The sequence below is a fragment of the Vibrio kanaloae genome, assembly GCF_024347535.1.
Taxonomy (GTDB): domain Bacteria; phylum Pseudomonadota; class Gammaproteobacteria; order Enterobacterales; family Vibrionaceae; genus Vibrio; species Vibrio kanaloae.
Genome location: NZ_AP025498.1, coordinates 807400 through 1268772 on the forward strand (window position 1 = coordinate 807400; position 461373 = coordinate 1268772).

The 461373-nt window shown below is 43.2% G+C and carries 388 protein-coding genes, 11 tRNA genes, 8 pseudogenes and 1 riboswitch (1 of these 408 only partly in view); of the genes and pseudogenes, 236 read left to right on the forward strand and 171 right to left on the reverse strand.

The genetic code is table 11. The annotated features are described in order from the left end of the window. The first annotated feature begins 141 nt into the window (after window positions 1-141). The gene (locus OCV24_RS17785; RefSeq protein ID WP_137007919.1) at window positions 142-765 is read left to right on the forward strand and encodes a DJ-1/PfpI family protein; all 624 of its coding nucleotides are present in this window, start codon (window positions 142-144) and stop codon (window positions 763-765) included. Between the two features lie 495 nt (window positions 766-1260). Beyond that, window positions 1261-1512 (forward strand): hypothetical protein, encoded by a 252-nt coding sequence (locus tag OCV24_RS17790; RefSeq protein WP_017058059.1) that lies wholly within the window; start codon window positions 1261-1263, stop codon window positions 1510-1512. Window positions 1513-1855: 343 nt separating this feature from the next. Here the strand turns inward: OCV24_RS17790 and acnA are convergent, their stop codons facing one another. The 6 genes from acnA to OCV24_RS17820 form a co-directional block, all read right to left on the reverse strand. Next, a complete protein-coding gene (acnA, locus tag OCV24_RS17795; RefSeq protein WP_150877398.1) occupies window positions 1856-4612 on the reverse strand; it encodes an aconitate hydratase AcnA in 2757 nt (918 codons plus the stop codon). A 271-nt stretch (window positions 4613-4883) separates the two neighbouring features. Then, entirely contained in the window at window positions 4884-5282 is a 399-nt protein-coding gene (locus OCV24_RS17800) for a DUF2061 domain-containing protein (RefSeq protein ID WP_017058062.1), read from the reverse strand. 210 nt (window positions 5283-5492) lie between these two features. Next, a complete protein-coding gene (fhuB, locus tag OCV24_RS17805; protein WP_150877396.1) occupies window positions 5493-7460 on the reverse strand; it encodes a Fe(3+)-hydroxamate ABC transporter permease FhuB in 1968 nt (655 codons plus the stop codon). Next, on the reverse strand, window positions 7457-8380 hold the full coding sequence (locus tag OCV24_RS17810; RefSeq protein ID WP_150877395.1) for an iron-siderophore ABC transporter substrate-binding protein: 924 nt from the start codon (window positions 8378-8380) through the stop codon (window positions 7457-7459). Before OCV24_RS17810 ends, fhuB (OCV24_RS17805) begins: the two co-directional genes overlap by 4 nt. Further along, window positions 8371-9156: an ABC transporter ATP-binding protein gene (locus OCV24_RS17815; protein ID WP_046225152.1), complete on the reverse strand. Its 786-nt coding sequence runs from the start codon at window positions 9154-9156 to the stop codon at window positions 8371-8373. The genes OCV24_RS17810 and OCV24_RS17815 overlap by 10 nt, the downstream gene beginning before the upstream one ends. Before the next feature lie 75 nt (window positions 9157-9231). After that, the gene (locus OCV24_RS17820; protein ID WP_150877393.1) at window positions 9232-11325 is read right to left on the reverse strand and encodes a TonB-dependent siderophore receptor; all 2094 of its coding nucleotides are present in this window, start codon (window positions 11323-11325) and stop codon (window positions 9232-9234) included. A gap of 340 nt (window positions 11326-11665) precedes the next feature. On the opposite strand from OCV24_RS17820, the gene OCV24_RS17825 reads away from it, so the two are divergent. Both OCV24_RS17825 and OCV24_RS17830 read left to right on the forward strand, forming a co-directional pair. Further along, complete coding sequence (locus tag OCV24_RS17825) at window positions 11666-13489, forward strand: ABC transporter ATP-binding protein (protein ID WP_046225154.1); 1824 nt, start codon at window positions 11666-11668, stop codon at window positions 13487-13489. Between the two features lie 236 nt (window positions 13490-13725). Continuing rightward, window positions 13726-14142 carry a VOC family protein gene (locus tag OCV24_RS17830; RefSeq protein ID WP_017058068.1) on the forward strand — a complete coding sequence of 139 codons (417 nt, stop codon included), beginning with the start codon at window positions 13726-13728 and terminating at the stop codon, window positions 14140-14142. Window positions 14143-14286: 144 nt separating this feature from the next. On the opposite strand, the gene OCV24_RS17835 is transcribed toward OCV24_RS17830, so the two are convergent. After that, window positions 14287-15207 (reverse strand): DMT family transporter, encoded by a 921-nt coding sequence (locus OCV24_RS17835; RefSeq protein WP_150877391.1) that lies wholly within the window; start codon window positions 15205-15207, stop codon window positions 14287-14289. 268 nt (window positions 15208-15475) lie between these two features. Here OCV24_RS17835 and OCV24_RS17840 point away from each other — a divergent pair, with 268 nt between their 5' ends. Beyond that, window positions 15476-16876, forward strand: coding sequence for an alpha-amylase family protein (locus tag OCV24_RS17840; RefSeq protein ID WP_077681756.1), 1401 nt, complete (start codon window positions 15476-15478; stop codon window positions 16874-16876). A 90-nt stretch (window positions 16877-16966) separates the two neighbouring features. On the opposite strand, the gene OCV24_RS17845 is transcribed toward OCV24_RS17840, so the two are convergent. After that, complete coding sequence (locus OCV24_RS17845; protein ID WP_102508514.1) at window positions 16967-17941, reverse strand: LysR family transcriptional regulator; 975 nt, start codon at window positions 17939-17941, stop codon at window positions 16967-16969. Window positions 17942-18041: 100 nt separating this feature from the next. On the opposite strand from OCV24_RS17845, the gene OCV24_RS17850 reads away from it, so the two are divergent. From OCV24_RS17850 to OCV24_RS17895, 10 genes are all read left to right on the forward strand, one after another. Then, window positions 18042-19394, forward strand: a complete 1353-nt coding sequence (locus OCV24_RS17850; protein WP_150877389.1) for an MATE family efflux transporter — start codon at window positions 18042-18044, stop codon at window positions 19392-19394. A gap of 122 nt (window positions 19395-19516) precedes the next feature. Next, entirely contained in the window at window positions 19517-19762 is a 246-nt protein-coding gene (locus OCV24_RS17855) for a hypothetical protein (protein WP_137008923.1), read from the forward strand. A 368-nt stretch (window positions 19763-20130) separates the two neighbouring features. Then, a complete protein-coding gene (locus OCV24_RS17860; RefSeq protein ID WP_029627230.1) occupies window positions 20131-21135 on the forward strand; it encodes a response regulator in 1005 nt (334 codons plus the stop codon). Between the two features lies 1 nt (window position 21136). Further along, the gene (locus OCV24_RS17865; RefSeq protein ID WP_017058076.1) at window positions 21137-21574 is read left to right on the forward strand and encodes a PAS domain-containing protein; all 438 of its coding nucleotides are present in this window, start codon (window positions 21137-21139) and stop codon (window positions 21572-21574) included. Window positions 21575-22185: 611 nt separating this feature from the next. Then, complete coding sequence (locus OCV24_RS17870) at window positions 22186-23229, forward strand: GMP reductase (protein WP_017058077.1); 1044 nt, start codon at window positions 22186-22188, stop codon at window positions 23227-23229. Between the two features lie 530 nt (window positions 23230-23759). Next, on the forward strand, window positions 23760-24485 hold the full coding sequence (locus OCV24_RS17875; protein ID WP_150877387.1) for a hypothetical protein: 726 nt from the start codon (window positions 23760-23762) through the stop codon (window positions 24483-24485). Next, the gene (locus OCV24_RS17880) at window positions 24482-25798 is read left to right on the forward strand and encodes a radical SAM family protein (RefSeq protein ID WP_150877385.1); all 1317 of its coding nucleotides are present in this window, start codon (window positions 24482-24484) and stop codon (window positions 25796-25798) included. The genes OCV24_RS17875 and OCV24_RS17880 overlap by 4 nt, the downstream gene beginning before the upstream one ends. A 436-nt stretch (window positions 25799-26234) precedes the next feature. Continuing rightward, complete coding sequence (locus OCV24_RS17885) at window positions 26235-26648, forward strand: purine permease (RefSeq protein WP_150877383.1); 414 nt, start codon at window positions 26235-26237, stop codon at window positions 26646-26648. Beyond that, window positions 26645-27097, forward strand: a complete 453-nt coding sequence (locus tag OCV24_RS17890) for a hypothetical protein (RefSeq protein WP_150877381.1) — start codon at window positions 26645-26647, stop codon at window positions 27095-27097. Before OCV24_RS17885 ends, OCV24_RS17890 begins: the two co-directional genes overlap by 4 nt. 133 nt (window positions 27098-27230) lie before the next feature. Continuing rightward, the gene (locus OCV24_RS17895; protein ID WP_150877379.1) at window positions 27231-28040 is read left to right on the forward strand and encodes a DUF2971 domain-containing protein; all 810 of its coding nucleotides are present in this window, start codon (window positions 27231-27233) and stop codon (window positions 28038-28040) included. Between the two features lie 45 nt (window positions 28041-28085). Here OCV24_RS17895 and OCV24_RS20855 read toward each other — a convergent pair. After that, window positions 28086-28286: pseudogene (locus OCV24_RS20855) on the reverse strand (hypothetical protein); the annotation flags it as partial. Window positions 28287-28686: 400 nt separating this feature from the next. Here OCV24_RS20855 and OCV24_RS17900 point away from each other — a divergent pair. Next, window positions 28687-29337: a hypothetical protein gene (locus OCV24_RS17900; RefSeq protein WP_108175603.1), complete on the forward strand. Its 651-nt coding sequence runs from the start codon at window positions 28687-28689 to the stop codon at window positions 29335-29337. A gap of 127 nt (window positions 29338-29464) precedes the next feature. Here the strand turns inward: OCV24_RS17900 and OCV24_RS17905 are convergent, their stop codons facing one another. Continuing rightward, window positions 29465-30139, reverse strand: coding sequence for a glutathione S-transferase family protein (locus OCV24_RS17905; protein WP_150877377.1), 675 nt, complete (start codon window positions 30137-30139; stop codon window positions 29465-29467). Between the two features lie 484 nt (window positions 30140-30623). Here OCV24_RS17905 and OCV24_RS17910 point away from each other — a divergent pair, with 484 nt between their 5' ends. The 11 genes and pseudogenes from OCV24_RS17910 (at window position 30624) to thiM (ending at window position 40760) form a co-directional block, all read left to right on the forward strand. Continuing rightward, window positions 30624-31721 carry a YdcF family protein gene (locus tag OCV24_RS17910; protein WP_017058084.1) on the forward strand — a complete coding sequence of 366 codons (1098 nt, stop codon included), beginning with the start codon at window positions 30624-30626 and terminating at the stop codon, window positions 31719-31721. A 129-nt stretch (window positions 31722-31850) separates the two neighbouring features. Beyond that, a complete protein-coding gene (locus OCV24_RS17915; RefSeq protein WP_004731647.1) occupies window positions 31851-32102 on the forward strand; it encodes a DUF2999 family protein in 252 nt (83 codons plus the stop codon). 422 nt (window positions 32103-32524) lie between these two features. After that, window positions 32525-33550, forward strand: coding sequence for a DUF4382 domain-containing protein (locus tag OCV24_RS17920; protein ID WP_077681746.1), 1026 nt, complete (start codon window positions 32525-32527; stop codon window positions 33548-33550). A gap of 173 nt (window positions 33551-33723) precedes the next feature. Continuing rightward, on the forward strand, window positions 33724-34452 hold the full coding sequence (locus OCV24_RS17925; RefSeq protein ID WP_150877375.1) for a helix-turn-helix domain-containing protein: 729 nt from the start codon (window positions 33724-33726) through the stop codon (window positions 34450-34452). Window positions 34453-34537: 85 nt separating this feature from the next. Beyond that, entirely contained in the window at window positions 34538-35455 is a 918-nt protein-coding gene (locus OCV24_RS17930) for a DMT family transporter (RefSeq protein ID WP_102507432.1), read from the forward strand. 97 nt (window positions 35456-35552) lie between these two features. Further along, window positions 35553-35664, forward strand: a riboswitch (TPP riboswitch). Between the two features lie 96 nt (window positions 35665-35760). Further along, complete coding sequence (gene thiD / locus OCV24_RS17935; protein WP_017058088.1) at window positions 35761-36654, forward strand: bifunctional hydroxymethylpyrimidine kinase/phosphomethylpyrimidine kinase; 894 nt, start codon at window positions 35761-35763, stop codon at window positions 36652-36654. Beyond that, complete coding sequence (locus tag OCV24_RS17940; RefSeq protein ID WP_046225174.1) at window positions 36644-37402, forward strand: ABC transporter ATP-binding protein; 759 nt, start codon at window positions 36644-36646, stop codon at window positions 37400-37402. The genes thiD and OCV24_RS17940 overlap by 11 nt, the downstream gene beginning before the upstream one ends. 118 nt (window positions 37403-37520) lie before the next feature. Then, window positions 37521-38255: pseudogene (locus OCV24_RS17945) on the forward strand (ABC transporter permease); the annotation flags it as partial. Window positions 38256-38301: 46 nt separating this feature from the next. Then, complete coding sequence (locus OCV24_RS17950) at window positions 38302-39258, forward strand: ABC transporter substrate-binding protein (RefSeq protein WP_046225173.1); 957 nt, start codon at window positions 38302-38304, stop codon at window positions 39256-39258. A gap of 8 nt (window positions 39259-39266) precedes the next feature. After that, window positions 39267-39947, forward strand: a complete 681-nt coding sequence (gene tenA, locus OCV24_RS17955; protein ID WP_046225172.1) for a thiaminase II — start codon at window positions 39267-39269, stop codon at window positions 39945-39947. 27 nt (window positions 39948-39974) lie between these two features. Next, complete coding sequence (gene thiM / locus OCV24_RS17960) at window positions 39975-40760, forward strand: hydroxyethylthiazole kinase (protein ID WP_150877373.1); 786 nt, start codon at window positions 39975-39977, stop codon at window positions 40758-40760. 140 nt (window positions 40761-40900) lie between these two features. Here the strand turns inward: thiM and OCV24_RS17965 are convergent, their stop codons facing one another. Beyond that, a complete protein-coding gene (locus tag OCV24_RS17965) occupies window positions 40901-42844 on the reverse strand; it encodes a methyl-accepting chemotaxis protein (protein ID WP_150877371.1) in 1944 nt (647 codons plus the stop codon). A gap of 262 nt (window positions 42845-43106) precedes the next feature. Between OCV24_RS17965 and thiE the strand changes: the two genes are divergently transcribed. Further along, the gene (thiE, locus tag OCV24_RS17970; RefSeq protein ID WP_150877369.1) at window positions 43107-43721 is read left to right on the forward strand and encodes a thiamine phosphate synthase; all 615 of its coding nucleotides are present in this window, start codon (window positions 43107-43109) and stop codon (window positions 43719-43721) included. A gap of 46 nt (window positions 43722-43767) precedes the next feature. Here thiE and OCV24_RS17975 read toward each other — a convergent pair whose 3' ends face one another. Next, complete coding sequence (locus tag OCV24_RS17975) at window positions 43768-44670, reverse strand: LysR family transcriptional regulator (protein WP_150877367.1); 903 nt, start codon at window positions 44668-44670, stop codon at window positions 43768-43770. A gap of 134 nt (window positions 44671-44804) precedes the next feature. On the opposite strand from OCV24_RS17975, the gene OCV24_RS17980 reads away from it, so the two are divergent. Both OCV24_RS17980 and OCV24_RS17985 read left to right on the forward strand, forming a co-directional pair. Next, window positions 44805-45233, forward strand: coding sequence for a PACE efflux transporter (locus OCV24_RS17980; protein WP_017058097.1), 429 nt, complete (start codon window positions 44805-44807; stop codon window positions 45231-45233). A gap of 124 nt (window positions 45234-45357) precedes the next feature. Beyond that, window positions 45358-45951 (forward strand): hypothetical protein, encoded by a 594-nt coding sequence (locus tag OCV24_RS17985; protein WP_136980684.1) that lies wholly within the window; start codon window positions 45358-45360, stop codon window positions 45949-45951. 177 nt (window positions 45952-46128) lie between these two features. On the opposite strand, the gene OCV24_RS17990 is transcribed toward OCV24_RS17985, so the two are convergent. Further along, a complete protein-coding gene (locus OCV24_RS17990) occupies window positions 46129-46338 on the reverse strand; it encodes a hypothetical protein (RefSeq protein WP_017058099.1) in 210 nt (69 codons plus the stop codon). A 762-nt stretch (window positions 46339-47100) separates the two neighbouring features. Between OCV24_RS17990 and OCV24_RS17995 the strand changes: the two genes are divergently transcribed. From OCV24_RS17995 to OCV24_RS18010, 4 genes are all read left to right on the forward strand, one after another. Next, on the forward strand, window positions 47101-48027 hold the full coding sequence (locus tag OCV24_RS17995) for a siderophore ABC transporter substrate-binding protein (protein WP_137034198.1): 927 nt from the start codon (window positions 47101-47103) through the stop codon (window positions 48025-48027). Window positions 48028-48124: 97 nt separating this feature from the next. Beyond that, window positions 48125-49078 (forward strand): ABC transporter permease, encoded by a 954-nt coding sequence (locus OCV24_RS18000; RefSeq protein ID WP_150877365.1) that lies wholly within the window; start codon window positions 48125-48127, stop codon window positions 49076-49078. Further along, window positions 49071-50021: an iron chelate uptake ABC transporter family permease subunit gene (locus OCV24_RS18005; protein WP_150877363.1), complete on the forward strand. Its 951-nt coding sequence runs from the start codon at window positions 49071-49073 to the stop codon at window positions 50019-50021. Before OCV24_RS18000 ends, OCV24_RS18005 begins: the two co-directional genes overlap by 8 nt. Window positions 50022-50033: 12 nt before the next feature. Then, entirely contained in the window at window positions 50034-50798 is a 765-nt protein-coding gene (locus OCV24_RS18010; RefSeq protein WP_017058103.1) for an iron ABC transporter ATP-binding protein, read from the forward strand. Between the two features lie 103 nt (window positions 50799-50901). On the opposite strand, the gene OCV24_RS18015 is transcribed toward OCV24_RS18010, so the two are convergent. Further along, on the reverse strand, window positions 50902-51804 hold the full coding sequence (locus tag OCV24_RS18015) for a LysR family transcriptional regulator (protein ID WP_046225167.1): 903 nt from the start codon (window positions 51802-51804) through the stop codon (window positions 50902-50904). A gap of 222 nt (window positions 51805-52026) precedes the next feature. Between OCV24_RS18015 and OCV24_RS18020 the strand changes: the two genes are divergently transcribed. Beyond that, on the forward strand, window positions 52027-53202 hold the full coding sequence (locus OCV24_RS18020; RefSeq protein ID WP_046225166.1) for an MFS transporter: 1176 nt from the start codon (window positions 52027-52029) through the stop codon (window positions 53200-53202). 169 nt (window positions 53203-53371) lie between these two features. On the opposite strand, the gene OCV24_RS18025 is transcribed toward OCV24_RS18020, so the two are convergent. From OCV24_RS18025 to OCV24_RS18035, 3 genes are all read right to left on the reverse strand, one after another. Continuing rightward, complete coding sequence (locus OCV24_RS18025; RefSeq protein WP_150877361.1) at window positions 53372-56128, reverse strand: immune inhibitor A domain-containing protein; 2757 nt, start codon at window positions 56126-56128, stop codon at window positions 53372-53374. Window positions 56129-56176: 48 nt separating this feature from the next. Beyond that, the gene (locus OCV24_RS18030; RefSeq protein WP_150877359.1) at window positions 56177-56521 is read right to left on the reverse strand and encodes a hypothetical protein; all 345 of its coding nucleotides are present in this window, start codon (window positions 56519-56521) and stop codon (window positions 56177-56179) included. 501 nt (window positions 56522-57022) lie between these two features. Continuing rightward, window positions 57023-57988 (reverse strand): hypothetical protein, encoded by a 966-nt coding sequence (locus OCV24_RS18035; protein ID WP_150877357.1) that lies wholly within the window; start codon window positions 57986-57988, stop codon window positions 57023-57025. A gap of 153 nt (window positions 57989-58141) precedes the next feature. Here OCV24_RS18035 and OCV24_RS18040 point away from each other — a divergent pair, with 153 nt between their 5' ends. After that, window positions 58142-58609, forward strand: coding sequence for an Lrp/AsnC family transcriptional regulator (locus tag OCV24_RS18040; RefSeq protein ID WP_102508167.1), 468 nt, complete (start codon window positions 58142-58144; stop codon window positions 58607-58609). A gap of 166 nt (window positions 58610-58775) precedes the next feature. Then, the gene (locus OCV24_RS18045) at window positions 58776-60338 is read left to right on the forward strand and encodes a methyl-accepting chemotaxis protein (protein WP_150877355.1); all 1563 of its coding nucleotides are present in this window, start codon (window positions 58776-58778) and stop codon (window positions 60336-60338) included. Between the two features lie 110 nt (window positions 60339-60448). On the opposite strand, the gene tkt is transcribed toward OCV24_RS18045, so the two are convergent. Both tkt and tal read right to left on the reverse strand, forming a co-directional pair. Next, on the reverse strand, window positions 60449-62446 hold the full coding sequence (gene tkt / locus OCV24_RS18050) for a transketolase (protein WP_150877353.1): 1998 nt from the start codon (window positions 62444-62446) through the stop codon (window positions 60449-60451). 89 nt (window positions 62447-62535) lie between these two features. Beyond that, window positions 62536-63486 (reverse strand): transaldolase, encoded by a 951-nt coding sequence (gene tal, locus OCV24_RS18055; RefSeq protein ID WP_017058112.1) that lies wholly within the window; start codon window positions 63484-63486, stop codon window positions 62536-62538. A gap of 459 nt (window positions 63487-63945) precedes the next feature. Between tal and OCV24_RS18060 the strand changes: the two genes are divergently transcribed. The 3 genes from OCV24_RS18060 to OCV24_RS18070 all read left to right on the forward strand — a co-directional run bounded on the left by OCV24_RS18060 (window position 63946) and on the right by OCV24_RS18070 (window position 69656). After that, entirely contained in the window at window positions 63946-64926 is a 981-nt protein-coding gene (locus tag OCV24_RS18060; protein WP_150877351.1) for a sugar-binding transcriptional regulator, read from the forward strand. Between the two features lie 282 nt (window positions 64927-65208). Further along, on the forward strand, window positions 65209-68226 hold the full coding sequence (locus OCV24_RS18065; protein WP_150877349.1) for a M6 family metalloprotease domain-containing protein: 3018 nt from the start codon (window positions 65209-65211) through the stop codon (window positions 68224-68226). A 545-nt stretch (window positions 68227-68771) separates the two neighbouring features. Next, window positions 68772-69656, forward strand: a complete 885-nt coding sequence (locus tag OCV24_RS18070) for a LysR family transcriptional regulator (RefSeq protein WP_150877347.1) — start codon at window positions 68772-68774, stop codon at window positions 69654-69656. Here OCV24_RS18070 and OCV24_RS18075 read toward each other — a convergent pair whose 3' ends face one another. Then, window positions 69657-70115, reverse strand: coding sequence for an A24 family peptidase (locus OCV24_RS18075; protein WP_150877345.1), 459 nt, complete (start codon window positions 70113-70115; stop codon window positions 69657-69659). A gap of 208 nt (window positions 70116-70323) precedes the next feature. On the opposite strand from OCV24_RS18075, the gene OCV24_RS18080 reads away from it, so the two are divergent. Genes OCV24_RS18080 through OCV24_RS18140 form a run of 13 tightly spaced genes read left to right on the forward strand, consistent with a single transcriptional unit; the run spans window position 70324 to window position 81510 of the window. Then, on the forward strand, window positions 70324-70536 hold the full coding sequence (locus tag OCV24_RS18080) for a Flp family type IVb pilin (RefSeq protein ID WP_061032339.1): 213 nt from the start codon (window positions 70324-70326) through the stop codon (window positions 70534-70536). A 54-nt stretch (window positions 70537-70590) separates the two neighbouring features. Further along, a complete protein-coding gene (locus tag OCV24_RS18085) occupies window positions 70591-71367 on the forward strand; it encodes a CpaB family protein (protein ID WP_150877343.1) in 777 nt (258 codons plus the stop codon). A gap of 1 nt (window position 71368) precedes the next feature. Next, window positions 71369-72694 carry a type II and III secretion system protein family protein gene (locus OCV24_RS18090; protein WP_150877341.1) on the forward strand — a complete coding sequence of 442 codons (1326 nt, stop codon included), beginning with the start codon at window positions 71369-71371 and terminating at the stop codon, window positions 72692-72694. Continuing rightward, complete coding sequence (locus OCV24_RS18095) at window positions 72694-73155, forward strand: ATPase (RefSeq protein ID WP_150877339.1); 462 nt, start codon at window positions 72694-72696, stop codon at window positions 73153-73155. The genes OCV24_RS18090 and OCV24_RS18095 overlap by 1 nt, the downstream gene beginning before the upstream one ends. Window positions 73156-73157: 2 nt before the next feature. Then, window positions 73158-74351, forward strand: a complete 1194-nt coding sequence (locus OCV24_RS18100) for an AAA family ATPase (protein WP_150877337.1) — start codon at window positions 73158-73160, stop codon at window positions 74349-74351. After that, window positions 74348-75613: a CpaF family protein gene (locus tag OCV24_RS18105; protein WP_122081094.1), complete on the forward strand. Its 1266-nt coding sequence runs from the start codon at window positions 74348-74350 to the stop codon at window positions 75611-75613. Before OCV24_RS18100 ends, OCV24_RS18105 begins: the two co-directional genes overlap by 4 nt. Further along, a complete protein-coding gene (locus OCV24_RS18110; RefSeq protein WP_150877335.1) occupies window positions 75610-76524 on the forward strand; it encodes a type II secretion system F family protein in 915 nt (304 codons plus the stop codon). The genes OCV24_RS18105 and OCV24_RS18110 overlap by 4 nt, the downstream gene beginning before the upstream one ends. Further along, window positions 76524-77390: a type II secretion system F family protein gene (locus OCV24_RS18115; protein ID WP_150877333.1), complete on the forward strand. Its 867-nt coding sequence runs from the start codon at window positions 76524-76526 to the stop codon at window positions 77388-77390. Before OCV24_RS18110 ends, OCV24_RS18115 begins: the two co-directional genes overlap by 1 nt. Then, a complete protein-coding gene (locus OCV24_RS18120) occupies window positions 77387-78517 on the forward strand; it encodes a tetratricopeptide repeat protein (RefSeq protein WP_150877331.1) in 1131 nt (376 codons plus the stop codon). The genes OCV24_RS18115 and OCV24_RS18120 overlap by 4 nt, the downstream gene beginning before the upstream one ends. Further along, entirely contained in the window at window positions 78514-79050 is a 537-nt protein-coding gene (locus OCV24_RS18125; RefSeq protein WP_150877329.1) for a TadE/TadG family type IV pilus assembly protein, read from the forward strand. The genes OCV24_RS18120 and OCV24_RS18125 overlap by 4 nt, the downstream gene beginning before the upstream one ends. Then, the gene (gene tadF, locus OCV24_RS18130) at window positions 79040-79624 is read left to right on the forward strand and encodes a tight adherence pilus pseudopilin TadF (RefSeq protein WP_150877327.1); all 585 of its coding nucleotides are present in this window, start codon (window positions 79040-79042) and stop codon (window positions 79622-79624) included. The genes OCV24_RS18125 and tadF overlap by 11 nt, the downstream gene beginning before the upstream one ends. 1 nt (window position 79625) lies before the next feature. Beyond that, window positions 79626-80942 (forward strand): VWA domain-containing protein, encoded by a 1317-nt coding sequence (locus OCV24_RS18135; protein WP_150877325.1) that lies wholly within the window; start codon window positions 79626-79628, stop codon window positions 80940-80942. A 1-nt stretch (window position 80943) separates the two neighbouring features. Further along, entirely contained in the window at window positions 80944-81510 is a 567-nt protein-coding gene (locus OCV24_RS18140; RefSeq protein ID WP_150877323.1) for an OmpA family protein, read from the forward strand. Window positions 81511-81652: 142 nt separating this feature from the next. On the opposite strand, the gene OCV24_RS18145 is transcribed toward OCV24_RS18140, so the two are convergent. The 5 genes from OCV24_RS18145 to moeA all read right to left on the reverse strand — a co-directional run bounded on the left by OCV24_RS18145 (window position 81653) and on the right by moeA (window position 87890). After that, on the reverse strand, window positions 81653-83932 hold the full coding sequence (locus tag OCV24_RS18145; RefSeq protein WP_150877321.1) for a putative bifunctional diguanylate cyclase/phosphodiesterase: 2280 nt from the start codon (window positions 83930-83932) through the stop codon (window positions 81653-81655). A gap of 387 nt (window positions 83933-84319) precedes the next feature. Continuing rightward, window positions 84320-85168 carry a sulfurtransferase gene (locus OCV24_RS18150; RefSeq protein WP_017058115.1) on the reverse strand — a complete coding sequence of 283 codons (849 nt, stop codon included), beginning with the start codon at window positions 85166-85168 and terminating at the stop codon, window positions 84320-84322. An 86-nt stretch (window positions 85169-85254) separates the two neighbouring features. Beyond that, window positions 85255-85569, reverse strand: coding sequence for a hypothetical protein (locus OCV24_RS18155; protein ID WP_029627234.1), 315 nt, complete (start codon window positions 85567-85569; stop codon window positions 85255-85257). A gap of 296 nt (window positions 85570-85865) precedes the next feature. Further along, on the reverse strand, window positions 85866-86642 hold the full coding sequence (gene moeB / locus OCV24_RS18160; RefSeq protein ID WP_146442493.1) for a molybdopterin-synthase adenylyltransferase MoeB: 777 nt from the start codon (window positions 86640-86642) through the stop codon (window positions 85866-85868). A gap of 12 nt (window positions 86643-86654) precedes the next feature. Beyond that, window positions 86655-87890, reverse strand: coding sequence for a molybdopterin molybdotransferase MoeA (moeA, locus tag OCV24_RS18165; RefSeq protein WP_150877319.1), 1236 nt, complete (start codon window positions 87888-87890; stop codon window positions 86655-86657). Window positions 87891-88093: 203 nt separating this feature from the next. Here moeA and folE point away from each other — a divergent pair, with 203 nt between their 5' ends. Further along, window positions 88094-88747: a GTP cyclohydrolase I FolE gene (gene folE, locus OCV24_RS18170; protein ID WP_017058118.1), complete on the forward strand. Its 654-nt coding sequence runs from the start codon at window positions 88094-88096 to the stop codon at window positions 88745-88747. A gap of 168 nt (window positions 88748-88915) precedes the next feature. Here folE and OCV24_RS18175 read toward each other — a convergent pair whose 3' ends face one another. From OCV24_RS18175 to OCV24_RS18190, 4 genes are all read right to left on the reverse strand, one after another. After that, entirely contained in the window at window positions 88916-89491 is a 576-nt protein-coding gene (locus OCV24_RS18175) for a hypothetical protein (RefSeq protein ID WP_150877317.1), read from the reverse strand. Then, a complete protein-coding gene (locus tag OCV24_RS18180) occupies window positions 89484-90023 on the reverse strand; it encodes a YaeQ family protein (RefSeq protein WP_137007887.1) in 540 nt (179 codons plus the stop codon). Before OCV24_RS18180 ends, OCV24_RS18175 begins: the two co-directional genes overlap by 8 nt. A gap of 117 nt (window positions 90024-90140) precedes the next feature. After that, on the reverse strand, window positions 90141-90350 hold the full coding sequence (locus OCV24_RS18185; RefSeq protein ID WP_017058122.1) for a cold-shock protein: 210 nt from the start codon (window positions 90348-90350) through the stop codon (window positions 90141-90143). 448 nt (window positions 90351-90798) lie between these two features. Then, window positions 90799-91890 carry a PQQ-dependent sugar dehydrogenase gene (locus OCV24_RS18190; RefSeq protein ID WP_137007886.1) on the reverse strand — a complete coding sequence of 364 codons (1092 nt, stop codon included), beginning with the start codon at window positions 91888-91890 and terminating at the stop codon, window positions 90799-90801. A gap of 267 nt (window positions 91891-92157) precedes the next feature. Here OCV24_RS18190 and OCV24_RS18195 point away from each other — a divergent pair, with 267 nt between their 5' ends. From OCV24_RS18195 to OCV24_RS18255, 13 genes are all read left to right on the forward strand, one after another. Further along, window positions 92158-93351, forward strand: a complete 1194-nt coding sequence (locus OCV24_RS18195; protein ID WP_029627236.1) for a multidrug effflux MFS transporter — start codon at window positions 92158-92160, stop codon at window positions 93349-93351. A gap of 393 nt (window positions 93352-93744) precedes the next feature. After that, on the forward strand, window positions 93745-94653 hold the full coding sequence (locus tag OCV24_RS18200; protein ID WP_046224906.1) for an AraC family transcriptional regulator: 909 nt from the start codon (window positions 93745-93747) through the stop codon (window positions 94651-94653). 207 nt (window positions 94654-94860) lie between these two features. Continuing rightward, complete coding sequence (locus OCV24_RS18205; protein WP_150877315.1) at window positions 94861-96984, forward strand: TonB-dependent siderophore receptor; 2124 nt, start codon at window positions 94861-94863, stop codon at window positions 96982-96984. Between the two features lie 83 nt (window positions 96985-97067). Next, window positions 97068-98006: an iron-siderophore ABC transporter substrate-binding protein gene (locus OCV24_RS18210; RefSeq protein ID WP_150877313.1), complete on the forward strand. Its 939-nt coding sequence runs from the start codon at window positions 97068-97070 to the stop codon at window positions 98004-98006. After that, on the forward strand, window positions 98006-100000 hold the full coding sequence (gene fhuB / locus OCV24_RS18215; protein WP_150877311.1) for a Fe(3+)-hydroxamate ABC transporter permease FhuB: 1995 nt from the start codon (window positions 98006-98008) through the stop codon (window positions 99998-100000). Before OCV24_RS18210 ends, fhuB (OCV24_RS18215) begins: the two co-directional genes overlap by 1 nt. A gap of 223 nt (window positions 100001-100223) precedes the next feature. Then, entirely contained in the window at window positions 100224-101036 is an 813-nt protein-coding gene (locus OCV24_RS18220; RefSeq protein WP_150877309.1) for a crotonase/enoyl-CoA hydratase family protein, read from the forward strand. 315 nt (window positions 101037-101351) lie between these two features. Then, window positions 101352-102407 carry an NADH:flavin oxidoreductase gene (locus tag OCV24_RS18225; protein WP_233896478.1) on the forward strand — a complete coding sequence of 352 codons (1056 nt, stop codon included), beginning with the start codon at window positions 101352-101354 and terminating at the stop codon, window positions 102405-102407. 263 nt (window positions 102408-102670) lie between these two features. Continuing rightward, entirely contained in the window at window positions 102671-103135 is a 465-nt protein-coding gene (locus tag OCV24_RS18230) for a hypothetical protein (protein WP_102507917.1), read from the forward strand. Between the two features lie 99 nt (window positions 103136-103234). Further along, a complete protein-coding gene (locus OCV24_RS18235) occupies window positions 103235-104677 on the forward strand; it encodes a TolC family protein (protein ID WP_146449772.1) in 1443 nt (480 codons plus the stop codon). Window positions 104678-104688: 11 nt separating this feature from the next. Next, a complete protein-coding gene (locus tag OCV24_RS18240) occupies window positions 104689-106428 on the forward strand; it encodes an efflux RND transporter periplasmic adaptor subunit (protein WP_150877307.1) in 1740 nt (579 codons plus the stop codon). After that, window positions 106425-109568, forward strand: coding sequence for an efflux RND transporter permease subunit (locus OCV24_RS18245; RefSeq protein ID WP_150877305.1), 3144 nt, complete (start codon window positions 106425-106427; stop codon window positions 109566-109568). The genes OCV24_RS18240 and OCV24_RS18245 overlap by 4 nt, the downstream gene beginning before the upstream one ends. 106 nt (window positions 109569-109674) lie before the next feature. Beyond that, window positions 109675-110229 (forward strand): copper-resistant cuproprotein CopI, encoded by a 555-nt coding sequence (gene copI / locus OCV24_RS18250; protein WP_017085575.1) that lies wholly within the window; start codon window positions 109675-109677, stop codon window positions 110227-110229. A gap of 112 nt (window positions 110230-110341) precedes the next feature. Beyond that, complete coding sequence (locus OCV24_RS18255; protein WP_004731489.1) at window positions 110342-110827, forward strand: hypothetical protein; 486 nt, start codon at window positions 110342-110344, stop codon at window positions 110825-110827. Between the two features lie 161 nt (window positions 110828-110988). On the opposite strand, the gene OCV24_RS18260 is transcribed toward OCV24_RS18255, so the two are convergent. The 3 genes from OCV24_RS18260 to OCV24_RS18270 form a co-directional block, all read right to left on the reverse strand. Further along, the gene (locus OCV24_RS18260; RefSeq protein WP_150877303.1) at window positions 110989-111246 is read right to left on the reverse strand and encodes a hypothetical protein; all 258 of its coding nucleotides are present in this window, start codon (window positions 111244-111246) and stop codon (window positions 110989-110991) included. 324 nt (window positions 111247-111570) lie between these two features. Beyond that, a tRNA-Gly gene (locus OCV24_RS18265) sits at window positions 111571-111645 on the reverse strand. Window positions 111646-111683: 38 nt separating this feature from the next. Beyond that, a tRNA-Gly gene (locus OCV24_RS18270) sits at window positions 111684-111758 on the reverse strand. Window positions 111759-112277: 519 nt separating this feature from the next. On the opposite strand from OCV24_RS18270, the gene OCV24_RS18275 reads away from it, so the two are divergent. The 3 genes from OCV24_RS18275 (at window position 112278) to OCV24_RS18285 (ending at window position 114426) form a co-directional block, all read left to right on the forward strand. Continuing rightward, window positions 112278-113441: a threonine/serine exporter family protein gene (locus tag OCV24_RS18275; protein ID WP_150877301.1), complete on the forward strand. Its 1164-nt coding sequence runs from the start codon at window positions 112278-112280 to the stop codon at window positions 113439-113441. 188 nt (window positions 113442-113629) lie between these two features. Next, window positions 113630-113968 carry a zinc ribbon domain-containing protein YjdM gene (locus OCV24_RS18280; RefSeq protein WP_046224897.1) on the forward strand — a complete coding sequence of 113 codons (339 nt, stop codon included), beginning with the start codon at window positions 113630-113632 and terminating at the stop codon, window positions 113966-113968. Window positions 113969-113994: 26 nt separating this feature from the next. Then, complete coding sequence (locus OCV24_RS18285; RefSeq protein WP_017058140.1) at window positions 113995-114426, forward strand: GNAT family N-acetyltransferase; 432 nt, start codon at window positions 113995-113997, stop codon at window positions 114424-114426. Window positions 114427-114494: 68 nt separating this feature from the next. Here OCV24_RS18285 and OCV24_RS18290 read toward each other — a convergent pair whose 3' ends face one another. Beyond that, window positions 114495-115106, reverse strand: a complete 612-nt coding sequence (locus OCV24_RS18290) for a LysE family translocator (protein WP_150877299.1) — start codon at window positions 115104-115106, stop codon at window positions 114495-114497. Window positions 115107-115208: 102 nt separating this feature from the next. On the opposite strand from OCV24_RS18290, the gene OCV24_RS18295 reads away from it, so the two are divergent. Then, entirely contained in the window at window positions 115209-116093 is an 885-nt protein-coding gene (locus tag OCV24_RS18295; protein ID WP_102507928.1) for a LysR family transcriptional regulator, read from the forward strand. A 54-nt stretch (window positions 116094-116147) separates the two neighbouring features. Here the strand turns inward: OCV24_RS18295 and OCV24_RS18300 are convergent, their stop codons facing one another. From OCV24_RS18300 to OCV24_RS18325, 6 genes are all read right to left on the reverse strand, one after another. After that, window positions 116148-117104 carry an ADP-ribosylglycohydrolase family protein gene (locus OCV24_RS18300; protein ID WP_150877298.1) on the reverse strand — a complete coding sequence of 319 codons (957 nt, stop codon included), beginning with the start codon at window positions 117102-117104 and terminating at the stop codon, window positions 116148-116150. Between the two features lie 192 nt (window positions 117105-117296). Continuing rightward, complete coding sequence (locus tag OCV24_RS18305; RefSeq protein WP_137007874.1) at window positions 117297-118223, reverse strand: amino acid ABC transporter permease; 927 nt, start codon at window positions 118221-118223, stop codon at window positions 117297-117299. 176 nt (window positions 118224-118399) lie between these two features. Further along, window positions 118400-119209, reverse strand: coding sequence for a transporter substrate-binding domain-containing protein (locus OCV24_RS18310; RefSeq protein ID WP_060469605.1), 810 nt, complete (start codon window positions 119207-119209; stop codon window positions 118400-118402). Between the two features lie 12 nt (window positions 119210-119221). Further along, window positions 119222-120019 carry an amino acid ABC transporter permease gene (locus OCV24_RS18315; RefSeq protein WP_077681383.1) on the reverse strand — a complete coding sequence of 266 codons (798 nt, stop codon included), beginning with the start codon at window positions 120017-120019 and terminating at the stop codon, window positions 119222-119224. Then, window positions 120019-120735, reverse strand: a complete 717-nt coding sequence (locus tag OCV24_RS18320) for an amino acid ABC transporter ATP-binding protein (protein WP_150877740.1) — start codon at window positions 120733-120735, stop codon at window positions 120019-120021. The genes OCV24_RS18315 and OCV24_RS18320 overlap by 1 nt, the downstream gene beginning before the upstream one ends. A gap of 281 nt (window positions 120736-121016) precedes the next feature. Further along, complete coding sequence (locus OCV24_RS18325; RefSeq protein ID WP_150877296.1) at window positions 121017-122165, reverse strand: iron-containing alcohol dehydrogenase; 1149 nt, start codon at window positions 122163-122165, stop codon at window positions 121017-121019. A 193-nt stretch (window positions 122166-122358) separates the two neighbouring features. On the opposite strand from OCV24_RS18325, the gene OCV24_RS18330 reads away from it, so the two are divergent. The 7 genes from OCV24_RS18330 to OCV24_RS18360 all read left to right on the forward strand — a co-directional run bounded on the left by OCV24_RS18330 (window position 122359) and on the right by OCV24_RS18360 (window position 127888). Continuing rightward, the gene (locus tag OCV24_RS18330) at window positions 122359-123243 is read left to right on the forward strand and encodes an AraC family transcriptional regulator (RefSeq protein ID WP_137007871.1); all 885 of its coding nucleotides are present in this window, start codon (window positions 122359-122361) and stop codon (window positions 123241-123243) included. Between the two features lie 632 nt (window positions 123244-123875). Continuing rightward, the gene (locus OCV24_RS18335; RefSeq protein WP_137034270.1) at window positions 123876-125123 is read left to right on the forward strand and encodes a RidA family protein; all 1248 of its coding nucleotides are present in this window, start codon (window positions 123876-123878) and stop codon (window positions 125121-125123) included. A 213-nt stretch (window positions 125124-125336) separates the two neighbouring features. Further along, the gene (locus OCV24_RS18340) at window positions 125337-125693 is read left to right on the forward strand and encodes a hypothetical protein (protein ID WP_046224889.1); all 357 of its coding nucleotides are present in this window, start codon (window positions 125337-125339) and stop codon (window positions 125691-125693) included. A gap of 94 nt (window positions 125694-125787) precedes the next feature. Beyond that, window positions 125788-125937 (forward strand): hypothetical protein, encoded by a 150-nt coding sequence (locus OCV24_RS18345; RefSeq protein ID WP_017058152.1) that lies wholly within the window; start codon window positions 125788-125790, stop codon window positions 125935-125937. A 147-nt stretch (window positions 125938-126084) separates the two neighbouring features. Then, window positions 126085-126603, forward strand: a complete 519-nt coding sequence (locus OCV24_RS18350) for a GNAT family N-acetyltransferase (protein ID WP_150877294.1) — start codon at window positions 126085-126087, stop codon at window positions 126601-126603. Window positions 126604-126642: 39 nt separating this feature from the next. Further along, the gene (locus OCV24_RS18355) at window positions 126643-126927 is read left to right on the forward strand and encodes a YciI family protein (protein WP_077681388.1); all 285 of its coding nucleotides are present in this window, start codon (window positions 126643-126645) and stop codon (window positions 126925-126927) included. A gap of 208 nt (window positions 126928-127135) precedes the next feature. Beyond that, window positions 127136-127888: an alpha/beta hydrolase gene (locus OCV24_RS18360; RefSeq protein ID WP_150877292.1), complete on the forward strand. Its 753-nt coding sequence runs from the start codon at window positions 127136-127138 to the stop codon at window positions 127886-127888. Between the two features lie 171 nt (window positions 127889-128059). Here the strand turns inward: OCV24_RS18360 and OCV24_RS18365 are convergent, their stop codons facing one another. Continuing rightward, window positions 128060-128506, reverse strand: a complete 447-nt coding sequence (locus tag OCV24_RS18365) for a DUF417 family protein (RefSeq protein ID WP_077681390.1) — start codon at window positions 128504-128506, stop codon at window positions 128060-128062. Window positions 128507-128753: 247 nt separating this feature from the next. Here OCV24_RS18365 and OCV24_RS18370 point away from each other — a divergent pair. Then, window positions 128754-129113: pseudogene (locus tag OCV24_RS18370) on the forward strand (Rid family hydrolase). 144 nt (window positions 129114-129257) lie between these two features. Here OCV24_RS18370 and OCV24_RS18375 read toward each other — a convergent pair. Beyond that, complete coding sequence (locus tag OCV24_RS18375; RefSeq protein ID WP_137007868.1) at window positions 129258-130844, reverse strand: BCCT family transporter; 1587 nt, start codon at window positions 130842-130844, stop codon at window positions 129258-129260. Window positions 130845-131294: 450 nt separating this feature from the next. Here OCV24_RS18375 and OCV24_RS18380 point away from each other — a divergent pair, with 450 nt between their 5' ends. Further along, entirely contained in the window at window positions 131295-134462 is a 3168-nt protein-coding gene (locus tag OCV24_RS18380) for a chitinase C-terminal domain-containing protein (RefSeq protein WP_150877290.1), read from the forward strand. A 145-nt stretch (window positions 134463-134607) separates the two neighbouring features. On the opposite strand, the gene OCV24_RS18385 is transcribed toward OCV24_RS18380, so the two are convergent. Further along, complete coding sequence (locus OCV24_RS18385; protein ID WP_150877288.1) at window positions 134608-134862, reverse strand: YgjV family protein; 255 nt, start codon at window positions 134860-134862, stop codon at window positions 134608-134610. A 268-nt stretch (window positions 134863-135130) separates the two neighbouring features. Here OCV24_RS18385 and OCV24_RS18390 point away from each other — a divergent pair, with 268 nt between their 5' ends. From OCV24_RS18390 to OCV24_RS18400, 3 genes are all read left to right on the forward strand, one after another. Beyond that, complete coding sequence (locus tag OCV24_RS18390) at window positions 135131-135721, forward strand: DUF4136 domain-containing protein (protein ID WP_150877286.1); 591 nt, start codon at window positions 135131-135133, stop codon at window positions 135719-135721. 165 nt (window positions 135722-135886) lie between these two features. Then, window positions 135887-137074, forward strand: a complete 1188-nt coding sequence (locus OCV24_RS18395; RefSeq protein WP_150877284.1) for a D-alanyl-D-alanine carboxypeptidase family protein — start codon at window positions 135887-135889, stop codon at window positions 137072-137074. A 214-nt stretch (window positions 137075-137288) separates the two neighbouring features. Beyond that, window positions 137289-137585 carry a YkgJ family cysteine cluster protein gene (locus OCV24_RS18400; protein WP_077681393.1) on the forward strand — a complete coding sequence of 99 codons (297 nt, stop codon included), beginning with the start codon at window positions 137289-137291 and terminating at the stop codon, window positions 137583-137585. A gap of 272 nt (window positions 137586-137857) precedes the next feature. On the opposite strand, the gene OCV24_RS18405 is transcribed toward OCV24_RS18400, so the two are convergent. The 6 genes from OCV24_RS18405 to OCV24_RS18430 form a co-directional block, all read right to left on the reverse strand. Next, the gene (locus OCV24_RS18405; RefSeq protein ID WP_150877282.1) at window positions 137858-139528 is read right to left on the reverse strand and encodes an RluA family pseudouridine synthase; all 1671 of its coding nucleotides are present in this window, start codon (window positions 139526-139528) and stop codon (window positions 137858-137860) included. A gap of 150 nt (window positions 139529-139678) precedes the next feature. Then, a complete protein-coding gene (locus tag OCV24_RS18410; protein ID WP_150877280.1) occupies window positions 139679-140299 on the reverse strand; it encodes a glutathione S-transferase family protein in 621 nt (206 codons plus the stop codon). 35 nt (window positions 140300-140334) lie between these two features. Next, a complete protein-coding gene (locus tag OCV24_RS18415) occupies window positions 140335-141366 on the reverse strand; it encodes an NADP-dependent oxidoreductase (protein ID WP_017058168.1) in 1032 nt (343 codons plus the stop codon). A 143-nt stretch (window positions 141367-141509) separates the two neighbouring features. Beyond that, window positions 141510-142100 (reverse strand): TetR/AcrR family transcriptional regulator, encoded by a 591-nt coding sequence (locus OCV24_RS18420; protein WP_046224880.1) that lies wholly within the window; start codon window positions 142098-142100, stop codon window positions 141510-141512. A 173-nt stretch (window positions 142101-142273) separates the two neighbouring features. Then, window positions 142274-142747, reverse strand: a complete 474-nt coding sequence (locus OCV24_RS18425) for an FKBP-type peptidyl-prolyl cis-trans isomerase (protein ID WP_017058170.1) — start codon at window positions 142745-142747, stop codon at window positions 142274-142276. A gap of 76 nt (window positions 142748-142823) precedes the next feature. Next, a complete protein-coding gene (locus OCV24_RS18430) occupies window positions 142824-143450 on the reverse strand; it encodes a thioredoxin domain-containing protein (protein ID WP_046224878.1) in 627 nt (208 codons plus the stop codon). Window positions 143451-143704: 254 nt separating this feature from the next. Between OCV24_RS18430 and OCV24_RS18435 the strand changes: the two genes are divergently transcribed. Continuing rightward, window positions 143705-144340, forward strand: coding sequence for an OmpA family protein (locus tag OCV24_RS18435; RefSeq protein WP_017058172.1), 636 nt, complete (start codon window positions 143705-143707; stop codon window positions 144338-144340). Window positions 144341-144448: 108 nt separating this feature from the next. Here the strand turns inward: OCV24_RS18435 and OCV24_RS18440 are convergent, their stop codons facing one another. Together OCV24_RS18440 and norR are read right to left on the reverse strand one after the other, a co-directional pair. Then, on the reverse strand, window positions 144449-144808 hold the full coding sequence (locus tag OCV24_RS18440) for a glutaredoxin family protein (RefSeq protein WP_017058173.1): 360 nt from the start codon (window positions 144806-144808) through the stop codon (window positions 144449-144451). Between the two features lie 89 nt (window positions 144809-144897). Continuing rightward, window positions 144898-146490, reverse strand: coding sequence for a nitric oxide reductase transcriptional regulator NorR (gene norR / locus OCV24_RS18445; protein ID WP_017058174.1), 1593 nt, complete (start codon window positions 146488-146490; stop codon window positions 144898-144900). Between the two features lie 366 nt (window positions 146491-146856). Here norR and hmpA point away from each other — a divergent pair, with 366 nt between their 5' ends. Next, on the forward strand, window positions 146857-148053 hold the full coding sequence (gene hmpA / locus OCV24_RS18450; RefSeq protein ID WP_150877277.1) for an NO-inducible flavohemoprotein: 1197 nt from the start codon (window positions 146857-146859) through the stop codon (window positions 148051-148053). Between the two features lie 134 nt (window positions 148054-148187). Here the strand turns inward: hmpA and OCV24_RS18455 are convergent, their stop codons facing one another. Then, window positions 148188-149168, reverse strand: a complete 981-nt coding sequence (locus OCV24_RS18455; protein WP_017058176.1) for a TDT family transporter — start codon at window positions 149166-149168, stop codon at window positions 148188-148190. A 209-nt stretch (window positions 149169-149377) separates the two neighbouring features. Further along, the gene (clcA, locus tag OCV24_RS18460) at window positions 149378-150790 is read right to left on the reverse strand and encodes a H(+)/Cl(-) exchange transporter ClcA (protein ID WP_017058177.1); all 1413 of its coding nucleotides are present in this window, start codon (window positions 150788-150790) and stop codon (window positions 149378-149380) included. A 712-nt stretch (window positions 150791-151502) separates the two neighbouring features. Here clcA and OCV24_RS18465 point away from each other — a divergent pair. From OCV24_RS18465 to OCV24_RS18475, 3 genes are all read left to right on the forward strand, one after another. Further along, complete coding sequence (locus OCV24_RS18465) at window positions 151503-152486, forward strand: CobW family GTP-binding protein (protein WP_046224874.1); 984 nt, start codon at window positions 151503-151505, stop codon at window positions 152484-152486. 181 nt (window positions 152487-152667) lie between these two features. Beyond that, window positions 152668-153954, forward strand: a complete 1287-nt coding sequence (locus OCV24_RS18470; RefSeq protein ID WP_017058179.1) for a DEAD/DEAH box helicase — start codon at window positions 152668-152670, stop codon at window positions 153952-153954. 165 nt (window positions 153955-154119) lie between these two features. Next, the gene (locus OCV24_RS18475) at window positions 154120-154740 is read left to right on the forward strand and encodes a LysE family translocator (protein ID WP_136998179.1); all 621 of its coding nucleotides are present in this window, start codon (window positions 154120-154122) and stop codon (window positions 154738-154740) included. 194 nt (window positions 154741-154934) lie between these two features. Here the strand turns inward: OCV24_RS18475 and OCV24_RS18480 are convergent, their stop codons facing one another. Further along, entirely contained in the window at window positions 154935-156971 is a 2037-nt protein-coding gene (locus OCV24_RS18480; RefSeq protein WP_137034086.1) for a PhoX family protein, read from the reverse strand. Between the two features lie 251 nt (window positions 156972-157222). Here OCV24_RS18480 and OCV24_RS18485 point away from each other — a divergent pair, with 251 nt between their 5' ends. After that, window positions 157223-157564, forward strand: a complete 342-nt coding sequence (locus OCV24_RS18485) for a YggL 50S ribosome-binding family protein (protein WP_102507530.1) — start codon at window positions 157223-157225, stop codon at window positions 157562-157564. 257 nt (window positions 157565-157821) lie between these two features. Here the strand turns inward: OCV24_RS18485 and OCV24_RS18490 are convergent, their stop codons facing one another. Both OCV24_RS18490 and OCV24_RS18495 read right to left on the reverse strand, forming a co-directional pair. Beyond that, on the reverse strand, window positions 157822-158277 hold the full coding sequence (locus OCV24_RS18490) for an exoribonuclease R (RefSeq protein WP_077681403.1): 456 nt from the start codon (window positions 158275-158277) through the stop codon (window positions 157822-157824). A gap of 140 nt (window positions 158278-158417) precedes the next feature. Then, window positions 158418-159347, reverse strand: coding sequence for a DMT family transporter (locus OCV24_RS18495; protein WP_017058184.1), 930 nt, complete (start codon window positions 159345-159347; stop codon window positions 158418-158420). 149 nt (window positions 159348-159496) lie between these two features. Here OCV24_RS18495 and OCV24_RS18500 point away from each other — a divergent pair, with 149 nt between their 5' ends. Beyond that, complete coding sequence (locus tag OCV24_RS18500) at window positions 159497-159955, forward strand: Lrp/AsnC family transcriptional regulator (protein WP_017058185.1); 459 nt, start codon at window positions 159497-159499, stop codon at window positions 159953-159955. A gap of 164 nt (window positions 159956-160119) precedes the next feature. Here the strand turns inward: OCV24_RS18500 and OCV24_RS18505 are convergent, their stop codons facing one another. After that, entirely contained in the window at window positions 160120-160362 is a 243-nt protein-coding gene (locus tag OCV24_RS18505; RefSeq protein ID WP_017058186.1) for a hypothetical protein, read from the reverse strand. A gap of 269 nt (window positions 160363-160631) precedes the next feature. Continuing rightward, window positions 160632-161207: a hypothetical protein gene (locus OCV24_RS18510; protein ID WP_017058187.1), complete on the reverse strand. Its 576-nt coding sequence runs from the start codon at window positions 161205-161207 to the stop codon at window positions 160632-160634. A gap of 96 nt (window positions 161208-161303) precedes the next feature. Between OCV24_RS18510 and OCV24_RS18515 the strand changes: the two genes are divergently transcribed. The 5 genes from OCV24_RS18515 (at window position 161304) to phaC (ending at window position 166784) form a co-directional block, all read left to right on the forward strand. Continuing rightward, window positions 161304-161984 (forward strand): hypothetical protein, encoded by a 681-nt coding sequence (locus OCV24_RS18515; RefSeq protein ID WP_029627244.1) that lies wholly within the window; start codon window positions 161304-161306, stop codon window positions 161982-161984. A gap of 456 nt (window positions 161985-162440) precedes the next feature. After that, the gene (locus OCV24_RS18520) at window positions 162441-163181 is read left to right on the forward strand and encodes an SDR family oxidoreductase (RefSeq protein ID WP_017058189.1); all 741 of its coding nucleotides are present in this window, start codon (window positions 162441-162443) and stop codon (window positions 163179-163181) included. A 26-nt stretch (window positions 163182-163207) separates the two neighbouring features. After that, window positions 163208-164419, forward strand: coding sequence for an acetyl-CoA C-acetyltransferase (locus OCV24_RS18525; RefSeq protein ID WP_146442508.1), 1212 nt, complete (start codon window positions 163208-163210; stop codon window positions 164417-164419). A gap of 130 nt (window positions 164420-164549) precedes the next feature. Continuing rightward, window positions 164550-164897 carry a phasin family protein gene (locus OCV24_RS18530; RefSeq protein ID WP_017058191.1) on the forward strand — a complete coding sequence of 116 codons (348 nt, stop codon included), beginning with the start codon at window positions 164550-164552 and terminating at the stop codon, window positions 164895-164897. Window positions 164898-164972: 75 nt separating this feature from the next. After that, complete coding sequence (phaC, locus tag OCV24_RS18535; RefSeq protein WP_150877275.1) at window positions 164973-166784, forward strand: class I poly(R)-hydroxyalkanoic acid synthase; 1812 nt, start codon at window positions 164973-164975, stop codon at window positions 166782-166784. Window positions 166785-166908: 124 nt separating this feature from the next. On the opposite strand, the gene OCV24_RS18540 is transcribed toward phaC, so the two are convergent. The 6 genes from OCV24_RS18540 to napF form a co-directional block, all read right to left on the reverse strand. Next, complete coding sequence (locus tag OCV24_RS18540; protein WP_010430103.1) at window positions 166909-167046, reverse strand: TIGR02808 family protein; 138 nt, start codon at window positions 167044-167046, stop codon at window positions 166909-166911. An 11-nt stretch (window positions 167047-167057) separates the two neighbouring features. Next, on the reverse strand, window positions 167058-167639 hold the full coding sequence (locus OCV24_RS18545) for a NapC/NirT family cytochrome c (protein WP_009845456.1): 582 nt from the start codon (window positions 167637-167639) through the stop codon (window positions 167058-167060). Window positions 167640-167668: 29 nt separating this feature from the next. Next, window positions 167669-168124 (reverse strand): nitrate reductase cytochrome c-type subunit, encoded by a 456-nt coding sequence (locus OCV24_RS18550; RefSeq protein WP_010430099.1) that lies wholly within the window; start codon window positions 168122-168124, stop codon window positions 167669-167671. A 125-nt stretch (window positions 168125-168249) separates the two neighbouring features. Then, window positions 168250-170739 (reverse strand): periplasmic nitrate reductase subunit alpha, encoded by a 2490-nt coding sequence (napA, locus tag OCV24_RS18555; RefSeq protein WP_137026493.1) that lies wholly within the window; start codon window positions 170737-170739, stop codon window positions 168250-168252. Next, a complete protein-coding gene (locus OCV24_RS18560; protein WP_017058194.1) occupies window positions 170736-171041 on the reverse strand; it encodes a chaperone NapD in 306 nt (101 codons plus the stop codon). The genes napA and OCV24_RS18560 overlap by 4 nt, the downstream gene beginning before the upstream one ends. A 22-nt stretch (window positions 171042-171063) precedes the next feature. Further along, entirely contained in the window at window positions 171064-171543 is a 480-nt protein-coding gene (gene napF / locus OCV24_RS18565) for a ferredoxin-type protein NapF (protein ID WP_017058195.1), read from the reverse strand. Window positions 171544-171796: 253 nt separating this feature from the next. Here napF and narQ point away from each other — a divergent pair, with 253 nt between their 5' ends. Together narQ and OCV24_RS18575 are read left to right on the forward strand one after the other, a co-directional pair. After that, the gene (gene narQ / locus OCV24_RS18570) at window positions 171797-173527 is read left to right on the forward strand and encodes a nitrate/nitrite two-component system sensor histidine kinase NarQ (protein WP_146449769.1); all 1731 of its coding nucleotides are present in this window, start codon (window positions 171797-171799) and stop codon (window positions 173525-173527) included. Next, window positions 173514-174146: a response regulator gene (locus OCV24_RS18575; protein ID WP_046223521.1), complete on the forward strand. Its 633-nt coding sequence runs from the start codon at window positions 173514-173516 to the stop codon at window positions 174144-174146. The genes narQ and OCV24_RS18575 overlap by 14 nt, the downstream gene beginning before the upstream one ends. Before the next feature lie 222 nt (window positions 174147-174368). Here the strand turns inward: OCV24_RS18575 and dcuC are convergent, their stop codons facing one another. The 3 genes from dcuC to OCV24_RS18590 all read right to left on the reverse strand — a co-directional run bounded on the left by dcuC (window position 174369) and on the right by OCV24_RS18590 (window position 178736). Continuing rightward, a complete protein-coding gene (dcuC, locus tag OCV24_RS18580; protein WP_046223522.1) occupies window positions 174369-175736 on the reverse strand; it encodes an anaerobic C4-dicarboxylate transporter DcuC in 1368 nt (455 codons plus the stop codon). A 308-nt stretch (window positions 175737-176044) separates the two neighbouring features. After that, a complete protein-coding gene (locus OCV24_RS18585) occupies window positions 176045-177109 on the reverse strand; it encodes a GGDEF domain-containing protein (protein ID WP_137026491.1) in 1065 nt (354 codons plus the stop codon). Window positions 177110-177593: 484 nt separating this feature from the next. Next, window positions 177594-178736 (reverse strand): acyl-CoA desaturase, encoded by a 1143-nt coding sequence (locus tag OCV24_RS18590; protein ID WP_137008328.1) that lies wholly within the window; start codon window positions 178734-178736, stop codon window positions 177594-177596. A 166-nt stretch (window positions 178737-178902) separates the two neighbouring features. Here OCV24_RS18590 and OCV24_RS18595 point away from each other — a divergent pair, with 166 nt between their 5' ends. Next, window positions 178903-179448, forward strand: a complete 546-nt coding sequence (locus OCV24_RS18595) for a GNAT family N-acetyltransferase (RefSeq protein WP_102507307.1) — start codon at window positions 178903-178905, stop codon at window positions 179446-179448. 229 nt (window positions 179449-179677) lie between these two features. Here the strand turns inward: OCV24_RS18595 and ylqF are convergent, their stop codons facing one another. After that, complete coding sequence (gene ylqF, locus OCV24_RS18600; protein ID WP_150877273.1) at window positions 179678-180622, reverse strand: ribosome biogenesis GTPase YlqF; 945 nt, start codon at window positions 180620-180622, stop codon at window positions 179678-179680. Window positions 180623-181091: 469 nt separating this feature from the next. On the opposite strand from ylqF, the gene OCV24_RS18605 reads away from it, so the two are divergent. Beyond that, window positions 181092-182018 (forward strand): LysR substrate-binding domain-containing protein, encoded by a 927-nt coding sequence (locus OCV24_RS18605; RefSeq protein ID WP_150877271.1) that lies wholly within the window; start codon window positions 181092-181094, stop codon window positions 182016-182018. Window positions 182019-182120: 102 nt separating this feature from the next. Here the strand turns inward: OCV24_RS18605 and OCV24_RS18610 are convergent, their stop codons facing one another. Next, window positions 182121-183851: a BCCT family transporter gene (locus OCV24_RS18610; protein WP_150877269.1), complete on the reverse strand. Its 1731-nt coding sequence runs from the start codon at window positions 183849-183851 to the stop codon at window positions 182121-182123. Between the two features lie 320 nt (window positions 183852-184171). On the opposite strand from OCV24_RS18610, the gene OCV24_RS18615 reads away from it, so the two are divergent. From OCV24_RS18615 to OCV24_RS18640, 5 genes are all read left to right on the forward strand, one after another. Next, on the forward strand, window positions 184172-185359 hold the full coding sequence (locus OCV24_RS18615; RefSeq protein WP_150877267.1) for an aromatic ring-hydroxylating oxygenase subunit alpha: 1188 nt from the start codon (window positions 184172-184174) through the stop codon (window positions 185357-185359). A gap of 1 nt (window position 185360) precedes the next feature. Then, window positions 185361-186797: an aldehyde dehydrogenase family protein gene (locus OCV24_RS18620; protein ID WP_102506324.1), complete on the forward strand. Its 1437-nt coding sequence runs from the start codon at window positions 185361-185363 to the stop codon at window positions 186795-186797. 141 nt (window positions 186798-186938) lie between these two features. Then, window positions 186939-188372, forward strand: coding sequence for an FAD-dependent oxidoreductase (locus tag OCV24_RS18630; protein ID WP_102506325.1), 1434 nt, complete (start codon window positions 186939-186941; stop codon window positions 188370-188372). 12 nt (window positions 188373-188384) lie between these two features. Beyond that, a complete protein-coding gene (locus OCV24_RS18635; protein ID WP_150877265.1) occupies window positions 188385-189701 on the forward strand; it encodes an NAD(P)/FAD-dependent oxidoreductase in 1317 nt (438 codons plus the stop codon). After that, window positions 189698-190048, forward strand: coding sequence for an ethanolamine utilization protein EutQ (locus OCV24_RS18640; RefSeq protein ID WP_150877263.1), 351 nt, complete (start codon window positions 189698-189700; stop codon window positions 190046-190048). The genes OCV24_RS18635 and OCV24_RS18640 overlap by 4 nt, the downstream gene beginning before the upstream one ends. A gap of 203 nt (window positions 190049-190251) precedes the next feature. Here the strand turns inward: OCV24_RS18640 and ltaE are convergent, their stop codons facing one another. Together ltaE and OCV24_RS18650 are read right to left on the reverse strand one after the other, a co-directional pair. Next, the gene (gene ltaE / locus OCV24_RS18645; RefSeq protein ID WP_150877261.1) at window positions 190252-191256 is read right to left on the reverse strand and encodes a low-specificity L-threonine aldolase; all 1005 of its coding nucleotides are present in this window, start codon (window positions 191254-191256) and stop codon (window positions 190252-190254) included. Window positions 191257-191296: 40 nt separating this feature from the next. Continuing rightward, window positions 191297-191812 carry an NUDIX hydrolase gene (locus OCV24_RS18650; RefSeq protein ID WP_017058211.1) on the reverse strand — a complete coding sequence of 172 codons (516 nt, stop codon included), beginning with the start codon at window positions 191810-191812 and terminating at the stop codon, window positions 191297-191299. 287 nt (window positions 191813-192099) lie between these two features. Between OCV24_RS18650 and OCV24_RS18655 the strand changes: the two genes are divergently transcribed. The 7 genes from OCV24_RS18655 (at window position 192100) to OCV24_RS18685 (ending at window position 198114) form a co-directional block, all read left to right on the forward strand. Continuing rightward, a complete protein-coding gene (locus tag OCV24_RS18655; RefSeq protein WP_077681424.1) occupies window positions 192100-193755 on the forward strand; it encodes an ATPase RavA domain-containing protein in 1656 nt (551 codons plus the stop codon). A gap of 12 nt (window positions 193756-193767) precedes the next feature. Then, the gene (gene viaA / locus OCV24_RS18660) at window positions 193768-195213 is read left to right on the forward strand and encodes an ATPase RavA stimulator ViaA (protein WP_150877259.1); all 1446 of its coding nucleotides are present in this window, start codon (window positions 193768-193770) and stop codon (window positions 195211-195213) included. 197 nt (window positions 195214-195410) lie between these two features. Further along, a tRNA-Cys gene (locus OCV24_RS18665) sits at window positions 195411-195484 on the forward strand. A 57-nt stretch (window positions 195485-195541) separates the two neighbouring features. Next, window positions 195542-195617 (forward strand) — tRNA-Gly (locus OCV24_RS18670). Between the two features lie 80 nt (window positions 195618-195697). Next, window positions 195698-195784, forward strand: a tRNA-Leu gene (locus OCV24_RS18675). 64 nt (window positions 195785-195848) lie between these two features. Next, window positions 195849-195922 (forward strand) — tRNA-Cys (locus OCV24_RS18680). A gap of 302 nt (window positions 195923-196224) precedes the next feature. Continuing rightward, a complete protein-coding gene (locus tag OCV24_RS18685; RefSeq protein WP_449364141.1) occupies window positions 196225-198114 on the forward strand; it encodes a methyl-accepting chemotaxis protein in 1890 nt (629 codons plus the stop codon). Window positions 198115-198209: 95 nt separating this feature from the next. Here the strand turns inward: OCV24_RS18685 and OCV24_RS18690 are convergent, their stop codons facing one another. Beyond that, window positions 198210-198998: a lipase family protein gene (locus tag OCV24_RS18690; RefSeq protein ID WP_136981412.1), complete on the reverse strand. Its 789-nt coding sequence runs from the start codon at window positions 198996-198998 to the stop codon at window positions 198210-198212. A 348-nt stretch (window positions 198999-199346) separates the two neighbouring features. On the opposite strand from OCV24_RS18690, the gene OCV24_RS18695 reads away from it, so the two are divergent. The 3 genes from OCV24_RS18695 to OCV24_RS18705 all read left to right on the forward strand — a co-directional run bounded on the left by OCV24_RS18695 (window position 199347) and on the right by OCV24_RS18705 (window position 199717). Then, window positions 199347-199433, forward strand: a tRNA-Leu gene (locus tag OCV24_RS18695). A gap of 83 nt (window positions 199434-199516) precedes the next feature. Beyond that, window positions 199517-199590: transfer RNA gene (locus OCV24_RS18700), tRNA-Cys, on the forward strand. 51 nt (window positions 199591-199641) lie between these two features. Then, a tRNA-Gly gene (locus tag OCV24_RS18705) sits at window positions 199642-199717 on the forward strand. 245 nt (window positions 199718-199962) lie between these two features. Here the strand turns inward: OCV24_RS18705 and OCV24_RS18710 are convergent. From OCV24_RS18710 to OCV24_RS18725, 4 genes are all read right to left on the reverse strand, one after another. Then, window positions 199963-200271 (reverse strand): AzlD family protein, encoded by a 309-nt coding sequence (locus tag OCV24_RS18710; protein ID WP_017058216.1) that lies wholly within the window; start codon window positions 200269-200271, stop codon window positions 199963-199965. Next, the gene (locus OCV24_RS18715; RefSeq protein ID WP_017058217.1) at window positions 200268-200999 is read right to left on the reverse strand and encodes an AzlC family ABC transporter permease; all 732 of its coding nucleotides are present in this window, start codon (window positions 200997-200999) and stop codon (window positions 200268-200270) included. Before OCV24_RS18715 ends, OCV24_RS18710 begins: the two co-directional genes overlap by 4 nt. Before the next feature lie 243 nt (window positions 201000-201242). After that, a complete protein-coding gene (gene alr / locus OCV24_RS18720) occupies window positions 201243-202472 on the reverse strand; it encodes an alanine racemase (RefSeq protein WP_150877257.1) in 1230 nt (409 codons plus the stop codon). Window positions 202473-202615: 143 nt separating this feature from the next. Then, window positions 202616-204247 carry a methyl-accepting chemotaxis protein gene (locus tag OCV24_RS18725; RefSeq protein WP_017058219.1) on the reverse strand — a complete coding sequence of 544 codons (1632 nt, stop codon included), beginning with the start codon at window positions 204245-204247 and terminating at the stop codon, window positions 202616-202618. A gap of 573 nt (window positions 204248-204820) precedes the next feature. Between OCV24_RS18725 and OCV24_RS18730 the strand changes: the two genes are divergently transcribed. The 6 genes from OCV24_RS18730 to cobA all read left to right on the forward strand — a co-directional run bounded on the left by OCV24_RS18730 (window position 204821) and on the right by cobA (window position 210412). Next, window positions 204821-204907, forward strand: a tRNA-Leu gene (locus OCV24_RS18730). Window positions 204908-204972: 65 nt separating this feature from the next. Then, a tRNA-Cys gene (locus tag OCV24_RS18735) sits at window positions 204973-205046 on the forward strand. A gap of 455 nt (window positions 205047-205501) precedes the next feature. Continuing rightward, complete coding sequence (nirB, locus tag OCV24_RS18740) at window positions 205502-208075, forward strand: nitrite reductase large subunit NirB (protein WP_150877255.1); 2574 nt, start codon at window positions 205502-205504, stop codon at window positions 208073-208075. Window positions 208076-208089: 14 nt separating this feature from the next. Beyond that, window positions 208090-208413, forward strand: coding sequence for a nitrite reductase small subunit NirD (gene nirD / locus OCV24_RS18745; RefSeq protein WP_102506332.1), 324 nt, complete (start codon window positions 208090-208092; stop codon window positions 208411-208413). A 110-nt stretch (window positions 208414-208523) separates the two neighbouring features. After that, entirely contained in the window at window positions 208524-209339 is an 816-nt protein-coding gene (locus OCV24_RS18750) for a formate/nitrite transporter family protein (protein WP_150877253.1), read from the forward strand. Window positions 209340-209635: 296 nt separating this feature from the next. Further along, window positions 209636-210412, forward strand: a complete 777-nt coding sequence (cobA, locus tag OCV24_RS18755; protein ID WP_137008265.1) for a uroporphyrinogen-III C-methyltransferase — start codon at window positions 209636-209638, stop codon at window positions 210410-210412. A 50-nt stretch (window positions 210413-210462) separates the two neighbouring features. Here the strand turns inward: cobA and OCV24_RS18760 are convergent, their stop codons facing one another. Continuing rightward, window positions 210463-211005 carry a DUF4174 domain-containing protein gene (locus tag OCV24_RS18760; RefSeq protein WP_046223537.1) on the reverse strand — a complete coding sequence of 181 codons (543 nt, stop codon included), beginning with the start codon at window positions 211003-211005 and terminating at the stop codon, window positions 210463-210465. A gap of 246 nt (window positions 211006-211251) precedes the next feature. Here OCV24_RS18760 and OCV24_RS18765 point away from each other — a divergent pair, with 246 nt between their 5' ends. The 3 genes from OCV24_RS18765 to OCV24_RS18775 all read left to right on the forward strand — a co-directional run bounded on the left by OCV24_RS18765 (window position 211252) and on the right by OCV24_RS18775 (window position 213852). Beyond that, entirely contained in the window at window positions 211252-211725 is a 474-nt protein-coding gene (locus tag OCV24_RS18765; RefSeq protein ID WP_046223538.1) for a LabA-like NYN domain-containing protein, read from the forward strand. A gap of 79 nt (window positions 211726-211804) precedes the next feature. Then, window positions 211805-212470, forward strand: coding sequence for a response regulator transcription factor (locus OCV24_RS18770; RefSeq protein WP_150877251.1), 666 nt, complete (start codon window positions 211805-211807; stop codon window positions 212468-212470). After that, window positions 212467-213852 carry a sensor histidine kinase gene (locus OCV24_RS18775; RefSeq protein ID WP_150877249.1) on the forward strand — a complete coding sequence of 462 codons (1386 nt, stop codon included), beginning with the start codon at window positions 212467-212469 and terminating at the stop codon, window positions 213850-213852. Before OCV24_RS18770 ends, OCV24_RS18775 begins: the two co-directional genes overlap by 4 nt. Window positions 213853-213980: 128 nt before the next feature. On the opposite strand, the gene OCV24_RS18780 is transcribed toward OCV24_RS18775, so the two are convergent. Further along, complete coding sequence (locus OCV24_RS18780) at window positions 213981-215285, reverse strand: dicarboxylate/amino acid:cation symporter (RefSeq protein WP_017058228.1); 1305 nt, start codon at window positions 215283-215285, stop codon at window positions 213981-213983. A 558-nt stretch (window positions 215286-215843) separates the two neighbouring features. On the opposite strand from OCV24_RS18780, the gene OCV24_RS18785 reads away from it, so the two are divergent. The 7 genes from OCV24_RS18785 to OCV24_RS18815 all read left to right on the forward strand — a co-directional run bounded on the left by OCV24_RS18785 (window position 215844) and on the right by OCV24_RS18815 (window position 223037). Next, complete coding sequence (locus OCV24_RS18785; RefSeq protein ID WP_150877247.1) at window positions 215844-217940, forward strand: TonB-dependent siderophore receptor; 2097 nt, start codon at window positions 215844-215846, stop codon at window positions 217938-217940. Window positions 217941-218117: 177 nt separating this feature from the next. Next, on the forward strand, window positions 218118-218885 hold the full coding sequence (locus tag OCV24_RS18790; protein ID WP_017058230.1) for a DUF3450 domain-containing protein: 768 nt from the start codon (window positions 218118-218120) through the stop codon (window positions 218883-218885). Next, window positions 218885-220261 (forward strand): MotA/TolQ/ExbB proton channel family protein, encoded by a 1377-nt coding sequence (locus OCV24_RS18795; protein WP_017058231.1) that lies wholly within the window; start codon window positions 218885-218887, stop codon window positions 220259-220261. The genes OCV24_RS18790 and OCV24_RS18795 overlap by 1 nt, the downstream gene beginning before the upstream one ends. Further along, window positions 220261-220821 carry a MotA/TolQ/ExbB proton channel family protein gene (locus OCV24_RS18800; protein WP_017058232.1) on the forward strand — a complete coding sequence of 187 codons (561 nt, stop codon included), beginning with the start codon at window positions 220261-220263 and terminating at the stop codon, window positions 220819-220821. The genes OCV24_RS18795 and OCV24_RS18800 overlap by 1 nt, the downstream gene beginning before the upstream one ends. Further along, window positions 220818-221222 carry an ExbD/TolR family protein gene (locus tag OCV24_RS18805; RefSeq protein WP_004739212.1) on the forward strand — a complete coding sequence of 135 codons (405 nt, stop codon included), beginning with the start codon at window positions 220818-220820 and terminating at the stop codon, window positions 221220-221222. Before OCV24_RS18800 ends, OCV24_RS18805 begins: the two co-directional genes overlap by 4 nt. A gap of 19 nt (window positions 221223-221241) precedes the next feature. Then, a complete protein-coding gene (locus tag OCV24_RS18810; protein WP_046223542.1) occupies window positions 221242-221862 on the forward strand; it encodes an energy transducer TonB in 621 nt (206 codons plus the stop codon). Beyond that, complete coding sequence (locus tag OCV24_RS18815) at window positions 221859-223037, forward strand: tetratricopeptide repeat protein (RefSeq protein WP_137008777.1); 1179 nt, start codon at window positions 221859-221861, stop codon at window positions 223035-223037. The genes OCV24_RS18810 and OCV24_RS18815 overlap by 4 nt, the downstream gene beginning before the upstream one ends. A gap of 125 nt (window positions 223038-223162) precedes the next feature. Here the strand turns inward: OCV24_RS18815 and OCV24_RS18820 are convergent, their stop codons facing one another. Beyond that, window positions 223163-223483 (reverse strand): hypothetical protein, encoded by a 321-nt coding sequence (locus OCV24_RS18820; RefSeq protein WP_017058235.1) that lies wholly within the window; start codon window positions 223481-223483, stop codon window positions 223163-223165. A gap of 418 nt (window positions 223484-223901) precedes the next feature. Between OCV24_RS18820 and OCV24_RS18825 the strand changes: the two genes are divergently transcribed. The 9 genes from OCV24_RS18825 to OCV24_RS18865 all read left to right on the forward strand — a co-directional run bounded on the left by OCV24_RS18825 (window position 223902) and on the right by OCV24_RS18865 (window position 230571). Then, window positions 223902-224531, forward strand: a complete 630-nt coding sequence (locus tag OCV24_RS18825; protein ID WP_136980742.1) for a PepSY-associated TM helix domain-containing protein — start codon at window positions 223902-223904, stop codon at window positions 224529-224531. A gap of 70 nt (window positions 224532-224601) precedes the next feature. Continuing rightward, window positions 224602-225120, forward strand: coding sequence for a DUF2271 domain-containing protein (locus OCV24_RS18830; protein WP_046223545.1), 519 nt, complete (start codon window positions 224602-224604; stop codon window positions 225118-225120). A gap of 83 nt (window positions 225121-225203) precedes the next feature. Then, complete coding sequence (locus tag OCV24_RS18835) at window positions 225204-226040, forward strand: DUF4198 domain-containing protein (protein ID WP_082082752.1); 837 nt, start codon at window positions 225204-225206, stop codon at window positions 226038-226040. A 115-nt stretch (window positions 226041-226155) separates the two neighbouring features. Further along, on the forward strand, window positions 226156-226491 hold the full coding sequence (locus OCV24_RS18840; protein WP_017058239.1) for a hypothetical protein: 336 nt from the start codon (window positions 226156-226158) through the stop codon (window positions 226489-226491). Further along, window positions 226488-227084: a DUF6162 family protein gene (locus OCV24_RS18845; protein ID WP_150877245.1), complete on the forward strand. Its 597-nt coding sequence runs from the start codon at window positions 226488-226490 to the stop codon at window positions 227082-227084. Before OCV24_RS18840 ends, OCV24_RS18845 begins: the two co-directional genes overlap by 4 nt. A gap of 16 nt (window positions 227085-227100) precedes the next feature. Next, on the forward strand, window positions 227101-228036 hold the full coding sequence (locus tag OCV24_RS18850; protein WP_102506343.1) for a metal ABC transporter solute-binding protein, Zn/Mn family: 936 nt from the start codon (window positions 227101-227103) through the stop codon (window positions 228034-228036). After that, window positions 228036-228770, forward strand: a complete 735-nt coding sequence (locus OCV24_RS18855; RefSeq protein ID WP_102506344.1) for a metal ABC transporter ATP-binding protein — start codon at window positions 228036-228038, stop codon at window positions 228768-228770. The genes OCV24_RS18850 and OCV24_RS18855 overlap by 1 nt, the downstream gene beginning before the upstream one ends. Then, window positions 228770-229645, forward strand: a complete 876-nt coding sequence (locus tag OCV24_RS18860) for a metal ABC transporter permease (RefSeq protein WP_137008783.1) — start codon at window positions 228770-228772, stop codon at window positions 229643-229645. The genes OCV24_RS18855 and OCV24_RS18860 overlap by 1 nt, the downstream gene beginning before the upstream one ends. 2 nt (window positions 229646-229647) lie before the next feature. Continuing rightward, on the forward strand, window positions 229648-230571 hold the full coding sequence (locus tag OCV24_RS18865) for an ABC transporter substrate-binding protein (protein ID WP_150877243.1): 924 nt from the start codon (window positions 229648-229650) through the stop codon (window positions 230569-230571). Window positions 230572-230687: 116 nt separating this feature from the next. Here the strand turns inward: OCV24_RS18865 and OCV24_RS18870 are convergent, their stop codons facing one another. Next, window positions 230688-230897 (reverse strand): DUF2986 domain-containing protein, encoded by a 210-nt coding sequence (locus OCV24_RS18870; RefSeq protein WP_046223552.1) that lies wholly within the window; start codon window positions 230895-230897, stop codon window positions 230688-230690. Between the two features lie 97 nt (window positions 230898-230994). On the opposite strand from OCV24_RS18870, the gene OCV24_RS18875 reads away from it, so the two are divergent. Both OCV24_RS18875 and OCV24_RS18880 read left to right on the forward strand, forming a co-directional pair. Further along, window positions 230995-231510 carry a GNAT family N-acetyltransferase gene (locus OCV24_RS18875; RefSeq protein ID WP_046223553.1) on the forward strand — a complete coding sequence of 172 codons (516 nt, stop codon included), beginning with the start codon at window positions 230995-230997 and terminating at the stop codon, window positions 231508-231510. Between the two features lie 2 nt (window positions 231511-231512). Continuing rightward, complete coding sequence (locus tag OCV24_RS18880) at window positions 231513-231908, forward strand: nitrous oxide-stimulated promoter family protein (protein ID WP_150877241.1); 396 nt, start codon at window positions 231513-231515, stop codon at window positions 231906-231908. 105 nt (window positions 231909-232013) lie between these two features. Here the strand turns inward: OCV24_RS18880 and OCV24_RS18885 are convergent, their stop codons facing one another. Further along, on the reverse strand, window positions 232014-233411 hold the full coding sequence (locus OCV24_RS18885) for an MATE family efflux transporter (RefSeq protein WP_046223555.1): 1398 nt from the start codon (window positions 233409-233411) through the stop codon (window positions 232014-232016). Window positions 233412-233461: 50 nt separating this feature from the next. On the opposite strand from OCV24_RS18885, the gene OCV24_RS18890 reads away from it, so the two are divergent. Next, entirely contained in the window at window positions 233462-234355 is an 894-nt protein-coding gene (locus OCV24_RS18890; RefSeq protein ID WP_017058249.1) for a helix-turn-helix domain-containing protein, read from the forward strand. A gap of 236 nt (window positions 234356-234591) precedes the next feature. Here the strand turns inward: OCV24_RS18890 and OCV24_RS18895 are convergent, their stop codons facing one another. After that, on the reverse strand, window positions 234592-235743 hold the full coding sequence (locus tag OCV24_RS18895; protein ID WP_150877239.1) for an MFS transporter: 1152 nt from the start codon (window positions 235741-235743) through the stop codon (window positions 234592-234594). Window positions 235744-236035: 292 nt separating this feature from the next. On the opposite strand from OCV24_RS18895, the pseudogene OCV24_RS18900 reads away from it, so the two are divergent. Further along, window positions 236036-236328, forward strand: a pseudogene (locus OCV24_RS18900) (AMP-binding enzyme); the annotation flags it as partial. Next, the gene (locus OCV24_RS18905; RefSeq protein ID WP_150877237.1) at window positions 236321-237970 is read left to right on the forward strand and encodes a GMC family oxidoreductase; all 1650 of its coding nucleotides are present in this window, start codon (window positions 236321-236323) and stop codon (window positions 237968-237970) included. The pseudogene OCV24_RS18900 and the gene OCV24_RS18905, both read left to right, overlap by 8 nt. Window positions 237971-238056: 86 nt before the next feature. Here the strand turns inward: OCV24_RS18905 and trxC are convergent, their stop codons facing one another. After that, window positions 238057-238491: a thioredoxin TrxC gene (trxC, locus tag OCV24_RS18910; protein ID WP_016787647.1), complete on the reverse strand. Its 435-nt coding sequence runs from the start codon at window positions 238489-238491 to the stop codon at window positions 238057-238059. Window positions 238492-238613: 122 nt separating this feature from the next. Between trxC and OCV24_RS18915 the strand changes: the two genes are divergently transcribed. The 5 genes from OCV24_RS18915 (at window position 238614) to OCV24_RS18935 (ending at window position 242634) form a co-directional block, all read left to right on the forward strand. After that, window positions 238614-239711 carry a ketoacyl-ACP synthase III gene (locus OCV24_RS18915; RefSeq protein ID WP_017058253.1) on the forward strand — a complete coding sequence of 366 codons (1098 nt, stop codon included), beginning with the start codon at window positions 238614-238616 and terminating at the stop codon, window positions 239709-239711. Window positions 239712-239733: 22 nt separating this feature from the next. Then, entirely contained in the window at window positions 239734-240198 is a 465-nt protein-coding gene (locus OCV24_RS18920) for a GNAT family N-acetyltransferase (protein ID WP_136998504.1), read from the forward strand. Between the two features lie 109 nt (window positions 240199-240307). Next, window positions 240308-241540 (forward strand): glycosyltransferase family 4 protein, encoded by a 1233-nt coding sequence (locus tag OCV24_RS18925; protein WP_150877235.1) that lies wholly within the window; start codon window positions 240308-240310, stop codon window positions 241538-241540. Between the two features lie 201 nt (window positions 241541-241741). After that, a complete protein-coding gene (locus OCV24_RS18930) occupies window positions 241742-242203 on the forward strand; it encodes a YeeE/YedE family protein (RefSeq protein ID WP_146441364.1) in 462 nt (153 codons plus the stop codon). Next, complete coding sequence (locus OCV24_RS18935) at window positions 242203-242634, forward strand: YeeE/YedE family protein (protein ID WP_150877233.1); 432 nt, start codon at window positions 242203-242205, stop codon at window positions 242632-242634. The genes OCV24_RS18930 and OCV24_RS18935 overlap by 1 nt, the downstream gene beginning before the upstream one ends. A gap of 125 nt (window positions 242635-242759) precedes the next feature. Here OCV24_RS18935 and OCV24_RS18940 read toward each other — a convergent pair whose 3' ends face one another. Then, the gene (locus OCV24_RS18940) at window positions 242760-243638 is read right to left on the reverse strand and encodes an endonuclease/exonuclease/phosphatase family protein (protein WP_017058258.1); all 879 of its coding nucleotides are present in this window, start codon (window positions 243636-243638) and stop codon (window positions 242760-242762) included. A 303-nt stretch (window positions 243639-243941) separates the two neighbouring features. Between OCV24_RS18940 and nrdD the strand changes: the two genes are divergently transcribed. Both nrdD and nrdG read left to right on the forward strand, forming a co-directional pair. Further along, window positions 243942-246062 carry an anaerobic ribonucleoside-triphosphate reductase gene (gene nrdD / locus OCV24_RS18945; RefSeq protein ID WP_017058259.1) on the forward strand — a complete coding sequence of 707 codons (2121 nt, stop codon included), beginning with the start codon at window positions 243942-243944 and terminating at the stop codon, window positions 246060-246062. A 174-nt stretch (window positions 246063-246236) separates the two neighbouring features. Next, the gene (gene nrdG / locus OCV24_RS18950; RefSeq protein WP_146441362.1) at window positions 246237-246707 is read left to right on the forward strand and encodes an anaerobic ribonucleoside-triphosphate reductase-activating protein; all 471 of its coding nucleotides are present in this window, start codon (window positions 246237-246239) and stop codon (window positions 246705-246707) included. Window positions 246708-246842: 135 nt separating this feature from the next. On the opposite strand, the gene OCV24_RS18955 is transcribed toward nrdG, so the two are convergent. Next, window positions 246843-248270, reverse strand: a complete 1428-nt coding sequence (locus OCV24_RS18955; RefSeq protein ID WP_150877231.1) for an MATE family efflux transporter — start codon at window positions 248268-248270, stop codon at window positions 246843-246845. 135 nt (window positions 248271-248405) lie between these two features. Here OCV24_RS18955 and OCV24_RS18960 point away from each other — a divergent pair, with 135 nt between their 5' ends. From OCV24_RS18960 to OCV24_RS18975, 4 genes are all read left to right on the forward strand, one after another. Next, window positions 248406-249242, forward strand: a complete 837-nt coding sequence (locus tag OCV24_RS18960) for an AraC family transcriptional regulator (RefSeq protein ID WP_150877229.1) — start codon at window positions 248406-248408, stop codon at window positions 249240-249242. Window positions 249243-249453: 211 nt separating this feature from the next. Further along, complete coding sequence (locus tag OCV24_RS18965; RefSeq protein WP_150877227.1) at window positions 249454-250638, forward strand: amino acid aminotransferase; 1185 nt, start codon at window positions 249454-249456, stop codon at window positions 250636-250638. 11 nt (window positions 250639-250649) lie between these two features. Further along, the gene (locus OCV24_RS18970) at window positions 250650-251333 is read left to right on the forward strand and encodes a putative ATP-dependent zinc protease (RefSeq protein WP_017058264.1); all 684 of its coding nucleotides are present in this window, start codon (window positions 250650-250652) and stop codon (window positions 251331-251333) included. Window positions 251334-251622: 289 nt separating this feature from the next. Then, window positions 251623-253230, forward strand: coding sequence for an ABC-F family ATPase (locus OCV24_RS18975; RefSeq protein ID WP_136980724.1), 1608 nt, complete (start codon window positions 251623-251625; stop codon window positions 253228-253230). A gap of 215 nt (window positions 253231-253445) precedes the next feature. On the opposite strand, the gene OCV24_RS18980 is transcribed toward OCV24_RS18975, so the two are convergent. Continuing rightward, window positions 253446-253970 carry a hypothetical protein gene (locus OCV24_RS18980; RefSeq protein WP_046223567.1) on the reverse strand — a complete coding sequence of 175 codons (525 nt, stop codon included), beginning with the start codon at window positions 253968-253970 and terminating at the stop codon, window positions 253446-253448. Window positions 253971-254081: 111 nt separating this feature from the next. After that, window positions 254082-254459, reverse strand: coding sequence for a YgiW/YdeI family stress tolerance OB fold protein (locus tag OCV24_RS18985; protein ID WP_046223568.1), 378 nt, complete (start codon window positions 254457-254459; stop codon window positions 254082-254084). 231 nt (window positions 254460-254690) lie between these two features. Between OCV24_RS18985 and OCV24_RS18990 the strand changes: the two genes are divergently transcribed. From OCV24_RS18990 to modC, 4 genes are read left to right on the forward strand one after another with little or no spacing between them, the layout of a single operon-like run. Next, window positions 254691-256163 (forward strand): cobyric acid synthase, encoded by a 1473-nt coding sequence (locus tag OCV24_RS18990; RefSeq protein WP_150877225.1) that lies wholly within the window; start codon window positions 254691-254693, stop codon window positions 256161-256163. A gap of 49 nt (window positions 256164-256212) precedes the next feature. After that, window positions 256213-256971 carry a molybdate ABC transporter substrate-binding protein gene (gene modA / locus OCV24_RS18995; RefSeq protein ID WP_150877223.1) on the forward strand — a complete coding sequence of 253 codons (759 nt, stop codon included), beginning with the start codon at window positions 256213-256215 and terminating at the stop codon, window positions 256969-256971. Further along, window positions 256972-257670 (forward strand): molybdate ABC transporter permease subunit, encoded by a 699-nt coding sequence (gene modB, locus OCV24_RS19000; RefSeq protein ID WP_046223570.1) that lies wholly within the window; start codon window positions 256972-256974, stop codon window positions 257668-257670. Next, window positions 257667-258773 carry a molybdenum ABC transporter ATP-binding protein ModC gene (modC, locus tag OCV24_RS19005; RefSeq protein ID WP_017058271.1) on the forward strand — a complete coding sequence of 369 codons (1107 nt, stop codon included), beginning with the start codon at window positions 257667-257669 and terminating at the stop codon, window positions 258771-258773. Before modB ends, modC begins: the two co-directional genes overlap by 4 nt. 160 nt (window positions 258774-258933) lie before the next feature. Here modC and OCV24_RS19010 read toward each other — a convergent pair whose 3' ends face one another. Then, window positions 258934-259371, reverse strand: coding sequence for a DUF3069 domain-containing protein (locus tag OCV24_RS19010; protein WP_017058272.1), 438 nt, complete (start codon window positions 259369-259371; stop codon window positions 258934-258936). A 153-nt stretch (window positions 259372-259524) separates the two neighbouring features. On the opposite strand from OCV24_RS19010, the gene OCV24_RS19015 reads away from it, so the two are divergent. Next, window positions 259525-260475, forward strand: a complete 951-nt coding sequence (locus OCV24_RS19015) for a GGDEF domain-containing response regulator (protein ID WP_017058273.1) — start codon at window positions 259525-259527, stop codon at window positions 260473-260475. 73 nt (window positions 260476-260548) lie between these two features. After that, the gene (locus tag OCV24_RS19020; protein WP_150877220.1) at window positions 260549-261562 is read left to right on the forward strand and encodes a Solitary outer membrane autotransporter beta-barrel domain; all 1014 of its coding nucleotides are present in this window, start codon (window positions 260549-260551) and stop codon (window positions 261560-261562) included. A 97-nt stretch (window positions 261563-261659) separates the two neighbouring features. On the opposite strand, the gene OCV24_RS19025 is transcribed toward OCV24_RS19020, so the two are convergent. Beyond that, the gene (locus OCV24_RS19025; protein ID WP_146450196.1) at window positions 261660-262901 is read right to left on the reverse strand and encodes a GGDEF domain-containing protein; all 1242 of its coding nucleotides are present in this window, start codon (window positions 262899-262901) and stop codon (window positions 261660-261662) included. Window positions 262902-263296: 395 nt separating this feature from the next. Between OCV24_RS19025 and OCV24_RS19030 the strand changes: the two genes are divergently transcribed. The 9 genes from OCV24_RS19030 (at window position 263297) to OCV24_RS19070 (ending at window position 271927) form a co-directional block, all read left to right on the forward strand. Then, window positions 263297-263665 (forward strand): late competence development ComFB family protein, encoded by a 369-nt coding sequence (locus OCV24_RS19030; protein ID WP_060466744.1) that lies wholly within the window; start codon window positions 263297-263299, stop codon window positions 263663-263665. 40 nt (window positions 263666-263705) lie between these two features. Beyond that, window positions 263706-263987, forward strand: coding sequence for an HlyU family transcriptional regulator (locus tag OCV24_RS19035; protein WP_137008801.1), 282 nt, complete (start codon window positions 263706-263708; stop codon window positions 263985-263987). Between the two features lie 297 nt (window positions 263988-264284). Next, window positions 264285-265832, forward strand: a complete 1548-nt coding sequence (pntA, locus tag OCV24_RS19040; RefSeq protein WP_017058279.1) for a Re/Si-specific NAD(P)(+) transhydrogenase subunit alpha — start codon at window positions 264285-264287, stop codon at window positions 265830-265832. A 10-nt stretch (window positions 265833-265842) separates the two neighbouring features. Beyond that, window positions 265843-267222, forward strand: a complete 1380-nt coding sequence (gene pntB / locus OCV24_RS19045) for a Re/Si-specific NAD(P)(+) transhydrogenase subunit beta (protein WP_017058280.1) — start codon at window positions 265843-265845, stop codon at window positions 267220-267222. 318 nt (window positions 267223-267540) lie between these two features. Further along, window positions 267541-269013: a sensor histidine kinase VxrA gene (gene vxrA, locus OCV24_RS19050; protein WP_017058281.1), complete on the forward strand. Its 1473-nt coding sequence runs from the start codon at window positions 267541-267543 to the stop codon at window positions 269011-269013. Beyond that, entirely contained in the window at window positions 268988-269647 is a 660-nt protein-coding gene (gene vxrB / locus OCV24_RS19055) for a response regulator transcription factor VxrB (RefSeq protein WP_017058282.1), read from the forward strand. The genes vxrA and vxrB overlap by 26 nt, the downstream gene beginning before the upstream one ends. Further along, window positions 269647-270534: a DUF2861 family protein gene (locus OCV24_RS19060; RefSeq protein WP_017058283.1), complete on the forward strand. Its 888-nt coding sequence runs from the start codon at window positions 269647-269649 to the stop codon at window positions 270532-270534. Before vxrB ends, OCV24_RS19060 begins: the two co-directional genes overlap by 1 nt. 50 nt (window positions 270535-270584) lie before the next feature. Continuing rightward, entirely contained in the window at window positions 270585-271733 is a 1149-nt protein-coding gene (locus OCV24_RS19065; RefSeq protein WP_150877218.1) for a conjugal transfer protein TraF, read from the forward strand. A 41-nt stretch (window positions 271734-271774) separates the two neighbouring features. Beyond that, entirely contained in the window at window positions 271775-271927 is a 153-nt protein-coding gene (locus tag OCV24_RS19070) for a YoaH family protein (RefSeq protein ID WP_004731009.1), read from the forward strand. A 553-nt stretch (window positions 271928-272480) separates the two neighbouring features. On the opposite strand, the pseudogene OCV24_RS19075 reads toward OCV24_RS19070, so the two are convergent. Next, a pseudogene (locus OCV24_RS19075) lies at window positions 272481-272957 on the reverse strand (GGDEF domain-containing protein); the annotation flags it as partial. 747 nt (window positions 272958-273704) lie between these two features. On the opposite strand from OCV24_RS19075, the gene OCV24_RS19080 reads away from it, so the two are divergent. Then, window positions 273705-273881, forward strand: a complete 177-nt coding sequence (locus OCV24_RS19080) for a hypothetical protein (RefSeq protein ID WP_017058285.1) — start codon at window positions 273705-273707, stop codon at window positions 273879-273881. Window positions 273882-274138: 257 nt separating this feature from the next. Continuing rightward, entirely contained in the window at window positions 274139-274354 is a 216-nt protein-coding gene (locus OCV24_RS19085; RefSeq protein WP_150877216.1) for a hypothetical protein, read from the forward strand. Between the two features lie 320 nt (window positions 274355-274674). On the opposite strand, the gene OCV24_RS19090 is transcribed toward OCV24_RS19085, so the two are convergent. Further along, complete coding sequence (locus OCV24_RS19090; protein WP_390902105.1) at window positions 274675-274851, reverse strand: helix-turn-helix domain-containing protein; 177 nt, start codon at window positions 274849-274851, stop codon at window positions 274675-274677. A gap of 195 nt (window positions 274852-275046) precedes the next feature. Here OCV24_RS19090 and OCV24_RS19095 point away from each other — a divergent pair, with 195 nt between their 5' ends. Further along, window positions 275047-275415: a phage protein gene (locus tag OCV24_RS19095; RefSeq protein WP_150877214.1), complete on the forward strand. Its 369-nt coding sequence runs from the start codon at window positions 275047-275049 to the stop codon at window positions 275413-275415. A 277-nt stretch (window positions 275416-275692) separates the two neighbouring features. Here OCV24_RS19095 and OCV24_RS19100 read toward each other — a convergent pair whose 3' ends face one another. From OCV24_RS19100 to OCV24_RS19145, 10 genes are all read right to left on the reverse strand, one after another. Beyond that, window positions 275693-277417, reverse strand: coding sequence for an AIPR family protein (locus tag OCV24_RS19100; protein WP_150877212.1), 1725 nt, complete (start codon window positions 277415-277417; stop codon window positions 275693-275695). 518 nt (window positions 277418-277935) lie between these two features. Beyond that, window positions 277936-279360: a zonular occludens toxin domain-containing protein gene (locus tag OCV24_RS19105; protein ID WP_150877210.1), complete on the reverse strand. Its 1425-nt coding sequence runs from the start codon at window positions 279358-279360 to the stop codon at window positions 277936-277938. 1 nt (window position 279361) lies between these two features. After that, window positions 279362-279706, reverse strand: a complete 345-nt coding sequence (locus tag OCV24_RS19110; protein ID WP_150877208.1) for a hypothetical protein — start codon at window positions 279704-279706, stop codon at window positions 279362-279364. Window positions 279707-279709: 3 nt separating this feature from the next. After that, window positions 279710-280726 carry a hypothetical protein gene (locus tag OCV24_RS19115; RefSeq protein WP_261878790.1) on the reverse strand — a complete coding sequence of 339 codons (1017 nt, stop codon included), beginning with the start codon at window positions 280724-280726 and terminating at the stop codon, window positions 279710-279712. Between the two features lie 122 nt (window positions 280727-280848). Then, window positions 280849-281067: a hypothetical protein gene (locus OCV24_RS19120; protein ID WP_150877204.1), complete on the reverse strand. Its 219-nt coding sequence runs from the start codon at window positions 281065-281067 to the stop codon at window positions 280849-280851. Window positions 281068-281086: 19 nt separating this feature from the next. Then, entirely contained in the window at window positions 281087-281314 is a 228-nt protein-coding gene (locus tag OCV24_RS19125; protein WP_061033427.1) for a hypothetical protein, read from the reverse strand. A gap of 15 nt (window positions 281315-281329) precedes the next feature. Next, window positions 281330-281671 (reverse strand): DUF1293 family protein, encoded by a 342-nt coding sequence (locus tag OCV24_RS19130; protein ID WP_046209393.1) that lies wholly within the window; start codon window positions 281669-281671, stop codon window positions 281330-281332. Continuing rightward, window positions 281659-282771, reverse strand: a complete 1113-nt coding sequence (locus tag OCV24_RS19135; protein WP_150877202.1) for a replication initiation factor domain-containing protein — start codon at window positions 282769-282771, stop codon at window positions 281659-281661. The genes OCV24_RS19130 and OCV24_RS19135 overlap by 13 nt, the downstream gene beginning before the upstream one ends. Next, window positions 282761-282961, reverse strand: coding sequence for a hypothetical protein (locus OCV24_RS19140; protein WP_136980373.1), 201 nt, complete (start codon window positions 282959-282961; stop codon window positions 282761-282763). The genes OCV24_RS19135 and OCV24_RS19140 overlap by 11 nt, the downstream gene beginning before the upstream one ends. A 2-nt stretch (window positions 282962-282963) precedes the next feature. After that, window positions 282964-283167 carry a hypothetical protein gene (locus tag OCV24_RS19145; RefSeq protein WP_150877200.1) on the reverse strand — a complete coding sequence of 68 codons (204 nt, stop codon included), beginning with the start codon at window positions 283165-283167 and terminating at the stop codon, window positions 282964-282966. Between the two features lie 207 nt (window positions 283168-283374). Here OCV24_RS19145 and OCV24_RS19150 point away from each other — a divergent pair, with 207 nt between their 5' ends. Then, window positions 283375-283743 (forward strand): DUF3693 domain-containing protein, encoded by a 369-nt coding sequence (locus tag OCV24_RS19150; protein ID WP_150877198.1) that lies wholly within the window; start codon window positions 283375-283377, stop codon window positions 283741-283743. Between the two features lie 170 nt (window positions 283744-283913). On the opposite strand, the gene yciH is transcribed toward OCV24_RS19150, so the two are convergent. Both yciH and OCV24_RS19160 read right to left on the reverse strand, forming a co-directional pair. After that, window positions 283914-284225 (reverse strand): stress response translation initiation inhibitor YciH, encoded by a 312-nt coding sequence (gene yciH / locus OCV24_RS19155; RefSeq protein ID WP_150877196.1) that lies wholly within the window; start codon window positions 284223-284225, stop codon window positions 283914-283916. 3 nt (window positions 284226-284228) lie between these two features. After that, window positions 284229-284597: a DUF3319 domain-containing protein gene (locus OCV24_RS19160; RefSeq protein WP_017058288.1), complete on the reverse strand. Its 369-nt coding sequence runs from the start codon at window positions 284595-284597 to the stop codon at window positions 284229-284231. A 100-nt stretch (window positions 284598-284697) separates the two neighbouring features. On the opposite strand from OCV24_RS19160, the gene OCV24_RS19165 reads away from it, so the two are divergent. Continuing rightward, window positions 284698-285666 (forward strand): tyrosine-type recombinase/integrase, encoded by a 969-nt coding sequence (locus OCV24_RS19165; protein ID WP_146443570.1) that lies wholly within the window; start codon window positions 284698-284700, stop codon window positions 285664-285666. A gap of 138 nt (window positions 285667-285804) precedes the next feature. Here OCV24_RS19165 and OCV24_RS19170 read toward each other — a convergent pair whose 3' ends face one another. Together OCV24_RS19170 and OCV24_RS19175 are read right to left on the reverse strand one after the other, a co-directional pair. Further along, window positions 285805-286800: a D-alanine--D-alanine ligase gene (locus tag OCV24_RS19170; RefSeq protein ID WP_102506616.1), complete on the reverse strand. Its 996-nt coding sequence runs from the start codon at window positions 286798-286800 to the stop codon at window positions 285805-285807. A gap of 180 nt (window positions 286801-286980) precedes the next feature. Further along, on the reverse strand, window positions 286981-287532 hold the full coding sequence (locus OCV24_RS19175; RefSeq protein ID WP_017058291.1) for an SPOR domain-containing protein: 552 nt from the start codon (window positions 287530-287532) through the stop codon (window positions 286981-286983). A 216-nt stretch (window positions 287533-287748) separates the two neighbouring features. Between OCV24_RS19175 and OCV24_RS19180 the strand changes: the two genes are divergently transcribed. Further along, window positions 287749-290433 (forward strand): bifunctional acetate--CoA ligase family protein/GNAT family N-acetyltransferase, encoded by a 2685-nt coding sequence (locus OCV24_RS19180; RefSeq protein WP_150877194.1) that lies wholly within the window; start codon window positions 287749-287751, stop codon window positions 290431-290433. Here OCV24_RS19180 and OCV24_RS19185 read toward each other — a convergent pair. After that, complete coding sequence (locus tag OCV24_RS19185) at window positions 290422-291309, reverse strand: LysR family transcriptional regulator (protein ID WP_017058293.1); 888 nt, start codon at window positions 291307-291309, stop codon at window positions 290422-290424. The two genes, OCV24_RS19180 and OCV24_RS19185, sit on opposite strands and share 12 nt — an antisense overlap. A 224-nt stretch (window positions 291310-291533) precedes the next feature. On the opposite strand from OCV24_RS19185, the gene OCV24_RS19190 reads away from it, so the two are divergent. Further along, entirely contained in the window at window positions 291534-293681 is a 2148-nt protein-coding gene (locus tag OCV24_RS19190; protein WP_150877192.1) for a TonB-dependent hemoglobin/transferrin/lactoferrin family receptor, read from the forward strand. 347 nt (window positions 293682-294028) lie between these two features. On the opposite strand, the gene galE is transcribed toward OCV24_RS19190, so the two are convergent. Next, window positions 294029-295042, reverse strand: a complete 1014-nt coding sequence (gene galE, locus OCV24_RS19195; protein WP_136997799.1) for a UDP-glucose 4-epimerase GalE — start codon at window positions 295040-295042, stop codon at window positions 294029-294031. 429 nt (window positions 295043-295471) lie between these two features. Between galE and OCV24_RS19200 the strand changes: the two genes are divergently transcribed. From OCV24_RS19200 to OCV24_RS19210, 3 genes are all read left to right on the forward strand, one after another. Continuing rightward, on the forward strand, window positions 295472-296215 hold the full coding sequence (locus OCV24_RS19200; RefSeq protein ID WP_017058296.1) for a 5-oxoprolinase subunit PxpA: 744 nt from the start codon (window positions 295472-295474) through the stop codon (window positions 296213-296215). A gap of 120 nt (window positions 296216-296335) precedes the next feature. Then, window positions 296336-297097 (forward strand): 5-oxoprolinase subunit B family protein, encoded by a 762-nt coding sequence (locus OCV24_RS19205; protein WP_136980346.1) that lies wholly within the window; start codon window positions 296336-296338, stop codon window positions 297095-297097. Beyond that, window positions 297090-298040 carry a 5-oxoprolinase subunit C family protein gene (locus OCV24_RS19210; protein WP_102508654.1) on the forward strand — a complete coding sequence of 317 codons (951 nt, stop codon included), beginning with the start codon at window positions 297090-297092 and terminating at the stop codon, window positions 298038-298040. Before OCV24_RS19205 ends, OCV24_RS19210 begins: the two co-directional genes overlap by 8 nt. 141 nt (window positions 298041-298181) lie before the next feature. Here OCV24_RS19210 and OCV24_RS19215 read toward each other — a convergent pair whose 3' ends face one another. From OCV24_RS19215 to OCV24_RS19225, 3 genes are all read right to left on the reverse strand, one after another. Continuing rightward, window positions 298182-299636: an FAD-dependent oxidoreductase gene (locus OCV24_RS19215; RefSeq protein WP_017058299.1), complete on the reverse strand. Its 1455-nt coding sequence runs from the start codon at window positions 299634-299636 to the stop codon at window positions 298182-298184. Window positions 299637-300167: 531 nt separating this feature from the next. Further along, window positions 300168-302606 carry an ABC transporter permease gene (locus tag OCV24_RS19220; protein ID WP_150877190.1) on the reverse strand — a complete coding sequence of 813 codons (2439 nt, stop codon included), beginning with the start codon at window positions 302604-302606 and terminating at the stop codon, window positions 300168-300170. 1 nt (window position 302607) lies between these two features. Next, window positions 302608-303282: an ABC transporter ATP-binding protein gene (locus OCV24_RS19225; protein ID WP_017058301.1), complete on the reverse strand. Its 675-nt coding sequence runs from the start codon at window positions 303280-303282 to the stop codon at window positions 302608-302610. Here OCV24_RS19225 and OCV24_RS19230 point away from each other — a divergent pair. The 5 genes from OCV24_RS19230 (at window position 303281) to mrdA (ending at window position 311256) form a co-directional block, all read left to right on the forward strand. Next, entirely contained in the window at window positions 303281-303922 is a 642-nt protein-coding gene (locus OCV24_RS19230; protein WP_150877188.1) for an arylesterase, read from the forward strand. The two genes, OCV24_RS19225 and OCV24_RS19230, sit on opposite strands and share 2 nt — an antisense overlap. 81 nt (window positions 303923-304003) lie before the next feature. Beyond that, a complete protein-coding gene (gene fabV, locus OCV24_RS19235; protein ID WP_150877186.1) occupies window positions 304004-305203 on the forward strand; it encodes an enoyl-ACP reductase FabV in 1200 nt (399 codons plus the stop codon). A gap of 179 nt (window positions 305204-305382) precedes the next feature. Then, window positions 305383-307290, forward strand: a complete 1908-nt coding sequence (locus OCV24_RS19240; RefSeq protein WP_150877183.1) for a sensor domain-containing phosphodiesterase — start codon at window positions 305383-305385, stop codon at window positions 307288-307290. Between the two features lie 121 nt (window positions 307291-307411). Further along, entirely contained in the window at window positions 307412-309067 is a 1656-nt protein-coding gene (locus tag OCV24_RS19245) for an ABC-ATPase domain-containing protein (RefSeq protein ID WP_137007152.1), read from the forward strand. Window positions 309068-309357: 290 nt separating this feature from the next. After that, complete coding sequence (mrdA, locus tag OCV24_RS19250; RefSeq protein ID WP_150877181.1) at window positions 309358-311256, forward strand: penicillin-binding protein 2; 1899 nt, start codon at window positions 309358-309360, stop codon at window positions 311254-311256. Window positions 311257-311337: 81 nt separating this feature from the next. Here mrdA and OCV24_RS19255 read toward each other — a convergent pair whose 3' ends face one another. Both OCV24_RS19255 and OCV24_RS19260 read right to left on the reverse strand, forming a co-directional pair. Next, the gene (locus OCV24_RS19255; RefSeq protein WP_150877179.1) at window positions 311338-311976 is read right to left on the reverse strand and encodes a DNA-J related domain-containing protein; all 639 of its coding nucleotides are present in this window, start codon (window positions 311974-311976) and stop codon (window positions 311338-311340) included. 165 nt (window positions 311977-312141) lie between these two features. Next, window positions 312142-312981 (reverse strand): isopenicillin N synthase family dioxygenase, encoded by an 840-nt coding sequence (locus tag OCV24_RS19260; protein ID WP_017058308.1) that lies wholly within the window; start codon window positions 312979-312981, stop codon window positions 312142-312144. Window positions 312982-313180: 199 nt separating this feature from the next. Between OCV24_RS19260 and OCV24_RS19265 the strand changes: the two genes are divergently transcribed. Then, entirely contained in the window at window positions 313181-313786 is a 606-nt protein-coding gene (locus tag OCV24_RS19265) for a DUF2238 domain-containing protein (RefSeq protein ID WP_136980339.1), read from the forward strand. Window positions 313787-313870: 84 nt separating this feature from the next. On the opposite strand, the gene OCV24_RS19270 is transcribed toward OCV24_RS19265, so the two are convergent. From OCV24_RS19270 to OCV24_RS19290, 5 genes are all read right to left on the reverse strand, one after another. Continuing rightward, window positions 313871-314122: a hypothetical protein gene (locus tag OCV24_RS19270; protein ID WP_017082269.1), complete on the reverse strand. Its 252-nt coding sequence runs from the start codon at window positions 314120-314122 to the stop codon at window positions 313871-313873. Window positions 314123-314143: 21 nt separating this feature from the next. Beyond that, window positions 314144-315055, reverse strand: a complete 912-nt coding sequence (locus OCV24_RS19275; protein ID WP_150877177.1) for a DMT family transporter — start codon at window positions 315053-315055, stop codon at window positions 314144-314146. A 30-nt stretch (window positions 315056-315085) separates the two neighbouring features. Further along, the gene (locus OCV24_RS19280) at window positions 315086-316777 is read right to left on the reverse strand and encodes an SgrR family transcriptional regulator (protein ID WP_077681476.1); all 1692 of its coding nucleotides are present in this window, start codon (window positions 316775-316777) and stop codon (window positions 315086-315088) included. Window positions 316778-316940: 163 nt separating this feature from the next. Beyond that, window positions 316941-317174, reverse strand: a complete 234-nt coding sequence (locus OCV24_RS19285; protein WP_004730938.1) for a DUF3389 domain-containing protein — start codon at window positions 317172-317174, stop codon at window positions 316941-316943. A gap of 89 nt (window positions 317175-317263) precedes the next feature. Further along, window positions 317264-317689, reverse strand: a complete 426-nt coding sequence (locus OCV24_RS19290; RefSeq protein ID WP_017058313.1) for a hotdog fold thioesterase — start codon at window positions 317687-317689, stop codon at window positions 317264-317266. Between the two features lie 167 nt (window positions 317690-317856). On the opposite strand from OCV24_RS19290, the gene OCV24_RS19295 reads away from it, so the two are divergent. After that, on the forward strand, window positions 317857-318645 hold the full coding sequence (locus OCV24_RS19295) for a M48 family metallopeptidase (RefSeq protein ID WP_046223599.1): 789 nt from the start codon (window positions 317857-317859) through the stop codon (window positions 318643-318645). A gap of 84 nt (window positions 318646-318729) precedes the next feature. Here the strand turns inward: OCV24_RS19295 and OCV24_RS19300 are convergent, their stop codons facing one another. Further along, window positions 318730-319812, reverse strand: a complete 1083-nt coding sequence (locus OCV24_RS19300; protein WP_150877175.1) for a site-2 protease family protein — start codon at window positions 319810-319812, stop codon at window positions 318730-318732. A gap of 357 nt (window positions 319813-320169) precedes the next feature. On the opposite strand from OCV24_RS19300, the gene OCV24_RS19305 reads away from it, so the two are divergent. The 3 genes from OCV24_RS19305 (at window position 320170) to OCV24_RS19315 (ending at window position 324748) form a co-directional block, all read left to right on the forward strand. Then, on the forward strand, window positions 320170-321423 hold the full coding sequence (locus OCV24_RS19305; RefSeq protein ID WP_150877173.1) for an outer membrane protein transport protein: 1254 nt from the start codon (window positions 320170-320172) through the stop codon (window positions 321421-321423). An 18-nt stretch (window positions 321424-321441) separates the two neighbouring features. Beyond that, window positions 321442-323961 (forward strand): VolA/Pla-1 family phospholipase, encoded by a 2520-nt coding sequence (locus tag OCV24_RS19310; protein ID WP_150877171.1) that lies wholly within the window; start codon window positions 321442-321444, stop codon window positions 323959-323961. 229 nt (window positions 323962-324190) lie between these two features. Continuing rightward, the gene (locus OCV24_RS19315) at window positions 324191-324748 is read left to right on the forward strand and encodes a PhnA domain-containing protein (protein ID WP_017058318.1); all 558 of its coding nucleotides are present in this window, start codon (window positions 324191-324193) and stop codon (window positions 324746-324748) included. A 93-nt stretch (window positions 324749-324841) separates the two neighbouring features. Here the strand turns inward: OCV24_RS19315 and OCV24_RS19320 are convergent, their stop codons facing one another. Then, window positions 324842-325756 carry a LysR family transcriptional regulator gene (locus OCV24_RS19320; protein WP_150877169.1) on the reverse strand — a complete coding sequence of 305 codons (915 nt, stop codon included), beginning with the start codon at window positions 325754-325756 and terminating at the stop codon, window positions 324842-324844. Between the two features lie 249 nt (window positions 325757-326005). On the opposite strand from OCV24_RS19320, the gene OCV24_RS19325 reads away from it, so the two are divergent. Genes OCV24_RS19325 through OCV24_RS19335 form a run of 3 tightly spaced genes read left to right on the forward strand, consistent with a single transcriptional unit; the run spans window position 326006 to window position 328458 of the window. Then, window positions 326006-326218: a DUF1656 domain-containing protein gene (locus OCV24_RS19325; protein ID WP_150877167.1), complete on the forward strand. Its 213-nt coding sequence runs from the start codon at window positions 326006-326008 to the stop codon at window positions 326216-326218. A 10-nt stretch (window positions 326219-326228) separates the two neighbouring features. Beyond that, complete coding sequence (locus OCV24_RS19330; protein WP_150877165.1) at window positions 326229-327089, forward strand: HlyD family secretion protein; 861 nt, start codon at window positions 326229-326231, stop codon at window positions 327087-327089. Between the two features lie 13 nt (window positions 327090-327102). Beyond that, window positions 327103-328458 (forward strand): FUSC family protein, encoded by a 1356-nt coding sequence (locus OCV24_RS19335; protein ID WP_150877163.1) that lies wholly within the window; start codon window positions 327103-327105, stop codon window positions 328456-328458. Between the two features lie 122 nt (window positions 328459-328580). On the opposite strand, the gene OCV24_RS19340 is transcribed toward OCV24_RS19335, so the two are convergent. The 4 genes from OCV24_RS19340 to OCV24_RS19355 form a co-directional block, all read right to left on the reverse strand. Then, window positions 328581-329870, reverse strand: a complete 1290-nt coding sequence (locus tag OCV24_RS19340) for a DEAD/DEAH box helicase (protein ID WP_136997776.1) — start codon at window positions 329868-329870, stop codon at window positions 328581-328583. Window positions 329871-330191: 321 nt separating this feature from the next. Then, window positions 330192-330380 (reverse strand): hypothetical protein, encoded by a 189-nt coding sequence (locus OCV24_RS19345; protein ID WP_017059812.1) that lies wholly within the window; start codon window positions 330378-330380, stop codon window positions 330192-330194. Window positions 330381-330693: 313 nt separating this feature from the next. After that, entirely contained in the window at window positions 330694-331695 is a 1002-nt protein-coding gene (locus OCV24_RS19350; protein WP_150877161.1) for a TerC/Alx family metal homeostasis membrane protein, read from the reverse strand. A 549-nt stretch (window positions 331696-332244) separates the two neighbouring features. Next, window positions 332245-333984, reverse strand: a complete 1740-nt coding sequence (locus tag OCV24_RS19355; protein WP_137007162.1) for a bifunctional metallophosphatase/5'-nucleotidase — start codon at window positions 333982-333984, stop codon at window positions 332245-332247. Window positions 333985-334220: 236 nt separating this feature from the next. Here OCV24_RS19355 and OCV24_RS19360 point away from each other — a divergent pair, with 236 nt between their 5' ends. Continuing rightward, window positions 334221-335885 (forward strand): ATP-dependent endonuclease, encoded by a 1665-nt coding sequence (locus tag OCV24_RS19360; protein ID WP_077681485.1) that lies wholly within the window; start codon window positions 334221-334223, stop codon window positions 335883-335885. Window positions 335886-336016: 131 nt separating this feature from the next. Here OCV24_RS19360 and OCV24_RS19365 read toward each other — a convergent pair whose 3' ends face one another. Together OCV24_RS19365 and OCV24_RS19370 are read right to left on the reverse strand one after the other, a co-directional pair. Further along, the gene (locus OCV24_RS19365; protein WP_137025256.1) at window positions 336017-336511 is read right to left on the reverse strand and encodes a DUF1097 domain-containing protein; all 495 of its coding nucleotides are present in this window, start codon (window positions 336509-336511) and stop codon (window positions 336017-336019) included. 206 nt (window positions 336512-336717) lie between these two features. Further along, window positions 336718-337623, reverse strand: a complete 906-nt coding sequence (locus OCV24_RS19370) for a LysR substrate-binding domain-containing protein (protein WP_017058330.1) — start codon at window positions 337621-337623, stop codon at window positions 336718-336720. Between the two features lie 259 nt (window positions 337624-337882). Here OCV24_RS19370 and focA point away from each other — a divergent pair, with 259 nt between their 5' ends. Then, on the forward strand, window positions 337883-339334 hold the full coding sequence (gene focA, locus OCV24_RS19375) for a formate transporter FocA (protein WP_150877159.1): 1452 nt from the start codon (window positions 337883-337885) through the stop codon (window positions 339332-339334). Between the two features lie 365 nt (window positions 339335-339699). On the opposite strand, the gene OCV24_RS19380 is transcribed toward focA, so the two are convergent. The 3 genes from OCV24_RS19380 to OCV24_RS19390 form a co-directional block, all read right to left on the reverse strand. Continuing rightward, window positions 339700-340269: a YceI family protein gene (locus tag OCV24_RS19380; protein WP_017058332.1), complete on the reverse strand. Its 570-nt coding sequence runs from the start codon at window positions 340267-340269 to the stop codon at window positions 339700-339702. Then, window positions 340266-340805, reverse strand: a complete 540-nt coding sequence (locus OCV24_RS19385) for a cytochrome b (protein WP_017067366.1) — start codon at window positions 340803-340805, stop codon at window positions 340266-340268. The genes OCV24_RS19380 and OCV24_RS19385 overlap by 4 nt, the downstream gene beginning before the upstream one ends. Window positions 340806-340958: 153 nt before the next feature. Next, window positions 340959-341204, reverse strand: coding sequence for a DUF2164 domain-containing protein (locus OCV24_RS19390; protein WP_017058334.1), 246 nt, complete (start codon window positions 341202-341204; stop codon window positions 340959-340961). A 290-nt stretch (window positions 341205-341494) separates the two neighbouring features. On the opposite strand from OCV24_RS19390, the gene OCV24_RS19395 reads away from it, so the two are divergent. Beyond that, window positions 341495-342130, forward strand: a complete 636-nt coding sequence (locus tag OCV24_RS19395; protein ID WP_017058335.1) for a hypothetical protein — start codon at window positions 341495-341497, stop codon at window positions 342128-342130. Window positions 342131-342327: 197 nt separating this feature from the next. On the opposite strand, the gene OCV24_RS19400 is transcribed toward OCV24_RS19395, so the two are convergent. The 3 genes from OCV24_RS19400 to OCV24_RS19410 are packed head-to-tail and all read right to left on the reverse strand — an operon-like array spanning window position 342328 to window position 347527. Then, entirely contained in the window at window positions 342328-345387 is a 3060-nt protein-coding gene (locus tag OCV24_RS19400) for an efflux RND transporter permease subunit (protein WP_150877156.1), read from the reverse strand. After that, window positions 345384-346439, reverse strand: a complete 1056-nt coding sequence (locus tag OCV24_RS19405) for an efflux RND transporter periplasmic adaptor subunit (protein ID WP_102508609.1) — start codon at window positions 346437-346439, stop codon at window positions 345384-345386. Before OCV24_RS19405 ends, OCV24_RS19400 begins: the two co-directional genes overlap by 4 nt. Beyond that, window positions 346439-347527, reverse strand: a complete 1089-nt coding sequence (locus OCV24_RS19410) for an efflux RND transporter periplasmic adaptor subunit (RefSeq protein ID WP_150877154.1) — start codon at window positions 347525-347527, stop codon at window positions 346439-346441. The genes OCV24_RS19405 and OCV24_RS19410 overlap by 1 nt, the downstream gene beginning before the upstream one ends. 150 nt (window positions 347528-347677) lie before the next feature. Between OCV24_RS19410 and OCV24_RS19415 the strand changes: the two genes are divergently transcribed. The 6 genes from OCV24_RS19415 to OCV24_RS19440 all read left to right on the forward strand — a co-directional run bounded on the left by OCV24_RS19415 (window position 347678) and on the right by OCV24_RS19440 (window position 354875). Beyond that, a complete protein-coding gene (locus OCV24_RS19415; protein WP_150877152.1) occupies window positions 347678-348418 on the forward strand; it encodes a TetR/AcrR family transcriptional regulator in 741 nt (246 codons plus the stop codon). Window positions 348419-349004: 586 nt separating this feature from the next. Further along, a complete protein-coding gene (locus OCV24_RS19420) occupies window positions 349005-350192 on the forward strand; it encodes a M24 family metallopeptidase (protein ID WP_077681490.1) in 1188 nt (395 codons plus the stop codon). Window positions 350193-350245: 53 nt separating this feature from the next. After that, a complete protein-coding gene (gene doeB, locus OCV24_RS19425; protein WP_150877150.1) occupies window positions 350246-351253 on the forward strand; it encodes a N(2)-acetyl-L-2,4-diaminobutanoate deacetylase DoeB in 1008 nt (335 codons plus the stop codon). A gap of 25 nt (window positions 351254-351278) precedes the next feature. Beyond that, window positions 351279-351758 (forward strand): Lrp/AsnC family transcriptional regulator, encoded by a 480-nt coding sequence (locus OCV24_RS19430; protein ID WP_150877148.1) that lies wholly within the window; start codon window positions 351279-351281, stop codon window positions 351756-351758. A gap of 154 nt (window positions 351759-351912) precedes the next feature. Next, window positions 351913-353433, forward strand: a complete 1521-nt coding sequence (locus OCV24_RS19435; protein ID WP_150877146.1) for an NAD-dependent succinate-semialdehyde dehydrogenase — start codon at window positions 351913-351915, stop codon at window positions 353431-353433. Between the two features lie 35 nt (window positions 353434-353468). After that, on the forward strand, window positions 353469-354875 hold the full coding sequence (locus OCV24_RS19440) for an aspartate aminotransferase family protein (protein ID WP_150877144.1): 1407 nt from the start codon (window positions 353469-353471) through the stop codon (window positions 354873-354875). A 225-nt stretch (window positions 354876-355100) separates the two neighbouring features. Here OCV24_RS19440 and OCV24_RS19445 read toward each other — a convergent pair whose 3' ends face one another. From OCV24_RS19445 to OCV24_RS19455, 3 genes are all read right to left on the reverse strand, one after another. After that, complete coding sequence (locus tag OCV24_RS19445; protein ID WP_150877142.1) at window positions 355101-356372, reverse strand: DEAD/DEAH box helicase; 1272 nt, start codon at window positions 356370-356372, stop codon at window positions 355101-355103. Window positions 356373-356429: 57 nt separating this feature from the next. Beyond that, window positions 356430-357041: an acyl carrier protein phosphodiesterase gene (locus OCV24_RS19450; RefSeq protein ID WP_046223623.1), complete on the reverse strand. Its 612-nt coding sequence runs from the start codon at window positions 357039-357041 to the stop codon at window positions 356430-356432. Between the two features lie 171 nt (window positions 357042-357212). Then, window positions 357213-357341: a hypothetical protein gene (locus OCV24_RS19455; protein WP_017058346.1), complete on the reverse strand. Its 129-nt coding sequence runs from the start codon at window positions 357339-357341 to the stop codon at window positions 357213-357215. 445 nt (window positions 357342-357786) lie between these two features. Between OCV24_RS19455 and OCV24_RS19460 the strand changes: the two genes are divergently transcribed. The 3 genes from OCV24_RS19460 to OCV24_RS20830 all read left to right on the forward strand — a co-directional run bounded on the left by OCV24_RS19460 (window position 357787) and on the right by OCV24_RS20830 (window position 361201). After that, window positions 357787-359010, forward strand: coding sequence for an aromatic amino acid transport family protein (locus tag OCV24_RS19460; RefSeq protein WP_017058347.1), 1224 nt, complete (start codon window positions 357787-357789; stop codon window positions 359008-359010). A gap of 148 nt (window positions 359011-359158) precedes the next feature. Next, complete coding sequence (locus OCV24_RS19465; RefSeq protein WP_017058348.1) at window positions 359159-360583, forward strand: methyl-accepting chemotaxis protein; 1425 nt, start codon at window positions 359159-359161, stop codon at window positions 360581-360583. Window positions 360584-360985: 402 nt separating this feature from the next. Further along, window positions 360986-361201 (forward strand): hypothetical protein, encoded by a 216-nt coding sequence (locus OCV24_RS20830; protein ID WP_077681496.1) that lies wholly within the window; start codon window positions 360986-360988, stop codon window positions 361199-361201. Here the strand turns inward: OCV24_RS20830 and OCV24_RS19470 are convergent. Continuing rightward, a complete protein-coding gene (locus tag OCV24_RS19470) occupies window positions 361143-361868 on the reverse strand; it encodes an HAD-IA family hydrolase (protein ID WP_017058349.1) in 726 nt (241 codons plus the stop codon). The genes OCV24_RS20830 and OCV24_RS19470 overlap by 59 nt on opposite strands. Window positions 361869-362222: 354 nt before the next feature. Next, window positions 362223-362717: a hypothetical protein gene (locus tag OCV24_RS19475; protein ID WP_017058350.1), complete on the reverse strand. Its 495-nt coding sequence runs from the start codon at window positions 362715-362717 to the stop codon at window positions 362223-362225. A 248-nt stretch (window positions 362718-362965) separates the two neighbouring features. Here OCV24_RS19475 and OCV24_RS19480 point away from each other — a divergent pair, with 248 nt between their 5' ends. The 4 genes from OCV24_RS19480 to OCV24_RS19495 all read left to right on the forward strand — a co-directional run bounded on the left by OCV24_RS19480 (window position 362966) and on the right by OCV24_RS19495 (window position 369069). Next, complete coding sequence (locus OCV24_RS19480; RefSeq protein WP_046223625.1) at window positions 362966-363442, forward strand: CreA family protein; 477 nt, start codon at window positions 362966-362968, stop codon at window positions 363440-363442. Between the two features lie 116 nt (window positions 363443-363558). Continuing rightward, window positions 363559-364863, forward strand: coding sequence for an inosine/guanosine kinase (locus OCV24_RS19485; RefSeq protein WP_150877140.1), 1305 nt, complete (start codon window positions 363559-363561; stop codon window positions 364861-364863). 294 nt (window positions 364864-365157) lie between these two features. Then, window positions 365158-366906, forward strand: coding sequence for a formate--tetrahydrofolate ligase (locus tag OCV24_RS19490; RefSeq protein ID WP_150877138.1), 1749 nt, complete (start codon window positions 365158-365160; stop codon window positions 366904-366906). A 258-nt stretch (window positions 366907-367164) separates the two neighbouring features. Beyond that, window positions 367165-369069: a sensor domain-containing diguanylate cyclase gene (locus tag OCV24_RS19495; protein ID WP_046223627.1), complete on the forward strand. Its 1905-nt coding sequence runs from the start codon at window positions 367165-367167 to the stop codon at window positions 369067-369069. A 35-nt stretch (window positions 369070-369104) separates the two neighbouring features. On the opposite strand, the gene OCV24_RS19500 is transcribed toward OCV24_RS19495, so the two are convergent. Next, entirely contained in the window at window positions 369105-369710 is a 606-nt protein-coding gene (locus OCV24_RS19500) for a beta-phosphoglucomutase family hydrolase (RefSeq protein ID WP_017058367.1), read from the reverse strand. Window positions 369711-369797: 87 nt separating this feature from the next. Here OCV24_RS19500 and arfB point away from each other — a divergent pair, with 87 nt between their 5' ends. Next, a complete protein-coding gene (gene arfB, locus OCV24_RS19505; protein ID WP_017058368.1) occupies window positions 369798-370208 on the forward strand; it encodes an alternative ribosome rescue aminoacyl-tRNA hydrolase ArfB in 411 nt (136 codons plus the stop codon). Between the two features lie 105 nt (window positions 370209-370313). Here arfB and OCV24_RS19510 read toward each other — a convergent pair whose 3' ends face one another. The 3 genes from OCV24_RS19510 to OCV24_RS19520 all read right to left on the reverse strand — a co-directional run bounded on the left by OCV24_RS19510 (window position 370314) and on the right by OCV24_RS19520 (window position 373890). After that, complete coding sequence (locus tag OCV24_RS19510) at window positions 370314-371375, reverse strand: S1 family peptidase (protein WP_150877136.1); 1062 nt, start codon at window positions 371373-371375, stop codon at window positions 370314-370316. A gap of 263 nt (window positions 371376-371638) precedes the next feature. Further along, the gene (gcvT, locus tag OCV24_RS19515; protein ID WP_046223629.1) at window positions 371639-372772 is read right to left on the reverse strand and encodes a glycine cleavage system aminomethyltransferase GcvT; all 1134 of its coding nucleotides are present in this window, start codon (window positions 372770-372772) and stop codon (window positions 371639-371641) included. Between the two features lie 494 nt (window positions 372773-373266). Then, window positions 373267-373890 carry a helix-turn-helix domain-containing protein gene (locus tag OCV24_RS19520; RefSeq protein WP_017058371.1) on the reverse strand — a complete coding sequence of 208 codons (624 nt, stop codon included), beginning with the start codon at window positions 373888-373890 and terminating at the stop codon, window positions 373267-373269. Window positions 373891-374331: 441 nt separating this feature from the next. Here OCV24_RS19520 and OCV24_RS19525 point away from each other — a divergent pair, with 441 nt between their 5' ends. The 3 genes from OCV24_RS19525 (at window position 374332) to gcvP (ending at window position 379024) form a co-directional block, all read left to right on the forward strand. After that, window positions 374332-375624, forward strand: a complete 1293-nt coding sequence (locus OCV24_RS19525) for a serine hydroxymethyltransferase (protein WP_017058372.1) — start codon at window positions 374332-374334, stop codon at window positions 375622-375624. A 51-nt stretch (window positions 375625-375675) separates the two neighbouring features. Further along, a complete protein-coding gene (gene gcvH, locus OCV24_RS19530; protein WP_004730871.1) occupies window positions 375676-376056 on the forward strand; it encodes a glycine cleavage system protein GcvH in 381 nt (126 codons plus the stop codon). 88 nt (window positions 376057-376144) lie between these two features. Then, window positions 376145-379024, forward strand: coding sequence for an aminomethyl-transferring glycine dehydrogenase (gcvP, locus tag OCV24_RS19535; RefSeq protein ID WP_150877134.1), 2880 nt, complete (start codon window positions 376145-376147; stop codon window positions 379022-379024). 373 nt (window positions 379025-379397) lie between these two features. On the opposite strand, the gene OCV24_RS19540 is transcribed toward gcvP, so the two are convergent. Beyond that, entirely contained in the window at window positions 379398-379886 is a 489-nt protein-coding gene (locus OCV24_RS19540; RefSeq protein WP_146443635.1) for a GNAT family N-acetyltransferase, read from the reverse strand. Between the two features lie 104 nt (window positions 379887-379990). Beyond that, complete coding sequence (locus OCV24_RS19545) at window positions 379991-380644, reverse strand: class I SAM-dependent methyltransferase (RefSeq protein WP_150877132.1); 654 nt, start codon at window positions 380642-380644, stop codon at window positions 379991-379993. 164 nt (window positions 380645-380808) lie between these two features. Here OCV24_RS19545 and OCV24_RS19550 point away from each other — a divergent pair. Beyond that, window positions 380809-381771: pseudogene (locus tag OCV24_RS19550) on the forward strand (IS30 family transposase). Window positions 381772-381796: 25 nt separating this feature from the next. On the opposite strand, the gene OCV24_RS19555 reads toward OCV24_RS19550, so the two are convergent. The 4 genes from OCV24_RS19555 to OCV24_RS19575 all read right to left on the reverse strand — a co-directional run bounded on the left by OCV24_RS19555 (window position 381797) and on the right by OCV24_RS19575 (window position 386064). Then, on the reverse strand, window positions 381797-382252 hold the full coding sequence (locus OCV24_RS19555) for a GNAT family N-acetyltransferase (protein ID WP_029627300.1): 456 nt from the start codon (window positions 382250-382252) through the stop codon (window positions 381797-381799). A 616-nt stretch (window positions 382253-382868) separates the two neighbouring features. Next, a complete protein-coding gene (locus OCV24_RS19560) occupies window positions 382869-383324 on the reverse strand; it encodes a GNAT family N-acetyltransferase (RefSeq protein WP_126576033.1) in 456 nt (151 codons plus the stop codon). A gap of 146 nt (window positions 383325-383470) precedes the next feature. Then, a complete protein-coding gene (locus tag OCV24_RS19565) occupies window positions 383471-384331 on the reverse strand; it encodes a hypothetical protein (protein WP_150877128.1) in 861 nt (286 codons plus the stop codon). 1160 nt (window positions 384332-385491) lie between these two features. Then, complete coding sequence (locus tag OCV24_RS19575) at window positions 385492-386064, reverse strand: hypothetical protein (RefSeq protein WP_150877122.1); 573 nt, start codon at window positions 386062-386064, stop codon at window positions 385492-385494. 702 nt (window positions 386065-386766) lie between these two features. On the opposite strand from OCV24_RS19575, the gene OCV24_RS19580 reads away from it, so the two are divergent. Then, on the forward strand, window positions 386767-386946 hold the full coding sequence (locus OCV24_RS19580; RefSeq protein WP_150877120.1) for a hypothetical protein: 180 nt from the start codon (window positions 386767-386769) through the stop codon (window positions 386944-386946). 285 nt (window positions 386947-387231) lie between these two features. On the opposite strand, the gene OCV24_RS19585 is transcribed toward OCV24_RS19580, so the two are convergent. From OCV24_RS19585 to OCV24_RS19610, 5 genes are all read right to left on the reverse strand, one after another. Then, window positions 387232-388047 (reverse strand): restriction endonuclease, encoded by an 816-nt coding sequence (locus OCV24_RS19585; RefSeq protein ID WP_150877118.1) that lies wholly within the window; start codon window positions 388045-388047, stop codon window positions 387232-387234. A 141-nt stretch (window positions 388048-388188) separates the two neighbouring features. Next, entirely contained in the window at window positions 388189-389085 is an 897-nt protein-coding gene (locus OCV24_RS19590; protein ID WP_150877116.1) for a hypothetical protein, read from the reverse strand. Between the two features lie 650 nt (window positions 389086-389735). After that, window positions 389736-390059 (reverse strand): hypothetical protein, encoded by a 324-nt coding sequence (locus tag OCV24_RS19595; protein ID WP_038886909.1) that lies wholly within the window; start codon window positions 390057-390059, stop codon window positions 389736-389738. 133 nt (window positions 390060-390192) lie between these two features. Further along, window positions 390193-390876 (reverse strand): hypothetical protein, encoded by a 684-nt coding sequence (locus OCV24_RS19605; RefSeq protein ID WP_150877112.1) that lies wholly within the window; start codon window positions 390874-390876, stop codon window positions 390193-390195. A gap of 139 nt (window positions 390877-391015) precedes the next feature. Next, window positions 391016-391357 carry a hypothetical protein gene (locus OCV24_RS19610; protein ID WP_080532911.1) on the reverse strand — a complete coding sequence of 114 codons (342 nt, stop codon included), beginning with the start codon at window positions 391355-391357 and terminating at the stop codon, window positions 391016-391018. 245 nt (window positions 391358-391602) lie between these two features. On the opposite strand from OCV24_RS19610, the gene OCV24_RS19615 reads away from it, so the two are divergent. Next, window positions 391603-392571: an IS30-like element ISVa6 family transposase gene (locus OCV24_RS19615; protein ID WP_109376058.1), complete on the forward strand. Its 969-nt coding sequence runs from the start codon at window positions 391603-391605 to the stop codon at window positions 392569-392571. 563 nt (window positions 392572-393134) lie between these two features. Here the strand turns inward: OCV24_RS19615 and OCV24_RS19625 are convergent. From OCV24_RS19625 to OCV24_RS19685, 9 genes and pseudogenes are all read right to left on the reverse strand, one after another. Beyond that, entirely contained in the window at window positions 393135-393689 is a 555-nt protein-coding gene (locus OCV24_RS19625) for a hypothetical protein (RefSeq protein ID WP_150879357.1), read from the reverse strand. A gap of 135 nt (window positions 393690-393824) precedes the next feature. Beyond that, entirely contained in the window at window positions 393825-394439 is a 615-nt protein-coding gene (locus tag OCV24_RS19635) for a hypothetical protein (protein ID WP_150879356.1), read from the reverse strand. Between the two features lie 632 nt (window positions 394440-395071). Continuing rightward, window positions 395072-395824, reverse strand: coding sequence for a hypothetical protein (locus tag OCV24_RS19640; protein WP_150879354.1), 753 nt, complete (start codon window positions 395822-395824; stop codon window positions 395072-395074). A gap of 1680 nt (window positions 395825-397504) precedes the next feature. Further along, complete coding sequence (locus OCV24_RS19655) at window positions 397505-397918, reverse strand: VOC family protein (RefSeq protein ID WP_053809543.1); 414 nt, start codon at window positions 397916-397918, stop codon at window positions 397505-397507. Between the two features lie 157 nt (window positions 397919-398075). Then, a complete protein-coding gene (locus OCV24_RS19660; protein WP_150879350.1) occupies window positions 398076-398504 on the reverse strand; it encodes an RDD family protein in 429 nt (142 codons plus the stop codon). A 102-nt stretch (window positions 398505-398606) separates the two neighbouring features. Further along, window positions 398607-398963 (reverse strand): hypothetical protein, encoded by a 357-nt coding sequence (locus OCV24_RS19665; protein WP_150879349.1) that lies wholly within the window; start codon window positions 398961-398963, stop codon window positions 398607-398609. 167 nt (window positions 398964-399130) lie between these two features. Continuing rightward, complete coding sequence (locus tag OCV24_RS19670; RefSeq protein WP_150879348.1) at window positions 399131-399661, reverse strand: ArsR family transcriptional regulator; 531 nt, start codon at window positions 399659-399661, stop codon at window positions 399131-399133. 163 nt (window positions 399662-399824) lie between these two features. Beyond that, window positions 399825-400337, reverse strand: coding sequence for a GNAT family N-acetyltransferase (locus OCV24_RS19680; RefSeq protein WP_094124842.1), 513 nt, complete (start codon window positions 400335-400337; stop codon window positions 399825-399827). Window positions 400338-400796: 459 nt separating this feature from the next. Then, a pseudogene (locus OCV24_RS19685) lies at window positions 400797-400971 on the reverse strand (MSHA biogenesis protein MshA); the annotation flags it as partial. Between the two features lie 148 nt (window positions 400972-401119). Between OCV24_RS19685 and OCV24_RS19690 the strand changes: the two are divergent. Then, window positions 401120-401779, forward strand: coding sequence for a class I SAM-dependent methyltransferase (locus OCV24_RS19690; protein ID WP_017058397.1), 660 nt, complete (start codon window positions 401120-401122; stop codon window positions 401777-401779). A gap of 258 nt (window positions 401780-402037) precedes the next feature. Continuing rightward, window positions 402038-403429 carry an HD-GYP domain-containing protein gene (locus OCV24_RS19695; protein ID WP_150879347.1) on the forward strand — a complete coding sequence of 464 codons (1392 nt, stop codon included), beginning with the start codon at window positions 402038-402040 and terminating at the stop codon, window positions 403427-403429. 142 nt (window positions 403430-403571) lie between these two features. On the opposite strand, the gene OCV24_RS19700 is transcribed toward OCV24_RS19695, so the two are convergent. From OCV24_RS19700 to OCV24_RS19720, 5 genes are all read right to left on the reverse strand, one after another. Beyond that, window positions 403572-405098 carry a methyl-accepting chemotaxis protein gene (locus OCV24_RS19700; protein WP_136998736.1) on the reverse strand — a complete coding sequence of 509 codons (1527 nt, stop codon included), beginning with the start codon at window positions 405096-405098 and terminating at the stop codon, window positions 403572-403574. 441 nt (window positions 405099-405539) lie between these two features. Then, window positions 405540-406400 (reverse strand): delta-class carbonic anhydrase, encoded by an 861-nt coding sequence (locus OCV24_RS19705; protein WP_150879346.1) that lies wholly within the window; start codon window positions 406398-406400, stop codon window positions 405540-405542. Between the two features lie 292 nt (window positions 406401-406692). Then, the gene (gene trpS / locus OCV24_RS19710; protein WP_150879344.1) at window positions 406693-407739 is read right to left on the reverse strand and encodes a tryptophan--tRNA ligase; all 1047 of its coding nucleotides are present in this window, start codon (window positions 407737-407739) and stop codon (window positions 406693-406695) included. Window positions 407740-407989: 250 nt separating this feature from the next. Further along, entirely contained in the window at window positions 407990-408790 is an 801-nt protein-coding gene (locus OCV24_RS19715) for a hypothetical protein (protein ID WP_077681519.1), read from the reverse strand. Window positions 408791-409044: 254 nt separating this feature from the next. After that, window positions 409045-410376, reverse strand: coding sequence for a D-serine ammonia-lyase (locus OCV24_RS19720; RefSeq protein WP_150879343.1), 1332 nt, complete (start codon window positions 410374-410376; stop codon window positions 409045-409047). A 160-nt stretch (window positions 410377-410536) separates the two neighbouring features. On the opposite strand from OCV24_RS19720, the pseudogene OCV24_RS19725 reads away from it, so the two are divergent. After that, window positions 410537-410883 (forward strand): annotated as a pseudogene (locus OCV24_RS19725) (MFS transporter); the annotation flags it as partial. A gap of 14 nt (window positions 410884-410897) precedes the next feature. On the opposite strand, the gene OCV24_RS19730 reads toward OCV24_RS19725, so the two are convergent. Continuing rightward, window positions 410898-411695, reverse strand: coding sequence for a helix-turn-helix transcriptional regulator (locus tag OCV24_RS19730; RefSeq protein WP_136981024.1), 798 nt, complete (start codon window positions 411693-411695; stop codon window positions 410898-410900). Between the two features lie 23 nt (window positions 411696-411718). After that, window positions 411719-412252, reverse strand: coding sequence for a YbhB/YbcL family Raf kinase inhibitor-like protein (locus tag OCV24_RS19735; protein WP_150879342.1), 534 nt, complete (start codon window positions 412250-412252; stop codon window positions 411719-411721). Between the two features lie 272 nt (window positions 412253-412524). Here OCV24_RS19735 and OCV24_RS19740 point away from each other — a divergent pair, with 272 nt between their 5' ends. The 3 genes from OCV24_RS19740 to OCV24_RS19750 are packed head-to-tail and all read left to right on the forward strand — an operon-like array spanning window position 412525 to window position 415377. Then, window positions 412525-413934, forward strand: coding sequence for an ATP-binding protein (locus tag OCV24_RS19740; protein ID WP_077681521.1), 1410 nt, complete (start codon window positions 412525-412527; stop codon window positions 413932-413934). Next, window positions 413912-414559, forward strand: a complete 648-nt coding sequence (locus OCV24_RS19745) for a response regulator transcription factor (RefSeq protein WP_102507577.1) — start codon at window positions 413912-413914, stop codon at window positions 414557-414559. The genes OCV24_RS19740 and OCV24_RS19745 overlap by 23 nt, the downstream gene beginning before the upstream one ends. Next, entirely contained in the window at window positions 414559-415377 is an 819-nt protein-coding gene (locus OCV24_RS19750; RefSeq protein WP_136981022.1) for a DUF2861 family protein, read from the forward strand. Before OCV24_RS19745 ends, OCV24_RS19750 begins: the two co-directional genes overlap by 1 nt. 116 nt (window positions 415378-415493) lie before the next feature. On the opposite strand, the gene OCV24_RS19755 is transcribed toward OCV24_RS19750, so the two are convergent. Beyond that, window positions 415494-415697 carry a hypothetical protein gene (locus tag OCV24_RS19755; protein WP_233896208.1) on the reverse strand — a complete coding sequence of 68 codons (204 nt, stop codon included), beginning with the start codon at window positions 415695-415697 and terminating at the stop codon, window positions 415494-415496. On the opposite strand from OCV24_RS19755, the gene OCV24_RS19760 reads away from it, so the two are divergent. Next, the gene (locus OCV24_RS19760; protein ID WP_244291746.1) at window positions 415696-417864 is read left to right on the forward strand and encodes a glycoside hydrolase; all 2169 of its coding nucleotides are present in this window, start codon (window positions 415696-415698) and stop codon (window positions 417862-417864) included. The two genes, OCV24_RS19755 and OCV24_RS19760, sit on opposite strands and share 2 nt — an antisense overlap. Before the next feature lie 72 nt (window positions 417865-417936). Here OCV24_RS19760 and OCV24_RS19765 read toward each other — a convergent pair whose 3' ends face one another. Beyond that, a complete protein-coding gene (locus tag OCV24_RS19765) occupies window positions 417937-418839 on the reverse strand; it encodes a LysR family transcriptional regulator (protein ID WP_137008705.1) in 903 nt (300 codons plus the stop codon). Window positions 418840-418967: 128 nt separating this feature from the next. Between OCV24_RS19765 and OCV24_RS19770 the strand changes: the two genes are divergently transcribed. From OCV24_RS19770 to OCV24_RS19790, 5 genes are all read left to right on the forward strand, one after another. Next, entirely contained in the window at window positions 418968-420032 is a 1065-nt protein-coding gene (locus OCV24_RS19770; protein ID WP_046225101.1) for an HlyD family secretion protein, read from the forward strand. 3 nt (window positions 420033-420035) lie between these two features. After that, complete coding sequence (locus OCV24_RS19775) at window positions 420036-421586, forward strand: DHA2 family efflux MFS transporter permease subunit (RefSeq protein WP_150879340.1); 1551 nt, start codon at window positions 420036-420038, stop codon at window positions 421584-421586. Window positions 421587-421809: 223 nt separating this feature from the next. Further along, window positions 421810-423393 (forward strand): response regulator, encoded by a 1584-nt coding sequence (locus OCV24_RS19780; protein ID WP_077681525.1) that lies wholly within the window; start codon window positions 421810-421812, stop codon window positions 423391-423393. Then, window positions 423387-423719 carry an Hpt domain-containing protein gene (locus OCV24_RS19785; RefSeq protein ID WP_017058415.1) on the forward strand — a complete coding sequence of 111 codons (333 nt, stop codon included), beginning with the start codon at window positions 423387-423389 and terminating at the stop codon, window positions 423717-423719. The genes OCV24_RS19780 and OCV24_RS19785 overlap by 7 nt, the downstream gene beginning before the upstream one ends. A gap of 379 nt (window positions 423720-424098) precedes the next feature. Next, window positions 424099-424995 carry a sigma-70 family RNA polymerase sigma factor gene (locus OCV24_RS19790; protein ID WP_150879339.1) on the forward strand — a complete coding sequence of 299 codons (897 nt, stop codon included), beginning with the start codon at window positions 424099-424101 and terminating at the stop codon, window positions 424993-424995. A 113-nt stretch (window positions 424996-425108) separates the two neighbouring features. On the opposite strand, the gene OCV24_RS19795 is transcribed toward OCV24_RS19790, so the two are convergent. Together OCV24_RS19795 and OCV24_RS19800 are read right to left on the reverse strand one after the other, a co-directional pair. After that, window positions 425109-425471: a hypothetical protein gene (locus OCV24_RS19795; protein ID WP_077681527.1), complete on the reverse strand. Its 363-nt coding sequence runs from the start codon at window positions 425469-425471 to the stop codon at window positions 425109-425111. A 157-nt stretch (window positions 425472-425628) separates the two neighbouring features. Continuing rightward, a complete protein-coding gene (locus OCV24_RS19800) occupies window positions 425629-448011 on the reverse strand; it encodes a tandem-95 repeat protein (RefSeq protein WP_261878791.1) in 22383 nt (7460 codons plus the stop codon). 180 nt (window positions 448012-448191) lie between these two features. Between OCV24_RS19800 and OCV24_RS19805 the strand changes: the two genes are divergently transcribed. The 8 genes from OCV24_RS19805 to OCV24_RS19840 all read left to right on the forward strand — a co-directional run bounded on the left by OCV24_RS19805 (window position 448192) and on the right by OCV24_RS19840 (window position 461148). Continuing rightward, complete coding sequence (locus OCV24_RS19805) at window positions 448192-448545, forward strand: hypothetical protein (RefSeq protein ID WP_060469659.1); 354 nt, start codon at window positions 448192-448194, stop codon at window positions 448543-448545. An 11-nt stretch (window positions 448546-448556) separates the two neighbouring features. Continuing rightward, entirely contained in the window at window positions 448557-449906 is a 1350-nt protein-coding gene (locus tag OCV24_RS19810) for an HlyD family type I secretion periplasmic adaptor subunit (protein WP_017058421.1), read from the forward strand. Between the two features lie 3 nt (window positions 449907-449909). Next, window positions 449910-452138, forward strand: a complete 2229-nt coding sequence (locus OCV24_RS19815; RefSeq protein ID WP_150879228.1) for an ATP-binding response regulator — start codon at window positions 449910-449912, stop codon at window positions 452136-452138. Next, window positions 452113-453537, forward strand: coding sequence for a TolC family protein (locus OCV24_RS19820; RefSeq protein WP_150879227.1), 1425 nt, complete (start codon window positions 452113-452115; stop codon window positions 453535-453537). The genes OCV24_RS19815 and OCV24_RS19820 overlap by 26 nt, the downstream gene beginning before the upstream one ends. Beyond that, window positions 453527-455113 (forward strand): ATP-binding cassette domain-containing protein, encoded by a 1587-nt coding sequence (locus OCV24_RS19825; protein ID WP_137027241.1) that lies wholly within the window; start codon window positions 453527-453529, stop codon window positions 455111-455113. The genes OCV24_RS19820 and OCV24_RS19825 overlap by 11 nt, the downstream gene beginning before the upstream one ends. Beyond that, the gene (locus tag OCV24_RS19830; protein WP_150879226.1) at window positions 455110-457248 is read left to right on the forward strand and encodes an ATP-binding cassette domain-containing protein; all 2139 of its coding nucleotides are present in this window, start codon (window positions 455110-455112) and stop codon (window positions 457246-457248) included. Before OCV24_RS19825 ends, OCV24_RS19830 begins: the two co-directional genes overlap by 4 nt. 108 nt (window positions 457249-457356) lie before the next feature. Then, window positions 457357-457731 carry a hypothetical protein gene (locus OCV24_RS19835; RefSeq protein ID WP_137027239.1) on the forward strand — a complete coding sequence of 125 codons (375 nt, stop codon included), beginning with the start codon at window positions 457357-457359 and terminating at the stop codon, window positions 457729-457731. 213 nt (window positions 457732-457944) lie between these two features. Then, entirely contained in the window at window positions 457945-461148 is a 3204-nt protein-coding gene (locus OCV24_RS19840; protein WP_150879224.1) for a response regulator, read from the forward strand. A gap of 109 nt (window positions 461149-461257) precedes the next feature. On the opposite strand, the gene OCV24_RS19845 is transcribed toward OCV24_RS19840, so the two are convergent. Then, window positions 461258-461373: the final stretch of a tetratricopeptide repeat protein gene (locus tag OCV24_RS19845; RefSeq protein ID WP_150879223.1), read on the reverse strand. The gene runs 943 nt beyond the window's last position; only the last 116 of its 1059 coding nucleotides appear in the window; its start codon lies off the right edge, out of view — the gene reads right to left on this strand; the stop codon is at window positions 461258-461260.

A 461373-nucleotide genomic window follows, 5' to 3' on the forward strand; every position in this document is an offset into this window, starting at 1 on the left:
AAATGTAAAAATTAATTTTTATCAATAATTTAGATTGTATGACTTCTCTAGTTTAATGTTGAGATAATACACTATAAATACGTAAAAGCAGATTTGTATTATGTCGCTCATTGGTGGTGCGATGAAAAGGATAAAGGGATTATGTATAAAGTTGGTATTGTTTTATTTGATGATTTTACTGATGTAGATTTCTTTCTTATGTATGACTTGCTTGGTAGAACAACTGATAGCTGGGATGTGAGAATATTAGGCACTAAGGCTGAGCATAACTCGCAACTCGGAATTTCGGTAAAGACTGAAGGCCATATATCTGAGGTTAAAGAGCAAGATGTTGTTTTAATTACTAGTGGTTATCGCGGAATTCCAGCGGTACTGAAAGACGAAAACTTCATGTCAGCTTTAAAACTTAACCCTAAAAAACAATTGATTGGTTCTATATGTGCAGGGTCTTTTGTCTTACACGAGCTTGGGTTGCTGAAAGATAAAAAATTAACGACTAATCCTCATGCGAAAGCTGCGCTGGAGAACATGGGAGGAGATGTTCAAGATTTACCTCTCGTTATTGAAGGCAATATAGCTACAGCTGGAGGCTGTCTTTCAGTGATATACCTAGTTGGTTGGGTAGCAGAAAGGCTGTTTGATTCAAATAAACGTCAAAGCATACAAGATCAGTTAATGCCCGCAGGGCAATTAGACTTATTTGAAGAGCTAATTTCAACAACTATTCAATCTGCTGAGTTAGCAACTTCGAACACCAGCGCTTAAGGCAATCAATATATTTTTCTAACCAGCTATAAATAATTGAGGATAATCCCCCTAAGTTATTTATGTCCAAAATATTCATAGGCTGAATTTTTATGCGTGGCATTTTCGAGCTAGAAAATGCCCCTTTAACATTGTCCTCCATAAGTGCGTGTTCGCAGGATAGACGAATTCCCCCAAATACAGCTCATATGACACCAAAATTTCATTACACATGATAAATGGGTACCATCGTGAGATTCTTGCTTCAAATGAACATGCCGATTTTTATCCTGCAAATCGCTTTTAGAATATTACAAATCATGGTGATTAAGTGTCTGAAACCTTCACTAAGAGCGTTTGAGGGGGCGGTAGAGGCTGTTTTTGATAACTAAATCGCAGGTTTTACATAATAGAAATAGTGACACTGATTGTTGATGTGAAATTAAGATGCTTGGTCTTTTGGCGCTTTCTGGTACCTTAAGGTAGATAATTTACTAAGAAAAAAGGTTGAGACATATGATTGTTGTTGATGTTCCTACATTGAGTAAGCGTCTTGTTGAGTCTGGTGTTCCTGAGAAAAAAGCGTCAGCCATTGCCATGGGAATAAACCAAGCAATAAGTGACTGTAACGTCGTATCTAAGTCTTTCTTGGTGGCAAAGATAAAAAAAATTGAAAAGAAATGGTCTCAAAAACTTTTTGCAGTCATTTTTTTTAGTGTGCTACTTAATGCTTTGATGATGTATGTAGTTTTAAAAGGTGAATTTTGAACCATTTAACGTAACTGTACTCCATGAGCACCTAAATCAAGCGCTAGCTCGACGCAACTTCCTTTGCAATATATGTGGTTATCGATGATTTGCTAGATTAGTGAAAGACCTGAGAAACTTTGCCCAGAACCTTCATAGGAAGAATCTTTACCCGTTTGTGATCATCAGGCACTTCTAAAAATACCCTCAAGCAATTGGCTTGAGGGTATGCTCTAGGTTTCAATTTTGCGTCTTCTGGTTTAGTTGGTGGGCATATTGCACCAAGTTCTATTCCTCAAGCAAGGAAACGGCTCATCTTCAAGCCTCAGTAGGCACTGCATTCCAGATAAGCCGACTTAACTTGCTATGATTTTTCTTTTAGCATTTCCCGAACCACATAATGCAAAATACCACCATGTTTGAAGTAGGTAGCTTCAGTGCTCGTGTCGATACGCGATAACAGATTGCAGCGCTTATTCGTGCCATCGGGATAGTTTATAATCATGGTGTATGTCTGCCCGGGGTGAATTTCTCCTGATAGACCTTCTATGCTTATGGTTTCTTTGCCACAGAGCCCAAGGCTTAGCCTGTCGGTGCCTTGTGGGAACTGTAACGGTATAACGCCCATACCGATGAGATTGGAACGGTGAATTCGTTCATAAGACTCGGCCACTACTGCCTTCACACCTAACAAGCGGGTGCCTTTTGCTGCCCAATCTCGGCTCGATCCTGTTCCATACTCTTTCCCGGCTATCACAACCAAAGGGGTGTTATTTTCCTGATACTTCATGGCAGCATCGTAAATCGTCATTTGCTCACCGGTGGGTATATACGTGGTATAGCCGCCTTCTACATTCTGCAGCATTTCATTTCGGATCCGCACGTTGGCAAAGGTTCCTCTCATCATGACTTCATGGTTTCCTCGTCGTGAGCCATAAGAATTGAAATCTGCAGGCTCCACACCATGAGATTGCAAGTATATACCTGCTGGAGTGTCTGGTTTGAATGAACCTGCTGGAGAGATATGATCGGTCGTAACCGAGTCACCCAGTAGCGCTAATATGCTCGCATTTTTTATATTCTCAATCGCGTCGGGTTGTGTTTGCATGCCGACGAAAAATGGTGGCTGTTGAATATAGGTCGAGTTATCGGACCAAGTGTAGACTTTACTTTCCGACGCTTTAAGCGCTTTCCAGTTGTCATCACCTTCAAACACTTCGCCGTATTCCTTAAGAAACATCTCGGTTTTTACGCGCAGCATGGCTTCATCGATTTCTTGCTGAGTTGGCCAGAGATCCTTGAGATAGACGTTATCTCCATTAGCATCAATACATAAAGGGTCTTTAGTTAGGTCAAGCCGCACATTGCCTGCAAGTGCGTACGCGACCACCAATGGTGGCGAGGCCAGCCAGTTAGTTTTCACCAGAGGATGAACCCGGCCTTCAAAGTTACGATTCCCTGAAAGCATTGAAGCGACGGTAAGATCGTTATCTATAATGGCCTTTTCTACGACAGGCGGCAAAGGACCGGAGTTACCAATACAAGTGGTGCACCCATAACCCACCAAGTTAAACCCCAGTTGGTCTAAGCTTTCCTGAAGTCCTGTGACTTTTAAGTAATCGGTGACGACCTTGGATCCCGGAGCAAGAGATGTCTTAACCCAAGGCTTGGTTTGCAATCCTCTTTTTACTGCTTTTTGGGCTAGCAGCCCAGCGGCGATCATGACGCTCGGGTTCGATGTGTTAGTACAGGAGGTGATTGCTGCAATGACCACCGAACCGGGCATCAGATGCGTTTTCACGCTGTCGATATCTAAATTAGCGTTGGTTATCCGTTGAGCGTTATTGTCGGTACTGTTCTTATCTTTGTTTCGTTTAATTTTCTTATCTTTTTCCTGTGGTGTCACTTCAGTTGTTTTCATGAAAAGGTCGAATGCTGACTTAATATTTTTAAGAGTCACGCGATCCTGGGGTCGTTTAGGCCCGGCGACACTTGCTTCCACTTTATCCATATCAAGTTCTAGGTGGTCAGTGTAAATCGGTTCATGATTTGGCTCGCGCCACAACCCTTGAGCTTTGGAGTAAGCCTCGACTAAAGCTATCTGAGAGGCTTCTCGACCGGTAAGCTCTAGATATTTTAATGTTTGCTCATCGACCGGAAAGAAGCCACATGTTGCGCCATATTCAGGCGCCATATTGGCAATTGTTGCTCGGTCGGCTACGGGCATATCTTTCAACCCATCCCCATAGAACTCGACAAATTTACCAACGACCCCTTTTTTGCGTAACATCTCAGTCACGGTGAGTACAAGGTCGGTTGCATTTATGCCTTCACGCAATTTTCCGGTAATTTTGAAGCCGACCACCTCCGGGATAAGCATAGAAACTGGTTGGCCTAGCATGGCGGCCTCAGCTTCGATGCCGCCCACTCCCCAACCTAAAATGCCTAAGCCATTAATCATTGTTGTATGTGAATCGGTCCCTACAAGCGTATCAGGGTAGGCAATCGTTTTTCCGTCGAATTCTTTATACCAGATGGTCTTACCCAGATACTCTAGGTTCACTTGGTGGCAGATCCCCGTTCCTGGAGGAACCACGCGGAAGTTATCAAAAGCTTGTTGCCCCCATCTTAAAAATTCATAACGTTCTTGATTTCGTTGCATTTCAATACTGACGTTATCTTTGAAGGATGAAGTATCACCAAAATGATCAACCATTACCGAGTGGTCAATCACTAAGTCAACAGGGGTTAAAGGGTTAACTAATGCAGGATCTTTACCTGACAGCCGCACCGCTTCCCGCATCGCTGCCAGATCCACTACGCTTGGAACGCCAGTAAAATCTTGCATGAGAACTCGAGCTGGTCGAAATGGGATCTCGGTATCAGACCTGCGCGATTTGAGCCACTCAGCCATGGCATTTATATGCGTTTGAGTGACCGCAAAAGAGTCTTCATTACGCAAAAGGTTTTCCAGCAGGACTTTCAGACAAAAAGGTAACTGGCTTAGATCGCCCAATGTGCTTTCGGCTTTTATCAGGCTGTAATAGTGATAGTGCCGACCGCCCACAGTTATAACTGAAAGTGTATTCAAGCTGTCTTTACTCCATTGTTCGCTTGGCATGAAGTGCCTCCTATAATGCTGTGCGTGATACGACTCTTTGTGAGCATGCCAGCCTTGTTGATTGACCAACAGACGCGTTCATAATTTAGTATGACAAACTTTAGGAAAAATGTAGGTCGTTCTATTGAAGATCCGGAGCAACGTCGATGTTTCGCTGAAATCAAGTTGAGATGATTGACGAATGTCACGAGTAAGATTTTGTGCTAAATAGAGACAGTTGCAAAAAGCCATGAACCGTGGAGCATGCCTCTGGCGACATACCTCATACTTCCTATCCAGCGACAACATTTCTATTGATATAATCGGCATTCTGGCTTCTGCGTAACCATACTTTTTCATGGAAGAAGTAAGCCACAGAGTTTATTGCAGGTTCTATTGTTGCCATTAAACCACCGAGGAAAGCATCGCCTGTTAATGCATAAGTTACCGTAAACGCAACGCTAAAGTGAATGGTGGCAAAGCTGGCTGTTTTCACTTGAGTCATGGATTCTCGGCGCTTTAGAAAGGCGACTTTTTGCCAAATTTTTTCATGTAGATAGAAAGCACCCGTATTAACTGAAGGTTCGACCATGGCAATCAAACTACCGAGTAGGAAGTCGCCTGTTAAACTAAAAGCGACCAAGGTTGCAATGGTAAAGTGAATAGCTGCAAAAGTGATTGTCTTGATCATCGTATTATCCTAAAGCGATTCATCTGAGTTGATATAATTATTATCGATAATTATTCGCATTTAAGGAAGTGGATTGATTCTATGGTAGTGATAGGTTTTGACAATCAAGAGTTAGAAATAGATCAGTGAGTATTAAACAAGGTAAGGGCAAGTATTTTGCCCTTATTGGTTTACATGGAATCGTATAGCCAATGATTCACATACGGCTTGTTACCTAAAACGACTCTTCATCATTAGTAATAAGAAGTATCCACTTCCCATTATTGATACTAATGTGCCGGCAGCCATATTAAATGGGTATATCGCTACTTGCCCAAGCCAATCAGCCCAAATCATGAACGTAATTCCAATGATTCCTCCGGTGAGCAGTTGCGGAGTCGCTTTCTTTGCGCCGAGCATCATTGCCATATGAGGGGCAACAAGGCCGACAAACGCTACCGGTCCCATTGTTGCGGTCGAGAAAGCACACAGTAATGCTACCAAAGAGAGACCGACTACATTTACTAGGTTAGCATTCAAGCCGCGAGCGTTGGCAAACTGACGGCCAATAGCAATCACAGTTAACCAGCGTGATAACATCAGTACGATTAACACTAATGCCGCACTAGCGGTAAGTAACAGCATGGCTTGTTCTTGCGTTACGCGGTAACTAGATCCGGTTAGCCATAGTAGTGTTTTGTAACTATCGCCCGTTCCCTTAGCAAGTGAGAACTGGATGAAAGCTTCAAGCATTGCAGTAAGTGCAATACCAGACAAAATGAAGTTAGACGGATTAAAGTTGTGTTTTTTTCCTAGTAGAAGTAACGCAATAAGCACCGTTACACTGCCTAGGAATGCAACCATCCACTCAGAACCGGACCATGCACTTCCAACAAACAGAGTTGTGGTGACAATAGCAAAGGTAGCGCCAGAGGAGACCCCTAAAATATCAGGGCTTGCCAAAGGGTTATAGACTAAGCGCTGTAAGATCACACCAGAGACCGACAGCGCTAAACCTACTGATATTACGGTTATGAGTCGAGGCCAGCGAAGCTGCCATTGATATTCATTTGGAGAAGACAGCATCAACCCATTTGAAGTCGTAGTCGCGAAAATATAAAGCAAGCCGCCGATCAAACAAGCGGATAGGATAAGCCCAATCGTTGATCTTGAGATGCGATTTTTGCCTTCGCCCATCGAGAGATTGACTTGATCCTGTGCGTGCAAAGATTTACGGCTAAACCAAATGAGCGCCGGTGCACCAATCGCCGCTGCTGTCACTCCGCTAGGAATCGTTTCTTCAAACCAAAACGTCAGTAGCATGGCTAGCGTGTCGGTAAAGATAAGTAACCCAGCGCCAAGTACAGCACTTGATAGCAGTTGCTGTCGTGGTGTTCTCGCCCCTAACGCTCGGGCAATATTTGGTGTGAGTAAGCCAATAAAGCTAATGATACCAACGGCGGTAATTGAGGCTGAAACCAACCAAATACCCATTACCATTAGCAAGGTAAAAGCAGGAACTACGGGTAGCCCCCTTGCTGTTGCGCCTTCTTGGCCAAGGCGAAGTAATGTCAGAATTCTTGGGGCAATGAGGAATAAAACGAGCGCAATACCCGTCTTCGGCAGCAACCATTCGAACCAATCCCAACTGTATTGGGTAAGATCGCCTGCGCCCCACATGAATACGTTTTGGGCAAATTGAGCATTGAGTACCACAATTGCTGCAGCGACTGAACCGAGCAAAATATTAATGACCATTCCAGAAACCACCAAAGGAAGCCCCGTCATATTCTTGAGCCCGACAATTGTCACAATCAGCCCAAACGCCATTAATGCACCGATCATGGCAGCCAATGCTGAGTAATCTGCAACGTAATCGACAAACCAAACATTCATTACAACAAGCGCTAGCCATGCACCGGATGAACTGCCTAGGGTGAGCGGTGAGGTGAGGTTATTCTGTGTCAGTTGTTGCATTAAGCTTCCGACCAGCCCAAGCATCGAACCTACTAATATCGCCATGGCTAGACGTGGGAGTTGGGAGTCAATAAAGAAGATCTCATCAAAGCTGGTGGCAGAACTTGGTGTCATGATTAAGCTGAATTGCTGGCTAAATGCGAGTGATGTATCAATCTGTAGGCTGAAAATCGCGAAGCAAACAAGTGCCATTAAGGAAGAGGAGACTAATTTGATGTTCATTTGTCCTCCGCCAGCTCAATTAAGCTGTCTGTAATGGCTTCAGCTAAATAAAGCAATGACATTGCTCCGCCATAGTTCCACACAGATCGCACTGAATTGACTCTGCCTTGTTTCACGAAAGGTAGAGATTGCCATAGGCGGGCATTTTGCAATTTTTCTTCTTGAGGAAAGGGCTTCATATACAGAACATAACTCTCTCCTGCTTGTTGCAACGTGTTGATGCGAGTTTGTTGAATTCCCCAGGCTCTCGGCTCAACGGGAATTGGGTTATTAAAGCCAAGCTTTGACACCACGTACTGTGTCGATGAGTTATTTGAATACAAGAATACAGAATTCAATGTAGAGAACCGCATCACGACCAAGTTGGTGTTTGGTGCGTAGTAGGGGGCGAGCTTCTGCTTCAATTTAGAGAGTTCCACTTCCATCTCTGCTAGCTGTTGTTCTGCGATGTCCTTTTTGTCGAGTAGCTTACCAATGGTTGTAAAGTGCGCTATTGCAGTGTTGGCGGCATTTTCTTTTTCAGTGAAATTGGGCAGGTAAACCACTGGCGCAATTTGCTCCAAAATCGGCAAAATATCTTGTTGTGGTAACGCCGCGAAAATCACATCGGGTTTGAGATTAGCAATCAGCTCTAAGTTGGGCTCAGAGCGCGAACCAATATCGGTAATCTCTTTCGGTGCTTCAGGTTTTACCACCCAAAGTCGATAACTCGCAAGCTCCGGTGCGCCCACTGGCGTGACACCTAGTGCCAATACTTGCTCAAGGAGATCCCAATTGAGAACCACAACTCGCTTTGGCGTTTCGGCAAAAGGATGTGAACTGACTTGGTTTTCAATCATCTCAGCAGCATGGCTGAAAAATGAGAGCAACAACGAAACCACGATGATAACTAGACGAAGGTGAACATTAATCAGGCGCATACGACCGCAACCTTTTGACTCGCTACGCTATTGCCCGGCGCTGGGTGGTCAATCAACTGAATCGATGATTCGTATAAGTTGGAAAGACGTTGTTCATCCAGCAAGATATCAGCAGGCCCCTCAAACGCAATTTGGCCCTGTTTTAATGCAACAATATGAGTGGCATAGCGAAGCGCGAGGTTAAGATCGTGCAGGATCACAATGATACCGACATTTTCAGTTCTGTTGAGTTCCGACAATAATTGCATGAGTTGAAACTGGTGATGGACGTCTAAAGCCGATGTTGGCTCATCTAAGATAAGTATTGGCGATTGTTGTGCAAGAAGCATCGAGACCCAAGCGCGTTGGCGTTCACCACCCGATAATTGGTCAGCTAAGGTGTCGGCAAATTGTGTTATCCCCGTCCGTTCCATAGCTGATTCAATAATAGAGGTATCTTCGCTGTTCCAACGTCCCAAGGCACCACGCCAAGGAAAGCGGCCTAATTTGACTAACTCACGTACAGTTAGGCCTGCCGATGCAGGTAGTTTCTGTGGCAAATAAGCGATCTTCTTCGCTCGCTCTTTGGTTTTGTAATCGGTAAGAATGCTGCCGTCTACTGTCACTATCCCTTCGTCAGTGGCCATTTGGCCAGAAAGAAGGTTAACCAGTGTCGATTTACCCGAACCATTGTGGCCAAGCACGATGGTGAGTTTGTCAGTTGGAATTGATAAGTCATCGACCTGAAAAATGGTACGTCCACCGCGGCAAACTTTAATATCAGAGAGTTGGTACATAAATTTAGTTGTCTATAGATACGAAAAAGCCCCCTCATAGGAGGGGGGCGCTATATTTAGTGAACTATGAGCGGGTTACCACTTGTAGTTTGCATTTAGCATTACAGAGCGAGATTGACCGTAGTAACACCAGTAATCACAACCAGACACATACTCTTCGTTAAGAATATTGTTCACGTTTAGCTGTGCTTGCCATTGATAGGTGATGTCATAAGTTACCGATGCATCCCAAAGTGTCACAGATGGAACCGTTAGATCTGAGCTCTTAGGGTTGTCTTTTGATTCACCAACGTAGCGAACACCTGTACCAATATTGAGGTTTGGAATGAACGCTTGTGCACTGTAATCAATCCAAGCTGATGCTTGATGCTCTGGGATAAGTGCTGCTTGCTGCTTACCTTTACCAAATGTTTCATCAGTCTCTGCTTTCGTATAGGTGTAACTTGCTATTAGTTTTACAGAGTCTGTAAGCTGAGCTGCACCGTCGATTTCAACACCTGTCGATGTTACTTCACCTGTTTGCGTTGCTACCCAAGTAGAAGGGTCTGTAACGAGTGCATTCTTCTGAGCAATATCGAACCATGCAACATTAACAAATCCATCGATAAAGCTAGGTTCGTATTTAATACCTACCTCAACCTGTTCGCCTTCAAGTGGCTTGTATAGCTCGTTTGTTGAAGCATCGATAGTACTGATAACTTCAAACGATTGAGAGTAGCTTGCGTAAGGCGATAAGCCATTTTCGGCAAGGTACATTACGCCAGCACTTAACGATAATTCACCGTCATCGCGAGATTCGCTTTGAGCAACGTTTGTGCCTTTTCCTGTATTCTCGGTTTTAACCCAATCGTAGCGAGCGCCAACGTTACCAATCCACTGATCGTGCAATTTAAGTTGGTATTGTGAGTACATACTTGCCTGAGATTTCGAGATCTCACGCTTAATGTTGTTTGCAGAATCAAGCGGGGTGAAGTTGCCGTATTCTGGGTTTGACGGGTTGATCGTGCCAAACGCATAGTTGTCTTGCTCTAGGCCATCGGTTTTGTGGTATTGCAGATCCATACCAACTAACACCGTGTGTTCAGCGTTATTGGTGATCCAGTTACCTACTGCATTGTTATCAAAGGTAATACTCTCGTTTTTACCATCACGGAATACAATACCTTGCGCAAGTTCTTCAACAGATGGATCGTTGTTTGAGAAAGCGTAAGAGCTGCGAAGGTATAGCTCGTTAGCACCATAATTCAGGTTTTGAGAAAGCTTCCACGTGTCGTTAAGTTCGTGCTCTAGCAAGTAGCCTAAAGAGAATTGAGTTCGTTCATATTTGTCGTAGTCAGGTTGACCAAGGTTTGTTGACGGGTCAATGTTGCCAAAGTTCGAGCCGATTAATGTGCCTGCTGCTGGGAAGAAAGGGTTCGTTGGTACACCATCATCATGAAGGTAGCTTGCTAGAACGGTAAGCATTGTGCGATCAGAAATATCAATCTCAAAGCTTGGCGCAATGTAGAACCGTTCATTGCTTGTACCGTCTAGTTCGCCATCTTCACTTTTCATTAAACCGACTAAACGGTAACGTACACTGCCATCTTCGTTAGCATCATCAGCAACGTCGAATCCGACCGCTTGATGATTATTGTTGCCCACTTCGATCTTAACTTCGCCTTGAGGTGCGAAAGTTGGTTTCTTTTGAACAGCATTAACTAAGCCACCAGGTGCAGACTCACCATAAAGAACAGCAGAAGGACCTTTAATCACCTCAACGCTTTCTAGTCCGTATGGTTCGACTAACCATGTGTAATAACCATCTCGAAACAGACGATGACCATCTAGGTAAGTTGCAGCATCAAAACCACGAATTTTGAACCAATCAGTATCATTGTCAGCGCCGTATGGCTGGGCCGTTACACCTGATGTGTAGCGCAGTGCTTCATCCAGTTTTTGTGGTGCTCGAACACGCAATTCATCTTCAGATATGATTGAAATGGATTTAGGTGTTTCTTTTGCAGGGGTTTCTACTTTCAATGCCTGAGCTGTCACGGTGATTGTTTCGACTTCTTCAGTTGAAGTGTCTGTCGCAAAAGCAAATTGAGTCGGGAGTAAAAGAATTGAGCCCACAACGAGGCTTCGCTTAACAGCAAGGCTAAGCGTTTTTGGTTTTAGGATGGTCATTATTTTTCCACTGTACTGATTGGTTACTCGCTCTTTTAATGCAAAGAGTAGTGATAATGGTTCTCATTTTTGTTGCGAGTATACCTAGTTGATAATAATCATAGTTAGATCTAGATCACATAAAGGTGACAATTTGAAAAATTATTTCGTGATCAGTATTTGATAATTGTAGCTGTTTACATATTGGGTAAACGCTAATGACTGTTTTTTCGTCTTTTAATTACAAATTGATATGTTTACGTATCTATTGATAGATTCAAAAAAAAAGCTACACAAGTCTGAAGAAATCTTGATAATGGCGACCCCGTCCCCCGATAGCACAAGACAGGTATTACTACTTATGTTCAATTGGTTTGAAAACCTTACGAAGCCATTTCCATCACACGAAACCGAAAAACCGCCAAAAAATTTATTTGGTTTTTGTCGTTTTTATACCCGAGGTTTTGAAGTGCCTTTGGTACTAATGGCGATTCTAAGTGCATTGATCGCTATTTCAGAAGTGGCTTTATTGCGATACCTAGGGGAACTGGTTGATATATTAGCCAATCAAGACAGAGAAACATTTTGGCAAGATCAAGGAGGCAGCATCAAGAATATGCTGATTCTTGTAGTCGTTGTTATGCCAACGTTGGGCTTTTTCCATTCGATGATCATGCACCAGTCGCTGCTAGGTAACTATCCAATGTCAATCCGTTGGCTAATTCACCGTTATTTGTTGAAGCAAGCCGTTGGCTTTTTTCAACGAGATTTTGCTGGACGTGTCGCTACCAAGGTTATGCAAAGTGCATTAGCAGTACGCGAAACCGTGATGAAACTTCTTGATGTATTGGTGTATATTTCAGTTTATTTCATCTCAATGATTTGGATGATGGGTGAGTCTGACCTCATTTTAATGCTGCCAATTCTAATTTGGTTAGTACTGTATATTTTTATTCAACTCTACTTTATTCCGAAAATGAAACAAATAGCGACAGTGCAAGCGGATGCTCGCTCTATCATGACGGGCCGTATTGTTGATTCTTATACGAATATTTCGACAGTTAAGCTCTTTGCACATTCTCAACGTGAACTCGATTACGCTGAAAGCAGCATGAAAGGCTTTTTGAAAACCGTTTATCGCCAAATGCGAATGGTGACATGCTTATTATTGAGCGTGGACGCAATTAACTACCTATTACTTATTTCAATTGCCGCTACTTCTATCATGTTGTGGCTAGACGCCAGCGTAACGATAGGGGCGATAGCGGTTGGTATTAGTATAGCCCTTCGAGTTCAAGGCATGTCGAAATGGATCATGTGGGAAGTGAGCTCATTATTTGAAAATATCGGCACAGTTGTCGATGGTATGAATACCATTTCTAATGATGTTGAAATTAAAGATGTTAAAAATGCAAAATCGCTAGAAATTAAACAAGGTGCAATTGATTTTAATAAGGTTCACTTTAACTACAATGAAGAGAAGTCGGTATTTAACGATCTTGAACTGAATATCAAGCCAGGAGAGAAGGTTGGTATTGTTGGTCGTTCTGGCTCAGGTAAATCGACCTTGGTTAATTTATTATTGCGTTTCTATGATGTTAATAGTGGTCATATCCGTATTGACGGGCAAGACATTTCTCAAGTTGAACAAGAGTCGTTGCGTAAACATATTGGCATGATCACTCAAGACACTTCATTACTGCATCGCTCAATCAAAGAGAACATTCTTTATGGCGATCCTGAAGCTAGTATGGACGACGTGATTGCTGCAGCGACACAAGCGCATGCTCATGACTTTATCCAAGAGCTGAAAGATGAAAATGGCAATAAAGCGTATGACGTAGAAGTAGGTGAGCGTGGGGTTAAGCTTTCGGGTGGACAACGTCAACGTGTTGCCATTGCGCGAGTACTTCTTAAAAATGCGCCTATCCTGATTATGGACGAAGCAACGTCGGCATTGGACTCGGAAGTTGAATCAGCAATACAAGAAAACCTTGATGCGTTAATGGAAGGTAAAACGGTAATTGCGATTGCCCACCGACTATCAACCATTGCTGCTTTAGATCGTTTAATTGTTATGGACCAAGGACAAGTTATCGAACAAGGCTCACACCAAGAACTCCTAGAACTGAATGGTGTTTATGCCAAGTTATGGCAGCATCAGACAGGCGGTTTCTTAGGTTAGAGCCGAAATGTTATAGAAAGGAATGCAAAACGAGCCCAAGTGGCTCGTTTTTTTGGGGTGAGCATCAGAGTGATTACGGGTTTGGGCATCGTTACCTTATGGTTCGTTGAGCCTATTACATAATTTGTGAACTAAAAACGCTCTCAAAATAAATACAAATTAGGTCTTTACCTAAACTTAACTTTAGGTATTAGGATATACAACGTTGCTTACGAGAATACTTTAAGGAGAGAAGAATGATCCAACTTGAACATGTAAATTTAGTCGTTAAGGACATCCCTGAAATGCTGACATTCTATAAAGCGGCGTTCCCTCATTGGTATGTCCGTGATGAGGGAAAAGGGGAGTGGTCAGGTAAGCCACGCAATTGGCTGCATTTTGGTGACGAATATCAATATATTGCACTGAGTGATCACGGTGAAGGAGAAAACAGAGACTTGGCAGGGCATTCGGTTGGTCTCGCGCATTTTGCTTATGTGACTCATAACATCAATAGCGTGATTGAGCGCCTTATTGATGCGGGTTTCCCAATAGCCAAACCCGGCGCCGAAGAACCTTATCGTAAAAACGTCTATTTTGTAGACCCGGCTGGCTTTGAAATTGAATTCGTTGAATATCTGAGTGATGATCCCAAACTACGCAATGCCACGTAATAAAAATCGTTTATCGACTTGGTTTGCTAACGCTAGTTTGTTCGAAATAAACGACTAAGAAAGAGTGCTAGGAAAGACTTACAGAAAAGGGCAGTGTGGATTATTCCGCAATGCCCTTTTTAAACTTGGCTTAAAGGTAGGAAATTACTTCATGCCTAGCTTTTGGTCTTTCGCTTTAAGGGGCGTCAGCAACTGTTTGCCAAACACATTGATTAGCGCGCCTGTTACAATGAGGCCACCACCTAAGTACGTCCAAGCCGATGGGATTTCATTGAAGATCCAAACACCTAATAGTGCAGAGAATACGATCTGAATGTATGAGTAAGCCGACGCCTTACCCGCAGCTTGGGTTTGCATCGCCTTGGTTAAACCATATTGACCTATTTGTGTGAAAACCCCGACGAGAACCAGCATCATAGTCAAAAATAAGCTGGGCCATACAAAGTCGCTCCAAATTAAGGCTGTGGATATTGGCATGGCAACCAGTGGGAAGTAGAAGATGATCACTGAGCTGTCTTCCGTTTGGCTAAGCTTTCTCACAATCACATACGCAATCGAGCTACCAAACGCACCGCACAATGCCACCATAATGCTGAACAGGGGTAACTCACTGCTCGCGCCAGTGTTTATGCTTGGCTGAACCATCACCAGTAATCCTGCTAGACAGAATGCAATGCAGATCATCGTTGATTTCTGGACGCGTTCTTTCAGGAATAACACACCGAGCAACGCGGTAAATATTGGATGGACGTATTGCAAGATAGCGGCTTCTGCGAGCGGCAGCGTCGTCACCGCATAGTAAACGCACATCAACGCAGCTGTACCGACAACACCACGCAGGAAAAGAAGTGGTTTGTTGTGACCCCAAATCGAAATGCCCTTTCGTTTCACATCAATATAACTGATGAGCAAAGACACCAAAGCTCTAGCTGCGACAATTTCAAATACAGGTATGCCGTAGCTGCTAATGTACTTTACACAAGCCGACATTAGTGCGAATCCAAAAGCGGAGAGGAGCATGAACCTAACCCCGACAGGGATCAGTGAAAAAGAGAAAGAAGGCATAAAAATATCAATCAGTTGAGGGAAGTGGAATCATAACGTAGTTTTGGAGAGCCGACCAAAGGCTTTGTCTGGTTCCCGTCAACTTAATTCAATTAATTCTCATTTCAGCATGGTTTGCTTTTTATCCTACATAATATCGGTTACAGCTCAGTTTTATAAAATCCCCCTCAACAGAAGGTGACGCTAATTCAACTCTGATTTATCCGCCGTTTTCATTGTCTCTGCTATTCATATTATTTCTGTGAATCTATAATGAGAGATATGTTCTATGAAACCAATAAATACCCTACTCATATCCACGCTCGCGCTTTGCTCTTTTAGTTCTGCCACATATGCCGACACCATCCTTCATGCTTTCAACTGGAAGTACTCAGACGTAACAGCCAATGCCAATCAAATTGCCCAAGCTGGCTACAAGAAGGTGCTGGTTGCTCCGGCAATGAAATCCAGCGGTAGCCAATGGTGGGCGCGTTACCAACCACAAGATCTGCGTACTATTGACTCTCCTTTGGGGAACAAACAAGATTTAGCCGCAATGATCACCGCACTTAAAGGCGTAGGTGTTGATGTTTACGCTGATGTTGTACTCAACCACATGGCGAATGAAAGCTGGAAGCGAAGTGACTTGGATTACCCAGGCACAGAAGTGCTAAACGATTATGCCAGCCGTTCAAGTTACTATGCCGACCAGACTCTGTTTGGCAACTTAGGGCAAGGTTTTGTCTCGGCTAACGATTTCCATGCCGCAGGCTGTATTTCAGATTGGAACGATCCGGGCCATGTTCAATACTGGCGTTTGTGTGGTGCCGATGGTGATGTGGGTCTCCCAGATCTAGACCCAAACAACTGGGTAGTGTCACAACAGCGTTTATACCTGAAAGCGTTAAAGGACATGGGCATCAAAGGTTTCCGAATTGATGCAGTGAAACACATGAGTCAGTACCAAATCGATCAAGTGTTTACGTCTGAGATCACAGCGAACATGCACGTGTTTGGTGAGGTTATTACCAGTGGTGGAGCAGGGAATAGCGGCTATGAGTCATTCTTAGCGCCATACTTAAACAACACCAATCACTCTGCGTACGATTTCCCGTTGTTTGCATCGATTCGCTCGGCATTCTCAATGAGCGGCGGTATGAACCAGCTGCATGATCCAAAAGCGTACGGCCAAGCATTGGATGACAATCGCTCGATCACCTTCGCGATCACGCACGACATTCCAACCAATGACGGCTTCCGTTACCAAATCATGGATCCACAAGATGAACAGCTTGCTTACGCTTATATCCTTGGTAAAGACGGTGGCACACCTTTGATCTACAGTGATGATCTTCCTGATTCTGAAGACAAGGATAACGGTCGTTGGGGCAATGTTTGGAACAGTTCGACAATGAAAAACATGTTGAGCTTCCATAACGCAATGCAAGGCAAATCAATGACGATGATTTCGAGCGATCAGTGCACTTTGTTGTTCAAGCGTGGTAAAGAAGGCATAGTTGGTATTAATAAATGTGGTGAAACGCGTGGCGTGACCGTTGATACTTACCAACATGAGTTCAATTGGCATGTTCAATATAAAGACGTATTGAGCAGCGCCACAGAAACCATTTCTTCTCGCTACCATACGTTTAATCTACCACCACGCAGTGCACGTATGTTTAAGCTTTAATACTTGCGCAATAAAGTGAAATACGATTGTTAGATAACATAAGCCGCAGTAAGTTCTGCGGCTTATTTGTATCTGGGCTAAGGCTTACCGTTACTGTTGATCGCTGATAACACCAGACCAATGATTTTGATGGGATAGCGCTTTCAACAATTCGATCTCTTTCTCTGTCTCTATTTTAAGCCAATCAATGAGATCATTAATCACAGGCGAGTGAGTGCGTTGGTGGATGAAATAGGTCCATGCACTGTTTTGGATCTTGGCATTTTTTGGGCAGTATAAGAAGCCACGTTGTAGATCTTGTAAAACCAAAAGCAAATCCGTCACTGTGACACCTTCACCCGATAAGCAAGCGCTGAGTGCCATATCCAAGGACAAGAAGCTGGTATTTCTGACGGGCTTTTTCGGTGGGAATTCGACATCGGCCAACCATACTTTCCAATCATGGTGATCTAAGGTTGGATGCAGCCGTGGCATGGTTAAGATCGAATCGAGGTCGGTGTCTTTATTCGTTGAACTGGCGGAATGAGTTAAGCTCGTGGAGCAGACTGGCGCCATAAACTCTTCACGCAAGAAAGTGATGTCAGGAGCGTTGTTGTATCGTTTTTTGAATCGAGTGTGGAAGATTAACAGGTCGTATTCGCTGCTGTTGATCGCTTCATCCTCTTCAATCACAGGAACTATCACGATCTCGTAATCTAGGTAGCGTTCGTTTAATTCACGTACCTTAGAGATCAATACTCGCGTAGCGAAACTCAGAGTTGCTTTGATCACAATACGTTTTTGTTTCGGTTCACTCCAAGAGGCGATCACCGACTCGATATTGCCGTAACTTTCACGCAAAGCGACATACAAATCATGACCTTGTACCGTTAATTCAATCGCTCGATGTTTACGAATGATCAGCGATGCGTTCAGCTCATCTTCAAGCTGCTTGATCTGACGGCTGATTGCACTCTGTGTCACGTTAAGCTCATCGGCAGCCAACGTAAAGCTCATCAGCCTTGCAGCCGCTTCGAAGGCTTTTAAGCCATTATGGGAGGATGGTAAGCTAGGATATGGGGTCATAATTCGTTCGTATGAGTTTTTAGAATGTTAGAGTCGCAAATTTATCAATTGAACGCCAGCCCCATCGATCGTATTTTGGGCGAAATTAACTGAGGCGCTCATGAAAAAAATACTCACTCTCGCATTCCCTTTGATCATTTCACAGCTGATATCCATGGCTTTAGTCCTTACCGATGTTTGGATGATGTCGCGAATCAGCGTGTCAGCGCTTGCGGCTGGTGGCTTAGGTGCCTCTATCTACTTCTTTATCTTCATTATTGCGAGCAGCACTGTCGGTTGTGTCGCAAACCTAATTGCTATCGCGTATGGTCAGCGCGTGGCACGCCCTGAGTTTGGCAATACACAAATCAGACTAGCGGTGAAAGGCGCAACCATGTTGGCATTCGTGCTCAGCGTGACTTTAATGGCAAGTTTCTGGTTTGCTCCGTTGGTGTTGGAAGCGGCTAAACAACCTCAAGAAGTGATCACCTTAGCGATGGAATATGTGCACGCCCTAAAATGGGTGATGTTGCCTTCGCTTATCTTATTGGTGCTGCGTGGATTAACCAGCGCGTTTGGTAATGTGCGTTCTATTCTGGTGATGTCGGTTATCACAGTGATTTTGAATGTACCCGTCAGCTACCTCCTAACGTTCCAGCTTGATATGGGGTTAACAGGCTTAGGTTTAGGTACCGCTATCGCGGCAATTATCGTGATGGTTGGCTACACGGTTTGGGTATTCAAACGTGACGAATTCAAGCAGTTCGCCCCTTGGCTAAACACCGAAGAGTACTCCATTAAGCTGATGAGCCCACTTTTAATGATGGGTTTACCTATCGGCTTGGCGGCGTTACTTGAGCACGGTTTGATATACGGTGGCACTTTAATGGCGGGCACTATCAGTATTGCTTCGTTAGCTCTACACCAAATCTTACTGCAATGTTTAAGCTTTACTTGGAACTTCAACTTCGGCTTTTCACAAGCAGCCGCTATTTTGGTTGGCCGTGATTTTGGTGCGGGTAACTACGAAGGAATTAAAAGAACCTCGATTCAAAGCTTTATACTGGTGTCGGTATTGAGTGTGGTCTTGTCTGCTGTGTTCATCCTATGGCCGGAAATGATTGCTTCTATCTTTAAGCTAAATGATGGCACTGGCGCAATGACGTCGCTACTGGCTTCGGTTATCTGGGTCGTGGCGTTGTGTTTTATTGTTGATGCTTGGCAGTTGCTGGCAATTAACTTGCTAAGAGGGATGAAGATTGTCTCGATGCCAACGGTGATGACTGCCATTGGTTATTGGGTATTTGGCCTGCCTGCCGCTTGGTACTTGATGGCAAAATTTGAATTGGCAGGGATCTGGGGTGGAATCGGCGTTGGCTTGGGTGTGACTGGTATTCTGCTGCTTATCCAACTGATGTTTGTCATTCAAAAGAACAGCAAGTCTCCGGAGCTATCGAATCATGCTTATTCATGAGTGGCTTGTACTGCTAGCCTCGAGTTATAACCTTTTATTATAGACCTTGGTCTTACAGAAACCGAGCACAAAGGTGGCTAAAATGATTTGAGCTGCTCATCATTTTATCAAGGAATACACAAATGGAAGTTGGACTGTTCTGGGCTGAAAAAGGAATGTTAGTGCTTGGCGCACTGTTTGTTTTAACGAGCATAATGCAGTACGGAAGACGCAGTAATGATTGGAAAGGCGTGATTACGATGTTCTACAAGCGTATTCCAATGAATATTACGGAATACAAATGGTACCGACTCGGTATCGCGTTGTTGGTTTTTGCCGTGATTATACGTTTCGCATTGTTGATTCTATGGCCTACCTATCAGTTCTAGCTTTTTGTATTTGCTCTGATGTATAAGACATCTGTCATTAGCTCTCACGTGTTGGATATATCAAAGCGATAAATGCATGAGTAAACCGAGCCTTAATATACTCATTTATTCAAGTTATTATTAAAGGTATCATTTGATAGAATTAGTGCTATTACTCCATATAATAGTGCAGTTAGTTGATTAATAATAATTGTTATTATCTTTGTAGCATATTGATTTACATAAAGAATAATACAAGATGATAGCTCACCCGCCTGTTTTATCATTCTTACTAATAATCTACACATAAATCCATTCACCCCGTACCTGATACCATAATGATCTGTTACACTCGTCCGAATTAGCTTTAATTTGTCGGTGGTGCATTTATGTCGTTCCCAGTTCTTATATGTGATGATTCTGCGTTAGCAAGGAAGCAGATGGCTCGATCATTGCCTAGTTCTCTAAATGCAGATATAACTTTTGCTGTTCATGGGCTTAATGCACTTGAAGAGTTAGCTCAAAACCAGTTTAAACTGATGTTTCTTGATCTCACCATGCCGGAATTAGATGGCTATGGCACATTGGAAGAGATGCAACGTTTAGGTAATACCACGCCTGTTGTGGTTGTTTCTGGTGATATCCAACCAAAAGCGCAACAGAAGGTCATGGACCTTGGTGCCAAAGCGTTTTTACAAAAGCCGATCGATAAAGAAGCGTTAAAAGCCATTTTACGCGAGCATGTTGAGCCACCGAAACAGCCTCAACTCATTACGCCTTCGCCTCTAGAGCTGCCAATACTTCGCCGACGTGACATCTACATGGAAGTGGCTAACGTTGCGATAGGCCGTGCAGCCGATGCATTGGCGCGTCACTTTAATGTATTTGTGCACTTACCATTGCCGAACGTGAACATCTTCGAAGTGAGTGAATTGCATATGGCACTTCGTGACCTAGCAGACAACGACCAAGTATCGGGTGTTTGCCAAGGCTTCAGCGGAGAAGGCATTGCGGGTGAAGCGTTAGTCTTGCTGAGTGATTCCAGCGTGAGCGACCTTAAAAAGCTCATGAAGGTACCAACAGATAGCGAACAGCTTGAAGAGTTAGAACTGTTGATGGATGTGTCGAATATCCTTGTTGGCTCTTTCCTTAACGGGTTAGGGGAACAATCAGAAGTCCGTTTTTTCCAGAGCTCTCCTGTTTTACTCGGCCAACACATTTCAATTGATTCTGTCATCGAAAATACCAGTGGCTCGTTTAAGAAGACCATGACCTTTGAAGTCAGCTACAACATAGATGGCACTTCCATCCGTTGTGACCTTCTGTTTATGTTCGTGGACGAATCCCTGCCTCTTCTAGACAACAAATTGGCCTACTTAATGGAGGAGTTTTAATATGCTGAATCTTCCTGCTGAATTTGAACAGTTCCACTGGATGGTGGACATGGTTCAGAACGTCGATATGGGGCTGGTGGTCATTAACCGTGACTTTCAGGTACAAGTTTGGAATGGCTTCATGACTCACCATAGCGGTAAGCAATCGCATGACGCGATCGGTAAGTCTATCTTTGAACTGTTCCCTGAGATCCCTGAGGAGTGGTTTAGGCTCAAAACCAAGCCAGTCTACGATTTAGGCTGCCGTAGCTTCATTACATGGCAACAAAGGCCTTATCTGTTTAAGTGTCGTAATGTTAGGCCAGTAACCCAACAAGCTGATTTCATGTATCAGAACGTGACGCTTAACCCAATGCGTTCGCCAACAGGCCAAGTCACCTCATTGTTCTTGTCTATTCAGGATGCGACAGCAGAAGCGTTGATGTCTCAAAAGGGCTAACACATTTTCTAGCTCGGTTATTAAATAGCTTTAAAAAGCGCTCCGAACATCGAATAAAATGGTTAAGGTTCCCACCTTAGCCATTTTTTTTGATGTCTATGCTTCGGGTGTGTTTCCAAACTGGTGCTAAATGTAAGGTCATGAGATTGCCGAATTTGCTCGCAAACGAAGAAAACTTGGAAAAAAGTCGAATTTATTTAAGAAAAAAGACATTTTTTGTTGGAGAAAAGTATAAATTTTATGTGATTTAGAGGTATTTTCTTCACATATTTGCTTAGTGATAGAGGGATTGAGCGAAAAAGGGAGAAAACGATTGCGCAATAAACCGACAGCGTTTGCGTTAGAGGTTCGCTAAGTTATTAATTAGTAAGGATTTAGTAGCAAGGTGTAACTGAGGGTTTTTACCAGATATGGAATCTTTGAGAGGATAGCATAAAAAAAAGTGAAATATCAGACTTGCTGTTACTAAATCACGACCTATAATGCTGAAAACCGGAGCGTCTGCCAACGCTCCGGTTTTTTTGTGTCCGAAGAAAAGTAAACTCGTCTGCCAACGGTTTTACTACGCATTTCGCGAGAGACACATCATTATATGAATCAAGGAAAACACCATGCGTATCGAACAAGAACTTAAGTTAGGTTTCAAAGATGTACTCTTCCGTCCGAAGCGTTCTACCCTTAAAAGCCGTTCTCAAGTTGAATTAACCCGCGATTTTACATTCAAGCATAGCGGTCGTCAATGGTCTGGTACTCCAGTAATTGCTGCGAACATGGATTCGGTAGCAAGCTTTGAAATGGCAGCTGCTCTAGCAGAGCACGGTGTGATGACTGCGGTACACAAACACTACACAGTAGAGCAGTGGGCTGAGTTTGCTAAAACAGCAGACAAGAAAACACTGAACAATGTATTTGTTTCAACGGGTACATCTGAAGCTGAGTTTGAGAAAGTTAAGAAGATCATGGCGCTTAGCGAAGACTTCGTATTTATCTGTATTGATATCGCTAACGGCTACTCAGAGCATCTAGTTGATTACGTGCAAAAAGTACGTGCTGAATTCCCAAACAAAGTTATCTCTGCCGGTAACGTTGTAACCGGTGATATGGTTGAAGAGCTAATCCTAGCGGGCGCAGACATTGTTAAGGTTGGTATCGGCCCGGGTTCGGTTTGTACTACACGTGTTAAAACAGGCGTAGGTTACCCTCAACTTTCTGCAATCATCGAGTGTGGCGACGCGGCACACGGCCTTGGCGGCATGATCATCGGTGACGGTGGCTGTTCATGTGCGGGTGACGTATCTAAAGCGTTCGGCGGCGGTGCTGACTTCGTAATGCTAGGCGGCATGCTAGCAGGTCACTCTGAGTCAGGCGGTGAAGTTGTAGAGCAAGACGGCAAGCAATACATGAAGTTCTATGGAATGTCATCTCAGTCGGCTATGGACAAGCACTCAGGTGGTGTTGCTAAATACCGTGCTGCGGAAGGTAAAACTGTTTTACTTCCATACCGTGGTTCAGTTCACAACACAATTTCTGACATCCTTGGTGGTGTACGTTCAACTTGTACATACGTAGGCGCAGCAAAGCTTAAAGAGCTAACTAAGCGTACGACTTTCATCCGTGTACAAGAGCAAGAGAACAACGTGTTCGGTAAAGAGTAACCTGAACGAATTCGAATAGTTTGAAAATCAAGGGCCGCTTTTGCGGCTCTTTTTTTGTTTGGGACTTATAAAGAAATTTTTGATGGGCAACTACACCACCCGATCAAACCCCTTAATCAAGGTGGGTAAAATAAGGCGTATGAGTTGTTTCAATGTTAGACGTTCACCCAACACATTATTGTCCATAGGTGTGCTGACGGAGGCATGTAACACAGAAATGCCCCATTATGCGTTAGAGCTTTTACTCATTCACATCCTGTTAGTATATTCTCCACTACCCAATATAATCTGAACTGGTGATAAATCAGTTTTATAAACTTTGTCACACTTTGCTGATTAACCATTCCCCATCTTAAATTTTTGATTTGTAGTTAAATTAATATGACAATGACTTCGTTCAAAGGAAAGATGCCGTAACAGTTTGTCAGCATGCATTTTGTTTAGTGTTTAAGATATTGTTTAATATTAGTTTGCTGTAAAATCCTAGCATATGGTGTGATAAGCGGCCTTAAAAGATAAAGGAATTCTAAATGAAAGTAGATAGATGGGAAGAATACCAAACTTTCTTTCAACTAATCATACTTAGGTATCTTGTTGTGTGGTTCTCATTAGTCCCAGTAATTGCGGGGGTTATAAACCAACTCCCAACTCCTTTACCCATTACTCTAATGGGTGTTACGCATAATATTGAACTAACTCTTCCATTTCATTGGCAACTACTCTGGCTGTCTTCTCTATCTTTTGTGATAGCTTTGGGGTTGTTTAAGCTTTTTTGTCCCAAATTCGTCCAAAAATACAGTAGTTTTTCTGAGTACAGTTCATACAACAATCACCCAAGATGGCTAGCTTGGGAAGCTCATGGCTTATTAAAAAGCGCAAACATAAATCAAAAGAAAAAATTAGTTGAACGGCTAAGTAAAAAAAAGTACCTCACCAAGTTGGAAGTTAATTTGGATAAAAACTTGTGTGATGAGCCTAAAGTTAACGAGAAGCAGACCGTAATTAAATTTAGAGTAGACGGTCAGTCCTATGAATTTGGAATGCCAATAGTACAGACTACACATGATGAGAGTTCTGAAAAGGATGTGTTCTATGAGCTATTCGGCAGATATTCGGAAAGCTACTATCCAGCTAGGTTCATAATAAAGATACTATTGATAATTAGTTTAGTGCTCTTTTTGTGGGTCCTAGGCCAACACATATGTAATGGTGCTGGTTTCGTTTGGGACTGGATACTAGAAGTAAGGAACAAATGAAGTCATATAAATATTATGCAGGTCTAACTAGTCAAGTTGGATTCTGTGCTACTCCACTTCGATTAGACCCTTATAACCGATGTCAGTTTTCTTGTGAGTATTGTTTTGCATCAACAAGACAAGGCTTTGGCCGACGGGGAGAGTTGAAAATTGGTAACCCATCTTCTCTTCTAGATAGGCTAACTCGGGTATCTAACGGTAAAGTCAGTTCAGCTCTTGATGAACTAATAGAGCGTAGAGTTCCTTTCCAACTGGGTGGCATGTCTGATCCATTTACAAAGTTAGAATCTAGAGAAAAAGTCACATTAGAGTATTTAAAAATTCTAAAAGAGTTTAATTACCCAGTTATTGTAAGTACAAAAAGTGACGAAATAACCCGTGATGAATATTTAGAGGTAGTTTCTGGCTCAAACACTTATGTCAGATTTTCGACGACGATAGTCGATTTTGAACAAAGACATAGAATCGATAGAGGATGTGTAGCAATAGAGGACCTGGCAAAGTCCGCTAAGGTACTGGATAGTGAAGGTATTCCAGTTTGCTTTAGGTTTCAGCCAATAATTCCGGGACATGAGAAGTTCTTCAGTCACGTTCTAGATTTAGCCGCTTCGTCTAGTGTAAAACACATTTCTGCTGAGTATTTAAAGTGCCCTATAGATGCAAACAAAAAGTTTGGCAGTAAGTTAATCGACATATTGGAAGGGAACCCCATTGGTTATTATAAAAAACTTGGCGCATTAAAACAGGGGAGAGAGTACATACTTCCAGCTAGCTATAGAGTGCCTAACTTAACAGAAATAGCAGTTCAAACTAGGTCTAAAGGTATGAGTTTTGGTTTTGCGGATAATGACTTGCTTCTACACTCGGATGGCAATGCATGCTGTGCTGCTTCAAACTTGTATTTAGAAAATGCTAATTATTTCACGGCTAACATCGTCTCATTAGCAAAATCAAAGTCTATAGGCGAAAAGTTATATTTTAAAGATTACCTATCTGGATGGGTCCCCAATAGTGCGATATCTACCTATCTGAATTCAAAGGCTCGACTTTCCATTATAGACACAGCCCAACCCGAATGGTTGAGCTATCTCCGAGAGATGTGGGCTGGAAAGTTAGGTGTTTACAATCCCGAGTATTTCGATGGTATTGAAAAAACAAATGAAGTGGATAACTATGATTTACCTGTTTTTGTTAGAACGGTTTCAAAATACTCTGATATACGTGATCTGAATAGTCAATATATTCAGTCGACTTCGAAATCATACAATATCTTGAATAAAAGAAAGCAGTTAAGTGAAGTGTCATTTCTTTAGATCGTTATGTAATACATGGCTCTATCATCGGGCTTTTTTGTACCCTTGAAGAGTGAGTCTCATTATTTCTTATTATGCCAAAGACCTATATTTGTTTTTACTCTAACTTGTTTCTTCCCCTTGACGTGCTGGCGATTATAAGAGAACAACCCTCAGCAGACTTTTTACTATAGATAATCTAATGAATTGGATAAAAGCCAGACTCGACCCATTCACCATTAGAAAGAGCCAAAAGAGGGATAATTCCTTCTTTCCACAAGTTATTGCCTACATTGATGTCAGTATGTGCATTATCTGACTGATTGCATTGATAAAAGGTGCTAGTGTTATCTGCAACAAAAGCGTGATAAGAGGAAAAACTCCATTTTTAATCAAGGAAACTTCCTTCTTAATAAGCTGTTAGAGCTACATAAACTATATCGGCATGGAATTATGAATGAGTAGTCGAATCGAGAATCAACAAATAAGTGAAACGATACCAGTTCATGGATTGATATCTGGAGCTAGCATAGGAACTTGGCAGGCAGACTATCCATTGACAGCTTTAGATTTCGAGCATATCAAAAATGGTAAACCGGTAACATTTAATTGGGCTAATAGCATTTTGTTGGCTACTGTAGGTTTTGGTTTTAATATCTTGGGTAAAGGTGCAACAACTATAGCTGGAGTAGAACAACAGATTTACATTGGAGAATGGATTGCATTAGGTGCAGGTGTCGCTATTTCCATCGTTCTATATTTAGTAGGTTTAGCTCTGCCCAACGACAGAAAACGAGTAATGAAAGAGATCAAAGAGCACTTCAATACGGCTCCAAAACAAAGACAAGTTGTATCGGGAGAAAACGAATGACTTATACAAGAAATAATCTCCCATCTTCATATCAGCCATACGAAAAGCTAACTATCTGTAGTAATTCATTAATAGGTGGTGGGCATTTGGTTGAATTAGCAGGAGCATTACCTTTAATTATTGGTTACGGGGAAAAACCACAGGTTTGGCTTCAAGCGATCAGTAATCCTGAAAAAATGGAGTTTGTGTCAATCGTTGAGAATTCAGTTTCAAAGTTTCCTGCTGTTGAGGTTAAAGAAATTGATGGCTCAATAATTATCACTATTCAAGGTAAGCAAGTATTGAAAGTTCGGAATGTATCAAATAGTGAAGCTGTTGTGGAAAATATGGATCTTAGACCAATAGGTTTAAATCTCTATGGTGATGCTAAGAACATGAATATGCCAAACGGTTCCTTTTCAGGAAATTCTATGTCTGGTGGCGGTGTTTTATTAGGCTTAGGTGGCTAGTAGCTCTAACAAGTCACTAAAGCAGGACTCGTAACTGTTGGCTCGGTTCCGCTTCGCTTCACTTCACATTTTAGCCAACAATTACTCGCCTCTTAGTGAGGCGTTAGCCTTTTTCCTCACATGGATTTCATTTGTGACGTCAGTTTTCAAATACACACAATATAGACCTGATTTCTTTGATAATTTCTTTTTAAAATTATCTAGATTTGGTGAATTCAACGACCCATTTGAAATGGTTATGGGCAATTACCTAAGTTCTGTTGATAAAGAAGAACATGATTTAATAATGTCACTTTCTAGTACATTATCTGATGGGGCTGCGTATTACGATATGGCTTGGGACGCGCAAGCTGGTGTCAGGGCAAGCGTTGGAGTGTTATGTTTCGCTTCAGATGAAAGCAATCTTTTGATGTGGGCGCACTACGCTAACAATCATGAAGGTATATGTATAGAGCTTGATAAGACTGCTGAGTTTTTTACCGGAAAATATAAGAATGCCACCAATTTTTTTTGGGAAAAAATGGATGACCACTACCAAAATATAGGTGAATTACGAAAAGTTAAATATACACTTGAGCGTCCAACTTACATTGAGCCAAGCGAGCTTGAATACGATACCGAGTCATGGTTTGTTAAATCCCCAGAGTGGGAATACGAGCAAGAGCATCGCTTGTTATTGCCTATTGATTTAGCTACGGCTCCTCCGAAGTCAGATATGTATTTCTATGCTCTAGAGCCGCAAATGATAAAATCAATAGTATTAGGCTGCCAAATGCCTGTGGCTACAAAAAAAGAGGTTTATGAAAAGTGTAGAAACCTTGGCATAAAAGTTCGTGAAGCATATGTCCATTCTCATCAATTTAAACTTGATATTGTTGATTACGATGAAAAAAATCATAGTAAGTACATAAATATGTACAGCTTAAATAGAAAGACTCGCTAATACAGAAGGCTAACTAATAAGGGTTAAAGTGTTGCGCAGCTAACACTAAATCCCGAGTGTTGAACAAGCCCGAAGCCACCTTATTAAGTAAATTGTACGATTTAGTTTGAAGAGCACCACGCACGCCATCTGATGCTGACAGCAAGGGCAGACTCGTATTGCTTTGCTCCGTATCATCTTCATTAAAGGCGGCATGAGATAAAACAAGTTCAGCAACAGCAGTTGAATATGACTCCTTATGGCATGAGTGTAGTGGTATGGTGAAACTGGTCACAGCATTAGGTTCTGCTATACCCCAAGTAATCCGTTAAACGCTAATTTAGTAATCCATACAACTCATTTCTGTCCAGAAATGCGTTTGAGATAACTGATTAATTACGAAGAGCGAATCTTGGTTTCAATTCCAAAAAATATCAACTTGTCAATTTTCAACATAAAGAGCCGCTTTTTTGCAGCTCTTTATTTTCATAAGGTTTATTAAATGGCTACACAATGGCGGCAGGGATATTACAGAGTCTATTGTGGAAATATAGCTTCCCATAATTTGAGAAGTAACCCTAAATGACTTATATATTGACATAGCAGATGTACATGTAAGCTGAAATTCGCGGTATGATTGGATAAACAATTAGTTGCGTAGGTAGTTATGTTCTCAGATAGTTTAATCAACAGTATTGTAAATAATGACGTATCTCTTTGGGTATTGGTTACTATAGTTACCATCACAGTGATTAAAAGCCATAAAGAGATCCTCCAAACTTTTACTGACTTTAAAGCGAATAAGTTTAAAAAATTAGAAAATGCAATTGCATGTGAGTGGGTCAGTGAGGATAAGAAGGAAATTCTTAAAGCTGAATTAGAACAGTTGCATATAGCTGAAGCTAGTGGGATTAAATGTTCCGTAGAGTTACGAAACGAGCTTTTAGATGTTTATAGAAGAAGTATAAGAGGTATACGTTTAGCTCATTTTCAACGAGCGGCTGGACTAACTAAGATAGAAAACGGGAATCTGACTTCAGGAGTCAGTACCTTGGAAAAGTATTGGTACTATATAGAGCTAGTTACAGCTACTTGTTTATGGGTTCTAACTATTCCTGTCATTTGTTTTTCTATATATGCAACGTTGTATCATGGGGTGGAGTTTCCAGCCAGTATCTTCTTGTTTCTTCCTGTAGCCGGCATTCTAGCGTATGACGGTGCAAAAATTATATCTTTGAATCATGTGCTTACTGAATATCAAAGTCTTCAGAAACAAACCATGTCCAAGGATATGAAAACTGTCGATTTGGATTTTTGACACTTACCTTGCTAGAGCCACTTAAGTTGTACAAGTTAAACGCTTTAAGCAGAAAGAGCCGCTTTTTAGCGGCTCTTTATGTTTGATTTTTAGCTATCACTCAGCAGAACGTTAACTTTCAAATTTTTTACTGCGCATAATTCGAAGGAAACAGTGCTCGTTTCGCTTCTTCATCACGTTCGGTTTTAAACTCAACGTCTTTACCAGTTTCGCGGGCGCGCAGGGCGGCTGGGCGAGTGTTGATTGCGTTAAACCAGCGCTTCAAATTCGGGTAAGGTTCTAAGCCTTCTTCACCAAGCACGACAGGTGCTTTATCAATCCAACCCCATGCGGCGACATCGACAATGGTGTACTCATTTCCGACGATAAATTCACGACCTTCCATATGCTTTTCTAACACTTCGTAGTGACGTTGTGCTTCACGTAGATAACGGTTCACAGCGTAGTCTAGGCCTGCTGGCGCAGCATGGCGGAAGTGTACCGATTGGCCAGAGTATGGACCAAGACCGCTCGCGATGAACATCATCCAAGATAGAAGTTCTGCTCTGTCTTCTGGTTGTCCCGCTAGCTTGCCAGTTTTCTCTGATAGGTAAAGAAGGATAGCGTTCGAATCGAATACACGTTGCCCATCGTCTTCAATCGCTGGCGTTTTACCGTTCGGGTTAATCAAACGATATTCTGGCGTATGTTGCTCGCCCTTTAAGGTATCAACAGGAACCAGTTCAAAATCTAGGCCTGTCTCTTCTAGAAACAGAGCGATCTTCATTGGGTTGGGTGTTTGGTGAAAATAGAACTTAAGCATGGGGTAACTCCTTGTATTGGTCATTCATTAAAACATCACTTGAACGATCGTTCAATAATTGATTTTGAATTTTCTGTGAATTCATTGATTTGATACCAAGCTCTGTGCCTTTTGAACTTGGTTGAGCAAGCGTGAATGAGCGCCGACTTGTAGAGCGATAGCGTTTTAAGTCGCTGAAATAATAAACATAAAATTCATATTTAGATTCGGAGCTGAGCTTCTTAACTTACGGATTTAGATGGAATAGGCATGTGGGGATTTGAAGTTAGATATTCCAAAGTCATTAAGGGATCTACTCATAGCTCGAAGCTATCTGGATATTTGAGCTTACTCTGGCGCATAAAATCGTGATCTGCAGCCACATCCTATGCAACAAATGAATATTAACCTTGGAGAGTAAGGTTTGGTTCACGGTTTTTTAATCTTGGCGGCTTACATTGGTGAGCAAATCTGATGTGAACACTTAACGACACAGGATCTTTCCATGAAAAAGAACATTATCGCCCTCGCTCTTGGTGGCATGCTCGCTTTTGGCGCAACACCTTATTCTTTTGCTGCTAACGATGGCGCAGTACAGGCTTCAGCGGATTACGCGCAGTTGGTGACTAAGCGACAAGTTGTCGACCAATTACTTCTTGATGCGTTGCAGGCGTTTAAGTCTCCGGCAAGAATTTCTCACGCGGGCTTCACGGCTAAAATGCCAAGCAACATGGAAATTGTGACTAACCGATTGTTAGAAGCGTACCAGCTAGAACCTTACCGTACTGACTTGTTGATCTCGGCAGCGAACGCTCAGATCTACAACAAGAACGCAGAGCGCGCTATTGAGTTGTTTGAACAAGCACTGACGGTTGCGCCAGACGATGTCGACCTTCATGCGTATCTAGCGGTTTGGCAGCGATTTGATGGCAATGAAAGTGAATCGAATAAGCACATGCAGAAGTTGGAAAACCTGAACAAAGGTAAAGCAGAAGACATCAAACGTATTTTTGCAACGGTCGACCGCGTGTTAGAAACACCTCTTAAAGAGTCTGCGGATAAGGGACTGTTGAGCGACCACGGTGCCATCGTCACTTTGGGTTACGCGCTTAACCCTGATGGTTCTATGCATGAGATTTTGATTGAACGTCTTGAAACGACACTGGCAATGTCCAAAGCCAACCCGGATGCGATGATTGTATTAACGGGTGGCGTGCCTAAGAATCACAAGACAGAAGGCAAGTTGATGGCGAATTGGCTTATCTCGAAAGGGGTGAGTAAAGACCGCATCATTGAAGAGAACTACGCGACTAGCACGGTAGGTAATGCCTTGTTCAGTAGCTATGCGCTTGCTCGCCATAATATTAAACATGCGACCATTATTAGCTCGGCGAGCCATGTTCGCCGTGGTCAAACCTTGTTTGAAATTGCGAGTTGGCAAACTGGTCCTCAAGGCATTACCTTCGATACGGTTTCTTACCCAGACAAGCCGCTAGAAAGTCTTAAGAAAGCGAGCAGTGGTGAGCTATTAGGTATATACCGTGATGCTCTAAGAACTTATGGCATGTGGAGCTACCGTTCTTACCCACTGGAATCTCGTTAAGCCAAGCATTGTTTGCGTTTGGGAAAAGTGCGGTTCGCGTTAAACCAAAGCGTCACTTGTTAGTACAATCGAGCACAGCTAGATGATATGCTGTGCTCCTATTTAATTTAGTGTTTCAAAGGCAAAAAAATGAACCCGATTTTAGCAATGTTGAAAGAGAACAATATTAGCGACGAGCAGATCAGTGAGCTATTCAAAACGCTGACAGAGAACCCTCTTGCAGCAATGGCGACAATCAGCCAACTTGGTTTACCACAAGATAAGCTTCAAATGCTGATGGGTCAGGTAATGCAAAACCCTGCGCTAATCAAAGAAGCAGTTGAAGAGCTTGGCCTAGATTTTTCTAAGGTTGAAGCGGCTAAAGAGCAACTTCAAAAATAAGTGAGTTTGATTGAGCTGATATCGTCTTAGCTTAATCCACATTCAATAAAAAGGTCGTTTAAGTTCAGCAACAGGCTGTTTTAACGGCCTTTTTTGATCTTGGGGGCGATTATTAACTTCGATCAAGTTGCTTTCAATCCCAGCCTCCCATTTTCTACTCAACGACTATTTGAACATAATTGACAGTACTCTTGCCAAATATGCATTGCTACTGACAAATTGCTTACTAGACTTAATTAATCTGTGTGCGACCTGATATGTGCACCTTGATGAACAGAGTTTTTGGATGAAGAAAGCCCTCAATAATAGGGCTAACCGATTTTGGCCATAAGCGCGGTTTATCTATGAGTCACATTAAGGAAATGAATAAGAGGGCAACAAACTAAGCCCTTTATTGAGCAGTGATTTATAGGAAGCTAGTTATGAAGTATTTAAAAGAAACCGCTTTAGTGAGCCTTGTGTTGGCAGGGCTTGTTGGTTGTGGTGGTGATTCAGGTTCATCAAGCAGCACGACTCCCATTACCTTGAGCGTGAGTGATGCGCCCATTGATGATGTTAAAGACGTCACTGTGACATTCAGTAAGGTCGCTTTACTTCCTCAAGGGGGAGGTTCGCCTCTGATTTATGATGTGTATAAAATGGACGAAAACGGCGACTACGTTGATGAAAATGGCGATCCATTGCCAGATGGTGAGGACCCTATTCCTTTAAGTGTGAATTTGTTGGATTACCAAGGCAGCGATGCGCTTCCTTTGATTGAAAATGAGGTCATTCCGGTAGGCAGCTATAAGTTGTGTGTGTTTGCGAATGATGGCGATCATCCAACAGATCCATCTTACGTGGTAGAAAATGATGATACGAATCATGAGTTAACGGTGAAAGGTGAAGGTGCGTGTCCGCAAGGTGTGGGTAAAGAAGATAACGCTGGCGTACTTTACTTTAATAACTCATTTAATGTGAACCAACAAAGCAACGATTTTGTTGTCGAGTTCGACCTTCGACGTGGCCTAAAGAACAGTTCGACTTTCCCTGATTACACCATTCAAAGAACGTCTGTAAGCCTTATCAATACGGTTGAGACAGGAAACATTGAAGGCACTGTTGAACTTTCTACTTATGACACTTGTAACGGTGGTGATAATACCTTTGTTCAGGCAGTCTACTTGTATGAAGGTAATGTTGAACAAGCTGACATGGCTCCGATTGGCGGCAGTGATGAAGTGAAACCGATTACTTCAGCATCAGTGACAATCAATCAAGCACAGACCAACTATGAGTTTTCCCTTGGTTTCATCGACCCAGGTACTTACTCATTGGGTTATACCTGTACTGCGCAGTTCGACAGTGATGAAGACAATGCAGATCCGGTTGCTGATGGTTTTGAAATCTATGATGTTCAAAATAGTGTTCAGGTATTGGTTGGTCAAGACAGCCAAGTGTCATTCTAACCTATATGTGAATTATGCTTTTTAATCAAAACGGCCTCTCATTTGGAGGCCGTTTTTGATCATGTCACCTAGCTAGCATGAATTTGATGCGCATTGAGTGTGACTCTAGGGAAGTGATAATGTAACTTTGTATCTCTTACTATAACCTAGCGAAATGTACTCTGGCGTTGATTATGAAATCTAGCTTAAGCATTCGATCTTATACCAAGCAATTTAATACTCATGCTCATGATGACCATCACCAACTGGTATTGCCAATCCAAGGCAGTATCAATATCGAGATGGTGGGGTATATCGGCAAAGTGGCCGTGGGAGAATGTGTGGTGATTCCGGTAACCACAGCGCATGCGTTTAAGGCGGATGAAGCAGCGCGGTTTATTGTCGCGGATATGGCGGAGTTGCCGCAGCACTTGTTGGAGCATGAGCTCTCGGTTTTCACGATAACACCACCTTTGATGAGCTTTCTGCTGTTTGTTGAGAAGCAGCTGGAGTATCAGGTCGATAGTGGTATTGAGTCATCAATCTTGGATGTGTTTTCACTGCTGTTAGAGCTACAACAAGTGAGCAAGAGCATTGACCCTCGAATCCGTGCGGTACAAAGGTTGATTGCGGATAACTACACGCAGCCGTTATCCATTTCACAACTTGCTGAAACGGCCTGTTTGAGCCCCACTCAGTTTAAGAAACGATTTAAAGAGTGCCTTGGTATCAGTGCGCTTAAATACATCACTCGATATCGCATGGAGAAAGCCCAAGCCTTGTTAACCCACACCGATTTACCGGTTCAATTGATCGCTGAAAATGTGGGGTATAGTGATGTTTCTGCTTTCAGTCGCCGTTTCTCTCAGCACTTTGGAATGTCCCCAAGGGCGTTTCTAGGCTCAATAAAAGAGAGTCTTTAGAAACAACAATAGCGTCCTTTCAGCAAATTAACTTTTATCAATCTTCACTATTATCTATTTCAGAAATGAAAATTGGGTAATAGAAATGAATCTTGCCATCAATCGCGTTAACGAATTCCAAACGGGCACTTTAGCCATCTTGTTTGCTTCTATTTTATGGGGCACGACAGGCACTGCCGCAAGTTTTGCACCTGATCTAAGCCCATTAGCGATTGGTGCTTTCTCTATGGGCGTCGGTGGTCTATTGCAAGCGGGTTTGGCGTATCGAAAAATCCTATTCGCTTTCGACAAACTTTTGCAGAACAAGAAGTTGTTGGCTGTGAGCGCTTTGGCTTTGGCGGTCTACCCTTTAGCTTTCTATTCTTCAATGAAATTATCAGGTGTAGCGATTGGTACAGTCGTTTCGATTGCGACCGCACCCTTCTTTTCTGCATTGTTAGAGTGTCTGATTAGCAAAAAAAATAACATCAACAAACGTTGGCTCACTAGCTTTGCGATTGGTGTGGTGGGTATTGGGCTGTTGGTGTTTTCAGAATCTTCATCGGCGAATGAATCCGGTGATGATCTCAAGCTGTTGGGTATTACTTTAGGTCTACTCGCAGGGTTGTGTTACGCCATTTATTCTTGGGCGACAAAAGCACTGATAGACAAGGACATTAAGTCTCAAGCGGCGATGGGCAGTATTTTTGGCCTTGGTGCGATGCTGTTGCTGCCAACGCTCTGGTTTACTGGTGAGAACCTGTTTTCCTCGCAGACTAACGTGTTAGTCATCAGTTATCTGACGTTAATCCCACAATGCTTGGGCTATGTAGCATTCAGTTTTGGTTTACGCCATGTGACCGCGAGCAGTGCCAACCTGCTGACTCTGTTTGAACCGGTGGTTGCAGCGGTGCTTGCCGTCTGCGTTGTCGGTGAGCTGATTCCCTTTACAGGCTGGCTAGGTATGTCTCTGATTGTGCTGTGCTTGTTTATGCAGTCGAAGCCATCTAAAGGAACGTTATAAGTATTTTTTTATTGAGCCTAATTGAAATTTATTTATGTGTAATTCTTATAATTGAATAAAAGGAGTATCTCAGTTGCAAGAGTGCTGTTACTATCGCTATCAATAGTCGGGGGGCATATACCTTAATTGGTGTTTGCTGAGATCGTTATTCGAGACCCGTTGAACCTGATTCAGTTAACACTGGCGTAGGGAACTATAAGCACTCGATCTACGTCTGCACCCATGAACGCTTTCATGAGTTTAATGCGGCATTTCCTACGGTTAGTGTTGGTTCTCCTACGTCTTGCAAGATAGTAGGAGCGACAATGACACACAGTTCTATTCCACCAACCTTAACTCCAAGACCCTCAACTTGTCAGATCTCTATTGACAGTTCGATTCGATCAAACACTCCAATTGTTTTAACCATCGCGGGCTCTGACAGTGGTGGCGGCGCAGGTATTCAGGCAGACATCAAAGCCATGTCTGCAACCGGTAGTTTTGCTTGTTCTGTGATTACCGCTATTACTTCCCAGAACACTCAAGGCGTTTCTGCCATTTTTCCTATCCCGCTCGACCACGTAACAAGCCAATTAGATGCGGTTTTCACTGATCTGAATATAGTGGCGGTAAAAGTTGGTATGTTGGCTGATTCGCAAATCATCAAAATTGTCGCGGATAAAATTAAACAGTACCAACCCAAGTACCTCGTCATTGACCCTGTAATGGTGGCAACCAGCGGTGACTTGCTGTTAGAAACCTCTGCCATTAGTACATTAAAGCAAGAGCTGATTCCGCTAGCAGACATCATTACGCCTAACTTGCCGGAAGGCGCGGCACTGACGGGGAAAGCTGTGCCTGAAAGCGAAGCGGAAATGAAGGGAATGATTGAAGACCTACGCACACTGGGTGCTAAAGCCGTTCTTCTCAAAGGCGGCCACTTAGAGAAAGATGAAAACAGTAACGATCTACTGATTCTGACGACGACGTCTGCCTTGATTAGCGCGAAGCGTTTCCCGACTAAAAATACCCACGGCACGGGCTGTACGCTTTCATCTGCTATTGCTTCTTTCTTGGCCCAAGGCAACACGCTGCCAGAGGCTGTCGACCTAGGTAAGCAATACATTTCTCGCGCGATTGCTCATGCTGATGAGTTGCAAGTCGGCCAAGGCCATGGCCCGGTAAACCACTTCTTCGCTGGACACGGCAATGTCCGTTAATACGGTTGGTGTTCAGCTCAGCAATGCCTCCTTACGTTATAACGACAGTGAACACGCGACCTTATCGGGAATGTCGCTTAGCTTAAACGCAGGTAAGTGGACGGTATTATTGGGTAGAAGTGGCTGCGGGAAAACCACGGTATTGCGTTATCTGGCAGGCTTGTTGGACGATAAGGTGGAGTGGCAGGGCACATTGGTAACCTCTGATGAACTGCCTTTAACGGATCGCATCGCTTACATGGCGCAGCAGGACTTGTTACTGCCGTGGTTGTCGGTTATCGACAATGTATGCCTGAGTCATCGCTTTCAAAATCAAGTTTCTGATAAAGCACAGCAAACCAATCAAGCACTAGAGTTGTTAGCTGCGGTTGGTTTGGCTGATCACGCGTCTACTATGCCGGATCAGTTGTCTGGTGGTATGCGCCAGCGTGTTGCCTTGGCTCGCACCTTAATGCAAGACAAACCTGTTGTGCTGATGGACGAACCTTTCTCTGCGCTGGATGCGGTAACAAGACACAAGTTACAGACCTTAGCGTGTGAACTGTTAAGAGATAAAACCGTTGTGTTGATCACCCATGATCCACAAGAGGCGGTGCGATTGGCGGATAACTTGTATGTGTTGCAAGGTACACCTGCGAGCGCCCAGTCATTATCTGTGCCTAATACAGCGACACCAAGGGTGTTAGACGGTAAATGTGCTGAGTTACAACAAGCGATCTTAGAGCAGTTGGAGCGTGACTATGAATGATCTAACGCGAAGTGAAGCTGTGGCTAGCTCAAAGATAGAGAACGTAGCAGTGCAAAGCTCAGGGGTAGAAAGTTCAACCGAGACACAAACCAAACTTGCTCGCCCTCGACAGATGAGTCCCGTTATGCGGTTACTTATCAGCAGTGCTGTGATTCTTGGTTTATGGCAAATGGTGGTGGTTATCTTCGAGATGCCGAGCTTTATTCTGCCAGCGCCCGCAGAAGTCTCTATTAAGCTAATCGAACGTTACGATGTGTTACTCAAGCACACTTGGGTGACAGCACAAGAGATTTTACTTGGGTTACTACTGGGTTTGTCGATGGGGTTATTCTTCGCTCTGCAGATGTTGATGTTTGATCCGTTGAAACGTTGGCTATTGCCTATCTTAATTGCTAGCCAGGCCATTCCTGTATTTGCTATCGCGCCAGTATTGATGCTGTGGCTGGGTTATGGCATCGCTTCAAAAGTAGTCATGGCGGCAATCATTATCTTCTTCCCCGTGACGACATGTTGCTATGACGGCCTGCGTAATACACCGACAGGCTATCTCGATCTTGCCAAGACGATGGGTGCATCGAAATGGCAACTGCTCCGCCATATCCAACTGCCTGCTGCATTGCCAACCTTAGCATCTGGCATTCGTGTGGCTGTGGTGATTGCGCCAATTGGTGCAGTCGTTGGGGAGTGGGTGGGTTCGAGTGAGGGGCTGGGTTACCTAATGCTACAGGCCAACGCACGCATGATCATAGATGAGATGTTTGCGGCCTTGTTCATCTTGGCGGTGCTGTCTATCTCGCTCTACTTCGTTACAGATAAATTACTCAAAAAAGCTATCCCTTGGGAAAACCAATGATGGCTTCGCTCAACATAAGAATAATATTCAAAAGGAAAGGTTAACCGTGAAAAATACAAAATTGATAGGTGCAGTGGCACTGCTTGCTTCGCTAGTTTCAGGTCATGCTTTAGCGGACTCTGAACAAAAGAAACTGACACTGATGTTGGATTGGTTTGTGAACCCGAACCACGGCCCAATTGTTATTGCCCAAGAGCGTGGTTACTTTGCTGACCAAGGTTTAGAGGTTGAAATCCAAGAGCCAGCCGACCCAAGCACACCAGCAAAACTGGTCGCGGCAGGTAAGGTCGATTTAGCCGTAACTTACCAACCAAGTTTAACCATGGATGTGGCAGCTGGCCTTCCTTTAGTTCGTGCATCAACCCTTATCGCGACGCCACTAAACACACTAATGGTGCTGGATAATGGCAAGAACGATTCATTAGCGGATCTGAAAGGCAAGAAGATCGGTATTGCGATTGCGGGTAACGAAGAAGCGACTATCGGCACCATGCTAGCTCAAGAAAATGTTGCGTTTACAGACGTGCAAACCATCAATGTTGGTTGGGCACTGTCATCTTCATTGGCATCGGGCAAGGTAGACGCAATCTGGGGGGGCCTACGTAATTTCGAAACCAACCAACTAGCCCTTGAAGGCTTTAAAGCCAAAGCGTTCTTCCCTGAAGAGCACGGTGTGCCAGCTTATGATGAGCTGATCTTTGTGGCTAACGCAAAGCAGCGCGATGATGAAGCGATCAAAGCGTTCAACAAAGCACTCGAACAGGCAACCACTTACATTGTGAACCATCCACAAGATTCATGGATCGAGTTTGTGGCGTATTCACCAGATACGTTGAATAACGAGCTTAACCAACGCGCATGGAACGACACGCTGACTCGCTTTGCACTTCGCCCTTCAGCAGTGGACATGAAGCGTTACGATGATTACGCGCAGTTCATGTTCGACAAAGGCATTATTAAATCACTACCAAAAACCGCTGATTACGTACCGACTTTTGACTAAGGAATCTCATGAAATACCAAGACTTAATCCAAGCCTGCCAGCAAGATTGGCAAGACTACACTGAGCATGATTTTGTTAAAACGCTGGCAAACGGCACGCTTGCTCAACCTTGTTTTCTGCATTATTTGAAGCAAGATTTTTTGTTCTTAAAACAGTATGCTCGCGCTTATGCATTGGCAATTTACAAGGCTAAAACACTGGCTGATATGCGTCGTGCACTGCCAAGTGTCCATGCTTTATTAGATTCTGAAATCTCTCACCACGTGACTTACTGTGGTCAGTGGGGTTTAACTGAATCTGACCTAGAAAACGAACCTGAAGACTTCGGTACAGTCGCTTACACGCGCTACGTTTTAGATGCGGGTATGACGGGTGATCTGGTCGATCTTTATGCGGCACTGGCTCCGTGTTCAATTGGTTATGCCGTGATTGGTAAAGCGCTATTAGAAAGTAGTGATACTGTTTTAGAAGGCAACCCATACGCGAGCTGGCTACAGCTGTATGGTGGAGAAGAGTTCCAGTCTGGCGTTGAAACGGGCGCGGAATATTTCAATCAGCTGCTTGCTGAAATTGATATCAACAGCGAACGCGGTCAGAACATCGTTCATATCTTTAAAACGGCAACGCGTATGGAGGTGGCTTTTTGGCAGCAAGGGCTGAATGCTCTTGATAGCTCACCAGCCGTTTAAAGCGCTTTAACGAATAAGGATTTCCCCATGCTAACTGAACAAATCATTCAATCGCTTCGCGCAGTACGAGAACAAAAGCCACTGGTGGTGAACATCACCAACTACGTCGTGATGAACAATACGGCGAATGCTTTGTTGGCGATTGGTGCTTCTCCTATCATGGCGCACTCGCAACAAGAACTGGCTGAGATGATGTCATTCTCTGGCGCTTTGGTGGTTAACATTGGCACGCTAGACAGTGTTTGGACGCCGCGAATGTGTTTCGCGGTTGAGCAAGCGAATGCCAACAACAAGGTGGTGGTTCTTGATCCTGTGGGTTGTGGCGCAAGTACGCTGCGTACTGAGACTTCTCGTGAAATTGCACGTTTAGCGGATAAGTTGATCATTCGTGGTAATGCCTCTGAGATCATTGCGTTAGCGGGGGAGCATGCCCAAAGCAAAGGTGTGGATGCGTTAGATAGCAGTGATGCCGCATTAGACGCCGCAAAATGCTTAGCAGCTGAATACGGTGCGAATGTGGTGATTTCCGGTGAGACAGATTACGTTGTCACTAAAGATAGCGTTGCGACGTTAAACAATGGACACCCAATGATGCCGTATGTGACAGGCATGGGTTGTACCTTAACGGCATTGACGGGCGCATTTGCTGCTGTTGGAGATGAAAGTGGTTTGGCGGCAGCGGCGGTATTAGGCGTGGTTGGTGAAATCGCAGCTGAAAACTCACGCGGTCCGGGTAGTTTACAAATGAACTTGCTCGATGAGTTGTATCAATTAGACGAAGAGACTCTGATTCAACGCTTGAAGATTCAGTAGGCTCAATCTAGTTCTAAGCTCAAAACTGATAGTTCTAAGTTAATAGCTCTTAACTTAAAGAAAAGCCCCCGACACTTTATGTGCTGGGGGCTTTTTATTATTGGTTCAGAACTAGGTCAGCTGTGTTAAAGCTAGTTTTGCTAGGTTCTAAATCGATTCACTTGGCTTTCTAAGTGGTGAGCAACGTCGGTTAAGTCGCTCGCGGCGCCAGAAATGCTGCTGACCGACTCTTGGTTGCTTTGTGCGATGGTGTTTGCACCTTGTGCATTCTCACCCAGCGACTTAGTCAAGCAATCCTGTTCATCAACCGATACTGCAATCTGGCTGTTGGCCTGATTCAAATCTTGGATGTGTTGGTTAATCACATGCAGGTTCTGAGAGGCTTGTTGTGCCTGAGTAGAAGCATCTGAAACCGTGCTGTGGCTCTCTTTGATCGACTCTAACGCGTCTTTAGCGCCACGTTGTAGCGAGGTGATGAGCTCATCAATCTGGCTTGCAGAGTCTTGAGTACGCTTAGCTAGCGTTCTCACTTCATCGGCTACTACTGCAAATCCACGACCTTGTTCACCCGCACGAGCAGCTTCAATAGCCGCATTCAATGCCAGTAGGTTGGTTTGCTCAGAAACGCCTTTAATTACTTCAAGAATGGCACCAATGTTCATCGACTCTTTGTGTAGGTCAGTCACTTTTTGGCTGCTGACCTGCATGCTTTCATCGGCGCTACCAATCTCATGCAGTGTTTTGTCGACCTCTTTGAGTCCCATTGCCACATTCTCGGTTGCTTGGTTTGCAACTTGAGACGCGTGGTTAGCACTTGCCGCAATTTCTGATGTGCTGGAAGCCAATTGATCAACGGCAGAAGAGATATTGATCATTTCATTGTTCAATTGTGTTGCATTGGTCGAGCTGTTGTTTGTCACCTGATTAAGTGACTCCGACATCTCACCAATACGCACGCTAGAGCGGTTCACTTGACCAACAATATCGCGCAGTGATTCAATGGTGATCTCCATATTGGTCAGCAGTTCGCCAATCTCGTCTTTGCTCTCTATGTTTACTTCAACATTCAGGTTACCTTGAGAAAGCTCGTTGGTGATCTGTTTAACCTGCGCGATGCCTTTGGTAATAGAGCGAGTCACCAGCACGGCGCTTGTCATACCAATGACCAGAGCAACCCCCGTAAGCAAGATGATGATTTGAATAGAGCGTTTTTCACTGGCTTGCAGTACTGGCGTGAGCGCTTGCTTTTGTTGCTCGAGAATACTTTGAGCATCCGCGACTGCAATCGCTAAGCTGTCACCAATAGAGGCGAGGGTAGCGGTTCTTTGCGTGTTCTCAATCATCTGTTGATGAACCTGTTCAAAGCCTTTTGCATACGCTTCGCGCTGGTTAGAGAAGTCTTCAATCAGCTCACTTTGATACGGCGATGATTTAAGAGATTCAATATCACCTTCGATTCCTGGAAGTGAGTATTCAAAGATATCTTTACCCGCTTCATAGGTTTTGAGGTCATTGTTGTTTGAGTAACTGAGTACGGTGATCTTGGCTGCGAGGAAGTTCTCCATCAACATGCCCGCGTATAAGCTCGCGTTTGGATCGTTGTTATTGTATGACTCATACAGCAAGCTCTGAGCCGCTTTCAGTGCGTTGGTTTCTCGTTTGACCATCTCCACATTTACCAATTGGTCAATGAGGAGCTGACTCTGTTTCATTGAGCCATAAGCCGAATCAAATGCCGCAACGTTGTCCTGCACTAATTGCAAGCTCGATAAGCTATCTGTATTGGTGGTTGTTTGGATTAAGTTGTTCAGCAGTTCATCAATCGCGAGTTTGCTTGATTGATAATTCGCCTCATATTGCTCATCCAATGACTCTAAGTAGCGTTCAGAGGCTAAACGCATCTCAAGAAAGTCTACTTGAATGTTACCTGACAATGTCGCCTTGTGGCTAAGATCACTGTATTGGCTAAAGCCATTCGACAAGGTTTGAATACCTTTGTAACTCACAAAGCCTGAAATGACGAAAAAGAGCAAGCAAATGGCATAACCCAGCTTGATCTTGAGCGCTATAGAAAGGTGGCGCATAACTATCCCTATATTTACCTGATTCCTTCATCGCTGAGTATTCCATAAAACAGCATTCTGGGCATGCTTGAAGTGAATATTTTGTGTAATAAGTAATGCTTTAGTTAAAAAGTTCAGGTTTTTCGGTATGCTCTCAACGAGTTGCGTATTTGATGGCGCGTGTGTAATTGAGTTTATTAAGTATCAACTAGCATGCACATTATGCGATTTGTCGGTAAAATAGTAGAAAATCAATTTTATAAATCAACGCCAAAGGCACGCTATGAATCCTTATAAACTCTACTTGGTAACAGACGACCAACAAGATTTAGCAACACTTAAGTTCGTGGTTGAACGAGCGGTCTCAGGTGGCGTCACTATGGTTCAAGTAAGAGAAAAGCATGGAGATGTAAGAGCTTTCATTGAGCGTGCAAAAGCCGTTAAGTCGGTTTTAGCCGGAACGGGTGTACCGCTGATTATTAATGACAGGGTGGACGTTGCATTGGCTGTGGATGCTGATGGTTTACATTTAGGGCAATCGGATATGCCTGCAGTGTTGGCTCGTCAGTTGATTGGCCCAAACAAGATTCTTGGGTTATCGATTGAGACCGATAAGCAGCTACAAGAAGCTGATAGCTTGCCGATTGATTATATTGGCCTCAGCGCGCTGTTTGCTACACCGACTAAGACAAACCTAAAGAAACACTGGGGTTACGAAGGCATTCAAATGGCGTTGGATAGCACTAAGTTACCAATCGTCGGCGTTGGCGGAATCAACGAATCGAACATCCCTCAGCTTACTGAAACGGGCATTCATGGGCTAGCATTGGTATCAGCGATATGTCACGCCGAAGATCCGAAAGCCGCGACAGAGTATCTGTTGTCTCTTATGAAGTGATGTGGTGAAACTAACGACAATATTAACGCGTCGAACAATCAAGGTTTTAGTTTGCTTGCCACTGGTTGTACTGCAGTGAATAGCCACCGAGTTTTTCAATTAAGTTAGTGAGCACGGGTCCATTGATGTGACTTCGTGAAACTAAACAACCCACTGGCGTGAGCCAGCCACCATGTTCATGCGCCACAGGTAGAGCCACTAGCTTTCCTTTCTTAATTCCTTCCATCACCATCATTTCAGGTACATTTGCCCAGCCAACATCCTGTTCAACGAGATCAATGATGGTTCTGTGGTTGTTGGCATACCAAAGCATCGAGCTAATGCCATAGGTGAACCACAGTTCTCGCTGCTTGGAACTGCGATGCACGCATTGGCGGTAACGTTTTAAGTCGGAATCTTGCACTACGGGCATTTGGCTGAGTTCGTGCGTGGCGGAGCTTACAGTCAAAAAGCGTGCTTGGCCAAGTAAGAAGAAGTCCATATCCACCTTAAGTTCACCATCTGCATAGATGATGCCTATCTGCGCTTTTCCGCGTCTCACTAGATCTTCTACATCGAAGGTTGAGGTCGTAATAATATCGAAGTGTGTAATTGGGAACTGATCGGCTAGTGAACTAATTATCTTGATGAAGTTTTTATCAATGATGCTCTCATCAACAGCAATGATCAGTTCGTGCTCGTCTTCCTGTGTCAGCGATTCTACTTTTTGATCGAAGTACTTTTGTTGGTCGAGAATAGACTTAGCGACAGGCAATAACGCTTTACCTGTGTTGGTCAAAACAGGGATGTTTTTCTCTCGGTTAAACAGCTCTTGGTCGATAGCGATCTCTAGGTTAGCGATTGATTGGCTAACGCCGGACTGAGCGCGTTTCAGCTTGCGTGCGGCCGCTGAGAAAGATCCACTTTCACACACAGTGACGAAGACTTTTAGTTGCTCAAAACTGTACATGGTGTCTCTCAATTCTAAATAGGGGGATAATATTCAGGCTATCACTATTCGTGATGGTTGTTAACTTTCTATTATTATTTACGATGACATAATCCTAGCCAATCCAACACATAGTAGATTATTTAGAGGAATGTATGAGTACGTTAGAAAGAGTGTTTCACTCAGTATTATTTGAAGTTTTGGCTGTAACGCTTTCAATTATAGGCTTAGCGATATTTACCGATCATGATGTGAATGCCTTATCAGGAACCATGATAGTTGTTGCCACCATCGCGATGATTTGGAACTACTGTTTTAACCGCATTTTTGATCGCTACTTTACGGGTGAAAAATCCAAGCGTTCGCTTAAATTACGTGTTTTTCATGTCATGTTGTTCGAAGCTGGTCTGCTGGTCGCGACTATTCCAGTGATGGCTTACTTGCTTAACGTGGGGATATGGCAGGCATTTTTGATGGACATCGGCGTTACTGTCTTTATTACCATTTATGCGTTTGTATTTAACCTGACTTATGACCATGTTCGAGCATTTTGGGTGCAACGAACTGAATTGGCCCTTCGGTGAAATCTAGGTGTGACGCCTAAGGGTATGTTTTCTATATGTAACTCATTAAGTTTCCGAAATACCATGGTTAATAATGGTATGATCGAAGGTCCAGCACCATGAGTTATAAAGAATAGGAAAGAGAATGACTAACCTTACACATCAGCAAGAAGATGCAATGGCTACGTTTAAGGAAAACCTACACCTTCCAAATGGTGGTTTTCATAAACTGATTATTGAGCTAAGTAAGGAATATCAGCTGCCTTTTCAAAAGGTGCGTGCCGTTTTAAAGAAGGCTCAAAAAGACGTTGAACGTCAAATCCGTGAAGATTTTTCGAGTATTGATGATACGGTACTTAGCCAAGCGAATTGGTTGAGCATCATTAAGTCAAAGCTTATCGAACTGGCGAAAGATAACCAAACGGTGATGGATAAGCTGCAACTCAATCTGAAATATCAAAAAGTGTTGTCGGCAACCAATGGTTCAATTGCAAGTGAAGACGAGCGTGATGAATTGATTGAAGAGTTGATTCAAGCTTATGAAAAAGAGGTATTCAAGCCTTTACTGGCGATGCTGCATACAACAAAACTGTATTGGAAACTGATGCTGGTGGATGAGACATGTAAGATGAATGAGGTGAATCGTGAGAAGTTCAGTGATTACCCTCAACACATGCAAGCTGCAGAACACTTATATAAACTTGATCAAAAGTTAAGGTCGATGCCGTTAACGCAATGATAATGACGCATTGATGATTCAAGGTTCAATATAAGCGACTTTCAATGAAAGCACGATAACCTAGCTAGCGTGAGCCGCGTGTGAAATGCAAAAGGGCTAGGTTTCTAATTTTCTTTGTTCTGCTGGAGCGAATTGAGGGTCACATTTTGAGACTAAATATGTAATCTTTGGGAAATGCTATAGGAGTGTGAAATGTCCTAGTGTGTTTCCGTTGCCCGAAACTATTGTTCCGACGCTGTCCTGTTCATTAAACTCAAAGTCTATGAGATAACTGTTGTGTTGTAGCTTTGGCAATATGTGGCGGTGGAGTATATCGCTATTAAGTTGTCGAATCTCTGTGATCCATGACAGTTCTTCTTTTAGTAAGTCTATTTTAATTGTGAGCATTTATTACCTTTTAGTTTATTGACTGTTTTATCGCGTGATAATTGATACCAATGTGTTTGTCGTGTTGTTCTGCGTGACATAATTGTGCCTTGTGTTTATTACATTTATATTTAAGTAGTTGAACTATTTTTAATTTGCTAGAAAAAAAGCAAATAACGAATAGAACGGTAGTGGGATCGAATTTGAAAGCTATTGAATGACTATCTAGGTGAAAGCTGACGCAGAGATGGTGTAACGAGGGAATCGAGAACTGTCTATGAGGAACTTGGACTGAATTTAGCATTAACAGCTCTTTAAATCAGAGCCAGAGGACGCACTATACGCCTAGTTTTTTTAATTACAACTTTATTTTCAATTAAACTTAAAATAATCAGCATACAGAATTCCATTTATAGGGAGATTGATGAACATAATGATGGCTGATGATTGGTTTCAAAATATGAAAGGTTTGATGCTTCACTGATTTATTTTTTTAATACGATATGGTTGTTTTTGCAACGAGAATGACTGTCGCTAATGGCTAATCGAGATAACCAGATATGAATATCCACTTTTACGCATTTGAATACAAAAGTTGTTGTGCTGCACACTTGATGCGAATATAATTGATAACTATTATCACTTGCGTTGCTGGTTTGTTACTCATTCAATAACAAACTTTACGTTATCGTTATTTAGCTGTTGTTTACGCATCAGATTACTTATGAATCATGTGACTTTCATAAGTGAGTCGCGGTTTGTATCAACAACACAGGAAGAGACATGAAAAAAATAATCAATTCAGTTCGCCAATTATTGAGCGGGCTTGCTGTTGCGTTATCATTCACGATGGTCGTTCAAGCGGAAACCGTCACCATTGAGCATGTAAAAGGTACAGCGCAGTTTACTGCAGTACCACAGCGAGTGGTGGTTCTAGGCCACGGTAGCTTAGATGTGCTTGATCAAATCGGTGTGCAGCCAGTTGGCGCGCCTCATAGCTTGCTGCCTGATTACCTAGCTTCGTACAAAGATACGACGGCAAATACAGGCTCATTAAGCGAACCTGATTTTGAAGCTATCTACATGTTGAAACCTGACATCATCATCGCGGAAAACCGCATGCTTAAGGTTTACGACAAACTGGCACAAATTGCTCCGACCATCATGTTCTCTATTGAAGGTGACAAGTACTGGGCTGATGCTCAGCAAAATTGGCGCGCACTAGGCGACATCTTTGGTAAGCAAGCTGAAGTCGAAGCGATCATTAAAGAGACTCAAGCTTCTATCACAGCAGTAAACGACAAAGTAGCGTCTGACGAAACTTCAGCAATGATGTTGATGAACAACGGTAATAATATTGCGATGTTCAACAAAGGCAGCCGATTCTCTATCATTTTTGATGACTTTGGTTTCGTTGAATCAAAGAGTGCGGTAGTGGCCCCAATTAAAGGGAGTCACGGTAACTTAATCTCATTCGAATACATTGCTGATGCAAAACCGGAAGTGCTTTACGTACTTGACCGCGAAAAAGCGATTGGTAAGTCAGAGGGGCGAGCACAACAACTATTCAATAATCCATTAGTAGCTGCAACACCAGCAGCGCAAAAGGGCAACATTGTTTACCTCGATTCAAGTGCTTGGTATCTGGCGGGTGGCGGTGTAACTGCGGTTCACAGAATGCTTGGTGACATTGAACGTACCATTCAATAGTAACCAATAGTTCGATTCTTGGGCTTATAAGAACGTTCTTATAAGCCCTTTTCACTTTCCATACGGGCTCCCCGAGACTACCTTTAGTGTTATTTCTATGTTGAAACCCATTGCAGCTGCTGTATTTCTTGTTGTGCTATGTGTGGTGTCATTGATGGTTGGGGTTGCTGAAATCAATTTTAGTGATTTCTTAAATGGCAACCAACACGCCAATTCTATTTATATTGTTAGCCGGATCCCTCGACTATTCGCGATTGTACTTGCCGGAGCTGGTTTGAGTGTCTCCGGTCTTATTATGCAGCAGATCGTGCAAAATAAGTTCGCCTCGCCGTCCACGATGGGTACGATTGACTGTGCCATGTTGGGGTATATCGTTGGTATACTGATGCTGGGTAACGCCGCGCAATGGAGCTACTTAGGCTTCACCTTCGCGTTTGCAGTTTTCGGTACCTTGTTATTAGTTCGTTTCTTACAACATCTTAAGTTTAAGAATGCGGTTTTGGTGCCATTAATTGGTATTATGTATGGTAACGTTGTCTCGTCTCTAACGACATTTATCGCCTACAAGTATGACTTGGTGCAAACCATGTCGGCATGGACAATGGCGAATTTTGCGAGTGTGTTACAAGGCAGCTATGAAATTCTGTACCTCGCGGTTCCTGCTTGTGTGTTGGCTTATTACTTCGCCAGCCAATTTAGTGCGGCGAGTATTGGCGAGAGCTTTGCAAAAAACATCGGCCTGAATTATCAGAAGATTGTTTTTATCGGTGTTTCTCTAGTCGCGATCTGTGCTTCTTCTGTGGTGATGATCGTCGGTGTTATTCCATTCCTTGGTCTAATCGTTCCTAACATTGTGTCTTTAATGATGGGCGATAACATGAAGAAAATTTTACCTTGGACGGCTTATTGGGGCGTGATCTTGGTGTTAGCTTGCGACTTGTTAGCTCGAGTCATCATCTTCCCTTATGAGATTCCAATCTCGATGGTAATCAGCATCTTTGGTGGCTTGATTTTTATCTACCTAATCATGAGAGACAAGACGAATGCGTGATTCAGTAAAAATTGCGATTCTGGCCATCGCGTCTTTGTGTATGGCGGCAGTCTTTGTGGGGCAGGGACTTACGTGGGATAACTATGAGTTCTTCTTGTCTCTGCGACTACCCAAAGTGCTGTCGATTGTGTTGGCGGCTGTGGCGATCTCGGCGTCGTCACTGGTTTTCCAAACCATCACTAATAATCGAATTTTAACACCTTCAATTTTGGGTTTTGACAGTTTATACATGCTGGTTCAAACGTCTCTTTTGTTTGTGTTCGGTGGTACCAGTTTTTGGGTAATTGACGTTATCGCTAACTTTTCACTGTCTGTGGCGGTGATGATCTTGTTCTCATTTGTGTTGTTTCATTTCTATTTCAAGAGTAAACGAAACAACGTATTTACACTGTTGCTGATTGGTATCGTGTGTGGCAGCGTATTCTCGAGCCTTTCCAATTTCTTAACTATGTTGATTGATCCAAACGAATTTGCAGTGCTGCAGAATGTGATGTTCGCAAGCTTCAACAACGTAAAAGGTGAGTTGGTTTACCTTAGTATTATTCCATTGGGGGTGAGCGTGTTTGGCCTGTGGCTTCTGGCTCCCAAGCTCGATGTGCTTTGGCTTGGGGTCGATAATGCGACAAGTTTAGGTGTGAACACTAAGCGACTTACCCAAATTACGTTAATCATTGTTTCCATTATGGTGGCGATATCCACTGCTTTAGTCGGGCCTGTGCTTTTCTTTGGCTTGATCACCGTGAGCTTGGCTCGTCAGATGTTCAGCTCTTATCAACACCGCGTGCTTATCATCGCCAGCAGTTTGTTAGCAGTGGTGCTGTTGTTGTCTGGGCAATGGTTTATTGAAAAAGTGATGGCGTTTGAAACCACGGTGAGTGTGATTATTAATTTGGTTGGCGGTTTATATTTTATGTTTTTGTTGTTACGCACCAGAATTCATTAAAGGTAGTAAGTAGTGATTAAATTAACAGGTTTGAGTAAGAAGTATGGCAAATCACTCGTGGTGGATGATGCCAGTGCTATGTTCCCAAAAGGCGAAGTGACTTCTATTATTGGCCCAAATGGTGCGGGGAAAAGTACATTGCTTTCAATGGCGAGTCGCTTAACTGAAAGTGACGCTGGTGAGGTGATTATTGGTGACAAGTTACTGGCTGAATGGGATACCAAAGAGCTGGCAAAGCACCTTGCTGTCCTAAGACAGTCAAACAACATCAACATGCGATTTACGATTCGTGAGTTGGTCTGTTTTGGTCGTTTCCCTCATTCCCAAGGTCGCTTAAAAGCAGAAGATAATAAAATTGTTGATACTGCTTTAGAGCACCTCGGTATTACTGATATTCAAAACAAATACCTAGATGAGTTGAGTGGCGGTCAGCGTCAAATGGCGTTTATTGCAATGGTTGTGGCGCAAGATACCGACTATGTGTTCTTGGATGAGCCACTCAACAATCTTGATATTAAGCACTCGGTAGAAATCATGCAGACGCTTCGTCGTTTAGCGCATGAGTTTAATAAAGCGGTAGTGATCGTGATTCACGATATCAACTTTGCTTCTTGTTACTCAGATAACATTGTTGCAATGAAAAAAGGCCAAGTGGTTAAGTCGGGTAAGGTCTCTGAAGTGGTTGAAAAGTCAGTAATGGAATCGATCTACGAGATACCGTTTGAGATTCGTGAGTTCGATGGCGTTCGCATCTGTATGTATTACTCAGGTCGATAACCTTGCTGTATCCAACCATGAAAATTGATATCACTTAAAGAACCTAGCCTTTACTTTTATGATTACCCCTCGTAACTCTTAGCATTAAAGGCTTTCGGTCAATCTACGAAACGAACGAATGACAGACACTGTGTTTGATCAACTCAATCACAGTGTTGTATCTGTGTGGTAGCTTTCTGTTTCGCTTCTGAATCAAATATAAGGTTTCTTCAACTTCTACTTTTGGAGGAACTACATACAACTTATCGCGTTCTGGAAAATGTTCCACAGCGCCCGCTGGTAAAACCGTAAACCCAAGCCCTTTTGATACAGGTAGCAAGATCTGGTGAAGCTGATTGATGTAGCCAGATCTTGGTATCTCATTAACGTTGATGTTCGCTAAGTCTTTATCTCCGCACAGGTCGAAATACAAAGACAAATAGTGTGCAGAATCTGGATGGGCAATCAGGCCTATGTCATGAAGTACTTGCGGCGTTATCTCTAAATCAGCAAGACTGTGATGGACGATAAGACACAAGGCTTCTTTGCCAATGACTTGGCTTTGGTAATAACTGTCGTTGGGCGAGTGTCTAACGATGCCGATGTCAGTCGTGCCTTGGAGCAAATCATTTAATATCTTTTGGTTTGGCGCAGCTTCTAGGTGAATGCTTAATTCTCGATGTTGTTGCTGCAATTCAAGAAGCTTTGGATAAAGGCGCAGAGATAAAGAGCCAGAGCACGAAAGGTTACATTGTCCTGAATACGGGTTGTCAAAACTCAGAGACTCAAAAAGGTCTTCTTGGTCTTTCTCTAGCTTAAGCGCATAACGATACATAATCCGGCCTTGTTCGGTCAGTTCGAAGCTCTTATTTTCTCTCGATAACAAGTCACAGTGACAAGCTTGCTCAAGCTTTTTGATGTGTTGGCTAACGCCAGGCTGCGTCATATACAGCTTTTCTGCGGTTTGGGTGAAATGACCAACTTCAACCAGAGTTTTAAATGTATTGAGCCAAAGTGGATTAATCATACTCACCTTTTATTCCATAATAACAAAAAATTATTATTATCTTTAATTATGATAATTTCAAATCTAGCGTCTAAACTAGCGTCAATCAAAACTAAAGTGATAGGGAATTTCTGAGAATCAGCGGTTAGGTGACTTCGTGGAGTATCTTATGAGTAACAAAGTGTTGCGACTTTGTTGGATTTTTGGTCTATTGATCAACTGTGCTCATATTTAGGAACGAAGATGAATAGAAATGTTTGGCTGCTCTCACTGTGTCAGGCCTTATTGATGACAGGTAACATATTACTGATTTCGGTGATTGGCTTGATAGGCAAACAGATTGCGCCTAGTGTCAGCATGATTACTTTGCCGGTTGCGCTGCAGTTTTTGGGTTTAATGGCTGCCACTATTCCAGCGTCTTTAATTTCAGGAAAGTTAGGACGAAAACGAGGCTTTAGTATTGGTAATGTAGTCGGTATTACCGGAGCAAGCCTCGCAACTTATGCGTTATCTCAGCAACATTTCTATTTGTTTTGCCTCGCCACATTTTTACTTGGAGTTGGGATCGGTTTTGGTACGCTTTATCGCTTCGCTGCAATTGAAGTGTGTGACGAAAATGCACGCCATCGTGCTATTTCAATATCAATGGCTGGTGGCGTTCTCGCCGCTGTATTGGGGCCTAACTTAGCGATCATGTCTCAGCAATGGTCAGCAGATGGTTTGTATATCGGTGCTTTTGCGTCGTTGATCGGCCTAAACATATTAGCTTTAGCGTTGTTACAAACAATTCAGTTTCCCAAAGTCTCTTTTAATAGCCAAGCACCAAAAGCCGATCCCCTCAGTGTGATCATTAAAGCGCCGAACTTTATTGGTGCCGTGTTTGCTGCGATGGTTGCTTATGCCGTAATGAATATTTTGATGACCGCAACACCATTGGCGATGATCGGCTGTGGCTTTGACTTTACTAAGGCCGCTGGCGTGATTGAGTGGCACGTGTTGGGTATGTTTGTGCCGGCATTCTTTACGGGTTCCCTTATCGAGAAGTTTGGATCACGAATGATGATCCTTGTTGGTGGTGTTCTATTTGTGGTGAGTATTGCCATCAATATCCATGGTGTATCGATTTGGCACTTTAGGGCGGCTTTGGTTGTGCTTGGCGTGGGTTGGAACTTTATGTTCATCGCCGCAACGGGTTTGTTTAGCCAATCTTATGAGTCGCAGAACAAAGCCAAGGCTCAAGCATTTAACGAGTTTGTTGTATTTGGTTGTGTCACTGTCACCGCGCTATTATCCGGCTGGTTAGAATCGACCGCGGGCTGGCAAAACCTAAATATTTACGTACTCCCGTTCGTGTTAGCGGTGATTATGATGTTTGCGTTTAGTGCTCGAAAATCTCACATTCATAAACAATCTGTGTAAGAGGGGGGGGGCGGGTTGTTGGCTAGAAAGTCTTTCACCTTGACGCCGCTTTTCTGCCTCGCATGTAAACAAAAGGTTCATCGCGGCTTTCTGCGGAAAGCCGTGATGAACCTTAAGTAATCATAAATAAACCTTAGATAATAATGGATAAGTCTTAGGTAATAACGATTTATAAATCGACTACGATTGTTTTTGTTACTGTGGCGCCTTGGTCATCGATTATCTTTAGCGTTACTTCATGCTTTCCGTATGAAGGGAAGATAGAAGTGAAGGTGCGACCTCGTTTTACTTTTCCATTTGGAAGCGTCCATTCGGTATCAACAATACGACCATCGCTGTCTGAACTTGTAGACCACATGGTTACCCAGCGTCCCAAGTGGATGTACTTCGCACTTGCTTCCGGTAGGGTGTTCGGAGATTCAACACTCACTACAGAACTGAACGAATCAGTGGCGCCTTTGTCGTCGACAACAGTCAAGCTCACCGTGTAATCACCGGCTTGCTCGTAAGACCAAGTTGGTGCCATTTCGTTGCTTGTTGCACCGTTACCAAAGTCCCATAGGTAACTGGAGATCTCACCGTCTTGATCAGAGCTGAAGTTATGTGTAGAAACGTTCAGGCCAGTAACATTGAGCTCGAAGCTCGCAGTAGGGGTGACGTTGTGTTGGCTTACTTTAGATAAGCGCACCACACCGTATTCGTTGTTGTCACTCTGATTCACAATATCAACGGCTAAGCCAAATTCAGTCAAGATACGTCCTGAATCAGGTGCTTGTGGAGACGAATAATCTTGGTCGTCAGAGAAGCTAGCATTGCCAAGCAAACTGGTATCTTCAAGTACATCATTGTCACTGTTCACAAGACGCATTGGAGTATGATCTTTGAGAGAAAACGCAGCATCACGAACTTGGTAACGAGTTTGAGCGACTTCACCGGACTTCTCCCAAGTCATGGCGTTCTGGTCTGCATCAACCACACCTAACCAACCTTCGCCTGGGTGCTTACCTACCCAGTTATCAGTTAGCGACTCGTCTACGTACCAAATGATCAAGCCCGGATCGAATGAGATCAGTTGACCCATACGTTTAATGTTGGCTAGACCTTCATCAACATCCATGTGGCTGCGCCATTGCAGCAGGTAGTAGTGTTGTGCTTGGAGGAATCCATTACTCAGCTTGTAGCCATTAAGAGCGAAGGTTGAGTTGCTTTCAGCATCGTCTATTGATGTCACTTCACCATCCACGACTACACTGAGGTTATCCAGATAGAAGCCTTCCATTGCCAAGCCACCATCGGTGATGTACTCAAACGAAAGCTCTACTTCTTGGCCTGCCCATTGTGAAACATCGAATTCAGCATCAATCCAACCGCCAGACTCGCCGCCAATAGCAGGTACGAGACCTGTATTGTATGGGTCGTCCATTGAGGTAATGTTACCTGCGATGGCTTGTCCATTAATGAGTACGCGCGCAAAGTCGTAATCTTTTTCAATCTCATACCAAGTTTTGAACGAAAGCAGAGCAGAATCACCAGCTGGAATCACCAACTTGCGAGTCATGCTGTTTTTCAGGTCATCACCTTTTTGAGAGTGGAACGAATACTCACCAGCAAACGGTTTTAAACCTTCGATCTGTTTTTCTGGAAGATCCACTTTAATCATGTTCGGACGGCTGTTATCCGTCGTTTGGAACAGCGTATAAACTTGCGGGTTGTCTTCAAGGTCATCAATCGAGATTTGATCATCGTTAATCCAACGACCGCCAATCGATTTTTGAAGGAAGTGCTTTGCCCAAGAGCTGAATGCCGTTGGTTGTGTGCCACCAATTTTGCCAGCCCAGCTACCCGAAGACATGATTGACCAATAAGATACAGGTTCACCCTTGCCTGTGTATTGAGTGTCGTATTCATCTGGTAGACCCAAATCGTGGCCATATTCATGAGCACAAACACCAGCTGCCGCATCAATCGGTTGAATAGTGTAATCAAATGCCGCGTATTGGCCACCAAAGCGGTCAGGAAGCGAGCTAGAGGTACCTTCAAGCACATGTGTACGACCAAGGTTGAATCGGTGAGACCAAATCGCATCAGGACCTAATACGCCACCACCGGCTTCTTCGCCAACAGATGCGTGGAACACCATCAGGTGATCAATCACGCCATCGGGTTCACGGAAGTTCCCGTCACCGTCGTAATCGTAACGATCTTCGATATCGTAATCGGCTAGGTTGATACTAGGATCCTGAGCCAGTTGATTCAGCGCTTCGCGAACCAATTCTTGTGCATTTAGATCGTTGTCGGTCGTCGGGGAGTTACCACCATAGAAAGATGAAGGTTTCGAGGCGCGATACCAACCCGCGGCTTGACCTGCAACGCTGTAACTATCACCTGATTCGCTTTGGTAATACTGACGCATAGAGATTAGGTTTTCGCCATTTGGCCCTGTGTAGCCAGAATTTGAAAACAGCAATTCTTGATAATGCTCAGGGTTGTAGCTCTCGTACAACATCTGAGTGTGTTCTTCGGTCAGCTTGTTGTCATCCCAGTTCAAATCAGGGAAGTCGACCAGTAGAGCGAGCACCTTGTCTGTACGCTTGGTGTCGACTTCTAAAGCAAAGACACTTGCTTTGTTAACGCCAGATCCTTTTTCTATGGCTTTGAGTATTTTTGCTCGTTGCTCAAGCGCTTTTTTTCCGAATTGTGCATCGCCCTTAAAACCGGAATTGATCTTCTTTTTCAAGTAACGGTCAAGCGCATCCTGCTTTGCCACATCGGTTGTATCTTGGTCGACTAAGCCTTGTCTAATTAGCATTTCAATGAGTTTGTCTTCATTAACAACACCTAAATCAATCGGTGTTTTAGCATAACTGCTGACGCTAAACAGAGTAAGCATTGCTGAGGCCAACAATGTTTTTCTCATTATCTTCATTACATTTCCTTTTTTGTATTTCCATGTCGATATCAGAATCAACTTGCCTTATTCGGAATGGTTGTCCGAGTTTGGCTTAATACACTCTTTTGGTGTTTTAGGTATCTGACGTTTATTAGTTGATTTGTTTTTATTAACCAACTTGTTGGTATCCGCTATCTCATTTGTATTGCCTGTTTCTTGTCTTTTTTTTGAATCAAACTGACGGCTTTTCATTTGCTTCGCGTTGAGATAGATACGTAAAGCTTCATGATTGTCCTCGTAGGTTAAGCCAGGACAAATAACACCTCGTTCAATCAATGACTTAAGCAAAAGTTCATCATTCTCAATGGTGGAAGCCTGTGACAGTGAGGAAAAAAGTAGAACGATTAAAGCCATTGTTTTGTGTGACATTTTATATCAAGCCATCAGTTTTGATTATGTAACAAAATATATTTATAAAATTAGCCGATCAAACAGATAATCATTACAAGTTATTATTCGTTCCGATTTCAACATTAATAGTTAATATCAAATAGTGACTGTTATTTATTTTATTGTCAGTTATTTAGTGGGGTTGGATGCATTAATAGTTGATAGTTTTAATTTTTAATAATGGTGCCGAAGAGATAACTATTATTCTGGAAAGCGCTTTGTGCAAGGTTTGGTATTATAATTGATCGATCAAATTTTTTATTGTCGATGTTTAAAAAATGCATGTAATAATTGAGTGTTTAATAAATATCTAGGTTGAAAATTATTTCTACTCAAATATCAATAATTAGGGTATTGAGAGTGATTTTTAGTGTTTCAATGACGTGAAATATTAACAATAGCGGAGGTGATAGGAGCCCCAATTCGTAAAAAAGAGCCCGTATTTGAGCTCTTTTTCTATTATTTTCGTTGGTGATTTACTTATGATTGAGAGACATCTCGATAAAAGTAACGTTCGCAAGTACTTGAATTTATACGCTTAATGATGTTGGATATTAAAGCGATAACCAGCACTGAGAATACTAACCTTCCCCAAAATATGGTGTAGAAGTCGGCTCCAATAAGCATGATCAACAACGTGTCTTCAATCAAACTGTGGAGCATGTTGAGCAGCATGATTGCGGTGAATACATCCCTCGCGGAGATATGTCCCTTTTTAGCTTCATTGATCAATAAGCCGCCGCCAAACGAAAGACCAAGCGTGATTCCGATGATCGTTAGGTTGGTTGCATCCTTGCTGATTCCTAGCAGCCTCAAGAATGGTCTTAACAATATTGCCATGAGCTTTTCAATGCCGAGAATCTTTAAAACCTTGAGTAGCAGTAATAGAGCTGAAATTACCATGAAGATAACGGCAAAGCTCTTGAGCTGTTCAATAGCCCAACCCAAATAGCTTGTGTCTCCTGATACTTCCGGCTGCCAAAGCACCGTTGCTGGGTAGTTGAGCAAATCTCCGTATTGATAGCTGAGGTTGAGTAGCCATGCCAACACTAAGCTACCACCGACTCGTACCGACAGCGTAGCCAGCCAGTTCACGCCTGCCTTTTTGGCTATTGCTCCCTCAATCGGCAGTGAGTGGGCGAGAAGCATCATGCTGCCTAAAACTGAGGCTTGAGCAACCGTTAATGGAGCATCGGAATTGATCAAAATAATCAGCCCCGCATAGATGTTAGTGAGTATGGTGGTTGCCCATACTAAGCCCATCTCTTTCGGTAAGCCGACGCTTTCCATCATTGGGCTCAGCCATTCGCTAAGAATCACGATGCCGCCGAGTTCTTCAACGACCTTTATCACGATGATAATTGGAATCATGATTCGGAAAAGAGTCGAGGTGACATCGAAAATCTCTCTAAGGAGTTCTTTAAAAAATTGATAGGTTGATTTCATAGTTACGACCATGGTTCGATTGTTTGGTATGAGAAGATCTTAACGTGATTGTTGTGATTAAAATTTCTAAATTGACCTTTAAAGTTTCGATAAATTTTTTAATTATCGTAGTATTAAAAATTACAAGTCAAAAATGTATTGGTTTAAGAAATTATGGTGATTGACCGTATAGATAGAAGCATTCTGGTTGAACTACAAAAAAACAACCGAATCCCTAATCAGACATTGGCTGAGCTGGTTGGGTTATCACCGCCTGCTTGCTTAAAGCGAGTGAAACGGCTGAGAGAAGAGGGCGTGATTGTCGGTGATGTGTCCATCATTAATCCAGAACTGACAGGCAGTAAGATGACTTTGGTCGTATCTGTGGAAATGGAGCGTGACCGAGGGGATATTTACCAAATCTTTCGCCACTCTATTTCAAAGGCAGAAGAGGTCACGCAGTGCTATCAGATATCAGGCAGCTTTGATTTCATGTTGATTGTGACGGTCAAAGACATTCAAGCCTACGAAGGCTTTGTGGAGCGAGTACTACGCAAAGATCTGAATATTCGTAAATTCCATACCTCTGTCTCAATGAGAACCGTGAAATTTACCACTGCAGTAAACTTAGATGAGTCATGACTGTTAGCTTGAGAAGATATGTGAAGTTATTAGCTTTGTGAGGTACTTAGCTAATATTTGTATAAATAGTAGGCATTTACACAAAATGTGACGTTCACATTTTGTCATAACTTTAATAATTGTATATATTCCTCGCCTAAAATAATAATTAACCTAAGTTAATATAATGACTGTCAGCTCATCTACTCAATCTCGTGAAACACTTCTCTGCGAAAACGAACAACTTGTCTCTACCACTAACTTAAAAGGCGTGATTACGTACAGTAATGATGCTTTTTGTCGCATCGCGGAATACAGCCAACAAGAATTGCTAGGGCAACACCACAATATCGTAAGGCATAACGATATGCCGAAAGCCGCCTTTGCTGATATGTGGGTTAACCTAAAGCAAGGTAAAGCTTGGCGTGGCATCGTAAAAAACAAAACTAAATCCGGTGGGTTTTATTGGGTCGATGCTTACGTAACTCCAATTTACGACAATGGTAAGGTGAGTGGCTACCAGTCTGTTCGTGTTAAGCCCAAGAATGAATGGATACAAGTTGCAGACAAGGCTTATCAAAGCCTGTTGAAGGCTGAAAAATCGGGTCGTCAATGGTCATTAAAGATCAGTGACAGTGTTCGTTACGCGGTTTTGTTAGGCTCTTTGACTGCGCCTCTGATTTCAAATCTCATTGAAGTAGGGCAAGTATCCCAATGGCTTCTTAGCTTGCTGCCTGTTTCAGCATTAGCGTTGCTTTTCCGACAAGAGCTGATAGATACTCCACTGCAGTTGAAAAAGCTGCAATCGAAATTCGATAGTGTCAGTCGCCTTGTCTATTCAGGTAATAGTCAGTTCTCCGTTGCCGATTTTCACTTGAAACTATTGTCTGCAAGAATTCGCACCGTATTAGGTCGTATGACAGACTCTGCCAAGCCGTTACAAGATTTGGCTGACAACTTGAATGCCACGTCATTTGAAGTATCAGAAGCTTTAGATCAACAAACAAAAGACATTCTTCAAGTACGAGAGGCGACAGAAGAGGTTGAAGTCACCGCCAATGAGGTCTCTTCTCGCACTGAAGAAGCGCATCAGATTGTTGATGTGACTTTGCAAACCTGTGCTGGTGCTAAAGAGAGTATTAATCAAACTCATCAAAACTTAGAGAGCCTAGCTTCTCAGGCTGAAAAGGCGACTCAAACGACTTACCAACTGAGCGATCAAGCGCAGAGCGTAAGCAAGATAATGGAAGAGATTGGTGGAATCGCCGAACAAACCAACTTGTTGGCCCTGAACGCTGCGATTGAAGCGGCTAGAGCGGGCGAGCAAGGACGAGGCTTTGCCGTTGTTGCCGACGAAGTACGTGCGCTATCGGGTCGTACGTCAAAGGCGACGGTTCAGATCAAAGAGAGTATCGACACCATGCTAGCGACGATTGAAGGCTGGCAAAAGGATATTCTGGCGAACCGAGAGCAAACGGACGCGTGTGGCGATGTTGCGAAGGTGAGTGCAGATCGCTTATCTGAAGTCGAAACTTTAATGCAATCGATGAACGATTTAATGCAGTCGGTTGAAAGTTCTGCTCATAAACAACGTGAGCTGTCGAGTGAAGTCAACCTGCATATGCAGTCTATCGCGTCTACGGCAGAACAAAATTTGGTTGCTACGCATTCAGTGAAAGACCACTCCACAGAGCTAAAAGAACAAGTCAATGAGTTCTACCAACTGGCAAAGCGTTTCGAAGAGAAATAGCCGTTAGATTTAATCCGAATGAGAAATCAGTGATAAAAAAAGCCCCGCATTTTCATGCGGGGCTTTCTGTATGTATCAACCCATTTAAGGGCGAGACAATATATTCAAGATCAAGCTAGAAGCTCTTTCGCTGTGTTTACTACGTTTTCAGTAGTGAAACCGAACATCTTGAATAGCTCACCTGCTGGTGCAGACTCGCCGAACGTTGTCATACCGATGATCTTGCCACCGAAACCAACGTACTTGTACCAGAAGTCAGCGATGCCAGCTTCTACAGCGATACGTGCAGTTACGTCAGATGGAAGTACAGACTCACGGTACTGCGCGTCTTGCTTGTCGAACGCGTCAGTAGCAGGCATAGAAACTACACGTACTTTCTTACCTTCAGCCGTTAGTTCAGCAGCAGCGTTAACCGCTAGTTCAACTTCAGAACCAGTAGCGATAAGGATAAGCTCTGGCTTGCCTTCACAATCTTTCAGGATGTAACCACCCTTAGCTATGTTTGCTACTTGCTCAGCGTCACGATCTTGTTGTGCAAGGTTTTGACGAGAGAAGATAAGTGCAGAAGGACCATCTTTACGCTCGATTGCCAGTTTCCAAGCCACAGCAGACTCAACTTGGTCACATGGACGCCATGTGCTCATGTTTGGCGTTAGACGTAGAGAAGCGATCTGCTCAACTGGTTGGTGGGTTGGACCATCTTCGCCAAGACCGATAGAGTCATGCGTGTAAACTTGGATGTTCTGAGTTTTCATCAGAGCTGCCATACGCATAGCGTTACGAGCGTATTCCATGAACATTAGGAACGTTGCGCCGTAGGGTACGAAACCACCGTGCAGAGCGATACCGTTCATGATAGCCGTCATACCGAATTCACGTACACCGTAGTGGATGTAGTTGCCAGAGAAGTCGTTCGCTTCAAGCGACTTAGAACCAGACCACATAGTCAGGTTAGAAGGTGCAAGGTCAGCAGAGCCGCCCATGAATTCAGGTAGCATAGCACCGAACGCTTCTAGAGCATTTTGAGATGCTTTACGTGATGCGATGTTTGCTGGGTTAGCTTGAAGATCAGCGATAATTGCTGATGCTTTCTCTTCCCACTGTGCAGGAAGATCACCGTTTACGCGGCGTTTGAATTCAGCTGCCAGCTCAGGGTATGCTGCTTTATAAGCTGCAAGTTTCTCGTTCCACGCTGCTTCCTTAGCTGCGCCTGCTTCTTTCGCATCCCACTCTGCGTAAACTTCCGACGGAATTTCAAAAGGACCGTGCTCCCAACCTAGTTGTTTACGAGTTGCTGCGATTTCGTCAGCGCCTAAAGGTGCACCGTGACAGTCGTGCGTACCTGCTTTGTTTGGAGAACCAAATCCGATTACTGTTTTAGTACAGATAAGAGTAGGACGAGGATCCGCTTTAGCCGCTTCAATCGCTGCGTTGATCGCGTCAGAGTCATGACCATCTACCGCTGGGATTACGTGCCAGCCGTATGCTTCAAAACGCTTAGGGGTATCGTCAGAGAACCAACCCTCAACTTCACCATCGATAGAGATGCCGTTGTCATCCCAGAAAGCAACCAGCTTACCAAGACCAAGCGTACCTGCTAGAGAACAGGCTTCGTGAGAAATGCCTTCCATCAGACAACCATCACCCATGAATGCATAAGTGTAGTGGTCTACGATATCGTGGCCTTCTTTGTTGAACTGAGCAGCAAGCGCTTTCTCAGCCATTGCCATACCAACAGCGTTAGTGATGCCTTGACCTAAAGGACCAGTAGTCGTTTCGATACCTGGTGCGTAACCGTACTCTGGGTGACCTGGCGTCTTAGAGTGCAGTTGACGGAAGTTCTTAAGGTCTTCAATTGAAAGCTCGTAACCTGCTAGGTGAAGCAGAGAGTAAATCAGCATTGAGCCGTGGCCGTTAGACAGGATAAAACGGTCGCGGTCAGCCCACTCAGGGTTTGCTGGGTTGTGGTTTAGGTGAGAGCGCCAAAGAACTTCAGCGATGTCAGCCATACCCATAGGTGCGCCTGGGTGACCAGAGTTTGCTTGTTGAACACCGTCCATGCTTAGAGCACGAATAGCGTTAGCAAGATGCTTTCTAGATTGAGTCATAATTGCTTCCAAATAGAGTTAAAGTTTGAAATAGTAAATTTGATATGAAGAGGGGAACGCAAACGTTCCCCTTTTTTAATTCTTAGTGATTACAGCTTAGCTGCGATCATGTCTTCTAGTTTGCCTTGGTCAACGGCGAAGTTGCGGATGCCTTCAGCTAGCTTCTCTACAGCCATTGGGTCTTGGTTGTGATCCCATAGGAACTCAGCGTGAGTCATTGCAGCAGGACGCTCTTTAGTACCGTTAGAGTCGATTAGCTTCTCTACTACTTCGCCTTCCGCTGCTTCTAGGTCTGCTAGAAGTTGAGGAGCGATAGTTAGACGGTCACAGCCAGCAAGTTCAAGGATCTCGCCGATGTTACGGAAGCTTGCGCCCATAACAACTGTCTTGTAACCGTGCTCTTTGTAGTAGTTGTAGATGTCTGAAACAGAGATTACGCCTGGATCTTCTGAAGCTTCGAAATCACGACCTTCTTTCGCTTTGTACCAGTCCATGATGCGACCAACGAAAGGAGAGATAAGGAATACGCCAGCTTCAGCACAAGCACGTGCTTGAGCGAAAGAGAATAGAAGCGTCAGGTTACAGTTGATGCCTTCTTTCTCTAGGATTTCAGCTGCACGGATGCCTTCCCAAGTAGAAGCCAGTTTGATAAGGATACGGTCGTTAGTGATGCCAGCGTCGTTGTACATTTTGATAAGCTGACGCGCTTTAGCAACGCTGCCTTCCATGTCGTAAGAAAGACGAGCATCTACTTCAGTAGAGATGCGACCAGGTACCACTTTCAGGATTTCTTTACCAATGTTCACGTTAAGCATGTCGCAAGTATCTTGAACTTGTTGTGCTTTGTCTTCGCTTTGAGCTTTAGCGTATTCGATAGAAGCATCGATTAGAGGTGCGTACTCAGCAATTTGAGCGGCTTTAAGAATTAGAGATGGATTAGTTGTTGCATCTTCAGGAGTGTACTTGCTGATAGCTTCAATATCGCCAGTGTCAGCTACAACAGTGGTTAGTTTACGAAGTTGCTCTAATTTATTGCTCATTTTGATCATCCTATGTATCGCAGAAGACCTCTTTAATGGGAGAGGTGCGGGCATTTGCAAGCTAACTAATGAAGTTTCTCAAGGTTGTACCAGTGAATTAAACTTACATTAATTTAAATTTTTCTCCGAACGAACATTTGCACGGAACATATGATCGCTCGATGAGTAAATGATGTAGCCATATTTATCTGATCCAGCGTCAAAGTCAACGGTAAATAGTGCTGTATGGTGACTTCAGTCAAATATATTTCGCTCTAGTAATTATGGGGTATGCAAGCAAACGTTTAACGGTCAAATTGAGCCTAACTAATCAATAGCCCAATCAAGGTTACCATGCTGATCAAATGTTCCTTGCTGTTACATATGTTCGGGGTGTAAGCTTGTTTATCGCTTACTGAACTCTCCTATATTAGGAAGTACAGCAGGTAAAATAATTGTTAAATATTGGTTGAGTGGTATATGAGTAACAATATCCAAGATGTTTCCGAAGAAAACACTGATCTCCTAACTGAAGTAGCGGTTGCCTATTACCAAGATGGGGCAACCCAAGAAGAGATATCTAAAAAATTTTCTATCTCTCGTGCAAAGGTTGGTCGAATGCTCAGACAAGCTCGAGATGAAGGTATTGTTGAAATCACCGTGAAATACCACCCCGTATTTAGCGCGAAAATCGAACAACGTTTGATAGAGCGTTTTGGTGTAAAGCGTGCGCTTGTAGCTTTAGATCAACCGAATGAAGATAAACAAAGACTGCAAGTAGCAGGCTTAGTATCCAACTATCTGACCAGTACCTTGAAAAACGGCATGGTGGTAACGGTTGGACAAGGTCGTAATGTGTCTTCAGTCGCTCACCATACTGGCGTAATCACGCCACGTGACTGTAAGTTTGTATGTGGTATCGGCGGTATTCACCCAAGAGGTGGTATGTTTAATGCCGACCATATATGTAGACAGTTAGCGAAAAAGTACGGCGGTTCATCAGAAACGCTATACGCGCCTGCTTATGCGGAGAATAAAGCGCAAAAAACAGCATTCATGGAAAACAGCACCGTTAAGCAAACACTCGATCTAGCCCGAAAGGCTGATGTTGCTTTAGTCGGTATCGGAGATATGAGCGAAAACAGCTACATGGTTGACTTAGGTTGGTTTACTGCGGGTGAGGTGGTTCAGTCGCGTTTACTACAGGGTGTGGTAGGGGACTTTGCTGGCTATGACTTTTTTGATGTATACGGTAAAGCGGCAAACACGGTAATGAGTGACCGAGTCATTGGCTTAGGCTTAGAAGAGTTTCGCCCAATAGCGGAAGTCATAGCCATCGCAGCCGAAAACAGTAAACCACTCGCTTTGTTAGGTGCACTAAGAACGGGCGTGGTAGACGTGATTGCGACCAGTGTAAGCAATGCTTTGACCGTACTTAACTTAGATGAACAGATGAAATAGGAGCAAATAACCTGTTTGTATTTTGTATTTATTTTCTGAAGTCATCAAAAAGTCTATTTAATTAATCTATGAGTAGAACGCTAATTTTTTAATGATGCTACTCATTTTTAATATAATTTATTTGGTCATAAAATATTTTTATAATCAAGTAAGGTATAACTAATATTTATAGGTTTAGTCAGAAATTTAATTGGTTAATATAATGGCCCATTGATAAAGTCACGTTTCATTTAATAACGAATCATCTATTTTAAAGATAATTCGACTAACGAGACTTTTATAATGAGGATTAAATTAATTTGTACACTTATTACGGTAGTCATTGCCGTTTGTTCTGTACAAGCGACTACTTTACCAGCGCCTACTTGGCATATGATGACCTTTATTGATGGCAGTACGAAAGAGCTGCGCTTGATGGGGTCACAACATATGTTTTGGTATCAAGACCATGATGGACACCTTTATGTTCAGGACCCAGATAATCAATGGTATTTTGCGAAATATGTAGTAAGTGATAATGGGGTAGGCAGGGTTATTTCAACGGGTGTACTGGCTTCGAGTGATGCTGAGATACCCATTGAATCAAACATCAAAAATTTGAAAATCGATCCAATACACATCAATGAATCTTTCGATTCGCCGGCTGCAAACCATAAAAGATTTACTCCAAGACAAAGTCAACGATCATCCATATACAGCACTTCAAATAAAAAGATCACCGAGCAGGCCTTATTGGTTGTACAAGTCAGTTTCTTAGACGAACAGATAGAAAATGATTTTCAGTCGACGATATTTGGTGAGAGCCAACAAAGTGTTCAAGATTACTTTCTTAAAAATAGTTATGGGAATTATAAAGTTGTTCCGGCCAAAGAAAACCAAGGAACAAAAAATGATGGTGTTATTGATGTCACTCTGGGTATAGATCATCCTAACTGTCATTCTAAGTCTGAAAGTAATTGCCAAAGTAAACTCAATAATGTGTTCACAAAGGCTTATGAAGCACTAGACGTTGACTTTAACCTTTCTCAATACGACTACAATAATGACGGTAGTATTGACCCGCAAGAACTGTCCGTCATGTTCGTCTTTGCGGGTAATGACAAATCAAGTGGTACACGCAAAACTCCTACGATTTGGCCGCATAAATTTGCCCACAGAACTGTCGAGATAGACGGGAAGCGCATTAGCGCGTACTGCCTCTTCGCAGATTATCAAGATGATCATCAGTCGACTATGGGGGTTATTGCACACGAGCTTGGACATCTGATGTTAGGCCTGCCAGATTTATATTCTTACAAGCATAATGGTTCAATTGGGCATTGGGGTCTAATGGGAGGTGGAAGTTGGGGGAGTAAACCGAGTGATCAGTATGCTGGAGAAACACCCGTTAATATGTTGGCGTGGAGTAAAGAGGCATCCGGATTTTTAAAGCCGAAAGTACTCTCCAATAACGGTAGTATCGAAATCGACACGATAAAGGGCGAAAGCGTTATTCACCTCGATCCTTACCTCAAGCAATTTGGGCCTCGTGCTTACATTGAAAATAGACGTAAAAATAACTACGACCAAGCGCTTCGTGGCGAAGGCTTGTTAATAACGGCAGTGAATATTGATAACCAATTCAACAGCTCCGGCCCAATGCAAGTGCAGGTATTCCAAGCTGATGGGCAGGGATCGCTTGAGAGTGGATTTTCGTCTGGGGATGATGGTGATGTCTTCCCGGGTAAAGAATCGGTCACCAATCTCTCAGATGACTCTGAACCTTCCTTAACGACGATTACTGCAGGAAGAAAGACGAATATATCGATAACCAATATTGTCAGCGATGCTACCAAAGCTAGTTTTTCTTTATTGGTACCTAATTCAAACAATAAATCGTCTTGGGTAACCTCATTCGGAAGAACTTACCCACGTTACAACGTGGATAGTAATGTTTTAGGTTTTTCTATTGATGTGGTTAACGGCCAACAAGACATAGCAGGGATTCATTTTTACGCGAAAGCAACTAGCATAGCGATGCCTATGTTTTATCGTTTGGTGGAATACCCATATCAGTCAAGATTCGGCAATGCAGTTATTGACGAGAACGCCGCTCGATTGTTACACCGAGGCGTTGCTCAGCAAGGTGGCGGACAAATCATTTTTGACGAGAAAATTAAGCTTGGTTTAGGCCCTAAGTTAATTGTCTTAGAGATTGAAAATGGTACTCCTGAATACTCAACACAGTTTTTAGATGCGTATTTAGGAGACGGACAAAGAAAAAGACAGTTTTCGGGGACCATGTCTGATTACAAAACTCGAGGTTTGAGCCGTGGGTTTGGTCAGAATTTCCCTTTTGCAGTACTTTTTGAACTGCCGACACAAGACAAACCTATTGTTGTTGACGATAAGATATCGACCGATGAAGACATCCCTTTTATGCTCAATCTGTTGGCGAATGATATCAATCTACCGAAGCCTAATAATTATGTTGTAGAACTAGGGAAGAAGCCGACTAAAGGGGTGATAAAAGATGGAACTTACTTTCCGCTGTCTGACCAGTTTGGTCCTGACAGTTTTACATACCGTTTGGTAGGTCGACTTGGGGACAAGACGGACTTTGCTCATGTCGAAGTTGATATTAATCCAGTGAATGATGCCCCGAAGTTTACTCTAGATCGGCTAGACGCAAAGTCTGAGTCTGGTGAAGCCGTAATATTCACAGTAACTAATATTATTGATGTCGATTCTTCGGAGCATCAAATCACTTGGTCTCAAGTTCAAGGTCCGAGGTTGCCGTTGAGTGATTCACAATCTAAATCCATCAAAGTCACAATCCCTAGTGATGCTGTAGAAGGAGAGCAATACAAGTTTGCTGTTCTAGTGCAAGATTCGTTAGGAGGTTACGCAAAGCAGTCTGTAGTGATAGATGTGCGAAAAAAGCAAGTATCATTATTGGGCACTAAATCGCTACAAGTACAATATGGCGATGAAATCGATCTGATTCCTAATATTAACGGAGAAGTCGACACATTAATTATTTTGGACTCTCCGCGTAACGGTATTGCAAGAATTGTCGATAATAAGGTTATTTATAATGCACCTTCTCCACGTAAGTTGGCCTTATATGACAGTATTAAATATAGGGTTTTATCTGCTGATGGCGGTGAGTGGATAGGCTCATTTGATATCGAAGTTTTACCGAATGTTTCGAATGAATCATCGGTACCATTAACTGAAAGTGGCTCGTCAGGAGGCAGTTCCTCACTACCTCTTATTTTTATATTGTTTTTGCTCCTTCGGTTACGCCAGAAACGATAGAATGAAGTGAAATGGAAGAGCTATATTTATAGCTCTTTTTTATTTGCCCACACATAAGCCAACTCAAAGATTGGAATGATCTGTCGCATTTCTGATTCTAGAGTTACATTAATAGGTGTTTAGTTTCATTTTAGTGCAACATTGATCACAAAAATGGACAGCCGTTCTGTTGAATGACTTTTGAGCTTTAGCCTTATAAATGATGAATATTTACATAAATTTCAACGATTTTCGGTAAACAAAAGGTGGTGAGTGCATAGGTTTTGGTTATAATTGTGTTGACTATCATTTATCCGGAGAAGGTGTTGTGTAAGGAACTTGGTACGTGAATGACACACGAAAGATGATGTTTGTAAACGCACATAAGGATTTGTGAATTAGTTGTGGTCGCGATAAATATATTTATTTGTATAGGTACATATAAACATTATTTATGGGTATATAAATAATGTTTTTTTGTATCTGTATGACACTATTGTTACTTTTACGCTGATTTTTAATAAGAACAATTAATAAAAGAACGCAACATCGGGGTAGTTTGCACCATGAAAAACGTCAACAGGTCTATCGACGTCAAATATTTAAGAACATTTTCACACGTTGCTAAGCACAAAAGTTTTACTGTGGCTGCTGAGTCTTTATTTATGACACAGCCTGCGGTATCTCAACATATTAAAAAGATCGAAAATACAATCGGGGCGAGTATTTTTGATAGAAAAAAAGGGTTTTTACTTACTAAGCACGGGAAAGTATTGCTCGATTACGCAGACCAAACAATGTCCATGTACGAAAGATTGTTTGAAGATTTGGAAAAGGTGGAGTTACGAGATCAATTCAATATAGCGATTTCCGAATCATTTTGCTTCGATATGGTTGAACGTGTGATTAATGAATTTAGAATGTTGAACAATATAGATTTATCCATAAACAGTTTTACTAAGTCTTCTTTATTGGACTCGTCTCGCTACGATTTAATATTCACGATGGGTAGAATTTCACAAGAGAATGGAAAATCCTATCAATTAAAGACCGTGAATTATGTTATCGCGCTTTCGAATACACTTGACCCACACGAGTGTTATCCACAAAGAGTCGTTTTCTGTAGTTCGCTTCCCAAGTCTTATGTACAAGAGATACTTAATGATTATAACATTGATTCAACTCATGTAGCGAGTTGGGTTAAAACGAGCTCGTGCCAGTTTCTAAAAAATGAACTGGAAACGAACGGAACTATTCTAATTTTCCCTGAGTGGTCAGTGTGCAATATTAATTGTAAGGTTATACCATTACGTCAAAAAGTGAATATGTATGTCTGGTGTAGTAATGAGGTTTCACAGGAGTTAGAGGAATTAGGAATGAAAGATAAAATTAAGCAGTTGTTTCAAATTAGTGATATCTCTACGCCTGTATTAGAGCATAATATTATGTGACTAGTTCGATAGTATGGATACTGTACTAAAAAAGAAACAGCTTAAAGCAATAGGTATTCCGTAAGGTATGCCTTTTGCAAAGATAGGTAACCCCCTTATCTTTCCAACTATGTACATCGTGAAAGCCAAAAATCCTCCAAGAAAACCAATAAGAATCAATGTTGCTGTAACTAATTCGGGTTGTATACCAATGATTAAGGAACAAAGTAACTTCACATCTCCTGCGCCTATCACTCTTAGATACCAAAGTATAAAAAATACCACGAAGCAGAGAACCGCTATGGGTAACGATGACATCAAGTAATCGTTATGTAACGCGACGAGCAAACTAAATGCTAAAGCTATTTTATTGAGGTTATTTGGTATTTTTCTATTTGTTCCATCAGAAAAACATACGTAAATTGCTATTAAAAAGTTTACAAAAATTAAGGTGGAGTAAGTTAATAAATCTATATTCATAAATATAGATTATAGGCAAACATTAGCAATATCAACATAATTTGGATTTATAATTATTATGTCGACATAAAAATATCTTATATTGTTGAGATAATTTTATGTTATGCGATCATAATAATTATTAATTGGATGTGTATTTTTTTATAGGGTAAATTTTACTCGCAATTTCAATTAGACCAATGGTCAATATACTTTTTATAGGATTATTATGTATTACAAAACTCTAGCAAAACTAGCTGAACTAAAAATGAAGTTCGAAGATGATATTCGCGGAGTTACTGCCGTGGAGTATGCAATTATTGCGGTTGTAATGTCAGCTCTAGTACTTGCCGCGTTTCAAACCGATGCACTTAAAAATGCTATCACTGGTGCGTTAACTAAGGTGACAACCAACTTGACCACTGCTACTACAGGCAAATAATTAGCCACTAAAAATCATATATTAAGGGGCTTAGGCCCCTATTTTAGGCTTAATATGAACAGAATTATCATTCTCCTTCTTATTGCTGTTTCTATTTTCTCTACATTGATTTATATCAATGTTAACTATATTTTAGTAGATGAAGAACCGCAGGAAGTACAGCAAAAAGAAGAACCTAAGGCCAGTGTTTTAGTCACTCAGAAAGCGATTAAACGTTCCCAACCGTTAACACCTAATTTCTATGACAAGAAATTTGTCCATATATCTGACTTAGATGGTTCCTACTATACGTTAGAAGACGATCTTATTGTTGAACCTGGCGCTCTATTTAAAGAAGACATCGCCGAAGGCACATACTTAACACAAGATATGATCTCCAACCCTGGAGACCGCGATTATATGTATTTGTCACTAAATGACGGTGAATTACCTTATTTTTATGAAGTAACCGGTATTGGAGTGGTACAAACCGCAACGCTTACCCCTGGTGACAAAGTGAGCTTCGTTTCCACAACTTCTTCAAAATCAAACCTCGTTGAGAATGGATATGGTGATATCGGTGATCTCGTTAGCCGAGTGATTATTAGTGGAGCTCGCGTGCTGCATGTAATAAAAGGCAGTGAAGAAACTGACTCTGAAGATGCCGAAGATAAAAAATACAGTTTAGTTATTGCATTAAATATGCGCAGTGTTTTGAAACTCGAAATGGCTCAAAAAATCGGTGATGTGAATATCATTCCATCAGAAATCGAGAATCGCTATTTATCTATTCGCAGCAGTGACCTTTTAGAAACTCAGTTCGGTGTTAGAGAATTACGTGGTAAGGAATAACATGACTTTAAAGAACAAAAATATAGCCTTGCTATTGTGCGGGATTCTTTCATGCCCATTACTCGCATCAGAATTAATGAACTTGGATCAAGGCGCTGCGAAAACGATTAATTTGAAGCGACAGATATCAACAGTATTTGTTGCGAATCAACAAATAGCTGATTACAAAATTATCGATGAAAATAAGGTTGTGGTTTACGGTGTTGGCCAGGGCACTACTTCAGTGATTGTTTATGATCGAGGTGGAAACGAAATTTACAATGCTGAATTGGTGGTTAACCAAAGTTTAAGGTTGCTGAAGCAAACGCTCATTGCTCGATTCCCTGATGAAAGCGTTGTGGTTTCCAATGTCGGTGATCAAGTGGTCTTAGACGGTATAGTTGGTAGCGAAGAGATCAAACAAAAGATTAATCGACTTGTCGGGGAAATGCTGAAGAAAGATCGTCGCCGTGCAGCTTATGAATTAAAGGATGCAGACGGTGAAGCTGTAGACGAGCTAGAGTACACGGCAAAGTACAATTACGACCAGGTAATTAATAACTTAAAAGTTCTCACCACTGAACAAATTAACGTTAAGCTGACGGTTGCTGAAGTCTCGAGTTCTTTTCTTACTGAGCTAGGTGTTACCTATAGTGATAGTGGTGAGCCGGGTACTTTTGTTAATAAGCTCCTTGATTTTACGGCTCAAGATATCGTTTCTGTTATCTCCGCAAGTGGTGATGACAAAATTGGTCGCGTATTGGCAGAACCAAACCTATCTGTTATTTCGGGCGAACAAGCCAGTTTTCTCGCGGGTGGTGAGATCCCAATTGCGGTGCGAGACGAAGACGGTATTACTATTTCTTATAAAGAGTACGGCGTCAAATTAGCTATGGTTGCTAAGGTTACTGACACGGAAAATATCCGCTTAACCTTGATCCCTGAAGTCAGTTCTATTGATGAATCGAACAAAACTACGACAGGTCTAATTTCTGTGCCTTCTTTGCGCACTCGACGAGCTCAAACGACGGTTCATTTAAAAGACGGTCAAAGCTTTGTCTTGGCAGGGCTATTGACGTCAGAAGAGCGAGAGTCGTTAACCAAGATACCAATTCTGGGGGATATCCCAATTCTTGGGGCTCTATTTAGCCACACTTCCACGAACCGCTCTAAAACAGAGCTGATCATTGTTGCGACTGTCAATCTCGTTGATCCTGTAGAGCAAGAACAAGTTAAGTTACCAAGCTTTAGACGTACCAGTGATCTCGAACGATTGCTAAGAATAGACCTCTCAGATCTCGATGAGCCTGAGTTGGAAGATACAATTAACCAAGGAGGGTTCAATTAATGAGATGGATCGTTATTACTTTAATAGCTTTATTCACTTCTGCGTGTACTCATCTGGATAGTACGAACTCTAGTGTTATTGAACAACTAGAGGAACGCTTTGAATTTGACATGACGACTGATGAAGATTCGATGCCTCGTTCTGTGGCTTTTATTCGAGATCTCAACGTAAGAGAGCCGAAGGCGACGTTTTTGGTTAGATATAAGCCTAATGCGAGTGAGTTTGTCGCGAAGTTAAGCGATCGATTTAAGTCAGAGTCCATCTCGAAAGACAGATATAAAGTCGAGCTTGCCGATCATGACCAAGAAAAAAACATCCTAATCATAGGTCGATATGTCCGAATTAAAAGCAGTGACTGTGGCGTGATGGTGTTCTCTAAAAGGGAGGATTATCAATTTGGCTGTAGTGTCGAACACAATCGTAATATTAGCTTGGTCAATCCAATTAAGAAGGCGAAATAGCAATGGACTTGGATATCTTGTTTCGTAATTCGTCTTCGAAAATGAAGTCGACAGTTGAGGCTACCGATCTCATTGTTTCAGACGATAGCGCCTTAACTGAATCGATTAATGATCTATACGCGATTGAAGGCTTTCCTAAACCACTTGAAGTGACTGATATTGATTTAGATGGTGTTTGGAATCAGTCAAACATTAAGCTCAATCATGTTGTACTTGATCTTCGCAGCGCATCCAACGTTATTGAGCAAGTGTCCGAGATTTCGATTCGCTTAGATGTGGACATATCTTTGCTTGTTCTCTGCGATGTCGACTCTATAAAACTGCGTAACCAAGTCCATTCTCTGGGTGCTACTTATGTCTTGTGGGACTCTGAACTTGATGCGTTACTCGCGGCATTAAAAGCGACACAAGAAGGTGAAAGCACCGTTAAAAAAACGCGAGTAGCTAAACGTATATTAGTGTTAGGAACCAAAGGCGGCATTGGAGTATCTTGCGTAAGTTCTGTTTTAGCACATTCTTTAGCAGAGCAAGCAAATCTAAAGACACTCTTGGTGGATCATGATTCAGGAGCGCTAAACAGCGACATATATATTGGTGTAAAAGGCTTGAAAGCTAAGCACAATAGTATTGATTTAAATCAGATCGATATCGACAGTGCGATAGCGAAAACCTATGTGCATGGCGTTAAAGAGAAACTTGATTATTTGGTTCTAGAGAAGAATGTTGCCTGTCTTTCTGATCACGCCTCTACGTTGTACAACCTTTCGAGTCAACTTATTGATCAGTATAACTTTATTATCGATTCAGCGCCGCTGTCTTGCTACGAGGAGATGCACGATCAGGAGTTATCTGATAAGTATCATCGCATCTTTATTGTTTGCGAACCTTCGGTCTCTTCCTTGCGTTCATACAACTCGTTGAAGAAGAAGATCGGTAAGTCGGAACACCAGGTTATTTTCAACCTGAATAGACCAGCGAAAGACTTCATGGTGACGCTCGCGAGTGCGAAAGAGAGGATTAAAGCTAAAGATAGCATTGATTTTATGTACGAACCGTCACTTGAAAAAATAGTGGTGCAGCAGGGTATCAATGAGCTGCTTAAATCTAAGTCCTCGACTGCCGTTCTGAGTATGGTTGCCACGTTAACAGGCAAGAAAATTAAAACCAAATCACGTTTCAGTTTGTTTAGAAAATGAATCAATTAAAAGAAATTTACATCCAGCTTCGAGATGAAATCTTCGATGCTTTGGACGCCGCGACGCTTGTTGAAATCAGTAATCAAGAGCTAGAAGAACAGCTTAAAGATTCAGTCAATATATTGATCGACAAAAAGCAATTGCAAGTCAGTTCTCTTAAGCGCGTTGACCTAGTTAAAGCATTACTCGATGAGTTGAAAGGTCTTGGTCCGCTGCAAGCTTTGGTCGATAACGATGACATATCGGACATCATGATCAACGGACCTTCTGATATCTTCATTGAAATCAATGGCAAAGTTGAACAGTCTCCGATTCAATTTGTTAACGAGAAACAGCTTAACACTATTGCTAAGCGAATCGCTTCAAATGTAGGTCGTCGTATCGATGAATCTAAGCCGCTTTGTGATGCTCGCTTGATGGACGGCAGTCGTGTCAACATCGTGATACCTCCACTTGCAATCGATGGTACTTCTATCTCTATTCGTAAGTTCAAAGAGCAGAAAATTAAGCTTGAGAACCTCGCAGAGTTTGGTGCTATGTCTGTTGAGATGGCTAAGCTTTTGTCCATTGCGAGCCACTGTAAATGCAACATATTGATCTCTGGTGGTACGGGTTCAGGCAAAACAACGCTACTCAATGCGCTGTCTGGGTTTATTGGTGAAACGGAACGTATTGTTACTATTGAGGATGCCGCTGAGCTACAGCTTCAAAAGCCTCACATCGTAAGGCTGGAAACGCGACAAGCAAGCGTAGAAGGGACAGGAGAAATCACCGCTCGAGATCTTGTGATTAACGCCCTTCGTATGCGTCCTGACAGAATCATTGTGGGTGAGTGTCGTGGTGGAGAAGCCTTTGAGATGCTTCAAGCAATGAACACTGGTCACGATGGCTCGATGTCAACATTACACGCCAATACACCGAGAGATGCTATTGCTCGTACAGAGAGTATGGTGATGATGGCTACCGCCAGCCTGCCAATATCTGCGATACGTAGAACTATCGTCAGCGCAGTCGACCTTATCGTTCAGGTAAAGCGTCTCCATGATGGCAGCCGTAAGGTGATGTATATCTCTGAAATTATTGGTATGGAAGGGGATAGCGTGGTGATGGAGGATATTTTTCGTTACGAAGCTACTTCAAATTTCAAAGATGGGAAAATGGAAGGCGAGTTCCGAACTCCGGGCTTATCCACTCGTTCTGTAATCTATGAACGCGCAAAGTTCTTTGGCTTAGAGCAAGCGGTAAGGGAGATATTTACATGATCTTAATACTGATTGCGTCATGGAGTGCTTTGTTACTCTACTTTCTTATCAATCGCTCTCGCCAAGACAAGAAATTGAGTAGTTTGATTGAAATGGAGGCTGAATTTGAAGGGGTAAAAGGGGTTCGGTCAGTTATCGACTCACAACAGTTTGAAGAAAGCTATAAGGCCAGGCTTAGGAAAAGTTACAAGAAGACAATCAAGGTCTTCCAGCCCAACATGTCTTTAAAACTGATTCTATTTGTTAGTGTATCTGCTTCAGCGGTTTATGCCATCAATGAGTTTTTCTTGCGTCAGGATTACCTAGTTTGCCTGATTATTGTTGAGCCTATTTTGTTCTTCGTTTTTTACAATAAGCTAAAGCAACGGCAGATGGACCGTTTTAAAACTAACTTTCCAGATGCGTTGAATATCTTGAGTGGAGCGATATCTTCAGGTCAAAGTATCATTCATGCGTTCGAGTATGTAGGTAAGCAACTTGATAATGAAGTGGGCGAGGAGTTTAAGTTCATGGCTGAGCGTTTGCTGATTGGCGAAGACCCTGATGATGTTCTTGAGCGTAGTAGCAATACATTCCCTTACTTAGAGTACTTTTTCTTTGCCTCCACGATAAGAATCAACTTAGCTCGAGGTGGTCAGCTCAAAGATGTGATCAACAAAATTAACCGCCTTATGTTCGATTCTAGGGCGGTTGAGAAAAAGAAAAATGCGCTGACCTCAGAAGCTCGTGCATCTGCCAAAATTATCGCTTGTTTACCCGTAATTTTTTTGATCATTTTGAAGTTTACAAGTCCTGAAAACTACAGCTTCGTGATGTTTGAAGAAGCGGGGCAACCCATTTTTTATTACGTTCTAGTAAGTGAGTTGTTAGGCTTCTTTTGCATTTGGCTGATTCTGCGAGGTGTAAATTAATGGGATTTGAAACGGTTTTAGTTTGGGGTGTGATATTTATTATATCGATGGTTCTAGCAACCTATTGCTTACGTATTTGGGATAATACGAGAGCAAATATAGAAACTCGTAAAATAATTGGTTCAACACGCGAAGAGAAAAAAAGAACGGATCTATTCAAGGTTGTTTTGTCTCGGATTAGTTTCAATAAATACGAAACAAAACGAAAGTTAGTCGCAGCAGGCTTTTACAGTGATTTCCTTGCAGATGCCTATTATCTATTAAAAATAATTCCTTTTGGTGTTTGCTTAGTATTAATCGGTTTTGACTTTTATAACGGAGAAACCGAGGTGATTTTCGCTCTGTTATATCTACTAGGGGCTTTATTGGCGTTTATCATTGCACCGGATTCCTATGTGTCAGCTCGCGGTAAAGCCAATATTAAGCACATCAGTTCAAGGTTGCCTTTTTTACTCGACCTTATGAATGTGTGTGTTCATACCGGTATGACAATCGAGTCTAGTTTGGAGTACCTGGCAAAGGAGCTCCACTCGGTAGACAGTAATCTTGCCCATGTTGTCAGAGTCACGGTTGAACGCTCTCGCTTGGTCGGATTGGAAAAGGCATTAGAAGAATTTTACGAGCTTGTACCAACTAGCGAATCTCAAAGTTTTGTCATGACTATGGTGCAGAGCTTACAGTTTGGCTCATCTGTTGGCCCTGTATTAGCAACGTTAGCGACCGATATTCGAGAGCTTAATATGATGGACCTAGAGGAACGGATTGGAAAGATGGGGGCAAAAATGTCTATTCCTTTGATCGCTTTTATCATGGTTCCGATTGTTGTTCTCATCGCAGCCCCAGGTATTTTAAGGATGTTGATGTGATAAGAAAATTTGTATTAGCCATTATTGTTTTGGTTTTACTTTCAGGTTGTACAACCGTTAACAGTCAGCTTGATACCAAAGAGCAATTGCTTATTGGATCGGGCGATTCACAAAAGCTCATTGAGTTTTATAAGTCAAATATACAATCTGACCCTGTATATAAAGTCAAACTTGTTAATTTGTATTTGGATCTTAAAGATATTAAATCGGCAGAGTTATATAGGAATACCTATAGCTCAAGCGATCTTGATGAACCGGATTATATTCTAACCAGTGCTCGAATTTACTATCAGAAAAAGAATTTCGAGCGCGCATTAGAAGAGTTAGACAAGTATAGAGATGAAGGTGGAGCAGAGTATGAGTACCAACTTCTAACAGGAAAAATACTGGCTCAGCAAAAACGATTTGCAGAAGCAATTGAGCATTTTGAGGAAAGCCGAAAACAAGGTGCTTCCGATAGAGAGGCTGGTAACAATATCGCTGTTGTCAAAATAATGCAGTCTGATTATTTAGGTGCGACGGACATTTTATATGATCTCTATCTTTCAAATCCTAATGACCAGAGAGTGAGTTCTAACTTAATCCTATCTTCGGTTAAATCTCAGCGACCGGATATAGCTCTGGAAGTTCTAAAACACTCGAATAGCGATGAGCAAGCTCATAAGCAGTTATCTGCATTAATGAGGTCAATATCTAAAAGCAAAGGGAAGAAGGCCATGACACAGTCAACGATAGAAATGGAACAACAGCTTGTTAGTGCTCAAGCTAATTCTGGGGGCTTTGTAGCACCGACATCGCGAGTCAGTAAGTTGGATACGGCCGCAGAGTTTCAAGCATCTAGACACAGTGTGGATGGTTCTGTTCTGGATCCAAGAAAGTTGAAACCCAATGCAAAACCTATTTATCGAGTGCAAGTCTTAGCGACGTATACGGCGATTCCTTCGGACTTTCTGAACTATCTAAAAACTAACTACGGCTCTGTCTATTCGTATACACATGGCTTGTGGAAGCGCTATTGCATCGGTGATTTCAATGACCTAGACGAAGCTAAGGCTTTCTTAGGTAGCATTGATATAAAAGGGGCATTTGTCGTTGATTACACCAAGAAAAGGTATGTCCGTCTATGAGGTCGTTTAAACGTAAGCAAAAGGGGTCATTAACGGTTGAAGTCGCGATGGGGATTCCGATCTTTCTGGCTATTGTCTTTGGATGGGTTGAGATCTGTATTCTGACTTTCTCCATGAGTATGACTGACCACGCACTAACGACAGCGGTGATGCGAACTAAAAAAGCGGGTGACTCGAGCAGTAATAACTCCATTAACTACGGCCAAATGATCAAAGACGAGTTGAACAAAGCGGGCGGCTCTTTGTGGAGCAACGTAGTCAAAGAGGGGAGTGTGATCGTCCATGTTAACTATTTTCGAGATTACGAAGGCTTTCTGAAATGCACGGATACTTATGCTTCTGCTGATAAGTGCCCAGATAAGAAAGATGAACCGGAAGACATGGCATTGGCTGTTTACGCTTTGGAATACACCTATGATCCGATTGTCTCCATATGGTTCCCAGACATGGCTATCAAGCGGGAAATTATCACTATTCAAGAATATGAAAGATGCTCTTTCAAAATTGGTCAGGGAGCGGGTTGTGCAAGCTAAACAAAAAGGTGCATTTGCAGTTGAATTGGCGATGGTATTGGTCTTTGCGTCAGGGATCTTTGTTGTCGTCGTGAACCATATGCTGGCCATCAATAAAAAAGGACAACTCGACAGAGCTTCTTATTCATTGACCACAATCTTTGCTGAACGAAAACAATTGTTTAATGCCAATTTGGATATTTGTGCGGGCGATTGTCGGAAAACAGAACACAACGCGTTTGTGATTGCTTCTGCTTCGATGAAACGAATGATTCCAAACTTTGATAAAACCAAATTTGGGATGCGTATCGACGAGATAAGGCTTGAGGAAACCGCTTTATCTGGAGGTAAAGTGAATTACCGAAGGGTTCAAAAGACTCTGACTAAAGGGAGCATACACGGATGTGATTTTCCAGACATGAGTGATGTAACCAAAGAAAAAGCGATAGAAATACTCCCTCTGACATCACGAGGCCGCAGGTTACCTATGTATCAGGTTTCTCTCTGTTATGAAATCCCAACTAATTTGATTGGTATCGCTAACGGAGAGGTTTTTCGCCTTGTGAGTACATCTTATTCATTTGCGAGGGTTTAAGGTGAAATCGATAAAGAAAAACCGAGGTGTCGCAGGTATTTTATTCGTTGGTCTTTTGCCTATGATGGTTATTTTCATGGCATTTTCGATGCAAATGTCTCAACAGATGCTGGCGCATACAAGATTATTGGAAGCCGCAGAGGTTGCCAGTTTAGCACTTATTGCGAGCCCTAAAGAGGACGAAGAAAAGAACGTAAAGTATGCACGCTATTTAGTTGATAGATACGTTGTTGATAATACGGACGATGTTGATGTCGCGGTGTTTACAAGCCGTTGTGAGTACAAAGATGGTTGTGTTCAAGCCAGTGGTGAACTTGCTCCGTTTAGTGACTTTGTGGTCAGTGCGACTGCCAAATATACGTCTTGGATCGCGTACGAAGAGATGAACTTAAAGCCAGAGTTTTCGGTGAGTGGGCGAGCAGTTACGCGAAAGTATCTTCCTCAGCCTGTTGATGTCTATTTTATTGGTGACTTTAGTGGTTCTATGGGTAACCCCTGGAAGAACGGAAAAATGAAGTTAGATGTCGTGAAAGAAACCATTAAACGAGTCGTCGATGACATAGAAAAATTCAACACGGAAGAAAAGAGCAGAGTTGCTTTGCTCGGGTACAACCCGCTTCATGTTAAACAATCTGATGAGATAGTGAGACTTAATGCTTATGGTTATCGTGCTTCATGGCGAAAGAAATATGCTTATGACTACGCTCGGAACTCTCCAGCGACAACGGTTAGACGAATGTTTGATAAACCAACCTTGTATAATGAGATCATCGAACCATCGTATGGAATGAGTCAATATGACGTAGAGAGACTTTATAAGCGAAACAATGATTTTGATGATTACTACAAGTTTTATGATATTCCACTGACTGAAGACTATGATAACTTCCGAGCTCAGTTGATGAGCGCACAGTTGAAAGCTGGTGGAGGCACCTCTTCTTGGAACGGGATCATTGCAGCAGCACAAGAGGCAAATAAAGCAACGAATCTAAACCCCGAGCAGGTGTTTATTGTGTTATCTGATGGACGTGATGGGGACAGTAGCTATTTGCAGAGGTTAGTGAATCAAGGGCTTTGTAAAAAACTGCGCTCAACCATATCGGCCAAACGAAATCGCTTCCAAAGTAATGCTCCGACTGAGGCCGAGAAAACGAAAGTTACAATGGGTGTTATTGGTATTAACTACCGTGTGCAAGCAAGTGATGGCTTTGGAGATTGCTTTGGCAAGAAGAACATCTATCACGCTAACGATGGCGAAGATGTATACAAGTATATTTTGAATTTGATTAATGAAGAAACCGGAAAACTAAAGGATTAACATGAGATACCTAGTGATTTTATCTACGATGCTAATGTCTCCATTGGGCTATGCAAACTGCTTGGGCAATGTCGGCGAATACGTCACTTCGAAAACGTTGGTGTCTTCTCATACTGTTACGACACAAGTGACTGGAAAGCTGATAGAGCTTGATGAGAAACCTCAAAATGAGGTTATAAATAGAGAAAGTGAAGTCATTCAAATCACAGTTCAAGATGATGTGTGTTTCTATGACAAAGCGACGCAATCTCTGGTGCTTAATTATCCAACCAATGTGTACCTATTGGATGAAAGCCATAAACAAGTACTAGGGCAGTACCTTAGCTTGGTGGGTGATAAGTCTAAGATTTATATAGAAGGTCACGCAGATAGCTTGGGCAGTAAAAGCTACAACAAAGCACTATCATCTCGCCGTGCAGGACAAGTGGCTAGTTACTTGAAGAAAGATCTTCATCAAGGAAGCCGTATCGTGGAGTATGCGTACGGAGAAAATGCCCCAATTTGTAAGGTCGCAGACAACAAGGCAACAGGTTGTAATCGACGAGTTGTAATTACAGTTAAGTCGTAATGGGCTTTGTTGTCGTTGTCTGTATTTTTATTTTTTGGACCGCGATGTTAAGTGGCGTATAAAGAAAAGGGAGCAAATTTAGGCTCCCCTTTTGTGCGGTTAGTTATGAGATTGATGTCTGACGTATTGATCTTATTGCTTTCTATTTCAATGGTTGAGTTGAAGATAGATAATTGCATAATTCATCATATGGAACAGGACGAGAGAAGTAATAACCCTGCATCAAGTCACAGCCACATGATTTGAGGATAGAGAAATGTTCATTCGTTTCTACGCCCTCCGCCAATACCACCATCCCAAAGTTCTTACCTATTGCAATGATGTTTTGTACCATTGTGAGCGACTGCAGGTCTACAGTAATGTTTTCAATGAAGCTCTTATCTATCTTTAGTTCATCGATAGGGAGTACCTTCAACATACTCAATGAAGAATAGCCAGTACCGAAGTCATCCAGAGAGATCTTAATATCATTTTCTTTGAGGGCCTCGAAAATTGGCTTCACCAAAGTTACATCTTCAATGAACAGGCTTTCGGTGATCTCTAGTGTTAGGCAGCTTGCTGGAAACTGATATTTTTTGAGTACGGTAAGCAAATGATTAGAGAAAGATTTATGTGAAAATTGACGGACAGATATGTTGATCGATAACCCTATTTTTTGCTCGGTTGTCTGACGTAAATGAGCGATTTGCATAACGCTAGACTCGATGATGAAAGTGCCTAGCTTTTGCATTAAACCAGTGCTTTCAGCTATCGGTATAAATACATCGGGTGGAATAAAACCTAGTTCGTCATCAATCCAGCGTACGAGTGCTTCTACACCATGAATGCTATCATCGGCACGGACCAGCGGTTGAAAAACCATGAATAGAGTTTGTTTCTCTATAGCAATGCGTAGCCTTTGTTCTACCTTCATTTTGTAAAGGTGGGCTTCTTGCATCTCCTCCGTGAAAAGACTGTACGAGTTTTGATGCTGTTTCGCCTTATACATTGAGATGTCAGCTGAGCGAAGCAAACTATCTAAGTCTTTTCCGTGTTCTGGGAATATCGCGATACCAATACTGCACCCCAATAAAAATTGAGAATCATCAACATCGTAAGGTTGGGACAGTACTTCTATGATGCGTTCTGCTAGTCGTTTAATTTCGGTATCATTTGTTAGTGGTGTTAGGAATAAAAATTCATCACTGGATTCCCGAACCAATAGACTTAGCCGAGAGCGGAACCTCATTAAACGCAAAGCGATCTGTTTGAGTACCTTATCGCCATAGTCATGGCCATGTGTATCATTGACACATTTAAAGTTATCTATATCGATAAACAATAGTGAGAATTGCTCTGACTCTTGTTCAAGCCATTTGCCAATATTTCTTCGCATGTATAAACGGTTGGGTAGGGAGGTCAATGGGTCGTGATTGGCTTGGTAAATCAGTTGACTCCGGGTACGTTGCTCGTTCTTTGCGATTGACTTAACTAGGACGTAGAAACCGATCTGAAGTAAAATAAAGGCACCGAAGATAATGCCAAACTCTTCTACAAAGATATTATTGATATGAGAAAGATCTGTGCGACCGATTACCCATAGTTTGTAATCTGGGATGTATTTAGCGCTGACTAGTGAGTGGTATGTGTCATCGTTTATGCTGAAAGAGTACGTCTTTTTGTTGGCTTTGGCTTCTTCGATACTGAAAGGAATTTGTTCTAAAAAGCTTTCAATGATTCGTTTCATAACATCATCATCAACGGGCTTCGAATAAGCGTCGAGAGATTCTATATCGCTAGAAAAAAACTGACGATAGTTGTCGGATCTCAGCAAAGTTAGCGTGTTGTAGCTGCCTGCGTGTGCATTGTTTTCGAACACAATCGTGCTGTCTAAGCGTAAACCAGCACTCATGACAGCATCAACATTCTTGCCATCGATTGAAATTGATTTTCTTAACGGGATAACTAGGCTGTTTAAAGACTCTTGAAAGTAAGTCCGTCCCAAAACCATCTTGTCACTCGCCATTGTCTCTAAAAATGAATGTCTCGTGTGCGGGTCTTGGAGTAGATTTTTTTGATCTGATAGCTGAAGGTTAGAGCTGATAGAAATATAGTCGCCCTGAGCGTTGAGCAGCCCAAATGCTGCGACAGCAGGGTGGGTATCAAGTAATTTGTCTAAAAGTGGACGGATTTGAATTGCAGCTGTTCGAGTAAAGTCTGACTGCTGGGCAAGCTGATGCCCAACGACTTCCAATAAAGCTTCTTGGCTTGTTAAGAGAGAGCTAACTGAGCCAGAAAAAAGTTCAACTTGAATATGTTGCTGCTCGATGAAATCATCTTTGTTTGATTGCCACTTAGTTACACCCAACCCAGTGAAAAGTATCAGAGTACACAATACGATCAGAGCGTACAGCGACCAGATATTTTTCTTAAATAGAGCCATGGCATGCCTTTTGTTTGTTACTGTTTTTAACAGGTGAAAGGGACAATATACTGGTTTTTTAGGGTGATGCATGTAATCAAGGATACAAACACCAACAATTAAAGTATCGATAACTGAATAGTATAACGACTACGAGCTGATATTCTTGAGAAAAATATTAGCGTTCAGAGTAGTGATCACTATTAACCTATGATCGATCACAGTTTATGTTAGTCAACAATGTCGCTTGTTATGCAATAGTGCTCATAATTTTTTGGTTTTACATTACGGTAAGCGCTAATCACGTCGCAAAGAATTTATTCCATGGGACTTCAAATCGCCATTTTGAGTAAACTCTTTGCAGTCGCGTACTGTATTCTAATGGTAGTAGCAATAAACGAAGTTGAATTACTGATTTGTAATCGCAATAGGGAGTTGTTCGTTGGCGCCCCATTCCGTCCACGACCCATCATAAACGCCCATTTCACCTGAATACCCAGCGAGTTTAGCGGCTAATAGAATGATACAAGCCGTTACACCCGACCCGCAGCTAAAGAACATAGGCTGAGAGGGCGTTAAATTTAACGCTGAAAAGACGTCAACTAGATCTTCTTGAGGTTTCAATTTACCTGCACTTAATACTTGTGCGAATGGCAGACAAATCGAGTTGGGAATATGGCCGCTGCGTAAGCCTTTACGTGGTTCCGGTACTTCTGAATCGAAACGAGCTTGTGAACGTGCATCGATAATGTTTGCGCTCTTGTTATCGGAAAAACGTTGGATTTGTTGAGCATTTACAAAGTAGTTGTCTTGAATGTTGCCTTCAAAGTTGCCCGGTTGTACCTCTGTTTTGTAGTCGGTGTCCGTTGGGTAGCCGGCTTCTATCCATGCAGGTAAACCACCATCTAAGATGTAAACGCTTTTGTGTCCCATTGCCATAAACATCCACCATGCGCGAGGGGAAGCAAAGGTTCCAGAGTTATCGTAAACCACAATCGTACTGTTTTGGTTGATACCAATTTCTTGTGCGCGTGCGTTGAAGTGTTTTTCGGACGGGAACATGTGAGGAAGTAGGGTGTGCTTATTACAAAAGTCTTTGTCGTAATCGAAACGAATCGCGCCAGGAATCATTTGTCCTTTAATCTTTTCCGACTCGCTTGGGATCTGAAATTCGATACTGGCATCTAGGGTGACGATGTTGTCTTCTGCTAGTAAACGTTGTTGCAGTTGTTCCGGTGAAATGAGTGGCTGATTCATTCTTCTTATGTCCATTTTTGTTGTTATAGCTATTTGTGAAGCTATATCGATTATTGTAGTGACATCGATGAGTGTCGTTATATCGATTAATGTGCAGTTCGACAGTGGATGAACTGATAACTGCTTTGTCCGGTTATTTGATTGTTTAATGTATCAAGTGCGACCACAGAATCAATAGGGCAGTCTGTAGTTGGTGCAATGGAAACGCGAAATACTTGATTATCTTCTGTCTGGACGGTGAGGTAACGTCTATGCCCATCTAGCGATTGAGTAAGGGTGTTCGAAATCACTTTTGCGTGAATGCGCTGTCCTGTCTCTGGGGTCAGAGGGAAATAGGCGAGAGTCAATAATAAGCCCACACCACACATTAAGATAAATATCCCTGTTTTTAACTGTTTCATGAGAGTAAGTCTTTGAAGGTTATCTGTAAAAGAGTAAGTGAGATTACTGGTAAAGTGAATGAAGCCAAGCAGAAAAAAACATTCGGCCTCTTATTTGAATAACACACAAAGTGAATATTTCGACTTACTTTAAATTTATACAGAACCCGTTATGAATTAGTAGCCTGGTTTTAGTGTCCCGTTGTCTCGTGCTGTATAGAAAGCTGCATTGGGCGTGTAAAAAAGCCCTGACTATGGGGTCAAGGCCTTGTGAGCAATACTTAGCAATGAAAACCTAGCAATTAAAACCTACGTATTTAGATGATGGATGAAGGTTTGTCGGCTTTTCCACAAACCGAGCAATTAGGCATCTTCATTAAATTCATTTCCCTCCAACTGTGTGACATAGCATCGAGAATCAATAGCTTGCCTTGTTTGGGTTGTCCAAATTGAGCAATAACTTTGATGGCTTCTAAAGCTTGTGCAGCACCAACCATTCCAAGGATAGGAGCCAATACTCCGGCTTCGACACAGCTTAGCGCTGCGTTGCCAAATAGGGCGCTTAAACATTGGTAGCACGGTGCGTTTTCATCTTGATAAGTGAACACGCTAATCTGACCTTCCATACGAATAGCAGCGCCAGATACTAATGGTGTTTTTGAGGCGTAGCATAAGCGGTTAAGTTGGTTGCGTGTTTCAACGTTGTCACAGGCATCAAGAACTAAGGAGTGCGCTTCAATTAACTTCGCAAGCGCTTCGTCATTCAGTCGATGATCAACGGTCTCAACCGTTAGGTGAGGGTTCAATACCTGCAGTGATTCTGCGGCTGAATCGACCTTTTTCCTGCCAATGTCGGCATCGGTATGAAGTACTTGTCGTTGTAAGTTAGAAAGTTCAACAACATCATCGTCGATAAGAGTTAGCTTACCAATGCCTGCAGTCGCAAGGTATTGAGAGGACGCACAACCTAAGCCTCCTGCGCCTAATACTAGGATTGAGCTCTGTTTCAGCGCTTCTTGGCCTTCAAAATCAAACTGTTTTAGAATGATTTGGCGGTTGTAGCGAAGCATCTCTGCATCAGACAGTATTTCCATCAATAAGCCTCGTTAGTAAAGCGTCGAGTTAAACAGTTGAATCTGAACCGTTTCGCCTACTTCTACACGGCCACGTTCTCGTTCAAGCACCACAAAGCAGTTTGCTAAGCTCATAGAGCGGAAAGCGCCAGAGCTTTGGTTGCCTGTTGTCTCTACCACAAATTGACCGTTTTCAATTGAGTAAATACCACGCTGGTAATCCGTGCGGCCAGGGCCTTTTTTGAATGCAGATTTCGTGATAGCAGGAATAGATTTCGGACCTGCCCACGCAGTATGACCTGCAAGTTTCGCGAGCATAGGTTGTACTAACACGTACATAGTCACCATTGCCGAGACAGGATTACCCGGTAGGCCGCAGAACCATGCGTTATCGAGTTCACCGAATGCGAATGGTTTCCCCGGCTTGATTGCCAATTTCCAAAAGCCGATTTGACCAAGCTCTTCTAGGATGTCTTTGGTGTAATCCGCTTCCCCCACACTTACGCCACCAGAAGTCACGACAACGTCTGCCAACTCTTGAGCTTTCTCAAATGTTTCTTTCAGTGTTTTAGGGCAATCAGGGATGACGCCGAGGTCGATGGCTTCACAACCAAACGCTTCGATGAGCGGTTTAATACCGTAGCGGTTGCTGTCGTAGATCTGACCATCTTCAAGCGGTTGCCCTAATGGCTTTAGCTCATCGCCAGTAGAGAAGAAAGCGACTTTAGGTTTATGTAACACTGTCACGTGGCTTACACCCAATGAAGCAATCATTGGAATGTCACGAGGCGTTAAGCGTTCACCGCGGCTAAGAACGATGTCGCCTCGTTTGATGTCGTCACCCGTCGGGCGAATATTGTTATTTAGTTTGATGTCGTCTTGACGGATCTCAACTCCAGCGTCTGTCTCGACCGTATTTTCTTGCATGATGACAGCATCACAACCTTCAGGGATTTTTGCGCCTGTCATAATGCGAATACAGGTGTTGCTTGGCCATTCGCCTTCAAACGGTTGGCCGGCAAACGATTTTCCCGTTAAAGGTAGAGTTTTGTTGTGTTCTAAATCGGCAATACGCAGCGCGTAACCATCCATTGCTGAATTATCAAAAGGAGGTACGAAAATAGGGGATAGTATATCTTCAGCAAGTACATAACCTAGTGCTTCAGCGAGAGGAAGAGACAGAGTCATTTGGATTGGTTTGATTGGTGACAGCAGCTTATCTAGTGCTTCTTCAATTGGCATTAAGCCCGGAGCGTCGCAACAGCCCATAATTGAAATCCTTTAATCGTTATTATTTTGACTTGGTGGTTGGGTCTATTGAGTTTATGAAAACTCGCCAACGAAATTGCAGCCACCTTAGCATAGTTTACGCCCCGTAAATAATGACCTCCCTTAAAATATGGGTGTATTTATTCAAAATTACGAGTATCCTTGTTTGCCATCCAGACGGGGTAATAGAAAGAGGAAGTTCAATGTCAGGTCTTAGCGAATCAGCGAAGTTAGTTAAAGATGCGCTAGCAAGCCGTGGGTTAGAGACACCAATGAGTCCTAACCAGATTAGCCGAGAAGAGAAAAAGGAACGAATCGAACACCATATGCGTGAGATTCTAACTCTCCTTGAACTTGATCTTACGGACGATAGCCTAGAAGAAACGCCACAGCGTATTGCTAAGATGTATGTGGATGAAATTTTCTCTGGTTTGGATTACGCCAACTTTCCTAAGATTACCGTCATTGAAAATAAGATGGGTGTTCGTGAAATGGTACGGGTGAAGGACATTACTGTGACCAGTACTTGTGAGCACCACTTGGTTACTATTGATGGTAAGACGGCGGTGGCGTACATTCCTCAAGGTAAAATCATTGGTCTTTCAAAAATCAATCGAATCGTCCGGTTTTTTGCACAACGCCCCCAAGTTCAAGAGCGCATGACGCAGCAGGTCCTTGTTGCACTGCAAACGCTATTAGAAACTGATGATGTTGCTGTCACTATGGATGCGGTTCACTACTGTGTGAAGTCTCGTGGTGTGATGGATGCAACCAGCGAAACGACAACAACTGCACTGGGTGGTATTTTTAGATCAAACCCAGCAACGCGCCACGAATTCTTACACGGCCTGCGTTAATACGTCGTTTAAAAAGATTTTAAGGCCTCACTTGTCGGTGGGGCTTTTTTGTATTTGTATAAAGGTGAATTGGGTAGTTTCTACTAAGGTAAATCTAATGAATGGTTATCTTTGGTGTAGATACGCTCTAAAGGAAATATAGAGCGTATAGAGAAAATAGGTAAGCGTTTAAGAGAGGTTAAACAAACGCTTTAAGCGATGAATAAAACCTAATGGTTTATTCTCGGTTTGGTAAATATTGAGGCCATCATAGAAACTACTCATAAACTCTACTCGAACCTCATCGTCCGTGTTTCTGGATACGCGAGATAGCAATGTTGACGTAGCCGCCGCATGATCATTGGCTAGGCTGTAGTCCATTCCTAGTCGTCCTTGAATGAACAACCACAAATGAGTAACTAATTTTAACTGTTGAGCGTTAGCGTTTTGAAATTTGCCGCTATGTTGATTACCTACAGTATTATCGAATACGTTTTGCATCGCTTCACTGGCTTCTTTATGACTCTCAAAGCGATAGCTTACATCGATATGTACTTTCGTTAGTAAGCCGAGCAAAGTCTGACGTGCAGAGTTATCGGACTTGTTCTTACATACGTGCTTGAAAAGAGAGTGGTTTTCTTCGATGAATGACTGCAGCTCTTTCTCATAGCCGGTCGTGACCGCTTTTATTGAGTCTAAACCTGCTTCTTTTAAACATAGGTGAAGTTTGGTTTGCGGCTCCGTAATAGTTGGAAGATCAGTCATGACTTTGTAGCTCTTCCCACGTCACTTCTGCAGATTGCGTGTCGCTATTTACGAACGCCGAATTACCCGACAGCATTACGGAAAGATCCATTGTACGCTTTGTCATCGCTGTTAATTGCTCTATACCATCGTTGTCTAGACGAACAATTTGAGCTTTCAGGTAACCGAATTTGCCTTTGTTCTGCTCCCACCAAACATTCGACTTAGTGTTGAAGCTAAATACACGTACTGACTTAGATAAGCGAGTCGCTTTCTTAACGCGTTCTGGGTCAGGTTCACCCACATCAATCCATTCTAGGATCTGGTCATCTAACGATTTCTGCCATAAATCCGGTTCTTCAATAGTCGACAAACCTTTGGTGAACTGAAGATCCGGTGAAGCATTGATACAGAAAGCGATGATACGAGCCATCATTCGCTGTTCTGTTTCTGAAGGGTGCTGTGCAATCGTTAAATTAAAAGAGTCATAATAGTCGCGATTCATATCAGTTAGAGAGAGTCGAAACTTATAGATTGTGGGTTTGAGAGCCATTGAGAAGGTGTCTTAGGTAGAAATAATGGAGGAGAATATTACCTTAAATCTCCGAATAGTGGGCAAAAAAATAGCCAGCAGAGGCTGGCTATTCTTAGAAAGCTTTAAAATACTAAATTAAAGTACTTTGATGCTGTCAGCTTGTGGGCCTTTTTGACCTTGAGATACTGTGAACTCAACTTTTTGGCCTTCAGCAAGAGTTTTGAAACCGTCGCCAGTAATTGCAGAAAAATGTGCGAATACGTCTGGACCGTTTTCTTGTTGAATGAAACCGAAGCCTTTAGTTTCGTTGAACCATTTTACTGTACCAGTAACTGTGTTAGACATGATGATATCCTAAAATTAAATTTTTATAGTGAGCCAATTGCGGCACTGATAGCATGGAAAAGTTTATTGCTATTGTGTACAACACAACGGGGTTACTAGTAATCCAACGAAATGTTTATATACAAAGAACTTTCTTTCTAGCTGAAGTGGAGTCTAAATCAAATCCGGGGATAGTCAATCGAATCCATAGTGAAAGGTTGCAGAAACTTGGAGGTAGTCAAACTTTGCATTCCTTGGATATCATAGAGTTACAGTTATATGGTGATTTGTTGTAGTTTTTGTGAAAAAGACGGCCGAAATTTATGACCAATTTGGAGTGATTGCACTGTTTTGACACATTTTATTTTGCAGTTAGTCAGCCGCTAATTGGACTTTGATCTCAGTTTTAACGGCTTTTATTTATAAATTTCGTTGTAAGTGTTGCATCTCAATTTTAAAGAGAATCAGGCTACTTTGTTAGGCGATAAAGGTTACCATTGTCAGTGCTGAAGAATATATCGCCGTTTGGTGAAGTCTCGATATCTCTTATCCTCTCACCTAAATCTTCTAGAATGCGTTGCTCTTTTATTGCTTCACCTTGTTCGTTAACCGTCACAATATTGATGTGGGTGAGTTTAAGCGCTCCCGCCAATAGTTTGTCTTTTAATTCAGGATACTTTGCACCTTGGTATACGATCAAACTACTTGGAGCTATTGAAGGAATGTAAACTTTTGCTGGAGACTCAATACCATCTTTGGTTTTTGAATCCCCGACACTGATAGGCCCCCAATATTCTTTGCCGTGTGATGTGACAGGCCACCCGTAATTAGCACCTGCTTTTATTAGGTTTATCTCATCACCACCGCGAGGGCCGTGTTCGATCGACCAGAGTCTTTGAGTCGGGAAGTCGTAAAACAGGCCTTGAGGGTTACGATGACCATAACTCCAAATCTCATTCAAAACCTTGTTGTTATCCTTGAAAGGGTTATCACTTGGCGTGCTTCCATCAGCATTCAACCGTAATATTGCTCCCGCATGAGTTAAGGTGTTTTGGCCGTTATCTCGGTCACCGCGATCGCCTATCGAAAAATACAGGTGGCTATCATCAAAGGTTAGGCGACTGCCAAAGTGGCGCCCTGTGTCGGTTCTGGATTTGGACACAAACACGTCGGTCCAATTGGAAATCTCGCCGTTTTTGTAATGAGCGGAGGCGAGCGTTGTCGTCCCTTGGCCCTCGATGTCTTTACTGTAAGTGACATAGATCTTATTTTTTTCAAAGGGGGAGAAAGCGATATCCAACGCGCCACCTTGGCCTTTGCTCCACACATTTGGCAGTCTGAAAAGTGTGTTTTGCTCGCCTGTTTTCAAATCAACGTGCTTAATGACACCTGTTTTTTCTGTGACCAGCATCGAGCCATCGTTCACATAAGTCAGACCCCATGGAATATCGAGCCCGTCTGTGATCTTCTCTGCCTGCCATGCAAACGCTGAAGTTGATGCCATTGGACCCGATATGATGAGTGCCAAAGCAAAAGAAAGGATACGGTGAGGATTATTCATGGGAGCCTCTTGATTGTTTAACATGATAATAGTTTAGCTTGTGGTTGACCGGAGGAAAGCCCGGATAAGTGAAAAGTGACTATTCAGGAATTTAATTCAACGAGTATTGTATGAGTTAACAAGCTGGCGTATGTTTATCCTGCCATTCTCTATTCGATCACCTCGGAGCACAATGAATACTACCCTCGCAACATCTTCGCTATTTTCTCGGGCTTTATGTTGTCAGGTCAATACCCAAGCAATCCCTTCGTTCAAGCTCTTTACATCATGAGTCGCCGATTCGATTTTAGATCTATCTTACTCGCGTGTTTGGTCATCAGTATCGGCCAACTTAGCATGGGTTTGGTTTTTCCTTCGTTACCTTGGATTGCCAAGGACTTCGATGTCTCTTTAGAACAAGCTCAGCTTCTGGTGAGTGTGTACTTGTTAGGCTTTGGCCCTTCTCAGTTTATTTATGGTCCTATTTCAGACGCTTTGGGACGTAAAAAAGTGCTGTTGAGCGGTTTGTTGATTGCCTTGCTTGGCTTACTGGTGATCATGTTCTTCAGTCATTCATTTTCCGGTATGGTGATGGGGCGCTTCCTACAAGGTCTAGGTACTGGCTGTTGTGCGGTACTTGCTCGGGCATCGACTCGAGACCGATTCAGCGGAGCTGATTTGCCATTGGCGATGTCTTATATCGCGATGGTAGCCTCCATTACACCTTTGATTGCCCCTGTTATCGGCGGATTTATTAACTTTCACTTCGGCTGGAGTATGGTGTTCATCTCGTTACTTGGTTATGTTTCATTGGCTTGGGTGGTATTGGCATTTAAGTTTAAGGAAACCATCACTCAGGTTTCGGTTATTCCTTCTCCAAAGAAAATGCTTTATCAATACAAGGCCTTATTAACTTCTCGTTATTTCATGAGTTTTGCGAGTATCGGTTGGCTTAACTTTAGTTTGATGATTACCACTGTGTCGGTGATGCCATTTATTATGCAAAACCAGATTGGTATGACGTCAGATCAATACGCCATGTGGGCGGTGATTCCTGCGTTGGGAATGCTCGGGGGAACGACCCTTTGTAATCGTATTCGTCCAATACTCGGCAATAAGAAAACGTTGCTTTGTACACCTGTGCTGCATGTTTGTGCTGCGTTGTGGCTATTCTTTTGCCCATTAGATCCTTTATATTTAATGCTAGGTCAGTTTCTGATGATCTTAGGTAATGGTATCGCGTTACCTTGTGCTCAGGCATTGGTGATGTCGCCATACCACAAGAATGCCGGCGCAGCGGCTGCGATGTCAGGTGGTGGGCAGATGGTGGTATCTTCAATGGTGAGTATGGGGTTGGTTCAGTTAGGGTTGGGTGAAGCGTGGCACCTATCGCTTGTGATCATAGTGTTCACACTGATTTCTCTGTTTAATATTTTGCGTGGTTTCAGTTGCCCAGAAGCAAAAGAGGCTCAACTAAGCTAGTGATTGAAGGCTCAAAAAAGCCATTTGATTATTACGATTCAATAGCATTTTGTATACCAAGTGTTTGGTGAAGCTAGAAGGTGAAGATCGTCAATTGAGAGTATGGTTCGCTCATCACGAATTATTTTGATGTTTGAAAGCTGAAACATGTCAGCCCTGTCTCTAGACCAATAAATCCGCTTAATGAAAGAAATGAGAATCAGTTGCGTTATCATAAGCAGCATAATTGAGGATAACTATACAAAATGGAGCATTTATAGCCGCTTCTGTTTTTGGGGGAATTTATAAGCGGTATAGAGGCTGTTCTTTTTGAGTGATAAAAGCCTCTTTAAATGATAAAAGTATTGGTGTAACTAGGGCGTTGCCAACTAAAGAGAATATGAAACCTTGAATATGAACACTCCAGCATTTGATCGTATTAGTCGCGTTTTGGCTTATATCCATTCAAACCTTAGCTCAGCGTTATCGCTAGAAGATATTGCGAAACAAAGCTGCTGGTCTCGCTGGCAACTGCAAAGAGTGTTTCAAGCTGAAACTGGGCTGACAGTGGCTAACTATGTGAGAGAGCTAAAGCTAAGCCAAGCTGCAGAACTTCTGCTTGATGGAAAAGAGCGTGTTATCGATATTGCACTGGGGCTCGGATTCAATTCAGAAATAAGCTTTAGCCGCTCGTTTAAGCAAATGTTTGGGTCTAGCCCAAGCCAGTATAGAAAAGCGGGCAAAAGAGTAGGACTAAGAAAACCGATACAAGTGTCTAAAATAGAAAGTACTTCTGAAAAAAGGGCGTTAAGCTTTGTAGAAGTGCGAATTGATGAAAGAGAGCCTTTCCTCGTTAAAGGGATAACCTCTGAAATCAGCGGTTTGTTTTCATTGACGCAAGATTTTGCCCAAAAAGTCCCTCGGCTTTGGTCGCGCTTGGAATATGAAGTTACCCTTCCTCATGATAGCGCACTTCAATTTGTTGGGGTCGTAGATCTTACTCAGTCTTGTTTTGATGGCACGAATATTCATTATTGGGCTGGGGTTGAGTTACTTGATGGAATTTCAATCCCTCAATTACCGAGTATTATCTCTGATAAATTAGAGGTATTGACTATCCCGAAGCAAACCTACGCAGTTGTTAAACATTGTGGGCCTATTGAGAATTTGCGGCATACTTTAAGCTGGCTTGTGCTGAATTGGCTTCCAAGTTCAGGATATCGTGGTGTGGACGGCTATGAACTCGAAGTGTACCCACTTGGCTACCAAGCAAATGCCGCTGATGCTGAAATGGAATACTGGGTTCCTATTATTAAACCATAATCATATATTTACTCATTATCTTTCTGTAAAACCTTCCTTTCAATGAGGCCAATTGTAGTTTTTGCTGCCAATTGGCTGATTTTCAATCAAATTGAATCAAGTTCTTTTTAAATTTGCACCAAATTGTTAATTATCCCATTCATAGATACATACAATGCAAATGAGATTTATTATTATTTGTGTTAAGTATTGGTATCCGAGGGAATTATGACCACTCACACCCGTTTTAAGTATTCATCACTTGCTGTTGCGTTGCTGACGGCGCTCTCTGCACAAGCGTTGGCGGAAGAAACCGTTACGACGGCAAAGTCTAATATAGAAACTGTCACTGTTCTCGGCAAAGCCTACCGAAATACAGCTACGAAATCGGCACTTGAGCCAGAAGAAACGCCGCAGGGCATTACGGTTATTGATGAGGAACAGTTAGAGCAACGAGGTGTTCAATCTTTGAACCAAGCCCTTCGTTATGCGCCTGGTGTTGTGACTGAAAGTCGTGGTGGTTCAGTCGCTATGTTTGACTCGTACTCAATCCGCGGTTTTAAGACTAATAATGTCAACTATTACGATGGCCTCTCACTTCAACATCTGAATGGTTGGAACTTACAACCGCAAATTGATCCGATTGCAATGCAACAAGTCGAAATATTCAAAGGGCCTACTTCTGTGCTTTATGGAGCGATGCCGCCGGGTGGGATGGTGAACATGATAGCCAAAGCGCCACAAACTGAACAATCAACCAAGGTTGGTGTTGCGACAGGCTCTCGACATCTGCAAGAAGCATCTATTGATACTACAGGTCAGTTTGGTGACAGTGATTTTTCATATCGTCTGATTGCTTTGGCTCGTAAGCAAGATAGCCAAGTCGATAACGCTGAAGAAGAGCGCTACTTAATTGCACCATCTGTTGATTGGCAAGTAAATGAAAAAACACTAATCAACTTTAATCTCTACTATCAAGACGATCCTTCAATGGGTATCAACTCTTCAATGCCTATAGAGGTACTTAAGGCGAGTGATCCATCAGTTTCTGTGGGGGATAAGAATTGGAGTACGTTTGAACGTGAAGTGTTGATGATTGGCTATAAAATTAACCATGACTTCAATAACAATTGGACATTCTTACAGAACGCTCGCTATACCGATGCATCTCTATATCAAGAGAACACATATCACCTTAGTTACGATCCAAGCACACCAAATCAATTAGCACGAGCTCTTTATTCAACAGATGAAAGCTTTAAAGGTTTTGTCATTGATAACCAGTTGAGCGGTATCGTTGATGTTGGTTCAGTAGAACACAACTTATTACTTGGTTTAGATTACCAAGATATGGATGGTAACGTTAACTACTCCTCTTACAGCGCTAGTGGAAGCGGTTTTAATAGTTTTGACCCATTGAATCCGAACAACGACCTACTAGATCGTAATGACGTTACTAAGGGTAACGAGTACCTAGATGACACAACGTCGAGCCAGCTTGGTTTCTACGTTCAAGATCAAGTTCGTTTAGACGCGTTAGTGCTTATTGCTGGCGCACGATTTGACCACTACAAATCGGAAAGTGACTACTACGCTCATGAGTCTGACCATAAACAGTTTACTTATCGTTTGGGTGGTTTGTATCAGTTTGATAATGGACTCGCGCCATTTGCAAGCTACGCGACTAGCTTTGAACCAGCTCCGGGCGTTGATAAGTCTGGTAATGAGTTTGACCCTGAAAATGCTCAGCAAGCTGAAATTGGCGTCAAATACCTGTCTGACGATATGTCGAAAGAAGCCACCGTTTCTTTATTCCATATTGTGAAGCAAGACATGTTGATGACAGATCCAACTAATGTTTATGGGCCAAAAATTCAAGTGGGTGAAGTTGTATCGCAAGGTGCTGAATTATCAGGACGTTGGTTCGCAACGGAAAATTTCGATATTGCGGCAGCTTATACCTACGCTGACATGGAAATCACAGAAGATTCTAGCAATGGTTTAGAAGGAACAACACCAATCTACGTACCTGAACATACTGCAAACGTGTGGGCTAACTACAACGTATTCAGTGGAGTATTAGCCGGTTCTCGGTTGAGTGCTGGTGTGCGCTACGTTGCGGAAATGCAAATGGATGCAACAAATACCCAAGGGAAAGTACCGTCGTATACTGTGGTTGACTTGTCTATTGGTTATGACTTGGGTGCAGCAAGTGAGACTTTATTGGGAGCGACTGCCAACCTAGCAGTGAACAATATTTTCAATGAAGAATATTATGCGTGTTACGACCAGTCCAATTGTTGGTTTGGTGCTGAGCAGTCTGTCGAGATCAGTGTGAACTACGAGTTTTAGTTAACTTGAATTAATAAACGTAAGCAGCCCGTGTGGGCTGCTTTGTCGTTATAGAGAAAATATTTCAAAGTTGTAGTGGTGATATGAAAATCAATTCTTTTACATCCCGTTTTTCTAAAATTAATATGATTGTTACTTCGCTGAGCTTGTTGTTGTCCGCTCAAGCCATCGCAGGCTTTCAAGTTCAGGATAGCGAGGGAAATAAAACATTACCTGCTCAACCTACAAGAGTTGTTGCACTGAACTGGGATATCGCAGAGCAAGTTATCGAGCTGGGAGTTACGCCAGTCGCGGTGCCTGATATTGCAGGCTACAGCGATTGGGTTGTTCAACCTGCGATTCCTGAAGGTGTGACCGATGTAGGGACTCGAACTGAACCAAACTTTTCTGCGCTTAAGAAGCTCAACCCAGATGTGATTCTTATCGCTTCACCTCAAAAAGATCTTCAGGCGCGTCTTTCTGAAATCGCGCCAGTACTTTATTACCAAACATACAGTGAACACCACAGCAATGCCGCGGCTGCCATTGAAAACTTCAAGAAGATTGGTCACTTGCTTGGCAAACAAGAACAAGCGAATAGTAAACTCGCTGCGATGGAAGAACGTATTGCTGTTCTGAAGGCTGAATTAGATAAAGCGTATCCGGGCGACAAACCTAAAGTCACTTCTTTCCGTTTTGCGAGCACCACTTCGGTGTTCATTTATGGCGACAACTCGATTCCACAATACGCATTAGAGAAGCTCGGTTTTGAAAACGCGATGGAGCTTCCTGCCAGTCAGTGGGGTATCAACCAAAAGCGGATGACCGATCTTAAGAACGTGAAAAGTGGTGTTGCACTTTACTTTGAACCCTTTCCATATCAAGACAAGTTAAACCGTTCGCCAATATGGAAGAGCATGCCTTTTGTGCGAAATCATCAAGTGAGCGCGGTAGAAGCAAGTTGGAGCTATGGTGGCGCGATGTCGATCCTATATAACGCAGAAGCCATGGCGAAATCGCTATTGAAGCTAGCGGAGCAGTAATGAAAACCAGTGGTTTAATGGTCGGGGCAGCTTTGTTTTTCGCTGCCCTTGCTCATTTATGGTTAGGACAGTCGGAATTTGGCCCGATTGGTGAGCTTATCTTGTTACTCTCACAGGTGAGTGATCGCGCTACGCTGAACGCAATGGTTGATGACTCATTTGAGCTGATGGCCTTGTTGTATGTCAACTTGCCTCGGTTAGTTATGACTATCTTGGTAGGCGGCACACTCGGCACAATAGGAAGCCTTTTCCAACAGTTGACTCAGAATCGCATGATGTCTCCGTTAACGTTAGGTACATCGTCAGGGGCCTGGCTTGGCCTGGTCATATTGAATGTAGTCGCTCCTATGCTGGTGGCGCAATACTCAGTCTGGTTTGCGTTGATTGGCGCACTGCTAGCAATGGGGCTTATTGTTTCCATTGTTGGTATCAAAAACATGAGCGGCTTGCCCATTGTCTTGGCGGGTATGGCGGTTAACTTGTTGCTAGGGGCATTTGCAACGGCGATTATTCTGCTTAACGACCAGTACGCACAGAACTTGTTTGTGTGGGGGGCGGGTGATTTAGGGCAAAATGGCTGGGAACAAGTGTTGTGGTTAATGCCTAAGTTAGTGCCGATTTTTGCCATATTTTTGTTGGCACCACGAGTTTTGACCCTGCTTTCAATCGGTACGGAAGGGGCTGCTGCGCGCGGCCTCAATATTGGTGCAACGTTTTTTGTATTAATGGCAGTCGGCGTTTGGTTGGTGTCGGTATCGATTACCTCGGTAGGCGTGATCAGTTTTATCGGTTTGATCGCCCCTAATATCGCGAGGCACTTTGGCTTCTTAAAAGCGAAATCCGAACTGATCGCAAGTTGTCTATTAGGTGCTTTACTACTTTGTACTACAGACAGTTTAGCTATCTTTTTGGCTCAATGGTCTGTGGATATGATTCCAACGGGTACCGCAACCGCGGTGATTGGCGCTCCAGCTTTGATCATTATTGCTCGCAAGCAGATGTCCGCTCAAGATCAGTTATTTTTCTCGATGCCTGAGGGGCCAAAGTCTATTTCACCGTTGGCTTACTCTCTATTGGGCACGATGATCTTTGGGTTACTGGCATTAAGCACGCTCTCACAGCCTTCTTCTGATATGGGCTACTTTGTTATTCCAGACGCGTTTGAGTGGTCTATTCGCTGGCCTAGAATGTTAACGGCGATATTCGCTGGCGGCGGTTTGGCTGTCGCAGGAGTGATCTTGCAAAGGTTAGTCTACAACCCACTAGCGAGCCCAGACATCCTTGGGGTATCCGCGGGCGCTGTTTTAGCTTTGATTTTCAGCAGTTTATTCATGGGCTATTCGATTCACTCGTTGAGCCCTTGGATTGCGTTTTTAGGCAGTGCAATGTCGCTGTGCCTATTACTATTTCTTGGTAAGAAACATCAGTTTGCGCCGTCTATCCTAATCCTGACGGGTATTTCGCTGACCGCAGTGTTAGAGGCTTTAGTACAATTCTCTTTAACGCGAGTGGGAGAAGGGAAATACACCTTATTGGCTTGGTTGGCAGGTTCTACCTATCGTGTTGAACCTGAGTCGGCAACGATCATGGCTATCGTGATCACTGTGTGTATTGGTGCCGCTGTACTGTTGAGTCGTTGGGTGACGTTAATAGCCACAGGCCGTCAGTTTGCGAGCGCGCGAGGCCTAAATATCTCAATAGCGTATGCTTCTTTATTGTGTATCGTCGCCATCTTATGTTCGGTAGTCACCACCACAATGGGGCCCGTTGCATTTGTCGGGTTACTGGCTCCGCATATCGCGGCCATGGTGGGGGCTCGTTTGGTTAGAAAACAGATTATCTTGTCGTTTTTAATTGGTGCTGCCTTAATGTTGTTTGCTGACTGGTTAGGGCAAGTAGTGGTATTCCCAGCTCAACTCGCTGCAGGGACGTTAGTTTCCATTATTGGTGGCAGTTATTTCATCTTCTTGTTATTGAAATCTCGAAGAACATAGCTTCTGATCAGGACCTAAAGCCATTGGTAATCAAGGCTATTGGCAATAAAGCTACGAGCGAAAAGCAGTGAATGGAGCGAGCCATCACTGCTTTTTTTTGTTGATGTCGTTTATGTAAGGGAGAGGCGTTAAGCAACGCAGGTCTCGCTTCTTAATGTGCAAGTTTGGCATATGTTAATAAAATGTATAACCTAAAGGTCTGACCACTCTGAAGGTAGCTATCATGCCAAACCTCGATCGTATTACTTGTTCCATTGATGAAAATAAAATTGCCACGGTTGTGCTGAATCGACCCGATAAGCTCAATGCTATTGACATGGCAATGTTCCAAGGTGTGAATAACATGGTGAATCAGCTGAAAAAGAACACCGAGATTCGCGCCGTGATAGTGAAAGGCAATGGGGCTGATTTTTGTTCAGGGCTTGATATTAAATCTCTGTTGACCAGTAAGTCTGGCGCAATGAAGCTTTTGTTCAAATGGTTTCCCACATTACCCAATGCAGCGCAGCGCTTTTCGCTGGGTTGGCGAGATATTCCGTGTCCTGTTATTTTTGCGATTCATGGTCGTTGCTGGGGAGGTGGACTTCAATTGGTCAGTGGTGGTGATTTTAGAATTGCTAGTCCTGATGCGAACTTCTCGATATTAGAAGCAAAGTGGGGTTTGATTCCAGACATGGGAGGCGCAATCGCCTTTAGAGAGCTGATGCGTAAAGATCACACCCTAGAGATGGCGATGACCGCCAAGGTGATCGACAGTAAAACCGCAAAGGAGTATGGGCTTGTCACAAAAATAGCCGAAGCTCCTTATGCTGAAGCTTATGCATTGGCACTGGAATGCGCGAACCGATCGCCAGATGTTGTCGCTGCTAACAAGAAACTCTACAACAAGACTTGGTGGTCAAGCCCTGGCATGGCTGTATTTTATGAGACTTGGTATCAGATAAAGGTAGGGCTAGGTAAGAACAGAGCGATTGCCGCTCAGCGTGAAATGAACCGTGACAAACCACGTTCTTATGTAGCGAGGAAATTTAAATAGTAATTACTGGTATAGGAGTGATCGTTGGTTGTGCTTTCAAGGTTGGTATCTACAAGGAAAAAAACTTTTCTGAACGATAGATAATGGACCCGATCAAACTGAATAAAGCTGTTTATGGAAATGAACGTTTTTTATACTAAAGCGCCGCTCTCTTAATCTAGATTAAGTTTTCCTCGTCTTATTCTCTGTAGTATCCGCCTGAATCAGTGCCCATGCTTAATGGGTAACTCGCGTAATACGATTTTGAGAGGAAGACACTTGAGCACTTTGTTTACAGAAACCCACATTGGCAAGATGACACTAAAGAACCGCTTCATGAGAAGTGCAACGTGGGAAAATATGGCCACCGAAGATGGCCATATGACAGATAAACTGTACGCTATCTATGAAGAGTTGGCTCAAGGTGAAGTCGGCATGATCGTGACGGGTTACGCGAACATCGTTGAAGAAGAAAAGCCAAATGCGGGCATGATGGGGATGTATAACGACTCATTCATTGCAGAGTATCAGAAGCTGACTCAACTGGTGCACGATAACGACTCTAAAATCGTGATGCAATTGGCTTATGGTGGCACCAAAACCACGCATGATCTTGACGAACGAGTGATCTACGCACCCAGTGAGGTTCCAGAAAAAGGAACTCAAACACTAGGCAAAGCGATGACCAAAGATGAGATCGACTACATTGTTGATGCCTTTGCTCAAGCGTCTTTGAGAGCACAGAAGTCAGGTTTTGATGGCGTTGAAATTCATGCTGCTCACACTTACCTGATTAATCAGTTCTTAAGCCCTTACTACAACCAACGTGAAGATGAGTACGGCGGTAGCTTAGAAAACCGCATGAGATTCTTGTTAGAGATCTATACCGCGACGCGCAAGCTGGTGGGTGATGATTTCCCTATCTTGGTTAAGCTTACAGCTTCGGAGTTTTTTGAAGGTGGCGTGACCTTCGAAGAAACACGTATTGTGTGTAAAAAGCTTGAACAAGTGGGCGTGGATGGCATTGTGGTGTCAGGTAATATTCATGGTAAAGCAGACACTATGATTGGCGAGTCGCACGATGGTTTTACCATTCAAGCTGAAGGCTACTTCCATGAGTATGGCCACGCGATCAGTCAAGACGTTAATATCCCAGTTATCACGGTTGGTGGCCTAACGGATTTTAATGCTATCGAAGCGATTGCAAACAACACAGGCATTGAATACTTCGCGCTTTCAAGGCCGCTGCTTTCTGAACCGCATTTAGTTAAGCGTTGGAAGGAAGGGGATAGAAGCCCTGTAGAATGTGAACGATGCTCTAAGTGTCGCACTAAGCGCGGCAACTTCTGCGTGGTGAATAAAGACAGAAAAGTACAGCTTGCTCGTATGTAACCTCTGGACTTAGATATAAGTGTGAGCCAAATCTATAACTGAGTCTAAAAGTTGGAGCCTGTGTAATACCTCAGGCTCATATTTGTATCAGCCTTCCGTAAACGATATTTTAAATCTTATTAGTCACACTTCTCGCTTGTTGAGTGTTCCTTTTGTTGATCTATTCAGCAGTTACTACCAGTTTAATCAAATATTTGTACTTCATCGTTGACCTTACCCTAAGGGTAACGTTTATAGTTGCTGTGTAAATTCAAAGGTAAGCTATGACAAACACATTCCGAAAAACTTGGATTATTGTTTTCAGCATCATTGCGATGTTGATGTCTAGTTATGCCTCAAGCTCTGCAGCCTTGATGACTGAAGTAATGATGATGGAAATGGGGTCGAGCAAGTCGGCTTGTTACCACAGCGATACTTCGGTTAATGATTCAATGGCAGGGTGTCATGTGATGAGTGAAGAAGTACGCGCTGAAGACTCTAACATGAGTGCCCATGCTTTGATGGCTCAATTCGATATGTCTTCAATGAGCGAAGACGGCAGTCCGATGATGGGTAACCATTGTTCGAGTGCCGATTGCTGTGCCTCAATGTGTTCTGCAAGTCCCTATCCAATCCAGGCTGTTCAAGCCGTTGATCAACTTTCCTTTTCATTAGCTCGTTTTCAATCGGTCACGATTGGCCAGAAAGTCGCACGCGCTCAATCTTTGCTACGCCCACCTTCCGCATAAATCTATATCTAAAAATACAGCTATATCAGTTAGATAAATCTGATAAGCCATTCTTTTTTATGCGCTAATTAGCGCTAGATATGGACATTCATTGTGAATATGAAACCAACAACCTCTGTGTTTGTCATGAACACGAGCTTAGTGGTTGCTGCTGCCTTGCCTATGGCCTTGTTTTCAAGTGCTACGCTCGCGGCTACCACGGCGTCAGCTTCAAATGCTCAACGCATTTCAGCACATGACCAAGCAAGCTCGACGCAGCAACTCAATACACTGATTGAGATTGCGTTAAGCGAAGATGGAAATCGCAAGCAGTACTTTGCTCAGTCTCAAGCGATGCGAGAAACGGGCATTGCCAGCTCGACCTTAATGGATCCTAAATTAAAAGTTGGATTTGGCGGTTTGCCTGTCGATAGCTTTCAATTCGACGAAGACCCGATGACCAATATATCGGTAGGGTTGATGCAGCAGTTTGAGCGTGGCGATACGCTTAACCTCCAACAGAAAAAGGCAGGCCAACAGGCAGATGCTTTAGCTTTGCAGGTGCAAGCAAGAGAATTGACGGTTGCGAATAGCATGACGCAGCTTTGGCTTGAGTTAGGTTATCAACAAAAAGCTGAGTCGGTGATTCGTCAAAATCGTCGCTTGTTGGTTGAGCTTGAAAACTATGTACAAACCAATTACTCAATTGGTAAAAGTGAAGCGCAAGATCTGCTTAATACTCAGCTTCAAGTGAGCAAGCTTGATGAGAAACTTCAGGCAAACCAGCAGGTTCAGCGCCGCTTAATCTCTCAGCTTTCTGAATGGTTGGGGTCTGATTGGTTAGGCTCTCAGGTTCTTGATTCTCAGGGCACACTGAATGCAACTAACCAAATCGATTGGCCGTTGTTGGAAAGCAAATTAGCGACCAATATCGATTCAACTACGCACTACCAGTTACTGAATGACCATCCTTTGGTTAAGATCTCCGATGTCAGTATTTCCTCCAATCAAACTCAGGTTGAGTTAGCTGAGCAAGCTTATACCCCGCAGTTTGGGGTGGAAGTTATGTATGCACACCGTCAAGCCAATAACATGGCGGGTGAACCAGCTTCTGATCTTGTGAGTGCTTATCTGACAGTCGACATCCCGCTGTTTACAGGGAACCGACAAGATAAAAACTTATCGGCTGCTCAGTATCAAGTTGGTGCGGCTAAATCTCAAAAAGACACCTTACTTTCCCAAATGAACGCGCAAGTGAACGCATTGCTGGTGGACAGAGCAAATCTGATCCAGCGATTAGATCGCTATCAAACGTCCTTGCTTCCTCAAACTGCAGCACGAATCAGCGCGGTTGAAAGGGGCTATCAAAACAATACCGCTCAGTTTAACGATGTCATTTTAGCAACGACCGATGAGCTGGCGCTTAAGTTAGAGCAACAACGTTTGATCACCGATCTCAACATCGTTAACAGCAAACTGGCGGCGTTAGTCAGTGGCTTTGAATACCAAGTAAACCAACCACAACTCAACTCAAGCGCAACTAAACACACAGCCAATCAATAAGGGAATAGACAATGAGTACAGTAAAAGTAGCAACAATCGCTTTATTGGTCGGTGGTGCATTGGGTTTTGGTGTGAACCATTTTCTAATTAATCCAGCACATGACATGTCAGCAATGGCAACGAGTACAGGCGCAGATGTCAGTAAACAGGCCAAGGATGAACCTCTGTATTGGGTGGCTCCGATGGACCCAAATTATCAGCGAGACAAGCCGGGTCAGTCACCTATGGGGATGGATTTAATCCCTGTTTACGCGGATGACTCAAGTGGTGTTAAAGATGAGCCCGGTACCGTGTTCATTGATTCGTCGGTAGAAAATAATCTGGGTGTCAAAACAGCGAAAGTTAAGTTCGAAGCGCTGTCTCCTCGGATTGAAACCGTGGGTTATGTGGCGTTCGATGAAAGTACATTGTGGCAAACCAACGTAAGAGCAGCTGGTTGGGTTGAGAAGCTCTACATCAACGCTGTGGGTGAGAAGGTAAACAAAGGTGATGTGCTTTTCACACTCTATTCTCCAGAGCTTGTTAAAGCACAAGAAGAGTTGATCAGTGCTTATAAAACGGGTCGTAAAGGTTTGATCAAAGGCTCGACTGAACGCTTAATTACCTTGGGTGTTGATAAGACGCAAATCCGCGCTATTACGCGCAAAGGCAAAGCCTCACAAACCATTGAAGTCAAAGCGCCAGCTGATGGTGTCATCGCAAGTTTGAATATCCGAGAAGGTGGTTACCTTGCACCTGCACAAGCGGTGATCAGTGCTGGCCCATTAGGCGAAGTATGGGTTGATGCTGAGGTGTTTGAGCGTCAAGCGCACTGGATCTTGTCAGGCAGCAATGCGGTGATGACGCTAGATGCCATTCCCGGCAAAGAGTGGTTGGGTAATGTCGATTACGTGTACCCAATCCTTGACCCAAAAACTCGAACCTTGCGCGTTCGTTTGAAGTTCTCCAATCCAAATGGCGAGCTTAAGCCAAATATGTTTGCCAATATTGCGCTGAAACCCATCAGTGATGAAGCTGTTCTTACTATCCCAAGATCTTCGGTGATTCACTCCGGTGGTATGACTCGAGTGGTGATGTCAGAAGGTTCTGGCAAGTATCGCTCTGCTCGTATTGAGGTTGGTCGTGAAGCTGGCGAAAAAATAGAGGTGCTTCAAGGGCTAGAGCAAGGTGAGAACATTGTCACTTCTGCGCACTTCATGTTGGATTCTGAATCGAGCCAATCCGCTGATCTGTCACGCATCAATGGTGTTGAAGAAGAAGCTGAAACCGTATGGGCGAACGGTGAAATTTCCGATGTTATGCAAGGTAGTCGCATGGTGACGATTAACCATCAGCCTGTTCCAGAATGGGATTGGCCGGGCATGGTGATGAATTTCACCTTTGCGGAAGGCTTGGACATGAGTGACGTCCAACGTGGTAAGGCGATTGATTTCGAGATGAGAAAGACAGAGTCAGGGCAGTACGAGGTTGTGGATTACAAGGTCAACAAACACAAGATGGCTGGCGAAGTTTGGGTGACGGGTGACATCACCATGTTGATGGCAGATTTTGGCATGATCACCGTAAAACATCAGCCTGTCCCTGAGTGGAATTGGAAAGCGGGTGAAATGAATTTCCAAGCCAGTGATGACCTTGATTTATCTGAGTTTGCCGAGGGTCAAACCATTCGGTTTCTAGTGGTGAAGCAGGGTTCTGATTATGTGCTCAAATCTCTCGAACCGACGAATAGCACGGGTGAGGGCGAACTATGATCAATGCAATCATTCGCTGGTCTATTAGTAACCGCTTCTTAGTGCTGGTTGCTACTGTAGCCATCGTATTTGGCGGCTTATACAGCGTTAAAAATACACCGGTCGATGCCATTCCTGATTTGTCAGATGTTCAGGTGATCATCAAAACCAGTTATCCGGGACAAGCGCCGCAAGTGGTCGAGGATCAGGTGACTTATCCATTAACCACCGCCATGTTAGCTGTACCGGGTGCTGAAACGGTTCGTGGTTACTCGTTCTTTGGTGATTCCTATGTCTATATCATCTTCAATGACGATACTGATATGTACTGGGCACGTTCACGAGTGCTGGAGTACTTAAGCCAAGTTGCACCTAACTTGCCATCGAGTGCCAAGCCAACACTAGGGCCAGATGCAACCGGTGTGGGCTGGGTTTACAGCTACGTGTTGCAAGATAAAACCGGTCAGCACGACTTAGCGGAACTTCGTAGTTTGCAAGATTGGTTCTTGAAGTATGAATTGCAAACTGTAGAAGGCGTGTCTGAAGTGGCGACCGTTGGCGGCATGGTGAAGCAGTATCAAGTACAGATTGATCCTGCCAAGTTACGTGCTTACGACCTAACGCTTCAGCAAGTCAATAAGGCAATCCAAGATGGTAATCAAGAAACAGGTGCGTCTGTTGTCGAGATTGCTGAAGCCGAGCACATGGTTCGTACAACCGGCTACCTGACAAGCATTGAAGACATTCAATCTTTGCCGCTAAAAGTGACTGACAAAGGGACTCCACTGCTGCTCGGCGACATTGCTGACATTAACCTTGGCCCGCAAATGCGTCGTGGTATCTCTGAACTTAATGGTGAAGGAGAAGCGGTTGGCGGCGTTATCGTGATGCGCTTTGGTGAAAATGCCAGCGAAGTGATCGACTCGGTGAAATCCAAACTCGCTGAGCTGCAAGCCGGTTTACCTGATGGTGTCGAGATTGTCGCGACTTATGATCGTTCGACTTTGATTGATTCAGCCGTTGAAAACCTTTGGAAGAAGCTGGCTGAAGAGTTCATCGTGGTCGCCGTGGTGTGTGCGCTGTTCTTATTCCACATCCGATCATCACTGGTTATCGCGCTAAGTCTGCCTGTCGGTATCTTAGGCGCATTCATCGTTATGCATTGGCAGGGTATTAACGCCAACATTATGTCTCTTGGCGGGATCGCGATTGCGATTGGCGCCATGGTGGATGGTGCCATAGTGATGATTGAGAACGTTCATAAACACATTGAACGGACTCCGCTCACTGACAAAAACCGTTGGCAAGTGATTGGTAAGGCGGCAGAAGAAGTCGGCGCACCGCTGTTCTTCTCTCTGATTATCATTACCTTGAGCTTTGTGCCTGTGTTCGCGCTAGAAGGGCAAGAGGGCAAGATGTTCTCGCCACTTGCGTTTACCAAGACGTATGCAATGGCCGCTGCAGCCGGTTTGGCTATCACGCTTGTGCCTGTGCTAATGGGTTACTTCATTCGCGGTAACGTGTTGCCTGAACACAAAAACCCAGTGAACCGAAGCCTAGTGGCGATGTACAAACCGCTTCTGAACCTCAGCCTAAAATATCCAAAGGTGATGATTGTTATCGCACTTGGCTTAATGGCGTCTGCTTATTACCCAACCAGTAAGCTTGGCAGCGAGTTCATCCCTCCTTTGGACGAAGGGGATTTGATGTACATGCCAACCACGTATCCGGGCATCTCAATAGGTAAGGCTCGTGAGTTGTTGCAACAGACCAACAAGCTCATCAAAACCATTCCAGAAGTCGAAACCACGTGGGGCAAAACTGGTCGAGCAGAGACAGCAACCGATCCTGCACCGTTAACCATGATTGAAACCGTGATTCAGCTTAAACCGCGAGATGAGTGGCGTGACGGTGTCACTACGGAGTCTCTGCGTAAAGAGTTTGATGATCTTATTCAGTTCCCAGGTTTAACCAATGCGTGGGTTATGCCAATCAAAACCCGTATCGACATGTTAGCGACCGGTATCAAAACCCCAATCGGCATCAAAATCGCTGGCCCAGAGCTTAGCGTGATTGAAGATATTGGTTCGCAACTTGAACCCATCCTCAACAGCGTGAGTGGTACGGCTTCTGTCTACGCCGAGCGTGTTGCGGGCGGTCGTTATGTGACGATAGACATTAAACGCCGCTCTGCTGCGCGATATGGCTTGAGCATTAAAGAAGTGCAACAGGTTATCTCGACTGCGGTTGGTGGCATGAACGTGGGTGAAACCGTTGAGGGGCTAGAGCGTTACCCAATCAATGTCCGTTATCCACAAAGTTATCGTGATTCTGTCGTCAAGCTGCAGAACTTACCGTTAGTAACACCAAATGGAGCTCGTATCGCTCTATCGGACGTAGCAGATATTCGTTACGAAGATGGCCCTCCGATGATTAAAACGGAGAATGCTCGTCCTAATGGCTGGGTGTTCGTTGACATCGAAGGTCGCGACCTTGGTTCTTATGTGGCAGAGGCGCAAAAAGTCGTTACCGATCAAATCGTCTTGCCTGCCGGATATTCACTGGCATGGTCTGGTCAATACGAATACATGGAGCGTGCGAAGGATCGTTTGAGTGTCGTTGTGCCAATCACCATCGCCATCATCATGTTGTTGCTCTACCTCAGCTTCCGCCGCGTCGGTGAGGTGATGATGATCATGCTGACATTGCCACTCGCAATGGTTGGTGGCCTATGGCTGATGCATGTCCTCAATTACAACTTCTCGATTGCGGTGGGTGTAGGCTTTATCGCCCTTGCCGGGGTAGCTGTTGAGATAGGCGTCATTATGTTGGTCTACCTAAACCAAGCATGGCACTACAAAAAATTGGATGCGGAGCAGAACCAGCAAGCACTTCAGAGTGAAGACTTAACGGATGCGATTCGTGAGGGTGCAGGACTGCGTGTTCGCCCAGTGATGATGACAGTACTTACGGTGATCATTGGCCTCATTCCAATTATGTATGGCGAGGGAACGGGCTCTGAAGTGATGCAGCGAATTGCCGCGCCGATGATAGGCGGAATGGCGTCGGCACTGTTGCTTACCCTACTGGTTTTGCCTGCAATCTTTAAGCTCTGGAAACAGCGTGAGATTACGCATAGCCAAAACGAGACAAACAAATAACGTATTGATTATTAGCCCTTACTTACCAATACAGAGTGGGTAAGGGCGTACCACATGAACATGTGAAACTAACAGATAAATAACTGAATTAATCTAAGGAACGATCATGAAAAAGACACTTATTGCGATTGCACTGACGTTAACTACTGCAACGGCTTTTGCCGAAATGGACCACTCAAATATGGATCACTCGATGATGAAGAGTGGAGAGATGGATCATTCAAAAATGGATCACAGCATGATGAAGGATGGAAAGATGGACCATTCGATGATGAATATGGAAGGCATGTCTGAAGTGGGTATGCCTGCGACAGGTGCAAAGCCGGATAAAGTGGTTCATGTTCTGCTAAGTGACGATATGAAAATTACATTTAAGAACAAGGTTGATATTGAGCCGAACGACGTGGTGCAGTTCGTTGTGATGAACACAGGCAAGATTGATCACGAATTCTCGATTGGGTCTGCTTCAGAGCAATTAGAGCACCGTGAAATGATGAAAAACATGGGCAATCACGCTCATGACTCGGGTAGCACAGTTACAGTTAAGCCGGGTAAAGCGAAGCAATTGCTGTGGCATTTCCATGGTGATAATAACGTAGAGTTCGCGTGCAATATTCCTGGTCACGCTGAAGCGGGTATGGTGAAGTCGTTAACGCTATAAGGTGATACACAAGCCATATCTAGTTCAAAGGGATGAGTGCTAGGTATGGCTACCTTGTTTTAGTGCTATTTAGGTATTAGCTTTAAAAGACTATAGGAATAGGAGTTTAAGGATGAATAAGACAGTTCTAGTACTTGCAGTAACGGGTGCTTTAATAACGTGGTCGACCCACAGCATTGCTGCTAAACCTGAGTGGGCTGGTAAAGGTAAGCCCGATTTAGAAGAAGTGAAAACGCTCGCTGAGGCTAAAAAAGTTGAAGGCGAAATTGATGATCGTGAGAAGCAGCTTGATTCAATGATCGAAGAGAAAAATAAGAAAGCGAAAAAAAGTAAGAACAAAAAAGATAAGCAGAAACTAGATAAAGAACTCGACGATTTGGAAGACGAGAAAGAAGCCCTCGAAGAGAGTAAAGAGAAGCTCAAAGATAAGAAAGAAAAGCTTGAAGATGATATGGATAATGACGAAGAAAAGTCGGGATTAGAAAAGCAGAAAGACAAGAAAGCGGAACAAGAGCGTAAAGAAGAAGGAAAAGGGTCAGAGAAAGGCCAACAGCAGCGTGAAGAAAACAGCAAAAAGTGGTGGAACTTCTGGGAGTAATTCGAGGGCGTTACATCACCAACTCATTTCAACCTATCAGCACAGCTTTGTGTGGCAGCTAAGTCATTGGTTAAACATTGTGACCAGTTAAAGATAAGTCTCAACCTGTTCAGGAATACATGAACTAACTTGTATTGGCTGAGGCTTATCTGTAGTTAGAATCACTGTAGCAAGATAGAAGTTTCAAGCAGGTGGTGTGCTTCGCCGCTCAGGTGCGGCAGCTCTGCCATGACCTTTTTAAACTTGTCATCGATTGACTCTACTTCATTCAGCGAACGAAAAGCCAGTACAGCCTGTTCCGGCTCGCTGTTCACATAACCTTTCAATGTATCTAGCTGAATTTTATTGGCATTTTCAACTTTTGCCAGCGCGACATTAATTGCTTCGATGTTAATTGTTAACTCATTGCTTTTAAACATTTTTATTATTTATGGGTTGTTGCTAATGCGCGCACATTAACACAACTGATTTTTCGGATATTGACCAAGATTATTAAATTGGAACAATTTTGAAAATCATTAAAAGTTGAGCTGCAATGTGTGATTTAGATAGCTGTCAGAAATACGAAGCGATTTAAGGAGTTAATAGCTTTGGTTGGTCTATTAACGTTGATTCGTTAATCTAAGCTTAAACAAAATAAGTTTAATCAATATAGATTTAATGACTATGGACCTAACGAATGGAGAAAGTTTTTGAATAGGGTATCGCTGGAAGAAAACACGTAATGAAGCTTAAGAAGAAGTTGGAGCGTGCAGCGGGAATCGAACCCGCATCATCAGCTTGGAAGGCTGAGGTAATAGCCATTATACGATGCACGCACACTGTCTTATGAGTAAGACTGAGGCATTAAGAGACTTGGAGCGTGCAGCGGGAATCGAACCCGCATCATCAGCTTGGAAGGCTGAGGTAATAGCCATTATACGATGCACGCACATCGTCTTAACGAGTTTGATAATGCCACATCTAACTGAAAACGAAACCTTTTTCTTTCATTTTTACTCTAAGTGCTCGCATAATCACCACTCCGATAGTTTTTTACTCGCCTTTTGTGCTTCTAGAAAGAGTAAAGTGTGATTAAACTCTTGTTCAGTCTAGGTCTAAAATAACAGATAACCTATACCTTTGGTAAAGGAGTCAGCCCATATTTATAAATTTAAATGGATACTCATTCCGTTCGAGACGTGAGCAAATCATGAAAAGTCGTAAGTTAAAATAAAGGGTTTTTCATCCAAATTGTCGAGTTTCTGATAACAATTTAGATGCATAAATACAACTTGAGCATAAATCATATCATTCACTAAACTAATCCCCAAATAGTGGCGTTATAAGTAATCATGAGCGTTTGGAGAAAAAAGTAACGAGTTTAGTTGAAAGTTTGCGCAAAATCCTCGTCATTCCGTCTGTCGTTTGTTACATTTGCCGCATATTTTGTCTCCCCCTTAATGCACCCATGCCTTCTCAGTACCGAATTAACAAAATTGTTGAAATTGGTGACACTCTTCACCGCAGTGGTTGTGCTCCTTATAAGCTTGAAAAGTACACACAATACTATGCAAGAAAGCATGGTGTTGATGTGATGATCCAAGCAACGCCAACCGCGATTAACTATCAGTTTCCAGATGATAACAACGCCGTTATTCTAAAACGCCAAAAATTGGCCTCAATTAATCTGAGTTTGTTGGCAAATACCATTATTCGTATTAATCAACCGAGTAGTGAACCGGTGCCAGAACCTGTAGGTTATTCTAAATGGGTGACAGCTCTTGCCAATATGGGCATTCCGCCCGCGTATTTGATGCTTGTGGGCAGCACGCTAGAAGCGGTTGCTTTCTCGGTGTTTTTGGGGTTGATGGTTTGGGTGTGTCAGCAAGTTCTACATTCACGTCGTGCCATCGCGGTTGAATTCATTTCGGCGTTATTGACCGGTATTTTCGTTGCTTTCTTGGCGAGTACAGGCCTGCCCATTCCTGTTTGGGCATTGTGTATTGCTTCAATAGTTTTGTTCGTACCCGGGTTATCAATAGCCAACGCATTAGAGTGTTTGGCGTTTAATGACTTGGTCTCCGGCACGAGCTTGCTCGGTCAAAGTGCGTTAACCCTCATTAAGCTGTTTGTTGGCATTGTTATGGGTCTCAATATTGGCGAAGCGATATGGGGGCAGGCCGTTTCTATTTCTTATATCAATGCAGTGCCGATATGGATGCACGTTTCTGGATTGGTGCTGATTTCTGTCTCTATCGGTGTGATGTTTAATGCGCGCCCAACGGATATTCTATTAGGTTTACCCGTCGCTGTTCTCGGTATGTGGGGCCCGTTTTATCTAGGTTTTGATAGTGGTTGGGTTGTGGGTACTTGGGTAACCACAGTGTTGATTACCCTTTATGGTACTTGGATTGCGAAGAAAATGGATCTCACTGGTTCGATCTATATCGTGCAAGGGATCATTATCTTGGTCCCGGGTAGTCGCGTGTTGGTGAGTGCTAGCCAATCGGTGTTTGAGCAGTCTATTTTGCCGATCCCAAGTATCGGTTTATCGGCGCTGTTTATGTTCTCCGCGATTGTGGCTGGGCAAATCACAGCGTATTCAATCTACTCGCCAAAAGTAGAACATTGACCTTTTTAGATTACGACTGCCTTTTAAACAAATTAGTTTCATCAACAAACACAGCTTCATGGCTGTGTTTGTTTGTTTTCGGCGCAGCTCTTTTCCTATTCTAGATTCATCGGTTAGATTTGTGCTCGCTAAGCCTAGCAAGAGCCATTAAAATGAGCACAAATTCCATTTAAATGAAGTATTAACGTATGTCTTTACCTCCTTGTCCGCAATGCCAATCTGAATACGTCTACCCAGATCAAAACAACCTAATCTGCCCTGAGTGCGCTTATGAGTGGAACCCAGAAGAAGAGCGCTTAGAAAGAGAAGCTGCGCGCGTTAAGGATGTTAACGGTGCCGTTTTAGAAACTGGTGATAAAGTAACTTTTATTAAAGATTTAAAAGTAAAAGGTAGCTCTAGCGTATTAAAAATTGGTACTAAAGCTGTGATTAGACGTATCAACGAAGGCAAAGATCATCAGCTAGATTGCAAACTTGATGGTGGCGGTGAGATGCTAGTGACAGCGAAATACGTGAAAAAGCAGTAACCATTCATTTTATTGTTGGAGATATTTTGAAGTATTCAACAAGACCTGCTCAGTCATCAGATTATGAATTTCTGTTCGAGCTTAAGAAAGCTGCTGAGTTTGAACCAATCAAAGCCGTATTTGGCTGGGATGAACAAATTCAACGAGATATACATGCTGAAGAGTGGGCAGAAGAACGGCCTGAAATTATTGAATATCAAAGCAAAGCGATTGGGAGTGTGTTGTTGCAAGACAAAGGCGAGCACTTTTATTTTTGCCGATTCTTCTTACTGCCGGAGTATCATGGAAAGGGCATTGGCAGCCAAGTATTGAAAGATTGCTTAACTAAGGCTGACAGCCTCAATAAACCCGTCGAACTTTGTTACCTGCAAGGTAATCGAGTTGGGGAGTTGTACTTGAGGTTTGGCTTTGAAATCACCTCGCAAAACGATCAGTTTGTCTATATGTGGCGCCAGTAATTCCAAGCATTAGTTATTAACTTCAACGGCACAGTTCGCCTTTGAGGTTTTTTGTTTTGGTTTTCAATTTAAGATTTAATCGCCAACAGTGCTCCGAAAGTCACTAAACCAAATCCACACGCTTGATTAAGCCTTTTCTTTGCTCTCAATAGATGCTTTTTCAATGTATTCGAAGTAAACAGCATAGCAACAACGCCAAACCATAAGCCGTGAAGAACGATCATGTAAAGCCCATAGCCAAGTGCGACATGTTGGTTCGCAGCATCGGGTGAGATGACTTGGCTGAAGATGCTCAGGAAGAACAGCATGGTTTTTGGGTTGAGCACGTTACATAAAAAGCCTTGTGCTAAATAGCGCCAAACACTGGTGCTTTGCTTTGCATCTTCCATAGGTGTAAGCTTGTTGTCCGCACTCAAGATACCTTTTAGCCCTAGATAAATAAGGTAGGCTGCGCCTGCGTATCTGATCATGTCAAACAGCTGCTCATTCTGTGATATTAAGTAACTGATCCCAAGCATTGAATAACTGATGTGAACACAAATCGCTAAACTCACACCTATTGCAGTCCAAATCCCTGCTTGTCTTCCTTGACTGACACTGTTTTTCAAAACTAAAACGAAATCAGCTCCTGGGCTTATAACAATCAATAGTCCCAATACTGCTAGGTTTAACCACTCCATAATGACTCCAACTCTTTATATTTGATGAGCCAGCATTGTATGGTTTTTTATTGCTGCCTATAATCGAAATGAATTCTACCTATCTGTGAGAAAAAATCACACATGAGACATTTGAAAGCATTTCATATTTTCCACGTAGCAGCGCATTCGAGCAGTTATAGTGATGCGGCGGATAAACTCAATATCACACATGGCGCAGTGAGTAAGCAGATCAAGGTATTGGAAAATCACTTATCCCAAGTTTTGTTCTACAAACAGGGCAGGAATGTGTGTCTCACTAAAGAAGGGGAATTACTCAAAGGTTACACAGAGCAAGCATTCCAAGCCTTGGAGACTGGAGTCCATAAGCTTAATCAGTTGAATCATCAAGCGTTGGAAGTTTCATGCGAACCCACATTGACCATGCGTTGGTTAATGCCTCGACTCGGTGATTTCTATAACGAATCCGGAATTGATGTTCGATTGTCTACCGCAGGTGGGCCTGTGACATTAGGCGCAACTGGTTTAGATATGGCCATTCGCCGAGACGACTTCAACGTAACCGAGCACTACAAGCAGATTCCGTTAGTCGAAGAATGGGTTGGCCCGGTGTTCTCGCCTGATTATTGGCAACAGGTCAAAGACAAGCTAGCCGATGTGAAATTATTGCACAGCAGCACGCGACTAAACGCTTGGAACCACTGGGCATCTATCACCAAAGATAGCCAATTTGATAGCCGATTGGTGTCAAAAACTATATCAAACCAGACCTTTGCACACTTCTATTTCTGCTTTCAAGCGGCCGTTGATGGGCTAGGAGCGGCTCTTGGTTCTTATCCATTGGTGGTTGATGATTTGAATAGAGGCAACTTAATCGCACCGTTCGGCTTTGTACCTTCCGGCCATCAGTACATATTGCTCACACAAGATAACAACCATGGTGAACCAGAAAGCCCGTTTGTGGTTTGGTTAAAGAATGAGTTATCGCAGTGTGTTCCATCCTTATAGGAACAACAACCTCTGAACTAGAAGTTTGCTTGTCTTATGTCAGACTCTAGTTCGTTATTGTGGAAATAACTCAATAGGCAAAGACAGCACGCCGCCATTGAGTTTGACTTGTTTTAGCCATTCGGTTGGAATTTCGTCATGTTCTTCGTAGAAACACGCCGCTAATACCGCACCAATTACAATCGCACGACCGCAGCTGTCACCACCACATAAGATGTTGTCGCGAATGCCTTGTTGATAACTCTGAGCACCCGCAATGATGCGAATCAGTAGTGGGAACGCAGCACTCAATTCGCAATGCAATCCGAACTTCTTCGCGGCATCTGTAATCGAAAGCTCAGGTTCAGCCAATGCTTCATCGATTTGATCGTGTATGAACTTGCTGCAAGTTTGTCGCACCATTTCTACCGACTGTAATGGTGAGTTGCCTTGAATTGCCGCTTGAATCAGTAGGGTGATGGCTTGCGCCCATTCCACGGCTTTGTCGTTGTTGTTGGTCACTCGTACCGCGCTCTCTACCATCGCTGGCAAAGTGTGAGAGGTGTAAGTACAGGCGACCAAAGGAATGATTTTTGAAACAGCTGGCAATTGAGTATCATCCGCGCCACACGCTGTAATCGGGGCGTTTGCCAATTCTAATTGATGGATGTTCAACAAGCTCATACGAGTCGCTTTATCAATATAGCCTCGCCAACTACCACCAAAATCAAACCAGAAGCGGAAGTGCTTGATGTAGCTCGCTTCATCGTATTGTTGGTTGTCGACTAAACTGTCGACCATCGCCAATAACTGAGCTCCGTATTGAGATTGTTCACCTGCGGTTTTACCTTGGTGCGCAAAGTAGCCCTTGTCTTGGTAATCGAACTGATTCGGAGAGCGAAATTCTGGCTCAAAACCCGCTACGTGTGAGATCCTCTCTTGGTCATACAGCCAGTGCAGCCCCATTGAAGCGGCGTCTCCAACCAATGCGCCGACAACGGCGTAAAAAGCTCTTTCTTTATGATTGTCCATGTTGAGCGATATCCTTGAGATGAATCAATGTAGTTCGATACGTTAAGTATAGTGATTAGCCGAGCATTTTGCTGTGTTTCTCGGAAGAAATATGAAGGAATAAATCCTTATTGGTCAATAACTTAAATCAATCAGGTGGGATGGATAAGGGTGATGAATAGTTGGGCGAGTCGATACTTTTGATTAATAACGTTACTGGTGGTTAAGGTAAGCACTAGAACGTTGCTCAATCACTTTGAACAGACGCGAAAGTGCAAAGCACAAAGTAAAATATACGAAGCCTACAATCAGCCAGATCTCGAAGATCAACCCCGATGAGTTCGCCATTTCAGTACCAACAAACGTCATCTCTTGGATCGAAATCAGTGAGACAATCGACGTGTCTTTAACCAAAGAGATTGCTTGGCCAGCCAAAGGTGGCGTAATCGCGGTTAATACCTGTGGGCCAACCACAAATCGATACTTAGACAGCGTAGATAAACCGAGAGAGTCAGCTGCTTCCCATTGCCCTTTAGGAATGCTTTCTAAACCAGACCGAATCACTTCAGCGATATAAGCCGAAGAAAGCAAGCCAATACAGATAACACCAGAGGCTAGGTTTTCCCAAAGGTTTGCGGGTCCGAACAGGAACGCTTGAACAGCATTAATTTCACCATTGTGTTCACGTAAAACGTTTTCTAAGCCAAGCAGAGGGATCAGCTGGTTGGAGACAAAGAAGTAAAAGATAAATACAAATACCAATGGCGGAATATTTCGAACCAACTGAATGAAAATCAGCGCCGGTGTTTTGAATAAAGCGATTTTAGAGTGTCTTGCCACCCCTAACAGTGTGCCGAAAGAGAGCGCTAACACCATGCTCCATAAACTTAAACGCAGTGTTGCGACCAAGCCTTGGAAGAAATAAGGGACACTGCCTTGAGAAGGTGGAATGAAGATCAGTGTAAACGCGTCTTCCCAGCGCCACTGGTAATTAATACCGACAGCTGAGCGATAATAAAGCCAACCTGCGAATGCACAAATGGTGGCAAACAACACCCCATCTAATAGGTTAAGGCGTTGATACCAAGGCTTTATGTGAAGGTTGGGCTTGGGCGTTGATAATGCGCTAGTACTACTCACGTCATTCCTGTTTAAACATTAATTATTATTGGTTTGTTGTTTGGATCTAAAGCGAATCAAATAAAGCTACTTAAAGGCGATTTAAGTTGTCGATGAGAAGGCAGTGCAAACAGCGCACTGCCTTGATTAATCAACCAATAGCGAGCCCATATTCAAAAAGTGCGCTCGGCTTCAGGTTACTGACCTTGAGCAATCTGGTCCTGCCAATCCAGCGTAGAGAACCAGTACTCGTAACGTTCTTTCAACCAACCGTCTTCAGTACGAGCTTTGATCCACGCGTTGAAAAACTCTGCTTTGTCTGTTTCGCCTAGGCGCACAGCAAACGCTTCGTTACCTTTTGATAGGCGCTCTTCAAATGGAATGAATAGCGTGTCTGCGTTTTTGATTGTTTCGTGTTCTGGTTTCGGGCTAGATGCGATAACCGCGTGTGCATTGCCGTTTAACACTTCTTGGAACGCTTGAGCGTCGTCATCAAACTGTAGAACCTTAGCTTTCGGGAAGGTTTCACGAGCGACTTGAACCGTGAAAGCACCACGACGAGCAGCTATCTTCACACGACGAGAATCGAAATCAGAGAGCTGAGTAAAGCCTTCAGCCAGATCTTTGTTTGCAGCTAGCTGAACGCCAGAGTGAGAGTAAGGTTCAGTGAACAGTACGCTTTTAGATCGCGCTTCAGTGATAGACATACCGCCGATGATCACATCAAATTTCTTCGATAATAGAGAAGGGATGATGCCGTCCCACGCCGTAGGAACAAATTCGACTTTCCAGCCTGAATCTTTGGCAAGACGTTTCGCCACGTCAATTTCAAAGCCAACAAGGTCGCCTTGTTTGTTACGCATTGCCCAAGGTACAAAAGTCGACATACCAACACGCAGAGAGCCACGATCGTTGATTTTATCTAGGTTAGGCGTTTCAGAAGCAAGTGCAGGCAAACTGACGGCAAGCGCAAGTAGAGCTGTAATTGCGGTTTTAAATAGCTTCATGCTGATAAATCCTTATTGTGTTCGCCAGTTAGCCCCGAGCTTATGCTCAAGCCAAGCAGCAACGGCAGAAAGTGAAAGTGTAAGTGCAAGATAAATGATCGCCACAGAGAACCAAATCTCAAATGGCATCGCGGTTTCAGAAACAATGTTCCTAGCTTCAGTTGTCAGGTCGAAAATCGCCATGACACTCACAATCGAAGAGTTTTTAATAAGAGAGATGACTTCATTTGTCAAAGGCGGTAACGTACGTTGAATCACCTGAGGAAGAATCACATCCCAATAAGTATAGGTCTTTGATAAGCCCAAAGATTGAGCCGCTTCAAATTGTCCTTTAGCAATGCCATTTAAACCGGCACGGAAGATTTCGGCAGTATAAGCACCTTGGAACAGTGCCAAGGCTAAAACAGCAGTACTAAATCGATCCAACCCTAGTACGGGGCCAAACACAAAATAGAGCAAATAGATTTGTACTAATAACGGCGTGTTACGAATCAACTCAACATAGCTGGCGGCTAAGGTACGACCAACCACGGAATTAGAGTTGCGTAATAGGGCTGTGGTTAAACCAATAATTAGTGTAGCGACTAAAGAGATCAAAGAGATATTGATAGTAACCAGTAACCCTTCCATCAGTTCTGCAGGCCACCATTCGCCATCTTCATAGAAAGCAATATAGTCCGGTACGCGCTCCCATTGCCAGCTATATCCCATGGTTTGTGCGCCAGAATCGAGAATCCAAACAACAGCAGCCACAAGTACAACAATTTGTACTAAAGCGGCTAGGGCGGGTTTCACTATTTTAAGTAGCATCAGTAAGTCAAAATCTGATTTAGGAACGCTTGAGTACGTTCATGTTGAGGTTTTTCAAAAAGCGCTTGAGGCGTATTGGATTCCACTATTTGCCCTTCATCCATAAAAATGACGCGGTCAGCAACTCGTTTCGCAAAGCCCATTTCGTGTGTCACGCACACCATGGTAATCCCCTCGCTTGCAAGTTCAACCATCACATCGAGCACCTCGTTGATCATTTCTGGGTCAAGGGCAGATGTTGGTTCATCAAACAACAATAATTCAGGTTTCATACAAAGAGAACGAGCAATCGCAACACGTTGTTGTTGGCCGCCAGAAAGCTGAGCTGGGTATTTATTGGCTTGCTCTGCAATGTGCACACATTCAAGATAATGCATCGCTATTTTCTCTGCATCTTGTTTGCTTTTTTTGAGCGTACGGGTCGGAGACAAAGTCAGGTTTTCAAGCACCGTAAGGTGGGGGAATAAGTGGAAGTGTTGAAATACCATACCGACTTGACCTGGAGTGCTGAATTTGCACGGAAGCGCTTGTTCTAGCACAGAAAGCTCGCCACTTTCGAAGGGCTCTAGCTGGTTGATACAGCGGATCAAGGTTGATTTGCCAGAACCAGACGGCCCGCAAATTACCACAATCTCTCCCTGTTCAATCTTTAAATCGATATCCTTTAGGGCATGGAAATCACCATACCACTTGTTAAGTGACTTAAACTTAACCATTTCCTTCAGAGACTTCAAATCGTCTTACATACCTTGTAATTGAGCAGTTTACCTTATCAATATAAAAATATGATTGCACATAAAAATAAGAGCTTATGAGAATTTAATAGCATCTTGTAGGGCAAATAAAAAGCAGCGCCAAAATGAACGCTGCTTTTGATATACGAAAGAACAAAGAATTAGGTTCAGTGTAACGCCATAAATATTGTTTAAGGCATCTCTCCCATTCAAATTACTTTTGTATTTCGATCTGTTTTGCTTTCTTTAAGTTCAAGCGACTCTTAGTGAATCGCAGACTCTAGGATTTCACGTGTTTTTGCTGGCGTGATGGCTTTGTTCTCGCCAAGCTCTAGGTAACCGTGTGATTCAAGCTGAGCAACAACATTGTCGATTGCTGTCTCTTTGTTTGTTTCGTAACCGTCGAACATCGTTGCCACATCTAGGCTGTGGTAAAACACTTCGATTGCATCGATAGTACGCTCTGCTAAGTCAGTACCTGCTTCTAGGTTAAATACGTTGCGACCCATTTGCTCTAGCTTGCCACGCTTCGTTTCGATTTGGTTACGAAGTAGTGAAGGTTGAACAATCGCAAGTGAACGTGCGTGGTCTACTTGCCACAGTGCTGTGAATTCGTGACCAATCATGTGTGTTGCCCAATCTTGAGGAACGCCAGTACCAATCAGGCCGTTAAGCGCTTGGTTTGCCGTCCACATTAGGTTTGCACGCCATGCGTCGTTGTCACGCTCGTCGTATTGCTTACCCAGTACAAGTAGGTTCTTCAGCAGTGTTTCAGCGTAACCGTCTTGAACCATCGCGTCTGTTGGCATCGTGATGTATTGCTCACACACGTGAACCCATGCGTCAACTAGACCGTTGATCAATTGACGCTCTGGAAGAGACTTCATTACGTCTGGATCCATAACCGCGAACTTAGGTTGTACTGCAGGGTTCATGAACGCCAGTTTCTCTTGAGTCTCTTTACGCGTGATTACAGCACCCATGTTAGATTCAGAACCTGTCGCAGGAAGTGTCAGTACTGCACCAATAGGAGTTGCTTCAGTTACTTGGTGTTTGCCCGCTAGGATATCCCAACCGTCGCCGTCGTATTTAGCCGCTGCAGCAACGTATTTAGAACCGTCGATTACCGAACCACCGCCAACAGCGATAATGAATTCTACGTTTTCTTCTTTAACAAGAGCGACTGCTTTATCTAGCGTCTCTTTCGTTGGGTTAGCTTCGACACCCGCGAACTCAATCCAAGCGTGATCCTTTAGAGATTCGACAACTTGGTCGTAAACACCGTTGCTTTTGATTGAACCGCCACCGTAGATGACTAGCACTTTCTTTGAAGTATCAACCGCTTGGCTGATAGCGTTGATTTGGCCTTGACCGAAGTGGATTACTGTAGGGTTAACATAAGTAAATTGCATTGTAGGTTCCTTGTGTAAAGCTAGATTTTTTATTCTGATGTATTGCTCAAATTCTATATTTGCATATTAGTACAGGAAACTAGGGTGGTGAAGACCAGTTTCTCCAAATTAATTGCCTATTTCTACAAAGTTGTTATTCTTTTTGGACTTTTGTGCAAATACACTCCGCACCTTGAATGGAATATCACCAGTTATGAATACACTCGCTCGGTTAATGCAGTCTTACGTTGAATACAAAGGTTGGGATGACCTCGAAGGGATCAGAGAAACTGAGATCGAGGGTGTCTGGTTTTACCGAAGCAGTGGCGGCAACCAACGCCAACCTTTTACCTATCAGTCTGGCATCATCATGCTTGGGCAGGGTAAAAAGAATATCTATATCGGCGAAAGGCCTGTTACTTACGCTGCGGGTGATTACCTAGTCGTCGGTGTGCCAATGCCACTAGAGTGTGAAGCCTTGCCTGTTGATGGTGAACCCTTGCTTGGTTTGTCGATCAACATTGATTCTCAGCGCTTACACAGTTTGGTGAAAAAGTTAGAAGACCAAGGCTTTCTTGAAAGCTACTGCAACAAACATAAGCAGAACTCGAGTGGTTTAGAGTCGACCCCCATGGAAGAACAGATGCTAGACAGTTTTACTCGACTGATCAAAACCCTGCACTGCGACATTGAAGCCAACATACTGGGTGATGCGCTCGTTAGCGAAATTGTTTATCGTGCATTAACAGGGTCTGAAGGGCGTGTGTTATTCGACCTTGCTCATCACGACGGCCACTATGCACGTGTTGCCAAAGCGCTGTCTAAAGTACATGAAGAGTATGATCAAACCATTACCGTTCAATCGCTCGCTGATGAAGCGAACATGAGCGTGTCTGCTTTCCATAATGCTTTTCGAAACGTCACCTTTGAATCACCACTTCAATACCTGAAGAAGGTAAGGCTTAACAAAGCTAAAGAACTGATTCAGTCAGAAGGCCTGCGAATTAACGACGCTGCACGCCGAGTCGGCTACTCCAGCCCATCCCAATTTAGCCGTGAATTTAAACGCCATTTCAATACCACTCCAAGAGCGGTGTAGCTCTTCTTTCAAGCAAATCCATGTTCCAAAAACTATTGCGTCGATAGTTCTTCTGACGCCATATCTATTTCAGATATCACCACTTCTTAGTACGACAACGACCTTTCTCTCGCAGTTACCCTAAACCTCTTATTTGTTAAATTATATGAGGAGGTGTATCTAATAATGGGCGTTGTTAGTATGTTGGTATTTTAGTATGAACATATTATTAACGTACTTGTATAAAATAGGCTCTTTAAAATAATTAGTTAAATAGATTAAAAGTTTATTCAGGATATATTAGGGTGATTTAAATAGTTCTGATAATAAGGCTTTTTAGTGTGAACAACCTATCAAATATAATCTAAATTTTGGAAATCACTCATCGAATTATCTGAGATAGTATTCAGAATTATTGAATAGACTAAAAAATAAAGATAATTTGGCACTCGATAAATCCTTTTTTTACGGATAATTAGTCGCTCGATGACTAATTATTCTGTAATTAATTGGTTTATAGTAAAGTGATAGTCTGATGAATATCACGTTTAACTAAAACTAATTCGCTTAACATGCCGCTACTTTAATCATTATTTCCAATACGATTGTTAAATATAAATACGTATACCTATTTTATTAAAAGGATAATACCAATGAGTAGCGATATCATTAAAATATCAAGAAACACTGAAAATTCGCCAATTAATTCTGTATCTACACAAACGGTCGCTTTTTCTCATTATAATAACTTTTCTGCTCAACTTCCGGTTGATCCTAAAACAGGTGAAATAGTCATCGGTGACATTACAGATCAAGCTGCACAATGTTTAAATAATATTAAATCGATTGTTGAAAGCATCGATCATGTTATGGATGATGTCGTGAAAATTAATGTTTTCGTTAAGAATATATCTGATATCGATGCTATTGATGAAGTTTACAAAAGCTTCTTTAACAACAGCCTACCTACACGTACCGTAGTGGGTGTAGCTGCACTGCCAAACAGTGATGCGTTAGTTCAAATGGATGCGCTTATTTCAAACAGCGAAGGCACTAAACCACAAAAACCTTGCGCGCTAGTAAAGGTATCAAGAAACACGGGTAACGCGCCTCAAAGTTCTGTATCGACGCAGACCGCGGCATTTTCTCACTACAACAACCTTTCAGCTCAATTGCCTATCGATGTAAATACAGGAGAGTTGGTTTCCGGTGGTATCACAGAACAAACGACACAATGTTTAGCAAACATTAAAACGATTTTAGAGAGTATCGGTCATGTCATGAATGATGTGGTTAAAACCACTATCTACCTTAAAAGTGTTGAAGATGCAGAAAAGGTAAATGAAGTTTGCGCTAAGTTCTTCCCAAGTTATGTGCCAGCGCGAACAGTTGTTCATGCCGCTGAACTACCAATGGGCGCTTTAATTCAAATTGATACATCCGTTTCACATGGCGACGGTACACCTCCGCAATTACCAGAAGACACTCGCTTGTTGGTTATTGAAGCTAATAATACTGTTGCTGCACCATTCATGCCTTATTCGCACACCGTTGCTTTCTCTCACTACAATCATATTTCAGGACAATTACCTTTAGACCCGAAAACAAATGAAATTGTTGCTGGTGGTGTAAAAGAGCAAACAGATCAATGTTTACAAAATATTAAGGCGATAATTGAAAGTGTTGACCATAGCATGGACGATACGGTGAAAATTAATATTCAACTTAAGGATATTTCAGATATTGATGCGGTGAACGAGATCTACACAACGTTCTTTAATGCTGATTTACCGGCAAGAACGGTAGTAGGAGTTTCAGAAATACCAATGAATGCTTTAGTACAAATTGATGCTGTCGTTTCTAACTGTGAAGGGACGCCTCCACAAGACGTTGTTGCATAAATCAATTAAACCCTTCTCGATAATATCGATCAGATCTCGGTTTAGCTTCCAAATAGGGAGCAAACTCAACAGGCCGAGATCTGATCCGTTCACCTCATTACTCAAGTCCATCGAAGCGACACACCTAAGCTTACCCCGTAAACATGGTATTTATAAGGTTGAAGTGTTTTAATATGAAAAACAGACGCTTAACGTAAGAAAGAAAACCAGTTTATGCAATTTCGAGTTATTTTACTGCTGTGCCTTACCCTAATAGGCTGTTCGTCCAATCAAGAGTTGGTATCCGACCCAACAACCATCACGCTATTTTATGGCGATACATCCATATCCGCAGGTGTGTTAGAAGACAAAACATTCAATTCAGTGCTCGCCGATAGGGTTGAAAGCGTTACGTTTTCGGGCTCAATATCAAAGCAAGACTCAAGCTATTTTGTCGATATGTTAGTGATTCGAGAAACAAAAGAGCCACGTTCAACAAGGCAACTGAACACCTCGCTTCTAATGAAACTGGGAGAGTTAGTGGATGTTGGCGGTGTAAATAACGATGTATTCAGGGTCATCCTCGAGTAACAAAAATAAAGTGTTCAATTAATCTGAATTTTTGCTTTACCTCAACTTAGCTTCAAATCTTAAGCTTCTCTTACTGATTAAGAAGGAGCTTATTATGCAAAATAATTACGTAAAAGAACTCGCTGTTAAAACTTACCAAGAAGACCTTGAAAAAGAGTACGTTAAATCGCGATCTATGCCATTCCACGCCCCCAGTTTTATCAGTGGGGTACTGTTGTCAGTTGTGCTGGTTGGACTGTTTTAAATCTTTGATCCATTACCAATTCTCAATATCTCTATTTGATGCACTTTAATGCATACGGCACAATTGCTTAGGTTGAGTTGTGACGCCAATGTCGAGAGGAAGTATGGCAAGCCTTGGTGTTTTAGAACGGTGTTATGGGGATTAATCATGGATATATTTTTACACTTACTTCACCCAGATGATGTCAGTGCTTTATTGGAGTTCGAAGTCGAAAATAGAGAGTGGTTTGAGCAATTTGTTCCAGCTCGGGAGGACCGTTTCTATTCTAACGCGGGCGTTGCTGAGCAAGTCATGAGCTTTCTAACAGAGTATGACAATGGCGAGATGATTCCTATGTTGATCAAAGACGCCAATGGCACTGTCTGTGGAAGAATCAACATCCGCGATATCGACCAAAGCACTCAAAGTGGAGAGCTAGGCTATCGAGTTGGTCATTCCTTTGCTTCAAAAGGCGTTGCGTCTAACGCAGTAAAGCAGCTTCTAGACTATTTGGCGGAACAGACCAACCTTAAATATGTTGATGCCTATGCGTTAGTGGGTAATGTCGGCTCAAATAAAATCTTGTCCAAGGCCGGTTTTGACTTAGTTGAACGCGTTGAAAGTTACGCCGTGTTCAAAGGGAAGGATCAAGATGCTCATTATTATCGTAGGGCGTTATCTATGTAACTGAACACTCTTAATATTAACCTACAGTAAGGAAATATTATGTTTATTGTTTCTCTCGAATACCAAGTGTCTTTGGAGGAAGTAGATCTCTTCATTCCAGAACATGTTGAGTTTTTAAACAAGCAGTATGAACTCGGGCACTTTCAGCTGTCGGGCCGTAAGAACCCTAGAACGGGTGGTGTTATTTTGTCCACACTTAGCAACAGGGAGAAGTTAGACATGCTTTTGACCGAGGATCCTTTTTATCGAGAGAATATCGCTAAGTATGAAGTCATCGAGATGTTGCCGGCGAAGGCGTCTAAAGAGTTCGAGTTTTTGTTATAGGGTACATTTATTCTACGAAGTTGACTGGTATCTTAACTTATTGTCTTAATTGGACTTTAATCATATAAACCCCCGCCAGTGGTCGCTTGAGATGTAAACTTGCATGAGTAATATTACCCGCAAATTTGACAGGGCAGTTTTTAAGGTTCGGGCATAGTTTCTCTTGTCTTTATGGCTCCATTACTTATGTGTACGAGTTCGAGGTGATATGAAATATTTAATAGGCGCTTTCTTAGGTGTTCTGTCTTTGCCTACGTCGGCGGAGTCGATGGTTATTGTTGACTCGGAAAGAGATCGTTCTATACCTATAGAGGTTGTTTTGCCGCAGGATTCTGACAGTTGTACAACAACAGAACAGTGTGACGTGGCTTTTATGAGTGCTGGTAATCGAGTTCCATTCACCAAATATAGTTTTGTTGGAGAAATGCTGAACGATAGGGATTACATGACCATTTATGTCGATCATGAACTACCAAGTGATCCTCCTTTATCGAAGACTGGTGACTTGTATAAGACAAGAATTGAGAATTGGAGGCGAGGGGCACAGACTCTCAACATACTTCAACATGAGCTAGCGAGTCGTTTCCCTACTTATGATTTTGACAAGTTAACCTTGGTGGGGCATTCCAACGGCGGAGATATCTCCACATGGTTGAGTAACGAAAATAAAGGTTATATTTCTCAGTTAATTACGCTCGACCATAAACGAGTCACTCTGCCTAAAAATGAAAAGGTTCGAGTGCTTTCCATTCGAGCAACTGAATACCCTACCAAAGAGGGTGTACTACCGACTGAATTAGAGCAGAAGCAATATGGTAGTTGTGTTGTTGAGCTTCCAGACTCTAAACATATGGATTTAAGTGATTATGGCTCTAATCTCGCGAAGCAAAGTATGAATGACATTATTGTTGGCTTTTTGGATGGCTTAGCGTGCGAGGAGTTGAGAGTAAAAGTTGAGTAGAAACATCTAATTCATTAGGGCGTGATATCTGCATTCGGAATAGACGACCGACTTAATCGATTATCGCCTTATACATTAGAAGCTGGCAGCGTCCTTCTAGCCAGCTTCGAGCCTTTTTATTTCAAGGTTTAAGGTTACTTCTTAGGTTTATGACCACTTATAAATTTACGGTTACTTCTGAGGTTTGTTACGTTCGATTACGCTAATCGCGATCGCCAAGAATAGGATGTCTTTCACTAGGAAGAAGTTAGTGACTAAGATGCCATCCGATACTTTCCAAGCATTTGGCGTTGTAATCAGGAAGCTGAGTGTCACAACAAAGATAGCCGCTGCCGCAATGCCTGAATAGAAGGCAACTGTCGGTTTCTTAAATCCAACGATCAGTCCAATTGCGACAATGATCTCCGCACCACCCACCATGTTAGACACAGCTTGTACTGAGAACAGACTGTAAAGCCAGTTCATTGCGGGATGATTTGCGATTAGAGGTTCAATGAGCATCGCTTCGGTTGGCGTAAATTTGTAGATACCAATCCAAGCTAGCACTAATGCTACGCCAACCACTCCAAGGTTATATCCCACATTAGTCTGTTTTAAATCATAGGTTTGAACATGCATAAAAGTACTCCATTTAATAAAATCCCTGAATATGACCGCACGAGTACACATTTAATTTCGTTGTGAGAATTATACTTAATTTTTTTTAGCGAGCGTAGGTTCGAGAATTCATGAATCGGGTCGAAAAGTGGTTAGTTGCAAAGGCGAGGTGTAAGGCGGGAAGAGGTACGCTCTAATTTTTTTCAATATTAGAAGTTTGAATTAGATTACGCTGACGTAAATACTAATTATAAGAAGAGAATCACCTGTGAAAATCCATAGAATTAACCCGACCAAACGTTGGAATGATGTAGCTGTCCTTAATGGCATTGCAAGTTTTGCTGAAGTTCCAGAGACGGATGCATCTGAAGGAATTAGAGTCAGGTTCAGAAAATTTTTGATCAGGCTGAAGAAATGATGAGTTTGGTCGATATCGATAAATCTCGCGTATTGTCGGTTGCTATTTACCTGACAGATTTCGCTAACTTCGATGCACTGAACGAAGTGTGGGACTCATGGTTCCCTGAAAGTAGCGCACAAGTCGTGAATGTGTAAAAGCTGAACTGGTAAACCCGAATTAATGGTTGAGATGTCGTTTATGGTAGTTGTGGGTGAGAAATTTCAATAAGCCGAAACATTGGTAGAAATAAGCATTAATCGATATAAGCGCTAATTAACTTAAACAGCGACCAGATAAAACAAAGCCACTCAGTGAATCACTTGAGTGGCTTTTTCGTTCTACACGCTACCCGAAACTAAATCGGGCTAGGTATTAAGCGATGCCTTGATCTCTTGCCATCTGTTTAGCGATCTTCGGTGCGTGCCATAAGCACGGCAACAAGATGAATGAAACAGGAACGGCCGTGATCACAATGAATGACTGTAGAGCCGAGATGCCACCTGCACCCATTGAGATAAGCGCAATAGCTACAGCACCCATGATGATACCCCAGAAGGTACGTACCGCTGCGTTCGGTTCCGTTGTGCCTGTCATTACCACACTGATGGTGTAAGTCATTGAGTCACCTGTTGTTACGATAAACGTGGTCGTCAGGACCAAAAACAGAATCGAAATCAAAGTAGGGAACGGCAGTTGTCCTGTGATTGCGAGTAGAACCGCAGGAAGGTTGAAGCCTTCGAACGCGCTAGAAATTACACCTGGATTCTCTAGTTCAAAAGCTAAACCACTACCACCAACGATGCTGAACCAGAAACACGTAACAAGCGGTGCAACGATGCTTATAGAAACGATCATTTGGCGGATAGTACGGCCACGTGAAATACGAGCGATGAAGATCGCCATCATAGGGCCATAACCCAAGAACCAACCCCAGAAGAAAACTGTCCAGCCACCGAGCCAAGCAGTATCTTGACGGTAAAGTGCCATTGGGATGAAGTTATCAACCGTCGCACCAAGGCCCTGAAGGTAGCCATCAATGATGAAGCTAGTAGGGCCAACCACAAGAATGTAGCCGATCAGGCAAACCGATAGAATGATGTTGTAACGGCTAACCAGTTGGATGCCTTTGTTCACGCCGCTTAATGCAGAAAGCGTGTACATTGAGATTGCGAACAGGACAACCACGCTTTGAGTGGCAAAGCTGTCTGAAATACCAAACAGTTCGCTCAGTGCGTAGCTGATCTGTAGGCCAAGGAAGCCGATTGGACCGATAGTACCGGCAGCGACTGCCACGATGCTACATGCATCCACAACATTGCCAACCCAGCTGTTGATAGCTTTGTCGCCAAGTACAGGGTACAGAAGAGTACGAGGTTTTAGCGGCAAGCCTTTTTCGTAGTGTAGGTACATAAGTACAATAGAAGACAGGCCACCTAATATAGCCCATGCAAGAAAACCCCAGTGCATAAACGATTGCGATAACGCGTTTAATGCCATCGCTTGAGGATCAGTGTTGCCATATAGTGGTGGGGCGGATACGAAGTGCGCAATAGGTTCTGCAGCGGCCCAGAATACGCCACCGCCAGCGAGCAGCGTACATAGGACGATAGACATCCATTTGAAGGTTGTCATTTCAGGTAGGGCAAGCGTTCCTAAACGAACATGACCTGTACGCCCTAGTGCAAGCACTAAGCCGATAATGAAATTGAGAAGTAGAAGGACTTGCCAGAAAGCACCGAACCACTCTGTAGAGTAGCTAAAGCCGGTGTTAACAAGTTCGGACAACACGGAGGTGTTGGTAAAGGCGAGGATGACAAAGAGGGTTAAAAAACTGCCACTAAGCCAAAAGACTGGGTTTCCGAGTTCCAGTTTCTCACCCAAAGATTGAGCTTTATTGAAATCGATAGAAGTAGATTCTGCGTTGATGTTTTCGTTGGCGACTTGCGTCAAGTTGGACATTATTTCTTCGCTATATTTGGCTATTTAAAGCCTATGTATTTCTCCCACACTTACATAATAAATGTGAGGCTCGTCAAAAAAGCCGCCGATAATAACATATGTGTTATCAAAAAGTGGGCGAATTTTAAAAAGAACACAAAATCGTGTGCAAACTTCTACTTTTTGGTTAGTTTTGATGCGGTTTTTTCCTCGAGTTTGAATCACACTTCTGATTTTTGAGGCATGATTTTTTAGCTTTCCGAAATAAATTAATATTAGTTATTGGTGCAAAATAAGTGTCGACTCATTGCATGCTTGTAGCAAATTAATGCGAGTCATTTTATAAATTGAGAATGTTTTAGGTGTTTAATTGTACGTTTTACCTACAGTTGTTTTTTGAAGAGATTTAAGTGATTGAGAAGTATCACTTGGATTAAACATTTTGAAACAAAGACTTAAGGGATAGCTCACATGCACCTAAACCAAGGAAGAGTGGCCAAGAAGGTTTTTACACTCAGTACTCTCACCGCGTCATGCTTAATGGCATTCAACAGCTATGCGGCTGTTGATTGTTCAACCTTAGACACGTGGAACTCTGCCACCGTATATACCGGTGGTGATCAGGTTTCACATGACGGCAGCGCTTATACAGCAAATTACTGGAATCAGAATAACAACCCAAGCCAGTTTGAAGGCGACTATGCACAATGGAAGAAAGTCGATGTGTGTAGCGGCGACGGAGGTGGCGGTACGCCAAATGAAGTGCCGACGGCTTCGTTAACATCGCCAACGGCATCAGATGTGATTGTTGAAGGCGATAGCGTGGTATTGAGTGCAACAGCATTAGACGCTGACGGCAGTGTTGCTTCAGTAGAATTCTTTGTTGATGGTTCTTCGGTCGCAGTGGTGACTGCGGCACCGTTTGAAGTAACGTGGGCTGCAACGTCTGGTAACCACCAGGTTTCAGTTGTCGCAATGGACAATGAAGGTGCAACAAGTGTTGCAAGCGCGGTTTCAGTTTCTGTTGATTCAGCGCAACCGGGTAACGAAGCACCGACAGTTTCGGTTGCGCTTTCAGCAGCTTCGGTCGATGTTGGTGGTGTGGTAACACTTACCGCAACAGCCGCAGACAGTGATGGCACGGTTGATAAGGTTGATTTCTACGTAGCAGGTGCCCTTGTGGGTACAGCAGCAACAAGTCCATACACGCTAGATTACACAACAACTCAAGCTGGCTCTTTAGCGGTTTACGCGAAAGCAACAGACAACCAAGGCGCGACTGCAGATTCTGCGTTGGCTTCTTTGACTGTGAATGGTGCTCCAACAGTGAGCACATGTCGCCCTGATGGCTTATATCAAACTCAAGGTGTCGATGTTCCTTACTGTACAATTTACGATGAAGATGGCCGTGAGAAAATGGGCGCGGATCACCCACGCCGTGTGATTGGTTACTTCACAAGTTGGCGTGCAGGGGATGACCCACAAGCCGCTTACTTAGTAAATGACATCCCTTGGGAACAGCTCACACACATTAACTACGCTTTTGTGAGCATCGGCTCAGATGGCAAAGTAAACGTCGGTGATGTGAATGATCCTGAAAACGCTGCGGTTGGCAAAGAGTGGCCGGGTGTGGAAGTTGATCCTGCATTAGGCTTCAAAGGTCACTTTGGTGCATTAGCGACAGCGAAGAAAAAACACGGCGTGAAAACGCTAATTTCAATCGGTGGTTGGGCAGAAACCGGTGGTCACTTCGCGACTGACGGAAGCCGAGTGGCTGATGGTGGTTTCTATACCATGACCACCAATGCCGATGGTTCAATTAACCATCAAGGCATCGAAACATTCGCAACTTCAGCGGTTGAAATGCTTCGTAAATACCAGTTCGATGGTCTAGATATCGATTACGAATACCCAACCTCAATGGCGGGCGCAGGTAATCCATACGATAAAGACTTTATGGAACCACGTCGTCAATACCTATGGGCTTCGTACCAAGTGTTGATGAAAGTGTTGCGTGAGAAGCTTGATGCGGCGTCTGCGCAAGATGGCAATCACTACATGTTAACTATCGCGGCTCCTTCTTCTGGTTACCTGCTGCGCGGTATGGAAACATTCGACGTAACCAAATATCTCGATTACGTAAACATCATGTCTTATGACCTTCACGGTGCGTGGAACGATCACGTAGGTCATAACGCTGCATTGTTTGATACAGGTAAAGACTCAGAGTTAGCACAGTGGAACGTTTACGACACTGCGGCTTATGGCGGTATCGGTTATCTGAACACGGATTGGGCTTACCATTACTTCCGCGGTTCAATGCCAGCCGGTCGTATTAATATTGGTGTACCGTATTACACTCGTGGTTGGCAAGGTGTAACAGGTGGTGAGAATGGTCTTTGGGGCCGAGCTGCACTGCCAAACCAATCTGAATGTTCAGCGGGTACGGGGGAAGGCGAGAAAAACAACTGTGGTCATGGTGCAATTGGTATCGACAACATGTGGCATGATACCGACCCGAAAGGCAACGAAATGGGCGCGGGTTCAAACCCAATGTGGCACGCTAAGAACCTAGAGAAAGGTATTTGGGGTTCTTATGCTGACGCCTACAAGCTTGATCCTGTCAACGATCCAACGGATATGCTTACAGGCACGTACACACGTAACTACGACAGCGTGGCGGTTGCTCCTTGGTTGTGGAATGCAGAGAAGGGCGTATTCCTTTCTACGGAAGATAAACAGTCTATCGATGTGAAAGCGGACTACGTTATTGATAAAGAAATCGGCGGCATCATGTTCTGGGAACTCGCAGGGGATTATAACTGTTATGTACTCGATGCGAGCGGCAACCGAACTTCAATTGATACAACTGAGCAAGCGTGTAACAGTGGTAACGGTGAGTTCCACATGGGGAACACCATGACTAAAGCTATCTACGATAAGTTTAAGTCTGCGACGCCATACGGAAACAAGGTGGCGACGGGTGCTATTCCAACGGAAGCGTTAGATATCGCGGTATCGGTTGGTGGTTTCAAAGTTGGTGACCAAAACTACCCAATTAACCCTAAAATCACCTTCACAAACAACACAGGTCAATCACTTCCGGGTGGTACCGAGTTCCAATTTGATATCCCAGTGTCAGCGCCTGATAACGCGAAAGACCAATCGGGCGGTGGTTTAACGGTGATTGCTTCAGGTCATACTCGTGCGGATAACATCGGTGGACTAGACGGACCCATGCACCGCGTAGCGTTTACGCTACCCGCGTGGAAAGATCTTCCTGCTGGTGGTGTGTATGAGCTAGATATGGTGTATTACTTGCCAATTTCAGGTCCTGCGAACTATGCAGTGAGTGTGAATGGTGTCGACTATGCCTTTAGCTTTGAGCAACCAGATTTACCACTAGGTGATATCAGTTCTGGTGGTGGTAACCCTGGCGATGGTGGTACAAACCCTGGTACGTGTGATACTGCAGGTTTAGCGGTTTACCCAGACTTACCTCAGAAAGATTGGGCGGGTAACCCAAGCCATGCAAACACGGGTGACCAAGTCGTTTATAACAACGTAGTATACCAAGCGAACTGGTGGACAAGTGCCGAACCGGGTAGTGATGGTAGTTGGACGAAAGTATGTTCTTAACCATGCCTAATACGTCAACAATGTAGTGCGCGAATATTCGAGTGGAATAGTAATTAGGTAAATTCACAACGATGCGTACTAAAAAGCCCAAATAGTTTGCTCTATTTGGGCTTTTTCAGAATTATTTGAAGTGCTAGTCGCTAATTTAAGCTTTTGCTTCTTTCATCGCTTCCGTTTTTTTTTCCTTTTGCATTTTTGCAAGGAAGTAGATATTTACGCAAGCGATAAAGCCATTAGTTGCAACAACCGGCCATGCGTCAATCATAACACCGTATGTTGTGAAGAGAGCACAGCCAATAAAGTTAAGAACACGCAGACGAACGATATCTTTCATTGTTAATGAAATTGCGACCATGATAGACGCCGCGTAACCTAAAATCTCAACCATATTGAATTCCATTGTTTGACCCTCTTAAATTTGCCGATACTTTGTCGGTACCAATTCTTCTCTTCATGAGATGATTGAGGAAGCTCCGTGCCTCGAATGGTCTGGTTATGTTTAACTGGATAAACTATACCAAGTCTATTTTTGTGATAAAACCCCCAAAACAAGCAGAAGTGAAGGTTAGCGATTACGCAAACGTTTAATGACTCTTTTGTTAATATAATTACTGTTTATGTTGGAGGTTAAGTTAATAATTATTCTTATATAGATCAGGAAACCACTAATGAATAAACAATCCATATATACAATAGAAGACATAAAGAAAGCTGCACTAGTGGTTTTGATAGCGGCTGGACTGGCAGCTTGTACAACACAAGAGATACCAACAACCCACAACTATGGTGTGGTGACCAGCGGTGACTTTGATTTTATGAAACATGATGTCGTCACATACTCATGGCATCCTGAATCAGAGCAGATGTATCTTTCTCAAAAGTACGATAAGACAGTAGTCACTGACTTGGTGCGTGACGCAATTAAAGATCAACTCTCTATGAAAGGTTATCAGCTTAGGCAAAATGGTGCCGTTAGTGATGTCGTCGTCGGTTTTGGGTTGGCCGAAGAATCAGAGCTAAAGGATGAATCGATCTTTGATGCGATTAAGTTATCTACAGGCGTTCCATTTTATAATGATGAAGGAAAGTTAGCCGAGAAAGGGTCGTTGTATATTGCTTTTTTCGTACCTAACTCTGAAATCGTGCAATGGCAAGCATTAGCTCAGTCTGGCATCCAGAATGATGTTGAGCCCAGCGAAAGTAAACAGCGCATAACGGGCTTTATAGAGATGCTATTTAGACGCATGCCTACGCGCTAGATGGATTCATTGGGTCAATATTACTTGTTGAATAAATGGACAGATCGCAGATTATGCTTTTTTATTTGTAACTAAAGGTACATTTGCGTAAAGCAACGTAAAGTTCGCGCTTCTTTTACTAGCATTTGTCTATACTGGACAAAACGTTAACTTAGGTTTGATCCAATGAAACTGTTCTCCAAATACTCTCTCTCTCTATTAAGTATATTCATTGTAAGTAACGCAGCAGTGGTAAGTAATGAAGCTGTAGCAGCACCTTCTATAGTACCAAGCCCACCTAGTCTAGGATCCAAAGGGTATGTACTAATCGATTTTAATTCTGGTGATGTGCTAGTAGAAAAAAACGCACACACTAAATTAAACCCAGCAAGTTTGACTAAGCTGATGACCAGTTATGTGGCTGGGCAAGAAATGAAACGAGGTAACATTTCTGCTGACGACCAGGTGCGAATCAGCGAAAACGCGTGGGCAAAGAACTTTCCTGACTCGTCAAAAATGTTCATCGAAGTAAACACAGACGTAGCAATGATGGATCTCTACCGTGGATTGATTGTGCAATCAGGCAACGATGCGAGTGTTGCGATTGCAGAGCACGTGGCGGGATCACAAGGTGCTTTTGTGGACCTTATGAACTCTTGGGCAGCGTCTCTAAAATTAGAAAATACACATTTTTCGAACGCACATGGCTTAGACGCTGACGATCTATATTCAACCCCTTATGATATTGCGTTATTAGGCCGTGCAATTATTCGTGATTTACCGGATGTGTATGACTTATACAGTGAGCGTTCGTTCAGTTACAACGGTATTACACAACATAACCGAAATGGTTTACTTCGCGATAGAAGTTTGACAGTTGATGGTATGAAAACAGGCTATACATCTGGCGCGGGTTACAGCTTAGCCAGTTCTGCAACACAAGGTGAGATGAGACTGATCGCGGTTGTCATGGGGGCGTCTAGCGTTAAGAGCCGTGAGTCAGATAATAAGCAACTGTTGAGCTATGGTTTCCGATTCTTCGATACACTCCACCCTCACCAAAGTGGTGAACAAGTTGCTGAAGAAAAGGTGTGGTTTGGAGCCCAAGACAAATTGAAGCTCGGTGTTGCAAAAGATACCTTTATCACGCTTTCGAAGTCTGACAGTAAAAAACTGACTGCGTCTATCGAACTTGATTCTGAGATAAAGGCACCGATTGCGGAAGGTCAAACCTTAGGTGTGGTTCATTACATGGTAGATGGTGAAGATGTTCAAACTCAGCCATTGATCGCGCTTGAAGCCGTTGAGCAGGGCAGCTTTTTAAAACGTTTGATGGACTATGTTAAATTGTTCTTCGCGAGCTTGTTTAAATAGTATACGCAGGTGGAATGCCGTAAGCCTTGGTACGTGAGTTGTTACGTTTGTAATGGTAATCAGTGGCGATAAAAACAGCAATACAATAGGCGTTGTGATTCATCACAACGCCTATTGTTATTTTTACACACCTAAAATATGTCGTCTGCTTTCTTTATTAGCCGTAGCGGACGGTTTCTATTACTATACGAAAAATTTAGCAGTGTAGTCACTTATGACCATAGAGATAAAGAACGTAACCGAACCTGAAGTAACTTGTGCCAATTGTCAGGCATGCTGTTGTCGGTTAGAAGTTATGATCATCACAGATACCGGCGTTCCTGAAGAGCATATTGCTTATGACGAATGGGGCGGCGAAACCATGCTGAGATTAGACGACGGCTGGTGTTCGGCTGTTGATAGAGAAACGCTAATGTGTACTATCTACGAAAACCGACCTTGGATCTGTCGTGAGTTTGAAATGGGCTCTTTTGAGTGTGTCGAGCAGCGAATTGATGTGATGGGTGAATAGTGTTAGTTGGCCTTAAAAGCGAGCTCTCAATCGCTTAATATGAATGGCCTGCTCATTGAGATCAATGTATGAATGCAGTGGGTTTAGTTTATTCACTATCGATAGATAGTGCCTCGAAATAGCCATAGGCTTTATTAAACCACACAAAGCGTTGAAACAAGATGATACTCTGAGACAACAGAGTACCTTGGAACATTAATTAGGTATTCGGTTTGATGAATACCTAGCCATTCTCTCTTTCAGGCTTTCGCACTCCTCACAGTACATTTTGTTTAGAACTCTGAAGGCACCTCAAACTCGATCCACTCTCCCGTTACTGGGTGAATTAATTTGAGGTACCCAGCATGTAGATGTAGGCGATCGCGTTTGTAACCATAAAGATCATCACCGCGGATTGGAACACCAAGACCGAATGGATGAGCACAGTGCACACGTAACTGATGTGTGCGGCCCGTCTTAGGGTATAAGTTAACCTTGGTTTTGCCATTTTTCGTGCTGACAACTTCCCAATGGGTTTCTGCATTTCGTCCATGTTCATGGCAAACCAGCTGTCTTGGTCTGTCCGTGATGTCGCCGCGCAAGGGTAGGCTGATATCACCAGATCTACCCTCTATTTCATCATCTAGCAGAGCGGTGTAACGCTTCTCAACCGTTCTATCGATAAATTGTTTTTGGATGTGTTTGTTTGACGCTGCTGTAAGCGCTAAGATCAATAGCCCTGAAGTCGACATGTCCAGTCTATGGATGATCAAAGGGCCTGTCGCATTTGGGTAACGCGCCTTAATGCGTGTATAAACCGAGTCTTCGATAAACTTGCCGGGAACCGAGAGAAACTCTTCTGGTTTGTTAACCACCACGATCTCGTTGTCTTCATAAACAATATCGAAAGACTTACTCGACGCAGGGTTCACGATAAGTGGGTTATCTTCTAACTCAATGCCGTTTAGCTGGTGGTCGAGAATCTCGAAGCTTTTGCTTTGGCAAACAGGGTATAGGTTTCCGTGTTGTCGGATGACATCTGCTGGAGGCAATCCCCACCAAAATTCAGACAACGCTAATGGCTTAAAACCGTATTCAAAGGCAAAGTTAAGCAGCTTAGGTAGGCAGCAGTCACCAGAACCTTCAAGTGCATCTTTGCCTTCCAACAGATCAAGTAAGCTCTTAGATTCAGTTGCTTGGTTGATAAAGCGGTAGTGGTTCAAACGTTGAGCTTCTAATTCAGCAGAAATAGCTTGGTAATCTTGCTTATGATTTTTCAATTCACTCTCGATCGCATCTACCTGTAATTGGCGCTCTGTGATCTTTTGTTTCCACTCAATACGAAGGGCTTTAAGGTCGCGTTTCTCTTGGCTGCTTTGGTTACCTAATTTCTTGAGTAGGCTTGCTGCCGACTCTAGATTCCCGAATGTCTTTTCTTGATTGGCTTGCTCTCTTAGTACGGTGCGCTGCGCTTTGTTCTCGGCCATTGCTAACTGAAAGGCTCCAATAGCTTGAGTTGACTCTGCTTTCAGCGTTTCAAGGTCAGATTCTAATGCGTCTAGGTTGTGTGATTTTTGTAGCTTCTCAATGTCATCCGCTAGTCGTGATTGGCGAGCGAGGTTTACACTATTTTGAGATTGAAATTGTTCTGAGTCGAATGCTGGTGGAACGAAGTCGATACTTTTTAACTGAGAGGCCAGTATCGGATCTAGCTGTAAGCCTGAAAACGCAGAAAGATAGCCTATCTCTTGCGTTATTGGATTCTGAACAAGAAGAACGGCATAGAGTTTACCTTGCGAGGTTTCATTTACACCATTGTCAATGAGTGACTGCTGAAGCTGTTGCATGGCTAATTTACATGTAGGGTGCGGGGTATAGTAATACGGGAACGTAAAACGATTCGGCAGCGCTAAATCTACATTTGCTAGTTGCAGAGGTGTGTATTGAGCAAGGTTTGTTGGCATTAAGATCAAACTCTGTGGCTGTTCAGTTAGAGTTCGATATTGTTGTCGAAATGAAGACAAATGAGAAGCCAAAGCAGAAGATAAATCGGCTTTGGCATCAATTATTGTCTCGTGTTTACCCTAAGAAGCAAGCGTTTGAGTGAAACTCGATCAGTTCGAGTGCTCTAGCTCTATTTGCTCCGCTTTTTGGTAAGCAGGGTGGCTAGCTAACAGCTCGCTGTATTTAGCAATGTTAGGATAAAGCGCCGTTGCACCAAAGTTTCCTACGATTTCTACGATGAACGACATCATAAAATCAGCTCCCGTTAGTGTTTCCGCAACTAGGTAGGTTTTGCCTTCCAATGCATTATTCACATAGGTTAAGACTTTTTGGCTTTCATCATCTGCGTAACCGCTTAGGAAGTTGGTCTCAGTACCATCTCTCATGACAAAGATTTTAAGTAGCATCGGTAAAATACCAGAGCTTTCAGCGAAGTGTAGCCACTGTGAATATTCAACATACTCAGCTGTGCCACGTTCCGGTGCAAACTTACCTTGGCCAAACTTGTCGATGAGGTACTCGGTAATCGCGCCTGATTCGCTGATCACAACGCCATCGTCTTCAATAACCGGAGATTTACCCAATGGGTGAACCGACTTTAATTCTGGCGGCGCTAGAAACGTTACACTGTCTCTTTGGTATGGTTTAATTTGGTAGTCAACACCAAGCTCTTCCAATAGCCAGATGATACGTTTTGAGCGTGATTTATTTAAGTGATGTAGAGTAATCATGATTGTACCTATTTAACTTATTCCGTTTATTGAATTTACTTAGCGTCGTTAGTTTTAATAACAAGTTTACCGAAGTTTTGACCTTCTAATAGGCCAATAAATGCTTGCGGCGCTTCTTCTAGCCCTTCAATTAGATGCTCGCGGTAATGTATTTTTCCTTGAGACAACCATTCAGTCATTTGCACTGCGAACTCGTTGTAACGGTGCGCGTAGTCATCAAAGATTATGAAGCCTTGCATCTTAATACGCTTGACTAGCAAGGTACCAACAAGACTGGACATGCGATCTGGACCTTCAGGAAGCGATGTCGCGTTGTATTGAGACACTAGGCCACAAACAGGAATACGAGCACCGGTGTTAAGCAATGGCATTACTGCGTCGAAAACCTTGCCGCCAACGTTTTCAAAATAGACGTCGATGCCGTTGTCACATGCTTTAGCCAACTGCTCTGCGAAGTCGTCGGTTTTGTGATCGATACATTCATCAAAGCCAAGTACCTCTTTAGCGTACTGGCACTTCTCTTGACCGCCAGCAACACCGATAACACGACAGCCTTTTAGTTTACCGATTTGTCCAACGGTTGCACCTACTGGGCCTGTTGCTGCAGCTACGACCAGAGTATCGCCTTTTTTCGGTTGGCCAATATCTAATAAACCCATGTAAGCCGTAAAACCAGGCATGCCCATGATGCCAAGTGCGTAAGAAGGGTGCGTTGGTTCTTTACCTAGTTTGATTAGGCCTTCACCGTTAGAAACACCAAGATCTTGCCAACCTGTATAAGCCAATACCCATTCGCCGACTTCAAAATCGCTGTTGTTTGATTCTTCAACCTGACATACGGTTGCGCCGACCATCACTTCGTCAATTGCAACTGGGTCAGCGTACGATTTAGCGTCGCTCATTCGACCACGCATGTATGGGTCTAGAGAAAGGTACACTGAGCGAAGTAACATTTCGCCATCTTTAATTGTTGGTACGGCTACTGTTTCTAAACGGAAGTCGTTTTGAGTCGGTGCGCCAACTGGGCGAGAAGCCAATACGATGCGGCGATTGTCTTGTTGAGTCATTGGATGTCCTTAATTTATATTATGCTTATTTAGAATTAGACCAGTCGTCTATGGTTGTCATCTAAAAATCCCGCCATCATCAAATTGATAAGAGGGCGGGTGATTTCTTTTAAGTTAAAGCGAATAAAACGCGCTGCGCGTTACTAGCTTTCACCTTTTAAAATTCGTTCGGTAAGGCTCAAAGCTGACTGTAAGCTATGGGAGCTTTGGCTTAATTTACTTAACAAGCTAGCACCTAACCACATAGAATATAAGTTTTGAGCCGCTTCTTGGCTGTTTTCAAGCTTTATAGAGCCATCTGCAATACCACCAATAATGCATTGCTTGATTGTATTTGTTACTTTTTCAGCACCTTTTAGTAGCGCTTGGCGCATAGGATCAGAAAGATCAGAGACTTCTGCGCTTAGTTTAACCACTAAGCACTTGTGAGCATTACATGTACCGTTTTCGGTCTTAGTCCATAGTGAAAAGTAACTCATGATTCGCTGAAAATGACTATCTTCACTGTGTACTAAGATTGATTCAATCTTGGTGATGTAGTCTTCAAAATAGTGTTGAATTAACGCCTCACCAAATTGTTCTTTAGATTTAAAGTAGTGGTAAAACGAACCTTTAGGCACGTCCGCTTCTTTAAGCAATTGCGATAGGCCTACGTTATTAAAGCCGTTGTTTACCATTAGTTGATAACCAACATTCAAAATATGTAAGCGGGTGTCATTCGTTTTTTCTTTCATGAACAGTACTATAATTTAAATTAGACCAGTCGTCTAGTTTGTATGTCTAGATCATTTAATCCGTTATCCAACTAGAAGAGTTAGTCTTTGAATATCCTGAAGTTGTCGTGCTTTCTAGTAGATAAAAAGCCCCAACATGGTTTGTATATTGGGGCTTAAGTCAACGAATTCTGTTATTTGATGGAGATTAATTCAACATCAAAAATCAAAGTTGATGACGGTGGGATAGGGCCTGAACCGCCTTTACCGTAAGCTAATGGACTTGGGATAAATAGACGAACTTTTTGGCCTTCAACCATGTAAGTCAATCCTTCTTGCCAGCCTTTAATGACTTGCTTAAGAGCAAATGAAATCGGCTCGCCGCGCTCAACCGAGCTATCGAAAACAGTGCCGTCAATCAAAGTGCCGTGGTAGTGAACCGTTACTTTACTGTTCTTAGTTGGGTGTTCAGTCCCTGTACCTTCCTCAAGCACAAGGTATTGAAGGCCGCTTTCAGTCGTAATCACGTCTTCTTTAGTGCCGTTTTCCAGTAGGAATTGTTGGCCTTGTTCGAAGTTCTCCTCGCCAGATTTATGATTCATCCAGGTACGGTAAATCATGAAACCGGCCAAAACAAAGACGATGACCGGGATGATAAATTTAGACATAGTAAAACCTATTTATATTGAGTGCTGAATTTCGTAATTAATGCAGAATGTGTTAATCAGTTGGCTAAAGCCGTGATTATGGTTGAGTCAAAAGGTAGTTGATCGTTTTCGCGATGCTGGCAACGTCTTGGTGGCCGGCCGTGAGTACTTGGTATTTACCGTTGATGATAAATGTCGGTACTGAGTTGATCTGACCTTTTACAGAGATCTCTTCGGCTTTCTTAACGTAGTCAAAAAGCGCAACTTGCTGTTCTTTGTTTAACTGGTATGGGCTAACCAAACCGCGAGAAGTAAAAGCTGTTTCTAGAGCTTGTTGGCGCTGCTCCGGTGTTGCATCGGCACCCATTTGAACCGCACCGAATAGGTCGTCCATGAAGGAGTGATCAGGTGTCGCATCAAGCTGCATTACTGCGGTGTAAAAGATCATGGCGCTAATTTGAGCACTTTCATTAAATGTGACATGCACTTTTCCAATTTTTTGGTCTGTCAGGGACTCAATCTCAGGAATAGCACTTTCCATTTTACGACAATGACCACAGTTAAGAGAGAAAATCTCAGTGACCGGAGATAGGTTCAATTCTGTTAGAGCAGTAGGAAGCGCTTCGTATTGAACACCTTTCTGTGGCTCGTCTGTTTCACTACAACCCGCGATAATAAGTACGGCTGCGAGTGCTGTAATGAATTTAGCAAATGGTTTAAACATAATGTTTACTCTAGTGTTAAGAAGTCGTGAGATTCTAACTATTTAGTACGAATTGGAAAACAATTATAAGGTAAATAAATGCAAACAATTCAAACAAGCGAGTGATGGCAGGCCGGTTGATGGTTAACTGTGATTAAAAGCACTTTTTTGATGTGCGTTTTTTTGTCTAAAGTTTTTCCCTCGGTGCCGATATAGACATTAGTGAATGGTTATCTGCATAAGTGGTTGGTGAAGTAATGAGATATTTAGCGATAATGTTAAGCATAGCTTTGGCTGGTTGTGAAACGACGTTACCAACAAGTATGTTAGGTGGTGGAATGCTAGAGACTGCACCGCAAACGGATTACGATCTTATCCATCCTGAATGGGGTGAGGTTCAAGCGACTCATGTAGCAAGTAATCGTGGATACTCGATTCAGAGCAGCACTCATCAACAAAGAACCATCACTACCAACTACGGACGTGGCGTGTCGACCAATGATCCGTTGGAAGTCTTTTTAAGACAAAATCGAATCGATTTCGAAGTTTTACCTGGCAACCATGTGATGGTAAAGCTTGAACAACATGTGAACTTTAAAACAGGTTCTGCATACCCCGAACCTGCGTATAACCAATGGTTAGATACGTTGGGGAGTTACTTATCTCAACGCCAAGATATCGATGTTGTGATTGAAGGTCATACCGACAACACAGGTACTGATCAAATCAATGATCCTCTTTCAGAGAAGCGTGCAAAAGAAGTGAAAGCTCGATTAGAGAGTAACTACGTTTCTAGTCGTTCTATTTATACTCGTGGCTTTGGTGAGTATGTCCCGGCTTGTACCAACGCTTCATCACAAGGTAAGGCGTGTAACCGCCGTGTAGAGCTGATGCTGATTGTGGCGAAATAGTCATTTGAGCTTTTGCTCCTAATTTAAACGACTAGCACCAAATAATAGACATAAAAAATCCCTCACATTCGAGGGATTTTTTGTATCTGGCTTTTGTCGCTTAATTGCTTATGCAAACTGCTTTTCTAAGTAAGTCACGATATCTGAAGATTCGTACATCCACTCAGTTTTGCCATCTTTTTCGATACGTAGACAAGGCACTTTCACACGACCGCCACCAGCTTCAAGCTCTGCACGATGTTGTTCATTGTTTTTTGCATCACGAAGTTCGAATTGAACCGATTGACGTTTCATGGCACGGCGCACTTTTACACAAAACGGGCATGCTTCGAATTGGTATAACGTGTGCGTTTTTGCTTGTTCATTCACTTTGCTTTGCTCTTCCTGAGAACGTTTCACACCACGTGGGCTGAAGATAAAATTCAATAGCAAGATGACACGACCTAAAAACCAACGGATAAACTTCATAACTCTCTCTACATATTTAAAATTAGCGTTACAATTTGCAGCATTATATACACAAGTATTGCCAGATGCTCGCAACAAACCGCTAATATCTATTTTGTCCGTTCGATCGTGTGAGACTTAGCCACATTTAGCCCTAAACGTTTAGAGAGTCGAGTTAAGTTTGCTCGGTCTGTTTTCAGCACTCGCCCTGCCTGCGCCCAGTTAAAGTTGGCGTTTTCTAACACCTCAGTAATGATGCTGCGTTGAAAGTCATCTGTTGCTCCTCGCAACCCTTCCGAGAGATCGATCGTTGGTGTCGATAGCGGTGTCGTCTTCGCTTGTGTGGTTGCGATCGGTTGATCTTGGTCGAGTGGGCCACAATCTTCTTTGGTAATTGTCACCAGGTTTTTATTGGTGCTACGCGCTAACGCTTTCAATGCTGAGCGGCTGATCACGTGCTCAAGTTCACGCACGTTACCTGGCCAACCATAACGATTGAGAAATACTAGAACATCAGAGCGGAATTTCACTTGGTTGATGCCAAGTTTACGGCGTGCTTGTTCTAGGAAGAAACCCGCAAGCAAGCTGATATCGTCACCACGATCTTTTAGTGCGGGCACAGCAATAGGGTAAACACTCAACCGGTGATATAAATCGGCTCTAAATCGGCCATCTTCGACTTCTTGTTTTAAGTCTCGGTTGGTCGCGGCTAATACACGAACATCAATGGTTTGAATGTTATCTTGGCCAACAGGTTGAATTTCGTTATTTTGCAGCGCACGCAGTAGCTTACTTTGCGCAGCTAAAGGCAATTCACCAATCTCATCAAGGAACAGTGTGCCACCATCGGCCAAAGCAAACTTACCTAAGCGGTTTTTATCTGCGCCAGTGAACGCGCCACGAACGTGACCAAACAGTTCACTTTCTACTAAGTTTTCAGGAATAGCAGCACAGTTTACGTAGACGAGTGGGTTACGCTTACGTTGAGATTGATGGTGCAAAGTACGAGCCACGAGCTCTTTACCAACCCCCGTGTCACCGTGAATTAGGATATTGAACTCTGAAGGCGCAACAATCGCAATGTCATTCTTAAGCGCCATCATAGTATCGCTTTTACCGATCAGTTCTCCGCCATCTCGTTCCCACGCCTCTACATTTAACTCTTCTAATAACTGCTTTGACTGTTTTGCTTGATGTTCAAGTTGCGAGAAAGTCAGCGCCATCTGCATCGTTGAGGCTGCAATAGCTGCCAGCACCTCAAGGTTGCGCGCCGGAATATTCGCAAAGACATCAGGTTTCAAGCTATCTAGGGTCAAAATGCCCAATAGCTTGTCGCCAAATAGTAAAGGCAAGCCCATACAAGCATGCATTGGTAAATCGCCATCATGGTCAATAAGCAAACCATCGAAAGGATCGGGTAGGGAGCTGTCAGCATCGAAACGAACAGGAGAGCGAGACGCGCAGATCTCTTCAAACCGCGGGTGCTCTGAAATGATAAAGCGACGACCGAATGTATCTCGGCTGAGCCCTTGCATTGCGATGGGTACTAGCGTGTCGCCTTGAAGGCTTAAAAGCGCGACACAATCACACGTTATGGTTTTGCGAATGGCATCGATGAGGCGATTGAAACGATCTTGATCATTCACACCACTTGCGAGGCCAATGGTCATTTCCATAAGGGTAGATGCGGAGATATCTTGCATAAAAAACTCTAACTGTGTGTTTATCTACATAGTAGAGTCTTATTGACTTAAAAAAAAGGTCTTTTTGACGTTTTTATAAGATGGATTTTGAAAAGAAAACCAGTAATGACGGGGATTGATAAAATTGGCACTGATTGTGCAAAAGAGGCATCGAAGCCCAATTATAGCGCTGATTAAACAGACTATTATTGATCTCAATCAATCAGGTGGCATTAATCAGGTTTCGCGATTTTTTGAAATGAAAACGAGTCAAAATAACTCAGTTTCTAAAAATAACTAAGGTTTCAGAAAATCGATAAGTCATTCTTAATTTTTAGTAGTCAAAATGACATATAGGTCATAAGGCTCAGTGTTCGGAGTAAATTCATGCTTAACAATGCACATATCGAAATCATCAAATCTACGATTCCTCTACTTGAGAGCGCAGGCCCTGCTTTAACTCAACACTTCTATCAACGTATGTTCACGCATAACCCGGAATTGAAAGATATCTTCAATATGACTCATCAAAGAACAGGTCGCCAAGGTGTGGCACTGTTTGAAGCTATCGCGGCTTATGCAAAAAATATTGAAAACCTTGCAGCGTTAACCACAGCGGTTGAACGTATCGCACAAAAGCATACCAGTTTTAACATTCAACCAGAGCACTACCAAATTGTTGGTTTACACCTGATTGAAACACTACGTGAATTAGCTGCTGACGCGTTTACGCCAGAAGTGGAAGAAGCATGGACAGCCGCTTACCTATTCTTAGCGCAAGTATTCATCGATCGTGAAGCTGAACTTTACCTACAGCGTAAGCAAGCGGTAGGTGGTTGGGAAGCAGCACGTGCGTTTGTGATTGCAGACAAAATTGAAGAGTCAGCGCTAGTAACTAGCTTTATCCTTCAGCCAAAAGACGGCGGTGAAGTTCTGGATTACACACCAGGTCAATACATCGGTATCGAAGTGAAACCGGAAGGCTCTCAATACAGCGAGATTCGTCAATACTCACTCTCTGATAAGCCAAACGGCAAGCAATACCGTATTTCTGTTAAACGTGAAGGACAAGGTCAAGAGACACAGGGCGTTGTATCTAACCACCTACACGATACGGTTGCTGTTGGTGATGAGATTAGCCTATACGCACCAGCAGGTGACTTCATGTATCAAGAGCGCAGCAAGCCAGTAACGCTTATCTCTGCAGGTGTTGGTGTCACGCCGATGCAGTCTATGCTTGAGTTCCTAAACACGGAAGATAAAAACGAGCCAGTACTGTACCTTCACGCTTGTGAGAACGTAGGCCAACACTCTTTCACGACTCGTGTTAAAGATATTATTACCGACAAAGGTTGGGAAGCGAAAACGTGGTACATGAACAAAGATGAATCTGCATGTGACAACACACATCACGGTCAAATGGATCTAGCGTCTATCTCGGATACTAAAGGGTTTGATGAGAGTGATTTTTACATCTGTGGTCCGGTTGGCTTCATGAAGAACATTGTGGAACAACTAGACGCACTTAACGTTGACCGCTCACGCGTACACTACGAAGTATTTGGCCCTCACGCTAACTTCTAATCGTAAGGTCTGTTCTATTAAAAACTTTGCCCATTAAAAAGCCTCACAGTGTGAGGCTTTTTTTCGTTTGGTTCATTCTGCCTGAACCGGAAATTGGGGGACGTTTTATCAAATAGGCGCTTCTGGCGAACGATTTAAGAACGTTTGATCTTTTGAGACGTATAATCAGAATCAAAACACTCTGGCCAATACATTTTTATGTAACCGCCAGCCACCCAAATAACCAATATTGTAGCTATGGTAAGTTCAAAGAAGCCAAACTTGTGTAGCCAATACCATTGTGGATATTCAGTGCCGAAAAATGTGGTTAAGCGATGCATAGCAATAGCACTTATTACCGATGGAAAGGTCACCGCAGCAATTGAAGGTTGGAATTTCAAGCGCATTAAGCGAATGTAGCACAAGTAAATCAGCAGTGTCATGGTGATGGCGATACCAGCCAAAGCGCCTGTTAGTATCGGGTCTGGACTATCGAAATTGACTAAATAAGCGGCTAAAGATAAGTTCACAGGTGCTGCCATAATGGCGAGTGTTGGCCTTGCTCTGCGAGGAAGATTTCCTTCGAAAACCAAGCGATACAGTACTACGGGAAGCATGAAGAAATAGATAGTAATACATGTCGTTGCGAGTGTTTCAGAAAACACCGTATGGCCAAATTGTGTTCCCGCCAGTGAACTGCTAATTAAACCTACAGGATAAAGAAACCAACTCGGGACAATATTCGACATTTTGAAATTGATGATCTGAAAGCTAAAGAACAACACCATCATGGTAAAATGCAGTAATAGTGCACAGAACCAAATTGGATAGGCAATAACTGGCGATATTTCAGCTAAATAGTCACACAGAATTAGAAGCGCCATGCTCATCGGTGCCATTAAGCTTCCACTTAACGGGTGGCGGATATCATTTAAAAAGGTATTAAAGCTTGTTAGATAACGGAGTAGAACGGGCAGTAGTAACAAACCGCCAAATGAAGCAAGGTAGGGGCGAATGATTTCACCAATACCTGGAACATATAAAGCCCAAGCTTGTCCTAGTCCAATTATTCCAAGTGCTAAAGACGCCTGAGATGGCGGCACATTTTTTACTTGGGTTAACCTTTTCCAGTTCAACGATTTGCTCCAGCTCAATTGATTTTAGAACGTATAATCTAACGACAACATTCAATTGTGCCGTCACAGGATGTCATTGGGCACTCAGAGAAGTTTGAGAGGATAATAGCAAGTATAACGTTTGCTTTTTTTACTTTGATGCGAAATCGGGACATTAAGCACGACTAATCTGTGCTTTAGGATTGGTCGTCTCATTCGATTTGTCGTTCTTATCGCGATAGAGTTTCTTCTTGTGGAGGAAGGTCTTGTTGTCGTAGCTTTTCGTTTTTCAACGTGCGATTCAATAACTGAGTATAAATTGGCTGACCACCTAGCATCTGAGCAATGATAACCGCCCCTAAACAGGTGATGATCAGAGGGAGAATGAGGTAGTAGTTATTGGTCATTTCGATCACCAATAATATACCTGTAATTGGCGCACGCACGGTTGCCGCGAATAATGCGCCCATGCCGGCAATCGCAAACATACCTGGTTCAATATTCAACTCAGGAAAGAATGCCAAAGCGATAAGTCCAAACGCGTAACCAAAGAGAGTCCCTAGCGCTAGCATAGGTGCAAAAATACCACCTGGCGCACCAGATCCGAAACAAAGTAGTGTGGTGAGAACACGCCCTAAGAAAATGAGTAGTAGTACGTTGGTACTATAATTACCATTAGTAATGTTCGGAATGATGCCAATACCACCGCCAGTTAATTCAGGTATATATAGCAGTAATAAACCAAAGCAACCACCAAGCAGGGTCCCGGTGATTAGGTAGCGTTTACGGTCGTTCTTATGAATCTTTACAAACAGGTCTTGGGAAAGCGTAATCAGTCTATTGAAAGTGACACCAAACAAACCGAACAGTACCCCTAATAACAAGAATAACCAAAGCGCATCTAATTCTGGCGGTTGATACTGAGGCATTGTGATAACAGCGGACTGACCATTGATTGAACGAAAAACAATATTGGCAGAGATTGCAGAGATAATGACCGCTTTGATTGAAATGAGTGAATAGCGAAATTGTGGTCTCATTTCTTCGACGACAAACATAATTCCGGCCAATGGAGCATTGAATGCGGCGGCTAAACCGCCTGCGGCACCTGAAGCGAGCAATGAATGTCGAGTATCGTCATCTTTGACTCTAAAAATGTCTGTGATCATTCGACCGATGCTACCGCCCATTTGAACGGTAGGTCCTTCACGACCTAACACCATGCCTGAGCCTAATGCACCCATACCACCAAAGAATTTTACTGGCAGCACTCGCCACCAGCGAACAGGCCGCATGCCATCCATTGCGCCTTCGATCTCAGGGATACCTGAACCTGCAGCTTCGGGAGCAAAGCGGTGCACGAGGAAATAACCGATAAAGGCAAATGCAGCACTGATAAGGAATGCTGCAAGCCAAAGTGGTAAGTGATGAACAATTTCATCTTTCAGCCAATCAGTTCGAGTCTCTGATATGAAATGAACGGCAACTTCGAAGTAAGTACCAACAACGCCGGCAAGCACACCAACGATACAAGAAAGAAAGAGAACCGAAGCTGGTGTCTTATCCCTAGAGAGAAATTGGCTAATAGCATCCCTTGGCATTTTAGCTAATAAGGACTGCTTTATTTTCTCTCTTCTGGTCATAGAGGTAAGGTTCCTGAGTTGATAAGGTGAGTATGCACAAATTATACGCTTCCTCCGAATATCCTATAGCAACAAAGATGAAAAGTTGAATTTCATTTATGGTATACGTTCATTTCATAAATGAAACATATGAGCAATAGTGGAATCACCGTCACAATTTTGCGTAATTATCTGGTGGTAGCTTGAATCTCCTCAAAAATGAACCATAGTTAAATCGTAAAGCAACATAACGAACCGCAAGGAGAAATGAGGTTTTACACACAATTTGGACGGACTCAAAGACAATGTTTAGTTCCTCGTTAAATGTTCAGGTCGATGTTTAAGACTTCCTGATTCGCGAACTCACGATTGAGTAACGAGGGTGAGGCGTACTGATAAAGTACGCCTTTAGTTCGTTTGGTGCCTCAACTTTCCCGCTTTATATCCCTACAAATTATCTTTTTGATTATATTAAAGACACCTCCCCATTAACTATTCTCAGTGTAATACCAATCGTAGTAAATAATTGGTCATCCTAGCTTGTTAAAACGCTCGATAACTGCGTTATAATTTTTTATTGTAGAATAACTACTTATCAAAAAATTACGCCTTGTTCTCAAGCCTTTTTCCTGCGCTATTTCTGATCACTTACTTACTGTGATTGGTATAAACAATCGATTGGGGTCAACTTTTTAGTGATTGAGTATATACTCCCTTAAAAAGGAGAACTGATATGACCAAAAAAGTTCCTACAAACATCATTACGGGTTTCTTGGGTGTTGGTAAAACGACAGCCATCTTGAACCTGCTAAAAAATAAACCTGAGAATGAAAACTGGGCTGTTCTGGTTAATGAGTTCGGCGAAATCGGTATTGACGGCGCATTGATGACAGATCAAGGTGCTTTGATTAAAGAAGTGCCGGGTGGCTGCATGTGTTGTACTGCGGGCGTACCTATGTCGGTTGGCATTAATGCATTGTTACGTCAAAAACCAGACCGTTTGCTGATTGAACCAACTGGGCTTGGTCATCCAAAGCAAGTGATAGCGACGCTGACTTCAGAGCAGTACATGCCATACGTTGATCTTAAAGCTACGCTAGGTTTGGTTGATCCGCGTAACTTATCCAACGAAAAATACACCTCTAATCAGAACTTTAATGACCAGCTAGACAGTGCCGATGTAATTCTTGGTACTAAAGTCGATCTTGTTCATTCTGAAGACATCGATGTATTTAACGATTGGGTAACGGATCAAACGCCAGCCAAAGTATTTCATAAGCTGATTCACGATGGTGAAGTGCCATTGGAAGTGTTGGACATTGAAAGAGTGTATGGCAGTGCTTCATCCCATATTGAAGCGCATCATCACGATCACGCTGAACAAGAGCCTCAATTCCAACTTCCTCCCGGTGAAGCGTTCATCCGTAAAGAGAATAAAGGTCAAGGCTACTTTAGTTGCGGTTGGCTGTTTGGTGCCGAGTATAAGTTTGATTTCGATGCGCTCTTCTCAATGTTGTCGGATCTAACGGCTGAGCGTGTAAAAGCCGTGGTGAATACTGACCAAGGTTGCTACGCATTCAATGTGGCGAATCAAGTTGTGTCAGTCAATGAAATCACGCTCGATGGTTTTGAATCTCGACTGGAAGTGATTGACTCGCAGCTTATGCCTTGGGGCGATCTGGAACAGATTTTACTCAAGCTGTGTGGCATCAAATAGAACAATTATCCTGTTTGAAACGATGATTCTGGTGTTTGCTTCGCGGATGGTGAGGTGAACACCGGATTAAATGAGAAAGTTTGCGTTATGTCACGATAAATGTGAGATAAATCACTCTAATTACTTTATAGTGCTCGGCTGAAATAAGAATGTAGGCTGTCTGCTTAAGGAACCCGTAACAATGTCATTTTCTTCTCAAGGTTTTGCTCCTGAATTAGTCAAAGCGTTGACTGAGTGTGGTTATGAAAAACTCACTCCAATTCAACAAAAAGCAATTCCAATGGCTCGTAAAGGCCATGATATTTTTGCTACTGCTCAAACTGGTACGGGTAAAACAGCGGCATTCTCATTGCCTGTTATTCAGCACCTACTGAACAGCGGTAAAAAAGCATCTCGAGGAACGGCTCGCGGCCTTATTCTAGCTCCAACTCGTGAGCTTGCTGCGCAGATCGCTCAAAACATCAAAGACTACGTTAAATACACTGAACTAAGTGTTTCAGCGGTTTACGGTGGTAACAAGATGTCTTCACAAGTTCGCCAGCTAGAACTGGGTGTGGATATTTTGGTTGCAACACCTGGCCGTTTAGAAGAGCACTTAGAAGCGGGTAACGTGTCTATTGCTAACCTAGAATTCCTAGTATTTGATGAAGCTGACCGTATCCTTGATATGGGCTTCATCAATGCCGTTCGTAAAATTATGTTGGATGTAGAAACATCGCCGCAAATCATGATGTTCTCTGCAACGACTTCTACTCAGTTGAACCAACTGTCGGTTGATATTCTACGCAAACCTAAACGTATTAGTGTTGAGCGCGAAAACTCAACAGCTGCGACTGTCGGTCACGTAGTGTACCCAGTTGACCAAGAGCGTAAAACAGAGCTACTTTCTGAGCTGATTGGCCGCAAAAACTGGCGCCAAGTGCTTGTGTTCGTGAACTACAAAGAAACTGCGAACGATGTAGTTAAAGAGCTTAAGCTTGACGGTATTAAAGCGGTACTGTGTCACGGTGATAAAGCGCAAAGCGCTCGTCGTCGTGCGTTGGATGACTTTAAAGAAGGCAGAGCACGTGTGATGGTGGCAACTGACGTTGCGGCTCGTGGTCTGGATATTGAAGACTTACCACACGTGATTAACTACGACATGCCTTTTCTAGCGGAAGATTACGTTCACCGTATTGGCCGTACAGGTCGTGCTGGTAAGCAAGGTCACGCTGTGTCTTTCGTTAACCGCGAAGAAGAGCTGACGGTTGTTCAAGTTGAGACACTGATTCAACAGCGTATTCGCCGTGTTGAGCAGCCGGGTTACGAACCGAAGAAGCGTGATGCTTACATTGAAAAGCTGAACACTAAGTCGGCTTACAAAAACCGCCAAGGTCGTAAGAACAACGCGAACGAAGAACCGCAAGATCAAGCAAGCGCTGAACGTCGTTTGACTATGATGAAGCGAATTAAAAATCGTCGTAAGTAATTACGGTCGGTGAATTGAAAAGAGTCACTGTTATGTGGCTCTTTTTGTTTGTATTGTTCGCAATATTGTTTATTGTCATTACTGCTTCGTTTCAACATCGCTTCGCTTTAAGCCCGCTTAAGAAACAACAACCATAAAATAAAAATAAGTCGATAAGGTAATAATATGGATAGCGCACTACTTTGGGCTTTTATTCCCACGTTTTTCTTTGTGTCAATCACGCCCGGTATGTGTATGACTCTGGCGTTGACACTAGGAATGAGTGTTGGATACAAGCGCACATTATGGATGATGATCGGCGAACTGGCTGGTGTAGCTGTTGTGTCAGTTGCTGCTGTATTGGGCATTGCGTCAATCATGCTCAATTACCCGTGGCTGTTTACTGGGTTTAAATTTATCGGCGCAGGTTACTTGTTCTACTTGGGTGTACAAATGTGGCTTTCAAGAGGTAAGTTGGCGATCAGTACTGATAATCTAGAGACTCAAGTAAACAATGATTGGGACTTGGTAGTTCAAGGCTTTGTTACTGCGATTGCTAACCCGAAAGGTTGGGCGTTTATGATTTCGTTATTGCCTCCTTTCATTAACAGCAAAATCGATTTAGCGCCGCAGTTGTTCATTTTAGTTTCTATTATTCTGGTGTCTGAATTCGTTTGCATGACCTTGTACGCGACAGGCGGGAAGAGCCTTAAGCATATGCTAGGCAAGGCAGACAACGTAAAGTTGATGAACCGCATTGCTGGTACGCTGATGATGGGCGTTGGTGTGTGGTTGTTCGTTAGTTAGCTTTAGTTAGCGATAACGAACAAAGGCCATTCGCCATTCTTCCTTATGACGATAGCTTGTGAGTTAACAGAACAAGCTAATCAATAGAATATCAAAAGAGCGATAGGGCTTTGGCCTTATCGCTCTTTTTGTTATTACTTGCCTATAACTTGACTCTTTAGCTTATATTGTTAGACAAGAGTTTTTAACTGATCTTAAACCGCTATTTCACCGCCATCTTCACGACGAATCACAACCGTTGCTGCACGAGGACGCACCGACATACCTGACGGAGTCTCCTCTGCTGCATTATTGCTGTATGGCCAGTTTCCCGGATGCTGAATATTTACAAACAATGACTTATAGTCTGGACTGATGGTAAAACCTGTTACTTCACAACCGTTTGGACCAACAAAAAAGCGTTTTAACTCTGCTTGGTTGTCCTTTGTAATTACTGCTTGATTTCCATTTTCATCCGTCAATTTAGAGGGTACGACTGCCAGCATCTGATCATTGGTGTAGCCTGTCACTTCGTCAGCACCGTTATCGGTTTGAATCCACAAAATGCCACGAGCGTCAAACGCTAGGCCGTCTGGGCTAGCAAATTGGTTCAGGTCCGTTAATCCAGAACGGTTAATGTCTGTATCGCTATTGGCTGGTGAACCAAATAAGAAAATATCCCAAGTGAAGTCCGTTGCTGCTTCACCTTCATCCCAACGAATCACATGACCAAATTTGTTGTTTAAACGTGGGTTTGCTGCGTTCGTATCATTGGTGCGTTTGGTGTTGTTGGTTAGTGTTAGATATACAGAGCCTGTGTATGGATCGACGGTACACCACTCTGGGCGATCCATTGGTGTTGCACCAACGAGGTCCGCAGCACCCGCAGTGTTTATGATGATCTCAGCCAAAGAGTTGAAATGGTCTGCCAAAGTCCCGCCAGCTAACGTAATGCTATTTAGATTCAATGGTAACCAAGTACCTGAGCTGTCTTCATTGAAACGTGCCACATAAAGCGTGCCTTCATCCATGTATTTATCACCGGTTGCTAAACGGTTTGATGGATTCGCATCTGCTGGATCCCAGCCTGCTGCCGATTCAAATTTGTATAGGTACTCAAAACGAGAATCGTGTCCTGAGTAAAAGATAACGGGTTGACCTTTTTCTAGTTTACCAAAAGTGCAACCTTCGTGACGGAAACGACCTAGTGCAGTACGCTTCTTCGCTCGAGAGTTCTGTGTATATGGGTCGATTTCAACAATGTAACCGTGGCCGTTCGCTTCGTTACGGTAATCGTCCATTGCGCTTGCGCCTGTCGGCTCTACATTAAAGCGGGTAAATTCATCTAAACGTTCTTCTGTGTTACCAGCGAGTGTGTCCCACAAGTAACGTGTACTTTTGTCATCGACGCCAATACGATCTTGCTCTTCAGTACGAACACCTGCATTAACGAAGTAACCTGGCCAGTTTTCTTCACACGTTAAGTAAGTGCCCCATGGTGTGAAACCATTACCACAGTTGTTCAATGTACCGCGTGCTTGGCTGCCATCAGGGGAGAAGCGAGTCACGGTGTGAGCGGTATGTGCGACAGGGCCAGACAAGTCCATAGTCGTCGCACCTGTGTAGCGACGGTTGAGTGGATCAGTATCAACCAGTTTCCACATGTTGTCTTCGAGTTGAATTCGAACAACTGATACGCCATGTGCATTAATTTCTTTACGTACCTCATCTACAACAGTACGTACACCACTTTCTACGGTTGGGCCACTTGGGTGCAGCGCCATCGAGTCTATGTATTCATGGTTGATACACAATAAGCCGTCTGTAGTTCTGTCATTTAAAGGAAAGAAGTGCATACCATCGTGGTGCATACCTAGAGCATTTAACTGTTCTTCACTTGTGTTGCTGCCGTCATCTTTCCATGCACTACCTTGTGCATTTAGAGGTGTCCCCCATGGTACTAATACTTGCGCTATGTAACCTTGTGGAACCGAGACTGCATCGGTTAGTGATCCTGGAATGGAATCGAAGTTCAACATTGCACTTGATACACCTGAACCATTACCTGCTGGAATGCTTGAGCTAGAAGAGTTACACCCGGAAAGTCCAAACGCACCAAATGCGGTCATTGCACTGATACCTAAGCCGCCTTTCAATATGTTCCTTCTCGATAGATTGGCGTCTAAAACTTCTTCGAAAGGTTTATTTGTGCTCTTGTTGAAACGAGTGCTATCAAATGTTTCCTTGCTCATCTGTACTGATTCCTATTGATTGTATTTATTCGTTGTCCATGAATGATCTAGCTACTTACTAACGAGTAAATCGCTTTGATCAATGTGTGACTAATCGTGAAGCAGTTAGGTGACAGATTTTTATAGTTTTGATTAAGGTTTTGTTTATGTAGAACAATTTTTACTCGGAAGGCCTTCGTGTAATACAAAACTCTTGGGGATTGATTAGGAACTGTGTATAAGTGCCTTATTAAACGTAAAGAGAGACAGTTATGAAATTAGATAAAATCGAAAATAAAAATCGTCGCCTACGCAAAAAGCTATATTTGGGTGAATTCGCTATTCTAGGTTTTGAAGTAAGCTGCACTACATCGATGACTGATTTTGACCAATATGATGTGTTCATTGATGAGTTTGTCGACTTTATCGACAGCCTTAACCTGTGCTTTGGAGGCGGTGGTTTAGAGTTATTTGAAGGTTTCTTGTGTTCGGTTGAACGCTACCGTTCAGTAACAGAAGTAGAGCAGTTACAAGTTGCACAATGGCTTGAAGCACGTGCAGAGGTAAACAAAGTTGAAGTCAGTGAACTTGTTGACGCAAACTACGCGTTCTAAATTTAGGTTGTGCTGTTGGCTTACCTTGAAGGCTAATCAGGCTTTGCTGAGCGAACAACAACACACCCAATTAAAGGCCTAATCGTATACCGATTGGGCCTTTAATATTGTCAAAGTTTATAGTTTCAAAGTATGTCATATTAAGGTTTTTAATAAGCTTGGTTGGACAACGGCAGAGAACGTATTTTAACAAAGCTTCTACTTATATTAGGCTTCGTATCTATGTGAACTTATGCGCTTTCTTTCGTTTTGTTAGCTTATTTAGTTTCGTCGCCTTCATTCACTTTCGCGTAAAAGTGAAGTAGTTCAGTCAATTCTTTAACCCAACCAAATGCATCCTTCGGAGCATTAACTAAGATCTTCTCTACTTTCTCACAGTGCACTTCAATCGCAATTGCTTCTTCAAGATTGAACGAAATCGAATAGAAATGCCAAAGCAGCAAACGAGTCATACGCTCAATGTTTTGTTGCGAGTTGTCAGATTCAGAGAATGCTAGGTTCACTTCACCAAGGGCAATCGCGGTCATTCGTAGCATTGCGTCAAACTTCGCTGATTGCATACGTTCTTCGCTGGCCACTTCTTCTTGCTCAAAAGTGAACAATTCCGTCATTGCATCTTCAGGAACCAGGCGATGAATCATTCTTAAACTAAATTCTTCTAGTTCATGGCGAGGCATGGTGATTAAGCAATTTAAGGTGTAGTCGCGTTGCATGGTGTTCTCTTGGATGGGCAAAAAGGCCTGACAGTTTAATGGAGAAGCGAGTTCAGAAAAAGCAGATTTTAGATAAGCCTACGTTGGTAGGCTTATACGGGTCAAAACTTCAAATTAATCTATATAGATAATTAAACGAATCAAGTTTTGCTATGGCTTGGCGGTTGGTATTGCATCGATTGGTCGCTTCTCATGAAAATGTTGCTTGCTACTAAGCTGCCGATACAAATAGAACCTAGAGCGAACCAAGTCATAAGATCAGGGGTTTCGTTAAATAGAGGGATAGCTAATAACGTTGCAACGGCTGGTGTCGCGCTCCCGAACGCCGCAGAACGCTCTGCCCCGAGAGTGTTAACCGCATAAAGGTAAGTGAATGCGGCAATTAGGCCTGCTCCAACCCCTTGTACTGCGGAATGTACGGCAAGCTCTGAGAAAGGCCATTGAGTGATGGGTGCATCTACTAAATAGCTAGGGACAGTTCTTGTTAGGATCAAAAACAACAATAGCAAAGTTGAACTGATAGCGATTAACCCCGCGCTCACCAACGCATTAAGATTGGCGACACGCGCTGAGATGGTAAAGGTCGCCCACATTAAGCTTCCGCAGAGAAGTAACAAGTGGCCTTTTGTATATTCAAAGTTGAAGCTGCTTAAACTACTGCCTAAGAACAATATAATACCGAGTAACACCAAGGTTAAACCTGCACTGCGATGGCGGCTAAGTGGCTGTTTGAAAAAGAGTATTGCAATCCCGGTAACAAACAGAGGCAGTGTTCCGGGTATCAAAGCACTGCCGTGTGAAACAGGAACAAACTGCATTGCTGTACCTGCGACGAGCAGATAAGGCAGGCCACTGCCGACAAACATACCAACCAAGTAACGATTAGGCACTGCTGTTATGGCATTACGAGCTTTCCACACCAAGGGTAATAGTACCAAGGCGGGAATAAGGAAGCGTGTGAGTGCGATGTCTGCAGGCGTTAAATTTGAATTCGCGCCGCCTTTAAGAGAAAGAAAAAAGCTCGCCCAGATGAGCAAAGTGACAGTAATAGATAGATAGCCAAGCGTCATAATAAATAAGGAAATTGAATGATGACTAATTATGGGGGAGAGTACGTGCCATAAGTTGGCAAATTTAGTTCTAATTTTACTTATCATTAATTGTTTCTGCTAATATTCTTTAAATTATTAATGAATATAACTAATGGGCAGTATTCGCTATGGATAGAATTGATAGACATCTTCTTGAGTTGTTACAAATAGATGGCAGGTTAACCACGGCGGAGCTCGCTGATGAAGTGGGTTTATCACCTTCACCGTGTGCAAGGCGTATCAAAAGGCTCGAAGAAAAAGGGATTATTGACGGTTATCGTGTGAGTTTGTCTCGAGAGCAAGTTGGTATAGCAATGAGTGTGTTTGTTGAAGTGAGCTTAAACAACCACCAAGAAGTGTCTATCGATAAGTTTGAAAGTGCAATTGTCGAGATGGAAGAGGTCATCAGTTGCCACGTTGTATCTGGGGCTTATGATTATCTGTTAGAAGTGGTTAACCCAAACTTGATGGCCTACGAGGCATTTACAAGAAAGCTCCAAAGGCTCTCTAACGTCAAAGACATCCACACTCACCTTGCGATAAGACAAGTGAAAGGTAACGCGCCGCTACCGGTTTATACCGACTAAGCTGTAGGTAAAGGGATACGTTATGTGATGAAATGAGCAGAAAAGGTAATTATTCCTGATAGGAATCGCGGGAGCAATTAATGATTGTCTATTAAATTGCAGATACGCAACAATAAAAACGGAGCAACTCGTGAAAGGTACTCCGTACATGATAGGTGCAAAACTTAGTGATACTTAAAGTGAGAGATTGAACAATCCCCAGTTTGTGCATTAATTCTGAATGAAAAAGCATGTGAATGATAATCCACACCATCATTCCAAATTGTTTCTCCAAATATCTTACATAGCTCTAGCTCACTGACTGAACCGAACTCTTCCATGTGTTTAGCTACAGATAAAAGTTTACCTCTTACCTCTGCAGTCCATTCCGTGTTACTCAAGCAGTTGAAAGCCATAGTCTTTTGCATATTACCTAGCCAAAATGTGTCTTGTTATTAAGCTATATGAATATTCATGATAACAATTTTCTGGCATTTGTAAATCTATTTTGTGATGAATATCTCATATAGCCACCTGAATTGGTTGGAAATTAAGCTTTCTTGTTGGTATTTGACACATTAACTTTACAAGTTATTGATAAAGCTTTGATTAGCGAACTATTTGATTATTCTTAATGGAACGTAGCTATCTATTCAAGTTAATTCCGTCAAAGAGCAGAGAAAGTCGAGTGTGGGTTTTAGTTTTGGACGTCTTTTATAGGCGCTGTTGTACGGCGTGCTTTATCTATTATGGCGGCTTCTTGACGATACTTTGATGACAGCTGACGAAACTTTTCGCTGAGTGTATGGAGATCTTGGGAAAGCGATTGCGAACTTACCACGTGCACCTGCGCGCTTTCTGATTGGCTTGGTAGCTTTGCCGTTGCACAGTGTTTAGCGACAGCTTGCCATGAATCGCTGAGAAACTGAGCCCCTTCGAGTTCTGTAGACACCACGTATGCCTGCTTTAACAAAACCTCAGAGATATCATAAGCGGTATTCATATGATTCTTGAGCTGTACATTAAATCTTGGTTCATACTTTACCCAAAGTTCAATGATCTGTGTTTCAGTGAAATGTTTAGAGAGAAGGGTTTGGGATTCATAAGTTGAAAGAACTCGGTTGAATTCTTTGGTGTATTGGTTATAGCGACTTTCGAATGCGAGCTGGCGATCCAACAGTGTTTGCCAGTTTTCACGATTACAATGGTTTGCGAACGAGACATTCGCACTCCAAGCTACACTCATAATCATAACCTTCACATAAAAACGCATGACTTTCCTCTACTTACCGTACTCTCTTTAGAGAGTATAGATGAGTGACAACATGAGTTGATGTACACTTAAAGCATACCTAAAACGGAAGAGTTGGTGGATTTGATGAAAAAAGCGCTGATCGCTTTACTTGTATTGTTAGTATTGGGCGGAGGAGGAGCGGCGTACTACTTCTTTGTTATGAAAAAAGACTCAACACCAACAGAGAAAAACGAAGAATCAATTGAAGAAGTTGCTCAGCAATCTGAATCTGACTTAGAACCGCTCATGGAGCTTAAACCTGAGCCAGAACAGACAGAGTTCTATGTTTTGGACAGAAAGCTTGAAGTGGTGGAACAGCCGGAAGTTGATGGTTTGATAACGGATTACCTCTATAAGAGCGAAAAAGTCGAAGTATTAGAGAAGCAGGGTAAATGGGCTCGTATCTCAGATTACATCGTCCTAAAAGAAGGTGGCCCTCAGACGGCAGAATGGGTCGCAATGTCTGGTTTATCTAACGATGAAGTGATTATCTCGGAAAAAGAAAACAAAGAGATATTGGACTCATACTTGGTTAAATCCGACGATCTTAAGATCCATCAAGAGAAGTTTCGTAACACAATTGCTAAGCTGCTCTCTGAAGGTGAATGTACCCCAAGTGATTTCGAAGAATTAGGCGGCTGGGTGAAGTCGGTGAAGTACAGTGGTCGAGATGTCTATTTTATCTATTGTGGCGGACTATCTCTTGAAAATAAAATTTATTTAGATGTAAATACAAATGAAATATTTACTAAGTAGGATCCACGCCACTATTAATGTCGGATGTATTAATAGAAATTAACCTTTCTATTTAAAAGTTTAAAGCCCACTCATTAATTGAGTGGGCTTTTTATTTTATATCCGTTATTGATTATTTTTACTTTCTATATTGCATTCTGGTTGAAACAAGCTTTGAGCTGTCAGTTTATCTTGGATTAACAAAGGTTTACTATCTTGATGATATAATTAAAATTAATTAAATAACTTTAAAATCATAGAATTACCTATATTTACATATGTGTAACATTTCATATTTTTTGAGAGGTAAGTCAGATTTTTAGCTATAATATGAAAATATTTTATATTTGTAATAATACTTTTTGATTTTGAGATGTAGGGTTTAATTAAAGCAAAACGTAAACTTTAATTATCAACTAAGACATTATTTTATTAACATCATTGTTATTTAATTGCTTTTAAGGGATGGAACCATTAATGAAAAAGCTTGCTTTAATTACAGGATCAAAAGGCGGTATCGGGTCGGCAATATCTTCGAAACTAGTCGCAGATGGATATCGTGTGATCGCGACCTATTTTACAGGGAATTATCAATGTGCAGTAGATTGGTTTAAGGAAAAACAATTTACTGAAGATCAAGTCAGATTGTTTGAATTAGATGTTACTAACACTGCTGAATGTGCATTGAGCTTAAGCAAGTTGTTGGAAGAAGAAGGCACGGTTGATGTGTTGGTAAACAATGCTGGTATTACGCGTGACAGTGTCTTTAAAAAGATGGATGCGGAAGCTTGGAAAGATGTGATTGAGACAAACCTCAACAGCCTTTTCAATGTGACACAGCCTTTGTTTGCACCGATGTGCGAAAAGGGTAACTGCCGAGTCATCAACATTTCTTCAGTCAATGGTCTTAAAGGTCAGTTTGGACAAACCAACTACTCGGCTGCTAAAGCCGGAATGATTGGTTTTTCGAAGGCCTTGGCTGCAGAAGGCGCTCGCAGTGGCGTAACAGTGAACGTGATTGCCCCTGGTTACACAGCAACACCTATGGTTGAGCAAATGAAGCCTGAAATTCTTGATTCAATAAAGAAACAAATCCCAATGAAACGTTTGGCTACACCTGTTGAAATTGCGGACGCAGTGGGCTTTTTAGCGAGTGAATCTGGCGCGTACATTACAGGCGAAACATTGTCTGTGAATGGCGGCTTGTACATGCACTAATTGGCAAAACTGAAGGGATTGGAATGATGGAAAAAGTATTTATTGTTGCGGCAAAACGTACCCCAATTGGTGCATTTACCGGGTCTTTAAACAACGTATCCGCGGGTGAACTAGCTGGTGTGGCGATTAAAGGTGCGTTGGACGCAGTTGACCTACCGTTAGATGCGATTGACGAAGTGATAGTCGGCAACGTGATTTCAGCAGGGCAAGGCATGGGCGTAGCGCGCCAAGCTTCAATCTACGCAGGGCTTGCAGAGGAAATACCTGCGTATGGCGTCAACATGATCTGTGGCAGTGGCATGAAGTCAGTGATGGACGCTGCTGCACACATTAAGGCGCAAGACGCTGAAGTGGTGGTTGCGGCTGGTGTTGAAGTGATGTCCCAAATCCCTTTTGTGGTTCCGCCGAACATTCGTAACGGGCACAAAATGGGTGATATATCGATGAAAGACTTGTTGGTGGGCGATGGCTTAACGGATGCGTTTAATCATTACCATATGGGCATGACGGCTGAAAACATTGCGAATACGTTGAACATTTCACGCCTAGCTCAAGATAACTATGCCTTAGAAAGCCAACAGAAAGCCATTGCTGCAATTGAAGCGGGTAAGTTTAACGAGCAAATCGTGCCTGTAGAAGTTAAGCAGCGCAGACAAACCGTGACTTTTGATACCGATGAGTATCCGAAGTCAGACGCGACATTCGAAGGTCTGCAAAAGCTTCGCCCAGCCTTTGACCGTGAAGGGTCTGTCACGGCGGGTAACGCTTCGGGTATCAATGATGGTGCGAGTGCAATTATCTTGGCCTCAGAGAGTGCAGTAGCAAAATACGGACTGACACCATTGGTAGAGCTAACGAGCTACGCACAGTCAGGTTTGGACCCAAAGATTATGGGTTTAGGGCCAGTAGAAGCGGTTTCTAAAGCGCTTGATAAAGCGAACCTCACTCTCGAAGAAATAGATTTGTTTGAATTGAATGAAGCGTTTGCAGCACAAGCTCTTGGCGTAATGTACCAATTGTCAGAGCAGCATGACTTACCGCTTGATGAGTTCAAGCCAAAGGTGAATGTGAATGGTGGTGCAATCGCGCTTGGCCATCCTTTAGGTGCGTCAGGCAATCGAATTATTGTTTCACTCATCCATGAAATGCTTGAACAGAAAACGACTTATGGCGTTGCTTCACTTTGTGTGGGTGGAGGAATGGGAACCGCTGTTTTGCTAAAAGGTATTGAAGGTTAGAGCCTGATATATCGGTAGCAAGCTTAAATATCGGATCAGCTTTTCAAAGCATCGTGAGTTAATCGATGAGCGTTGGCTGAAACGATAGTGACACAAATTTATTAAACTATGTATTCATCAGGAGTTACTTATGTACACGGATATTTTCAAAACAATGACTGACCAAACTGAAAAGCAATTTGAACCGTACTTAAAGTTCAACAAGTTGGTTGCAAAGAACGTCCAAACAATGACAGAGCTGCAAATGAATGCAATGCAGACTTACACGAACATGGGTCTTGCGCAAATGAAAGCAGTGACTGAAATCAAAGACGTGGCTAGCCTAACGGCTTTCAACAGCCAGCAACTAGCAGCGCTAACTCAATTGTCTCAACAGATGATGAGTGATAGCTCAAAAATGCAAGCTGCTGCAAAAGAGTTCAAAGAAGATGTTGAAACACTAACAACTGAAAACTTGAAAACAGTTACACCTGCATAAATTTAATCGCCATCGAGTTAGCGCAGTGTTTACTGTGAGGTTCGGTGGCGATTTTCCGATTATTGGAGCCATGTTATGTTTCAACACTTCTTTTCGGACTACCTTGTTAAACTTCAACAAACGAACCAGCAATGGTGGGAAAGCTTTGAACAAAACAAGGAAGCCGCGCAATCTCCCCTAAACCAAGCGATGCAAGAATTGAACTTTGATGATGCATCAAAAATCTTCGAGCAAGCCGCCAACCAACCTGCCGTTCTACTTCAGTTACAATCTCAATGGTGGGAACAGCAACTTAAGATCTGGCAGAATGCCGCGCTGATGGGCAACACCGAGAGTGTGATAGCCGAAGATCGTAGCGACAAGCGCTTTATTGACGAGGCGTGGAAAAACGACCCGTTCTACAGCTTTATTAAGCAATCCTATTTGTTATTCAGCAAAAGCTACATCGATACCATCAACTCGATCGAAGGTATTGACGAAAAAACCAAAGAACGAGTGGCGTTCTTTTCTCGTCAGGCAATCAATGCACTTTCTCCAAGCAACTTTATTGCAACGAATCCAGAGTTGATGAAACTGACACTTGAGCGAAATGGTGAAAACCTTCTCGATGGATTAGAGCAGTTACAAGCAGACGTTGAAGCAAGCGCTGATATACTCAAGATCCGCATGACCAACAACAACGCTTTCCGATTGGGTGTAGATGTTGCGAACACCGAAGGTGATGTTGTCTTTCAAAACGAGCTGTTTGAGCTGATTCAGTACCATCCAAAGACACCGCAGGTTAACGCGACACCTTTGTTGATCGTTCCGCCGTTCATCAATAAGTACTACATTCTAGACCTTCGTGAGAAGAACTCATTGGTGCGCTGGTTACTTGAGCAAGGGCATAGCGTATTCATGATGTCTTGGCGTAACCCAGGTGAAGCGCAGAAAGACACTGAGTTTGGTGACTATGTCACGGAAGGCGTGGTTAAAGCCGTTGCTGCAATTGAAGACATCACGGGTAAAGAGCAAATCAACGCGGCAGGTTACTGTATTGGCGGCACGGTGTTGGCTTCGACGGTGGCTTACTACGCTGCGAAGCGCATGAAAAAGCGCATTAAAACCGCGACTTTCTTTACCACCTTGTTGGATTTCTCTCAGCCGGGAGAGGTGGGCGCGTACATCAACGAAACGATCATTAACGCGATCGAGAAACAGAACGACGCGAAAGGCTATATGGATGGTCGTTCACTGAGCGTGACGTTCAGTTTGCTTCGTGAAAACAGTCTGTACTGGAACTACTACATTGATAACTACCTCAAAGGCAGCAGCCCGATGGAGTTTGATCTTCTGTACTGGAACAGTGATAGCACTAACGTAGCCGCTAAATGTCATAACTTCTTGCTACGTGAGCTCTACCTTGAAAACAAACTGATTCAAGACAAAGGTGTGAAAGTGGGCGGTGTTTGGATTGATTTGAATAAGATCAAAATACCAAGCTACTTTATTTCAGCCAAAGAAGACCATATTGCTTTGTGGCAGGGGACTTATCGCGGCGCATTGAATACTGGTGGCAACAAAACCTTTGTGTTGGGTGAGTCTGGGCATATTGCTGGTATTGTTAACCATCCAGACAAGAAGAAATATGGCTACTGGGTGAATGACAGCCTAGACGACTCTGCTGACGAGTGGCTAGCGAATGCAAGCTATAGTGAAGGCTCATGGTGGACACATTGGGATCAGTGGTTACAAGGTTTTGAAACTGACGATAAAATCGAACCTTTCAATCAAGGCTCAGAGCTAAACCCTGTGATTGGCAAAGCGCCAGGCAACTATGTAAAACAGGTGCTGCCGATCGTCGATAAAGAACCTGCTGAGACAGAAGCTCCGGAAAGCAAAGCTTAGGCATCGTCTTTGAATTAACAGTAAAACAAAACACCAGGTAATAAAAAAGCCACTGATTTCAGTGGCTTTTTAGTGTCAACTAATCTCAAAAAACAATTGTCATAAGTTGATGTAATCTCGATTGTTAATCGATTTCTTTGTCTTTACCCATAGATAAAATCCAAAGAGATACGGCTGCTACACCTGCGAAGCCGCCAAGAATGATAACTGGCATAGCGCTGTAACCTAGGATATGCCAAATTACGCTTTCTAAAGTACTCATTCAATCGCTCCTTATTGCCAGCCTTCAACGCCGTGCATGTCTGGTAGTTTGTGTGCAATACCTTTGTGACAGTCTACACACGTTTTTTCACCAGAAGCTAACGCAGTCGAGTGTTGTTTCGCACTACGAGGGCTCTGCTCTGAGAAGTCCATGTAATCGAACTGGTGACAGTTACGACATTCAAGTGAATCGTTCTTCTTCAATCGAGCCCATTCGCGTTCTGCTAGGTGAGCACGACGTGCTTTGAACTTTTCTTCAGTATTGATGGTTTTCGCAATAAAGTGTGCATATAGCTCTTTAGATGCTTGAACCTTACGAACAATTTTATCTGTCCATTCATGAGGTACGTGACAGTCTGAACAGATAGCACGAACACCAGAACGGTTAGAGTAGTGAATTGTCTCTTGGATTTCAGCAACGATAGGTGCGTGACAGCCAGAACAGAACTCTTCCGTGTTGGTTGCCTCCATACCCGTGTTGAATGCACCCCAGAACAAAAGACCACCCGAGAAACCCAAGAACAAAACAACGCCAACGGCTGCTTTACTTGGTGTCGCGAGTCTTTTCCAAAACGCTTTAAGTAATTTTATCATATATAGCCTCTCTTACAGTCCGGCTACGATTAACGCAGTGAATCTACAGGTTTGAACTCGTTCTCAACTAGTGGCTTAGCATTAGCTTGAGGTACGTGACACTGTAGACAGAAGTAACGACGAGGTGATACGTCTGCAAGTACCGCATCTTCACGGTTCATGTAGTGAGTTACGCTCACTTTAGTCGCACCCATTTCTTTTGCGTTTTTCCAGCTGTGGCAAGAAAGACACTTGTTAGCGTTAAGAGAAACTTCATAGCTACGAATAGTATGAGGCACTAGAGGTGGTTGGTATACGTAGTCACTCTCAAGTACTTGGTCACGAGGGAACTTTTTGAAATCATCTGCTGCGCGAGTTGCTTCAAGTTCACTTGCACCACGTAGAGACTCTACGCCACCAATGCCACCTGGGTTATCTAGCTCAGCTTGCGCTGCACCAGCTAGCAAAAGACCAGCTGATAGTAGGGCAGTAATCAGTTTTTTCATGGTTAATTTCTCCGCCTAAAGGCTAATTCTTTGAGTGGACTACTTCTTTCAAAAAGTAACGAAAAAAGCAGTCGCAATATTAAATACGTCAGATCTACGAGCTAAGTGGTAAGAACATATTGTCCTTAAGCGACCTTAGTGATCTTAACTGGACACTTCTTGTAATCTGTCTGTTTAGACAGAGGATCCGTTGCATCCAAGATCAACTTGTTGATCAGAATTCTTGCATCAAAGAATGGTACGAATACCAAGCCTTGTGGTGGACGGTTACGACCACGAGTTTCAACACGAACGCGTACTTCGCCACGTTTGTTTTCGATAAGAACTTCATCACCACGGCGAAGGCCACGAGCTTTAGCATCAGCAGGGTGGATGTAACAAAGTGCATCCGGTACTGCTTTGTAAAGTTCTGGTACACGACGAGTCATAGTACCTGTGTGCCAGTGCTCAAGAACACGGCCTGTACATAGCCACATATCGTATTCATCGTTTGGTACTTCAGGTGGCGCTTCGTATGGCGCATTGATGATCAGTGCTTTACCATCTGGCTTGCCGTAGAAGTCCCAATCAGAGCCTTTCTTAGCGTATGGATCTGAACCTTCTTTAAAGCGCCAGAGTGTCTCTTTACCGTCAACAACAGGCCAACGTAGACCACGAACTTGGTGGTAGCGATCGTATGGTGCTAAATCGTGACCGTGGCCGCGACCAAAGGCTGCGTATTCTTCGAATAGACCTTTTTGAACGTAGAAACCTTGAGCTTGTGCATCGTCGTTAAGCTCTTGAGCTTCAGACAGTGGGAATGCATCAACGTTGCCGTTTTTGTAAAGCACGTCGTACATCGTTTTACCGCGATGCTCTGGTGCTTTAGCAAGAAGTTCTTCGCCCCAAACTTCTTCAACAGTGAAGCGTTTAGAGAATTCCATGATTTGCCATAGGTCAGACTTAGCTTCACCTACGGTTTTCACTTGTTGGTACCACGCTTGTGTACGACGTTCTGCGTTACCGTAAGCACCTTCTTTCTCAATCCACATTGCGGTAGGAAGAATAAGGTCAGCCGCTTGAGCCGTTGCTGTCGGGTACGGGTCAGAACATACAATGAAGTTGTCTGGGTTACGGTAACCTGGTAGACGTTCTGTGTTGATGTTTGGACCCGCTTGCATGTTGTTGTTACACATTACCCAGTACGCGTTGATCTTACCGTCTTTAAGCATACGGTCTTGAACAACAGCGTGAGCACCTGGTTTAGGTGGGATAGTACCTTCTGGAAGTTTCCAGATGTCTTCTGCAATCTTACGGTGTTTCGGGTTAGCAACCACCATATCTGCTGGTAGACGGTGAGAGAACGTACCAACTTCACGAGCAGTACCACACGCAGATGGTTGGCCTGTTAGTGAGAACGGACTGTTGCCTGGAGTAGAAATCTTACCGGTTAAAAGGTGGATGTTGTACACAAGGCTGTTCATCCACACACCACGAGTATGTTGGTTCATGCCCATTGTCCATAGAGACATCACTTTGATATTTGGATCCGCGTATTGCTTAGCCAGCTTGATAAGGTCATCTTGAGAGACACCTGACATTTCAGAGGCTTTTTCAACTGTGTATTCAGCAACAGAAGCTTTGTACTCTTCGAACGTAATTGCCGTCATTTTGCCCGAGTTAGGGTTCGCAGCGGCTTTCTGTAGTGGATCATCGTCACGCAGACCGTAACCGATGTCTGTCGTTGCTTGCTTGAAGTTCGTGTGCTTGTTCACGAAGTCCCAGTTCACCGCATCGTTTTGAATGATGTAGTTAGCAATGAAGTTAGCAATTGCTAGATCCGATTGAGGTTCGAAGATGTAACCCGTGTCTGCAAGCTCGAAAGAACGGTGGTAGTAAGTAGACAGTACGTTTACTTTAACGTGTGGGTGGCTCAGACGACGGTCGGTAATACGAGTCCATAGTACTGGGTGCATTTCTGCCATGTTTGAACCCCACAGAACGAATGCGTCTGCGTGTTCAAAGTCATCGTAACAACCCATTGGCTCATCGATACCGAAAGTACGCATGAATGCGCCTACCGCTGAAGCCATACAGTGACGAGCGTTTGGATCGATGTTGTTTGAACGGAAACCCGCTTTCATCATCTTAACGGCTGCGTAGCCTTCCATCACGGTCCATTGGCCTGAACCGAACATACCAACACCTGTTGGACCGTTCTTCTTCAGTGAAGCTTTCCATTTCTCAGCCATTACGTCGAACGCTTTATCCCAAGATACTGGTGTGAAATCACCGTCTTTATGGAACTCACCATCTTTCATACGAAGAAGAGGTTGTTCTAGACGGTCTTTGCCGTACATGATTTTTGAAAGGAAGTAGCCTTTGATACAGTTAAGGCCTTTGTTTACTGGTGCTTCTGGGTCGCCTTGAGTCGCAACCACTTTGCCGTTTTGAGTACCCACTAGTACTGAACAGCCCGTACCACAAAAACGACAAGGCGCTTTATCCCACGTGATTTTTGTTTGATCAGAGCTAGCAATCAGGTTGGTTGCGGTTGCTGGTAGTGTTACACCTGCAACGGCTGCCGCTGATGCAGCTGCGTTTGCTTTCACAAACGCACGTCTTGTCATTTTCATACTTCACCCTCAAGTTGAGAATTGTTGCTTCCAGTTTCTAAATCCGTTTCTTCTAGTCCAGTTTCGATTTGGTGATAAACCAAAGCTGTCCCTAAAACGTTCTTAATGTTGTTTATTGCTTCGATGGTGTCCGTTACAAAACCTTGGTTTTCGGTTTCTAGGACCACGATGATTTTGCCTTCAGGGCTATCTCCGTAGATTTCAGCGTTATCGAATTGCTCGATCTCTGCTTTAATCTCATTTAGATGCTCTGGGCTCACATGCACGACTAAACTTGATATATGCACTTCATTTAGTGCCATAAATTGCTCTCGTTATTTTTATTTATGCATTACTCACAAGAATAGCTGAGGTTGGGCAAACTGCTACGCAGGCCCCACAACCGCTACACTCATCTAACTTGATCTTTGGTAGAGCAACACTGCCTGCTCTAAGTTGAAATTGAATGGCCATGGGTTCACACATGTCACCACAGCTTCGACATTCAACATTTTGTTGGGCTAAGCATTTATCAGAGATACTTGCTTTTGCTTGCCAAGGTGTTTCTTCCTTGGGTTTAAAAATTGGTTCAGGACAAACGTCTGCACACTGATAACAGAAGGTGCATTCATCGATAGAAAAGTTGACAGTAGGAAAACCACCATCGCCCACAATGATTATCTTAGTTTCACAGCTCTCGATACATTTACCACAGCGAGTGCAGTCATCTGCAAAGCTTTCTAGGTTATTAATCCAAGGCAAACGAATCTGACTTGAGTCAACCTTTCGTCTAGAGAATAGACGTCGTTTTGATAGATCTACCACTAAATACCTATAGATGTTGCTAATATGTTGTAACTGTAGGTCATTGTTTCATTAATATCTTGTCATTAATCCTCACAAGTAGTGTAGTTTTAGAAACAATTGTATAAATACCCCCTAAGGGCTAATTGGGGGGATATATTGTCTTAGATCAATAAATTACGAAGCGAGTGATCACATATTGAATGGAGCTATGATATTTGATGTGTGACAATACCATTTCGCTAGCTAGTTATTTATAAATAGGAAGGCTCTTTTGCTTATAAAACCGGTTTCATCTGTCACTAGTACAATAGCGAAATCATTGCTATTTATACTGCTGTTGTCGGTTGCGACTACTGGCTTTGCCATCTTTACTTTGGCTTCAAGTTTGAATGATGCGGAGGCGGTCAACGTCGCTGGTTCAATGCGTATGCAGAGCTACCGCTTAGCCCATGATATTCAAATAGAATCAGTTGATTATGATTCTCATATTCACGAGTTTGAGCGCTCGCTTTACTCTCCATCCATGACCAAGTTGGTCAGTTGGAATGTTCCTACGGACATCACAGAAGATTATTACTTGATCATTGGTCGTTGGCATGAATTGAAGCGTGTTTTGAATAGCGAAGATCGTAAGCACTATTTAGTGTTAGTCGAAAACTTCGTGAATGAGATAGACCATTTTGTTTTCAAGCTTCAACAGTTCTCAGAGAATAAGCTGATAAAATTAGCGTGGGCTGGTGGCGTAGGGCTAGGTGGTATTCTCGTCATATCTCTTTTTGTTGTTCACTTCGTACGTAAACAGGTTGTTAAACCTCTCCATGCGTTGGTTGGAGCAAGTCAGCGAATAAAGAACAGTGACTTTGAGGTTCAGTTGGAAGTAACGAACAGCAATGAACTCGGTATTTTGACCAAAACGTTCAACTCAATGGCCAAAGATTTGGGTGTGCTATACCGAAATCTTGAAGATGTCGTTGATGCCAAAACAGTTGAACTGCAAAATGCCAATCAATCATTGCAGGCGCTCTATTATTCCTCACAAGAACTCACAGTGACGCGTATTGCCCCAGAAAACTTTAGAGCGATCTTACAACACTTAGCTAGCCTTGAAGGAATCGAATCATTAAGGTTAGAGATTGTTGATAATTCAGGTCGGTCACTTATTCTGGATGAAGGTTACGACTCAAATTGTAACTATGAAAAATTTGAGATGAAGTTGGATGATAACGAACTGATTTTGGGTTATTTGTATTGCGCATATCATCATGGGCACTCAACAAAAACTTTGATTGAAAGCTTTATTCAATTGCTATCGCGAGCGATCTATTATAATCGTGCTCAAAAGAAAGCTGAGCAGCTTATCATTATGGAAGAGCGTGCGACGATAGCGCGTGAACTGCACGATTCATTGGCCCAATCTCTTTCATATTTGAAGATTCAAGTCACTTTGTTAAAGCGTGTTGTTAGCAAACTACCTGAACATAAACACAGAGAGCAGTCAGAACAGATAGCCTCTGAGATAGGGGTTGGTTTAGCTAATGCCTATACTCAACTTCGGGAGCTGCTCACTACATTTAGGTTATCTATCAAAGAAGGTAGCTTTGGAGATGCTTTGGGTACGATGCTCGAACAACTCAATGAGCGTACCGATGCGAAGATTAGTTTAACCAATAATCTTTCATCTATTGAACTTGATGCTCATAGTCAAGTTCACCTGCTTCAATTGATTCGTGAGGCAACAATAAACGCCATAAAACACGCTAATGCAGACTTGATAGATGTATGCTGCATAAATGAAAATGGTGAAGTATTAGTTGTGATTAAGGATAATGGAGATGGCTTTGATCCCAGTAGTTCTAAAATGAACCACTATGGAATGAGCATCATGCAGGAGCGAGCGGCAAGACTGAATGGCGACTTAACGGTTGAAGCAGCAAAAGGTGAAGGCTGTACAGTCATATTAAAATATAAAATTTTGAAGGAAGTTCAAGTTGACGATTTGTAAAGTAATACTGGTTGATGATCATCCATTGATGCGCAGAGGTATAAGCCAATTACTGAGCTTTGAAGATGAATTCGAAGTGATTGCGGAAGCAAGCAATGGCACTGAAGCGATCGCTCTTGCTCATGAAGAAGAACCTGATTTGATCCTGTTGGATCTTAATATGAAGGGGATGTCAGGGCTCGATACTTTAAAAGCGCTTCGTACTGATGGGTCGAGCGCTAACATTGTTATTTTAACTGTCTCGGATAGTCCTGCAGATATTGAAGCTATAGTAAAAGCAGGTGCTGACGGTTACTTGTTGAAAGACACTGAACCTGATGAATTGATTGAGTTACTTAAGCAAGCGCATAGTGGCGACAAGGCCTACAGCGATGTTGTTGCTCGCTATTTGAGTGATACCGTCAGTCGTAAAGATATCTTCGATCAGCTGACTGAACGTGAAATGCAGATCCTTCAAGAAGTCGCAAAAGGTTATCGTAATAAGCAGATCGCTGATCACTTGTTCATTTCTGAATCGACGGTTAAGGTACATATGAAGAGCCTACTGAAAAAGCTACAGGTGCCTTCACGTACCGCCGCAACCGTTCTTTACCTAGAACGTTACGGAGAAATGAAGTAGGGCTTATTCCTTTGCAATTAAACTATTTTAAGCTGTACTGCTTAGTTTCGATGCCTAATTTACATGTGATCGCTTTTGTTGAAATCAGAACGCGAAGCTAAATAGATAAAAAGAGACACAAAAAAGCACTGACCTTATTAAGTTCAGTGCCTTTTTATTTAAGCATTTTATATCGGTACTGTGGTTCGTATTACTAAGCTGTTGCTCTTACGAACGTTAGGCTTACGCCGTCATTGGAACCAATACCAGCGTACCGAAGATAACCGTAATAAGACCACAAATTACGGGTACAGAAGTACGTTTAACGACTTCGAATGGACTAATTTTACCCATACCAGATGTAGCAACAACCACACCAGATACTGGAGAGATGGTACGGCCTAAGTTAGATGCTTGGAGCATTGGGATAATGAGGAATGCTGGGTTCAAGCCCATCTTAGCTGCCAGTGATGGAGCCAGTTCTACGAAAGCATAGAAAGGTGCGTTACCAGAGCCGGTCGCGATAGCCGCAGCAACCGTTAGGCCCGTTAGGATAAGCATTAAGGCAATACCACCAGCACCTGCCGATTCAGCAAGGCCGATTAGGTTATCAATCGCACCTATAGACATTAAGCCTTGAGCAAACACACCTGCCGCAACCAAAAGCATTACCACGCCTTTAAATGCTTCTGCCATACCTTGATAGCAAGAATCTAGGTCTTCCAGTGTTTTTTCTCCGTCGAATTTCTTAACAACGTAATCGATGAGCGCACCTACGAAGATAGAGCCAACTACGATGGTGTAGATATCAAGTGAAAGCCCCGGAATAGTGCGGCCGTTGAATAGGAAAACACCGATGATAGGTAGAAATGGTAATGCAGCGTAGAAAGCGGGTGCTGTTGTTTCAATTTCAGAAACGTCTACTTTTTCCATGGGGGTATTTTCTTTCTTATCTAGGTACTTGTTCCAGAAGAAAGCTGCAGCAGCCATCACGATGATTGCACAGATGGACACTGGTAGTACCGTTTGAACGGCAAACACATCTAAAGACATTCCGGATTTTTCAGCGGCAATAACAACATCACCAGATGTTGGTGAAAGGATGATTGCCGCAGGTGACGCACAAACCGCGACAGCTGCTGGGCGAGAAATACCCATTGCTGTCATCATTGGGAATAAGGTCGCCATCAACAACACCCCCAGACCAGTTGCCGAACTGACTGCAAGTGACATCAAACAAGCCACAATGTAAGCCGCTACTAGCAACACATAAGGAGATTTGATCACAGCAAGCGGTTTAGAGAACTGTTTCACTACCACGTTGTTCGCACCGATGTGTGTCATGTAAGAAGCAAAACCACACAAAAGCATGATCTGCATGCCTAGGCCGCCACCTCGATATTGGAGCATGTACTTAACGAATTCTAGTGAGTCGGTAACCACATTACCTGTTGAAGCGACTTTAGCTGGTAAAACGGTATGGCCAATAAGGCCAGTAATAAGAAGTAGGGCAAGGCCAGCAGTCAGTAATACACCTGCTGCCTTGTAGCCTTTGACAATAAAGTAACCAACAGCGATGGTAATCACTAATCCGATCAAGAGCTCTAACATAGAAATCTCCGCAAAGTTTAAAAAATATAAGAAAGTGTTTCAGAATATGATCATGAATGTACAGAAAACTGCGCTGTGGCACGAGGTATAGTTGAGGTTGGTATGATCTAAAACAAACATTTTTTTTGATGTTAATTCTGGTTATAAATCATGAATAACTAGTGTTGTTTAGATGTTAATTGGTGTTTCTCTTTAGTTTAAAGAATATAGAACGGATCACTTTAAAGCACTTTGTAGGTGTGATAGACGAAGTTGATAGAACTTGAGAAGCTTTGAGGCAAAAGCATAAAACATTGCGATAAATACATTTAATTAATTTTAGTCCCTAGTGAGTTAGCCTGTGTTGATGAACAAGCCGTATCGTATATGTGTACTTGGTTACGACCATTATGTTTTGCAGCATACAGAGCCTCGTCAGCCCGCTTCATCCAAGTATCAATTTCTTCATTAGAAATAAGTTCAGCAATACCAATACTCAAGTTAATTTGACAAGGTGCTGAATTTCGCCCTGCCGAAACTAGGTTAGAGAAATGCTTCACGATATCATTTGCCTCTTTTTTTGAAGTATCAATCAGCAAGAGTAAAAATTCATCCCCACCAAGCCTAAATAAAATATCACTTTTTCGTGTGTTGGCCTTAACTGTATCCACTACTTCTTTAATGATTTGATCCCCTACATCATGACCGTACAAATCATTGACTTGCTTAAAATAATCAATATCAATGATTGCTATAGAAGATTTACTTGGCGACTGTTGATTTGGCATATTCTTATCGGCTGCGTTTTGTAAAAATGTCTCCAGTTGATAGCGGTTAAATGCGCCAGTTAAAGAGTCTTTGGTAGACAGGTTACGAAGTTCATGTTGTAACTTACGAATGGCCTCAATGGCAAAGTGAGAGATGAAAGAGCAACAAAGCAGCGCTAAAAAAAAGCGAAGGGTAATCGAGAGGGGTTGATGCTGTAAAGCCACCATGCTTGTCCCTAGGATAATAATACCATTGGTGGCAATAGCTAAGCGTTGAGGGATAACAAATACAATGGCTGTGATGATTGGAAATACCCAGTACGTTACAAGAGTTCCAAATATATCCACACTTAAAATAATCGAAAATGTAATAAGAGTTAGTGGGATCAAATGACCAATTATTTTTTTATGAAAGTATAAGGCGACATAAACTTCAATCAGCAAGGTAGCTAAAAAAGAGAGTAAAATTAAAGCGAGAAAAGCTTCACCAATAACAAAATTCTTGATGATCAATGGTAAGAAAGTGAGCATTGCAACTAACACGATAAACTTCAATACTCTTCTTTTATTATGCAAATCGAATAGAGCATCGGTGTCGCTGTCGAACATGAACTTACGTCTATTCATACTAAAATACCTTGTTATATTGTTCGCTGGTAAAGCAGTAGTATGTATTAATGCAAACGTGCACATGGACAAAACAATCGCTCTTGAAGCTTTGCTCGAACCCAGTTGAATATCGTGTCAGCATCTACTTTTAGTTAAGCGTATTACGAGTCATATCACAATCATTATGTTATCTATACTCTGAAGTTGAGAAGTAACAGGGATCATTAATAGATGACTTAAGGCCATTCTGGCGTCTTAAAGCCTAAATATAAAGATGGTAGAGGCGAAGATGAATACAGATTCAGTGAACATTGAGATATCTGTATTCATGTAGAGTGCGATTCTACAAATACTAGCATTTATAGAATCGTCATTGACGGGCTTAAGGCTGATAGCATTCGGTAATGCTCACAAAAAAGTCCTCATAGTAATATGAGGACTTTAAATAGGGGTTAAACAGCGTTGTTACTGGCGCATTAAGCGGATTGCCCTACTTTAAAAATTAAGCATACTGCTCTACCGTCATCGCCCAGTTTTTCTTCTGTTGCTCAAAATTCATTTTGATTTGCTGATAACGAACTTTAAGTACAGAGTGTTCATATTTTTTCACCACGTCTTCTCGTTTGCTTTCAAGTAATTGTTTTTTGACTGCGTAGTATTCGTTCATGTTTGATACCAGTGCGTCGAACTCTTTTTGAAGCTTGTCTGCGATCTGCTGTTTGTCAGCGCGGTGCATGATTTTTTGTTGCGTCCGCTTCAGTAACATTGATGCTTCAGCTTTCTCAATACGTGCTTGAGGCGTTTTCTTAAGCTTGCTTGCTAAGCCCATCAATGAAGCACTCTTAATTAACCACTTTGTTGGATCGTATTGCCACCAATAAATACCATTACGATAGTCATTCTCAAAGATATGGTGGAAGTTATGATAGCCCTCGCCAAAAGTAAGGACAGCAAGTACACCGTTGTCACGCGCTGTGTTTTTATCAGTAAAGGGTTGGCTACCCCAAATATGAGCGAGAGAGTTAATAAAAAATGTGGTGTGGTGGTTTAGTACCAAACGAACCGCACCCACAATCAATAACATGCCAATTACATCACCGTAAACAACGCCAAGAGCGATAGGTACGCCGAAGTTCATTAATAGTGCCAGCAAAATATAATTTTTGTGTTGCCACATTACGATCTTGTCTTTCTTTAGGTCACGACAGTTTTCGTAATCTTCATACATTGAGGTGTTGTAGTTACGAATCATCCAGCCGATGTGTGAATACCAAAAGCCACGTTTTGCTGAATATGGGTCTTTGTCGTTGTTGTCAACATGCTTGTGGTGAACACGGTGGTCAGAAGACCAGTGTAGAGCGCTGTTCTGTAATGCAAATGCGCCACCCAACGCAAACAGAAATCTTAGGCTTGAATGTGCTTCAAAGGCTTTATGTGACCATAAGCGGTGGTAACCCGTCGTAATTGAAAGATTACAGAACGTAAAACAGATCGCCAGCCATATCCAGTGCTCCATACCATAGCCAAAAAAGTAGCCATAAACGGGAGCCGCGACAACAGCAAGCAGCATACTAAAAGAGAATACAAAAATATTAAGCCAGATTAATGGTGGCTTTTTTGTTGATGGTGTGTCGGCACTATTCATTAGTAAATTTCCATTGGGCTTACATCTGTGCGCTAGAATATCAGCGTACACGTGTAAGTCAAGATTGAAAGTGTAAACGTGTATTAGTATGTTTTGCTTAAATATTGTATAAAGGTAGTGTGAAATGTAGTAGCAAGTCATAAATGGAAGTACTAAGGGCTAATAAATGGAAATTAAGGTAGCTGAATATAAAGATTATGAACGAATCGCCCAATTACATGCGGATAGCTGGAAGCTATATTACCGTGGCATTCTCGCTGACGATTACTTAGAAAGTGATGTTTTAGAGGACAGATCTGTTATTTGGCAGACTCGTTTGATCAACCCTCCTTTTAACCAACATGTTTTATTGCTTGAAGAGGGCGGTTTACTGGTTGGTTTTGTCTGCGCGTTTGGTAATCATAACTTTGAACGTGGCACGTTCATTGATGCGTTACACGTAGACAATAATTATCGTGGCCGAGGTGTAGGCAAGCGTTTACTGTCTGAACTATCTAAGTGGTTGAAGCAATATTACTCGGATTCAGGACTTTACCTAGAAGTGATGTCTGAAAATCACCAAGCCATTGCATTCTATGAAGCGATTGGTGGTAAAGAAGAGCTGGAACAAGTTTGGAATGCACCCTGTGGTAGTCAAGTGAATGAAAAAGTGATTTCTTGGGAGTCGCCACAAGATCTTGAACAGAAAACTGCTAGTGTCGTTTATTCTTAAGCGACTTTTGCGTAGGTAACTCTTATCTTAAAATGAAGCGTGACTGGATTAGACAAAGCCCCAAATCTGCTAGGTTTGGGGCTTTCTCGTTTAGTGATTATCTTGCGTTTTTTTGATTGAAAACGGCAAGTTTTATAGACTTTTCAGTATCTAATTGAGATTGATGACCTGAGAGACGACATTTACGCTCTATCGAATATAGAGCGTGAATACGTTAGAGGCAGATTGATTAACGTTTGTTCTTCAAGTAACGCTTACGACGCTCTTCTTTCTTCTTAATTTGTTGTTCGGCTTTTAGAGCAGCAGCTTCTTCAACTTCGACCAGCTCTTTGGTGATCATCTCCGGTAACTCTAGAGTGACTTTACCTAAAGTACCGTTGCGCAGTTCGTGAAGTAGAATTTCAGAACATTTGTGAAGGTCGATATGACCACCTGCACGAAGTGCACCACGCTTACGACCAATCGCTTCCATCAACTCGATGTCAGACTCTGGCAATTCTTCGATTTGGTAGCGTTCTTTAAGTAGATTCGGGTACTGTTTCGCTAAGTATTCAACCGTATAAAAAGCAACTTCATCGTATTCCATTGCTGTATCTTTAACAGCCCCCGTTGCTGCCAAGCGGAAACCACTGTGTGGGTTTTCTACTTTAGGCCAAAGGATTCCAGGAGTATCTGAAAGGATCACTCCGTTTTGCAAGTTAATGCGTTGTTGGCGACGAGTCACTGCCGGTTGGTTACCCGTTACCGCGATTGTACGTCCAACTAAACAGTTGATAATGGTTGATTTACCTACGTTAGGGATACCCATGATCATCGTGCGAATGTTTTTACCCATCTGTTCACGGTGCGGTGCTAGCTTACGGACTAACTCCATAACATGGTTAACTTCTTCTTTAACGCTGGTGGTAATTGCAATCGCTTTAACACCTTGCTCTTTCTCGAAGTGCTCAATCCAACGCTGAGTCAGTTCAGGATCCGCAAGGTCACGTTTGTTCAACACTTTTACACAAGGCTTATCGCCGCGCAGTGAAGAGATCATTGGGTTTTCACTACTGAACGGAATACGAGCGTCCAGTACTTCGATAATCACATCAACCTGTGGGATAACTTCTTCGATTTCTTTGCGGGCTTTATGCATGTGTCCCGGAAACCATTGAATTGTGTTGTTAACCATTTGAAAATATTGCCTTTTTATTGAGTATCTTTGCTAGGGAAATAGTAAAAACTAAGCGAGGATGATATAAGAATCTATCTATGTCTGACTTTTCCAGCGTTTATAGTGAGATTTTACCACCATAAGTGTGTTGTCGTCGTAAAAATTTAGTTGGATTCACATTTTGGTGGTAGTTGTACGTATAGGTATTGCCATTGGTAAGCGTCTAAACTGTAAACCAAGTCATATTTTGGAATACTCCCCCAGTAATGAGAGTAGGTCGATGTAAAGAGGGATAATACGCGATATTGAATAGTGAAGTGAGCAAACCCAGAGCAAAAGTGATCTGGCTTTGTTATGACTAATCTCTCTTTTCTTAACATTATTAATTGTTGTTTTTTACAATTAACTCAGAATGACGCAATTCCACGCGCAACGCTAGATTGCCGGGAACTAAAATAATTACAAAAATTGCCTTACTGGAAGAAACATGAAAATCAAACCACTCCCGCCTTTAAATAGCTTGGTGGCATTTGAAGCATCTGCTCGGCAACTAAGCTTTACCCTTGCGGCAGAAGAGCTCAACGTGACACAGGGCGCAATAAGCCGCCAAATTCGTCAACTAGAAGAGTACCTTGGCAAAGCCATGTTCACGCGGGCAAACCGCAGTATCAATTTAACGCCAACTGGTCTGCAATATTACCAATCGATCAGTCATTCTTTACTTGATATTGCGCAGGTCACCGGAGAAGTTAAAAAATGGCAAGGAGAGCAAAAAATCACGGTCGCGACGACTAATGCCATGGCGGCCTTATGGCTGCTACCGAAAGTGGCAGAATTTCAAAATGAGCATGACGATATCGATATCCGTATATTGGCCTCAGACAATATCCTCGATTTACGACGCTTAGATTGCGATATCGCACTGTTTTATTGCCGTACGCCTCCGGCTGAGATGGAAGTTACTACGCTCTTTTCTGAAGAAGTTTTTCCTGTGTGTAGTCCTCTTTATATGGAAAAGATCGGTAACCCGACCGAAGCCGAAGAGATCTTCAGTAAAACCTTACTTTATTTGGAAGAGTCCCAGCGAGATTGGGTGAACTGGGAGCAGTGGTTCAGCGGCGTTGATTTACCTAACATGACGCCAAGAAATCGTATGAATATCAATAATTACCCGATGTTGTTACAAGCAGCGATCAACGGACAAGGTATTGCTTTGGCTTGGGGATCGTTGGTAGATGACTATCTGCAAAGCGGCGCGTTAGTTAGACCGGTCGAACACTTACTTTCAACGCCTTCAAAATTTTCTATGCTAGAGCCCAAAGGAAGAGGGTTAGTGCCCGCCAGTGTTAAACGTTTTCGTGAATGGTTGCTTCACCAATTGCCGGACGAAGTGGGTGATAAGGGGTTAGTGTAGTTAATGTGTTTACATGACTGTTTAATGGGAAGCAAAAAATGAAAAGCGGGAAGAGATCTTCCCGCTTTGTTGTTGAATGATGTGGTTTCAGTCGGCGTTGCTCTAAGTCAGAGCCGGTTTTTGTTCTAAGGCACTGTCTTGTTCTGATTTAACTTTAGATTGTGGCATCGCGCCAACCTTCGTTTCAACCATTGGTTCTACAGGGCCATCCAACTTATCTTTCTCTGGGTGAACGTGCTCAGGAAGCATCGCCCAAGGCTTAGGCTCGCGTCGAATGCTATGGAACAGAGTTAAGCTCATTACCGAGATAAAGATCGCGATAGGGAAGCCCGCAATAATAGAGGCAGTCTGCATTGCTTTTAAGCCTCCCGCATACAGCAGTACGCCAGAAATTGCCGCAATCATAACGCCCCATAGTACACGAATGGATTTGGGTGGCTCGCTATCCCCCGCGGCGTCTAACGTACACAGGACCAATGTTCCAGAGTCAGCAGAGGTAATGAAATAGGTCCCAAGAAGCATACAAGCCAGCACACTTAGCAGTTTACCGAACATACCTGTGTCTAGATTATCGAACATGGTAAACAGTGCTCGCGTTGTATCGGCTTTGGTTGCCTCTAGAATCGGACCTCCAGTGAATGGCGCAGGTGCGGCTTGACCGGCTTCTTGTGCGGCAACCACTTGTGCTTCGTGCGCCACACGTGCATCTTGTTCCACTTTCAGTGCTGCGCCGCCAAAGACAGAAATCCATAAGAAAGTGATTAGCGTTGGAACAATTAAAGCACCGCCAATAAGTTCACGAATAGTACGTCCTTTCGAAATCCGCGCGATAAACATACCCACGAACGGTGCCCACGTCATCCACCACGGCCAGTAGTATGCAGTCCACCAGTTTTGCCACCCTGAGTCATTCTGTGTGTCGCTCCATAGGCTCATACCGACAATATTCTGCGCATACAAGCCGGTACTTTCTAGTAGAGTATTGAGAATGTAGCGCGTTGGTCCGATGTAAAGCACAACCAGAACTAGCATAAGTGAGAGCAGCATATTCCATTCTGATAGACGGCGAATTCCTTTACCCACGCCAGACAAAACGGACGCTACCGCACAAGTACATAAAGCCACAATAATGAATAGTTGTGTACCTAAACTGATACCTAAGCCGAAGGCTTGATTCAGGCCTGAGTTAATTTGAATAACCCCCATCCCCAAGGTTTGTGAAATACCGAATGCGGTCACCGCAACTGTCAGGATATCTACGGTATGACCGATTGGGCCGTAAATTCGGTCACCGATCAAAGGGTGCAGAATAGAGCGGAGTGTAAACGGCAAATCTTTACGGTAAGAAAAGTAAGACAACGCGAGCGCAACAATAATAAAGACAGACCACGGGTGTAGGCCCCAGTGGAAAAAAGTCAGTTTCATTGATGTTGTGGCAGCTTCATTCGTTAACCCTTGTGAAAATGGGTTATCGGCGTAATGCCACATCGGTTCAGCGACAGACCAGAAAATCAGGCCTATCCCCATACCGCCAGAAAACAACATGGAAATCCAAGATAAGTAGCTAAACTCTGGCTTTTCATCGTCTTTACTCAAACGAATATGACCGTAACGGCTGACCATTAGGTAGATAAGAAACCCGACAACTAAAGAGACGAGTCCGATATAAAACCACTTCATATTCTGCAAAAGAATACCGGAAATAGTTTCAAAGTACTGACCCGCTTGGTTGGCGAGAATGGCACAGAAAAGTACAAAACCGATGACAACGATCTTAGATGCGATCGTCACAGTTGGGTTGAGTCCTTTCAATATCCCTGATGTTGCTCTCATAGGCGTCCCTCACATTACTTTTGTTAGTTGTGTTATTGTTTGTTGCTTTATTGTTAAATTTTGAAAGAGAGTAGAGAGTGCTTAGCGCCGTTTCAACTGATTAATACTCATCGGTTGATGAGTATTAATCATGCAAACAATAACCTTGTTTAATTACGTAGTTTTTTGTTGTCTAGGAATAATACATGGATGACAAAAACTCATCCAAGCCCTCCGAAAAAGTCGTTTGTTTGTTGCGGTTTTGTTAATCAATATTGGCATCACTAACACAACACGATGTTGTACGCACTGGATGCAACTCGACTTTCGGAGATAAGAATATGAGCAATGTCAACCAAACCATTATTCCTGTTGAACTTGTTGATAAAGTACTAAACCCAATCAGCGAAGCGACAGGGATGCCAAACGAAGCCTACACAAATGCTGAGTACTTTACGTTTGAGCGTGATCAGGTGTTTGGTAACACATGGGTATGTATTGGTTTTGCCTCGGACCTTCTTAAAGATGGCTACGTGATGCCAATAGACTTCATGAACTTACCACTATTAATGATGAGAAACCGTCAAGGTGAAGTTCAAGTATTCCACAACGTGTGTAGTCATCGTGGTATGAAGCTTGTTCATGAAGCGGGTGAGGTGCAAGGCATGATTCGCTGTCCTTACCATTCATGGACTTATGATCTTGACGGCAACCTAAAAGGCACGCCACATATCGGCGGTATAGCGAAGCATAAAGATGACCGCTTTAAATGTGAAAAGCACGGTCTGAAACCATTGCGTTCAGCGGTATGGATGGACATGGTTTTTGTCAACCTGTCGGGTGATGCTGCAAGCTTTGAAGAACATATTGCACCGTTAGAACAACGTTGGCAGACATTCTTGGGTAAAGACGGTTTGAGCCTTCTGCGTCGTGTCAACATGGGTGGTAACTTAGAAATCGAAGTGAACAGCAACTGGAAGCTAACAGTGGAAAATTACTGTGAAGCGTACCATCTGCCATGGGTACACCCAAGTTTGAATAGCTACTCGCGTTTGGAAGATCACTATAACATCATGTTTGACGAACGTTTTGCAGGCCAGGGCAGCCTTGCATACAACCTGTCTGACACGGCGGGTACGCATCTTCCAAAATTTCCTAGTTGGCCAGAAGACAAACTACGCCATGCAGAATACGTAGCGTTATTCCCGAATGTGTTACTTGGCATTCAGGCCGACCACGCCTTTGCGATGATGATCGAACCAATTAATGCCGACAAGAGCATTGAGCACCTTCGCGTCCTTTATGTCGGTGACGAAGCAACCAAAGATGAATTTGCCGCTTGTCGCACTGCCACCGTTGAATCTTGGCGTGTGGTATTTGGTGAAGATATAGGTGCGGTAGAGGGCATGCAGCAAGGTCGCTATTCACCAGGCTTCGGTGGTGGCGTGTTCTCACCTGAAATGGATGTCCCAACTCACTTTTTCCAAACATGGTTAGCGAAACAAGTCAAAACGGCAATGGAGCAGTAATATGATGCATTACCTCAATTATATTGACGGTGAATGGTGCAATTCCGAGCATTCACTTATGGTCATGAATCCAGGTACCGCAGAAGCTTACGCGACAATTGCAGAAGCGACTATTGCCGATGCAGATCGAGCAATGGCAGCTGCTCGCCGAGTGGTTAATCAAGGTATTCTGTCGGACATTCGTCCTGCGGTAAGAACAGAATGGATGCTAAAAGCGGCCGTGGCGATTCGTGAAATGGTTGATGAAGGTGGGCTCGTTGCCTGTCGTGAAAATGGTAAATCTTTGCAAGATGCCAAAGATGAGTTTTTAGAATCGGCACGCTACTTCGAATACTACGCGGGTATGGCAGACAAGCTGGAAGGAACGTCGATACCACTGGGTAAAGACTATGTCGATTTCACTCAGTACGCTCCGTTTGGCGTTTCTGTGCAGATCGTACCGTGGAACTTTCCGGTATCGATTTGCGCTCGTTCCTTAGCACCAGCATTAGCCGCGGGTAATGCTGTGGTTATTAAGTCGCCTGAGATCTCACCACTGGCCATGACGTTACTGATTAAAGCGATTGAAAAAGCGGGCTTCCCGAAAGGCACGATTAACCTACTGTGTGGTAAAGGCTCTGTAGTTGGTAGTCATTTAGTGCAGCACCAAGAGGTCGATCAAATCGTATTCACAGGATCGGTACCGACAGGCCAACGCATATTGAAAGATTCAGCGCAAAGAGCAACACCATCAGTGATGGAGCTAGGTGGTAAGTCTGCCGCTATCGCACTGAAGGATGTAAACCTTGAAACACTGCTGAAAAGCGTTCAGGTCGGTATTTTCTTCAATGCGGGCCAAGTGTGTTCAGCGATGTCTCGTTTATTGATCCAAAAAGAACGTTATGAAGAAGTGAAAGCGGCTGTAGTCGAAATGGCCCAAGGCCTGACCATTGGTCAAGGTGAAAGCCAGCCAGATCTCACACCGCTTGTCTCTGCTGATCAACAAGCGCGTGTGCTTGAAATGATAGCGCAAGCGAAAGCTGACGGCGCGAAGATTCTTACTGGTGGCTACGCACCTGATCTATCGGGCTACTTTATCGCTCCGACGGTGATTGAAGCCACGCCGGATATGCGTATAGCGCAAGAAGAAGTGTTTGGCCCTGTGTTAGTGGTTACATCGTTTGAAACCGAACAAAAAGCCATCGAGATCGCGAATGGCACTGATTTTGGTTTAGTGGCTGGTGTATTTGGTGAAAAGCTAAACCAAACATTACGTGTGGCGCAGCAACTTCGTGGTGGGCAAGTGTTCATCAATGAATGGTTTGCTGGTGGTATTGAAACACCATTTGGTGGCGTGGGTTTGTCCGGCTTTGGACGAGAAAAAGGACAAGAAGCGATTTATAGCTATGTCCAGACGCGCAATATTGCCATTCGTTTACAGCAAGACGGCGACGTATAACTACTGTGTCATTTGATTTCATTACCTCGTACCGGCTTGGATTTCAGACCACAAGATCGGACGAGGTTGATGAAATAAATATAAATCTGACAGAGGTTTGTAGACACGGGAATTTAGAACAAGGTAGTTGGAGTAAAGTTGATGAAAAAGTGGCTCTGTATTATTTGCGGCTTAATCTATGATGAAGCACAAGGCTGGCCATCCGATGGCATTGCACCGGGAACAGCATGGGAAGACGTACCAGACGATTGGTTATGCCCAGATTGTTTAGTGGGTAAGGCCGATTTTGAAATGATCGATATCACCGATGATGCGCCGATTGAAGAGGTTGCTGCGGTGTCTTCGGTATCAGTAGGCTCGGCTGTTCAGCTAAATACGGCTCAGCCACTGCCATCTGAAGTTACTCAGCCAGCATTCTCAAATGATCCTATCGTTATTATCGGAAGCGGTCACAGTGGTTATCAGCTAGCGGTCGCACTTAGATCGCAATCTGCGACAGTTCCGATCACTGTCTTTACCGCTGACGATGGCGCACTGTACAGCAAACCTGCGTTGTCTAATGCATTGGCCATGAATAAAGGCGGCGATGCATTACAAAGTGAAAGCGCATTGGAATGGGAAAGCCGCTTGAACATCCGTGTTTACCCGCATACCCGTGTAGAACAAATCGATCGTGCCAACTTAACGTTGCACACCTCCATCGGCAAATACGCATACAGCCGCTTGGTGTTGGCAACAGGTGCGTCACCGATTGAAATCCCAATTGAAGGTGATCGCTCTTATGTTATGAGCGTGAACGATTTGGTTGACTACCGCCGTTTCAGAACTCAGCTACAAGATAAAAAGCGTATCGCGATTCTTGGCGATGGCTTAATTGGTTGCGAATTTGCGAATGACCTGATCGAAAGCGGCTATGAAGTCACGGTGATTGGTTTGGGGAAATGGCCAATGGAGCGTTTGATTCCACACCAACTCGGTGAGTCACTGCAAAGCGCACTCACAGATCGCGGCGTGGAGTGGGCATTGCAAGACAGCATCGCCAGAATCGATGCTATGTCCAAATCAAGCGCGGTTTTACATCTTAATAGTGGAAAACAGATTGAAGCTGACTTAGTGCTAAGTGCGGTTGGTCTTAAGCCAAATGTTTCTCTGGCTGAGCTAGCGGGGCTCGAAGTAGGCCGAGGTATTAAAGTGAATCAATTCGGTCAGACGAGTGATGAGAACATTTACTCACTCGGTGATTGTGTTGAAACAGATCAAGGTTGGCAACCGTATATTGCACCAATTAATCAAATGATTCCTTCCGTGGCGAAAAGCTTGTTAGGTGATATTACGCTTATCTCTTTGACGCCAACACCAGTGATTGTGAAAACGCCGCTCCTTCCTTTGACTATTTTCCCTGTTGCGCCAAATGCACAAGGGCAGTGGTACATCGAACACCAAGGCGATGATCTCACGGCGGGATTTTATTCGCCAGAAGGAGTGATGCTGGGATTTGCATTGCTTGGGCGACAAGTACAGTCATTGCGCGCGCCTTGGTTAGAGCAATTGTCATTTAAGCAAACTGCAGCGTAACGGAGAAAGAAGATGATTCATTTACCCAACGATGATGTGACATGTGGTTGGTACCACGCGCTATCCAGTATCCCAGAAAAACCGACATTAAAAGGCAAACAAACGGCGGATTACGTTGTGCTTGGTGCGGGGTTTGCTGGCCTAGCGATGGCAAGACGCCTAGCGGAACACGCGCCGAATGCCCGTATTATACTGATTGATGCACAGAAAATCGGTCAAGGCGCATCGGGGAGAAACTCAGGCTTTGTGATCGACCTGCCGCATAAGTTTTCATTAGAGCACCCGGATCCTGCGCATAAACAAAAACTCTTAGCGTTAAACCGATCGGCGATTGCTCAATTAGATTGTTTGATCAGCCAATACAGTATTGATTGCCAGTGGTCAGCGAAAGGAAAATATCAAGGTGCGGTGGGTGAGCGTGGTGAAGCGTACCTCGATCACTTTGAACATCTGATGCAAGACCTTGGCGAACCATACTCTCACGTTGATGGTAGCGAGTTAGCAAAAGTGCTGGGGACGAACTATTACAGCCGCGCTATCTATACGCCAGGCGGCTATTTAATGCAGCCTGCTGCGTTGGTGCGAGGTTTGGGGGAAAGCTTGCCTGATAACGTAGAAGTGTTAGAAAACTCACCAATCCGCAAACTGAGCAAAGAGAACGGGCATTGGGTTCTGCATGGTGACGAAGGCTTAGTTGAGACCACCGAATTGTTACTCGGCACCAGTATTTTTACCCACGAGTTTGGTTACCTGAAACACAGATTGCTACCTGTGATGACATTTGCGAGTTGGACTCGTCCACTAACTGATGCTGAAATGCAGCGTTATGGTGGCCAATTGAACTGGGGGCTAACCCCAGCAGACCACGCGGGAACCACATTACGTATGACAGCCGATCGCCGAATTTTGATCCGCAATACTTACAAACATGTGCCGAAGTACGGCTCAAGCATGAGTGATAAAGTCAGAGAGCAAATTCGCGACGATCATCGTCAAGTCTTTCTGGCTCGTTACCCCGAGCTGGCCGACGTACCATTCACCCACACATGGGGTGGGGTATATGCCATCTCACGCAACTTTACGAACTTCTTTGGACAATTAGATCAAGGTGTGTACGCCAGTGCATGTGATAACGGTGTTGGAGCCGCTTGGGGAACGATTTCGGGCACACTGTTGGCTGACTACGTGATGGGCGCGACCTCCAACTCGTTAGGCGATATTCAAAGTGTAACAGGCATGCCGAGTTTGAATCCGCCAGAGCCTTTCTTAGGTATGGGCGTGAAAAGCCGCATTCAATTGGCAAAATGGCAGAGCCGGAGCGAACTATGAAACAAGTAAAACGAGTAGACAGTAAAGCGTTAGATTTCAATGTACGTGGTGACACGCCAGGAATGGCCTACGTTGCACGTGCACTTAGCTCCGAAATTTCGCCAAATATCGGGGTGGGCTTTGCTAAGTGGGAAGGCGCGAAAGTCGCGTGGACCGTATTGTACGATGAAGTGATTTTTGTGATTGAAGGCTGTTTTGAGCTCACTGCAAATGGCGAAACACATTTTGTTCACCCAGGACAAATGCTCTGGATTCCAGAAGGAACCGAGCTGGTTTATGGTGGCCATGCGTTATTTGGTTACGTGGTTCACCCTGGTAACTGGAAAGAAATTCATAGTATCGAGTAACTATCTATCGTTCTCTTTAATTTTCAAAGAGTCTGCGGTGCTATGACAAAAAACGTAGTTAGGAGGCTCCACTTTAGCCAAAAGAGAGTAATGTTAGAGCGAAAAATTGGAAAGTTATGTATTACACCAGAAAAACATAACAATAAAGCTTCCCATAGGGGAAGCTCAAGTCTCAATTGCTATAGAGGTTAGTCTCGTAAGAGCTAAAGCGCGCTTTCTAATGTTGTTAGGAAAGTAGCAATATCTTCTGCGCTAATGTCACGGTGAGTAACAAAGCGCACTGGGTTCCCTGGTGACATCGTAATGCCTTGTTCGCCCAGTTCGCGAGCGATGCGGTTGATATCTACTGACTCATCCAATTTAGCAAACACAATGTTAGTTTGGATGAAATCAGGGTTAACCGAGAAGCCCTCCAGCTCGTTTAAACCAATCGCTAGATTTTTCGCATTGTCGTGGTCAGCTTTAAGTTGAGCAACGTTCTCAGTCAGCGCCATTTTACCTGCAGCGGCAAGAATACCTGCTTGGCGCATACCACCGCCGACCATTTTGCGCAGTCGACGTGCTTTGGCGATGTATTCTTTGCTGCCAAGAAGTAGTGAACCGATTGGAGCGCCTAAACCTTTCGATAAGCAAATCGTCATAGAATCGAAGTGTTGTGCGATCTCTTTAATGTGCACGTCTAATGCCACGGCTGCGTTATAGACGCGCGCGCCATCTAGGTGCATTTGAAGTCCGTGTTGGTTTACGAACTCACGTGCTTCCGCTAGATAAGACATTGGCAGGGCTTTACCATTGATAGTGTTTTCTAAACTAAGAAGCTTGGTACGAGCAAAGTGGCTGTCGTCGGGCTTAATCGCAGCAGCAAGCTTTTTAAAGTCTAAAGTCCCGTCTGGGTTGTTCTCGATTGGTTGAGGTTGAATAGAACCAAGTACCGCAGCGCCGCCAGCTTCGTATTTATAATTGTGCGCTTGTTGGCCACAAAGGTATTCGTCACCACGTTCACAATGTGCCATTAATCCGAGTAGGTTGGCTTGTGTACCTGAAGAGGTGAACATGGCCGCTTCAAAGCCGGTTTCATTCGCAGCCCACAGTTCTAATTCGTTTACGGTTGGGTCATCGCCATAAACATCATCACCCACTTCTGCGTTTGCCATTGCATCACGCATAGCTTGTGAAGGTTTAGTTACGGTATCAGAACGAAAGTCCATGTTTTCTCTCCTAGAGTACTTTAGGTAGTCATATAATTGGCTATAGATAACCACATAGTTGGGCTTTACTTAAACAAGCGATAGTTTTGGCATCAGTGATTTGATCGTGTCGTATTTTGTCGTGCAGTTCTTGTAAGCTTAGCTCGATTACTTCTATGACTTCATCTTCGTCACATTCAAAGCGGGTAGTGAGGCTAAGGTCTTTCGCGACGAATAGATGTTGTATCTCATCACAGAAGCCAGCCAAAGGCGTAACTTGCCCCAAGCCTTGAAAGGAAGTTGCACTGTAACCGGTTTCTTCTTCCAGTTCGCGTTGAGCACATTGAAGAGGTGTCTCATCATTTTCCATGGTGCCCGCAGGTAACTCTAGAAGCCATTTTTTAAGGGAAGGGCGAAACTGATTAATGAGGATAATCTTTCCAGACGAAGTGATAGGAAGAATAACGGCCGCGCCAGGGTGGCTGATTGTGGTGTGTTTTACCACGACGTTCGTAGGGAGCGTCACGTTCTCTTCGATAAGAGAAATACTTTTCCATTGATGGATAACTTTACTCATGCAGTCTGGCCACATTCCTTGCCAATTTTTCGATAACTGAAGACGTGCACTACCATAACGTCTATGGTGTCGAAAATAAAAGAAAAATTGAGTTTAGTACTAGGTTTCGTTTTACGCCGTTCGTGATGTTACTCTCATATTTGGAATCTATGATTACATCAAAATTACGACCCTAACCATCTGATATAAATGCAACTCAATAATAAAATGCACTTGTAACAAAGTGCTAACAAATGTATAAAAACATATCTACACTCTCAACAGTTCAAAGATTTTCGGAGTAACGCATGAACCCTTCTATTTCCTCACATGCTGACAAGGCGCTACTCTCTGAAAGAATCAATAAATTAGCGCATGCTCTCTCAGATGGTGTCTATGAAAGAGAAGACACGATTAAGCTCTGTTTACTCGCGGCTCTCGCCGGCGAAAGTGTATTCCTATTAGGTCCTCCGGGCATCGCAAAAAGCCTTATCGCTAAACGTCTCATCCAAGCTTTTGACAACAGTAGCTATTTCGAATACTTGATGACACGTTTCTCTACGCCCGAAGAAGTGTTCGGCCCGTTAAGTATCCAAGAACTAAAAGACAATGGTCGTTATGTACGACTGACTGAAGGCTATCTACCAACCGCACAAGTAGTGTTCCTTGATGAGATCTGGAAAGCAGGCCCTGCGATCCTAAATACACTTCTTACTGTAGTTAACGAAAAAACCTTCAAGAACGGCAGCGACATTGAACGTGTACCGATGCGCTTATTGGTTTCTGCATCAAATGAACTACCAGATGAAGACAGCGGTTTAGAAGCCCTTTATGACCGTATGTTGGTTCGCGTATTTGTTAACCGTATTCAAAACAAGCAAAACTTCAAATCGATGTTGACGACTGGTACATCTCAAGAAGCTGTGATTCCAAAAGGTTTGGCGATTACTGACATTGAATACCACCAGTGGCAGAAAGAGCTCGACAAGCTAGAGCTGACCGATAACTCGTTTAACAAGCTGTATGAACTGAAAACCATGCTTGAGGAAACAGTTAAGAAGCAAGGCTCAGCATCAGAGTCTGATTTGTATGTATCAGACAGACGTTGGAAGAAAGCCGTTAAACTATTGAAAGCGAGCGCCTTCTTTAGTGGTCGAGACAGCGTAAACCCTCTGGATATTATGCTTCTGCAAGATTGTTTATGGCACAGCCCAGAATCACGCGATGTGGTTCGTAGCGTGGTAAAAGACTTTGCATTGAACCGTGCGTTCGATCAGCAAGAGTCAAAAGCACAAATCGAAATGTCTCGTGAAGAGCTAGAAGAGATTCAAGATGACGTTGAATCGACATTGTCAGTATCGCTGTCAATGGAGTCTACCAGTGGCTTGCTGCGTAAAGACGTTTACCAAAACGATATCAAGAACGCGAAGATGTACAGTGTTGGTAATGCGTACAACTTAGTTAAGTTGGTTCTGCTACAAAGCAACATGTCAGTTTCTGAATCTGAGAAAGGCGATAGCCGCTGGGTATACGTAGCCAAAGACGACTTTGACCGTGTGCTAAAAGAAGGCCACGGCGACATTTACGGTTACGTAAACGAAAACAAGAATCTGTGTCGCTTGAAGCTGGATCTTGATGCATCGAATCAATTAGTCATAAAAGATATCGCGAATCGTTCAGTATTGGTGAGTGTGGTTACCTCTGATGGTTTAAACCAAGAGCTTTACAACAAGTGGCTGACTGGCGCAGAGAGAGCGTTAGAGCAGTTAACCGAAGCTGAGTTTAAGTTGAAAAGAGTCCGCACTGAATTCCATGATGCACTGCCTCATAACTACATTGACCCAGAGCTCCCTAAAGCGATGGAATCAAGCTTACAAGCGGTCACACAAGATTTGGAAACCACTAAGGTGAAAAGCAGCAAGATCGCTCAACGCATCAAGTTCATGAGTCAGTACTTCGAGTAAGGGGAGACAAGTATGTTAGGAGCAGACGGCTTAAACCTCGCTTTGATGGTAGCTGACTCAGGAATCATTGATACCGCGATGAATGATCTCATCGCTCGTTCTCAGGTCATGATGGCGGCTGAGAACAAAGGCGTGAAAACGTCGGTAAAAAACCACTTGGTTAAATGGCGCGGTAAAGTGAAAAAGCGCGTCACTAAAGTATGTGAGACCGACCGATTCCAAGAAGAAATCGCACTTTACCAAGAAGTGATCCACTGGGATGAGTCCCAGTTTTTTGATGAAATTGACAGTGTCATCAAAAAATTGGAGTGGCACTCAGCGTTTTATCTTCAAGCTAGACGCCTAATGCAACACAATAAGGGCGTTTACAATGCGATGTTCCCTCACTATTTCTGCGACCAGTGGTATCAATCACTGTCCGACGCGATCAAGCAAGCGCAAGTTACCGAACTTGAAACCAGCAAAGAAAAAGTCTTAGCCGATCTATACCAGCGCATGGAAACCATGAAAAACATGGATAAAGTGACGGAGTCTGGTGATGAAGGCAGCGTGGGGCGCTTGTGGGATATGGCATCGGCTAAGTTGAGTAAAACTGACTTAACCGTAATGAAGCGCCATGCCGAGTTTTTAAATAAGCATAAAGGTCTTCAAGAGATCGCTGAAAAGCTTGGCCGTATGGCTGGTGAGGAAGATGACCCTTCGTTGCACAAAGCCCCTGTAGAAGAACTGCAAATGGTGGAAGAGAAAAGCGATGAAGCGGTGAATGACATTGTAGGGATTCACGAGAGTGATGACCTCAATAAGATGCTGCCAAACGAAACCATGTTTTTAGCTTACCCTGAGCTGGAAGTTATCTTCTATAAGCACTTGGCTGACAAGCGTTTATTAAGCTACCGTTCGCAAGGGAAATCTCGTACGTTACGCAAAGTGAAGGCGCAAAAGCCAGATAGCAAGAACGTCGAGATTGAAAAAGGCCCATTCATCGTTTGTGTGGACGCGTCTGGCTCAATGAGTGGCTTCCCTGAGCAATCTGCCAAAGCAATGGCGTATGCCTTGATGCAAATCGCGCTCGCGGAAGAGAGAGACTGTTACGTGATTTTGTTCTCTTCAGAACACATTACGTATGAATTGACTCGACAAGATGGCTTACGCGAAGCGAGTGACTTTTTAAGTTACTCATTCCACGGTGGTACGGATCTAGAGCCTGTTCTGATGAAGTCGATTGATTTGATGATGGGCGATAAATATAAGAATGCTGATTTGATTGTACTTTCTGACTTTATCGCGCCTAAGCAGTCTGATGAGATGATTGCTCAAGTCGAGAAACTTAAAACGCACAAAAACCGTTTCCATGCGGTGAGTCTTTCTAAATACGGCAACCCTCAACTTATGACGATGTTTGATCATTGTTGGGCGTATCACCCGAGCTTGGTTGGTCGTTTTATGAAGAAGTGGTAGTGCCAAGACACTTTAATTTGGCCCATTTTGCTGTGTGTTTTTTGATTAAAGAGATCGAACATGCAGCAATTTGATTTAAATGTCAGCAAGCGAAGTTTAAATTCACTTTTTTGTTTGACTATCGCCCTTCAATCCGTAAAGTAAGCACCCGAACGCAGCGGTGTAGCTAATCTAAACCTTGAAAGCGTTGAATTAAAGGCGCCTTGGCAGAGTGGCTATGCAGCGGATTGCAAATCCGTGGACCTCGGTTCGATTCCGGGAGGCGCCTCCATTCTCTCCTACTTATTCTTGTTGTTTACAAGAAGGGATAAGCAAGAAGAATGACATTGCGATACTAGCCCAGTTGGTAGAGCGCAACCTTGCCAAGGTTGAGGTCATCGGTTCGAACCCGATGTATTGCTCCAAATTTTATAATGTCGATTCATTTTGACATTAAGATGGTGTTTTACTTTTCAGTAATTGGCATCGCAATAAAGAATTGCGTGCCCTGGTGGTGGAATTGGTAGACACAAGGGATTTAAAATCCCTCGGCGTTCGCGCTGTGCCGGTTCAAGTCCGGCCCGGGGCACCATCTATTTGTTTGTTACCTCTCTAGGTAGTATTCAAAAGAGTTGTTCTCTTAAAACACTATTGAAGGCGCCTTGGCAGAGTGGCTATGCAGCGGATTGCAAATCCGTGGACCTCGGTTCGACTCCGGGAGGCGCCTCCATCATTTAGAAGAAACCAGCCCTTGTGGCTGGTTTTTTCGTTTCTGGCTTCCCCCCGTCTTTGAGTCACTATTTTTTCTTAAACAATTTGCTTTGCATCACGTCACACCTTCTACCCTAAGTTATCTTCGACTAACCTACAATTCACCTGTCGTTGATAAACCGGTAAATAAATCGAAGTCACAATTAAACATAATGCTCAATTTGTTTCATTTTTTTATGGGATAACCCTGATTAAAACATGCGTATGAGTGATAGTGTTCTTCTCTATATTTCTTTAATTGCTCTATAAGAGGTTCTTAATATGCAATTTAGTCTAAAGAGGAAAATGGTTTTCTCTGTCGTTTTGGCGATTGCAGTGACATCTGCCATTCTTCTTTTTATGGGTTATAAAACCTTTCAAAACAACAGCTGGCAAGCGATAGAAAGCGAGAGTCGCAACACACTGCAAGCACACGCGAAAGGGATCAGTGATTGGTTCCATGATAAGAAACAAGCAGTGCATGGCTTAAAACAGCAAGTGCAGCTTAATCCATCATTAGATATTGTCCCTCATTTGCGTCAAACCCTTATATCTGGTGGCTTTGGATTGAGTTATTACGGTAATAAAGAGGGGGAGATGTTCCGTCATGATCCTTCGCTTAATAAAGCGGGTTATGACCCAAGAGTCCGAGGTTGGTATAAAGAAACTTTGGCTCAGAATAAAGCCGTCACAACAAAGCCGTATGTTAGCGTCACAATGCAAGCGCTAGTCGTAACACTTACTGACCCTGTCACCAAAAACGGCTCCATTATTGGTGTTGCTGCTTCAAACCTTGCGTTAGATAAGCTGATTAAAGACGTATTGGCGATTCAGGTTCCTGGAAATGGACGTGCGATTCTCATTGATAAAGAAGGTACGGTCGTTGCTCATCAAAACAAAGAGTTCATTCTTAAACAAGTTAACGAGATCGCACCTGAACTCAGTGTTTCTGGTTTAAACAGCGCTGCGCAGAATCTAACGACGATCTTTACTCAAGTTGATGGTAACGAACGAGTGATCATGGCGGAGCCAATCAATGGCACCGACTGGCTGCTTGTGATTGAAATGGATAAAGATGTATTAGAACAACCTCTGTTCGATATGTTGGTTAGCCAAGTCACAATAGGTTTGATTGTATTGATCGTGATGGCGGCAGCAACGTCTTGGTTTGTTGCTCGACAGCTGGTGGAGTTAGGGCGAGTAAGTGAAGCTCTCGCAGATATCGCTGAAGGGGAAGGTGACTTAACGCAGCGCCTTCAAGTATCAAGCAAAGACGAAGTAGGGCAACTCGCCGATAAGTTCAATGTGTTTGTAGACCGACTTCATGGAATGATGACAAATGTCACTCAAGTTTCAAGCGCAATGAACAATGGTGCAGAGCACGCCAATAGCAGCGCATTGAAGCGTAGTGATAGCGTAAGCAGGCAGCAAGACGAAATCACCATGGTAGCAACCGCAGTGACTGAGATGGCGACGGCGACCTCTGAAATTGCCGCTAATGCTGACAACACAGCCAAAAGTGCGACTCACTCTGTTGAATTGAGCGAGCAAGGCTTTCAACAGATGGCCAAGAGTCAATCATCGATCAACGAGCTAGCAACCGAGCTAACCAGTGCTGTATCTATCATTAGTGAGTTGGAAGAACACGGTCAGCAAATTGCGTCTATTTTGGCGACAATACGTGAAATCGCTGAGCAAACTAATTTACTAGCGCTCAATGCAGCGATTGAAGCCGCTAGAGCTGGCGAACAAGGTCGTGGTTTTGCTGTGGTTGCGGATGAGGTTCGAGTGCTTTCTCAACGCACTCATGCTTCAACAGAAGAAATCGAAGACAAGATCAAGCGTTTGCAGCAAGCGACTAATGGTGCGGTGAAAGTGATGACACAAAGTCATGATATGGCGAAGACAAGCGTGCACGATGTAGACATGGCGGGAGAGAGCTTGGCTCAAATCCGTGAAGCGATTCAGATGATCAGCGACATGGCGACTCAGATCGCTTCTGCTGCTGAAGAGCAATCACTGGTTACTGCGGAAATTAATACCAATACTGAGTCTGTGCGTGAAGTAAGTGATGTTATGGCGTTGGACGCAACTGATGCTGTTTCACAAGCGGATCAGCTCAGCCACTTAGCTAGCGATTTGAAGCAAGAGTTGTCACGATTCAAGCTTTAATAGATAGATAAATAAGCATCAACATAAGTTCGATACTAAAAAGAGCACAGGCTGTAATAAGCCTGTGCTCTTTCTTTATTCGATTTAAGAGATGCTCAGTGTTGGTCAAAGAAATCCTTATTGCGGATATATTTGCTCATCAAGTGATAAGAGAAAGGTCGTATCAACCAGCTAAAAATAGATCGTCCAAGACGAATAAAGGTTGGCGTATTCTCATAGATTCTGCCGTTGTAGAGCCAAAGTACCTTTCCTACATGCCAATACAGTAAAGGTACGGGCGGCATGAAGGTCACGATGTCGATATCACAACAGATGCGGTAGGTTTTCTTACGCAAACGATAGTGCTTTCGAAAACTCCAGTCACCAATCGCAGGTTGTCCAAAGGTCACGATTCGTTTGATGCAACCTGGGTATTTGTGGTCAAAGTAGTCGGCAAACACGCAGCCAATCGCGCCACCGGAAGAGTGACCCGTAATTGAGATTCTTTTGCCTTGTTCTAAAAGAGGGACGAGCGTCGTTTCCAATCGTTCGATTACCGTCAAGCCGAGCTTATCTTCATTCCTGTTTGGTTGGCTTTCTTGAAACATTAGATGATAGAAACCCGCATGAACACGATAATTGAGCCCAATTCTTTTGCAGCTTCTTGTCCATAGAGCAAAAGTCAGTAACCAATCTGAGATGCTGTGCGATCCTTTGATAACAACAACCACTTCATCTTTGTCGCTGCTCCATAACACGCGAATCATAGTTTTACCAAACTGGTTCTTTATGATGCGTTGTCCATTAGGGTCGAAACCATAACGAGTTTGCTTGAAAACTCGGGGGTAGGCGAGGTTACAGAGAACGGCGTAGCGCTCATATTGGTATCGTTTTAATGGTTTCACATTTTTACTTCTTAATAAGAGTTACTTAAAACTCTAGTTGTTGAATGTGAAAAGCACATGAAAACACCATTTGTTTGATTCATTACAGAAAAACCGAAATAGGCTGCAGTCGCTAAAGCTAATAATGGTTAGTAAGTTACACTGTTAGAATAGAGAGTGGCGTATAAAAACCGTACAATCCGAATCAAATTTATTCTTTGGAGAGTGATAATTAATCATTTGAATTAAAAGATAAAATTTATTGTTGACGAATTTTTTTCATCCGTTAAAGTACATCTCGTTCTCACGGCTCAGGTCGCAGAGAGATGGTGTTTTACTTTTCGGTAATCGGCATCGCAAGATTGCGTTGCCCTGGTGGTGGAATTGGTAGACACAAGGGATTTAAAATCCCTCGGCGTTCGCGCTGTGCCGGTTCAAGTCCGGCCCGGGGCACCATCTATTTTATTTCTACTTTAAGTAGAGTGACGAACGAAGAGTTGTTCTCTTTAAACACTTCAATATATTGTTATGTTGATAAAGGCGCCTTGGCAGAGTGGCTATGCAGCGGATTGCAAATCCGTGGACCTCGGTTCGACTCCGGGAGGCGCCTCCATTCTCTTTTACTCTTTGTTTACAAGAAGAGATAAGTAAGAAGAATAAAATTGCGATACTAGCTCAGTTGGTAGAGCGCAACCTTGCCAAGGTTGAGGTCATCGGTTCGAACCCGATGTATCGCTCCAAATTATTCAGATATGGTAATTACGATATCTTGATGCTAAAAGCATTAACTAAAAACCAGCGAAAGCTGGTTTTTTTGTATCTGAAAATTAATAAATTTACTTCTCTTCAATGGTTTATCACTTGATTTATACCAGTCACTTTCAGGTGTTTTAGGTATTGGGTCAGCCTTGATAGTATCGAAAGATGTTACCAAGGCTTAGCTGTGGCTTCGTTATTTGAGGGAGTTCCGTAGTAGTGACAACAGCTAAAAAGATCGCATTGCCGCCGCAGCAATGATGCCTGCTGCGATTGCTGGTAGAGGCTTTTTGACGATGAACATGACGACAGCTGTCGAAAAGAGTGCCGCTCTAGCGCCATTGTCACCTTCTACTGCAAGAGGTGCTAGAAGGGCAACTAATACAGAACCTGACATCGCACTAATGAACCGTTGAATACGTTCGCTAATTGGAACAAACGACATGACATACACACCGCCCCAGCGGGTGATAAGCGTGACTAATGCCATTGCGATGATTATCAGTAGTGTTCCACCTACGCTCGTCTCGATATTCATGCTTTTTTCTCCTTCCAACAAGCACCCAAAACTCCGCCAGAGATAGCACCAACTACAACATGGCTATTTTCTGGTAAATACCAATACGCCAGCATTGAAGACGCTGCTGCAGTCGTCCAAATAGCAAAAATTCTTAAGCTTTTAGGCCCGACAACCACCATGGAAAGTAAAAAACAGCCCATAACCATATCGAGCCCAAGACTCACAGGATCTTGGATTGCGCTACCAAAGTAAATTCCAACCCAAGTACCAATAATCCAAAATGACCAAAGTGCTAAACCACCACCAACGAGCAGACCAAACCCCGGCTCTTTCCTCCCAAATGCATTGAGTGCCATTGCCCAATTTGCGTCCGAAGCTACCAACATCACACCATATCGTTTTGCCGGTGGGAGTTGACGTAACCAAGGATATAGCGTGGCCCCCATCAAAAGGTGGCGAGCATTGATCGCAAACACGGTAATAAGAACTGGAATAAGGGGCACTTCTGCTCCCCACATATCCAACGTAGCAAACTGTGAAGCACCTGCAAAAACGAGAGTGCTCATTAACATAGTTGGAAACTCATCCAGCCCTGTTTGTGCTGCTGCAACACCGAATGCGAGGCCAAAAACGATCACAAACATAGAGAGAGGCAAAAGTTGGGTGAAGCCGTTCCAGACATCGATTCGTGTAAATTCGTGTAATTCAGTTGAGGAGCGTTGAAGGTGTTGAGTATTTTCTGTCATAGAGGTTCCTAGCCAGCAGGCAAAAGGGCAGAGCCATGGAAGGATCTTGTTGTTATTTTGTAAACTGCATGTTTAACATCAATTGGATAGGCTTTCAAACGTTATGTCGCAGATAAAAACACATAAGCGTTAGCGAAGATAGAATTTTGAAAGCCTAATTTAATCAATAACATGGGCAAACCATTAAATAATAAAGCGAGCACGAGGCTCGCTTTATAATTCTGTTAGGAAGATCGAATTAGTTTACTTTACATATACACGAGGGTTTGCAGTGCCCCAAATAGTGTATAGCTCAGGGAAGATCACTTGTGAGTTATTTTCAATTTCCGCAGCGGTAATGGTCTTGCCTTGCTGAGAACCGAATAGCACAACTTCGGAGCCCGGAGCGACATCTTTGATATCGGAGACATCAACCATGGTAGTGTTCATTGAAGCCACACCCGTAACCTTAGCGCGTTGGCCATTGATGAGTACTTCTGCTGTATTGCCCATTTTTCTCGGGTAACCGTCAGAGTAGCCAACAGGAATATTCGCCATTAAGCTCTCTTTACTTGTCTTGTAACTGCTGTCGTAGCCGACAGTACTATTCTTTGGTAGATGGTGAAGTGATGCGATGCGTGTTTTGAAAGACACGATTGAGGGGTATTCTGGGTTGGTTGGTAAATCACCATATAAAACGCCACCTGGACGAACCATATCAAGTTGTGCTTCTGGAACATTAAGCGCGGTATAAGAGTTTGCAACGTGCAATAAAATGTCTTCACGCTTTAGATCCGCTTCTTTAATAAGCCATGCTGAGCTGTTTTTAAATGAAGCTAACTTTTGACGAACATCGTCCGCATTGTAGTTTGGGAAGTGAGTCATAATACCGACAATGTTAACGCCATTTTGTTGAGCGATCTCTAGCGCTTCTTGTTGACCTTCTTCGGTTGTCATATCCACGCCATTTCGCCCCATACCACCGTCGTTTAGAGCAAGGTGAATCTTAACTTCTTTATCGGTTTTTTCTGCTAACTTAGACAATGCTTTCGCTTGCTCAGTACTGCCAATAAGCTCTTCGACATTGAGGTCGATTGCCGCTTCAATTTCACCAATGTCAGCAGAGCGTACACGCATAAGTTGACCTTTAAAGCCACTATCACGAACGGCTTTCGCTTCTGCATTACTTGCGACCGCAACACATGGGATGTTCTGTTCTATTATGGTAGGCATGAGACCGGCGATGCCATTGCCGTAGGCGTCGGCTTTCATCACTGCGCATATTTTTGTTTTGCCATCCATGTGTGATTTAAACTGTTCAATATTTTCTTGGAACTGACTCAAGTTTACTTCTAACCAAGCGTTAGCACCTTGAACTTGCTCTGCTTTTACTGCGGCATTGGTGATCTGAAGAGGGGCAGCTGTTGCTTGCATCGCTGGCGCAAAAGTTGCCGCGCCGATGGTAAGTGCTAGTAAGGTTTTATTTAAGTGCATAAAGTCTCCGTACGCATTTTTATTGGTTATGTTATTGATTCTTTAGGGAGAATACCTGACGAAGTGAAACGCTCCAAGTGGTTATTTGGAGCGTTTTTTGAGGAGCGTGATTTAACCTAGTGCTAGATTAACTTAGAGTCGGATTAACTTAGTTTGAAGCGACCCATCACATCTTTAAGAGAAATAGACAGCTGGCTCAGTTCGCGGCAAGCTTGAGCGGTTTGATCTGAACCTTGTGATACTTCTTGAGAAGCCAAATGTATATTTTCAATGCTTCGGTTAAGCTCTTCTGCAACCGAGTCCTGTTGGTTACAAGCGGTCGCGATTTGGCTACCCATGTCTGAGATATCAGAAATAGAGTGCTCAATGTCGCTCATCAGTTGTTTCGATTGGACTCCTTGTTCTGCACATTCTGAAATGCTGCTTCTAGAAAGTTCTGTGGCAGATTTTGCGTCTTTCGCAAGTGATTGGAGCTGTTCAATGATCGCAGTGATTTCACTGGTTGAATCTTGTGTACGACCAGCAAGTGTTCGAACCTCGTCTGCAACCACGGCAAAGCCACGACCAGATTCACCAGCGCGTGCAGCCTCAATTGCAGCGTTAAGCGCAAGTAGGTTAGTTTGATCGGCAATGTCGCGAATAACATCTACGATAACGTTAATTTTGTTCGATTGCTGTTCTAGTTCAGCCACAGTATCCCCAGCAGCACCAATAACGTTTGAAACTTCTTGAATCGAGTCAACCATGCTTTGAGTTTCACGAACGCCGTGCTGTGTACGACGGTTTGCTTCGTTAGCATGGTTCGCTGAATCTTCAGTGTTACGTGCTACGTCGGCTACCGCTGCTTTCATTTCTGTCATTGCGGTTGCAACGTGCGTGATTTGCATCTGTTGGTCTTTCATACCTGATGCCGAAATATCAGAGATTTGGTTCATCTCTTCTACTGCGCTGCTTAACTGAGTCACAGCTGAAATAACGTTGTCGATTACTTGGCGTAAATCGTCTTGCATCTTCGTGGTTGCATCAGCTAGCTCACCAAGTTCATCATTGCCTATCGCTTTACGGTCAATATCGCTTGATAAGTCACCGGTTGCGATCGCGTTTGCTTGCTCAACAACAAGTTTGAGTGGGCCGCAAATCAACAGTGTTAGCGCATACGTCATGCCAACCATAATCAATAGAATAATTATATTGCTCGCGATCGATGAATTGCTTAATCCGTTTACTGAAGAAAGGATACGAGTTTTATTGCTATCCATGGCATTTTTAAGCAGTCGAATCAGTTCGCCTAGCTCAGAGTCAACCGCTTGAAACGAAGACAATGAATTTGCCAAGATTGGCTGGGCCGTGCTTTTGTCGTTGGCCATCATCGCTTCGTTGTACTTGTCCATAGTGACTAAATACTGTTTCCACTGACGCATAAGACGCTGGTAAGTTTGTTGCTCTTCACCTGGCCAAATTGTCTCACCGTAAGCGTGTAGGTCTTGACTGATTTTCTCGCGTTCGCGAATGTTACTGGCGATTTTATTTCTGATTTTGTCAGCGTCTTCATAGGTATAAGTCGCAAATTGAGTACGGCGCCAGAGAGACATGTGATCTCGAATAGCGTCTACTCTTTCCATTGCAGGCAGAGTATCATCAGTATAATTTAATAGTTCAGTTTTAATACTTTTGAGCTCTGTAGATAAAAATACGCCAAACGCAATGTTGACAATGGCAATAAGTAAAAATGATAGCGATATCTTTTTCGCTATAGAAAGGTTCTTGATAGACATTGGTGATATACCTTGTTGGTCTTATGTTGTGTCGCCAAAGTAAACCACTTCCCTATATGTGATATTTGTCCATTAAATTACTGCAACGTATGTAACGTACCATTTATTACTGATATTTTCGATAATGAATTGAGCTTCGAATGAAAATAAAAAATGTCAATGATTTTGTAAGAGACTGACTATTCTAGTTATAAATTTATCAGTAATGGGTTCTGATGTTTGGTAATAATGAGTGTCAGGCTAAGGGCCTTAATTATTAAGGGGGGAGTTAAGGCAGTTAATGTTTTTCTTGAAAACCAATGCTAACTGGTTGCTTTATGAACAACGTTTGTAAGCCATATACGTATTGATGCCTTTTGCATTGTCCTTGCTCTATGTGAGGTTGAAAGAACGTTGGGTAGATTGTTTTATAACCGGTTGAATAAAATAAATAAATTTATTATTGACTCATTACTTTAATCAGTTAAAGTGCATCTCGTTCTCGGGAAATAACCCTAGAGAAAGTAATTTTACGAAAATTGGATGTAAGTCTGTTTAGACTATGGTGCCGATTATCGCAATAAAGAATTGCGTGCCCTGGTGGTGGAATTGGTAGACACAAGGGATTTAAAATCCCTCGACGTTCGCGTTGTGCCGGTTCAAGTCCGGCCCGGGGCACCATCTATTTGATTGTTACCTTGTTGGGTAGGAATCAACAGAGTCGTTCTCTTAAAACACGGCTTGAAGGCGCCTTGGCAGAGTGGCTATGCAGCGGATTGCAAATCCGTGGACCTCGGTTCGACTCCGGGAGGCGCCTCCATTATTCAAACTGAAAGGTCAGCTAAAATGCTGGCCTTTTTGCTATCTGCTATTTGATATATTTTCGTTTTCTACCATCGCCCTACGCTTGTCTACTAAGTCGATAAGTTCTTCACATTTATATACAGTTACTCATGATTCTGTGACGCTTTCATCCGCTATTACATATCTTATCGTTATAAATGAAAATGATTGTTATTTATTTTTGTTGTTACTAATCTATTATGAAATATTACAACGCACCTTGTCGTGCATCAAAGTGACGATATACCGCCCTTAAACCTTGTCATACTTATGGTTATTCGCTATGAATAATGCAAGATTAGGCTCTCCTACCTCTTTTGTTCTACCCCTTTTGGGTAGTTCGATTTCGTAATTGATTTACATCATATTTTCATTTTCTTTCATAATTCATTATTCGCTCAGTTAAGAAATATATAACCTTCAGGAATTCTTATGAGCAAGATGAAGCTAGTCGTAATCGGTAATGGGATGGTTGGTCATCGCTATATCGAAGATTTAGTCGAGAAGACAGATGTGACTAACATGGACATCACGGTGTTCTGTGAAGAGCCTCGTGTAGCCTATGATCGCGTACACCTTTCTTCTTATTTTTCACACCATACTGCAGATGAACTTTCTTTAGTTAAAGAAGGCTTTTACGAGAAACACGGCATCACTATGCTGATCGGCGAACGTGCTATCAACGTTAACCGTGAAAAGAAAACCGTTTACTCAAGCACTGGTCGTGAAATTCAATACGACAAACTCATCCTTGCTACCGGTTCATTCCCATTCGTTCCTCCGATCAAAGGTAACGAAGGCAAAGACTGTTTCGTATATCGCACTATTGAAGACTTGAAAGCGATTGAAGCAACGGCTAAGAACTCTAAGTCGGGTGTTGTTGTTGGTGGTGGTTTGCTTGGCCTTGAAGCGGCGGGCGCACTGAAAGCGCTTGGCGTGACAACACACGTTGTTGAGTTTGCTCCTAAGCTAATGGCTGAGCAACTTGACCAAGCGGGTGGTAACCAACTTCGTCAAAAAATCGAACGTATGGGCGTAAACGTACATACAAGTAAGAACACGCTTGAGATCGCTCCTGAAGGCATTGAAGCTCGTAACGTAATGCGTTTTGCAGACGGTACCGAGCTAGAAACTGATTTCATCGTATTCTCTGCTGGTATTCGCCCACAAGACAAACTTGCTCGTCAAATGGGTCTAGGTATTGCGCCTCGTGGCGGTATCGAGATTAACGATCACTGTCAAACGACTGATAAAGACATCTACGCTATCGGTGAGTGTGCATCTTGGAACCAAACGTTCTACGGCCTAGTCGCTCCTGGTTACAAAATGGCAACGGTAGCGGTTGACCACGTTGTTGGTAACGAAAGTACATTTGAAGGTGCTGACATGTCAGCGAAGCTGAAGCTTCTTGGCGTGAAAGTAGGTTCTATCGGTGACGCAAATGGCCGTACCCCTGGTTGTAAGAGCTACGTTTACCAAAATGAAGAATCAGAAGTTTACAAACGCCTAATTGTTTCTGAAGACAACAAGAAGCTTCTTGGTGCAGTAATGGTTGGTGATACGTCTGACTACGGCGATCTTCTACAGCTAATGCTGAACGAAATCGACCTACCAGAACACCCAGATGCATTGATTCTTCCTGCTCACGCGGGTGCTGAAAAACCAACACTTGGCGCGGATTCTTTACCAGAAACTGCCGTTATATGTTCTTGTTTCGATGTAACGAAAGGCAAGATCGCTCAAGCGGTTGCTGAAGGCCACCACACCATTGGTGATATCAAAGCAGTAACAGGCGCAGGTACGGGTTGTGGTGGTTGTATCCCACTGGTGACTTCAGTACTCAACGCTGAACTTGCTAAGGCTGGTGTAGAAGTAAAGAACGACGTGTGTGAGCACTTTGCTTACTCTCGCCAAGAGCTTTTCCACCTAATTCGTATCGAAGAAATCAAAACGTTTGATGAGCTTCTAGATAAGTACGGTAAAGGTTACGGTTGTGAAGTGTGTAAGCCTCTAGCGGGTTCTATTCTTGCTTCTTGCTGGGGTGAACACATCCTTAAGCCTGAGCTAGTGAAGCTGCACGATACTAACGATAACTTCCTAGGTAACATGCAAAAAGATGGTACTTACTCTGTTATCCCTCGTATGGCGGGTGGTGAAGTAACACCTCAAGCACTAAGTGTTCTTGCTGATGTTGCTGCTGAATACAACCTGTACACAAAGATCACGGGAGCACAACGTATCGGTCTATTCGGAGCTCAAAAAGATGACTTACCAGCAATCTGGAAGAAGTTAATCGCTGCGGGTTACGAAACTGGACAAGCTTACGCAAAAGCACTTCGTATGGCTAAAACATGTGTCGGTTCAACTTGGTGTCGTTACGGCGTTCAAGATTCTGTTGGCCTTGGTGTGATGATCGAGAACCGCTACAAAGGCATCCGTACTCCTCATAAGATGAAGTTTGGGGTATCTGGCTGTACTCGTGAGTGTGCTGAAGCTCAAGGTAAAGATTTAGGTATTATCGCGACTGACGCAGGTTGGAACATGTACGTATGTGGTAACGGTGGTATGAAACCTCGTCACGCAGACTTACTGGCAAGCGACCTAGACCAAGAAACGCTGATCAAGTACATCGACCGCTTCATGATGTTCTACATCCGTACGGCTGCGCCACTGCAACGTACTTCGGTATGGATGGACAACCTAGAAGGTGGTGTTGATTACCTACGTGAAGTGATTGTAGACAACAAGCTTGGTATTAACGACCAACTTGAAGCTGATATTGCTGGCTTAGTCGATAATTTTGCTTGTGAATGGACAGATACAATCAACGACGAAGCTCAACTTAAGCGCTTTGCACACTTCATCAATACTGATGACCGTGATGATAACGTTGTGTTTGTTGAAGATGGTCGTGAACAACACCGTCCAGCAACATTCACTGAGAAATATTCTGAAGCCATTACTTCAAGGCATCAGGGCGACATCATTCACGTAGAAACTGTGTAACGGGAGACGACATCATGGCATTTACCAAAGTTTGTAAGATCGAAGACATTATCCCAGGTACAGGTGTTTGTGCATTGGTTGGTGGTGAGCAAGTGGCTATCTTCCGCCCAACTAAGGCTGAAGAAGTATTCGCGATTAGCAACACAGACCCATACTTCCAATCTAACGTGTTATCACGTGGTTTGATTGTTGAGCACAAAGAAGAGCTTTGGGTGGCAAGCCCACTTAAGAAGCAACGCTTTAACCTAGCAACAGGTATGTGCATGGAAGACGAGAACTTCAATGTGAAAGCGTATAAAGCTCGTGTTGCCAAAGGCGCTGTAGAAATCTCTGCTTAATCTTCGGATGAGTAAGATTTGATAGTTCAAGGGTTCTAGTTCTCGATATTGCCTTAACTCGGCAACTAGAGCCTTTTCCTATCCAATTTTAACTTTTTAAGGACAACCTTATGTCTACTGATTTTAAACCAGCTGAATTCGTTCAAACGATGATCGATGTGGGTGAAGCAAAAACGAAAACAAGTACTCGTGATCTTCTGATTCGAAGCACTATGGCTGGTATCATTCTTTCGCTTGCTGTCGTTGTGGCAATCACGACTATTGTACAAACAGGTATCGGCATTGTGGGCGCATTAGTGTTCCCAGTTGGTTTCGTCATTCTAAGTGTGATGGGTTATGACCTAGTCACTGGCGTATTTGGCCTTGCTCCTTTAGCTAAGTTTGATAACCGCCCAGGCGTGACTTGGGGGCGTGTTTTACGTTGTTGGGGTATTGTTGGCCTTGGTAACCTTATCGGTTCTCTCATCGTAGCCGTACTGATTGCTATCTCATTGACTGGTAACTTCTCTTTAGATCCAAATGCAGTTGCACAAAAATTCATTGCGGTTTCTACAGCTCGTAGTTTAGGTTTTGAAAACATGGGTATGGACGGGTGGATCACGTGTTTCGTACGCGGTATCTTCTGTAACCTCATGGTATGTCTAGGTGTGATTGGTAACATGACAGCACGTACAGTGTCTGGCCGTGTAGCAATGATGTGGTTCCCAATCTTCATCTTCTTCGCACTCGTATTCGAGCACACAGTAGTAAATATGTTCCTATTCCCATTGGGTATGATTCTAGGCGCAGATTTTGGTATCGCGACATGGTTGAACTTCAACCTTATCCCTACAATTCTTGGTAACATCGTTGGTGGCTTACTGTTAACGTGTGTTTCTCTATACCTAACTCACGCTAAAACGGCTCCTTCTCTAGGTGCTAAGTAAATCTGAATACGGTGAAACGTAATTTAGTCTGAGGATTGAAAGCCCCAACAAATTGTTTGGGGCTTTTTTGTTCGAACGCCTTAAGCACCATTAATGTGTTGATTCTTATTGAGCAAAATACCTGCAATAGATTGTTTTGTTATAATTACTTCTATCTTCGTTAGTATTTAGACAGAATATTTAACTCAACACCTGATAGTCTAAGGGTTAAGGATTTGGATAAGTCATCACAAATACAGTGACTTACCACATAGATTGAAGCTTGAGAAAAAACAAGCAAACCTTCGGAGCACAGCATGTCAGAAGTATCGTCATCGAATGTTAAAGAAGTAACCAAAGGATTGGTTACATTAGTAGGTGCTGGCCCTGGTGACCCAGACTTACTTACCCTAAAAGCGGCTCGTGTTATTCAACAGGCTGACGTGGTCGTTTATGACCGCTTGGTATCTAAAGATATTTTGGCAATGGCTAACTCCGATGCAGAAATGCTGTATGTGGGAAAAAAGCTCGACCATCACTGTGTCCCACAAGATCAAATCAATCAATTATTGGTGACTAAAGCACAAGAAAATAAGCATGTGGTTCGCCTGAAAGGTGGTGACTCGTTTATCTTTGGTCGTGGTGGTGAAGAGTGTGAAACCCTAGCTGAGCATGGTGTGAGGTTTGAAGTGGTCCCCGGAATCACTGCAGCAGCAGGCGCGACGGCTTACGCGGGCATTCCACTAACACATCGAGATCACGCACAAAGCGTCCAATTCATTACTGGTCATCTAAAGAAAGATGGTGAAGATATTGATTGGCGCTCGCTTGCTCAGCACAATCACACGATCGTGTTCTATATGGGTTTAAAAGAGAGCCCGAACATCCAGAATAATTTACTTGATAACGGTATGCGATCGGACATGCCTGTTGCCATTATTGAGAACGGTACGCGCCAAGAACAAAAAGTATTCCGTGGTGGGTTGAGTGATTTAGCTAGCCTTGCTGGCGTTGCAAAAAGTCCTGCGCTGATTGTTGTCGGCAGTGTCGCTCAACTTCATGAAAAATTAGCTTGGTTTAACAAGCAAGTTTAACGGCGTAGCCTCAAAGCTAATAAACAATCAGCCAGTGAATAAATCAAGAATCAAATACTGCAGCGACTACTTTGTCGCTGCATTTCTCGTTGGCGCATTGGCATTTCGTCAATGATATTGGTGATTTTCTGCCAATCTGTTTTACCACTCCATCTGTATTTCTCTTTACCGTCTTTACCAATCAACACAGCGGTGTGTGAACCTTTAGGTATCTTATAAATACGGGTTACGGCATCTAAGTTAAACTCTTCTTCTAGCCAAGTAGGAACAGTGTAACCGCTCTCTGCTATCACCATGATGACGACATCTCGTTCGTCTAACTGACAGTTGTTGATCAACACTTCATTGAGAAACTCTTTAACCACTGAATCTTCTTTTGGTGCGAAATAAATCACACTGCGGTGTGGTAATGAATTGGTGTGAGAACTAGCTGGATAGGCGAGTGCTGAGCTGATGGCTAAGGTCATTATTAGTACTGTGCTGATGGTGAGAAACTTAAGTAAATTAGAGCAAACGTTTGAGTCATTGCTTGTTTGTGCCGATCTGGCTGTGTCGAGGCTTACACACGGTTTATGTGTTTGTAGGTGTAGCATGGCCAACCTCCCTTTAATAACACTGAGCCTGAGTACGATTTGATTGTCACGTGAATGCAGTGATGCGAAGAATAATTCCAGGTAACTGGGGAACAAATCGACCTACATTAAGCATAGTTAGGTTTATGTTGAAGATACTTAGATTTACGTTGACGACCGCTAAAGGGTTCATTTTTTTAAATAAAGCGACTCGCATTTCCTCATTGAATAGAATAGGGTATACGGAAAATCTAAAGGTATGAATTTATGGAAAACATAGCAATTCTGGTCGACGTTCAAAACGTTTACTACACCACTCGCGACAAATATCGTTCTAACTTCGACTATAACCAGTTTTGGTATGTTGCCACGGAAGGGCGTAACGTTGTTACAGCGAATGCCTACGCAATCTCTAGCCAAGATCCTAAACAGCGTCAATTTCACCATATTCTCCGTGGTGTTGGTTTTAATGTGAAGCTAAAACCATTTATTCAGCGCCGAGATGGCAGTGCAAAAGGAGATTGGGATGTTGGTATTGCGTTAGATGCTATAGAGCTAGCAGAAACGGTTGATACGATAGTTTTGGTCTCTGGCGACGGTGATTTCGAAATCCTTGTAGAGCGAATCAAAGAACGTTTTGGCAAACCGGTTGAAGTATATGGAGTTCCTGGGCTAACCGCGCAAAACCTTATTGATTCTGCGTCTAAATTTGTACCGATTGAAAAAGATTTCTTATTATAGAGTAAATCTCACATTTATAATTGAAATCAATAATAACGATAATTAGAATGCAAACTATTATTATTTATTGGTTTGTGTGATGTCGCGCGTTTTAGTTGTTGATGATGATATTCAGTTGTGTGAGCTATTGGTTGAAGTGTTAGAGAATGAGGGGTATCACGTTGATACTGTTCATTGCGGTGAGTCCGCGCTTGAGTTTATTCAATCGCGTCCTGTCGATTTGGTTTTACTCGATGTAATGCTTCCAAACCTCAGCGGTATTCAAGTGGCAAGACGCATTTGTCAGCGTTTTGCTACTCCCATTCTTATGTTAACTGCGCTTAATGATGACGCATCTATGCTTGATGGCTATCAAGCGGGTGCCGACCAGTACATCGCTAAACCTTTCAATGTTCCTGAACTCTTAACCCGTATTAAGGTGATCTTGCGCCGAGTTGGGTTTGAACGTCAGAGACAATCTTTGGCTTCGTCCGATCGTGGCTTGTGCGAACAGTTCTCTCGTTTGCCATTAACCGGCACAGAAAAAGACCTACTTGACTACCTCATTAAACACGACGGGATCGTCGTATCAAAATCAGATTTACAAATCCATGTGCTCAAGAAGGAGCTGTGTCCGTTCGATCGTAACTTAGATATGCACATCAGTAATATACGACGGAAATTGGTTCAGGCTGGCCTATCAAAACAACATATTAAAACGGTGCGTGGTAAAGGGTACAGTTATCTAGAGTCAGTTGGAGCATGATCGCTACGTTACTGCACTGCCCGGACTATATAGCTAAGCGTAAGGATGGATTAACGTTCCAACTGTTCAGTTACCTGACAGTTATTTTGGTGAGTATTTTGATTCTGCAAGGTGTGGCTGAAAGAGCGCTGATGAAAGCGCTCTTGAAAGTACCTGAATCCGTTAAAGCTGAAATGCTTGACCTTGCCTATCAAGCCAATGTGTTGATTGAAGAAGGTGACATGGATGAGTTAGCCGATTGGGGGAATGCTCAAGAGTATTACTTGTTTGTGATTGATAAAGATAACCAACCGATTACGCACCGACACATGCATCCACACTTTGAATTCAAGCTTCAATACCTACGAACTTTGGATCACCAACTGAGTGACCGTGTGAGCAAGCCTATATTCGGTCTACCGCTTAATAACGGAAATACCTTGGTTATCCAATTGCCGCACCAGTTCCACCCCGCCAAATCTTTTGCACCTTATTCTTATCTAATTAAAGCTTTGATTGCTTTGATCGTGTTGACACTGTTCTCGATTATTATGGCGAAGAGTCTACAGCAACCTCTCGATCGCCTAAGGGAAGCCAGTCGAAGGTTAGCGCAAGGGGACTTTTCGGTGAGTGTGGTGTCTGAGCTAGATTCAACCACGCGTGAATTTAATGAATTAGCCCATGATTTTGATCATATGACGTTCGAGATAAAGTCATTGGCTGAAAAGCAGCGTCGTTTGATCCGTGATGTGTCACATGAGCTTAGAACGCCATTGGCAAGGCAAAATCTCGCATTACATTTATTGCGAAGCAAGGTTGACGACAAGAGCGTCGGTTTACTTGATCGACTCGAAAGTGAAACGGAAGAGATGAACAAGCTAGTGGGGGAAATCCTTGAATTTAGCCGTTTAGAAACGTCTCGTTATGACCCTAAGTTAAGCTTGATGCATCTTGAGCATTACTGTTCGATGCTTATCGCGCAAATGCAAAACGACCTAAAGCCGAATCAAACCTTAGTCGGCGATTTAGAAACGCCGACATCAATGGTTAATGTTGACGAGAGACTTCTTCTTCGAGTCATTGGTAACTTGGTTGGTAACGCGATTAAATACGCAGGAGAGAATGCTCATATTGTCGTTACTACATATGAACTGTTAGCAGACAGACGTTACAGTGTGGTATCTGTAGAAGATGACGGTGATGGCATTCCTGATAACCAGATTTCAGGTATCTTCGACCCGTTTACGCGTATTGAATCAGCCCGAGATAAACAGTCTGGTGGTTATGGCCTAGGGCTTGCAATTGTTAAGGAGGCGGTGGGTGTGATGAATGGCTATGTTACTGCTGAGAATAGAGAAAGTGGGGGACTTCGAGTAAATCTGATGTTTCCCGCTATTAATTGAATCTGCCACTTAATAAAAACGCCACTGCATCTGCAGTGGCGTTTTAGTTTATACGCTTTTCATTATCAGCTAAGGTGCAGTCATTAATTACGCTTTAGCTTGAAGGTAAGAGCGACAGAGAAGCTAAATTATGCCTGTTGACGTGTTAGCTTAACTTCTTCTTCTTTCTCACCAGCAGCCGGGTCATTGAAGCGAGTTTCGTCAAAAGCACCCTCAGACTTAGCTACGATGATAGTTACGGCACTATCTCCAGTGATATTTACTGCGGTGCGAATCATATCAAGAAGACGGTCAACACCCATGATAAGCGCGATACCTTCCAGTGGTAGGCCTACTTGGTTCAATACCATCGCCAGCATAACAAGACCAACACCAGGAACACCCGCTGTACCAACAGACGCTAATGTCGCCGTTAGGATAACCATTAGGTAGTCACCCATCGTCAAGTCAATGTTGTATGCTTGCGCGATAAATGCAGTAGCCACACCCTGCATGATAGCTGTACCGTCCATGTTTACAGTCGCACCTAGTGGTACTGTGAACGAAGCCACTTTATTATCTACGCCCATGCGGTTCTTCGCTGTTTCCATTGTAACTGGAATCGTTGCGTTCGAAGAGGCCGTTGAAAACGCAAACATGATCGCATCTTCCATCTTACGTAAGAATGTGATTGGGCTTAAACCTGTGAATCCTTTAAGCATTGCACTGTAGGTAACCAAACCGTGCAGCAGTAGGGTACCAGCCAGAACTAGGAAGTATTCCGCTAGATTCCAAATTGCGCTTAAGCCAAGGCTAGAGAACAGTTTCGCCATTAAGAAGAAAACACCGTAAGGCGCTAGGTTCATGAGTAGTGCTACAAGCTTCATGATAACTTCGTTCAAGTCAGAAAAAACCGCAGCAATACGTTCACCAGGTTTACCCGCCGCACTGATAGCAATACCAAACAACACAGCAAATACGATAACTTGCAACGTTTTCCCTTCAGCCATTGCCTGGATAGGGTTGGTAGGGAACATGTCGATAATCACTTGGCCCAAAGAAGGGGCATCCGTTGATTTGAAAGAACTTGCTGCAGTAAGATCTGCACCAGCTCCAGGTTGGAACAGGTTACCGATAGTGAGTGCAAGGGTAATAGCAACGGCTGTTGTACCGATATAAAGTGCAAGTGTTTTACCGCCCATACGGCCAAGTGTGGATAGATCTTTAAGGGAACTCGTACCGCACACTAGTGAAACGAAGACTAGCGGCACAACAAGCATTTTTAAACTGGCGACGAATATCTGTCCGCCAACTTCAAAGAGTCCGTTAACGATGTAATTGTTGACAAATCCACTTTCTGCAAAAAGGGATTGAATGGCAAATCCCGTCAATATACCTGCGACCATACCGAGAATAACTCGTCCAGTCAGAGACATAGGTTTCTTGGTATTCATTTAGAACACTCCTTATTATTGATAACTTTGACACCTTTTCAAAGTGAGCAGGAGATTATCAGCCTGTTAAAGAAATCGAAAAACAAAAAATCGCCTTGGGATTCTAGATGTGATCAAAATCACTGATAAATCTATAATTTAAACAAATTAAATCAAAGTTATTCACTGTTTAATTACATTTATCGAGAGTTTTATACACAAATTAAGGTGCTTGAAAGGTAATAAATAAGACAACCGAATTATTGATTAAATAATGTTCGTTAAATCAACGTAATTAATAATGCGGATAGCGATAGCTTCTACCCATAAACCTATCTTCTAACGGTGGGCATGTAACCTGTTGTATCAAATGAACTTTGTTAATATGCAAGTAATCAATATACATCCGTTCCTTTACAAAACCTTACAAATGCAAAGAATGTAAATTTAATGCAAATAGTAATGATTATCACTTATATTCACTTGCGAAATAATTCAGTGGTGCCGGTAACGGCCTAGTGAGCACAGCGAATAAATAAAAAAGTGCTCGGACAAAAAGAATAAAGCGGAGTAAAGGACATGTTTTCAAAGAGCCCATTGGCTTTAGTGATCGGCGCGGTATTGGCTTCACCAGCAGTATTGGCAGAAACAGCACAAACAGACGAGCATATGGTCGTCGAAGGTCGTGATTATGGTTACAAGGCCGATACAAACACCACTGCAATGCGCATGGAAGCAACTCAGTTAGAGACTCCGGGACAAGTTTCAGTAATCGATGAGCAAATCATTGATGAACAGCGTGCAACAACGCTTGGTGATGTTCTGAAGAATGATGCGAGTGTAAGTGCGGGTGGCACAAGCCGTAACCGTGAGCGTTTTTCTCTACGTGGCTTCTCTGTAGGGAGCTCTTCAGGCTTCCTTAAGAATGGCCAACAACACTGGTCTCACTACCGCCAACCTATCGAATTGCTAGAGCGTGTTGAAGTATTGAAAGGCCCTTCAGGTCTTCTTTATGGTATTTCTGCGCCAGGTGGTCTGATCAATATGGTCAGCAAAAAGCCAACTTACGATACGCAAGTGAGTGTTAGTCAAGATATTGGTTCTAATGATCATTCTCGCACAACGGTCGATGTAAGCGGTGCGCTGAACGATGCTGAAACTCTACGTGGTCGTGCAATCTTATCTAAAGAAAGTTACAACTCTTGGAGAACGTACGGTGACGGCTCTGAACCTCAAACAGAACGTTTTGTTGGTGGGGTAGTTGTTGATTACGATGTAACTGAAGACGTAACGGTTTCTGTTCATTACGACAAAACTAACGACGATGGCAGTGTTGATTCGGGCTCTTTATACACCCTAGATGGCAATCGAGTTGGTAGCGACAAGCATATTTGGGATGCGCAGTGGTCACAGATTGAAAACGATGTTGAGAACGTTGGTTTTGATATTGCCGCTAACCTAACGGATACATGGTCAGTAAAAACAGGTTTTAACTACCAAGATTTCGAACGTATTGATATGGAAAGCTACCCAAGCTTTAAAAATATGAACTCTGATGGTACGGGTACCGTGACTCAAGGCGGTAACTATCGTCATGATAAGTGGCGTTTCAGAACGGCTTATGTGGATCTTACAACAACTGCTGAGCTCGCGGACACAGAGCACAAACTATTATTCGGTGCTAACTGGTTGGGCTACAGCTACTATCGCGGTATGGACCGTTTCAATAGTGGCGAATATGCACCAGATGCTACAGTACCAGCTCCGTCAGTGGGTCCAACATCGTTAGGCAAGATGAGTACTTACGATACTTGGGGTTTCTATATCCAAGATTTGATTACTATCAACGATGAATGGCAAGTTCTTGCGGGCGCTCGTTTCGACCGTAAAGTAAGTTCTGGTGTGGCAGAAGAGAACGTAGCACCTAAGCTAGGCGTGATTTACCATCCAGCTTCAAACGGTAGCATTTACGCTTCTTACTCTGAAAGCTTCGAACCTCAAGGTGTTGTTTCTAGTGGCAGACGCACGTACACCAATGATGGCCAACTTCTTGATGCCGCAACCGGTGTATCGTACGAAGTAGGTACTAAGTGGGAGTTGATGGACGAGCGCCTATTTGTATCGGGTGCAGTCTTTGACATTACTCAAGAAAATATCTCAATGGACGTAGAAGATACTGCGTCTGGTGATTGGACTAAGACACAAGGCGGCGAGCAAGTTCACCGTGGCGCTGAGTTAGGTGCGCAAGGTTTCATTTCGGAAAGATTCTCAATGTCTGGTTCTGCAATGTACTTAGACGCTGAAATTGCTAACCATGAAACATATGGAGGTAATCGCCCTGCAGATGTACCTGAGTTTGCAGCAAGTGTTTGGTCTACTTATGCTGCAACCAACGAAGTTGATGTGAATTTAGGCCTTATCTACGAAGGTTCACGCTACGGTGATAGTGCGAATACATTTAAGAAAGATGGCTATGCTCGTGTCGATATGGGAGCTGCATATACGATGAAATACGATGATTCTTTAGACTTTGTGGCTCGTCTAACGGTTGAAAACGTATTTGATAAAGAATACCTAGCAGGTGGTGGTTCTACTTCGTCAAGCCATCAATTTGCAGAAGACGTAGTAATCGGCGAAGGCCGTAACTACATGGCTACACTACAGATAAAATACTAATTTGTTGGTAGGGTGTCATTGGTAGTATAAATGTTTAGGGGGAAGTTTAGGCTTTCCCCTTTTGTTATTTTGCTACTTCATAAAATATACCTAGTAATGTGAGTGACTTTTAATGATAATGAGACTGCTTATCAATAAAACTCATTTGACCTTCTTCTATAGTAAATGACTACAATTATGAATCTTTTAAAAATTAGCCTAGCACTTACCATTAGTTTGGTTACTGTGCCTTCTATGGCAAACAGCTTGGATCAAGCTCAATCTATTCAAAACAAGACCAATAACGCGTCGGCATCGAGCCAGAAAGTTATTGATAAAAGCTCACAAGCCACTTTGATGCTTCAAGCTGAGATTGAACGTCTGCAAGAAGAAGTGAAAAATCTAGAAGTCTATCACGATCATCTTGCCGCATTGGTCGAGAGTCAAAACAACGAAGCTCAAAGTATTAAAGGGCAGATCGACGAAATCAAATATACACGCCAGGGTGTTGTACCTTTGATGTATCAAATGATTGATGGCCTTCAACAGTTAGTAGAGCAAGATGTGCCAATCAAGAAAGAGCAACGTCTAGAAAGAGTTGAAAAGCTACAAGCAATGATGACTCGTGCTGATGTCAGTGACGCAGAGAAATATCGCCGTATTTTAGAAGCGTATCAAATCGAGATGGACTACGGCATTAAGTTGGGGGTTTATCAAGGTCGAGTAGCATTAACTAGCGAGAAAACAATTGAGGCCGATGTTTTGTATCTGGGACGAATTTCTCTAGTGGCTCGTAACTTGAATGGCAGCCAGTATTGGTCTTGGAATCAGGTAAAAGATCAATGGCAAGAGCTTGATTCATCAATCAAACCTGAGCTAGATAAGGCTTATGATGTTGCTAGCCAGCAAGCGGCACCAAGCTTAATTACTTTACCTGTTTCTTTAACTGTTGCGGAGGTTAAGTAATGAACTTACAGCCATTAGCAGTATTACTTTGTATTACATCTATTTCATTTTCTGCTTTTTCTGCATCAGATACGACGGCTCAACTGGTTAATAAAGCTAAATCAGAGAGTCGTATTCAAGCATCTCATAACGTTGTTCGTGAATCTGAATTCAAAAGAACAGAGCAAGAGCTGAAAGCCATCAAAGCACAACTGGCAACGAAGCGAGCTTCAATCCAAGCCGCTACAGATGCGTTGACCAGAACCTTCAGTGAAAATGAAAACAAACTTGCGCGTTTAGAAGAGAAGCTTCGTTTAGAAACGGGCAGTTTAGGCGAGTTGTTTGGTGTTGTTCGTCAAAATGCAAAAGAGTTAGGTGCCGAATTAAATTCCACGATCAATAGCGTGGACCGAGGCGCACACACCGAGACTGTCAATCAGATCATTGACGCTAAATCACTGCCATCAATGCCACAACTATCGGGTCTTTGGGCGAGCATGAATGAGCAAATTCAAGCGAGCGCAGAGCTTAGCAAATCTCAAATTGCGTTCATCAATGGTGAAGGAAACACACAAACCGTTGATGCTTTCCGCCTAGGTTCAATTGGGCTAGTTACAGAGCAAGGCTACGTGAGCTGGAACACCCAACGTGAGGATGCGATTGCGTATCTAAAACAGCCATCGAATGGCCCGACTTTGGCGTCACTTTCTTCGTTAGCGAATGGTGAAGTATCTAACGTGGTTGTCGACCCTTCTCGCGGATTCATGTTAGAGCAATTAGCACTTACGCCAAGCCTAACCGATCGTCTACAAGCTGGTGGCGTAGTCGGTAAAGTGATTCTTGGTTTACTTGCAATTGGTTTGATTATCGCGCTTGTTCGTGGTGTTTCTTTGATGATTGCTCGTCAAAAAATTCGTTCTCAATTGAAAAATTCAGAGCAAGCGGGTGACAATCCACTTGGCCGTATCCTTGCCGTTTATGACAAAGAGCAAAACCAAACGGTTGAAGCCCTTGAGCTAAGACTGCTAGAAGCGGTGGTTGATGAGCAAACTCATTTAGAGAAAGGTTTATCAATGCTGAAACTGCTTGCTGCTCTTGCCCCTATGCTTGGCCTACTTGGTACGGTTACCGGCATGATCGAGACATTCCAAGTGATCACCCAGTTTGGTAATGGCGACCCTAAAGTGATGGCGGGTGGTATTTCTATGGCTCTAGTGACCACCGTGCTTGGCCTTGTTGCAGCCATGCCACTTCTTCTTGCACACAACATTCTTAGCACTCAGGCAGAAAATATTCGCAATATTCTAGAGAAACAAGGTATTGGCCTTGTGGCTGAGCAAGCAGAAAAGACGATTGATTCAAACGCTGTTGTTTCATCAGTTGGGACTGCTGCGTAATGGATATTTTGTCGGGTTCTCTATTACCAGCGAGTTGGTTAACGAGTGACTGGCTGCTGTCTTTATCAAGCTTTATGGAGCAGGGCGGTTTCGTTCTGTGGTGGCTAGCGGCTGTTGTCCTTGTTTATTGGGTGCTTGTGGTAGAACGCGTACTTTATCTTGCGTTCTACTTTCCAAAGCAACGTAAAGTGTGGGTTGAGAAGTGGCGTGAAAGAGAAGATCACTCTTCTTGGCATGCTAAAGCCATTCGTGAAGGCTGGTTGGGGCAGGCAAGTATCTTGCTACATCAAAACTTGAACTTTATTAAACTGTTAGTCGCTATTTGTCCGATGTTGGGTTTGCTAGGTACCGTAACCGGTATGATCTCTGTTTTTGATGTCATGGCGACTCAAGGCAGCAGTGACCCTAAATTAATGGCTTCAGGTATCTCGTTGGCGACGCTGCCGACCATGGCAGGTATGGTCGCGGCATTAGCGGGGATGTTTGTTCATGCTCGCCTAGCAAAAGTGTGTAGCCGCTTGGAATTAAAATTAGAAAAATCTTTAAGGAGTCAACGATGAGACTCGGTCGACGTCATTCTAAAAATGAAGAGGCTCAAATAGACCTAACTTCGATGCTTGATATTGTATTTATCATGCTCATTTTCTTTATTGTGACCAGTTCATTCGTGCGTGAATCCGGAGTCGAAGTCAATCGTCCGCAAGCTTCTAACGTGGTTAGCCAAAAAGATGCCGGTATCTTCGTTGCTATCACATCGGCTAACGATATCTTCATTGATAAACGTGTTGTGGATGTAGAGCGTGTTCAAGCAACACTAGAACACTTGTTGCTAGAACAACCTGATGCTTCTTTGGTTATTCAAGCGGATGAACACGCTTACAACGGTACGGTTGTTAAAGTAATGGATGCCGCTAAAGGTGCGGGTGTGAAAAACATAGCGCTTGCTGCTGATAAGCGATGATCTTGGAGGATCTTTATAAATGATTCGCCTATTTCTTGCTTTACCGCTAGCGGGTGCATTGGGCTTGGCTCTGTTTTCTTTTATGGCTTGGATGGTCGATAATGGCCATCAACGTTCACCAGACAACAGTGAGACGTTAAGTTTCAACATGGTAATGGTGGAACAAGAACAAGAAGTTCAAAGAAGACAGCGCGCAGTCCCTGAAAAACCTGAAATGCCTGAACCGCCACCGGAAGCGCAAACGTCTCAGTCACAAGCTGAAGTTACGCCTCTGAATTCGATGTCTTCTTTGCCTTCACTGGATTTGAATACATCCATTGACGGCCTAGCGATTAACGCACCGACATTTTCTGATTTTGGGTCAAACCAACAAGCAATGCCTCTGTATCGAGTAGAACCTCGTTACCCACCAAAAGCGCTGAAGCGTGGCGCTGAAGGCCATGTGATAATGTCTTTTACCATCGACGAAACGGGACGCCCAGTTGACATTGAAGTCACTGATGCAAACCCACGTCGTATGTTTGAACGTGAAGCGATGAGAGCACTTAAAAAATGGAAATATCAACCGAAAGTCGTCGATGGAAAAGCGATAGCTCAGGTTGGTCAAACCGTGAAACTAGAGTTTAAGTTGGCAAAATGATGAAACAGATATGGATATTAGTGGGCTTGTTGTTCATGCCCCTTACAACGCAAGCAAAAGACCTAACCCAATATACTGCAATTCGTGTTCAAAAGGCGCATAAGCTTGCTCAAGATGAACAGGTTAAACAGGCAATTGACGTACTTGCAGGCTTGGAGCTTTCTAAAGGCTACGATAAGGCGTACGTTGCTCGTATGTTAGGTGTGTTTTACTGGCAAGAGGGTAAAACGGATACGGCAATTAAGCAGCTTACTTATGCGGTCGATAGTAATTTACTGGTTGATGAACAAGCTTGGGTAACGAAGCGCATGCTTGCTGATTTGTTGTTAAATGATCAGCAATTCAAAAAAGCGCTTCCGCACTACTACCAGCTAGTAAAAACGGCCCCAGAAACGGAAAAGAAAGACACGCTTTGGATGCGAATTGCACAAGTGGAATACCAAATTGAAAACTGGTCGAAAGTCCTAGTTGCCATCGGTAACCACGACAAATTGAATTCGAAACCAGAGTTATCATCTCTATCGCTAAAACTCGGCGCACAGCTCCAGTTAAAGCAGTGGAAGCAGTCTATCCCTACACTGGAAAGCCTTATTGAACTCCAACCAGAGAAAGATAACTGGTGGCGTCAACTTGTGGGTATTCAGTTAAGACTAGAACGTAACCGTGATGCATTGAACACGTTAGCACTGGCTGATTTACAAGGCGTTGAGCTGAAAAACTCAGATCGCCGCTTGTTAGCACAGCTTTACGCGAAACGCGGCATTCCAGAGCGTGCTGCTCAAGAGATCGCTAAGTTAGATGATGCGAACAGTGATGTTCAGCTTCTGGCTGAGCAAGCAACCTACTGGCAGTTAGCTAAAGAGTGGGACAGTGCCATTGAAGTGTGGACGCTAGCGGCTAAAAAAGACATCCAATATCATTGGAATGTCGCTCAGCTGTTGGTTCAGCAAGGTTACTATGATCGAGCGCTGGTTGTTCTCGACAAAGTGAAAGACAAAAACAAACAGGCCGACGTTGCTTTAGCTAAAGTACGATCATGGTATAAGCTAAAGAACCTAGATAACGCTCTTGCTCAAGCGAAGCGTGCAAACAACATCGATCCCTCGTCTGAAGCAAAAGGTTGGATTAAATATCTTACTCAGCTTAGAACAGTCAGTGATAACGGAAATGTCTAACTGCTTATAGTGAAAAAAGAAGATAAAAACAAATAAGTAAAAGGGTGTCATCTGATGGTTCAAATGACACCCTTTTTAATTCTGGCGGCTGAAGTACATTCCGTTTTACTGTTTGGATAATTTGCTCAAGGGCTGCACATCGTGCCACTAAACGTTGCGCTTTGAATCACGCCTCCGGTGACAGCTATCCAGTTAATGGTACAGTCTCGATAAGGATTCTTAAATATATATAAAGTATAACCATTATCTAATGGCTTCTTCGTCTCAATCCAAGCATAGTTTCGAGATGCCCAAAAACTGATAGGGCGTGAGCGTTCAGTTAGATACTGTTCTTGTACATCAGTTATGTCTGAACCGATATATTCTTGGATGCGCTCTTCCGTGTTGGTTATTTGGCTAGTACACGCAGTTGCTAGCGTAGCAAAAGCCAAAACAATAATACGCATTTCAAAATCCCTTTCAGCTTAATTAGCTATCTTCAAATCGGTTATGGGTTCTATTTTTTAGTAAACCATATCAACCGATGAGTCCACATTTGTTCTTGATCGTCAAAGTGTTCCAACGATCAAATAGTCCTAACTTCGTTTCTTAACGCCACAGCGCTTATTTTAAACCCACCTCAATCGAGCATGTTGAGGCTAAGGTTTTTTGAGGTTTGACGTTGTTCTCAGTCACCTCCAATACAAGTTATCAATTACCTTCAGTACAAGCTAGCAAGAATATGCATACAGCTCGATGACTTCCGATGTAATGTTATGTAAATCTCCTTACATCGCTCGGCAAACGTAAACAATGTAAATTGAATGCCAATACGAATTATTATCAACTAAATTGACGCCATAAAAATTATAGGTATTGGTTCGTATGTCGCTAAAAAGTAGGGAAGTTCAATCATGGGCTCGTCGACTTCATGTTTATATTTCAATGGCGCTTCTGTTCATTGTTCTTTTCTTCTCAGTAACAGGTATAACCCTCAATCGACCTGAGTTATTTGAATTAACTCATCCCAATATCCAGCGCTCTACGTTAACGCTTCCTACGAGTTTGTTCACCATCCAAAACGGTCGATTAAAAGCTGATGAGCCTGCTTTCGAGATGTTTCTGTTTGAAGAAGCCAATCTGTCTGGTGTTCCTTCCGGCTTAGACATCTACGCGGAGATTGAAGACGGTGAGTTGCTGATCGGGGAAGTATCCATGGACTTCAAAGGGCCAGGTTACAACGCTTCTGTATTTGTCGACGTGACGTCTGAAATGGTCGAAGTCGAAACCACCAATTACGGCGTTATCGCGCTTTTGAATGATCTACATAAAGGGCGTAATAGCGGTGAAGTTTGGAAATGGTTTATCGATATCACAGCACTACTGATGATCTTCTTTGTGCTTACTGGCGTGTGTTTACTGTTACCTAAGAAAAAAACACTGAATACCTCTATAAAATGGACAGTGTTTGGGTCTGCAATCTCACTTGTTATCTATTTTGTCGCCGTGCCTTAACGCTTATTCGATTGATTAATCGAATTGAGTAATGAATAAAAGGTTAAACGGATTTAAAAGGTTGTTAAACATGAAAAAAATGAACTGGAGCAAGATACTTCTTGTTTTGTCTCTTTTGCCAAGCTTAGGTATGGCACAAACAATTCCTGACACGGCAAAACTGGATGTGAACTTCGAGCTACCGAAGATTGATACCTCAATGTACGCCCGTCCATACGTTGCGATCTGGGTTGAAAACAGTGAACGAAAGTCAGTGAAAACGATTGAACTTTGGGTCGGTAAAGACGAATGGCTTAAAGATTTGCGTAGCTGGTGGCGAAAGGTTGGACGTTACGATCGTGAATTGGTTGATGCTGTGACATCAGCTACGCGTCCTGCTGGGAACTATCGATTCGTTTGGGATGGTAAGAGCGACAACGGTGAAATCCTAGATCAAGGCGAGTACACGGTTCATATCGAAGTCGTTCGCGAACACGGTGGGCGTAACTATCTTCGTCAAAAAGTATCACTCACTGATACAAACGCGTCTTATGAATTAAAGGCAACGGAAGAGACGGGGAAAATCACTCTGAACTATATCGCTAAGTAAAAAAGCGTGAACAGAATAAACAGCATTCCTCGCAGGCTTAGGTTAAGCGACACAGCTAAAAATTATAAATAATGGAATTAAACATAATGAAACAGACAAAAATCAAAGCACTTGCACTAGCGGGTGTGATGGCATTCGGCCTAGCGGTAACGACAACAGCACAAGCTCACCCACGCTGGATTTTGCCATCACACTTTACCGTATCGAAAGAAGGCGGTGATTGGCTTACGTTCGATGTGACGGCGTCTCACGGTACGTTTGTTTTTGATAAGCCTGCTGGCAGCGAAAATGCTCATGTCATCATGCCTGATGGCCGCAGCGAGCGTCCTAACTTTGTGATTCGCGGCAAACGTCGTTCAATCTTCGACTTCTATTTTGAAGAAGAAGGCACACATAAAGTAGCGATTAACAACCAGCCGTCTTACTACACGCAATACAAAGCGGGCCGTCGTGACACGGTGAAATGGATCAAAGCAAACAAAGCGGAACGTGACTCTGTTCTTCCTGAAAAGTCGCGTGACGTTGTAACTCAAGTCGGTTTCACTCGTGCAGAAAGCTACATCACAGTAGGTAAGCCAACGGATTCAGTATTCAAAATCGAAGGGAAGCTTCTAGAAATGAAGCCTGTGACACACCCTTCAGACATCGTTGAAGGCGAACCAGTGACGTTCCAATTCTTCTACAACGGTGAAATTCAAAAAGACGTGAAAGCTGAGATCACTCGTGAAGGTACGCTTTATCGCAACCACCAAGAGCAGATTGATGTCGTCAGCGATGAGAACGGTGAAATCACGTTCACTCCAGATGTAGCGGGTCGTTACGTAATGAAAGCGAACTACAAAGGTGAGTTGATTGACAACCCACTCGCAGACAAAGCAAGCGCGAACGTTCACCTAACGTTCGAAGCACTGCTTCAATAACCTGTGATATCAGGGCTAGATCTCTGATTAAGCAACCAAAAACATAAGGGCTCATTTGAGCCCTTTATCGCTCAGTTTACTACTGAGAATTTGCACTGTGGCTAAGGTACGAACCATGACAATAAAAACAAAACTAAAATCTCTCATCACTCCATGCTTGGCTTTAGGACTTGGTTCCGCTGCATTACCTGCGCAAGCACATTTTCCATTGATGAGCTGCTGGTTTGAAGGCAAAACCGTGGCCTGTGAAGCTGGCTACTCAGACGGTAGTAAAGCGATTGATTATGCGGTTGAGATGTACGATTACGAAGACAACTTGATTGCAAAAGAGATGACGGATAAGCGCTCCATCGTTGAGTTTCCCAACCCTGACACTGAGTTCTACCTTGTGTTTGATTCAGGCCACGAGTTTCCTGTTGAAGTAGACGTTGTTGAGATCAGCGAGAAATGATCATCCAAGGTGTACGTGCTGACACGGGTGGCAGAGAAGGCAAATGGGTAGGGCTGATCATTGTGTTCATTCTGAGCTTTGCCACGGTTGCTATCCCATTTCATCAAGCAGAATCCCGCGTGAAAGCGATACTTGATCATCAAATTCTGGTGACCGATGTTGAACAAGAAAACTTGGCAATGTTGTCAGAACTGCGTTTAGCGCATGAAGAGATTCGTGATCTGCGTATGGACTCAGACGGCGAATGGCCAAGTGTTGCATCACTGAAAGATGAATGGGTCGCGCCATTTGTTGAAGATCAGAGTTGGAAGCGCAAAGGTTCTCATGCTTGGCTCTTGGATGAGCGTGGTTACTATTTTTCTAGACCAGATCAACATGCAACATCAAGCGATCATACTACACCAACCGATCATGGCTTTGCGAACTCCTTTATTTTGAACGCGAACAGCGTTTGTCCTGAAATCTGGATTTTCTTCGGTGGTGTAGCGAAACAGCCAGCTACTTTTGACCAACACACGCTTGAGTCTACGGGTTGGAAAATGGTCGTAAACGAATCAGAAATTGAACAGCATCATGAAAGAGATGCTCACTAATAATAAGAGAATTACTATGCGAATTATGACTCTATTGATGTCGTTATTGGCGGTGTTCATGACACCCAATGCATTGGCAAAAGAATACAAGATCGATAGCGATAAGCTAACGATTGGCATAACCCTCCAACCTTATTACAGCTATGTAAAAGCGGTGGTGGGTGACAAAGTGAACATTCTTCCTTTGGTTGACGCAGGTTTCAACCCACACAATTATTTACCACAACCCAATGATTTAAAGCGATTGAGCCAGATGGATGCAATCGTAGTAAACGGTATTGGTCATGACGACTTTGCGCTTAAAGTGATTTCAGCCGCGCAACGTGATGATTTAGTCGTGATTGAGGCAAACAAGGAAGTGCCTTTGCTTCCTGCTCTTGGCCAGTCTGTTGGTCAAGGTGCCGTTAACCCGCATACCTTTGTTGGGCTTTCGACAACGATTCAAAAGGTTTACACCATCGCCAGTGAAGTCTCTAAACTCGACCCAGACAACGCTACGTTTTATCGCAAGAACGCACGTAAGTACGCCAAGCAATTTCGCTTTATGAAGCGTGATGCGATGTTGTCATTAGGTGAGTTAGATACATCAGGTATGAAAGTAGCGACTACGCACAATGCTTATGGCTACATTCTTCAAGAATTTGGTGTTGATGTGGCGGCAGTGATAGAACCTGCACACGGTGTTGAACCAAGTGCGAGCCAGCTACAAGAAACGATCGAAAAGATCCGCGCATCGGGCATTGATGTTCTGTTCTACGAGCTCAACATGCCAAACCGTTTTGTTGACACCATTGAAGCGGAAACTGGCGTTCAGCTTTACCGTTTCTCTCACATGACGCACGGCGAATATGAAGACGATAAAGTCGAAGTTGAGATGAAGAAGAACCTAGAAACGTTAATCGAAGCAATGAAATTTGCGGCAGCGAACCAAGATAAAAGCGGGAACGCATAATGCTGGGTCCATCGATTTCAATTAATCAACTCGGTCTACAATACGACAACAATGTGATTCTTGATGATATCTCGCTCGAACTTAAAGCGGGTCAGTGTCACGTGATCATGGGGCCAAACGGCGGTGGCAAAACCTCTTTGCTGCGTTCTGTTCTTGGTATTACGCCTTTCTCTGGACAAATCAATATTCATTGGCCAGAAAAGCCAAGTATTGGTTATGTTCCTCAAAAGGCGACCTTCGAATCGAGCTTACCTCTGACGGTCATGGATTTTGTGTTACTCAATCAAACTCGAATCCCACTGTTTTGGCGTCGAAAATCCAAGCAATTGGATCTTGCATTAGCGCAGCTAGACCGTGTTGGTATGGCGACTCGTAGTGACCGTCGTATGGGGCAGTTATCGGGCGGTGAACAACAACGTGTGTTGTTTGCACAAGCCTTATTGGATAACCCAAGCTTACTGGTGTTGGACGAACCGACTACTGGTATGGACGAGCAGGGCGTTCGTTATCTTGAATCTCTCATTCGTGAATGCGTTGATGAAGGCCGCACGATTCTTGCGGTTCACCACGATGTCACCGCAGTGCGTCGCCTTGAAGCGAACGTACATGTTATTAATCGATTCTTGGTTGATAGCGGTCCACACGAACAAGTATTGCATCAAAGCAAAATTGAAAGCTTATTCCAGCATTACAGCAGTGGTACAGCCATCGTTAACTCGAAGGAGGTGGCGTAATGGATTGGTTACGACAACTTGCCGCAACTGGTGTTGAAGCGGGTTGGTTATCAGACAGCTTCATGTATGCGTTCATGGTGAATGCACTGGTTGCCGCGTTATTACTTGGCCCGTTACTAGGTGGCCTTGGTACTTTGGTGATCGCGAAGCGTCTGGCTTTCTTCTCTGAAGCCGTCGGTCACGCAGCGTTAACCGGTATCGCTATTGGTGTTTTGCTTGGCGAGCCACCAGAAAACCCAATCATTGGTTTGTTTAGCTTCTGTATGATCTTCGCTCTGCTTCTTCATTTTGTAAGAAACAGAACCAACGTGCCATACGATACCCTAGTCGGTGTTTTCCTTGCACTAGCGTTAGCGGTTGGTGCGGCATTGCTGATGTATGTGGCACGTAAGATCAATATTCACATGCTTGAGAATGTACTGTTTGGTTCAATTCTTACCGTAACGGACCAAGATTTGATGATTCTCGCAGGCAGTTGCGCACTCATCATTTTGCTCTTAATACCAACGTTCAACCGTATTCTGCTGACTTGTATCAGCCCTGATATTGCCAAGGTACGTGGTTACAACACCAGTTTCTACGACTACTTGTTTGTCATGATGATCACCTTAGTGACGATTGCAGCCGTGAAGATAGTGGGTGCGGTTCTGGTCGGCGCGTTATTGCTGATCCCAGGAGCAACAGCTCGACTGCTAACTAAACGCATGGGCAGCTTTGTTTTACTGTCTGCGTTGTTGGCAACTATCGCATGTTTGGTCGGAACAGTATTGCCGATGGAACTTAAACTGCCAGTGCCATCGGGTGCGTCAATCATCATCGTTTCCGCAACATTTTTCCTAGCGGCAACGCTATACCGAATTGTAAGAAAGGCATAATCATGACTTCTTTAATGAATCGTATTTCAAGTTCACTAAAAGCAACGGCTCAAGTGAGTGCAGTCAGCAGCATATTGTTAGGTACCCCAATCGTGTCTTTCAACGTAAATGCAGAGGATATCCTCACCAGTACGCCCGTGACCTACGCGTTAGCGACAGAGCTAACCAAAGGCACTGACATTACGACCGAGTACCTACCACCAAAACGCTACGGTATTGATCGTCTGCCGAATTGGTTTGGTACCAAGGGCGTAAGCAAAGTACTTAAATCAGGTGAAAAGGCGACCGTTGCGTTAACGTTGTCATCCATCTGGCAAGCTGATCCTACCTTTGTATACGCAAGACAAGGTAACATCCGTTTGGTTGAGGTGGATGCGGCTCAAGCGATTACACCGCGTGCACAAGGTGTTGCGGCGATTACATTGTCGAATGGTGATGTGTCTAAATACGCCTGGTTAAACCCAACTAACTTAACGCGTATGGCGGCAATTGTAGCTGACGACTTTAAGTTATTGTGGCCAGCACAATCTGAGACGATTGATAGCAACCTACAACGCGTGATGCTTGATGTTCGTGAACTGATTAACAAGCAACAGGCGGTGTTATTGGATAACGACGTAGATTCAGTGTTGTTGCTTTCAGAAAGCTTGGAAGATTTTGTTTCAGGTAGCCAACTGTTTGTTGAAGAACGTATGTTCAAAGCCGAACTGGAATGGACAAAACAAGACAAAGCCAAGCTCAAAGCGATGTTTTTTGAAGATGATACTCTATGGTTAGTCACAGCGAAAAAGCCAAGCAACTTAATTAAATCACTAGTTCCGAATGAGCGTATCTTAGTGGTTGATTCCGTTGATCGTTGGGGACGAGTGGGGATTGATGCAAAAGCGCCGTTTGCACGCTGGGAAGTACAGCCTTTCAAAAGTTAATCAGTGAAATTAAAAGCGGTAGGATCAAAAAAAGCAGCCTAAATAGAGGCTGCTTTTTTGTATTTGTCCATTGGCTCCGTTTAGAGTGTTAGACAAGAGAACTGCGAGTTTAAAACTTACTCTACAGCTTTTTCCTCTTCAGCTTCAACAGTTGCTTCGACTGCCCCCTCAACTTGTTCTTGAGCGGCTTTCTCTTGTTCTTCCGCTTCCATTTTTGCGCGGTCAGCTTTAGAAATGTAGCGAGGTTTGTTGCTACCATGCAGTTTTGAATTCGCCTGTTTCTGCTTCTTTTTTAGAATTTGATTAATTTTTTTCTTACGGTTCATTGCTGCATAGCCTTGTATTTAGTTTAGGCGGTGGAGGATAATCATTTTAGTTCTAGAACTCAATATTTACATGGTACTCAGCAAGGAAAATATCACTATGCAGGCAGTCGAGACCGAACGTTTACGATTAAGAATGATTACCTATCAAGATGCGGCGTTTATTCAACGATTATACAGCTCAGAAGATTTCCTGCGTTACATTGGTGATAAGGAAATCAGCGATACTGAAAAGGCTGTGGAGTACATCGAAAACAACATTCTTAAGATGCATGAAGAGAAAGGCGTCTGTTTGTTGATGGTTGAAATCAAGGATTCTTCAACACCAATTGGTATCTGCGGATTAATCAAAAGGGATACCTTAGAGTCGCATGATATTGGTTATGGTTTCGTTCCTGAAGTCTATGGTAAAGGTTTTGCCCAAGAAGCAGCGGAAGCGATAATTGAACAAGCTAAGCAGAATGCTGACATCGGTCATTTAGTTGCCATCACAACCTCTGATAACATTCGAAGTATCGCATTGCTGACTAAACTAGGTTTTGTGTTTGAGCGAGTCGAAGACGTATTAAGTGAAAGCGTCAATCTCAACCTGTACGGTTTATCTCTGGGCAATTAATCATGTTTCAACATAACAACATTCTTCAAGGTGAACTCGCAACGGAGTACAAAACCGTTATAGCGATGGTGCACATCTACTGTAAAGCTCACCACGGTGAAGATCGTCAGAATAACGCGTTATGTGAAGAGTGTGAGCAACTGTTGCGTTACGCCGAAACACGGCTCGATAGATGTCCTTATGGTGAAGCAAAACCGACCTGTAACAAGTGTCCAATTCATTGCTATAAACCTGATCCGAAAGAGCAAATGCGTTTAGTGATGCGTTATGCCGGGCCACGAATGCTACTTAAGCATCCTATCTTAGCGATTCGACATTTGATACATGAAAAACGAAAGGTGCCAGAGAAGCCACTGCTGAATGTGTCTAACCGCCATATGAGAATGAACAAGAAGTAAATTATGCTCTAAAAACGGTTATACCAAAAATGAAAAAGGTCTGATTTATCAGACCTTTTTGTGTTTATAGCCGATGCCTAAACCTAAAACCTTGAACGTAAGAGATTATGCCGCTTGTGGTTCTTCGTATGTCACCGTTAGGTTGTTGATCCAGCGTCGGCTTAGGTAACGATGAGAACAAATTACCAGTTTCACCACTTCTTCTACCAACATCAAACCATAGATGTATTTGAAATCCCATCCAGCGACAAACGCGCCGTAGACACATACTGGAATACCCACCATCCACATCGCAATGAAATCCATACGCAGGCAGAACGCATTATCGCCACCAGCGCGAATAATACCGTTGATGATCACCATGTTCAGCATGCGAATCACCACAGCAAAACACATAATGGCTATTGCAGGTGAAGCGAGTGGGTAGAGTGCACCTGTAGAAAGGTTCAGCCATGTTAGAACATGCTCTTTGCCCATAAACAGTAGCAATCCAACAACCGCGCCGAAGCCAACGACGGCTTTAATGAATGTCAACCCCATGCTCATTGCATCATCAAATTCATCACGACCCAGTGAGTGACCAAGTAGCACTGAACATGCCACCGAAATACCAAAGAAAATCGAGTAACACAACGACTCAAACGGCGCGAGCATAGAGAACACGGCAAGTTCCGTTGTGCCCATGTGACCGAAGATCATTTGGTACGCCATCGTTCCCATTGCCCATAACACGGCATTCATCGTGAGTGGCAAAGCAATACGACGGTAAGATAACCATAATGACGGACGATGTGGTGAGCTAGGCGTGGTTAACAACCAGTGTTTACGCATGCGCATGTAGCCGTACATTAAGCCAACTTGAATTGCGCGAGCGAGTGTCGTCGCCAGTGCTGCACCTGCTACGCCCATAGCGGGAATACCAAAAGCACCTTTGATTAGAACGAAGTTAAGCGCAATGTTGAGTGCAATGGTCACCGCGCCCAATAGTAGTGGAGTTACGGTGTCACCCGATGAGCGCATGCTTGCTTCTACTACGACGACAATGTGAGTCAGCAGTAGAACAGGGAAGCCATACCATAGGTAAGTCGCGCCAAGTTCAATTACGGTTTGATCGCTGGTTTGCAACATCATTAAAAACTGAGAACCAAGAGTGATGATTGCAGTAACAGGCAACAGAACTTTTAAGCCAAACACCATAGCGATAGATGATACTGTTCGCGCGCTTTTTCGGTCATTCCTTCCCCAGTATTGAGCAACTAATGTTCCGTTTGCTGAGGCCAACCCTGCCATAATCATAATCGCAACGAAGTGCCATTTTGATGCAATTCCCACAGCGGCAGCTGCTTCCATACCATAATCACTGACCATTAAGACGTCAGCAAGGGCAAGAATAGCCACCAGTGCACTTTGCAAAGCAACGGGCAAACCAAGTTTAACGATACGAGGTAAGATGCTTTCTGGCTTGTTATTCATAGATGAGTTAGGGTTGATGTTAGTTGTCATAAGCTCTCCGATTTATGGCAGAACTATAGTGACTTGAGTGAAGTAACAACATGTTTAAAAAACAACAAAACCTGTGCGAATCCGTCATTGATGTTATGAAGCCTAAAACAACGTGGCAAGATGAAGTTTTTCTCGCAGAGCATTGCAAAGAACGTTTTTTGACCGTTGAAGATATCCCAGAGATGAAAAGCTGCGGTGTCTATATGGGTGGCATGGCGAAGCTGTATGACGCGTATTGGGTTGAGCGTGAATCTGTGAATGTTCATACGTTGATTTTTACTCAAGAAGGAGGCGGAATACTCACCACCTCAACCTCGGTACAAGCCATCACGCCATACACGCTTGTGGTTCTGCCTGCGGGAACGTCATTTCGCTTCGAGCTTGATCCTCAATACAATTATTGGAAAATGGCGTGGATGCTGACGCCTGATACATTGCAATGGCAACATATTGCGGGCTTGGGTCAGAGTATTGTGCCTTTCGGAGAGTGCGAACAGGTTTGGTCGCTGATGAACTTGATTCACTTTGAAATTGGCGGCCGTGCAAGTTATAGAAAACTCCTCATGAGCGAGATCATTCGAACCCTAACGGGGTTTGAGCCTAAATCGACCAACACCACAGCGCGTGTTCAAGCGTTATACAACGAAATCGAAAGTAGTCTGCATTTAACGTGGACAGTGGCAGGTATGGCGGAGCGGGTGTTTATCAGTGAAGAACAGCTAAACCGAGTGACTAAATTACTGTTTAACGTTTCCCCTCGTAGCAAGTTGATCCAGCTTAGAATGGACAAAGCGACCAGTTTGTTGAAACATCAAGATTGGTCGGTGTCGATGATTGCCAATCGATTAGGCTACAAAGATCCTTATAATTTCTCACATCGTTTCAAAAAGCATTTTGGGCTGTCACCAAGTCAATACCGAAAGAGTCACCGAGTCACAAGTTAAGCGACTGCTCTTTTGTTTGAAGGGTTAGGAAGGTTGTGATGTTGATGTTTTTCAATTTTGGCGTCGAATTTTATGTGTTTATGGGTTTTCTTATCGAGGTTGACTTCCCAAAATTGAAAAGGGGGCTTCTCCTTGAAACTAAATAGTCTGAATGAGAGCCCCCCAAACATCATCAATTGTCACAATGCAGCGACTTGTGTGATTATAATTCAATGATACAGACGCGATTTAATTACTTACTCGCCTGCGATTTGAAGAGGAGAGCGTTTGAGGCTCGCCATAAGCATGTAAATAGTTGTCGCAAGCAGAGACGCAAATAGGTAAGTAAATAGACCTGCTTGTGAATCCATGAAGCTGTCTGCTACTAGTGGGCCTGCAACCGAACCAATGCTGTAACAAAGCAGCATGATTTGAGTCACTGAAACCAGATAGCTTGGGTTTAAGTTACGGCAACCTAAGTTAATTGCTATAGGGTAAAGGGCAAATGTCGCCATCCCCAACACAAACAAGCTCATGCCTAACATTTGAAGCTCGTGATTCATAGTCAATGCAGCAATGCTCGCGACACCGAGTAAGCTGAACAAAGCCATCAACAGAACTTGACCTACATAACGTGATAACCAAGTCACCATAGGCTGAACAGCCATACCCCCCATAATAACCAAAGCCATTAAGCTTCCAATGTCAGATTGAGAAATGTTGCGCTGAGCTAGCTCAACAGGCATCAAGCCATAAATCGCGCCTAGCGTTAGGCCCGATACGATACAACCAATTAGAGCGCTGTGGCTCAACTTGCTGACTTGCTTAAAAGACAAAGACTGCGCATCGTGGATCGGTGGTGGTGTCGCTTGTCCGTATATTAATACAATGATTGCCCCAAACAACAGGGTGAAAATTGCGATGAAAGGGACACCGCCTGTAATCCCTAGGTAACCAATGCCAAGCTGACCAATAGCCGAGCCACCATAGAGTGAACACATATAGATAGCTAAGCGTTTTGCTCGTTGTGACTCTTCACCGCTCATTAACCAAGATTCAACGATCACGAAAATGCCTGCCACAGAAACACCTGCGACAAAGCGAGCAAGTAACCATATTGTTTGGTGTGGAAGCATTGGTAACACAATGATTGTAGAGATGAAAATGCTCAGTGCCATCACAAATGCGTCTTTGTGACCAATACGAGCAATTGCACGTTCAATCAATAACGTACCAGCCAGTAGACCCGCATAGAATGCACTCGCCAGCCAACTCGATAAACTACTGTCTAGGCCATACTCAGAAAGCATTAATGGTAGTGAGCTCATTAAGTAGCCTGAAGCGATCGCGTAAAAAGACAGCGCAATAACCGGAACGGTGATGCGAGTTGGTGGTTGAACGTTTTCCAATGCAGGAGCCTCTATCTAAAGTGAAAGAAATTAAGAATTTTCCGCGACTATGTAGTAGAAAGTGAATTGGGTAAAACGAATAAAAATGGTCGTTAAGATAAAAGAGATCTATCGTCTATATACACCAAAATACAATGAAGATATTTTATGATCTGTTATCAATTTATAAGGTTAGAAAAGCCGTTAATCCTTTTATCATTGGCTTTTAATTTGGAAGAGAATAGACCGTTGACTTGAACTTAGTTACAAAACAAATTCAATGAACCGTATATAGACACGCGTGTATCCGTGAGAAATCGAAGAAGTGTTGATGTGCCACCCCGATGTGGAAATGGTCGCGGCGGTGGGTGAACGATCATGATCCTCTAGACGAAATCTAGTCGAAAAAATTCGCGCTCATGTGGTGCTTCACGAACATACACAATGTGATAGTGCTATGTTGATAGCATGGTGTAGTGAGCAACTCGCGACTACCAATACCCTTGCAAGGTGTTCATTCGTAAAGCGCTACCAATGACGGCGACAGGCAAAATTTTGAAACGAGAATTACACCCACTAGAAATAACGGAGATGACCAATGGATAGTTATGATTTTATTGTTGTTGGCGGAGGTTCGGCTGGGTGTGTGATGGCTTCTCGGTTGTCGGAAGATCCTAATGTGACGGTTTGCTTGTTAGAAGCGGGCGGTAAAGACACGAGCCCCTTTATTCACACACCCGTTGGCGTGGTCGCGATGATGCCAACCAAACTCAATAATTGGGCATTCGAAACGGTTGAACAGCCGGGTTTGAACGGTCGTAAAGGCTACCAACCAAGGGGAAAGACACTTGGCGGGTCTAGCTCTATCAATGCAATGATGTATGCCCGTGGGCACCGCTACGACTACGACACATGGGAAAGCTTAGGTAATGCTGGCTGGAACTATGAATCGTGTCTGCCTTACTTTAAAAAAGCAGAGAATAACGAAGTCCACCAAGATGAATATCACGGCCAAGGTGGTCCTCTTAATGTGGCTAACCTTCGATCTCCAAGCCCTATGTTGGAACGTTATTTAACGGCGTGTGAATCGATAGGTGTGCCTCGTAATGAGGATATTAACGGTGCTGCTCAGTTTGGGGCGATGCCGACGCAGGTAACACAGCTGAATGGCGAACGATGCAGTGCTGCCAAGGCTTACTTAACGCCAAACCTTTCACGAACGAATCTCACGGTCGTTACTAAAGCCACCACACATAAGGTCTTGTTTGAAGGCAAGAAGGCGGTCGGCGTTGAATATGGCTCTAACGGAAAGCGTTATCAAATACGTTCTAACAAAGAGGTGATTCTATCTGCTGGCGCGTTTGGTTCTCCGCAATTGCTGTTACTGTCGGGTGTCGGTGCTGAAGCTGAACTAGAGACGCATGGCATCGAACAAGTTCATGAATTACCTGGAGTGGGAAAGAACCTTCAAGACCATATCGACTTAGTGCACTCGTACAAATGCAGTGAAAAGCGTGAAACCTTCGGCATCTCGCTGCAAATGGCCTCTGAAATGACCAAAGCCTTACCGCTATGGCACAAAGAACGCCGCGGTAAGATGAGCAGCAATTTTGCAGAGGGGATAGGCTTTCTCTGTTCCGAAGAGCATATCGCTGTGCCGGATTTAGAGTTTGTATTTGTGGTCGCTGTTGTAGATGACCACGCCAGAAAAATACATACCAGTCATGGGTTTACCTCTCACGTCACCTTACTACGACCGAAAAGCATAGGAACCGTGATGCTCAATAGCAGTGATCCCTATGATCCGCCTAAGATCGATCCTGCGTTTTTCAGTCATCCTGAAGATATGGAGATCATGATTAAGGGTTGGAAGAAGCAGTATCAAATGTTAGAGAGTTCCGCGTTTGATGATATCCGTGGCAACGCTTTCTACCCCGTAGACGCCAGTGATGACAAGGCTATCGAGCAAGATATTCGCAACCGTGCAGACACACAATATCACCCGGTGGGTACCTGTAAAATGGGACCTAGTAGCGATTCATTAGCAGTGGTGGACAAAGATCTCAAAGTTTATGGATTGGATAATTTGAGAGTCATTGATGCTTCTGTGATGCCGACACTGATTGGGGCAAACACCAATGCACCAACCATTATGATTGCCGAGAAAGTCGCAGACCAGATCAAACAGCAATACGGATTAGGTAAGCAAGAATCTAGTATTCAAGAGAAAGGCGAAGCTGTGGTTTAATTCAAGAAGTTAAGTGATAACCATAAATAAAACAGTAGGTTAGAGAGTCTTGGTTTGATACGACTCTCTAACCTATTTTTGTGTGCTTACTTAGCTAGTGCTTGATTAAGCCACTGATCAAATTGACCTTTTGGCAGTGCACCGTTAATCGTATCGACACGTTTACCGTCTTTAAACACCATCACGGTCGGAATGCTTCTGATTTGATACATTGCTGCGAGCTGCTGCTGAGCTTCAGTATCAATCTTAACGAATCGAACATCTCCAGAGCGTTCTTTTGCAACGTCACTGAACACTGGCGCAAAGCCAACACATGGGTTGCACCATGTCGCCCAGAAATCGACAACCACAGGTTGTGAACTGTTCAAGATAGATTGAAAATTAAGTGACGTTCCCTCGATAGGAGCGCCATCGAGCAGTGCTGTTTTGCACTTACCACAAGTTGGGCTTTCTGAAATTCTTTCTGAAGGAACTCGGTTTACGCCATTACAAGAAGGGCAGCGTGTGTTGAATGTAGACATAACTTTCTCTTTTTATTGCAACTCCGTGGCTAACGCGATTTACGAATCACGCACAGAGCGCTTATACTGTTTAAAACTAGAATACGATACTTAAATAAAAACAAACAATAAATAGGTAAATGATGACAAAATTTTACGCCGAAATTACTGGCTGGGGAAAGTGTCTGCCACCAGCCGTGCTGTCCAATGATGATCTAAGCACTTTCATTGATACGTCTGACGAGTGGATTCGAACTCGAACTGGTATCGAAAACCGTCGTATCAGTCATGTAAATACCTCTGAGCTAGCGACTGTTGCTGCGAAACATGCCATGGCGTGTGCTGGTCTAGCGGCTGAAGACATCGACCTAGTTATCATCGCGACGTGCAGCCCAGACTCACTGATCCCAAACACTGCATCTAAGGTTCAACAGAACCTAGGCATTAAAAGCGCAGCGGCTTTCGACCTTAACGCTGCGTGTACTGGCTTCATTTACGGTGTTGAAACGGCGACTCGACTGATTCAAGCGGGTAACTACCGCAATGCGATCGTTGTAGGCGCAGAACGCCTGTCATTCTTCATTGATTGGACCAAGCGTGATACCGCGGTTCTTTTCGGTGATGGCGCTGGCGCTGTGGTTCTATCTCGCACCGAAGAACAAGTTGGCTTACAAGAAGCGCAAATCGGTTGTGACGCAGAGGGCCGTGACATTCTAGCAGTACCAAAATTCGGTACATCTATGGACCGCTTTGCTGCTGATAACGGTTACTGGGACTTTGATTTCGTTGGTAAAGAGATCTTCAAGCGTGCAGTGAAAGGCATGGGCGCAGCGGCACACACAGTGTTGAGCCGCACAGGTATCTCAACCGACAACATCGACGTTGTGATCCCGCACCAAGCGAACATCCGAATCATTCAAACTCTGTGTGATATGGCGGGTATCGATCGTGAGAAAGCGTTTGTTAACATCCAAAATTACGGCAACACATCCGCAGCGACTGTGCCAATCGCATTGTGTGAATCGCTAGAGCAAGGTTTCGTTAAGCCTAACGACAACATTCTTGTTGCAGCATTTGGTGCGGGTTTAACGTGGGGTGCTGGCCACATTAAGTGGGGCAGCCGCGTTGAACCGTTAGGTCAATCGGATGCTAAGCTTCCGGAAGCTGATAAATCTGCTTTAGAGCTTCTAGAAAGAGCCATTTTACACTGTAAAACGCGTCCTAATTCTGAGAACGAATAGTAGTATGGCCCAAGTTCGTTTTATGACAGAAGCCGATCTCGATGTGGCGGCTTTGGTTCATCAATCTGCCTTTGTTCGACAGAAAAACTCACGATATTGGTTACAATGTAACTTAAACGCTTCACCACGATTTCTTAACTTTGTTGTTGAAAGCGAAGGTGAAGTTGTTGGTTACATTATTTGGGTGCAGAAAAGCGGGTTTAGACCTGAAGCTGTTTTAGAACTAGAGCAACTTGCCGTGTTAACAACTGCGCAGGGGAAAGGATTGGGCAAAAAGCTGATTCTGGACTCCTTGCCGCAAGTGAAACAGAAGCTAGCAGAGCAAGGATCGATGCTAAAACATGTGCTAGTGACGACCAGAGCGGATAACTTTGCACAAAAGCTCTATCAGTCGACATTAGGCGCTGAAGTCGAAACTACGATTTCAAACCTGTACTCTGCTGATGAAGTGCTTATGATAGCTCGTAATGTAGGTGAGCGAATCTGATCGCAGAGTGATTAGAACTCATTATAATCAGCGATATAAGTCGACCACGATCGATAAACGTTTTATTAGGGGCTAAGTTAGTCCCTTTTGTTATTTCTTAGGAAGTGTTTTGAAGAAAGTTTTAGCAATTGGCTACGTTTGGCCAGAACCGAATTCATCGGCGGCTGGCAGCCACATGATGTCTCTTTTACGTCTATTTAAGAGACAAGGTTGGTCAGTTGAATTTGCAACGCCAGCTCAAGAAACCGAGCACATGATCGATCTCTCTGAAGAGGGCATCACGAGCCAATCTATTCAGCTAAATTGCGATAGCTTTGACCAGTACATCGAAGAGTTGCAGCCTGATGTTGTTATGTTTGACCGTTTCATGATGGAAGAACAATTTGGCTGGCGCGTTGAGAAGGTATGCCCGAATGCCTTTAAGCTACTGGATACTGAAGATTTACAGTTCCTACGCAATGCTCGTCATGAAGCTGTTAAGAAAGAAACGGAATTGACCAAAGCACATTTGTACAGCGATTTAGCTAAACGTGAAATTGCCGCTATTCTGCGCTGTGATCTTTCGTTGATCATTTCAAGTTACGAGATGGAACTGCTTCAATCCGAGTTCAATATCGACCCCAAACTGCTTCATCACTTGCCGTTCATGGTTGATCTTAATACGCTTCCGGTAAGCACGAAAAGCTTTGAAGAACGTAGGCATTTCATGACGATAGGTAACTTTAGACATGCGCCTAACTGGGATGCTGTACTTCAGTTACAAAAGATTTGGCTGAAGATTCGCAAACAGCTGCCTGACACTGAACTTCATATTTACGGATCTTACCCACCGCCGAAAGCCACGGCTTTGCACAACCCTAAAACTGGTTTCCATATCAAAGGTTGGGCGAAAGATGCTCAAGAAGTGATGGAGCAAGCTCGAGTGTGTGTCGCGCCACTGCGTTTTGGTGCGGGCATTAAAGGTAAGTTGCTTGATGCAATGAAGCTGCAAACTCCAAACGTGACCAGTGAAATTGGTAGTGAAGGCATGTTGCCGCAAGGTGAGTTGCAATGGCCGGGCGCGGTTGCAGACGATATCGACGAGTTTGTTGAACAAGCTGTTGCTCTTTATAACGATGAAGAGAAGTGGCTCAAGGCTCAAAGTCAGTGTCATTCAATTCTTGAAGCGCACTATGAACAGAATCAACTGGGCGATAAATTGATCGAGCGTTTGATTGCGTTAGACTCCGAGCTTGAGTCTCATCGGCTGGATAACTTCTTTGGTTCGATGCTTAAGCACCACAGCATGGCAAGTACTAAGTACATGTCGCAGTGGATTGCTGAGAAGAACAAGATTAAATAACTGTTCTTTTACCAGACAGAAGAAATCTTAAGCCCTTAGGTTAACGCCTAGGGGCTTTTTTCATGCAGGATGCTTGTAAATTCCAGACTTACAAACCGAAACATACTAGCTTTATATTAGCATTGACTAATTTATATTTATTAGTAAACTCTAATTTATAGGTTGTTATGAGTTTATGATGTATATGGATAGGAGAGGTCTGTGCTTAGTTTGATTCCTTGGGATGCTTTTTTCGGTGGCATTTTGTTAGGCGTGTCGGCCATTGTTTTAATGTTGGGGATTGGTCGAGTTGCTGGTATTAGTGGCATTGTCAGCCGACTATTGCCAATTGGCACCAGTAATAAAGAACGTAAAGACGCGGATACAGCAAACACCGAAAAACATTGGCGACTTGCTTTTGTTGTCGGAATGGTCGCGAGCGGTTGGTTATTGATTCCAACGGGCTACCAACTTCCTCAATTAAAAGAGATCAACGCCGCAGTGGTTATCATAGCCGGCCTTTTGGTGGGCTTCGGCACTAAGGTTGCAAATGGCTGTACGAGCGGCCATGGCATTGTGGGAATGGCACGTTTGTCTAAACGTTCAATTGTCGCGACTTGTGTGTTTATGGGTGTGGCAATGGCAACTGTGTTGGTTAAGAATCTGATTGGTTTGGGGGCGTAATGAAAAACTCTTCGTTTACTATCGTTATTGGCTTGCTCGCAGGTCTTCTTTTCGGCGCTGGCATGATCATTTCAGGCATGGTTGATCCAAACAAAGTACTTGGCTTTTTAGACATTACAGGCGACTGGGATATCAGCTTGGCATTCGTCATGGGTGGCGCGTTATTGGTGTTCGCTCCGTTTTATCATTTGGTCATTAAAAAGCGCTCTCAAGCGGTCAATGGCGAACCGTTAGATAGCCGTAACAACCCGCTAATCGACAGAAAGCTGATTCTAGGTTCAACTGCCTTTGGTTTAGGTTGGGGGATTGCAGGCTTTTGCCCGGGGCCTGCAGTAACCAGCCTTAGTGGCGGTAACCCAACGGTATGGCTGTTCGTCTTAAGCATGCTGGTGGGAATGTGGCTGGCGGGACGTACGAATAAAACCTTCTAGCAGTGCGGATATTGCTTATCCGATAGGCTGATATGACCATTTGAGAGGTTGACTCGCTTTAAGTAAAAAGCCAGTCAGCCTCTTTCCGTATCTACTATTTTCTATTATCTGAGGATATCTGAAACCTACTTGTTGATCGTTGTTGAAACTGGGCAATGGTCGCTAAGTTTGTAATCAAGCACATCCTGCGTTTCAAATACCTTCTGCTTTGCAGGAGAAGCATTTAGCGACTTACTCACTACAATATGATCAATCACAGAGCGGAACTGGTGCGTGCGATGGTTATTGCGGTTAGATCGTACCTTACAATCTGATCGAGTTTTTCTTGTTGCCAACTGAGCATCGGTATTTTGCGTCATATCTTTCCACATCCAATCTCTTGAGTAGGATAGGTTATGGTTGAAATCGCCTAGTATCGCGTAATCCTGACCGTTTCTTTCTCTTTGCTGAATCCACTTATTGAGTTGTTGTGCTTGGTCTTTGAGTCTTGAACAATCGCGGTTCGACTTGTAAGCGCCGCTGCAACCCGCCTTTAAATGCACAGACAACATGTAAATCGGCTTGCTTTCCGTTTCTACGACCATGTAACTGGCAAACCTAAGCTTGCTGTTAGCACTCGACTCCAGAAGAAAGTCAGCGTAGTCGGTGAGTGTGATTCCTCTACGAACCGCGAACCCTGTGTATTGGTTCACTTCTTTGAACTGATGGTTACTGTTTTCGGGTAATGCTCGGTCAGACATCAATATCTTGTATTGATCGCCGGCGATGCGCTGAATGGCATTTACGTCGTCGACTTCTTGAAAGGCGACCACATCCGCATCTAAGGATTGAAAGTATTCTTCAAGTTTGTCGAAATCAGCTTGATCACGTTGGGCAGAAAACTTATTCACAGCCTCGTTGGTTGATAACCATTCGATATTCCAACTGGATATGGTCAAAGGTTCAGCAAATGTCTGGCTACTGAGTAAGCAAGCTAACATTATCCACTTTTGAAGTCGTTTCATCCCAAATATCCCTAATTTTGGTGTCCAATATAGTTGAGCCGTTATCCTACAACACTTACCAAAAATTCAACTCTTTTTAGCAGTTTTTTTATTGTTACATTGTTTCTTTTCGACTTGAGAACTCACGTAATAATATTGGATTTATCTTGTTCAGCGTGCGCGTTTTATTGATCCAAATCAATACTCAAAGTTGGTGGTTCTCGTTAAATACGCCACAATATCTAGTGTTAGTTAAACGATAAATCGCTCTATATAGTGTGTTTGTGGATAAGTCTGTGAGTACCTCAAGAGTAAGGAGAAGTGGTGAAATCAATCGTAATCAAGCGTGATGGCTCAAGAGCTCCATTCAATAGAGATCGCATCCAAGCTGCAGTGGAAGCAGCGTCAGACAAAGCCGATAAGGAAATTGCTATTTATGCACTGAATGTGGCATTAGCAGTTGAGTTGAAGCTCGAAGACTACGATGAAGTTCATATCTCTGAAATTCAAACCATGGTCGAGAACGAGCTAATGCAGGGACCATACAAGTCTCTGGCTCGTGCCTACATTGAATATCGTCATGACCGCGACATCGCACGTGAGAAGCAAAGCGCTTTAACTCGCGAGATCGAAGGTTTGATCGAAGAAAGCAATGTTGATCTGATCAATGAGAATGCCAACAAAGACGGTAAAGTTATCCCAACTCAGCGTGACTTGCTGGCGGGTATCGTGGCTAAACACTATGCAAAAACTCACATTTTGCCGCGTGACATCGTACAAGCTCACGAGTGTGGTGACATTCACTACCACGATCTAGACTACGCACCGTTCTTCCCAATGTTTAACTGTATGCTTATCGACTTGAAAGGCATGTTAACGCATGGCTTCAAGATGGGTAACGCGGAAATCGACACACCTAAATCGATTTCTACAGCAACAGCGGTAACGGCACAGATCATCGCACAAGTGGCGAGCCACATTTACGGCGGTACTACGATTAACCGTATCGACGAGGTTCTAGAACCTTACGTGATGGCGAGTTACGAAAAGCACTTATCGCTAGCGAAAGAGTGGGACATTCATAGCCCAGAAGCTTTTGCTATCTCTCGTACCGAGAAAGAGTGTTACGACGCGTTCCAATCTTTGGAATACGAAGTAAACACGCTACACACGGCTAACGGTCAAACACCATTCGTTACGTTTGGTTTTGGTCTAGGCGAAAGCTGGGGTTCAAAACTGATTCAGCAATCTATCTTGAAAAACCGCATCGCAGGTTTGGGTAAGAACCGCAAAACAGCGGTATTCCCTAAACTGGTGTTTGCAATCAAAGATGGTTTGAACCACCAGAAGCAAGATCCAAACTACGACATCAAGCAATTAGCGCTTGAATGTGCGTCTAAGCGTATGTATCCAGACATCCTTAACTACGACAAAATAGTAGAAGTGACAGGGTCATTTAAAACCCCTATGGGTTGCCGTAGCTTCTTGAATACTTACGAAGAAAACGGTGAGTTAATTCATGAAGGCCGTAACAACTTAGGTGTTGTTAGCCTGAACTTGCCACGTATTGCGATTAACGCAAAACAAGATATGACTAAGTTCTACGAACTGCTTGATGAAAAACTGAAGCTAGCTCGTCGTGCGCTAGAAACTCGTATTTCTCGTCTAGAAAACGTGAAAGCACGTGTTGCTCCAATTCTATACATGGAAGGTGCATGTGGCGTTCGCTTGAAAGCAGATGACTCTATTGCAGATATCTTCAAGAATGGTCGTGCATCTGTTTCTCTTGGTTACATTGGTATCCACGAAGCAATGACTGCGCTTTACGGCACAGACGTTCACTTGTACGACGACGGCGAAATGCGTGCTAAAGCGCTTGAGCTGGTGGAGTACATGAAGCGTGAAGTGGAATCTTGGACGAAAGAGACAGGTTACGCATTCAGCCTATACGGCACACCAAGTGAAAACCTATGTAGCCGTTTCTGCAGCATCGACACTAAAGAGTTTGGTGTGATTGATGGCGTAACAGACCGTGGTTACTACACAAACAGCTTCCACTTAGATGTGCAGAAGAAAGTGAACCCATACGACAAGATCGATTTCGAGATGCCTTATCCTGAAATTTCTAGCGGCGGTTTTATCTGTTACGGCGAATTCCCGAACATGCAGAAGAACATCGAAGCACTAGAAAACGTATGGGATTACAGCTACACACGTGTTCCTTACTACGGCACCAACACGCCGATAGATGAGTGCTACGAATGTGGTTACAACGGTGAGTTCGACTGTACAAGTAAGGGCTTTACGTGTCCTAAGTGTGGCAACCATGACTCAACCAAAGTATCGGTAACACGCCGTGTTTGTGGTTACCTTGGTAGCCCAGATGCACGACCATTTAACTTTGGTAAGCAAGAAGAAGTTAAACGCCGCGTTAAGCACCTTTAATCTAACGAAGGATCTTGGTTAAGATCTGCGATCGTTAGCTAGTGAACTTAGAAGAGCTACGTTCCAAGAAATAAGATTGGTATCGACGCTATGTCGATACCAATTCTTTCGTTTCAGTTGTTACAACACATCTTCTCAAACTATTAAGTAATCACGAGTTTTCAATACTGCCTTATGAATTATCACCAATACCACCCAATCGACGTTGTAAATGGCCCAGGAACACGCTGCACTTTGTTTGTGTCGGGTTGTGTACACCAGTGTCGCGGGTGTTATAACCAATCGACGCAGAGGTTGGACTCTGGGCATTTGTTTACTCAAGAACTACAAGACCACATTATCGCTGATCTCAATGATCCACGAATCAAGCGTCGTGGCTTGTCGCTTTCTGGTGGTGATCCTTTGCATCCTGCAAACGTTTCTGAAGTGCTTAAGCTTGTTCAGCGTGTAAAAGCAGAATGTGAAGGCAAAGACATCTGGATGTGGACGGGTTACGAGCTCGACAAACTCGACGAAAAGCAGAAGCAAGTACTTGAATATGTTGATACTTTGATTGATGGCCGCTTTGAGCAAGATAAAGCAGATCCAATGTTGGATTGGCGTGGTAGTTCAAACCAAATGATTCATCGATTTACTGACTTATAAGCTTGTTCTGATTCAGGACTCTCGTATAAGAAACAGAAAAAAGGGCTTCATCGTTAGCGAAATGCTACAAATCAGCCCTTGGGTGTGAGTTCTTTGAATCTATCGCCCGCACGTTAGTGTCGGTTTGGCGCCTGCTTAAATAGGAATGTGCTCAGGCTCGTCGATTAAATTGTTTATCCATTTCTTAGATTGAATCCTCTGACTGGTCAGAGCTATTTTGGCTAGCTCTTCCTGCAGTACAATCATCAAAACCCATTCTAGCGGCCAACCCAACACCAGCGCAGTAAAGTAGGCAAGGGGGATACCAATCGCCCATTGGCCAAACAGATCGATGAAGATGCTGTAGTTGATGTCTCCACCGCTTTTGAGCACACCACCAATGCCAACCATATTGAAGACTCTTAGTATCATGCCTAGTGCCATGACTAAGGTGACGTTAACAGCCGTCCCTTTGAGCTCTAAGTGAGTAAGACCGATCATGTATACGATCGCGGGTTTAGCAAACCAGCATAACAAGGCTAATAGAGCGGCGAGCCCACAGCTGACCAATACATACCCCCAAGCAGTATTCTCAACACGTTGATAGTTCTTGGCGCCGATCTCGTTGCCTAAAATGATCGAAGCCGCGACTGCAAACCCCATGAACGCCGAGATCAAGATGCTTTCTACTGGCGATAGCAGTGAGATTATCGCAAGCTCGCCAACACCCATCTGACCAACAATAACGTTATAAATCAGTATTCCGCCCGCCCAAGCCGTATCATGAACCAACATCGGAATTGCTATCTTGAAATACTTCTTTCTATGCTTCGGCAATATCGTATCGCGCCAATTACTCAGTGTTGGGAACAAGTGAGCGTAGTGTCTCTTCGCCATCACAAGTAGGGCAATCGTTTGAAAGAATCGAGAGACAGCGGTGCCAATTGCAGCTCCTACAACACCTAGTTCAGGGAAGCCAAATAATCCGAATATCAGCAATGCATTGAGAATCGCGTTGACGATGATCGCCCAGATACTGATTTTGGTGGGTAGCTTTGCTTCGCCCACCGAGCGCAGCGCGCTTTCTAGCGGCACAACCACGGCGGTACCAATAAGGCTGGCTCCTGTCATCCAAAGGTAATCCGTTGCCAAGCGGACGTAATCAGGGTCTGAGGCCACCACAGACACGACTGATTCAGGAGCCAATGTATAAATGAACACAAAGGGGATGATGGCAAAGACAGACAATGCCCATGATTGCGCTAATGTGCGTCTAATTCCGTTGAAATCTCCCGCACCGAAATATTGCGAAGCTAGCACGCTGACAGCGCCGCTAATCCCAGATACCATGATTAAGTTGAAGAAAAATATACGGTTACCCACGCCAACCGCTGCGGTTGCAGAGTCACCCTGTTGGTTAACCATAAAAATATCGACTACGCCAAGTAATGAAAACAACATAGTTTGTAGCGATACAGGCAAACCGATGTGTAAAAGCTTTTGCCAAAAATCTTTGTCTAGATGACGATATGTCGAGCGCATCGCATTTCCCCTGTGGTTAATATGCGAGAAGTTTATCGGCATTTGTTTTGGCTGTATTGTTCAGGTTCATCACAAACTTTTGCCAAACTATCTATTTTCAAAAGCATCTATTTCAAAACTATCGAATGACTAATGTGGCGATTCAATTGCAGACAAACCTAATGAGCGACCAGTGAAATGAGTGAGAAACACGAACGCTACGAGATCTCTGATCAGACACACCAAGAGTTTGTCGATCAAAGCCATGTATTGGCATTCGAACAATTAGGTATCGTTCAGTGTGGGACGGCGTCGTGCCGAGATTTCTTTTCGGTCCATCGGAAGAATCCACAGAAACACATGCTGCTATACACGGTTAGGGGCAAAGGGTGGTTAGAAAGTAGCGCGTGTCGCTATATTCTAGAGCCAGGGTCATGCATTATAGTTCCTGCGGGCACAGAAAATGGCTTTGGGATTGAAGAAGAGACATGGCAAATCGCATGGATCTTTCTCTCGCCAGATAAGCAATGGGATAAAGTAGTGAGTGATGAAGTGAGTTACACGTTGTCTCCGGCCGCAGAAGTCGTCTCTTCGTGCATTCATACTCTATTGAGAAGTATTGCCTTACCCATCGATTTGGGGGGAGCGATCGCCAATCACAGCGTGGCTCAAATAGAGTTCATGATTAATGCGCCAGTCCCGCAGCAGCAATCACGTAATTTGATTCGTTTAAGGCGCGTGTTCGACAACGTACAAAAGCAGCTCCATAAAGAGTGGAACGTTCATGAGCTTGCGAACTTGTTCCCGTGCTCAGAGCCGCATTTCCATCGTTTGTGCCAGCGATATTATTCACACAGCCCAATGACTCATATCATGCGTATGAGAATGGAATACGCAGCTCGTTTGTTGAAATCGAGTGACTGGTCGATTCAGCATATTGGCGAGATCGTGGGTTACCCGAATGCGGCTAACTTTAGTACTCGATTTAAAGCTTGGTCGGGCATGACACCAAGGCAATTCAAACAAGGCAATTAGCCGAAAATCAACAAGGTGCTTCTTAGATAAGCTACTGCTCTATTGATAAAGCACTAAAAGTGTTCGATATTTGCGCTGTTTAGTGACGTAAAATGACCAATCTCTGATTACTTATTCTAACTAAGCGCTTCTATTAAAAAATGTTTCTGATTTGTCTACGATAATGTTAACGTGAAACTCATTACTTGAATTTCAAAGGGTTGTGACTTTCATGTTTTCACATCTACCAAAACCAACTTTAGATCCAATTCTATCTCTTTCTGTTGCTTACCGCGGCGATACTCGTACTGATAAAGTCGACTTAGGCATTGGCGTTTACAAAAACGACCAAGGCGAAACTCCGATCATGAAAGCCGTTTCTATGGCTCAAGATATCGTTGTTGAAACACAGAAAACCAAAGCTTACGTTGGCCTAGCAGGCTGTGAAGAGTTCAACCAGAGCATGGTTGATCTTCTGCTTAAAGGGACTTCTGCAATGGATCGCGTTGCTGCGATTCAAACACCGGGTGCAAGTGGTGCACTTCGCATGTTGGGTGACTTAATGAAAGTTTCTCAACCAGACACCACTGTTTGGATTTCAAACCCAAGCTATATTAACCACAAACCGGTGATGGAAGCGGCAGGCTTAAAAGTTCGATACTACAATTACTTCAGTCCTGAAACGAAGCAAGTTGATACTGCAAGGATGTTGGATGATCTTGCAAAAGCGGGTCCATCAGACGTGGTACTACTGCACGGTTGCTGTCATAACCCAACGGGTGCGGATATCAACTTTGAAGCATGGCAGGAAATCACCAAATTATCTCAGAAGAATGGTTTCTTACCGTTCGTTGATATTGCCTACCAAGGCTTTGGTGATGGCTTAGAAGAAGATGCGAAAGGTCTTCAACACATGGCTAACAACGTTGAAGAAATGCTGATAACAACATCTTGCTCGAAAAACTTCGGTTTATACCGTGAAAGAACGGGTGCGGCGATCGTTATCGGTAAGAACAACGAGCACGTTGGCAACGCAAGAGGTAAGCTTCTTACGCTGGCTCGCTCAACTTACACTATGCCACCCGATCACGGTGCGGCTCTGGTGAAAACAATTCTTCAGAATCAAGAGTTAACGAAGGTTTGGAAGCAAGAGTTGAGTGAAATGCAGCAGCGTTTGTTAAATTTGCGCCAAAGTTTATGTGATGAATTGCGAAATACTTATAACACGTCACAATTTGATTTCATTGAAAGCCATAAAGGTATGTTTACTGTACTAGGCTTTAAAGAAACTCAAATGAATCAGTTACGTGAAGAGTATGGCATCTATGGTGTTGGTGATGGACGCATCAATATTGCAGGTCTTTCTGAATCGCATATTCCTTACGTAGCAAAAGCGATAGCCAACGTATCAAAATAGAAGGTGACTGAATGTATAATTGGAAAGCGATTATAGTCCTAATGTTAAGTGGCGGTCTTTTTGCTTGCTCGACAACTCAAGTACCTGTCGAGCCAGAGCAAAAGCCTCAAGTCGAACAACCTATTGTGGATGATTCTTCAGAAGCTGACGCAGCAGAAGGCGAAAAAGTCACAGAACCTACAGAAAAGCCTGAAGAAGTTAAACCAACTGAACCTGAGGTAAAACCTGTGCCTGTTGAAAAGCCGGTAGAAAAGGTTAGAAAAACAAACGATGGCAAACTGATTCTTGGGGAAGAGGAGTGGGTGTTTGTTCCTGGTTTAAAAGAAGCGTTTAAAGCACGTGTCGATACAGGTGCCACAACATCATCAATCAGTGCGGTTGATATTGTCGATTTTGAACGTGACGGCAAAGACTGGGTTAAGTTCAAAATTGAACATGACAACATCACAACCGAAGAGATCAGCTTACCAGTAGAGCGTTGGGTTAAGATCAAGCAGTCAAGCGCTGAGGGTACACAACGACGTGCTGTTGTCGTTGCCGCGATTCAAATTGGTGATCTAAAAGATAAAACGGAATTTACGTTAGCAGACAGAACGCATCTTTCTTTCCCACTTCTGTTGGGTAGAAGTTTCTTTAGAGATGTTGCGGTTGTTGATGTAAGCCAAAAATACGTCCAGAAGAAAATAACTAAATAGAATTAAGAGCATGAGTTCGTCCTCAATAGGACGCTTCTGTTTTTGATTAATTGAATCCCCGTTAATCGAATTAATGGGGATTTTTTCTATTTATGGCCTAATCACAGAGGAATTGTATTTAATTTTGCACTGTTCGCCATCCTTTCACCGTTTAACCTCGACAATGTGATCCTGATCTCTATATAATCCGCGCTTCGTTTTATGTTTAACCCATACTTTCGTACTTCTTATATAGGCACGTCTTTCTGCTTAATAATTATGTGTCAGTACACGCTTAGGAATTAGTTCTTTGATATCTACCGCGAACATCACAATGCAATTTGGCGCAGAGCCGCTGTTTGAAAACATCTCTGCTAAATTTGGTAACGGCAACCGCTATGGTTTGATCGGCGCTAATGGCTGCGGCAAATCAACGTTCATGAAAATCCTAAGTGGTGCACTAACGCCAAGTTCTGGCAACGTTTCTATCACTCCAGGAGAAAAGCTGGGGGTTTTGAGCCAAGATCAGTTCGCATTCGAACAATACAGCGTTATCGACGTTGTAATAATGGGCGACAGAAAGCTGTGGGAAGTAAAACAAGAGCGTGATCGCATTTACTCTTTACCAGAAATGAGCGAAGACGACGGCATGAAAGTCGCGGAACTTGAAAGCGAATTCGCGGAAATGGATGGTTACACAGCAGAAAGCCGTGCTGGCGATATCCTAATCCAAGCGGGTATTGAAGAAGAGTTCCATTTCGGCTTGATGCAACAAGTTGCTCCAGGCTGGAAACTGCGTGTGCTATTGGCACAAGCGCTGTTTGCAAACCCAGATATCTTGCTTCTTGATGAACCAACCAACAACTTGGACATTCACACGATCAACTGGCTTGCTGAAGAGCTCAACCAGCGTAAATGTACAATGATCATCATTTCGCACGACAGACACTTCCTGAATTCTGTGTGTACGCACATGGCAGATATCGACTACGGTGAGCTACGTGTTTACCCTGGTAACTACGAGTACTTCCTAGAAGCATCTGGTTTGATTCGTGAGCAACTTCTAGCAAGCAATGCTAAGAAAGCGGCTGAAATCAGCGAACTTCAAGATTTCGTAAACCGTTTTGGTGCTAACGCATCTAAAGCAAAACAAGCAAGCTCTCGCGCTAAGAAAATGGACAAAATCACGCTTGATGAAGTGAAATCATCGAGCCGTATGAGCCCATCTATTGATTTTGGTGAAGGTAAGAAACTGCACCGTCAAGCGCTTGAACTTCAAGATCTTGGTCACGGCTTCGATGGCGAAACATTATTTGCTGGTGGTAACTTGCTGCTTGAAGCGGGTACTCGTCTTGCGGTTATCGGTGAGAACGGTGTGGGTAAAACCACGCTGCTACGTTGTCTAGTTCAAGAGCTAGCGCAAAACGAAGGTATCGTTAAATGGTCTGAAAACGCATCAGTAGGCTACTGCCCACAAGATAGCACGTCTGACTTTGATAACGACCTGAGCATCTTCGATTGGATCTCACAATGGCGCACAGTGAAGCACGATGACCTTATGGTACGTGGCATTCTAGGTCGTCTATTGTTTACTGCTGACGATGCGAACAAAAAAGCGCGTAACTGTTCTGGTGGTGAGAAGAACCGTCTGTTATTCGGCAAGCTAATGATGCAAGACATCAACGTTCTGGTAATGGACGAACCAACGAACCACATGGACATGGAAGCAATCCAAGCCCTGAACGACGCGTTGAAAGTTTACACTGGCACGCTTATCTTCGTAAGTCATGACCGTGAGTTCGTTTCTTCATTAGCAACACACATCATCGATGTAAAAGACCAACAGCTAGTGAGCTTCCAAGGTACTTATGAAGAGTACTTAGATCACCAGAAAAAGATGCTGATGGTTAATTTATAGAGTAAGTTGCTGGCCTAGGTTTTTCACAACTAAAAGCTAGCGAAACTAACAAACAAAAAGCCCCGAACATTAATTTGTTCGGGGCTTTTTCTATTTGATTTGTCCAGCTACTTATTATACCAATCGTAGTAAATAACTGATCATTACTTACTGTGATTGGTATTACTTAGTGACGAAACCTAGCTTATTCATAAAACCTAGATACGAAATCTAGCTTAGAAACCGAATCGAGCTGACATTAGGAGTTGGTGACCGTAAGTGCCGTTGTTTCGCATATCAAGACCAACAGAAAGTTGATCTGTCGAGTGAAAGCGAGCACCAACCCCTACAATTGAACGCGTATCGTCGTTGTCGATCAATTGGCCAAGACGTGCGTTAACCTCAACATTTGCCATTAACCATGCTTTTATGCCGATGTTTATTTCAGTTTTAATGTCATTGTTGTCATTACGTTCAATGTTGTGCAATAGCATTTGGCCTGTCACATCAGCAAATTGATTAATCGGACCGTTAAACCCCATACCTACAGCGGCATCCCAATCGCTCTCAAATTCAGAATCGATACGTGCAATGATGTGTGAGTTCTGAGTAAACATTGTTGTGACTTCACCACCGAAAGTACTCGGGCTTGTACCCATGCGCAGCTCGAATGTGTTGTAGTTAAAGTTGTTTGCAGACGCAGAGAATGAACACAGTGCAGCTAACCCCAGAAGGACAGTCTTGTTTGTGCGACCTAGCATGGTGACTCCATATAAATTGTATTTTTCGGCAGTATATACAAAAAAGCCTGCAACATGCAGGCCAATTTATTGAAGTGCGTAGTTTAAAGCTAAATAGTTGAGTTTTGAAGCTTACAAAACTTGAATATGATCAACTTCGATCTCTGGTGTTTTGCCACCTTCGTACTCACCAAAGATACGTACTTTGGTATCAGCAGCTAGAGGTTGTGATAGACGGATATCGTCATCCAGCTCTATTTGAATTTCACTCTGTCCGTCAGAGAAGATAAACGTGTCATTTTTTATCTGACGAACAATCCTGCCGTCTACGATCGCGTCCTGCTCTGTGAACATGCTTGTGTCTGCAAGCAGTGTAGCAACAGAAACGGTTTCGATTGGTCCTGTGTAAGCAATAGGGCCTTTGTGTTGATTATTACTGTGGTCACCAGCCATTGCGAAAGCAGGGGCTAAGGTGATGGTTGATACAATTGCTAGTACAGTTTTTTTCATGATGAATTCCTTAGTATTGTTTTTTAGTTGAAACGTCTTCTTTAGCTAAGACAATTTCTTTGGAAGAGGCGTTTAGCTTCGATAATGCTAGTAAACAACATTAAGTTTGAATCCAGAGTGAGTAAGGTATTCATTTTCCATTCATTTTGCTGGGCATCAACTCGACAATGACGCTAATATAGGGGCAGATAAATATTGCCAAACGGCAAGAAATTAAGGATTTAAGTACAAATGCGATCACCATTAAGCGTCCTAATGGTTCAAGGGACAACGTCAGATGCTGGGAAAAGTGTTTTGGTGGCAGGTTTATGCCGTGTATTGGCTAGGAAAGGCATTAAAGTGGCCCCTTTTAAGCCACAAAACATGGCGTTAAACAGTGCCGTGACAAAAGACGGTGGCGAAATTGGTCGCGCGCAAGCGGTTCAGGCACAAGCTTGTAATATTGAAGCGTCTGTTCACATGAATCCTGTATTGCTGAAACCGAACTCAGACACGGGTGCACAAGTGATTTTGCAAGGTCGTGCGTTAAGCAATATGGAAGCGACCGGTTATCACGATTATAAGAAGGTCGCGATGAATACGGTTATCGATTCATTCGACCGACTTTCTGCAGAATATGAAAGTGTCATGATCGAAGGTGCAGGTAGCCCAGCTGAAATCAATCTGCGTGAAAATGATATCGCCAACATGGGATTTGCTGAGAGAGCGGATATCCCAGTCATTATCGTAGCGGATATCGACCGTGGCGGCGTTTTCGCCCACCTTTACGGCACATTGGCTCTATTATCTGAATCTGAGCAGGCACGAGTGAAAGGTTTCGTGATTAACCGTTTTAGAGGCGACATTGCGCTGCTGCAATCTGGCCTAGATTGGTTAGAAGAGAAAACTGGCAAGCCTGTGATTGGTGTATTGCCGTACTTGCATGGTTTTAACCTTGAAGCAGAAGATGCCATTACCTCCGCTCAAGAGTCAGATGGAGAAGCTAAGCTCAAGGTCGTTGTGCCAGTACTAACTCGAATAAGTAACCATACAGACTTTGACGCGCTGCGACTTAACCCGTCGATTGATTTACGTTACGTAGGCAAAGGCGAACGTCTGAACAACGCGGATTTGATTATCTTACCGGGTACAAAGTCAGTCAGAGCAGATTTGGGCTACCTAAAAGAGCAGGGTTGGGATAGAGATATTCAGCGTCACCTCCGTTTAGGTGGCAAGGTTATGGGTATTTGTGGCGGTTACCAGATGCTAGGAAACATTATCCACGACCCAGATGGAGTTGAGGGCGAGCCAGGTAGCAGTGAAGGGCTAGGTTACCTTGATACGGACACTACCTTAACGCAGCAGAAAACCTTAACTAACGTGATCGGTACTATGACGCTGGATGGAAAATCAGCACAAGTAAAAGGTTACGAAATTCACGTAGGTAGCACTGATGTCAAAGAAACAGTATTACCGGTTCAGTTAGAATCAGGCAGCCTTGATGGTGCTATAAATCAAGACAACTCGATATTTGGTACTTATCTGCACGGCATATTCGATAACAGTGATGCGTTATCGCTTATCTGCGAATGGGCAGGAGCCAATGATGTAACAGCGATTGACCACGAACAGCTTAAAGAGTTGGGTATTAATCGAATCGCTGACGCCATCGAAGAGCACTTAAATCTTGAATTGCTTTGGCCTGAGTTTAAAGCTCGGGTTTGAATGGGAATATCGGTTAATAACTAAAACGAATAATAGATAAGTGAGAATAATGAAAAAGCTAGCTACCCTCGTCACCTTAGCGTTAACGACTTCGTTGAGTTCGACTCATCTTTTAGCGGCCGAAAAGCTAAGAGTTTATGCTGCATCGTCGATGACAAACGCGGTTAACCTATTGGTTGATGAGTTTGAGAAAGACCATTCTGTCGATGTTATTCCTGTGTACGCTAGTACTTCTTCATTGGTACGTCAGATTGAAAGAGGGGCGTCTGCAGACATTTTTATCTCGGCGAATGAAAAATGGATGACGTATTTAGTTGATCGAAAATACGCATCTAGTGACAACGTCACCAATATGTGTGAGAACGAACTTGTGCTAATTTCACCGAAAGGTACGCCGGTATCGTTGGATATCTCAAAGGGTGACCAATGGACTAAATTGCTTACTAATGAAAGACTTGCAGTTGGAAATACGATGTCGGTTCCTGCTGGTATCTATGCGAAGGAAGCATTAGAAGCTTTGGGTGTGTGGAATGACGTGAGTGATCGGTTAGCACCAAGCAACAATGTTCGTATGGCATTGGCTTTGGTAGAACGTAATGAAGCTAAACTTGGAATTGTCTATAAAACTGATGCTCTACTTTCTAAAGAAGTGAGTTTAGTCGAGACGTTCCCTGCAGATTTGCATACCCCAATACGTTACCCTGTAGCGAAGTTGAGCGATAAAGTCGTCGCAGAACAGTTCTATACTTTCTTAAAGAGCGAAAAAGCGAAAGACACCTTAAATAGTTTTGGGTTTGAAGTACGTTAAATGATGTATTTATCAGAATACGAATACCAAGCCTTAATGCTGAGCTTGAAAGTCGCTGGTTTTGCCATCTTATGGCTGATTCCTATCGGCATTGGTTTAGCGTGGCTGCTTGCTAAGAAACAATTTTTTGGTAAAAGCATTGTAGAGAGCTTTGTGCATCTGCCTTTAGTGTTACCTCCTGTGGTCATAGGCTATCTGTTGTTGGTGATGATGGGCAGGCAAGGCATTATTGGCTCATGGCTCAATGAGGTGTTTGGTATTGTATTCAGCTTTAGCTGGAAGGGGGCGGCATTGGCGTGCGTTGTTGTCGCGTTGCCATTAATGGTTCGCTCTATCCGACTTAGCCTAGAGACGGTCGATAGTAAACTTGAAGAAGCGGCAGCCACATTGGGCGCGTCGCCGATTCGTGTGTTTTTCACAATCACATTACCTCTGATGCTCCCTGGGATCATTACCGGTACCATGCTCTCTTTTGCGAGAAGCCTTGGTGAGTTTGGCGCGACGATTAGCTTCGTTTCAAATATTCCCGGTGAAACCCAAACTATCCCTTTGGCTATGTACACCTTTATCGAAACGCCTGGTGCGGAGATGGAAGCCGCACGTTTATGTGCCATTTCTATCGTGATAGCGCTTGGTTCATTGATGCTATCTGAGTGGCTAAATAAAAAGTCTGCACAACGACTAGGAGGCAATGCATGAGTGCCTTAATACTCCAATACCAACAACAGCTTGGTGAAACTTTTTTTGATATCGACTTAATGTTACCTAGCCACGGTATCACTGCGATTTTTGGCCGTTCAGGTGCGGGGAAAACCTCGTTAATTAATGCAATTAGTGGTCTTAAACAGCCAGATAAGGGCTTGATCAGCGTATCGGGAACCACCTTATTTGATAGTGACAAGGGCATTAACTTGCCGACACACAAACGCAACGTCGGTTATGTTTTCCAAGAGTCGAGATTGTTTCCACATCTAAAGGTGTCAGCGAACCTCAAATACGGAATGAAGGGCGTTGATAAAACGCATTTTGAGCAAATCGTTTCACTGTTGTCTTTGGGCTCATTGCTTGATCGCTATCCGGCACGTTTGTCTGGTGGTGAGAAGCAACGTGTGGCGATTGGCCGTGCTTTGTTGTCTAAGCCGAGCATTTTGTTGATGGATGAGCCTTTAGCCTCTCTCGACTTGCCTCGTAAGCGTGAAGTGATGCCGTTTTTGGAGAACTTATCCGAAACCGTTCAAATCCCGGTTATCTATGTCACACACAGTCTTAATGAAATATTACGCTTGGCGAACTACTTAGTGATTATCGATCAGGGTAAAGTCATTTCATCGGGCGTAACCGAAAAAGTATGGGCATCTAGAGCCATGCAGCCTTGGCAATCTTTCTCAGAGCAAAGCTCGCTATTTGAAGCAACATTAACGGAACACAATAACGATTATACTCTGTCTCGTCTGACGCTTGGTAAATCGACGTCGTTATGGGTTCAGAAGGTGTCGAGTGAGATTGGTGCCGCGGTGAGATTACAAGTTAGAGCAAATGATGTTTCTATCGCACTACATAAGCCGAAAGGTACTTCGATACGTAATATCCTCCCTGTAACCATTAAAAGCGTAGAGACGCAGCAACAGGGCAATAATAGGCAGAGTGTAGGGGTTAAGTTGGAGTTAGAGTTAGGGTGTTACCTTTGGGCAACAATCACGTTATGGGCTTTGGATGAACTCAATCTAGAAATTGGCCAGCGTGTTTATGCTCAGATCAAGGGGGTTAGTGTCACGCAGAGAGATATTGCTGTTACACACTAAATCGTTAATTGAAAGTTTAGATCGTGAACTAGACTTTAGGGGGCGTCAGTTAAGCACAGGTTGTTATAGAGTAACAACGACAAGAAAAAGTCGCGGGCACAAAGAAAGCCGCTACTTTTAAGTTGTAAGCGGCTTAATCATAAATAGTACTGTTAGCGATTTACTTAGTAAAAACTTCTTTAAAATCACGCTTCAAGATAGCATCACGACGCGCTTTCTTGATTTGCTTAACCATGTCTTTTACACAGTTGTGTAGGACTTGGTCTAGCAGTTGAGCTCGGTACTCTTCTTTTTCTTCGTCAGTCATGTCTTCTGGAAGTTTAAGAGTCGGGAACTCTTCCATCACGTTGACGCCAGCGAACGCTTGGCTCACAGAAATTAGAGCGTGAAACTGTTCAAAGTTGTCTAAAACATTTTGTGCGCTTGCTGGAAGGCTATCCCAAGCTTCACGTACCGCTTCTTCAGACACTTCGTGAATAGAAGTAACCATGAAGTGCATCTCTTTTGGCACTTCATCAAATTCGATAACTTGACGAAGCTCTGGTGAGATAGTGGTTAAATCGATTTCTGGTTGTTCGTTGCTTTTAGCGTCTGACATAATATTTCTCTTTAAAAAGAAAACAATGCTAAAAAGATCTGTAAAAAAGTCAATATAATATAGAGATTAGTGCATGATTTAAGCCCAAAATTGAGCTACTTTGAATATTCAGCACAATATAAAGGTGATGTGATGATAGAAAAGGGAGCTTCGATGCGCATATTACTGGTTGATGACGTTCAACTAGACAGAATGCAGCTTGCTATTCGACTCAAGCAACTGGGCCATATTGTTGAAGCTGTTGGAAGTGGTAAGGAAGCCCTAAATATTTACTCTAATTTTGATCCTGAACTCGTGTTGCTTGATATCACTATGCCTGATATGGACGGTTTTGAGGTTGCAAACGAGGTGCGTCATCAATTCCCCGAGTGGGTTCCCATCATCTTTTTGAGTGGTCACGAAGAGCCTGAAATGATTGCAAAAGCGATTGATGCTGGTGGCGATGATTATCTGATCAAGCCAGTGAACAAAGTTGTTTTGAATTCTAAGTTGATAGCGATGCAGCGTATTGCGCACATGAGGCGTGAGTTAAAGCAGAGCACAGCCAAACTAGAAGAATTGAACATCCTTCTTCAACAGCAAGCCAACGAAGACGGTTTAACCAAATTGTACAACCGTCGATATATGGATACTAAGCTTGAAGAGAGCATCGCATGGCACGGAAGGCGTAATATGCCCATGACCGTGATACTCCTAGATGTAGATTTCTTTAAGTCTTATAACGATAATTACGGCCATATTCAAGGAGATAAGTGTTTGCAAGAACTTGCTAGTACATTAAAGCGCCTCTTTGTTCGAGCTGGAGAGTTTGTAGGTCGTTATGGCGGTGAAGAGTTTGTGTTGATTTTGAGTGATACGGATATCAAAGCAGCTAAATTACATGCGGATCGGGTAGAAGAAGCACTTCATGAAATGAACTATACACACAATTACTCAACCGTTTCTGATAGAGTTACAGTGTCGCAAGGGGTGCTATCTTTCATTCCCTGTGGTAATGAATCTATTGACTTTGTTTACGAAAAAGTTGATCAAGTGCTTTATCAAGCCAAACAAAGTGGTAGAAATACTTACATACAAAGAAACATTTTGGATGTTGCAGTTTAGTTGATCTGCTCGTTAGATATTTGACATGACACTTCTATTAGTGTTGAAGATAGAAAAGGATTTAAGGGATAAAATGCCGCACTCAAAGCCATTTTTTATGGTTAATAGAGGTTGGACACAGGTCGTTTCTGTACTTTGTTTTGTTGTTCCTACCGTTGTTAATGCTGCCACGCCGCTATCTGACCTTTTTCGTAAAAATATCGAACAGAGTTTTGCGACGAGTGTACTGCTTAACGATACCGATGTTTTCACTTTTGGTATCAATAACTTTGATCCAAATAAAGTATTTAGTTTAGACAATGATGCGATTGGTTCGAACGATTCCGTAAGTCGCCGAAAAAGTATTACGTCCCTCAGCCTACCATACACATTTGAAATACCAGCTTACATCGAAGATAACCATCAAGAGGTGACTCTTAGTTTGTCTGCATTGCGTGTTGAAAGAGATGTTCAATATGACTCAACGACAGTAACTGATTTTCAAAAAGAGACCATAGTATCGGGATATGTTGAGTTCGCTAACGTTTCTCAATTGAATGAGTATTGGAGTTTCCATTCAGGGGTTGGTAATCATGTTTCTTACTATCGTAACGACTTCGATTATCGTGCTAATCTGCTTAAGCCGTTTGCTGGCCAACTTGACGGGACTTATCTCAATACTGATGCTTGGGCCTATATCATTGAGCCTAAAATCAAGTTGATCTTTGAAGACAAGAACGATTGGGGAAAATACAAACTCAGTACCAGTTGGCGTTATTTTAATGGTGTCGGTTGGGGCGAAGCTAATAACGGTAATATTGGCCATCCAGAAGGTTGGTATATAGCCAATGAAGCGAAGATTTTTTACGACCTAGTACGTTGGGATAAAAACATTACGTCTATGTACTCCAGTATCAGGAGAATTGATATTGGAGGTGATACAGTTGCTCCTATGGGAACGACGTCGTATTACGAAGGTAGTGTGGGCTGGTTGCTTAACCCCAACCTATTTAATGAATGGGTCGATAATGTAGGCATTGGCTTTACGATCAATTACGGAAGCAGTTTGAAAGGAGGGAGCTTGATCATCTTCTTCAACCAAGATTAGTCTTCAAACTTATCCTGTCCTATTCGGCTCTCAATTTATTGATGTTTATTGTTGAAGGCTCTAGCTAACTGTAGATGCGCTTAACTGCCACCTAGAACTAACTTTTAACACACAGTTTGTTTCGGCCGGTTTCTTTAGCTTTGTACAGTGCATTATCCGCTAGCTTCAAAACTTCTTCGGGCTGTCTTGTGGTCGTACTATCAGCCAACCCAATACTTACCGTAACATTCACAACATCTGCTGGTTTACTATTCTTGCCACGCTTTTTCATACCGACTTCATGGTCATCAGGACGCTCGTGAGTGTTACGAATGGTGATGTCGTAATTCTGGATCTCAGAAATCAGAGCCTGAAGGTGCTCTTTCACTTGTTCGGTGTACTTACCTTTAAAAATGATCGTGAACTCTTCACCACCATAGCGGTAGGCACGAGCTCCGCCTGTTGTTTCTTTCAATACTCGAGCCACTAGTTTCAGCACATCGTCGCCAATATCATGCCCGTAGGTATCATTAAATTTCTTGAAGTGATCGATATCAACCATCGCCATCGAGTATTTACGCCCTAAGTGCTTCATATCCACTTCTAAGGCGTGTCGACCAGGGATGTTAGTCAGTTGGTCATTAAAGGCCATATCGTGGCTTGCTGACATCACATAGATGATGATTAAGGTTCCCGATAGTGAAAACATAGTGCTTGAGATGTATTGAACGTCAAAAAAGATAAATGTACATGACGCGATCAAAATTGCACTGTAAACCACAACATCGATAGAGCGGTTATACACCAACACTAGAATGGCAGTAAGGCCAAGCAAACAAAGGCTATACAACACTAAAACTAAAGGCAGTTTGGAAAAATCCCTCACGACAAACAAAATGCCTTTGCTCCATGATTCAAAACCTCCGGCATGGAAGTGAGAAACAATCAATTGTGTCCACACCATAAACAACACGAGTACCAAGGCATATAACAGCATGGATTTTGAGTTAACGCCATTATCGGGGAAGGCATAAACGAGTAAGCAAGTCACAGGCAGTAGAGCGGCCAGCAGAGATAGCTCTAACAAAGTGGTTCCGGTATTGAGTGGCGATTGCAAGCGAACTTGGATGATTAGATAAGCGACAAGCATGGTTACAGAAACCATGGCCATTCGACCTTGCTTAAAGGTGTGGCACAGCATGACCGCAACACTCAATAAAATATATGGGAGGTTGCTAGCAAACCCTATGTTTGAACCCGTCACGAGAATGACGTTATTCATACCTGCAAGTAATATTGCTAAGAGAAGTAAGGGGAAGCAAAATCGAAACATGCTCGACGTTACGAAAGAAGATGTCATTTATGTGGTGAGCCTAACTATAATGATGATCTTATAATTTAATGTTATACGTAGGATACGGTTAAACAAGTTATTGCCAAGCTTTTTGCCTAAATTAGAGCAAAAACATTGCCATTGGTCGCTAATAGCGCAACTATTTTTATATGTATTTGAGTTGCTATTAACCATAGAACGAACTAAACAGTATATATGATAAATTAATTAGTCGTTATAAGTACTTAACAAAATTCAGGTGCTTTTGCCTCAATTGTCATATTAGCTCCGATAACTGATAGAAGCATAGACTGTAATCAAATTCGAGCAAGCTCTATAACAGAGTTAAAGTAAGTTTTGCGATTAGGTTGTTCACTATTTGAAACTAGGTCATAAACAACCGCTACAAATGGAGGGGTAGTATGCAAATTAGTGTTGATGTACATAACTATATGGAAACTTTGGTGGGACACGTTTTGTCTACCGAGGAATATGTGTCTAGCTATACTAACGAACAGTTGGCCGATCTTGCGTGTCTGGCTTTAGGGCAACTTAAGCCGATCTACATTCGCTTCGATATCGATTTTCTTTCAGCACTGCCAGAAGATAAATTGGTGCTCTATAAACGAAATAGTGAGGTCGCGGTAAAAAATGCAGAAAGTATGGTTATTGACGATAGAAGACGTGAGCGTAACGACAATGTGCCCGTTATATTTAGCCAACATAACTTTGATGATGACGTAGAGTTGCAATGGTATGAAAAGCCATTGTTGAATCGTAAACAGTCATGATAGTTTAGTGTGAGTGCGGTCATTTAAGGAGTAAAAATACATGGGTTTCTTTTCTAGATTATTTAGTGGCAAAGAAAAAACCGAACAAAAAGTAGAGATTGAGCCAGTCGAATATAAGGGTTTCAATATCTATCAAGATGCCATTGCTGAATCTGGTCAATACCGTGTTGCTGGGCGAATCGAGAAAGAGATCGACGGTGAAATTAAAACTCATCGGTTTATTCGCTCTGATGTTGTTTCAAACAAACAAGACGCCAACGAATTAATGCTCAAGAAATCACAGATGTTCATCGACCAAATGGGTAACAATATATTTAGCTAACCAATTAGGGTTAGAATTGATGTTAGTCATCATTTTGAGAGCTTTCAGTGTATATGCTGAAAGCTCTTTTTTGTTTTTGAGAATAAGATCTGCTAACAGGTAGTTGTCACACAGATTACTGATTGAGTGGTTGATCTACTTTGAGGAAGGGTTTCACTTCTTAAAATAAAGTGCTTAAAACTCCACCAAACTGTTATAAGTAATAACTTTTCTTATTCTTTGAATAAAACGCTTGAAGTATTAGTTGTCGTTAGATACAAACGAATAAGTCATTGTGCCAATAGTCAAGGAATAGCTATGCAAATTGGTGTACCAAGAGAAACACTCGCAGGTGAAACGCGAGTCGCTGCATCGCCGAAATCGGTAGAGCAGCTTCTAAAATTAGGGTTTGAAGTTTGTGTTGAATCACAAGCAGGTGCGTTAGCAAGTTTTGAAGATGCAGCTTATGAACAAGCTGGAGCAAAAGTTGTTACTGCAGATGAAGCTTGGAAATCCGATATTATCTTTAAAGTTAACGCTCCGATCGTTGACGAGTCTAAAAATGAAATCGATCTTCTTAAAGATGGCGCAACATTGGTCAGCTTTATTTGGCCAGCTCAAAATCCAGAGTTAATGGAACAATTGTCCAGTCGCAACATCAACGTGATGGCGATGGATTCTGTACCACGAATTTCAAGAGCTCAGGCGCTAGATGCGTTGAGTTCTATGGCAAACATCGCGGGTTATCGTGCTGTTGTTGAAGCTGCGCATGAATTTGGTCGATTCTTCACGGGTCAGATTACGGCTGCGGGTAAAGTTCCACCAGCAAAAGTACTGGTTGCAGGTGCAGGTGTTGCTGGCCTAGCTGCAATTGGCGCTGCGGGTAGCTTAGGTGCGATCGTTCGTTCATTCGATGTTCGTCCTGAAGTTAAAGAACAAGTTGAGTCGATGGGCGCTGAATTCTTGGAAGTGGATTTCAAGGAAGATACCAGTGCTGGTGACGGCTACGCAAAAGAGATGTCTGAAGCATTCAATAAGAAAGCTGAAGAGCTTTATGCAGCTCAAGCGAAAGACGTCGATATCATCATTACAACGGCGCTGATCCCAGGTCGCCCGGCTCCGAAGCTGATTACCAAAGAGATGGTAGACAGTATGAGTGCAGGTAGTGTGATTGTAGACCTTGCGGCAGCCAATGGCGGTAACTGTGAATACACGGTTGCGGATCAAGTCATTACAACAGCGAATGGCGTTAAGATTGTTGGTTACACAGACATGGTTGGTCGACTGCCGACTCAATCATCTCAGTTGTATGCAACGAACCTAGTTAACTTGCTGAAACTACTTTGCAAAGAGAAAGATGGCAACATCAATATCGACTTTGAAGATGTTGTTCTGCGTGGTGTTACTGTCGTTAAAGAAGGTGAGGTCACTTGGCCAGCTCCACCAATTCAAGTTTCAGCTCAACCACAACAAGCTAAGCCAAAAGCGGCCAAACCAGAGCCTAAAGTTGAAGAACCTGTTTCTCCAATTAAGAAAGTGGCGGGTATGGCGGTAGCTGTTGGTGCATTCGCTTGGGTAGCTTCGGTTGCTCCTGCTGCGTTCTTATCTCACTTTACTGTTTTTGTTCTCGCTTGCGTGGTGGGTTATTACGTAGTTTGGAATGTAAGCCATTCTCTGCACACACCGTTGATGTCCGTGACTAACGCGATTTCAGGGATCATTGTGGTAGGGGCACTGTTACAAATAGGACAAGGAAGTGGCGTCGTCACGTTCTTATCATTTATTGCCGTATTAATTGCAAGTATCAATATCTTTGGTGGCTTTACCGTGACCAAACGTATGCTTGAAATGTTCCGTAAAGACTAAGGAGTAACAGATGTCTGAAGGATTAGTACAAGCAGCTTATATTGTTGCTGCTGTATTCTTTATCATGAGCTTGGCTGGATTATCGAAACAGGAATCTGCACGTGCAGGTAACTATTACGGTATTACGGGTATGGCAATCGCATTGATCGCGACGATCTTTGGCCCTCACTCTACAGGTATTGTGTGGATAATCATCGCAATGGTGATCGGTGGTGGTATTGGTATCCACTACGCTAAGAAAGTTGAAATGACGGAAATGCCTGAACTAGTGGCTATTCTGCACAGCTTTGTGGGTATGGCAGCGGTACTTGTGGGTTACAACAGTTACATTGATGCTCCTGAAGCGGCAACACACGCAGAGCATGTGATTCACCTAGTGGAAGTGTTCCTTGGGGTGTTTATCGGTGCGGTTACGTTCACTGGTTCGATTGTTGCGTTTGGTAAGCTTCGTGGCGTTATCTCTTCGTCGGCACTGAATATCCCTCATAAGCATAAGTGGAACCTAGCGGCTATTGTTGTTTCTACATTGCTAATGATCATGTTCGTGAAAGCAGACGGCAGCATGTTTGCACTTATGATGATGACATTGATCGCGTTTGCATTCGGTTACCACCTAGTGGCATCGATTGGCGGTGCAGATATGCCTGTGGTGGTTTCTATGCTTAACTCGTACTCTGGTTGGGCAGCGGCGGCGGCGGGTTTCATGCTTGCGAACGACTTGCTTATCGTAACCGGTGCACTCGTTGGCTCGTCAGGTGCAATCCTGTCGTATATTATGTGTAAGGCGATGAACCGTTCGTTCATTAGTGTTATCGCTGGTGGCTTTGGCCAAGAAGTCACAGTATCTGATGGCGATGAAGAGCAGGGCGAACACCGTGAAACCTCAGCTGAAGATGTGGCTGATATGCTTAAGAACTCTAAGTCAGTAATCATCACTCCGGGATATGGCATGGCAGTAGCCCAAGCTCAATACCCAGTACATGAAATCACTGAGAAGCTGAGAGCACAAGGTATTAACGTTCGCTTTGGTATCCACCCTGTTGCTGGTAGGTTACCGGGTCACATGAACGTGCTGCTTGCTGAAGCAAAAGTACCTTACGATATCGTTCTTGAAATGGACGAAATCAATGACGACTTTGACGAGACAGATACGGTATTGGTTATTGGTGCGAATGACACTGTAAACCCAGCAGCGCTGGAAGATCCAAACAGCCCAATTGCTGGCATGCCAGTACTTGAAGTTTGGAACGCTCAAAACGTCATCGTGTTCAAGCGTTCTATGAACACTGGTTACGCAGGTGTGCAAAACCCACTGTTCTTTAAAGAGAATACACAGATGCTGTTTGGTGATGCGAAACAGAGCTGTCTAGGAATTCTAGAACACTTGTAAAGACCGGTCTGACAAACACCTTTAAAACAAAGGAGCTCATTTGAGCTCCTTTTTTTGATCGGTAAAAGTCATCGTTGACTATTATTCATAAACGATTGGAAAGAAATTACGTAATCGCACACTCGCTTGGATTGCTGGATTATTAAATCAACGCTCTGGTACACCCGTACAATGTATCCATATTATGATGGAATTAATCATTAATATTCGCTGCTTTCACTGCTTTCACTGCTTTCACTGCTTTCACTGCTTTTACTGCTTTTCATGCGCTTAAAAATTTATCTTTGATAGCGAATGGTATATATTTGTCTGATCTATATGAATTTGCGCTGGTTTGTGATCATCAAAAGAAAATTTACGCTTCTTATTGCTACGTTGTCAGTTTCAGTAAACGCATTTGCTGATTCTTTGCCTGAGCGTATCGATAACTTCACCAAACTTTTTGATCATGAAACGGCAGTTGAATCTTATGACATTCGACTGCTTCAGGCTGATTATCCAACTCGCTTGATCATGCCATCTTCAATGCTGCCGCAAACAGCAGAGTATCCATTAAAAGATATCCAACGCTTATATCAGTTATCAAAAACATGTAGCGGAAAGCTTCCGTTAAGCCCTTTGATCACAGAGCCGTTAGTTTTTACCCGTGCGATGTGTAAAGGCACCAAACTTTCAGACCGCTGGTTTAGCCGTAGTGGCTTGATTCACCCTGGTGGTGGCTCTTATGCGGCACGTTATGTTGAGAAGTACCCGGACAAGTTCAACTCTTTGAAGCGTTTTATGCATATTCAAGAGCGGCCAAATACTGAAGATGATGAACTGTTATCTCGTTTACAAAAAATGGACAATGAAGCCATAGCGGCGCTGTTAGCTGGGGCAAGCATGTTTGTTGAGCTTGATGAAATGTGGGTGAAGCGCGGCGACAGATATTATTTGTATGACGAATCTGTGTGGAACGAAAATGCAACGGCTGCTGGATTATCGTTCAGTTTATCTTCAGAAGACAATAGCTGTTTTGTCCAACGCGGTAACGTCTGTTGGGAAATAGAAGATCATTCAGAGCTGCTGCAAATCGCGATGTTTATCTTGGTGATCGCCAACATCATGCTTGTACTTGGTTGGGCCGTATATCGTTGGAATAGCAAGAAGCAAGAGATGAAGAGCCGCATGCTTGTTCTTCAAATTTTAACGCACGAATTAAGAACACCGATTGCGAGTTTATCATTGACAGTTGAAGGGTTCAGACGCGAGTTCGAACACTTACCAGAATCGGTTTATGATGAGTTTCGTAGGTTGTGTGAAGATACTCGTCGTTTAAGACAGTTAGCTGAAGCAAGTAAAGACTATTTGCAGTCAGATAATCAACCGCTCGCAACTGAATGGGTACCAAGCGTCGAAGAGTGGCTTCAATACAAAGTTGAAGAAGAGTTCGCACCGGGAATTGAACTCCGTGTGAATAAAGATATTGCCGCAAAAGTGAACGTATATTGGTTAGGGACGTGCATCGATAACCTGATCAGGAATGCTGTTAAATACGGTGTCGCACCAGTGATACTAGAACTGAATACTTCTGACAAGAAGCTGACATTCAAAGTTATAGATAATGGAGACTTGTCCCGCAAAGATTGGGGGCAACTAAGAAAGCCATTTGTTAGTAAGAGTGGACTCGGTTTAGGTCTGACGATAGTGGAATCTATGGTTGGAAAAATGGGCGGTCACATGACGCTTATCGGCCCCCCAACAACATTTATTTTGGAGATACCTTGTGAAACAGACATTGCTTCTCGTTGAAGATGATAAAAATTTAGCTGACGGTCTATTAGTTAGCCTTGAGCAAGCTGGGTATGAATGTTTGCATGCAGAACTAGTCTCTGAAGTTGATGCCTATTGGGAGCAAGCGGATCTAGTGATTCTAGATCGCCAGCTTCCTGATGGTGACTCAGTAGATGCTCTTCCCGGTTGGAAGAAAAAGAAAGATATCCCCGTAATTTTGCTGACAGCTCTCGTTACAGTAAAAGACAAAGTAGCGGGTCTAGATTCAGGTGCGAACGACTACTTAACAAAGCCATTTGCTGAGGCTGAGCTGTTTGCTCGTATTCGTGCTCAACTTCGCCTACCAGACGCTGAAGAGCAGGATGAATCAAAAGTAATAGCTCAAAACCTCGTTATCGATAAAGCGACTCGTGAAGTGTTTTTTAACGAGCAAGAAGTCACGTTAACGCGCACAGAGTTTGACCTGTTATTGTTCTTGGCAAGTAATCTTGGCCGCGTATTCACCCGTGACGAGTTGCTTGACCACGTTTGGGGTTACAACCACTTCCCAACAACACGTACAGTCGATACCCATGTTTTGCAACTTAGACAGAAACTGCCGGGTCTAGAAATCGAAACGCTACGTGGCGTTGGTTACAAGATGAAAGCGTAATGAAAAAAGCCTTACTTCCATTATTAATGTTGTCTTGCGTGGTGAATACCGCGCAAGCAACAGATTGGTTTAAAAATAGCGATGCTCTAACTCAAGTGCACAAACATCTATTGGATAATGACTTATCCCTTATGTTTGATTCATTAGTGGAAGTTTGGCAAATCAATGCTTCTCAGTCTCGAGAAGATCACCTAAATGAACTGTTCGACCAAGCGTTGAATAAAGATTGTGGTAAAACCCTCACAAAAAAAACACTACCTGATTGGATCAGTTCGGTGGTCGTAAAAAGACACATCATTCAAAGCCCGGGGCGAGATACATTTCGCGTTGCGATTGAGGTCGAATCTGATAACAACATTCAAGATATCACCTTCGAGAAGTGGGTCGATAAAGTTGTTTCGTCTGATAGCGAATTTACTAAGGAAAGCGAAGTCGTCAACAATGCCTCAGTCAATTTATATCTCAAGCGTTATAACTTAGCGTCTCAACTCGACTCTGGTTTATATCGTTTAAGCGTAAAAGGTGATGACGGCAATTCTTGGAGTACTTGGGTTATTCTTGGTGAGGTCGCCATGCGTCAGCAAGTTCGCTGGGCATCTAAAGACACTTGGCGAATCGATAAAAAAGAACTCCTTAACCCTTATTGCCCACTGCCTAAGCTTGAAGTCGGTTTGTACGATTATATCGACGAGCACTATGAGCAGGTGTGGGGTAAGAGCTATGAATCTGACTATCCGATGAACCTCACAGGTGAAGAGCTACCCAATGATCGCTATGTTTTGGCCATTTCAATGGTGCATTATCGCTGGCAGGGCGACATAGCGATAGAACAAGCACAAACTATCAGTAAAACTTATGATATTTCTAGCGAAGAAGAGTTAAAGTAATTTAAAATTGAGCCGTTAACTATGTAAGGGATCTAACAAAGATAAACGGCATGAAAAAAACTACTAAACTACTCGCAACGTCAATTGCATTCGCCAGTCTTCCTCTTTCAGCAGCCAACTACGCCATTGAAGCGCGTGGTGATGCTATGGGTGGTGTTGGTGTTGTTTCTGCAAACTTCCTAACCGCTCCATTTTATAATCCAGCACTGGTTGCAATATATCGTCGTAACGATGACATGGGCATGATCACGCCAAGCTTTGGCGGTAGCTATAACGATCCTAACGACATGAAATCGAACATCGATAGTGTCGTTGATGCGTCAAGTACCGCAGACTTGGATGCAGCGCTTAATAAACTTGATGGTAACCAAGCTAATGTAGAACTTGGTGGTGTTGTCGCATTTGCTCTTCCTAATCAGTTTGTAGCGGCAAACCTTTTCGCTAAAGCCTATACAGAATCATTTGCTACGCCTAACGTTTACACGATAGGTTCAGACGAAGATAAAGTAGAGTTGTCTACAGTTAAAGCGGTTTCAATCGGTGTCGCAGAAGTCGGCCTTTCTTTAGCAAAATACCAAACCTTTATGGGGCAACATATCTCATTTGGTATTACACCTAAGATCCAGCGTATTTACACGTATAACTATGTTGCATCGGTTAATGATTACGATTTATCTGACGTACGAGAAAACAGTGATGGTGAAAGCGCATTCAACATGGATGCAGGTGCACTTTGGTTTTTCGGCCCATTTCGTGTAGGTGTTGCAGCAACCAACTTGATCTCCAGAGACATCGAAACCAAAGATACAACGAGAACGCTAAACAGCAGTACAAGTAGTGCTACACACCAGGTTGGTGGTATATACACTTACCAACTAGAACCGGTTTACACGGTTGGTGCAGGAATCGTATCAGATTACTTTTCTTTTAGTGTGGATTATGACCTAAACGAGACTGAAAAGTTTACTTCGTTTGAAGACAATGAACAGATGATTCGTGTGGGTGCTGAAGTTGATCTGCTACGTCAGCTTAAGTTAAGGGGAGGGTACTACAAAAATCTGGCTTATTCAGATTCAGAAGGAACCGTGACAGCCGGTATTGGTCTTTCGCCACTCAATTTGTTTCAGTTAGATTTAAGTGCCAACTACACAAATGAAAATGCTATGGGTGCATCAATCAATTTCCTTGCTAGTTACTAGCACTCCTTATATAGTTCTGCTCCTAAACAAAGGAGCAGAGCATGTTAAACGATTTACCAACCCTTTCTCACGAAGAACAACAGAAAGCTGTTGAACGAATTCAAGAAATGATGACCCAAGGCATCAGCACAGCGCAAGCTATCAAAATCGTTGCTGAGCAAATTCGTGAAGAAATGAGTAATAAAGAAGAGTAGGGCATCAGCCCTTCTTTTTTACCCCTTACTGCACTATAACTAAAAACATTACCCTCTAGTATATTATCTCGTACATACCAACTTTTTATTCAACCTAAACCACGACCTTTCCAAAATCCTTAAATTCATTTTATTCAGTAAGTTATAGCAGAGTAATTCACTTTTAAGGCCTTGCTTGGCGTTTAATTGTAATTAAATTACAGCAAGATCTGAAAGTAAAACAATCGCCACTTTAGGTGTCAGCATTTGTGTCACCATGCCTAAGTTACTAAATATATGGCGTTTTTTAAGGCTAGTGACGTTGTGACTTGTATTTTGAACGGATGCGAGTGCATGAGTGTTCAATGTTCAGAAGCAGACAAATGAGGATTTCATCGAAGAACAGAGCGAGACAAGCCACAGCGGTAATGATAAAGACTCGCAGCGAGAGTGACTTACCACCGCTTAGAGTAAGCTTCGTTGCCACATGTGTGCTGTACAGAATAAGTATTTAAAAAGCTTACGAGGCGTAAGGAGTTGTGTAGAAGTCGATTAAGGATTGCGACGCGTATCAATTTGAGAATGCTAAATCGATGTGTTTTCTATCGGGGAATGATAAGTCTAAGCGATTGAACTTGTTAGAAATAGGGTCGCTTTGAGCGCTGTAGTTGTCGTCGTGGTTACGTATGTAGAATCGAAACCTTGGATCCTCTTGACCTTCATATTCCATATTGATGGTGACCGAATCGAACGTTGAGAGATCGAGCCCTTTATTTTGGGTCGATATAACGAACTCAATTTCACAGAAGGGTAAGCTATAGGTTCGTTCAAAGTCACACTGTAACTCAATTCCATCTTCTGACTTATGTAATGATCCTACGGTGCCACCATCGTGGTCTCTGTCTGTATTTACGCGCGTAGGCTATCTGTCTGGTGTGATGATGTAGTTCTTATCCATGAGCGTATTAAAAGAGATCAACGACACTAGCGTGATTGCTAGGCAAAAAATCGAAAGGAATATGTTGAGTTTTCGGAATGCTTTGTCGCTCATAATATATTTCGTACGTAAACCTGTAACATTATGCATAATGGAGTATCTAGGGATTCGATTTTGGCTAGTATCGTTTGGTCAACAAGCCAGATACAGTCGTTCTTCACCAAAAAATACGCGCCCAGCGATCGATATATGCCTAAAGAGCGTTGTTTTTGTTCGGTATTTATACGAAAGGTGACGTTTTTATGGGGTTAACAATTTAACTGTATAAATATACAGTTATTAGTTAAGGTCTTGATTTTGTGTTCCATACGATCAAGCTTTTACCTGTACAGATAGCTACAGTGTCACTTTTTTGTTGATTACATGTGTCGATAACCATTAAACGCTTTATAAGCTTTCTAATCTTAGGCGGTAACACCATTGCGACTTCAAAAGCGGGCATATCAGTTAGAGAAAACAAGTAAAGCAAAACTAAGTGCAATGAGTTTAAAGTAACTCTTACGTTTATTACCAAAGCTACCTAAATCCAATTGAACGTAATATCAGGGCAAACCGTGATTATGGATCTCCCAAGTATCGGTGTTGTGTACCAACGAATAAGTGTAATGAATCTATTCAAACATGTTTGCGCTTGTTTGGCATGTTGTTACAAACAACATAGGATATACATTGCCGTTTAATAATCTCACTAAACACAAAGTATAACGCTAGAGTGTCGTTAGACAGGTTTGAAAAATCTGTGTGCTAATCTACGTAAAAGACGAACTTTATTAGTTGATAGATTTAAACGAGAGCTAGCATGTGCAGTTGATAATAAACATTGGTCGCGTGTGTGAAATCTGGAAAATAAGCAACACCAATGCTCACAAGAATCACACACAGCGCGGCGGTTCGTTAGTGCAAACAGAGAAGTGGCAAGATAAGTTAAACCAGATGGACAAAGTTTCTCGTCAATTAGATTTGCTGAATGAAGATTGAATTGTGTAGACGCTGGCCGCACATATAATTATTAGATTTCAAGTGCCATAAGAAAACTCTGGTCGACGCAAGAAGCGTGAGAGTCAGTTGGAACAAGGGTTTTAAGGCGAAACGATGATAATACTATCTTTGAAATTAATCACACATTTGTCAATCCCATTTTAAAATGTCCTGTCCTTAGCAAAGTAGAAATGTCACCTAGTTGGAAAGTTGAACTATGCTTTAAATGAGTGTGCAACAAGGTTTCAGGATGTGCTATGAGTAAAGAAGTTTCTCGTCACGGTGATTGGGCTGTGACTGATGACGGTTTGCGGTACGTAGGTTCATACACGGACTATTTTATCTCCAAAGAGAGATTGTCTTCTACTGACTGGGTTGAACATGTTGGAAATAAAACTTTTGTGATAAAACAAGATTTTGTTGATGCTTATAATGAAGCGGTTACATATCACTCAGCGTTAGGCAAAAAATGATGATGTTTTATTTCTATCCTTCAGAGGAGCAAGCCTTTAAAAAAATGGCTCAGGGAAACTATGTTCGGACTATTGTTGTTGACTCCAATACAAATCAAGTGATGACAAGCTTTTGTCGTAGAGTTGAAAAGTACTGGAGTCAAACTTGTCGAAATAATATAGAAACTGACCATGAATTAAGGTGTTAGATGGTCAGAACTATCAAATTTATAGTTGGGTTTGCAGAGATAAAAATATCTTTAACCTCCCCAATTTCACCGCCTTCTAATCTTACTTGTTACTACTCGCTTGAAAGCTTTCCGGCTCTGCCAATACAGGGTTTAGTGCTCTGTTAAACTAGCCGCACCATGTTCACGTAACTTGTTCATTAACCTTTGAACTTGACGCTCGCTTAAGGAAAGTATCTCTGCTGCATCAGCACGACGCAAACGATGTTCACAGACGTCTTGAATAACTTTGAATCGACTAATTTCTTTTTCACTCATGGCAATCAACATCTCAGTAGTCCTTAGTAACTGAAGCTGGAATATCAAATGTAGTCAGCAACCGGTACTAAGGTGACATTTTAATCTAGCTCAAAAGTGACATTACTATCTGGGGCCTACAAGCTCAGTGCGTATTATGTCTGATTATGTTTAATGGTGCATATATTATAAATTCAATGCAACCTCTTGTATTTAGAGGTTTTATCATTGAAGTACCGCGAAATGAGTAAGAATTACATTTTTCGAGAGTTAGAGTGCCAAATGACAAAGGAAGAGGTGGCCGAACTGTGTTTTAAATCTGTGAGAACTGTCACAGGTTGGGATGACGGAAATCCTATTCCACCCGAGTGCAAAAGGCTTATGAGAATGGCAAAAGGTCGGGAACTAAGCATTAGCGAAGATTGGGTACAGTTCAAAATGTTATACGACAGGATGGAGCTGCCGACTGGCCAAGTGGTGAGGCCACAACAAATCTTAGCAGGGATTGCACTTTTGGGGATTCAGTCTGAACTAGAGATTAAGACTTCAACTCATTTGCTCGGACTAGCTAGAGCGATAGCCAATATAAAGAAATAGGTTTAGAAAAGTATGGTTCTTTCAGACTTACCACTAAGAGCTGTGGTTATCGTATTCTATGATGAGCTAATTACTTGTTAAAATTATTACGACTGGGCAGGAGACTACCTTTCTGGGATGAACCAGTCCTCCTTTTTGGTCATATCAAGGAGAAAGAAGCCGGACTCGTTGAGTTCGGCTTTTTTATTGGTTAATGGTTTGAGAATCTATGAGGTCAACAGGTACTAAAAAGGCACCATATGGAGCCTTCATAGTATTTAGAGAACAAGTTTGATACCTAAGGAGCTTTGATTGCAACCTTAAAGTCGTTGTATAGATCTGGTTGACTCATGCTGACGGCTGAAACTATAGCGCGGAAAGACGCAATAGCTTTCTCAATGTCGGTGGTGTTCTTTAGGCCCCCGACCAGTGCATCGTTTAGGTGTATACATAGTGGCAGGGTTGTTTCTACAACACTGCTCCAAGTTTGTTTTGCTTCAGACGGTGACAAGTTCCCAAATGCAATTCTAAATCTGTTTGGTACTTGTCTACCTAAAAACACTTCAGTACATGCAGCTATCGCAGATGTGTAAAGGTATATAGAACCGCGTTGTCGGAAAAATGCTAGGATATCCTCATCAACTTTGGTTAGAGAAGCTTTCATAGAGATTTGTTGCTTCTTCTCTGTAATGGCTTTTACAAGACTGTAGGCACAAACTACGTGTGTCGCTTTGGTATTTTCATTGAAATATCTAGAGTAATGCCTGTCGTTAACCCAAATCCCTGACTTCTGGTTGTAAGCTACAATTGGATCACCATGAAAAGCTGCCAATGCTTGGCCCACAGCGTATGACGCTAAAAGGTTAGGTCGTCTTTTAATAGCGTCACCAGCCCCTCCACGTCTTCCACCCTCGTATTCTGCTTCCGGGATAGAACTCATTTCTTCTTTGAGACGCTTCTGTATTTTGTCTGTACTTCTGAAGTCCGCAGCTTCAACTTTGTTTTGGCTATTGTTGAACTGAATTATGCGCTGTACAAGGTCTGCATCACCATTATCTATCGCGATAAAACGAGCTTGAACCATGGCATGCTTTGATGGCAACTTTCTCGCACTGCCAATTGCACCAGTAGTCTGAGCTCCATTCACAATGGATAAACCCTCTAACATTAATTGATCCTCGTTAAAGGAAAAGCCATGAGTCAAAATTGTTAGACCGTTGTTATAAGCCCAAAAGTTTTGTGGATCGTTATCCGCAGTGTTCTTTATTCCATTATTTATATTGGAATTGCTCGAACGTGAACCTAAGTAATCACGAATATTCGCGGAGAATACTTTCGTTTTATACTTTTTGTATAATCGATATAAATCTTGTAGAGAAATAGCAGCATTAAATGCTTCCCAGTGTGGGCCTTTAACCGTGTAGCCCTCGCTACACTTTATGCTGACAGTTTCGCTAACTAAGATTGGGGTCTGACATTCTTCGTACCAGTCAGACAACATTGTTTGACCAACCTCATAAGCATGGACTTCTACGTTCGTCGTTGGGAAAGTCGCATTGAGTGCTGTTAGTGCTGTCTGCTGTACAGACACAAGCTCATCGTGTACGTTCTGAGACTCTGGCAAGTTATGGACATACCAGATGTAAACCGTCTTTATTTGTTTTTCACTCAAAGCAGTTCGGAAGTTGATAGCTGCTGACTTGATTCTGTCCGGTACCTCAGAAATATCACGCTGAATAAGCCATGCAAGACCTGTGTTTAGATCAGATGCCTTATTGGCAGGTGCTGTGGGACGTTCTTTAGTCGAACAATAACACTGACAAATTACAGCGTATTCGTCTTCAGTATTGATATATACGAGATCTAGTTTTTTATCATCATACCCATCAGTAATTGCGTCAGCTGCGATACTTTGAAGATCGTCGACACCAAACTTTAAAGCAAGAGAAAACAGTGCTAGTCCGTTATCTCCATATTCAGTCAAATCTGAATTTGATTCATAAGCATTCTTCCAACTACTCATATATTCCCTTTTCATTTCACATTGGTTGCAGTGCAACTAATGTAATTTGCATCAATAGCATAAGCAACACCATAACCAAAACAAATACTTATGAGTGCATAGTTTTTCAACTTAGTATGATGACGGTCAACTAATTTGGTCTTCTAGGCGTTGATAGCCCGTCGAATTTACCCCCGTGATACAACACGGGGGTTGCTGCTCACAGCTTCGCGCTCGCTGTTCAGCTCTCACGACTCACGCGAAGCTGTGAGCAGAATAGAAAGAGTTGATAGTAAGGTGGGTTGCAGTAGCAAAAAGCCCCACTGATGTTGTGAGGCTCTGAAAGGGCGATTCTGGCAGGAGGAGGCTTGGCGCTACTTAGATTGAGCATGGTCAGTTAGAAACACTCGCCAGTTGACGTCAACGTACTAATAACCTCTACAGTGTGGCTCGGTGCCTCGTTCGCGCTCCGCACTCTCTTATCCCTGCGGGGCGAGTATGTCATTTTTTGACATACCACCGTTCAAGTATGTCATTCGTCACATGCTGAAGATATCAACAGACCTTTGAACGTCTTCAACTCTACCACCCATCAAGTCGTTACTTTCAGACGCGATAGCAACGCCACTGGATGTAGGTGGACACGTTAAGACCCTTGTTACTGATTTAGAGCGGACTTGAATCAAGCAATCATCAATCAATTCGAAGCGGTAGCCGTAGCGGTTCAATACAGCCGAGCGTATATAAAAGGTGTCTACACCTTTATCTATTCTAAATACAAAGTCTGAATACTCACCAAAGCCCTTTGGATAAACCGTTCTACTTACTGACGTAAGATAGACCGCTGTAGAGCCGTTGAATACGGGAAAAGCATCAAAGAAAGGATTCACAGCATCAGGAAGGTTTTCAAAAGAAGCTTGAGAAGTAGCATTGCTAGAACCCACCCGAACAGAACTTTCCCCATCTTCGATAGGAACATTTTTAGGTACTGGAACGTTAGTCGAATTGGATAGAGTAGCCGAGTCGGGAACGGCAGCTGGCGAATCAACCGTTTGAACTTCACCCACATCAGAATCAGATAGTACATAAGATAAATCCCATAGAAATTTGCCAATGGCCACGACACCGATAAGTATCGCAAGAATGAATTTTGGAGATTTCAAAATTGAAATATCAGACTTAGTAGCGTTAAAGCCTCCGGTTCCTGTCGACTGATAAAGCGCGAAGACATCGACAGGAATTTTCTTGGTTGTACTACTGGCCATGTCGGCCTTAGTAGAAGGAGCTGTCTTAGTGGATTTAGGCGGATGGTTAAAAATCCTAGGCTTACGACTTCGAAAGAACGTATCCGTTGAACGGTGAGAATAAGCTTCACCGGCACACCCTTTTAACCAAGTGGGGATTGCAGTGTAATCAGGTGTAAGCATGACAATATCCCATTGGTATTTTCTATGTCGCATGAAGGCACCATAGAAGTCGAACGGGTAGAGCAGTCTGTTATTTTCATCGAGTTGGGTTCGTTCACAATCATCAACGTCACCCACTTCAAACGAATCAGGGTCAACCGGAAGCCAACGAGAATAAAACAGTTCTGAAAAGTCTTTAGGTAAATAATCTACGAAATCTGAAAACGGTTTTTTTAGAAACTTCTCGCGTTTAAATCCGGCCTCAGAACAATACAAATCCTGACACTCATCAATAACAACAAATGCCCCAATAGGCATCCAGTTAAACCAATTTTGCCAAAGCATCACCCCCTCAGAAGATCGTGAAAAGATTCGAATCAACCGAGCAGAATCGGGAAATTTCTCACCTAACAATTCCTCGATAGATTCTTTAGGCTTCAAGCCCTCAACGTTCGTAACAACTATACGACCCTCACGCAAAGCAGGGAGGATTTCGAACCATGTAACATAAGCGGTTTTATAAGCCCCGTTAGAGCCATGACGAAAGGAAACAGCCATATCACCACCCCATAATTCTAAGCACAAATGCCGTAGCAAACGCATCAACAACAATTCGAACTGAATCAACAATACCGAATTGATAACAGGCATAACGCAAGTCTGAGGGAAGCTTGTTAAAGGCCATGTTCAACACCGTGTAGACCTCATATTCAGAAAGCAGCAAAGAGGCCACGTTATAGGCCATTTCTAGCATTTGGATTTTTATCGAAATATAGAGCTTAATGAACCAGAACCAAGCATAAGAGAATGCTTGAAGAATCAATTCAGGTATAGATGCAAAGAAATCGTAAATACTACCGAAGACACTAACAATGTAATCAAGCGCGCTGTAGAAATATTCCATAATTTAAACCTTAGAGCGACCAGAAGAAAGCAAGATAAAGCCAGCTAGTAGAGTGGCAAGAAATAAGATAACGGTGCGAATCATATTGGTATTGGAAGAGCCTAAAGAACTGAACAAATTAAACCCGACGTCAACATCCCATCGACTCAAAGAGAACGTTGTAGACTCGTATGAGCCGTCAGAGAATGACATTTGACCGAGTTTCAGAGGGGATTGTTTAAGCTTGCTTTCAAGTGTTTCTTCTAGTTCATCAATTTCAGTTTTCAGATCATCAAGTGACGTAGTGAGTACTGTGTCAGCAGCAAAACCATTACCTTGACCTGGAGCAGTGAACGACTCTGATTTTCCAAAGACATCTTGAAGTACATCTTTAATATCTCCTTTGGTAAGACCATCACGATTATTAGAATCTGTACCACCAGTATCACCACCACCAGTATCACCACCGCCAGTATCACCACCGCCAGTATCACCACCGTCAGTATCACCACCGCCAGTATCACCACCGCCAGTATCACCACCGCCAGTATCACCACCGTCAGTATCACCACCGCCAGTTTCCGAACCATCACATGATTCACCCGTATAGGTAAAGATGCCATATGGAGGAGTTGCAGCAGGGAAAAACATATCAGACTTAGCACGGCAAGAATTACGACAAATATTTACAACGTCACGCGTACCTTCAGGAAAAGAAACACTGCCAAGCTGATTACCTTCCATTTGTTTACAAGAGTCTTCACAAACACCAGTAGTAGGATTTATTATTTTATCAGAAGGACACGTTGCAAATTCACCACCAAAAGCAGGTTGTCTTTTATATACAAAATAACACGTACCATACTCAAGTTTGTAATAGGGTTCCCTAACCTTTCCAATATCAACAATTTGGCCGAACTCGTAACCTAAACTGCGATACTTTGCATCTATATATTTCAATTTACAAATAGGGGCTGCATAAGTACTAAAAGAAGAACCCATCAATAATAAAAACAAAACTATGTTCTTTTTAATAATCATAAATATCGCCTATAAAAAAAGGGAGCCGAAGCTCCCAATCAATCAACCTGCTATGACTCCGGTATAAACCCCATAAAGAAATGAGGCACACATTAGAGAGCCAAGAACAACGGAGGCAATCATTACTTACGGAGCCAAGCGACAACCATACCCAAACCAAAACCAAGAGCAGCAATACCAATTACACCGGAAGTGGTAAGGCTGACCATACCTTTACCTGCTTCGACTGCAGAAGTAATAGCGGCTTCATTTGCACTACCTTCAGCGAACGCAGAGCCAGAAGTAAGAGCGACAGAAGCAACAAGAATTTTATTGCTAACCAATTGACGTAATTTCAACATAATAATTTTCCTAAATGGATTAACGAAAGTGTTTTAATACTCGGCCTAACACATGTCCACCAATGAACGTGATTAAGCTTTGTTGTACGACGAACTCATAAAGAGATTTGTCGAATTCAAGTAATGACCAATCAAATTGACCATCAACCAAGTGCGTTAACTGCTCTTTAGAGACCAAGACATATTCACAAACATCACCAGACGATTGTTGCAAAATCCCATCAATAACAGTCACGCAAATAGACATAGCACCTAGACCTAATTACTTAGCTTTCATGAAGTTATCGAAGTGCTTTTTAATTTCTTCATCGACAGGAACAAGCTTGTTTACCAAGATATCAAGTGGATCATTTGGGTTAGCACCAAAGCTCAATTCATAGTCGCGATTAGCAACAAAAGCGCGTGATTGGATAAGTTGACGAGCGTAAGCCACATCAATTTTCAGAGCTTGCTTGTTGTAAGGGATATCCGTTGAGAAACCGATTCCGGTTTGCTGAAACTTCTCGTTGTCGACTTCTTCCACAGCACGTAGGACAGACAGCTCCGCGAACTCCATGTTTGATTTAGGGAAACGCTTGATAGCAATACCAGTTATTGTAGGCATATTCTTGACTCCAAAATTTCGATTTTCTGTTTAGTGTATTCGTCAGGAACACCCAACGAGGTTTCAAAGTTGGCGCGTCTATGATGAGTCGGAATGAGCATGCCAAAGGCTTCACCCAAATCACCCTCAGTCATAGCAACAACTTCAGATAGAGCTTTGCCACATTGGCGACGAACCCAAGCGATACGAGCGAAAAACTCTAGACCTGCTTTCTTTTTGTTAAGCTCAATCTTCATTGGTTCAGCAGGGTCGATACTGGCCGAGAAATCACACAGACCAGCAAAGGCCGAAGCAGGCGAGGCGAGTAGTGCCAAATCGCACTTCTTCAATTCCACTTCATTGCGGTACCAAATTACTTCAGGGTCAGCGATGTTTTGCTCGAACTTCTTGTTGTACACACGCCAGTAGATTGCAGAGGTACGAGAGCCAACAAGAACGGCTTCCTCTGATAATTCACCGGATTGTGAAACGCGCTTATGAGGAACCATTGTCGGACCACGACCACGAGAAGCAGTGCGAAATGCTCCTTCATAAAAACATTTCTCGGCATACTTACAGTCAAAAATTCCGGTGTAGTCATCCACACAAAGGTCTAAACGGGCGAGGCGAGTGATACCCAACAGTGACAACCACCAGTGCACTTTTTTGTGATTGGTGAACTCGAACAACTTAGCGCAACCTGTACCATTGATTTGCACGTAAACCGTATCGTTATTTCCGCCAACACCGACCAAGCCGCATTCAACCGTTCCCGTAGAATCGTAAATGACCATTGAATCTTCATAGCCATGTAAGCCACGGCCACGCATAGGCGATAGACGGAAGTTAAAGATCTTAGACATGAACTCATCAAACCTATCAGCCAAAACCTTGCGACATTTGTTACGGTGTGACTCAATTGATTTCTCTATCGCTTCTGGTGAGTTAAGGCGACCGTTGACGCTTTTCTTTTTAAACTCAGGAAACTGCATGTTGATAAAGTCTTGTTCGTTTGAGTTGTCCAAGTGTCTAAGCGAGCTATACGAAAACGAAAAGGCTAGGTGATCCACTTGAACCGGACGAATCTCATCATGAAACTTATGTGGTTTTTTAGATGGCATGGAAAACACCTTTGACCAAAAGCTCTTGGTAGTTCTCGTCAGTGATTTCAACAACCTCAAATGACACCATGCCGTAGTGAACCTCCATGAATTGGAAGAACTCACGCGGAGTTTTGAAAAAGTTATGACCCCAAGGGAAATAGGCGTTGATGCCGTGATTGGGTTCGTTGTCGAAGTAGATAGAATCCATGATTAATCGCTCACAACATAAGAGACTTGAGCTAAAGGCCAAGAGCTTTGTAAACGTTCAACAATGCTGTGAGCATCTGATTCAGAGAGGAATTTACTGTGAAAATGTTGAGCTGTAGTAATCACAAAGGGCTTACCATGAGCCGAGGTACCAAAACCTGCGAAGTAACGAGGAAAACACCCAGACACTAATAAAACATTAACCATAACAACCACCTTGACTGATTATTGAGAATTGGAGTGACCATCTAAGCCGAGCTATAAGCGTCAAGGGCAAACAGCCCAGACCTAGACAGTCAAATTTGATTAACCAAATTTGGTTATCGGAGAGAAGCATATACACCAGATTTGGTTACTGCAAGACACCAAAAATGGTTAGCAATAAGCTATGATTGAAGAAACGGAGGATTTGCCATGTACCAAAATAAACTGTTAGACGCCTATAAACAGGCTCAAAATTACGTACAAGACAAACAAATAGCGCACGATATGAATATACCTCAACAAAGAATCAGTGATTTCCGCAAAGGTCGTCGCTATCTTACTGATTCACAGGCGGTTTTTTTAGCGGAGAAAGCAAAGTTAGACCCACAGATCGCGTTGATAGGTTTGCACGCTGACCGCAACGAAAATCCAGAGATTAAGCAGCTATGGGAACACATGGCAAAAAAGTTTGACGGGCTAGGATTATCAGGAATTTCAATGGCTTGTGGTGGTTTGGCGTTATGGATGATGCCTACTCAAGAAGCACTAGCTCAGTGCGTATTATGTACGTTATGTTAAATTGGTTTTGGTGTTTATAAGGCAGGACTCTTTGTGTGATGCCCTGCCTTTGTATTGTGTCGATAGTCTCTAATTTATACTGTGTATTTAACCATATTGGCTATTTACCATAAAATATATAATAACCAGTGATAATAATCTTCGATTTTAACCCTGGTATTAGTTAGAGATTAGCCGCCAGCAAATTTAACTTTGTAGCCTTTCTTTTCAAGGTGCGCTTTGATCTTGTCGCGCGCGTCCCCTTGAATTTCTATGTTGTCATCTTTTACTGAGCCACCGCAGCCGCAAACTTTTTTGAGCTCTGCTGCCATTAGTTTTAATGGTGCGTCATCTAGGTCTAAGCCAGTTACGACAGAAACACCTTTGCCTTTACGGCCTTTAGTTTCTTTTTGGATTCGAACGATACCATCGCCTTTAGGACGTTGGACTTTCTCTTCTTCAGGCTCAATACGACCTGTTTCTGTTGAATATACTAGGCTCATAATTTACTTCTTTTGTTGCTCTGCTTTTTGTTTTGCGAGTAAGTAAGCTTCTATATGACGTTGAATTGCAATTTTTCCGCCCTTAATTAGGCGTCCGTTAAACATGCAATACCACGCATTAGGCTCACCGGTGTCATTCTTGATTTGGTAACCGTTGAAGTTTTCAGTTGAGCCACCAGTTCCTCTCGACTTATTTAATGCTGTGAATTCTTTTGGATCAATAATAGATGCGGTTTCAATCCACCAATCAATACTTTTCTTAACAGCAGCTAGGTTACCTTGAATAACATTGTTTTTTAACTTCGCACGCCAGACCGTGTGATTAGCATCTATCGATTGAAGATGGACGCTCCGGTAAATTGAATTAGCCATATCTATTGATCATCTTTTTGTTTTCACTATATTAATCATAAGTATACTTTTAATGATATCAAGCATAATATGGTAAAAACACCTGTTAAGGTACGGTAATTTGAGAAAAAAAGTCCCTATTTTATCTGATTCTGTGACAGTTAATTTGTTTGTTGAAAAGTTGAACAGTAATGTGTCAATTGAAATTATAGATGAATTAACAGGATACCAATACTCGCGTAATTCACTCTTAGGCATCTACAGTGACTGGAATCGCTACCACGCGTTTTGTACTAAAAACCGTATCAATACACTTCCAGCATCTGTTACGGCTATTCGTCGTTTTTTAGAGACTGAATCCAACGACAGAAAATATGCATCTCTAAAACGTTACACTGCAACGCTTAGTTTATTGCACATTGTGCTTGGTTTCGCCAACCCTATCAAGCACCGACAAGTTCGCTTTACTCTACTCCACTTGCAAGCCAGAATGGCCGGTGATGCTAAGCAAACCAACGCCATGACGTCCGCACACCTCACTGAATTGAACATATTGCTTTCGCATGACAAGGCCAACTTAAAAGAGATTCGTGACATTGCCATTTATAATGTGATGTTCGAGTGTGCTTTAAAGCGTTCAGAACTTAAGCTGTTATCAACCGCCGATGTTGAGAGCACCGATAGTGATTATCAGATCATTATTAAAAATTCTGTATACCAGCTTTCACAAGTCGCGAGTGTCGCACTTGAGCGTTGGCTTTCGTATGCTGGGGTACAAGAGGATTTACCTGTGTTCCGTGCAATAGACAAGCATGAAAACATTGGACGTCAACCTTTGGACGATTCGTCTATCTATCGAATCCTGCGCAGAGCAAGCGATTTACTACAACTGGCGGAAAACCACCATTTCTCAGGTAACTCGATTCGTGTTGGTGCTGCACAAGAGCTTTCTAAACAAGGTCTTAAGGTAAAAGAAATTCAGGATTTTGGTCGTTGGCTCAGCCCTGCCATGCCTGCGCAATATGTGGGGTATACGGGCACAGCGGAGAAGGAGAAAATGAAATTCAAAGCCTTAATACCGTGGCAATAAACTTTTGTCGTCAAGCCAGTAAACTAGTGGCATCGTCGGCGTTAAAAATATCGGCTTCTAAAAAACAATAATGCCTTGGCAGAAAAGCTCAAGGCATTATGTTGTCAGGGTCAAAAACAGAAATAACGATTCGATAAACTAAGCAAGGCTCGTTCTAACGCAGTTCTCCAAGAATTGACTAAACTTGTGTCCATTATGCTCCACCATTTTAGGGAACATGGAAATTGGAGTCATACCTGGAAAAGTATTTACTTCGTTCAGGTAGATTTCGTTGTCTTGGGTTAAGAAAAAATCAATTCGAGATAAGTGACGTAGCTTCATTTGAGTGAAAACTTTGCGTGCACTGTCTGCGATTAATTCACATTGTTCATCAGTCAGATTACTTGCTTCAACTTCAGTGACTGAGTGGCTGTCTGCACTGTACTTTTCTTCATAAGAGTAAAATGCGCCATTTGGTGCTATCACCTCGCCCGGCTTGCTAATGTGTAACTCACCGTCGATTTGATAGGCAGCGACTTCTAGTTCTCGTGGTACGACTGACTTCTCAACAAGTACTTGATCTGAGAACGTAAACGCTTTGTTGATGGCTTCGTTTAAGTCTTCTACTTGGTTCACTTGATAACAGCCAACGGAAGAGCCTTGACGTGCAGCCTTCACGAACACTTTCCCCCACTTTTCAAAAGCTTGAGTCGCTTGTGAGTGAGCTTGTTCCGTGTTGTCAGATAAGAATAAGTATGGTGTATTTGGAATACCAAGTGCGTCATACCAAAGTTTTGATGTGATTTTGTTGAAGCTGTTGTTGCTTGCTTCAGAGCCACAACCTAGGTATGGAAGTTTAGCCATTTCAAACAGTGACTGAATATCACCCGTTTCACCTGGGAAACCATGAATACACGGCACAATAAAGTCGACTTTTGATTCTATATTGTCGCCACGTAGAGTTTGCTCATTAATATCAAGGTAAACTAATTCACCGGAATCAATACACCAGCCTTCACTCTTAATCTCAACTCTTAAAACGTTAAAATCTGCAACGCTATTGAGTTGTTCAAAAAGGTAATTAGCTGAAACTAAAGACACTTCATGCTCTGAAGATCCACCGCCGCAAAGTAGAAGAATGTTTGTGGTGCTCATGGGTAAAATCGGTCCTTGAAACTAGGAGTACTGACTTCAATGATAAACAAAAGTCGAGATAGGTACAGTGTTTTGATTGTTAAAATTGCATCCGAAAGATCGAGCGATTAACTATTAAACAAAACCGATAGTCTTAAAACAAAAGAAGGAGCATTTGCTCCCTCTTTTATGAATCAAAACTTAGTTTAACTTGTTAAGCGTTGGGTATTCAGAATTCTTGATGTCATCAATGCTTTTAACGAACGGCTTTAAGTTTTGAAAAGTGGTTGGCAGTTTTGAAATCGCCTTTTTGGCTTCTAAGCGTGTTGCGTAGTCACCGTAAAGTACGGTGAACCACTTAGTACCGTTAACCATTTTGTAGTTTTCCCAAACTGGTTGAGAAGTCGGTGGTAGCATTTTCACGAAAGAGTCGACTTTACTTTGGCTGCCAACAGCAACAACTTGAACCGTATAGCCAAAGCGTTGATTCATGTCTTGTTGTTTTTTCGTTGGCCCCGTCACGCTTGTAACTGGCTTAACCTTAGTTGTTTGGGTGACAGGTTCTGTTCTGATAACGTTAACAACGTTCTCTTCTACAACGACTGCTTGCTCAGATTGAGATACAACTGGAGCTTCAACTTTGGCTGTTTTGTACTCTTCTTGATAGCTATCTGAAGTCACATCCGTAATGTAGTTTTCAGATACACATGCAGCCAAGAGCAGAGGCAAAGTCGCAATTGCAATTTTTTTCATGGAAAGCTCTATGTCCTTAATAATAATTACTATAAATCATGCCGATACGTCGGTTTAGAATCAAGTTAACTTTGAGATTATACACCATTAGTAGGTGACCTATTTCACAAACTTTATGCAGTGTCTGCTTATTCATCTGAATTCGGTGAATTTGCCATCAACCTATCAGTGAAAAGTAAGTTACGATGAACTTACGTGCATTGCTAGGATATGTCTATGAATCATCTTGATCCCCTACTTAAACCCCGCTCTATCGCTGTTGTTGGCGCTTCGCAACGAGAAACGCGTGCGGGCTATATTGTTATGAATAATTTGTTGCACGGGGATTTTAAAGGTGCGGTGATGCCAGTTACACCGAAATACGACTCAGTGGCTGGCGTACTCTCTTATAAGAAAATTCTATCCCTACCTATCGTTCCAGACCTTGCGATTTTGTGTACGAATGCGAAACGCAACGTCGCCATTTTTGAAGAATTGGCCGAGAAAGGCATCGCGTCAGTAATTGTACTTTCCTCCGACATGCAACAGCTAAGCGATAATGGTGAGACATTTGATGAAAGATGCCTAGCGATTGCCAAAAAACACAATATTCGCGTGCTCGGTTCAAACAGCTTAGGGATTATTGTTCCATGGCTAAACTTAAATGCCTCTTTCTCTCCCGTTACTGCGCTTCCCGGAAAAATTGCGTTTGTTTCCCAGTCTGCAGCAGTTTGTACCACTATTCTTGATTGGGCGAACGACAAGCAGATTGGTTTCTCTGCGTTTATCTCCATTGGTAATGGCAGTGATATTGAATTCTCAGAGCTTTTAGATTATCTGAGTACCGATTCTCACACCGAAGCGATCTTGCTTTACATTGACAGCATTACGGATGCAAGGCGCTTTATCTCTGCAGCACGTGCAGCGTCGCGTAACCGACGAATCCTAGTATTAAAAGGCGGTCGAACAGCGAAAGGAAGAGCGGCTGCTATGGCACACACAGGCGGTGCGGACACTCTAGACATTATTTACGATTCGGCAATCCGACGCAGTGGCATGCTGAGAGTTAAGAACTTACATGAGTTGTTTGCCGCGGTAGAGACACTGACTCACTCGGTGCCACTGCGTGGTGAGCGTCTCGCTATTGTCACTAATGGTGGAGGCCCTGCGATTATGGCTGTAGACACGCTTTTTGATCGTGGCGGTAAGTTAGCAGAATTATCCGATGAAACACTTGATAGATTAAGCAGAGTTTTGCCAGCGAGTTGGTCCCATAGCAATCCTATAGATATTGTTGGTGATGCCGGCGATCAGCGTTATATCGATACTATCAACATACTGCTTGATGGTGACGAAGCTGATGCCATTCTTATCATGCACAGCCCTTCTGCTGTCGCGCATTCCGCTCAAACAGCGGAACGAATTATTGAAGTGATCAAGAAGCACCCTCGCCACAAACGATTCAATATCTTAACTAATTGGTCTGGCGAATTAACAGCACGGCCCGCGAGAAAGCTGTTTACTGAAGCGGGAATTCCTACCTATCGAACGCCAGAAAGTTCTGTGGTTGCCTTCATGCACTTGGTCGAGTACCGACGCAACCAACGTCAGTTAATGGAAACCCCAACGACTGCAGAAAAAGTACACATTGAAGACTTGGCAGATGCGAAGAATTGGATTAAACGCCAACTACTGGATAAAGATACAGTTAGTCTTGATACCCATCAAAACAGCCAATTTTTTAGACACTTCAATTTGGATGTTCTTCCGACTTGGATCGCTTCGGACCCAAGCGAGGCGGTACATATTGCAGAAACGATTGGTTATCCCGTTGCAGTAAAACTCCGTTCACCAGACATCGCACATAAGTCAGATGTACAAGGTGTGATGCTCAATCTGCGAAACAGCAGTGAGGTAGCAAATGCAGCTCAAGCGATTCTCGATCGATCGCAATTGTCGTTCCCTACCGCTCATATTCATGGTTTGTTGATTCAAGGAATGGCCAAGCTCGCAGGTGGTCAAGAGCTACGCGTGAAAGTAACAACCGATGAAACCTTTGGACCAATTATTCTGCTTGGTCAAGGTGGATCTGAATGGGATGAATCCATTGATGCGGCAGCTGCATTCCCACCGCTTAACATGACACTGGCTCGATACTTGATTATTCGAGCGATAAAGAGTGGCAAGATTCGCCTGCAAAAGTTGCCTAACCCGATCGATATTGAGGGGCTTTCTGAACTATTAGTTCGTATATCTCAAATGGTGGTTAATTGTCCTGAGATACATGATTTGGATATTCATCCAGTGCTTGCCAATGGAGACAAGTTCACTATATTGGACGCCGATATTATTTTGAAAGCGTATGAGGGAGATCCGCAAGAAAGACTCGCGATTCGCCCATACCCAGTTGAACTTGAAGAGACAATACAGTTGAGAGACGGTACTGAGGTGCTGCTACGCCCTATCCTTCCGGAAGATGAGCCGCTTCACGCAGACTTTATTAACCGGGTCTCCAAAGAAGATCTTTATAAACGCTTCTTTAGTGATGTCGGTGAGTTCAATCACGAGGCATTGGCGAATTTTACTCAGATCGATTTTGATAGAGAAATTGCATTTGTTGTTGTGCGTAAAGAGCAAGGCCTTCCTGCGATCATCGGTGTTTCCAGAGCTTTGATTAACCCAGAGAACACAGACGCTGAGTTTGCAATACTGATACGCTCTGATCTGAAAGGCGCCGGCTTAGGTCGGATTTTGATGACTAAGGTAATCGATTACTGCCGAGCAAAACAGACTAAGCAAATGTCTGGGATGACGATGCCAACGAACAGAGGAATGTTGACACTAGCTCGAAAACTCGGTTTTAAGCTAGATATCAGTTTTGAAGATGGTACTGCAGATATGGTGTTGCCGCTATTTGAGTGACCATGTCTTTTTAAGGTGCTGAATACACCAAGATTTGGCGTCGCCCATTTTGTTGCGTCGCCAAGCCATCACGATATCGATAGGTTGTGGCTCAGTCCCTGAAATTTTCTGTAGAACGCCAGACTCGATCAAAGGTTCAGCAACACTACTTGGTAAAGTACCAATACCTAAACCAGTGGTTAACGCTTCTACTTTTGCAGAAAAGCTTGTCACGGTTAATCGCGGTTGTTTTTCTAAAATATTGATACTTAATGCTGGTTGATCACGGGCTGTATCCGCAATTGCAATTACCCTGTAACTTTCTCTTGCCTTCTGGTCAAATTCACCTGAACGTTTGTGAACGTAGTGTTTTGATGACGCTACCCAAACCATTTCCATTTTACCAATTACGTCACTTTTCATGTCATTTGGAATAGTGTCGACTTTTGGGCAAACCAGTAAATCTGCGCGGTCATCGGTCAGTGATTCCCAACAACCGGCAAGGATCTCTTCTTGTAATCGAACGCGTGTCTTACTGATTTTTCCTAGTTCATCCACGAGTGGGAAGAAATTAGCAACCGGAATAATACCATCAAAGGCTATTGTTAAGTCGAGCTCCCAACCATTTGCAAGAATACTGGCTTCGTTTACTAATTTTTCCGTCGCACCAAGAATCACTCTGCCTTGTTCTAATATCAATTGCCCCGCTTCTGTGAAGTTTGCACGGTGGCCGGATCGATCAAAAATCATGATGTCTAAGTCTTGCTCTAGCTTTTGAATTTGATAGCTGAGTGATGAAGGGGCTCTATCCATTTCATTTGCCGCAGCGGCGAAACTTCCACGTCGCTCTATGGCATCTAATATGTGTAATGCTTCAAGTGTTATTGGGCTATGCATAGCTTTCCTACTTTACAAATGAGACTTTAGTCACAAAAACAGAAGCATTCGCCACGTGAATGGAACTGTAAAAGTCTTTTTAATACAGATGTTTAAGAATGTTGATTATGAATCAGTTGATAAAAATAAAAATTAATTAAATGCAAATAATAGTAATTATCATTTAGATCCAATATTATCTTTCGCAAATCAAGATAATACTATGGAATTAAGGTAACTATCAGATGTATAAGCAATCCCTACTCTCTGCTTCAATCATTTTAGCGCTTTCATCAACCTCAGCCTTTGCTGAAGATTATGCCCTATTTGACGAGGTTGTTGTATCGGCAACTCGTACGAATCAAACACTTATCAATACAGCGGCTTCTGTTACTGTCATCTCTGATAAGCAAATTGAAGAGAACATGGCAAAAGATGTTAATGAAATCTTCGAATACACTCCAGGTGTGACGATGAACTCGAGCTCTCGCCAAGGCGCCCAGACTATTAATATTCGTGGCATGGAAGGCAAACGCGTTAAGATTTTGGTCGATGGTTCATCGCAACCAGGTTCATTTGATGGTGGCCCTTATGCATTTATTAACTCTAGTGGTATTTCAATCGATCCCGACATGTTAAAAAGCGTCGAAATCATCAAAGGCGCTGCTTCAAGTCTACACGGAAGTGACGCTATTGGCGGCGTTGTTGCTTTCGAAACTAAAGACCCTTCTGATTTCTTAAAAGATGGCGAAGATTTTGGTGGTCAAGCTAAACTATCTTACTCTTCGGAAGACAACTCTTTTAGCGAACATGTTGCGTTAGCGAATCGATTTGGCGACCTAGAAACATTGGTAGCTTACACGCGTCGAGATGGTGAAGAGTTGCAAAACTTCCGCAACCCTAACGACTTAGAAAACTACGCTGTTGAAGGTCAAGATACCTCAGCAAATAATCTTTTGGTTAAGTTACAATACCAGTTAAACGAAAGTCATCGTATCGAGTTTTTAGCTGAGCTAATCAAAGATACTTCAGACTCTGACATCTACCACTCAAGTTACGATAGCTATACAGGTGCTGATGACACAACGCAAAATCGATTCGCTATTAAACATATTTGGTTCGCTGATAGCGCAATTGCCGATACCGTGACGAGCAAAATATCGTACATTTCTAAAGAAGAGAATGGTGTAACGAAGCGCTTTAAACCAGCTGGTCCTGGATTTCCACCTTACGTACCTGCTAACAACGATAATCTTCAAACAAAAGATTATGAATACACAGAAGATAAACGTGAGATAGAAACGCAATTAGATAAAGAAATTGACAACCATTACCTAGTGTATGGTGCGACTTATACACATAGTGACATTAGTAACACCAATATGGAGTACAACTCTGATCCAGCGACTGATGATCAGCTTTATGTATACACTCCTGATGCTAAAGAGCAAAAATTCGGTTTGTTTGTTCAAGATGAAATTAGCTTAATGAATGACAGGCTGGTTGTTACTCCAGGTGTTCGTTTTGATTACTTCTCAACGGATCCAGGAACCATCACTACCGAATCGTTGGCAGATTTCTCTGATTCCGCAGTAACAGGTCGTTTAGGTTCAACATACAAACTGACAGATACAGGCACTATTTTCGGCCAAATCAGTCAAGGCTTTAGAGCTCCTTCTTTTGATGAGCTTTACTACACCTATGACAACCCTGGACACGGCTACGTAAATGATTCAAATCCAGATCTGAAGTCAGAAACCAGTATCTCTTACGAGTTAGGCTACCGTCATAATACTCAAGCTTCATCATCTGAAATTGCGGCTTACTACAGTGACTACGATGATTTTATCGAGACAGTGGTTACGAAAAAGGTTGGCGGAACAACGCACTATTCTAACGTTAACTTAGATTCGGCAACGATTAAGGGGATTGAGTTCTCGAACACGTTACTTTGGGATGTTTTGGTAGGCGCGCCTGAAGGTATTTCGACACACTTCGTTGCATCATACACAGAAGGTGAAGACGGAAACGGAAATGCGTTAAATAGTGTGAACCCTTGGAATGCTGTATTAGGTCTTAACTACGATGCGCCAACCCAAAATTGGGGTACTAGCCTTAAGTTAAACTACACGGCTGACAAGTCTGCTTCAGACATCAACTTCGATGACAAAAGTGGCGGTAACGCTGGTCAAGCTGAGCTTCCAAGTGCCACGGTTGTTGACTTAACAGCTTACTATAAGCCGATCAAAGATCTGACTATTCGTGGTGGCGTGTTTAACTTAACTAATGAAGAGTACTACCGTTGGAACGACATTCGCGGAGATGATGAGCTTTACAAAGAAAACTCGCAAGCGGAAAGAAACTACGGCATCTCAGCTAAATACGAATTTTAATTTGTTACAAACTCAAATTGCAGAAACTAAAAAGCCAGCTTAATGCTGGCTTTTATCTATTTCACTAAAAATTGTATCAAAAAGGAATAAGTGAAATTGTGTCTTACTTTTCTGCCATTTCTTTCTTAACCATTACTGTAGCAGCAATGATGAAAGTGATAATTAGGCCTAGTTCCATGATTAACTCCAAGGAAAATTAACATTAAACATATAATTCGCGCGTATAGTAACACAACAAATACAGAATGATACATTTTAACCGAAAAGTTCATTTTTTATTCTTGTTAGATCAAAAAAGATGCCCTAAAGCATCTTTTTGTATGTTAACTGACCATAAAACTACTCGTTTAGCCCGGGAAACCATCAGGGTTTGTTGACTGCCAGCGCCATGTATCTTCGGTCATTTCATTCAGTGTACGTGTCGCATTCCAACCTAGTTCTTTCTGCGCTTTAGCCGGATCTGCCCAGCATTCTGCGATATCGCCAGGGCGGCGCTCAACCAGTTTGTATGGGATTTCTTTACCGCTCGCTTTTTCAAATGCTTTAACCATATCTAGTACGCTTGAACCGTTGCCTGTACCAAGATTATAGATATGAAGACCAGCTTTGCGCCCTACTTTTTCAAGAGCTGCGATGTGTCCATCAGATAGATCCATAACGTGGATATAATCACGAACGCCAGTACCGTCTTTTGTTGGGTAATCGTTACCAAATACCGATAGGAACTCACGTCGGCCTACTGCAACTTGAGAGACAAATGGCATTAGGTTGTTTGGGGTACCTTGCGGGTCTTCGCCTAACTCGCCACTTGGATGTGAACCTACTGGGTTAAAGTAACGCAGCAATGTAATACTCCAATCTGGATTCGCTTGTTGGAAATCGGTTAAGCACTCTTCAACCATTAGCTTGCTACGGCCATAAGGGTTAGTCGCACTTGTTGGGAAGTCTTCTGTAATTGGCACACTAGCAGGATCGCCGTAGACCGTTGCTGATGAACTGAATACTAAGGTTTTTACATTAGCTTCGCGCATCGCATCAACAAGAACTAAAGTGCCGTTCACATTGTTGTCGTAGTATTCAAGAGGCTTAGCAACCGATTCGCCTACTGCTTTTAGTCCTGCAAAATGGATAACCGCTTCGATATTGTTCTGCTTCATCGCTTCAGTCAAAAGTGCTTTATCGCGAATATCACCTTCAATGAAATTAGGGCGAACGCCAGATACTTTCTCAATGCGATCAAGAACGCTTGGCTTGCTGTTGTACAAGTTATCGAAAAGTACAGGCGTCATTCCTGCGTTAATCATCTGGATACTTGTATGGCTGCCAATGTAGCCCATGCCACCTGTGACTAAAACATTCATGTTTAGTAGACCTTTTTATTAGAAATATTCAACTTATAGCCTATGATACCGCAATTTAGAGCGAAGCCACAAACCTCGATCTCTTTTGATGTTCATAAGAAAACACGAATTGACCGTTCTTATGTGTTTTGCTCGATAGCTTACTCCCCTTAGACCACGGTTACTTCCTCAATGAGATCGTGCCTCTTTGCCTTTCTTATGTAAGAGAATTATTTAATAGTTCAGAGTATTTACCTTCAAGCCGGATGCGCTACTTTATTATTAGTGTGACCTGACATTTTTTATTGAAGTTTTAATATTGTATTAATGAGGTGTTAATGGGTGGGAGTGCTAAAACTTTGAGTTAAATCACTGTTTAATTGTGCTAATTATACGAACGTCTTTAAGGTCGGCAGCTCCTAACTAACACAACTTAAAAGGACTACATAAGTGACAACGAAGATTTTGCTTAATTGTGACATGGGAGAAAGCTTCGGCAATTGGAAAATGGGTGATGATGAATCGGTCATGGAATGGGTCGATATGGCAAATATCGCTTGTGGCTTTCATGCGTCAGATCCACACGTAATGTCCAAAACCATCAAACTTGCTCAACACTACCATACTCAAATCGGTGCTCACCCAGGGTACCAAGATTTAGTTGGATTTGGACGTCGTTCCATTCCACATACTATGGATGAGATCAGTGAGTTAGTATGTTACCAAGTTGGGGCCTTACAAGCCCTTTGCCGCTATCATCATACCTCGGTTGGATATGTGAAACCTCATGGTGCCCTTTATAACGATATGATGGCGAACACTGATGTTTTTAATGCAGTCGCTCAAGCGGTGGCTGAATTTAATATCCCTCTCATGATTCTTTCTTCGTCTGACAATCAACAATATTTAGACATCGCTGATGATCATGACTTACCCCTTTTGTTTGAGGCATTTGCAGACCGAGCTTACTTGAACAACGGGCAGTTAGCACCTCGCACACAAAAAGGCTCGGTGTACGTGCATCAAGACGATATCTATAATCAAGTCATGCAAATCATTAACTATGGCTCCGTCACAACAATTGAGGGGGAACGACTGCCTATTGAAGCTGATACCATCTGTGTACACGGAGATAACCCTCAAGCCATCGCATTAATTAGAAAAATCCGACAAGACCTCAACGCTTTTAATTAATATCACTGCTTTCAATTTATACCAGTGTGACTTGAGCAAATTTCTACTCGTTGGCTAAGAACAACTTACAAGCTGATACTGCTCTAAACATGGAAGTTGGAATAAATGTATGGAAAGGAAATGACGAAAAATCAGATTGAATTCAATATAGAGCCCGTTGCTGAATGCAGTGTTCTCGTTACGCTAATACCTTTAAACCCTCACTCTAGTGCTATCGATGCTCAGTATATGGCGCACTTTTCTGATGTTATTCGCCAGAATCTAACGCCCGTGTTGATGAATGTGACACCGGCTTACCACACCATATTAGTTGATTATCTACCTTATCGAATTTCAGAACAGCAGCTGATAACCCAGCTAAGCTCACTGTTAACTCAGGCCTTACCCTTATTTTCAAACACCACCGACACGACGAATATTATTGAGCTCCCCGCTTACTATGCATCTGAAACAGCACTCGATTTAGGTAGATATCAAGAGAAAGGCTTATCTCTGGACGATATCATCCAATATCACACCTCAGAGACATACAGTGTCAGTGCGATAGGATTCATTCCCGGTTTTGCTTTTATGTCGGATGTGGTTAGTGAACTGGCTTTACCTCGTCACTCAACGCCACGTTTAAGCGTTCCTAAAGGCAGCATCGCGATTGCAGACTCCAAAACCGCGGTTTACCCATCTGATTCACCAGGTGGTTGGAACATTATTGGAAACTGTCCATTGTCGCTGTTTTCCCATAGCCAATTGAAGAAGGCAGATATCACACCAGGTCCATTATCCCTGCTTAATGTCGGAGACAGTGTGCGTTTCAAATCGATATCAAAACAGGAGTTTATGGAGCTTAGGTCTATGGAGATTAGTGGAGGTGGCGCTCATGAGTAAGTTAAAGGCTAATCCAACCCTCACCGTAATCAAACCCGGCCCATTGAGTCTGATCCAAGACTTTGGCCGTTTTGGCATTGCTCACCTCGGACTTACACAAGGTGGCCCTGTTGACGATTACTCTTATAGTTGGGCCAATTATCTGCTAGGAAATACCGTTAACCAAGCTGCGTTAGAAATAACCCTTGGGCAATGTGTTTTAAAAGTTGACTTCGATTGCGAGATGGCAATCTGTGGGGGGGATTTACAAGCAACACTTGACGGTAGCCCGCTGGATAATTGGAGCTCTTTCCAAGCTTTTAAAGGACAACTGCTATCATTCGGACTACCTAAGAACGGGCTACGCGCATATTTAGCGGTTAAGGGAGGCTTCGACGTTCCTCTTACGCTCAATAGCTGTTCTACCGTAACACGTGAAAAAATTGGAGGTCTCACGCAAGACGGGCAACCTTGCCAAAAAGGCCAAAAGATAAGTTTTACTCAACATGACCTCTCTACCCCTTTTAAGGCTCTGAGCGTCACCTTTCGTTACAAACCCGATTACAATTTGCCAGTCAATTTACGCGTGATTGAAGGCTATCAGAACGAGCTATTCACAGAGTCAGCAAAAGAGACTTTTTACAATGCCCAATATATCGTTGACCAAAACTCGAATCGAATGGGCTACAGACTCAATGGTAAACCTGTTACTTCTCCTGATAGCTCCTTACTGTCTGAAGGCATTGCACTTGGTGCTATTCAAATCCCACAAGATGGGCAGCCTATTGTGTTGCTCAATGACAGACAAACTATTGGTGGTTATCCGAAGGTTGGCTGCGTTGCAAGAATCGACTTACCGCGTTTAGCACAAGCTAAACCTGGCCATGAGATATCTTTTAGTAAAGGCGAGCGATTGGGATTACAAGATTTGTGGTGTCAGTGGGCGAAGTTTTTTGGTTATTGATACACATCTTTGGATGGATACTCCTCGATTAAGATAGCCAAATAAGACGTTAAATTGAAAAAATCCAGCTTACTGTAAATCGTAAGCTGGATTGTGTTTTTTTGAGATCTTGTATTAGGTATTAAGCGAATTAGAGCGTTTTTAACAGTGTTCTTGTCCTGAGACCTTAGCAAGCGCGTCTGGATAACCTCGCTCCTTGGTCAAGCTTATCGCCCTGTTTTCAATATCGTTCACATTGAGTGACATTGTCACGGAGTGGGCGTCTTCAATCGATACGGCTTCAGTCATATCAAACCATTGCTCAGCAACTTTTTGCGCGGCCTCTAATGTTGAAGACGCTTTAACCACTTCAAGTCGAGCATAACGCTCACCACAAAATGAAACATCTGACGCCCTAAGGCTAGGGTCGGTTCCTGGTATTTGTTGTGCACCGAACAAAGGTTTGCCGCCAACCTGTGCAGAGCTAAAACTTGGAATGAATTGAGACATATGGGTAATTGCCGCGCGAGTTCTCAATTCAAGCTGCTCTTCACTCCAACCTGATACGATTTTCTTTAACAGCTTAGACGGCAACAGCGGTTGTGATGAGTTTGTTGAAGAGGAAACCAACCCTCCCTCAAACAGAGTAATCCCTTCCGTCATACCGTGGAGTTGAAACACGCCGTCAGCATACGGCGTTAATTGAGCCATGCCTTGCGGTGTGCCTCTCGGCCCATGGAAGATAACCTCGGGCCACTCTTCTTTACATTCTTGTGAGTAAGGCCACTCTGTGACGTACGCAGCTTTAAATTCAACAAGCCTTTGCTGCTTGGAGCCGACAAAGTCATCAACAATACCGGTTTCGAAACCACTCGCATTAATCAAATAGTCGGTTGTTAAAATATGGCTTTGATTTTCATGGTCTGTATAAGTCAAAGACCAACCTTGCTCTATAGCTTCAACGGATTCTAAGCGACTGTTGGTTAATACCGTACAATTAGGTTGCTGGCCTAAAGATAGTTGAGCGGTCGCAGAGAGTCGAAACACACTCCATCCATACTCTTGAACCATGGCGACGGGATATTTGAGCGTGTCTAAATCAGTATGTTTAGCAAAAGGAATACACCAATCATCGAGTGACATTGGTTTTAGTGGTTGAGTTCTTTCAGCTATCTCTAACAGATCTTCTTTGCTGTAGAGCTTGTAGTACTCTTCAGGATCACCAAGTACTTGGTTGCTTTTATCTTGTTTAACAAGCTCAGCATAAGCATCCTTAATCACCTTAAGGCGAGGAAGAAGATCCATCGGTTCCCCTCCATCACTATGCGGAACCGCAATGACTGTCGGTCGAATATTGATCGTGTGAGGAAATAGGCGGACAGTATCAATTGACTGTATGAGCAATTGAAGACATTGCTCTACAGAAATATCTCGATACAAATTGCCACCAGCGTGTAAATGGCAAATTGGCGGGCCATTAACTAAACTCGGCCCTTTTTCCAAAATAGTGACATTAAAGCCCAACTCACTAAAGTGAATAGCGCTTGTTGTCCCCGCAATACCACCACCAACAATGGTAATAGAAGCTTGATTTTTATCCGTTTTGTTGTGGTTCATCGTGTTCTGTAGAATAAGATTAACTGACGCTATTCTACTTTTGTTCTGCGATGAATTAAAACACATTTTTATCAAGGTCTTAGCTTGGCGTTAATTAATATCTATGTAAAAAATATAAATAACCTCTTGACTCAATTACCCCAGATAGAGTTTTAAAGGTTATTCTAACAGTCATATTTGCCCTAAGTGACGCCACATAAAGGCTGTCTCAGTACTCTTAAAACACAGGTATTAACTTATCCCTAAAGTTATCCACCGTTTTTGTGGATAACTGTTGATAACGTTCTTGCTAAGTTGCGCAAACCCTTTGTTTACAGGGACTAACCGTTGTTCATTAAATCGGCATAATTGCACAATTAGTTTTAAAAAATGCTGAAAACCAATGATTTTAAAGTGTGAAATTTCCTTTTCACGGTACTCGCTGGTTAAATAAAAAAGACCAAATGATGGTTTCTATAACTCGTTTGTGACTAAGTATAAACATTCACAATTAGTCCATTTTACAAGTTGTGTCAGTGGTAAGCAGTATGTCTAGCTGAAGTCCTTACTTGCCGGGGCTAATAAACGTTTAATCAAGCTGTTAACTACGGCGGCTAGCATTATAAAAGTCAGCACAGGTAAAGCAGCCCACAACGTGGGGTGAAACGAAGGGGGCAGTTCGAAGCCAAAGCTCATCACTCCCGCTACGCTGAGCTCTGAACCGAACGCCGCGATAGAGCCCGCCACTAATGCCATTAACCCATACTCGCACCAAATCGTATTCAGAATCCGTTTCTTACTCGCGCCTAACGTGCGATACAAACGAATTTCTTGCTGCCTTTGAGATAAGCTCAATCGTAACAGTGTGAAGATGAGTAACAGTCCAGCAACCACACCAAGCGCTGCAAGTACAGTGATTGACCAAACAATCTGTTTAAGCAGTTCTTGGATTTTGCTGCCCATCTTACGAATATCCATCAAACTCACTGTTGGGTGATTTCGAGATAGTTCATTGAGCATCTGATTGTGTTTATCTTCGAGTCTGAAGCTCACTAACCAAGTTGACGGAATCGAGCTCAATACATCTGGAGTAAATATGAAGTAAAAGTTTGGCTTCATTTCACGCCACTCGACTTTTCGTATGCTATTAACCTTGGCTGCAACATTTTGGCTGTTTATCGTAAATGTAAGTTCATCACCAATTTGTAAGCCGAGCTCTTTTGCAACCTCAGACTCAACAGACACACCCTGCTCTTGTGTCCAGCTTCCTTCGAGTACCTCATTGTACTCAGGCAAGCTATCGCCCCAAGTGAAGTTGATTTCACGTCGAAGTGCATCGGTCTTGTCTGACGTATTACTGTATTTAGCCGCTTCTACCTTGTTGATCGTCGTGAGTCGACCTCGAATAATTGGAAACGCTTGGGTCCGTTCTACTTGATTCGAATCAATGGTCGCTAGATAGTTCTCTTTCTCATAATCAGCAATATTAAGCGCGAAAGCATTTGGTGCATTTTCTGGTAACGTTTGTTGCCAATCTGACAACAAATCACTTCTTACCAGCCAAATAATAGATAACAACATTAAAGAGAGTGCCAAAGAGCCAAACTGAATACCTGTCGCCAATGGTGTACGATTTATTCGGCTTAACGCTAAGCGCATTGATGTTGAAGTTGGTAACTTGCTAAACAGGCGCAGAACAACGGTACTTACAATAGCTAACACTAAGAACAGACACGCAATACCGGCTAAGACAATCCATACCAACAGATTGTCGCCATACATCAATATCATTGGAACGATAGGCACAAGCAACAATGCGAACTTTTTGTAGCTGTCGTGTGCCTTATGGCTTGATTGGATAACACTAATAGCCGATGTGTTGACCAAGCCGATTAATGGTATACCTAATGCAGGCACCCCTATTAAAATGCTTGATAGAATAGCTAACACAGCAGGCTCAATGCCATAGCTTGGAAGTGGCGATGGCAATAAGTCACCTAGTGGGATGCGAAGCAAAAATTCTAAACCTATGCCTATCGTAATACCTAATACGGCGCCAATCACGACTAATAGAGATACCTGAACCGAAAGCCATTTAATGATCCACGGCTTGCTCGCCCCCAAACTTTTTAGCATCGCGATGGTTTTACGACGACTCGCCACGTAGTGCTGGCAAGTGAGCACTAAAGTCGTTGCAGCCATGATCACGACGATGGCGACGGTGAGTGACAGGTATTGCGTTGTGTTTTCAAACATCTCGTTGGTGCGGCTTGCTGAATCTTGCGTGCGCCAGCGATCACTTGGTGTTAGCTCGATACTGTCTTGTGCAGCTTTTAGTTTGTCATCATCACCATTCAAAAATAGCCTGAAACTCACACGGCTTCCCGGTTGAATGGCACCAGTCGCATCGATATCACTTTTGTGTATCAATACCGCAGGCATTTGCTGAAATGGGTTAAAGCTCAACCCCGGCTCTTGAGTGATGCGCCCTGTTATTGTTAAATCCGCATCACCAATTGTGACATTGTCACCCATTTCAACTTCTAGCTGTGCAAATATACGTTCATCCAGCCAAAGCTCACCCGGTTCAACATGATTACGAGACGCATCATTAGCGCCCTCCAATATCATTTCACCGCGCAATGGATAGTTACTCTCAACCGCTTTCACCGTCACCAACTGCATTGAGTTATCACTGAATGCCATGGTGGAAAAACGGGTTAGTTCAGAGCTTTCCAACTGCTCAACCTGAGTGAGGTCGAGTAAAGGTTGTGGAATTGGATTTGCTGAGATAAACACACTGTCTGCTGTTAAAGCATCCTTACCCTGTTTAACAATGACTTGCTCCATACGCTCTGCCAACGCTGACAACGCGAATACACAGGCAATAATTAACGTCAAAGCGATGGACACTGGCCAAAGTTGACCATGTCGAATTTCTTCGATGCTCCATGAGAATAATCGCTTATTCAGTCCATTTGGTGAATTCAATTTAGACTTCCTCTATCTGACCGACATGCATTTTGAGAGTTCGCTGGCAACGTTGTGCAAGCTTAGGATCGTGCGTTACCAAGATCAGTGTTGTGCCGTGTGATGAGTTTAGTTCAAACAACAATTCAATAATTTTGGCTGCTGTTTGTTGGTCTAGGTTACCCGTTGGTTCATCTGCAAATAGGATCTTAGGCTTAATCATGAACGCGCGGGCCAAAGCGACCCTCTGTTGCTCACCACCAGATAGCTGAGACGGTAAATGATCAAGCCTGTCTTTCAAGCCTACTGATTCAAGCAGAGCAGTTGCACGTTCGGTGTCTTCGTCTTCTCCCTTCAACAAACAAGGCAGCGTGACATTTTGTAGCGCAGAAAGGCTTGGGATTAATAAGAAGCTTTGAAAGACAAACCCCACGGATTCACTGCGGATCTTAGCCCTTGCTTCATCATCAAGTCGCGAGAGTGGCTGCCCTAATAAACTAATCTCACCTTTCGTTGGTACATCAAGACCTGCGAGTAACGTCATTAAGGTCGATTTACCTGCACCAGACGTTCCAACAATAGCGATAGTTTCGCCTTCACGAATATCGATATCGACATGCTCTAAGATTGTTAAATGTTCTTGTTTAGTAGACACTGTCTTAGAAACAGCTTCTGCTTTTATTATGGATGTATGCATGACTCGACTAATTTCCTTTTTATTCTTTATTTTACTTTCAACCGCGTCTCTAGCCCAAAATAGTGAGCTAGTTAGAAATCCTACGTTAACTCCAAAAGCGACTCTGTTGATCCTTGGCGATAGCTTGAGTGCTGGTTACAACATGGATATCAAACAGAGTTGGCCAAGTTTGTTACCTGAGGCGCTATCGAAGCACAATAAAGAGGTTACCGTGGTTAACGGAAGTATTTCTGGTGACACAACGGGTAACGGCTTAGCTCGTCTACCACAACTTCTTGAAGAGCATGCTCCTGATAGTGTTCTCATTGAACTAGGGGCGAATGATGGGCTTCGCGGTTTTCCACCTAAGTTAATGTCTGCAAATTTAGACCAAATCATTGAACAAATAAAAGCCGCAGGTGCCAAACCTATTATTATGCAAATTAGAATCCCGCCTAATTACGGTAAGCGTTACAACAAGCAATTTGAATACGTGTTTGCGTCTATTGCCGATCAAAAAAAGGTACCACTTCTTCCGTTTTTTCTGGAACATATCATCCTTAAACCAGAGTGGATGATGAACGATGGACTCCATCCAAAACCAGAGGCTCAACCTTGGATTGCGGAATTCGTCGCCGGAGAATTATATCAGTATCTTTAGGTTTTAATGGTCTAGCTCAATAAATTTTACACAGTTTTACGTTAACCTGAGTGCATATCATTGTAAACTGCAAGGTTATTTATGCTGATCGAACCTATTATCAAAGGTGTGGTAGCCAAAAACGCACACCCATTAGGCTGCCAAGAAGCCGTAAAGCAACAAATCAAGTTTGTTAAGAGCGCACCTCAAATTAAAGACGGTCCTAAACGTGTACTGATCATCGGTGCTTCCTCTGGTTTCGGTCTTGCCGCTCGTATCGCCCTTACCTTTGGGGGGGCAAAAGCTGACACCATCGGCGTTTCATTCGAACGTGGTCCTAATGAAAAATCGCTAGGGACTGCCGGTTGGTACAATAACATCTACTTCAAGAAAGAAGCCGAACGAGAACAACGTATCGCTATCAACATCGTTGGCGACGCCTTCTCCCAAGAGACTCGATCTCAAGTTGTCGAAGCCATCGAAACCTACTTCGAAGGTGAAGTCGACCTGATTATCTACAGCTTAGCTACTGCCGTCAGACCTAAGCCGGGTTCCGAGGAGTTTTGGCGATCTGCTATTAAACCAATCGGAGAAAGTGTCACCGGAGCTACGATTTCACTTGAACACGATAGCTGGGTAACCAACACTCTCGAAGCGGCGACGGAAGAAGAAGCACAAAGTACACTCAAAGTCATGGGCGGAGAAGATTGGGAAAGCTGGATAGACGAGCTAATCAACGCGGAATCTATCGCTCCAGGATGCAAAACGATTGCATTTTCTTATGTTGGTCCAGAAGTAACTCACCCTATTTACTTAGATGGTACTTTAGGCCGCGCCAAGATAGACCTTCATCAAACAAGCCATGCGCTCAATCTTGAATTAGCGAACTTTGGTGGTAACGCTTATGCTACGGTCTGTAAAGCTCTGGTCACTAAGGCCAGCGTATTTATTCCGGGGTTAAGCCCTTACCTGCTCGCTTTGTATAAAGTAATGAAAGACAAAGGGACACATGAAGGGTGTATTCAACAAATGCAGCGCTTGTTTAGCTCTAAACTGTATGGCCAAGACAAGATACCGCTTGATGGTGAGCGCTTAATTCGAATGGATGACTTGGAACTTGATGAAGAGACTCAATCTCATGTTACAGAAATTCTTAAAAGCATGGATGAAAGCAACTTTCAAGCGTTGGGCGACTATCAAGGGTTCAAACAAGAGTTTTTGCAGTTAAATGGTTTTGCCCAACAATCGGTAGACTATAGTCAGCAACTTAACACCTCTGATTTCATAAAATTAGTGCCTTAAGATAAAATCATCTTAATACTGAGACACGTATTCACATTCGAGAACCTCTGCTTAATTGCAGAGGTTTTTTTCTATAACTTTTCTTATACTTATTAAATGATATATTTATAGGTTTTTTGGATTCATTGTGGTTAACACAGGATGTGTTGATGCATTTAGCATAATTGACTCGGAGTCATATGAAGAAAATACAAACTCTCGATCTAGATATTCCAGACGACATGAAGTCTGGCTGGCAGAACATCGTAGACCTTTTGGCAGAACTGACTCAAACGCCAGCAGCACTGATCATGCGCGTTCATGCCAATTCTATAGAAGTATTTTCAACCAGTAACAGTCAATACAATCCCTACACTAAAGGGGATTCAGAAACCTTAGGGAATGGGCTTTATTGCGAAAGCGTGATGCAGTCTCAGCAACAGTTGATTGTGCCCAATGCTTTAAGTGACCCTCAATGGAAAAATAACCCAGATATAGAGCTTGGTTTAGTCTCATACTGTGGTATCCCATTACTTTGGCCTAATGGTGAACTCTTTGGCACTATTTGTATTTTGGACTCTAAAGAGAACCACTATACTCCTACCTATATCAAGTTATTAGAAAGCTTCCGTACTTCGATAGAGTCTCAGCTCAAAACTTTATTTCAGCACGCTAAGCTTACTCAAGTGAACCGTGAGTTAAAAAACCGCGTCTATAGTAGAACTAAAGATCTCGCCAGTCTTAACTATTCATTAAACCTAGAAATTGATAAACGCAGAGCCGCCGAACAAAAAATAAACTTCCAAAAGAATCACGATCTCGGAACCGGTTTTTTGAACCGAAATGCATTTGAGTCTCGTTTAAATCAAAAGTTATTATCACAACGAAGGCTGACTGGTTGTTCGTTTGCTGTAATTCATATTGGATTTACTAATGGCAGACGTATACAAGCACGTTACGGCTATAATGCCTTAGATCAAGTTCTTGTCGAGTACCGAAAACGAATAAACAATATTGCCGATATTGAGGTATTAACTGCACGCCCTACTTCTGTCGATCTCGTTCTTGCATTTAGCGTTAAGGATGTACACCACCGACTTGAAGAACTCTGCCAAACTTTAGTTAAGGTTGGCCATTCTGAGTTTTTAATCGAAAATGACAAAGTTCATTTACATGCATTTATTGGGATTGCGATTACTGATAAGGAAGATCATGCAGAAAGCATTCTCCAAAAGTCCTCAGAAGCGATGCTTGCCTGTAAAGATTCCGGACAAAAGTTTGCTTACTACGCTCAGTCTCACACAGAAGAACAAAGCCACATAAATAAAATAGAAGGATATTTATTACAAGCCGTTCGTAACGATGACCTCATGCTCTATTTTCAACCTAAGGTCTGCCCTTTGACTCATCGTTGGCTAGGTGCTGAAGCCTTACTGCGTTGGCGTCACCCGGTTTTAGGAGACATCTCCAACGAAACCTTGATACACATGGCTGAACAAAATGGTTTGATTTTTGAAGTTGGTAGCTTTGTTCTACGTCATGCCATCGAAAAAGCCAAAGAGTGGTCTGAATACGTTGATGATTTCAAGATGGCCGTTAATGTATCAGCGGTACAACTTAAGAATGCGAACTTTGCGGAACAAGTTGTCCATTTATTAGAAACTTACCACCTTGAGCCTAGCTTCCTGGAACTCGAAGTTACCGAGAGTGGCCTTATCGCAGATGAAGTTGTAGCTAAAAACACTTTAGAACTATTACACGACATTGGTGTTACATTGTCACTAGATGATTTTGGTACAGGCTACGCCTCTTTCAGTTACCTTAAAAAGTTCCCATTTGACTCAATTAAAATCGATAAGAGCTTCATAGATCAGATGCTGAACTCAAATGAAGACTCTGAAATAGTTCGTTCGATTGTTCAAATCGCTAAGAAATTAGACTTAAAAGTGATTATTGAAGGCATAGAATCCGAAGTTCAGGAACAATTTATTATTGATGAAGGCTGTGATATAGGCCAAGGCTACCTCTATGGTAAACCGATGCCGAGTAAAGAATTCGAACACAGCTTAATCAATCAAAACTATTTAGGGACAACTCGATACGCTTAAAGCGCGAAAGAGTAGTTAGTTTTCGATTTAGGCCTACTTTCTCTTTACTCTATAGGTGGTGATTTTTATAATCGCCGCCTTTCTGTTTTTATCTTTCCCCCTTATATAGGCATTCCTCGTTATGGATCAGTTGACTGCAAAGCTTAAAAAGCTCGAAAAACAAAACTACCGTGCATATCAACAAATTAAAGGTCAATACGACTTTGCTGATTTTGAATTACACATCGACCACATTCAAGGTGACCCGTACGCGTCAGCTTCTCGTTTTCGCGCAACACGCGCGTGGTCGTTAACTGGGTTAGATTGGCTTAAAGAAAAGTCTTACGAATACCAAGTAGCGGCTCGTGATTTTATTGCACGTAGCTTCTCTGAATTCGCTAAACAAGAATCTTCCATCTCTATCGCTTTGACTGGCCAAACGGTTTTAGACAGTACATCGGTTGTCTTCACTGAGCACGGTATCGAACTTCGTTTCCGTATCAACCTACCTGCAGATGGGCGTAGCATTCTTGCTAAGAAAGCGCTCAACATAATCACTTTCTACTTACCAAAGTTTATTCGCCGTGCAACGCTTGAACGTGAACTGAACATCGATGCGATGATCGAACATTGTGAAACGATTGAAGACCAAGAAGCGCTACGTGCTCAATTAGACGAAAACAATCTAGCGTCATTCGTTGCTAATGGTAGTGTGCTGCCCCGTATCGCAGGTAACTGTGACCTTCCAATGAAAGATGCAGTTCCTTTTGCAGCGCCAGAATCATTGAGCGTAACATTAAACACACCAAACCAAGGTGATGTGACTGGCCTAGGTATTCCTAAAGGCATCACACTAATCGTTGGTGGTGGTTTCCATGGTAAATCGACACTGTTGAACGCCGTTGAACGCTCTATCTACAACCATATTCCTGGTGACGGTCGCGAAGGTATTGTGACTGCTATCGATACGATGAAGATTCGTGCAGAAGATGGCCGATGTGTGCACAGCTTGAATTTGTCAAACTACATCAACCATTTACCAATGAAGAAAGATACGTGTGATTTCAGTACTCAAGATGCCTCTGGTTCTACGTCTCAAGCGGCTTGGTTACAAGAGTCGATTGAAGCTGGTGTGCAAACTCTACTTATCGATGAAGATACGTCAGCGACTAACTTCATGATTCGTGATGAGCGTATGCAGGCTTTAGTCTCTAAAGGGGACGAGCCAATCACACCGCTTGTTGATCGTATCGGCCAACTACGTGAGGAGATGGATATCTCAACAATCGTGGTAATGGGGGGGTCTGGTGATTACCTAGACGTAGCAAACACTGTAATTCAAATGCACGACTACCAAGCGGTAGACGTGACTGAAAAAGCAAAAGATGTGATTGTTCAGCACCCTACTCAACGTACTAATGAATGTGAAACGGCTTTAGAGATGTTTGTACCGCGTTCATTGAACCGCGTATCACTGATGAACATTCTTATGGACGGCAAGTTCCGTGTTAGCGCGAAGGGCAAAGAATCACTGCGTTTTGGTAAAGAGTTCGCAGACCTTTCTGCATTAGAGCAACTTGAGTCAACATCAGAGGTCAATGCGATCGGTTGGGCTTGGTTTCAGTTTGCCCAAACGCCAGGTTGGTCAAATAATCCAGCGAAAGAGTTCAACACCATTTTAGAAAACGAATGGCACGCTAACATGCCAAAATACGGTGATTTAGCAAAACCAAGAACGTTGGACATAATGGCTGCTTTGAACCGTATGCGTAAGTCTCAGTTCAAATCTTCTGACTAGGTTGTCTACAAGGTAGCACTGTTTCAACTTGCGGCTCTCATTAATGAGGGCCGTTTTTATATGGTGTCCCTCCTTGCAATACAAACTCTATAACGATTAATACATCAATAACGCTATTTTTTACGTCGTTAACAGCTTACTTATTGGGTGTGACTTAAGCCGATATCTTTCAATTAACTAAGTTATCCCAGACAATCCAAATCATGACACAGCTTTTACAATGCCCTAGTGATATTCAGATAAAGTTCAGCCTTGGAAAGTGTAACTAAATGTAACAAGTCGAGATATTGATGAACCACAAAGGCGTAAGAATTCGTGACCATAAAAGCGAAATAAACTTGTTTCGAAACCGAGTTATCGTCGCATTTATTGGGATTTTTATTTTCACCTTCGTCTTAGTTGGAAACCTATATAGTCTCCAAGTAAAAAACTTCGAAAGCTACCAAACCCGAGCGGATGGTAACAGAATCAAAGTACTGCCTATCGCTCCTGCTCGTGGGCTGATATATGATCGCAATGGCGTGTTACTGGCGGAGAACCAACTCGTCTTTGATTTGACCATGATTCCAGAGCAAACTGATGACGTTGACTTAATGCTCGAAAAACTCCACAAATTCATCCCGCGTGACCCTGAACAGATTACTCGTTTCAAAAAACGTTATCACAACACACGTCGTTTTAAATCTGTGACTATATTGGAGAACCTAACTGAAAAAGAGATTGCAAAGTTCTCCGTTCATCAATATCAATTCCCCGGTCTATCTATCGATACCAGTTTGAAACGCTTTTATCCAAATGGTGAGGTTCTTACTCATATCTTAGGGTATGTGGCGCACATCAATGATAGCGATCTTAGAAAGTTGGGAGAACAAGGTATAGAAGCAAATTATCAAGCGACGACCGTCATCGGTAAGCTTGGCGTTGAGCGATATTACGAAGACATACTTCATGGCATCAAAGGTTATCAAGAGGTCGAAGTAAATAGCCGTGGGCGAATAGTCCGCACCATTGAGTACGTGCCGCCTGTTGCTGGCAAAGATATCGTGTTAAATATTGACCTTGAGCTGCAAAAATACGTCTTTGAACAACTTGATCACAGAACCGGAAGCGCGGTCATTCTCGACCCAAAAGACAACAGCGTATTGGCGATGGCATCTAGTCCTAGCTATGATCCTAATCTCTTTGTCGATGGTATTTCTAGTAAAGACTACCAAGCCTTATTAAACGATCCAGCCCGCCCACTGGTGAATAGAACAACCTTAGGCGTGTACCCGCCCGCTTCGACCGTCAAACCCTTTATGGCCGTTGCAGGCTTACAAGAACATGTCATTTCGGAAAACACAGTGCGTAACGACCATGGTATATGGCGAATTCCCGGTTCCAAAGCAAACTCGAAAGCTTGGCGAGACTGGAAACGTTGGGGACACGGGCCTGTTGATGTAACTCGAGCGATTGAAGAATCTGTAGATTCGTTCTTCTATCAAACGGCCTTTGATTTGGGCATCGACCGCATTTCTACTTGGATGAACCGTTTTGGTTTTGGTAAACCGACAGGCATCGATATCTATGAAGAAAGTAACGCCAATATGCCGACTCGTGATTGGAAGATGATGCGTTATCGCACGCCTTGGTACCAAGGTGATACTGTTCCTGTCGGTATTGGACAAGGTTATTGGACTTCTACTCCTCTGCAATTGGCTAAAGCGACCTCTGTTTTGGTTAATCATGGCAAGGTAATGCCTCCACATATTTTAAGAGCAACACTAGATCACGGTGAAGATTTTGATACGCAAACCCCCGTTGTGCCAAAACAGATGGAATCAATTGAAGAGGTACCCGATGAGATTTGGGACGTACCAATTAATGCAATGAGACTGGTAAACAATGGCAGTCGAGGCAGTGGTCGAAGAGCCTTCAAGGGCGCTGAGTATGTAAGCGGTGGTAAATCGGGTACGGCACAGGTTTTCGACTTGGCAAAGGATCAGGTCTATAACTCGAAGAAGCTAGCACGCCACCTACTCGACCACGCGCTTTATACCGCGTTTGCACCTTATGATAACCCTGAATATGTTGCGACAGTGGTTATCGAGCATGGTAACGGTGGCTCAAAAGTGGGTGCGCCATACATTCGTAAGGTACTCGATTACGCATTTGAGCATAAAAGTGGAGAAAGAAAAGATCACTCGTAGTGAAAACAAAGCCCCCATTGGTATCACTCACAATGGGGGGCTTTCTATTAGAGGTAACCCACGCAGGTAAGTGCTTTTCAATTATGAACTTCGTAGTACGTGCCATGCTTCACAGAGCGTCTGAAACTTGGAGGTATTGCCCTCATCTCTATCCGGATGCCAACGCAGTGCAAGGCGTCTCCATCGCTTTCGAATATCTTGTTGAGTCGCATCCAGTGGTAACTCGAATAAACTGAGCGCATTGCTTCTGTCCATATCCGTTTCGCTGCCACCGACAAACTTCTTGTAGCGCGTCCAAAACTCATTCAACAGTCGCTTTACTTCACCCTCATCAGCTTCATAGTTAAGCCAATTGACATAGTAATCACGCAGTGGGTCTTCAAGATCGATTGTATGAGTGCTGCCATGATAACGTCCGTTCATCAATTCAATGTCCATGGCTTGAACCTGAAGCCAGCTGTCAGGGTATAAGGTGTCTTGCAACTGATAGAGGGCATTCATGATTAAGAAGTTTTTTTTGAATAGATCTTTTTCAGGCACGGGATCTAAGACTGGCACCAAGCCGAGATCGTTGAGATGCGCCGCCAAGGTATGCACTTTCCATCCACTCGGTTGTTGCTTAAGCACCTCCAGAATAGGCCAAAGCAAAGGGTTCTCCATATGTGCCTGAAAAGTGGACCTAATACCTTGATGATTTGATGTAGCTGCTTTGTCAGACATAATTAAGTAAGCCTATTGACGTATATATTGAAGTAACTTGTTAATTGAAATCGATTCATGGTCACTTGTCGAGGTTCAAACAAATTAAATTCCACACAGTTAGACGTGTAAAAACCAAAAAAGCCAGCTTTACGCTGGCTCCTTACAATATACAATTAAGACGAATTAGATAACACCAAGTTCTCTTAATCGCTCCATTAGGTATTCGTTCGCCGTGTACTTTTCAGAGAGTACCACTTCTGGTTTCGGATGAAGGAAAAGTGGTAGAGAAATACGTGATTTCTCTTGACGCGCACCCGATGGGTTAATTACGCGATGAGTTGTCGATGGGAAGTAACCACCTGATGCTTCTTGAAGCATATCACCAATGTTGATGATCATGTTGCCGAAATCACATGGCACATCTAACCACTCATCATTCTGTGCTTTAACTTGTAGGCCAGGCTCGTTCGATGCAGGCAGGATAGTCAATAGGTTAATGTCTTCATGAGCAGCAGCACGGATTGCACCTGGTTCTTCATCACCTTGCATTGGTGGGTAGTGAAGTACGCGAAGCAAGGTCTGTTGACTACCATTGATCATTTCAGAAAGTGCGATTGAGAACTTCTCTTGTACTTCTTGTGGTGCGTGCGCTTCAACCCAGCCTAGAAGCTCTTGAGCAAATGCGTTTGCGCGTTGGTAGTAATCTAGAATCTGTTCTTTCAGCGGTTCAGGAACCTGACCCCACGGGTAGACATGAAAGTACTCTTTAATATCTTTTACAGTGTGTCCCTTTGCAACTTCCGACACTGAAGGGGGAAAATATCCATCTTGTGTTTCAACATTAAAGTGGAAGTTTTCTTTCTCTTCAGAAATGAAGAATTGGTACCAGTTTTCGTAAATTGACTCAACAAGCTCTTTTGGGATCGGGTGGTTTTTTAGTACGCCAAATCCAGTTTCACGTAGGGAGCGAACAAATTGTTCCGCTGCGTCGTCAGCAAGATAATCGACAGTTTCCAGTTTCATGGCTTTCTTTCTTGTTATGTAGTGATTCAGGGATTTTATGGTTCGCTTTGCTGTAAATCAAACTTTTGTGAAACTCTCGCAATCGTTTGTCTAGATACTGGGCTATAACGCTTATTTTCAACAGGTTTGGTAAATCAAACCCAATTGAACGGCGTTCATTATTATGTAACTATATCTAAAAATTCTACGAGAGATTGATATGACAACAACGCCTCTTGCTAAAAATATCCCCTTGCTGTCACTGACAGCTCTTTACCTTACTGTATTTCTATTCTCTGCTATTGAACCTTTTTCAAGAGCGGTATGGATTGCAGAAATCACCCCCGCCCTTGGTATTCTTGCCGGTATATGGTGGCTTTCTACCAAGCTCACCTTTTCAAAGACGGCTTACGTTCTAATGTTTATTTGGCTAGCTCTACACACAATTGGTGCCAAATACACCTTCGCAGAAGTGCCCTTTGATTGGTTTAACAACATGATAGGCTCTGATCGCAATAATTTTGATCGAGTCGCTCATTTTGCTATTGGTCTTTATGCTTACCCGCTCGCTGAATATTTGATTCGTAAGAAACTAGCTCAACCTGTGTTGGCGTGTTTCTTTGCTCTGTTTGCCATCATGAGTGTTGCAGCAGGTTATGAGATTATTGAGTGGTGGTACGCGGAAATTGCAGGTGGCGATGAAGGTATCGCATTCCTTGGGTCACAAGGTGATATTTGGGATGCTCAGAAAGACATGCTTTGCGATACAACTGGAGCAATAGTCTCGTTGGTACTTCTCAAGCTTCAAGAGCGAGTTAGAGCTTAGTAGTTCGTGGATAGCTCTCTCAACTTCTTGCTTATAAGTTATTTAAATGCCACACACAAACTGTGTCGTGGCATTTGTTCTTTTCTACTTCATAGTCACCTTGCCACCCACAAACTTGTAGGCTGGCGTACCTCGAACCAAGGTATCTCGCGCAAATTCAATCCCGCATTCAGGGCATACACATGGCTCTTTAGTGAAATCTTCAACAATACGTTCCTTAAAACACTTCACGAGTGCACCTTTGCCACCTTTCCGATACTTAAAAAGTTGCGTTTTGCATTTCGCACAGAAAATCTGAACCGTTTTGGTCGGTTGTTTCTTGTTTGGTTTAGCCATAGAAGTTAATGATTGAACTCTTTATTTCTTAAGTTTAGGTGCGACAAGTACCAAGCTTATCCCAAGTAGAATGACGGTCGAAGAGATAACAAATTGCATAGTGACCGGCTCGGACAAGAGTAAGACTCCACCAAGTGTTGCGATAACAGGAACAGAGAGTTGCGCGATGGATGCAACAACGGTGTTTAGTTTCTTCACAACGTAATACCACAAGCTATAACCCACGCCAGAGGCCACGGCTCCCGACAATACTGCGTAAATCAAACCTTGTTTGGTTATGGATATTTGTTCCGTGACGCTCGGAATGAAGGCTAGGAGACTTAACAATGCAAGAATGACTAATGAACCAAAACCAAAATTGGCCGTAGTCGATTGAAGTGCGTTTGTCGATTTCTTGCCTGCCAGTGTGTAAATGCCCCACCCAACCCCAGCTAAAGCCATTAATATTATGGAGATTAGATCCGATGAGCCTGTCGACTCTGTCGGCATTAATAAGTAAATGAGCCCCATAACAGACAATAAACACCCAACCCACTCAAGCGATGACATTCTGTTACCAGCTAACAGGTGTGCAGCAATCATTGTGAATTGCACCGCGACAAACAATACCAAAGCACCAAGCCCTGCTCCTAGCGTTAAGTAAGCAAACGAGAAGCCGAACATATAAACCAGTAGAGTCAATATCGCGGTTAGATCAAACTGAGTGCGAACCTTGGTATAGATCGATGTGTTACTGTCTGATGCTTTAATTTGTTTGCGCTTAGCGTTTGAAGATAAGGTTAATAAAATCAACAAAGTGAGTGCTCCCGATAACATACGCACGATCGAAAAACTCAAAGGATCAATCGTTTGATCCATTAAGGCCCAACGACACAATACTGAATTGGCCGCAAATGCCACCAGCGTAATGAATGTGATAATCACGGTTTGCATTGAGTTGTCCTAATCGAGTTATCTCGGGGCTCAGTCAACTTCAGGTTTTACCCAAACTTGGCTAAAGTCGAACCACCCTAATGCATTACACTTAGCGTTTTGCAGTGTACCACATTGGTCTTTGTTTACGCCTAACCAACAGTGGAACATCGGTATCAATTGATTACTTTGTACGAGTTGTTTACCAAGTTGTCTTGCTGGAAATTGTTCAAACTCACCGGATCGCCAACGATCAATCATATGGCACCACTGATCAAAGTCTTCCGCAGGGCTCGATTCATCCAGAAAGCTGTAGTCCATCAACCAGCAGGCCAACGCGTCATCTCGGTTGTTGGCAATACCCATTGGGTTAATCCAGATATCAACATTGTCGGCATGTGGAGGATCGGTTTCGTAACCGAAAAGTTCAACATCAACATTGTATTGCTTCAATACAGTGACAATGGCTCTAGCAAGTGTTGGGAACATTGGGTGTTGGCATTGATACGCCAATTTTATGCTTGGCTTAACACTTGCTGGTGGACAAACAGGTACCTTTAACTTGATGTCATACCAACCGGGTTTGATCCCGTAAGCATGTAACACACCCAAGTCTATAACTGTCTCTTTTGGAATATGGACAAACAAGTCAGAGGCATTCAACGCGTTCGACAGAAACTCTGCCCATGCTGGATCTTGTGCAATGCCCTTTTTTCTATTCAACAGCAAATACGTACAGCCCGGATCAAGTTCTACTTCATCGCTATCACCACGATCAGCCATTATTGGTTTAGAAAGGCTTGGGTAAACCATCGACGAATAGGCTTCATCAACAACCCAAACTTCCACCCGATCGATCAACGGCCTAAAACCAAAGTATCCATTGAAAGCCGTTAGAACGAGTTGTTTTTCGTCATTCTTTTCAATGCGATACGGGCCAGTACCAATTGGACGAATATCGTAATCTTCACCACGTAAAATCATCGGCAGAGTCACTTTTGCGACTGATTCGGTGAGCGCGAGGGGGAAATATTTATCTGGACGCGTTAGAAAGACATCAACCACACAATTTGCAGGTGATGAGACATCTTTAATATGAGAGAACATATTGAGCGGTTCGAGTAAAAGCAGCGTGTCCACGACGTGACTCGTCAATAGCGGTTCGCCATTATGAAAACGGACGCCCGGCCGCAAGAAGAATCGCCATTGATTGTCGTTAATCTTTTGCCATGAATGCGCGAGATCAGGCTGTAGCTGATCGTTCTCATCTAAGCGAGTTAACCCACTGAATACCTGACAAGCGATGTGTTGCTCAGAACGTCGCATCGATTTGGTTGGATTGAGCATGGAGAGCGGACGGTAGTAAGGTAAACGAATAACTTGTTCACCTTCTTGGTACTGAACGCCCAGGTAATTTTGAATAACTTGAGTAAGCTTTGCGGCATTGTGGTCAAGTACCGATAGCGCTTGCCCGATTTTACCTTCTTCTAAGTAGCGGCGTGCTAAGTTTTCACTAACATCGCACCGATTTTGCTTAAAGATAAGTTGAGACAATTTACCGCGACCCGCTGCAGGTAACCACTCTACCCAACCTTCTTCTTCAAGCTTGTTCAGTACCATTCTGGCATTACGACGCGTACAACAGAGCACATCTGTTATGTCGTCGAGCTGAACATCAGAATCTTTACCATCGAAGTATTCAAACAGAGTTTCAAATTGAACGCGAAGTCTTGGGCTGCTCATAAAGAGGAAAACTTATTCAAAGGATATTGAATTCAGTTTCCCTATTTTATGAGCCAAAATCAATCGGACTTATGCTATTTTACGGAGATATTGCGAATATGGTTTAGTTTAGTGGCCTTTATAGAGAGGAAAAAGCGGAAATAAACGCAGTTATAACCAGTAATTACATCACATCGCAGCCGATTTCATTGGCGATGTCACGAAGCTGTTGTTCGTTGTCTAATTTTATTGACCATTTGCACTCAGAGCCATTAGCCGAAATCACGTTTGCCCCTTTTCCGATCAGCTGAATTGCATCAACTTGAGCTTGCAATGTGACTCGATGCTCTCCATCCAAACGAACAACCAACTCATGCGCCGTTGCGATGACTTTTCCACTTTTAAACGTTATGACCATGGATTTCTCTAACTAAAATAAACAGTGTGTAAATGAGGTTTAATCAGGTGTGGTTAGGATGATTACTATGCCTCACCTTGCTCGCAGAACTAACGTTTATGCTTTTTCACTGCGATGGTCAAACGGCTTGTGCAAACCAAGCGTTGACGTTCATCAGTGATGTTTATCTGCCATACTTGAGTAGATACGCCCAAGTGAATAGGCTCGGCAGTGCCGATAACGTGCCCTTCGCGCATTGATCTTACATGGTTAGCGTTGATGTCTAGCCCTACGCAATAGTAACCATCGGGTACGCAGAAGTTTGCTGCTAGTGACCCCAGCGTTTCGGCTAAAACTACCGATGCGCCGCCATGAAGCATACCGAGTGGTTGGTGGGTGAAATGACAAACCGGCATGGTTGCCACCAAGGAGTTATCGTTAACCTCAGTGTAAACAATGTTGAGGTGCTCAATTAAGGTATTTTTTGAGGTCGCGTTGAAGATCTCTAGATCAACGGGCTTTTTCCAAATACTCATGTGGGTTCCTTAATTATTACTTTGTTAGTGCGTGAGCCTCTTTGATTAACACTAATGGTGTTCTAGCGATAATAATGGTCTTAAAGACAATAGTTATCTTACAGCTATTAGTTATTACGCAAGTTGATGTTAACATGCATAAAAACCGAATACACAGAGGATATTGTATGACGTCATGGACGAAGTTTGCCTCGCTTTTCACTCTTGCAGGCCTAACTGCGTGTAGCGCTTCCCCGACAGGAAGAAACCAACTACTTCTTTTTTCAGATAAAGATATGTCTCAGCTTGGAGCACAGTCTTTTGAACAAATGAAAAAAGAACAACCCATCAGCAAAGATGCCAAAACTAACGCTTATGTACAGTGCGTAGCGAACAGCATCACTCAATATATTCCTAAACAAGGTTTTAGTGAATGGGAAGTTGTTGTGTTTGATAGCGACCAAGTGAATGCCTTTGCCCTACCTGGCGGAAAAATTGGCGTATACACGGGTTTGCTTAATGTTGCGATAAACCAAGACCAACTGGCAACGGTTATCGGACACGAAGTTGCACACGTTTTGGCGGACCACAGTAATGAGCGTTTATCTCAGTCTCAAATCGCTAATACTGGTTTATCAATTACCAGTGTTGCGTTAGGAGCGTCAGAATACAAACAGTACCAAGGAATGACAATGGCAGCCCTTGGTTTAGGTGTTCAATACGGGGTTATTCTACCGTATGGCCGAACTCAGGAATCAGAAGCCGATGTTGTTGGTTTAGAATATATGGCTCAAGCAGGGTTCGATCCTAAACAGAGCGTCGACTTGTGGCAAAACATGGCGAAAGCATCAGGTGGTAGCCAACCGCCAGAATTGCTGTCTACGCACCCTTCCCACAGTACGCGCATCAAAGATCTACAAGCGACGATAAAAACGTTACCTCAATCGGGTTCACCAAGACCAAATTGCAAAGCGTAATCTAACATTTGTTTAGACGCTAAACTTCGAATACAAAAATGCCCTATCCATATTGGTTAGGGCATTTTTTGTTTTTGATTCTTGTTAAGTACCAAGAATTTGCAATGGTAGGCTTAATAGCTGATCACCTGTCGATGCAAAATACCAGATAACACCGATCAAACTGCTCACTAAACCCACATACCAAACGAACGACACGACTTGACCGTATTTGTCTAACGGCAACAAGTGACTGTGGTGACGCCCTTTCCATTCGAATAGTATTTCCACACTGCCCATAATCAATAAGAAGCCAAACAGGGTCAAATTCAACTTATAACTCAGTACCACGCCAGCAATAGCGGCTGCAACACACAGGACAATACCAAGCACACTGTTCATCGAAAAACTGATACTTTTTAGTACATGTCCGCCATCGAGAGGCAAAATAGGTAATAGATTAAACAAGTTTAATAAAGCGTTAAATACCGCAAGCCCAGCGAAGAACATTTCGCCAGTCGCCCAGTACAACACCATAAATATCAATGACAATATCAAGCCAAACAATGGTCCCATGATCGAGATAACCACATCTTGCCAGCGCGTATTGATCTTTTCGTCGGATAACGCCAAGCCACCAAGGAACGGTATCAAATAAATGCCCTTGGTCTTCATTCCAAAGTATTTCATTGCTCTGATGTGGCCATATTCATGGAACATTAAACAAGCAATCAAGGCTAAAGCGAACTGAATTGAAAATAGCCACGAATAAGCGGCTAAACTCGCAGAGGCAAGCACCACCTTGATTAACTTGGCACTCTTGAGGGCTTTCATTCCCAGCGACACCAACCCGATTAAGCTAAAACGCTTCTCTGGTTTTGGTGAGACAACCGGGGTTTGTTGCTCGATATCTTTGGTGTTTCTATTGCCTTCGGTAACGGTTTGGCCATTCACGGTCGCTTTATAGGTCATCTCAAACGGTTGCCACTGAACGGTCGCCTCAACGTGACACTGCAACGTTTCTTCACCTGCGCGCAGAGTAAATGCATGGGTTCGAGCATCATCTTGATCTGTGGTTGCGTCTAATTGGGACACCAAAGTGTTGTCCCAATACAACTGTTGCCACCCTGCCATTGACCCTTCTAAACGAAGTGGTTTACCAAGAAACTCTATCGCGAGTAATTCCAAACTAAAATTCCAATTTAATGACTTTCTAAATAAAAGAGCATTATGCCGATTTAGCGATTAGCGGTAAACACAAACAAAGTTGTTACATATTGAGCTATTGAGCACTATTCGTACCGCAACGATGTATAAATACTCTGGTCACACCTCCAACCATTAATAAACTATTGATTATATATATATTATCGATGTTAAAGTGCCGCCCCTTTAAAACATAACCTCACAAAATCACAACTATTTCTTTGACTTTATATTAAACATGATTTTAACATGCCATTTACATTAGAGCTTCAACACCAACAATGCTCAGTGTGTTTTCAAACCATAATAACGAAATTCGATGCCCTAGGAGGGTCAAGGATGAAAACAATACAACGCTCTCTCGTTTCGCTTTCTGTGCTATTTGCATGCAATTCACTTGCGGCTGGTTTCCAAGTTGCTGAGCATTCTGCATCTGGTCTTGGCCGTGCCTTTTCAGGTGAAGGTGCCGTAGCTGATAACGCGAGTGTACTAGCGAGAAACCCCGCCGCAATGACCCTATTTGATACAGCCCAATTTTCAGGCGCGGTTTCTATCGTTGATCCCGAGGTTAACGTCACTCAAACCAAAATTAATGATAGCGATTTCAATCAGAAGTCTTCTGACGTAGCCCCTTTGCAAATAGTCCCAGCCGCTTACTACATCAGTCCAATCAATGAAAAGTGGGCATGGGGGATTGGCATGTTCACTACATATGGCGTTGCTACTGATTATCCCGACGATATTTATGCAGGTGATTTAGCCGGTGACACATCTTTGGTGTCCGTAAACCTAAATCCAAACATTGCTTACAGAGTAAATGAAAGCTTAAGCCTCGGTGCTGGTATCAATCTGGTATATGCGGAAGCCGAATTAAATAGACACAAAGGCAGTCTGCCTGTTGGCGGAGCGCCAAGTGACAAACTGATATCAATGACTGGTGAAACGTTCGCTTTTGGCTGGAATGTCGGTGCGCTGTATGAACTGAATGAAAATAACCGTTTTGGTTTTGGCTATCGCTCATCTGTCGAACTTGATTTTGATGACGGAGAGTTCACTGACTACACAGGTTTAAAAATGGAAAACGGCGCTCCTGGTAAAACCACAGGCCGTCTTGAAATTGAACTACCCGATATCTTTGAACTATCGGCTTTTCATCAACTTAGCGATGCTTGGGCAATACACTATGGTTGGCAATTAACCAAATGGAGTAAGTTCAAAGAATTAAAAGCAACGAGTTCAGATTGTAAAAATAATGAGTGTTTCTTAAAAACCGAGCATTACGAAGACAACCAAAGATGGTCTGTAGGTGCTACTTACATGGTTAGCCAAAACTGGACTTTACGTGCAGGTTTGGCATATGACGAACAAGCTGGTGAAGCCACATTAAGTATCCCAGACAGCGATCGTATGTGGTACTCAGCAGGGCTCACCTACTCTGTTTCAGAGAATATGACTGTCGATGCAGCATTTGCGCTCGTACAAAGTGAAAGCGGTTCGTTTACCGAAACTGATGCGGCGGGACAAAAGCTTACATTTGATGCTGAAGGCGTTGCTTACCTTTCAGCGATACAACTTAACTACACCTTCAACTAACCGTACGGGAATAACTACATGAACAACAAATTTTCTTTATCTCTCGTATGCTCAGCATTACTACTTTCTGGCTGTGGGGACAATAGTGAAAGCTCTGGTGATTCAACAGCGGCACCTTATTCAGATGCAATCAACCAATCATTAGCTAGAAGTTCAAAAATTAGCTTCACTCTTCTAGGTAATGAAGCGGATGTACCTCTTCCTTCGTTTTTCTTGTTTGATACCAACGATCACACTTTAAATATCCCGTTAGATGCAAATTCAACGGGACTGTTGAATGACCCAAAAGTAGCCATGAGTGAAGCTGATGGTTGGAGTACTATCATGCCATTCACTATCAATGTGAATCTTCCAAGTGATAGGACGCTGAAGAATGATGTGGTGATGAACGGGACGACACCGTTTAGTGCGCACCTCAATGCCGGGGTAAAAGTTGCTAAGGTGGATGTTGACCTGAGTACTGGTGTCATGTCTAACTTTACTGCGCTAACTGCTGGCGTTGACTACTTAGTGGCATCTAGCGATTTTAAGACCATACAAGTTTTACCTCGTAAAGGTTTAGATCCTAGCTCTGACTACATCTACGCATTAACTGACTCAATTGTTGATAGTGCAGATGAGCCACTTGGAACATCAAGCTCTTACGCGTCTTTAAAAACGACAGATATAGACCAAGCAGGCTCGCTCGATTTACCACAAAAAATCATCCATCAAGTTGAAGCGTTGTTCGCTGGCTATGGTGAAGTGTCAAGTTCAGATGAGATCATCTACTCATCTTGGTTTACTACGGCATCGGCAGGTAACGTAATGAACGGTGCTAAAGCAGCGATTGCTCAAACAATCAGCCCAGCCGTTTCCCCCTCGGACATATGGAAGAACCTAGCGAATCCAAACAATATTTCGACGACTGATTTAGACAGCTTATATACATTTAATGTATCAAGCACGGTAGAAGATCTTGCTACAGCAGTTCAAAACGATGATGTTTTTAAATCAGCATTTGGACAGACAGCAGCAGACCAACTTACTGCGGCTTACAATACAAACTTTTCTAATGCTGCAATAGCTTCGATTCAGGTATATCGCGGGACGATTGAACTACCGTATTTTCTGTCCGATTCACTAACAGATGATGAATGGAAAACAATGCCTTGGCGCAGCGCAATGCCAAGTGTTCTAACGATACTAAACGTCCTAAGTTCAGGTAGTAACGAAGATAGAACAGCGATCGCGACACAACTTGCTAGCTTAGGTATCACAGAACCTGCGACACAACTTTACCTTGCAGAATATCAACAACTACTTATTGGCGAAAAGTTAACTCTCGCAGATGGAGAACAGTTAGACAGTGCGCGTATCATGACCAAATACAGTGCTGTACCTCAAATTCGCGCAGTGAAATCAGTGCCATTCGTAATGTTTGTACCAGAAGGTGGAGCAATTGGTAGTGACTTACCTATTCTTCAATACCAGCACGGAATTACAAGTGTAAAGGAAAGTGCTTTCGCATACGCTATGCAACACATTGGTGGCGCAATGAATGGTGCAGCTCCATTTAAGCCTTATGCTATCATCGCAATTGACCAACCACTTCACGGACAACGCGCACTAAGTGCGGATGTCGTGACGACACCAACGACACCTACTGTATACATGAATCTTGAATACTTGCCTGTAGCTCGAGACAATATTCGCCAAAGTGCAATTGATGGGCTTGGAGTTCGCTTTGCTTTAAATTCAGCTACAGATACTGCATTCAGTAACCTAGATAAAACCAATGTATCTCTATTTGGGCATTCTATTGGGGCTATTACAGGAATTAGCTCTTACACGGTTGGTAATACTGTGTTGAACCCTGCTATTGACTCTATGTTTAGTTATACAAGTGCAACCCTTGCTAACCCGGGTGGTGGCATTGCTCCTTTCTTGCTTAATTCAGGTTCTTTCTCTCCTGAGATCAAGCATACCGTTAGCCTATCTAGTGTAACCGAGTACCAAGCGCACTATTCAAGTAACTGTGCTCCAGTAAGTAAGTCAGGTGGCCTTTGCTTTACTGAGTATTACACGACCTTAAGTAGTGATAGTGCGTCTAGTTCAGATAAAGCAATTAAAGCGACAATTGATTCAACCCTTACTTCATTCATGTATGCTGCGCAAACAGTTCTAGATAACGTTGACCCATATAATATTGCATCTACAACTACCGGACCTGTACTTGGTATTCAAGCAGATGGTGATGGAACAATACCAAACTCTGTTGCTGAGATTCCAACCGCCGGAACTGAACCACTGTTTAAGAAATTATCCTTGGTTAATACTGCACTCGATGCTTCGGGGACGAGAGTTGCTTCTTACTTTGACGCAAACTCTTCAGCAGGGCATTCAACTGTAATTTCACCGAGCACTACTGGTGCAGATGTTGCTGCAAATACAGAAATGACCTCTCAAATCGTCCAGTTTACTCTTACTCAAGGTAACGCCACTGGAACGTTAGCGGTAGATAATACTCTACTTGACGCTTCTAAAAATGTTCAGTAGACGTTTCTAGAGATAAACTACCCTCTAAATGCCAGCCTAACCGCTGGCATTTTTGTATCTATCGACATCCCATCGCCCCTAGTTAACCGTTTGCATAGAACCTTAAAACACAAATGGTTGATCTCAGCTAAAATTAATCAAGACAGAATACCGTACGACCTCTTTCTTTATTGTGAATAAAGTGGATAATAGCCTCCGTAATTTAACACCTAATAAATGTGAGTCCATTATGTCTTCTGAAGCTACGATGCTAGAACGCTGCCAATCTAAATGTGAACTATGTGGTTCTGATTCTTCTCTTACTGCATACGCAGTACCGCCACACAGCCACGTAACAGTGGATCACGGCATCATGGTATGTGACAAATGTCTTGGTGAGATCGACGATCCTAAAGACATCAACCACTGGCGTTGCCTAAATGACAGCATGTGGAGCCAGGAAGCGCCAGTTCAAGTAATGGCGTGGCGTCAACTTACTCGTCTGAACTCTGAAAGCTGGGCTCAAGACGCGCTAGATATGATGTACCTTGAAGAAGAAACATCAGTTTGGGCACAAATCGGTATGTCTGCTGATGACAAGCCTCTTGACGTGAACGGCGTTGAACTTAAGAAAGGTGACGACGTAACAGTAATCAAAGACCTGCCAATCAAAGGTACTAACCAAGTTATTAAGCAAGGTACTGTTATCCGTGGTATCAGCGTTGGTGACGATCCTAAGCTTGTTTCTGGTAAAACAAACGGCGGTCAATCAATGTACGTAATCGCTGAGTTCTGCCGTAAGAAGTAATCTTACTACAAGAAAGTGATAGAAAACGAAAAGGCGCTAATGAGCGCCTTTTTTACATTCTAAATTGCTAACAAATTAAAGCAGTTAACATTCTTACCCATTAAAGCTATCAATAAGGTGCTCTCGATAGCGTTTGATAACTGACACCAAAGAGCCTTTTATGTCGCAGATCTGTTTTGAATGCGGACACCATAAGGCAAAACCAAACTTGAACCCTTCCACCATCTGCGCAGAATAAATCGGCTCGATTGAGTGTTTCGAAAATTCAGAATCAGTAAAAAATGCCTTAGGAAGTAGTGCCCATCCTAGACCCTCTTCAAGCATTTTAATAACTAACGCGAGCTGATCAATTTCTTCGTAGTCAGAGCTCACGATAACCTTTTCAGACAGCCCTTCATCAATTAGAGATTTTAATACGAACTGTTTAGAATTCCTGAGTGCCACTAAGACCTCATCTCTGTTTACATTAGAGAGCTCTCCGCCTCTTTGCCCGAATGGGTAAAACTCAAAGTGCCCTAGGAATGTAGAATCTAGACTATGCATTGCCCTACTATGGTGAACATTCACAAGTCCAAAGTGATATTCTCCACTTTGTATCCCTTCCTTAATTTCGTTCTTATTCTTAACCAAAAAATTTACTCGCATCATCGGAAAGTCGAGTTTTAACTGCTTACGAATATCAACGAGTATGCGTTGTGGAATGACACTCGAGTAAGCAATAGTAATGTTCTCCAATCCACCATAAGACAGGCTTAACGCAACCTTATCAAAAGTCCTCGCTTGCTCAATCGTCTGTTTTGCATAGTGGTAGAGCAGATGCCCATCGTCGGTTGGCTCAACAGAGCGACCCACTCTTTTAAAAAGAGTGACGGCGAGGTGATCTTCCAAGTTAGTAATAACTTGTCCAATCGTTGTTCGGTGCTTATTAAGCTTTACTGCTGCTTTACTAAATGACAATTGCTCATAAACGGTCACAAACGCGAGAAGTTGTTCAATACTAAAATTCATTCTATTGCACTGGCTTCCTTGATTATCAATTTCATCTATGACGAAAAGATCAGTTTACTACTTTTTGACAAGAATAAAGTCAAATTCGACAGGCTAAACGAGCTTAATTTGTATGATTTGCAACCGACCCTCATCTATAGCGACCATAATTCGGCGACTTTTGATGGACCCAACCCTCTATAAGCGATTATTGAAATTACACCAACTGCATTATCGTCATATCTATCGGAGCGAATAGAGAACAACACAATGAACACAATGCCACATGAACTCGCGTGGGGGGAAATCTACTTTCCACCGCTGTTACTGGTTATCGCACTCGCTTATATGTTGACGGTCTTAACAGGCTCAATCGCAGTTAGGCTCGGACTACATAAGTATGTCGCGTTTCCTGCATTAGCGGAATTGAGCTTAATCGTTATTTTTACTGGCGTTATTGGCCAATTCATTCCAATTTTATAAGGCCTTCTCCTTGATTAAACGTTATCTCATCACATTACTATTGTTCGTTGCTGCAGGCTTTGTGGTTTATAGCTATTACCAATCTTATACCAGTAACCCTTGGACAAGAGATGGACAAGTCAGTGCCTTCATCGTTTCTATTACTCCGCGAGTCACTGGGCAAGCTGTCAAAATCCACGTGGATGACAACTCTAAGGTGTCTAAAGGTGACCTTCTTTTTGAAATAGACCCTAGCATCTATAAAGCGGCTTATCGAAAAGCACTCGCAACACAAAAGCAGGCGTTTGCCTTGCTCGCCAAAGCAAAGAACGAAGAGCAACGAGCGTTGAACTTAGAGAAAAGAACACCAGGTGCAGTGTCCGTACTAACTCTCAACAACTTAAACAATGCCGTTCAAACAAGCAGTGCAAACGTCGAACTAGCAAAAGCCAACGTTGAAGAAGCGGGTTTGAACCTTGAATACACAAAAGTCTACGCGCCAACCAACGGTTACATTACTAACTTAAACTTACGTGAAGGCTCTCAAGTGGTTGCAAACTCGCCGGTTGTAGCATTAATCGATGAAGATAGTTTTTGGATTGAAGGTTATTTTAAAGAGACCGATCTCGTAGGGGTAAATCCGAAAGATAAAGCAATGGTCACACTCATGATGCACAAAAACGTTCAATTGAAGGGTCATATTAAAAGCATTGGATTTGGTATTGCTAAACAAGATGGCAGCACAGGCAATGATCTGTTGCCTAATGTTAACCCTAACTTCCAATGGATACGTCTTGCTCAACGCATTCCTATTAAAGTCGCGCTGGACAAGGTACCCAAAGACATACAACTGCGCGTTGGCATGACTGCCTCTATCAAAATTCTCAAGTAATTGGGTGATGCTTATGTTCAGTACGTCTACAAAAGAAGCAATTAAAGCCGCCCTTTCAATTGTTATCGCGATTTGTCTCGCCCTATGGTTCCAATGGGAGAAACCCTATTGGGCAGCGATTGCCGTTGCAGTAATGGCATTGAACGAAAGCTTTGCCCATTCAATTAACAAAGGTCATAACCGGTTAATGGGAACCCTGCTAGGGACGGGTTATGCCTTTTTCTTAATTGCGATGTTTTCACAAGCTCGCTTTCTATTCCTAACGTTTTTTACTTTGTTTCTAGGAGTATGTATTTTCATGTCGAGTGACGAAAAGTATGGATACATATTCTCGATAGGGTTCGCTGTATGTTCGATCATCTCTTGTATGGGAGGTTTCGATAGCCAAGTAACGTTCTACTTTGCGGTCTTACGTATACAAGAAACGCTGCTTGGCGTTATAACTTTCTCCATTATTTATCGCTTAGTGTGGCCTGTAAATACGGAGCAAAACTTTGTGCAGCGCTTTGAAGTGAGTAGAGAAACATTGATTACAGCAATGCGCAATACAGAAAGCTTAGATATAGAAGCCTTAGAATCCAATATCGCTAATATTGATAAACTTTATCAGCTTTTAGATTTACCATTAAATGGCAGTTATCATCTCAAAGAGAACATTAAAGACTGGCGTTTACGCATTAATGAAATGGCTCACATTCAGGCTCGACTACTTGAGCTTGCTTCTGATGAGCTCGAGCCCATGATTGACTGGTCAAGTCTGATTAAAAATATGGAGAGACTAGAGTTAATCGCACCGAAGTTGTCATTGATTGGTGATGTGCCGAATGTAGCCTGTAAGAGTCGAGACTTCACTTGGCATTACGAACATCGTACCTTTGTTCAGCATCTGAATGAGGATGGGAGAAAAGTATTACAAGGTGTATCAATGTTTGTAACGTCTCTATTGATTTGGATATATTTACCGGTACCGGGTGGTTTTATCTTCCCAATGATTGCAGGAGTGTTTTCTTCCGTGCTACCGACGATGCCACCCAGTGTTATCAAGGATGCTTTTTTCGGTGTGCTAGGTACTGGAACTATTATTTTGCTTCAATACATCTTTATTATGCCGATGATGAGTGAGCTATGGCAGTTAGCACTATTCTATTTCATTAATTGCGTGGTGATATGGAAGGTGTTCGCAACACCTAAGCTTATGATTCATAGAATACTTGGCATTAACTTGTTGGTTGTTCTGACATCTGGTGCTCTCAACCTCACGCCAATATACCAGATTGAAACACCATTGCTGATGTTAACCACTATCCTAATCTTATTGATGATCTCCAAGCTATTCACTGATCTATTTAGAGTAAAATACAATTGCTAATTGGAATTACTCACCAAGTCTAAGCTCTAAGCGTTTAGCAAAGCAGCGATGTATATCGGTACAATAAAAACACAAAAGGCGCAATTAAGCGCCTTTTGAATGTCTTGTTTACTGATTCTCGATCAGTTGTTGTTCAGCCACACATCTTGATTAGTTTGTGCTTTTTTCTTTTTCTTCTTTTTACCTGTGCCAGCCGGTGGTGCAACGGGTTTCAATGCTGCAACCAGTTCAGCGGTTGTTTCTTCATCCACTTCAAAGCCTTCGATTTGCTCACGCTCAAGTCGAATTTTGTTCTTCTTCTCGATGATGGTGAAGTGATGGTAGTCTTCGTGATCGATCAGCGATAACGCAAGGCCAACTTCACCTGCACGACCACTTCGGCCGATACGGTGCATGTAGTCTGATGGGCTACGCGGTAAGTCAAAGTTGATTACTACTGGAAGCTTTTCGATATCCAGACCACGTGCCGCGATGTCAGTTGCGATCAGAACGTCGATCTCGCCAGATTTAAAATCTTCAAGGATACGAGTACGTGAACCCTGTCCTTTATCGCCGTGGAAGACTTCTGCAATGATGCCGCGTTTGTATAGCTTATCTGCTAGGTGCTCACAGCTGTTTTTCGCATTGACGAAAATCAAAGCTTGGCGCCATTCGTGTTGCTGAATTAGGTGCGCTAGCAATGCTGTCTTACGGCCTTTTTCTACTTCAAATACACGCTGAACCAATGTGCTCGCGTTGGCACTTTGAAGTTGCACTTCAATCGGATCATTCAATAGTTCGTGAGTTAATGTTTTAACTTGCTCAGGGAACGTCGCAGAGAACAACAAGGTTTGCTTCTTGCTCGGCAATAGTTTCAAGATCGCGTCGAGTTCTTCTGTAAAACCAAGGCTTAGCATTCGGTCAGCTTCATCAAGCACTAACGTTTTTACTTTGTCTAGCTTGATTGCGTTGCTTGAAATGAGATCAAGTAGACGACCCGGTGTTGCCACCAAGATATCTGTGCCGCCACGTAGCGCCTGCATCTGAGTATTTACTGATACACCACCAAACACACAAACCGTTTTAATCGCGCCATTGAAATGCACAGCGTAAGATTTAACGCTGTCTGCTACTTGCTTAGCAAGTTCACGAGTAGGAACCAAGATAAGGCCAGAAACAAAGTTACCTTTACCTGAACGACGGTCCAGAGGTGCATCTTCATGAATCTTTTGTAACAGTGGAAGTGCAAATGCTGCGGTTTTACCTGAACCGGTATTTGCGCCTGCAATCAAATCGCGTCCTGCTAACACACTTGGAATAACTTGCGCTTGGATAGGCGTTGGCTGTTGGTATTCAAGCTCAGATAAACGAGCCATCAAAGGTGAGATTAAGCCAAGATCAGAGAAGTTGGTTGGTGTCGTGGTGTTAGTCATTAATTGCAGGAACTCAAAGCTAAAATAATAGCGCGCTATATTAACGTATTTCAGCAGTATTACGTAACTAATTTGCCCCCTTTCCCAAAGGTTTAAGCGATTAAGCCCCAACAAAGCAGTCCAAGATATGAAGTAATCGATTTCAAGTGAGTTGTGAACACGGCATCAGCTTCACGTTTATGTCGCTTGCCTCTTTTGAGAACCAATTTTGTAAACGTGCACTCAAATTTAGGTCCCCTTCTTTCAGATACAAAAACGCCAGCTTCTGAAGCTGGCGTTTTAAATTCTGTATTTCTTTAATTCTATGCGTTTACGCAAAAATTAACGGTTGATACCGATATCGCGTTGCATGTGACCAGATAGGTCGCTTGCGTAGTAACTACGTGGAGAGTTGTCTACGAAAAGAATATCGAAAATGTGTGCAATCAATCCTTTGAAGTTAACCGAGTAGGTCTTCTTATCCATAGAGTTAGGAACAGCGATAGTATTCATTTGTACTGCTTGAGCCATGATTGCCTCTCTATAAATTTATTAATGTGTTTCGTTCTGATGACAAGAATAATAGGTGATCTTTTGCAGGTTAAAAAATGACTAAAATTAGATTTTGGGATTAGTTTTTCTAATAAAACAAACCATTAACAATACCACAAAATAGATATGCACGCTATGTGAGTATCAATTCAATATAGTGTTTAAATCATGCATTTAGTACAAATACTCCGCAAACAACAGTGGCCAATGTCACAGAAAATTTACATAAATAAATTTTCCACTTCATCAGCCACGTGTTCATTATCGACTTTTCGATAAGTTATATTTGTTTTTAATTTACTTGTTCAATGCCTGGCTTCTTCGCATAAACCGACGCTATAACCGCAATCGTCATAGTCGAAATCAGCACAGCAAGCGACCAATAAGTTGGGATAGCCCACTCACTGTCAACCAATAGCATTTTCACACCGATGAACACCATGATGAATGCCAGTGCCGGTTTCAAGTAGATGAACTTGTCCATCATACCTTGCAGTACAAAATACAACGAACGAAGGCCAAGTAACGCAAATACGTTTGCCGCTAATACCAAGAACGGTTCTTGTGTTACCGCAAAGATTGCAGGGATAGAGTCCAATGCAAACATCACGTCCATGACTGCAATCGCACCAATCACCAACATCATTGGAGTGAATGCCCATTTAGCACCCTGTTTAACCATTAATGCAGGGCCATGGAAACTCTCGGTTACCGGCATCACTTTACGAAGTAGCTTTTCAGGTAGTGTATTCATACTCTCTTCTTCGCCCTTGTCTAATGCCAGTTTAATACCCGTACCAATCAAGAACGCAGCAAACACGTAAAGTACCCAGTGGTATTCCGCCAATAGCTGTGCGCCTAGTGCGATCATAATTGCACGAAGCATCAATGCACCAATCACGCCCCAAAGAAGCGCACGAGGTCGTAGATGCTCAGGAACTTGGTATTGAGCAAAGATCATCGCGAAGACAAACAAGTTATCTACGCTCAGTGATTTCTCTAATAAGTAACCCGTAATGAATGACACTGTTGCTTTTTGCGCTGTGTAGTCACTGTTCGGCGCATAAATGTCCCAAAATAGGTAAATAGAGCCAGCAAACAAAAACGCAAGTACAAACCAGAAAACACTCCAGATTGCCGCTTTCTTAATGGTGACGTTACCGCCACGAGTCTGATAGATATCAATAGAGATGAGAATAACCGTCAGCAGAAAAAAGCCCGCATAAGTCGTCATAATCGGCGATGAAAAAAAGGATTCACTGTTGGTAGATAATAGAGATTGAGTTGAGTTCATTATTCCTCCGGGCGGAAGAACTGTATAAAGACCTTCCGCAAACAAAGCATATCAGGTTCCATTACGGATCTTGACTGTGATTGCGTTGGTCTCGTTGAAGTGAAATATGGGATTTCACCTTTACATACCGGATAGACACTTGGCCTAACGAGATGACGATATGTAAACTTGCGCTAACTACTCCCCAAACGCGACGATCATAATCATCTCGTCGTATTTCGTCTATAGAAAATTGACATATAAAGCAAAAAAGGAGCTATCTGCTCCTTTTTATGTCTGTAATATGCTGATGATGTTGCACGCATTGCAAATGCTGACTCCACTGTTACTCAACAGCGAGCACTTATTAATCACCGACTACTTTTATAAACCGGCCATAGGTACTAAGTATACCAATGCAGACCAAACCGATACCCAACCAACAACCGCTGCCGCATCCAACCAATCTTGCTTATCCATTTTTATCCCCCACAGGAAACACACCTGCAGGAATAAAGCATAAATAGTGCCAATTTTATAAATCAATCAATAGTGACGTACTACTTTGCATTACTTAGAACATTCTAAGCAATTCATCGTTTCATGTTGTTGTAATGACTCAGGATGATCCTGAAGAAACTCGATGAAACAGTCTGCCATTGAATCTGTCGTGACAGTTCCGTTACCTAACATACCTAAAACGGCGTCATAGCCCTCCTTCCCTTTCATGGTATAGGCAGAAGAAGTACCTTTATACACTCGATCGCGGTTCACGGTTTGCCACCCGGAAGATTCTGAATAAATTTCCAAGTGGTGAATACGATGGCCTAGCGGTGCCTCTTTGTAATAACAAAACCTCAAGTTATGAGTATAAGGGAAACTACCCGACCCAGTACCAACCACTCCATTGTCCAAAGCATTGTTAATAGCCCCTTCAAGCATGTCGGCAATCGTTTTTCCTCTCACTTTGTACATACCAATAGGTACGGCAAACGGTAGTAATTTTCCGGCAATGTCGGCAACCGAGACATCACCACTATTTAGCGAGTTTCTGACTCCTCCAGAATTATGGATAGCAAATTCGACTTCATGCCCTTTTTTATTCATTAGGTAGTGAAATGATTGTGCGACTAACGGTGCTAGTTGACTTGGGCCTTGTTCATCGGGAATTCGTACATGGCGCAAGTTATTCTCGACGTAAGTGATAACTTGTTGCTGCAACTTTCTAACTTGAGGTTGGTACTTATCGATCAAGATACTTTGAAGTTCAGGATCTTTTTTGCACACCACGATATTAGTATGGTTGTTCAAGAACTCACATGCCATATCGTGGGCATCGTCTTGTCCAACTTCACTCAATTTTGCGTCGATAAATAGCCGACGTCCTAATAGCAGTTCGTTCTTACCATTAAAGTGAGTGACTTTACCTTCTGTATCGAACTCTATTTCACAGTGACCTATGCTCATTGCATGGAAACCCGCTTGTACAACATAGGTGTCGCCAATTTTTACGCCGTAATCATCGTCTTTCACTAAACCGATATCAGAGAAATCGCCTTGCAAACGGTGACTATGGCCACCCACGATCACGCCGATTCCTGTTACATTTGCTGCTAATTCCAAATCAGCTTCATAACCAAGGTGGCTCAGTAACACAATCTTGTTGATGCCTGCCTGATGAATCTGTTCTATCGTGGCTTTAGCGGTTTCTAATGCATTTTCAAATGGGGTATCAATATCTGGGTTAGCAATGCTCGCCATCTTATCGATGCTTAAGCCGAATATGGCGACTTTCTCGCCATCAAACTCTTTCGTTATAAAAGAAGCACTTCGAGTCTCAGTTAGGTAAGGCTTAACAATTGCGTTGTCCGCTAGGGTATGAGTTTTATTGATATCCTCATTCGATAAATTCCAGTTACCAGCCAAAAGTGGGAATTGAATTCTTTTCGCGAAAATCGCAACCGGTTCATTCCCCATGTCTAACTCATGATTACCAAGCGTCATTGCGTCTATATTCAACGCATTGAGCAAATCAGCATTAGCCTTTCCTTTAAACAATGAAAAGTACAAAGTGCCTTGAAAGCAGTCTCCAGCGTGTAAAAACAGAGTACCAAACTTCTGACGTTTAGCGTCTTGCTCAATTTGCTTAAATCGAGTTGAAATTCGCGCAAAACCACCAGTACTGACATAAGGTTCAATGATGTGGTTGTTCATTTTAAGTGATAGCTGTAATGAGGTTGGTTCAAAGTATGAATGGGTGTCATTGATGTGTGCCAACACTATTTTTATTGGCTTGTTCTTTTTAGTCATATTTTCTTCTCTCTTTGTCCCTTCATACTAGGTCGAGAATAATGACAGAATCGTGAATATTATGAAACTGAACGGAAAAAAATACTCAAGATAGCTATAAATCTCATTTTGAACCGTACAAACAAAGAATAGTTTTTGTGACCAGTGGGCATACCGGCCTAGTAATTTTAGATTATGATTAAAGATATTTGTTAGCTTTCAAACAATTAGCAGAGCATTCCGTTAGGAGTAAGTCTATGCAACTAGAAAGAATTGAGATTTCTGGCTTTCGGGGTGTCAAGCGTATGTCACTCGCGTTTGACGAACTAACCACGCTTATTGGTGAAAATACTTGGGGTAAGTCTTCATTATTAGATGCCCTTTCCGTTGTTCTCCCCTCTGACGGAGTACCATATCAATTCGAAATGACTGATTTTCATGTCGATTATTCGATTTCACACCCACAGTTTCAACACCTTCAAATTGTTCTCGCGTTAAAAGCCAACGACAAAAACGAGCTTAAAGCGGGTCGTTATCGCAAACTTAAACCGATTTGGGTTCAAGATGAATTTGGTGTCAATCGTATCTATTATCGAATCAGCGCAACATTAGAACAGTATGAAACGACAACACATTACGCATTTTTAGACTTAGATGGAAACCCGCTCAAGCTTCATCACTCAGAGAAGTTTGCCCAAGAGTTAATGACCTTGCACCCTGTAATTCGCTTACGAGATGCAAGACACTTTAATCGCCCTTTCCATCACAAAGCAATCAGCAACGTGGCTCATGGCAACAATGGCAATGGTCGCCAGGCGAGAATAGAGAAACGGATTGATAACACCTGCCGTCGACTTATGGCAATTCCTGGTCACGTCAATAAAGGCGAAATGCGCAGTAGCTTAGAGTCGATGCAAAACCTCATAGAGCATTATTTTTCATTTAAGAGCGTTTCTCGCAATAATCCAAGGAAGCCACGGGATGGTTTACGTTACTCTACAGGAGCAAATGAAAAGAGTATTCATCAGATTGTCGAAGAGACCAAAAGTAAGCAAACTCGCTTATTGTTTATGGGTTTACTTAATGCCTATCTACAAGCTAAGGGGCCGACTGACTTAAGACGGTGTGCCCGCCCTCTTTTGATCCTTGAAGATCCAGAAGGTCGTTTGCACCCAACGCATTTAGCTAGAGCTTGGAGTTTAATGCAAAAATTGCCCATGCAGAAAATGCTCACGACTAACAGTGGCGAATTACTATCTGCTGTACCACTTCAATCGATCCGCAGGTTGGTTCGTCAGTCTGACAAAACCATCGCGAACAAACTCAATATGAATCACTTCAGCAAAGATGAACTAAGACGAATTGGTTTCCATCTTCGCTTCCACCGCCCTGGTGCTTTATTTGCTCGATGCTGGTTGCTGGTAGAAGGTGAAACTGAAGTTTGGTTGTTTAATGAGTTAGCCAATCAATGTGGGTATAATCTTGCAGCAGAAGGTGTCCAGATAATCGAATTTGCTCAATCAGGGCTTAAAGCACTCATCAAAGTAGCACAAGAATTTGGCATAGACTGGCACGTAGTAACCGATGGTGATGCCGCAGGTAAAAAGTATGCGGCAACGGTCCTCTCAAAGCTTGGTAACGATCAAGCACGACACCGTCTAACTGAATTGCCAGATAAAGATATCGAACATTATTTGTATATGAATGGGTTTGAGAACTTTTTTCGTGACATGGTTAAGATACCTTACGATCACCCTATCCCACCGAAAAAAGTCGTCGCTAGAGTTCTCAAAAAACACGCGAAACCAGACCTTGCTCTTGCCATCGTTTCTAATTGTGAAAGCCGGGGACAAGAGTGTATTCCGATACTACTAAGGTGGACATTAAAACGTGTGATTACAATGGCTAATGGAAACACGTAATATCATTTTCCTACCCCAGGGAATAAAAAAGGCACACCAAAATAGGTGTGCCTGTATAAATAGTTATACAAATTAATTGGGGGTTATCTTGCAAGAGTTCACCGTCACTAGAGCAGCACCTACTTAACGAGTTAAGCCTTCGCTTGCTTAGCGTGTTGTTCAACAACTTCCGAAGATTTGCTTGATTTCTCGTGAAGCCATAGCCCCGTCGCTTTCATTAAGTATCCAAACACACCACCAAGCAGTAAAGATGGTACTACAAGTTGCCAATCGCCACCTGCGGCAAACGTTGCACAGCAACCAATGAAAGTTCCTGGGATATAACCGAGCCACGCTTGTTTTGCTTGAATACACATAAAGAAAGCGACAATAGCAGTAATCACATAGCCTAAAACCTCTACCCCTACGAAGGTCGAGCTTTCGATTATCACCATTGCCCAGAACACGCCTGTCATGTTGGTCAATAAGCTACCTGCTAATCCTTTAACGCCGCCTATTGGCGATGCAAAGTAACTGGTGCAACCTAAGAAGCCAGCCCATGACAATAATCCCAAAGAGACAGCAATCCATCCCCACAGACCTGACAAAATACCTGTTGTTAGTGAAATCGCGACTAATGTACTCATACTATTTCTAAAGCCTAATTACGCAATTGAACGCAACCGGATTTAGCCTCACTTAAAATCAAGTAAGCATATTATGGTAAGAACGCCTTCTTTTGGCTGATCGTGATCACATTAATAATGTACACGAATGTTCCCATATCACTATATAGAGACCGGAATCGTTTATTCAACATATTTAGTTATCAGTGATTATTATCAATTTATCGCTAGAGAACTGACGGTTTGCCTTTCATCATGCGCTTACCTTCGCGCTTAATACACTCGGCAAGTGGATTTTCTGCCATGTCAGCACGCCAAATAAATGAAAGCGTACGCTCCATTTCAAGCTCTGGGACATTCAAAGTAACAAGCTGACCTGATTCAACAAACTGCTCGACATCAAGATAAGGTAAACACGTTAAATATGGACCGTTTGCTACTAAGCTTCTTAAAACAGGAACGTGTTCATACTCTCGCCACACATCAAGATCACCAATTAAATGATGAATAGAACTATCAAAAACTTTGCGAGTACCCGAACCATGTTCGCGCAATACCCACTTCGCTTGCTCTAACTGCGCCAAACTCACACGTTCACGTTTCGCAAAAGGGTGATGAGCGGATGCAACGACCGTTAAATGGTCAGTACACCACACTTCTTGATGAACTCGGTTGTCATCACAACGACCTTCGATCACACCTAAGTCATATTGATAATCTAATACGCCATCGATAACGGCATCGGTACTTTGTACCCCAAGCGAGATTCGCATCTCTGGAAAATCGTTATCAATAATACTGATGAGGTCAGGAACGAGGTGTTCTGCCGGGGTTTGGCTCGCGCCTAATTTGAGCTCTCCACTCAATAAATGCTGCTCGTAGAACCCCATTTCGATTTGCTGCGCATCTTGCAGTAAACGCTTCGCTTTTGGCCTTAGCCACATACCCCAATGAGTAAGAGCCATTTGCTTACCCTGCCTTTCAAATAAAGGCCTGCCGAGCATTTTTTCCAACTGTGCAAGAGACATACTTGTCGCTGATTGAGTCAACGCCAACTTGTCTGCGGCATGACTAACACTCCCGGAATCTGCCACTGCATCAAATACCGCGAGTTGCTTTAATGAATAACGCAAAATTCATCCTTAATGCTTTTAATTATTTGTGTCCTGCTGCTCGTTTTTTTTTAAGCCGATGAGCAATCAATTTCATTCTACGCGTAACCAAATCTATATCAATAATTTTGATGTGGTTTCTAAAAATTATCAATTTTACCTCAACTCCTCAACTCCCTAATCTGGAATGGCAGGACACAACGAAGCCTGCAAAACATCACGGATTAACCGAGTCATTAACACTAGGAATTACACATGACGGATTGTTCAAGGGGGGAATATGGTAACCAGTACTTCTGAAAACTATCAACTGTTCTCACCAGCACAAATGATGGCGGAAGCAGAGAAGTTTTCCTTAAGCAAAGCAAATAAAACCAGCAGCATGACAGTGAGTTTGGCGATCATGGCTGGTGCATTTATAGGGCTGGCTTTCTTATTCTACATCACGGTCACCACGGGTAGCGCTAATGCTGGATGGGGGTTGAGTCGCTTAGCCGGCGGTCTTGCATTCAGTATGGGTTTAATCTTGATTGTGATTTGCGGTGGTGAGCTGTTTACCAGCTCAGTTTTATCAAGCATCTCATGGGCTAACAAACAGATTACTTTCACTAAGATGCTGTCTATTTGGGGCAAGGTTTATGTCGGCAATTTTATCGGTGCCATGTTCCTTTTGGCTCTAGTAAGTGCAGCAGGCTTGTATCAATTAGATGGCGGGCAATGGGGTTTAAACGCTCTAAATATTGCCCAACACAAGCTACACCACAGCCCTGTTCAAGCTTTTGCTTTGGGTGTGCTTTGTAACTTATTGGTGTGTTTAGCCATTTGGTTAACGTTCAGTTCTGCTAACGCCATGACCAAAGCGATGATGACCGTATTACCCGTAGCAATGTTCGTTAGTTCAGGCTTTGAACACTGTGTGGCGAATATGTTCATGGTTCCACTAGGCATCACGATTCAAACATTCGCACCAGAAAGTTTTTGGATGCAAATTGGCGCAACACCAATCCAGTACGCAGACCTAAACGTCATGAGATTTGTCACCGCAAACTTGGTGCCAGTAACAATCGGCAACATAGTCGGTGGTGCAGTATTGGTCGGCTTAGCCAATTGGAGCATTTATCGTCGCCCACAACTTACAGCAGCAAAAATTACAACAATTACACAAACAACAGAAATTACGTCAGTTAAGGAAATCACTATGAATACAGCAACGACTATCAAGCAAATCATGAACACTCAACCAATTACACTAAGCGTAGAAATGCCTACATCAGTGGCAATTGATTCACTTTTAGATGCTCAACTTGTTAGCGCTCCAGTTTGCGATGTTGAAGGTCGTCTAGTGGGTATCTTCTCTGTTCACGATGTAATGGTTGACCTTTGGTGCCAAGACTACATCCCAACTAAAGGCCAGAAAGTCGTAGACCTAATGAGCCGTGATGTTGTAGCTATCGACGCAAACGACAAGTTGGTTGATGTGGCTGAGTTCCTATGTATCGACAAAGAACAACTGTACCCGACGACAAGTATGGGCTTCGCAACTCGCTTGACTTCTCTTTCTCTAGAAGAGCGTGCAAAAGCGATGAAAGTGAGCCAACCACATATGCTGCCGGTATTGGAAAACGGTGTGATGGTCGGGGTTCTAACTCGCATTGAGGTGATGCAAGCACTTCGCCCAATCTACGGTGACCGCCTAAACGCAGTACCAAAAGCGGAACTAGAAACGGCTTAACTGGTTAATGGTTTAACTTACAGTGATTTAACTTGCAACCAACGGTTTAAATAGGAAGCGTGTAGCCAACGACTGTTTGACTAGGAAGTGGTTAGTTAACTAGGACAAGGTTGAACAATTAGGGATTAGTTGTTCGCCTAGACAAATAAGTCATGGCAACGTTGACTGGCTAAAAGTAAATGGTGGCTTAAAGCGCAACTAAAGATTTGACACAAAACAGATCTAAACGCGTGACCATTTACCATAATAAAAAGGCGCAAAGTGATAACTTTGCGCCTTTCTCTATTTCTAACTGCCGCTTTCTAAGTATCTACTCAACTTTAATACTACATAAAGGTTGATACCAGTCAGCATTTATAGCTAGATTATTTCTTTACACCTTCAACGTGTAATTCCATATCTACATAGCTTGAAGCGCCCATTACTGGAATGTTGAAGTCAGCAAGTTCTAGACGAGTTGTACCAACGAAGCCAGCACGCTCACCGCCCCACGGGTCTTGACCAGCACCGATGAATTCAGCTTCAATAACGATAGGCTTAGTTACGCCGTGAAGTTTAAGGTCGCCCATTACTTCTAGTTTACCGTCACCTTTATCAACCACTTTTGTGCTGTTGAATGTTGCGTCTGAGAATTTGCCTGCATCAATGAAGTCAGAGCTACGGATGTGCTTGTCACGTTCTGCGTGGTTTGAATCAAGGCTTGTTGTATCAATAATTACGTTTACTTTTGATGCTTCAACGTTGCTTTCATCAAATGAGAAATCACCTGAGAATGTGTTAAAACGACCTTGGATAAAACTGTAACCTAGGTGGCTAACTTTAAAGTTAACTGAAGCATGCGCACCTTTTGTATCAATCACGTAATCAGCGGCGTTAGCAGCGAAAGGCATTGCCATAGCAAATGCTAATCCTGTAGCGATAATTGACTTTTTCATTTTGAAGCTCCTATCATTTTTCGTAGCGTATCGTCTTTGTCGATAACGTGGTGTTTTATCGCCGCTAAGGCGTGCACTGATGCCATGATGATCAGTACCCATGCAGCATAGTAGTGTACCGTACCTGCGAGATCAGATTGGTTTGCAAACAGTTCACCCATACTTGGTACAGTGAACCAATTGAATACCTCTATCCCGCGGCCATCTGATGTCGAAATCAAATAACCTGAAATAAATAAAACCGCTAAGTTGATGTACATGAAGCCGTGAGCGATCTTAGCTGCTGCAACTTCATAGCTTTTACCTTCCACTTTAGGTGACGCGGTAACTAGTTTCCAAACCAAGCGGATAACGGTAACAGCAGCCAAAAGAATGCCTACCGAGCGGTGATAGTCTGGCGCTGTTTTATACCACTCGCTGTAATATGAAAGATCAACCATCCACAGGCCTACACCAAATAAGCCAAATACCGCGAGAGCTGAAATCCAATGCATCGCTCTTGCTAAAGGGTTGTAATTTCTAACGTTGTTGTCCATGCATCTCTTCCGAATGTTAACGAGTAGTGTAGTTTCGAAAAGCGTACCCTACACCAAGTTTGTGTAACATATTATTTACCAAGCTTTACATTAATTACATCGTTCCAAATTAAACGAGTTATTCAACTTTTTTGAACAAGTTGGCCATAGAGGTTAAATTTCAACGATTTGCTCAATTTCATAGAGCTCGTCTGATATGTCTAACATTTTACGTTCCATTACTTTCTGAGCGTCTTCTACCCCCTTGTTGTAGTAAATGGCCCCAAACTTTTTACTTATAAAATCAATCAAAAACTCAGTATCAAACTGACCAAGTTCTACATCAAGCTCATCTTGCAGGTACTTTTGAAGGGCATGGGTTAGCTCAGACTTTTGTTTCGAATCTAATTGAATGGTCATGAATACTTCCAAGTTAAGAGTAAATAAGTTAATCGAGATCAGCTGACTAAACTATAATTTCGCTAACCCAATGAACATTAGCTAACTCGCTATAGTCTTTCTAACTGATTAGAATTCCTCATAATTTAGAATACAGATCAGCTAAGTGCCAGCGCTATCCATAAAAACGGCTAGGAATAGCTAATTTTGATAGAGAGATCAAGAACTCACACTTTGCTAATAGGTAAAGACACAACAATTACCGTACTATTGCCCATCAATAAAATAGTAACTATGTATAAGGGACTTCATTGTTATTAGATCTCGTGATTAAGAGCGTCAATCAGTTTCAAGATGATTGCCTAAAACTCTGTGAACACCATTATCCTACCGTACATAATCAAGGGATCAGTGAGCATCACATAGGGAAAGCTTTTGCCAGACGAATGGATCACACCTTCGTTAGCTTTAATCATGCGAGTCATACAAGTCCACTCGAAATGTTTTCTTCCGGTGATGCCCCTCGACATTTCCGAATTTCTTCTGAGATAGGTACCGTATGGACGATCAGCCATCATATGGTGAGTGCAGGTAAAACCTGTCGTAGAAAGTTAATGTTAGACATTCATAATTGGCAATCAGAGTATGGGTTTGCTATCCAACCCAATGACCTTTTAATCATTGTCTCTGATCATTGGATAAGCCGAGGCAAGAGCAGTGGTGAGCTCTTACATTGGTGGATGGGCGCACTCCCAGACGAGATCACTGAATATAGCCAACAAGGCATCACACTAAGAGAGAGTGATTCTCAATTCGCTACTGATTTAAATAATAACTTTAGTATCAGCCCATGCTTTATTAAATTCGGTCACCCGTTAAAACGGTCAGGGAATCAACAGTTAGTCCGTAAATACTTGCAACTTTATGCTGTACTCCAATGGCAGTGAAAATACGGGTCAACATTTTGATTTAATAATGAGAGTCAGTCGTTGTACCTTTATCTCGAACAAAATTTAACCACGAAAGGTCAACACGCCCTAGTCACCGCTTGCCACTCTTACGTGTTAACAAATCACAGGTATAAAAAAAAAGCCCAGTCAAAACTGACTGGGCTGGCTTAAAAGAATCTGTTTTATATCATTCCCTAATAACCCGAAGTGGACGGTTTGATTCTATATAGAATAGCGAACATCACTGGTACTACTATTAGCGTTAGTACGGTAGCAAAGCCTAAGCCTGCCATGATGGTAATCGCCATCGAGCCGAAAAATGCATCGAATACCAAGGGAATCATGCCCAAGATAGTTGTTAGTGCTGCCATAGATACCGGTCGCACACGACTGATCGCGCTGTCGACAACCGCTAAATATGGGTCTTTACCTGTTTGTAGCTCACTGTTGATCTGGTCAAGCAGTACGATACCGTTCTTCAAAATCATGCCACTTAGACTCAATAGACCTAAGAATGCAGTGAAGCTGAATGGCATATTAGTACCTAACAGACCAATCGAAACACCAATGATAGAGAGTGGCACCGTAAACCAAATCACAAGCGGCTTACGAACCGAGTTAAACAGAAGCATGGTGATGATAAACATCAACAAATAACCCATTGGCAGTGAACCAAATAGAGATTCTTGAGCATCTTTAGAGGTCTCATATTCCCCTCCCCAACTAATGCTGTAGCCTTCTGGTAAATTTAATGCTTCTACCTTTGGTTTCACACGAGCAAACAAACTCGCTGGTGTTTCATCACCAAGCACGTCGTGGTCAGCTAGCACCGTTAGCGTACGTTTTCTATCACGACGCTGAATCAGTGGTTCAGACCATTGAAGCTCTACGCCATCGATCACTTGTTCAACTGGGATGTAAGTTTGTAGCGATGGGCTCCAAATCTTCACATTGTTTAGCGATTCAAAATCAAAACGCTCTTTTTCCGGTAAACGCGCCACAATAGGTAACATATGAGTACCATCACGCAATAACCCAATGTTTTGGCCACCAAACGCCATCTGCAGAGTCTCAGACAGATCCGTCTTTGAAATGCCAAGGCGACGTGCCTTTGATTCGTTAAACAGTGGCACGAGCTCTTTGGTGCGTTCACGCCAGTCGTGACGCACATTTCGAGAGCCAGGGTCCGCCAACAAGATATCTTCTACCTCAACCGCGATGCTGCGAAGGATCTGCGGGTCTGCACCGCTAATACGAGCTTCGATTTTTGAAGCTGGCGACGGGCCAAACTCAATCAGTTTAAATTGGAACGTCGGTTGTTCAAATTTATTGGCCAAGTCCTTGTCTAGCCCTTCTAGGACTTTAAACATGGTGTCTCGGTCAGTCGTTCGTACCTGCAGCTGACTGTACGCTTCGTAACTTTTCTCTGGTTGATATGTCAGCGCAAAACGTTGCATTCCCTGTCCAACCGTTGTTGTCACAAACTCAACGTCGTCTTGCTGGCGAATGTAGCTTTCCACTTTTTCTGTCTGTTTGATCGTTTCACGCACATCGGTGCCTTCCGGCATCCACATATCTACGTAAAACATTGGCGTATTTGATGGCGGAAAGAACTGCTGCTTCACCATACCAAAACCAACGACAGAAACTGCTAATAGCGCGACCATACTAACTACAGTAAGCCATCTAAATCGAAGTGCTACTTTCAGACACCCACCGAATACAACAAACAGAATGCCTTTGTATGGGTCTTCGTTCTCATCAACCTTGTCTTCTTCTTTAAGCAAGATCTCGGCAAGGAATGGCGTTAGTGTTAGTGCAGTTACCCAACTCAAAAACAATGAGAAGCACAGTACCCAAAACAGTGAACCCATGAACTCGCCTGTCGCATCTTTCGACAAACCAATCGGAGCAAACGCTGTGATAGCGATAATGGTCGCACCTAACAGTGGCCATTGTGTTTGCTTGACGATGTCTTTCGCTGCTTGAAGCTTGGTTTTGCCTTTCTTCAAGCCAACCAAAATACCTTCAACGACAACAATCGCGTTATCCACCAGCATACCCAGTGCGATGATCAAAGCACCTAGCGAGATACGGTGCAGTTCAACATCGTTGTAGTCCATCAATATGAACGTACCGAACACCGTCAGTAGCAGTACTAAACCGATGATCAAACCACTGCGTAAGCCCATCGCGAACAGAAGTACGATGATAACAATCGCCACCGCTTCAACGAGGCTGATCAAGAAATCAGCAACGGACTTGTCCACTTCTTGTGCTTGGTTGTAGAAGTAGTTCAGTTCTACACCCGCTGGTTTAATACTTTCTAGGCGATCAAGTTCTGCATCGAGTGCTTTACCAATCTCAACCACATTTACGCCTGAAGAGAATGCAATACCTAGGTTGATTGCGGGTTTACCGTTGTACGTTAATACATTGCCCGGCTTTTCTTGAATACCGCGAGTCACTTCAGCGACATCTTTTAAGCGAATTAGGTTACCCGTATCACGACCATGAATGATTAAGTTTTCTAACTCTTCAACCGTGCTCAATGTACCGTTAGGTTTGATCGTTAGGCTTTGACCATTGAGCATTACTTCGCCTGCCGACACCACACTGTTTTGTTGTGCTAACAGTGACGTAACCGTCGACATGTCTAGGTTCAATGCGGCTAAGCGTTCCAGAGACACCTCAACAAACAGTTGTTCTTGTTGGTCACCCGCAATACTGACTTTACCAACACCATCAACCAGTTCGACTTCACGCGTTAGGTAATCTGCGTACTGTTTTAGCTCAACGTAATCATAACCGTCCCCCGTCAGCATGATCATCACACCGAATACATCACCAAAATCATCAATGATCTGAACGGAATTCACACCACTTGGCAATGTTGGCTGTAGATCGTTGATCTTGCGGCGCATTTCATCCCAGATTTGTGGCAGCTCGTCGGGCCCGTAGTCCATCTTCATGCTAACTGTAATTTGAGACATACCGTTCGAAGAGGTCGATGTGATCTTATCGATGTAAGGCAGCTGTCGGATCTCTTTTTCAAGTGGATACGTCAACTCCTCTTCAACTTCCATTGACGTAGCGCCAGGGTAAGTTGAAATAATCATGGCATCTTTAATGGTAAAAGCTGGGTCTTCTAAACGGGATAGATTACCAAAAGACGACACGCCACCAATGGCCAATATGACGAGAAATAACCAGCTGATTACTTTGTTTTTTATTGAATATTCTGCGATGTTCATTCTGCTTTTCCTGACAATTTGATTCCGTCACGGAGTTTTCTTAGATTCGAGTTTACGAGTCGATCACCTTGCTCAACACCGTGAGCGATTAATGCACCTTGGCCACTGATCTTGTCGACTTCTACTTCGCTTTTGAATGCTTGTCCGTCTTCCATTTTCCACACATAAAACTGATTCGCTTCAGAACCCGCTTCTAAAGTTGTCATTGGTAATTGGTAGCCTTGAACATCGCTCAAGCCAGCTTTCGCCATATCCACGTTCACCGTAACGCTGGTGCCCGGCAGGATTTCGTTTTTAGGTTGTTGCATCTGCATCCAAAATTCGTAAGTACGCGATTGCGGGTGCAATTCACTGGTGTGCTCCAAATACGTCAGTGGATATTGGCCAGTGTGACCGCCAAAGGTCGCCTCTGGACGATAGCTATTTGAACGCATGTCTGGGCTAATTGACGCCAAGATCGAATCTGATACTTGAATTCGCACATACACCTTGTCGTTCTGGTACACACTCAGTAGTGTTTCTCCAGGCGTCGTATTTTCGAACCGTTGCTTATCGACAGTTGAAACTGTTCCTGAGAATGGCGCTAAAAGTTCTGTGTAACTTAGCTTACGTTTTTCCGCCGCCAAATTCGCCGATGCGAGCTTGTAGTTAGCCGTCAGTTGGTCGTGTTCTGATTGCGATAACATTTCGCTGCCAAACATCTCAGTACCACGGGCCAACTGTTTGCTCGCCAGTTGGAATTGAGATTGAGCGTCAGTCAGTTCTTGGACGTACGTTGCGTTATCTAAGGTGGCTAATAACTGCCCTTTTTCGACGTTATCGCCCGCTTCGACTAATACTTGTTGAATCTCGCCTGCGAGCTTAAATGCCAAGGGAGTCAATTCAGCTGGCATCACCTGTCCATTAAAACTTCGGAACTGATTAGTCAGCGGCGCGCCAACTTCAAAGGTTGAAACCAACAGAGGAGGTTGTTCACGATGTACAGCTTCATTGTTACAGGCTTGAAGTATTAAAGCCGACGCGACAACAACTGATAATTTTGAAAGGTTCATTAAATACCGCCCTCACGAAGCCAAGCTTTTACTTGTTGTCCGTCTGATAACACATCCACACCTGCTTCAACGATAAGGTCGCCAGACGACAATCCGTCGATAACCTTGCCTTGCTCATCAAGAAGGACTTGTACTTTAGAAATCAGTTGAGAGTCAGGGTTATAACGCCATAGTTCACCATGGCCTGCGTCTTTGTTTAACCAAGCTGAATCCACAATACCAATGCCGTAGTCAGGTTTACTTTTTTGAGCTTCAACTTGCGCTGTCATACCAGAAAGTAGATTGATGCCTTCTGGCTTTTCGATAGACACAACCGCTTGGTAGCTGTTGGTGTCTTCATCTGGTTGCGTTGAGATTTCTTTAAAGCGAGTCGGGATACGAATGCCGCGGTGACTGTCCATCACAACCCACATGTTTGAGCTCGTTAGATCTTGAATAGAACGGTCTTCAAGCTTTGATACTGGAATAGAAAACGTCACATCCATTTCACTGTGATTCAAAATATTCAGTACAGGCTGCTTTTCTGCGATCAATTGATATTGCTTTCCAAACACCATCGATACTACGCCATCGAATGGAGCAACTAAGGTAGTGTAGCCAAGGTTTGTTTTTGCTTGGTCCAACTCAACTTCAGCGGCAGTAAAGGTGTTCACGGCTTGGTCGTAGTAATCAGTACTGACCAGTTTTTTCGCATACAACTCAGAAGCTTGTTTGTATTGGCTGTTCGCCAGATCAAATTTAGCTTGAGCTGCATCAACGGCAATACGGTAATCCGTCGCGTCTAATACAGCTAACACCTGACCTTTCTTCACTTCTTGCCCCATACGAACATCGAAGGTTTCTATCTCGCCACCTACTTGGAAAGAAAGTGCCGCACGGTCAGTTGCATCGACCTTTGCAATGAAGCTATCAAGATCAATATCAGTCTGTTGTGGAATTTCAAACAGTTTGACTGGCTTGATTACCTGCTCATTTTCCTCTGACTGAACTTTGTTACATCCAGTTAGAGAGCCTGCGAGCAATAGTGCTGCAATAACAGCTCCCATGCGCTTGCTCGATATAGCATTGATAGACAAATTGGACTGCATGATGTCTCTCCATTTAATTATTATGATTTATTACACAGATGGGCAGTATATTTAATATTAAATAATTCTCAAGATTTACTTTCCAGTTGTGCAGTATTTTTTATTTCAGTAAAAACAGTGTAGAATGTGGTAATCAGGTAATTATGTGAAATGAAGATGACCGAAAAGAAGCAAGGTAGAAGAAGCGCAAAAGACGCCGAAGAGACGCGTTTTTTGATCATGAGCGTTGCCGCAGACATGTTCTGTGACTTTGGCTACGATCGTGTATCACTGCGAAACATCAGTGAAAAAGCAGGCGTATCACATAGCCTTATTCGCCATCATTTTGGTAGTAAAGAAAAAATTTGGCATGCGATAAGTGATTGTTTACACGTATATTTTCAGTCTTACATTAGTAGAATTATGGAAGAGCTTCCCAAAGACGTAGCACCAAACATTTCTATCTATTTGTTTAGCATGCGCCTTTTTAGCAACATGATTCACTCACGCAGACCAATGCAGCTCATTTCTGATTCAGTCCGCCAAGAAGATCACCTAGTTGATTACTTTATCGACAACGTTGGCGATGTTGAGAAAGAAATTAATGGACTGGCGGAACAATATAATGATGCTAATCCAGACAAAATGATCAATATTTATGAAGTTAAGTGGCAAATGATCATGTATGCACATGGTGCTGTGTGCCTAACACCATTTATGGAAAGTACGTGGAACGAAGGTGAAATGGAAGCAACTCCAGAAGAAGCCTTGCACATGCATTGGCAGTTGTTCAATACACAAATGGTCAGTAAGTTTAATGTCGACAGTGAATGGGTGTTGAATCCAAGATCTATTGGAGAGCTGATTTATGATGTGCCTTGCGTATGGAAGTGTAATCCAGAACACCAGTAAACCGATGTTTGAATATATCTTGGTTGTAAATTAGTTTACTCGATAAAAAATGCGCCGTTACAGATCCTACTGTAACGGCGCATTTTTATTTGTGTCGAACTTAACGTAGCAATACTCCAGTATTTTCCGGTCACATTATCGGTCCAACATAACCAATTATTGCTTACGTAGAGTACGTAAGCTGCACCAGACATCGCACATAAGGCATTGGTCGATTAAAAACCTGATCTTACAAACGCACCATTTCCCCCAAGCCTCGAGTACCCCTTTTTCTCCGCGTAACCATATGCATGACACAATATTTTAATAGATTAATTCTCGATGAGAACTGTAACTAAAAACTAACAATCGATGGAATTTCAATCATAAAAACGGTGTGAACCACAAAAATGAGCCACACTTGTAATGATTGACATGAGAGGTATAGATTCAACAAGCATGCTAAATGACATCGTTTAAATCAAACACAGCCGCAGTGGTGAGTTGCAACAGTTTTAAACGCAGGTCTATCGACCTAGTGGAAGGTAGAAATACCTCAACGTCTCCGAAGGCCCATAAGGCGTCGGACTTTTAACAAGGAGAGATTATGAGAGGCGTTGCTTTGCATTTTACACTGGATGAGTTCCAGGACCGATTAACAAAAGTTCGGCTGTCGATGGAAGAACAAGAATTGGATGTCCTTATCATTCACGATCCTTCTAACATGGCATGGCTGACAGGTTACGACGGTTGGTCTTTTTATGTACCACAATGTGTCGTTGTGGGCTCCGCTGGCGAACCTGTTTGGTTTGGGCGTTGCCAAGATGCAAATGGGGCGTACAGAACTGCGTATATGTCGGCAGAAAACATCACCTATTACCCTGACCATTATGTTATGAACCCACCATTACACCCGATGGATTTTCTGGTAGAAGCCGTACTGGTTCCGCATCTTTGGGATCGCGGTCGTATCGGTGTAGAAAAAGACAACTATTACTTTAGTGCCACCGCCTATGAATCACTCATCACTCACTTACCGAATGCTCAACTTCTCGATGCTACCGGGCTGGTGAACTGGTGTCGCGCTGTTAAATCCGATCAAGAACTCGCTTACATGTACCGTGCGGCTCGCATTGTTGAAAATATGCACCGTGTTGCATTCGATATGATCGAGCCAGGGTTGCCGAAACACCACCTTGTCGCTGAGATTAACCGCCAAGCGGTGCTCGGACATGAAGATCATTTTGGCGATTACACGGCGATAGTGCCCCTTTTGCCATCTGGTGCTGATGCTTCTGCACCTCACCTAACGTGGGACGATAAACCATTCAAAAAAGGCGAAGGTACTTTTTTCGAAATCGCTGGGGCGCACCGCCGTTACCATTGCCCACTCTCTCGCACCATTTTTCTTGGGGAACCAGACGACAAGTTTAAACGTGCCGATGAAGCATTAAATTTAGGTCTCGAAGCAGGCTTAGAAGTGGCAAAACCCGGTAACACCTGCGCCGAAATCGCCAATGCATTAAACCAAGTTCTCGATAAAGCAGGATTCTCACGAGAAGGCGCGCGTTGTGGTTATCCAATTGGTATGAGCTACCCACCAGATTGGGGGGAGCGGACCATGAGTTTACGAGACACCGATAAAACCGTATTGAAAGAAGGCATGGCATTTCACTTTATGCCGGGACTATGGTTTGAAGATTGGGGGTTAGAAACCACCGAAAGCATTGTGATCACTCGTGATGGTGCAAAAACCCTGTGTGATTTTCCACGACACCTATTTATTAAACACTAATTTTTCAAACCTTAAGTTCTGTGAACTAGGCTTAAGAACAAGAAGGAGTTGATATGCAAAAGACCTCGATCACAGCCACCGTAGACTTTGACCGAGAAGGCGTACAGCACGGTTTTTTAACGCTACCCTATTCCCACGATGACTCCGCTTGGGGAAACATCATGATACCTATAACCGTGATTAAGAATGGTCACGGTTCAACATCACTACTTACTGGCGGTAATCATGGTGATGAATACGAAGGTATCACCAGCCTACTTAAATTAGCAAACTCGCTTCAAGCTGAGCAAATCCAAGGCCGTGTTATTATTGTGCCTATGATGAACTTACCTGCGGTACAAAATGCTTCGCGTACGTCATCTATCGATAAAGGGAATTTAAATCGCAGCTTTCCCGGAAACCCTGTTGGCTCTGTGACCGAGAAGATCGCAGATTATTTTACTCGTTACTTGGTACCCATGTGCGAGTTTGCGTTAGACATTCACTCTGGTGGTAAAACGCTAGACATCGTACCTTTCGCCGCAGCCCACCGTCTCGACAACCTCGACCAAGAAGAAGCATGTATCTTAGGTGCAAAACTGTTTGGCGCGCCTTACACCATGATATTGCTCGAAATGGACACCACTAGCCTGTACGACACTACCGTCGAATCTCAAGGCAAAATATTTGTCACCACAGAACTCAGAGGCGGTGGAACCAGTACCCCAGTAACCATCGCTTATGCCGACCGTGGAATCCGCAATTTCTTACATTTTTCAGGCAACTTATCTGGTGATTACGAAAAAACAACCCAGCCAACCAAGTTACTTGATATGCCCGATGCAAGTTGCTACGTGCAAAGCCAGCACAATGGCATCGCCGAATACTTATTTGAGCTTGGCGACACCATCAAACAAGGCGATATTTTGATGAGGATCTATTCGACCGAGCGCACAGGGACCGCCCCTATCGAATACCAAGCTCAACGTAGTGGTATTTTTGCTGCACGTCGTTTCCCCTCCATGGTGAATACTGGTGACACTGTCGCCGTGATCGCTAAAGACTGTGGCGAATGGAACTGATTGGTATTTTACAGGGAGAACCATTATGCGCCTCGATCGCTACGACATAAAAATTCTACAAATACTCCATGACTACGGCCGTATCACCAAATCTCACCTTGCCGAGGCCATTAACCTATCCGTTAGCCCTTGCTGGGAGCGTGTTAAAAAACTGGAAGAAGCAGGCATTATTGAAGGTTACGGTGCAAAAATAAACACCGATGTTTTGTTCAAACGAACGTCGGTGATGGTTGAAGTAACGCTCAAAGAACACAGCGCCCAAGCATTCAAACGTTTTGAGAAACTGGTTCAACACTCACCAGAAGTCACGGATTGCTATGCCACAGGTGGCGGTGTCGATTACATCCTCAAAGTTCAGGCTGAAGATATCGATCAATATCAGCGACTTATCGACAACTGGTTGGAGTCGGAAGTGGGTATTGAGCGCTACTTTACTTACATCGTGACGAAAACAATCAAACGTGATGCAGACAAATTAGAAGTCAAACAAAACGTCTTGTTCTAAAAGAGAAAATACGCTTAAAACGCAACCAGAAAATTCGTCATATCTAACGATGCGGAAAAGAAAATTCTGATGGTTTAAACCTCGGTATCAGAAATTATTCCTTTCACTTCTCCACTACAGTTTAACGATGGACACGATGCTGGGAGAGGGACTCATGACAGCACTGCACAGCTTACATGCAGAGGAATTAAAAGCCTCGCACGACATGATGGCGATAATGAAAGATGTACGTTTGGTGAGAGGTTTAGCGTACGTAAATGGCAAATGGGTAAGTGGTGACCAATTTCACCCGGTGGTTAACCCAGCGGATGGTACGGTCATCGGCTACATCACTAAGCTATCTCAACAACAACTCTATCAAGCGATTGATGAAGCCGATCAAGCCTTTCGTCAATGGCGAAAAATGCAAGCAGAAGAACGCGCTGAAATTCTCATGTGTTGGCACGATCTGATTCTAGAATCAAAACAAGATCTCGCTCGTTTGATGGTCATGGAACAAGGCAAAACATTAGGTGATGCTTTAGGTGAGATTGACTACGGCGCCTCCTTTATTCGTTGGTTTGCAGAGGAAGCACGACGTAACTATGGCGAAACCATCCCAAGTCATATTCCGAATGCGCAACTGTCGACGATGCGCGAACCGATTGGTGTCGCTGCATTGATTACGCCATGGAACTTTCCTAATGCCATGATCACACGAAAAGCCGCCGCGGCATTAGCGATAGGCTGTCCGGTGCTTATCAAACCTGCTAGTGAAACACCTTTTTCCGCATTGGCCTTGGCTGAATTGGCGGACCGAGCTTGCTTTCCACCTGGTGTATTTAACGTAATTACTGGCGATGCGGTGATGGTGTCACAAACCTTTTGCCACTCCGATAAAGTCAAAGCTCTCTCATTCACAGGTTCAACTCGAGTGGGTAAGTTGTTGCTGCGCGACGCGGCACAGACCGTGAAGAAATGCAGTATGGAGCTTGGCGGTAATGCCCCTTTCATCGTGCTGCCAGATATGGATATAGAGCAAGCAGCCAAAGCCGCCGTGGATGCCAAGTTTCAAACCGCAGGACAAGACTGCTTGGCCGCGAACCGTATCTTCGTCCCTGACGATAAGTACGAAGCGTTTTTGGAAGCGTTTGCCAAAGAAATGAACCACATCGTTTTAGGCAGTGGTTTAGATGAAAAAACCACCATGGGGCCGCTGATCAATCGCGCTGCGGTGGATAAAGCGCATGATTTGGTGCGTGACGCACTCGACAAAGGCGCGCGATTGTTAGCGGGATACCATCAGCCCGTACTAGGCAAAAACTTCTTCGCGCCGACATTGCTAGCCGATGTCACCCCAGACATGGCGGTGTATCGCGAAGAGAATTTTTGTCCTGTGGCAGGCGTATTGCCCTACCAAGATTTAGATACCGTGATTGAAATGAGCAACGACACTGAGTACGGCTTAGCTGCCTATGTTTATGGTCACGATATTCACCAAATTTGGCGCTGCATGCGTGGTTTGGAGTTTGGCATGGTGAGCGTGAACTCCGTCAAGATGACTGGCCACCCTATCCCATTCGGCGGCGTGAAACAGTCAGGGCTTGGACGAGAAGGCAGTCGCCACGGCTTTGAAGAATACAGTGAAATCAAATACTGCTGCTTAGGCGCATTGCCTACCGTCAGTGGCAGTTAAGATACGAAAGATGGATATCCAAGAGGAGAAGGATCATGAGCAACAAAACCCAACAACTTTTAGAGATCGATCGTCAGAGGGTATTTCATGCCTCAACCCACCTTAAGCAGTATGCGGCTGGGGAGCTTTCGGGAAAAATTATCTCGAGCGGAAACGGAATACGCATTACCGATTCAGAAGGCATCGAGCTGATAGACGGCTTTGCCGGGTTGTATTGTGTGAACATTGGCTATGGCAGGACTGAAATGGCCGATGCTATTTATGAACAAGCCAAAGCGCTGGCGTACTACCATACTTACGTCGGCCATACGAACGAAGCGCTCGTGACACTGTCAGACCGCATTATCAAAATGGCGCCAGAAGGCATGAGCAAAGTCTACTACGGCATGTCAGGCAGTGACGCGAACGAGACTCAACTTAAGCTAGTGTGGTACTACAACAATGCTCGTGGTCTACCAGAGAAGAAAAAAATCATCTCCCGTGATCGTGGCTATCATGGTTCAAGTATCGCTTCAGGTTCAATGACAGGGCTGCCTCTGTTCCACGCACATTTTGATTTACCGCTTGAGCGCATCAAGCACACCATGGCGCCGTATTACTATCGCCGTGAAGACGAGAGTATGCCTGAGCTTGAATTCTCTCAATATTGTGCAGATCAACTCGAAGCAATGATCTTGGAAGAAGGCCCAGATACGGTAGCGGCGATGATTGCGGAACCCGTGCTCGGTACTGGCGGTATTGTGCCACCACCAGAAGGGTACTGGCAGGCGATTCGTAAAGTACTCGACAAATACGATGTACTCTTGATTGCGGATGAAGTGGTCTGTGGCTTTGGTCGCCTCGGCTCCGATTTTGGCTCACTGCACTACGACATGAAACCGGATCTCATCACGATAGCGAAAGGGTTAACCTCAGCGTATCAACCGCTGTCTGGCGTGATCGTCGGTGAACGAGTTTGGAGTGTGCTAGAAAACGGCACCGACCAGTGGGGTGCTATTGGACACGGCTACACCTACTCCGGTCACCCAATGGGAGCAGCGGCCGCAAACTGCAACCTTGATATCATTGAGCGTGAAGGGTTGGTGCAAAACGCAGCCGAAATCGGCGCTTACTTGCAGCAACGCATGGCGGAGACGTTTAACGATCATCCATTGGTCGGTGATACTCGTGGCGTTGGCTTGTTGCATGCGTTGGAGTTTTCTTCAGACAAACTCCGCCGAGCACACTTTGATCCAAACTTGAAAGTGGGTCCTCAAATTGCGGCGGCCTGTTTAGAGCAAGGCTTAATCGCTCGCGCCATGCCACATGGTGACATCCTCGGCTTTGCTCCACCGCTTATCGCGAATCGTAATGACATCGACACTATTGTCGATAAAGCGCATCAAGCGGTCAACAAAGTGATGGATAACCTCGTTACATCTAAACAGTGGCAGCCAAAATAGCCGCGCATGCTCCTACTCACAAACCTACCAACAATTACCGCTCCCTTTGAACAAATTCGAAGGGGCGGCCCTAAGAGATAGACGACATGGAAACACCAGCAATATTTTCCGATAAAAATCGATTGACCGATTAGACGAAAAGTTAAAATTGTTTTTCAAAATTAATAAGATGTGGAATGTAAGCATCGAGACTAATAGAAGAAGAGCCATGCACAACCCCCTTTCTTAACGACGCGCTTTACCACGATTTTGATGGATCTTAAGTTTCGCTTTCATCTTGCGCTTTTCTGATGAACGACTCTTACTACGACCACTGCGCTCGGGGGCAAGGTCTTTTTCAAGACTTGGTTCAAAGCCCTCTAGCCACTCTTGAGGCAAACGCGTATCCAGTAGTCGCTCGATATCACCCAATAGGTACGCTTCATCCTGACTCATCAAAGAGATTGCTAAGCCACTGTTACCTGCACGGCCAGTACGACCAATGCGATGAACGTAGTCTTCCGCTTTGAATGGCATATCGTAGTTCACAACTTGTTCTAGCTGCTGAATATCGATACCTCGTGCTGCAACATCAGTTGCAATCAACGCTCGCACCTTGCCTGATTTAAAATCATCCAGTGCCTTTTGGCGTGCACCTTGGCTCTTATCACCATTGATTGATGCCGCTTTTATGCCGTCTAGCTTAAGCTCTTTTACGAGCGCATCAGTTCCCTGCTTAGTTTTGGTGAATACCAACACTTGTTGCCAGTTCTTTGAACCGATCAAGTATGCCAATAGTTCACTTTTACGTGATTTATCAACCGGATAAACCATCTGAGTCACTGTGTCAGCTGTGCTGTTTTTAGGCGTCACTTGAATTTCACTTGGTGACTGCATCATGCGATACGCAATTGCTTTGATCTTGTTATCGAACGTAGCCGAGAAGAACAGGGTTTGGCGAACTTCATTCATACGCGAAAGAATGCGTTTAATATCTGGCATAAAACCCATATCAAGCATACGGTCAGCTTCGTCCAATACCAATACTTCTGTCTGGCTCAGCATAATGTTCTTAGTGAACATATGATCAATCAAACGGCCAGGTGTTGCTACCAAGATATCTGCGCCTGCGCGTAAGTTGTCAGTTTGAACCTTCATGCTTACACCGCCATAAGCCACAACCACTTTCAGGTCTGTGCCTTTCGCGTAGCTGGTTACATTATCAAACACCTGTTGTGCGAGTTCACGAGTTGGTACTAAAACCAATGCACGAACTAATTTAGGGTTGGGGATAACGTTGTCTTTAGTCTCGATTAATCTTTGAATAATCGGCAAACCAAATGCTGCCGTTTTACCGGTACCCGTTTGCGCACCTGCCAATACATCTTTACCTTCTAATACCAACGGAATCGCTTGCTCTTGAACACTGGTTGGAGCTGTAAAATTTAGCTCTGATAGCGTAGTAAGAAGGTGCTCAGACAATCCAAGTTGGTTAAAAGATTTAGTAGGTTCAGACATAGTATGATGCTCAAAGATTAAATAGGCGCGGATTGTAGCAAACCTGCATTACGCTGTTTACCTTTCCTTTTGATTTTTCATCAATTGAAGCGTACTAAACTGGTTTGCTTCCGCTAAAACGCTTGGATATAGCTCATTAAAGTGACACTGCAACTTATCATAGTGGCGTTCGAGGTCTTGGTAACAGTTTTTTAACATGCCTAGCTTAGGCCTTCTTAAAGCCATTCGCTGTAATACCAGCTCAATAGAAGACATGTCTTGATAGCTTTCCAACCATCGTTGTTCTGCCATCTTATGATGAATAGTAATGAAGCTTTCAGGCCAGTGTGACTCTTGATGCTCAAAAATCTGTTGATGACTGTCTAAACAAAAGTGCTCTAACGATTGTGTCGAGAACTTCTCCCAATGATTAACCAAACAATGATCCCAGAATACATCGAGCGCAATAGGCGCAAAGCGTCTTGTTTGGTCTGAAAAGAGAGATTTTGCAGAGCGTGAAACATCATGACGGTCAGTATAGCTATCAACGAACCGATGAAGTCTTATGCCGTTAGAAAGCGAATCTGAATAGTATTTATTGGGGTCACCCTTAACGAAGTCACCTAACAAATTACCGGCTAAGTTGCTGTGACAGTGTTGAGCGATGTGTAGGTGTGCGAGAAAGTTCATTGAACCTCATTAAAGTATCGAGAACTAAGTAACATGGTAAACGTACTCGTTTATCTTCGCGAACTTTAATGAGGATAGTTTTGCTATGAAGTGTGAGCGAATGAGATTTGCTCAGTTTAAGAATTGTTTAATTTGAGAATATTGAACTACAAAATCTTTAGCTAAGAAAGCTTAGTTTGAAGATTTAAAAAGTTCTTCTGCCAACTGTTGAACGGTCTGCTCATAGTCAGATAAATCAATGCCGATTTCCATAGCATCTAACAACTCAAGACTTTCGTCATTATAAGATTGGTCACTCATAGTGCCCCCTCTATTCCTTGGTGTGGACATAATGTCCTGTTAACTAGTGCACCATCTTGGACTTATATTATGTCACTTTGATGAACGCACTCTACTTTACCCATTCCATATTTATAGCTTGAAGCTACTCGCGATCATTAACGCTTGTTACGCTAAAGGGGTATGCGCGAACGACATATGTACTAACACCTTACACTAAGTACAACTAATTACTCTAAAAGTTTTGAAGCGGATCATAGTCAAACGTTTGCCCTTTTCATTCCACTCATCGAACTCAACCACATGTACAATAATATTTACAGTGGATATTTAAGATTACATTAAGCATTGCATTTGAAATTAAACTCAATCAGAATACTTAAAAATCGAGATATTCTTTGGGTTTATTCTCTTAAGCTAGAAGAATTACAACGTAAACACACCTTAACGTAAAGAATTATATACGATGAATAAATCAAAGGTTTTTGGTAGTACTTTGATCATTGCAGGCACTACAATTGGTGCTGGAATGCTCGCCCTTCCACTCGCTTCAGCTGGAATTGGTTTCTCAACTTCACTTTTTTTAATGCTGGGGTTATGGGCTCTAATGGCCTTCACTGCATTATTAATGGTGGAGCTTCACCAATTCGCAGAATCGGACGCCACCCTACATACTTTAGCTCACACAATTTTAGGGACCAAAGGAAAGTGGATAGCGAGCTTCGCCGTTATGTTTCTCTTCTACGCTTTATGTGCGGCATACATAGCCGGTGGTGGTGCACAATTTAATCAGCGCATCTCTGAAATCACTAACATTCAACTTAATAGCCAAATCACAACGCTTTTGTTCACACTGTTGGTTGCATGCGTTGTGACCATTGGTACACATAGTGTCGACAAAGTTAACCGAGTTTTATTTGGATTAAAGTTGATCGCAATGGTCATCGTACTCAGCTTCTTAGCTCCAAATATCACTTCGCAGTACCTAATGAGCATGCCTTTACAACAAGGCCTTGTTGTTGCCGCGATTCCGGTTGTATTTACCTCTTTTGGTTTTCACGGCAGTATTCCATCAATCGTCCGGTACTTAGATGGTGATGTTCGCTCTTTACGTAAGGTAATGATTATTGGTTCTGCACTGCCGTTGGTTATATACGTATTCTGGCAGAGCGTAACTTTAGGTGTAGTTAGCCAAGAACAGTTGCTATCAGACACAAGCTTAGGCGCACTTTTAGTCTCACTGTCACAAACCGTTCAACAATCAAACTTAAGCGTGATAGTTGGTGTATTTGCCGATCTTGCGCTTCTGACTTCTTTTATTGGCGTTAGTTTAGGTTTGTTTGAATTCATGGGCGATTCATTGAGCAAGAAACTAGGCAAGGCAAAACGCGTTAAAACAGCCGCTATCACCTTCTTGCCACCGCTGGGTTTTGCGTTATTTTATCCACAAGGTTTCATCATGGCCTTGGGTTATGCTGCAATTGCACTGTCAGTATTGGCAATTCTTTTACCAACCGTGATGGTATACAAAGTGCGCTACACGAATTTCTCAGCAAAGCCTCAAGGTACAGAAGCGACCTACCAAGTGTTAGGCGGAAGCAAAGCGTTATTTTTAGCCGGCAGCGTTGGTGTATTTATCATTGCCACTCAAATTCTTATTTCAGTGGGATTACTACCTTCATTAGGTTAATAAACCCATATCTAACAATTACACTTGATGGAGATCTCATAAATGGCATGTTGGTATCATTAATTTTCACAATTAGTTGATTGTTGTCACATTTTTATTGAGATCGGTTATTTAGAGTCCACGGTAAAGGATTTACCGTGGAGTTTTTATGAAAGAAGTACAATTTCGAACGATAGACAAATTGTTTATTAAAATGTCTATTAATGACAAGTTTTGGGTCATTTTCTTGATCTTTTTTGCCGCCCTGGCAAGCCTAGCCGGACTCAACTACGTCAACGAAATAGAGCAAATTGACGCTAGTAAAAAACAGCAAGTCGAGTATCAATTGAAAGGTATTTTAGCGGCTTCAGATTCACCGGCCTCTGTTCGCTCAGTGAGTCAGCAATCTAAGCTTCAAGAAACCACTATTCTTAAGAATGGTGCAGTTACGGCAACAGCGTTAGCACGAGACGGCAACTACTACTCTCTCACCAACTCAGATATCAATACACAAAATCAAAAGCAGCAGGCACTGTACTCTTTTTTACTCAGTTTTTTATGGTGTGTGCCCTTTGGACTCTTCTGTTATTGGGTAGCGACCTTCTTAGGTGGCGCTCTTTGGGTACTTTACTCAACGACTCAAAAGATTGGTGATGGTGACTTAACTTCACGCCTTGGTTTCCACCCTGGCCGTGATGAATTTGGTACGATTGGTTGTGCACTCGATCGCTCAATGGACACCCTAAGTGAGTTGGTTAATAACGTTAATCACAGCGCAGCCTCACTAAGTGAAACGTCTGCTTCTTTCGAAAAAGAGATGAAGCGCAGCGAAACACAAATCATTAGCCAGAACTCATCCCTAGACTCTGTTGCGACAGCAATGGATCAGATGACGGCATCTGCGAATGAAGTGACTAATATTTCCGCGCGTGCAACAGAGCAAACTGAGCACGATACGCAGCAAATCAATGACAGCCACGCTAAAGTTCAACTTGCAATCTCAGAGATCACCACCCTTTCATCTTTGATTGAGCAAACCTCTTCTTCTGTTACCAGCTTGAATGTAAACACCAGCCAAATTAACGAAGTTATCACAACGATCAATGCTATTTCAGAGCAAACCAACCTACTTGCACTGAATGCTGCAATTGAAGCAGCTCGTGCGGGTGAACAAGGTCGTGGTTTCGCGGTCGTTGCTGATGAAGTGAGGACCCTTGCGAGCAGAACTCAATCAGCTACGGTTGAAATCCATGCAATGATTGAACGTTTACAACAAGAAAGTCAAAATATCGCAAAGATCACCGAGAAAACGGTCAATCAAGCACAAACCAGTAGCCAGTTGATTTCAAATATTGGTGATGACGTGAACTCTATCGCCGATTCAGCTCAAGCTCTAATGGACATGAGTATCCAGATAGCAACGTCAGCGGATGAGCAAAGTAGCGTCGCGAATACCGTCGCAGCGGAACTTAACGATATCCGTAGTCAATCCAATGTGATTAAAGACGTGGTACAAAACTCTTCAAACGGCGTATCTAAGCTAACAGAAGCATCGGTGTCTTTATCTAAAACATTAGCAAGATACCGTACTTAGTGTTCGATCTAAATAACACTAAATGACTCTAAGTTAAAATCAACGAAACTAAGAAGGGCTCGATAGAGTCCTTCTTCCTTATGAGTGTTTTAAATTCGTTTGCACTGAAAGCTAGGTTGTCATTAAAGATATATCGCTCTGAGGTCTGATCTCACAGTTTCAATCCAACCATTGGCTGCAAAGCCTACCGTTACAACATCGAAACTAGCACCGAAAAAGTAACGTATTCATCTAAAACGAGACGCACAACGGTTGCCCACTAACTATCGAATTATCATTACCATGAAGCAAGTCGCAAAGGAAAGATTATGAGACATCAAAACTGTCTAATAATCGAGCTTAGGGGTAATCTAATGGAGCAGGTCTTACTTTCGCTTACCCTCTTGCTGCAGGTGACACATAATGAATAATACAAAAGCATCAAATATCGAAAACGTTACATGTCCTTTATGTCAACACGACGAATATCTACTTTCGGAAAGTGGAGAAAAGTTTACGTGTGCATCTTGTGGTTTCCATACCAAACAATTCAGTAAAATCGTTAGCCTTCAGTTAGGTGCTAACCCGCCAAAGCTTCCGAGTTCGGTATACCATCACTTAAACAGTGCTTACCATTAAGCCAAACCGAAATTTCTTCTAAACTGTATATATCCTGAGCCGCTAGCTCTGCTGAGTCGGCTTCTGGATCCACTATAGACTCATCAACACTTGGACGTAACCGGAATGACTGAACACCGGCACGAACACCAGCTTCCACTCCTTTCAAGGTATCATCAACATAGATGCACTCATTGGGCAAGAAACCCATGCTCATTGCGGTATACATAATCAGATCTGGCTCTGGCTTCCAGCTATTTGCATCAAAAGCTGAAAACACCTTCCCCTTAAAGTCATCGAGCATTCCTGTCATTGCCAATGACGATTCAACTCGAGATTTAGGCGCATTTGAGGCAATACAAAACTCAATGTCTTGCTGCTTTAGGAACTCAATAAGAGCGATCGCACCATCCATTGGCTTTAGATGTCGTTGGAATAGTGCTTCTAGCTCTGCACGATATAGTGGTTCAAGTGTATCAATAGAAATAGATAGCCCAAGACGTTCTCGTGTATCCATTAAGATATCGGCCAACTTTCCGCCTTGAAAGTGTGCATAGCAGTCAGTAACGTTTAGATCAGCCCCAAAACAGGCGAATACATTCACCAAAGCTTGGCAGCATAACTTTTCACTATCAATAAGTGTTCCGTCACAATCAAAAATCACACACTTCGTCTGTTCTAACCGCATAGATATATCACTCGTACTGAATCCAAGCTTTATCCTATAGCGTTATTTCACCCCTAAGGATGACTAAGGTAACAGTTTACCGATACCCTCTTATTTCTCTTCACGAAATATGCAGTGGATCACTTTAACGCACCAAGATAAGCAACAGATCTCATTTTAATTGGACAATGATGAATATTACTTGGCTTATAAAAGTCACCAAATGTCCTATAAAAATGTAAGTTTGAGAAAGAGCTTTGAAGAGGGTTCACATAAATATAACACCAATCACAGTAAGTGAGTGATCATATATACCGCCCCCCTTTGTTAAAAGGCCGTGCATTGTATTAAGGTCAACGCTTTCTCAAGGAACCTTTAGTTTTCTAGCCACACTTTACGGTTAGAATCTTGACCTTCTACCCAAAAGTCATGCAGCTGCTTAGCAAAGCCGATCACATTTTGGTCATCTTCATTCACAACATCCGATATCAGCAACTCATCATCTTTTTCTGTAACGATGGCACTCGCTACAACATCACCTTTTTGAGTGCCTACATATAATTCATGTTCATCCGATAACATTATCTGGCTCAAAAACTCTACGATATTGGCCCTATCCGCTTTATCTGAGTAAGCACTCGCTTGGTTAAGTGAGAATAGTACCGTCAACTTATGGAAGTCGACTTTATGCAGTTCATCTATTTCAGTGGGAGTTTGGTGTTGCGGGAGGAGTTGATAAGTTCTTTGGGATAGTTGTTTTTTATAGATCTCTCGACCTAGAAGACTTTCCTTTGCGGGGTACGCTATGTCGAGCTGACCAAATAGCCATTGATTTTTATTATGTGCAATTTCAGGTATTTCATTATTCATTCTTTTAGTACCTACGGTTAGTATCCCCAAATATCACAATTATTTGGAAGGCATATGATCGGTTGAAGTGCCGAGCTACAAACAGAGAGCATACAGAGCATGAACATGGCCAACAAGTAGTTTAAATGCTTGTTAGTTTTCATTATCCAACAACATCCTTTAAGAAGTTAGCGAAAAGCTCTACACTAATATGCGAACTTTCAATAATCTTCATACTAAACAGAACTATACAAACCAAAGGACTTCTTATGAAAAAAGCCTTAATAGCAGTAGGTATCCTCTTTATGTTAGCCGGCTGTTCAGACAACGAGGTTGGTGACGTCTCTTTGGGCTTCTTCACTCTCAAGGACATAAAAATGTCATCTTTGGATGATGATAAAATTCCAGGCGTGACGTGTCATATAGCTTCAGTTGAGGCAAATCTTAGCCTTTCGGACCCAAGTGACAGCTCTATTTCTTGTCGTCAAACCGGTGAAATCACACCAGAAATGATTGCTAAAATAGACAAGAGTAAATCTGGTGAAGTGGTCTTTAAACAATCAAAAAGCATCTTCTTTAAGACCATGAAGGTTCGTCGTATCTACGACGCGGCGAATCAATCACTGCTCTACTTGTCTTACACAACCAAAGAAACAGAAGGCAGTTTTAAACACAGCCTTTCAACTGTTCCACTATTAGGTACAAAAGCTTACGTTGAACCGTCAACGTTAATACCAACAGAATAGTGATACCGAGTCACCTGTACAATGTCTGTACAGGTGACTCTGAATGTAATAAAAATGAAAGAAACAGAAGAAAAACGTGATATCATGCGGCAAAATTTTTTCACTGTATTTTTCATATGAAGTTTCCTGGACAGCGTAAATCTAAGCACTACTTTCCAACTCACGCACGTGATCCGTTGGTCAACCAAATTCAACAAACACCTAAACTACACCGCGCAACCATTGTTGGTGTTGGCCAGACTATTGTTGATATCGAAGCCCGTGTTGACGACGCGTTCCTAGAAAAATATGAACTGAGTAAAGGCCACTCTCTTGTATTGGAAGAAAGTAAAGCCGATGCGCTGTATGAGGAGCTCGTTGAATCTGGTTTGATCACGCATCAATACCCTGGCGATACTATCGGCAATACACTGCACAACTATTCCGTTCTAGCAGACAGTAAATCAGTACTGCTTGGTGTAATGTCTAAGAAAATTGAAGTTGGCTCATTTGGTTACCGTTACCTTTGTCGTACCTCTTCACGTATGAACTTAAACCACCTACAAACTGTTGATGGTCCAATTGGTCGTTGTTACACGCTCATTACCGAAGATGGCGAGCGTACGTTTGCGATCAACGAAGGGCATATGAACCAGTTGCTTCCTGAAAGTATTCCTGAACAAATTTTCGAAAAAGCCTCTGCATTAGTTGTCTCTTCATACCTAATGCGTGGTAACCCTGACGATCCAATGCCAAAAGCCGTACAAAAAGCGATCGAATACACGAAAGCGCACAATGTGCCTGTTGTACTAACGCTTGGCACTAAATACGTGATCGAAGGCAACGCTGAATGGTGGCAAGAATACCTCAAAGAAAACGTAACGATCGTCGCGATGAATGAAGATGAAGGTGAAGCGTTAACTGGTGAGAAAGATCCGCTGCTGGCTGCCAACAAAGCACTTGAGTGGGTGGACTTAGTTCTATGTACAGCAGGTCCTATCGGCTTATACATGGCAGGCTATACAGACGAGTTAGCGAAGCGCGAAACAACGTTTCCATTACTTCCAGGAAATATTCCAGAATTCAACAAGTATGAATTCAGCCGTTCGATGCGTAAGCAAGACTGTAAACAACCAGTAAAAGTGTACTCTCACATCGGTCCTTACCTTGGTGGCCCCCTTGAGATTAAGAACACAAATGGCGCTGGTGATGGCGCGCTTTCTGCCCTGTTACACGACATGGCAGCTAATAGCTACCACCATGTTAACGTACCGAATTCAGAGAAACACGAGTACACTTGTCTTACGTACTCGTCACTGTCTCAAATTTGTAAGTACGCAAACCGTGTCAGCTACGAAGTGTTAACTCAGCACTCTCCGCGTCTTTCTCGTGCATTACCTGAGCGCGAAGATAGCTTAGAAGAAACATACTGGGATCGTTAATCTGGCCATAGCCAGTCGGCTAATTGGTTTGATGAACCAAATCCAGATCATCCATTCCTCAAAAAGAGTTGCTATAGGCAGCTCTTTTTGTATTAATCATCAATATAAACGTGATGAAATGCGACCACTTCAATATTTTGCTCGTTTAAGAATTGATCCTGCGCAATAACTCTTTAGATCTATCATCTTCCAGCACATAATTCGTGTGGTTGCCTTTACTTGGCCGATTTATACAGTAATATCGCCAGGCAACCGTTTACGTACTACCTTTCGGTTCTGATATAAGGATCAAACATGCTGCCTGATATTGATATTTGTCGCACAACTCCCCTTAAAAACATCAGTGATATTGCTGAACAAGCAGGCCTACAACATAACGAACACCAGCCATTGGGCTTATATAAGTCTAAAGTGTCTTTAACACTGTTGGAGCGTCTAGCAGATCAACCTGATGGCAAACTAGTTATCGTGACCGCTATCACTCCAACTCCTCTCGGTGAAGGCAAAACCGTTACCACAGTTGGGCTAGCGCAAGGCCTAGTTAAGATTAATCACTCAGCGATGGCTTGCATTCGTCAACCTTCAATGGGGCCGGTATTTGGCGTGAAAGGTGGCGCAGCTGGCGGTGGGTACTCTCAGGTTGCCCCTATGGAGCAGTTAAACCTTCACCTAACAGGTGACATTCACGCGGTGACTGCAGCTCATAATCTCGCCTCTGCCGCAATTGACGCACGTTTGTATCATGAACAGCGCGAAGGTTTAGAAGCATTTGAAGCACGATCTGGCTTAAAAGCGCTGGATATCGACCCAAACAGAATAGTATGGCGACGTGTACTCGACCATAATGACCGTGCACTTCGCATGATCACGGTAGGTAAAAACGAAACGGGCAAAACCATCAATGGTTACGAACGCGAAGATGGATTTGATATATCAGCCGCTTCAGAGCTGATGGCCATTCTTGCACTTGCTAATGACCTTCAAGACTTACGAAAACGTATCGGTCGTATCGTACTCGCCTATAACCATCAAGGTATGCCATTAACCGCAGATGACTTCAACGTTGCAGGGGCTATGACAGTAACAATGAAGGATTCTATTGAGCCGACACTAATGCAAACCCTTGAAGGTGTCCCTACCTTAATTCATGCGGGGCCATTTGCGAACATCGCCCATGGTAACTCTTCAATTATTGCCGACAAGATAGCCTTAAAGCTCAGTGACTTTGTTGTAACAGAAGGTGGATTTGGCTCAGACATGGGTTTTGAAAAAGCGTGCAATATAAAAGTAAAAGCCTCAAACAAGAAGCCCGATTGCGCAGTAATTGTAGCAACTTTACGTGGATTAAAAGCTAACTCCGGCTTATACGGTTTGGAGCTAGGTACAGCCCTACCAGACTCGATCTTGAATGAAAACCAAGATGCACTCATTGCAGGATTTGATAACCTTAAATGGCATATCAACAACGTCAAGCAATACCAAGTGCCTACAGTTGTTGCGATTAACCGATTCCCACAAGACTCAACTCAAGAACTAGATGCTTTGAAACAGATGATCACCGACTTCGACCCAAACGTTAGCGTTGAAGTGAGCGAAGCATTTGGTCGAGGTGGCGAAGGGGCGAATCAATTGGCTCACGCCGTAGTAAAAGCTTGCCAAAAAGAGAGTGAATTTAAGCCTTTGTATCACTCAGAACAAAGCCTAGAAGAAAAGCTAATGGCAGTCGCTGAAGTTGGCTATGGCGCGGCAAGTATCACACTATCACCACTTGCTAAGCAACAGCTCGAAGAGTTCAACAAACATGGTTATAGCGGTCTATCCGTTTGTTTGGCAAAAACCCCCTTGTCTATCTCTACTGAAACACACATAAAAGGCGCGCCAACTCAATTTGATGTGCCCATTAGAGAACTCAAACTGTGTGCAGGTGCTGGTTACGTTTACGCGTTATGCGGCAATGTAATGACAATGCCCGGCTTACCAGATAGACCTGCATTTATGTCGTTAGACATTGATGACGAAGGGAGCATCATTGGTTTAAATTAGTGATTACAGAGCCTTAGTAAATAGAATAAAAACACGAACAAAGGTCCTGCTCATGCTCCTTCGAGTATTACTGGCATCAGCAGGACTCAATTTAACGATGACTTGTTGTTACTTATATGGCTTAATTAACAGTCTCAAAGCAAAAAGTTGCACTAAAACCGCAGTAATATGCAATTATTGCTTAAAGTTCTGGGTCAAGATCACATTAAAAGCCCTATAAAATATATAGTATTGCACCGGATTCTTTGAGGACGGTGGATGAATACAAGTATAAAAAAGCTGATCAGCCAATTTCTGTGCACTATGTTTGCCTTAGGGTTAGTACCAGCACTCTACATTAACTCTGAATTTGACAGAGTTGAAGCTCAGCACACGCTAAATATCAAACAATCCAGTCAAAACCAAATAGAATACAGCTTCCACAAGCTAGCTATTATTGTGGAACAAGTATCCAATTCAGTCCCTTCCATTGCTGATTCAAAAACGTTACTTCGCGCCATTAAAGAACCATCGATTATTCACAGAGAAGTATTGCAAGATCTTTGGATAATGTTGGCTCGTACTCAACAATATTACTCTCAGCTTCGCTACTTAGACTTAAAAGGTAATGAGATTTTCCGTATAAACTACCGCAATAAGAAAGCGACGATAGTTCCAACTCATAAGCTTCAAAATAAATCGGATCGTGACTACTTTGAAAAGCTTAGTCGCTTAAAAATAGGTGAAGTCATTTCAAGTAGCATTGATTTAGAAGTCGAAAATGGCGAAGTCGTTCACCCATTGACTCCTACATTGCGAATTATGACCCCAGTTGCTTCAGAAGGTCGTGTTCTTGGTTATTTTATTGCAAACCTGAACATTCTAGAAATCTACGAACGCCTTCTTTATCAAATCAACACATCTGCAGCCGTACCTGTAATACTCAATAAAACGGGACATATCATCATGGGGCCTGATCTTGAAGAATCATTTGGACACCTTCTTGAGTCACGCTCAAATAAAACTTACGCAAATCTTTACCCCGAACTTTGGCAAGCAATTCAAGACAACACTTCTTCTAGCTATTTTGACGGTAAAAATTGGTACTTCCATGCAAATATCAGCCCCAAGATAAAGCAATTTGAAGACCCAATATACATGGTTCTTCATATTAAAAATCAACAATTTAGTAGTCAATACCAAAGAGAAAACCACGCGATCATTGTGCAAGTTATTACACTCACAATACTAATCTCAATGATTTCAGCAGGCTTCGTGCTATGGAATAAAAACCACAAAAAGAACAGCATCGAAAGCCAATTAGCCAAAGTGGCAATGAATGGCATGTCGGCCTTAGTCATTACCGACAGAAATAATCGAATCATTAAAGTGAACCAGGAGTTTACTCGTGTAAGTGGCTACGATTTGGAAGATGTGAAAGGCCGCCAACCTTCTATGTTTGCCTCTGGCCGCTACAACCAGGAGTTCTACATTAAAATGTGGAGCGTAATCAAGCAAAAAGGCATGTGGGAAGGTGAAGTGGTGAATCGTCGTAAAGACGGATCGTTGATTACGGAAATACTTCGAATTCAAACCATCAAAGACTCAAAAGGTACCATTCAATTTTATGTCGCATCATTTGTAGATATAAGTAAACACAAAGAACTTGAGAACAAACTAAGAAATTTGAGTGAGAAAGATGCATTAGCAGGCTGTTGGAACCGACGTAAGTTCGACCGTGAACTTCGCGACGAATGCTCTCGTGTAAATCGTTATCCGACCCGAGAACAGTCTTGCTTAGCTATCTTAGATATTGACCACTTCAAACGTATTAACGATCGGTTTGGCCACGACTATGGTGATCGAGTCATTCAAACCGTCGCTCGAATATTACAAAGAGAATGTCGTGAAACCGACTTTGTCGCTCGTATTGGTGGCGAAGAGTTTGGCGTTATTTTACCTCATACAACAACTGAAGAAGCAGAGTATGTACTTAACAGGCTAAGAATAGCTATCAGCATTGAACTCGACAACGTGACAACGGTAAGCGGAGGAATCACCAACCTCACAGATGACCCTGCACTCAATTATAAGTGCGCAGACTTAGCATTATACGAGGCAAAAGCGGCAGGTCGAAATAATGTGTGTTTGTTCCTAGACGCTGAAATGAACGAGATCGCCTAGCGGAGAGAGTAATATCGTCTATACTAGGCTGTACTTTAGTCTGGTGCTGGATAAAACTCTAATTGATTACCTTCCACCACTAGAATGCAATCCATGTCCGCAGCGTGCGCCGCCTGCTTACCAAGATTGGTATCTTCAAATACAACACACTGCTTTGGCCGCAAACCCATTCCTAAACATGCATCCAAGAAAGTGTCAGGGTTTGGCTTATGATTCTTAACGTCGCTCGCTGTTACCAAAATATCAAGCTTATTCAAGATGTCCGTTTTCTCTAGCAATTGTTCAGCGCTTTTACGCTGACTGCCCGTCCCTACCGCAATTTTCTTGTCGCCTAAGTATTCTAACAACAAAGAATGGGTACAAGGGATAACGTCTCCTTTGTCTTCAATTGCCGCAAACGCAGCCATTTTAAATGTCGACACCGCGTGGGGGTCGAGTGATAAACCATACTTACTGTTCACTTCACCGGCGATCTTATAACTCGGCATACCACCTAAACTATGTAGCCAAGACGCTTCGAAATGAAATCCGAACTGCTCTGCCGTTTTTTGCCATGCTTTGACATGAGCAGGCATTGTATCGATTAACGTACCATCCATATCAAAGATCAACCCTTCATACATCGTCAAATCTATTTTCATTACTACTACCACTCTTTAAGAAAGTTACTGATACCATAACCAATATTCAGTATCATGACCGCATATTTCCGTTAACTATGGATGTTTATGTTACAAATATCTAACTCTGTTTCGATTCAAGACTGGGAGATCCAGTTAACAGCGATCAGAGCACAAGGGGCTGGCGGCCAAAACGTCAATAAAGTATCAAGCGCGATACATTTACGTTTTGACATTAAGCACTCCACCCTATCTGATTTCTATAAAGAGAAACTATTAGCATACAAAGATAGCCGCATCACCAAAGAGGGTGTGATTATCATTAAGGCGCAGCAATATAGAACTCAAGAACAAAACCGAGACGATGCTTTGGTGCGTTTGAAAGAACTCATCTTAGAAGCAACAAAAGTTCAAAAAGTGAGACGAGCGACAAAACCGACAAAAGGTTCTCAAAAGAGACGTTTAGAAAGTAAAAAACAAAGAAGTACCACAAAACAACTCCGAGGAAAAATCAGCTAATCGTTCTATGGCACCAAAATGGGCAAAATATAAAATAGCAGTCAGACTTTATTGACTCATTGACTCAATAGCCGTTATTTAAGCTTAATTAATAGTGACTTGCTCTTAACGTAATATTGCTCTTCTTGCGCCACCAAGTAATATCAACACACCAAGCAAACCAAACGATACGCTACCACCACTGCTACCAGAACCAGATGAATTTAGCGCATTCACATAAGCCGTTCGTTTGGCGTCAGTAGCAACAAACTTAGCAGTTTCGTTACCAGCAATAACACTGTCGATCCAAACTTTGTAGTCTAATATTTCCGTAAATACAGACGTTACAGCAGAGCTGCCACCACATGTTTCAGGTCCAAAACTGGTAATACCTACCTGTCTATAATCAGTACCATCTTTCCAGTAAACAGGACCACCAGAATCCCCCTGGCAAGTACCGCCGTATAACTTAGTGAAGGTACTATAGTTACCAACAAAACAAATTTGATTACTCGTCAGTGCTGAACCACCATTGAATACTTTTGCACATGTAGGGTTATCTACATAATTTAATGGCGCTCTCTGTAATATCGTTGTGCCATCAAAGCCTGAACGTGTATCACCATGCCCAACAGCAACAAAGTTATTAACACCAACACGGTAACTCTCATCGAAAGGACGCTTAACCACATCGTTAACTGAATCGATGTTCAGTGCGCTTTCTAGCTTGAGAACAGCAACATCATTACGTAATAGATCGCTCAACGCATTTGAATAGTCACTGCGATAGTAAACTTCTGAAACTCGTGCTTTTTGAATGTTACCGTTAGGGAATTGGGAAGTGTCTTCCAGTTGAGGGACAACTGAAGTAAACAGCTGCCCTTCTTCATCACCGTAAATACAGTGCGCAGCGGTTAAAATATGCGTTGGATTTAAAATTGTCGCACCACAATAAGGGCCTGTTGAATAGACGCCATCGTAATCGATACGGTCAATGAACAAGCTCGCCATTGAAGAAAATTCACTGACTGAAGCGTCACTACCATTCACAATATAAGGTGTCACCCCTACGTCAGCAGTCATTTCGACCGTGCTTTCTACTGCCATAACATTTGATGTATAGATTAATGGCGCTAAGAGCCCTAAAACGGCTTTACGAATCGGACTAACTGGATGGATCTCATTCATAGGTAACTCCTTGCAACCCCTACTACTTATTGAATAATGAAAGATTCGCTACCATAGCATGTCATAACTAACAGTATAGTGAATATTCTCAACTGTAATGACATACTTATTATTTTATAAGCCAATTTAAAATGACGAGACTTAAGCGTAGCAATTCAAACTAAATACGCTCTAAAAAACAAAAAAGCCCACTGTTATACTTCTCAATACAGAAAAGAAAACAATAGGCTTTCGTTAAACTTGGTGTTTGCTCTTAAAAGAGATTAACCACGGTAGTAACGTTGAGGTACGAATGGCATTTTTTCTACTGTCATTGGTAGCTTCTTACCACGAACTTCTGCGAATACTTCAGTGCCAATAACCGCCAGGTCAGTACGAACGTACGCCATAGAAACAGGCTTGCCCGCGTTAGGACCCGCAGTACCACTTGTTACTACGCCAATCTTGTTGTCTTCAGCATCGAACAGCTCAGCGCCTTCACGTACTGGAGCCTTAGTTTGACCCACTAGACCAACACGCTTGCGTTGAACGTCTTTAGTCGCGATTTGATCAAGGATGATATCAGCACCTGGGAAACCGCCTGCACGTTCACCATCAGTACGACGCACTTTTTGAATGCCCCATAGAAGGCTAGCTTCTACTGGCGTTGTTGTTGTATCTAGATCGTGACCATATAGACATAGACCACACTCAAGACGAAGTGAGTCACGTGCGCCAAGGCCGATCCACTCTACTTCTACTTCTGCAGTTAGTTTACGAGCAAGAGCTTCAGCGTGATCGTTTGGTACGGAGATTTCGTAGCCATCTTCACCTGTGTAACCACTACGGCTCACGATGCATTCAACGCCGTCGATATCCATTTTTTGAACATCCATAAACAGCATATCGGCAACGCTTGGTTGGAAACGAGCCAGAACTTCCGATGCTTTAGGACCTTGAAGTGCTAATAGAGCACGATCATCAATCACTTCCATCTCTACGTCTGCAGGAAGGTGAGCCGTTAGGTGATCGATATCTTGTGTCTTACAAGCTGCGTTTACAACAACAAACAGGTGATCGCCTAAATTAGCCACCATTAGGTCGTCCATGATACCGCCCTGCTCGTTAGTAAAGAACGCGTAACGTTGCTTACCAGAAGGAAGGTCAATAATATCTACAGGAACCAAAGATTCTAAGACAGCCGCTGCGTTCGCGCCATGAAGACGAAGTTGCCCCATATGAGAAACATCAAAAAGACCGGCAGCATCACGAGTGTGCAAGTGCTCTTTTTTTACACCTAGTGGGTACTGAACTGGCATATCGTAGCCAGCGAAAGGAACCATTTTTGCACCTTCTTCTATGTGAAGTGCATGCAGTGGTGTTGTTAGTAGGTCTTGATTAGCGTGTTCTTGAGTCATTTTCTTCTCCATGAAGCGTTGCAGGCTTTCCAAATCGAATCTGCCGCTTATATCTCTATTTAGAGTCGCTTCTAACGATAAGCTTCATCATTAGTCACCTCAGCGTATTCGCGTCAGTAACATTGACGTCTTAACCTTAGAAGCAGTAGATAGTAAAAAGTGATGCCTTTTATATAGGCTTACATCGTTAGCTTGATACATCGGGTTGGCTGTATAAAATCTCTACAACTCACTTTCTAAGAATTCACTTCAGTAAACTTCAATCAACATGAGTAAACCGTGTTCACTATAATAAACAAGCCTGAATCAGTTTTACACCCTTAACAAGATTAAAACAGCTCAAAATGTGACATTTAACAATTTAAAAACAATCACTCGTTACATACAAAAAACGCGACATTGATGATTTTCACATCAATATCGCGGCTATTGGCTAACGTTCGAAACAAAAGCAAACGTTTGCATTCACTATAAGAAATTCTAAGATTGTTAATTTATTTTGCAGTCACCCACAAAATGAGCGCATCTTCTGTACTGATAGAAACCAACATATGGCCCATATTAGCGTCGTAATACATGCTATCGCCTTCGCTCATTGGTACCGGTTCGTAGAATTCTGAGTAGAACATCACATCACCCGAAATGATCATTAAGAACTCTTCACCGTCGTGACGAACCCAATCACTATACTCTTCAAAAGTACGTGCTCTTACGCGGCTTTTAAACGGCATCATTTTCTTATTAGAAAGCTCAGTCGCAAGCAATTCATGCTCATAAGTCGGTGTTGGGTGAGGTTTGCCTTGACCAGCCTTAGTTAAGTCACGACGTCCTGTTGCGACTTTTTTCCTTGGCGGTTCAAAGAGTTGTGGCATGTCAATTTGCAAACCCATCGCTAATTTTTGCATAGCTTGAAAGGTTGGCGAGATTTGTTCGTTCTCTATTTTACTAAGCGTAGAGCGTGCCAAGCCCGTTCTTTGGCTTGCTTCTTCTAGCGTAATCCCGAGCTTACCGCGGATATCTTTAATACGCTGACCGAGCTTTAGTGGTTCGATATTCTGATCTAACGTTTCCTTCGCCAACGTTAAAGATGGGTACTCATCATAAATGTCTTCTGACATAGGTCCCTCATTATATTTTTACTTCCTGTCTATTCATTTAATTGTTGCATGGAACGCTTTGTTGATTAAAGAGCACACACAGAAATAAAGCGTGCTCCTCGTAGCAAAATAAGAAAAGTTGTTTCCTATTGGAAATTTTTATTGAAAATTGATTTTATCGGAGCTATGTTATCGACTTGTTAGATGAAGAGATGCTACTTCAGCTTGTACCAAATGAGTATTTTAACATTTGTAAGAGCTGTTTTTTTACCCGAACTTTTGGGAATTAATTCGTGCTGCATTGACCCTACAACGATCGCTTAGACGCCGTAAGAGTATATTTAAAACGCAATTAGCGTTTATCTCTACCTATACAGCGCAAACGATACCGATGCAGAAATCAACGTAAGACCTAATGGACTATAAAAACAATCACCATTAGCTTAATGAAAGGTCTCGACAATGAACGCTTACCAAAACCATAGCTTAGACAGCTTTTTCACTACGAACTTATCTGGTACTGACGACGCCGTATTTGCTGGCATCCAAGCAGAGAACACTCGTCAAAACGAACAAATCGAACTTATTGCTTCTGAGAACATCGTTTCTAAAGCAGTAATGCAAGCTCAAGGCACTTGCCTAACTAACAAATACGCAGAAGGTTACCCAGGCCGTCGTTACTACGGTGGTTGTGAGCACGTAGATACCGTTGAAGCTATCGCGATTGAGCGCGCTAAACAGCTTTTCAAATGCGAATACGCAAACGTACAGCCTCACTCTGGCGCTCAAGCAAACGGCGCGGTTAAACTTGCGCTACTTCAACCTGGCGATACTATCCTAGGTATGTCTCTTGACGCTGGTGGTCACCTAACACACGGTGCGCGTCCTGCAATGTCTGGTAAATGGTTCAACGCAGTTCAATACGGTGTAGACCGCGACACTCTAGAAATCGATTACGAAGCAGTTCGCGCTTTAGCTATCGAAAGCCAACCTAAAATGATTATTGCTGGTGGTAGTGCTATTCCACGCGTTATTGATTTCGCTAAGTTCCGCGACATCGCTGACGAAGTTGGCGCTATCCTAATGGTCGATATGGCACATATCGCGGGTCTTATCGCGACAGGTGCTCACCCTAGCCCACTACCTCACGCACACGTTGTAACTACAACAACACACAAAACACTTCGTGGTCCACGCGGCGGTATGATTCTGACTAACCACGAAGACATCAACAAAAAGATCAATTCTGCAGTGTTCCCTGGCCTACAAGGCGGCCCACTTATGCACGTTATCGCAGCTAAAGCAGTGGCGTTTGGTGAAGCACTTGGCCCTGAATTTAGTACTTATATTGATTCAGTGATCGACAACGCAAAAGTTCTTGCTGAAGTATTGCAAACTCGCGGTTGTGACATTGTGACTGGCGGTACAGACACGCACCTGATGTTGGTTGACCTTCGCCCTAAGGGCTTGAAAGGTAACGTAACTGAAGAAGCATTAGAGCGTGCAGGGATCACATGTAACAAAAATGGTATACCATTCGATACAGAGAAGCCTATGATTACTTCTGGTATTCGTTTAGGTACGCCAGCTGGAACCAGTCGTGGTTTTGGCACTGAAGAATTCAAACTTATCGGTGAATGGATCGGTGATGTACTTGATGGCTTAGTTGAAAGCCCTGAAGGCAACGCTGAAGTTGAGCAACGTGTTCGCAAACAAGTTAAAGAGCTTTGCAAGCGCTTCCCTCTTTACCGTTAAACCGTTTTTAAGATTTAAATTAAAACCTCATAAATTTTTGGAGAATAAGCAATGGACAATACACTAAAGTTTGCAGACAGCCACGAGTGGGTAAAAGACAACGGTGACGGTACTGTGACTATCGGTATTTCTGAGCACGCTCAAGAAATGCTAGGTGACGTTGTGTTTGTTGACCTGCCTGACACTGGAGACGAAATCGAAGCTGGCGAAAGCTTCTCTCTCGTTGAATCAGTAAAAGCAGCTTCTGATATCTACGCACCAATCTCTGGCGAAATTGTAGAAATCAACGAAGAATTAGAAGATAGCCCTGAGTTAATTAACGAAGAATCTTATGAAGGTGGTTGGATTGTTAAAGTGAAGATGTCTGATGCATCTGAACTAAACAACCTTAAAGATGCGGAAGAATACCTAAGCTCTATCGAAGAAGACTAATAGGTTCCTCATTACGATAAAGCTGCTCTTTAGAGCAGCTTAATTTTAGGGGCTAGCTCACGGCTCCAAAGAGAAAGTAGAACATATCATGACTGAATTACTTCAAAGCCAATTACTAAAAGACTTGGGTACTCAAAACGAGTTTGTTGCTCGCCATAACGGCCCAAATAAAGCAGACCAGCAGAAAATGCTTGAAACGATCAACGCGACTAGCTTAGACGCACTGATCGACGAAACGGTTCCTGCACAAATCCGTCTTGAAAAACCAATGACACTTGCTGCGCCACAGAGCGAAATGGACATGCTGACCTCTCTTAAAGAGATCGCTAACCTAAACCAAGTGAAACGTACTTTCATTGGCCAAGGCTACTACAACACATTCACTCCAAACGTTATTCTACGTAACGTTTTAGAGAACCCAGGCTGGTACACAGCTTACACACCATACCAACCAGAAATTTCTCAAGGTCGTCTTGAAGCTCTACTCAATTACCAACAAATGGTAATGGACCTAACCGGTATGGAAATCGCGAACGCATCCCTTCTTGATGAAGCGACAGCGGCAGGCGAAGCGATGACACTGTGTAAACGTGCTGGCAAAAGCAAGAGCAAAGTATTCTTCGTTGCTGACGATGTTCACCCTCAAACACTAGAAGTTGTTAAAACTCGTGCTGAGTACATCGGTTTTGAAGTAATGGTTGGCGCTCTTGAAACACTTCCAGAGCAAGACGTATTTGGTGCGCTTCTTCAATACCCGAGTACAACGGGTGAAGTTCGTGACCTAACAGACATCATTGCGAAAGCTCAAGCGAACAAAACACTGGTTACAGTGGCTACTGACCTACTTGCTTCTGCTCTACTTAAGCCTGCGGGTGAAATGGGCGCAGACGTAGTAATCGGTTCAGCGCAACGTTTCGGTGTTCCTATGGGTTACGGCGGTCCACACGCTGCATTCATGGGTACTCGTGAAAAGCATAAGCGTACAATGCCAGGTCGTGTAATCGGTGTATCTATCGATACTCACGGTAACCAAGCGCTACGTATGGCAATGCAAACTCGTGAGCAACACATCCGCCGCGAGAAAGCGACATCGAACATCTGTACAGCTCAAGCACTTCTAGCAAACATGGCGTCTTTCTACGCTGTTTACCACGGTGCAGAAGGTCTTCGTACTATTGCTCGTCGTACACACCACATGACAGCTATCCTAGCGGCTGGCCTGACTAAAACGGGTTACGAGCTAACCAACAACAGCTTCTTTGATACCATCACGCTGAACACAGAAGACAAGACAGATTCACTGTACGCGAAAGCGCAAGCAGCAGACATCAACCTTCGTCGACTTGTTGGAAAAATCGGTATCAGCTTAGATGAAACAACTACGGTCGACGACGTGAACGCACTGTTCGCAATCTTCGACGTGAAAGAAGACGTTCAAGCGCTATCTTCTGACATTGCATCAAATGAGTTTGCAGCAATTCCAGAAAACTGCCGTCGTGAATCAGAGTTCCTAACTCACCCAGTATTCAACACGCACCACAGCGAAACGCAAATGATGCGTTACCTAAAACAGCTTGAGAACAAAGACTTCTCACTAACGCACGGCATGATCCCACTGGGCAGCTGTACGATGAAGCTGAACGCTGCTGCTGAGATGATTCCAGTAACATGGCCTGAGTTTGGTTCAATTCACCCATTCGCACCTCTAGAGCAAGCCGCTGGTTACACTGCACTAGCAAAAGATCTCAAAGAGAAGCTGTGTGAAATCACCGGTTACGACGATTTTTCACTACAGCCTAACTCTGGTGCATCTGGCGAATACGCAGGTCTAATCGCGATTCAACGTTACCACGCAAGCCGCGGTGAAGCTCACCGTAACGTTTGTCTGATTCCAAGCTCTGCGCACGGTACTAACCCTGCAACAGCGTCTATGGTTTCAATGAAGGTAGTGGTTGTTAAGTGTGATGAAGATGGCAACATCGACATGACAGACCTAGCAGCGAAAATCGAGAAGCACAAAGAAAACCTATCAAGCATCATGATCACTTACCCTTCTACGCACGGCGTATATGAAGAGCAAGTGAAAGAAGTGTGTGAACAAGTTCACGCAGCGGGCGGGCAAGTCTACCTAGACGGCGCGAACATGAACGCTCAAGTAGGCCTAACTTCACCTGGCTTCATCGGTTCAGACGTATCTCACTTGAATCTACACAAAACATTCTGTATCCCACACGGTGGTGGCGGTCCAGGTATGGGTCCTATCGGCGTTAAATCGCACCTAGCACCTTTCCTACCAGGTCACATCGAAAACGGTGTACAAGGTTCTGACTACGCGGTATCGGCTGCAGATCTAGGTAGTGCTTCAATCCTACCTATCTCTTGGGCTTACATCGCGATGATGGGCGAACCAGGCCTAACAAATGCAACGAAAGTAGCGATTCTGAACGCGAACTACGTGATGGAAAAACTACGTCCTCACTACCCTGTTCTTTACCGTGGCACTAACGGACGCGTAGCGCACGAATGTATTATCGATATTCGCCCGCTTAAAGAAGACACAGGCATCAGCGAAGAAGATATTGCTAAGCGTCTAATGGACTTTGGTTTCCACGCACCTACTATGTCTTTCCCTGTCGCTGGCACACTAATGGTTGAGCCAACTGAATCTGAAGGTTTAGAAGAGCTAGACCGTTTCTGTGAAGCGATGATCGCAATCCGTCACGAAATGGCAGCAGTGAAGGCCGGTGAATGGCCACTAGACAACAACCCTCTAGTGAACGCACCGCACACACAAATTGACCTTTCAGGCGCAGAGTGGGATCGCCCTTACTCTCGTGAACTGGCTTGCTTCCCATCAAAAGTAACGAAGAACTCGAAGTACTGGCCGACTGTTAACCGTGTAGACAACGTATACGGCGACCGTAACTTAATCTGTTCTTGCCCAAGCATCGACAACTACGAAGACTAATTCGTAGCGGCGCTAAGCAGCACAAAATAAGAAAAGGCGAACCATTTGGTTCGCCTTTTTGTTGCCTGAAATCTGAGTCATAAATGCATTGACCTTACCGTAAGGGAAAGGTTTATGGTGACATGAAATCCACGACGAATTAGGAAACGATTATGGGATGTTGCAATAAAGCGCCAAAAGGTGGTGCCCCTCTTGGCTTACTTCTAAAAGTAACGCTTGGAATTGGTCTTTTTGTGTTTCTGCTGGCTCTGTGGCAGTAGGAAACTTATAATACGGCACTAAATTTGTAGCTTAGATGTGATGGTATCAAAACATAGATAGCGCCAAAATAACTATTGGTCTCATAGTCTCTTGTTATATGTAGAACTCAAAGCTAAAAGTATGCTGGTATTGATCCATTAGAAGCCACTGGTTCCTTTGTATAAATCATGCAGTCAGAACCCTGAATACTAACAAAACCAAGCTTCATATAGAACTGCTGTTCAATATCACTATGTAGGTACAAGGCCTTACCATCATTTTTATCAAATAACTCAGATTTGACTAGATTAACCAACTTTGACGCATAGCCTTGGTGTCGTAGTTCTAGGGATGTAGCCACAGAGCCAATACCAAAAGAGTTCTCTTTAAGACCGAACATGCCGCTATAAACAATAAGAGATGATACGACTTGATCATTTTCAACCAATACGTACCAAGTACCTGATAAGTATTTTTCACTGTTACGACAACCTGCTAGGTACTCCTCGGACGAAAGACCGTCACCCCAGACATCGAAGCCCATTGAGTAGATGAAGTCTAACTCATGATCCTCTGCTTTTCTTAGCAATCCTAAATTGGCCAAAACATATAACGCCTGCATAACACGTTCACTTCTATGCGATTATACTTAATATTGACGCCTTAAACGAGAAACACTCGGCAAACTGAGATTGCCGAGTTTAGTATAACGTGTTGATGCATTTGTTATGTTTTTTTACCTGAAAATAACGCAACACATCCTATCACTTCTACTTTTACATCAGTAAAGTGTTTGTTTAACAATAACAGCAATGTGTCTAGATCATCGTTGTTATTACTAAATATTCCTTTCTTATTGTAAACACCCATCAATTTTTTGGCGAAAAAGTTTAGTTTTGTACCCTTGCCCAAAATTGTACTACCAAACAATACCCCATCATCGTTCAGATGATCCTTTAGGTGCTTAAACATAATACACTTATCAATCAGATTTCCAGGCAAGCAATGAAGTAAATAATTAACACTAATTGAATCAAATTTATCGATATTTAACTCAAGAGGCTCAAGCACATCCCCGCAGTAAACTTCAGGTTCAAAGTGGTTGATTGCTTTTGAAGTTGTATCAAGACTATTTTGATTCAAATCTAGCAAAGCGATACGTTTTGTTGATTGAGGTAGAAAATTCTTTAGATAATAACCTGAGCCAACACCAACATCTAAATGGTTAGATGAAACTAACATTGAAAATTGCTCACTAATAAATTTAGTTGGGCATTTCCAAAAATAGTTATTTGAGATACCTAAAACCCAGAGATCGTATATTGAGAGTACTTTCTTAGAGTAGACAGCTTGTCCAGCAACTGTGGATTCTTTATTCATTTTTAATTTCATATAGTTATAAATTATCAAACTTAAATTTATACTAAAAAATAAAGATAGCAAATCTTACCAGACTGGATTCAAGTACGAAGTGGCCCCCCCTGAACATAAAAACAATAAGGTGCGATAATCATGAAGTTTGCTCCCGCCAAGAAGTAAAAAACATGAAATACACGCACCTCACCGAGAATGAAAGGTATATGATTTCTGCACTCAGAAAGCAAGGAATGAGTACCGCTAAAATAGCCAAACAACTGGGTCGTCACAAAGCACCATACATCGAGAAATCGAACGTAATTCCCTTACAACAAGTTCTTCAATAGATACTCATACGAACCCGAACGAGGCCAAAAAATGACTCGTAACCGGTTGAGTCGTTCACGTAGAAATAAACGCTATGACAAACTTTACTTCAAACTTCCTGAACCTTGCTACGGCTGGACTGGAGCCCTGACCAAATCATCGGTTACCTAAGGGGAGTGGCTATCCAACAATGAGCCACAAACTCATTTATCAGCACGCTTGGAACGACAAAGTACTCGGCGGAACGCTATGGAAACACCTACGACAATCGACTTAAAAAGGCGTAAAAGGTACAACTCAAAAGACAGCCGAGGACGGCTGGCAGCAAAGCGTCATATTACGAAAGGCCTATAAAAGCTGAGCATCGAAAAGAGCCTGGCCATTGGGAAATTGATACCGTCGTTGGTCGCGAAACCAAGCACTGTATCGTGACTTTAGTCGACAGAATGACTAACTACACATTTATTGGTTAAATGGACGATAGAACAAGCGAGTAACTCAACGTGAGAATGAGTAAAATCATGACCCGCTCTGATTTACCTTTTAAAACGATAATTGCTGATAACGGCATTGAATTCCACGGTTACGGACAACTAGAAAAACACCGTAACTGTCTATTTTACTTTGCAAATCCATACCATTCATGGGAACGAGGTACTAATGAAAACACCAATGGCTTGATACAACAGTACTTACCAAAACGAACTTCTATGTCACACGTGACACAAAAGCTCTGCAATGAAATTGCACACAAATTAAATACGCGCACACGTAAAAGATTTGGGTATAGAACGCCAACGGATTACATTCATGCGCATCTATAAAAAGTGTCGCACTTCAAACTTGATACTAAGAGGCAAGTTGAAGCGACAAAGAAAGGAAGTTTTCATCGCTTTCAGTCACCTTATAGCCAAGAGATTTGTAAAAACTTACCGCTGACTCATTTCTAGTAAAGCTTGATAAGGTTACTTGACTACGCTCTTGCTCTCGCGCTATGTCGTGAACCATATTCATGACCCTTTTGCCCAATTGTTGATTTTGAAATTCTGGAAATATAATGAGTAAATGTACATGAATGGCATTGTCGTATGGCTTGAAGCACAGCATTCCAACTTGCGTGTTATTGAGACAAACCCAGTGAAACCAATGAGGCTCATAGTCACTTTTTAAGCGATTGACCTGAAACTCATTACACCAACCAAAGACGGCATCAACATGCGAATAAAGTCCTTGTTTCACAACTGAAAACAGACTTTCAAACTCATCACTTTCTATTTTTATTAGTTGAATATCCATATGCCTCATAACGCCAAGCTAAGTGGCTAACAAACGTGCCACTTCACTCAATTAAAACACCTTAAACACGCAACTAAACCGAACTAAAAATGCCAAACGTTTGTTAGTCCGTCTTAAGCGTTTTGTTAGTTTGCCACCGCGATGAAACTAAAGGTTTAGCGCCAAGGTGCTGAATTAGCTATGAAACTACTGGCTTTAAACCCAAAAGTAAAACGGACAGCTCATAATTTAAACCCAACTAACAAAACGCACTTGGCCAAGAAGACTTTCGTAGATGCCGACAGCCACAAATGCAATTCTCAATGTTCCCGCTTAACTTTCAAAACCAAAGAAGCAGCGCGCAAGAACATGGAAAAATGAACCTTACTAACACGGAAGAAATGAATAACACGAAAGCCAATTAACCGAAAAACTGGCTACGCGAGATGCCTATTTCGATGAAAAAGTCTTTGGGAAATAACAGGTGAATAGCTAGAACGCAGAACAAGGCTTTTAGACCACAAACGCTTTTCTGCTCCTTGCAAACTAACGCCGCATTAAGGTGTGAGCGACGCTTGGCTATACTTGAGCGAAGCGAAACCGCCAAGCGTTGCGAATCACTCTTAAATGCTTTGTTAGCAGCAACTTACAACGCGAGTTTAAACCCTTCATGTGTTGCTTTAAATCCAAGTTTCTCATAGAACCTGATTGCATCAGGACGCTGCTTGTCACTTGTTAGCTGAACGATTGTACAACCTTTATTCTTTGCCAATTCGATGGCATGTGCGAACATTTGCTCACCGAAACCTTGTCCACGATAGTCACTATGGATTCGAACACCTTCGATAAGACAACGCCAACTACCAATATGCGTTAGGTAAGGAATAAAAGTAATTTGAAGCATCCCAACTAGAGAGTTTTCCAGCTCAACAACAAGTAATTCGTTATTTGGATCTCTTACAATTGCTTCGAACGCTTCAAGATACCCACTATTCAACGGAACAGATGCATCTTCTCTTTTACTACCAAGTGGGTCATTTGAGAGCAAAGCTACAAGACTTTCCAAATCTTCAAAATCAGCTGAACGATACTTTAATTCCATTTATGGCTCCTTATTACTTCTGGCTGCTAACGCCGCGTTAAGTGGTGAGCAACGCAGGCCACCCTACCTAAACCATTGTGCCGTAAACACTAAAGCTGAATCAAACCAAAAATGCCAAGCGTTGGGAATCCGTCTTAAACGCTTTGTTATACGATATTCCAAGCGCTGTACTGTCTATCCTGTGACGAAGCTTGCAAGTAACTTGATTCAACCCCTAACGTTGCAGCTATCAACTTAGTGTTGAAACTTGAAAAATCAACATCATAATTTTCTTCTGGGTGCGCATAGCCAATTGGTTTCCCCGCATACAATGCCTCGTGAGCCAATTCATTTCTTAATTTCGATAAAACGCTACTACCGTTTTCAAGCTCAGCCCAATTAGGTAGTAAGAGGCTATACTTTTGAGCAAGCGCAGCAGGTCGCTGAGTATGAGGACAACGAGCAATACCTGATAACTTAAACAGCCCATCCAGAACTTTATACTGAGCTTCAAAGCGATCCCATGGATAATAATGTGATTGTCCGATGAGGAACCAATGAATTACTGCAAACATCCCAGCCCGCTTTTCGTCTGAGCTATCATCATAAAACTTAGCCAAATAATTCAGAGCTAACTCAATATCTTTTCCAATAGGTATAACCCCTGTTAATTTCCCTTCTGCGTATGCCACTTTGCCTATGTTGTAATACTCAGCAGGCGAAAGATAAACACCAAAAAAGAAGCCTATACCAAGAATAAGAAACTTCGCTTTTTCATAATCGTAGGGGTGAAAGATAATAGAATGGGTTGCTGGCAAGGTATAGTACTCTGCAAACACATCGAACTTTTTGGTGTGGGCTTCTCGTTTCAATTTACGAGCTTCAACTAAAGGAGGATATATCCACCCATCACTAATATTTGCCTCATCTTGAAATTCAGAAATCACTCTATCTATGTCCCATAGTGGTCGAATTTCAATATCATCTGCTACGTAGCGACGATTTGATTTCAACAGTCCAAATTCCACATTTATCTCCTATCGTATAACGCTAAGCTAAGTAGTGAGCAACGTAATACGAAGCCACCGCATAACACCTTAAACACATAAATCAACGCATAGTAAAAATGCCGCGCGTTGCGAGTCTGTCTTAAGCGCTTTGTTAGTTTGCCACCGCGATGAAGCCAAAGGATTAGCGCCAAGGTGCTGAATTAGCTCTAAAACTAATGGCTTTGAACGCAAAAGTAAAACGGGCAGCTCAGAATTTAAACCCAACTAACAAAACGCACTTGGCTAAGAAGACTTTCGTAGATGCCGACAGCCACAAATACCATCTTTCAATGCTCCCGCTTAACTTTCAAAACCAAAGAAGCAGCGCGCAAGAACATGGAGAAATGAACCTTACTAACACGGAAGAAATGAATAACACGAAAGCCAATTAGCCGAAAGACGGGCTACGCGAGATGCCTATTTCGATGAAAAAGTCTTTGGGAAATAACAGGTGAATAGCTAGAACGCAGAACAAGGCTTTTAGACCACAAACGTTTTTCTGCCCTTTGCAAACTAACGCTAAGCTAAGTGGCTAACAAACCTGCCACCCAACTCAATTTGAACACCTTAAACGCGCAACGAAACCGAACCAAAAATGCCGAACGTTTGTTAGTCCGTCTTAAGCGCTTTGTTAGTTTGCCACCGCGATGAAGCCAAAGGTTTAGCGCCAAGATGCTGAATTAGTTATAAAACTACTGGCTTTAAACCCAAAAGTAAAACGGGCAGCTCAGAATTAACAAAACACACTTGGCTAAGAAGACTTTCGTAGATGCCGACAGCCACAAATGCAATGTTCAATTCTCACACTTAACTTTCAAAACCAAGGAAGCAGCGCGCAAGAACGTTGAGAAGTGAACCTTACTAACACGAAAGAGTTGAATGACACGGAAACCAATTAACCGAAAAACTGGCTACGCGAGATGCCTATTTCAATGAAAAGTCTTTGGGAAATAACAGGTGAATAGCTAGAACGCAGAACAAGGCTTTTAAACCACAAACGCTTTTCTGCCCTTTGCAAACTAACGCCGCATTAAGTGGTGAGCAACGCAGACCACCATACCTAAACCATTGTGCCGTAAACACTAAAGCTGATTCAAACCGAAAATGCCAAGCGTTGGGAATCCGTCTTAAATGCTTTGTTATGAGTCAGTTGCAAGACTTTGAAAGTAAGTTGATAACTGGACTGAAGACTCAATGTAATGCGCCACAGACGTTTTTGTAAACTCAGCGTCATGAACGTGGACAGCTTCATTTCGAAGGTGTCGTAACTGCTCGAAGATAACCAACTGTTTCGGACTAAGAACTTGTGCTCTCTGCAAATTATCCCGCATAGCTGATGGACCATAACCAACACGACCTTCACTACTACCACGCAAAGCAATTAACTTAGCAGCTGAAGACTCCACTAATATCCATGCTTCTAAAATTGCGGCTCTTGGTGCAATGTCCGCGATTGCCTCTAAATGGGACTTCACACTTTCAATAGATTCGCTTTTCTGGATACTATCTTTTGGCAAGCTAGCTTCCACTTCACCGGCAATTGTTTTCATCGCAGCATCAAATTCTAACTCTACATCCTTATACTTAAACTTCCTTAAAGATGTAGCTAACTTAGGCAATTCAGAGCGAAGCAGGAGAATCACTGTGACGACAGTAACAGGCCAAGCTATGGATGCCACCAAGCTATCAATAAACTCTAATATTTCCACCATATCTCCTATGACTCATAACGCTAAGCTAAGTAGTGAGCAACGTAATACGAAGTCACTGCATAACACCTTAAACACATAAATCAACGCATACTAAAAATGCCACGCGTTGCGAGTCTGCCTTAAGCGCTTTGTTAGTTTGCTACCGTGATGAAGCCAAAGGTTTAGCGCCAAGGTGCTGAATTAGCTATGAAACTACTGGCTTTGAACGCAAAAGTAAAACGGACAGCTCAGAACTTAAACCCAACTAACAAAACGCACTTGGCTAAGAAGACTTTCGTAGATGCCGACAGCCACAAATGCAATTTTCAATGTTCACAGTTAACTTTCAAAACCAAAGAAGCAGCGCGCAAGAATATTGAGAAATGAACCTTACTAACACGACAGAATTGAATAACACGAAAGTCAATTAACCGAAAAACGGGCTACGCGAGATGCCTATTTCGATGAAAAAGTCTTTGGGAAATAACAGGTGAATAGCTAGAGCGTAGAACAAAGCTTTTAGACTACAAACGCTTTTCTGCCCTTTGCAAACTAACGCTAAGCTAAGTAGTGAGCAACGCAATAGAAGCCACCGCATAACACCTTAAACACATAAATCAACGCATACTAAAAATGCCACGCGTTGCGAGTCTGCCTTAAGCGCTTTGTTAGTTTACTACCGCGATGAAGCCAAAGGCTTAACGCCAAGGTGCTGAATTAGTTATGAAACTACTGGCTTTAAACGCAAAAGTAAAACAGGCAGCTCATAATTTAAACCCAACTAACAAAACGCACTTAGCTAAGAAGACTTTCGTAGATGCCGACAGCCACAAATACCATCTTTCAATGTTCCCGCTAACTTTCAAAACCAAAGAAGCAGCGCGCAAGAACGTTGAGAAGTGAACCTTACTAACACGGAAGAATTGAATGACACGAAAGCCAATTAGCCGAAAAACTGGCTACGCGAGATGCCTATTTAGATGAAAAAGTCTTTGGGAAATAACAGGTGAATAGCTAGAGCGTAGAACAAAGCTTTTAGACCATAAATGCTTTTCTTCCCTTTGCAAACTAACGCCCAATTAAGGGGTGAGCAACGCCACCACCCAACCTAAAGCATTGTACCGTAACCACTAAAATTGAAGTAGATGCAAAAATGCCAAGCGTTGGGAATCCCTCTTAAATTGCTTGTTAGCCGTCCTTTTTAGGCATACGCATTTCTACTCCACCACCTGCCATCATTATACTTGCTGTGACCTCGTCATCAGCTGTTCGTCTTAGGTTAGGCTCATAATCACCGTTTTGGTACATTGCCCACTCAGCATCGATTAGCTTCTCTTCAAAGTAATTTAGATTTAAATTGAGCCAGTTTTGAAGCTGCTGAAAGTTGTGTGCTACAGAGGTTCCTTGCTGCTCTTTAAGGAAAGTCTCTAAATCAATTGGATAGCTCATCTTTTGTGCTTCCATGATTGCTTTCCTAGCCGTCGACAGCAAAAGTTGACCTACGAATTTGAAAGAAAAATCAAACAGATCTTGTCTCAAGCCATATTTAATGCGAACTTTCTTGGAGTGAGACCAATATCGGTCCTCTATTAAGTGCAGCCTCTTGCTATACATTTTTAATATTTCAGCTTCAACCATGTCTTTGGTTTCAGACTTAAGTTCATCAAATGTTTTTAACTTAACGTTAGTATTTTCAGCTGCTTCCATCGCCCCCTTCTGAAAGCCCACTTTTGATACAATGAAGCCTCTATCTGCACCAAGATCATCTACTATCGTTCTCAATGCGAGAACATGATTCTTGCTTACACGCTTTTTCCAACACTTGGCTTCAATTACCCAAGTAATATCCTCACCTAAAAATTTAGTTTTAACTAAGACATCAACATCGTGATTCGTTCTAACACCAACCACAGTAACATTTGTTTCAGCTTCTGCTCCTAATGAAAGAAAATGGTCACATATTTCTTCTTGAAACTGATACCAGTCATGATTTTGTTGTTTCATTAACTCTCCGGATGGCTAACGCCGCATTAAGGTGTGACCAACGCTACCACGAATCTTAACCAGACCACCGTAAACACTAAACCCAACGATGGAATGAAAAATGCCATGCGTTGGGAATCACTCTTAAATGCTTTGTTAGTTTCATTTTCCAAGCACAAGACATTGATATTGCGCTATTTTATTTAAATCCGCAGTATATTGCGGAAACTCAGATTGTAACAAGCATAGAGCATCAGCAAATGTGATTTGATGCAAATTTGACGTGTAATCAAAGATTAAGCAATTTATACGTGATTCAAACGATTCTATACCCGGCTCAGCCTTGCATTGCCCCCACATGACTTGATCGATTTCATCTTCGGGGTCTTCCAAAGGACTATTGGCCTGAACATATAAGTTTGACAGCATTGCTTCATACAACGATGTTGATAACTGATCTTTGCAACGTAATAGCCAAGCCAAAGTGATCAAGTTGTGTCCAAAGAAACCAAACTGCTCAATACAAGATGATAATACATCTGAGAGACTGGTCTTTACTGGCACTGGTTTCGAGTTGACGTTATCTATATTTGAAAACGTAGACGTAACGAACTCTGTAAAACGATTAAGAAAGGCTGGGATCTGATGCTCATTCAATTGCCTAAAGACACTATTCATTGCAAGCAATATCGTCACATTGTGGGATAAGTATTCATTAGCAGATGCTGCTTTGGTGGCAAAGTGGCTAAAAACCTCATCAAAACCTTTGTTTTGATACCACTGAAAAGTAGCTTGATAAGCTGCGGGATAAATACCACGATTCAGTATTCTTTGAATACGAAAGTCTTGTAATGCTGGTGCTTGAACAGATCCCTCATATGTAGGCTGTACCAAAACTGAATCATTAGCCATCAAAATAGACGTATGAGAAAAAAGTTTGTCATTTTCACCAAAACGTTTAGCAAGGAAATTTGCTGATAAAAATGCTTTCAACGCATGAGGTTGATGAATTATTGCCCCACTATGTAAGGCTTGCTCTAACAATTCCGAATTGTTCATATGTCCTCCATGAAACTAACGCTAAGCTAAGTAGTGAGCAACGCAATACGAAGTCACCGCACAGCACCTTAAACACATAAATCAACGCATAGTAAAAATGCCACGTGTTGCGAATCTGCCTTAAGCGCTTTGTTAGTTTGCCACCGCGATGAAACCAGAGGTTTAGCGCCAAGGTGCTGAATTAGTTATAAAACTACTGGCTTTGAACACAAAAGTAAAACGGGCAGCTCAGAATTTAAACCCAACTAACAAAACGCACTTGGCTAAGAAGACTTTCGTAGATGCCGACAGCCACAAATACCATCTTTCAATGTTCCCGCTTAACTTTCAAAGCCAAAGAAGCAGCGTGCAAGAATATTGAGAAATGAACCTTACTAACACGGAAGAATTGAATGACAAGGAAGCCAATTAACCGAAAAACGGGCTACGCGAGATGCCTATTTCGATGAAGAGTCTTCGGGAAATAACAGGTGTATAGCTAGAACGTAGAACAAAGCTTTTAGACTACAAACGCTTTTCTGCCCTTTGCAAACTAACGCTGCGTTAAGTAGTGAGCAACAATGTCACCTAACTAAACCACTGTGCCGTAAACACTAAAAACGATTCAGACTAAAAATGCCGAGCGTTGCGAATCTGCCTTAAACGCTTTGTTATGTACGTGGCTCACTTTTACCGAGAAGGTAACCCGTTAGCAATGCATCAAGTTCGATTCGACTCATGTGACCGAACGATTTGACTAAATACTTTGTAGCTTCAGACGAATGAGAGGCACCAGTAACACCAAATTCAGACTTATAGTTGCCCACTTTCGCTTTTACCGACTCAAACTTTAGTCCTGTCGACGCTGCTAATACTTCACAAAGATCACTTTGTAGCCCTCGCGGGAAATCAAGCTCTTCAAGCGTTTTGTAGACGATCAAACACCTTATCTCAGTTTCAACACTCCAACCTGAGTCAACTCTGAATGAGAACATATTTCCTCCTAGTACATAACGTCCTGTTAAGGGGTGAGCAACGCATTACTGAAGTCGCCGCATAACGCCTTAAACACTAAAACCAACGCATAGTAAAAATGCCACGCGTTGCGAATCCCTCTTAAACAGTTTGTTAACTGTATTGTTTGAGGTGTCCTAAGAGCCTTTGCCTTCTGCGCTGAAAGCCTAAGATTGCCTCTAATGAATTAACTTTGTCCTTAGGCGCTTTGGGCTGAAATGGAATTTCATTAGCTATGCCAAGTAGGCCGGTACCAACCAACTTTTTATCTGACGCATCATTGATATTGTCCATTAATTTTTGAAGATCTGTGATTGCGTCTTCAACCTTTTTACCAACTTCTTCCGCCAACATGCCACCACTAGCACCTCGTTTAATTGCCTCAAGTTGATTGATAGACTTTTGGATTGAACCAATAATACCCACGCGAGCTTCTAACCGGATAACGTCTTGTTGCTTTGCCCCAGACTCAAACGTTGTGTGAGAAATTATATAGTCAGTTACTCGTTTGGCGTCAGCGTACATAAATTGGATTCCTTCTCGAAAGTCCTTGTAACCCGAGATAAATTGGAAAAGTACGCTGATCGTACCAAGTACAGTGATTCTTGCGATTAAAGAGCCTTCTTCAAACTCAATTTCTATTGGTAAACCTGGAGATAAGAAAAAGCCGATCCTTTGACGAGCAAATGCCTCAAGCTCCACCTTAAATTGTGCTAATTCCTCTTTTGATTTAAGTTTCTGAGGCTCGATGTGTATGTAAGCCTGACTTAAGATGTTTTTATTTATGTAATCAGCCAATTATTTTCTCCAAATACAGTTAACGCCGCGTTAAGTGGTGAGCAACGCAGACCACCCTATCTAAACCATTGTGACATAAACACTTAAGCCAAAGTAAGCTGAAAATGCCGAGCGTTGGGAATCCGTCTTAAACGCTTTGTTATGCGCGTACTTCACCATTAAGTGATTCAAGATATTCTTCTAGTTCTTTGGATCTAGATTTTGATATAAACAACCCTACTGGCTGCAACAATACAATAGCCAATATGATAGAACCTAGAATGACATTGCCGTAAACGAAACCGACTATTACATTAATCGACAACCCTATCATTACGACAATATAGCGCCAGTATTCAATATTTAACTCGTAGGTGTTTCGTTCAGTGTTGTGAGATATTGATACTGGGTATGACAACAGCGAAAGATTAACAAAAATGCTCTTATTCCGCATTTTTGCTTTAAACCCACGTTTTAGTAACTCTTCTAACAACTTATTCATTCGATATCCTTTTTGAACGATATAGCGCATAACGCCCAATTAAGTGGTGAGCAATGCACTGACCAAGCCGCTGCATTACACCGTAAACACAGCATTCACTGCAAACCAAAACCGCCACGCGTTGCGAATCCACTTGAATTGTTTGTTAGCTGCCTTGGATTCAAGTACGAAGTGCGACACCTCTGAACATAAAAACAGTGAGATGCGATAATCATGAAGTTTGCTCCCGCCAAGAAGTAAAAAACATGAGATACACGCACCTCACTGAGAACGAAAGGTATATGATTTCTGCACTCAGAAAGCAAGGAATTAGTACCGCTAAAATAGCTAAACAACTGGGGCGTCACAAAGCCACTATCTATCGAGAAATTGAACGCAACTCCCGATACAACAGACACTTTAAAAGGTACTCCTATCAGGCATGGAGAGCCCAACAAATGGCTCGCAACCGGCTGCGCCGGTCGCGCAGAAATAAGCGCTACAGCGAAATCGACTTCAGGTTACCTGAAGCCTTGCTACGACTGGATTGGAGTCCTGACCAAATCGTCGGATATCTGAGGGTAAGAGGCTATCCAACAATGAGCCACGAGCTCATTTATCAGCATGTTTGGAACGACAAAACTCTCGGTGGAACACTATGGAAACACCTACGCCAATCCACCAAGAAAAGGCGTAAAAGGTATAACTCAAAAGACAGCCGTGGACGGCTAGCTGCAAAGCGTCATATTACCGAAAGACCAGCAAATGCAGAGCATAGAAAAGAGCCTGGTCATTGGGAAATTGATACCGTCGTTGGCCGCGGAACCAAGCACTGTATCGTGACTTTAGTCGACAGAATGACAGGCTACACTTTTATTGGGCAAATGGACGATAGAACAAGCGAGTCGCTCAACGTAAGAATGAGCAAAATAATGACCCGCTCTGACTTACCTTTTAAGACGATAACTGCTGATAACGGCACTGAATTTCATGGTTACGCACAACTAGAGAAACATCATAACTGTCTGTTTTACTTTGCAAATCCATACCACTCATGGGAACGAGGTACAAATGAAAACACCAACGGCTTGATACGACAATACTTACCAAAACGAACTTCTATGTCACACGTGACACAGAAGCTCTGCAATGAAATTGCACACAAATTAAATACGCGCCCACGCAAAAGGCTTGGGTATAGGACACCAACGGAGTATATTCATGCGCATCTGTAGAAAGTGTCGCACTTCAAACTTGATACTAAGTGCTGCGCATTGGCCTGCGATGTTCACCAAAATGCTTAACTGGGAATAACCATATGGCTTTCTAGCGAGAATGTAAAACGGACAGCTCAACACTTAAACCAAAAACGCAAAACGGGCTTGGCAAAGAAGAAATGGCAGACAAACTGAACCACGGATACTTTGGCTGAATTTGCAAAGAATACGATCGAAGAAGCCTGACAACCAAACCCGAAAAACGCTTTTAATTGTGAGCCAGTTTCCGCAACAAAGAAACCACACCATTTCAAGTAAAAAGCTTGGGATGATTCAACCACTTTTGTGGAAGTGCCACTGGCGAGATACGCGGGGAAATGCAGACTTTCAGGTGCAAAGCTAGAACCTCAAAATCAGTAAATTAAACACTTAACTTTTTGATTTTGAATAACACCAGCTAACGCCCTGTTAAGGTGTGAGCAACGCAATACCGATGTTCCCGCATAGCACCCTAACCACTAAACATAACGCATAGTAAAAATGCCACGCGTTGCGAATCACTCTTGAACAGTTTGTTAAGTTTACATTTCGAGATGATTGAATTTGAATGGATAGCCACCGTTGAGAGGTTCTGAAAACCTCGTGCCAATTTCCTTGATCAAGTATTCGTTCATTCTAGATTCTTGGTACTTACATAGAGTGACGGCTGAACGAACGTTCTCGATAGAAAGTAGAGGTGTCGACACTCCAAACATAGGCTCATCTAAAATATGACGTTGCTCGCCAGCAATAAGCGTCCCACCCACCGGATAAATAGTTAGCTCATTACTCGAAATGTCGCTATGCGCAACCACTTTGTTCCGATAATCAATCATCTGTGAATGAGTCTCGGCTAAGACTTCATTTCCAGCGAACTTTTTCCATTTACTAGCCATATTTCCAAACCCATCATTATTAGTGAAAGGCCTGCAATAAGAAGTTACAGCACCAAACAACAATGACTGATAAAGCTTGTCACCTAGTTGCGCATTTAACTCTAAGATATTCTCAAAACCATCTTGTGCGCAGGATATATCTCGCGCTGCAACTGCAATTCTGTGAACCTCTAAGCTCTGATTCAGTCTTTTTTTACTCATAATTCCCAACTGTAAACTTAACGCCCTGTTAAGGTGTGAGCAACGCAATACCGAAGCCGCCGCATACCACCTTAAACACTAAAAGCAACGCATAGCAAAAATGCCACGCGTTGCGAATCACTCTTAAACAGATTGTTAGGGCTCTTGTTTGACGATGAAATAGACTGGCTTATGCTGCCACCCTCGAGTAAACCAGGGACCATCACCTGGTCTACGATTCAGCTCAGTCATAATATTGATTGCTTGCTCCCAGGGCATAGGATGGTAATGTCGCCTAATAATGCAAGTAATATCTTCATGTCTAACCTGTTCTACTACACTATATGGATCGTTTACTTCAACATCACTGCGGTTTGTTAAGTTGAACACGACCTCATTGTATTCTGGTGCGTTTGGTGGGATATAAAACCATATATTTTCAGCGTTAGAAAGTTCAAATAGGTTTTGAGCAATTGACATACCACAGAAAACTGGAATGTCGAATTTCTTAGCTATCTCATTAAACTCAAATATGTACGGGTTAATCTTGCCTTGAAGCTGCCCCTCTACACCAATATGAACTTTAGGGCGTCTAGCAAAAAACGCAATTAGGTATACAGACTCCATACCATGTAATGCATAAGAAGTCTTATTACCTTCCCTCGTCTTCCAATATTGGATAGGCGTATTTTCACCCAATTCATTTAACAATGAAGAAAACGCAGGAATCAAAGAAAATTCAGTCGTTTTCTCTGTACAGTAACTAATCATCAAATATTCCTATTCTGAGCCCTAACGCTAAGCTAAGTAGTGAGCAACGTAATACGAAGCCACCGCATAACACCTTAAACACATAAATCAACGCATACTAAAAATGCCACGCGTTGCGAGTCTGACTTAAGCGCTTTGTTAGTTTGCCACCGCGATGAAGCCAAAGGTTTAGCGCCAAGATACTGAATTAGCTATAAAACTACTGGCTTTGAACACAAAAGTAAAACGGACAGCTCAGAATTTAAACCCAACTAACAAAACGCACTTGGCGAAGAAGACTTTCGTAGATGCTGACAGCCACAAATGCAATGTTCAATGCTCCCGCTTAACTTTCAAAACCAAAGAAGAAGCGCGCAAGAACATGGAAAAATGAACCTTACTAACACGAAAGAATTGAATAACACGAAAGCCAATTAACCGAAAAACGGGCTACGCGAGATGCCTATTTCGATGAAAAGTCTTTGGGAAATAACAGGTGAATAGCTAGAACGCAGAACAAAGCTTTTAGACCACAAACGCTTTTCTGCTCCTTGCAAACTAACGCCGCATTAAGGTGTGAGCGACGCTTGGCTATACTTGAGCGAAGCGAAACTGCCAAGCGTTGCGAATCACTCTTAAATGCTTTGTTAGGCTTATTCGTACGAAAATTCCTGAAAGATATCGTTTTCAAAGTCAATATCATCATGCGAAAAACCATAGCAACATTCTTCAGGGAGCGAAGAAGGATATTTAAGCCTGAATAATCCGCCAATACTCGGTGTGAAACCATCAGATGGTCCACCACTGTTAATACCAAACGATTCACCTGCTGGCGAAAAATCATGATGTATAAACTGGGAAGCAATAATAACAGCAAGGCCACACACAGCTTCAACTAAGTTATCAAGGTTTGCATTACGAAAGTTATGATGCCTGTCGTGCTTTGTAGAATTATACGCTTCGTACCACGGAAGTGGTTCACCAGCACCCCATTTTTTGAACGGTGTTCTGATGGAGCTTTCCCCATGCCAATTTGGTACTTTAATTTCGTACATGGATAAAAAGTGGCTTTGTTCAACTTTTTTATAGTCTCCCATATTCCAATACCCATTTTTTACATATCCATTTTCTTTTAGTATCGCTTTACAGTTGGCTTCGACTTCAACACAAGTTCTAAGTAATAGTTCATTTATTCTGTGAGAGTATGTCGCTTTATTTAAATCTGACGGCTCGACAAAGCTAAATAACTCAATAAGATCATTTTGAATTAGTAAAAATGCGCGAATATAGTTTTCTGGACTCTGTGCATATTTAGGGTTCAATATGTATTGCCACTTTCCACTGTCGGAGTAACTTCCATCAACAAAAATTCTCGCTGTTCTTCTATAAGGTTTTGAAATACTCATATTTCCTCCATAAGCCTAACGCTAAGCTAAGTGGCTAACAAACCTACCACTTCACTCAATTAAAACACCTTAAACACAAAATTAAACCAAGCTAAAAATGCCCAACGTTTGTTAGTCCGTCTTAAGCGCTTTGTTAGTTTGCCACCGCGATGAAGCCGGAGGTTTAGCGCCAAGATGCTGAATTAGCTATAAAACTAATGGCTTTGAACGCAAAAGTAAAACGGGCCGCTCAGAATTTAAACCCAACTAACAAAACGCACTTGGCTAAGAAGACTTTCGTAGATGCCGACAGCCACAAATACCATCTTTCAATGTTCCCGCTTAACTTTAAAAACCAAAGAAACAGCGCGCAAGAACGTTGAGAAGTGAACCTTACTAACACGAAAGAGATGAGTAACACGAAAGCCAATTAACCGAAAAACGGGCTACGCGAGATGCCTATTTCGATGAAAAGTCTTTGGGGAATAACAGGTGAATAGCTAGAACGCAGAACAAGGCTTTTAGACCACAAACGCTTTTCTGCTCCTTGCAAACTAACGCCCGCTTAAGTGGTGAGCAACGCAATGCAATGCTTCCGCACACCACCTTAATCACTAAAATCAACGCATGGTAAAAATGCCACGCGTTGCGAATCCGTCTTAAAGCGTTTGTTATGTGACATTTCTACGTTTTGACTCTTTTTGATATTTTGATTCTCGATGCAGCCAAATTCCCCAATACACAAAGAACATAAATGCTGAAAAAATAAAATAATTAAGAACTTGTTCACTTAAATACTCGAAAAGAGTTTCCGACGGTGATGATGAGTACTGAAAGAGCACATTGAAAATGATGTAGAACGTAGTTATCAAGAAACAACTTTTGAAGATCCAAGCGAGAAAACCCTGTTCTCTTACTTTTTGCCAGTGTTCAAACATTTGATTTTTCATACAACACCTTATACCAATAACATAGTTCTAAATTCTCTAACATTATGGACCTATCGACTTTTCCAACTGGTCACATAACGCTAAGCTAAGTAGTGAGCAACGCAATACGAAGTCACCGCATAACACCTTAAACACATAAATCAACGCATAGTAAAAATGCCACACGTTGCGAGTCTGCCTTAAGCGCTTTGTTAGTTTGCCACCGTGATGAAACCCGAGATTTAGCGCCAAGGTGCTGAATTAGCTCTAAAACTAATGGCTTTGAACGCAAAAGTAAAACGGGCAGCTCAGAATTAAAACCCAACTAACAAAACGCACTTGGCTAAGAAGCGACATACGACAAACAACCACGGTTTGAAGCGCTTTAACTGACAAAGGATTCGTTCGACCAACCTGACAACCAAGTGTGATCAAGCCATTTGTTAACAAATTAGCTGCCAAGAAAAAGAAAACGCACCAACGAATTAACAACAATGTTAGAGTCAGTAAGTGACTAACGCACCGCAAACGCTTCCAACATAGTGCCACCGGAAAGTTCGTGAGATTGGAAAACGGACAGGTGAATAGCTAGAACGTAGAACAAGGCTTTTAGACCACAAATGCTTTTCTGCCCTTTGCAAACTAACGCCGCGTTAAGTGGTGAGCAACGCTATCACCCGACCTAAACCATTGTGCCGTAATCACTAAAACTCAATCAAATTGCAAATGCCGAGCGTTGGGAATCCGCCTTAAACGCTTTGTTATATGCGTGCTATTTGGTTACGCTGTTTAATTGCAGTAAGTCCCACTTGTTACCGTATAAGTCTTGGAACACAACTACTGTCCCGTACTCTTCAACTCGTGGCTCTTCGTTAAATACAACGCCATTTGCCTTCATTAGTTCGTAGTCTCGCCAGAAATCGTTTGTTTGTAAGAACAAGAAAACACGACCACCAGTTTGATTACCTACTGCTTGAGTCTGTTCTTCGGTACTAGCTTGAGCCAAAAGTAGATTCGTACCATTAGAATTTGGAGGAGAAACTTGAACCCAACGTTTGCCACCGCCTAAGTCAGTATCTTCCATCAATGTAAACTGAAGTTTTTGAGTGTAGAACTCAATAGCATCATCGTAATTTTCAACAACTAGAGCAATATTTCCGATTTGCTGTTGCACAAGTTTAGACATGATTATTTCCGATGTTTCAAAACCCTAATTCTACACTACGCTATGATTTTTTCGAGAAAGCATATAACGCCGCATTAAGGTGTGACGCACGCTTGGCTATACTTGAGCGAAGCGAAACTGCCAAGCGTAAGGAATCACTCTTAAATGCTTTGTTAGGCTAGCTCTTTGAGGAAAACTCTACTTCTGTTGGAGAGTTGTGTTCCTTGTTACTAATAACGACAGTATTTGCAAGTTTATCATGCCACCCTTGCTTACGCTTATCCCAAGCAACCCAAAATATTCCCAACCCCAACGGAATAGTAGCGACAAAATAACCTAAGTATCTGACGATATATTGCTGTAATGTTGGTTTCTCTCCTGTTTTTGCATCCACAATCCTTGCTGATATTGCCATTTTTCCTGGTGTTGCTTGTTTATAGGTCCAAAAAACAACAATAGCAATTAGAGGAAATACCCAGCTAACCATAAAATCTGCAAATCCAACTATGATGTCATCACTCTCAAAATACGCCCACCCATAAATACCCACCAGTATCGGGTATGTAATAACGCAGAGTATTATTGTATCGATCAAACTAGCGCCAATGGATAGCCTAACGCCGCATTAAGGTGTGAGCGACGCTTGGCTATATTTGAGCGAAGCGAAACCGCCAAGCGTTGCGAATCACTCTTAAATGCTTTGTTAGCACTAAAATTCTTCGATTGTGCTACGTTCTTCGACTTCTAGAATATCGAACTCTACTTCGCCATCATCCCCAAGGGTGAAAGTAACAGAAGACTCTTCTTCTCCTTCAAGATCCATGTCAGCACAACCATTATAAATAGACCACTGATACTGGTAATCAAGCTGATATTCATTACCACCGAGAAAAGTAACATCGAATATATCAATTCCAGTGTGGTTTTCAGCACGAGAGTTAATATGTGACAAATCAGGTACAAGAGATGAGCCAAAAGATGGTTCATGCTCTATGAGGAAAGCTTTCAATTCTTGGCAAAGATGAGCGCCATGCTCAATTTCACCCGACTTACTTTGGAAAATCATGTTTATACCTCGAACCTTAATATTCATATTAGTGCTAACGCCCAATTAAGGGGTGAGCAACGCTACCACCCAACCTAACGCATTGTACCGTAAACACTAAAATTGAAGTAGAAGTAAAAATGCCAAGCGTTGGGAATCCCTCTTAAATTGTTTGTTATGTTTGTACTTCAAACGATTGCAAATCTACCAGTTAGCTTATCTAGCTTTATAATTTTGTCTTCACGAAGTTGTTGAATGAGCTCTTTGACTAAACTTGGCGGATAACCCGTTTTTCCACTAAGTATACTGGTCCCAGTAAAACCCTCTTTAATATATTCAAGAATGCATTCACGCTCGGCTTGATACAAGTTCCTTTCAATTGATTTATTTAAGGCTTGTTGTAGCTTATGCATTTCATCTTTCGAGTAATTATCGAACTGACTAGCTTCACGGCTAAAGAAGTAATCAACAGAACGCTGAACCTTCAGGGCAGTTAAAAACTTATCTTCGTCTCTCCAGTCACTAGGAGCATATAAAACCAATGGTTTAAAAACTAAGACTAGGAAAAACAATATCACAAGAAGCACTGGAAACCAGATTACAAACTGTACGAACTTAACCTGTATTTCTGGGGGGAGAGCGACTAATGCTACAGTCGCAAAACTCTCAGCTATACCCGAAAATATAGCTATTATCGTTAGGGGATTGCTCACTTTCATCTATAGTAAACCTCTAAAAACATAACGCCGCGTTAAGGGGTGCTGGCACGCAATACAAAAGCTACCGCACAGCGCCATAAACACTGAACTCAACGCATAGTAAAAATGCCACGCGTGCCAAATCCCTCTTGAACGCTTTGTTATGTGAATTTTTTCAGAGTGCTCAATACACACAACCATTAAATTCAATGACTTGATCGCTTAAAGCATGACTGCCATTGTAAGACTTAACCATACCACCACGGTAAACAAACTGACTCCAAGTTTTCTGCTGTACGTCGAAGTAATGAATAGGCAAAACTAACTCCGAATACCCTGAGCTTCGATAAACATCTGGCTCATAAGCGAAGAGAAAAGAATGAGTTACCCCAAAAGACACTAAGCATCGATCGAGTTCTTTCACGATGACTTTAGCTAAGCCCAAACCACGCTTACTTGGTGTAATGGCAATACCACCAATTATGCCCCCTTTGAAGCTTATTGAGCCCTGCCTCATTAAACGACTATAAGCCAAACCAGTAGCGATAATCTGATTATCGTCTTCAATGAGAATTGCACAGACGAACTCACGATTGAAAATGAACATAGAATCTTGGCCAAAAACGGAGTTTAGATGAGCATTAAGTGCTGCTTCGTAAGCCTCAATCTGACCACTTTTGACAACTGATATTTTCAAGATTGACTCCATTCACATAACAGCTATTAGACCGAAAGATTCTGCATTTAAATACAGAATCTTTCTATCTAGTTTTTTATGCCGCCGATTGTACTAGCCTTTGTGTATCCATAACAATCACTTATATCGTCACCTTGGTGATTAATGTGGCAAATATAGAATTTATCTGTTTAGTATAACTTCTATTAAAATTATCAACTTATGTACGTTAAAACAGTATTTTAACCATCAGATCCCGTCTCTATCTCTGAGCATGTTGAACTCTATAAATCTAATGCTTGATCCTATACGGTAAGGTGTTTAAGAAACGTGACTTGCCACCAGCAAGTGCTCCATTGGCAAACTAAGATAGATCATCAAGCTAATACAAAAAAACGCGTTATTGCTACTTGGCAATAACGCGTTTTTTATTGAATTCGAATAAGCCTTAATCTAAATAGAGTCGTTTAGCTACTCTGGTTAGCATTCGTCGTTCACTACTCGGACTGGACATTCGCTCCCAGTAACTCGTCCACCAAAACAATCATAGATAACATAGCCCCCCGAAGGCAAAGCATCGTCAGTTAGATTGTTACTACTAAGGTCTGCTTCAACTAAATGAATGAGTGTACCCAACGACCGTGTGTCGGTTCCCAACATTTTATGTATCGCGTCAGAGCTATTGTATAGTCGATTTTTTGACCTTGCTTTGAATTCAAATACCTTTAAACTGAATCCTATCTTGTTTTGTCAATTATGATTTCCTGATACTTGGCTTAGCCTTATTATCGGACTAAAATTACATGACAGTTAAACTTCGTATTCGCTACCAAACGATTGAAATCGAAAACACAGATATACACCTTTGTACCCTACGTGATAATCAACAATTTAATGACCCTGATAATGTTGCACTCAATATCGGTATTTCATCCGCATCGTGGCCAATTTTTGGGATTGTTTGGCCATCAAGTTTAGTCCTTGCCCACCATATGCTTCATTTTGATACTAAAAACAAACGTATTCTTGAAATAGGATGTGGTATGGCTTTATCTAGTTTGCTCCTCAATGAGCAACGAGCCAACATCACCGCTACCGACTTTCACCCTGAAGTTGAAGAGTTCTTAAATAGAAACATACAACTAAATAACAGAAAGAAAATTGCTTTCGAACGCGTAGATTGGGCAGACAAAGAAAGTCAATTAGGTCTTTTTGATCTTATAATCGGTAGTGATCTTCTATATGAAGACCAACATGTTGAATTGTTGTCCTATTTTATCCAAAACCATGCCAACGATACTTGTGAAGTGATCATTGTCGATCCAGGCCGTGGACGAAAAAATAAACTGAGTGCCAAAATGAGCGAGTACGGGTTTACAAATGACCACATACAACCAGAAAATACTGATTACTTAGAGCAAAAATTTAAAGGTCACATACTAAGATTCTCTCGTAACGCCTAAAAGTACAGTACATTTCATTTATATGGGCGGCAATATCCAGACTTGAGTGCAGTCAGTCTAAGTGCCAGTATGAAGAGACTTAAGGTGCGCTATATTGATGCACGAGTGAACCGCTCACTCACACATATTTAAAAAACATTTTGAGTATATATTATTAAACGGCATTTAATGTTTGTCATTCTATTGCGTAAAACTGGTACATTAAAACAAAGTTTTGGTATAACAGTCCAACTACCTACACTGCTCATAGGAAGTTAAATGAACGAAGTAGCGCCATTATTACCTGAGTCTAATTACATTCAATTGTCTGAGCTAATGCTATCGTTGACAACAGCTCTGGATATGACGGAAGGACAACCACCGGAACATTGTATCCGTTGCTGCTGGATTGGCATGCACATAGGTGAGAAAATCGGTTTATCAGAAAGCGAACTTCATGACCTCTATTTTACCCTGTTATTAAAAGATACTGGCTGTAGTAGTAATGCGGCTCGTATTTGCGAACTCTATCTCGCTGATGATAGGGAGTTCAAACGTAATTTTAAGACAGTGGGGACAAGCCTATCAAGTGTCATCAACTTTGTTATTCGTAATACGGGGAAAAATAAAAACTGGCTAACTCGCATCACCAAGACGATCGATATCTTAAAAAATGGTGATTCCTACGCTCAAGAGTTGATAGAAACTCGCTGTTCGAGAGGTGCCGATATTGCGAGAGAGCTAAGGTTTAATGAAAATGTCGCATTGGGGGTTCATTCTTTGGATGAACATTGGGATGGTAGTGGTCGCCCAGAAAACCTCGCTCAACAAAATATTCCATTAAATTCTCGTATTGCGTTACTTGCACAAGTCATTGACGTTTTCCAATTTGAACACAATTTCGAAACCGCGCTAAACGAAGCAAACGAGAGAAGTGGAAGTTGGTTTGACCCAACTTTAGTTTCTGCGATAAACGAAATAGCAAAGGATAACGAATTCTGCACTGCCTTAACCTCATCAAATATCATTGATAAAGTCATGGCATTAGCGCCAGCAAAAGCCAGCATACTCATTGATGATGACTACCTTGATTGCATCGTTTTTGCGTTTGGAAAAATCATCGATAGTAAAAGCCCTTTCACATCTGGTCATAGTGAGAGAGTTGCCTTCTTTACTGACCTTATTGCTATAGAAATGGGGATATCAGAAGAAGAACGGAAATGGCTTAAGCGTGCAGCATTATTGCACGATGTTGGGAAGCTAGGTGTGAGCAATTCGATACTCGATAAACCTGGAAAATTAGATGACGATGAATGGTTATCCGTTCAACAACATGCCCAATTTACTAAAGATATATTATCGCAGATAACCCCCTTTAAAAACCTATCAAACATGGCAGGTAGCCATCATGAGAAGCTTGATGGCACTGGATATCCCAACAAACTAAGTGCTGAATCCATTGTATTGTCAACCCGAATTATCACTACCGCTGATATTTTTGATGCTATTACAGCAGAACGACCTTACCGCGGAGCAGTACCAGTACCAAAAACATTGAATATAATGTCTGAAAATTTAAATACTGCGATTGATCCTGAATGCTTTGAAGCATTAAAGCGTGCGTTGGATAAATTGCCAGAGGAACTGACAACTCTTGATTCCACTGTTTAACCATCGCTTCATATTAGGGCTTGGTACTACCACTCGGCATGGTGTTAGAATACAAAAAAAGCGCGTTACTGCCAATTAGCAATAACGCACTATTGAATAACGGGAAATCCGACATACCTCTTAGAAAGATATGTTAGGAAATCTAGATTTTAAATGAACCAACATAACGATCGAGGGCTTGCGACAGATCGGCCAGTTGCTGGCTCGATTGTTCCAACTTTTCACTTGCGCTTAAGCCATTCTTCACTGAATTATTAACCGTATCCATATTCATATTGATCTCATTCGCTACCGCTGATTGCTGCTCGGTTGCTGTCGCAACTTGAGTGTTAATATCGAGAATAGCCAAAACTTGTGTAGAGATTTTTTCCAAAGCTTGGCGCGCCATTTCGGTTTCGGTGGTGCCCTCTTCAATTAAGCTCTTACTATTACTCATCGAGTTAACGGCGTTTTTAGCTTCAGTTTGAAGTTGGTTGATCATGGTGTCAATTTCATCTGTCGACTGTGCCGTTTTTGTTGCAAGGTTACGAACTTCATCGGCAACGACAGCAAAACCTCGACCGGCCTCACCGGCACGTGCCGCTTCAATTGCAGCGTTAAGCGCAAGCAAATTCGTTTGTTCAGAGATACCTCTAATAACATCAAGAATAGTGCCGATCGACTGTGTGTTATCAGCAAGACTCACGATGATGTTAGACGCACTCGTCATTTCTGCTTCAAGGTTAGCAATCGAGATTGTTGTCTTTTCGATCGTGTTATGTCCTTCTTGAGTCTCGCTGGTTGCCATATTTGCAGCATTTGCAGCATTTGCCGCGCTCGATGCAATTTCATTAACCGTAGCAATCATTTCATTCATAGATGTCACAACCAACATCGTTTGTTCGTTTTGTTCTTGTCCTCTTTGCAATGCTTGTTGTGACTGTTCACGAAGAGCAATAGCGGTGCTATTTAATTCAACGCCGGTATTTACTGTTTGCGTAATTATCTCGTGTACCTTGCCCACGAACACATTGAAAGCTGACGAGATTTGAGCGACTTCATCGTTACCCTTAATTGGTAATCGGACGGTTAAATCGCCATCACCTTCAGAAATATCGTGTAATGTATTTTTCAATACCAAGAGGGGCTGCATCAGTTTGTTTAAAAGGAATGATAGAACAACGAGACAAACAACAAAAATAACAATCATTGAAACCAATTGGTAACTAATTATTCCATTTGTAGCTTGGCTGACTTCGGTAATTGGAATACCGATATCAAAGGTGCCATAAAGTTCACCGTTGACATAGATAGGCGCCATGATATCAAACACCCATACTTGCTGCACATCAGCGTACCACTTCGAATACTGCTGTACGCCTTTAGTTGCACCTTCAACGGTATAACTATCTTCATAAACTTTGTTGAGTTTCTTTTTATCACTGTGTGCAATAGCAGTTACGTTACTATCAATAACAATGGCATAACTAACATCATTACGCTGTTTAAGTTCACTAACCAGTTTTTGTAAGTCTTGAACTGGATTGTTCGAGTTTTCTAGGACATACCCTGCATTGCCAGCTAAAAATTCCGCTTGAACTTGAGATTTATTTAAGATTATTTCATCAATTTTTTCGCTTGAAATGAGATAGGTTGAAACCATACTCGCAGCGACCGCAATACCAAACATAATAAAAACGGCTAATAGGATTGTTTTCTTCATTTAGGTAGTCTCAACGCAAGTTTATTAAAAATTCTTTAGAGGTTTAAGAACTAAACCTGAGCTCGCATACAACACTTCTCATGTTAAAGCTCGCTACTGTTCTTTATCTGTCTAAAGCTCGATAACTTTAGCGAAATTGTATGAAAAACCATGAAATCGTAACATTTGCACAATGTTTCCTAATTATTTGGAACGCGTTAGTTACTTGAAGGTTGGGAGAGAAGTATAAAGACGATAAATAGAAATGATTAAACACAAATACTTACGGTATCGCAGCTTTAAATCATGCCAATTTAGAAAGGATTAGGGGATTTAACAAAAGCGGCCCTAAGGAGGCCGCCCTGCTAGTGATATCTAGTCAGCCACATAGCTAGTTGAGGTAATGGCCTAGCCATCAAATATACCGATTTAGTTGCGGATTGGTGACAGTAGATCTGGGTTTACCACTAAATTTCTCACACCGTGTGCGTGATCTTCGTTAAAGTCGTTTCCTTCACACCAACGGCCAACAGTCGCAATATTAACTTTCGCCACTTGTGGTCTCACGTTCCATGTTACTTGGAAAGGCGAGCCTTGTTCATTGTAACTAGGACCGGTGGTAGAACCTGAATATTGAATCGCAGTTCCTGTATCTTTCGGAATATTGGGGGCTTGGTGCAAGCCATCGACTTTAGTGTGCTTAGCCAAGGTTTCAAAGTCGAGTGCTTTATCGTCATTCACCAACACATAGACTTGGGTTTCTACACGCAGTTGCGGGTTAGTAATTGCATCATTGAAACAAGCCGCAAGCGTTTCACCCGGTGCGACTTGCGCCGTTGAGTACACGTAATGCACCTCAATAGTATCACCCGAATAAAGAGAGCCATGCTCACTAGGGCAAACCTTTTGACTAAATGATTTAAGCTCATTGGTACTCAACTTACCTTCGTACTTGTAACCACTTTGGAAACCTTTACCATCACCGTTACCGACGTATTGAGTAAACTCACCGCCTTTGTGCTCAGCATTTTTATGAAAATGAATATTACACAAGTTCATAACCGCTGAATCTGGTGCGTCCGAAAACAGGTGGGCGTTAGTGCCTTCGAAAGAACCTAAATCTCGAGGAGCTTGCGGGCCAAACCCTTTCCCTTGTGTATTTTCCAATAACTGCATTCTTTGCTCGGCTATGACACTGTCGGAAACGGGCTCATGGTTCGCGTTAGACGCGCTTGCTTGACCTGACAATATAGCCATAACTACACTTAAAAATACACTTCTACTCTTCATGCTTCGTCCCTAAAATATTGATAAATCGACCTAAATATCGAACTTCACCGCGCACATATTACAGTAATCAAAAGTGAATATAAGGTACCGTCTTAGTAAGATTAGATTCCATTGTTTACTTTGATATGAGTGTAAAAGCTTTTGAGAATAGTCTTAAAAGCTTTAATACACGTAGCGCGTTAAACACGATAAATACCTGACAGATCGAACAAGCGCCTAATTGTGTCGACGGTATCTTTATTCAAATAGGTCGATCCGTAAGGTTCCAATATCAGAGATTGCATCTACTTATTTACAAAATATTCAGCCCAAATAGGTCTTTAACCTCAAACAGCACTGATTCAGTTCTCTCTTTCGAGACCTGAGTGCCTTTACGTAAGATATCGATAAGCTGTGCTTTATCATCTAAAAGCTCAGCTCGTCTTTCGCGGATTGGACGCAACATATCTTGCAGGCACTCTTCCAATACTTTCTTCGTCTGACCATCGCCTAACCCACCTCTTCGGTAGTGCTCTTTTAGTTCACTGATATAGTTAACGTCAGTATGAAAAGCATCAAGATAAGTGAACACTATATTCCCCTCGACGTTGCCAGGGTCTTCAATTCTTAGATGAGTTGGATCGGTATACATAGATTTCACAGCCGCCCGAATTTCTTTCTCTGTTGCACCTAAATTAATGGCGTTACCCATTGATTTAGACATCTTGCTTTTGCCGTCGGTGCTAGGAAGACGAGAGGCATTACTTAGCAGAGGTTTACACTCATTTAAGATTGGCGGACCCGCGAGTGAGTTTACTTTTCTCACTATCTCATTGGTCTGTTCTAGCATTGGCAATTGGTCGTCACCAACAGGAATCAAGGTTGCATTGAACGCCGTAATATCGGCAGCTTGAGAGATGGGATAAGTCAGAAAGCCAGCAGGAATTGAGCGCCCAAATTCTTTGTTCTGGATTTCGCTTTTCATGGTTGGGTTACGCTCCAACCGAGCGATAGATACAAGGTTGCTGTAGAACATAGTGAGTTCAGCCAGTGCTGATAGGTGTGATTGAAGGCAAATCGTGGTCTTGGTCGGATCAATGCCCACCGCGAGATAATCAGCCACCACATTGAGAATGTTAGACGAAACCTTTGCTGGATTATGGGCGTTATCAGTAAGCCCCTGCATGTCGGCAACCAGTATCGTTTGGTCGTGAATATGCTGCAAAGAGACTCTTTGTTTAAGTGAACCGACGTAATGACCTAAATGCAAAGGCCCAGTTGCTCTATCGCCAGTCAGAATGATTTCAGGCTTGTTGGTATAGCTGTTGCTGTCGATATGGCTGTTTGAGTTGGTATTCATGGTGTATCTCCAAGTTAAAAAGGCTACTGGAGATAAAAAGAGGCGACATTTTTGATGACATTCTTAGCTACCGTCCAGCAGCTAAAGAATGTGAGTATTCCGTGCTGCTCTGTTAAGAGCACCACCAAAAGAAAATTGAAGTTGAAGCAGAATTAAATTTCATGGTTAAAACTTATCAACAATACTGACGAGCGACAACTGTTATTTACGCGCACCAAGAAAATAGGTTTAAGATTAACAGGTTATAGGCTTAATCGTTACTGGTACACAGTTCAGTGATTCGGTCACACATGGCTTGATTGACTGTAAAGTGGGTGTTGAGGAACGCTAATTGGGCAAGTGCCGATTCAGCAGTACGCTCGTAACCTTGTGTAAAACTTGGTAGCAATTGAGCAAACTTAGGAAAGCGTACTTCTAACCTTCTATCAGACATAAATTCATCAACGAATTCAGGCTCAGGCTGTTCAGTTTGATCCACAAGATCGATCAAACGATCGAGAGCGTAAGATTGAACAAACCGACTGCCCGACAGTTTTTCGCCTCGGTTATAACGAGACATGCCGACATAAAGATTGGTTAATGCTTCGCCTATGATCCACGCTTGCGAATTAACTTCTGCCGTGCCCTTTTGTGATGGGATACAGCACTGAGTATCAAATTCAGGTCGCTGCCAAACTATGCGCCCTTCAGCAAAGGGGATATGCGCTAACTCGTGGGGTTCAAACACCGCAAACTCGCAAAAAATTCCGTCGGCGTACAGGACTTTATAGCCATCGACAGTATTTCTCACCGCGTAGTCGATTGGGTGAATATCAGATAGCCAATGCAAACTGTCTAAGAAATACTGCTTGTGCCCTGTTTGTACTATCGCGAAAAAATCGACATCTGAATACTGATCAAGTCGCTCCGTTTCAATACCTACTGAGCCCAATCCCAATAAAGCATGAGCCTTACTCGATGCTTCCAAAGACTCCCCGATTGCATCTAAACGCTGGAGTAATTTTTCTGGTGTGTTTATGTGTCTTGTCTGCATCACTTTATCCGTTTGCATTGCTTAATTCCTATCAAGTTAAATGCCACTCAACCTAACTGATAGTTAGAACATCTAAGAAGTTTAATTTATAAAATGTGTGTTTTGGATAACGATCTGCGCAAGTTATTGTTTAAGTTACGATGGGAATTAGAGGTGAGAAAGAGTGTGTTCAACCGATAAACAACACTCTTCTATCATGACTTATCTTTTAACCGCTGATATTTATAACAGCTTCTCTTTGTAAAAAACATTAGCTCATAAAAGCTTGGGGGTTAAACCGATGACTTAGCTAAGTAAGCTGCCATTTCTTGTGATGGCACCATGCCTCCGCCTGTCGCCCACACAAGGTGTGTTGCATTCGCTAGAGTCGACTCATCAATTTCTAGACGAGCAAGGTATTCACTATTTTGCTCAACATGAATCGCACCCGGCATACCCACGAGTGCTGAAGGCTCAAGTTGAATACCCTCTGCTTGGTTCAGTTCACCTAGTAGTTGATACATGCGTTCATCGGTTAATGTGTAATAACCATCAAGCAAGCGCTCCATCGCTCGACCGACAAAGCCAGATGCCCTCCCCACCGCTAAACCGTCTGCGGCGGTGAGGTTGTCGATACCAAGATCTTGCACCGCAATCTCATCATGCAAACCGGTATGAACACCGAGCAACATACAAGGTGAATGAGTCGGTTCAGCAAAAATACAATGGACATGATCACCAAAAGCCATCTTCAAGCCAAATGCGACACCACCGGGCCCACCACCTACTCCACATGGTAAGTAAACAAATAATGGGTGCTCTTTATCTACTGAAATATGTTGTTGCTCAAATTGCTGTTTGAGCCTTTGCCCTGCCACCGAATAACCAAGGAACAAGGTTTGCGAGTTTTCATCATCAATGAAAAAGCATCGAGGATCTTGTTCTGCCTCTTTACGTCCTTGCTCCACCGCAACGCCATAGTCTTGTTCATATTCAACAACGTTGACGCCATGCTCACGAAGTTTGCTTTTCTTCCAAGCTCTCGCGTCTGCCGACATATGAACAGAGACCGTAAAGCCCAATTTGGCACTCATGATACCGATCGACATGCCTAAATTACCAGTGGAGCCTACCGCAATGCTGTATTGTTGGAAGAAGTCACGAAATTCAGGTTCGAGTAACTTACTGTAGTCATCACTCTCAAGCAGTAACCCAGCTTCAATCGCAAGCTTCTCAGCATGCGTTAGTACTTCATAGATACCACCGCGCGCTTTGATTGAACCTGAAATCGGCAAATGGCTATCTTTCTTCATCATCAAACGCCCTTTGATAGACTGCTGATAATGTGCTTCCAATACTGATTTCATAGATGGAATGTCAACAAGCTCAGACTCGATGATGCCATTGGTCACTTGAGTTTCAGGAAACGCCTTGGCTAGGTAAGGAGCAAACCTTTGTAACCTCATGCTCGCATCGTGAATATCTTGTTCGCCTAATCCCACATAGGGTAAACCTTGCTTCAACGTCGTGATGTTTGGGTTAAACCAAGTCACTTCTTCCAAATCAACTAACCGTTGAAGCAATGGGAAGTCTGAAATGAGCTTGTCAATATTCAATACAGTCATGGGTGACCTTCTCTAGTAAAGCGCGAACTACGCTGGTTCAGTTATTAGTAAACCTATTTAAACGGTATTTGTATAATCATTCAATGCTCTGTAGGCTAGCTTTTCTTCTCATAAGTAACCAATAGAGCAACCTATGAGGGCCTCTCTTAGTAATAGCACATTTCTGCAATTTTCGACTATGGTTCCGGGAATGCTGTTACTGCCATTCTTAGCCAAAAGTGAAAATCAACAATGGCTCATCACTCTTTGGATTAGCCAACTGCTCGACGTTTATTACCGCACTCTCTTTTGTTGACTTACGTACATCGAATAGCAGCCAAGCGCATCATTATCGGGTATGGCTCAAGAAATCGGTTATGCCTTAGCGGCAAAGGGTCCAACGCTGGTGGGTAAGCTTCATGCTCAAACCGATTCTTGGAGCGTTCCCATTCTGCTGATCGCATCGTTGCATTTGCGTGCACGATTTTCGCGGCATTGGCAGCACAAGACAAAAAAGTGAGCGTTTAGGACAAACAGAATGGTTATGGCGTCGCGACTCTATTGCTGACGATGGTTTTTATGTATTCACTTGGTGACAAACCAAATTTGCCTTTAAAGCGCTGACTAAAACGCCCTTCCGATTGATAACCGCAAGACTGAGCCAACATCGCAACATTTTGTTGTCCGTTTTGCATCAGATAAAGCGCATGGCTCAAGCGAACTTCAGCCAGTACCTCACGATATTGCATACCTTCCAGTTTGAGCTTCCGAATCAGTGTCGCGCGACTCATCGCAAAGCGTTCCGCTACCGATTCTAGCGGATGCTTCTCATCAGGTGAATGTGAAAGGTAGTGGCTGAGCTTTTGGCTAAACGAGACGTTGGCACTCGCAAACAATCGATGCAACACCCCTTTTTCGGCTAATTGCTGGTACAAGCCCTGCAACCAAAACTGTTGAGTCTCTTTGCTCATGCTCTGTGTATCAAACGAAAACAGCGCGTTGAGTGAGTCTTGTAAGTTTCGATCCGCTTTGACTGTAGGCAACCCCAGATCATTCGACCATTCCTCACTTAAATCAAGCATCGCCTGAGAAGGTTGGAATTGAAAGCTGAATACTCGCGACAAGAAGCGCCCTTTGTGGGGCATGTTCTCAAAGCTTAGTGAAGCTGATGCCTCACACAACAACAGCTCAGAATGTGAGAGTTCGGCCGCTGAGTCTTTCCAAAACAGGCGCTTACTGCCTGTAATGATCTGAATGATACTAGGGGATAGAATCCTCACATTACGCAGCTTTTGTAACTGCTCTGCACGAAAGATCGTCACTTGATATTGATGATTCATCTCATCCCCTTGTTTACTTATTATCAACGAGTATAAGTTGCCGTCAGTTTCGCTTTGTCTAAAGCCATGCTGTTCAACGTGAATCCAACCACTGCCGACGGCGTGTTTTCGTCTAAGTTAAGTTTGTCCGTTGGTAATGCCCAAACTGTAAATTGGTAGCGGTGCATACCATCTTTTTCTGGAGGGCAAGCGCCACCGTAGCCAACTGTACCGTAATCAATACGACCTTCTTTGCCGCCGACTTTAGAGATGTCGACACCACGAGGAAGCTCGTTCACAGTTGCAGAGATATCAAACGCAACCCAGTGCCAGAAGCCACTTTCTGTTGGTGCGTCTGGGTCGTAAGCTGTAATAGCAAAGCTTTTGGTACCTGCTGGCACATCTTTCCACATCAACTGCGGTGATAAGTTATCTCCATCGCAGCCCCAGCTAGAGTATTCAAACGTCTTCGCCATAGGATGACCTTCTTGAATATCACTACTCATTAGTTCAAATGCCTGAGCCGAGCCTGCAGCCAAAATACTCATTGCCAATATTGATTTAATAGTTGTTTTCATGGTAGTTCCTCTTATTAGATTTAAATCCAGTATAGTCACTCTCACTCTTAAAAAAATGACAGTAAGTATACAATCAATCAACTTAAAACCATCAAATGATACTTACTGAAATTCATCGTCATTATACAAGTACATAATTTTAGCTACCTGTATTATTTATCTTGCAGGCTTATCACAGTTTTAAATAAAAATGCACTTGTTGACATTCAGGTTACAAATCTCAGCCAAAACTCTTTAGACTCGCCCTAATGACTTTTAATGAGAATGACTGGATGCGCAGGCTGACATTAGCCCTTTGTTTGACCCTTTGGCTACCAACATTAGCCAATGCCCAAAGCTTGCAAGACAAGTGGCAAACCCTGTACCAACTCAGTTGGCAATCGTCTCCTATCTCTATTTCTCAAAAAGAGTTATCTCAGTATCCAAAAGTTTTGCTTCAGGAAAGCAGCCGCTACCCTGATTTCAAAAAATTCAGTTGGGGCGACATCACTGCGCTAGCCACAATACAAGATAGTTGCCTAACGATTGAAAACACCAACCCTTTTTTGAATGATGCCATCGAATTCGAGCTGGCTTTGTGTCAGGAAAAACCGTTGGATTCCATCTGGTTTGCGGCACACTCAAAACGACATCCTGCTGGTGGCAGTTTTGCTGACCGTTATGTGGCTCATTACCCAGAGAAACGTGAACAAATTCATCCATTTTTAAGTATTAGCAATCCGTTTCACCCGTTGTACAACAAGCTAGAAAGCTTAGAAAAAAACGGAAAAGAGGCGCTACTCAATGGATACCGCGCTTGGCAACAAGGTGATGTTCTTTGGTTAAGTGGTGAACAAGGTTGGAAAGCGATTCCGTCGGAAGTTTGGCAACCTATCGCTGATCAACAAAAAGTGACATTGTTAGGGAAAAACTGTTCTTTTCGTTACAGTAACCTGTGCCTGGCTGAATCGAACAATGGCACGCTTCTAATGAAAATTTTGGCCTTTGTCCTGCTGTTTTTGCTACTTTCAGTACTAGGCCGAGTCTTATACCTGCGACGGAAAGACCGCAAAGAGAAGCAGTTTGTACTGCAACTCCTTACTCATGAACTACGAACCCCGATCACTAGCCTTGGCTTAACCGTCGAAATGTTTAGAAATCGGTACGATGAATTTCCCGATGATACCCAAGATGCGGTTTGGCGCTTAATCTCAGACTATCAAAGGCTCTCTCAGCTCACCGAAAACAGCAAAGTGTACCTAAGTGCGGATCAGTCGGAGCCTTTGTTAAAGCAAAACGCATCCTTAGAGGAGTGGCTCGATCATGTATGTGAAAAGCACAATATCGAGTATCAATGTGAATCAAGTGATGCCGAACTTAACCTACCGTATTACTGGCTAACCATCTGCCTAGATAACTTGATTAAAAACGCCAAACAACACGGTAAAGGTGAGGTTTTGGTAAAAGTCGAACTCGCTGAAAAGCTCAGGGTTGAGGTGCAAGACGAAGGCCACTTCCCTTCTTTTCTGCAACGGTTTGTATCTCGAACAACACCGAATACCAATCACAGACAAGACAACATGGGCATTGGCCTAACTATTGTCGAACACCTGATGAAACAAGTGAATGGTCGCCTCATTATTCTTCGTAACCCGACTCGATGTATTTTGGAACTAGCTTATGAACACCCTACTGCTGATTGAAGACGACCATTTGCTTGGACAAGGCCTCGTCAGCTTCTTTGAATCCAATGGTTACCAATGCCTTTGGGCGAAGGATTCACAGAGTGCCAGTAAGCAATGGTTTCGAGCCGATCTTGTGATACTGGATCGACAACTCGAAGACGGTGACAGTTTGCGACACCTGCCGAATTGGTTATTGCTCAAAGCGCTTCCTGTGATTGTGTTAACCGCTAAAGTGGAAGTCCAGCAACGCGTAGAAGGCTTAATGGCAGGCGCTAAAGATTACGTGACTAAGCCTTTTTCTAACGAAGAGTTGCTTGCTCGAGTCATTACCCAACTTCGTCCGTTAGGTGTGAGCCTCTTAAATTACGCAAATATCCAAATCAACTTGTCGGAACGGATCGCTTATCTGGATGAAAGCCCTATCACGTTAAAACCTAAAGAGTTTCAGTTATTGGTCTTGTTTATTCAGAACCAAAGCCGAGTGTTTCACCGAGATGAGTTACTCAATAAGATTTGGGGGTATCAGGCCTTTCCTAGTACTCGAACTATTGATAATCACATACTGCGCTTACGCCAGAAGCTGCCAACATTGAATATCGAAACACATCGCGGCGTTGGTTACCGCTTGGCTGGGGAGTCATAATGAAAGTCACTTCGTTAACCGCACTGCTCTGCACCTTGCCGTTCACAAGTCATGCGGCTTGGTTTACTGACACGCCATTGCAGCACACCTATCAATCTCTGCTTGATGACCAGCCTCAAGTTGCGTGGCAAGAGCTGCAAATCGCACTTAATCAGGAGAAACTTGATAGCCAACTTTGGCTACCCGTAAAACAAGAGATCTTAAGTAGGACTCAATGTGGAGGCACTCTTGAACAAAGTGCAGCACACAACAACCACGTCCAAGTGAGCTTTATCTGGCGCCATGGCCTTTCCTCACAAGGCTATCAGATTAAACTCTCTGTCGAGCAGTTGAATGGAGCGATAGAAGCTCAAACACGACGAATATCTCTGGTGTCACCTGATGGGAAAACTATTATCGACGGGCAACTCAATTCTGATGCGGCATATCAAGAGATTGAAACTAACGAAATGTTTCTCAAACCGGAATCTGGTGTTTATCAGTTAACCATAGGATCACACAACTACCCTATTGTTGCGGCTTTGGATGACAGCAAACGATGGCTAATACTCGAAAGCAAACTCAATAACCCGCATATTTTGGTAACGCCACCCAAGGTAATCGACAACTGTCCAGACACCCATGTCAATTGGCAGTGGTTTGATGAAAATTACAATATGTTAGGTTTCAAGGTACCACTCAAAACAACGCGAGCACCGGTTCCAACAGAAAGCCCTTCAGGTTCAAAAGCTAAACATTTGAGTGCTTCGGTTGAAATGTTTGAATACCAAGGCGCTATTGAAGTCCAATATGTGCAACGCGTCGCCGTGCCTTTCTAATTGAATACCACTAAAGCCAAACAGAAATAGAGACATATAGGTGACAAAGCACTAGCGCTACTTAGGTGTAATAACCGTACTTACCCTTTACGGAATCTAGATATGCTCAGCGTACGTCACCCTCTCAATCTTTCTACTTGTGCCATTGTGGCTTTAACAACAGCTTGTCTGTTTTCATCCAATGCACAAGCGAGCCAAATAACGCTCACCAGTAACAGCACTGTTAACGCTAACACCACTACCAGCAATACCGTCTCTATTTCATCAAAGACTTTTGGGATAGATTGGAACGGCTTAAGCGTTAACAGTGGTACTCTCATGGTTGATAGCAAACCACAGAAAGCGACCAACCTGGTCGTTGGCTTTTCCGATAAAGCTGACTCAGCAAAAATCGCCATTTGGACCTTAGTACCCAGCGGGATAAACGTTGAGGCCGAGCTTAATCAAGATCAGCTCACTTTTCAGTTCAGCTTGCCTTCAAATATACAGGTGAAGCGAAACGAACCCGTAGAGTTGGCGTGGTTTGATCTTGCAGAACAACAAACTCAGACACTATTTCTACCCTTTAGTGAAGGCATGCGCGTACCTACTGATAACAAGCTTTGGGCAAGCTATCTCGTCGGCAACCATTCTGGAAGTAACACCACTCAAGACTTAAAGATGCCTTTTTGGACGGTGCAGCAAAACAATCATTTCATTAGCTATCAGATGGTTAATGCAACCAGCAATCAACTGCTTTTTTCAGAAGCATCCTCTGATACCTCATCTAATTCCAAGACCAAAATTGATATGAAGGCATCACACCAATTTACGATGCTCAATCAATCACAGCCTTTTATTGTTCGTATCACCCTTGGAGACTCATGGTTAGATGGAGCGAAACACTACCGCGATTCGCGTGTCGAAAATGACCTTTCTGAAACACTGATTGCTAAACAAAAACGCAATCCAGATGTGAGTAAGTTAATCGGTGCAAGCCACATTTACCTGTTTGGCAAAGATCCATTGAGCACCCAAGACGTAAGCAACTGGTGGGGATTGAAAACATGGTATCTAGAGAGGTCTAAACTCAGCGTTTCTGCGGAAGCGAAAAGGGAGCTTTCATCATTCTCCAAGGGTAAAGATTGGTTCAGTCAGTACCACAAACAGTTATTGTTGGACTCTATTAGCCAGTCGTTGCAGGTGTTATTTCCAATCGGTAATCCGACACTCGAAAACAACACGATTAAAGCGCAATACAAAGCAGCACAGAATAAAAAGAACTGGTTGCTAGAGCACGCTTCCCCTTACCTAAACTCGTCACAGACTTGGGGACAAGCGTTGTCTTCAGACATGGTCGCCAATCTAAACAAGGCAGGTTTAAACAAACTGTGGCTCGGATTCGACAATTGGATGCCAGCATTCTATCAACCTAACGCCGTGGCTCTGGCAAAACAGTCCGGATATCTGGTCGGTACTTACGATTCCTACAACACAGCCATTCATGCGAAACTCAATGACAACTGGCTAACCGCTCAATTACCAGAGCCGATGCGTCAGAGTTGTGCCATTGAAATGGCAGATGGGAGCCTAAAAAAAGGGTTTCGAGGTAACGGGTTCTATCTAAACCCGAATTGCCATTTAGAATACGTAAAACAGCGCGCTCAAGACATTATGAGATTCGGCAACTTCAACAGCTTGTTCTTAGATGTTGATGCAACCGCCATGGCACGTGAAGATTACAGCGGATCTATAGACAATCATAGCAACAGTAATGGTAATACAAACGAGTCGGACATGCTTTCTGCCTTCAACAACCGAATGCAGTGGCTTAGCGAGCAACCATCGTTAGTATTAGGCTCCGAAGACGGCAACAGCCTAACCACAAAAGGCATCACGTTTGCACACGGCTTAGAAACGGTTGGTTTTGGCTGGACAGATAAAGACATGAAAGAGAACCGTCAATCTCCCTATTACTTAGGTCGTTGGTACCCAGACCACAAGCCCGACTTCTTCTTTAAACCCGCCGAGGTTAAAGAGCCCTACAAGTCGCTACTGTTTTCGCCACAATATCGAATTCCGCTTTACCAAGCCGTTTTCCATGATGAAGTAATCAATACGCACCATTGGCACTCAGACAGCCTTAAGTTCACTAATGTACAAGCAGAACGAGACTTAACCGCCATGTTGTACAACACACCACCGATGGTTCACTTGACCAGAGATGAAGCTTTATCAAGTTCAAGTCCAAGGATCAAAGCACTCAAACACTATCAAGATGGCTTTGAACCGATGCACGAACAGTTATGGGATAAACAGTTGGTCGATTTCGACTGGTTAGACAAAAGCGGCGAAGTTCAACAAACCGAGTTCAGTGACGGGAGTAAGATCATTGCCAACTTCTCCAACAAGACCTTTCGTCACGATAACATTGATATTGCAGCCCTGTCGGTCAAAGCTATATTGGCGAATGGACAAATCGTCGATTGGCAGTCAACTTATCATTAGCTTCGATACGGTTTAGGCAAAAGCGATTAATAGGAAGCCTAAGCACTTATTTACCCGCTAAGGTTTTCCCCGTTACTTTTGCTTCCTATTTTGAAAGGCAGTCAGTAGATAGTCGATAAAGACCTTTTTACGTTTCGGCATCAACTGCCTGTCTGCATACACTAGGCTTACTGAAACTTCTGGCATCTCATATTCAGGTAACAAACGAATCAGCTTACCTGTCTTGAAGTGTTCCCGACAAATGAACTCAGGAAGCACCGCCAAGCCGAGCCCATCCACACAAGCTGTTAGGCATGCCGTGATGGTATTCACCCGTAACTGACACGGCAGATCGATCAAAATCGGCTCTCCGCCTTCTAATTGCAAATGCCACTTAGGTAGACGTGCCGCCTTGTTCACCACCTCAATCATTCTGAATGGCGGTTCAAGATCATTGGGCGAAGAGATTTCATCGAACTGCTCTAAATACTCAGGGCTGGCTACCAATACACGCTTCGATGTTGTGAGGTAGCGAGAAACCAAGCTCGAATCCACCAACTCACCAATTTGCGCGTAAAGATCGATCCCCTCTGCAATGATGTCAACTTCTCGATTCGACAGTTCTAAGTTCAAAGTCACATTTGGGTGCTCTTTTAGGAAACTGTGGATGTATGTGGCTAATACTTGATGTCCCAATTCGACAGGCAACACAACATTCAACTGCCCTCGGATCAAATCCTGATTGGCAGAAACCTCTAACTCAGCTTGGTTCATGATCTCTTGCATCTGCATGCTCGACTGATAAAAACGCTCCCCCTCTGGCGTTAAGACTAAACTTCGTGTCGAACGAGTGATCAACCTCACACCTAGATGCTGCTCTAACTCGTCAAGCTTTCGGCTGACGGTCGACTTGGTCATGTTCAATGCTTCAGCTGCGTGCGTGAAACTCCCACAATCAACAACTTGTGTAAAAACAGTCACAGCATTTAAGTCCATCGTACTTCTCCCAAAGCGCTATTGGTTATATTTTTGCAACAGTGTTTCCCTTTATTCCTATCTTATCAGTCAATCGAATTCATTTACAATTCGTTACATCTAAATAAAAACAAAATGAGAAATAAAAAATGACAGAGAACAACAATGCTTCGCAATCAGTAAGCACAAAAAAACGTAAAAAAGCCCCGCTTATTGCTACTGCGATCATGCTGTCATTGGGTTTAGCCGGCGCTGGATACTGGTATGGCTATGGCCAGTACTTTGAATCTACCGACAATGCCTACCTACAAGGCGACATCACTAATATAAGCCCGAAGGTGTCGGGTTATATTGTTAAGTCTTACGTGAGTGATAACCAATCGGTTAAACAAGGTGACTTGTTGGTTCAAATCGATGATCGTGATTACCAATCTGCACTTGCTCAGGCGAATGCGCATTTAAGCGTCGTTCAATCAAGCGTACACAACCTTATCGCTCAACAAACGTTACAACGTAGCCAAATAAATCAAGCCGAGAGCCGTGTTGATTCCGCACAAGCTGAATACGAGCGTGCAATCCAACAAGTCGTGCGTTCTCGTAGCTTATTAAAGCGTAACTATGCTTCGCAAGATGAAGTCGACAGCATGGTCGCACAACAAAAAGTCACCCAAGCAGAACTTGAAGAAGCGAAAGCAAACCTTGTCGCAAGTAATGATCAACTAATCGTGATTGCGAGTGAAATCGAACAAGCAAACGCATCCGTGACTGAAGCTCAAGCACAAAGAGATCAAGCACAACTTAACCTTGATTACACCAAGGTTTACGCGCCAGCGGATGGCGTGATTGGTAAGCGTAGCGTCCGTGAAGGCTTGCTGATCCAAGCAGGCGCGCCACTTATGAGCTTGGTACCAAACAACCAGGTATGGATTGAAGCTAACTTCAAAGAAACACAGCTAAGCGGCATTCACAAAGGCCAAACGGTAGAAGTCGAACTGGATGCCTTTCCGGGTCAGCCACTTAAAGGCGTGGTAGACAGCTTCTCCCCTGCGACTGGCGCTAAGTTTGCGCTCTTACCACCAGAAAACGCGACCGGTAACTTCACTAAAATCGTTCAACGTGTACCGGTTAAAATTACGATTCCAGATCAGCAAGAATTGAAAGGTCGACTGCTTCCTGGTTTGTCTGTGGTAGCGACCATCGATAAACGAGGCTAGACCATGAGTAACGCTGGTGTTGTCACCCAAACGAATTATGATGGAGAGGTTTCAAGACGCCATTGGATCGCCCTATTCGGCGGCTTAATTGGCGCGTTTATGGCGATCTTGGATATCCAGATCACCAACTCGTCTCTCAAAGATATTCAAGGTGCGTTATCAGCCACCTTGGATGAAAGCTCGTGGATTTCTACGTCTTACCTAGTCGCAGAGATGATCGCTATCCCACTCAGTGGTTGGCTTTCTAAAGCGCTCGGAAAACGCCGTTATATCACGTGGACAACGGCCATCTTCACCATTTCATCTTTGTTGTGTTCGTTCTCTTGGAACATGACCTCGATGATCGTGTTTCGAGCGATGCAAGGCTTCAGTGGTGGCGCTTTAATCCCGCTTGCTTTCTCGTTAGTGATTCAGTTATTGCCTGTTAACAAACGTGCTGTGGGTATGGCACTGTTTGGCGTAACCGCGACCTTTGCTCCATCGATCGGCCCAACATTTGGTGGTTGGCTGACGGAGAACTTTTCATGGCACTATATTTTCTACATCAATATTCCGCCTGCTTTGCTTGTGATCACCATGATCCGATATGGCTTGGATGATGAAAAGCTCGACCTTGGCACACTGAAAAAAGCCGACTGGTTTGGTATCGCCACCATGGCATTGGGGCTAGGTTGTTTGGAAGTGGTACTAGAAGAAGGTAACCGTGAAGAGTGGTTCAGTTCGAGCTTTATTATTGGCTTGAGTATCGTGTCGGCGGTGAGTTTGGTTTATTTCGTGATAAACGAACTCCAACACAAAAAGCCATTGGTTAACCTGCGGCTATTGCGGGATGGGCAATTTGCTATGTCTTGTATCGCCTATTTGATTTTGGGGATGGCATTGCTCGGCTCTATCTATGTTCTGCCGATGTATCTCACTCAAATTCAGCAATATAACGCGATGGAAATTGGTGAAGTGCTAATGTGGATGGGTTTCCCACAACTTCTGATATTCCCAATTGTGCCCAAGCTAACACAGATCATTAAGCCTAAGTACTTGGTTACCTTTGGCTTCGCAATGTTCGGTTTCAGTTGTTACGTGAATACGCACATGACAATCGATTTTGGTGGCCAGCAGCTGATTTTGTCTATGGTTCTGCGTGCTATCGGTAGCCCATTTATTATGGTTCCGCTGTCTTTGGTTGCAATGAAGAACATCAGCAAAATGGACACGCCAGACGCATCAACGTTAACCAACGTGATGCGGAACTTAGGTGGCGCTTTCAGCATCGCGATTATCGCTACGCTACTCGACAACAAAACGCGTGAGCACTTGGCACACATCAAGGAATCGTTACCTTCCGTGAGTCAACTTGGTTGGCAGACGCTTCAGCAACAACAAGCGTTTTTCATTCAGTCAGGAAGTGATGCCGCGACAGCGATGCAACAAGCGCAAGCAAGCTTACTTGGGACTATGCAACGTGATGCAGCCATCATGGCCTACAATGATGTGTTCTTGATGATGACCGCTTTCTTAGTGTTGGCCGCTGTATTGATTCTGAATATGGGTGATTAGAGCACTCCAATCCTCTTAACCTAACATTCAAATGGCGAGCTAATCAGTTCGTCATTTTTATAGGTAGCTACACAGAGCATTCTATAAAATGAGATTTTTACACCATAGAAAATAGTATTCTATCAATATCTTAATAGTGAAAAATCCTAGTTTCCGGGATCTTGACTTTATGCAACTCGACACCTAAATTGAATTTATAGTTGAATATCTAGGGAAAGAAGGTTTGAACTTATCGCCGGGCCTAAGGGTTTTAATTGTGGACGACTCTAGGAGTGCCACTATTCTTATCAAACAGCAGCTTGTCAGCCTGGGGATGTCGCATGGAAATATTTTCATTGCGACCAACTATCAACAAGCGGTCAAAGCAGTTGAAACACACTCTTTCCATGTACTTCTCATCGACTATCATCTAGAGCAATCTTTTACCGGTTTCGAACTGCTAGGTATTCTCTATCGTAACCGACTTATAGACCATACCGTTGCGACAATATTGCTATCTGGTGACATGCGTCAGGAAACGGTATTGACTGCTTTATCCGGTGAAGCACAACATTTTATAACCAAACCAATCAATACTGCCGCGCTTGGAAAGAAGGTCCAAACAGCACTGCTTGAAGCAAAACAAATATCTCAGCTCATTAGCCTTTACCCCATAAATGATCAAGCAGCACTGAAATCCGCATTAAAAATTCCCGGTAAAAATACCAAAGGACAGTTTGAAGCAACGTTAATTGAGCATTTGATTACTGGTAAGAAGTGGGAACTGCTCTCAGATTTACTCAATGAATCGCAGACCAATATGCACCCAACGAAACTGGTCGCAGAAGCATTGATTTTAGATGGGTTGGGTAAACCAAAATCAGCGATAAATAAACTGCACAATTACCTCGTTGCACAACCGCTTTCTTTGAGCGTGATAGACTGTCTAAGCTGTCTTTACGAAAAGCATCAGATGTTATTGCCAGCCTTAAAGTTAGCATTACGATCTTTTGAATTAACGCCTAGTGTTAGCCATCGTGCAATTCGCGCCATCGATTTAGCTGAAAACGCCGACAATACACAAGTATTAATCAAACTAGGTGAGATTTATGCGAGTAGCATTTCATCTGCCGATATTGATGCTCTTAATTCCATATCAACCTACTTCAACTCTTTGAAATCAACTTATGAGCGTGAAACGGATACCAACAATAAAAAAACAATTATCGAACATGCAGGCCAGTTCGCAACACAGGTTAATTTAAAACTGCCAAGCAATCTTCAACATCAAGTTCTCTCAAACTTGGCTATCTTCCACTGTCACATACTCATACTTGAAAACAATGAAAAGCTCGCACATCAAAAACTGATAAAAGCGGCCACGTTACTTTCTTACCGCTTTTACGAAACCCCAACCGATCTACTCAACCGATTGTTACCACTATTTGCTCACTTTGGAGAGTACTCCCTATATCGTGTAGTCATAGAATGTATCCGATTTCGTGGTGCTACTGCATTGTATCGAGATCAGCCCAAAACACTATCACCTTCCATGTTGGTCAACCTCGAAAGTTTGGATTCGGTAAAAGTTCTTAAAGACTATATTCACAGTTATCCCTATTCGATAGCCGCTAAACTTGACTATCTATATGCTGTTAATAGAACTCAAATACAAGAACAGCTTAGTAACGATTTTATACAAGACATCACCCAACTAGAACTTCCCAAAAGATGGAAGCAATGGATTAACGACGCATCGCATCATGGTTTTTCCACTAAACCTCCTAGCCCAATTTCAACATGTAACCGACAGGAGTCCTTATGCTAGATTTAGATGCTTTAAACGATTACTTAGATAACGACAGAGATGTCATCTTCGTAGTGTTATCGACGTATCAAGAAGATCATGGAAACTCGTTAAACGAAATACATGAATTAGTGCAACAGCAAGATTGGGGGAAGCTTCATTTTACGGTACACACACTGAAAGGCATATTAGCCAGCTTTGGTGAAAAAGAAGCCACGGTAGCCTTAGAACGAGTTGAGCAGAACACACTTAATAAACTCGCACCACAGGATAACGATCTTGACGTTATATATAGAGAAATAAAAATTATCAACCAACAAATAGATGGAGTACTCAGCACCTATTAACCACAGTGTTCGGTAATTCAGACAAGCGATAGCTAAACATAGAAAAGAGATCGAGTGTTCTGAATTATTTAAAGCCCTGTTCTTTGGCTTGTTTTTATATTTGAATTCCCAAAAGCACGCGCCTTAAATTCACCATGACTATTTAGAATCGACAACAGATTACACTGACTTTGCAAACGATTACACAATCAGAACGAAACACGTACTTTCAAACAGAAATCAGTTAAAAATTTGCACTAGGTTTTGTGACCACAACATATGAAATTACATTTTATTTGTTGGTAAGGAAGAAACTGTTACCTACACTCTAATTAAACAACATAATAGTAACCAAGTTGCATAAAACAGAACGTTCAGTCGGCTATATAAGGACAAGGAAATGAACAATGAAGGTTTTGCTAAGTTCCCAGGATTTATAGATGATTCTCCTATTAAAGACCACTTTTCTGCAAGTCGAGATCCCTACACTCACTATCTGAAAGATATTGTGGGCATCGATTTGTTATCGCGTGAAGATGAATTATATTACGCAAAATTGAACCGTTCAGGCGACAAAAAAGCTCGTGACCTCATGGTCGAATCTAACTTACGTCTTGTGGTAAAAGTTGCCAAGAGTTATCTGAAGCGTAAAGGGAATAACTTTACGTTGTTGGATCTCATTGAGGAAGGCAACATTGGCCTGATCAAAGCCATTGACAAATACGACCCTGATCCGGGTTATCGGTTTTCAACATACGCAGTGTGGTGGATTCGCGAAAACATCGAATCCGCATTGATGAACAAAGGGCGTACTGTTCGGTTACCGGCTCACGTTTGCAAAGAAATAAATAACCTCGCATCAAAAAAACTTAATATCAGTAAAAAAATGAGTAAAGAGGTTTCTATTTCAGAGCTATCGGAAAATTCTGGTATTGAAGCCGAACGTGTTAACCAACTAGTCGCTTTAAGTGGCTTTATTGATGTCACAACAACGGTTGGTATCAATCACGTACCTTTAGTTTTAGAGCAATGTGAATGTGAACACATTCCAGATCCTCAGCAAGATTGTGAGGATCAATGTTTTACAGAAGCATTAGAGCAAATCATAAACACGTTACCACCTAGGTTACAGAAAGTCCTTATTCATCGTTTTGGCTTCTTCGAAAATAGGGTAAAAACATTATCTGAAGTTGGAGAAATGCTCGATATCAATGTTTCCAATGAGCGGGTAAGACAAATGCAAAAAGAGGCGGTGGAGAGGATTCAAAAGCGGCTTCAATTTGACGGTTGGGTGTAATTAAACCTTTTTCCTGCTCAGACACAAGATCAAGCTTTCATCAATATATTCGTCGCCTATAACTAGTTGTAGGCGCTAACAAGTATTGTCAATAAGACAACGAAACTTCATGACTACAATATGTGCTCTTCATATAAAACTCGCTCACCGCGTAATAGCAAGTAATTGACATAAGTAGTTTCTATACTCTCTTGATCCCACACAGATAGAATTCGTTTGGCTGCGAAATAATAATCTCTGTTTCGCAATAACACTCCAACAGTATGGCTCAGTTTCTCAAAGCGGATTTGGTCGCTTTTCGAAATGTAGTGATCATCACTTTGAATAATAGGAGCTAACCCATCAGCAAACCAATTATTTAAGATTTCCCGCATTTCCAATTCAGACTCAGGCACATCCACACTCGACAACTCGCGGTGTAGAGGGGGCGGCACGATGTACTTTGACGCTTGCGGTGAACTGACATATCGATACATGTCGTTCCTCCTTTTGTTTCGTCTTTATTATAGCTAAGAGCATTTTTATCAATTCTCAAGATTTTGTTACTGGGTAATCCGCATGAACCATAAAAAGGCCATGTAGAGATAACTCTACATGGCTTTATTCAAGCAAATTAACACAGGGCTCTAGAAATTAAATTGAGCTTTGGTCAAAATCGTTGCTTTGGTCGGTACCGGTTTGTGAATCTGAATCGTAGCTGCCAGAGTCGTCCGTGAAGTCAACGCCTTGCTCTTGACCACCTGAACTTGTCCAGTCGCTGCTACCAGACTCCATACCTGCCATGTCCGCTTGCTGCTCTTGAGTAGAACCTTGCATGGTGTATTGATCATCGACTTCAACTGCAACAGAACCACTTGCACCGTCTATTGAGCTACCCAACTCGTCGTAACCTTGGAACTGGATCTCGCTAGTCCCTTCATAACCCTCAGGAAGTTCAACCGATACAGGCTGCTCCAAGTTGCCACTGACTGTAAAGCTACCGTCACCGTTATCCAACGCATTACTTACATTCGAGCCCTCAGGTAAGCCGGACATTTCAGCGTAATCAACGGATTCGTTAGCGATCACTTCATCTGGTATTGAGATAGATATAGTATCGCCCGGTGCCGCGGTTACATCTGCTGTGCTGTCTTCAGTTTCAGCATCTTGAGCTTGGTCATCAGCTTGTTGACCCACTTCCACTTGTTGCTCTTCTGTAGCTTGAGCTGCTTGAACTTGTGGTTCATCACTTTGTACTGAATCATCTTCAACTTGGATGCTTACGCTGTGACTTGATACTTCACCGCCGTCGTTAACTTCAACATTCATCGCTAAATTGCCATCGAAGTCTTCGTTCGGCCAGTAAGTCCACTCACCTTCGCCAGATTCCGCAAAGAAGCCAGCATCGTTCGCGTCTGCAACATCGACAACGTTTGCCGTATCGCTAACGCCTAACTCATCCACCAATTGCGATTCTGTGATAGTTAATGAACCATCCCCCGCTAAGGCATAACCTTCACTTGCCGTTGCTTCATCGCCACCTTGAATATCTACGTTGAAAAAGCTCTCGATGCGATTTTCACCATCCGTCGCAATGAAGCCAACTTGAACATCTCCGGTGTAGTTTTCAGCAGGTGTGAATTGATAGTTACCTTGATTATCACTCTCTATCACGCCCTGACCTTCCATCAAGCTTACCGACTCAATGCTCAAACTATCGCCCTCTGCATCGCTCAGGTTCGCTAACATGTCTTCATCAGTAAATGACAAAGTGGCGTCCGCTGACATTTCTGTTGTCGTTATGCTGTTAACTTCTGGTGCTGCATTCTCTTGTAAATCGCCTTCTTTTACGACTACGCCTGTTTGCTCATCATGAAGCACACCATCTTTATCAATCACGTAAGCAATGTCTGCTTCTCCAGTAAAGCCTGGAGCCGGTGTGAAAGTCCATGTGCCATCACCATTGTCGATAATTTCACCTTGGCTACGGTCTGCAAGATGAACCAGTTTCACTTCATCATCACCATCCGCATTCACGTTTTCAGCTAAGCCGATCAGTTCATCAGTTGTTAAGATGATCGCGTCACCCGCTACCGTTTCGAAGTCACCTGAATCGATACCATCTTGGAACGCTTCTGGATCATCGCCGTAATCGACCGTTGTTGCGCTAACGGTGATAAAGAACTCACCACTGAAGTTTTCAGGAGGCGTCATTTGAATGTTTGAGATATCCCATTCGAACAGGTCTATATATTGACCCGGTTCGGTGATCATCACAGTGTTCACACCATCCGTCACTTCGAATCCGACAGGGAAACCGGTCATCACTAGGTTACTTAACGTTTCTGAATCGTCGACTAGACCAACGTTCAGTCCTAGGTGCCCCGTTTCATCTTCACCGAAGACTAACGGACCGTCATGGTCGGTTGTAATAACCGCGCCATCTGCGACTGGACGTACAAACACAGGAACATCAAGAACCGTTTCGAATTCTCCGTCACTTACAACCACTTGTAGATCAGACGTGCCAGAAAAGTCGCCGGTTGGTGTGAATGTCCAAGTTCCATCACCGTTGTCAGTGAGCTCACCGCCATCTTCACCGTCTGCGTTGATGATTCGTGAAACAACCAAGTCTGTAGTATCAATGTCACCGAACAGGTTCATCAAGTCGCCAGCATCGAAGGTGAACGCGCCATCTTCGTTTGTGGTCATCATTGCGTTACCGACATTAAATGGTGCGTCGTTAACTGGAATCACATCTACATTCAGTGAGCCCTCAACCACTTCTTCGCCATCAGTTGCTTGATATCCTAGCTCTACTAAGCCATTAAAGTCTTGAGTAGTGACTAAGTGATACATGCCGTCAGGCTGCTGAGTTAAGGTCGCATTCGCAGGAGATCGAACCGTGATGCTCTCAATACTGATCTCGTCACCATCAAGATCCGTCACTTGATCTGCAATGTAAGCAGGGTCAATCACCATGACTACATCTTCTTCGCCTTGCATTTCAATCGTTGGCGCTTCAGGTGCATCATTCACTGGCGTAACATCGATGTTGCCGTCGACCGAAATTGTCTCTTGGCCATCGCTAACGTTAAACGTCATTGGTACATCGCCATTGAAGTTCTCGTTCGGTGTGAATGACCAAGTACCATCTTCGTTGTCTAACAACTCACCCAAACTAGGGTCGATTTGTAGACCAGAAGCTGACAGCTCATCTGCGGTGTTATCGATATCCGTAGCCTGAGCCAGCAACATATCTTGAGTGATCAAAATGGTGCTGTCTTCTGCTGTAGTGAGTTTCACATCCTCAGATTCAGGCCCATCGTTCACAGCTAGAACTTCAATACCCGCGGTAGTCTGAGCCGTTGCACCGTCGTCATCAATAACCGTCACATCAAGGTTGATGTCGCCGTTAAAGTTTTCGTTTGGAGCGAAGGTGACTGAGCCATCTTCATTTTGAACCAAGATACCGTCGGCACCCGAGTAGCTCACGCTATCAAGCGACACGTCACCGTCCACATCTGAGCTGTTGGCAATCAACTGCTCAGGACTCAATGTGATGGTGCCATCTTCGTTCATTTGGTAAGACGTAGCGCCTGACACTGGTGCATCGTTAACGTCTGTTACCGTTACATCAATGTTTGCATCAACCGTCTCTGTACCGTCAGATACTGAGAAGTCCAGACTTACTTCGCCATTGAAGTTCTCGTTTGGTGCAAAGCTATACGTGCCATCGCCATTGTCGGTAAACACACCCTCTGCGCCAGTGTAAGACACGTCGGCAACTGAAAGCTCATCACCATCAATATCAGAAGCACCCGCTAGCAGTTGCTCGTCTGTAAAGGTAAGTGAACCGTCTTCTTCAATGGTGTAAGCGACATCTTCTACAACTGCGATGTCATTCACTGGATTCACAGTAAGATCGGCCGTTGCAACAACCGTTTCAGTACCATCAGAAAGGTCGAAGCTTAGGTCAATATCGCCGTTGAAGTCCGCATCCGGCGTGATGGTAAATGAACCATCATCGTTGGCCGTCACCGTCGCGTTGTCACCCGCGGTTAAGTTCGCAGCCGTGAGATCATCGCCATCCACATCCGATGCTTGAGCAAGCAGTTGCTCTTGGCTTAGGGTGATTGAACCATCTTCATCCACTGAGTAAGCCAAGTCGCCCGCCACTGGCGCGTCATTAACTGCAATGACTTCAATACCCGCGGTAGTCTGAGCCGTTGCACCGTCGTCATCAATAACCGTCACATCAAGGTTGATGTCGCCGTTAAAGTTTTCGTTTGGTGCGAACGTTACCGAACCATCTTCATTTTGAACCAAGATACCGTCGGCACCCGAGTAGCTCACGCTATCAAGCGACACGTCACCGTCCACATCTGAGCTGTTGGCAATCAACTGCTCAGGGCTCAATGTGATGGTGCCATCTTCGTTCATTTGGTAAGACGTAGCGCCTGACACTGGTGCATCATTAACGTCTGTTACCGTTACGTCGATGTTTGCATCGACTGTCTCAGTGCCGTCAGATACTGAGAAGTCCAGACTTACGTCACCGTTAAAGTTCTCGTTCGGTGCAAAGGTGTAAGTGCCATCGCCATTGTCGGTAAACACACCCTCTGCGCCAGTGTAAGACACGTCGGCAACTGAAAGCTCATCACCATCAATATCAGAAGCACCCGCTAGCAGTTGCTCGTCTGTAAAGGTAAATGAACCGTCTTCTTCAATGGTGTAAGCGACATCTTCAACCACGGCGATGTCATTCACTGGATTCACAGTAAGATCGGCCGTTGCAACAACCGTTTCAGTACCATCAGAAAGGTCGAAGCTTAGGTCAATATCGCCGTTGAAGTCCGCATCCAGCGTGATGGTAAATGAACCATCATCGTTGGCCGTCACCGTCGCGTTGTCACCCGCGGTTAAGTTCGCAGCCGTGAGATCATCGCCATCCACATCCGATGCTTGAGCAAGCAGTTGCTCTTGGCTTAGGGTGATTGAACCATCTTCATCCACTGAGTAAGCCAAGTCACCTGATACTGGTGCGTCGTTGACTGCAATGACTTCAATACCCGCGGTAGTCTGAGCCGTTGCACCGTCGTCATCAATAACCGTCACATCAAGGTTGATGTCGCCGTTAAAGTTTTCGTTTGGAGCGAAGGTGACTGAGCCATCTTCATTTTGAACCAAGATACCGTCGGCACCCGAGTAGCTCACGCTATCAAGCGACACGTCACCGTCCACATCTGAGCTGTTGGCAATCAACTGCTCAGGGCTCAATGTGATGGTGCCATCTTCGTTCATTTGGTAAGACGTAGCGCCTGACACTGGTGCATCATTAACGTCTGTTACCGTTACGTCAATGTTTGCATCAACTGTCTCTGTACCGTCAGATACTGAGAAGTCCAGACTTACTTCGCCATTGAAGTTCTCGTTTGGTGCAAAGCTATACGTGCCATCGCCATTGTCAGTGAACACACCTTCAGCGCCCGTGTACGACACATCCGTGATAGACAGCTCATCACCATCTATATCAGACGCGCCTGCCAGCAGTTGCTCGTCTGTGAAGGTTAACGAGCCGTCTTCTTCAATGGTGTAAGCGACATCTTCTACCACCGCGATGTCATTCACTGGGTTCACCGTGAGGTCAACGCCCGCTTGCACGGTCTCAAGGCCATCAGAGACATCGAAGCTTAGGTCTATATCACCGTTGAAATCAGCATCCGGCGTGATGGTGAATGAACCATCATCGTTGGCCGTCACCGTCGCGTTGTCACCCGCGGTTAAATTGGCAGCCGTTAGATCATCGCCATCCACATCCGATGCTTGGGCAAGCAGTTGCTCTTGGCTTAGGGTGATTGAACCATCTTCATCCACTGAGTAAGCCAAGTCGCCCGCCACTGGCGCGTCATTGACGGCGATAACATCAATACCCGCCGTTGTGGTCGCTGTTGCACCATCGTCATCAATAACCGTCACATCAAGGTTGATGTCGCCGTTAAAGTTTTCGTTTGGTGCGAACGTTACCGAACCATCTTCATTTTGAACCAAGATACCGTCGGCACCCGAGTAGCTCACGCTATCAAGCGACACGTCACCGTCCACATCTGAGCTGTTGGCAATCAACTGCTCAGGGCTCAATGTGATGGTGCCATCTTCGTTCATTTGGTAAGACGTAGCGCCTGACACTGGTGCATCATTAACGTCTGTTACCGTTACGTCAATGTTTGCATCAACCGTCTCTGTACCGTCAGATACTGAGAAGTCCAGACTTACTTCGCCATTGAAGTTCTCGTTTGGTGCAAAGCTATACGTGCCATCGCCATTGTCAGTGAACACACCTTCAGCGCCCGTGTACGACACATCCGTGATAGACAGCTCATCACCATCTATATCAGACGCGCCTGCCAGCAGTTGCTCGTCTGTGAAGGTTAACGAGCCGTCTTCTTCAATGGTGTAAGCGACATCTTCTACCACCGCGATGTCATTCACTGGGTTCACCGTGAGGTCAACGCCCGCTTGCACGGTCTCAAGGCCATCTGAGACATCGAAGTTCAGGTCTATGTCGCCATTGAAGTCCGCATCCGGCGTGATGGTGAATGAACCATCATCGTTGGCCGTCACCGTCGCGTTGTCACCCGCGGTTAAGTTGGCAGCCGTGAGATCATCGCCATCCACATCCGATGCTTGAGCAAGCAGTTGCTCTTGACTCAGCGTGATTGAACCATCTTCATCCACTGAGTAAGCCAAGTCACCTGATACTGGTGCGTCGTTGACTGCGATAACATCTATTCCCGCAGTTGTTTGAGCGGTTGCACCGTCTTCATCTGCAACGGTGACATCTAGACTGACATTACCGTTGAAGTTTTCATTTGGTGCGAAGCTGTAAGTACCATCACCATTGTCAGTGAAGATACCGTCTGCGCCTGAGTAGGAAACGTCGCTAACGGATACATCACCTTCAATATCTGAGCTATTCGCAAGAAGCTGCGCTTCATTGACGGTAATCACGTTATCTTCGTCAACGCTGTAGGTCGTTGAACCTGCAACTGGCAAGTCATTAACAGCAATGACGTCGATACCAGCGGTTGTTTCAGCGGTTGCGCCATCTTCATCCATAACAGAGACATCAAGACTGATGTCACCGTTAAAGTTTTCGTTTGGAGCAAAGGTGTAAGTACCATCACCATTATCAGTGAATACACCATCAGTGCCGCTGTAGCTTACATCGCTGACAAACACCTCCCCTTCAACATCCGAGCTATTTGCTAAAAGTTGTGCATCGCTTAGGGTGATACTGCCGTCTTCTTCAACACTGTAAGTAGTAGAGCCAGCTACCGGTACGTCATTAATTGGAACAACTTGAACATCAATATTCGCCGATACAACATCAGTACCATCACTGACATCGTAAGTTAGGTCGATATTGCCATTGAAGTTTTCGTTTGGAGCGAAAGTGTAAGTACCATCACCGTTATCCGTAAACACACCATCGGTGCCTTCGTAGTTAACAGATTCAACAGAAAGGCCGTCGCCATCGATATCTGTTGTACCAGCCAGTAACTGCTCGTCAGTAAAGGTCAATGAGCCATCTTCATTGATGGTGTAGTCGTGGTCGTAAATAACAGAAAGGTCGTTAACTGCAGTTACGGTGACGTCTAGTTCCGCAGGAGTAACCCCACCGTTACCGTCATCCACGTTATAGCTAATTGAGAATTCACCGTTGAAGTTCTCTTCAGGAGTGATGGTGTAAGTGCCGTCACCATTGTCAGTGATAAGTGCATTCTCGATTGAGACGTCTCCAACACTCGGCTCGTTCCCCCCCGTATCACCAGAGTCGCCACCTTCATCACCCATTAGTAATTCAGAAATATCAATGCCGTTTACATTCGCTAATACTTCTTCTGACGTTGGTAACTCGAATGAGTTTTCACTACCCACATCTTGGCTTGGAACCACAACGCCATTAACGATATCAAATACGTGCCAGTGTTCGCCTGATGGGTTTTCTGGTAGTTCTGGGGTAAAGGTTTCAACTAAGGTATCACCAACAAACACCTGAACTTGCACATCTTCAACACCATCTACATCCCAACTTCTGTTGGTGTAGTTGTGTACTGAATAATGCATGTCAGCATCTTGATAATTTGGAATAGTGATGGTTTCTGGACCATTACCATTCGTATCATCAACATCTTGTTGGACGACATTACCTTCACCAAGGTCGTGGCTCATGTCGCGGTAGTAGATATGGTCTAACTCATTGCCCGTTTCTGTATCGTAAAGCCACAAGTGGTTATCCATATCTTGAGGGCTTTCACCCCATGTGACCACGATACGCATATCTGTTTCTTCGAGTACTTCAGATATTGCCGTCACGCCACCATTGGTATCTTCACCAGCTGGAACAAGGAAACTGCTGGTAATGGAGCCTTCTTGTTCAATAGTAACGCTACCTTGGTCAACAACAGGGCCATTCACGGAATAGTTACCAGATTGGTCTGTTACCGTTGTATATGAGTGACCTGCGTTATCGGTCAGTGTGACGTCTGCACCAACTACTGGGTTACCCGTTTCAGCATCTAGAACCGTTCCTATAACGGTCGTTTCATCGCCCTGCTCTCCAATAATCGCGGTCATATCATCGTCTTCGATATCAGTCGCGAATTGTAAAAGCTCTTCTTGGGTAATGGTGTACGAACCGTCTTCTTCAATGGTTATCGCCACATCAGCAGAGACAATCGGCGCATCGTTAACAGGATCAACCGTTAAGCCTAAGTTAGCCGCAATCGGTGTGTCACCATCGCTGATGCTGTAAGCCACATCAATGTAGCCATTAAAGTTTTCGCTTGGGGTGATTGAGAATGTACCATCACCATTATCGACAATCGTTGCATCGTCACCCACTAAGGTTAAGTCGGAAGCGACAAGGTCGTCGCCCTCAATATCAGCGGCATTCGCAAGTAGCTGCTCCTGTGTGATAGTGATGACGTTGTCTTCATCAACGTTTGCGTAAACATCAGATGTCGTTGGCAAGTCATTGACTGGATTTACCGTTAGGTCGGCGTTCGCCACAATTGACGCAGTGCCGTCCGAAATATCAAAGTTTAGGTCGATATTGCCGTTGAAGTCAGTGCCAGGTGTCACCGTAAAGGTACCATCGCCATTATCAACGACGGTCGCGTTATCGCCTGCACTTAGGTTGCTTGCCGTTAGGTCATCGCCATCTACATCAGCGGCTTGAGCAAGTAATTGCTCTTGGCTTAAGGTGATCGACCCGTCTTCATCAATGCTATATGCCAAGTCACCTGATACCGGAGCATCGTTAACAGGCAGAACATCAATGCTTGCGTTGGTCGCTACGGTTGCGCCTTCTTCGTCAGTAACGACAACATCAAGGCTTACATCGCCATCGAAGTTAGCGTTTGGTGCGAAGCTGAATGTTCCGTCACCATTGTCGGTAAAGATACCGTCTGAGCCTGTGTAAGTAACACTATCAATCGCCACTTCACCTTCGATATCAGAAGCGTTCGCCAACAATTGCTCTGCACTGATGGTAATAACTTCATCTTCGCTGACGGAGTAACTGGTTGAACCAGCGATTGGTGGATCGTTAACCTCAAGTACTGTAACACCTGCGGTGGTCGATTCGGTTGTACCGTCTTCATCGGTAACGACAACATCTAGGCTAACTTCGCCGTTGAAGTTTTCGTTTGGTGAGAAGGTGTAAGTGCCGTCACCATTATCCTCAAAGACACCGTCACTGCCAGTGTAAGTCACGCTATCGACTACCACTTCCCCTTCAATATCTGAAGAGTTCGCGAGCAACTGTTCATTACTGATCGTGATTGAGTTGTCTTCATGCACAGTGTAAGACGTGCTGCCCGCCACTGGTGGATCGTTCTCTGGCGTCACGCTGACATCAATGTTGGCTTGAACCGTATCCGTGCCATCTGACACATCAAAGCTGAAGTTCACATCACCATTGAAGTTTTCGTTTGGTGCGAAGCTGTATGTACCGTCACCATTATCAGTTAGGACACCATCCGCACCGGTGTAAGTCACGCCTTCAACCGATAGGTCATCCCCATCAATGTCAGTCGCACCGGTTAGCAAGTCTTCATCGGTAAAGTTCAAGATACCATCTTCACCAATGCTGAACGTTTGATCTTGTGGCTGTGGTAAATCGTTAACTGGATTCACTGTTAGGTCAGCGGTAGCGACAAGCGTATCTGTACCGTCGTTGATGTCGAACGCAAGGTCAATATCACCATTGAAGTTCGCATCAGGCGTAATGGTAAAGCTACCGTCATCGTTGGCGGTCACCGTTGCATCACCACCAACGGTTAAGTTAGCCGCTGTTAGATCATCCCCTTCAATATCAATAGCTTGAGCAAGTAATTGCTCTTGGCTTAAGGTGATCGACCCGTCTTCTTCAACACTATATGCCAAGTCACCTGATACCGGAGCATCGTTAACAGGCAGTACATCAATGCTTGCTGTGGTTGTTGCGGTTGCGCCATCTTCATCAGTAACAACAACATCAAGGCTGACATCGCCGTCGAAGTTAGCGTTTGGTGCGAAGCTAAATGTGCCGTCACCATTGTCAGTGAAAATACCGTCTGAGCCGACATAATTAACGCTATCAATCGCCACTTCGCCTTCGATATCAGAAGCGTTCGCCAACAATTGCTCTGCACTAATAGTAATAACTTCATCTTCGCTGACTGAGTAACTGGTTGAACCGGCGATTGGTGGATCGTTAACCTCAAGAACGGTAATACCTGCGGTGGTCGCTTCGGTTGCACCCTCTTCATCAGTAACAACAACATCTAGGCTAACTTCGCCATTGAAGTTTGCGTTTGGTGAGAAGGTGTAAGTGCCGTCGCCGTTATCCTCAAAGACACCGTCACTGCCAGTGTAAGTCACGCCATCGACTGCCACTTCCCCTTCAATATCTGAAGAGTTCGCGAGCAACTGTTCATTACTGATCGTGATTGAGTTGTCTTCATGCACAGTGTAAGACGTGCTGCCCGCCACTGGTGGATCGTTCTCTGGCGTCACGCTGACATCAATGTTGGCTTGAACCGTATCCGTGCCATCTGACACATCAAAGCTGAAGTTCACATCACCATTGAAGTTTTCGTTTGGTGCGAAGCTGTATGTACCGTCACCATTATCAGTTAGGACACCATCCGCACCGGTGTAAGTCACGCCTTCAACCGATAGGTCGTCCCCATCAATGTCTGTCGTACCGGTTAGCAAATCTTCATCGGTAAAGTTAAAGATACCATCTTCACCAATGCTGAACGTTTGAGCTTGTGGCTGTGGTAAATCGTTAACTGGATTCACTGTTAGGTCTGCGGTAGCGACGAACGTATCCGTGCCGTCGTTGATGTCGAACGTAAGGTCAATATCACCATTGAAGTTCGCATCAGGCGTAATGGTAAAGCTACCGTCATCGTTTGCAGTAACTATCGCATCACCACCAACGGTTAAGTTAGCCGCTGTTAGGTCATCCCCTTCAATATCACTCGCTTGAGCAAGTAATTGCTCTTGGCTTAAGGTAATTGACCCGTCTTCTTCAACACTATATGCCAAGTCACCAGACACTGGTACATCATTGATAGGAAGAACATCAACCGTAATGTAGGTATCAACTTGAGCACCGTCTTCATCTTGAATGGTCACATCCAGCTGCACTTGGCCGTTGAAATTTTCGTTCGGTGCAAAGCTACATGTGCCATCACCATTGATTGAGAAAATACCGTCTGGGCCGTCGTAGTTGATCTCAACGAGCTCTACGTCACCTTCAATATCTGAAGCATTCAGCAGAATTTGAGACTCATTAAAGGTCAGTACCGAGTCTTCATCGATGGTGTATGACGTTGGACCAGCAACTGGCGGATCGTTCACTTCTAGAACGGTAATGCCTGCTATAGTCGATACGGCGGCATCGTCTTCATCCACAACAACCACATCAAGGCTAACTTCGCCATTGAAGTTCTCGTTTGGAGAAAAGGTATATGTACCGTCACCGTTAATTTCCAGAACACCGTCACTGCCAGTGTAAGTCACGCTATCAATCGCGACTTCGCCTTCGATATCCGAAGAGTTCGCTAGCAATTGTTCGTTACTGATTGTGATGGAGTTGTCTTCATGAACCGTGTAAGACGTGTTACCCGCAACAGGTGGGTCGTTCTCTGGCGTCACGCTGACATCAATGTTAGCGGTTACCGTATCGGTACCATCTGATACATTGAACGAGAAGTTCACATCGCCATTGAAGTTTTCATTTGGTGCGAAGCTGTATGTGCCATCGCCATTATCAGTTAAGACACCATCTGTGCCAGTATACGTTACACCTTCAACACTTAGGTCGTCTCCTTCAATGTCCGTCGCACCTGTTAATAGGTCTTGGTCATTGAAAGTTAACACACCATCTTCGCCGACTGTGAATGTCTGGTCTTGTGCTTCTGGACCATCGTTCACTGGTGAAACCGTTAACTCTAGGTTGGTAGAAACAACATCATCACCATCAGACACATCAAACGTAAAGCTAACATCGCCATTGAAATCAGTATCTGGCGTTAATGTGTACGTACCATCACCGTTATCGGTAATCGTAACGCTCTCATCATCGGTTGCTAAATTCAGAGCCGTCAGCTGGTCGCCATCGAGATCACGAGCATTGGCTAACAAGTCTTCTTGCGTAATGGTGATAGAACCATCTTCTTCTACTGTTGCAGCAACAGGCAGTGCTTCAGGTGCGTGCTCAATGTGCGCGCCTGTCGCGTTAATGTAGATGGTTTGAGAGACCGTTTCAGAATCATCATTCGATAGCTCTGTTGCGGTTGCCGTTACATGAACTTCAAGCTGTTCGTTGAAGTCTTCTGGTAACTGGATTTGTAGTGAATTTTCGATAGCCGTTGTTGGTAAGTTCACCGTACCATCAGGGCCAACCGTCACTTCACCGCTGTAGATTTGGCTATTCACTTCACCCACATCGATTGTGAAGTTGAAATCGGCATAGTCAGCATCACCACCACCATAAAGATCTTCAAACCCATAGACTAGCTCGCCATCTTCATTGACCGTCGTGCGAGTATGTTCGAGGCCATCTTGGTTTAACTGAGAGCTTGAACCGCCATGGAAGATCGCATTACCATTCTCACCTTGAACGACAGTTTCTGTTCCATCGGCACCAATAAAGATAAGCTGAGGATCTACTGTATCCATGTTTGCTGGCGAACCATCTTCAGCACGGAACTCATACTGACCTTCTTGCATCGCGTTAAAGTCGTTGTGCTGATGTCCGTTTGGAATCAAGAACAGGTTGAAGCTTTCACCTTCTGCAACTTGGAAGCTGAATTGATCTTGCCCTGGGACAAGGTCACCGCCACCACCAACTTGTGATGCGTTTTCGTAAACAACTTCAACACCTGTGATGTTTCCATCTTCATCAACTTTGTAGTAACCGGCTGCGTTTTGGTAGCCTGCGGTTTCGCCTTCAAACGTTACTGTGATTTCAGTATCGTTGTAACTGGTGATACCGTTTTCTTGGTCATTCAGAACGCCTTCGTTATCGTATTGGATAACCGAGCCTTCTGGCACACCATCTACCGTTACAGTGAGTGTTTCAGACAAGTCTTGGTCGACAAGTGCCGCAGCAATGTTAAGTTCAACAATACCGCCTGGCTCAACCAGAATAGCTTCATCATCAACGTTAACACCATCTCCATCAGTGATAACTAAGTCAGGCGCATCAGCTACGGCTTCAATGTGAACATTAATGTCTTGTTCAACTTCATCCGTACCGTCTGTAACCGTAAAGCTGAACTGCAGATCACCACTGAAGTGCTCTTCCGGAACAAAGCTGAACGTGCCATCACCGTTATCGGTGACTGTGCCTTCATCGCCAGAGTAATTGATGCTAGTAACGCTAAGGTCATCACCATCAATATCAATCGCACCACTCAACAGATCCTCTTGAGTGAATAGGATGCTGCCATCCTCTTCGATGTGGTACATGCCTGGGGCAACAATTGGAATGTCATTCACCGGATTAACGGTCAATGTCATATCATTAGACGTGCTCAGCTCACCGTCGCTCACCTCATAAGTGAATGCAATATCACCATTGAAGTTCTCTGAAGGTGTCACTGTGTACGTGCCATCACCATTGTCTACAATGCTGGCATTTGGATCATTGGTTTCAAGCGAAGTAGCAAACAGCTCATCGCCATCTTGGTCACTCGCGTTCTGCAACAACATCTCTTGTGTAACCAAAATTGAACCATCTTCGTCGACATCCGCAACCATTGGAGTTGCTTCTGGCGCATCATTGACGAACTCAACTTTCAGGTCGATGTTTGCGGCAACCACATCAGTGCCATCGCTAACGTCAAACGCTAAGTCAACGTTACCGAAGAAGCCCTGCTCTGGTGTTAATGTGTATGTTCCATCGCCGTTGTCTGTGACTTCTACCGTGTCGCTTGCGCTCGTCACATTCACAACTGACAGTTCATCACCTTCAACGTCTGTCGCTTGTGCCAATAGTTCAGCTTCGGTAATGGTAATGGCTTGACCGTCTTCCGTCGTGAAAGACATGTCCGGCACATCTGGAGCATCATTGATTGGATTCACGGTTAGGTTAAGGTCGGCTGCGACAGTCTCAATTGCGTCAGTAACATCGTAGGTAAACTCAATCTCACCAAAGAAGTCTGCACTTGGTGTGATGGTGAAGCTACCGTCTGAGTTTTCTGCGATAACGGCATTGGGATCATTGGTCGCTAAGTTAACCGCTTGAAGGTTATCACCATCGATATCCGTTGCGTTTGCTAACAAGTCTTCTTGCGTAATGGTAATTGAACCATCTTCATCAACAGCCGCTTCAATTGGACCGCTAACTTCAGGGCCTTCGTTGACAATTTCAACATCGACTGTAGCAGTGCTTGGTGCACTTGCTTGACCATCACTGATATCGAAGGTCAGATTCACTTCACCAGAGAAGTTCTCTGTAGGTTCGAAAGTAAATGTGTTGTCGCCATTATCCGTCAGCGTACCTTGCGTTTGGTCTGCAAGTAATAGGTTTTCGACATGAAGAATGTCGCCATCGACATCGGTAGCACCAGACAATAGATCTTTCGCTTCGATGATCATAGAGCCGTTTTCAAGCATTTGGGTGTGTAATGGTTCGCCCGGAACCGGCACATCATTGACCGGCACAACCGTTAGGTCTAGGTGCGTTGCCACTTCATCGGTGCCATCGAAGACTTTGTAGTCGATGTCGATTTCACCATTGAAGTTTTCATTCGGCATGAAGGTAAATGTACCATCGCCGTTGTCGATTAGGTCACCATCATCACCACCGTAAGTGATGTCAGAAATAGACAGCGCATCGCCTTCAACGTCTGTGGTGTTCACCAGTAAATCATCAGCACTGAACGTGATACCTTGATCTTCGTCTGTCGATAGGACAATTGGGCCAGAAACGATTGGCGCATCATTTACTGATTCGAAGTTGATGTTGATGATGTTGCTGTCTGTAAGCTCACCATCGGTAACTTGGTAACCAAGTTCGATTTCACCATGAAAGTTTTCACCTGGTGTTACTGTCCAAGTGCCATCACCATTATCGGTGAGTGTTGCATGCTCTGAGTTTTCACCCACCAGCTCAAGGTTTTGAATATCAAGATCATCGCCATCAATGTCTGATGCCTGTGCCAGTAGCTGCTCTTCGGTAATCACAACAGAAGCAAACTGAGCAGAACCTTCAGTGTCAACCGTGATATTCGGAAGATCAGCCGTTAGCTCGATTTCGCTGTCACCGGCATGGATGTTCAACTCAACCGTTTCCGTGATTTCAGAGCCGTCTACGCCAATCGAAGTAAACACAGCCTCATCAGGACAAGTTTGTGACACTGTCATGTTTTGAACCACGTAAGTACCATTGCCTTGTACTGTACCGAGCTCAAAGTAAGACACTGGCTCGCTTGTGGTCAGGGTATAATCCGTTTCGTAATTACTGCGATCTTCTTTGTGATAAGTCATCGAGTCGATTAACTCGCCATCATCATTGAAAGCGCGAATTTCTACTTCAGTAAAGTGACGCGACTCTTCCATGAACCAGCCACCCAAACCATCTAAGTGGAAGCTGATTTCGTTGATGTCTTGACCTTCAACCGAAACAGTCAATTTTTCATCACCACTTAGGCCTTGACGGTCGGTATCACCGATCCCATGACCAATGTGGGTATTGCCATTCCATGCACCAAGAGGTTCATCATTACTTTGAACCGTGACCGTTAAGTCACCATCCGAGAATTCACGAGTATATGGGTCCACTTCTGTGCCCCAGTCGTCTACGCTCGCATTATCGTCAAACGTACCGATTTGCGTGGTATGTGTGCCCTCAGCTAACGCGCCTTCACTTGGAACAAAGCGTACTTCTGTATCTGCAGGAACTTCTTGTCCCACTTCCAGTACCACCCATTCGTCATTGACATTCGCTTCAATGATGCCGTTTTCTGGCGCTTGATCTAAACGCAGTGCAGGTTCTTCACGAAGCGTCACACCAACCGTTTGGTCTTCTTGCGCTTGGATAAAGATCTCTTCGCCCGCTTCTGGCGCATCATTAACTGGATTAACCGTTAGGTCGAGTGTCGTCAGAACTTCATTCTCACCATCACTGATGCTGTATGTGAAGTCCAACTCGCCATTGAAGTTTTCTGTGTGCGTGATGGTGAATGAACCATCGTCATTCGCAACAATTGTCGCGTCTGGATCGTTGGTTTGTAGGTTAGTTGCCGTTAACTCATCACCTTCAATATCAGTTGCATTTGCAAGCAGCTGCTCTTGAGTAAGAGTGATGGAATTATCTTCGTCGACCTCTGCCTGAATGCCCGAAGTTTCAGGCCCATCATTCACAGCAATAACATCGATGCCAGCGGTTGTTGTTGCTGTTGCACCGTCTTCATCAACGACAACTACGTCTAATGAAATATCACCATCGAAGTTTTCATTTGGCGTAAAGGTGTAGGTGCCATTGCCGTTATCAACGAACGAACCGTCGTCACCAGCGTAAGTAACACTCGATAGAGCAACATCACCCTCTATATCTGAAGAGTTCGCTAATAACTGTTCATCACTGATCGTGATTTGGCCATCTTCTTGAACTGTGTAAGACGTTGAGCCCGCAACTGGTGGATCATTCTCAGGCGTTACGCTGACATCAATAACAGCAGCCGTTGAGCCTGTGCCATCAGAAACATCGAATGAGAATTGAACATCGCCATTGAAGTTCTCGTTTGGTGCAAAGCTGTATGTGCCGTCGCCATTATCGCTAAGAACACCATCTGCACCTGTGTAGAGCACGTTTTCAATCGACAGTTCATCACCATCAATATCTGACGCGCCTGCAAGTAGGTCAGCATCGGTAAAGAGTAACGTACCGTCTTCTTCTATCGTGAACTGTTGATCTTGCGCTTGTGGCAAGTCATTCAGTGGATTAACTGTGATATCTAGACCAACTTGAACCTCACCACCATCGTTATCGATGATGTCGAAGTTCAGGTCTAGGTCACCGTTGTAGTCTGCGTCTGGTGTAATGGTGTAGCTGCCATCGTCGTTTTGTTGGATGGTCGCGTTTTCGTCGTTCGACAGGTTAATAGCTTCTAGGTTTTCGCTATCAATATCTCCGGCACGTGCTAGCAATTGCTCTTGACTTAGCGTGATGGAGCTGTCTTCATTGATGGTGTAAGCCAAATCGCCCGATACTGGCGCATCATTGATTGGCAATACATCAACGTTAATCTGTGTTTCAACGGTTGCGCCATCTTCATCTTGAATGGTCACACCCAGTTGAACCTGACCATTGAAGTTTTCATTGGGTGCAAAGCTGCATGTACCATCACCATTCACAGTGAAGATACCGTCTGATCCATTGTAGTTAATGCCAACTAGCTCTACATCGCCTTCTACATCCGAAGCATTCACAAGAATCTGAGATTCACTGAATGTCAGTACCGAATCTTCGTCAATGGTGTATGAAGTTGGGCCCACAACCGGTGGATCATTCACTTCTAGAACGGTGATGCCCGCAGTGGTTTCATCAATCGAACCGTCTTCATCGGCAACAATCAAATCAAGGCTGATATCGCCACTGAAGTTTTCATTAGGAAGGAAGGTGTAACTGCCGTCACCATTATCTTGGAACACACCATCGGTGCCACTGTAGGTCACGCTATCAACCGATACCGCACCTTCAACGTCAGAAGAGTTTGCTAACAATTGCTCATCAGAAATGGTGATGGCGTTGTCTTCGTTGACCATGTACGAGGTTGAACCTGCAACGGGTGGATCGTTCTCAGGCGTCACAGTCACATCAATGTTAGCGCTGACCGTTTCTGTACCATCAGACACATCGAAACTGAAGTTCACATCACCATTGAAGTTTTCATTTGGCGCAAAGGTATAAGTACCATCACCGTGGTCGGTCAGTACGCCATCACCACCTGTATAGCTAATACCTTCAACGGTTAAGTCGTCGCCATCAATATCGGTGGCACCGGTAAGTAGCTCGGCATTTGTAAATTGAAGCGTACCGTCTTCTGCGATACTGAATTGTTGGTCTTGAGGAACCGGCAAGTCATTAACTGGGTTAACCGTAAGATCAGCGGTTGCTTGAACCGTGTCAGTACCATCAGTGATGTTGAATTGAATATCAATGTCACCATTGAAGTTCGCATCTGGAACGATGGTAAAGCTACCATCATCATTGGCGGTTACTGTTGCGTTACCATCTACCGTTAAGTCGCTTGCGGTTAGATCTTCGCCTTCAACATCGGACGCTTGAGACAACAGCTGATCTTGGCTCAGTGTGATTGAACCATCTTCGTTAACGTTGTAAGCCAAATCACCGGTTATTGGCGCATCATTGATTGGCAATACGTCAACATTGATGACGGTTTCAACCTCTGCACCATCTTCATCACGAATGGTCACATCAAGCTGAACTTGGCCATTAAAGTTCTCATTCGGAGCGAAGCTACAAGTGCCATCACCATTTACTGAGAAGATACCATCAGGGCCATCGTAGCTAATACCAACAAGCTCAACATCCCCTTCTACATCTGAGGCATTAAGCAACACTTGAGACTCACTGAAGGTCATCACTGAGTCTTCATCAATGGTGTACGACGTTGAGCCTGCAACCGGCGGATCGTTCACTTCAAGAACATTGACACCCGCGGTCGTCGCGTCAGTCGCACCATCTTCATCAGCAACAACCACATCCAGTGCAATTTCACCGCTGAAGTTCTCATTTGGTGAGAAGGTGTAAGTGCCGTTACCATTGATTTCGAGGACACCGTCGCTACCAGAGTAAGTCACGCTGTCTATCGATACATCACCTTCAATATCTGAAGATGTTGCCAATAGTTGTGCATCAGAAATGGTAATCGAATTGTCTTCATTCACCGTGTAAGACGTTGAGCCCGCAACAGGCGGATCGTTCTCAGGAGTCACGCTAACATCAATGTTTGCAGACACGGTATCGGTACCGTCTGACACATCGAAGCTAAAGCTCACATCACCATTGAAGTTTTCGTTTGGCGCAAAGCTATATGATCCCTCACCCAAGTCAGTCAATACGCCATCAGTGCCTTCATAGGTGATGCCCTCAACCGTCAGGTTATCACCTTCAACGTCTGTCGCGCCTGTAAGCAGATCCGCGTCTGTGAACAGTAAAGTACCGTCTTCTGCAATACTGAGCTGTTGATCTTGAGGTACTGGCAGGTCATTTACTGGGTTAACGGTTAGGTCTGCAGAAGCTTGAACCGTGTTAGTGCCATCAGAGATATCGAAGCTGATATCGATGTCGCCATTGAAGTTCTCATCTGGCGTAATCGTGAAGCTGCCATCGTCGTTAGCAACGACTGTTGCATCACCGCCCACAGTTAGCCCGCTCGCTGTCAGGTCATCGCCTTCCACATCAGATGCTTGCGATAACAGTTGCTCTTGGCTCAAACGGATCGAACCGTCTTCGTCGACTGAGTACGCTAGATCGCCCGACACAGGGGCATCATCCACCGCCGTTACGCTGACATCGATGTTGGCTGAGACTGTATCGGTACCGTCAGACACCTCAAAACCGAAGTTGACGTCGCCATTAAAGTTCTCGTTTGGCGCAAAGGTGTACGTACCATTCCCGTTATCGGTAAGAATGCCGTCGCCACCATCGTAAGTGATACCTTCAACGGTTAGGTTATCGCCTTCAATATCTGTAGCGCCTGTTAATAGGTCTGCATCAGTGAAGATGAGTGTGCCATCTTCTTCCACGCTGAATTGTTGATCTTGAGGTACTGGCAGGTCATTTACTGGGTTAACGATTAGGTCTGCAGAAGCTTGAACCGTGTTAGTGCCATCAGAGATATCGAAGCTGATATCGATGTCGCCATTGAAGTTCTCATCTGGCGTAATCGTGAAACTGCCGTCGTCGTTTGCAACGACTGTTGCATCACCACCAACCGTTAGGTCGCTAGCAGTAAGGTCATCACCTTCCACGTCAGATGCTTGCGATAGAAGCTGCTCTTGACTTAGGCGGATCGAACCATCTTCGTCAATTGAGTACGCTAGGTCGCCAGACACTGGCGCATCATCAACGGCAGTTACGCTTACGTCGATGTTGGCAGAGACTGTATCGGTGCCATCTGATACATCAAAACCGAAGTTTACGTCACCATTGAAGTTTTCATTCGGAGCGAAGGTGTAAGTACTATTACCGTTATCGGTAAGAATACCGTCGCCACCATCGTAGGTCACACCTTCAACTGTTAGGTTGTCACCTTCAATATCTGTAGCACCTGTTAATAGGTCTGCATCGGTGAAGATTAACGTGCCATCTTCTTCCACGCTGAACTGTTGATCTTGAGGGACTGGCAGGTCATTAACTGGGTTAACAGTTAGGTCTGCGGAAGCTTGAACCGTATTGGTACCATCAGAGATATCGAAGCTGATATCGATGTCACCATTGAAGTTTTCATCTGGCGTAATCGTGAAGCTGCCGTCATCGTTCTGAGTAACGGTTGCATCACCGTCGACCGTTAAGTCGCTTGCTGTTAGATCATCACCTTCCACATCTGATGCTTGAGAAAGCAATTGCTCTTGGCTTAGGCGGATAGAACCGTCTTCGTCAATTGAGTACGCTAGGTCGCCAGACACTGGTGCATCATCGACTGCTGTTACGCTTACGTCGATGTTTGCTGATACTGTATCGGTACCGTCAGAGACATCGAAGCCGAAGTTTACGTCGCCATTGAAGTTTTCATTTGGAGCGAAGGTGTACGTACCACTACCGTTGTCGGTCAAGATGCCGTCACCGCCATCGTAAGTCACACCTTCAACCGTTAGGTTGTCCCCTTCAATATCTGTTGCGCCGGTTAATAGGTCAGCATCTGTGAAGATTAACGTGCCGTCTTCTTCAACGCTGAACTGTTGATCTTGAGGCACTGGCAGGTCATTAACTGGGTTAACGGTTAGGTCTGCTGATGCTTGAACGGTATTGGTGCCATCTGAGATATCAAAGCTGATATCGATGTCACCATTGAAGTTCTCATCTGGCGTAATCGTAAAGCTGCCATCGTCGTTGGCTACAACCGTTGCATCACCGTCAACCGTTAGGCCGCTAGCAGTAAGGTCATCGCCTTCAACATCAGATGCTTGTGATAACAGTTGCTCTTGGCTTAGGCGAATCGAACCGTCTTCATCGACTGAGTATGCTAAGTCACCTGATACAGGCGCATCATCAACTGCAGTTACGCTTACGTCGATGTTTGCAGAGACTGTATCGGTGCCATCTGATACATCAAAACCGAAGTTTACGTCACCATTGAAGTTCTCGTTTGGCGCAAAGGTGTATGTGCCGTTACCGTTATCGGTAAGGATACCGTCACCGCCATCGTAGGTAACACCTTCAACCGTTAAATTGTCACCTTCGATGTCAGTAGCACCGGTTAATAGGTCGGCATCGGTAAAGATGAGGGTGCCGTCTTCTTCTATTTCAAACGTTTTGTCTTCTGGTACAGGCGCGTCGTTGATAGGACGAACCGTTAGATCAATTGCGCTGCTTATTGTTTCTTGTCCGTCACTGATATCAAAAGTTAGGTCAAGTTCGCCATTGAAATCAGCGGAAGGAACCACCGTGAAAGTACCGTCGCCATTTTCTTGAACCGTTGCATCTGCGCCGACTTGAACATTTGAAGCAACCAGCTCATCACCATCAACATCACTTGCGTATTCGAGTAATTGTTCTTGAGTGAATGTTATGGATCCATCTTCATCCATAATGTAAGCCAGATTTTGTTCAGCTTCTGGTGCATCATTTTCGCTTTCCACTTTGATTTTAAACGTTTCATTTACCGTCTCTGAATCAAAGTCATCTTCTACTTCACTGATGGTTTCTTCGTCAGAAGCTTCAACGTCAACGGCAAATGTCTCTTCTACCGTTTGTGAATCTAAATCATCGCCCGTTTGCTGCTCATCAGATTCCGAAGCCTCCGCGCTAGGCGCCGCTGATGTTCTTGCGGCTTGGCCTTGGTCTTCATTACCTTCGGCATCTGAACCGCCTTCAGAAGCGGCAGCGTTTTCGCCACCGACAGCTTGAGCGCCGGCACCTGAACCACCTCCACTACCCGAGGCATCATCCGAACTGGCATCAGAAGCGGCACCACCAACTACATTAGATTGGGCATCATCTGAACCTTCGTCACTTTCTGGCGTCTCTTCTTCTGCAGCACCACCAGAAGCCGAGGCCTCTTCTTCATTACCTGCGCCACTTGGATTATCTTCCAACGCTTGGTTAACTTCGTCTGCTGCGTCCGTGTTTTCAGCACCTGTCGCTATCGTCGTCGCAATCGTGTTCTGTTGGTTTTGTTGATTCTGCTGCTGGGAGGGCGTACCCGCGTCGTTCGTGTCCGTCTGCTCTACCGCGTCATTGAGATCTTCATTTTGGTTGTTTTGGTTATTTTCGCCTGCCATTACAGCCTCCGTTGCTACTAGCTAACTAATCGTATTTAGAGGCATTAAAGGACACCATTTTAGAAAACCAAGTTTTTATACAACAATTTTCATAATTTCTAGGCGAGAATAATCAAAAAAAATTGAAAAGCACCTTCGAATATCCTTAGTTATTGTCATTAAAGCAATTTAGGCAGTGGAATGATGATAGACATGACAAATTTATTGCGTTCAATCAAGAACAACCACAAAGGGCTGCAATTGCTATTAAGCGAATTTTGTAAGGATTTCTCAGACGCTGCCATAAATATAGAGACGCTTCACAAAGGTAATCATTTCGATGAACTCAACTGCTACTCAAAAAAATTGAAGGCGATACTAATTTTACTTTGTGACCAAGATCTTCCCCCCCAAATGGCAAAGTTGGAGTATTTGAGTAAACACCACTTTCCTGTTCCGGAAGAACTTTTGGAAGATGTCAAAACCGAACTACAAAATGTCAATCAACAGATCAAGCATTTGTTAGATATGAAGGACGTAGTAGATGACAAATAACCGAGGCAGTCATGAGTAATAACCAAATAGAGCACCACCTCAGAAAAGCACTGGTTTCTAACAACGATGCTTCTAAGGTCACAGCGGACGACACCATAGTGCTTGCTAGTGCTATGACCAGCGTTCACAAAACGTTGCTCATCATCTTTCTTCTCGCTTTAGTTGCTATCGCTGTAGCGTCACAGGCACGCATCGATATTGTCGTTTCTTTGCGTGGAGAGTTGTTGTTGGAATCTGACGTTGAGAAGGTCCAGCACTTAGAAGGAGGTATTCTAGAAGAGTTGCTAGTAAGAAAAGGTGAAGTCGTTTACGAGGGGCAGCCTATCGCGAGAATACGCTCTCTTGATCGTAATACCCAACTCGATACGGTTAATACAGAAATCATTCAGCTAGAGCTAGACAAAATTCGCTATGAGAGTTTACGAGACATGAAGAAGCCAAACTTTACTGCTTTCACTGAAAAATATCCTGATCAGGTTCAAGTAAACATGAATACGTGGCAACAAGAATTCTCAAAAAACCGCTCTAATGAAGAGCTCATCACTCACGATATTAAGCATAAAAACTCTCTAATAAGTTCGATGTTAAAACGTAGAAAGAGCTCAGAGAACCAGCTTTCTCTGATTCGTAAACAACTCAACATCAAAAATACACTTTATAAAGAAGAGATGGCCTCATACGTTGATGTCCTCAATATGAAAGTACAAGAATCCAACATGGTACGTGAGATTGAAAACCTTGATGAGTCAGTCATGAATGAGCGTTTTCAGCTCGATAAACTAGAAAAGCAACACCGAGATTTGGTTGAAAATAGAAATTCAGAATATCAAGCACAAATTATTCAAGTGAATAAAGACCTTAAGCTAAAACGAATCTTACAACCACAACATTCCGATAAAGTTGATCGCCTTATTGTCTATTCTCCGGTCGATGGCGTAGTCGACAAGCTACACTTCAACTTTCGCTCTGCAGTGATTCCGCCAGGCGAAAGCATTGCCGACATTGCACCGATCAATAACTCGCTACACGGAGAAGCAAAGATCCCACGTAAAGACATGGGATTTGTTGAAATTGGCCAAGCAGTGAAAGTAAAAATGGACACTTATAACTTCGCCAAGTATGGCTTTGTTGAGGGGACCATTGCCTCAATCAGTCGTTCATCATACGAAGAAGAGGATGCCGAATTCTATTTAGCAGAGATTGAAATTGACCAAAATTTTCTTGAGCGAGGAGGCACTCAATACAAGTTATCACCTTATATGGAATTTACCGCCGATGTGAAAACAGGGTCACGTCGTGTGATCGAATATGCAGCAAAACCCGTGATGTCTGCCATCGAAGATGCGTTCGATGAGAGGTAATCAATGAGCGGAAAACCTTCATACAACATTTCCGTTCCAGCTCTACGCCTTAGCATATTGTTTAGTGTGGTATTAACCGCGCTCGCTTTCTATTTGTACTTTTCTTGGTCGAAAATAGACTCAGTCGCTCAAGTGCAAAGCGCCCCACTTCTAATAAAGGCTCAAGAACTCAACCAGACTATAGAACTTGATATCCAAACCCTCCAACGTTGTTTAAGAGCCAACAATTGCAGCAATGATTTGAATCTATCAACCTTAAAAAGCGAAATAGATGAGTTTAGGTCTTTAGCCTCTTTGAACAAAACCGAATTCAGCTTGGTTGGTGCGACCGAATATACCCAAATGGAATTAGCTATTAATCGCTTTGTCGATAGTTCTAAAAAACGTAATGACATGCTGCACTTATACCTTTCACTCACTAACAGCTACCTGCAAATGGATGACAACTATCGCAACATGTTTAATAAACACGCGAGCGACTTGATGTCAGAAAAGAACAAGTTCTTTGTGTGGTTGTTTATGATAGCCGTAATCTTGGCTGTTATTATCGTTATTTCTAACTCAGCAGCTATGTTGAAACTGAAAAAATCCAGCTCAAACGAACGAGAAATAGACTGTGAATTCGATGACTTATACCAAGAACTCAAGCAGTTAGATTTAAAAAGACTTGAAGAGCTTCTTAACGAAGTGAGCATCAACCCCAAACAACGTCAGATCTACTCTCACCTCAAATTGGTATTCAGTAAATTAGAAGACCAAAAGCGCAATAACGATCTCTACAAGCAACTGTATGCCCTAATAGGATATGAAATTCGCGGAATAACCAATACTATCAATGGTGGCGTGCAATACCTAGTTCAAGAAACAGATGAGAGCGGCGTGTTAATGGCGAAGGATATTACGTCTGCTTCCAATACACTATCAGAGCTTGCTGAAAACTATAACCGATTGATTTCTCAAGGCTCAGAGAGTAAATCTAAAGAATTCTCGCTTTTGAGCGTGCTGTCTGAATTGATGATTCATATCAGTGCGAAAGTTCAGCGTAATGAAAGCCAACTCGACTGTCTTATTTCTGATAATTTACCAAATCGCGTTGAAGGTCAATCCACCAGCTTATTCTGGATACTTTTCTTGCAGCTTTCTAACGCTATTCAGCTCAAAGCTAACAAAAAATTGTTTGTAACGATTGAATCTGGTGCGGCTTCTAATATGGAAAATACGCGCGTCACCATCAACCTTAATTTCCTCTCAACACTTGATGTATTTGTTGCCAAACTAAATACACTCCATTGGAGTGATCACAAAGACCACACTTCCAATACAGATGACTTAGCAAAGAGCATTTTAAAAGATTACGGATACTACGAAAGCCGCTGGTTCCAATCAGGCAATCAAGAGCGTTTTCAAGTAGAACTTGACCTTAAGGCTAAAAGCTTCCACACGGAGAAAACTCGTTTCGACGGTAAGCGTTTGATGCTCTGCGCAAATACTCAAATTCGTATTGATGTCATAAGAAAAATGCTCTCCAATTTGGGGCTCGATATCACCGAGATTCGCACTGCTAGTGAACTATTTTCAGCAGCGAAAACCTTCGGTGAATACGATGCAATAATGCTGACCGATACATTTGAACCCAATAAGCTTTCATCGCTCTGTAAAACAGTTAAATCACAGCTCAAGAATCACCCGAATACCAAGTTGTTGTTGTCCGTAACCAACACACAACACGCGCAAGAGTGCCACAGCTTCGTCGATAAAATCATAAACTCACCAGCTATTCCTTACGAGTTTATTCCTAACTTACTTTCCATTATGGAAGCGGAAGCCTCGGAAGGACAAATGGAAAACAGCTCATTCCTGATCGTCGAGGATGACCGAGTTCAACAGATCTTACTTAAGCGTATTTTGACCAAACAAGAGTACGAAGCAGACACTGTTGGTGACGGTGCCGACGCCGTAAAACACTTCATGAATCAACGTTCCGACATTATTTTTATGGATTGCATCATGCCAGGAATGGGCGGTATAGAGGCAACACAGCGTATTCGACAGTTTGAAAAAAATAAAGAGAGAAAACCTTGCACCATTATAGGTGCAACCGCATTGACCAGCAGTAACGAACACCAGGCTTGTATTGAAGCCGGAATGGATTACGTGATCAGCAAACCTTACAAAAGCGACGAAATCATCAAGGTGATCAACAAATATGTGGCGGTACAGAAACTTAACTAGCAGCATCATGGCTGCGCTTGCATTAAGTACTACACCTTCAGCATCGGCGACGTCCCTGCTTGAGGCAGTAGAACTCGGCCTGCAAAACAGCCTTTCACTTCGCGCGAGTAATAAAGGAGTCGAAGAGAACGAATACAACATTGGTATCAGCCGCTCTAAGTTCCTCCCTTCGCTTAATGGCGCAGCCGATACCACATGGAATGAAAATGAGACCTTATTGCGGAGCGTGCCCGATGAGACCTCAAGCTACAACTCGAACAGCTACAGCCTTTCCCTTTCCCAGTCAATATTCAATCTTGGCGATTTTTTTAAGTATGGAACGGCAAAGCTCGACTTCAACATTGAAGAGATTAAACACGAGAACAAAATCCAAGACACCATCTCAGAAGTCGGCTCTCAATATTTTGAGTACTTGAAAAACAACGCCCAGATAAAAGCAACAAAGGTTGAGCTTAAATCATCTCAGGCTCGTGAACATCAGATGCAACGTAACGTGGAACTAGGCAACACAGCTGCCAGTGAATTATACGAAGTGATTGCACAAAAAGAAGGGGTGGCAAATCGATTAAGAACATTACAAAAAGATCGCCAAGTCATTCTCAATGGCCTATCGATTCAGATTCAATACCCTATTACTCCGTCGCAAGACATATACGAAAGCGTGCCTTTAAAAGAGATCAACGAAACCGAACAACGCACGATCATGGATCAGGCGTTAAAGCTCAATAACGACTTGTTGGTAGCAAGGAAAAACGTCGAGAGAAGCCGTAGAAGCTTAAAAGAGAGCGGTTCGAATTTCTTACCGACCGTGTCGCTTTCAGCCAGCTATCGACACGATGACGCCAATAATTACGATAAGACTGACATAACAGCGACAGGCGAAAGTAACTCAACCAGTGTTGGCTTAAACCTCGCCGTGCCTATCTTGTCCGGTGGATCTGATTACTATGGCTATCAAAAATCATCGACGGCCATCGAACGTACTGAGCTGCTTTACCAAGATTCGCTTTACACCACACGTAACAGTGTGAATACATCAGTGCTCAACATTAACGATTTCTCGCAGTCTATAAGCAGTTACGAAAACATCATTCGCGCCAACTACGCCTCTTATAAAGGGATCCAAAGAGCCTACCAATTAGGCACGCGCACCATCACCGATTTGCTGGCGGCGGAAAGTAAACTGTTCAGCGCGTTAAGAGACTACGAAAGCGCACGATACGACTACATCATCGAGACCATCAAGCTTGAGCAAATTAAGGGCATACTCTCGATTCAATCTATCGAAAGCGTGATGCAATTGATGAGTGATATTGAAGATCAAGACAGTCAAGAATTAGTGCCTAAACACCTTCTCTCAGCTTCGTCCTTGAAGAAAGGAGATCGTAATGCAAACTAAACAATTTTCTCAAAAGATCAACATGGCAGACAAGTGTTATCTGACTTTCTCCACGATAATTTCCACCCTATTTGGGTTAGTTTTGCCCTTCTCTATTCTGATTATTTTCGACCGTGTTTTACCCAATCAAGCACAAAACACTCTGTTCTTATTATTCGCTATTATCTTGATTTCTATCTTCCTCGATTACCATCTCAAGAATCAGGAAGAGAAGATCTCATCTGTCATCATGAGGCAATTTGAGACCAACTTAACTAACAAGGTTTTTCAATCCATCTGTTTGGCTGAGATTTCCAAATACCGCCGCTTAGAACCCGGTGAGTACCTCGAACGCATCTCTACTATTCCTGAACTTAAAACCTTCTTTGGCGGAGAGTCTGTTCGAGCTCTAATTAACCTAGCAGTTAGCTTATTAACCATCATAATAATTGGGCTAATCAACATATGGGCGGGCGTTACTCTTCTAATAGCCTCAGTTATTTTGGCTATTTTCGCATTTAGCCTCTCTAAACAAAAGATTAGTAGCCTGCAAAATAAATCCGATATCGAAGGCTTAACCACATCAAAAATCATAGAAATCATCTCTAGCCCACTGGATATCAAAGCGCGAAACATGGAATACCGCGTCGAAAGCTTGATGACACAAATGGTCGAAGAGCGCGAAGTCGAAAACATCAAATATGAGCAAATTGAATCTAATTTCGGGTTGATATTGGCACTGATCCAACAGCTCTCCATCGCCTGTGTTGTTGTGGTGTTGGCAATGGCGGTTATCAACATGGAATCAAGCCAAGGGATCATGGCTGCAATCATCATGCTAACCAACCGTTACTTTGCCCCCTACCAACAAGTAATGCGTACCGCTAGCCGTTGGGAACTAAATAAACTTCATATACAACGTATCGCGGAACTGCTTGAACTGACGGCTTCAGTAGAACATCAACATGAAACAACAGAAGTGGAACGCATTTCAGTCAAGTACTCTGACAAGCAACGTATCGAATTCGAGCGTGGTCAAGCCTATTTGCTCACGGGGAAAAGTGGTGCAGGTAAGACCCACCTCGCCAACTGTATTACGAGACAAAGCAGCGATGACCATCTGGCAATTATGATCAACGACACGCCTCTGAGTGACATTAACTACAACGTTTGGCGTAACAGCGTGTTGATGGTCGATAAAACGAGCTCGTTCGTAGAAGGTACCATTATTGATAACCTCACCTGTTTCCGACCAAGCCTGAATAACACGGCTTTCGCACTGTGTGAAACCATGAACATCAAGACACAAATCGATGCTCTTCCCGCCGGATTTTACACCGAACTTAAAGGTCACATGCGCAACCCATTCTCACGCCAAGTTGGTTATGCTCTGTTACTCGTCCGCGCCCTGCTCGCTAGCAAGCGCGTATTAATATTCGACGATATCGATTGTGTCTTTGACGATGAATTTGCCCGAGTGGTGCTGAGCAGTACTGCTTATCGTTCTAATGACAAGATCTTGATCATTGCCAGCAATAAAATGGACAAGCTTAACCACCGCCTCAAACGTGTCAAACTGACGGGAGGTAATCAATGAGTATTCTCGTTGACTTCAACAATGTATCGCAGCGTGTATTGGACTTTGAAGCAATCGGATATAACGAACGCTACAATCAGTCACCTCTGATTCGTGGATTAGCTTACGCATTGATAGCGCTTGAATGGGAAGGTACGCCTGCTATCCTCAGTGATGCGTTTATGCCAAAACCAAAAGACAGCGACAGCTTTACCGCAACCATAGAGCGTCTTGGATACCGTTGTGATGCCACTAAGCTTAAAACACTCGAAAATATCGATAAGCACCCTAATCCAAGCTTTATTGAGATAGAAAACCTCAACGCCATCTTTTTGGGAACAAAGGATGGAAAATTGCTGCTGTTTGATTACACGAACAACAACACCATTGAGTATCCAATGTGTAATAAGCCATGCTTGTTGATTTCTATTAGCGAGTACTCTCGTCTATTTCGCGAACCACCACCAGAATCTCAAGATAGAAGTCATTGGATCAAATATGCTTTCTATCGCTATAACAATGAATTCAAGAGCTTAATAATTTTGAGCTTCTTCATCAGCGTACTTGGGGCATTACAACCTTTCTTTATTATGAGTGTGTATAATTTTGCGCTCACGTCTAGTTCTCAAGTAACACTCTACTGGCTGACCTTATTTGCTATTATTGTTGGCTTCTCTGAATACTTTTTTAAGAAAATGCGGGTCAATATCATTGCCACTTCCGGTAAAGATCTCGCGATGCACATATCCCAAGCCGTTATATCAAAGCTTCTATGGTTGCCCTACGCTATGACATCAACCGCTGGGGTTTCGTCTCAGTTGGCTCGCTTAAAAGATATCGACACCTTCCGACGATTGGTAACGGCAGAATCGACCCTCAGCTACTTTGACATGCCATTCGTGATTGTATTTATCATCGCGATAGCTCTGATGTCTGGCACGGCAGCACTGGTAGTAATGGCCGGCTTAGTCGTAATGTTGGTATTCTGTGCGTACTCTCGCTATATCTACTCACAAGCCACATCCAAAAGCTCTCGTGCCAATGCGATGGTCTCTTATCAATGGAATGAGCTCCTTCGTGGTATCAAGACCATTCAAGGCCTACCTTTGTTGCGTGTAGTTCAATCTCGCTTCAGTGCTTCCCATATGCAAAGCACTAATGATGCAGAGAACGTCGCCGTGACCAACAGTAAAATTCAGGCTGCAGGGGGCAGTTTGATCCAAGTGATTGGCACGGCAAGTATTGTCGCTGCGGTAATCGGCGTAATGGAAGGCACTTCAGATGCTGGTGCCATGCTCGCAACCGTTATTTTAGTTTGGAAGGCATTAGGACCGATCATGGGTATTTACAACTCAATTTCCAAATTCCAATCAATTAAGGCTTCATCAGCTCAGATCAACAACTTGATGTCGATGAATGACGACAAACTGACTTTAGAAAAGAGCCCGCCCATTCGCTTGTTTCAAGGCAGTATTGTGGGCAGTGGTGTGAGCCACCGTTACACAGGGGCAGCAACCGGTTTAACCAATCTTGGTTTCAAGATACCACCCAGAGCAAAAGTCGTGATTTGTGGCCCGACAGGCTGCGGCAAAACAACGCTAATTTCCATCATTGCCGGGTTAGAAGACCGCTATCAAGGCGCGGTATCGGTCGATGGCTACAACATCAAACAATTCAACAGTTATCGCTATCGCACATCGATTAACTACATCCCTTTTAACTTGCACATCTTCGAAGGCTCTCTAGAGACCAACTTCATTTTGCACAATGGACTCATTCCCACAGAGGATATGCAAGAGATGATCAGCTTCTTCGAGTTGGATGAATGGCTTCCGGAAGGCTTGGCTACTCAGTTAAGCGTGGATAAATGCAAAGGCCTTCCCAACGGGGTTCAGCAAAAACTGCGGTTAGCGCTTGGCTTAGGTAATTGTGAACAATCTCTGATCATCATTGACGAACCTTTCAATGGCTCCGAACACGAAAACGCACAGTATTTTAATCGTTTGTTCACCGATAAACTGTTGAACACGACCGTGATTTTTTCGACGAATGACCCTAGCTTAATCATTACATCAAACATGAGCTTAGTCCTAGAGTCAGATGGGAACTTGAAATATTTTGGTTTAACAGACAAATACTTAAACAGTTTAAGTTAAAACTACAACCTTTATTCACAATTAAATCTTTAGGTAAACGGATGTAATTGACAAAAACATAAGTGAAAGAGATGATTTACCCTCAACTCACATTTAACTAGGAAGAAAATGTACACATTCGTTGCAGACAAGCTTGATGTATCGTACTTATCCACTATTCCTGAAAACCATCAATTTCAGGACTGCGACGTACCTGAAGAGGAAATCGAACTCCGAGAGGTTGTTGAGGTATGGTATGAGTGTGCATTTCTACCCGCTTTTAACCTTCAGCAAATTGACATCGCAAACAAAGCTGAGCTAGTCGTGATACAAAGCCATGTTTTGAATAACGACACTAGCACTCTCGCCTTCCTGTTAAAAAGCAGAGTATATCGTGCCGCACTCCAGCGAATGCTAGGGGTTTGGACATTAGAACCGACTGCAAAATCAGCTCTAGAGCAACTTCTGTTAGAAGTAACTAAAGACAAAAACCATCATCATTAAGCTTTCTTTAAAGTTTCTCATCAATAAAAATACAAAATGAACCGAAGGCCGAACGTCATCAATGGTCAGGAACGGAATACATTGCAAGATAAGCGATAAGATCCTAAGAATTTATACCCCTTCCACACTTCCACTAAGTTTACGGTATCAAAGTTTCCATATTGTCATTTTTATTCTACTGTTTTATATAAAAACAGTAGCACGGATCCTTATATGCCGATTACGGTCTGGAATAGCCTTTCAGTCAAACACAAACTCTTTGGCTTAGTTTTACTCCCCATTTCACTCTTGCTCTTCCTTGCTGGCAGACAGGCTTATATCTTAACAACTCAGTTAGCCGATTTTGAACGAACCAACCAGCTATTTGTCTACCTTCAGGATGTTTCGGCCTTATCTCGGAGTACTCTAACTTTTAGCTCGGAGGAGTTTGCGACACAAAGTAGCCAAGTCAGAGAAGAACTGAAAAAAGTCTCCCCATTGATTTTTTTAGACGCTTTTGATGAAGTAAATCAACTTGTAACAGACTTCAGCGACGCTACTCTATTTGCGATGGAAGCAACCGATAGTTACGCTAAATTAGATGCCCTTGAGTGGCAAAGTGACACGTACAAGCGGTTATTGATTGAAATAGAAAAAGTCCCGTTTGAGAACACCAAACGTGAAATTCAGCAGCACCTCACTGCATTACAACAGCTTGAATGGCTAGCTTTTTGGTCAAATGAGGAATTCAAACTGGGTACCTCACTGATTGAAATATTTCAAAACAGCCAAGAATACAGCCCAGAACTTGCAGAACAAATAAAAACCCTCAGTGAAAGGCAACAACTGTTCCTAGAGCGCTTCGTTTTATTAAATGCCAACGAGGATCAAGTCGCTTTAATGGTTGAGGTGTTTAGAAATGACGTTTTTACTCAAAGCCAAAAAATAAGAAGTGCTTTACTCAACTTCAATGCAATAAGCAAGCTAAGTCCACAAGAAATTTCGGTTGGTTTAGAGGCCATGAACACACGCCTAAGCCTATTACAAAGCCTCGGCAGTGTCATTAAACAAGAGTTCAAACAAGAAGTTGAGCAAGCGATTTATGCCGCTCAGATGCAGAGAATACTGTTTATTTCGATCGTCGCCTCACTCACTGCACTAGTGATGGGGTTAACATTAAGTTTGACAAGGCAGGTCACTAATAACCTTAATTTGGTTCTCAAGTTTTTAAAAAGTGAGAACGATCAAACTCGGCCTTCTTTAGATAAGCTGATACAAGGAAAAGATGAGCTCAGTCTATTTGCTCAGCAAGTGAAACGATTGACCATCGAACAAGGGCTCGCTAAAGAGAGACTGATGATAGCGAAAGAAGACGCCGAAAGAGCTAAAGAAGAGGCTGAACAGGCAAAAGATCACGCAATCCAAGCGAGTAAGGCAAAAAGTAGCTTCCTAGCTAACATGTCTCACGAAATACGTACTCCATTAAATGGTGTTATCGGTATCTCAGAAGTCCTTTCCGATACTCCGCTGACCCCAACACAACGAGATTATGTTGATACCATTGAAATATCATCTCAACTGCTACTGAGTTTAATCAACGATATCTTAGATTTTTCTAAGATAGAATCTGGCATGCTATTAATCAGCCCACATTCCGCATCCATTAGAGAATCAATATACGATATCGCCTCAATTATTGCGCCGAAAGCAAAAGAGCAAAATATCACAGTTAGCGTCGACATCAGCTCAGATACACCAGCTCGAGTCATGCTTGATGATCACCGATTAAGACAAATTCTAATGAACTTTATGTCGAATGCAGTGAAGTTTACCGCAAAAGGTGGGGTGACATTATCGATCCAGACTCTCAGCCAACCTAGCACTAGTGTTACCATTAGATTCTCTGTACGTGACACCGGCATTGGTATAGATAAACAGCAACAAAAACAAATATTCGAACCTTTTGCTCAAGAGGACAATTCAACCACTAGACAGTTCGGCGGCACAGGTCTTGGTCTCGCCATCAGCACTCAGCTTGTTGAGCTTATGGGTGGTCGGATTCAACTCACCTCAGTTAAAGGGGAAGGCAGTTGTTTCTACTTCGATTTAGAATTACCGGTTGACTTAATGTTGCCGAAGCCAAGTTTAGCAACCGCTAACATTTACATTTTCGGTAACAAAAATGTACTTTCTGAACGCATAGAAAACGACCTTAATCTTTATGGTTTGAAAGTGACTAAAATAACGGAACACGCGGACGATATTGTTAAGCAAATCAGAACGAAAAAGTACAGTAAATCGACCACTGTCATTTTCGCTGAAGATGATTCGTTTCGAGTTAACGACCATTCCGACGACTTAGATAAACTGCATCAAAACGGCGCTACTATTTGTCTCCTTCGTTCATTTCTCAGCGAATCGGGTGATATGGGTAATAGTGTTACCGCTCAAGTATCACAACCGCTACTTGGCATACGCTTAATAAAAGCCATTGAACTTTGCGACGTACAGGGTTTTGCTGCTCGCTCAGAAGCTAGTCAACAAGATCTAATGCCTCAACATAAAATTCTGATCGTGGAAGACAATAAGATAAACCAAAAGATTGCGGGCCTTCACGTAAGTAAAAGTGGCTTTGACTTCGAATTTGCAAACAATGGCCAAGAAGCCGTGGACATGTTTGCTAATAACTCTCTTTACGCGGCAATATTGATGGATTGTATGATGCCAGTTATGGATGGCTTCCAAGCGACAGTCAACATCCGAAGAATTGAAGAGGAAACAAAAGCAAAACGTCGTACCCCTATTATTGCACTTACCGCCAGTGTGATTGATGATGATATTCAAAAGTGTTTTGATGTGGGAATGGACGACTATGTACCAAAGCCATTCAAGTTCGAAATGTTGGAAGAGAAAATCCTAGCCGCTGTTGAGACAATGCCTTTGCCTGTCACCTCTCATCAAAATTCAACATCAGTAGTGTCAACTGTCATTCCTATTAATAACGCAAGCAAAGCCAAACAGACATTACCAGAAGAAACGGAACAAAACACAGTGCCGAGTAAATCTGAAAAGATACTTCTTGTCGAAGACAATCGCGTGAATCAGAAGGTGGCATCTTTAATGCTGAAAAAAGCGGGCTATGCATTTGAAATTGCAGACAATGGACTAATCGCTGTTGAGATGTATAAGAGCGACAGTAACTTCGACATTATTTTAATGGATTGCATGATGCCAGTAATGGATGGTTTCACCGCAACTCGAGAGATTAGAGAATATGAGAGAAATCTAGGTTTAAATAAAACTCCTATCATCGCGTTAACCGCCAGCGTTATCGATGATGACATTCAAAAGTGCTTTGATTCGGGAATGGATGGGTACGTCGCGAAGCCCGTGAGAAAAGACAAACTATTCCATCAAATAGAAAGTGCAACTTGTTAGACGAGATGACCCACACACGAGTCGCACAGTTCAGCACAAGACATTACAAAAAAAGCCAATCGAATATATCAACTGACTTCTTATTTGTTCAACGTTGTTATTGAAGATATTACGAGCTTGGCGCTACTCGCTTCTCTTTCAGCTGATCAATCACGTAACCCGGGGCCACTTTCGAAAGCTCAACCAAGCATTCGTCAGTTTTCTCATTACCGTAGCGCACGTAAA

Coding starts and splice junctions, on each gene's coding strand:
- OCV24_RS17785 (WP_137007919.1), top strand. CDS start 142: ATGTATAAAGTTGGTATTGTTTTATTTGATGATTTTACTGATGTAGAT.
- OCV24_RS17790 (WP_017058059.1), top strand. CDS start 1,261: ATGATTGTTGTTGATGTTCCTACATTGAGTAAGCGTCTTGTTGAGTCT.
- acnA (WP_150877398.1), bottom strand. CDS start 4,612: ATGCCAAGCGAACAATGGAGTAAAGACAGCTTGAATACACTTTCAGTT.
- OCV24_RS17800 (WP_017058062.1), bottom strand. CDS start 5,282: ATGATCAAGACAATCACTTTTGCAGCTATTCACTTTACCATTGCAACC.
- fhuB (WP_150877396.1), bottom strand. CDS start 7,460: ATGAACATCAAATTAGTCTCCTCTTCCTTAATGGCACTTGTTTGCTTC.
- OCV24_RS17810 (WP_150877395.1), bottom strand. CDS start 8,380: ATGCGCCTGATTAATGTTCACCTTCGTCTAGTTATCATCGTGGTTTCG.
- OCV24_RS17815 (WP_046225152.1), bottom strand. CDS start 9,156: ATGTACCAACTCTCTGATATTAAAGTTTGCCGCGGTGGACGTACCATT.
- OCV24_RS17820 (WP_150877393.1), bottom strand. CDS start 11,325: ATGACCATCCTAAAACCAAAAACGCTTAGCCTTGCTGTTAAGCGAAGC.
- OCV24_RS17825 (WP_046225154.1), top strand. CDS start 11,666: ATGTTCAATTGGTTTGAAAACCTTACGAAGCCATTTCCATCACACGAA.
- OCV24_RS17830 (WP_017058068.1), top strand. CDS start 13,726: ATGATCCAACTTGAACATGTAAATTTAGTCGTTAAGGACATCCCTGAA.
- OCV24_RS17835 (WP_150877391.1), bottom strand. CDS start 15,207: ATGCCTTCTTTCTCTTTTTCACTGATCCCTGTCGGGGTTAGGTTCATG.
- OCV24_RS17840 (WP_077681756.1), top strand. CDS start 15,476: ATGAAACCAATAAATACCCTACTCATATCCACGCTCGCGCTTTGCTCT.
- OCV24_RS17845 (WP_102508514.1), bottom strand. CDS start 17,941: ATGACCCCATATCCTAGCTTACCATCCTCCCATAATGGCTTAAAAGCC.
- OCV24_RS17850 (WP_150877389.1), top strand. CDS start 18,042: ATGAAAAAAATACTCACTCTCGCATTCCCTTTGATCATTTCACAGCTG.
- OCV24_RS17855 (WP_137008923.1), top strand. CDS start 19,517: ATGGAAGTTGGACTGTTCTGGGCTGAAAAAGGAATGTTAGTGCTTGGC.
- OCV24_RS17860 (WP_029627230.1), top strand. CDS start 20,131: ATGTCGTTCCCAGTTCTTATATGTGATGATTCTGCGTTAGCAAGGAAG.
- OCV24_RS17865 (WP_017058076.1), top strand. CDS start 21,137: ATGCTGAATCTTCCTGCTGAATTTGAACAGTTCCACTGGATGGTGGAC.
- OCV24_RS17870 (WP_017058077.1), top strand. CDS start 22,186: ATGCGTATCGAACAAGAACTTAAGTTAGGTTTCAAAGATGTACTCTTC.
- OCV24_RS17875 (WP_150877387.1), top strand. CDS start 23,760: ATGAAAGTAGATAGATGGGAAGAATACCAAACTTTCTTTCAACTAATC.
- OCV24_RS17880 (WP_150877385.1), top strand. CDS start 24,482: ATGAAGTCATATAAATATTATGCAGGTCTAACTAGTCAAGTTGGATTC.
- OCV24_RS17885 (WP_150877383.1), top strand. CDS start 26,235: ATGAGTAGTCGAATCGAGAATCAACAAATAAGTGAAACGATACCAGTT.
- OCV24_RS17890 (WP_150877381.1), top strand. CDS start 26,645: ATGACTTATACAAGAAATAATCTCCCATCTTCATATCAGCCATACGAA.
- OCV24_RS17900 (WP_108175603.1), top strand. CDS start 28,687: ATGTTCTCAGATAGTTTAATCAACAGTATTGTAAATAATGACGTATCT.
- OCV24_RS17905 (WP_150877377.1), bottom strand. CDS start 30,139: ATGCTTAAGTTCTATTTTCACCAAACACCCAACCCAATGAAGATCGCT.
- OCV24_RS17910 (WP_017058084.1), top strand. CDS start 30,624: ATGAAAAAGAACATTATCGCCCTCGCTCTTGGTGGCATGCTCGCTTTT.
- OCV24_RS17915 (WP_004731647.1), top strand. CDS start 31,851: ATGAACCCGATTTTAGCAATGTTGAAAGAGAACAATATTAGCGACGAG.
- OCV24_RS17920 (WP_077681746.1), top strand. CDS start 32,525: ATGAAGTATTTAAAAGAAACCGCTTTAGTGAGCCTTGTGTTGGCAGGG.
- OCV24_RS17925 (WP_150877375.1), top strand. CDS start 33,724: ATGAAATCTAGCTTAAGCATTCGATCTTATACCAAGCAATTTAATACT.
- OCV24_RS17930 (WP_102507432.1), top strand. CDS start 34,538: ATGAATCTTGCCATCAATCGCGTTAACGAATTCCAAACGGGCACTTTA.
- thiD (WP_017058088.1), top strand. CDS start 35,761: ATGACACACAGTTCTATTCCACCAACCTTAACTCCAAGACCCTCAACT.
- OCV24_RS17940 (WP_046225174.1), top strand. CDS start 36,644: ATGTCCGTTAATACGGTTGGTGTTCAGCTCAGCAATGCCTCCTTACGT.
- tenA (WP_046225172.1), top strand. CDS start 39,267: ATGAAATACCAAGACTTAATCCAAGCCTGCCAGCAAGATTGGCAAGAC.
- thiM (WP_150877373.1), top strand. CDS start 39,975: ATGCTAACTGAACAAATCATTCAATCGCTTCGCGCAGTACGAGAACAA.
- OCV24_RS17965 (WP_150877371.1), bottom strand. CDS start 42,844: ATGCGCCACCTTTCTATAGCGCTCAAGATCAAGCTGGGTTATGCCATT.
- thiE (WP_150877369.1), top strand. CDS start 43,107: ATGAATCCTTATAAACTCTACTTGGTAACAGACGACCAACAAGATTTA.
- OCV24_RS17975 (WP_150877367.1), bottom strand. CDS start 44,670: ATGTACAGTTTTGAGCAACTAAAAGTCTTCGTCACTGTGTGTGAAAGT.
- OCV24_RS17980 (WP_017058097.1), top strand. CDS start 44,805: ATGAGTACGTTAGAAAGAGTGTTTCACTCAGTATTATTTGAAGTTTTG.
- OCV24_RS17985 (WP_136980684.1), top strand. CDS start 45,358: ATGACTAACCTTACACATCAGCAAGAAGATGCAATGGCTACGTTTAAG.
- OCV24_RS17990 (WP_017058099.1), bottom strand. CDS start 46,338: ATGCTCACAATTAAAATAGACTTACTAAAAGAAGAACTGTCATGGATC.
- OCV24_RS17995 (WP_137034198.1), top strand. CDS start 47,101: ATGAAAAAAATAATCAATTCAGTTCGCCAATTATTGAGCGGGCTTGCT.
- OCV24_RS18000 (WP_150877365.1), top strand. CDS start 48,125: ATGTTGAAACCCATTGCAGCTGCTGTATTTCTTGTTGTGCTATGTGTG.
- OCV24_RS18005 (WP_150877363.1), top strand. CDS start 49,071: ATGCGTGATTCAGTAAAAATTGCGATTCTGGCCATCGCGTCTTTGTGT.
- OCV24_RS18015 (WP_046225167.1), bottom strand. CDS start 51,804: ATGATTAATCCACTTTGGCTCAATACATTTAAAACTCTGGTTGAAGTT.
- OCV24_RS18020 (WP_046225166.1), top strand. CDS start 52,027: ATGAATAGAAATGTTTGGCTGCTCTCACTGTGTCAGGCCTTATTGATG.
- OCV24_RS18025 (WP_150877361.1), bottom strand. CDS start 56,128: ATGAAGATAATGAGAAAAACATTGTTGGCCTCAGCAATGCTTACTCTG.
- OCV24_RS18030 (WP_150877359.1), bottom strand. CDS start 56,521: ATGTCACACAAAACAATGGCTTTAATCGTTCTACTTTTTTCCTCACTG.
- OCV24_RS18035 (WP_150877357.1), bottom strand. CDS start 57,988: ATGAAATCAACCTATCAATTTTTTAAAGAACTCCTTAGAGAGATTTTC.
- OCV24_RS18040 (WP_102508167.1), top strand. CDS start 58,142: ATGGTGATTGACCGTATAGATAGAAGCATTCTGGTTGAACTACAAAAA.
- OCV24_RS18045 (WP_150877355.1), top strand. CDS start 58,776: ATGACTGTCAGCTCATCTACTCAATCTCGTGAAACACTTCTCTGCGAA.
- tkt (WP_150877353.1), bottom strand. CDS start 62,446: ATGACTCAATCTAGAAAGCATCTTGCTAACGCTATTCGTGCTCTAAGC.
- tal (WP_017058112.1), bottom strand. CDS start 63,486: ATGAGCAATAAATTAGAGCAACTTCGTAAACTAACCACTGTTGTAGCT.
- OCV24_RS18060 (WP_150877351.1), top strand. CDS start 63,946: ATGAGTAACAATATCCAAGATGTTTCCGAAGAAAACACTGATCTCCTA.
- OCV24_RS18065 (WP_150877349.1), top strand. CDS start 65,209: ATGAGGATTAAATTAATTTGTACACTTATTACGGTAGTCATTGCCGTT.
- OCV24_RS18070 (WP_150877347.1), top strand. CDS start 68,772: ATGAAAAACGTCAACAGGTCTATCGACGTCAAATATTTAAGAACATTT.
- OCV24_RS18075 (WP_150877345.1), bottom strand. CDS start 70,115: ATGAATATAGATTTATTAACTTACTCCACCTTAATTTTTGTAAACTTT.
- OCV24_RS18080 (WP_061032339.1), top strand. CDS start 70,324: ATGTATTACAAAACTCTAGCAAAACTAGCTGAACTAAAAATGAAGTTC.
- OCV24_RS18085 (WP_150877343.1), top strand. CDS start 70,591: ATGAACAGAATTATCATTCTCCTTCTTATTGCTGTTTCTATTTTCTCT.
- OCV24_RS18090 (WP_150877341.1), top strand. CDS start 71,369: ATGACTTTAAAGAACAAAAATATAGCCTTGCTATTGTGCGGGATTCTT.
- OCV24_RS18095 (WP_150877339.1), top strand. CDS start 72,694: ATGAGATGGATCGTTATTACTTTAATAGCTTTATTCACTTCTGCGTGT.
- OCV24_RS18100 (WP_150877337.1), top strand. CDS start 73,158: ATGGACTTGGATATCTTGTTTCGTAATTCGTCTTCGAAAATGAAGTCG.
- OCV24_RS18105 (WP_122081094.1), top strand. CDS start 74,348: ATGAATCAATTAAAAGAAATTTACATCCAGCTTCGAGATGAAATCTTC.
- OCV24_RS18110 (WP_150877335.1), top strand. CDS start 75,610: ATGATCTTAATACTGATTGCGTCATGGAGTGCTTTGTTACTCTACTTT.
- OCV24_RS18115 (WP_150877333.1), top strand. CDS start 76,524: ATGGGATTTGAAACGGTTTTAGTTTGGGGTGTGATATTTATTATATCG.
- OCV24_RS18125 (WP_150877329.1), top strand. CDS start 78,514: ATGAGGTCGTTTAAACGTAAGCAAAAGGGGTCATTAACGGTTGAAGTC.
- OCV24_RS18140 (WP_150877323.1), top strand. CDS start 80,944: ATGAGATACCTAGTGATTTTATCTACGATGCTAATGTCTCCATTGGGC.
- OCV24_RS18145 (WP_150877321.1), bottom strand. CDS start 83,932: ATGGCTCTATTTAAGAAAAATATCTGGTCGCTGTACGCTCTGATCGTA.
- OCV24_RS18150 (WP_017058115.1), bottom strand. CDS start 85,168: ATGAATCAGCCACTCATTTCACCGGAACAACTGCAACAACGTTTACTA.
- OCV24_RS18155 (WP_029627234.1), bottom strand. CDS start 85,569: ATGAAACAGTTAAAAACAGGGATATTTATCTTAATGTGTGGTGTGGGC.
- moeB (WP_146442493.1), bottom strand. CDS start 86,642: ATGGAAATACTGTCTGATGCAGAGATGCTTCGCTACAACCGCCAAATC.
- moeA (WP_150877319.1), bottom strand. CDS start 87,890: ATGGGCTGTTGCGACGCTCCGGGCTTAATGCCAATTGAAGAAGCACTA.
- folE (WP_017058118.1), top strand. CDS start 88,094: ATGTCAGGTCTTAGCGAATCAGCGAAGTTAGTTAAAGATGCGCTAGCA.
- OCV24_RS18175 (WP_150877317.1), bottom strand. CDS start 89,491: ATGACTGATCTTCCAACTATTACGGAGCCGCAAACCAAACTTCACCTA.
- OCV24_RS18180 (WP_137007887.1), bottom strand. CDS start 90,023: ATGGCTCTCAAACCCACAATCTATAAGTTTCGACTCTCTCTAACTGAT.
- OCV24_RS18185 (WP_017058122.1), bottom strand. CDS start 90,350: ATGTCTAACACAGTTACTGGTACAGTAAAATGGTTCAACGAAACTAAA.
- OCV24_RS18190 (WP_137007886.1), bottom strand. CDS start 91,890: ATGAATAATCCTCACCGTATCCTTTCTTTTGCTTTGGCACTCATCATA.
- OCV24_RS18195 (WP_029627236.1), top strand. CDS start 92,158: ATGAGTCGCCGATTCGATTTTAGATCTATCTTACTCGCGTGTTTGGTC.
- OCV24_RS18200 (WP_046224906.1), top strand. CDS start 93,745: ATGAACACTCCAGCATTTGATCGTATTAGTCGCGTTTTGGCTTATATC.
- OCV24_RS18205 (WP_150877315.1), top strand. CDS start 94,861: ATGACCACTCACACCCGTTTTAAGTATTCATCACTTGCTGTTGCGTTG.
- OCV24_RS18210 (WP_150877313.1), top strand. CDS start 97,068: ATGAAAATCAATTCTTTTACATCCCGTTTTTCTAAAATTAATATGATT.
- fhuB (WP_150877311.1), top strand. CDS start 98,006: ATGAAAACCAGTGGTTTAATGGTCGGGGCAGCTTTGTTTTTCGCTGCC.
- OCV24_RS18220 (WP_150877309.1), top strand. CDS start 100,224: ATGCCAAACCTCGATCGTATTACTTGTTCCATTGATGAAAATAAAATT.
- OCV24_RS18225 (WP_233896478.1), top strand. CDS start 101,352: ATGAGAAGTGCAACGTGGGAAAATATGGCCACCGAAGATGGCCATATG.
- OCV24_RS18230 (WP_102507917.1), top strand. CDS start 102,671: ATGACAAACACATTCCGAAAAACTTGGATTATTGTTTTCAGCATCATT.
- OCV24_RS18235 (WP_146449772.1), top strand. CDS start 103,235: ATGAAACCAACAACCTCTGTGTTTGTCATGAACACGAGCTTAGTGGTT.
- OCV24_RS18240 (WP_150877307.1), top strand. CDS start 104,689: ATGAGTACAGTAAAAGTAGCAACAATCGCTTTATTGGTCGGTGGTGCA.
- OCV24_RS18245 (WP_150877305.1), top strand. CDS start 106,425: ATGATCAATGCAATCATTCGCTGGTCTATTAGTAACCGCTTCTTAGTG.
- copI (WP_017085575.1), top strand. CDS start 109,675: ATGAAAAAGACACTTATTGCGATTGCACTGACGTTAACTACTGCAACG.
- OCV24_RS18255 (WP_004731489.1), top strand. CDS start 110,342: ATGAATAAGACAGTTCTAGTACTTGCAGTAACGGGTGCTTTAATAACG.
- OCV24_RS18260 (WP_150877303.1), bottom strand. CDS start 111,246: ATGTTTAAAAGCAATGAGTTAACAATTAACATCGAAGCAATTAATGTC.
- OCV24_RS18275 (WP_150877301.1), top strand. CDS start 112,278: ATGCCTTCTCAGTACCGAATTAACAAAATTGTTGAAATTGGTGACACT.
- OCV24_RS18280 (WP_046224897.1), top strand. CDS start 113,630: ATGTCTTTACCTCCTTGTCCGCAATGCCAATCTGAATACGTCTACCCA.
- OCV24_RS18290 (WP_150877299.1), bottom strand. CDS start 115,106: ATGGAGTGGTTAAACCTAGCAGTATTGGGACTATTGATTGTTATAAGC.
- OCV24_RS18295 (WP_102507928.1), top strand. CDS start 115,209: ATGAGACATTTGAAAGCATTTCATATTTTCCACGTAGCAGCGCATTCG.
- OCV24_RS18300 (WP_150877298.1), bottom strand. CDS start 117,104: ATGGACAATCATAAAGAAAGAGCTTTTTACGCCGTTGTCGGCGCATTG.
- OCV24_RS18310 (WP_060469605.1), bottom strand. CDS start 119,209: ATGAAGCTATTTAAAACCGCAATTACAGCTCTACTTGCGCTTGCCGTC.
- OCV24_RS18315 (WP_077681383.1), bottom strand. CDS start 120,019: ATGCTACTTAAAATAGTGAAACCCGCCCTAGCCGCTTTAGTACAAATT.
- OCV24_RS18320 (WP_150877740.1), bottom strand. CDS start 120,735: ATGGTTAAGTTTAAGTCACTTAACAAGTGGTATGGTGATTTCCATGCC.
- OCV24_RS18325 (WP_150877296.1), bottom strand. CDS start 122,165: ATGCAATTTACTTATGTTAACCCTACAGTAATCCACTTCGGTCAAGGC.
- OCV24_RS18330 (WP_137007871.1), top strand. CDS start 122,359: ATGAATACACTCGCTCGGTTAATGCAGTCTTACGTTGAATACAAAGGT.
- OCV24_RS18335 (WP_137034270.1), top strand. CDS start 123,876: ATGAGTAGCGATATCATTAAAATATCAAGAAACACTGAAAATTCGCCA.
- OCV24_RS18340 (WP_046224889.1), top strand. CDS start 125,337: ATGCAATTTCGAGTTATTTTACTGCTGTGCCTTACCCTAATAGGCTGT.
- OCV24_RS18345 (WP_017058152.1), top strand. CDS start 125,788: ATGCAAAATAATTACGTAAAAGAACTCGCTGTTAAAACTTACCAAGAA.
- OCV24_RS18350 (WP_150877294.1), top strand. CDS start 126,085: ATGGATATATTTTTACACTTACTTCACCCAGATGATGTCAGTGCTTTA.
- OCV24_RS18355 (WP_077681388.1), top strand. CDS start 126,643: ATGTTTATTGTTTCTCTCGAATACCAAGTGTCTTTGGAGGAAGTAGAT.
- OCV24_RS18360 (WP_150877292.1), top strand. CDS start 127,136: ATGAAATATTTAATAGGCGCTTTCTTAGGTGTTCTGTCTTTGCCTACG.
- OCV24_RS18365 (WP_077681390.1), bottom strand. CDS start 128,506: ATGCATGTTCAAACCTATGATTTAAAACAGACTAATGTGGGATATAAC.
- OCV24_RS18375 (WP_137007868.1), bottom strand. CDS start 130,844: ATGTCCAACTTGACGCAAGTCGCCAACGAAAACATCAACGCAGAATCT.
- OCV24_RS18380 (WP_150877290.1), top strand. CDS start 131,295: ATGCACCTAAACCAAGGAAGAGTGGCCAAGAAGGTTTTTACACTCAGT.
- OCV24_RS18385 (WP_150877288.1), bottom strand. CDS start 134,862: ATGGAATTCAATATGGTTGAGATTTTAGGTTACGCGGCGTCTATCATG.
- OCV24_RS18390 (WP_150877286.1), top strand. CDS start 135,131: ATGAATAAACAATCCATATATACAATAGAAGACATAAAGAAAGCTGCA.
- OCV24_RS18395 (WP_150877284.1), top strand. CDS start 135,887: ATGAAACTGTTCTCCAAATACTCTCTCTCTCTATTAAGTATATTCATT.
- OCV24_RS18400 (WP_077681393.1), top strand. CDS start 137,289: ATGACCATAGAGATAAAGAACGTAACCGAACCTGAAGTAACTTGTGCC.
- OCV24_RS18405 (WP_150877282.1), bottom strand. CDS start 139,528: ATGCCAACAAACCTTGCTCAATACACACCTCTGCAACTAGCAAATGTA.
- OCV24_RS18410 (WP_150877280.1), bottom strand. CDS start 140,299: ATGATTACTCTACATCACTTAAATAAATCACGCTCAAAACGTATCATC.
- OCV24_RS18415 (WP_017058168.1), bottom strand. CDS start 141,366: ATGACTCAACAAGACAATCGCCGCATCGTATTGGCTTCTCGCCCAGTT.
- OCV24_RS18420 (WP_046224880.1), bottom strand. CDS start 142,100: ATGAAAGAAAAAACGAATGACACCCGCTTACATATTTTGAATGTTGGT.
- OCV24_RS18425 (WP_017058170.1), bottom strand. CDS start 142,747: ATGTCTAAATTTATCATCCCGGTCATCGTCTTTGTTTTGGCCGGTTTC.
- OCV24_RS18430 (WP_046224878.1), bottom strand. CDS start 143,450: ATGTTTAAACCATTTGCTAAATTCATTACAGCACTCGCAGCCGTACTT.
- OCV24_RS18435 (WP_017058172.1), top strand. CDS start 143,705: ATGTTAAGCATAGCTTTGGCTGGTTGTGAAACGACGTTACCAACAAGT.
- OCV24_RS18440 (WP_017058173.1), bottom strand. CDS start 144,808: ATGAAGTTTATCCGTTGGTTTTTAGGTCGTGTCATCTTGCTATTGAAT.
- norR (WP_017058174.1), bottom strand. CDS start 146,490: ATGCAAGATATCTCCGCATCTACCCTTATGGAAATGACCATTGGCCTC.
- hmpA (WP_150877277.1), top strand. CDS start 146,857: ATGCTTAACAATGCACATATCGAAATCATCAAATCTACGATTCCTCTA.
- clcA (WP_017058177.1), bottom strand. CDS start 150,790: ATGACCAGAAGAGAGAAAATAAAGCAGTCCTTATTAGCTAAAATGCCA.
- OCV24_RS18465 (WP_046224874.1), top strand. CDS start 151,503: ATGACCAAAAAAGTTCCTACAAACATCATTACGGGTTTCTTGGGTGTT.
- OCV24_RS18470 (WP_017058179.1), top strand. CDS start 152,668: ATGTCATTTTCTTCTCAAGGTTTTGCTCCTGAATTAGTCAAAGCGTTG.
- OCV24_RS18475 (WP_136998179.1), top strand. CDS start 154,120: ATGGATAGCGCACTACTTTGGGCTTTTATTCCCACGTTTTTCTTTGTG.
- OCV24_RS18480 (WP_137034086.1), bottom strand. CDS start 156,971: ATGAGCAAGGAAACATTTGATAGCACTCGTTTCAACAAGAGCACAAAT.
- OCV24_RS18485 (WP_102507530.1), top strand. CDS start 157,223: ATGAAATTAGATAAAATCGAAAATAAAAATCGTCGCCTACGCAAAAAG.
- OCV24_RS18490 (WP_077681403.1), bottom strand. CDS start 158,277: ATGCAACGCGACTACACCTTAAATTGCTTAATCACCATGCCTCGCCAT.
- OCV24_RS18495 (WP_017058184.1), bottom strand. CDS start 159,347: ATGACGCTTGGCTATCTATCTATTACTGTCACTTTGCTCATCTGGGCG.
- OCV24_RS18500 (WP_017058185.1), top strand. CDS start 159,497: ATGGATAGAATTGATAGACATCTTCTTGAGTTGTTACAAATAGATGGC.
- OCV24_RS18505 (WP_017058186.1), bottom strand. CDS start 160,362: ATGCAAAAGACTATGGCTTTCAACTGCTTGAGTAACACGGAATGGACT.
- OCV24_RS18510 (WP_017058187.1), bottom strand. CDS start 161,207: ATGCGTTTTTATGTGAAGGTTATGATTATGAGTGTAGCTTGGAGTGCG.
- OCV24_RS18520 (WP_017058189.1), top strand. CDS start 162,441: ATGAAAAAGCTTGCTTTAATTACAGGATCAAAAGGCGGTATCGGGTCG.
- OCV24_RS18525 (WP_146442508.1), top strand. CDS start 163,208: ATGGAAAAAGTATTTATTGTTGCGGCAAAACGTACCCCAATTGGTGCA.
- OCV24_RS18530 (WP_017058191.1), top strand. CDS start 164,550: ATGTACACGGATATTTTCAAAACAATGACTGACCAAACTGAAAAGCAA.
- phaC (WP_150877275.1), top strand. CDS start 164,973: ATGTTTCAACACTTCTTTTCGGACTACCTTGTTAAACTTCAACAAACG.
- OCV24_RS18540 (WP_010430103.1), bottom strand. CDS start 167,046: ATGAGTACTTTAGAAAGCGTAATTTGGCATATCCTAGGTTACAGCGCT.
- OCV24_RS18545 (WP_009845456.1), bottom strand. CDS start 167,639: ATGATAAAATTACTTAAAGCGTTTTGGAAAAGACTCGCGACACCAAGT.
- OCV24_RS18550 (WP_010430099.1), bottom strand. CDS start 168,124: ATGAAAAAACTGATTACTGCCCTACTATCAGCTGGTCTTTTGCTAGCT.
- napA (WP_137026493.1), bottom strand. CDS start 170,739: ATGAAAATGACAAGACGTGCGTTTGTGAAAGCAAACGCAGCTGCATCA.
- OCV24_RS18560 (WP_017058194.1), bottom strand. CDS start 171,041: ATGGCACTAAATGAAGTGCATATATCAAGTTTAGTCGTGCATGTGAGC.
- dcuC (WP_046223522.1), bottom strand. CDS start 175,736: ATGTTAGAGCTCTTGATCGGATTAGTGATTACCATCGCTGTTGGTTAC.
- OCV24_RS18585 (WP_137026491.1), bottom strand. CDS start 177,109: ATGAATAGACGTAAGTTCATGTTCGACAGCGACACCGATGCTCTATTC.
- OCV24_RS18590 (WP_137008328.1), bottom strand. CDS start 178,736: ATGAATAGTGCCGACACACCATCAACAAAAAAGCCACCATTAATCTGG.
- OCV24_RS18595 (WP_102507307.1), top strand. CDS start 178,903: ATGGAAATTAAGGTAGCTGAATATAAAGATTATGAACGAATCGCCCAA.
- ylqF (WP_150877273.1), bottom strand. CDS start 180,622: ATGGTTAACAACACAATTCAATGGTTTCCGGGACACATGCATAAAGCC.
- OCV24_RS18605 (WP_150877271.1), top strand. CDS start 181,092: ATGAAAATCAAACCACTCCCGCCTTTAAATAGCTTGGTGGCATTTGAA.
- OCV24_RS18610 (WP_150877269.1), bottom strand. CDS start 183,851: ATGAGAGCAACATCAGGGATATTGAAAGGACTCAACCCAACTGTGACG.
- OCV24_RS18615 (WP_150877267.1), top strand. CDS start 184,172: ATGAGCAATGTCAACCAAACCATTATTCCTGTTGAACTTGTTGATAAA.
- OCV24_RS18620 (WP_102506324.1), top strand. CDS start 185,361: ATGATGCATTACCTCAATTATATTGACGGTGAATGGTGCAATTCCGAG.
- OCV24_RS18630 (WP_102506325.1), top strand. CDS start 186,939: ATGAAAAAGTGGCTCTGTATTATTTGCGGCTTAATCTATGATGAAGCA.
- OCV24_RS18635 (WP_150877265.1), top strand. CDS start 188,385: ATGATTCATTTACCCAACGATGATGTGACATGTGGTTGGTACCACGCG.
- OCV24_RS18640 (WP_150877263.1), top strand. CDS start 189,698: ATGAAACAAGTAAAACGAGTAGACAGTAAAGCGTTAGATTTCAATGTA.
- ltaE (WP_150877261.1), bottom strand. CDS start 191,256: ATGGACTTTCGTTCTGATACCGTAACTAAACCTTCACAAGCTATGCGT.
- OCV24_RS18650 (WP_017058211.1), bottom strand. CDS start 191,812: ATGAGTAAAGTTATCCATCAATGGAAAAGTATTTCTCTTATCGAAGAG.
- OCV24_RS18655 (WP_077681424.1), top strand. CDS start 192,100: ATGAACCCTTCTATTTCCTCACATGCTGACAAGGCGCTACTCTCTGAA.
- viaA (WP_150877259.1), top strand. CDS start 193,768: ATGTTAGGAGCAGACGGCTTAAACCTCGCTTTGATGGTAGCTGACTCA.
- OCV24_RS18685 (WP_449364141.1), top strand. CDS start 196,225: ATGCAATTTAGTCTAAAGAGGAAAATGGTTTTCTCTGTCGTTTTGGCG.
- OCV24_RS18710 (WP_017058216.1), bottom strand. CDS start 200,271: ATGAATATCGAGACGAGCGTAGGTGGAACACTACTGATAATCATCGCA.
- OCV24_RS18715 (WP_017058217.1), bottom strand. CDS start 200,999: ATGACAGAAAATACTCAACACCTTCAACGCTCCTCAACTGAATTACAC.
- alr (WP_150877257.1), bottom strand. CDS start 202,472: ATGCACTTAAATAAAACCTTACTAGCACTTACCATCGGCGCGGCAACT.
- OCV24_RS18725 (WP_017058219.1), bottom strand. CDS start 204,247: ATGTCTATCAAGAACCTTTCTATAGCGAAAAAGATATCGCTATCATTT.
- nirB (WP_150877255.1), top strand. CDS start 205,502: ATGAGCAAGATGAAGCTAGTCGTAATCGGTAATGGGATGGTTGGTCAT.
- nirD (WP_102506332.1), top strand. CDS start 208,090: ATGGCATTTACCAAAGTTTGTAAGATCGAAGACATTATCCCAGGTACA.
- OCV24_RS18750 (WP_150877253.1), top strand. CDS start 208,524: ATGTCTACTGATTTTAAACCAGCTGAATTCGTTCAAACGATGATCGAT.
- cobA (WP_137008265.1), top strand. CDS start 209,636: ATGTCAGAAGTATCGTCATCGAATGTTAAAGAAGTAACCAAAGGATTG.
- OCV24_RS18760 (WP_046223537.1), bottom strand. CDS start 211,005: ATGCTACACCTACAAACACATAAACCGTGTGTAAGCCTCGACACAGCC.
- OCV24_RS18765 (WP_046223538.1), top strand. CDS start 211,252: ATGGAAAACATAGCAATTCTGGTCGACGTTCAAAACGTTTACTACACC.
- OCV24_RS18770 (WP_150877251.1), top strand. CDS start 211,805: ATGTCGCGCGTTTTAGTTGTTGATGATGATATTCAGTTGTGTGAGCTA.
- OCV24_RS18775 (WP_150877249.1), top strand. CDS start 212,467: ATGATCGCTACGTTACTGCACTGCCCGGACTATATAGCTAAGCGTAAG.
- OCV24_RS18780 (WP_017058228.1), bottom strand. CDS start 215,285: ATGAATACCAAGAAACCTATGTCTCTGACTGGACGAGTTATTCTCGGT.
- OCV24_RS18785 (WP_150877247.1), top strand. CDS start 215,844: ATGTTTTCAAAGAGCCCATTGGCTTTAGTGATCGGCGCGGTATTGGCT.
- OCV24_RS18790 (WP_017058230.1), top strand. CDS start 218,118: ATGAATCTTTTAAAAATTAGCCTAGCACTTACCATTAGTTTGGTTACT.
- OCV24_RS18795 (WP_017058231.1), top strand. CDS start 218,885: ATGAACTTACAGCCATTAGCAGTATTACTTTGTATTACATCTATTTCA.
- OCV24_RS18800 (WP_017058232.1), top strand. CDS start 220,261: ATGGATATTTTGTCGGGTTCTCTATTACCAGCGAGTTGGTTAACGAGT.
- OCV24_RS18805 (WP_004739212.1), top strand. CDS start 220,818: ATGAGACTCGGTCGACGTCATTCTAAAAATGAAGAGGCTCAAATAGAC.
- OCV24_RS18810 (WP_046223542.1), top strand. CDS start 221,242: ATGATTCGCCTATTTCTTGCTTTACCGCTAGCGGGTGCATTGGGCTTG.
- OCV24_RS18815 (WP_137008777.1), top strand. CDS start 221,859: ATGATGAAACAGATATGGATATTAGTGGGCTTGTTGTTCATGCCCCTT.
- OCV24_RS18820 (WP_017058235.1), bottom strand. CDS start 223,483: ATGCGTATTATTGTTTTGGCTTTTGCTACGCTAGCAACTGCGTGTACT.
- OCV24_RS18825 (WP_136980742.1), top strand. CDS start 223,902: ATGTCGCTAAAAAGTAGGGAAGTTCAATCATGGGCTCGTCGACTTCAT.
- OCV24_RS18830 (WP_046223545.1), top strand. CDS start 224,602: ATGAAAAAAATGAACTGGAGCAAGATACTTCTTGTTTTGTCTCTTTTG.
- OCV24_RS18840 (WP_017058239.1), top strand. CDS start 226,156: ATGACAATAAAAACAAAACTAAAATCTCTCATCACTCCATGCTTGGCT.
- OCV24_RS18845 (WP_150877245.1), top strand. CDS start 226,488: ATGATCATCCAAGGTGTACGTGCTGACACGGGTGGCAGAGAAGGCAAA.
- OCV24_RS18850 (WP_102506343.1), top strand. CDS start 227,101: ATGCGAATTATGACTCTATTGATGTCGTTATTGGCGGTGTTCATGACA.
- OCV24_RS18855 (WP_102506344.1), top strand. CDS start 228,036: ATGCTGGGTCCATCGATTTCAATTAATCAACTCGGTCTACAATACGAC.
- OCV24_RS18860 (WP_137008783.1), top strand. CDS start 228,770: ATGGATTGGTTACGACAACTTGCCGCAACTGGTGTTGAAGCGGGTTGG.
- OCV24_RS18865 (WP_150877243.1), top strand. CDS start 229,648: ATGACTTCTTTAATGAATCGTATTTCAAGTTCACTAAAAGCAACGGCT.
- OCV24_RS18870 (WP_046223552.1), bottom strand. CDS start 230,897: ATGAACCGTAAGAAAAAAATTAATCAAATTCTAAAAAAGAAGCAGAAA.
- OCV24_RS18875 (WP_046223553.1), top strand. CDS start 230,995: ATGCAGGCAGTCGAGACCGAACGTTTACGATTAAGAATGATTACCTAT.
- OCV24_RS18880 (WP_150877241.1), top strand. CDS start 231,513: ATGTTTCAACATAACAACATTCTTCAAGGTGAACTCGCAACGGAGTAC.
- OCV24_RS18885 (WP_046223555.1), bottom strand. CDS start 233,411: ATGACAACTAACATCAACCCTAACTCATCTATGAATAACAAGCCAGAA.
- OCV24_RS18890 (WP_017058249.1), top strand. CDS start 233,462: ATGTTTAAAAAACAACAAAACCTGTGCGAATCCGTCATTGATGTTATG.
- OCV24_RS18905 (WP_150877237.1), top strand. CDS start 236,321: ATGGATAGTTATGATTTTATTGTTGTTGGCGGAGGTTCGGCTGGGTGT.
- trxC (WP_016787647.1), bottom strand. CDS start 238,491: ATGTCTACATTCAACACACGCTGCCCTTCTTGTAATGGCGTAAACCGA.
- OCV24_RS18915 (WP_017058253.1), top strand. CDS start 238,614: ATGACAAAATTTTACGCCGAAATTACTGGCTGGGGAAAGTGTCTGCCA.
- OCV24_RS18920 (WP_136998504.1), top strand. CDS start 239,734: ATGACAGAAGCCGATCTCGATGTGGCGGCTTTGGTTCATCAATCTGCC.
- OCV24_RS18935 (WP_150877233.1), top strand. CDS start 242,203: ATGAAAAACTCTTCGTTTACTATCGTTATTGGCTTGCTCGCAGGTCTT.
- OCV24_RS18940 (WP_017058258.1), bottom strand. CDS start 243,638: ATGAAACGACTTCAAAAGTGGATAATGTTAGCTTGCTTACTCAGTAGC.
- nrdG (WP_146441362.1), top strand. CDS start 246,237: ATGAATTATCACCAATACCACCCAATCGACGTTGTAAATGGCCCAGGA.
- OCV24_RS18955 (WP_150877231.1), bottom strand. CDS start 248,270: ATGCCGATAAACTTCTCGCATATTAACCACAGGGGAAATGCGATGCGC.
- OCV24_RS18960 (WP_150877229.1), top strand. CDS start 248,406: ATGAGTGAGAAACACGAACGCTACGAGATCTCTGATCAGACACACCAA.
- OCV24_RS18965 (WP_150877227.1), top strand. CDS start 249,454: ATGTTTTCACATCTACCAAAACCAACTTTAGATCCAATTCTATCTCTT.
- OCV24_RS18970 (WP_017058264.1), top strand. CDS start 250,650: ATGTATAATTGGAAAGCGATTATAGTCCTAATGTTAAGTGGCGGTCTT.
- OCV24_RS18980 (WP_046223567.1), bottom strand. CDS start 253,970: ATGCTAGGTCGCACAAACAAGACTGTCCTTCTGGGGTTAGCTGCACTG.
- OCV24_RS18985 (WP_046223568.1), bottom strand. CDS start 254,459: ATGAAAAAAACTGTACTAGCAATTGTATCAACCATCACCTTAGCCCCT.
- OCV24_RS18990 (WP_150877225.1), top strand. CDS start 254,691: ATGCGATCACCATTAAGCGTCCTAATGGTTCAAGGGACAACGTCAGAT.
- modA (WP_150877223.1), top strand. CDS start 256,213: ATGAAAAAGCTAGCTACCCTCGTCACCTTAGCGTTAACGACTTCGTTG.
- modB (WP_046223570.1), top strand. CDS start 256,972: ATGATGTATTTATCAGAATACGAATACCAAGCCTTAATGCTGAGCTTG.
- modC (WP_017058271.1), top strand. CDS start 257,667: ATGAGTGCCTTAATACTCCAATACCAACAACAGCTTGGTGAAACTTTT.
- OCV24_RS19010 (WP_017058272.1), bottom strand. CDS start 259,371: ATGTCAGACGCTAAAAGCAACGAACAACCAGAAATCGATTTAACCACT.
- OCV24_RS19015 (WP_017058273.1), top strand. CDS start 259,525: ATGCGCATATTACTGGTTGATGACGTTCAACTAGACAGAATGCAGCTT.
- OCV24_RS19020 (WP_150877220.1), top strand. CDS start 260,549: ATGCCGCACTCAAAGCCATTTTTTATGGTTAATAGAGGTTGGACACAG.
- OCV24_RS19025 (WP_146450196.1), bottom strand. CDS start 262,901: ATGACATCTTCTTTCGTAACGTCGAGCATGTTTCGATTTTGCTTCCCC.
- OCV24_RS19030 (WP_060466744.1), top strand. CDS start 263,297: ATGCAAATTAGTGTTGATGTACATAACTATATGGAAACTTTGGTGGGA.
- OCV24_RS19035 (WP_137008801.1), top strand. CDS start 263,706: ATGGGTTTCTTTTCTAGATTATTTAGTGGCAAAGAAAAAACCGAACAA.
- pntA (WP_017058279.1), top strand. CDS start 264,285: ATGCAAATTGGTGTACCAAGAGAAACACTCGCAGGTGAAACGCGAGTC.
- pntB (WP_017058280.1), top strand. CDS start 265,843: ATGTCTGAAGGATTAGTACAAGCAGCTTATATTGTTGCTGCTGTATTC.
- vxrA (WP_017058281.1), top strand. CDS start 267,541: ATGAATTTGCGCTGGTTTGTGATCATCAAAAGAAAATTTACGCTTCTT.
- OCV24_RS19060 (WP_017058283.1), top strand. CDS start 269,647: ATGAAAAAAGCCTTACTTCCATTATTAATGTTGTCTTGCGTGGTGAAT.
- OCV24_RS19065 (WP_150877218.1), top strand. CDS start 270,585: ATGAAAAAAACTACTAAACTACTCGCAACGTCAATTGCATTCGCCAGT.
- OCV24_RS19070 (WP_004731009.1), top strand. CDS start 271,775: ATGTTAAACGATTTACCAACCCTTTCTCACGAAGAACAACAGAAAGCT.
- OCV24_RS19085 (WP_150877216.1), top strand. CDS start 274,139: ATGAGTAAAGAAGTTTCTCGTCACGGTGATTGGGCTGTGACTGATGAC.
- OCV24_RS19090 (WP_390902105.1), bottom strand. CDS start 274,851: ATGTTGATTGCCATGAGTGAAAAAGAAATTAGTCGATTCAAAGTTATT.
- OCV24_RS19100 (WP_150877212.1), bottom strand. CDS start 277,417: ATGAGTAGTTGGAAGAATGCTTATGAATCAAATTCAGATTTGACTGAA.
- OCV24_RS19105 (WP_150877210.1), bottom strand. CDS start 279,360: ATGGCTGTTTCCTTTCGTCATGGCTCTAACGGGGCTTATAAAACCGCT.
- OCV24_RS19110 (WP_150877208.1), bottom strand. CDS start 279,706: ATGGAATATTTCTACAGCGCGCTTGATTACATTGTTAGTGTCTTCGGT.
- OCV24_RS19115 (WP_261878790.1), bottom strand. CDS start 280,726: ATGATTATTAAAAAGAACATAGTTTTGTTTTTATTATTGATGGGTTCT.
- OCV24_RS19120 (WP_150877204.1), bottom strand. CDS start 281,067: ATGTTGAAATTACGTCAATTGGTTAGCAATAAAATTCTTGTTGCTTCT.
- OCV24_RS19125 (WP_061033427.1), bottom strand. CDS start 281,314: ATGTCTATTTGCGTGACTGTTATTGATGGGATTTTGCAACAATCGTCT.
- OCV24_RS19130 (WP_046209393.1), bottom strand. CDS start 281,671: ATGCCTACAATAACTGGTATTGCTATCAAGCGTTTCCCTAAATCAAAC.
- OCV24_RS19135 (WP_150877202.1), bottom strand. CDS start 282,771: ATGCCATCTAAAAAACCACATAAGTTTCATGATGAGATTCGTCCGGTT.
- OCV24_RS19140 (WP_136980373.1), bottom strand. CDS start 282,961: ATGGATTCTATCTACTTCGACAACGAACCCAATCACGGCATCAACGCC.
- OCV24_RS19145 (WP_150877200.1), bottom strand. CDS start 283,167: ATGGTTAATGTTTTATTAGTGTCTGGGTGTTTTCCTCGTTACTTCGCA.
- OCV24_RS19150 (WP_150877198.1), top strand. CDS start 283,375: ATGTACCAAAATAAACTGTTAGACGCCTATAAACAGGCTCAAAATTAC.
- yciH (WP_150877196.1), bottom strand. CDS start 284,225: ATGAGCCTAGTATATTCAACAGAAACAGGTCGTATTGAGCCTGAAGAA.
- OCV24_RS19160 (WP_017058288.1), bottom strand. CDS start 284,597: ATGGCTAATTCAATTTACCGGAGCGTCCATCTTCAATCGATAGATGCT.
- OCV24_RS19170 (WP_102506616.1), bottom strand. CDS start 286,800: ATGAGCACCACAAACATTCTTCTACTTTGCGGCGGTGGATCTTCAGAG.
- OCV24_RS19175 (WP_017058291.1), bottom strand. CDS start 287,532: ATGAAAAAAATTGCAATTGCGACTTTGCCTCTGCTCTTGGCTGCATGT.
- OCV24_RS19180 (WP_150877194.1), top strand. CDS start 287,749: ATGAATCATCTTGATCCCCTACTTAAACCCCGCTCTATCGCTGTTGTT.
- OCV24_RS19185 (WP_017058293.1), bottom strand. CDS start 291,309: ATGCATAGCCCAATAACACTTGAAGCATTACACATATTAGATGCCATA.
- OCV24_RS19190 (WP_150877192.1), top strand. CDS start 291,534: ATGTATAAGCAATCCCTACTCTCTGCTTCAATCATTTTAGCGCTTTCA.
- galE (WP_136997799.1), bottom strand. CDS start 295,042: ATGAATGTTTTAGTCACAGGTGGCATGGGCTACATTGGCAGCCATACA.
- OCV24_RS19205 (WP_136980346.1), top strand. CDS start 296,336: ATGACGAAAAATCAGATTGAATTCAATATAGAGCCCGTTGCTGAATGC.
- OCV24_RS19210 (WP_102508654.1), top strand. CDS start 297,090: ATGAGTAAGTTAAAGGCTAATCCAACCCTCACCGTAATCAAACCCGGC.
- OCV24_RS19215 (WP_017058299.1), bottom strand. CDS start 299,636: ATGAACCACAACAAAACGGATAAAAATCAAGCTTCTATTACCATTGTT.
- OCV24_RS19230 (WP_150877188.1), top strand. CDS start 303,281: ATGACTCGACTAATTTCCTTTTTATTCTTTATTTTACTTTCAACCGCG.
- OCV24_RS19225 (WP_017058301.1), bottom strand. CDS start 303,282: ATGCATACATCCATAATAAAAGCAGAAGCTGTTTCTAAGACAGTGTCT.
- fabV (WP_150877186.1), top strand. CDS start 304,004: ATGCTGATCGAACCTATTATCAAAGGTGTGGTAGCCAAAAACGCACAC.
- OCV24_RS19240 (WP_150877183.1), top strand. CDS start 305,383: ATGAAGAAAATACAAACTCTCGATCTAGATATTCCAGACGACATGAAG.
- OCV24_RS19245 (WP_137007152.1), top strand. CDS start 307,412: ATGGATCAGTTGACTGCAAAGCTTAAAAAGCTCGAAAAACAAAACTAC.
- mrdA (WP_150877181.1), top strand. CDS start 309,358: ATGAACCACAAAGGCGTAAGAATTCGTGACCATAAAAGCGAAATAAAC.
- OCV24_RS19255 (WP_150877179.1), bottom strand. CDS start 311,976: ATGTCTGACAAAGCAGCTACATCAAATCATCAAGGTATTAGGTCCACT.
- OCV24_RS19260 (WP_017058308.1), bottom strand. CDS start 312,981: ATGAAACTGGAAACTGTCGATTATCTTGCTGACGACGCAGCGGAACAA.
- OCV24_RS19265 (WP_136980339.1), top strand. CDS start 313,181: ATGACAACAACGCCTCTTGCTAAAAATATCCCCTTGCTGTCACTGACA.
- OCV24_RS19270 (WP_017082269.1), bottom strand. CDS start 314,122: ATGGCTAAACCAAACAAGAAACAACCGACCAAAACGGTTCAGATTTTC.
- OCV24_RS19275 (WP_150877177.1), bottom strand. CDS start 315,055: ATGCAAACCGTGATTATCACATTCATTACGCTGGTGGCATTTGCGGCC.
- OCV24_RS19280 (WP_077681476.1), bottom strand. CDS start 316,777: ATGAGCAGCCCAAGACTTCGCGTTCAATTTGAAACTCTGTTTGAATAC.
- OCV24_RS19285 (WP_004730938.1), bottom strand. CDS start 317,174: ATGGTCATAACGTTTAAAAGTGGAAAAGTCATCGCAACGGCGCATGAG.
- OCV24_RS19290 (WP_017058313.1), bottom strand. CDS start 317,689: ATGAGTATTTGGAAAAAGCCCGTTGATCTAGAGATCTTCAACGCGACC.
- OCV24_RS19295 (WP_046223599.1), top strand. CDS start 317,857: ATGACGTCATGGACGAAGTTTGCCTCGCTTTTCACTCTTGCAGGCCTA.
- OCV24_RS19305 (WP_150877173.1), top strand. CDS start 320,170: ATGAAAACAATACAACGCTCTCTCGTTTCGCTTTCTGTGCTATTTGCA.
- OCV24_RS19310 (WP_150877171.1), top strand. CDS start 321,442: ATGAACAACAAATTTTCTTTATCTCTCGTATGCTCAGCATTACTACTT.
- OCV24_RS19315 (WP_017058318.1), top strand. CDS start 324,191: ATGTCTTCTGAAGCTACGATGCTAGAACGCTGCCAATCTAAATGTGAA.
- OCV24_RS19320 (WP_150877169.1), bottom strand. CDS start 325,756: ATGAATTTTAGTATTGAACAACTTCTCGCGTTTGTGACCGTTTATGAG.
- OCV24_RS19325 (WP_150877167.1), top strand. CDS start 326,006: ATGAACACAATGCCACATGAACTCGCGTGGGGGGAAATCTACTTTCCA.
- OCV24_RS19335 (WP_150877163.1), top strand. CDS start 327,103: ATGTTCAGTACGTCTACAAAAGAAGCAATTAAAGCCGCCCTTTCAATT.
- OCV24_RS19340 (WP_136997776.1), bottom strand. CDS start 329,870: ATGACTAACACCACGACACCAACCAACTTCTCTGATCTTGGCTTAATC.
- OCV24_RS19345 (WP_017059812.1), bottom strand. CDS start 330,380: ATGGCTCAAGCAGTACAAATGAATACTATCGCTGTTCCTAACTCTATG.
- OCV24_RS19350 (WP_150877161.1), bottom strand. CDS start 331,695: ATGAACTCAACTCAATCTCTATTATCTACCAACAGTGAATCCTTTTTT.
- OCV24_RS19355 (WP_137007162.1), bottom strand. CDS start 333,984: ATGACTAAAAAGAACAAGCCAATAAAAATAGTGTTGGCACACATCAAT.
- OCV24_RS19360 (WP_077681485.1), top strand. CDS start 334,221: ATGCAACTAGAAAGAATTGAGATTTCTGGCTTTCGGGGTGTCAAGCGT.
- OCV24_RS19365 (WP_137025256.1), bottom strand. CDS start 336,511: ATGAGTACATTAGTCGCGATTTCACTAACAACAGGTATTTTGTCAGGT.
- focA (WP_150877159.1), top strand. CDS start 337,883: ATGGTAACCAGTACTTCTGAAAACTATCAACTGTTCTCACCAGCACAA.
- OCV24_RS19380 (WP_017058332.1), bottom strand. CDS start 340,269: ATGAAAAAGTCAATTATCGCTACAGGATTAGCATTTGCTATGGCAATG.
- OCV24_RS19385 (WP_017067366.1), bottom strand. CDS start 340,805: ATGGACAACAACGTTAGAAATTACAACCCTTTAGCAAGAGCGATGCAT.
- OCV24_RS19390 (WP_017058334.1), bottom strand. CDS start 341,204: ATGACCATTCAATTAGATTCGAAACAAAAGTCTGAGCTAACCCATGCC.
- OCV24_RS19400 (WP_150877156.1), bottom strand. CDS start 345,387: ATGAACATCGCAGAATATTCAATAAAAAACAAAGTAATCAGCTGGTTA.
- OCV24_RS19405 (WP_102508609.1), bottom strand. CDS start 346,439: ATGAACCTTTCAAAATTATCAGTTGTTGTCGCGTCGGCTTTAATACTT.
- OCV24_RS19410 (WP_150877154.1), bottom strand. CDS start 347,527: ATGCAGTCCAATTTGTCTATCAATGCTATATCGAGCAAGCGCATGGGA.
- OCV24_RS19415 (WP_150877152.1), top strand. CDS start 347,678: ATGAAGATGACCGAAAAGAAGCAAGGTAGAAGAAGCGCAAAAGACGCC.
- OCV24_RS19420 (WP_077681490.1), top strand. CDS start 349,005: ATGAGAGGCGTTGCTTTGCATTTTACACTGGATGAGTTCCAGGACCGA.
- doeB (WP_150877150.1), top strand. CDS start 350,246: ATGCAAAAGACCTCGATCACAGCCACCGTAGACTTTGACCGAGAAGGC.
- OCV24_RS19430 (WP_150877148.1), top strand. CDS start 351,279: ATGCGCCTCGATCGCTACGACATAAAAATTCTACAAATACTCCATGAC.
- OCV24_RS19435 (WP_150877146.1), top strand. CDS start 351,913: ATGACAGCACTGCACAGCTTACATGCAGAGGAATTAAAAGCCTCGCAC.
- OCV24_RS19440 (WP_150877144.1), top strand. CDS start 353,469: ATGAGCAACAAAACCCAACAACTTTTAGAGATCGATCGTCAGAGGGTA.
- OCV24_RS19445 (WP_150877142.1), bottom strand. CDS start 356,372: ATGTCTGAACCTACTAAATCTTTTAACCAACTTGGATTGTCTGAGCAC.
- OCV24_RS19450 (WP_046223623.1), bottom strand. CDS start 357,041: ATGAACTTTCTCGCACACCTACACATCGCTCAACACTGTCACAGCAAC.
- OCV24_RS19455 (WP_017058346.1), bottom strand. CDS start 357,341: ATGAGTGACCAATCTTATAATGACGAAAGTCTTGAGTTGTTAGATGCT.
- OCV24_RS19460 (WP_017058347.1), top strand. CDS start 357,787: ATGAATAAATCAAAGGTTTTTGGTAGTACTTTGATCATTGCAGGCACT.
- OCV24_RS19465 (WP_017058348.1), top strand. CDS start 359,159: ATGAAAGAAGTACAATTTCGAACGATAGACAAATTGTTTATTAAAATG.
- OCV24_RS20830 (WP_077681496.1), top strand. CDS start 360,986: ATGAATAATACAAAAGCATCAAATATCGAAAACGTTACATGTCCTTTA.
- OCV24_RS19470 (WP_017058349.1), bottom strand. CDS start 361,868: ATGCGGTTAGAACAGACGAAGTGTGTGATTTTTGATTGTGACGGAACA.
- OCV24_RS19475 (WP_017058350.1), bottom strand. CDS start 362,717: ATGAATAATGAAATACCTGAAATTGCACATAATAAAAATCAATGGCTA.
- OCV24_RS19480 (WP_046223625.1), top strand. CDS start 362,966: ATGAAAAAAGCCTTAATAGCAGTAGGTATCCTCTTTATGTTAGCCGGC.
- OCV24_RS19485 (WP_150877140.1), top strand. CDS start 363,559: ATGAAGTTTCCTGGACAGCGTAAATCTAAGCACTACTTTCCAACTCAC.
- OCV24_RS19490 (WP_150877138.1), top strand. CDS start 365,158: ATGCTGCCTGATATTGATATTTGTCGCACAACTCCCCTTAAAAACATC.
- OCV24_RS19495 (WP_046223627.1), top strand. CDS start 367,165: ATGAATACAAGTATAAAAAAGCTGATCAGCCAATTTCTGTGCACTATG.
- OCV24_RS19500 (WP_017058367.1), bottom strand. CDS start 369,710: ATGAAAATAGATTTGACGATGTATGAAGGGTTGATCTTTGATATGGAT.
- arfB (WP_017058368.1), top strand. CDS start 369,798: ATGTTACAAATATCTAACTCTGTTTCGATTCAAGACTGGGAGATCCAG.
- OCV24_RS19510 (WP_150877136.1), bottom strand. CDS start 371,375: ATGAATGAGATCCATCCAGTTAGTCCGATTCGTAAAGCCGTTTTAGGG.
- gcvT (WP_046223629.1), bottom strand. CDS start 372,772: ATGACTCAAGAACACGCTAATCAAGACCTACTAACAACACCACTGCAT.
- OCV24_RS19520 (WP_017058371.1), bottom strand. CDS start 373,890: ATGTCAGAAGACATTTATGATGAGTACCCATCTTTAACGTTGGCGAAG.
- OCV24_RS19525 (WP_017058372.1), top strand. CDS start 374,332: ATGAACGCTTACCAAAACCATAGCTTAGACAGCTTTTTCACTACGAAC.
- gcvH (WP_004730871.1), top strand. CDS start 375,676: ATGGACAATACACTAAAGTTTGCAGACAGCCACGAGTGGGTAAAAGAC.
- gcvP (WP_150877134.1), top strand. CDS start 376,145: ATGACTGAATTACTTCAAAGCCAATTACTAAAAGACTTGGGTACTCAA.
- OCV24_RS19540 (WP_146443635.1), bottom strand. CDS start 379,886: ATGCAGGCGTTATATGTTTTGGCCAATTTAGGATTGCTAAGAAAAGCA.
- OCV24_RS19545 (WP_150877132.1), bottom strand. CDS start 380,644: ATGAATAAAGAATCCACAGTTGCTGGACAAGCTGTCTACTCTAAGAAA.
- OCV24_RS19555 (WP_029627300.1), bottom strand. CDS start 382,252: ATGAGGCATATGGATATTCAACTAATAAAAATAGAAAGTGATGAGTTT.
- OCV24_RS19560 (WP_126576033.1), bottom strand. CDS start 383,324: ATGGAATTAAAGTATCGTTCAGCTGATTTTGAAGATTTGGAAAGTCTT.
- OCV24_RS19575 (WP_150877122.1), bottom strand. CDS start 386,064: ATGGTGGAAATATTAGAGTTTATTGATAGCTTGGTGGCATCCATAGCT.
- OCV24_RS19580 (WP_150877120.1), top strand. CDS start 386,767: ATGAAACTACTGGCTTTAAACGCAAAAGTAAAACAGGCAGCTCATAAT.
- OCV24_RS19585 (WP_150877118.1), bottom strand. CDS start 388,047: ATGAAACAACAAAATCATGACTGGTATCAGTTTCAAGAAGAAATATGT.
- OCV24_RS19590 (WP_150877116.1), bottom strand. CDS start 389,085: ATGAACAATTCGGAATTGTTAGAGCAAGCCTTACATAGTGGGGCAATA.
- OCV24_RS19595 (WP_038886909.1), bottom strand. CDS start 390,059: ATGTTCTCATTCAGAGTTGACTCAGGTTGGAGTGTTGAAACTGAGATA.
- OCV24_RS19610 (WP_080532911.1), bottom strand. CDS start 391,357: ATGAATAAGTTGTTAGAAGAGTTACTAAAACGTGGGTTTAAAGCAAAA.
- OCV24_RS19615 (WP_109376058.1), top strand. CDS start 391,603: ATGAGATACACGCACCTCACTGAGAACGAAAGGTATATGATTTCTGCA.
- OCV24_RS19625 (WP_150879357.1), bottom strand. CDS start 393,689: ATGAGTAAAAAAAGACTGAATCAGAGCTTAGAGGTTCACAGAATTGCA.
- OCV24_RS19635 (WP_150879356.1), bottom strand. CDS start 394,439: ATGATTAGTTACTGTACAGAGAAAACGACTGAATTTTCTTTGATTCCT.
- OCV24_RS19640 (WP_150879354.1), bottom strand. CDS start 395,824: ATGAGTATTTCAAAACCTTATAGAAGAACAGCGAGAATTTTTGTTGAT.
- OCV24_RS19655 (WP_053809543.1), bottom strand. CDS start 397,918: ATGTCTAAACTTGTGCAACAGCAAATCGGAAATATTGCTCTAGTTGTT.
- OCV24_RS19665 (WP_150879349.1), bottom strand. CDS start 398,963: ATGATTTTCCAAAGTAAGTCGGGTGAAATTGAGCATGGCGCTCATCTT.
- OCV24_RS19670 (WP_150879348.1), bottom strand. CDS start 399,661: ATGAAAGTGAGCAATCCCCTAACGATAATAGCTATATTTTCGGGTATA.
- OCV24_RS19690 (WP_017058397.1), top strand. CDS start 401,120: ATGACAGTTAAACTTCGTATTCGCTACCAAACGATTGAAATCGAAAAC.
- OCV24_RS19695 (WP_150879347.1), top strand. CDS start 402,038: ATGAACGAAGTAGCGCCATTATTACCTGAGTCTAATTACATTCAATTG.
- OCV24_RS19700 (WP_136998736.1), bottom strand. CDS start 405,098: ATGTTTGGTATTGCGGTCGCTGCGAGTATGGTTTCAACCTATCTCATT.
- OCV24_RS19705 (WP_150879346.1), bottom strand. CDS start 406,400: ATGAAGAGTAGAAGTGTATTTTTAAGTGTAGTTATGGCTATATTGTCA.
- trpS (WP_150879344.1), bottom strand. CDS start 407,739: ATGAATACCAACTCAAACAGCCATATCGACAGCAACAGCTATACCAAC.
- OCV24_RS19715 (WP_077681519.1), bottom strand. CDS start 408,790: ATGCAAACGGATAAAGTGATGCAGACAAGACACATAAACACACCAGAA.
- OCV24_RS19720 (WP_150879343.1), bottom strand. CDS start 410,376: ATGACTGTATTGAATATTGACAAGCTCATTTCAGACTTCCCATTGCTT.
- OCV24_RS19730 (WP_136981024.1), bottom strand. CDS start 411,695: ATGAATCATCAATATCAAGTGACGATCTTTCGTGCAGAGCAGTTACAA.
- OCV24_RS19735 (WP_150879342.1), bottom strand. CDS start 412,252: ATGAAAACAACTATTAAATCAATATTGGCAATGAGTATTTTGGCTGCA.
- OCV24_RS19740 (WP_077681521.1), top strand. CDS start 412,525: ATGCGCAGGCTGACATTAGCCCTTTGTTTGACCCTTTGGCTACCAACA.
- OCV24_RS19745 (WP_102507577.1), top strand. CDS start 413,912: ATGAACACCCTACTGCTGATTGAAGACGACCATTTGCTTGGACAAGGC.
- OCV24_RS19750 (WP_136981022.1), top strand. CDS start 414,559: ATGAAAGTCACTTCGTTAACCGCACTGCTCTGCACCTTGCCGTTCACA.
- OCV24_RS19760 (WP_244291746.1), top strand. CDS start 415,696: ATGGTTGATAGCAAACCACAGAAAGCGACCAACCTGGTCGTTGGCTTT.
- OCV24_RS19755 (WP_233896208.1), bottom strand. CDS start 415,697: ATGAGAGTACCACTGTTAACGCTTAAGCCGTTCCAATCTATCCCAAAA.
- OCV24_RS19765 (WP_137008705.1), bottom strand. CDS start 418,839: ATGGACTTAAATGCTGTGACTGTTTTTACACAAGTTGTTGATTGTGGG.
- OCV24_RS19770 (WP_046225101.1), top strand. CDS start 418,968: ATGACAGAGAACAACAATGCTTCGCAATCAGTAAGCACAAAAAAACGT.
- OCV24_RS19775 (WP_150879340.1), top strand. CDS start 420,036: ATGAGTAACGCTGGTGTTGTCACCCAAACGAATTATGATGGAGAGGTT.
- OCV24_RS19785 (WP_017058415.1), top strand. CDS start 423,387: ATGCTAGATTTAGATGCTTTAAACGATTACTTAGATAACGACAGAGAT.
- OCV24_RS19790 (WP_150879339.1), top strand. CDS start 424,099: ATGAACAATGAAGGTTTTGCTAAGTTCCCAGGATTTATAGATGATTCT.
- OCV24_RS19795 (WP_077681527.1), bottom strand. CDS start 425,471: ATGTATCGATATGTCAGTTCACCGCAAGCGTCAAAGTACATCGTGCCG.
- OCV24_RS19800 (WP_261878791.1), bottom strand. CDS start 448,011: ATGGCAGGCGAAAATAACCAAAACAACCAAAATGAAGATCTCAATGAC.
- OCV24_RS19805 (WP_060469659.1), top strand. CDS start 448,192: ATGATGATAGACATGACAAATTTATTGCGTTCAATCAAGAACAACCAC.
- OCV24_RS19810 (WP_017058421.1), top strand. CDS start 448,557: ATGAGTAATAACCAAATAGAGCACCACCTCAGAAAAGCACTGGTTTCT.
- OCV24_RS19815 (WP_150879228.1), top strand. CDS start 449,910: ATGAGCGGAAAACCTTCATACAACATTTCCGTTCCAGCTCTACGCCTT.
- OCV24_RS19820 (WP_150879227.1), top strand. CDS start 452,113: ATGTGGCGGTACAGAAACTTAACTAGCAGCATCATGGCTGCGCTTGCA.
- OCV24_RS19825 (WP_137027241.1), top strand. CDS start 453,527: ATGCAAACTAAACAATTTTCTCAAAAGATCAACATGGCAGACAAGTGT.
- OCV24_RS19830 (WP_150879226.1), top strand. CDS start 455,110: ATGAGTATTCTCGTTGACTTCAACAATGTATCGCAGCGTGTATTGGAC.
- OCV24_RS19835 (WP_137027239.1), top strand. CDS start 457,357: ATGTACACATTCGTTGCAGACAAGCTTGATGTATCGTACTTATCCACT.
- OCV24_RS19840 (WP_150879224.1), top strand. CDS start 457,945: ATGCCGATTACGGTCTGGAATAGCCTTTCAGTCAAACACAAACTCTTT.